Annotated in this window: 418 protein-coding genes, 8 tRNA genes, 8 pseudogenes and 4 riboswitches (2 of these 438 running past the window's edge); of the genes and pseudogenes, 235 read left to right on the top strand and 199 right to left on the bottom strand. The window is 59.8% G+C overall.

Annotated elements, in window-relative coordinates; genetic code table 11:
- Window positions 1–508: the 5' portion of a ferritin-like domain-containing protein gene (locus tag H4V98_RS15625; RefSeq protein WP_196862382.1), read on the bottom strand. The gene continues 314 nt to the left of window position 1, outside the view; 508 of the gene's 822 nt are visible here — the first part of the coding sequence; it begins with the start codon at window positions 506–508; the stop codon falls past the left edge of the window.
- A gap of 121 nt (window positions 509–629) precedes the next feature.
- On the opposite strand from H4V98_RS15625, the gene H4V98_RS15620 reads away from it, so the two are divergent.
- A complete protein-coding gene (locus H4V98_RS15620; RefSeq protein ID WP_196862381.1) occupies window positions 630–1,154 on the top strand; it encodes a gamma carbonic anhydrase family protein in 525 nt (174 codons plus the stop codon).
- A 237-nt stretch (window positions 1,155–1,391) separates the two neighbouring features.
- Window positions 1,392–2,360, top strand: a complete 969-nt coding sequence (locus H4V98_RS15615; protein ID WP_196862380.1) for an Hsp33 family molecular chaperone HslO — start codon at window positions 1,392–1,394, stop codon at window positions 2,358–2,360.
- Here H4V98_RS15615 and H4V98_RS15610 read toward each other — a convergent pair.
- From H4V98_RS15610 to H4V98_RS15595, 4 genes are all read right to left on the bottom strand, one after another.
- On the bottom strand, window positions 2,354–2,866 hold the full coding sequence (locus H4V98_RS15610) for a hypothetical protein (RefSeq protein WP_196862379.1): 513 nt from the start codon (window positions 2,864–2,866) through the stop codon (window positions 2,354–2,356). The two genes, H4V98_RS15615 and H4V98_RS15610, sit on opposite strands and share 7 nt — an antisense overlap.
- 66 nt (window positions 2,867–2,932) lie before the next feature.
- Window positions 2,933–3,211 carry a septum formation initiator family protein gene (locus H4V98_RS15605; protein ID WP_196862378.1) on the bottom strand — a complete coding sequence of 93 codons (279 nt, stop codon included), beginning with the start codon at window positions 3,209–3,211 and terminating at the stop codon, window positions 2,933–2,935.
- Window positions 3,212–3,226: 15 nt separating this feature from the next.
- Window positions 3,227–4,510, bottom strand: a complete 1,284-nt coding sequence (gene eno, locus H4V98_RS15600; protein WP_196862377.1) for a phosphopyruvate hydratase — start codon at window positions 4,508–4,510, stop codon at window positions 3,227–3,229.
- Between the two features lie 127 nt (window positions 4,511–4,637).
- The gene (locus H4V98_RS15595; protein WP_196862376.1) at window positions 4,638–6,338 is read right to left on the bottom strand and encodes a CTP synthase; all 1,701 of its coding nucleotides are present in this window, start codon (window positions 6,336–6,338) and stop codon (window positions 4,638–4,640) included.
- 148 nt (window positions 6,339–6,486) lie between these two features.
- On the opposite strand from H4V98_RS15595, the gene H4V98_RS15590 reads away from it, so the two are divergent.
- Window positions 6,487–7,485, top strand: coding sequence for an XdhC family protein (locus H4V98_RS15590; RefSeq protein ID WP_196862375.1), 999 nt, complete (start codon window positions 6,487–6,489; stop codon window positions 7,483–7,485).
- 4 nt (window positions 7,486–7,489) lie between these two features.
- Complete coding sequence (locus H4V98_RS15585; RefSeq protein ID WP_196862374.1) at window positions 7,490–8,071, top strand: NTP transferase domain-containing protein; 582 nt, start codon at window positions 7,490–7,492, stop codon at window positions 8,069–8,071.
- Between the two features lie 84 nt (window positions 8,072–8,155).
- On the opposite strand, the gene H4V98_RS15580 is transcribed toward H4V98_RS15585, so the two are convergent.
- Genes H4V98_RS15580 through H4V98_RS15570 form a run of 3 tightly spaced genes read right to left on the bottom strand, consistent with a single transcriptional unit; the run spans window position 8,156 to window position 12,077 of the window.
- Window positions 8,156–10,441 (bottom strand): xanthine dehydrogenase family protein molybdopterin-binding subunit, encoded by a 2,286-nt coding sequence (locus H4V98_RS15580; RefSeq protein WP_280757679.1) that lies wholly within the window; start codon window positions 10,439–10,441, stop codon window positions 8,156–8,158.
- On the bottom strand, window positions 10,438–11,508 hold the full coding sequence (locus H4V98_RS15575) for a xanthine dehydrogenase family protein subunit M (protein WP_196862372.1): 1,071 nt from the start codon (window positions 11,506–11,508) through the stop codon (window positions 10,438–10,440). Before H4V98_RS15575 ends, H4V98_RS15580 begins: the two co-directional genes overlap by 4 nt.
- Window positions 11,505–12,077: a (2Fe-2S)-binding protein gene (locus H4V98_RS15570; protein ID WP_196862371.1), complete on the bottom strand. Its 573-nt coding sequence runs from the start codon at window positions 12,075–12,077 to the stop codon at window positions 11,505–11,507. Before H4V98_RS15570 ends, H4V98_RS15575 begins: the two co-directional genes overlap by 4 nt.
- A gap of 166 nt (window positions 12,078–12,243) precedes the next feature.
- Here H4V98_RS15570 and coaBC point away from each other — a divergent pair, with 166 nt between their 5' ends.
- The 4 genes from coaBC to H4V98_RS15550 all read left to right on the top strand — a co-directional run bounded on the left by coaBC (window position 12,244) and on the right by H4V98_RS15550 (window position 15,150).
- The gene (coaBC, locus tag H4V98_RS15565) at window positions 12,244–13,527 is read left to right on the top strand and encodes a bifunctional phosphopantothenoylcysteine decarboxylase/phosphopantothenate--cysteine ligase CoaBC (protein ID WP_196862370.1); all 1,284 of its coding nucleotides are present in this window, start codon (window positions 12,244–12,246) and stop codon (window positions 13,525–13,527) included.
- Complete coding sequence (locus tag H4V98_RS15560; RefSeq protein WP_196862369.1) at window positions 13,527–13,931, top strand: hypothetical protein; 405 nt, start codon at window positions 13,527–13,529, stop codon at window positions 13,929–13,931. The genes coaBC and H4V98_RS15560 overlap by 1 nt, the downstream gene beginning before the upstream one ends.
- Entirely contained in the window at window positions 13,928–14,374 is a 447-nt protein-coding gene (gene dut / locus H4V98_RS15555; RefSeq protein ID WP_196862368.1) for a dUTP diphosphatase, read from the top strand. The genes H4V98_RS15560 and dut overlap by 4 nt, the downstream gene beginning before the upstream one ends.
- A gap of 206 nt (window positions 14,375–14,580) precedes the next feature.
- Complete coding sequence (locus tag H4V98_RS15550) at window positions 14,581–15,150, top strand: glycine zipper 2TM domain-containing protein (RefSeq protein ID WP_196862367.1); 570 nt, start codon at window positions 14,581–14,583, stop codon at window positions 15,148–15,150.
- An 87-nt stretch (window positions 15,151–15,237) separates the two neighbouring features.
- Here the strand turns inward: H4V98_RS15550 and H4V98_RS15545 are convergent, their stop codons facing one another.
- Window positions 15,238–15,762 (bottom strand): FKBP-type peptidyl-prolyl cis-trans isomerase, encoded by a 525-nt coding sequence (locus H4V98_RS15545; protein ID WP_196862366.1) that lies wholly within the window; start codon window positions 15,760–15,762, stop codon window positions 15,238–15,240.
- A 14-nt stretch (window positions 15,763–15,776) separates the two neighbouring features.
- Here H4V98_RS15545 and H4V98_RS15540 point away from each other — a divergent pair, with 14 nt between their 5' ends.
- The 3 genes from H4V98_RS15540 to H4V98_RS15530 all read left to right on the top strand — a co-directional run bounded on the left by H4V98_RS15540 (window position 15,777) and on the right by H4V98_RS15530 (window position 18,048).
- Window positions 15,777–16,982 carry a cupin domain-containing protein gene (locus H4V98_RS15540; RefSeq protein WP_196862365.1) on the top strand — a complete coding sequence of 402 codons (1,206 nt, stop codon included), beginning with the start codon at window positions 15,777–15,779 and terminating at the stop codon, window positions 16,980–16,982.
- Window positions 16,983–17,044: 62 nt separating this feature from the next.
- On the top strand, window positions 17,045–17,557 hold the full coding sequence (locus tag H4V98_RS15535) for a hypothetical protein (protein WP_196862364.1): 513 nt from the start codon (window positions 17,045–17,047) through the stop codon (window positions 17,555–17,557).
- 215 nt (window positions 17,558–17,772) lie between these two features.
- Complete coding sequence (locus tag H4V98_RS15530) at window positions 17,773–18,048, top strand: hypothetical protein (RefSeq protein ID WP_196862363.1); 276 nt, start codon at window positions 17,773–17,775, stop codon at window positions 18,046–18,048.
- A 51-nt stretch (window positions 18,049–18,099) separates the two neighbouring features.
- Here the strand turns inward: H4V98_RS15530 and H4V98_RS15525 are convergent, their stop codons facing one another.
- The 5 genes from H4V98_RS15525 to H4V98_RS15505 form a co-directional block, all read right to left on the bottom strand.
- Window positions 18,100–18,873, bottom strand: coding sequence for an MBL fold metallo-hydrolase (locus H4V98_RS15525; protein WP_196862362.1), 774 nt, complete (start codon window positions 18,871–18,873; stop codon window positions 18,100–18,102).
- Between the two features lie 40 nt (window positions 18,874–18,913).
- On the bottom strand, window positions 18,914–19,954 hold the full coding sequence (bamC, locus tag H4V98_RS15520; RefSeq protein ID WP_196862459.1) for an outer membrane protein assembly factor BamC: 1,041 nt from the start codon (window positions 19,952–19,954) through the stop codon (window positions 18,914–18,916).
- A gap of 137 nt (window positions 19,955–20,091) precedes the next feature.
- The gene (gene dapA / locus H4V98_RS15515) at window positions 20,092–20,976 is read right to left on the bottom strand and encodes a 4-hydroxy-tetrahydrodipicolinate synthase (RefSeq protein ID WP_196862361.1); all 885 of its coding nucleotides are present in this window, start codon (window positions 20,974–20,976) and stop codon (window positions 20,092–20,094) included.
- Window positions 20,977–21,068: 92 nt separating this feature from the next.
- The gene (locus H4V98_RS15510) at window positions 21,069–21,698 is read right to left on the bottom strand and encodes a class I SAM-dependent methyltransferase (RefSeq protein WP_196862360.1); all 630 of its coding nucleotides are present in this window, start codon (window positions 21,696–21,698) and stop codon (window positions 21,069–21,071) included.
- Window positions 21,699–21,887: 189 nt separating this feature from the next.
- Window positions 21,888–23,129, bottom strand: coding sequence for an MFS transporter (locus tag H4V98_RS15505; protein ID WP_196862359.1), 1,242 nt, complete (start codon window positions 23,127–23,129; stop codon window positions 21,888–21,890).
- Between the two features lie 158 nt (window positions 23,130–23,287).
- Between H4V98_RS15505 and H4V98_RS15500 the strand changes: the two genes are divergently transcribed.
- The 3 genes from H4V98_RS15500 to parC all read left to right on the top strand — a co-directional run bounded on the left by H4V98_RS15500 (window position 23,288) and on the right by parC (window position 28,855).
- On the top strand, window positions 23,288–25,267 hold the full coding sequence (locus H4V98_RS15500) for a DNA topoisomerase IV subunit B (RefSeq protein ID WP_196862358.1): 1,980 nt from the start codon (window positions 23,288–23,290) through the stop codon (window positions 25,265–25,267).
- The gene (locus H4V98_RS15495; RefSeq protein WP_196862357.1) at window positions 25,267–26,163 is read left to right on the top strand and encodes a lytic transglycosylase domain-containing protein; all 897 of its coding nucleotides are present in this window, start codon (window positions 25,267–25,269) and stop codon (window positions 26,161–26,163) included. The genes H4V98_RS15500 and H4V98_RS15495 overlap by 1 nt, the downstream gene beginning before the upstream one ends.
- 325 nt (window positions 26,164–26,488) lie before the next feature.
- Window positions 26,489–28,855 (top strand): DNA topoisomerase IV subunit A, encoded by a 2,367-nt coding sequence (gene parC / locus H4V98_RS15490; RefSeq protein ID WP_196862356.1) that lies wholly within the window; start codon window positions 26,489–26,491, stop codon window positions 28,853–28,855.
- Between the two features lie 123 nt (window positions 28,856–28,978).
- Here parC and H4V98_RS15485 read toward each other — a convergent pair whose 3' ends face one another.
- The 3 genes from H4V98_RS15485 to H4V98_RS15475 all read right to left on the bottom strand — a co-directional run bounded on the left by H4V98_RS15485 (window position 28,979) and on the right by H4V98_RS15475 (window position 34,431).
- On the bottom strand, window positions 28,979–30,913 hold the full coding sequence (locus H4V98_RS15485; protein ID WP_196862355.1) for a hypothetical protein: 1,935 nt from the start codon (window positions 30,911–30,913) through the stop codon (window positions 28,979–28,981).
- Window positions 30,913–33,861, bottom strand: a complete 2,949-nt coding sequence (locus H4V98_RS15480; RefSeq protein WP_280757678.1) for a caspase family protein — start codon at window positions 33,859–33,861, stop codon at window positions 30,913–30,915. The genes H4V98_RS15485 and H4V98_RS15480 overlap by 1 nt, the downstream gene beginning before the upstream one ends.
- Window positions 33,862–33,957: 96 nt before the next feature.
- Window positions 33,958–34,431 (bottom strand): RidA family protein, encoded by a 474-nt coding sequence (locus H4V98_RS15475; protein WP_196862353.1) that lies wholly within the window; start codon window positions 34,429–34,431, stop codon window positions 33,958–33,960.
- A 279-nt stretch (window positions 34,432–34,710) separates the two neighbouring features.
- Between H4V98_RS15475 and H4V98_RS15470 the strand changes: the two genes are divergently transcribed.
- The 4 genes from H4V98_RS15470 to H4V98_RS15455 all read left to right on the top strand — a co-directional run bounded on the left by H4V98_RS15470 (window position 34,711) and on the right by H4V98_RS15455 (window position 40,693).
- Window positions 34,711–37,242, top strand: coding sequence for a DNA internalization-related competence protein ComEC/Rec2 (locus H4V98_RS15470; protein ID WP_231374586.1), 2,532 nt, complete (start codon window positions 34,711–34,713; stop codon window positions 37,240–37,242).
- 91 nt (window positions 37,243–37,333) lie between these two features.
- Window positions 37,334–38,860 (top strand): circularly permuted type 2 ATP-grasp protein, encoded by a 1,527-nt coding sequence (locus tag H4V98_RS15465; protein WP_196862352.1) that lies wholly within the window; start codon window positions 37,334–37,336, stop codon window positions 38,858–38,860.
- A gap of 2 nt (window positions 38,861–38,862) precedes the next feature.
- Entirely contained in the window at window positions 38,863–39,825 is a 963-nt protein-coding gene (locus H4V98_RS15460; RefSeq protein WP_196862351.1) for an alpha-E domain-containing protein, read from the top strand.
- 46 nt (window positions 39,826–39,871) lie between these two features.
- The gene (locus tag H4V98_RS15455) at window positions 39,872–40,693 is read left to right on the top strand and encodes a transglutaminase family protein (protein ID WP_196862350.1); all 822 of its coding nucleotides are present in this window, start codon (window positions 39,872–39,874) and stop codon (window positions 40,691–40,693) included.
- A gap of 124 nt (window positions 40,694–40,817) precedes the next feature.
- Here H4V98_RS15455 and H4V98_RS15450 read toward each other — a convergent pair whose 3' ends face one another.
- Complete coding sequence (locus H4V98_RS15450) at window positions 40,818–41,804, bottom strand: MDR family oxidoreductase (RefSeq protein WP_280757677.1); 987 nt, start codon at window positions 41,802–41,804, stop codon at window positions 40,818–40,820.
- A gap of 258 nt (window positions 41,805–42,062) precedes the next feature.
- Window positions 42,063–42,287, bottom strand: a complete 225-nt coding sequence (locus tag H4V98_RS15445) for a hypothetical protein (protein WP_280757676.1) — start codon at window positions 42,285–42,287, stop codon at window positions 42,063–42,065.
- Window positions 42,288–42,446: 159 nt separating this feature from the next.
- Here H4V98_RS15445 and H4V98_RS15440 point away from each other — a divergent pair.
- Together H4V98_RS15440 and H4V98_RS15435 are read left to right on the top strand one after the other, a co-directional pair.
- A pseudogene (locus H4V98_RS15440) lies at window positions 42,447–42,784 on the top strand (transposase); the annotation flags it as partial.
- An 88-nt stretch (window positions 42,785–42,872) separates the two neighbouring features.
- Window positions 42,873–44,264, top strand: coding sequence for a mercuric reductase (locus H4V98_RS15435; RefSeq protein ID WP_196862346.1), 1,392 nt, complete (start codon window positions 42,873–42,875; stop codon window positions 44,262–44,264).
- A 396-nt stretch (window positions 44,265–44,660) separates the two neighbouring features.
- Here the strand turns inward: H4V98_RS15435 and H4V98_RS15430 are convergent, their stop codons facing one another.
- From H4V98_RS15430 to H4V98_RS15410, 5 genes and pseudogenes are all read right to left on the bottom strand, one after another.
- Complete coding sequence (locus tag H4V98_RS15430) at window positions 44,661–45,638, bottom strand: NADPH:quinone reductase (RefSeq protein WP_196862345.1); 978 nt, start codon at window positions 45,636–45,638, stop codon at window positions 44,661–44,663.
- 52 nt (window positions 45,639–45,690) lie between these two features.
- Window positions 45,691–46,056 carry a nitrile hydratase accessory protein gene (locus tag H4V98_RS15425; RefSeq protein WP_196862344.1) on the bottom strand — a complete coding sequence of 122 codons (366 nt, stop codon included), beginning with the start codon at window positions 46,054–46,056 and terminating at the stop codon, window positions 45,691–45,693.
- The gene (nthB, locus tag H4V98_RS15420) at window positions 46,053–46,715 is read right to left on the bottom strand and encodes a nitrile hydratase subunit beta (RefSeq protein ID WP_280757675.1); all 663 of its coding nucleotides are present in this window, start codon (window positions 46,713–46,715) and stop codon (window positions 46,053–46,055) included. The genes H4V98_RS15425 and nthB overlap by 4 nt, the downstream gene beginning before the upstream one ends.
- On the bottom strand, window positions 46,712–47,356 hold the full coding sequence (gene nthA / locus H4V98_RS15415) for a nitrile hydratase subunit alpha (protein ID WP_196862342.1): 645 nt from the start codon (window positions 47,354–47,356) through the stop codon (window positions 46,712–46,714). The genes nthB and nthA overlap by 4 nt, the downstream gene beginning before the upstream one ends.
- A gap of 130 nt (window positions 47,357–47,486) precedes the next feature.
- A pseudogene (locus H4V98_RS15410) lies at window positions 47,487–47,600 on the bottom strand (IS1595 family transposase); the annotation flags it as partial.
- 165 nt (window positions 47,601–47,765) lie between these two features.
- On the opposite strand from H4V98_RS15410, the pseudogene H4V98_RS15405 reads away from it, so the two are divergent.
- Window positions 47,766–48,320 (top strand): annotated as a pseudogene (locus H4V98_RS15405) (IS6 family transposase); the annotation flags it as partial.
- Between the two features lie 198 nt (window positions 48,321–48,518).
- Here the strand turns inward: H4V98_RS15405 and H4V98_RS15400 are convergent.
- From H4V98_RS15400 to H4V98_RS15380, 5 genes are all read right to left on the bottom strand, one after another.
- Window positions 48,519–50,537: an ATP-binding protein gene (locus tag H4V98_RS15400; protein ID WP_196862341.1), complete on the bottom strand. Its 2,019-nt coding sequence runs from the start codon at window positions 50,535–50,537 to the stop codon at window positions 48,519–48,521.
- Between the two features lie 157 nt (window positions 50,538–50,694).
- The gene (mltB, locus tag H4V98_RS15395; protein WP_196862340.1) at window positions 50,695–51,798 is read right to left on the bottom strand and encodes a lytic murein transglycosylase B; all 1,104 of its coding nucleotides are present in this window, start codon (window positions 51,796–51,798) and stop codon (window positions 50,695–50,697) included.
- A 30-nt stretch (window positions 51,799–51,828) separates the two neighbouring features.
- The gene (locus H4V98_RS15390) at window positions 51,829–53,895 is read right to left on the bottom strand and encodes a DUF3488 and transglutaminase-like domain-containing protein (RefSeq protein WP_231374584.1); all 2,067 of its coding nucleotides are present in this window, start codon (window positions 53,893–53,895) and stop codon (window positions 51,829–51,831) included.
- Window positions 53,889–54,917: a DUF58 domain-containing protein gene (locus tag H4V98_RS15385; RefSeq protein ID WP_196862339.1), complete on the bottom strand. Its 1,029-nt coding sequence runs from the start codon at window positions 54,915–54,917 to the stop codon at window positions 53,889–53,891. The genes H4V98_RS15390 and H4V98_RS15385 overlap by 7 nt, the downstream gene beginning before the upstream one ends.
- A gap of 20 nt (window positions 54,918–54,937) precedes the next feature.
- The gene (locus H4V98_RS15380; RefSeq protein ID WP_196862338.1) at window positions 54,938–55,858 is read right to left on the bottom strand and encodes an AAA family ATPase; all 921 of its coding nucleotides are present in this window, start codon (window positions 55,856–55,858) and stop codon (window positions 54,938–54,940) included.
- 41 nt (window positions 55,859–55,899) lie between these two features.
- Between H4V98_RS15380 and H4V98_RS15375 the strand changes: the two genes are divergently transcribed.
- The 13 genes from H4V98_RS15375 (at window position 55,900) to H4V98_RS15315 (ending at window position 73,268) form a co-directional block, all read left to right on the top strand.
- On the top strand, window positions 55,900–56,853 hold the full coding sequence (locus H4V98_RS15375; RefSeq protein ID WP_196862337.1) for a histone deacetylase family protein: 954 nt from the start codon (window positions 55,900–55,902) through the stop codon (window positions 56,851–56,853).
- A gap of 9 nt (window positions 56,854–56,862) precedes the next feature.
- Window positions 56,863–57,678 (top strand): enoyl-CoA hydratase, encoded by an 816-nt coding sequence (locus tag H4V98_RS15370; RefSeq protein WP_196862336.1) that lies wholly within the window; start codon window positions 56,863–56,865, stop codon window positions 57,676–57,678.
- 101 nt (window positions 57,679–57,779) lie between these two features.
- Entirely contained in the window at window positions 57,780–59,066 is a 1,287-nt protein-coding gene (locus tag H4V98_RS15365) for a mechanosensitive ion channel domain-containing protein (RefSeq protein WP_196862456.1), read from the top strand.
- Between the two features lie 196 nt (window positions 59,067–59,262).
- Window positions 59,263–60,012: an electron transfer flavoprotein subunit beta/FixA family protein gene (locus tag H4V98_RS15360; RefSeq protein WP_196862335.1), complete on the top strand. Its 750-nt coding sequence runs from the start codon at window positions 59,263–59,265 to the stop codon at window positions 60,010–60,012.
- Window positions 60,013–60,044: 32 nt separating this feature from the next.
- A complete protein-coding gene (locus tag H4V98_RS15355) occupies window positions 60,045–60,977 on the top strand; it encodes an electron transfer flavoprotein subunit alpha/FixB family protein (RefSeq protein ID WP_196862334.1) in 933 nt (310 codons plus the stop codon).
- Between the two features lie 95 nt (window positions 60,978–61,072).
- The gene (locus H4V98_RS15350; protein WP_196862333.1) at window positions 61,073–62,863 is read left to right on the top strand and encodes an acyl-CoA dehydrogenase; all 1,791 of its coding nucleotides are present in this window, start codon (window positions 61,073–61,075) and stop codon (window positions 62,861–62,863) included.
- A 321-nt stretch (window positions 62,864–63,184) separates the two neighbouring features.
- Window positions 63,185–64,138: a nitronate monooxygenase family protein gene (locus H4V98_RS15345; protein WP_196862332.1), complete on the top strand. Its 954-nt coding sequence runs from the start codon at window positions 63,185–63,187 to the stop codon at window positions 64,136–64,138.
- 128 nt (window positions 64,139–64,266) lie between these two features.
- A complete protein-coding gene (locus tag H4V98_RS15340) occupies window positions 64,267–64,752 on the top strand; it encodes an acyl-CoA thioesterase (RefSeq protein WP_196862331.1) in 486 nt (161 codons plus the stop codon).
- Between the two features lie 64 nt (window positions 64,753–64,816).
- On the top strand, window positions 64,817–65,908 hold the full coding sequence (locus H4V98_RS15335) for an acyltransferase (protein ID WP_196862330.1): 1,092 nt from the start codon (window positions 64,817–64,819) through the stop codon (window positions 65,906–65,908).
- A gap of 543 nt (window positions 65,909–66,451) precedes the next feature.
- On the top strand, window positions 66,452–67,636 hold the full coding sequence (locus H4V98_RS15330; protein ID WP_280757860.1) for an efflux RND transporter periplasmic adaptor subunit: 1,185 nt from the start codon (window positions 66,452–66,454) through the stop codon (window positions 67,634–67,636).
- A gap of 13 nt (window positions 67,637–67,649) precedes the next feature.
- A complete protein-coding gene (locus H4V98_RS15325) occupies window positions 67,650–70,811 on the top strand; it encodes an efflux RND transporter permease subunit (protein ID WP_280757674.1) in 3,162 nt (1,053 codons plus the stop codon).
- The gene (locus H4V98_RS15320) at window positions 70,808–72,325 is read left to right on the top strand and encodes an efflux transporter outer membrane subunit (protein ID WP_280757673.1); all 1,518 of its coding nucleotides are present in this window, start codon (window positions 70,808–70,810) and stop codon (window positions 72,323–72,325) included. Before H4V98_RS15325 ends, H4V98_RS15320 begins: the two co-directional genes overlap by 4 nt.
- Window positions 72,326–72,662: 337 nt before the next feature.
- The gene (locus H4V98_RS15315; RefSeq protein WP_196862328.1) at window positions 72,663–73,268 is read left to right on the top strand and encodes a hypothetical protein; all 606 of its coding nucleotides are present in this window, start codon (window positions 72,663–72,665) and stop codon (window positions 73,266–73,268) included.
- 10 nt (window positions 73,269–73,278) lie between these two features.
- Here H4V98_RS15315 and H4V98_RS15310 read toward each other — a convergent pair whose 3' ends face one another.
- The 6 genes from H4V98_RS15310 to H4V98_RS15285 form a co-directional block, all read right to left on the bottom strand.
- Window positions 73,279–73,947, bottom strand: coding sequence for an amino acid ABC transporter permease (locus tag H4V98_RS15310; protein WP_196862327.1), 669 nt, complete (start codon window positions 73,945–73,947; stop codon window positions 73,279–73,281).
- A gap of 87 nt (window positions 73,948–74,034) precedes the next feature.
- Entirely contained in the window at window positions 74,035–74,817 is a 783-nt protein-coding gene (locus tag H4V98_RS15305; protein WP_196862326.1) for a transporter substrate-binding domain-containing protein, read from the bottom strand.
- Window positions 74,818–74,941: 124 nt separating this feature from the next.
- Window positions 74,942–76,558, bottom strand: coding sequence for a phosphoethanolamine--lipid A transferase (locus H4V98_RS15300; RefSeq protein ID WP_231374583.1), 1,617 nt, complete (start codon window positions 76,556–76,558; stop codon window positions 74,942–74,944).
- Window positions 76,559–76,684: 126 nt separating this feature from the next.
- On the bottom strand, window positions 76,685–77,542 hold the full coding sequence (gene fghA / locus H4V98_RS15295) for an S-formylglutathione hydrolase (RefSeq protein WP_196862324.1): 858 nt from the start codon (window positions 77,540–77,542) through the stop codon (window positions 76,685–76,687).
- Between the two features lie 144 nt (window positions 77,543–77,686).
- Window positions 77,687–78,805, bottom strand: coding sequence for an S-(hydroxymethyl)glutathione dehydrogenase/class III alcohol dehydrogenase (locus tag H4V98_RS15290; protein WP_196862323.1), 1,119 nt, complete (start codon window positions 78,803–78,805; stop codon window positions 77,687–77,689).
- 106 nt (window positions 78,806–78,911) lie between these two features.
- A complete protein-coding gene (locus H4V98_RS15285; protein WP_196862322.1) occupies window positions 78,912–79,847 on the bottom strand; it encodes a beta-1,6-N-acetylglucosaminyltransferase in 936 nt (311 codons plus the stop codon).
- Window positions 79,848–80,333: 486 nt separating this feature from the next.
- On the opposite strand from H4V98_RS15285, the gene H4V98_RS15280 reads away from it, so the two are divergent.
- Window positions 80,334–81,218 carry a transporter substrate-binding domain-containing protein gene (locus H4V98_RS15280; protein ID WP_196862321.1) on the top strand — a complete coding sequence of 295 codons (885 nt, stop codon included), beginning with the start codon at window positions 80,334–80,336 and terminating at the stop codon, window positions 81,216–81,218.
- Window positions 81,219–81,505: 287 nt separating this feature from the next.
- On the opposite strand, the gene H4V98_RS15275 is transcribed toward H4V98_RS15280, so the two are convergent.
- From H4V98_RS15275 to H4V98_RS15265, 3 genes are all read right to left on the bottom strand, one after another.
- Window positions 81,506–81,922, bottom strand: a complete 417-nt coding sequence (locus H4V98_RS15275) for an RNA-binding S4 domain-containing protein (protein WP_196862320.1) — start codon at window positions 81,920–81,922, stop codon at window positions 81,506–81,508.
- On the bottom strand, window positions 81,923–83,332 hold the full coding sequence (locus tag H4V98_RS15270; protein ID WP_196862454.1) for a sensor histidine kinase: 1,410 nt from the start codon (window positions 83,330–83,332) through the stop codon (window positions 81,923–81,925). It lies immediately after the preceding gene.
- A 149-nt stretch (window positions 83,333–83,481) separates the two neighbouring features.
- Complete coding sequence (locus H4V98_RS15265) at window positions 83,482–84,174, bottom strand: response regulator transcription factor (protein ID WP_196862319.1); 693 nt, start codon at window positions 84,172–84,174, stop codon at window positions 83,482–83,484.
- Window positions 84,175–84,272: 98 nt separating this feature from the next.
- On the opposite strand from H4V98_RS15265, the gene H4V98_RS15260 reads away from it, so the two are divergent.
- The 3 genes from H4V98_RS15260 to H4V98_RS15250 all read left to right on the top strand — a co-directional run bounded on the left by H4V98_RS15260 (window position 84,273) and on the right by H4V98_RS15250 (window position 87,448).
- Window positions 84,273–85,232 (top strand): tripartite tricarboxylate transporter substrate-binding protein, encoded by a 960-nt coding sequence (locus H4V98_RS15260; RefSeq protein WP_196862318.1) that lies wholly within the window; start codon window positions 84,273–84,275, stop codon window positions 85,230–85,232.
- A 200-nt stretch (window positions 85,233–85,432) separates the two neighbouring features.
- Window positions 85,433–85,945 carry a tripartite tricarboxylate transporter TctB family protein gene (locus tag H4V98_RS15255; RefSeq protein WP_196862317.1) on the top strand — a complete coding sequence of 171 codons (513 nt, stop codon included), beginning with the start codon at window positions 85,433–85,435 and terminating at the stop codon, window positions 85,943–85,945.
- Entirely contained in the window at window positions 85,946–87,448 is a 1,503-nt protein-coding gene (locus H4V98_RS15250) for a tripartite tricarboxylate transporter permease (RefSeq protein ID WP_196862316.1), read from the top strand.
- A 447-nt stretch (window positions 87,449–87,895) separates the two neighbouring features.
- On the opposite strand, the gene H4V98_RS15245 is transcribed toward H4V98_RS15250, so the two are convergent.
- The 3 genes from H4V98_RS15245 to H4V98_RS15235 all read right to left on the bottom strand — a co-directional run bounded on the left by H4V98_RS15245 (window position 87,896) and on the right by H4V98_RS15235 (window position 90,877).
- The gene (locus tag H4V98_RS15245; RefSeq protein WP_196862315.1) at window positions 87,896–88,531 is read right to left on the bottom strand and encodes a LysE family translocator; all 636 of its coding nucleotides are present in this window, start codon (window positions 88,529–88,531) and stop codon (window positions 87,896–87,898) included.
- A 38-nt stretch (window positions 88,532–88,569) separates the two neighbouring features.
- A complete protein-coding gene (locus H4V98_RS15240) occupies window positions 88,570–90,042 on the bottom strand; it encodes an amidase (protein ID WP_196862314.1) in 1,473 nt (490 codons plus the stop codon).
- An 82-nt stretch (window positions 90,043–90,124) separates the two neighbouring features.
- A complete protein-coding gene (locus tag H4V98_RS15235) occupies window positions 90,125–90,877 on the bottom strand; it encodes a DUF4386 family protein (protein ID WP_196862313.1) in 753 nt (250 codons plus the stop codon).
- A 337-nt stretch (window positions 90,878–91,214) separates the two neighbouring features.
- Between H4V98_RS15235 and H4V98_RS15230 the strand changes: the two genes are divergently transcribed.
- Complete coding sequence (locus H4V98_RS15230) at window positions 91,215–92,024, top strand: AraC family transcriptional regulator (protein ID WP_196862311.1); 810 nt, start codon at window positions 91,215–91,217, stop codon at window positions 92,022–92,024.
- A gap of 519 nt (window positions 92,025–92,543) precedes the next feature.
- Here H4V98_RS15230 and hemH read toward each other — a convergent pair.
- The gene (gene hemH, locus H4V98_RS15225; protein ID WP_196862310.1) at window positions 92,544–93,647 is read right to left on the bottom strand and encodes a ferrochelatase; all 1,104 of its coding nucleotides are present in this window, start codon (window positions 93,645–93,647) and stop codon (window positions 92,544–92,546) included.
- A 20-nt stretch (window positions 93,648–93,667) separates the two neighbouring features.
- Here hemH and H4V98_RS15220 point away from each other — a divergent pair, with 20 nt between their 5' ends.
- Together H4V98_RS15220 and H4V98_RS15215 are read left to right on the top strand one after the other, a co-directional pair.
- Window positions 93,668–94,372 carry an HAD-IA family hydrolase gene (locus H4V98_RS15220; protein WP_280757672.1) on the top strand — a complete coding sequence of 235 codons (705 nt, stop codon included), beginning with the start codon at window positions 93,668–93,670 and terminating at the stop codon, window positions 94,370–94,372.
- Between the two features lie 8 nt (window positions 94,373–94,380).
- Window positions 94,381–95,013 carry a glutathione S-transferase family protein gene (locus H4V98_RS15215; RefSeq protein ID WP_280757671.1) on the top strand — a complete coding sequence of 211 codons (633 nt, stop codon included), beginning with the start codon at window positions 94,381–94,383 and terminating at the stop codon, window positions 95,011–95,013.
- A 64-nt stretch (window positions 95,014–95,077) separates the two neighbouring features.
- Here H4V98_RS15215 and hpnE read toward each other — a convergent pair whose 3' ends face one another.
- The 3 genes from hpnE to hpnC all read right to left on the bottom strand — a co-directional run bounded on the left by hpnE (window position 95,078) and on the right by hpnC (window position 98,260).
- A complete protein-coding gene (hpnE, locus tag H4V98_RS15210; RefSeq protein ID WP_280757670.1) occupies window positions 95,078–96,340 on the bottom strand; it encodes a hydroxysqualene dehydroxylase HpnE in 1,263 nt (420 codons plus the stop codon).
- A gap of 135 nt (window positions 96,341–96,475) precedes the next feature.
- Window positions 96,476–97,318, bottom strand: a complete 843-nt coding sequence (hpnD, locus tag H4V98_RS15205) for a presqualene diphosphate synthase HpnD (RefSeq protein ID WP_196862306.1) — start codon at window positions 97,316–97,318, stop codon at window positions 96,476–96,478.
- A gap of 78 nt (window positions 97,319–97,396) precedes the next feature.
- On the bottom strand, window positions 97,397–98,260 hold the full coding sequence (gene hpnC, locus H4V98_RS15200) for a squalene synthase HpnC (protein ID WP_280757669.1): 864 nt from the start codon (window positions 98,258–98,260) through the stop codon (window positions 97,397–97,399).
- Window positions 98,261–98,392: 132 nt separating this feature from the next.
- Between hpnC and H4V98_RS15195 the strand changes: the two genes are divergently transcribed.
- The 12 genes from H4V98_RS15195 to H4V98_RS15140 all read left to right on the top strand — a co-directional run bounded on the left by H4V98_RS15195 (window position 98,393) and on the right by H4V98_RS15140 (window position 109,860).
- Window positions 98,393–99,556, top strand: coding sequence for an efflux RND transporter periplasmic adaptor subunit (locus tag H4V98_RS15195; RefSeq protein ID WP_280757668.1), 1,164 nt, complete (start codon window positions 98,393–98,395; stop codon window positions 99,554–99,556).
- A 7-nt stretch (window positions 99,557–99,563) separates the two neighbouring features.
- On the top strand, window positions 99,564–102,788 hold the full coding sequence (locus H4V98_RS15190; RefSeq protein ID WP_196862303.1) for an efflux RND transporter permease subunit: 3,225 nt from the start codon (window positions 99,564–99,566) through the stop codon (window positions 102,786–102,788).
- A gap of 122 nt (window positions 102,789–102,910) precedes the next feature.
- Window positions 102,911–102,997 (top strand) — tRNA-Leu (locus tag H4V98_RS15185).
- A gap of 111 nt (window positions 102,998–103,108) precedes the next feature.
- Complete coding sequence (tig, locus tag H4V98_RS15180; RefSeq protein ID WP_196862302.1) at window positions 103,109–104,419, top strand: trigger factor; 1,311 nt, start codon at window positions 103,109–103,111, stop codon at window positions 104,417–104,419.
- A gap of 165 nt (window positions 104,420–104,584) precedes the next feature.
- On the top strand, window positions 104,585–105,163 hold the full coding sequence (gene clpP / locus H4V98_RS15175; RefSeq protein WP_196862453.1) for an ATP-dependent Clp endopeptidase proteolytic subunit ClpP: 579 nt from the start codon (window positions 104,585–104,587) through the stop codon (window positions 105,161–105,163).
- A 129-nt stretch (window positions 105,164–105,292) separates the two neighbouring features.
- Window positions 105,293–106,558: an ATP-dependent Clp protease ATP-binding subunit ClpX gene (gene clpX, locus H4V98_RS15170; RefSeq protein ID WP_196862301.1), complete on the top strand. Its 1,266-nt coding sequence runs from the start codon at window positions 105,293–105,295 to the stop codon at window positions 106,556–106,558.
- Between the two features lie 120 nt (window positions 106,559–106,678).
- Window positions 106,679–109,108 carry an endopeptidase La gene (gene lon, locus H4V98_RS15165; protein ID WP_196862300.1) on the top strand — a complete coding sequence of 810 codons (2,430 nt, stop codon included), beginning with the start codon at window positions 106,679–106,681 and terminating at the stop codon, window positions 109,106–109,108.
- Window positions 109,109–109,170: 62 nt separating this feature from the next.
- Window positions 109,171–109,246, top strand: a tRNA-Gly gene (locus H4V98_RS15160).
- Between the two features lie 70 nt (window positions 109,247–109,316).
- Window positions 109,317–109,390 (top strand) — tRNA-Cys (locus H4V98_RS15155).
- Window positions 109,391–109,468: 78 nt separating this feature from the next.
- A tRNA-Gly gene (locus tag H4V98_RS15150) sits at window positions 109,469–109,544 on the top strand.
- Window positions 109,545–109,614: 70 nt separating this feature from the next.
- Window positions 109,615–109,688: transfer RNA gene (locus H4V98_RS15145), tRNA-Cys, on the top strand.
- 85 nt (window positions 109,689–109,773) lie between these two features.
- Window positions 109,774–109,860, top strand: a tRNA-Leu gene (locus H4V98_RS15140).
- A gap of 38 nt (window positions 109,861–109,898) precedes the next feature.
- Here H4V98_RS15140 and H4V98_RS15135 read toward each other — a convergent pair.
- On the bottom strand, window positions 109,899–110,750 hold the full coding sequence (locus H4V98_RS15135; RefSeq protein WP_196862299.1) for an alpha/beta hydrolase: 852 nt from the start codon (window positions 110,748–110,750) through the stop codon (window positions 109,899–109,901).
- Window positions 110,747–112,330 (bottom strand): benzoate-CoA ligase family protein, encoded by a 1,584-nt coding sequence (locus tag H4V98_RS15130; RefSeq protein ID WP_196862298.1) that lies wholly within the window; start codon window positions 112,328–112,330, stop codon window positions 110,747–110,749. The genes H4V98_RS15135 and H4V98_RS15130 overlap by 4 nt, the downstream gene beginning before the upstream one ends.
- A gap of 329 nt (window positions 112,331–112,659) precedes the next feature.
- Here H4V98_RS15130 and H4V98_RS15125 point away from each other — a divergent pair, with 329 nt between their 5' ends.
- The 6 genes from H4V98_RS15125 (at window position 112,660) to H4V98_RS15100 (ending at window position 120,617) form a co-directional block, all read left to right on the top strand.
- Window positions 112,660–113,634, top strand: coding sequence for a helix-turn-helix transcriptional regulator (locus H4V98_RS15125; protein ID WP_196862297.1), 975 nt, complete (start codon window positions 112,660–112,662; stop codon window positions 113,632–113,634).
- Between the two features lie 105 nt (window positions 113,635–113,739).
- Window positions 113,740–115,395: a 2,3-epoxybenzoyl-CoA dihydrolase gene (gene boxC, locus H4V98_RS15120; protein WP_196862296.1), complete on the top strand. Its 1,656-nt coding sequence runs from the start codon at window positions 113,740–113,742 to the stop codon at window positions 115,393–115,395.
- Window positions 115,396–115,492: 97 nt separating this feature from the next.
- Window positions 115,493–116,920, top strand: coding sequence for a benzoyl-CoA 2,3-epoxidase subunit BoxB (gene boxB, locus H4V98_RS15115; RefSeq protein ID WP_196862295.1), 1,428 nt, complete (start codon window positions 115,493–115,495; stop codon window positions 116,918–116,920).
- A gap of 205 nt (window positions 116,921–117,125) precedes the next feature.
- Complete coding sequence (gene boxA, locus H4V98_RS15110) at window positions 117,126–118,418, top strand: benzoyl-CoA 2,3-epoxidase subunit BoxA (RefSeq protein ID WP_196862294.1); 1,293 nt, start codon at window positions 117,126–117,128, stop codon at window positions 118,416–118,418.
- A gap of 184 nt (window positions 118,419–118,602) precedes the next feature.
- Complete coding sequence (locus H4V98_RS15105) at window positions 118,603–119,139, top strand: TlpA disulfide reductase family protein (protein ID WP_196862293.1); 537 nt, start codon at window positions 118,603–118,605, stop codon at window positions 119,137–119,139.
- Between the two features lie 359 nt (window positions 119,140–119,498).
- Complete coding sequence (locus tag H4V98_RS15100; RefSeq protein WP_196862292.1) at window positions 119,499–120,617, top strand: transglutaminase domain-containing protein; 1,119 nt, start codon at window positions 119,499–119,501, stop codon at window positions 120,615–120,617.
- A 464-nt stretch (window positions 120,618–121,081) separates the two neighbouring features.
- Here H4V98_RS15100 and H4V98_RS15095 read toward each other — a convergent pair whose 3' ends face one another.
- The 5 genes from H4V98_RS15095 to H4V98_RS15075 form a co-directional block, all read right to left on the bottom strand.
- A complete protein-coding gene (locus H4V98_RS15095) occupies window positions 121,082–121,990 on the bottom strand; it encodes an RluA family pseudouridine synthase (RefSeq protein WP_196862291.1) in 909 nt (302 codons plus the stop codon).
- The gene (trmB, locus tag H4V98_RS15090; RefSeq protein ID WP_280757667.1) at window positions 121,987–122,745 is read right to left on the bottom strand and encodes a tRNA (guanosine(46)-N7)-methyltransferase TrmB; all 759 of its coding nucleotides are present in this window, start codon (window positions 122,743–122,745) and stop codon (window positions 121,987–121,989) included. Before trmB ends, H4V98_RS15095 begins: the two co-directional genes overlap by 4 nt.
- A gap of 178 nt (window positions 122,746–122,923) precedes the next feature.
- The gene (locus H4V98_RS15085) at window positions 122,924–123,787 is read right to left on the bottom strand and encodes a DMT family transporter (protein ID WP_280757666.1); all 864 of its coding nucleotides are present in this window, start codon (window positions 123,785–123,787) and stop codon (window positions 122,924–122,926) included.
- Window positions 123,788–123,892: 105 nt separating this feature from the next.
- The gene (gene gluQRS, locus H4V98_RS15080) at window positions 123,893–124,918 is read right to left on the bottom strand and encodes a tRNA glutamyl-Q(34) synthetase GluQRS (RefSeq protein WP_280757859.1); all 1,026 of its coding nucleotides are present in this window, start codon (window positions 124,916–124,918) and stop codon (window positions 123,893–123,895) included.
- A gap of 290 nt (window positions 124,919–125,208) precedes the next feature.
- Entirely contained in the window at window positions 125,209–126,180 is a 972-nt protein-coding gene (locus H4V98_RS15075; RefSeq protein WP_231374598.1) for an FAD-dependent oxidoreductase, read from the bottom strand.
- Between H4V98_RS15075 and H4V98_RS15070 the strand changes: the two genes are divergently transcribed.
- Entirely contained in the window at window positions 126,082–126,420 is a 339-nt protein-coding gene (locus H4V98_RS15070; protein WP_231374608.1) for a hypothetical protein, read from the top strand. The genes H4V98_RS15075 and H4V98_RS15070 overlap by 99 nt on opposite strands.
- On the opposite strand, the gene H4V98_RS15065 is transcribed toward H4V98_RS15070, so the two are convergent.
- The gene (locus tag H4V98_RS15065) at window positions 126,415–127,368 is read right to left on the bottom strand and encodes a LysR family transcriptional regulator (RefSeq protein WP_196862287.1); all 954 of its coding nucleotides are present in this window, start codon (window positions 127,366–127,368) and stop codon (window positions 126,415–126,417) included. The two genes, H4V98_RS15070 and H4V98_RS15065, sit on opposite strands and share 6 nt — an antisense overlap.
- A 108-nt stretch (window positions 127,369–127,476) precedes the next feature.
- On the opposite strand from H4V98_RS15065, the gene H4V98_RS15060 reads away from it, so the two are divergent.
- The 6 genes from H4V98_RS15060 to H4V98_RS15035 all read left to right on the top strand — a co-directional run bounded on the left by H4V98_RS15060 (window position 127,477) and on the right by H4V98_RS15035 (window position 131,014).
- Window positions 127,477–128,178 (top strand): pirin family protein, encoded by a 702-nt coding sequence (locus tag H4V98_RS15060; protein ID WP_196862286.1) that lies wholly within the window; start codon window positions 127,477–127,479, stop codon window positions 128,176–128,178.
- A gap of 236 nt (window positions 128,179–128,414) precedes the next feature.
- A complete protein-coding gene (locus H4V98_RS15055; RefSeq protein WP_196862285.1) occupies window positions 128,415–128,828 on the top strand; it encodes a DoxX family protein in 414 nt (137 codons plus the stop codon).
- The gene (locus H4V98_RS15050; RefSeq protein WP_196862284.1) at window positions 128,828–129,406 is read left to right on the top strand and encodes a flavodoxin family protein; all 579 of its coding nucleotides are present in this window, start codon (window positions 128,828–128,830) and stop codon (window positions 129,404–129,406) included. Before H4V98_RS15055 ends, H4V98_RS15050 begins: the two co-directional genes overlap by 1 nt.
- Window positions 129,407–129,461: 55 nt before the next feature.
- On the top strand, window positions 129,462–129,869 hold the full coding sequence (locus H4V98_RS15045; protein WP_196862283.1) for an OsmC family protein: 408 nt from the start codon (window positions 129,462–129,464) through the stop codon (window positions 129,867–129,869).
- Window positions 129,866–130,741 carry a pirin family protein gene (locus H4V98_RS15040; RefSeq protein ID WP_196862282.1) on the top strand — a complete coding sequence of 292 codons (876 nt, stop codon included), beginning with the start codon at window positions 129,866–129,868 and terminating at the stop codon, window positions 130,739–130,741. Before H4V98_RS15045 ends, H4V98_RS15040 begins: the two co-directional genes overlap by 4 nt.
- Before the next feature lie 39 nt (window positions 130,742–130,780).
- Window positions 130,781–131,014 (top strand): hypothetical protein, encoded by a 234-nt coding sequence (locus tag H4V98_RS15035; protein WP_196862281.1) that lies wholly within the window; start codon window positions 130,781–130,783, stop codon window positions 131,012–131,014.
- On the opposite strand, the gene egtB is transcribed toward H4V98_RS15035, so the two are convergent.
- Both egtB and H4V98_RS15025 read right to left on the bottom strand, forming a co-directional pair.
- A complete protein-coding gene (gene egtB / locus H4V98_RS15030; protein WP_196862280.1) occupies window positions 131,008–132,318 on the bottom strand; it encodes an ergothioneine biosynthesis protein EgtB in 1,311 nt (436 codons plus the stop codon). The two genes, H4V98_RS15035 and egtB, sit on opposite strands and share 7 nt — an antisense overlap.
- A 32-nt stretch (window positions 132,319–132,350) precedes the next feature.
- Window positions 132,351–133,127, bottom strand: coding sequence for a sulfurtransferase (locus H4V98_RS15025; protein WP_196862452.1), 777 nt, complete (start codon window positions 133,125–133,127; stop codon window positions 132,351–132,353).
- Window positions 133,128–133,218: 91 nt separating this feature from the next.
- Here H4V98_RS15025 and dnaE point away from each other — a divergent pair, with 91 nt between their 5' ends.
- Window positions 133,219–136,731, top strand: coding sequence for a DNA polymerase III subunit alpha (gene dnaE / locus H4V98_RS15020; protein WP_196862279.1), 3,513 nt, complete (start codon window positions 133,219–133,221; stop codon window positions 136,729–136,731).
- A gap of 68 nt (window positions 136,732–136,799) precedes the next feature.
- Here dnaE and tolA read toward each other — a convergent pair whose 3' ends face one another.
- From tolA to H4V98_RS14925, 19 genes are all read right to left on the bottom strand, one after another.
- On the bottom strand, window positions 136,800–137,957 hold the full coding sequence (gene tolA / locus H4V98_RS15015) for a cell envelope integrity protein TolA (RefSeq protein ID WP_196862278.1): 1,158 nt from the start codon (window positions 137,955–137,957) through the stop codon (window positions 136,800–136,802).
- A gap of 36 nt (window positions 137,958–137,993) precedes the next feature.
- Window positions 137,994–138,428, bottom strand: a complete 435-nt coding sequence (locus H4V98_RS15010) for a biopolymer transporter ExbD (RefSeq protein WP_196862277.1) — start codon at window positions 138,426–138,428, stop codon at window positions 137,994–137,996.
- A gap of 175 nt (window positions 138,429–138,603) precedes the next feature.
- Window positions 138,604–139,296: a protein TolQ gene (gene tolQ, locus H4V98_RS15005; protein ID WP_196862276.1), complete on the bottom strand. Its 693-nt coding sequence runs from the start codon at window positions 139,294–139,296 to the stop codon at window positions 138,604–138,606.
- Between the two features lie 19 nt (window positions 139,297–139,315).
- Complete coding sequence (ybgC, locus tag H4V98_RS15000; RefSeq protein ID WP_196862451.1) at window positions 139,316–139,732, bottom strand: tol-pal system-associated acyl-CoA thioesterase; 417 nt, start codon at window positions 139,730–139,732, stop codon at window positions 139,316–139,318.
- A 200-nt stretch (window positions 139,733–139,932) separates the two neighbouring features.
- Window positions 139,933–141,129 carry a pyridoxal phosphate-dependent aminotransferase gene (locus H4V98_RS14995; RefSeq protein ID WP_196862275.1) on the bottom strand — a complete coding sequence of 399 codons (1,197 nt, stop codon included), beginning with the start codon at window positions 141,127–141,129 and terminating at the stop codon, window positions 139,933–139,935.
- A 35-nt stretch (window positions 141,130–141,164) separates the two neighbouring features.
- Window positions 141,165–141,686 (bottom strand): transcription antitermination factor NusB, encoded by a 522-nt coding sequence (gene nusB / locus H4V98_RS14990; protein WP_196862274.1) that lies wholly within the window; start codon window positions 141,684–141,686, stop codon window positions 141,165–141,167.
- Between the two features lie 33 nt (window positions 141,687–141,719).
- Complete coding sequence (gene ribH / locus H4V98_RS14985) at window positions 141,720–142,184, bottom strand: 6,7-dimethyl-8-ribityllumazine synthase (protein ID WP_196862273.1); 465 nt, start codon at window positions 142,182–142,184, stop codon at window positions 141,720–141,722.
- 12 nt (window positions 142,185–142,196) lie between these two features.
- Window positions 142,197–143,324, bottom strand: a complete 1,128-nt coding sequence (ribBA, locus tag H4V98_RS14980; protein ID WP_196862272.1) for a bifunctional 3,4-dihydroxy-2-butanone-4-phosphate synthase/GTP cyclohydrolase II — start codon at window positions 143,322–143,324, stop codon at window positions 142,197–142,199.
- Complete coding sequence (locus H4V98_RS14975; RefSeq protein ID WP_196862271.1) at window positions 143,325–143,981, bottom strand: riboflavin synthase; 657 nt, start codon at window positions 143,979–143,981, stop codon at window positions 143,325–143,327.
- A gap of 102 nt (window positions 143,982–144,083) precedes the next feature.
- A complete protein-coding gene (ribD, locus tag H4V98_RS14970) occupies window positions 144,084–145,208 on the bottom strand; it encodes a bifunctional diaminohydroxyphosphoribosylaminopyrimidine deaminase/5-amino-6-(5-phosphoribosylamino)uracil reductase RibD (protein ID WP_280757665.1) in 1,125 nt (374 codons plus the stop codon).
- Between the two features lie 4 nt (window positions 145,209–145,212).
- Window positions 145,213–145,692 carry a type IV pilin protein gene (locus tag H4V98_RS14965; protein WP_280757664.1) on the bottom strand — a complete coding sequence of 160 codons (480 nt, stop codon included), beginning with the start codon at window positions 145,690–145,692 and terminating at the stop codon, window positions 145,213–145,215.
- Window positions 145,689–149,471, bottom strand: a complete 3,783-nt coding sequence (locus H4V98_RS14960; protein WP_196862270.1) for a PilC/PilY family type IV pilus protein — start codon at window positions 149,469–149,471, stop codon at window positions 145,689–145,691. Before H4V98_RS14960 ends, H4V98_RS14965 begins: the two co-directional genes overlap by 4 nt.
- A gap of 21 nt (window positions 149,472–149,492) precedes the next feature.
- The gene (locus H4V98_RS14955) at window positions 149,493–150,269 is read right to left on the bottom strand and encodes a PilX N-terminal domain-containing pilus assembly protein (protein WP_231374579.1); all 777 of its coding nucleotides are present in this window, start codon (window positions 150,267–150,269) and stop codon (window positions 149,493–149,495) included.
- The gene (locus H4V98_RS14950; protein ID WP_196862268.1) at window positions 150,244–151,320 is read right to left on the bottom strand and encodes a PilW family protein; all 1,077 of its coding nucleotides are present in this window, start codon (window positions 151,318–151,320) and stop codon (window positions 150,244–150,246) included. Before H4V98_RS14950 ends, H4V98_RS14955 begins: the two co-directional genes overlap by 26 nt.
- Complete coding sequence (pilV, locus tag H4V98_RS14945) at window positions 151,317–151,907, bottom strand: type IV pilus modification protein PilV (RefSeq protein WP_196862267.1); 591 nt, start codon at window positions 151,905–151,907, stop codon at window positions 151,317–151,319. The genes H4V98_RS14950 and pilV overlap by 4 nt, the downstream gene beginning before the upstream one ends.
- A gap of 19 nt (window positions 151,908–151,926) precedes the next feature.
- Complete coding sequence (locus tag H4V98_RS14940; RefSeq protein WP_196862266.1) at window positions 151,927–152,481, bottom strand: GspH/FimT family pseudopilin; 555 nt, start codon at window positions 152,479–152,481, stop codon at window positions 151,927–151,929.
- An 87-nt stretch (window positions 152,482–152,568) separates the two neighbouring features.
- Window positions 152,569–153,018, bottom strand: coding sequence for a transcriptional regulator NrdR (gene nrdR, locus H4V98_RS14935; protein WP_196862265.1), 450 nt, complete (start codon window positions 153,016–153,018; stop codon window positions 152,569–152,571).
- Between the two features lie 127 nt (window positions 153,019–153,145).
- Window positions 153,146–154,390: a serine hydroxymethyltransferase gene (gene glyA, locus H4V98_RS14930; protein ID WP_196862264.1), complete on the bottom strand. Its 1,245-nt coding sequence runs from the start codon at window positions 154,388–154,390 to the stop codon at window positions 153,146–153,148.
- A 59-nt stretch (window positions 154,391–154,449) separates the two neighbouring features.
- Window positions 154,450–154,581, bottom strand: a riboswitch (ZMP/ZTP riboswitch).
- 38 nt (window positions 154,582–154,619) lie between these two features.
- Complete coding sequence (locus tag H4V98_RS14925) at window positions 154,620–155,504, bottom strand: lytic transglycosylase domain-containing protein (protein WP_196862263.1); 885 nt, start codon at window positions 155,502–155,504, stop codon at window positions 154,620–154,622.
- A gap of 1,084 nt (window positions 155,505–156,588) precedes the next feature.
- Between H4V98_RS14925 and H4V98_RS14920 the strand changes: the two genes are divergently transcribed.
- From H4V98_RS14920 to H4V98_RS14910, 3 genes are all read left to right on the top strand, one after another.
- Window positions 156,589–159,450: a DUF349 domain-containing protein gene (locus H4V98_RS14920; protein ID WP_196862262.1), complete on the top strand. Its 2,862-nt coding sequence runs from the start codon at window positions 156,589–156,591 to the stop codon at window positions 159,448–159,450.
- Between the two features lie 182 nt (window positions 159,451–159,632).
- Window positions 159,633–159,866, top strand: a complete 234-nt coding sequence (locus H4V98_RS14915) for a hypothetical protein (protein WP_196862261.1) — start codon at window positions 159,633–159,635, stop codon at window positions 159,864–159,866.
- A gap of 17 nt (window positions 159,867–159,883) precedes the next feature.
- Window positions 159,884–160,156 carry a hypothetical protein gene (locus tag H4V98_RS14910; RefSeq protein WP_196862260.1) on the top strand — a complete coding sequence of 91 codons (273 nt, stop codon included), beginning with the start codon at window positions 159,884–159,886 and terminating at the stop codon, window positions 160,154–160,156.
- A gap of 306 nt (window positions 160,157–160,462) precedes the next feature.
- Here the strand turns inward: H4V98_RS14910 and kynA are convergent, their stop codons facing one another.
- Genes kynA through kynB form a run of 3 tightly spaced genes read right to left on the bottom strand, consistent with a single transcriptional unit; the run spans window position 160,463 to window position 163,293 of the window.
- Complete coding sequence (kynA, locus tag H4V98_RS14905; protein WP_196862259.1) at window positions 160,463–161,311, bottom strand: tryptophan 2,3-dioxygenase; 849 nt, start codon at window positions 161,309–161,311, stop codon at window positions 160,463–160,465.
- A 1-nt stretch (window position 161,312) separates the two neighbouring features.
- Window positions 161,313–162,590, bottom strand: a complete 1,278-nt coding sequence (gene kynU / locus H4V98_RS14900; RefSeq protein WP_196862258.1) for a kynureninase — start codon at window positions 162,588–162,590, stop codon at window positions 161,313–161,315.
- 19 nt (window positions 162,591–162,609) lie between these two features.
- Entirely contained in the window at window positions 162,610–163,293 is a 684-nt protein-coding gene (gene kynB / locus H4V98_RS14895; RefSeq protein WP_280757663.1) for an arylformamidase, read from the bottom strand.
- Between the two features lie 170 nt (window positions 163,294–163,463).
- On the opposite strand from kynB, the gene H4V98_RS14890 reads away from it, so the two are divergent.
- From H4V98_RS14890 to H4V98_RS14870, 5 genes are all read left to right on the top strand, one after another.
- Entirely contained in the window at window positions 163,464–164,204 is a 741-nt protein-coding gene (locus tag H4V98_RS14890) for a hypothetical protein (protein ID WP_196862448.1), read from the top strand.
- A 151-nt stretch (window positions 164,205–164,355) separates the two neighbouring features.
- Window positions 164,356–165,108: an SDR family oxidoreductase gene (locus H4V98_RS14885; RefSeq protein ID WP_196862256.1), complete on the top strand. Its 753-nt coding sequence runs from the start codon at window positions 164,356–164,358 to the stop codon at window positions 165,106–165,108.
- A gap of 171 nt (window positions 165,109–165,279) precedes the next feature.
- Entirely contained in the window at window positions 165,280–165,582 is a 303-nt protein-coding gene (locus H4V98_RS14880) for a FeoA family protein (protein WP_196862255.1), read from the top strand.
- The gene (locus tag H4V98_RS14875; protein WP_196862254.1) at window positions 165,579–167,468 is read left to right on the top strand and encodes a ferrous iron transporter B; all 1,890 of its coding nucleotides are present in this window, start codon (window positions 165,579–165,581) and stop codon (window positions 167,466–167,468) included. The genes H4V98_RS14880 and H4V98_RS14875 overlap by 4 nt, the downstream gene beginning before the upstream one ends.
- Window position 167,469: 1 nt before the next feature.
- Window positions 167,470–167,706, top strand: coding sequence for a hypothetical protein (locus H4V98_RS14870; protein WP_196862253.1), 237 nt, complete (start codon window positions 167,470–167,472; stop codon window positions 167,704–167,706).
- Window positions 167,707–167,734: 28 nt separating this feature from the next.
- Here H4V98_RS14870 and argF read toward each other — a convergent pair whose 3' ends face one another.
- Together argF and H4V98_RS14860 are read right to left on the bottom strand one after the other, a co-directional pair.
- Complete coding sequence (argF, locus tag H4V98_RS14865) at window positions 167,735–168,664, bottom strand: ornithine carbamoyltransferase (protein WP_196862447.1); 930 nt, start codon at window positions 168,662–168,664, stop codon at window positions 167,735–167,737.
- A gap of 8 nt (window positions 168,665–168,672) precedes the next feature.
- On the bottom strand, window positions 168,673–169,887 hold the full coding sequence (locus tag H4V98_RS14860) for an aspartate aminotransferase family protein (RefSeq protein WP_196862252.1): 1,215 nt from the start codon (window positions 169,885–169,887) through the stop codon (window positions 168,673–168,675).
- A 250-nt stretch (window positions 169,888–170,137) separates the two neighbouring features.
- Here H4V98_RS14860 and H4V98_RS14855 point away from each other — a divergent pair, with 250 nt between their 5' ends.
- Entirely contained in the window at window positions 170,138–170,455 is a 318-nt protein-coding gene (locus H4V98_RS14855) for a DUF3579 domain-containing protein (protein ID WP_196862251.1), read from the top strand.
- Between the two features lie 248 nt (window positions 170,456–170,703).
- On the opposite strand, the gene rpsT is transcribed toward H4V98_RS14855, so the two are convergent.
- A complete protein-coding gene (rpsT, locus tag H4V98_RS14850) occupies window positions 170,704–171,024 on the bottom strand; it encodes a 30S ribosomal protein S20 (RefSeq protein ID WP_029525484.1) in 321 nt (106 codons plus the stop codon).
- A 388-nt stretch (window positions 171,025–171,412) separates the two neighbouring features.
- On the opposite strand from rpsT, the pseudogene H4V98_RS14845 reads away from it, so the two are divergent.
- The 3 genes and pseudogenes from H4V98_RS14845 to H4V98_RS14835 all read left to right on the top strand — a co-directional run.
- Window positions 171,413–171,883: pseudogene (locus tag H4V98_RS14845) on the top strand (IS5/IS1182 family transposase); the annotation flags it as partial.
- Between the two features lie 279 nt (window positions 171,884–172,162).
- Complete coding sequence (locus H4V98_RS14840; protein WP_231374578.1) at window positions 172,163–173,491, top strand: PQQ-dependent sugar dehydrogenase; 1,329 nt, start codon at window positions 172,163–172,165, stop codon at window positions 173,489–173,491.
- Between the two features lie 128 nt (window positions 173,492–173,619).
- Window positions 173,620–173,955 carry a c-type cytochrome gene (locus H4V98_RS14835; RefSeq protein ID WP_231374577.1) on the top strand — a complete coding sequence of 112 codons (336 nt, stop codon included), beginning with the start codon at window positions 173,620–173,622 and terminating at the stop codon, window positions 173,953–173,955.
- A 276-nt stretch (window positions 173,956–174,231) separates the two neighbouring features.
- Here the strand turns inward: H4V98_RS14835 and H4V98_RS14830 are convergent, their stop codons facing one another.
- Window positions 174,232–176,328 carry a TonB-dependent receptor gene (locus H4V98_RS14830; RefSeq protein ID WP_196862250.1) on the bottom strand — a complete coding sequence of 699 codons (2,097 nt, stop codon included), beginning with the start codon at window positions 176,326–176,328 and terminating at the stop codon, window positions 174,232–174,234.
- 239 nt (window positions 176,329–176,567) lie between these two features.
- Here H4V98_RS14830 and murJ point away from each other — a divergent pair, with 239 nt between their 5' ends.
- Entirely contained in the window at window positions 176,568–178,133 is a 1,566-nt protein-coding gene (gene murJ / locus H4V98_RS14825; RefSeq protein WP_196862249.1) for a murein biosynthesis integral membrane protein MurJ, read from the top strand.
- 93 nt (window positions 178,134–178,226) lie between these two features.
- On the top strand, window positions 178,227–179,078 hold the full coding sequence (locus H4V98_RS14820; protein WP_196862248.1) for a tetratricopeptide repeat protein: 852 nt from the start codon (window positions 178,227–178,229) through the stop codon (window positions 179,076–179,078).
- Window positions 179,079–179,146: 68 nt separating this feature from the next.
- Here the strand turns inward: H4V98_RS14820 and H4V98_RS14815 are convergent, their stop codons facing one another.
- From H4V98_RS14815 to purM, 5 genes are all read right to left on the bottom strand, one after another.
- The gene (locus H4V98_RS14815; RefSeq protein WP_196862247.1) at window positions 179,147–180,364 is read right to left on the bottom strand and encodes an MFS transporter; all 1,218 of its coding nucleotides are present in this window, start codon (window positions 180,362–180,364) and stop codon (window positions 179,147–179,149) included.
- A 164-nt stretch (window positions 180,365–180,528) separates the two neighbouring features.
- Window positions 180,529–181,206: a nitroreductase gene (locus H4V98_RS14810; protein WP_196862246.1), complete on the bottom strand. Its 678-nt coding sequence runs from the start codon at window positions 181,204–181,206 to the stop codon at window positions 180,529–180,531.
- Window positions 181,207–181,363: 157 nt separating this feature from the next.
- A complete protein-coding gene (locus tag H4V98_RS14805) occupies window positions 181,364–182,527 on the bottom strand; it encodes an FAD-dependent oxidoreductase (RefSeq protein ID WP_196862245.1) in 1,164 nt (387 codons plus the stop codon).
- Window positions 182,524–183,192, bottom strand: coding sequence for a cupin domain-containing protein (locus H4V98_RS14800; protein WP_196862244.1), 669 nt, complete (start codon window positions 183,190–183,192; stop codon window positions 182,524–182,526). Before H4V98_RS14800 ends, H4V98_RS14805 begins: the two co-directional genes overlap by 4 nt.
- Window positions 183,193–183,460: 268 nt before the next feature.
- Window positions 183,461–184,492: a phosphoribosylformylglycinamidine cyclo-ligase gene (gene purM, locus H4V98_RS14795; protein WP_196862243.1), complete on the bottom strand. Its 1,032-nt coding sequence runs from the start codon at window positions 184,490–184,492 to the stop codon at window positions 183,461–183,463.
- A gap of 276 nt (window positions 184,493–184,768) precedes the next feature.
- On the opposite strand from purM, the gene hda reads away from it, so the two are divergent.
- The 4 genes from hda to folK all read left to right on the top strand — a co-directional run bounded on the left by hda (window position 184,769) and on the right by folK (window position 188,491).
- The gene (hda, locus tag H4V98_RS14790) at window positions 184,769–185,455 is read left to right on the top strand and encodes a DnaA regulatory inactivator Hda (RefSeq protein WP_196862444.1); all 687 of its coding nucleotides are present in this window, start codon (window positions 184,769–184,771) and stop codon (window positions 185,453–185,455) included.
- Window positions 185,452–186,171 (top strand): HAD family hydrolase, encoded by a 720-nt coding sequence (locus H4V98_RS14785; protein WP_196862242.1) that lies wholly within the window; start codon window positions 185,452–185,454, stop codon window positions 186,169–186,171. Before hda ends, H4V98_RS14785 begins: the two co-directional genes overlap by 4 nt.
- 111 nt (window positions 186,172–186,282) lie before the next feature.
- Complete coding sequence (gene pcnB / locus H4V98_RS14780) at window positions 186,283–187,926, top strand: polynucleotide adenylyltransferase PcnB (RefSeq protein WP_196862241.1); 1,644 nt, start codon at window positions 186,283–186,285, stop codon at window positions 187,924–187,926.
- Window positions 187,927–187,942: 16 nt separating this feature from the next.
- Window positions 187,943–188,491, top strand: a complete 549-nt coding sequence (folK, locus tag H4V98_RS14775) for a 2-amino-4-hydroxy-6-hydroxymethyldihydropteridine diphosphokinase (protein ID WP_196862240.1) — start codon at window positions 187,943–187,945, stop codon at window positions 188,489–188,491.
- A gap of 12 nt (window positions 188,492–188,503) precedes the next feature.
- On the opposite strand, the gene pdxH is transcribed toward folK, so the two are convergent.
- The 3 genes from pdxH to H4V98_RS14760 form a co-directional block, all read right to left on the bottom strand.
- The gene (gene pdxH, locus H4V98_RS14770; RefSeq protein ID WP_196862239.1) at window positions 188,504–189,151 is read right to left on the bottom strand and encodes a pyridoxamine 5'-phosphate oxidase; all 648 of its coding nucleotides are present in this window, start codon (window positions 189,149–189,151) and stop codon (window positions 188,504–188,506) included.
- A gap of 45 nt (window positions 189,152–189,196) precedes the next feature.
- Window positions 189,197–189,715, bottom strand: a complete 519-nt coding sequence (locus H4V98_RS14765) for a superoxide dismutase family protein (protein ID WP_196862238.1) — start codon at window positions 189,713–189,715, stop codon at window positions 189,197–189,199.
- An 85-nt stretch (window positions 189,716–189,800) separates the two neighbouring features.
- A complete protein-coding gene (locus H4V98_RS14760) occupies window positions 189,801–190,349 on the bottom strand; it encodes a gamma-glutamylcyclotransferase (RefSeq protein WP_196862443.1) in 549 nt (182 codons plus the stop codon).
- 107 nt (window positions 190,350–190,456) lie between these two features.
- Here H4V98_RS14760 and H4V98_RS14755 point away from each other — a divergent pair, with 107 nt between their 5' ends.
- The 3 genes from H4V98_RS14755 to eda all read left to right on the top strand — a co-directional run bounded on the left by H4V98_RS14755 (window position 190,457) and on the right by eda (window position 193,689).
- Window positions 190,457–190,996 (top strand): OmpA family protein, encoded by a 540-nt coding sequence (locus H4V98_RS14755; protein WP_196862237.1) that lies wholly within the window; start codon window positions 190,457–190,459, stop codon window positions 190,994–190,996.
- A gap of 198 nt (window positions 190,997–191,194) precedes the next feature.
- The gene (edd, locus tag H4V98_RS14750; RefSeq protein ID WP_196862236.1) at window positions 191,195–193,036 is read left to right on the top strand and encodes a phosphogluconate dehydratase; all 1,842 of its coding nucleotides are present in this window, start codon (window positions 191,195–191,197) and stop codon (window positions 193,034–193,036) included.
- Window positions 193,027–193,689, top strand: a complete 663-nt coding sequence (eda, locus tag H4V98_RS14745; protein WP_196862235.1) for a bifunctional 4-hydroxy-2-oxoglutarate aldolase/2-dehydro-3-deoxy-phosphogluconate aldolase — start codon at window positions 193,027–193,029, stop codon at window positions 193,687–193,689. Before edd ends, eda begins: the two co-directional genes overlap by 10 nt.
- A 251-nt stretch (window positions 193,690–193,940) precedes the next feature.
- Here the strand turns inward: eda and H4V98_RS14740 are convergent, their stop codons facing one another.
- The 5 genes from H4V98_RS14740 to H4V98_RS14720 all read right to left on the bottom strand — a co-directional run bounded on the left by H4V98_RS14740 (window position 193,941) and on the right by H4V98_RS14720 (window position 197,850).
- On the bottom strand, window positions 193,941–194,321 hold the full coding sequence (locus tag H4V98_RS14740) for a cytochrome c (RefSeq protein WP_196862234.1): 381 nt from the start codon (window positions 194,319–194,321) through the stop codon (window positions 193,941–193,943).
- A 50-nt stretch (window positions 194,322–194,371) separates the two neighbouring features.
- Complete coding sequence (locus H4V98_RS14735) at window positions 194,372–195,580, bottom strand: sulfite oxidase (protein ID WP_196862233.1); 1,209 nt, start codon at window positions 195,578–195,580, stop codon at window positions 194,372–194,374.
- Window positions 195,581–195,669: 89 nt separating this feature from the next.
- Window positions 195,670–196,269 carry a hypothetical protein gene (locus tag H4V98_RS14730; RefSeq protein ID WP_196862232.1) on the bottom strand — a complete coding sequence of 200 codons (600 nt, stop codon included), beginning with the start codon at window positions 196,267–196,269 and terminating at the stop codon, window positions 195,670–195,672.
- A complete protein-coding gene (locus H4V98_RS14725) occupies window positions 196,270–196,830 on the bottom strand; it encodes an RNA polymerase sigma factor (protein ID WP_196862231.1) in 561 nt (186 codons plus the stop codon). It lies immediately after the preceding gene.
- A gap of 27 nt (window positions 196,831–196,857) precedes the next feature.
- Window positions 196,858–197,850, bottom strand: coding sequence for a LysR family transcriptional regulator (locus tag H4V98_RS14720; RefSeq protein ID WP_196862230.1), 993 nt, complete (start codon window positions 197,848–197,850; stop codon window positions 196,858–196,860).
- A gap of 225 nt (window positions 197,851–198,075) precedes the next feature.
- Here H4V98_RS14720 and H4V98_RS14715 point away from each other — a divergent pair, with 225 nt between their 5' ends.
- The gene (locus tag H4V98_RS14715; RefSeq protein WP_231374592.1) at window positions 198,076–199,140 is read left to right on the top strand and encodes a YeiH family protein; all 1,065 of its coding nucleotides are present in this window, start codon (window positions 198,076–198,078) and stop codon (window positions 199,138–199,140) included.
- 342 nt (window positions 199,141–199,482) lie between these two features.
- Here the strand turns inward: H4V98_RS14715 and gloA are convergent, their stop codons facing one another.
- The 3 genes from gloA to H4V98_RS14700 all read right to left on the bottom strand — a co-directional run bounded on the left by gloA (window position 199,483) and on the right by H4V98_RS14700 (window position 206,030).
- Window positions 199,483–199,893 (bottom strand): lactoylglutathione lyase, encoded by a 411-nt coding sequence (gloA, locus tag H4V98_RS14710; RefSeq protein ID WP_196862228.1) that lies wholly within the window; start codon window positions 199,891–199,893, stop codon window positions 199,483–199,485.
- Window positions 199,894–199,954: 61 nt separating this feature from the next.
- Window positions 199,955–201,175: a 6-phosphofructokinase gene (locus H4V98_RS14705; RefSeq protein WP_196862227.1), complete on the bottom strand. Its 1,221-nt coding sequence runs from the start codon at window positions 201,173–201,175 to the stop codon at window positions 199,955–199,957.
- A 631-nt stretch (window positions 201,176–201,806) separates the two neighbouring features.
- A complete protein-coding gene (locus H4V98_RS14700) occupies window positions 201,807–206,030 on the bottom strand; it encodes an ATP-binding protein (protein ID WP_280757662.1) in 4,224 nt (1,407 codons plus the stop codon).
- 261 nt (window positions 206,031–206,291) lie between these two features.
- Between H4V98_RS14700 and H4V98_RS14695 the strand changes: the two genes are divergently transcribed.
- From H4V98_RS14695 to H4V98_RS14680, 4 genes are all read left to right on the top strand, one after another.
- A complete protein-coding gene (locus H4V98_RS14695) occupies window positions 206,292–206,453 on the top strand; it encodes a hypothetical protein (RefSeq protein WP_196862225.1) in 162 nt (53 codons plus the stop codon).
- A 49-nt stretch (window positions 206,454–206,502) separates the two neighbouring features.
- The gene (locus H4V98_RS14690; protein WP_196862224.1) at window positions 206,503–207,693 is read left to right on the top strand and encodes an AAA family ATPase; all 1,191 of its coding nucleotides are present in this window, start codon (window positions 206,503–206,505) and stop codon (window positions 207,691–207,693) included.
- Between the two features lie 212 nt (window positions 207,694–207,905).
- A complete protein-coding gene (locus H4V98_RS14685) occupies window positions 207,906–209,591 on the top strand; it encodes an ExeA family protein (RefSeq protein ID WP_196862223.1) in 1,686 nt (561 codons plus the stop codon).
- Between the two features lie 4 nt (window positions 209,592–209,595).
- Window positions 209,596–210,399 carry a general secretion pathway protein GspB gene (locus H4V98_RS14680; RefSeq protein ID WP_196862222.1) on the top strand — a complete coding sequence of 268 codons (804 nt, stop codon included), beginning with the start codon at window positions 209,596–209,598 and terminating at the stop codon, window positions 210,397–210,399.
- A 96-nt stretch (window positions 210,400–210,495) separates the two neighbouring features.
- Here H4V98_RS14680 and H4V98_RS14675 read toward each other — a convergent pair whose 3' ends face one another.
- Window positions 210,496–211,047: a PaaI family thioesterase gene (locus tag H4V98_RS14675; RefSeq protein ID WP_196862221.1), complete on the bottom strand. Its 552-nt coding sequence runs from the start codon at window positions 211,045–211,047 to the stop codon at window positions 210,496–210,498.
- A gap of 53 nt (window positions 211,048–211,100) precedes the next feature.
- Between H4V98_RS14675 and H4V98_RS14670 the strand changes: the two genes are divergently transcribed.
- The 3 genes from H4V98_RS14670 to H4V98_RS14660 are packed head-to-tail and all read left to right on the top strand — an operon-like array spanning window position 211,101 to window position 213,585.
- On the top strand, window positions 211,101–211,607 hold the full coding sequence (locus tag H4V98_RS14670; RefSeq protein WP_196862220.1) for a MarR family winged helix-turn-helix transcriptional regulator: 507 nt from the start codon (window positions 211,101–211,103) through the stop codon (window positions 211,605–211,607).
- A gap of 41 nt (window positions 211,608–211,648) precedes the next feature.
- The gene (locus tag H4V98_RS14665) at window positions 211,649–213,061 is read left to right on the top strand and encodes an MATE family efflux transporter (protein ID WP_196862219.1); all 1,413 of its coding nucleotides are present in this window, start codon (window positions 211,649–211,651) and stop codon (window positions 213,059–213,061) included.
- Window positions 213,062–213,099: 38 nt separating this feature from the next.
- Entirely contained in the window at window positions 213,100–213,585 is a 486-nt protein-coding gene (locus H4V98_RS14660; protein ID WP_196862218.1) for a MaoC family dehydratase, read from the top strand.
- A gap of 192 nt (window positions 213,586–213,777) precedes the next feature.
- Here the strand turns inward: H4V98_RS14660 and H4V98_RS14655 are convergent, their stop codons facing one another.
- Entirely contained in the window at window positions 213,778–214,386 is a 609-nt protein-coding gene (locus H4V98_RS14655; protein ID WP_280757661.1) for a hypothetical protein, read from the bottom strand.
- A 108-nt stretch (window positions 214,387–214,494) separates the two neighbouring features.
- Here H4V98_RS14655 and H4V98_RS14650 point away from each other — a divergent pair, with 108 nt between their 5' ends.
- The 6 genes from H4V98_RS14650 (at window position 214,495) to H4V98_RS14625 (ending at window position 220,811) form a co-directional block, all read left to right on the top strand.
- Window positions 214,495–214,890: a hypothetical protein gene (locus H4V98_RS14650; protein WP_280757660.1), complete on the top strand. Its 396-nt coding sequence runs from the start codon at window positions 214,495–214,497 to the stop codon at window positions 214,888–214,890.
- A gap of 131 nt (window positions 214,891–215,021) precedes the next feature.
- Window positions 215,022–216,659 carry a hypothetical protein gene (locus tag H4V98_RS14645; RefSeq protein WP_196863639.1) on the top strand — a complete coding sequence of 546 codons (1,638 nt, stop codon included), beginning with the start codon at window positions 215,022–215,024 and terminating at the stop codon, window positions 216,657–216,659.
- Window positions 216,656–217,663 (top strand): UbiA prenyltransferase family protein, encoded by a 1,008-nt coding sequence (locus tag H4V98_RS14640; RefSeq protein ID WP_196863638.1) that lies wholly within the window; start codon window positions 216,656–216,658, stop codon window positions 217,661–217,663. Before H4V98_RS14645 ends, H4V98_RS14640 begins: the two co-directional genes overlap by 4 nt.
- A gap of 73 nt (window positions 217,664–217,736) precedes the next feature.
- Window positions 217,737–219,539, top strand: coding sequence for a hypothetical protein (locus tag H4V98_RS14635; RefSeq protein WP_196863637.1), 1,803 nt, complete (start codon window positions 217,737–217,739; stop codon window positions 219,537–219,539).
- Between the two features lie 91 nt (window positions 219,540–219,630).
- Window positions 219,631–220,341: an HAD family hydrolase gene (locus H4V98_RS14630; RefSeq protein ID WP_231374742.1), complete on the top strand. Its 711-nt coding sequence runs from the start codon at window positions 219,631–219,633 to the stop codon at window positions 220,339–220,341.
- Window positions 220,338–220,811, top strand: coding sequence for a GtrA family protein (locus H4V98_RS14625; protein ID WP_196863635.1), 474 nt, complete (start codon window positions 220,338–220,340; stop codon window positions 220,809–220,811). The genes H4V98_RS14630 and H4V98_RS14625 overlap by 4 nt, the downstream gene beginning before the upstream one ends.
- 72 nt (window positions 220,812–220,883) lie before the next feature.
- Here the strand turns inward: H4V98_RS14625 and H4V98_RS14620 are convergent, their stop codons facing one another.
- The gene (locus tag H4V98_RS14620) at window positions 220,884–221,666 is read right to left on the bottom strand and encodes an SDR family oxidoreductase (RefSeq protein ID WP_196863634.1); all 783 of its coding nucleotides are present in this window, start codon (window positions 221,664–221,666) and stop codon (window positions 220,884–220,886) included.
- A gap of 561 nt (window positions 221,667–222,227) precedes the next feature.
- Window positions 222,228–223,955 carry a DEAD/DEAH box helicase gene (locus H4V98_RS14615; RefSeq protein WP_196863633.1) on the bottom strand — a complete coding sequence of 576 codons (1,728 nt, stop codon included), beginning with the start codon at window positions 223,953–223,955 and terminating at the stop codon, window positions 222,228–222,230.
- 340 nt (window positions 223,956–224,295) lie between these two features.
- Here H4V98_RS14615 and ettA point away from each other — a divergent pair, with 340 nt between their 5' ends.
- The 3 genes from ettA to H4V98_RS14600 all read left to right on the top strand — a co-directional run bounded on the left by ettA (window position 224,296) and on the right by H4V98_RS14600 (window position 229,047).
- Window positions 224,296–225,957, top strand: coding sequence for an energy-dependent translational throttle protein EttA (gene ettA / locus H4V98_RS14610; RefSeq protein ID WP_196863632.1), 1,662 nt, complete (start codon window positions 224,296–224,298; stop codon window positions 225,955–225,957).
- 126 nt (window positions 225,958–226,083) lie between these two features.
- A complete protein-coding gene (locus tag H4V98_RS14605) occupies window positions 226,084–226,632 on the top strand; it encodes a DUF1415 domain-containing protein (RefSeq protein ID WP_280757659.1) in 549 nt (182 codons plus the stop codon).
- Between the two features lie 81 nt (window positions 226,633–226,713).
- On the top strand, window positions 226,714–229,047 hold the full coding sequence (locus tag H4V98_RS14600; RefSeq protein ID WP_196863630.1) for a DUF1631 family protein: 2,334 nt from the start codon (window positions 226,714–226,716) through the stop codon (window positions 229,045–229,047).
- 99 nt (window positions 229,048–229,146) lie between these two features.
- Here the strand turns inward: H4V98_RS14600 and H4V98_RS14595 are convergent, their stop codons facing one another.
- Window positions 229,147–229,770: a methyltransferase domain-containing protein gene (locus H4V98_RS14595; RefSeq protein ID WP_196863629.1), complete on the bottom strand. Its 624-nt coding sequence runs from the start codon at window positions 229,768–229,770 to the stop codon at window positions 229,147–229,149.
- Between the two features lie 379 nt (window positions 229,771–230,149).
- On the bottom strand, window positions 230,150–231,037 hold the full coding sequence (locus H4V98_RS14590; protein ID WP_280757658.1) for a LysR family transcriptional regulator: 888 nt from the start codon (window positions 231,035–231,037) through the stop codon (window positions 230,150–230,152).
- Window positions 231,038–231,140: 103 nt separating this feature from the next.
- Here H4V98_RS14590 and H4V98_RS14585 point away from each other — a divergent pair, with 103 nt between their 5' ends.
- Together H4V98_RS14585 and H4V98_RS14580 are read left to right on the top strand one after the other, a co-directional pair.
- Window positions 231,141–231,488: an HPF/RaiA family ribosome-associated protein gene (locus H4V98_RS14585; protein ID WP_280757657.1), complete on the top strand. Its 348-nt coding sequence runs from the start codon at window positions 231,141–231,143 to the stop codon at window positions 231,486–231,488.
- Between the two features lie 38 nt (window positions 231,489–231,526).
- On the top strand, window positions 231,527–231,988 hold the full coding sequence (locus H4V98_RS14580) for a TerB family tellurite resistance protein (RefSeq protein WP_196863626.1): 462 nt from the start codon (window positions 231,527–231,529) through the stop codon (window positions 231,986–231,988).
- A gap of 19 nt (window positions 231,989–232,007) precedes the next feature.
- On the opposite strand, the gene H4V98_RS14575 is transcribed toward H4V98_RS14580, so the two are convergent.
- Window positions 232,008–232,472, bottom strand: coding sequence for a TerB family tellurite resistance protein (locus H4V98_RS14575; protein ID WP_196863625.1), 465 nt, complete (start codon window positions 232,470–232,472; stop codon window positions 232,008–232,010).
- Window positions 232,473–232,844: 372 nt separating this feature from the next.
- On the opposite strand from H4V98_RS14575, the gene H4V98_RS14570 reads away from it, so the two are divergent.
- A complete protein-coding gene (locus H4V98_RS14570) occupies window positions 232,845–233,450 on the top strand; it encodes a hypothetical protein (protein ID WP_280757656.1) in 606 nt (201 codons plus the stop codon).
- Between the two features lie 211 nt (window positions 233,451–233,661).
- On the opposite strand, the gene trxC is transcribed toward H4V98_RS14570, so the two are convergent.
- The gene (gene trxC / locus H4V98_RS14565) at window positions 233,662–234,099 is read right to left on the bottom strand and encodes a thioredoxin TrxC (protein WP_280757655.1); all 438 of its coding nucleotides are present in this window, start codon (window positions 234,097–234,099) and stop codon (window positions 233,662–233,664) included.
- Window positions 234,100–234,294: 195 nt separating this feature from the next.
- On the opposite strand from trxC, the gene H4V98_RS14560 reads away from it, so the two are divergent.
- Window positions 234,295–234,816, top strand: coding sequence for a DUF2242 domain-containing protein (locus H4V98_RS14560; protein ID WP_231374753.1), 522 nt, complete (start codon window positions 234,295–234,297; stop codon window positions 234,814–234,816).
- A gap of 3 nt (window positions 234,817–234,819) precedes the next feature.
- Here the strand turns inward: H4V98_RS14560 and H4V98_RS14555 are convergent, their stop codons facing one another.
- The 3 genes from H4V98_RS14555 to H4V98_RS14545 all read right to left on the bottom strand — a co-directional run bounded on the left by H4V98_RS14555 (window position 234,820) and on the right by H4V98_RS14545 (window position 236,633).
- A complete protein-coding gene (locus tag H4V98_RS14555) occupies window positions 234,820–235,386 on the bottom strand; it encodes a pseudouridine synthase (RefSeq protein ID WP_280757654.1) in 567 nt (188 codons plus the stop codon).
- Window positions 235,386–236,096 carry a haloacid dehalogenase type II gene (locus H4V98_RS14550; protein WP_280757653.1) on the bottom strand — a complete coding sequence of 237 codons (711 nt, stop codon included), beginning with the start codon at window positions 236,094–236,096 and terminating at the stop codon, window positions 235,386–235,388. The genes H4V98_RS14555 and H4V98_RS14550 overlap by 1 nt, the downstream gene beginning before the upstream one ends.
- Before the next feature lie 231 nt (window positions 236,097–236,327).
- Window positions 236,328–236,633 carry an SPFH domain-containing protein gene (locus tag H4V98_RS14545; protein WP_280757652.1) on the bottom strand — a complete coding sequence of 102 codons (306 nt, stop codon included), beginning with the start codon at window positions 236,631–236,633 and terminating at the stop codon, window positions 236,328–236,330.
- A 226-nt stretch (window positions 236,634–236,859) separates the two neighbouring features.
- On the opposite strand from H4V98_RS14545, the gene H4V98_RS14540 reads away from it, so the two are divergent.
- Window positions 236,860–237,816 carry a DUF533 domain-containing protein gene (locus H4V98_RS14540; RefSeq protein WP_196863620.1) on the top strand — a complete coding sequence of 319 codons (957 nt, stop codon included), beginning with the start codon at window positions 236,860–236,862 and terminating at the stop codon, window positions 237,814–237,816.
- A gap of 192 nt (window positions 237,817–238,008) precedes the next feature.
- Here the strand turns inward: H4V98_RS14540 and H4V98_RS14535 are convergent, their stop codons facing one another.
- The 4 genes from H4V98_RS14535 to H4V98_RS14520 form a co-directional block, all read right to left on the bottom strand.
- On the bottom strand, window positions 238,009–238,437 hold the full coding sequence (locus H4V98_RS14535) for a hypothetical protein (RefSeq protein WP_196863619.1): 429 nt from the start codon (window positions 238,435–238,437) through the stop codon (window positions 238,009–238,011).
- A 107-nt stretch (window positions 238,438–238,544) separates the two neighbouring features.
- A complete protein-coding gene (locus tag H4V98_RS14530; RefSeq protein ID WP_196863618.1) occupies window positions 238,545–239,147 on the bottom strand; it encodes a DUF938 domain-containing protein in 603 nt (200 codons plus the stop codon).
- A 119-nt stretch (window positions 239,148–239,266) separates the two neighbouring features.
- Entirely contained in the window at window positions 239,267–240,160 is an 894-nt protein-coding gene (locus H4V98_RS14525; protein WP_196863617.1) for a M23 family metallopeptidase, read from the bottom strand.
- Window positions 240,161–240,644: 484 nt separating this feature from the next.
- Complete coding sequence (locus H4V98_RS14520; protein ID WP_196863616.1) at window positions 240,645–240,872, bottom strand: hypothetical protein; 228 nt, start codon at window positions 240,870–240,872, stop codon at window positions 240,645–240,647.
- A 376-nt stretch (window positions 240,873–241,248) separates the two neighbouring features.
- Between H4V98_RS14520 and H4V98_RS14515 the strand changes: the two genes are divergently transcribed.
- The gene (locus H4V98_RS14515) at window positions 241,249–241,992 is read left to right on the top strand and encodes an SOS response-associated peptidase family protein (protein WP_196863615.1); all 744 of its coding nucleotides are present in this window, start codon (window positions 241,249–241,251) and stop codon (window positions 241,990–241,992) included.
- A 78-nt stretch (window positions 241,993–242,070) separates the two neighbouring features.
- Here H4V98_RS14515 and H4V98_RS14510 read toward each other — a convergent pair whose 3' ends face one another.
- The 5 genes from H4V98_RS14510 to H4V98_RS14490 all read right to left on the bottom strand — a co-directional run bounded on the left by H4V98_RS14510 (window position 242,071) and on the right by H4V98_RS14490 (window position 246,446).
- Window positions 242,071–242,298: a hypothetical protein gene (locus H4V98_RS14510; protein ID WP_196863614.1), complete on the bottom strand. Its 228-nt coding sequence runs from the start codon at window positions 242,296–242,298 to the stop codon at window positions 242,071–242,073.
- 275 nt (window positions 242,299–242,573) lie between these two features.
- Window positions 242,574–242,993, bottom strand: coding sequence for a hypothetical protein (locus H4V98_RS14505; RefSeq protein ID WP_196863613.1), 420 nt, complete (start codon window positions 242,991–242,993; stop codon window positions 242,574–242,576).
- The gene (locus H4V98_RS14500) at window positions 242,968–243,603 is read right to left on the bottom strand and encodes a nucleotidyltransferase domain-containing protein (RefSeq protein WP_231374740.1); all 636 of its coding nucleotides are present in this window, start codon (window positions 243,601–243,603) and stop codon (window positions 242,968–242,970) included. The genes H4V98_RS14505 and H4V98_RS14500 overlap by 26 nt, the downstream gene beginning before the upstream one ends.
- A 105-nt stretch (window positions 243,604–243,708) precedes the next feature.
- Window positions 243,709–244,527 (bottom strand): GIY-YIG nuclease family protein, encoded by an 819-nt coding sequence (locus H4V98_RS14495; RefSeq protein WP_231374739.1) that lies wholly within the window; start codon window positions 244,525–244,527, stop codon window positions 243,709–243,711.
- Window positions 244,528–244,580: 53 nt separating this feature from the next.
- Window positions 244,581–246,446, bottom strand: coding sequence for a glutamine--tRNA ligase/YqeY domain fusion protein (locus H4V98_RS14490; RefSeq protein ID WP_196863610.1), 1,866 nt, complete (start codon window positions 246,444–246,446; stop codon window positions 244,581–244,583).
- 134 nt (window positions 246,447–246,580) lie between these two features.
- On the opposite strand from H4V98_RS14490, the gene H4V98_RS14485 reads away from it, so the two are divergent.
- Window positions 246,581–247,072 (top strand): PXPV repeat protein, encoded by a 492-nt coding sequence (locus H4V98_RS14485; protein ID WP_196863609.1) that lies wholly within the window; start codon window positions 246,581–246,583, stop codon window positions 247,070–247,072.
- Between the two features lie 121 nt (window positions 247,073–247,193).
- Here the strand turns inward: H4V98_RS14485 and H4V98_RS14480 are convergent, their stop codons facing one another.
- The 4 genes from H4V98_RS14480 to H4V98_RS14465 all read right to left on the bottom strand — a co-directional run bounded on the left by H4V98_RS14480 (window position 247,194) and on the right by H4V98_RS14465 (window position 251,752).
- Complete coding sequence (locus H4V98_RS14480; protein WP_196863608.1) at window positions 247,194–247,784, bottom strand: DUF3455 domain-containing protein; 591 nt, start codon at window positions 247,782–247,784, stop codon at window positions 247,194–247,196.
- 126 nt (window positions 247,785–247,910) lie between these two features.
- The gene (locus tag H4V98_RS14475) at window positions 247,911–248,558 is read right to left on the bottom strand and encodes a DUF924 family protein (protein ID WP_196863607.1); all 648 of its coding nucleotides are present in this window, start codon (window positions 248,556–248,558) and stop codon (window positions 247,911–247,913) included.
- Between the two features lie 206 nt (window positions 248,559–248,764).
- The gene (locus H4V98_RS14470; RefSeq protein ID WP_196863606.1) at window positions 248,765–250,090 is read right to left on the bottom strand and encodes an MFS transporter; all 1,326 of its coding nucleotides are present in this window, start codon (window positions 250,088–250,090) and stop codon (window positions 248,765–248,767) included.
- A 45-nt stretch (window positions 250,091–250,135) separates the two neighbouring features.
- Window positions 250,136–251,752 carry a choline dehydrogenase gene (locus tag H4V98_RS14465; protein ID WP_196863605.1) on the bottom strand — a complete coding sequence of 539 codons (1,617 nt, stop codon included), beginning with the start codon at window positions 251,750–251,752 and terminating at the stop codon, window positions 250,136–250,138.
- A gap of 162 nt (window positions 251,753–251,914) precedes the next feature.
- Here H4V98_RS14465 and H4V98_RS14460 point away from each other — a divergent pair, with 162 nt between their 5' ends.
- Window positions 251,915–252,691: an IclR family transcriptional regulator gene (locus H4V98_RS14460; protein WP_196863604.1), complete on the top strand. Its 777-nt coding sequence runs from the start codon at window positions 251,915–251,917 to the stop codon at window positions 252,689–252,691.
- An 81-nt stretch (window positions 252,692–252,772) separates the two neighbouring features.
- Window positions 252,773–253,606, top strand: coding sequence for an undecaprenyl-diphosphate phosphatase (locus H4V98_RS14455; protein ID WP_196863603.1), 834 nt, complete (start codon window positions 252,773–252,775; stop codon window positions 253,604–253,606).
- Window positions 253,607–254,564: 958 nt separating this feature from the next.
- Here the strand turns inward: H4V98_RS14455 and H4V98_RS14450 are convergent.
- From H4V98_RS14450 to mutS, 3 genes are all read right to left on the bottom strand, one after another.
- On the bottom strand, window positions 254,565–255,407 hold the full coding sequence (locus tag H4V98_RS14450; RefSeq protein ID WP_196863602.1) for an alpha/beta hydrolase: 843 nt from the start codon (window positions 255,405–255,407) through the stop codon (window positions 254,565–254,567).
- 89 nt (window positions 255,408–255,496) lie between these two features.
- A complete protein-coding gene (locus H4V98_RS14445; RefSeq protein WP_196863601.1) occupies window positions 255,497–256,324 on the bottom strand; it encodes a proteasome-type protease in 828 nt (275 codons plus the stop codon).
- A 50-nt stretch (window positions 256,325–256,374) separates the two neighbouring features.
- The gene (mutS, locus tag H4V98_RS14440; protein ID WP_280757651.1) at window positions 256,375–258,927 is read right to left on the bottom strand and encodes a DNA mismatch repair protein MutS; all 2,553 of its coding nucleotides are present in this window, start codon (window positions 258,925–258,927) and stop codon (window positions 256,375–256,377) included.
- A 237-nt stretch (window positions 258,928–259,164) separates the two neighbouring features.
- Between mutS and H4V98_RS14435 the strand changes: the two genes are divergently transcribed.
- Window positions 259,165–260,436 carry an integrase family protein gene (locus H4V98_RS14435; RefSeq protein ID WP_280757650.1) on the top strand — a complete coding sequence of 424 codons (1,272 nt, stop codon included), beginning with the start codon at window positions 259,165–259,167 and terminating at the stop codon, window positions 260,434–260,436.
- Between the two features lie 218 nt (window positions 260,437–260,654).
- Here the strand turns inward: H4V98_RS14435 and H4V98_RS14430 are convergent, their stop codons facing one another.
- Genes H4V98_RS14430 through H4V98_RS14390 form a run of 9 tightly spaced genes read right to left on the bottom strand, consistent with a single transcriptional unit; the run spans window position 260,655 to window position 265,974 of the window.
- Complete coding sequence (locus tag H4V98_RS14430; protein ID WP_280757649.1) at window positions 260,655–261,296, bottom strand: hypothetical protein; 642 nt, start codon at window positions 261,294–261,296, stop codon at window positions 260,655–260,657.
- A gap of 48 nt (window positions 261,297–261,344) precedes the next feature.
- Window positions 261,345–261,590, bottom strand: coding sequence for an AlpA family phage regulatory protein (locus H4V98_RS14425; RefSeq protein ID WP_280757648.1), 246 nt, complete (start codon window positions 261,588–261,590; stop codon window positions 261,345–261,347).
- Window positions 261,587–262,069 carry a hypothetical protein gene (locus H4V98_RS14420; protein ID WP_280757647.1) on the bottom strand — a complete coding sequence of 161 codons (483 nt, stop codon included), beginning with the start codon at window positions 262,067–262,069 and terminating at the stop codon, window positions 261,587–261,589. The genes H4V98_RS14425 and H4V98_RS14420 overlap by 4 nt, the downstream gene beginning before the upstream one ends.
- The gene (locus H4V98_RS14415) at window positions 262,066–262,536 is read right to left on the bottom strand and encodes a hypothetical protein (RefSeq protein WP_280757646.1); all 471 of its coding nucleotides are present in this window, start codon (window positions 262,534–262,536) and stop codon (window positions 262,066–262,068) included. The genes H4V98_RS14420 and H4V98_RS14415 overlap by 4 nt, the downstream gene beginning before the upstream one ends.
- An 8-nt stretch (window positions 262,537–262,544) precedes the next feature.
- Window positions 262,545–264,797 (bottom strand): ParB/RepB/Spo0J family partition protein, encoded by a 2,253-nt coding sequence (locus H4V98_RS14410; RefSeq protein ID WP_280757645.1) that lies wholly within the window; start codon window positions 264,795–264,797, stop codon window positions 262,545–262,547.
- Window positions 264,794–265,141, bottom strand: a complete 348-nt coding sequence (locus H4V98_RS14405) for a hypothetical protein (protein WP_280757644.1) — start codon at window positions 265,139–265,141, stop codon at window positions 264,794–264,796. Before H4V98_RS14405 ends, H4V98_RS14410 begins: the two co-directional genes overlap by 4 nt.
- Window positions 265,142–265,151: 10 nt before the next feature.
- On the bottom strand, window positions 265,152–265,508 hold the full coding sequence (locus H4V98_RS14400; protein ID WP_280757643.1) for a hypothetical protein: 357 nt from the start codon (window positions 265,506–265,508) through the stop codon (window positions 265,152–265,154).
- Window positions 265,505–265,717: a hypothetical protein gene (locus tag H4V98_RS14395; RefSeq protein ID WP_280757642.1), complete on the bottom strand. Its 213-nt coding sequence runs from the start codon at window positions 265,715–265,717 to the stop codon at window positions 265,505–265,507. The genes H4V98_RS14400 and H4V98_RS14395 overlap by 4 nt, the downstream gene beginning before the upstream one ends.
- The gene (locus tag H4V98_RS14390) at window positions 265,714–265,974 is read right to left on the bottom strand and encodes a hypothetical protein (protein WP_280757641.1); all 261 of its coding nucleotides are present in this window, start codon (window positions 265,972–265,974) and stop codon (window positions 265,714–265,716) included. The genes H4V98_RS14395 and H4V98_RS14390 overlap by 4 nt, the downstream gene beginning before the upstream one ends.
- Window positions 265,975–266,030: 56 nt before the next feature.
- Between H4V98_RS14390 and H4V98_RS14385 the strand changes: the two genes are divergently transcribed.
- Entirely contained in the window at window positions 266,031–266,366 is a 336-nt protein-coding gene (locus tag H4V98_RS14385; RefSeq protein WP_280757640.1) for a hypothetical protein, read from the top strand.
- Here H4V98_RS14385 and H4V98_RS14380 read toward each other — a convergent pair.
- From H4V98_RS14380 to H4V98_RS14355, 6 genes are all read right to left on the bottom strand, one after another.
- Window positions 266,330–266,812 carry a hypothetical protein gene (locus H4V98_RS14380; protein ID WP_280757639.1) on the bottom strand — a complete coding sequence of 161 codons (483 nt, stop codon included), beginning with the start codon at window positions 266,810–266,812 and terminating at the stop codon, window positions 266,330–266,332. The two genes, H4V98_RS14385 and H4V98_RS14380, sit on opposite strands and share 37 nt — an antisense overlap.
- 229 nt (window positions 266,813–267,041) lie before the next feature.
- Window positions 267,042–267,476 (bottom strand): hypothetical protein, encoded by a 435-nt coding sequence (locus H4V98_RS14375; protein ID WP_280757638.1) that lies wholly within the window; start codon window positions 267,474–267,476, stop codon window positions 267,042–267,044.
- Window positions 267,473–267,883: a helix-turn-helix transcriptional regulator gene (locus H4V98_RS14370; protein WP_280757637.1), complete on the bottom strand. Its 411-nt coding sequence runs from the start codon at window positions 267,881–267,883 to the stop codon at window positions 267,473–267,475. Before H4V98_RS14370 ends, H4V98_RS14375 begins: the two co-directional genes overlap by 4 nt.
- Entirely contained in the window at window positions 267,870–268,280 is a 411-nt protein-coding gene (locus H4V98_RS14365) for a hypothetical protein (protein ID WP_280757636.1), read from the bottom strand. Before H4V98_RS14365 ends, H4V98_RS14370 begins: the two co-directional genes overlap by 14 nt.
- 205 nt (window positions 268,281–268,485) lie before the next feature.
- On the bottom strand, window positions 268,486–269,082 hold the full coding sequence (locus H4V98_RS14360; RefSeq protein ID WP_280757635.1) for a hypothetical protein: 597 nt from the start codon (window positions 269,080–269,082) through the stop codon (window positions 268,486–268,488).
- A gap of 14 nt (window positions 269,083–269,096) precedes the next feature.
- A complete protein-coding gene (locus tag H4V98_RS14355) occupies window positions 269,097–269,831 on the bottom strand; it encodes a LexA family transcriptional regulator (protein ID WP_280757634.1) in 735 nt (244 codons plus the stop codon).
- Here H4V98_RS14355 and H4V98_RS14350 point away from each other — a divergent pair.
- The 33 genes and pseudogenes from H4V98_RS14350 to H4V98_RS14190 form a co-directional block, all read left to right on the top strand.
- A pseudogene (locus H4V98_RS14350) lies at window positions 269,815–269,997 on the top strand (Cro/CI family transcriptional regulator); the annotation flags it as partial. The gene H4V98_RS14355 and the pseudogene H4V98_RS14350 sit on opposite strands and share 17 nt — an antisense overlap.
- Before the next feature lie 27 nt (window positions 269,998–270,024).
- Entirely contained in the window at window positions 270,025–270,375 is a 351-nt protein-coding gene (locus H4V98_RS14345) for a hypothetical protein (protein WP_280757873.1), read from the top strand.
- A 202-nt stretch (window positions 270,376–270,577) separates the two neighbouring features.
- The gene (locus tag H4V98_RS14340) at window positions 270,578–271,051 is read left to right on the top strand and encodes a phage regulatory CII family protein (RefSeq protein ID WP_280757633.1); all 474 of its coding nucleotides are present in this window, start codon (window positions 270,578–270,580) and stop codon (window positions 271,049–271,051) included.
- Window positions 271,048–271,347, top strand: a complete 300-nt coding sequence (locus tag H4V98_RS14335; protein WP_280757632.1) for a hypothetical protein — start codon at window positions 271,048–271,050, stop codon at window positions 271,345–271,347. Before H4V98_RS14340 ends, H4V98_RS14335 begins: the two co-directional genes overlap by 4 nt.
- 82 nt (window positions 271,348–271,429) lie before the next feature.
- On the top strand, window positions 271,430–274,054 hold the full coding sequence (locus H4V98_RS14330) for a VapE domain-containing protein (protein WP_280757631.1): 2,625 nt from the start codon (window positions 271,430–271,432) through the stop codon (window positions 274,052–274,054).
- A 22-nt stretch (window positions 274,055–274,076) separates the two neighbouring features.
- Entirely contained in the window at window positions 274,077–274,268 is a 192-nt protein-coding gene (locus tag H4V98_RS14325) for a hypothetical protein (RefSeq protein ID WP_280757630.1), read from the top strand.
- Between the two features lie 223 nt (window positions 274,269–274,491).
- Complete coding sequence (locus tag H4V98_RS14320) at window positions 274,492–274,791, top strand: hypothetical protein (protein ID WP_280757629.1); 300 nt, start codon at window positions 274,492–274,494, stop codon at window positions 274,789–274,791.
- The gene (locus H4V98_RS14315; protein ID WP_280757628.1) at window positions 274,791–275,045 is read left to right on the top strand and encodes a hypothetical protein; all 255 of its coding nucleotides are present in this window, start codon (window positions 274,791–274,793) and stop codon (window positions 275,043–275,045) included. The genes H4V98_RS14320 and H4V98_RS14315 overlap by 1 nt, the downstream gene beginning before the upstream one ends.
- Window positions 275,032–275,415, top strand: coding sequence for a hypothetical protein (locus H4V98_RS14310; protein WP_280757627.1), 384 nt, complete (start codon window positions 275,032–275,034; stop codon window positions 275,413–275,415). The genes H4V98_RS14315 and H4V98_RS14310 overlap by 14 nt, the downstream gene beginning before the upstream one ends.
- 267 nt (window positions 275,416–275,682) lie before the next feature.
- Complete coding sequence (locus H4V98_RS14305; protein ID WP_280757626.1) at window positions 275,683–275,889, top strand: HNH endonuclease signature motif containing protein; 207 nt, start codon at window positions 275,683–275,685, stop codon at window positions 275,887–275,889.
- Between the two features lie 145 nt (window positions 275,890–276,034).
- The gene (locus tag H4V98_RS14300; protein ID WP_280757625.1) at window positions 276,035–276,589 is read left to right on the top strand and encodes a phage terminase small subunit P27 family; all 555 of its coding nucleotides are present in this window, start codon (window positions 276,035–276,037) and stop codon (window positions 276,587–276,589) included.
- Window positions 276,586–278,265 (top strand): terminase TerL endonuclease subunit, encoded by a 1,680-nt coding sequence (locus H4V98_RS14295; RefSeq protein WP_280757624.1) that lies wholly within the window; start codon window positions 276,586–276,588, stop codon window positions 278,263–278,265. Before H4V98_RS14300 ends, H4V98_RS14295 begins: the two co-directional genes overlap by 4 nt.
- Window positions 278,262–279,494, top strand: a complete 1,233-nt coding sequence (locus H4V98_RS14290) for a phage portal protein (protein WP_280757623.1) — start codon at window positions 278,262–278,264, stop codon at window positions 279,492–279,494. Before H4V98_RS14295 ends, H4V98_RS14290 begins: the two co-directional genes overlap by 4 nt.
- Before the next feature lie 12 nt (window positions 279,495–279,506).
- Window positions 279,507–280,199, top strand: coding sequence for an HK97 family phage prohead protease (locus H4V98_RS14285; protein WP_280757622.1), 693 nt, complete (start codon window positions 279,507–279,509; stop codon window positions 280,197–280,199).
- 64 nt (window positions 280,200–280,263) lie between these two features.
- On the top strand, window positions 280,264–281,586 hold the full coding sequence (locus H4V98_RS14280; protein ID WP_280757621.1) for a phage major capsid protein: 1,323 nt from the start codon (window positions 280,264–280,266) through the stop codon (window positions 281,584–281,586).
- A gap of 60 nt (window positions 281,587–281,646) precedes the next feature.
- Complete coding sequence (locus H4V98_RS14275) at window positions 281,647–281,997, top strand: hypothetical protein (RefSeq protein ID WP_280757620.1); 351 nt, start codon at window positions 281,647–281,649, stop codon at window positions 281,995–281,997.
- Between the two features lie 14 nt (window positions 281,998–282,011).
- On the top strand, window positions 282,012–282,485 hold the full coding sequence (locus H4V98_RS14270; RefSeq protein WP_280757619.1) for a head-tail connector protein: 474 nt from the start codon (window positions 282,012–282,014) through the stop codon (window positions 282,483–282,485).
- Complete coding sequence (locus H4V98_RS14265; protein WP_280757618.1) at window positions 282,485–282,808, top strand: phage head closure protein; 324 nt, start codon at window positions 282,485–282,487, stop codon at window positions 282,806–282,808. The genes H4V98_RS14270 and H4V98_RS14265 overlap by 1 nt, the downstream gene beginning before the upstream one ends.
- Window positions 282,801–283,283: an HK97-gp10 family putative phage morphogenesis protein gene (locus tag H4V98_RS14260; RefSeq protein WP_280757617.1), complete on the top strand. Its 483-nt coding sequence runs from the start codon at window positions 282,801–282,803 to the stop codon at window positions 283,281–283,283. Before H4V98_RS14265 ends, H4V98_RS14260 begins: the two co-directional genes overlap by 8 nt.
- 2 nt (window positions 283,284–283,285) lie before the next feature.
- On the top strand, window positions 283,286–283,633 hold the full coding sequence (locus H4V98_RS14255; RefSeq protein ID WP_280757616.1) for a DUF3168 domain-containing protein: 348 nt from the start codon (window positions 283,286–283,288) through the stop codon (window positions 283,631–283,633).
- A gap of 60 nt (window positions 283,634–283,693) precedes the next feature.
- On the top strand, window positions 283,694–284,104 hold the full coding sequence (locus H4V98_RS14250; protein WP_280757615.1) for a phage tail tube protein: 411 nt from the start codon (window positions 283,694–283,696) through the stop codon (window positions 284,102–284,104).
- A 9-nt stretch (window positions 284,105–284,113) separates the two neighbouring features.
- Window positions 284,114–284,464: a hypothetical protein gene (locus H4V98_RS14245; protein ID WP_280757614.1), complete on the top strand. Its 351-nt coding sequence runs from the start codon at window positions 284,114–284,116 to the stop codon at window positions 284,462–284,464.
- A 71-nt stretch (window positions 284,465–284,535) separates the two neighbouring features.
- The gene (locus H4V98_RS14240) at window positions 284,536–284,814 is read left to right on the top strand and encodes a hypothetical protein (RefSeq protein WP_280757613.1); all 279 of its coding nucleotides are present in this window, start codon (window positions 284,536–284,538) and stop codon (window positions 284,812–284,814) included.
- Window positions 284,815–284,845: 31 nt separating this feature from the next.
- Window positions 284,846–285,355 carry a DUF4468 domain-containing protein gene (locus H4V98_RS14235; RefSeq protein WP_280757612.1) on the top strand — a complete coding sequence of 170 codons (510 nt, stop codon included), beginning with the start codon at window positions 284,846–284,848 and terminating at the stop codon, window positions 285,353–285,355.
- An 83-nt stretch (window positions 285,356–285,438) separates the two neighbouring features.
- On the top strand, window positions 285,439–287,694 hold the full coding sequence (locus H4V98_RS14230) for a hypothetical protein (RefSeq protein ID WP_280757611.1): 2,256 nt from the start codon (window positions 285,439–285,441) through the stop codon (window positions 287,692–287,694).
- Window positions 287,695–288,177, top strand: coding sequence for a hypothetical protein (locus H4V98_RS14225; protein WP_280757610.1), 483 nt, complete (start codon window positions 287,695–287,697; stop codon window positions 288,175–288,177). It begins immediately after the preceding gene.
- Window positions 288,174–288,680, top strand: coding sequence for a DUF1833 family protein (locus tag H4V98_RS14220; protein WP_280757609.1), 507 nt, complete (start codon window positions 288,174–288,176; stop codon window positions 288,678–288,680). Before H4V98_RS14225 ends, H4V98_RS14220 begins: the two co-directional genes overlap by 4 nt.
- The gene (locus H4V98_RS14215; RefSeq protein WP_280757608.1) at window positions 288,677–289,048 is read left to right on the top strand and encodes a hypothetical protein; all 372 of its coding nucleotides are present in this window, start codon (window positions 288,677–288,679) and stop codon (window positions 289,046–289,048) included. The genes H4V98_RS14220 and H4V98_RS14215 overlap by 4 nt, the downstream gene beginning before the upstream one ends.
- Window positions 289,045–291,822 carry a host specificity factor TipJ family phage tail protein gene (locus tag H4V98_RS14210; RefSeq protein WP_280757607.1) on the top strand — a complete coding sequence of 926 codons (2,778 nt, stop codon included), beginning with the start codon at window positions 289,045–289,047 and terminating at the stop codon, window positions 291,820–291,822. The genes H4V98_RS14215 and H4V98_RS14210 overlap by 4 nt, the downstream gene beginning before the upstream one ends.
- A gap of 184 nt (window positions 291,823–292,006) precedes the next feature.
- A complete protein-coding gene (locus H4V98_RS14205) occupies window positions 292,007–294,733 on the top strand; it encodes an SGNH/GDSL hydrolase family protein (protein WP_280757606.1) in 2,727 nt (908 codons plus the stop codon).
- A gap of 94 nt (window positions 294,734–294,827) precedes the next feature.
- The gene (locus H4V98_RS14200; protein ID WP_280757605.1) at window positions 294,828–295,235 is read left to right on the top strand and encodes a phage holin family protein; all 408 of its coding nucleotides are present in this window, start codon (window positions 294,828–294,830) and stop codon (window positions 295,233–295,235) included.
- A complete protein-coding gene (locus H4V98_RS14195; protein ID WP_280757604.1) occupies window positions 295,232–295,690 on the top strand; it encodes a D-Ala-D-Ala carboxypeptidase family metallohydrolase in 459 nt (152 codons plus the stop codon). The genes H4V98_RS14200 and H4V98_RS14195 overlap by 4 nt, the downstream gene beginning before the upstream one ends.
- Window positions 295,687–296,229: a hypothetical protein gene (locus tag H4V98_RS14190; protein ID WP_280757602.1), complete on the top strand. Its 543-nt coding sequence runs from the start codon at window positions 295,687–295,689 to the stop codon at window positions 296,227–296,229. The genes H4V98_RS14195 and H4V98_RS14190 overlap by 4 nt, the downstream gene beginning before the upstream one ends.
- Before the next feature lie 74 nt (window positions 296,230–296,303).
- On the opposite strand, the gene H4V98_RS14185 is transcribed toward H4V98_RS14190, so the two are convergent.
- The gene (locus tag H4V98_RS14185; RefSeq protein ID WP_280757601.1) at window positions 296,304–296,720 is read right to left on the bottom strand and encodes a hypothetical protein; all 417 of its coding nucleotides are present in this window, start codon (window positions 296,718–296,720) and stop codon (window positions 296,304–296,306) included.
- A 5-nt stretch (window positions 296,721–296,725) separates the two neighbouring features.
- On the bottom strand, window positions 296,726–297,289 hold the full coding sequence (locus H4V98_RS14180) for a Panacea domain-containing protein (RefSeq protein ID WP_280757600.1): 564 nt from the start codon (window positions 297,287–297,289) through the stop codon (window positions 296,726–296,728).
- A 1,124-nt stretch (window positions 297,290–298,413) separates the two neighbouring features.
- Here H4V98_RS14180 and H4V98_RS14175 point away from each other — a divergent pair.
- The 7 genes and pseudogenes from H4V98_RS14175 to H4V98_RS14145 form a co-directional block, all read left to right on the top strand.
- Window positions 298,414–299,301 carry an NAD(P)-dependent oxidoreductase gene (locus tag H4V98_RS14175; protein WP_231374738.1) on the top strand — a complete coding sequence of 296 codons (888 nt, stop codon included), beginning with the start codon at window positions 298,414–298,416 and terminating at the stop codon, window positions 299,299–299,301.
- Window positions 299,302–299,657: 356 nt separating this feature from the next.
- Window positions 299,658–300,143, top strand: coding sequence for a DUF1499 domain-containing protein (locus H4V98_RS14170; RefSeq protein WP_280757599.1), 486 nt, complete (start codon window positions 299,658–299,660; stop codon window positions 300,141–300,143).
- 419 nt (window positions 300,144–300,562) lie between these two features.
- Entirely contained in the window at window positions 300,563–300,889 is a 327-nt protein-coding gene (locus H4V98_RS14165) for a transposase (protein ID WP_196863598.1), read from the top strand.
- Window positions 300,890–300,928: 39 nt separating this feature from the next.
- Window positions 300,929–301,132, top strand: coding sequence for a transposase (locus tag H4V98_RS14160; protein ID WP_196863597.1), 204 nt, complete (start codon window positions 300,929–300,931; stop codon window positions 301,130–301,132).
- A 408-nt stretch (window positions 301,133–301,540) separates the two neighbouring features.
- A complete protein-coding gene (locus tag H4V98_RS14155) occupies window positions 301,541–302,239 on the top strand; it encodes a glutathione S-transferase N-terminal domain-containing protein (protein ID WP_196863596.1) in 699 nt (232 codons plus the stop codon).
- On the top strand, window positions 302,236–302,937 hold the full coding sequence (locus H4V98_RS14150) for an SDR family NAD(P)-dependent oxidoreductase (RefSeq protein WP_196863595.1): 702 nt from the start codon (window positions 302,236–302,238) through the stop codon (window positions 302,935–302,937). Before H4V98_RS14155 ends, H4V98_RS14150 begins: the two co-directional genes overlap by 4 nt.
- Before the next feature lie 5 nt (window positions 302,938–302,942).
- Window positions 302,943–303,384, top strand: a pseudogene (locus tag H4V98_RS14145) (glutathione S-transferase N-terminal domain-containing protein); the annotation flags it as partial.
- A 219-nt stretch (window positions 303,385–303,603) separates the two neighbouring features.
- On the opposite strand, the gene H4V98_RS14140 reads toward H4V98_RS14145, so the two are convergent.
- Together H4V98_RS14140 and H4V98_RS14135 are read right to left on the bottom strand one after the other, a co-directional pair.
- Window positions 303,604–304,590 carry a tripartite tricarboxylate transporter substrate binding protein gene (locus tag H4V98_RS14140; RefSeq protein WP_196863593.1) on the bottom strand — a complete coding sequence of 329 codons (987 nt, stop codon included), beginning with the start codon at window positions 304,588–304,590 and terminating at the stop codon, window positions 303,604–303,606.
- A 687-nt stretch (window positions 304,591–305,277) separates the two neighbouring features.
- Window positions 305,278–306,771 carry an amidase gene (locus H4V98_RS14135; RefSeq protein ID WP_196863592.1) on the bottom strand — a complete coding sequence of 498 codons (1,494 nt, stop codon included), beginning with the start codon at window positions 306,769–306,771 and terminating at the stop codon, window positions 305,278–305,280.
- A 416-nt stretch (window positions 306,772–307,187) separates the two neighbouring features.
- On the opposite strand from H4V98_RS14135, the gene H4V98_RS14130 reads away from it, so the two are divergent.
- Entirely contained in the window at window positions 307,188–307,406 is a 219-nt protein-coding gene (locus H4V98_RS14130; RefSeq protein WP_196863648.1) for a hypothetical protein, read from the top strand.
- Here H4V98_RS14130 and H4V98_RS14125 read toward each other — a convergent pair.
- The 3 genes and pseudogenes from H4V98_RS14125 to H4V98_RS14115 form a co-directional block, all read right to left on the bottom strand.
- A pseudogene (locus H4V98_RS14125) lies at window positions 307,341–307,867 on the bottom strand (IS630 family transposase); the annotation flags it as partial. The gene H4V98_RS14130 and the pseudogene H4V98_RS14125 overlap by 66 nt on opposite strands.
- 335 nt (window positions 307,868–308,202) lie before the next feature.
- Window positions 308,203–310,437 carry an FUSC family membrane protein gene (locus H4V98_RS14120; protein ID WP_196863591.1) on the bottom strand — a complete coding sequence of 745 codons (2,235 nt, stop codon included), beginning with the start codon at window positions 310,435–310,437 and terminating at the stop codon, window positions 308,203–308,205.
- A gap of 85 nt (window positions 310,438–310,522) precedes the next feature.
- On the bottom strand, window positions 310,523–311,512 hold the full coding sequence (locus H4V98_RS14115; protein WP_196863590.1) for an inositol monophosphatase family protein: 990 nt from the start codon (window positions 311,510–311,512) through the stop codon (window positions 310,523–310,525).
- Window positions 311,513–311,660: 148 nt separating this feature from the next.
- Here H4V98_RS14115 and H4V98_RS14110 point away from each other — a divergent pair, with 148 nt between their 5' ends.
- Both H4V98_RS14110 and cysE read left to right on the top strand, forming a co-directional pair.
- Entirely contained in the window at window positions 311,661–312,488 is an 828-nt protein-coding gene (locus H4V98_RS14110; protein ID WP_196863589.1) for an RNA methyltransferase, read from the top strand.
- 10 nt (window positions 312,489–312,498) lie between these two features.
- Window positions 312,499–313,281 (top strand): serine O-acetyltransferase, encoded by a 783-nt coding sequence (gene cysE, locus H4V98_RS14105; protein ID WP_196863588.1) that lies wholly within the window; start codon window positions 312,499–312,501, stop codon window positions 313,279–313,281.
- Window positions 313,282–313,309: 28 nt separating this feature from the next.
- Here the strand turns inward: cysE and H4V98_RS14100 are convergent, their stop codons facing one another.
- From H4V98_RS14100 to yjgA, 3 genes are all read right to left on the bottom strand, one after another.
- Complete coding sequence (locus H4V98_RS14100; protein WP_196863587.1) at window positions 313,310–313,693, bottom strand: ABC transporter substrate-binding protein; 384 nt, start codon at window positions 313,691–313,693, stop codon at window positions 313,310–313,312.
- Between the two features lie 99 nt (window positions 313,694–313,792).
- Window positions 313,793–314,383, bottom strand: a complete 591-nt coding sequence (gene mog, locus H4V98_RS14095; protein ID WP_196863586.1) for a molybdopterin adenylyltransferase — start codon at window positions 314,381–314,383, stop codon at window positions 313,793–313,795.
- The gene (gene yjgA / locus H4V98_RS14090) at window positions 314,380–314,973 is read right to left on the bottom strand and encodes a ribosome biogenesis factor YjgA (RefSeq protein ID WP_231374737.1); all 594 of its coding nucleotides are present in this window, start codon (window positions 314,971–314,973) and stop codon (window positions 314,380–314,382) included. Before yjgA ends, mog begins: the two co-directional genes overlap by 4 nt.
- A 21-nt stretch (window positions 314,974–314,994) precedes the next feature.
- Between yjgA and pmbA the strand changes: the two genes are divergently transcribed.
- Window positions 314,995–316,404, top strand: a complete 1,410-nt coding sequence (pmbA, locus tag H4V98_RS14085) for a metalloprotease PmbA (RefSeq protein ID WP_196863584.1) — start codon at window positions 314,995–314,997, stop codon at window positions 316,402–316,404.
- 143 nt (window positions 316,405–316,547) lie between these two features.
- Here the strand turns inward: pmbA and H4V98_RS14080 are convergent, their stop codons facing one another.
- The 9 genes from H4V98_RS14080 to nirB form a co-directional block, all read right to left on the bottom strand.
- Window positions 316,548–317,009: a GatB/YqeY domain-containing protein gene (locus H4V98_RS14080; RefSeq protein WP_196863583.1), complete on the bottom strand. Its 462-nt coding sequence runs from the start codon at window positions 317,007–317,009 to the stop codon at window positions 316,548–316,550.
- A 113-nt stretch (window positions 317,010–317,122) separates the two neighbouring features.
- Window positions 317,123–317,335 carry a 30S ribosomal protein S21 gene (rpsU, locus tag H4V98_RS14075; protein ID WP_011484193.1) on the bottom strand — a complete coding sequence of 71 codons (213 nt, stop codon included), beginning with the start codon at window positions 317,333–317,335 and terminating at the stop codon, window positions 317,123–317,125.
- A 116-nt stretch (window positions 317,336–317,451) separates the two neighbouring features.
- The gene (locus H4V98_RS14070; RefSeq protein ID WP_196863582.1) at window positions 317,452–318,702 is read right to left on the bottom strand and encodes an NAD(P)/FAD-dependent oxidoreductase; all 1,251 of its coding nucleotides are present in this window, start codon (window positions 318,700–318,702) and stop codon (window positions 317,452–317,454) included.
- Window positions 318,703–318,834: 132 nt separating this feature from the next.
- Window positions 318,835–319,602 carry a uroporphyrinogen-III C-methyltransferase gene (gene cobA / locus H4V98_RS14065; RefSeq protein ID WP_196863581.1) on the bottom strand — a complete coding sequence of 256 codons (768 nt, stop codon included), beginning with the start codon at window positions 319,600–319,602 and terminating at the stop codon, window positions 318,835–318,837.
- Window positions 319,599–320,504, bottom strand: a complete 906-nt coding sequence (gene ybiB, locus H4V98_RS14060; protein ID WP_196863580.1) for a DNA-binding protein YbiB — start codon at window positions 320,502–320,504, stop codon at window positions 319,599–319,601. Before ybiB ends, cobA begins: the two co-directional genes overlap by 4 nt.
- Before the next feature lie 56 nt (window positions 320,505–320,560).
- Window positions 320,561–321,898, bottom strand: coding sequence for an IS4 family transposase (locus H4V98_RS14055; protein ID WP_280757283.1), 1,338 nt, complete (start codon window positions 321,896–321,898; stop codon window positions 320,561–320,563).
- A 60-nt stretch (window positions 321,899–321,958) separates the two neighbouring features.
- Entirely contained in the window at window positions 321,959–324,829 is a 2,871-nt protein-coding gene (locus tag H4V98_RS14050; protein WP_196863579.1) for a nitrate reductase, read from the bottom strand.
- Between the two features lie 38 nt (window positions 324,830–324,867).
- Window positions 324,868–325,293 carry a nitrite reductase small subunit NirD gene (nirD, locus tag H4V98_RS14045; protein WP_196863578.1) on the bottom strand — a complete coding sequence of 142 codons (426 nt, stop codon included), beginning with the start codon at window positions 325,291–325,293 and terminating at the stop codon, window positions 324,868–324,870.
- A 43-nt stretch (window positions 325,294–325,336) separates the two neighbouring features.
- Window positions 325,337–327,814, bottom strand: a complete 2,478-nt coding sequence (nirB, locus tag H4V98_RS14040) for a nitrite reductase large subunit NirB (protein ID WP_196863577.1) — start codon at window positions 327,812–327,814, stop codon at window positions 325,337–325,339.
- 509 nt (window positions 327,815–328,323) lie between these two features.
- Here nirB and H4V98_RS14035 point away from each other — a divergent pair.
- Complete coding sequence (locus H4V98_RS14035; protein WP_196863576.1) at window positions 328,324–328,764, top strand: CBS domain-containing protein; 441 nt, start codon at window positions 328,324–328,326, stop codon at window positions 328,762–328,764.
- A gap of 74 nt (window positions 328,765–328,838) precedes the next feature.
- Here H4V98_RS14035 and H4V98_RS14030 read toward each other — a convergent pair whose 3' ends face one another.
- Window positions 328,839–329,234, bottom strand: a complete 396-nt coding sequence (locus H4V98_RS14030) for a hypothetical protein (RefSeq protein ID WP_196863575.1) — start codon at window positions 329,232–329,234, stop codon at window positions 328,839–328,841.
- Window positions 329,235–329,481: 247 nt separating this feature from the next.
- On the opposite strand from H4V98_RS14030, the gene H4V98_RS14025 reads away from it, so the two are divergent.
- The 3 genes from H4V98_RS14025 (at window position 329,482) to H4V98_RS14015 (ending at window position 333,901) form a co-directional block, all read left to right on the top strand.
- Entirely contained in the window at window positions 329,482–330,339 is an 858-nt protein-coding gene (locus H4V98_RS14025; protein ID WP_196863574.1) for a DUF6502 family protein, read from the top strand.
- A 20-nt stretch (window positions 330,340–330,359) separates the two neighbouring features.
- Window positions 330,360–331,820: a DUF5666 domain-containing protein gene (locus tag H4V98_RS14020; protein ID WP_280757598.1), complete on the top strand. Its 1,461-nt coding sequence runs from the start codon at window positions 330,360–330,362 to the stop codon at window positions 331,818–331,820.
- A gap of 329 nt (window positions 331,821–332,149) precedes the next feature.
- Complete coding sequence (locus H4V98_RS14015; RefSeq protein ID WP_196863572.1) at window positions 332,150–333,901, top strand: bifunctional protein-serine/threonine kinase/phosphatase; 1,752 nt, start codon at window positions 332,150–332,152, stop codon at window positions 333,899–333,901.
- Between the two features lie 173 nt (window positions 333,902–334,074).
- On the opposite strand, the gene H4V98_RS14010 is transcribed toward H4V98_RS14015, so the two are convergent.
- The 5 genes from H4V98_RS14010 to H4V98_RS13990 form a co-directional block, all read right to left on the bottom strand.
- Window positions 334,075–335,289, bottom strand: coding sequence for an MFS transporter (locus H4V98_RS14010; protein WP_280757597.1), 1,215 nt, complete (start codon window positions 335,287–335,289; stop codon window positions 334,075–334,077).
- Between the two features lie 125 nt (window positions 335,290–335,414).
- Window positions 335,415–336,230 (bottom strand): ABC transporter ATP-binding protein, encoded by an 816-nt coding sequence (locus tag H4V98_RS14005; RefSeq protein WP_196863570.1) that lies wholly within the window; start codon window positions 336,228–336,230, stop codon window positions 335,415–335,417.
- A gap of 29 nt (window positions 336,231–336,259) precedes the next feature.
- Window positions 336,260–337,210: a nitrate ABC transporter permease gene (gene ntrB / locus H4V98_RS14000; RefSeq protein ID WP_196863569.1), complete on the bottom strand. Its 951-nt coding sequence runs from the start codon at window positions 337,208–337,210 to the stop codon at window positions 336,260–336,262.
- A 47-nt stretch (window positions 337,211–337,257) separates the two neighbouring features.
- A complete protein-coding gene (locus H4V98_RS13995; protein WP_196863568.1) occupies window positions 337,258–338,502 on the bottom strand; it encodes a CmpA/NrtA family ABC transporter substrate-binding protein in 1,245 nt (414 codons plus the stop codon).
- Window positions 338,503–338,841: 339 nt separating this feature from the next.
- Complete coding sequence (locus H4V98_RS13990; protein WP_196863567.1) at window positions 338,842–339,474, bottom strand: ANTAR domain-containing protein; 633 nt, start codon at window positions 339,472–339,474, stop codon at window positions 338,842–338,844.
- Window positions 339,475–339,618: 144 nt separating this feature from the next.
- A riboswitch (TPP riboswitch) is annotated at window positions 339,619–339,734 on the top strand.
- Window positions 339,735–339,799: 65 nt separating this feature from the next.
- Here H4V98_RS13990 and H4V98_RS13985 point away from each other — a divergent pair.
- From H4V98_RS13985 to H4V98_RS13830, 32 genes are all read left to right on the top strand, one after another.
- Window positions 339,800–340,918, top strand: a complete 1,119-nt coding sequence (locus tag H4V98_RS13985) for a long-chain fatty acid--CoA ligase (protein WP_196863566.1) — start codon at window positions 339,800–339,802, stop codon at window positions 340,916–340,918.
- Entirely contained in the window at window positions 340,915–342,375 is a 1,461-nt protein-coding gene (locus H4V98_RS13980; RefSeq protein WP_196863565.1) for an acyl-CoA reductase, read from the top strand. Before H4V98_RS13985 ends, H4V98_RS13980 begins: the two co-directional genes overlap by 4 nt.
- A 30-nt stretch (window positions 342,376–342,405) precedes the next feature.
- Window positions 342,406–343,158, top strand: coding sequence for an ABC transporter ATP-binding protein (locus tag H4V98_RS13975; RefSeq protein ID WP_196863564.1), 753 nt, complete (start codon window positions 342,406–342,408; stop codon window positions 343,156–343,158).
- Window positions 343,155–343,934: an ABC transporter permease gene (locus H4V98_RS13970; protein WP_280757596.1), complete on the top strand. Its 780-nt coding sequence runs from the start codon at window positions 343,155–343,157 to the stop codon at window positions 343,932–343,934. Before H4V98_RS13975 ends, H4V98_RS13970 begins: the two co-directional genes overlap by 4 nt.
- A complete protein-coding gene (locus H4V98_RS13965; RefSeq protein WP_196863562.1) occupies window positions 343,931–344,974 on the top strand; it encodes an ABC transporter substrate-binding protein in 1,044 nt (347 codons plus the stop codon). The genes H4V98_RS13970 and H4V98_RS13965 overlap by 4 nt, the downstream gene beginning before the upstream one ends.
- A complete protein-coding gene (locus H4V98_RS13960; RefSeq protein WP_196863561.1) occupies window positions 344,971–345,768 on the top strand; it encodes a 3-oxoacyl-ACP reductase in 798 nt (265 codons plus the stop codon). Before H4V98_RS13965 ends, H4V98_RS13960 begins: the two co-directional genes overlap by 4 nt.
- A gap of 63 nt (window positions 345,769–345,831) precedes the next feature.
- Window positions 345,832–346,893, top strand: a complete 1,062-nt coding sequence (tsaD, locus tag H4V98_RS13955) for a tRNA (adenosine(37)-N6)-threonylcarbamoyltransferase complex transferase subunit TsaD (RefSeq protein WP_196863645.1) — start codon at window positions 345,832–345,834, stop codon at window positions 346,891–346,893.
- 83 nt (window positions 346,894–346,976) lie between these two features.
- Entirely contained in the window at window positions 346,977–348,242 is a 1,266-nt protein-coding gene (locus H4V98_RS13950; RefSeq protein ID WP_196863560.1) for a branched-chain amino acid ABC transporter substrate-binding protein, read from the top strand.
- Window positions 348,243–348,272: 30 nt separating this feature from the next.
- Window positions 348,273–349,478 carry a pyridoxal phosphate-dependent aminotransferase gene (locus H4V98_RS13945; protein WP_280757858.1) on the top strand — a complete coding sequence of 402 codons (1,206 nt, stop codon included), beginning with the start codon at window positions 348,273–348,275 and terminating at the stop codon, window positions 349,476–349,478.
- Window positions 349,479–349,615: 137 nt separating this feature from the next.
- Window positions 349,616–349,882, top strand: a complete 267-nt coding sequence (rpsO, locus tag H4V98_RS13940) for a 30S ribosomal protein S15 (RefSeq protein WP_196863558.1) — start codon at window positions 349,616–349,618, stop codon at window positions 349,880–349,882.
- Window positions 349,883–350,157: 275 nt separating this feature from the next.
- Window positions 350,158–352,266, top strand: coding sequence for a polyribonucleotide nucleotidyltransferase (gene pnp / locus H4V98_RS13935; RefSeq protein ID WP_196863557.1), 2,109 nt, complete (start codon window positions 350,158–350,160; stop codon window positions 352,264–352,266).
- Window positions 352,267–352,344: 78 nt separating this feature from the next.
- On the top strand, window positions 352,345–353,331 hold the full coding sequence (locus tag H4V98_RS13930) for an NAD(P)H-quinone oxidoreductase (protein WP_196863556.1): 987 nt from the start codon (window positions 352,345–352,347) through the stop codon (window positions 353,329–353,331).
- A 26-nt stretch (window positions 353,332–353,357) separates the two neighbouring features.
- Window positions 353,358–354,116 carry a triose-phosphate isomerase gene (tpiA, locus tag H4V98_RS13925; protein ID WP_196863555.1) on the top strand — a complete coding sequence of 253 codons (759 nt, stop codon included), beginning with the start codon at window positions 353,358–353,360 and terminating at the stop codon, window positions 354,114–354,116.
- A 33-nt stretch (window positions 354,117–354,149) separates the two neighbouring features.
- Complete coding sequence (gene secG, locus H4V98_RS13920; protein WP_196863554.1) at window positions 354,150–354,563, top strand: preprotein translocase subunit SecG; 414 nt, start codon at window positions 354,150–354,152, stop codon at window positions 354,561–354,563.
- A 118-nt stretch (window positions 354,564–354,681) separates the two neighbouring features.
- Window positions 354,682–354,766: transfer RNA gene (locus H4V98_RS13915), tRNA-Leu, on the top strand.
- A gap of 125 nt (window positions 354,767–354,891) precedes the next feature.
- Window positions 354,892–355,251 (top strand): NADH-quinone oxidoreductase subunit A, encoded by a 360-nt coding sequence (locus H4V98_RS13910; RefSeq protein ID WP_196863553.1) that lies wholly within the window; start codon window positions 354,892–354,894, stop codon window positions 355,249–355,251.
- A 61-nt stretch (window positions 355,252–355,312) separates the two neighbouring features.
- Window positions 355,313–355,792, top strand: coding sequence for an NADH-quinone oxidoreductase subunit B (locus tag H4V98_RS13905; protein ID WP_011800826.1), 480 nt, complete (start codon window positions 355,313–355,315; stop codon window positions 355,790–355,792).
- Window positions 355,792–356,406: an NADH-quinone oxidoreductase subunit C gene (locus H4V98_RS13900; RefSeq protein WP_196863552.1), complete on the top strand. Its 615-nt coding sequence runs from the start codon at window positions 355,792–355,794 to the stop codon at window positions 356,404–356,406. Before H4V98_RS13905 ends, H4V98_RS13900 begins: the two co-directional genes overlap by 1 nt.
- Before the next feature lie 23 nt (window positions 356,407–356,429).
- Window positions 356,430–357,683, top strand: coding sequence for an NADH-quinone oxidoreductase subunit D (locus tag H4V98_RS13895; protein WP_196863551.1), 1,254 nt, complete (start codon window positions 356,430–356,432; stop codon window positions 357,681–357,683).
- 16 nt (window positions 357,684–357,699) lie between these two features.
- Window positions 357,700–358,185 (top strand): NADH-quinone oxidoreductase subunit NuoE, encoded by a 486-nt coding sequence (gene nuoE, locus H4V98_RS13890; protein ID WP_196863644.1) that lies wholly within the window; start codon window positions 357,700–357,702, stop codon window positions 358,183–358,185.
- Window positions 358,186–358,189: 4 nt separating this feature from the next.
- On the top strand, window positions 358,190–359,611 hold the full coding sequence (gene nuoF / locus H4V98_RS13885; RefSeq protein ID WP_196863550.1) for an NADH-quinone oxidoreductase subunit NuoF: 1,422 nt from the start codon (window positions 358,190–358,192) through the stop codon (window positions 359,609–359,611).
- A gap of 19 nt (window positions 359,612–359,630) precedes the next feature.
- Window positions 359,631–361,775: an NADH-quinone oxidoreductase subunit NuoG gene (nuoG, locus tag H4V98_RS13880; RefSeq protein WP_280757595.1), complete on the top strand. Its 2,145-nt coding sequence runs from the start codon at window positions 359,631–359,633 to the stop codon at window positions 361,773–361,775.
- Window positions 361,772–362,851, top strand: coding sequence for an NADH-quinone oxidoreductase subunit NuoH (gene nuoH / locus H4V98_RS13875; protein WP_196863548.1), 1,080 nt, complete (start codon window positions 361,772–361,774; stop codon window positions 362,849–362,851). The genes nuoG and nuoH overlap by 4 nt, the downstream gene beginning before the upstream one ends.
- 11 nt (window positions 362,852–362,862) lie before the next feature.
- On the top strand, window positions 362,863–363,360 hold the full coding sequence (nuoI, locus tag H4V98_RS13870; protein WP_029524391.1) for an NADH-quinone oxidoreductase subunit NuoI: 498 nt from the start codon (window positions 362,863–362,865) through the stop codon (window positions 363,358–363,360).
- Between the two features lie 50 nt (window positions 363,361–363,410).
- Entirely contained in the window at window positions 363,411–364,064 is a 654-nt protein-coding gene (locus H4V98_RS13865; RefSeq protein WP_196863547.1) for an NADH-quinone oxidoreductase subunit J, read from the top strand.
- The gene (gene nuoK, locus H4V98_RS13860; RefSeq protein ID WP_036810385.1) at window positions 364,064–364,372 is read left to right on the top strand and encodes an NADH-quinone oxidoreductase subunit NuoK; all 309 of its coding nucleotides are present in this window, start codon (window positions 364,064–364,066) and stop codon (window positions 364,370–364,372) included. The genes H4V98_RS13865 and nuoK overlap by 1 nt, the downstream gene beginning before the upstream one ends.
- 7 nt (window positions 364,373–364,379) lie before the next feature.
- The gene (nuoL, locus tag H4V98_RS13855) at window positions 364,380–366,404 is read left to right on the top strand and encodes an NADH-quinone oxidoreductase subunit L (RefSeq protein ID WP_196863546.1); all 2,025 of its coding nucleotides are present in this window, start codon (window positions 364,380–364,382) and stop codon (window positions 366,402–366,404) included.
- Window positions 366,405–366,434: 30 nt separating this feature from the next.
- Window positions 366,435–367,910: an NADH-quinone oxidoreductase subunit M gene (locus H4V98_RS13850; RefSeq protein ID WP_280757594.1), complete on the top strand. Its 1,476-nt coding sequence runs from the start codon at window positions 366,435–366,437 to the stop codon at window positions 367,908–367,910.
- 19 nt (window positions 367,911–367,929) lie between these two features.
- Window positions 367,930–369,432 carry an NADH-quinone oxidoreductase subunit NuoN gene (nuoN, locus tag H4V98_RS13845; RefSeq protein ID WP_196863544.1) on the top strand — a complete coding sequence of 501 codons (1,503 nt, stop codon included), beginning with the start codon at window positions 367,930–367,932 and terminating at the stop codon, window positions 369,430–369,432.
- 2 nt (window positions 369,433–369,434) lie between these two features.
- Window positions 369,435–369,737, top strand: a complete 303-nt coding sequence (locus tag H4V98_RS13840; protein ID WP_196863543.1) for a DUF2818 family protein — start codon at window positions 369,435–369,437, stop codon at window positions 369,735–369,737.
- Entirely contained in the window at window positions 369,734–370,348 is a 615-nt protein-coding gene (locus tag H4V98_RS13835; RefSeq protein ID WP_196863542.1) for an NUDIX hydrolase, read from the top strand. The genes H4V98_RS13840 and H4V98_RS13835 overlap by 4 nt, the downstream gene beginning before the upstream one ends.
- Before the next feature lie 21 nt (window positions 370,349–370,369).
- Entirely contained in the window at window positions 370,370–370,894 is a 525-nt protein-coding gene (locus H4V98_RS13830) for a DUF1178 family protein (RefSeq protein ID WP_196863541.1), read from the top strand.
- 54 nt (window positions 370,895–370,948) lie between these two features.
- On the opposite strand, the gene H4V98_RS13825 is transcribed toward H4V98_RS13830, so the two are convergent.
- Both H4V98_RS13825 and H4V98_RS13820 read right to left on the bottom strand, forming a co-directional pair.
- Window positions 370,949–372,265 (bottom strand): Glu/Leu/Phe/Val dehydrogenase, encoded by a 1,317-nt coding sequence (locus tag H4V98_RS13825; RefSeq protein WP_280757593.1) that lies wholly within the window; start codon window positions 372,263–372,265, stop codon window positions 370,949–370,951.
- Window positions 372,266–372,563: 298 nt separating this feature from the next.
- The gene (locus H4V98_RS13820; protein WP_280757592.1) at window positions 372,564–374,384 is read right to left on the bottom strand and encodes an ABC transporter transmembrane domain-containing protein; all 1,821 of its coding nucleotides are present in this window, start codon (window positions 374,382–374,384) and stop codon (window positions 372,564–372,566) included.
- 79 nt (window positions 374,385–374,463) lie between these two features.
- On the opposite strand from H4V98_RS13820, the gene H4V98_RS13815 reads away from it, so the two are divergent.
- From H4V98_RS13815 to H4V98_RS13800, 4 genes are all read left to right on the top strand, one after another.
- Complete coding sequence (locus H4V98_RS13815) at window positions 374,464–374,994, top strand: MarR family transcriptional regulator (protein ID WP_280757591.1); 531 nt, start codon at window positions 374,464–374,466, stop codon at window positions 374,992–374,994.
- A gap of 100 nt (window positions 374,995–375,094) precedes the next feature.
- Window positions 375,095–376,570: an efflux transporter outer membrane subunit gene (locus tag H4V98_RS13810; protein WP_280757857.1), complete on the top strand. Its 1,476-nt coding sequence runs from the start codon at window positions 375,095–375,097 to the stop codon at window positions 376,568–376,570.
- 101 nt (window positions 376,571–376,671) lie between these two features.
- A complete protein-coding gene (locus H4V98_RS13805; protein WP_280757590.1) occupies window positions 376,672–378,018 on the top strand; it encodes an HlyD family efflux transporter periplasmic adaptor subunit in 1,347 nt (448 codons plus the stop codon).
- 37 nt (window positions 378,019–378,055) lie between these two features.
- A complete protein-coding gene (locus H4V98_RS13800) occupies window positions 378,056–379,630 on the top strand; it encodes a DHA2 family efflux MFS transporter permease subunit (RefSeq protein WP_280757589.1) in 1,575 nt (524 codons plus the stop codon).
- A 118-nt stretch (window positions 379,631–379,748) separates the two neighbouring features.
- On the opposite strand, the gene H4V98_RS13795 is transcribed toward H4V98_RS13800, so the two are convergent.
- The gene (locus tag H4V98_RS13795; RefSeq protein ID WP_280757588.1) at window positions 379,749–380,759 is read right to left on the bottom strand and encodes an LLM class flavin-dependent oxidoreductase; all 1,011 of its coding nucleotides are present in this window, start codon (window positions 380,757–380,759) and stop codon (window positions 379,749–379,751) included.
- A 417-nt stretch (window positions 380,760–381,176) separates the two neighbouring features.
- The gene (locus tag H4V98_RS13790; RefSeq protein WP_280757587.1) at window positions 381,177–382,601 is read right to left on the bottom strand and encodes an FAD-dependent oxidoreductase; all 1,425 of its coding nucleotides are present in this window, start codon (window positions 382,599–382,601) and stop codon (window positions 381,177–381,179) included.
- A 374-nt stretch (window positions 382,602–382,975) separates the two neighbouring features.
- Here H4V98_RS13790 and H4V98_RS13785 point away from each other — a divergent pair, with 374 nt between their 5' ends.
- From H4V98_RS13785 to H4V98_RS13770, 4 genes are all read left to right on the top strand, one after another.
- Entirely contained in the window at window positions 382,976–383,371 is a 396-nt protein-coding gene (locus H4V98_RS13785; protein WP_280757586.1) for a nuclear transport factor 2 family protein, read from the top strand.
- A 142-nt stretch (window positions 383,372–383,513) separates the two neighbouring features.
- The gene (locus tag H4V98_RS13780; RefSeq protein WP_280757585.1) at window positions 383,514–384,509 is read left to right on the top strand and encodes a TRAP transporter substrate-binding protein; all 996 of its coding nucleotides are present in this window, start codon (window positions 383,514–383,516) and stop codon (window positions 384,507–384,509) included.
- Between the two features lie 121 nt (window positions 384,510–384,630).
- Complete coding sequence (locus H4V98_RS13775) at window positions 384,631–385,182, top strand: TRAP transporter small permease (protein WP_196863531.1); 552 nt, start codon at window positions 384,631–384,633, stop codon at window positions 385,180–385,182.
- A 21-nt stretch (window positions 385,183–385,203) separates the two neighbouring features.
- Window positions 385,204–386,544 (top strand): TRAP transporter large permease, encoded by a 1,341-nt coding sequence (locus tag H4V98_RS13770; RefSeq protein WP_196863530.1) that lies wholly within the window; start codon window positions 385,204–385,206, stop codon window positions 386,542–386,544.
- A gap of 15 nt (window positions 386,545–386,559) precedes the next feature.
- On the opposite strand, the gene H4V98_RS13765 is transcribed toward H4V98_RS13770, so the two are convergent.
- Window positions 386,560–388,068, bottom strand: a complete 1,509-nt coding sequence (locus H4V98_RS13765) for a PLP-dependent aminotransferase family protein (RefSeq protein WP_348535234.1) — start codon at window positions 388,066–388,068, stop codon at window positions 386,560–386,562.
- Between the two features lie 167 nt (window positions 388,069–388,235).
- Window positions 388,236–389,732, bottom strand: coding sequence for a PLP-dependent aminotransferase family protein (locus H4V98_RS13760; RefSeq protein WP_196863527.1), 1,497 nt, complete (start codon window positions 389,730–389,732; stop codon window positions 388,236–388,238).
- 131 nt (window positions 389,733–389,863) lie between these two features.
- On the opposite strand from H4V98_RS13760, the gene hisD reads away from it, so the two are divergent.
- Genes hisD through H4V98_RS13745 form a run of 3 tightly spaced genes read left to right on the top strand, consistent with a single transcriptional unit; the run spans window position 389,864 to window position 393,931 of the window.
- Entirely contained in the window at window positions 389,864–391,183 is a 1,320-nt protein-coding gene (gene hisD / locus H4V98_RS13755) for a histidinol dehydrogenase (RefSeq protein WP_280757583.1), read from the top strand.
- Window positions 391,149–392,444 (top strand): aminotransferase class I/II-fold pyridoxal phosphate-dependent enzyme, encoded by a 1,296-nt coding sequence (locus tag H4V98_RS13750; protein WP_280757582.1) that lies wholly within the window; start codon window positions 391,149–391,151, stop codon window positions 392,442–392,444. The genes hisD and H4V98_RS13750 overlap by 35 nt, the downstream gene beginning before the upstream one ends.
- The gene (locus H4V98_RS13745; protein ID WP_231374736.1) at window positions 392,441–393,931 is read left to right on the top strand and encodes a pyridoxal-dependent decarboxylase; all 1,491 of its coding nucleotides are present in this window, start codon (window positions 392,441–392,443) and stop codon (window positions 393,929–393,931) included. The genes H4V98_RS13750 and H4V98_RS13745 overlap by 4 nt, the downstream gene beginning before the upstream one ends.
- 164 nt (window positions 393,932–394,095) lie before the next feature.
- On the opposite strand, the gene H4V98_RS13740 is transcribed toward H4V98_RS13745, so the two are convergent.
- Genes H4V98_RS13740 through H4V98_RS13725 form a run of 4 tightly spaced genes read right to left on the bottom strand, consistent with a single transcriptional unit; the run spans window position 394,096 to window position 398,500 of the window.
- Window positions 394,096–394,887, bottom strand: coding sequence for a sulfite exporter TauE/SafE family protein (locus H4V98_RS13740; RefSeq protein WP_196863524.1), 792 nt, complete (start codon window positions 394,885–394,887; stop codon window positions 394,096–394,098).
- 30 nt (window positions 394,888–394,917) lie between these two features.
- The gene (locus tag H4V98_RS13735; protein ID WP_196863523.1) at window positions 394,918–396,663 is read right to left on the bottom strand and encodes a cobalt chelatase; all 1,746 of its coding nucleotides are present in this window, start codon (window positions 396,661–396,663) and stop codon (window positions 394,918–394,920) included.
- Window positions 396,660–397,652, bottom strand: a complete 993-nt coding sequence (locus H4V98_RS13730; RefSeq protein WP_196863522.1) for an AAA family ATPase — start codon at window positions 397,650–397,652, stop codon at window positions 396,660–396,662. The genes H4V98_RS13735 and H4V98_RS13730 overlap by 4 nt, the downstream gene beginning before the upstream one ends.
- A 23-nt stretch (window positions 397,653–397,675) precedes the next feature.
- Complete coding sequence (locus H4V98_RS13725; protein ID WP_196863521.1) at window positions 397,676–398,500, bottom strand: IclR family transcriptional regulator; 825 nt, start codon at window positions 398,498–398,500, stop codon at window positions 397,676–397,678.
- A gap of 169 nt (window positions 398,501–398,669) precedes the next feature.
- Between H4V98_RS13725 and xsc the strand changes: the two genes are divergently transcribed.
- The 6 genes from xsc (at window position 398,670) to H4V98_RS13695 (ending at window position 405,558) form a co-directional block, all read left to right on the top strand.
- Complete coding sequence (gene xsc / locus H4V98_RS13720; protein ID WP_280757581.1) at window positions 398,670–400,484, top strand: sulfoacetaldehyde acetyltransferase; 1,815 nt, start codon at window positions 398,670–398,672, stop codon at window positions 400,482–400,484.
- A 79-nt stretch (window positions 400,485–400,563) separates the two neighbouring features.
- A complete protein-coding gene (locus H4V98_RS13715) occupies window positions 400,564–401,550 on the top strand; it encodes a bifunctional enoyl-CoA hydratase/phosphate acetyltransferase (protein ID WP_196863519.1) in 987 nt (328 codons plus the stop codon).
- Window positions 401,547–402,587, top strand: a complete 1,041-nt coding sequence (locus H4V98_RS13710; protein WP_196863518.1) for a putative sulfate exporter family transporter — start codon at window positions 401,547–401,549, stop codon at window positions 402,585–402,587. The genes H4V98_RS13715 and H4V98_RS13710 overlap by 4 nt, the downstream gene beginning before the upstream one ends.
- A gap of 357 nt (window positions 402,588–402,944) precedes the next feature.
- Window positions 402,945–403,397: a DUF302 domain-containing protein gene (locus tag H4V98_RS13705; protein WP_196863517.1), complete on the top strand. Its 453-nt coding sequence runs from the start codon at window positions 402,945–402,947 to the stop codon at window positions 403,395–403,397.
- A 361-nt stretch (window positions 403,398–403,758) separates the two neighbouring features.
- Window positions 403,759–404,646, top strand: a complete 888-nt coding sequence (locus H4V98_RS13700) for an NUDIX hydrolase (protein WP_196863516.1) — start codon at window positions 403,759–403,761, stop codon at window positions 404,644–404,646.
- 36 nt (window positions 404,647–404,682) lie between these two features.
- Window positions 404,683–405,558 carry an alpha/beta fold hydrolase gene (locus H4V98_RS13695; RefSeq protein ID WP_196863515.1) on the top strand — a complete coding sequence of 292 codons (876 nt, stop codon included), beginning with the start codon at window positions 404,683–404,685 and terminating at the stop codon, window positions 405,556–405,558.
- Between the two features lie 12 nt (window positions 405,559–405,570).
- On the opposite strand, the gene H4V98_RS13690 is transcribed toward H4V98_RS13695, so the two are convergent.
- The 7 genes from H4V98_RS13690 to H4V98_RS13660 all read right to left on the bottom strand — a co-directional run bounded on the left by H4V98_RS13690 (window position 405,571) and on the right by H4V98_RS13660 (window position 413,794).
- Window positions 405,571–405,972, bottom strand: a complete 402-nt coding sequence (locus H4V98_RS13690) for an FKBP-type peptidyl-prolyl cis-trans isomerase (protein WP_196863514.1) — start codon at window positions 405,970–405,972, stop codon at window positions 405,571–405,573.
- A gap of 143 nt (window positions 405,973–406,115) precedes the next feature.
- Window positions 406,116–409,010 (bottom strand): aminomethyl-transferring glycine dehydrogenase, encoded by a 2,895-nt coding sequence (gene gcvP, locus H4V98_RS13685; RefSeq protein ID WP_196863513.1) that lies wholly within the window; start codon window positions 409,008–409,010, stop codon window positions 406,116–406,118.
- A 32-nt stretch (window positions 409,011–409,042) separates the two neighbouring features.
- Window positions 409,043–409,411 carry a glycine cleavage system protein GcvH gene (gene gcvH / locus H4V98_RS13680; protein WP_196863512.1) on the bottom strand — a complete coding sequence of 123 codons (369 nt, stop codon included), beginning with the start codon at window positions 409,409–409,411 and terminating at the stop codon, window positions 409,043–409,045.
- 56 nt (window positions 409,412–409,467) lie between these two features.
- A complete protein-coding gene (gene gcvT / locus H4V98_RS13675) occupies window positions 409,468–410,622 on the bottom strand; it encodes a glycine cleavage system aminomethyltransferase GcvT (RefSeq protein ID WP_196863511.1) in 1,155 nt (384 codons plus the stop codon).
- Window positions 410,623–410,669: 47 nt separating this feature from the next.
- A riboswitch (glycine riboswitch) is annotated at window positions 410,670–410,771 on the bottom strand.
- A 23-nt stretch (window positions 410,772–410,794) separates the two neighbouring features.
- Window positions 410,795–410,898: riboswitch (glycine riboswitch) on the bottom strand.
- A 64-nt stretch (window positions 410,899–410,962) separates the two neighbouring features.
- Window positions 410,963–412,240, bottom strand: coding sequence for a TRAP transporter large permease (locus tag H4V98_RS13670; RefSeq protein WP_196863510.1), 1,278 nt, complete (start codon window positions 412,238–412,240; stop codon window positions 410,963–410,965).
- Window positions 412,237–412,731, bottom strand: a complete 495-nt coding sequence (locus tag H4V98_RS13665; RefSeq protein ID WP_196863509.1) for a TRAP transporter small permease — start codon at window positions 412,729–412,731, stop codon at window positions 412,237–412,239. The genes H4V98_RS13670 and H4V98_RS13665 overlap by 4 nt, the downstream gene beginning before the upstream one ends.
- Window positions 412,732–412,822: 91 nt before the next feature.
- Window positions 412,823–413,794: a TRAP transporter substrate-binding protein gene (locus tag H4V98_RS13660; RefSeq protein WP_196863508.1), complete on the bottom strand. Its 972-nt coding sequence runs from the start codon at window positions 413,792–413,794 to the stop codon at window positions 412,823–412,825.
- 378 nt (window positions 413,795–414,172) lie between these two features.
- On the opposite strand from H4V98_RS13660, the gene epsA reads away from it, so the two are divergent.
- From epsA to H4V98_RS13620, 8 genes are all read left to right on the top strand, one after another.
- Entirely contained in the window at window positions 414,173–414,961 is a 789-nt protein-coding gene (epsA, locus tag H4V98_RS13655; RefSeq protein ID WP_196863507.1) for an XrtB/PEP-CTERM-associated transcriptional regulator EpsA, read from the top strand.
- Window positions 414,954–416,378, top strand: a complete 1,425-nt coding sequence (locus H4V98_RS13650) for an undecaprenyl-phosphate glucose phosphotransferase (RefSeq protein WP_196863506.1) — start codon at window positions 414,954–414,956, stop codon at window positions 416,376–416,378. The genes epsA and H4V98_RS13650 overlap by 8 nt, the downstream gene beginning before the upstream one ends.
- A 136-nt stretch (window positions 416,379–416,514) precedes the next feature.
- Complete coding sequence (epsL, locus tag H4V98_RS13645; protein WP_196863505.1) at window positions 416,515–417,705, top strand: XrtB/PEP-CTERM-associated polysaccharide biosynthesis outer membrane protein EpsL; 1,191 nt, start codon at window positions 416,515–416,517, stop codon at window positions 417,703–417,705.
- 187 nt (window positions 417,706–417,892) lie between these two features.
- Window positions 417,893–418,705: a glycosyltransferase gene (locus H4V98_RS13640; RefSeq protein WP_196863504.1), complete on the top strand. Its 813-nt coding sequence runs from the start codon at window positions 417,893–417,895 to the stop codon at window positions 418,703–418,705.
- A 258-nt stretch (window positions 418,706–418,963) separates the two neighbouring features.
- Complete coding sequence (gene epsE, locus H4V98_RS13635; protein WP_196863503.1) at window positions 418,964–419,815, top strand: polysaccharide export protein EpsE; 852 nt, start codon at window positions 418,964–418,966, stop codon at window positions 419,813–419,815.
- Between the two features lie 6 nt (window positions 419,816–419,821).
- Window positions 419,822–421,219, top strand: a complete 1,398-nt coding sequence (gene epsF, locus H4V98_RS13630; protein ID WP_196863502.1) for a chain length determinant protein EpsF — start codon at window positions 419,822–419,824, stop codon at window positions 421,217–421,219.
- On the top strand, window positions 421,216–422,124 hold the full coding sequence (gene epsG, locus H4V98_RS13625) for a chain length determinant protein tyrosine kinase EpsG (protein ID WP_196863501.1): 909 nt from the start codon (window positions 421,216–421,218) through the stop codon (window positions 422,122–422,124). The genes epsF and epsG overlap by 4 nt, the downstream gene beginning before the upstream one ends.
- Window positions 422,125–422,147: 23 nt before the next feature.
- Window positions 422,148–422,918 carry a WecB/TagA/CpsF family glycosyltransferase gene (locus H4V98_RS13620; protein ID WP_196863500.1) on the top strand — a complete coding sequence of 257 codons (771 nt, stop codon included), beginning with the start codon at window positions 422,148–422,150 and terminating at the stop codon, window positions 422,916–422,918.
- A 101-nt stretch (window positions 422,919–423,019) separates the two neighbouring features.
- Here H4V98_RS13620 and H4V98_RS13615 read toward each other — a convergent pair whose 3' ends face one another.
- From H4V98_RS13615 to H4V98_RS13565, 11 genes are all read right to left on the bottom strand, one after another.
- Complete coding sequence (locus H4V98_RS13615) at window positions 423,020–423,595, bottom strand: serine acetyltransferase (protein WP_196863499.1); 576 nt, start codon at window positions 423,593–423,595, stop codon at window positions 423,020–423,022.
- On the bottom strand, window positions 423,583–424,599 hold the full coding sequence (locus tag H4V98_RS13610; RefSeq protein ID WP_280757580.1) for an NAD(P)-dependent oxidoreductase: 1,017 nt from the start codon (window positions 424,597–424,599) through the stop codon (window positions 423,583–423,585). The genes H4V98_RS13615 and H4V98_RS13610 overlap by 13 nt, the downstream gene beginning before the upstream one ends.
- Complete coding sequence (locus H4V98_RS13605) at window positions 424,596–426,293, bottom strand: GMC family oxidoreductase (RefSeq protein WP_196863497.1); 1,698 nt, start codon at window positions 426,291–426,293, stop codon at window positions 424,596–424,598. Before H4V98_RS13605 ends, H4V98_RS13610 begins: the two co-directional genes overlap by 4 nt.
- Window positions 426,290–427,420 carry a glycosyltransferase family 4 protein gene (locus H4V98_RS13600; RefSeq protein WP_280757579.1) on the bottom strand — a complete coding sequence of 377 codons (1,131 nt, stop codon included), beginning with the start codon at window positions 427,418–427,420 and terminating at the stop codon, window positions 426,290–426,292. The genes H4V98_RS13605 and H4V98_RS13600 overlap by 4 nt, the downstream gene beginning before the upstream one ends.
- A gap of 57 nt (window positions 427,421–427,477) precedes the next feature.
- Complete coding sequence (locus tag H4V98_RS13595) at window positions 427,478–428,533, bottom strand: acyltransferase (protein ID WP_196863495.1); 1,056 nt, start codon at window positions 428,531–428,533, stop codon at window positions 427,478–427,480.
- A 29-nt stretch (window positions 428,534–428,562) separates the two neighbouring features.
- The gene (locus H4V98_RS13590; protein ID WP_196863494.1) at window positions 428,563–429,639 is read right to left on the bottom strand and encodes a glycosyltransferase; all 1,077 of its coding nucleotides are present in this window, start codon (window positions 429,637–429,639) and stop codon (window positions 428,563–428,565) included.
- A 1-nt stretch (window position 429,640) separates the two neighbouring features.
- On the bottom strand, window positions 429,641–430,615 hold the full coding sequence (locus H4V98_RS13585) for a glycosyltransferase family A protein (protein WP_196863493.1): 975 nt from the start codon (window positions 430,613–430,615) through the stop codon (window positions 429,641–429,643).
- A complete protein-coding gene (locus tag H4V98_RS13580) occupies window positions 430,612–432,099 on the bottom strand; it encodes an O-antigen ligase family protein (RefSeq protein ID WP_196863492.1) in 1,488 nt (495 codons plus the stop codon). Before H4V98_RS13580 ends, H4V98_RS13585 begins: the two co-directional genes overlap by 4 nt.
- An 11-nt stretch (window positions 432,100–432,110) precedes the next feature.
- A complete protein-coding gene (locus tag H4V98_RS13575) occupies window positions 432,111–433,640 on the bottom strand; it encodes a lipopolysaccharide biosynthesis protein (protein ID WP_196863491.1) in 1,530 nt (509 codons plus the stop codon).
- Entirely contained in the window at window positions 433,637–434,029 is a 393-nt protein-coding gene (locus tag H4V98_RS13570) for a hypothetical protein (RefSeq protein WP_196863490.1), read from the bottom strand. The genes H4V98_RS13575 and H4V98_RS13570 overlap by 4 nt, the downstream gene beginning before the upstream one ends.
- 683 nt (window positions 434,030–434,712) lie before the next feature.
- A complete protein-coding gene (locus tag H4V98_RS13565) occupies window positions 434,713–436,398 on the bottom strand; it encodes an electron transfer flavoprotein-ubiquinone oxidoreductase (protein WP_280757578.1) in 1,686 nt (561 codons plus the stop codon).
- Window positions 436,399–436,610: 212 nt separating this feature from the next.
- Here H4V98_RS13565 and H4V98_RS13560 point away from each other — a divergent pair, with 212 nt between their 5' ends.
- Window positions 436,611–436,808, top strand: a complete 198-nt coding sequence (locus H4V98_RS13560; RefSeq protein WP_280757577.1) for a hypothetical protein — start codon at window positions 436,611–436,613, stop codon at window positions 436,806–436,808.
- Window positions 436,809–436,920: 112 nt separating this feature from the next.
- Entirely contained in the window at window positions 436,921–437,343 is a 423-nt protein-coding gene (locus H4V98_RS13555; RefSeq protein WP_196865103.1) for an acyl-CoA thioesterase, read from the top strand.
- Between the two features lie 205 nt (window positions 437,344–437,548).
- Here the strand turns inward: H4V98_RS13555 and H4V98_RS13550 are convergent.
- Together H4V98_RS13550 and H4V98_RS13545 are read right to left on the bottom strand one after the other, a co-directional pair.
- Window positions 437,549–438,128, bottom strand: a pseudogene (locus tag H4V98_RS13550) (transposase); the annotation flags it as partial.
- 749 nt (window positions 438,129–438,877) lie between these two features.
- On the bottom strand, window positions 438,878–439,030 hold the full coding sequence (locus tag H4V98_RS13545; protein WP_196865100.1) for a hypothetical protein: 153 nt from the start codon (window positions 439,028–439,030) through the stop codon (window positions 438,878–438,880).
- Window positions 439,031–439,138: 108 nt separating this feature from the next.
- Here H4V98_RS13545 and H4V98_RS13540 point away from each other — a divergent pair, with 108 nt between their 5' ends.
- From H4V98_RS13540 to H4V98_RS13515, 6 genes are all read left to right on the top strand, one after another.
- A complete protein-coding gene (locus tag H4V98_RS13540) occupies window positions 439,139–440,926 on the top strand; it encodes a hypothetical protein (protein WP_196865099.1) in 1,788 nt (595 codons plus the stop codon).
- A gap of 347 nt (window positions 440,927–441,273) precedes the next feature.
- Window positions 441,274–442,341: a 3-oxoacyl-[acyl-carrier-protein] synthase III C-terminal domain-containing protein gene (locus tag H4V98_RS13535; RefSeq protein ID WP_196865098.1), complete on the top strand. Its 1,068-nt coding sequence runs from the start codon at window positions 441,274–441,276 to the stop codon at window positions 442,339–442,341.
- Complete coding sequence (locus H4V98_RS13530; protein ID WP_280757576.1) at window positions 442,335–443,090, top strand: methyltransferase domain-containing protein; 756 nt, start codon at window positions 442,335–442,337, stop codon at window positions 443,088–443,090. Before H4V98_RS13535 ends, H4V98_RS13530 begins: the two co-directional genes overlap by 7 nt.
- A complete protein-coding gene (locus H4V98_RS13525; RefSeq protein ID WP_280757575.1) occupies window positions 443,087–444,364 on the top strand; it encodes an FAD-dependent monooxygenase in 1,278 nt (425 codons plus the stop codon). The genes H4V98_RS13530 and H4V98_RS13525 overlap by 4 nt, the downstream gene beginning before the upstream one ends.
- A gap of 40 nt (window positions 444,365–444,404) precedes the next feature.
- On the top strand, window positions 444,405–444,719 hold the full coding sequence (locus H4V98_RS13520) for an acyl carrier protein (protein WP_280757574.1): 315 nt from the start codon (window positions 444,405–444,407) through the stop codon (window positions 444,717–444,719).
- On the top strand, window positions 444,716–445,948 hold the full coding sequence (locus H4V98_RS13515) for a beta-ketoacyl-[acyl-carrier-protein] synthase family protein (protein ID WP_280757573.1): 1,233 nt from the start codon (window positions 444,716–444,718) through the stop codon (window positions 445,946–445,948). The genes H4V98_RS13520 and H4V98_RS13515 overlap by 4 nt, the downstream gene beginning before the upstream one ends.
- Before the next feature lie 66 nt (window positions 445,949–446,014).
- Here H4V98_RS13515 and H4V98_RS13510 read toward each other — a convergent pair whose 3' ends face one another.
- Window positions 446,015–446,611 carry a peroxidase-related enzyme gene (locus H4V98_RS13510; RefSeq protein WP_280757572.1) on the bottom strand — a complete coding sequence of 199 codons (597 nt, stop codon included), beginning with the start codon at window positions 446,609–446,611 and terminating at the stop codon, window positions 446,015–446,017.
- A gap of 221 nt (window positions 446,612–446,832) precedes the next feature.
- On the opposite strand from H4V98_RS13510, the gene H4V98_RS13505 reads away from it, so the two are divergent.
- Together H4V98_RS13505 and H4V98_RS13500 are read left to right on the top strand one after the other, a co-directional pair.
- Window positions 446,833–447,222, top strand: coding sequence for a carboxymuconolactone decarboxylase family protein (locus H4V98_RS13505; protein WP_280757571.1), 390 nt, complete (start codon window positions 446,833–446,835; stop codon window positions 447,220–447,222).
- A gap of 292 nt (window positions 447,223–447,514) precedes the next feature.
- A complete protein-coding gene (locus H4V98_RS13500; RefSeq protein WP_196865093.1) occupies window positions 447,515–447,874 on the top strand; it encodes an HPF/RaiA family ribosome-associated protein in 360 nt (119 codons plus the stop codon).
- A gap of 70 nt (window positions 447,875–447,944) precedes the next feature.
- Here the strand turns inward: H4V98_RS13500 and H4V98_RS13495 are convergent, their stop codons facing one another.
- Complete coding sequence (locus H4V98_RS13495) at window positions 447,945–448,502, bottom strand: PAS and helix-turn-helix domain-containing protein (RefSeq protein WP_196865092.1); 558 nt, start codon at window positions 448,500–448,502, stop codon at window positions 447,945–447,947.
- A 109-nt stretch (window positions 448,503–448,611) separates the two neighbouring features.
- On the opposite strand from H4V98_RS13495, the gene H4V98_RS13490 reads away from it, so the two are divergent.
- Window positions 448,612–449,430, top strand: a complete 819-nt coding sequence (locus H4V98_RS13490) for a CoA transferase subunit A (protein ID WP_280757570.1) — start codon at window positions 448,612–448,614, stop codon at window positions 449,428–449,430.
- Window positions 449,431–449,433: 3 nt separating this feature from the next.
- Entirely contained in the window at window positions 449,434–450,072 is a 639-nt protein-coding gene (locus tag H4V98_RS13485; protein ID WP_196865090.1) for a CoA transferase subunit B, read from the top strand.
- Between the two features lie 110 nt (window positions 450,073–450,182).
- On the opposite strand, the gene H4V98_RS13480 is transcribed toward H4V98_RS13485, so the two are convergent.
- Window positions 450,183–450,659, bottom strand: coding sequence for a hypothetical protein (locus H4V98_RS13480; RefSeq protein WP_196865089.1), 477 nt, complete (start codon window positions 450,657–450,659; stop codon window positions 450,183–450,185).
- A gap of 277 nt (window positions 450,660–450,936) precedes the next feature.
- Window positions 450,937–451,010 (bottom strand) — tRNA-Gly (locus H4V98_RS13475).
- 223 nt (window positions 451,011–451,233) lie between these two features.
- Here H4V98_RS13475 and H4V98_RS13470 point away from each other — a divergent pair.
- Together H4V98_RS13470 and H4V98_RS13465 are read left to right on the top strand one after the other, a co-directional pair.
- A complete protein-coding gene (locus H4V98_RS13470; RefSeq protein WP_280757569.1) occupies window positions 451,234–452,514 on the top strand; it encodes an integrase family protein in 1,281 nt (426 codons plus the stop codon).
- Window positions 452,515–452,715: 201 nt separating this feature from the next.
- The gene (locus H4V98_RS13465; RefSeq protein WP_280757568.1) at window positions 452,716–453,918 is read left to right on the top strand and encodes a hypothetical protein; all 1,203 of its coding nucleotides are present in this window, start codon (window positions 452,716–452,718) and stop codon (window positions 453,916–453,918) included.
- A gap of 113 nt (window positions 453,919–454,031) precedes the next feature.
- Here the strand turns inward: H4V98_RS13465 and H4V98_RS13460 are convergent, their stop codons facing one another.
- Window positions 454,032–454,075, bottom strand: the end of a protein-coding gene (locus H4V98_RS13460) for an AlpA family phage regulatory protein (RefSeq protein WP_280757567.1). The gene runs 211 nt beyond the window's last position; 44 of the gene's 255 nt are visible here — the last part of the coding sequence; its start codon lies beyond the right edge, outside the window; its stop codon occupies window positions 454,032–454,034.

Genomic DNA, 454,075 nt, shown 5'->3' with positions numbered 1-454,075 from the left:
GCGGCACCAGCGCCATGCGCGCCAGCACATCGCCTTCGGTTTTCCGGGTCATGTCCCACAAGCCGGTGTGCGCCGCAAAGTCGCCGTAGTCGCAGCCCAGGGTTTGCAGGTGGCCGCGCAGCAGGCTGAAGTGTTCAGCCTCTTCAGCTGCCACCCCGAGCCAGTCGAGGTAATAGGCGCGCGGCATGCCGGCAAAGCGCCAGACCGCATCGAGCGCCAGGTTGATGGCGTTGAATTCGATGTGCGTCACTGCATGCAGCAATGCGGCCAGCCCGTCCGGTGTGAAGGGCGAGCGCCGGGGCATGTTCAGGTGCAAGCGCAATTCGGGCCGCAACGGGCAACCCGGCACACCGGCAGGCGCGCTGAAGGCTTGATCGGTTGCTATTAAAAGTGTAGCTGCTTGCGAATGCAGCGCTTGCGTCAGAAGCACTTTTTGCTGTGGATCAGGCTGCAGGAGCGCTTGCAGGGCAAGCTGGCGCAGTTCGGGCGCAGGTGGCGTGGCGGTCATGCCGGGATTGTCGTTGATACGGGCAGAAGGCCAGAACCCCGGCCTGAACACGCCGCTTGGCGCTTGCCTACAATCAAAAGCCGTTTTCAACCCCGCCAAACCGCTATTGACAAGGAACCCCATGGCCATTTACCAGCTGGACGATCTGCAACCTTCCATCCACGCATCGGCCTGGGTGGCCGACAGCGCGCAGGTCATGGGCCATGTGACGCTGGCCGAGGGCAGCAGCGTCTGGTTTGGCGTGGTGGCCCGGGGCGACACCGCCACCATCACTGTGGGCAAAGGCTCCAATATTCAGGACAACAGTGTGCTGCATGCCGACGAAGGCCTGCCGCTGGTGATCGGCGAGAACGTCACCGTCGGCCACCAGGTCATGCTGCACGGCTGCACGATTGGCGACGGCTCGCTCATCGGCATCCAGGCGGTGGTGCTCAATGGCGCGAAAATCGGCAAGAACTGTTTGGTCGGCGCCGGCTCGCTGGTCACCGAGGGCAAGGAGTTTCCCGATGGCTGCATGATCCTGGGCAGCCCGGCCAAGGCGGTCAGGCAACTCTCGCCCGAACAGATCGAGGGTTTAAAAATGAGCGCCCAGCACTATATGGACAATGCCCGGCGCTACAAAGCCGGACTCAAGAAACTGGCCTGAACGGCCTCCAGAATGACATCGAGAGCGACATCCAGAACATGAATCAATTGAAAACAAGGCTATTTCCGAGCCCTTGCAGATCAGCAGGGGTTGCGAGCAGCTACAGCATATGCAGTGGCAATCAAGAGCGCGGCATCCTCATCAGCAGGGGCCGCGGAACCGGCTTTGCCGGGCCGCAGGCGCAGCGGCCCCCTCGGGGGGCCGCGCAGTACGCGAAGCGACAAGCGTGGGGGCTCCATGTCTGAACTGCATAAATTTATTTTCGACGGCCTGCCAGTTCGCGGCATGATCGTGCGCCTGACCGACTCATGGCAGGAAATCCTCAAGCGCCGCGAGGCAGCGGGTGGCTACCCGGCCGAAGTCATGCAGCTGCTGGGCGAAATGACGGCGGCCGGTGCCCTGATGCAAAGCAGCATCAGCTTCAACGGCGCGCTGATCCTGCAGATTTTTGGTGACGGCCCGGTTAAGCTGGCCGTGGCCGAAGTGCAGCCCGACCTGAGCCTGCGCGCCACCGCCACCGTGACCGGCGACGTGCCCGAGGGCAGTTCACTGAGCCAGCTGGTCAACGTGAAGAACGAAGGGCGTTGCGCCATCACGCTCGATCCGACGACCAAGTTTCCGGGTCAGCAGCCTTACCAGGGTGTGGTGCCGCTGTTTGGCGACCAGCATGAAAAAATCGAAAAACTCAGCGAGGTGCTGGAGCACTACATGCTGCAAAGCGAGCAGCTTGACACGCGTTTGATTCTGGCTGCCGATGGCAATGTGGCCGCTGGCTTGCTGATTCAGCGCCTCCCGGTACAGGGCGAGGGCAACCTCGAAGGCCAGAGGGACCGCCAGGCCAATGAAGACCAGATTGGCGTGAACGAAGACTACCAACGCATCGCGCTGCTGGCAGGAACGCTCAAGCGCGAAGAGTTGTTGACTCTGGATGTCGACACGATCCTGCGCCGGTTGTTCTGGGAAGAACCCGTTACGCGATTTGAACCGCTCAGGCCGAGCTTTGCCTGCAGTTGCTCGCGTGAACGCGTCGGCAACATGCTGCGCGGGCTGGGAACCGGGGAAATTGAAAGCATCATCGCCGAGCGTGGCCAGGTCGATGTGGCCTGCGAGTTCTGCGGCGCGCAATACGAATTCGATCCGGTCGATGCCGCGCAGCTTTTCACCAACCCGCTCCAGCAACCGCCGCCGACGTCAACAGTTCAATAAGGAAGCGCCTGCTCGCCAGACGTATCGCGGCTGGCGAGCAAGGCCGTCAGCAGCCGGTGTTCGCACTGCGGGTCACTGCACTTGTCGCACATCCAGACCCAGGGCTGGTTTTTCAAGCCGACCGGGCGTGTGGCTTGCCTGGATCGACTGGCTGCCGGCAGCAGGCTTTCCACTGCCTGCTGTGCATGGGCATGCCGCTCGTCAGCGGTGCCATACAGCACACGGTAAGAAATGGCAGCCTGTGCCAGCGCGTTGCGAATCGAACGATCGACTGTTTCATGGTTGGCTACAGGGCACGGCCCTGTCGTGCAATTCGCCAAAAAGCGTGCTTCAAGCCCTGACAGCAACACCAGGTCGAAGCCGGACAAACCTGTGGGCAGGGCATCGGCGGTGCCAGCTGTCACCAGCGTGATTTGACCGTCCAGGGCTTTTCCCGCCGGGTTCATGGCGGCGGCGAGTTCGGACAGCTGAGCCGGGCAGGCGCCCAACAGCGCAATTTTCAGCATGGCGAGGAATGTGGACGGCGCCGCCGATGAACGCAGACACCGCCCAACAGGCGTTGGCCGGGCGGCTTACTCGGTGAGCTGGACAAACATTTCATTGGGCTTGACCATGCCGAGTTCGCTGCGGGCTTTTTCCTCGACCATCCCCAAGCCTTCCTGCAGATCCTTGATCTCGGTACCCAGCTGCTCGTTGGCCGCCTGGCGCAGCTTGTTGTTCTCCAACTGATCTTCCAGGCGCTGCTGCATCTCGCGCACGCTGGGAATGCTGCCGCGGCCCATCCACAGCTGGGCCTGGAACAGCCCGAGCAGCAGGACCAGTACGGCAGGAACCAATAAGCGCTTGCCCATGGGCTGACAAATGCCTTAGCGCAGGTTGTAGAAAGCGGCGCGGCCGGGGTACACAGCGACTTCGCCCAGGTCTTCCTCGATGCGCAGCAATTGGTTGTACTTGGCCATGCGGTCCGAGCGCGACAGCGAACCGGTCTTGATCTGGCCGGCATTGGTGCCGACTGCGATGTCGGCAATCGTCGAGTCTTCGGTTTCGCCAGAACGGTGCGAGATCACGGCGGTGTAACCAGCGCGCTTGGCCATTTCGATGGCGGCGAAGGTCTCGGTCAGCGTGCCGATCTGGTTGATCTTGATCAGGATCGAATTGCCAATGCCCTTGTCAATGCCTTCCTTCAAGATCTTGGTGTTGGTGACGAACAGGTCGTCGCCGACAATCTGCACATTCTTGCCGAGGCGGTCGGTCAGGATTTTCCAGCCGTCCCAGTCGCCTTCGGCCATGCCGTCCTCGATGCTGATGATCGGGTACTTGTCAACCCAGGTGGCCAGCATGTCGGTCCATTCCTGTGCGGTGAGGCTCAGGCCTTCGCCGCTCAGTTCGTACTTTCCGTCCTTGTAGAACTCGGAAGCAGCGCAGTCCAGACCCAACGCGATTTGTTCGCCAGCGACAAAACCGGCCTTGTCGATGGCCTCCAGGATCATCTGGATTGCGGCTTCATGGTTGGTCACGTTGGGCGCAAATCCGCCTTCGTCCCCGACGGCGGTGCTGATGCCCTTGTCGTGCAGGATTTTCTTCAGCGCGTGGAACACCTCGGCGCCGTAGCGCAGGGCTTCGCGAAAGCTTGGCGCGCCCAGCGGAATAATCATGAATTCCTGGATGTCCAGGTTGTTGTTGGCATGCTCGCCGCCGTTGATGACGTTCATCATGGGCACAGGCATTTGCACCGCCGCCATGCCGCCAAAGTAGCGGTAGAGCGGCAGGCCGGCTTCCTCGGCGGCGGCACGGGCCACGGCCATGGAAACGGCCAGCATGGCGTTGGCGCCCAGGCGCGACTTGTTGTCGGTGCCGTCGAGTTCGATCAGCGTGTGGTCCAGGAAAGCCTGCTCGCTGGCATCCAGGCCGAGCACGGCCTCAGAGATTTCATTGTTGATATGGCCCACGGCCTTGAGCACGCCCTTGCCAAGGTAGCGCGACTTGTCGCCGTCGCGCAACTCGATGGCTTCACGCGAGCCGGTGGAGGCGCCTGACGGCACGGCTGCCCGGCCCATCACGCCGGACTCCAGCAGCACGTCGCATTCGACGGTGGGGTTGCCACGGCTGTCGAGAATCTCGCGGCCGACGATATCAACAATTGCGCTCATTTTTTTCCTTGGGAAGTAAAAAGAAGAAGTTTTTTCAGACAGGTTTTGGCCTACCTGAACCAAACGGCATTCGGGGCAGCGACCGGTGCTGGCGATTGCGCCCGCGCGGTCCCGCGTCCGCAGGGGTTCATGCCGATGCCACCACTTTGAGGGGTGTGGCCGCGTTTGCCGTTTGCGCCAGGCTGGCCGCATCGCGGTGTGCCAGGGTGGCAGCAATATAGGCATTGAACAGCGGATGGCCGTTCCATGGTGTCGAATTGAATTCGGGATGGAACTGCACGCCGATGAACCAAGGGTGTACCGCCTGCGGCAACTCGACGATTTCGGTCAGGTTCTCGCGCTGCGTCAGCGCTGAAATCACCAGGCCGGATTTGCGCAGCGCCTCCAGGTAGTTGACGTTGGCTTCATAGCGGTGGCGATGCCGCTCGGTCACCACGTTGCCGTAGATCTGGTGCGCCAGGGTGTTCGGCGCCACGTCGGAGCTTTGCGCGCCCAGGCGCATCGTGCCGCCCAGGTCGGACTTGGCATGGCGCGTCTTGATGGTGCCATCGGCGTCCTTCCATTCGGTGATCAGGGCAATCACCGGATGCTTGGTGGCCGGGTCAAACTCGGTGCTGTTGGCGTCCTTCAGTCCGGCGACATGGCGTGCAAACTCGATGGTCGCCACCTGCATGCCCAGGCAGATGCCGAGATAGGGAATCTTGTTTTCGCGGGCAAAGCGCGCCGCGCAGATCTTGCCTTCGACGCCGCGGATGCCAAAGCCGCCGGGCACCAGGATGCCGTCGAACGCGGCGAGGCACGACACGGTGTCGGGGTTCAGGGTTTCAGAATCGAGGTAGGTGATGCGCACCTTGGCATGGTTTTTCATGCCGGCGTGGCGCAGGGCTTCGTTCAGCGACTTGTAGCTGTCGCTCAGTTCGACGTACTTGCCGACCATGGCAATGCTGACCTCGGACTGCGGGTGCTCGGTTTCATACACCAGGTCGTCCCAGCGCTTGAGGTTGGCCGGTGGCGTGTTCAGCCGCAGCTTGTCGCAGATCAGACCGTCCAGGCCCTGCTCGTGCAGCATGCGCGGCACCTTGTAGATGGTGTCCACGTCCCACATCGAGATCACGCCCCACTCGGGCACATTGGAGAACAGCGAGATTTTCTCGCGCTCCTCATTGGGAATGCGGCGGTCGGCGCGGCACAGCAGCACATCGGCTTGGATACCGATCTCGCGCAGCTGCTTGGCGGTGTGCTGCGTCGGCTTGGTCTTGAGTTCGCCGGCAGCGGCAATCCACGGCACGTAGCTGAGGTGCACAAAGGCAGTGTTGTTCGGGCCCATGCGCAGGCTCATCTGGCGAACCGCCTCGAGGAAGGGCAGGGACTCGATGTCGCCCACCGTTCCGCCGATCTCGACAATCGCCACATCCACAGCGTCTGGCTTGTCATAACGCGCGCCGCGCTTGATGAAGTCCTGGATTTCATTGGTGATGTGCGGGATCACCTGGACCGTCTTGCCGAGGTAGTCGCCGCGGCGTTCCTTTTCCAGCACGCTCTGGTAAATCTGGCCGGTGGTGAAGTTGTTGGCCTTGCGCATCCGCGTTTCGACAAAACGCTCGTAATGGCCCAGGTCCAGGTCGGTTTCAGCGCCGTCTTCGGTCACGAACACCTCGCCGTGCTGGAAAGGCGACATGGTTCCCGGGTCCACATTGATGTAGGGGTCGAGCTTGATGAGGGTGACCTTGAGGCCGCGCGATTCAAGGATGGCAGCCAGTGAGGCTGAGGCGATTCCCTTGCCCAGGGAAGACACTACACCGCCGGTAACGAAGACAAATTTGGTCATGCCATGTACGAACCTGCAAGTTCGCTAAGGTGGTAAACGGAGATTATAGGGGTTGGCTGTCCGGCGGAGTCGGCCGCGTCCTTCACACAAAAACATCCCGCTTTGGACACACTGGAGCGCTTGTATTTGCCGAACTTTGGAGCATCAAATGGAAAGTCTGGATTTGCGCGTGCTGGCCGAGGCTCTGGACTGGCACCGCGCCGGCTGGCCGGTCACGCTGGTCACGGTGGTGCAAACCTGGGGCAGCGCGCCCCGTCCGCCCGGTGCGCTGCTGGCCGTACGCGGTGACGGCGCGGTGAGCGGTTCGGTTTCGGGCGGCTGCGTCGAGGACGACCTGATTGCACGCATCCGCTCAGGCGAGGGCGCCCACAGTGACTTCAACCGCAAGCCGTCCATGATGGCGTATGGCGTCAGCCGCGAGGAAGCGGCGCGCTTTGGCCTGCCTTGCGGCGGCACGCTGCGGCTGGTGCAGGAGTCGCTTGAAGTGACCGCCTGGGTCGAAGACGTGCTGCAGCGCACGGCCCGGCATCAACTGGTGGCGCGCACCCTGACGCTGGCCACTGGCGAGGTCACGCTCAGCGATGCCGCACGCGGCGCAGGTTTGCAGTTTGACGGCCTCACCTTGACCACGGTGTTTGGCCCGCGATGGCGCTTGCTCTTGATTGGCGCCGGCCAGCTGAGCCAGGCGGTGGCCAGCATCGCGCTGATGCTCGACTTCGAGGTGCTGGTGTGCGATCCACGCGATGCTTATCTGGTCACGCAAGACCTGCCGGGCGTGACGCGCCTGCCCGGCATGCCCGATGACGTGGTGCGCGAACTTCTGCCCGACGCACACACCGCCATCGTCGCGCTGACGCACGACCCCAAGCTGGACGACATGGCACTGCTGGAGGCGCTGACCTCTGACGCGTTTTATGTGGGCGCACTCGGTTCGGCGCGCAACCAGGCCACGCGCAAGCAGCGCCTGGCCGAGCATTTCGAACTCAGTGCGCTGGAACTGGACCGCTTGCATGGGCCGGTGGGATTGCGCATCGGCGCCCGCACGCCTGCGGAAATTGCCGTGTCGGTCATGGCGCAGATCATCGAGGTCAAGAACGCGCAGCCATTGGTGGCCCGTCCCGTCAGCGCGGCAGCGGTGCAGGGCTGAAGCCATGACCGGGCAACCCATGGTGGTCGTGCTGGCCTCCGGGCGCGGCAAACGTTTCGTGACCAGCGGCGGGAATGGCTCAAAGCTGCAGGCCCGGCTCGGCGACTGCACCGTGCTGGATCACACGCTGAGGGCAGTGCAGGCCTCGGGGCTGCCTTGGCATCTTGAAGCGGCCAGCCACCCCGGCATGGGCGACTCGATTGCCGCCGGTGTTCGCGCCACGGCAGGCAGCCCGGCCTGGCTTATCTTGCCGGGTGACCTGCCACTGGTGCAGCCGCAAACGCTGCGCCAGATCGCGCAGGCCCCGCAGTCGCTGGACGTGGTGGTGCCACTGGTGAGGACGACCCATGGAAATGGTTCGGTCAATGGCCTGCAGCGCGGCCACCCGGTGCGGTTCTCGGCGCGCTGCGGGCCTGAATTAATGCAGCTTGCCGGCCCGCAGGGCGCTGCTGCCCTGGTGCGCGCCTGGGGCGAAACGCTTTGGCCGGTACAGGACACGGGTTGCATTCTGGACATCGACACGCTGGAAGACTTGCGTCGTGCCGAGCAGTTGCTGGGTTTGAGAAAGGGTCCGTTGGCCGTCTGAATGTAATGCGGTATTTATTTTTTTGACTAAATATGCCTTTAGCGCAAGCTGCATATATGCAAGCAGCTATTAAAAAAGAAGCATTTAGTCTGGGGTCATGACCTTGTCGGGCGTCATTGGGGTGCTGCGAACACGCCGGCCGGTGGCGTGATAAATCGCATTGCAAACTGCCGCCGACACGCCAACCAGGCCGATTTCGCCCACACCCTTGGCGCCCAGGCGGCTGACGATGCGGTCGTCTTCGTCGACAAAGATCACATCAATGTCATGGATGTCGGCGTTCACCGGCACATGGTATTCGGCCAGGTTGTGGTTCATGAAGCGGCCCAGCGCGTGATCGCTGTGGGTTTCCTCATGCAGCGCCTGGCTGATGCCCCAGACCACGCCGCCCACGATCTGGCTTCGCGCCGTCTTGGCGCTGATGATCCGGCCCGCCGCGATCGCGCTGACCACCCGCGTCACGCGCACGGTGCCAAAGGCCTCGTCCACCCGCACCTCGCAAAATACCGCTGAATGCGTGGCGCGCACATAGTTTCTTTGTTTCAGGGCATTGGGCAGCATCAGGTATTTTTCATCGATGTGACTGAGCCCGGCGTGCGCCAGGATGGCGGCGAATGGCACGGCCGAGCCTGGCATCTTGATCAGTTGCAGGCACCCGTTGACACATTCGACTTCATGCGAGGCTGTCACTTCAAACGGGGAATCAGGCATGGCCCGGGCCAGTTTCCAGAGCTTTTTCTGCAGTTTCTCGCACACGCCCTCGACCGCAGAGCCAACAGTGGCGACATGCGAAGAGCCGCCTTCGACCGGCGCGAACGGCAGCGTTGAGTCGCCAAGACGAAACGTTACCTGCTCCAGCGGCAGACCCATGGCGGCGGCAGCGATCTGGCTCATCACGGTGTAGGTTCCCGTGCCAATGTCGCTGGCCGCGCTGCTGACCACGAGCCGGCCGTCCGCGTGCAGCACGGCGCCCGCGCGCGCCAGCATCTGCAGCGCATCCCAGGTGCCGGTGGCCATGCCCCAGCCGATCAGTTCATTGCCCGCTTTCATTGAGCGCGGTGCAGCCGGACGGCTGGCCCAGCCAAAGCGCTCAGCGCCCTGGGCGTAGCAGGCGCGCAGTTCCTTGCTGGAGTGGGGCAGGTTCCTTGCCGCGTCGCGCTCGGCGTAGTTTTTAAGCCGCAGCGCCAGCGGGTCCATGCCCAGGGCATACGACAACTCGTCCATCGCCACCTCCAGGGCATGCACACCGTGCGCTGCGCCGGGCGCCCGCATGTCAATTGGGCTGTACTGGTCAAGCGCGACCAGCTTGTAGTCCAGCCGCACGTTGTCGCACTGGTAGAGCTGGCCTGACCAGTTGACGACCACTTCCACGTAGTCTTCAAGCCGTGACGTTTCGGCTACCGCTTCATGCACCACGGCCTTGAGCGTGCCGTCGCGTTCGGCGGCAAGTTTTACCCGCTGCCAGGTTTCGGGCCGGTGGCCAAAGGTGAACATCTGCTGGCGCGTGAGCACCACGCGCACCGAACGCTTGAGTTGCAATGCGCCCATCACCGCCAGAATCAGCTGATACTGCGGCCGCAGGCCCGAGCCGAAAGCGCCGCCGACAAACGGGTTTTTCACTGTCACCTTGTCCTTGGACAGGCCAAACACCTGCGACACCATCCAGCGGCTGTTTTGCGCGCCTTGCGTCTTGTCGTAGATGGTCAGGTGGCCATCGTCCGAACGAATCACGGTGCTGGCGTGCATTTCCATCGGGTTGTGGTGCTCTACGCCACTGTAGAAGTCAGTGTGGATGCGCACCGGCGCGGCTTCATAGGCCGCATCGGCATCGCCCGTGGGCTTGGGCGGCGGCGAAAAGCCCGCCTTCAGCCGGCTCGGCTTGTGGCTGCGGTAGAGGTTGGCCAGCAAATTTGTATCGTGCGGCTCTTCGTCGTAGGTCACTTTCACCAGAGCAGCGGCATAGCGCGCCGCCTCGAAGGTTTCGGCCAGCACCAGCGCCACCGGTTGCCCGCTGTAAAGCACGCCATCGCTGTAAAACGGCTTGAAGGGCGAGCCAGCCGGCGCGGTCATGTCTTTGTAGAACAGGTCCAGCTTGCGCGTCTTGGGCCGGTGCTGGTGCGACAGGATGTCGAGCACGCCGGGTACGGCGCGCGCTTCGTCCAGGTGCAGGGCGGTGATGCGCCCCTTGGCAATGGTGCTGTTCACCACCACGCCATACGCCATGTCGGGAGCGCTGTGTTCGGCGGCATAACGCGCCTGGCCCGTCACCTTGGCCGGGCCATCGATGCGCGAAATCGAATCGCCCTTGGCCACCAGACCTGTGCCGGGTTCGGCCACCGGCTGTACGTCTTCCTGTAGCACTGCGTTCATGGCACATCCTTCGGGTTGTCGTTATGGCCTGTATTTGTCACGGTGCCCGCAAGCGCCGTTTCCAGCGCCCGCACCACGGCACGCTGTGCCATCGGAATCTTGAAGGCATTGCTGCCCGGCCCGACACCCTGCGCCTTGGCGCCGCGCAGCAGATGGTCAGCAGCCTGTGCAAATGCAGCCGGACTGGCGGGCTGGCCCACCAGCAGCGCCTCGGCTTGCGGGTCTCTCCAGGGTTTGTGCGCCACGCCGCCCAAGGCAATGCGTGCCTCTTTTACCAAACCGTCAGCATCAATGTCCAGCGCCGCAGCCACTGACACCAGCGCAAACGCATAGGAGGCCCGGTCGCGCAGCTTGAGGTAGGCTGAATGCGCCACAAAGCCCGGTGAAGGCGCGGGCAGGTCTATCGAGGTGATCAGCTCGTCGTGCGCCAGCGTGGTATCCCTGTCGGGCTGCTCGCCCGGCAGGCGGTGAAATTCGGCCATGGGAATAGCGCGGCCGCCGCGCGGCGACTGCACCTGCACCACGGCATCCAGCGCGCGCAGCGCCACGCACATGTCCGACGGGTGCGTGGCAATGCACTGATCGCTGGCTCCCAAAATTGCATGCAGGCGCGCCAGCCCGCTGATGGCCGGGCAACCGCTGCCGGGCTCGCGCTTGTTGCACGGTACGCCGGTGTCATAAAAATAATAGCAACGCGTGCGCTGCAGCAGGTTGCCGCCGTTGCTGGCCATGTTGCGGATCTGCGCCGAAGCACCGGCCAGAATGGCTGCGCTGAGAAGCGGGTAGCGACTGGCGACCAGCGGGTGGTAGGCGGTGTCGGCATTTCGTGCCAGTGCACCCAGGCGCAGGCCGCCGTCTGGCAGGGCGTCGATGCCGCTTAGCGACAGCGGATTGATGTCCACCAGCCGCGCCGGACGCATCACGTTTTCCTTCATCAGGTCGAGCAGATTGGTGCCGCCGGCAATAAATTTGGCAAAGCCTGCCGCCGTGGTGGAACCGGGGCCAGAGCCAATCTGTTCCAGTGCAGCATCGACGGCATTGGCGGAAGAAAAAGAAAAGTTGTTCATGCTGGCACCGCCCCGACCACGATAGGTGTCTTCGCCGTGGCGGGTGCACTGGCCGGCCGAGCGCCCAGCGCGACGACGCTCACAGCCTGTACGATTTGCGGATACGCGCCGCATCGGCAAATGTTTCCGCTCATCAATTCGCGAACCTGGTCCGGCGTCTTGGCGTGACCTTCGTTGACAAGACCCACAGCCGAGCACAGCTGGCCCGGCGTGCAATAGCCGCACTGAAAGGCATCATGGTCAATGAAAGCCTGCTGCAGCGGATGCAACTCCGGACCGGCCACCAAGCTGGCCAGGCCTTCGACGGTGGTGACCTCGCGGCCGTTTTGCATCACCGCCAGTGTCAGGCAGGCATTGATGCGCCGGCCATCGACCAGCACCGTGCAGGCGCCGCACTGGCCGTGGTCGCAGCCTTTCTTGGTGCCGGTGAGCTGCAGCTTGTCGCGCAACAGGTCCAGCAATGACACCCAGGCCTGCACTTCCAGCTGGTGATCCTGCCCATTGATGCGCAACCCGACGGTGTGCTGGGAAGGTCCGGCCAGCGCGGCCGAAGGGGGGTTGTCAGCCATGGCAGGCTCCTTGTGGTGGGGTTTTAACCGCAATGAAGATCATGAAAATGAATGCTAGAGCGCTGCCATCGGCCCGATTGAAAGCTGTGATACCGCCCGGATGTCAGACAAGGCCGCATGGGACAGGGCGCTTTGGCGCTCTGCGGGAACTGCTACATTGCCTGCCATGACATATCAAGCCAATACGCCGGGCAGCCACGAATCCACTGAGCTGGTCGGCAAACATATCGTGCTCGGGCTGTCGGGCGGCATTGCCTGCTACAAATCGGCCGAATTGTGCCGGCTGCTGGTCAAGGCGGGTGCCACGGTCCAGGTGGTGATGACCGAGGCGGCTGCCCAGTTCATCACGCCGGTCACGATGCAGGCCCTCAGCGGCCGGCCGGTCTATATGAACCAGTGGGACGGTCGCGAGCCGAACAGCATGGCGCACATCAACCTGTCGCGCGAAGCCGATGCGGTCCTGATTGCGCCGTGCAGCGCCGACTTTATCGCCCGGCTGGTCCAGGGCCGGGCCGACGAACTGCTGAGCCTGATGTGCCTGGCACGGCCTATCGGCACCGTGCCATTGCTGGTCGCACCGGCCATGAACCGCGAGATGTACGCGCATCCGGCCACACAGCGCAACCTGGCGCAACTGGTGCAGGACGGCGCCACGGTGCTGGGCGTCGGCACGGGTTTTCAGGCTTGTGGCGAAACCGGCGACGGCCGAATGCTGGAGCCGGGCGAACTGCTTGAAGACCTGATTGCCTTTTTCACACCCAAGGTCTTGTGGGGACAGCGCGTGCTGGTCACGGCCGGACCGACCTACGAAGCGATTGACCCGGTGCGCGGCATCACCAACCTGTCGAGCGGCAAGATGGGTTTTGCCATCGCCCGCGCAGCGCGCGAAGCCGGCGCCGAGGTCACGCTTGTGGCCGGGCCGGTCAGCCTGGCCACGCCGCGCGGTGTCACGCGAATCGATGTGAAATCTGCATCAAATATGCACTCTGCGGTTACTGGGCATTTGCAGTCAGCTAGTATTTTCATAGCAACGGCGGCGGTGGCTGACTGGCGGCCGACCGACCCTTCGTTGCAGAAAATCAAGAAGGACGGCTCCGGCCAGACGCCGCAGCTGGTTTTCATCGAAAACACCGACATCCTGGCCAGCGTGGCCTGCTCGCCAGCAGCGCAAGCGGGCCAGCTGTTTTGCGTCGGCTTTGCGGCCGAAAGCCATGACCTGCTGGAAAACGCGCAGGCCAAGCGCTTGCGCAAGCAGGTGCCGCTGCTGGTAGGCAACATCGGCCCCGACACTTTTGGACAGGACGACAATGCCCTCCTGCTGGTCGACGCGCAGGGCAGCATTGAATTGCCACGGGCGTCCAAGCGCTCGCTGGCGCGGCAGCTGATCATCGAAATAGCCCGACGGATGCAAACCCATGTGTCCGCCGGGCAGCACATCACGGCCCCGTGATGCAGCCCTCGAATACTCCGCCTGACGGAGACTTTGTTCGCTACATCGACCGCCTGACGGCCGCCCAGGCGGTGGCCAGGAGTAGGCCAGTGGCTGGCGCGCCTGTAGCGGTTCCGGGTTTGCCGCCAGTGGTGCAGGGGCTGAAATCCGGTACGCGTATTCCTTTTATGCGGCATGTCAGATGGGCCTTCGTCCTGTGGGTTGCCACACAAATCCTGGGCCGTTTCGTTCCCGGTGCCGGCTTTTTGTTCATTCCGATGCTGGCGGCGTATGCCGCCTGGCTTATCTATCGCTTGCGATCACAGCCGCCGGGCACTTTCGTCAACAAAATGGCTGCGCTGGCCAGGCGCGCTGCCGAAGACGCCCGAAAAGCACCCTCAACCTTTCCCAAAAACAAGCCATGAACATCGACATCAAGATCCTCGACCCGCGCCTGCAAGGCAATTTGCCCGCCTACGCCACCCCCGGCAGCGCCGGCCTGGACCTGCGTGCCTGCCTGGACGCGCCCCTGACTTTGGGCGCCAACCAATGGCAGCTGATTCCAGCCGGAATGGCGATTTACCTGCACAACTCCGGCTATGCCGCAATGATCCTGCCGCGTTCCGGGCTGGGCCACAAGCACGGCATCGTGCTGGGCAACCTGGTCGGGTTGATCGACAGCGACTACCAGGGCCAGCTCATGGTCAGTGCCTGGAACCGCAGCGACGTGCCCTTCACCATCGAGCCCATGGAGCGCATCGCCCAACTGGTGATCGTTCCGGTGGTGCAGGCGCAATTCAGGGTGGTGAGCGAATTCGTCGCCACCGAGCGGGGTGAGGGCGGTTATGGCTCAACAGGTAAAGCTTGATCAGGCGCTGCAACTAATCCAGCGCATGCGGGTCTGTCCTATTCAAGTTGATTGTCTTGCCCGACGCAGGTTAAGGTTTGGACCTGACCTGAAACACAAGCACTTTCATTTCAAATCAATACTGCAGATTCCTTTACGCTTGGCTGAATTCAAAAACAAAAGCCTAGTCAGGAAGAAAAATCAATGACACTTTCCAGGAGAATTTTATGCAACGTACATCCCGCTTTGTTTCAATAACCGCTTCAGTGCTTGTTCTCGCCGGTCTGGCCGCCTGCGGCACCGTACCCATGGACAATCAGGGCCAGGTGTCGTCGTATCCGGCACCAACATACCCCGGACAAACCCAGTACCCCGGACAGAGCCAGTACCCCGCGCAAACCCAGTATCCGGGGCAAACCCAGTACCCAGCTCAAAACCAGCAAGGCAATTACTCGGAATATGGCCGTGTCAACAACATCGAGGTGTTCCAGGGACAAGCGCAAGCGCAAACTCCCGGCCTCGGCGCAGTTCTGGGTGGTGTGGCCGGCGCGGTAGTTGGCAGCCGGTTCGGCGGCGGCAGCGGCCGCGACTTTGCCGCGATCGCTGGCGCTGTCGGCGGTGCGGTGGCCGGCAATGCCATCCAGAACAACAACCGAAGCCCCAACGTCAGCCAGACCTACCGAGTCACTGTCCAGCTGGACAACGGCGGCGCGCGCGCCTATGACGTGCCAGCCACCGGCGAGTTGCGCATTGGCGACCGTGTCAGGATCCAGAACAACCAGCTGTTCCGTTACTGATCCGCAGGCGTCCTGACGCAAAAGCGGCGCTGCAGTCTGATCTGCAGCGCCGCTTTTTTTTAGGCGAGTAGAGCGCTGCGGTGCTTTTCAATGCAGCGTGTCATTGCCGGATGCCGTGGGCTCCAGCTTGAAGAAACCGGTGCCCAGCGAACCCTGGCCGATTTCTGACGCAGTGGCTTCGCGCACCGATTCGACCTTCAGCGCCAGCCGGATGGCAATGCCGCCCAGTGGGTGGTTGCCGTCCAGCACCACATGCTCGGGGTAGATGTCGGTCACGGTATAAATGTGTTCGGCTGGAATCTGCGCGGTGGCGCCTGACGGCATGGCCGCGCCGTCAAACGTCATGCCTTCTTCGAGTTCGACCGGAAAAATGCTGCGCGGCTCAAGAAACACCCGGTTTTCGTCGTAGTCGCCAAAGGCGTTTTCTGGCTCCAGGTGCAGCTCCAGAGTGTCGCCGGTCACATGGCCAAGCAGGGCTTCCTCGATGCTGGCCAGCAGGTCATTGCCGCCGAGCAGGAACTCGACCGGCTCATCGAGTTCGTCCAGCACATCGCCCAAAGTATCTTTCAGCGTCCAGGTCAGGGCAACGACGCATTGCGGGGTGATTTTCATCCGACAATTGTCCCATGGATGTCAATCAGCCCCTCTCCCTTCTCGCCGGCCTTACGCCGGCCCAGTTCATGCGCCGCCACTGGCAGAAAAAGCCCCTGCTGGTGCGTCAGGCCATTGCCGGCTATCAGCCTTTTCTCAGCCGCGCGGCGCTGGCCAAACTCGCTGCCCGGGAAGAGGTCGAGTCGCGCCTGATCGTCCAGAAGGATCAGGGCTGGACATTGAAAAAAGGACCGTTTGCCACCCGGAGTCTGCCTCCGCTTGGCCAGCCAGGCTGGACTTTGCTGGTTCAGGGGGTGGATTTGCATGAGCCTGCCGGACATGCGTTATTGCAGCAGTTTCGTTTCGTTCCCGATGCGCGCATGGATGACCTGATGGTCTCGTTTGCCACCCCGGGCGGCGGTGTGGGGCCGCATTTCGACAGTTACGACGTATTTTTATTTCAGGCCAGCGGCCGCCGGCGCTGGAAAATCGGCAAGCAGAAAGACTTTTCACTGCAGCCGGGCATGCCGCTCAAAGTCCTGCAAAACTTTGAAGCGGACGAGGAATTCGTGCTGGAAGCCGGCGACATGCTCTACCTGCCGCCGCGTTATGCCCATGACGGCATTGCCGAGGCCAGTATCGGGCTGGACGGAAAACCCGATGAGTGCATGACCTATTCAATCGGTTTTCGCTGTCCGGTGCAGGGCGAGCTGACCTCTGACCTGCTGCACCGGCTGGCTGAAATGCGAGAAGACGCCGCCCAATCGGTTGACGAAGAAAACCAGAGCGCGCGCGCTGTACCCCCGCGCATGTACCGCGACCCCGCGCAGCCTGCCACCGAAACGCCAGCTGCCATGCCCGTCGGCTTGGCGGATTTTGCCCGCCAGGCGGTGCTTGAAGCTTTGAAGGACCCGATAGCGCTGGCGTGCGCGCTGGGCGAATCCATGTCCGAGCCGAAACCGGGCATCTGGTTTGACGAGCCCGAACAGGCCTGGGATGGTGAAGCCGCCAAGGCCGGCCAGACTGGCATTGCGCTGGATGCGCGTACCCGCATGATGTACGACATTGATCACATCTTCATCAATGGCGAAAGCTACCGGGCCAAAGGCGCCGATGCTGCCTTGATGCAGCGCTTGGCGAACCAGCGCCAACTGGCGGCAACCGATTTGCGCAAGGCAAGTCGAAGCGCCATTGCCTTGCTGGGCGACTGGCATGACGCAGGCTGGCTTGAGCAGAAATAACAATCGGTTTCAGGCAAGGGTTGAAGACTTGAATTTCTGCTGAACACAAGGAGCCAGTCAGCATGACATCTGCACAAGCAGGCGCAGCACCTTTACTGCTGCACGAAGGCCGCTTCAGTGGCCGCAGCGAATTCGCAGAACTGGTTCGCCAGGCCCTGGCGGCGGCGGCGGCGCATGGCTGGCGTGAAATGATCTGGTGTGATCCGGACTTTGCCGACTGGCCACTGGGCGAGCGGGTGGTGGCGCAGGCGCTGAATGACTGGGCAGGAAGCGGCCGCAAGCTCACCTTGCTGGCTGATCATTACGATGCCATTGTGCGCAAGCATGCGCGCTTCGTCACTTGGCGGCGGACCTGGGCGCATGTGGTCGAGTGCCGCAAGAGTGGTGCGGCTTCGGCAGGCCACCTGCCCAGCGTGTTGTGGAGTCCGGTATGGGTGTTTGAACGGCTGGACAGCCCGCACTGCACAGGCGTTGCCGGGGTGGACCTAACCCGTCGCAGCACTTTGAAAGAGCGCATCAACGAACACCTTTTGGCCAGTTCAGCGGGATTTCCCGCAACTTGTCTGGGTTTGTGAGTGTGGTTTTCCAGTTGCAGGCCGACATCTGTCCGCTTATTTTGAGCGATTAAGGGTTTTCATGCTTGTGCTCTGCAGCATATAATTTGAGGCTGGGTAGAAAGAGCTCGAGTCCTTTCCTCACAGGTCAGGACATTGCTTGAATTTTTTGTTTGAGCCTGAGTTTTGACAATTTCCGGAAATTGTTTTCTTAAATATCATCAAGGATCGTAAAAATGAACAAGTCCCTCGTACTGGCCGCCATCGTTGCAGCTGTCGCACTGGCCGCCTGCGGTAAAAAAGAAGAAGTCGTTGCTCCTGCACCTGCTCCTTCCGTCGTTGTGGTTCCTGCAGAGGCTCCTTCTGCTGCCGCCGCCGCTGCAGCCGCCACCGGCGCCGCTTCCGCCGCTGCTGACTCTGCCAATGCAGCTGTGAGCGCTGCTACCGACGCTGCTTCTGCTGCAGGCAGCGCTGCTATGTCTGCCGATACTGCTGCATCCGCTGCAAAGTAAGACTTCCTGATTTCTAAAAAGCCGCCTCCGGGCGGCTTTTTTCATGGCGCATCAAAACTGCAGCCAAGGTGTGCCACTGGCCGGATCGGCCACCAGAATGTCGCCCGGCAGGCAGCCCAAAGCGCTTGAAAGCACGTCTTGGACCAGGCAAGGATGGTTGTTTTTGGCACTCAGATGCGCCGCTACCAAATGCTTTAAACCGCCATGGGTCACGGCACTGGCAATGGCGGCTGCGGCTGTATTCGACAAATGACCATAGTCGCCGCTCACGCGCCGCTTCAAAAAATGGGGATACGCCGACTGGTCCAGCAGTTCGGTATCGTGGTTTGATTCCAGCAGCAAAGCATGGCAGGTTTGCAGGTGCGCGATCACATGCGGCGTTGCATGGCCCAAGTCGGTCAGGATGCCCAGCTTTGACGAGCCATCGTTACAGCTGAGCTGCAGCGGCTCGCGGGCGTCATGCGGAACAGTGAACGGCATGACTTGCAGGCCGCCCATGTCAATCGCCCTGGCATCCCGCGCAATATGCAGCAAGCCGTCAAAGTCAGGGGAACCGATGGCCGAATACGTGCCCTGACTCATCCATACCGGTATCCTGTAGCGCAGCGCAAGTGCGTGTGCGCAGCCAATGTGATCACCATGCTCATGGGTGATGAACACCGCATTGATGTCTTCGGGCTGCAATCCGGACTGGGCCAGGCGAAAGGTGAGTTGCCGGATCCCCAGGCCGCAGTCCACCAGCAGGCGAAAGGGCAGCAATCCGCCAGACTCCACCACCGTGGCGTTGCCGCCGCTGCCGCTGCCCAGACTCTTGAATCGCAACACTGCCGGTCAGCTGCCTGCGGGTTCGCCGTTTTGACCGTTCTTACTTCAGGTCGTCGGCAATCACGCGGACGATGCGCTGGGCATTGGCGGATGAGTCGGGTGTTCCCTGTTCATTGAGCACAGAAACCGTGGACTTTTCACCTTCGCCCTTGACCGAAATACGGTATTTCAAGGGCATGACGGCTGCAGGCGAGCCGCTGAAGAGCTTGCTGAAAAAGCCAGGTTCGCTCTTGTTGGCGGTCGGCTCGACATAACGCACGAAGTAGGTGCCCTGGCTGCGGTCACGGTCTTCGACGGTAAAGCCGGTGCGGTCCAGCGCCAGACCGACCCGGCGCCAGGCGCGCTCAAAGCCTTCATCGATCTGCACCACGGGCAGGTTGTTGACCATGGCAATACGCGAGGTCTGTCTGGTGGCACCGGCGGCAACCAGTGCCTTGGACTGCTCCTGCGTCACGCCCAGCTTGACCATCAGGCGGCGCAAGAACTCTGCTTCGAGTTCAGGATCGCTCTCGCGCGGCTGCCAGATTGTTCCGTCGCCGCCAGCCGAATTGCCGCCGGCCTTGGCGCCCGTGACAATTTCTTCCATGCCGCGGTGGCTGACATAGATTTCGGTTCCGCCGTCGGGGCGGCGCTCCAGGCGGGTGCGAAATTTGTCGCGCTCGCCGGTCGAGTACAGACTGTCAAAAACTTTTCCCAAGGCATTGCGGATGAAGTCCTGCGGAAGCTTGGCACGGTTTTCCGCATAGTCGGTTTCCATGATGCCGAGGTTTTCCTGGTCTTGTGCCAGCAGGAATCCGTTTTCAAGCCAGAAATCGCGCACCGGCGTCCAGAGCTTGTCTGCCGAGCGGTTGACCACCAGCCAGCGCTGATTGCCGGCTCGCTCAATACGCACATCGCCCACTGCGGCGGCCGCCGTGGTGACGCTCTGCGTCGGCTGGGCGATCTGGTAGCTGCTGGCGCTGACGGCCGTGCCCGGCACCACATAGCGGGTGTCACGGCTGAGTTGCGTCAGGTCGGGCGGTATGTCGAGCGAAGGGCCTTTGGTACCACTGGTCTTGTAATCGATGCGTTCGCCTTCCATGGTGTCGCGGATGGTCGAACAGCCTGCCAGCAGGCTGGCGGCAACCAGCGCGGAAAGAGCAGCTGCGCTGCGGGCTTTGCGCAGGGCTGGGCGCTGGGGGAATCTCGGCAATGTCTTCACGTGGGGTCCCTTAAAAATCAGATCAGGCCGCAAGCGCGCAAGGCGTTCTCGACGGCAGCTTCGTTGCTGGATTCAAGCGGTGTCATGGGCAGGCGCAGCGTGTTGCCACACAGGCCCATGCGGGCCATGGCCCATTTGACCGGGATCGGATTGGCTTCGACGAACAGGTTGCGGTGCATTGGCAAGAGCCTGAACTGCAACTCCATGGCCAGCCTGACGTTGCCAGCGATGGCCGCCATGCACAACTCGTGCATGAGCCGGGGCGCGATGTTGGCGGTCACGCTGATATTGCCCTGGCCACCGCAAAGCATCAGCGCCACGGCTGTCGGGTCGTCGCCAGAGTACACGGAAAAGCCCTTGGGTACTTCCTTGATCAGCCACTGGGCACGCTCGATGTTGCCGGTGGCTTCCTTGATGCCGACAATGCCGGGCACTTCGGCCAGGCGCAGTACGGTGGCATGCGCCATGTCGGCGACGCTGCGGCCGGGCACGTTGTAGAGCACCGTCGGCAGGTCGCCCACGGCCTCGGCAATCGCCTTGAAGTGCAGGTACTGGCCTTGCTGCGTCGGCTTGTTGTAATACGGAACCACCTGCAACTGGCAGTCGGCGCCCACCTGTTTGGCGAACTTTGCCAATTCGATGGCTTCAGCGGTGGAGTTGGCGCCGCAACCCGCCATGATCGGCACCCGCTTGGCGGCCTGCTCGACCGAAACGCGGATGATCTCGCAATGCTCCTGAACGTTCACTGTTGGCGATTCGCCGGTGGTGCCGACCACGCCGATGCAGTCGGTGCCCTCGGCGATGTGCCAGTCAACGAGTTTGCGCAGCGTGGGGTAGTCAACGCTTCCGTCTTCATGCAAGGGGGTTGCCAGAGCAACAATGCTGCCAGTAATGGGGTTCATGTCGTGCTTGTAACGTCGTGGCTGGTGTGATGAAGCGGCTTCAAGGCGCTCAAGGCCGACCCAAAAAGCCAAATATGCATTCTACCCAGAGCTCAGGAAAGTGGGTACCTGGGCGGGCCGGACGCTGTCACCGGCAGCACCCCGCCTGAATACATTGCATCCATCACTTCCCGGACAGCGGCGATGCGCTGAACAAAACGCGGCTTTTCCCCGTTGGGGCCTTCGAGAAAGCCCTCTTCAAAGGCGACGATACGCAGCGTGCGACAGGTCTCCAGCAGTTCGCCAGGACGCAGCAGAAAGTCAGGCCTTGAGGGTTTTCCCACCGTCTCGTTGCCCTGCGTAAAGGTTTCGTAAATCAGCACACCGCCGGGCGCCAGGCTGTCCAGCAGGGTCGGCATCAGCGGACGCCACAGGTAATTGGCCACCACCACCGCATCGAACTGGCGGCCCGCAAAAGGCCAGGGACCATTTTCAATATCGGCCACCATGGCTTCACAGGCATGCGAAGGAATTGCTATGGATTCAATCGCGGCCTGCGACCGGTCCACCAGCACGACCGGGTGATTTTGCTGATGAAACCAGCGCGCATGGCGGCCATGGCCACAGGCCACGTCAAGCACCACACCGCCCGGAGTGACCAGATGCGACCAGCGCTGCACCCAGGAAGACGGCGCTGCTGCGTCTGCATGAAAAGTGTCGGAATCCGGTTTTTTTACTATCATTTATGTAGCTGTAAACGCATGTCCTGCTTTCGCAAAAGGCTTAAAAAGCTTGAAATTTTAAAAAAGCCTTAAAAACACGACCATACCTGGTCGGCCAGTGAGATCAGGAACTCTGGCCGCGTGTAGAGAGAAAACACGCCCAGCGATACCGCGATGGCCAGGCTCCACAGCACGGCTTTGCGCAGCATCTCAAGCGCCCTGCACCAGGCCACCCGGGCTGACCCGGTGAATCGGTGTTTCCCGGACCGGCAGGTTGATGAGCGCGGCGAGCACGCCCAGCACGATGGCGATGTACCAGACAATGTCGTAGCTGCCGGTGCGGTCATACAGAAAGCCGCCCAGCCACACGCCCATGAAGGAGCCAATCTGGTGGCTGAAGAAGATAAAGCCGCTGAGCATTGACATGTGCTGGATGCCGAAAATCTGCGCCACCACCGCGTTGGTCGGCGGAATCGTCGAGAGCCACAGCAAACCCATCAGGCTGGAAAAAATATAGACGCTGGCCGGGCTCAGCGGCGCGGCGATGAACACGCTGATCACGATGGCGCGCGAGAAATAGATCGTCGCCAGGATCTTGCGCTTGGCGATTCGCTGGCCGAGCACGCCCGCCGCGTAGGTGCCAAACACGTTGAACAGGCCGATCAATGCCAGCGCGTAGCCGGCCACCTGCGGCGACAGCCCCTTGTCCTTCAAATAGCTGGGCATGTGGACGCCGATGAAGACCACCTGGAAGCCGCAGACAAAGTAGCCCGCCATCAGCATCTGGAAGCTCGGGTACTTCAGCGCCTCGCGCAGCGCCTGGCCGATGCTCTGGTCACGCCTGGCAGGCACGCCGCCTGAAAAACCGTTTTCGCGCAAGCCCAGCGCCACGGGCACGATCAGCAGCACGGCGCCGCCCAGCACCAGCAGGGCCGTCTGCCAGCCCAGTGTGCTGATCAAAAAACCCTCGGTGGGCACCATCAGGAACTGGCCGAACGAGCCTGCAGCTGCCGCCACGCCCATGGCCCATGAGCGCTTGTCCGCCGAAATATTGCGGCCGATCACGCCGTAGATCACCGCATAGGTGGTGCCCGCCTGGGCCGCGCCAATCAGCACGCCGGCGGTCAGCGTGAACAGCAGGCCGGTTGGCGACAGCGCCATGCCGACCAGGCCCAGGGCGTACAGCACCGCGCCGCCGGCAATCACCCGGAACGCGCCGAAACGGTCGGCCACCATGCCGGCAAAGATACCGAAGATGCCCCAAGACAGGTTCTGCACCGCAATCGCAAAGGCAAAGGTTTCGCGTGTCCAGCCCTGCGCCTGGGTGATGGGCTGCAGCCACAGGCCAAAGCCATGCCGGATGCCCATCGACAGCGTGACGATGGCCGCGCCACACGCCAGAACCTGGAACATCGACAGTTTTTGGGGGGACGAAAGCGCGCTTGAAGTCATGAACAGACTTTAACGACAATGCCTTACAGAGACTGTCGCCTGAGCAAAATTTGACCGGTTCAATCTTTGGGCACGGAAATGGCCGGACTCAAAGGCTGTATGTTCGTACAGCTGATCAAGCCTTCCCCGTCTACAATTCAGACAACACCTGAACACCCATGGCCGACAAAAACATCATTGCTCCTCCCGCTTATTCCGAAAGCTCGATCCGCGTCCTGAAGGGCCTGGAGCCCGTCAAGCAGCGCCCGGGCATGTACACCCGCACCGACAATCCGCTGCACATCATCCAGGAAGTGCTCGACAACTCGGCCGACGAGGCGCTCGCCGGGCACGGCAAGAAAATCAAGGTCACGCTGCACACCGACGGCTCGGTGACCATCGAGGACGACGGGCGCGGCATTCCTTTTGGCTTGCACCCCGAAGAGCAGGCGCCGGTGGTCGAGCTGGTGTTCACCCGACTGCATGCCGGCGGCAAGTTCGACAAGGGCAAGGGCGGCGCCTACAGCTTTTCCGGCGGCCTGCACGGCGTCGGCGTCAGCGTGACGAACGCGCTGTCGACCCGGCTTGAAGTGACGTCCTACCGCGAAGGAAAGGTCGCCAGCCTGGCGTTTTCCGGCGGCGACGTGATCGAGCCGCTGGTGCTGCGCAAAAACGAAGGCGGCGACCGTAAATCCGGCACCACGGTGCGCGCCTGGCCCGACGCCAAATACTTTGAATCGCCGGCGCTGCCAATGGCCGAGCTGACGCACCTGCTGCGCAGCAAGGCGGTGTTGATGCCCGGCGTGACCGTCACGCTGACGAACGAGAAAACCAGGGACGTTCAAACCTGGGTTTTCAAGGGCGGCCTGCGCGACTACCTGATGCAGACCCTCACCGCCGATCCGGTGATCCCGATGTTCGAGAACGAAGGCTTTGCCGACAATGCGCACGAAACCTTTGCCGAAGGCGAGGGCGCCAGCTGGTGCGTCGCTTTCACTGAAGATGGTGCGCCGGTGCGCGAAAGCTATGTCAACCTGATCCCGACCAGCGCCGGCGGCACGCATGAAAGCGGGTTGCGCGACGGCCTGTTCACCGCGGTCAAGAGTTTCATTGAATTCCATTCGCTGCTGCCCAAGGGCGTGAAATTGCTGCCCGAGGACGTGTTTGCCCGCGCCAGTTATGTGTTGAGCGCCAAGGTGCTGGACCCGCAGTTCCAGGGCCAGATCAAGGAACGGCTGAATTCGCGCGATGCGGTGCGGCTGGTCTCCAGCTTCGTGCGCCCGTCGCTCGAACTCTGGCTGAACCAGCATGTCGATTACGGCAAGAAGCTGGCCGAACTTGCCATCAAGGCCGCGCAGACGCGCCAGAAGGCCGGCCAGAAGGTGGAAAAACGCAAGGGCTCCGGCGTGGCCGTGCTGCCTGGCAAACTGACCGATTGCGAAAGCAAGGACCTGGCGAACAACGAAGTCTTTCTGGTCGAGGGAGATTCGGCTGGCGGCAGCGCCAAGATGGGCCGCAACAAGGAAAGCCAGGCGGTGCTGCCACTGCGCGGCAAGGTGCTCAACACCTGGGAAGTGGACCGCGACCGGCTGTTTGCCAACACCGAAATCCACGACATTGCAGTCGCCATCGGCGTCGACCCGCATGGACCGAACGACACGCCGGACCTGAGCGGCCTGCGCTACGGCAAGGTCTGCATCCTGTCAGACGCCGACGTGGACGGCTCGCACATCCAGGTGCTGCTGCTGACGCTGTTTTTCCGGCATTTCCCCAAGCTCATTGAAACCGGCCATGTGTATGTGGCGCGCCCGCCGCTGTACCGCGTCGATGCGCCGGCGCGCGGCAAGAAGCCGGCGTCCAAGGTTTATGCGCTGGACGAAGGCGAGTTGACCGCCATCCTGGACAAGCTGCGCAAGGACGGTGTGCGCGAAAACGCCTGGAGCATCAGCCGCTTCAAGGGCCTGGGCGAAATGAGCGCCGAGCAGCTCTGGGACACCACGCTCAACCCCGACACGCGGCGCCTGCTGCCGGTGCAACTGGGTAACCAGGATTTCTTGCAGACCGAAAGCCTCATCACTAAACTCATGGGCAAGGGAGAAGCCGCAGCGCGTCGCGAGTTGATGGAACTGCATGGAGACGCTGTGGATATTGATATTTAATGACCACTGATCCGTTACCTGACGCATTTCCCGCTGCTACAGCACCACCCCGAAAAACGCTGCGCACGCGTGCGAGTCTCCTGGCAACGCTGGTGCTGCTGGCCTTGTATGCCGCTCCGGCGCAGGCTGACATCTGGGGTTATGTGGACGAGGACCGGATTCCGCATTTCGCCTCCAGCCGCCTGGACGAGCGCTACGAGATTTTCCTGCGCGACAGCATCGAGCCGTACCGCGTGATGGCGGCCCCTCGCAAGGCGCAGGAGAGCGCAGTGGAGCCGATTGCCGCACCTGCGGTGGCCAACGTGGTGGTGCTTTCGCCCAAGATGGAGGCTTTTTTCGAACGGTCGCCCAGCTACAAAGCAGTGAGTCCGCTCTTGCGCGAAGCTTCCAGCAAGCATGGCATCGACTATTCACTGCTCAAGGCGCTGATTGCCACCGAGTCCGGCTTCAACACCTTTGCGGTGTCGCCCAAGGGCGCCGTGGGCCTGATGCAGCTGATACCGCCGACCGCCCAGCGCTATGGCGTCACCGCTGGCAAGGATGGCTCGATTGAGAAAAAGCTGACCGATCCAAAAACCAACATCCGGGCGGGCGCGCGTTACCTGGCCTATCTGATCAACATGTTTCCGGGTCGGCTCGAATTGGCGCTGGCTGCCTACAACGCCGGTGAAGGCGCCGTGCAACGGGCAGGCAACCGGATTCCCAATTACCCCGAAACCCAGAACTATGTGAAGACCGTCATGCAGCTCTACAGCGGCTTGACGCCGCCTGCGTTGAAAGCACCGCTTGGGCGGGTGCATGTGGAGCTGACGGGTACAAATGGCGGACGCGCCAGCCTGCCAACGCTGGGCGAGTCAGCTTACCCGCTGTCGCGCGTTGGGCTTCCCCGCGAGTAGCCGCTGGTGTCAGCGCACGAATCAGGTTTCCTGCCGGAAGATCGCAGGCTTAAAAAAAAGCCGTGCAATTTCACACATCAAGCCTTCACAATTAGCGTCAGGTTACTTTTGTTGCATTAAGTGGCTGGCTGGAAATTCCGGCCTTGCCACCCATCTCTATTCCTGTTTTTCCATTTCCACATCATCTGGCCCGGACGTTCTTTTGCCTGGCTTTTAATGCCTTGTTTGCGGCTTCGCGTCTAATCCCGGATGGATCTGAAAAGGACCATGCTTGCGCCTGGTCCTTTTCCAATGCTTGACCACTCACTGACTGATTACAAAAACCATGGATCTTTTCACGCCTGATGCTGAACTGCCGACGCCTGCCGCGCCTGACGAAGACTCGCTGGCGTCCTATGCCCAGCGCGCCTACCTTGAATATGCCCTGAGCGTCGTCAAGGGCCGGGCGCTGCCCGATGTCTGCGACGGCCAGAAGCCGGTCCAGCGGCGAATTCTCTACAGCATGGCGCGCATGGGCCTGGCCTTTGGCGGTCCGAACGGCGCGACCGGCGCCCGGCCTGTCAAGTGCGCGCGTGTGGTCGGCGACGTGCTGGGCCGCTTTCACCCGCACGGCGACCAGGCCGCGTATGACGCGCTGGTGCGCATGGCGCAGGACTTTTCGCAGCGCTACCCGCTGATCGACGGCCAGGGCAATTTCGGCTCGCGCGATGGCGACGGCGCCGCCGCGATGCGCTACACCGAAGCCCGGCTGGCACGCATCACCACGCTGCTGATGGACGAGATCGACGAAGGCACGGTCGATTTCATCCCCAACTACGACGGCTCGACCGAGGAGCCGCGCCAGTTGCCGGCGCGTCTGCCGTTCACATTGCTCAACGGCGCCAGCGGCATTGCCGTCGGACTGGCGACCGAAATCCCCAGCCACAACCTGCGCGAGGTGGCCGATGCCTGCGTCGCCCTGATCAAAAACCCCAAGCTGACCGAAGAAGAGTTGTATGCCTTGATCGCCGGCCCCGACTACCCCGGCGGAGGCCAGATCATCTCCAGCAGCGCCGAGATTGCGGCGGCCTACCGCACCGGACGCGGCTCGCTAAAAGTGCGCGCGCGCTGGAAGATCGAGGAACTGGCACGCGGCCAGTGGCAGCTCGTCGTGCAGGAACTGCCGCCCGGCGTCAGCACCCAGCGCGTGCTTGAAGAAATCGAGGACATCACCAACCCCAAGATCAAGCTTGGCAAGAAGGCGCTCAGCCTGGACCAGGTTCAGCTCAAGCAGGCCGTGCTGGCGGTGCTTGACGTGGTGCGCGACGAATCGAGCAAGGACGCCGCCGTGCGCCTGGTGTTCGAGCCCAAGACCAGCCGCACGCCCCAGGCCGAACTCATCAACACACTGCTGGCGCACACCAGCCTGGAGAGTTCTTCGCCCATCAACATGACCATGATCGGTCTGGACGGCCGGCCGACGCAAAAGTCGTTGCGCCAGATGCTCAACGAGTGGATCGCCTATCGCCAGACGACGATTGAAAAGCGCTCGCAGCACCGGCTCGACAAGGTGCTGGCGCGCATCCACATTCTTGAGGGACGACAGATCGTCCTGCTGAACATTGACGAGGTCATCGCCATCATCCGCCAGTCGGACGAGCCCAAGTCGGCGCTGATCGAGCGTTTCGCTTTGAGCGACCGGCAGGCCGAGGACATCCTGGAAATCCGTCTGCGCCAGCTGGCGCGGCTCGAAGCCATCAAGATCGAGCAGGAACTGAAAACCTTGCGCGACGAGCAGGGCAAACTCCAAGACATCCTGGGGAATCCGACAGCGCTGCGCCGGCTGATGACCAAGGAAATTGAAGCGGATGCGAAACAGTTCGCCGACCCACGCCGCACGCTGATCCAGGCCGAGAAAAAATCGGTGCTGGAAGTCAAGGTAGTGGACGAGCCGGTCACGGTGGTGGTCAGCAGCAAGGGCTGGGTGCGCGCGCGTGGCGGCCACGGCCATGCGCCCGCCAGCTTTGCCTTCAAGGCCGGCGATGCGCTGTATGGCACGTTTGAATGCCGCACGGTTGACATGCTGCTGGCCTTTGGCAGCAATGGCCGGCTGTATTCGGTGCCGGTGGCGCTGCTGCCCGGTGCGCGCGGCGACGGCCAGCCGGTCACGACGCTGATCGAACTGGAGTCAGGCACGCAGTTGCTGCACTACTTTGCCGGTCCCCTTTCGGCCATGCTGCTGCTGTCGAGTTCGGGCGGCTATGGTTTCCTGGCGACGGTGGAAAACATGGTGTCGCGCAACAAGAGCGGCAAGGCTTTCCTCACGCTGAATGAGCGTGAGGGTGGGAGCGAGACGATCTGCCGTCCGTCGCACGTCAAGGGCACGTCGGGCAGCCAGCCGGTGACGCCCGCCACGCACGTGGCCTGCGCCTCGACGGGCCAGCGCATCCTGACCTTCGACATCGCCGAGATCAAACAGATGGAAAAGGGCGGACGCGGCCTGATGCTGATTGACCTGGAGGGCACGGACGCGCTCGCTGGCGCTGCGGCTTACACCCGCAGTGTGCGCATTGAAGGCATCGGGCGCGGTGCCAAGGCACGCGAGGAAACGCTGGAAATCCGCAGCCTGAACAACGCGCGCAGCGTGCGCGCGCGCAAAGGCAAGTCGGCCGACCTGGGCTTCAAGCCGACGGGAATTGTCCGGGTTGAGTGATGAAATAGCCTGTTTGCGCAATAGGGGCGGGCGCAAGCAGCTATTTATTTAATAGCGAATGTCGCGCTGGGCGTTGCAACGCCGCCAGCGCTTGCCGGAAAACGCGTGTCCGTTGGCGCCAGATCAATGCCCGCCATGCACCAATGCAAAAATCCCCGGAAGCGGCAGCCAGCGGTTGCCTGCCAGTTGCCAGTATTTCTGACCGCAGGTGGTGGCGAAAAACGCCCGCCGCCGTTCCAGCCGGCCGGCGCCGACAACGTTCTTCAGCACCACGTAGCGAATATCGCCGGTCGGCCCGAGGATCACCGTCGAGCCGCCGTAATAAGTAAAGGCCGGCCCTTCTGCCGAGGCGCGCACATGGCGTTCCTGGGTGATTTCGGCGATCAGGTCAAAGACGATCTGCCCGTTCGGCCCGGCGCGCCGTGCCGAACGGATCGATTCGACGCAGGGCAGGCCGACCGTGTCGCCATCCAGGCGCGCATCGTCATTGGCCACCAGTCCGAACTCTTCCAGCCGGCCGGGGCGCGTGACGTAGTGGCCGAGCATGCAGGCCTGGCGGTGCAATTCGTCCAGCCCGGCGGCATTGGCCGGGTCGCCGCTGAAGCGCAGCGCCGCGAAATCGAGCCCGGCTACCGGCGGCAGTTCCATCCGGGGCCGGCGCCAGAGCAGCGCGTCCTGCGACAGGTGGTTCGCCGTGCGCGGGTAGATGTCGCGCCGCCAGAAGGCGTCGATCAGTGCGCCCCGGTAGTCCCACGGGTCGTCGGGCACCAGGTCGTAGTCGGCGGTGATCATGGCGCGCAGGTAGTCGCCGAAGGTCATGCCGACCGGCGGGCAGTAGTCGATGGCGCGGATGCAGATGCCCAGGAACTGGCTGGCGAGCTTGCTGGCGCGCTCGGCCAGGATGGTCTGCAGGTCGTGCGGGAGTTCCCCCGGCGGCAGCACGCCGCTGCCGCCGGTGGCCAGGCGCACGAAGCGCTCGGTGCGGCGCTGGTAGACCTGCACGAACGCGTCGAACACGGCACTGACCAGCACCGTGCCGAGCTGGTGTGCCTCCAGCCCGGGCTGGTAGCGGGTCGGGTTGCCGGTGTCTTTCTCGACCGCGCTGCGCAGCGGGCCGTTCTGTCCGGTGGTGTGGCCGAACTCGCCAGCCAGCTCGGTCAGCAGATCGGCATGCTGCAAAGCGCCCTTGCTGCGCCGGATCGCGGCCAGCACGACTTCGGCATAACTGAAATGCTGGAAGATGGCGACCAGGTCGGCGAAGGCTTCATGGAATGCGACCACGTCGGCGTTGGTCGGCACGATGAAGTGCGCGCGCAGCCCGTCGAGCAGCGCATGCGTCACCTCGTGCACCACGATGTCGTGCGACAGGCAGGTGAAGACATAGCCGCCCGGCATGGTGCGCTTGGTCGGCCTGTCACTGGCCGGGAAATAGCCAAAACGCAGCTCGCCGGTGGTGATGCCGTTTTCATAGTAGGCGTTTTTCGCCTGGCCGTGGTGCGGCCTGAGCACCAGCCGGGCCGGCGTTTTGCCGTCGCCAAAGCCCCAGCCCAGGTTGCGGCCCAGCGCCGTCTTGAAGGTCGAATAGACATTGCTGCAGACGGCATAAACCATCTGGTGGTGAAAGCCCGGGTCCGAGGGCGAGGGGTCGTAGCCGTCGGTCATGAGCACCTTGCGGTCTTCCAAGTCCGCTTCCCGGTAGTGAATGCCCAGCTGTCCGTCGTTGGGATCGACCTCGAACAGCTTGCCCACCGGACCGGGCGCCAGCGGTTCATACGGGACGTTGAGCGTCGCGATCGAGCCTTCAAGCCGCGACACCGACGGATCGACCGTGTAGATGCGCAGCGGACGGTAGAGCGGGTCGCCGTGCTGGCGTTCATAGGGCGTGACCAGCGGCTGGCGCACGCCGGTTCCGATGGCATAGTCCTGGCCTTCGCCGGGATGGCGGCTGGCGGCCTGCGGTACGGCCAGGCCACCGCCTTCGTCGCGGCTGGCGGCATCGGCGGCGACGGCCTCGGTGGTCGTTGCCGTTGCCGCTGCCGCTGCAGGCTCGGACGCCATCAGCGCCGGCCCGGCGGGAGCGCTTTCACGGCCTGGGCCAGCTCGTTCACGGCTTGCAGCAAGGCGCTGCCGCCGAGGGCTGCCGCCATGGACGATGGTCCGCTGGCGGGCGCACGGCTGCCTGCGGCCAGCGGCTGAAGGAAGGCGCCCTGGCGTGCGCCTTCGGCGCAGTCCAGCATCGGTGCCTGGCGCGCCGCGCTGCCAAACTCGGCCAGCACGCGGCGCAGGAATTCCCCGTTGCTCAGGCCCTCGATGCCGGCGGCCAGCACCTTGGTGGCGCGCTGGGTGAAATCGCCGTTGCCGCCGCTTTCCAGCGCGACCTGGTGGTCCAGGCAGGCTGAGAACTTCACGTCGCGCATCGCTTGCGGGCCGCCGCTGCTCAGCGCCCGGGTGGCGCTGCGCGACTGCCGGCGAAAGCGCTGGTGCGCCTCGGCGATGTCGGGCGTCATCCTGACGAAGCGCGCCTTGGTGTCGGGCGGCATGGCGGTTTCGCCGGGCGACAAGCCGACGGCGAAACGGCTGTTGGTGCCGGAATGGCAGCAGTCCATGAAGCAGGTCATGTTCACGCCGTCGGGAATGCGGCCGAACAGCCCGGCAATGTCGTCGTCGATGTACAGCGCCCCGCTGGCAAAGTCCACCGGGCACAGCGCCTCGTCGATGGCGTCGTCCTCGTCGCCGTTCAGGTCGGGCACCTGCGTGCCGTGGCCAGCGTACTGGAAGACGATCACGTCGCCCGGGCGGCATTCGCCGACCAGCCGGTTCAGTTCGCGGTCCAGCGCGGCGCGGCTCGCGTCAAGGTTGACCAGCAGCCGGGTCTCGAAACCGAGACCGGCCAGGGTGCGCGACCAGTTGCGGGCATCGTTGACGCAGCCGGCGAGCCGGTGCTCGGGTGCCGGGTAGTCGTCAATGCCGACGCACAGCGCCACGCGCCGGCTGCCAATACTGGTGCTGGTGCTGCCAGCCGGGGTGGCCGGCACCGGCGTAGCCGTGGGCAGCATGGCGTAGGCAGCGCCGGACGCCCCGGGCAGTGCGCTGAAACCGAACTCGGCCGGCCAATCCACCTCTTCTATCCAGGGCCGCGATGGGCTGCGGGTGACCGGGAACGCGGCGATGTCGGCCGCGTCGGGCTGGTCCAGGATGCGCCGCACGACGCTGTTCATCGTCGGCGCGTCGTCGTCGAAGCCGCCGTGCGACAGCGACTGGCTGGCTGAGAGGCCGGTGTCGCCCGGCGTGGGCGACCAGACCACGGCCGAAGGCGTTGGCGATGCGCCTGCCAGGCCAAACAGGCGTTTCAGGTCGGCATCGCCGCGCAGGCTTTCCTCCAGCCCGAGGATTGGCGTGGCGCGCCGGTCTTCCAGCGCGTTGAAGATCAGGTAGAGCAACGACTTGCGGTAGATCTGCGCGCAGTTGTCCTTGCGCTCGAAGTCCCTCTGCATGGTGTAGAGCGTCAGCGACTCGGCCGCGCGGCCCGGACCGACGTGCTGCAACAGGTGCTGGCGGAAGGTGTCCACGCGCACTGCCGGCGCCAGGAAGTGCGCGGTCTTGAAGCCCGGCACGCCCAGGCCGTGCGCCAACGGCAGGAAGTGGCTGTGAAAGATCGAGCCTGCGCTGTGGCCGACGGCATGCAGTTCGATCCGGTCAGCATGGTCGTCACACAGCGCCTTGAGCTTGGTGGCGACGTAATGCGCGCCGCCGCCGGTGTCATCGCTGGCCACCGGCGCGTCCATCGCATGCTCGGCGCTGGACTTCATGCCGCCCCAGATGCGTGGCCCCTGCAGTGCGCGCGCGCCGATCTCGACCAGCGGGTCGGTGGTGAAGTCGGCCAAGTCCCGCGCAAGGGCGCGGCTGCCCTGCCGCGCGCGGCCGAGCAACTGGCCGATGGTCTCGAAAAAGCCGGTTTCCCAGATGAAGTAGACGGGATAGATGCCGTTGCGCCGCCACCAGTCGATGTGCTTGTGGGCAATCTGCAGGCCGCTGGATTCGGACACCAGCCCGCCATGCGCGTAGAACAGCAGGCGCAGCTTTTGGCCGGCCGGCAGTTCGCTGATCGCCTGCGGCAGGTGCTGCTCGAAGATCGCGTCGATGTCCCCGGGCGTCGAGGCCGCCTCGCCTTCGCCCGACAGGCGGCCGGCGCGCAGGTTCACCAGGTGAGGCCGCATGGCGTTGAGCGCCGCCGTGCCCAGGCCCGCGTCACGGCTTTGCCGGACAGGGCCCGATGCGTCCCCGGCATCGCCACGGGCCCCCGCGCGGCCTGCGGCGGCGGCCTGGCCGGTTTCCTCCTCGTCATGCGACAGCTCGGCATCGCCGGGCTCGCCGGCATTGTCAAGGGTGCGCGACAGCGAGCGGATGGCCTCGGCGACGAAGCGGTCGGTTTCATCGGGGAAGGGCTGGGGCTGGTCGGCGCCGCGCGTGGCACTGGCCTGCATGTCCTGACGGATGGCCTCGACCTCGGCCAGGATGTCGGCAAAGACCAGCGAACCGCCGGGGCATGACTTGGGCGACATCGAGTTGTGAAAGCGCAGCGTGCTGGCCGGCAGGTGAAAGCGCGACTGGACCCCCGCCACGACCCGCAGCGCGGTGTCCTTTTGCGCGCCAGCGAACGGGTCGCGCCCCGGGTCGAAGTCGCCGATCATCTCGAACATGAACGGGCCGAAGGCCTTGTTGCCGTTGTGCCCGGCGGCGCTGGCCGGCGGCAGGTTCCAGTTGCGCCCCAGCCAGACCATGCCGTCGGGGTCGATGGTGATGTGCTGGGCAATGTCGCTCCAGCCGTTGACCTGCGTGTGGTGGCGCCACATCGAGACAATCGTGTCGTGACCGCGAAAGTCGGCATGCCGGGGCCGCCAGGTGTGGTGCATGTGCACCGCGTCGATTTTCCGGGTGAAGGGAAATTTCTGGAGAAGCTGCTCGAACTGGTCCGGCGACAAGCGCTGGAAAGTGGGTGTCGGCATGGCGCGCCCCTTTAACGAGTGGGCAACCACTCTACACCCGCAGGGGTGCGCTTTCAAGCTGGACAGGCGCCGCCGGCGCGGCGAATGGGCGGCGGGTCAGTCCACCTCGGCAATCAGCTCGATCTCGACGCAGGCGCCGAGCGGAATCTGCGCCACGCCAAAGGCGCTGCGCGCATGCTGGCCGGCGTCGCCGAACACCTCGGCCAGCAGTTCGCTGCAGCCGTTGGTGACCAGGTGCTGTTCGGTGAAGTCGCCGGTCGAGTTGACCAGGCTCATGACCTTGACGATGCGCCTGACCTTGCCTAGGTCGCCCCCCACGGCGGCCTGCAGCGTACCCATCAGGTCGATGGCGATCAGGCGGGCGGCCGCCTTGCCTTCGGCGGTCGTCACGTTCTTACCCAATTGGCCGACGATGACCTGGCCGTCCCGCTTGGGCAGATGGCCGCTCAGGAACACCAGGTTGCCGGTGCGCACGAAAGGCACATAGGCGGCGGCCGGCGCGGCGACATCAGGCAGCGTGATGCCCAGGGACTTGAGCTTGGCATAGACGGGATGGGTGCTGTTGGTCATGGTGATGGGTTTGTAGGTGGATGAAGGGGAAAAACAAGGCGGGTGCTTCGCCTGCGCGGAAAATTCGGGGTTCTCAATCCTGCGAATGAAATAACAGGTCAAAAAGGGTGTTTGCGCCCTTTCCATAAGCATATGTTGCTATGAATAGAAAAGCACTGGCGGCCCCGTTGTCTTGGCATGTTAACGCACTGGAGTTGCGCCCTTGAAGCGATGTAAGCTCTGCCATGGGCCGGATTTTTCAAGCTGGCGCTTGCCTGCCGTCCGTCCAGAAAGACACCCTTGCGTTCTTCTATTGCCACCGGCCGTGCAGGCTTCGGGCCTGCGCTGGCGGGTCTGGTTGCGGGCGTGGCCTGGCAGTTGCAGCAATCCGCGCTGTGGCCTGCCGACCGTTATGCCGCATTGGTGGCACTGGCGCTGGTGTTGGCCGCTGGCGGGTACGCCTTCAAGGCAAGACGGCTTGAACGACCAGTTCATCGCATGGCCGGGGTGCTGGTGTTTTGCATGGCTGTTCTATTGGGCTTTGGCCTGACCGGCTGGCGAGCCTGCGCGTTCCAGGCAACGGCGCTGAATCCGTCGCTGGAAGGCCGCGACATTGACGTGACCGGCACCGTGCTGGCCATGCCGCAGATTGGCGAGGATGCGGTTCGGTTTCGTCTGGAGGTTGATGCGGCCCGTCTTGGCGGCCAGACGGTGACGTTGCCGCCGCAGATCATGCTCGGCTGGTATTCGGGTTTTGCCGGACGCGAGACGAAAACATCGTCGGCAGAAATCAGCGATCCTTCAGAACAGATGCTGGAGCTGCAACGCCAGCCGCAGCCCTTGCGCGCCGGCGAGCGCTGGCAGATGACGGTGCGACTCAAGGCGCCCCATGGCAATAGCAACCCGCACGGTTTCGACTACGAACTCTGGCTCTGGGAGCAAGGCATCCAGGCGACCGGCTACGTACGCGCCGGGCCGCACGATGCGCCACCGCTCAGGCTGTCCAGCGACTGGCGCCATCCGGTGGAACGCGCCCGCCAGTCGGTTCGCGAGGCGATTTACCGGCAAGTGGACAACCGGCAACTGGCCGGCGTGCTGGCCGCGCTGGTGGTCGGCGACCAGAACGCCATCGAGCGCGCCGACTGGGACGTGTTTCGCGCCACCGGCGTGGCCCATCTCATGAGTATCTCGGGGCTGCATATCACGATGTTCGCCTGGGTGGCGTCACTCCTGATCGGCAAGCTGTGGCGCAGTTCGGTGCGGCTGACGCCGCGTCTGTGCCTGGGGCTTCCGGCCAGCAGCGCCGGCGCGCTGGGCGGGCTGCTGCTGGCAGCGCTGTATGCCCTGTTTTCGGGGTGGGGCGTGCCGGCACAGCGGACCATCTGGATGCTGGCCACGGTGGTGGTGCTGCTGCGCCAGGGCAGCCGGCAGTGGCCCTGGACGCACACCTGGCTGCTGGCCATGGCGGTGGTCGTCATGCTTGACCCGTGGGCCTTGCTGCAGGCGGGATTCTGGCTGTCGTTTGTGGCTGTTGGGGTTCTGTTTGCTACAGATTCAGGGAGTAAAGGGGCAGGCCATGAAAGCGGAGAACCCGCTTTTCATTCAAGATTCCTGCCCTGGTGGCTGCACCGGACACTCTCAAGCCTGTGGCGCGGCGCGCGTGAACAGTGGGTGGTCACGCTGGCGCTCACGCCCTTGTCGCTGCTGCTGTTCAACCAGGTGTCGCTGGTTGGCCTGCTGGCCAATGCCGTCGCCATTCCATGGGTGACGCTGGTCGTCACACCGCTGGCGTTGGCGGGTGTCATTTATGCACCAATATGGGAGGTGGCTGCCTGGGCGGTCGGGCTGCTGGCCTTGTTTCTTCAGGGACTGGCTGGCTGGCCGATGGCCTCGGTCAGCGTTGCCGCAGCGCCCTTGTGGTGCGCGCTGGCTGGCGTGCTGGGCGGCGCGTTGATCGCCCTGCGCCTGCCCTGGCACTGGCGCCTGCTCGGCGTTCCGCTGCTGCTGCCGGTGCTCCTGTGGCAGCCGGCCCGCGTCGCGCCGGGCCAGTTCGAATTGCTCGGGGCCGACATCGGCCAGGGCAATGCCGTGCTGGTGCGCACCGCCAGCCACAGCCTGCTGTACGACACCGGTCCGCGGTTTTCACGCGAAAGCGATGCCGGCCACCGGGTGCTGGTGCCGCTGCTGCGGGCGCTGGGCGAACGCATCGACATGCTGGTGCTCAGCCACCGTGACAGCGACCACACCGGCGGTGCCCCGGCCGTTCTGGCAATGCAGCCGCAGGCCAGTCTGCTGTCTTCCATCGAGGACGGCCATGAACTGCAGGCCCTGCGCCCGTCAACGCGCTGCATCGCCGGCCAGCGCTGGACGTGGAGCGGCGTCGATTTCGAGGTGCTGGCGCCAGCGGCTGGCGACTACGAGGTGAAAAACAAGTCCAACGCCATGAGCTGCGTGCTGCGCATTTCCAACGGCGTGCAGACGGCCCTGCTGGCCGGCGACATCGAAGCGCCGCAAGAAGCCCGGCTGGTGGCCGGCGATCCGGCGCGGCTGAAGGCCGATTTCCTGCTGGTGCCGCACCATGGCAGCAAGACCTCGTCCAGCCCGGCCTTCCTGGATGCCGTGCAGCCCCGGCTGGCGCTGGCCCAGGCGGGCTACCGCAACCGCTTCGGCCATCCGGTGGCCATGGTGGCGGCGCGCTACGACGAACGCGGCATCCGGCTGGTGCGCTCGGCGGCGTGCGGTGCAGCGACCTGGCAGAGCTGGGAGCCAGCGCTGCTGACCTGCCAGCGGCAGGCGCAAAAACGCTATTGGCAGCCCCAGGAGGGGATTTAAATATCTTCCGGCCTACATTGGCGTGGCGCATTACTTGCTAAGCTATAAAAAAATATTTCATCATTGCAAACCCAGACGGAAATTCAAGTTTATGAGCCCACCGATGTTTGACGAGATGAATGCCAGCCCGACCAGCGTGCGCAAACATTACCAGGGTTACCAGCGCTGGCTGGCGCAGCAACCGGCCGACGTCATGCAGGCACGCCGCGCCGAAGCAGAAATGATTTTTCGCCGGGTCGGCATCACATTTGCCGTGTATGGCGACAAGGACGAGGACGGCTCGGGCACCGAGAGGTTGATCCCCTTCGACCTGATTCCCCGCATCATTCCGGCGCACGAATGGGCGTCGATGGAAAAGGGCCTGGTCCAGCGTGTCACCGCACTCAACCGCTTCATCCACGATGTCTACCATGACCAGGAAATCATCAAGGCCGGTCACATTCCATCCGAGCAGATTTTTCAGAATGCGCAGTTCCGCCCTGAAATGATCGGTGTCAACGTGCCAGGCAATATCTACTCGCACATCAGCGGCGTCGACATCGTCCGCGCCCCCAATGCCCAGGATGAGGGCGAATACTACGTGCTGGAGGACAACCTGCGGGTGCCCAGCGGCGTCAGCTACATGCTCGAAGACCGCAAGATGATGATGCGGCTGTTCCCCGAGTTGTTCAGCAAGAACCGTGTTGCGCCGGTCGAGCATTACCCCGATTTGCTGCTGGAAACCCTGCGCGCCATGGCGCCGCCGGCCACCGCCGAACCGACGGTGGTGGTGCTGACGCCCGGCATGCACAACTCGGCCTATTTCGAGCATGCCTTCCTTGCCCAGCAGATGGGGGTTGAGCTGGTCGAGGGCCTGGACCTGTTCGTCAAGGACAATTTCGTTTACATGCGCACCACGCGCGGTCCGCTCCGTGTCGATGTCATCTACCGCCGCGTGGATGACGACTTCCTCGACCCGCTGGCCTTTCGCCCCAATTCGACGCTCGGCTGCGCCGGCCTGCTCAATGTGTACCGCAGCGGCAACGTCGCCATTTGCAACGCAATCGGCACCGGCGTCGCCGACGACAAGTCGATCTACCCGTACGTGCCCAAGATGATCGAGTTCTACCTGGGCGAAAAGCCCATCCTGAAAAACGTGCCGACCTTCATGTGCCGCAAGCCGGAAGACCTGAAATACACCCTGGCCAACCTAAAAGACCTGGTGGTCAAGGAAGTCCATGGCGCTGGCGGCTACGGCATGCTGGTGGGGCCGGCGGCGACCAAGGCTGAAATCGAGGATTTCCGGCGCGCCATCATCGCCAATCCGTCGGGCTACATTGCCCAGCCGACGCTGAGTCTGTCCACCTGCCCGACTTATGTCGAAAGCGGCGTGGCGCCGCGCCACATCGACCTGCGTCCTTACGTGCTGAGCGGCAAGGACGTGCAGATGGTGCCCGGCGGCCTGACGCGTGTCGCGCTCAAAGACGGCTCGCTGGTGGTCAATTCGTCGCAGGGCGGCGGCACCAAGGACACGTGGATTCTGGAGGCCGAAGCCAGCGCTTTCTTGCCGCCAGAGACGCCCTCCCAATCGCAGTCTCAATCGCAATCCGTCACCGTCACTGTCGCCGAAGGAAGCTGAACATGCTGTCACGAACTGCCGACCACCTGTTCTGGATGTCCCGCTACACCGAACGCGCTGAAAACACCGCCCGTCTGCTCGACGTGAATTACCAGACCTCGCTGCTGCCGCAGTCCACCGCCGATGTGCAGACCGGCTGGCGCGGCCTGCTCAGCATCAGCGAACTCAAGCCCGCCTATGCGGCGCGTTATGGCGAGAGCATCAATGCCCAGGATGTCATGGACTTCATGGTGCGTGACGAAAAAAACCCCTCCAGCATCGTTTCATGCCTGAAGAACACGCGCGAGAACGCCCGTGCCGTGCGTGGCACGCTGACGACCGAAGTCTGGGAAACGCAGAACCAGACCTACCTCGAAGTCATCCGCATGCTGCGCGCCGGCGACTTCGAGCGCGACCCGGGCAAGTTCTTTGAATGGGTGAAGTTTCGCTCGCACCTGTCGCGCGGCGTGACCACCGGCACCATGCTGCAAGACGAGGCATACCATTTCTTGCGCGTCGGTACCTTTTTGGAGCGCGCCGACAACACGGCCCGGCTGATCGATGTGAAATTCCACGCCATCCAGAGCGACTTTCCCACCGTGGCCGGCGAGGAGGAGCAAGAGCATGATTTCTACCACTGGAGCGCCATCCTGCGCAGCGTTTCGGCTTTCGAGGTGTACCGCAAGGTGTACCGCGACGTGATCAAGCCCGAACGGGTGGCGGAACTGCTGATCCTGCGCCCGGACATGCCGCGCTCGCTGCTGGCCTGCCTGAACGAGTTGATCACCAACCTGTCGATGGTCACCAGCGACCCGCTCAGCGAAACCCAGCGCCGCGCCGGCAAGCTGCGCTCGGACCTGCAGTACGCCCGCATCGACGAAATTCTGTCCGCTGGCCTGCATGCCTTTTTGATGCAGTTCCTGGACCGCGTGAACGAACTTGGCGCGCACATCAGCCGCGAATTCCTGGTTCCGGTGACACGTTGAGCACGCTGACCACGGCGCCTGCCGCAACCCCAGAAAAGGCCTTGGCATGAAGCTGCACATCAAGCACACCACCGACTACCGCTACACCGAGCCGCTGCGTTATGCCCTGCAGACGCTGTGGCTCACGCCGCTGACCGGCCCGGCGCAAACCGTTGACTTCTGGAGCCTGGGCGCGCCCGAGGAACTGTTTCCCCAGACCGACGCGTTTGGCAACAGCATCCATTCCTATACGTTTGTCGGCGAGGTGGCGGACAACGTGCGCTGGAGCCTGGTGAACGCCGCCGGCGTGGTCGAGACCCTGGGTGTTGCCGAATTCACCGACGCGCAGACCATGCCGCTGCCACAGCTTTACCTGCGCGAGTCGCCTCTGGCCCGTCCGCATCCCAGCCTGGCCGAGTTCGGCCGCCGCTTCATCACGTCCCCGGCGCCTGAAGGAAAAACCGATTTACAAGCGATTTTGGCCTTGGCCGCAGGCGTGGCGGGCGCTGTCAGCTATCAAAAAAATAGCACCAACGTTAACACCACCGCACTGGAGGCTTTCGAGGCTGGCGCTGGCGTGTGCCAGGACCAGGCGCATGTGATGGTGGCCATCTGTCGCAGCCTGGGCATTCCGGCGCGCTATGTCAGCGGCTATTTCTACGCCGCCAACGAGCCCGATCTGGCCAGCCATGCCTGGGCCGATGTCTGCCTGGACGTGGCGGGGCGGCGCTGGGTCAGCATTGACGTAACCCACAGTTGCGTGATTGACAAGCGCCATGTGCGACTGGCGATGGGCACCGACTACAGCGCCTGCCCGCCGATCAAGGGCGTGCGGCACGGCGGCGGCGAGGAATCCATGACCGTCAGCATCACCATCGAGCCGGCCTGAGCCTGGCCCTTGCACAAACTCCGCTTACACGCATGTTCCTGGGGATGAGAAAAAGATGGTTATGCCAGCGGCTGATGCAGGCCGTCAACAGCTGATAACGCCGCAGGCTGAGCCCGTCAAACGGTCAGGCCGCCAGATCGACCCGCACCCGTCCGCGCACCTGGCCCGCCAGCAGGCGCGGCGCCAGGGCAGCCACCGCCTCCAGGGCAATGGTTTCGGTATTGGCTTCAAGCACATCGGCAGGCAATTCGCGCGCCAGCCGTTCCCAGGCCATCAGGCGCTTAACCATGGGCGCCTGGACGCTGTCAACGCCGGCCAGCGTGATGCTTCGCAAAATGAAGGGCGCCACACTGGCCGGAAAATCCATGCCCTGCGCCAGACCACACGCCGCCACGGTGCCGCCATATTTCAGGCTGGCGCAGACGTTCGCCAGCGTGTGGCTGCCGACGCTGTCCACGGCGGCGGCCCAGCGTTCCTTTTGCAGCGGCTTGCCGGGTGCGCTGAACGTGGCGCGGTCGATTATTTCGCTGGCGCCGAGCTGTTTCAAATGCCCGGCCTCGCCCATCCGGCCGGTCGAAGCATGCACTTCAAAGCCCAGGCCGGCAAGCAGCGCGATGGCAATGCTGCCCACGCCGCCGTTCGCGCCGGTCACCAGCACCGGGCCGGCTGCCGGCGTGACGCCCCGTTCCTGCAAGGCCATGACGCACAGCATGGCCGTGTAGCCGGCCGTACCGATGGCCATGGCCTGGCGCGCCTCCATGCCGGGCGGCATCGGCACCAGCCAGTCGGCCTTGACGCACGCCTTTTGCGCCAGCCCGCCCCAATGGCTTTCGCCGACGCCCCAGCCGTTGAGGATGACCGCGTCACCCGGCTTGAATCGCGCATCCCGGCTTTCGGCCACAGTGCCGGCAAAGTCAATTCCCGGCACCATCGGGAACTTGCGCACCACCGGCGACTGGCCGGTGACGGCCAATGCGTCCTTGTAGTTGACGGTCGAATACGCCACGTTGACCAGCACCTCGCCTTCGGGCAATTGCGCCTCGTCCAGTGAAGTGATGTCGGCGAAGGTGGCGCCTTCAGGGGTTTTGGTCAGCAACAGGGCTTTGAACATGCGATTTCCTTTGTCTGGGTGATTGAATTCTTGGCTTGAACGCACAAACATCGTAGCGCGTCAAATAGAGCGGCTCCGTGCTGACGAGCAAAAGCGCTGAGGGAACCCGTGCGAAAAAGTGTGGTCTAGGCGCGATTTGGAGGCAAGCATCATGTCTTGGCGAAAAGGGCAAGCGTATGGGCAGGATCTGCGGGATCGGGTTCTTGCCGCACCGGGATGGCTTCGGGAGGTTGCTGAACGCTTTGGCGTCAGCGCTTCCTATGTCTCACGAGCGCGTTCGCGCCTGAGCCGGCCAGGCCAGGCCAGGCCAGGCCAGGCCAGGCCAGGCCAGGCCAGGCCAGGCCAGGCCAGGCCAGTGCGGGCGCACAGCGCAATCATGTCCCGCTGCGCTTGGGCGCGCTGAAGGCGTCGCTGCTGGCGCAGGTGGCCTTGGTGCCCGAGCAGACGCTGGTGCAGTTGTGCCAGTGAGTCAAGGCCTAGCACGGCATTGCAGTCGGGCCGACGACCATGGGCAAGACTTTGGTCCGGTCGGGGCTGACGCTAAAAAAAACACGCTGCACGCTAGAAGAGCAAGAACGTGCCGACGCAGCCCAGGCCCGCGCGGACTGGCGCGCACAACAATCTGCGCTGGCGACGGCCGGGCGGCTGGTTTTTCACGATGAGACATGGGCGACAACGAACATGGCCCCGACGCGGGGCCGTTCGCCCCGGGGAGAACGCTGCCTGGGGCATGCGCCATTTGGCCACTGGGACACCACGACGTTTGTCTGCGCGCTGAGCCAGGACGGGCTGCTGGCGCCGCTGGTGCTGGACGGGCCGATCAACGGGGCGGCATTTGTGGCCTGGGTGGAACAGTTTTTGGCACCCGAACTGCGCGCCGGCGACAGCGTGGTGATGGATAACCTGCGCTCGCACAGGTGGCAGGTGTCAAAGCGGCCATTGAGGGCGCGGGCGCTGCGCTGCGTTACCCGCCGCCGTACTGAGGTTGCCCCATCACGCGATAACCTTAACCTGTACTGAGCGAAAGCTGGATTTTTTGTTTTAAAGTCAAGGCTTTGGGAGCATTGCATGAACAAGAACAAGCCCGTCATCGAGTTCGACGTCGTTGTGATCGGCGCCGGCCAAGCAGGTCCTAACCTTGCCATGACGCTGGCTGGACGCGGCGAGAAGGTTGCCTTGATAGAAGGGGGACTGGTCGGTGGTTCTTGCGTCAATCACGGCTGCACGCCGACCAAGACCCTACGCAAAAGCGCCCGGGTCGCGTATCTGGCAGGTCGTGCTGGCGACTTTGGTATCCAGGCCGGAAAAATCGAAATCGGCTTCGCGGCCGCTATGGAGCGGATGCAGCAGCGGGTCGACGAATCGCGAGCCGGGCTGGAAAAATCGATCACCGGGCAAGACGGCCTGACCTTGTTGCGGGGCTGGGGCGCCTTTGTGGGCCAAGCCGGTGACCGGTTCGAGCTGACTGCCGGGGACCAAGCGCTGCGGGCCGCGCGGGTTTTCCTCAACACCGGCACCCGCGCGCTCATTCCGCCGCTTCCGGGCATCGATGACGTGCCGCATCTGGACAACGTCAGCTTGCTCCAGCTTCGCGAGCTTCCGCGCCATCTTGTCATCATCGGCGGCAGTTACATCGGTCTCGAAATGGGGCAAATTTTTCGCCGGCTCGGCAGCGAAGTCACCGTGATTGAGGCCGGTCCGCGCATCACCCGCCATGAAAACGAGGCTGTTTCAAAGGCGATCACCGAAATGCTGCTGGAAGAAGGCATCAATTTTCACACCGGCAACGAGGTTGAGCAGGTGGAAAACACTTCCGATGCCGGAATCGCCGTGACAGTGGGCGGACAGCGGATCGCAGGCTCGCACCTTCTGGTTGCCACCGGGCGCAGCCCGAACACCGAGCGCCTTAACTTGGCGGCGGTCGGGGTCAAGACCGACGAACGCGGCTTTGTACCCACCGATGGCAAGCTTCAAACCAATGTGCCAGGCATCTGGGCGGTGGGGGACATCAACAAGCGCGGTGCTTTCACACACACCAGCTACCAGGATGGACAAATCGTGCTGGCCAATCTTATGGGCGGCGCACGCTCCGTTGACAGCCGGGTATCGACCTACGCGATGTACACCGATCCGCCGCTGGGCCGGGTCGGCCTGTCGGAGGACGAAGCTAGAAAGTCGGGCCGCGCTACGCTGGCAGCGAATTATCAGATGAAGGACGTCAGCCGGGCCAAGGAGGAGGGGGAGACCGCGGGTTTGATGCAGATATTGGTGGACGAGCAAAGCGAAAAGATCGTCGGTGCGTCGCTGCTGGGGTTCGGCTGCGACGAGGTAATTCAGGTGATCAGCAGTTTCATGGCCACCGGCGCCCGTTACCAGCTACTGCGCGATGCCTTGCCAATCCATCCCACGGTCGCCGAATTTCTGCCCTTCCTGCTGGACAAGCTCGAGCCGCTGAAATAGTGTCCCGAGACTGATGCTCTGAACATGAGCAGCACCGCCTGTATGGATTTTGTTGTCATAAATGCCCAAAAGCAGGACTTTCTCTTGCACGGCTGATGCGGTTGGATTGTGGTTTCGCATCAACCCAAAGCAAAGCAGGTAGATGGCGCAGATGCGCTATCTCGAACGCGTTTACCCATCCACGCAGAGCTGAGTCAGGTCTGGGAAACTCTGCTGAGGATGAGCATAAGCCACACTGCGAGCAACAAATTGCGACTGTTCGTTATGTAGTGACCAGCACTGGGAAAAATGGCAAACTGGGCAGCCGTTGTTGGGGCCTTGAGTTGTCGTGGCTGTGAGAAATTCACGTATTTTCCCAAAGGCGATGCTAAATTTGATCAGGCTGCAAGCCCCTCGTCACATCACAATTTGCACGCTTCCAATGGTCGCACCGTTCTCAACTGCTTCGTGCGCCAAAGCGATTTCATCCAGACTGAAGGTGGCCCCGATTTTGTGTGCCAGCGAGTTCGACTCCAACATTGCCATCAATTTTGCTGTGATGATTTCACGGTCTGCGTCCTTCAGGTCGTAGACGAGAAATGCATTGATTTCAAAGGAGCCGAACAGCATGGCGCGAAAGTCGACTGGAATTGCGCCAACGCTATTCGAGCCGTAGGTGACCAGCGTGCCATGAGCCTTCAGTACGCCCTGGCCTAAAAGCCCAGCCGTTGAAGCAAAGTCCATATCAATAATTCCATCAACGCCATAGTCGGCTGTAATTTGCTTGATCCTCTGCGCGATGGCTTCGGTTTTGTAATCCAGAACGTGGGCCGCACCGCCCTCGCTGGCATGCGACTTTCGGTGGGCTGAACCGGCTGTTCCAATCACGGTTGCGCCATGCAATACAGCCAATTGCGTGATGTAGTTCCCGACCACGTTGCCTGCGCCGGTAACCAGCACGGTTTTACCCTTCAGCGAACCCGCCAGATGCACTGCCTGCAAGGCTGTCAATACCGGGATGCCAAGGCATGCTGCCACTTCAAAGTCAACCTCCGGTGGGAGCGCAACAGCCTGTGACTGGGGAAGGGCGATGAATTCAGCCGCAGTACCCATGGGCCGCTGCCATTGACCATTCCATAGCCATACGCGCTGGCCAACCCGTTCCTGGGCAACTCCCTCCCCCACTGAATGGATAACACCCCCGCCGTCGCTGTGCGGGACAATGAGTTCAGCATTCACAGGGCGACCCTGGCGGGACTTCACATCGGACGGATTGATGCCGGATCGGTATATCTTCACCAACACTTCACCGGGACCAGGTTTTGGCGTGGGCAATTCACCTACCACCAGCACGTCGCGTGCCGTCCCATTCTTCGTGTACCAGGCTGCCTTCATTTGATATCCTTTGTCGGTGTGATCAGAGTTCGGTCAAGGGCATGACCCGCATTCAGGACTTGAAGTCCAGTTCCCGTAATTCAATCGGTCGTCCATGCGGTGTCCGGTCTGCCGCATGGTCCCAAGCCTGCTGGTAACGCTTAAGTTCGGCATCAGTGCTGAGTTGCTTCGTCGTCACCAGGCTTTCCAATGCCGCCAGCCAATGGTGGTAATAGGTGTCACCCAGATCTGGATCGCCTTGGGCCTGCGCGAGCGCAATATGCTGCGACAGGGCCTGCGCCCACTCGCTCCAGGTGAATAGACCTCGTTCATGGAGCGAGATCGTCATTGCAAAGGCTTGGGCTTCCCACGGTTCGCGAAACACCGGGCCGTTGACATCCTTGGGCTGCCCGGACAGAAGGTGGGTTGGCGCATTCATTGCGTCCGCTCCAGGTAGGGTTCCCATGCATCGACGTACACCGTCAAGCCAGGATCGGCCTCCTGCCCCCACAAAGTAGTGCCTTCAAAAGCGACGCTGTAGAGCCACTGCGGCTGTTCACCCAAGCCCTGGGCGTTGGTGTCTGGAAAGACATGCACGGCCCGAACGGCCGCGATGCGCCCCGCTTTGCCTCGCGCATAGGCGGGTAGCCGTGTGTGGTGATCTGCCAGACCTTCAGAAGTGCGCACACAGTCACCTACAGAAAAACTGGCAGGACTTGCCGCAGACCGCTCGGTAGGCGCACCTCTGGCCAGCACACCGGCCACCATTGGTGCGACGAGAACCTTTTTTACTGGAAGTGCAGGGGACAGCATGTGGCCTGCCTGGATTTCTTCGGCGGTGACAAGCCCTCGCTCTGTCAAGAGTTTGCACAGGCCATTGAGCCATATCTGGTAGTAGCTCAGCGAAAGGTAGTTTGGCAGTGTTTCCCTTGCGCTACGGCTCATGTTAATGTTCCATGAACCCGTAGAGCCCATGGCCAAGGTCAGGGCAAACGCACTGGCTTCCCAAGTGCCATGAAACATAGGCTCGTTTGATTCCTTCAGAACAGGTCCCATGCCGGTTTGACCACCCAGATCAGCAAAGCTTTGGTAGTTCATGGTTTGACTGCCGGTGCCGCAGGCAATCCAGTGCCGATCATGGCGTCTCGAGTTACCCACGCCGCCAGCTCGTCTTCTTGCAGGTGAACAGTTTCGGCAGGGCGTAGAGGAACGACCAGGTAACGTATTTCCGCCGTGGAATCCCAGACACGGATTTCAGTCGATTCGAGGAGCGTGACGCCAAAGTCTGACAAGACGCCGCGTGGATCTTTGACCGCCCGCGAGCGGTAGGGCGCACTCTTGTACCAAACCGGCGGCAGTCCTAAAACGGTTACTGGATAACAGCTGCAAAGGGTGCAAACCACCATGTTGTGGACACTAGACGTGTTTTCAACCGCAACCATGTGCTCGCCTTGGCGGCCTGTGTATCCAAGTGAGGCGATAGCCGCCGTGGCGTCTTCCAGCAGCCATTCGCGGTAAGCTGGATCCATCCATGCCCTTGCCACCACGCGAGCACCATTGCGCGGACCAATCTTGTTTTGGTAAGTGTCGATCAGGACATCCAGGGCGTCAGGATCTACATACCCCTTTTGGGACAGCACCGTTTTCAATGCAAGCACCCGGGTTTCGGTTTCGCTGAGATCGCTGTGATCATCGGCGTTATGGTCGTGGTCGTGGTCGTGGTCGTGGTCGTGAGTCATCTCGAAATGCTATACGAATTCGCGATGTTCGTCTCAGATTATGCCAAGCCGGCTTTGCCACCGAAGCAACATCAATGATATGGCTTCTAGCCGCCAGCTTGTATAAACGCCAAGCCGTCCACAGCAAAGGCTATGTCACCGTTAAATGTGGAAATTTCTCCAGGGCCATCGCCAGAATGCCTTCCCGTGAGTTGGCATGATGAGTGTCCAAGCAGCGGAACCACCCCGGGTAGTTGTCCGTATGCGGTCAATTAACCGCGTACCTTGCGCCATCGGCGCGGGTGTAATTGGAACGGCGAAAGTGCGTTGGCTGACCGCTGCTCAGCGGCCGGGCAATGCGAGTCGCCAGGGCAGTAGCGCCTCGTAGTCCTCTGCCGTTTGCGCGCCAGGCAAGGCGGTGAGCAATGCAGTATTTGTCGACCATTCTTCGATCAACCGCTGGGGAATCGGATTTCTGCCCTTGCTGGAAAAACTTTTTCGCAAACACAAACGCCCGGTGGACGCCAGTTGGCGCATGGACGAAACTTATAACAAGGTCAAAGGCGCCTGGAAATACCTGTATCGTGCGGTGGACAAGGAGGGGAAAACGGCCGACTTCCTACTGACGGTCCGGCGCGACAATGCCGCAGCCCTGCGGTTTTTTGACAAAGCCATGAAGGCCAGCGGTGTTCCCGAAAAGGTCACGATGGACAAGAGCGGCGCCAACAAGGCGGCCATGGATGAGATCAATGCTGGAAGTGAAACGCCGGTCATCGTGCGGCAAGTCAAATGCCTGAACAACATCGCCGGGCAGGACTGCCAACAGATGCTCAACTTCAAGTCATTTCGGGCTGCCAGAAATGTCCTGGCCGGCATCGAACTCATGCACAAGATCCGCAATGGTCAGCTCTTGCTGGAAGGCTGCAGCGAGCTGTCTTTTGCCGACCAGTTTTATGCATTGGCAGGACAAATCAGTTCCGTTTGAGGAATTGGCATGCGTTCCTGCGCCAAGCTCGTTCATCAGCCGGCAACGCGACAGATGGCCTGGTCGTCCCACCTACACCGCTGGTGTTGACGTGAGGCAACAACCCATCTCAGGGTGGGACCTCGCAGCAACGGCATCAATGTGCCAAAGTGGAGATTGTTCGCAACCACTTCAAACCTGGAGGCCCCGCCATGAAATCTACCGCACAACTGCCTGTACCCTGGGCAGGGAAAAGAAAAAAATCGCCCCCAAATCGGGCGCTGACTCAGCCCAGATGTTTCCTCCGTGGCGCACGATGATGCGGTTCACCGTGGCCAGCCCGATACCTGTTCCGGGAAAGTCCACCACTTCATGCAAACGCTGAAATGGCTGGAAGAGCTTTTCGGCATAGGCCATGTCAAAGCCAGCGCCGTTGTCCTGCACAAAAAAAACCGTGTTTCCTGCGGCATCCAGTTTTTGGCCGATGCTGATCTGGGCTTCGGCTAGTTTCGAGCTGTACTTCCATGCGTTGTTCATCAGGTTTTCCAGCACCAACCGCAGCAATCCAGCATCGCCGTGCGTCTGCAGGCCCGACTCAATGTTGAACGTTGTCTTGCGCTCCGGCTGACGCGCCTGCAAGTCCTTGGTAATGCTGCTGGCCAGCGCCGACAAATTCACCGGCTCATACCGAATTTGCGTATTCGCGACCTGCGCCAGCATCAGCAGGTCGGCAATCAAGCGCTCCATCTGCGCTGCACCATCCTGGATTCGCGACAGGAAATACAGCGCTTTGTCGTTGTCGCTGCCCGTCAGCTCTTTGGCCAGCAACCGGCTGAAGCCGTCAATGGTGTTGAGTGGTGAGCGCAGGTCATGCGACACCGTATAAGAAAACGTTTCGAGTTCCCGGTTTGCCGCGAGCAAAACAGCTTCGTGGTTCTTGATATCGGTGATGTCGGAAATATGGCCGTGCCACAGGGTGCTGCCATCGTCCATTTTTTCGGGCTGCGCGTGACCTGCCAGCCAACGTACGCCTCGGTGTGGGTGGTTGAGCCGGAACTCATGCTGCCAAGGTTGCAGGGTGCGGGCAGATTCAGCGATGGAGGCATCTATCGCCTGTTGATCCTCCGGGTGCAGGTTGACAAGCAATGCTTTTGCATTTTCACGAACCTGCGTCACTGTGACGCCGTAAGTATTCAGAACACCTTGGCTGGCATAAGGCACCGCCGAGTGGCCATCCGCAAACAGGCGGTACTGGTAAATCATGCCCGGTACATGCTGAGAGAGTTTTTCCAGCAGTTCATGGCTGGCGCGCAGGCGCATCTGGTTTTCAAAAAGCGCCTGTAACGCCTCTTCCTTTTTCCTTGTGGTACCCAGCAGGCTCCACCCCATGAGCAGTGTCACCAGTGTCACCGCACTGGCCATGAGCAGTATCTGGCGCTGCTGCTGGTGCACTGATTCCAGCATTTCAGCAACACTGGGGCCAATGACGACGCTCAGCCCGTAGTTTGGTAAACGAACGTAGCTGAGCAAGCGCTCGACACCATCGGCTTGGGAAATGCGACGAAAGTTGCCCTGCAGGGGGGCGCCGGGATCTGCATAGGGTGAAGGATTGATGGTCTTGCCAACGTACTGGTCCTGCTTGCTGGAGCGCAGCATGACCTCGCCCGAGTCACGCACCATGCTCGCCACGCCATAATTTCCCAATCTGGCCTGTTCATAGAAGTTAACGAAATAATCGGGGTTGACCGAAATCACCATCACACCGACAAACCGATCCTTGTCGAATATTGGCCGGCTCAACTGGATGGACCATTTGCCGGACACCCGGCCCTTGACCGGACTGCTGACAAAGAGCTTGTCCTGAAGGCCAGCCAGATGCACCTTGAAATGTTCACGGTCACCCAAAAAAGACGGTGCCTTGGGCATTCCCAGGCTGCTGTAGCTCAACCATCCCTGGGCATCAATAATGGCGATCTGGAGGATCATTTCGCCCAGAAAATCACGGTACGCCTTGACATCTTCTTGCAGTTCAGCGGGATGACCGGTCGAAATTTTGCGCAGTTTAAGCAGGGCGTGGTCTACGCTGCGAAAGGTGGCTGTCGTGTGCTGCGCGAACAGCAAAGCCAGTGTGTCAGTCTGCTGGCGACTGTTTTCGATTTGCCGGTTTTCGGAGCGGGCGTGGTTCCAGGCCACTGCTGACCAGAGCACCGCCAGCAAACACGCTAGCAGTAAGGCCAATTTGGGGCGGAGACTTGATTTTTTCCATGAATTCAATTTTTCACCATATTTGTTACTACGGTGATGATATTTTACAAAATTGAGTGAAATTTTCCTGAAAGCATCACCATGCGCACAATGTGAGCAAAAAGTCGCAATTACCGGCCCGCCTAAAAGCTTAGCGACCGGTGCCCCTGTCCATCGCCTGCGCCACTTCGCGCCCCAGTTCGATCACCGACATCGCGTAATAACTGCTCCAGTTGTAGCGTGTGATGACGTAGAAGTTCTCGGTGCCCGCCACATAGCTCGGGGCGTCGGGGCCGTTGAGCAACTCGACCAGCGCCAGCGGGCCTGGGTGCTGCAGCGCCGGGCCTTCGAGCACCGCGCCCTTGGCCGTGAAGCTGGCCACGCCGAAGGTCGGCAGGATGTCTGGCGCCATCAGCGCGTCCATGTCAAGGCGGGATGCGTCAAAATTCACCGGGTAGTGCGTCGGCATGCCGGGCTGCCAGCCGTAGGCCTTGAAGTAACTGGCGACCGAGCCGATCACGTCGGCCGGGCTGTTCCACAGGTCGATGCTGCCGTCGCCGTCGAAGTCCACGGCGTACTTGGCCTGGCTGGACGGCATGAACTGGGGCATGCCCATGGCGCCGGCATAGCTGCCCAGGGGTTGGAAGGGGTCGGCATCGCGGCGGCTCTCCATGGTCAGGAATTGCTCGATCTCGCCCTTGAAATAGTCGCTGCGCTCCTTCGCGCGCGCATGGCTGGACGGGTAATCGAAGGCCAGCGTGGCCAGCGAATCCATCACCCGGAAGCTGCCGGTGTTGCGGCCGTAAATGGTTTCCACGCCGATGATGCCGACGATGATCTCGGCCGGAACGCCGTACTCGGCTTCGGCGCGCGCCAGGGTGCGGCGGTTGGCCTGCCAGAAATCGACCCCGGCGCGAATCCGGACCGGGTCGATGAAGCGGCTGCGGTAGGCGCGCCAGTTTTTCACGAAGGTTTTCGTCGGCGGCTGCATCAGCCGCGACACGGTCGGGTTGAAGCGCGACTGGCCGATGGCTTGCCGCACCCACGCGGGGTCGAGGTTGCGGCGGCTCGCCAGGTCGTCGGCAAACAGCATCGCGTCCTCGCGGGTGGCGTACAGCGCGCCCTGCGCCTGCGCGGCTCTGGCGGGAGGTTTGTTTTTAGAGGATTTTGCAGCTTCAGCGCTTGTCAGGCATGCGCTTGCAGCTATGAAAAAAATAGCAAGCCTGAATTGGGGAGAACGGGTTTGAATGGACATGCGGGAAAGTGAATAGGCTGAAGGCGGATTTTAGGCAGGCCAGCGCAGACGGCTGTATTGCTGGCGGAGCTGGCCCAGCTGGCGGTGCAGCGTCTGGACCGGGGCTGGCGTTGTTGCAATCGGCTTCGTGGTGGCACCGGGCAAAGGGCTGCTGGCGGCATAGCGCTGCATTTCCAGCTGCATCAGCCAGTCATGCAGCGCTTGCCCCGAGGGGCCGTATTTTTGCAGCACCTGCCGGGCTAACTGGCGCGGCGACGTGGCCGGCGTGCTGTCGATGCCGGCGCGGGCCAGCCGCTTGCGCGCCTGCTCCAGCAGCCGGAGCCACGGGTCGTGCTGGCTGCGTTCCCACCACGTCCAGCCGACGCCGGCCAGGCTGGCCAGCACCACGGCGCCGATCAGCAGCGTGGCCAGGTCTTCCCAGCCGGGGGTTTCAAAGCCGATGTCTTTGAGCAAGTTCAGCTGCCGGCCCTGGGTGTAGTTGAGCACCCACTGGGACCAGCCGTTGTTGACCGCTTCCCAGGTGGCGCGCACGCGGGCCGACAGGTTGGGGCTGAAATTGCCGATTGCCTGCGCAACCGCGCTGCGGGGCGGGGTCAGTCGCTGGAAGGTGCCGGTGCGTCCGGGCGCCACGGCCGAGGTCGGATCGACGCGCGTCCAGCCGCGTCCGGCCTGCCAGACTTCGGCCCAGGCATGGGCGTCGCTTTGCCGCACTACCCAAAAACCGTCCACGGCGTTCATCTCGCCGCCCTGGTAGCCGGTGACGAGGCGCGCCGGTATGTCGAGCGCGCGCATCAAAATCACAAAACTCGACGCAATGTGCTCGCAAAAGCCTTCCTTGCGGTCAAACCAGAACTCGTCGGCGGTGTCCCGGCCATAAATACCAGGGTCCAGCGTGTAGCTGTAGCCGCCCGTGCGCAGCCGGTCCATCGCCACCTGCACCAGTGCAGCGGCGTCGGCCTGGGCATAGCGCGGGTCGCGCCGCAGTTCAGCCGCCAGCGCCAGCGTGCGCGGGTTGAAGCCCGGCGGCAGGTCTAAAAACTCCTGCAGCCCCAGCACCTGCTGCGCCGGCCCATGGCTGAAGTTCGGGTAACTGACGGCCTTGTAACGAACCAGGTCGGTGATGGGCCGGTTTGTCAGCCACTGCAGGTCGTCCTGCATCACCGTGCGGTAGCCGGGCAGCACCGGGCTTTGCGCCGCCGCTTCGAGCAGGAACAGCCAGGGCCGGTTGGTCGGCTGCAGCGTGACTTCATAGGGCACGGGCTGGCCGGACACCGCCAGATCGGCGGGCAGGGCGTAGCGCTCCGGCAGGCTGGCGCGCAAGGGCAGCCACTGCCGGCCGTCAAAGCTGGACAGCACCGGGCCCCGAAGGTACAAATCACGCTGCGGCGGCGTCTCGCCCTCGAACTTGATGCGCATCGCCACGCTGTCGTCCAGCGCCAGCGTGGCGATGCTGCCGACTTCCATGCTGGCGCTCAGGCCGCTGCGCCCGGTCATGGTATCGCTGGGCATGCCCCACAGCGGCGCCATGCGCGGAAACAGCACAAACAACACCACCATGATGGGCGCGCCCAGCAGCGCCATGGTGCCAGCTGTCCTGGCGGCCTGCACCAGCGGCGGCTTGCCGACCGGCATGTGGGCATTCACCAGCGCCGTCAGCAGGCCGAGCAGGCCAATCACCATGCTGACGGCGGTCAGCAGCGACTGCGAATAAAAGAAGTTGCTCAGCATGCAGAAAAAGCCGAGGAAAAAGACCACGAAGGCGTCGCGCCGGGCGCGCAGCTCCAGGGTCTTGAGCGTGATCAGCACCACCAGCAATGTCACGCCGGCGTCGCGGCCCAGCAGCGTGCCATGGCTGACATAAGTCGCGCCCAGCGTCAGCGCCAGCAGCAGCAGCAGCCAGCGCTTGGCGGGCAGGGCGCGGGCATCCAGCGCCAGCCAGCCGCGCCACAGCAGCACCGCGCCACTGCCCAGGCTGCACCACAGCGGCAGGCGGCCGGCCTGCGGCAACAGTACCCAGGCAATCACGGCCAGCAGGAACAGCGTGTCCCGTCCGTCGCGCGGCAGGCTTCGCAGTGTGGCCAGCCCGGGCATCAGCATGTGGCCAGCGCTTCCAGGCAATGCCGCTTGTGCGCTTCGCCGCTGGCTGGCCGGATGTCGCCAGCGGTCAAGCGCAGGCCATACTGCATGCCCAGCCGGTCGGCCTGCAGCACCCAGGCGCAGAGCCGCGACAACTGGCGTTCCAGGTCGGGCGGTCCGGCCTGGCGGATGTCGAGCCACAGTTCATGGCGCTGCGCCTGCTGGGTGTCGCGTACCACCATCCCAACGTTTTCACTGGCCTGGTCGCCGGCCTTGGCGGCTTTTTTCCAGAGCACGTTTTTCAGCGGATCGCCACGCCTGTAACCACGCACGCCGTCGAATTCGCCGCTGCTTTGCGCGCGCGCTGCATCGCCTGCGCCCTGGGCGCGCGGCTCACCGGGCGGCAAGGGCGGCGGGCTGGCCTCGGGCGCGGGGTAGACCATGACCTGCGCGGCGGGTCGCCAGACCGTCCAGACCCGGAAGGTGCCCAGCGGAAAACGCGTTTCGGCCGTCAGCGTCGGCAGGCGGTGCAGGCCGCGCCGCTGTGGCGTGAAGGCCACCTGCACCAGGCTGCTGCCCTGCGCCGGCACGTCGGTCCAGGCCCAGTGCCGCCCGGCGCCTGGCTGGCCGTCAACCGCCTGCGGGTCCAGCAAGCTCAGGCCGATGCCGTGGCGAACGGATCGCCGCGTATTCGTGAGTTTGATGTCAAAAGCGGTGCTGGCGCCCGCGTAGTGTGCGTTAGGCGCTATCAAATTCATGGCAAGGCCACGCAGCGTACCGTGGCACACATGCATGCCGACCAGCGCCGTGCCGGCCAGCAGAAAAGTCAGCAAGTAGCCCAGGTTGAGCTGGTAGTTGATCGAGGCGACCAGCAGCACCGCCAGTGTCAAAAACAGCAGCATGCCGGCGCGCGTCGGCAAAATATAGACGGTTCGCTGCGTCAGCGTCACGCTGTCGGCCAGCGGCAGGCGGGATTCAAACCAATGTCGAAGGCGTGTCCTGACAAACGACAGCGGCTTGGGAAGAGCGGCGAACGCGGCCATGAAAAGATCCAGCCTCCGCGTCAAGGCAGCGGCACGGCGTCGAGCATGGCGCGCACCTGTTCGACCGCGCCCCGCCCGGCACTGCTCACCGGCACCAATCGGTGCGCGGCGGTTTGCGGCAGGATGGCGGCAATGTCGTCCGGCGCGACGTAATCCCGGCCGCTCAAAAAGGCCTGCGCCTTGGCCGCCCGCATGATGGCAATGCCGGCGCGCGGGCTCAGCCCCTGCAAAAACCAGTGGCCCGAACGGGTCGCGGCAATCAGGTCCTGAAGGTAATTGAGCAGCGGCTCGGCGGCATGCACCTGCTGGACCAGTTGCTGCAATTCCAGCAACTCGTGCGGCGCCAGCATGGCCGGCAGGGTATCTAGCATCTCGCGCCGGTCTGCGCCCTTGAGCAGTTCGCGTTCGGCGGCGCGGTCAGGGTAACCCAGAGAAATCCGCATGTGAAAACGGTCAAGCTGCGACTCGGGCAGGGCGTAGGTGCCGAGCTGGTCATGCGGGTTTTGCGTGGCAATGACAAAAAACGGCAATGGCAGCGGGCGCGTCTGGCCTTCGATCGTCACCTGCTTTTCTTCCATGGCCTCCAGCAGGGCGCTCTGCGTCTTGGGGCTGGCGCGGTTGATTTCGTCGGCCAGCAAAACCTGCGCAAACATCGGCCCGGGGTGGAACACGAAGCTTTCCTTTTGCCTCTCGTAGATCGACACGCCTGAAAGATCGCTGGGCATCAGGTCGGCGGTGAACTGCACGCGTGAAAACTGCAGCCCGAATGAGCGCGACAGCGCATGGGCCAGGGTGGTTTTGCCGACGCCCGGAACGTCTTCAATCAGCAGGTGGCCGCCCGCCAGCAAGCAGGCCACGCAGTCGCTGACCTGGGCGGTTTTGCCCACAATCACCGTGTTAAGCTGATTCAGCAACGCCTTGAGTTTTTCTTTCACATGCATGCTTTGAACGATAACGTAATTTTTAACATGATTTACTCGTCATGAACAAAACCGGCTATTTCACCCACCCGGATTTCTTGAAGCATGAAATGGGGCCGGGCCATCCCGAATGCCCCGAACGGCTTGAGGCGATCGAGCGCCAGCTTCAGGCGTCCGGCCTGGCCGATTCGCTGGAACGCCGCGACGTGCCGCTCGCGGCCATCGGCGACATCGAGCTGGCGCATGACCGCATGCTGGTGGCGGCGATTCGCGGCTTGGGTCAGCAGCTGGCCGACGACATCGTGGCTGGCGGCCCGAGCCATGTGCAGATCGACCCCGACACCATGATGAACGTCCACACCTGGACGGCTGCGCTGCGCGCAGCAGGTGCGGCCATTGCAGCCACCGACAGCGTCGTGGCGGGCGAAATAACCAACGCCTTTTGCGCCGTGCGGCCGCCCGGCCACCATGCCGAGCGCAGCAAGGCCATGGGATTCTGCTTTTTCAACAATATCGCCATTGCCGCCAAGTACGCGCTGGAGCGCCACGGCCTCAAGCGCGTGGCGATTGTCGATTTCGACGTGCACCACGGCAACGGCACCGCCGACATCATTCAGGGCGACCCGCGCATCCTGATGGTGAGCTTTTTCCAGCATCCGCTGTTTCCGTTCAGCGGTGCTGACAGCGATGCACCCAACATGCTCAACCTGCCGGTGCCGGCGAATACCCGGGGCATGGACATTCGCGAAATGATCGACATGATGTGGATTCCCCGGCTGGAAGACTTCAAGCCGCAAATGATCTTCATCAGCGCCGGTTTTGATGCCCACCGCGACGACGAACTCGGCCAGATGAACCTGAACGAACAGGATTTCGCCTGGATCACCGCACGTATCAAGCAGGTTGCCGACCGCCATGCCAAAGGCCGCATTGTGTCGTCGCTGGAGGGCGGCTACAGCCAGGGTGCGCTGGGCCGCAGCGTCGAGGCACATCTTCGCGTGCTGGCTGATTTATAGGAGTTTTTCATGCGTGTTATTTCCACGGCCGACGTTTCTTCGCCGCTGCTGCATACCCGCGACGCGCGCGGCGTTCACCACCTGGTCTTGAACCGGCCGGCCGCTTTCAACGTGCTGGGCGAGGACATGCTGGCCGCATTGCAGTCGGCGCTTGACGCCATTGCGCTCGACGAATCGGCCCGCATCGTGGTGCTGTCAGCCCTCGGCAAGGCCTTTTGCGCTGGACACAACCTCAAGGAAATGCGTGCCCAGCCGGAAATGGCCTATTACCAGAAGCTGTTTGCCCAGTGCAGCCGCATGATGCTGTCGATCCAGAAGTTGCCGGTGCCGGTGATTGCCCGGGTGCACGGCCTGGCGACGGCCGCCGGTTGCCAGCTGGTGGCACAAAGCGACCTGGCCGTGGCGGCCAGCGGTGCCAGCTTTGGCGTCAACGGCATTGACGTCGGGCTGTTCTGCGCCACACCCAGCGTGCCGCTGGTGCGAAACATCCCGGCCAAGCAGGCCATGGAAATGCTGCTGACTGGCGGCTTCATCAGCGCCGACGAGGCCTGTGCGCGGGGGCTGGTCAACCGCGTCGTGCCGCTGGAAACACTTGACGACGCGGTGGAAAACATGGTTCAGGCTATTCTTGCCAAACCGCGTGAAGCCGTCGCCATGGGCAAGGCGCTGTTTTACCAGCAGCGTGAAACCGGCATTGAAGCGGCCTACCAACTGGCCGGGCAAAGCATGGCCTGCAACATGATGCACCCCGTTGCGCAAGAGGGCGTGCTGGCCTTTATCGAGAAACGAAAACCGCAGTGGCCAGTGCCGACGCCAGCGCTGTGAGTCTGTCCCAGGTGGCTTCTTCGCTTCCTTCGACTTCATCTCCTGCTTCTTACGTATCTGCGCCTGCGCCGATTGACAGCCTGGACGCCTGGCTGCGCGCCATGACCCAGCCCAACGCATTGATTGAACTGGCATCGCTGGTGGCCTGCGCGCTGCTTGCCTGGCTGGCGGTGCGCTTGCTGAACCGGACGCAGCATGCGCAAAACGACGCGTCCATCCTGTTTGGCCGGCGCATTGTCGATGGCGTGCTGTTTCCGCTGTTGCTCCTGGCCCTGGCGTATGTGGCGCAAACCCTGCTGGCGCAGCTGTTTCCGCTGGCACTGTTCAGACTGGCGATTCCGGTGCTGCTGGCGTTGGCCGCCATACGCCTGAGCGTCAAGGTGCTGCAGGTCGCTTTCAAGAACGCGCCGGTGGTTCGGGCGCTGGAGCGTACCTTTTCCTGGCTGGCCTGGGCGCTGATGGTGCTTTGGGTCAGCGGCCTGCTGCCGATCATTCTGGACGAACTGGACGGCATCAAATGGAAGGTTGGCGGCTCGCTGCTGTCGGTGCGCGCCTTGCTTCAGGGGGCGCTAACGGCCGGCGTCGTGCTGCTGATCACCCTCTGGATCTCGTCGGCGATTGAAAGCCGGCTGCTGCGCTCGGCCACTGGCGGCGAGCTGTCGCTGCGCAAGGCGGTGAGCAATGCCACGCGCGCGACGCTGATGTTCGTCGGCTTGCTGCTGGCGCTGTCGTCCGTCGGCATTGACCTGACGGCGCTGTCGGTGCTGGGCGGCGCCATTGGCGTTGGCGTGGGTTTTGGATTGCAAAAGCTCGCTTCGAACTATGTGAGCGGCTTTGTCATGCTGGCAGAACGCAGCGTGCGCATCGGCGACAACATACGCGTTGACAACTTTGAAGGTCGCATCACCGACATCAATGCTAGGTACACCGTGGTGCGCGCGCCGTCCGGGCGCGAATCCATCGTGCCGAACGAGATGTTCATCATCAACCGCATCGAAAACCTGTCGCTGAGCGATACCCGGGTGCTGCAGTCCACCGTGGTATCGGTCGGCTATGGCAGCGACGAAGAACTGGTGATGCGCCTGCTGACCGAAGCGGCGCTGGGGCAGGAGCGCGTGCTGCCAGAGCCGGCGGCGGGGGTCAACCTGACCAATTTTGGCGCCGACGGCCTCGAATTCACGCTGAACTACTGGATTTGCGATCCTGAAAACGGCATGCAGAACGTGCGCTCTAAGGTCAATCTGGCCATCTTGAAATCCTTGCGCGCCCACCATATCGAGATTCCCTATCCGCAGCGGGTGATTCACACCCCGGCAAACCTGGCCGCCGGCACAGGCCAGGCGACATCGTTACCGGATGCCGGCAAAGCCCTGCCGGTGCCTGAATGACGGCTAACAAAACAAGTGCTTTAATTTGAAGCAGGATGACCCCTATAATTAAATAGAACGGTCGTTCTTTTTTACTTCTGCGGCAAGATATGCATTTATTTCGCAGGATGACCGCATGGCACACTGGATGCCCGGTTATAGAATATATAAGTTACGTTTACGTCAACGTCAATCAACATTTTTTGGAGCCACCGTCATGAAAATTCTGGTCCCCGTCAAACGCGTCGTCGATTACAACGTCAAGGTCCGCGTCAAGAGCGACGGCTCGGGCGTTGACATCGCCAACGTCAAGATGAGCATGAACCCGTTTGACGAAATCGCCATCGAAGAAGCCGTGCGCCTGAAGGAAAAGGGCGTGGCCACCGAGGTCATCGCCGTCTCCTGCGGCGTGCTGCAGTGCCAGGAAACCCTGCGCACCGCCATGGCCATCGGCGCCGACCGCGCCATTCTGGTCGAAACCGCAGAAGAGTTGCAGCCGCTGGCCGTGGCCAAGCTGCTCAAGGCATTGGTAGACAAAGAGCAACCCCAGCTCGTCATCCTCGGCAAGCAGGCCATCGACGACGACTGCAACCAGACCGGCCAGATGCTGGCCGCGCTGCTCGGCTGGGGCCAGGCCACCTTTGCCTCCAAGGTCGAAGTCGCTGACGGCAAAGCCAACGTCACGCGCGAAGTCGATGGCGGCCTGGAAACGCTGTCGCTCACGCTGCCGGCGATTATCACCACCGACCTGCGCCTCAATGAGCCGCGTTACGTCACGCTGCCCAACATCATGAAGGCCAAGAAAAAGACGCTTGAAAACGTCAAGCCCGCAGACCTGGGCGTCGATGTGGCGCCGCGAATCAAGACCCTGAAGGTCAGCGAGCCGCCCAAGCGCAGCGCCGGCATCAAGGTGGCCGACGTGGCCGCCTTGGTGGACAAGCTCAAGAACGAAGCCAAAGTCATTTAACAATTTCACTGACCAAACGGAAGTAAAACCCCATGACCTCTTTAGTCATTGCAGAACACGACAACGCCAGCATCCGGCCTGCCACCCTCAACACCGTGACCGCAGCCAGCCAGTGTGGCGGCGACGTGCATGTGCTGGTAGCCGGTAAAGGCGCTCAGGCCGCCGCCGAGGCTGCCTCCAAAATAGCCGGCGTTTCCAAAGTCATCCATGTCGAAGGCGAACACTTCGCCCACGGCCTGGCTGAAAACATGGCGGCGCAGGTGGTCGGCATGGCCGAAGCCTATTCGCACATCCTGTTTCCGGCGACGGCGTCGGGCAAGAACATTGCCCCGCGCGTGGCGGCGCTGCTCGATGTCGGCCAGATTTCCGACATCACCAAGGTTGATGCTGCTGACACCTTCGAGCGCCCGATCTACGCCGGCAACGCCATTGCCATCGTGCAAAGCCTGGACGCCACCAAAGTCATCACGGTGCGAACCACCGGCTTTGATGCAGCAGCTTCTACCGGCGGCTCGGCCAGTGTCGAAACGCTGGACGGCGTGACCGACAGCGGCAAGTCGAGCTTTTTGGGTGCTGAAATCGCCAAGAGCGACCGCCCCGAACTGACCGCCGCCAAGATCATCGTCTCCGGTGGCCGGGCACTTGGCTCGAACGAGAAATTCCATGAAGTGCTGGAGCCGCTGGCCGACAAGCTTGGCGCTGCACTGGGTGCTTCGCGCGCAGCCGTCGATGCCGGTTACGCACCGAACGACTGGCAGGTCGGCCAGACCGGCAAGATCGTTGCGCCACAGCTGTACGTCGCCATTGGCATTTCAGGCGCCATCCAGCACCTGGCCGGCATGAAGGACTCGAAGGTCATCGTCGCCATCAACAAGGACGCCGAAGCACCGATTTTCGGCGTGGCCGACTACGGCCTGGAAGCCGACCTGTTCAATGCCGTACCGGAACTGACTGCCGCGCTGTAAGCCGGAACCTGTCAAACAGGCGTCTTTGTGGACGCCTTTTTTTTATCTGAACTGCCTGGGTTGCCGGGCAACTGTTGGTTTTTTGGAGAAAAGAAATGAGCTACAAAGCGCCGCTTAAAGACATGCTGTTTGGCATCCAGCATCTGGCCAACATTGAACAAATCGCGCAGATTCCGGGGTTCGAAGACGCCGGGTTCGACACCGCGCAGGCCGTGCTCGAAGAATGCGCCAAATTCAGCGAAGGCGTGCTGTCGCCGCTGAACTGGGAGGGCGATAAAAATCCTTCGAGCTGGAAAGACGGCGTCGTCACCACCACGCCCGGCTTCAAGAACGCCTTCAAGCAATACGCCGAAGGCGGCTGGCAGGGCCTGCAGCACCCGGCCGATTTTGGCGGCCAGGGCCTGCCCAAAACCATCGGCGCGGTGTGCGGCGAAATGGTCAACTCGGCCAACATGAGCTTTGCGCTGTGTCCGATGCTGACCGACGGCGCCATCGAGGCGCTGCTGACGGCCGGATCGAGCGAGCTGAAAGCGGTTTACCTTGAAAAGCTGGTCAGCGGCGAGTGGACCGGCACCATGAACCTGACCGAGCCGCAGGCCGGCTCTGACTTGGCCGCCGTGCGCACCCGCGCCGAGCCGCAGGCTGACGGCAGCTACAAGGTGTTTGGCACCAAGATCTACATCACCTACGGCGAACACGACATGGCCGACAACATCGTCCATCTGGTGCTGGCCCGTGCCAGTGGCGCACCGGAAGGCGTCAAGGGCATCAGTTTATTTGTCGTGCCGAAATTCATGGTCAATGCCGACGGTTCGGTGGGCGCACGCAACGACGTGCATTGCGTCAGCATCGAGCACAAGCTGGGCATCAAGGCGTCGCCCACGGCCGTGCTGCAGTTTGGCGACCACGGCGGCGCGGCCGGCTTCATCGTCGGCGAAGAAAATCGCGGCCTTGAATACATGTTCATCATGATGAACGCCGCGCGTTACGCCGTCGGCGTGCAGGGCATTGCCATTGCGGAACGGGCATATCAAAAAGCCGTGGCCTTCGCCAAGGACCGCGTGCAAAGCCGCCCGGTCGATGGCTCCATCAAGGCCAGCGCCGCCATCATCTACCACCCCGACGTCAAGCGCATGCTGATGACCATGCGCGCCTACACCGAAGGCTGTCGCGCCATGGCCACCGTCGCCGCCGCTGCCTACGACGCCGCGCACCAACACCCGGATGCCGATGTGCGCAAGCAGAACCTGGCCTTCTATGAATTCATGGTGCCGCTGGTCAAGGGCTACAGCACCGAGATGAGCCAGGAAGTCACCTCGCTGGGCATTCAGGTGCATGGCGGCATGGGCTTTATCGAGGAAACCGGTGCTGCGCAGTATTACCGCGACGCCCGGATTTTGACAATCTACGAAGGCACGACCGCCATCCAGGCCAATGACCTGGTGGGCCGTAAAACCGTCCGCGACGGCGGCCAGACCGCCAAAGGCATTGCCGCCCAGATCGAAGCCACTGAAGCCGAATTGCGGGAACAAGGCAGCGACGACGCACTGGCTGTGGCCAAACGCTTGAGCGCCGCGCGCGAAGCCTTTGTCGATGTGGTCGAGTTTGTCGCCGCCAACACCCGGGGCGAGCCCAATGCGGTGTTTGCAGGCAGCGTGCCTTACCTCATGCTGGCGGGCAATGTGGTCGCCGGCTGGCAAATGGCGCGCTCGCTGCTGGTGGCGCAAGCGCAATTGGCTCAAGGCGTCGATGCGTCGTTCATGCAGGCCAAGATCACCACCGCCCGCTTTTACGCCGACCACCTGCTGACCAAAGTGCCCGGCATGCGCGACAGCATCGTCGAAGGCGCCGACAGCGTGAATGCGCTGGCCCTCGACGCGTTTTAAACGCGGGTAGTTTTTGCTACTGAATGCATAGCTGACTGCGTAAGCCAGTCGTGCGCAAAAGCCTTATTTTTCTTAAAAATCGCAACCACTCAAGCCGCTTTTCAGGTTAATGCGCAACAACAGGTTTTGATGTTATCTCTGCCTCTTCTGTCATCCCGGGCTCGACCCGGGATCCATCCCTTCTCTACAGCGGGGGGCATGGATAGCGGATCCCCGGATCGAGGCCGGGGCAGGCTCAGTCCGCAATGACAAAAGTGAATGCGAACAGCTTCGAGCGACCTGAGTGGTTGCAAAAAATAAACAATGACAACGGAGAACACCATGTCCAGACTTCCCGGCGCCCTGAACCATTTGCCACTGCCCATCATCGGCTCGCCCCTGTTCATCATCAGCAACCCCACGCTCGTCATCGAGCAATGCAAGGCGGGCGTCGTCGGCTCTGTACCCGCCCTCAATGCGCGCCCCGCCGCGCAGCTTGAAGACTGGCTGGCCGAGATCACCGAGACGCTGGCCGCCTACAACCTGGCGAACCCGGACCAGCCAGCCGCGCCGTTTGCAATCAACCAGATCGTGCACAAGTCCAACGACCGGCTGGAACATGACCTGGAAATGTGCGCCCGCTTCAAGGTGCCCATCATCATCACCTCGCTGGGCGCGCGCGAAGACCTGAACCAGGCCGTACACGGCTGGGGCGGCGTGGTGCTGCACGACATCATCAACAACAAGCATGCCCACAAGGCGATTGAAAAAGGCGCCGACGGCCTGATTGCCGTGGCCTGCGGCGCAGGCGGCCATGCCGGCGTGAAAAGCCCGTTCGCCCTGATCCAGGAAATCCGCCAGTGGTTCGACGGCCCGGTGGCGCTGTCGGGTTCGATCTCGACCGGCGGCGGCGTGCTGGCCGCGCAAGCCATGGGGGCCGACTTTGCCTACATCGGCTCGGCCTTCATCGCCACCGAAGAAGCCCGGGCGTCAGACGCCTACAAGCAGGCGATTGTCGAAAGCAATTCCGACGACATCGTCTACAGCAACCTGTTTACCGGCGTGCACGGCAACTACCTCGCCCCGTCCATCCGCGCCGCCGGCATGGACCCCGACAACCTGCCCGAAAGCGACCCCAGCAAGATGAACTTCGGCGGCGACAAGAGCAAAGCCTGGAAAGACATCTGGGGCTGCGGCCAGGGTATTGGCGCGGTCAGCAAGGTGCAAAGCACGGCTGATTTTGTGGCGCAGTTGAAGCGGGAGTATGAAGAGGCGCGGGCGCGGTTGTTGGGTTGACTGAGCGCTGATAGGGAAGGGTTTTGTCTTTGGGGGCGGATAAGTCGGTAGTGCTTATTCGCCGGTTTTTCGAATCCAAACACAGTAATCACCTGTAACATCGCGCTTTCCATTTTCCAACGCCCTGCATGTCCCTCCCCAATCACCAACTCAGCATGACCGTGCTGATGACCCCCGACATGGCCAACTTTTCCGGCAATGTCCACGGCGGCACCATTCTCAAATTGCTCGACCAAGTGGCGTATGCCTGCGCCAGCCGCTACGCACGCGAGTACGTTGTCACCCTGTCGGTCGATCAGGTCATGTTCCGCGAGCCGATCCATGTGGGCGAGCTGGTGACATTTTTGGCGTCGGTCAACTACACCGGCAACACGTCGATGGAAGTGGGCGTGAAGGTGATCACTGAAAACATCCGGGGCCAGAGTGTGCGGCATGCCAACAGCTGCTTTTTCACCATGGTCGCCGTGGGCGAATACGGCAAGCCAAAAGCCATTGCGCCGCTCGAACCCGAAACGCCTGACCAGATTCGCCGTTACGCCGACGCCAAAATCCGCCGCGAGCTGCGTCGGGAGTTTGAACTGCGGCGGCAGGTGTTGACCGCCAAGCCCGCGTGAACGCTGTTTTTATTGCCCGGCGCCTGCGCCCATCTGAACCCGCGCGCCAGCGTCTGCTGGCCTGATGGGCCGGCCTGTTCACCTGCGTCAACCCGGCATTGACGCGCTCAAGGGGCTGGCCTGTGTGCTCATCATCTGGCACCACCTGGCTTTTTACGGGCCGATGTCGGATGTGCTGTATCCCCATGCGCCCGCGCTGACCGACTGGCTGTATGACTACGGCCGCATGGCCGTTCAGGTGTTTCTGGTCATAGGCGGCTTTCTGGCGGCCAGGTCGCTGGCGCCGCAAGGGCAGGCGACCTATGCGTCGCCGGGCCGCTTGATGGCGCGCCGCTACCGGCGGCTGGTGCTGCCTTATCTGGTGGCGGTGGCGGCGAGCGTTGCCGTGGCGGCGCTGGTGCGCCCGTGGTTTGACCATGCGTCGCTGCCATCGGCGCCGACGCTGTTCCAGTTGCTGGCGCATGGGCTGCTGCTGCAGGACCTGCTGGCGTTTGAAGGCTTGTCCGCCGGCGTCTGGTATGTGGCGATTGATTTCCAGTTGTTTGCGATGGCGGTGCTGCTGTTCAGCCTGTCGCGACGGCTGGAGCGGCGCTGGCCGGGCTTGCTGGTCTGGCCGGTTGCGCCGGGGCTGATGTTGACGGTGATCGTTTGCGCAGCGTCGTTGTTCCTGTTCAACAACCACAGCCGCTGGGACACGGCCGGGGTGTATTTCTTTGGCGCTTATGGCTTGGGCATGCTGGCTTTCTGGGCCGCAAATTCAGGTCGGCGTCGGGAGTGGCTGCTGGGCATCGGCTTGCTGGCCGGCAGCGCGTTGCTGCTGGATTTCAGGGGACGGCTGCTGGTGGCGCTGGTCGTGGCGTTCGGGCTGGTGTTCTTGCAACGCATGGCTTCAGGGCCAGGCGCGCCACGCTGGCCGCAGCGGCAACTGGCCAGACTGGGGCAAATGTCGTATTCAATTTTCCTGATTCACTTTCCGGTCTGCCTGCTGGTCAATGCGGTGGTCAGCCAGTTTTGGCCTGCGGATTTGCTGGCCAATGGGGCGGGTTTGCTGGCGGCGTTTGCACTGTCGTTGGGCGCGGGCCGTGTGTTGTACCGAAACGTTGAATCCAGGGCTTCGCTGTATTCCTTCCGGTTCAAATTTCGCTTTGCGGCCTGATGCGCCGTGCAATGCAATAAATTCAAGTAAAAAATGCCATTTGCGCATGCTGGACGGGAGCAAGAAGCTATTTAATTGATAGCTTTAAATCGTTGTACATGTCAGCTTTAGCGCTGCCTCCCGCGCCAGACGGTATAAATCGGTCGCCATTGGCAAGCCGCATGGATGCCAGCCGTTCCCGGACAGTTTTGTCGGGCAGCCAACACAATTTGGGCCGCAATGCCGGGTTCGAGCCATGACAATGCGCGCGAAGAGCTGAAGCAAAAGAAATAACCTCAAAAATCAACGGTGAGCCAACACGGGAGATTACATGGGATCATTAAAATAGCCGGCGATAGCACCCGGCGCGATGACCCCCAGGAATCGCAGCATTCAATATTCCTCCAGCCTTGGAGGGCAGGGTGATTCCCGGCAAAACTCATTTCTTTTGTGTGGAACCTTTTCCTTTTCCGCGCTGACTGCCGGACCTCTAACTTGCTTCAATCTTCACGCTTTCCCAAACCCCGCTCGCTCCAGTCCACCACGTGTTGCTGGCGCCCTGTTGTGGCCGTGCTGGCACTGGCCGGCGCACTGACGGCTTGTTCTGACAAGGCGGCAGCTCCCGCACCGTCCGGCCCGGTGGAGGTTGGCGTCGTCACGCTGCAGCCCGAACGCCAGACCATCACCACCGAATTGCCTGGCCGTGCCAGTGCCTTTTTAAGCGCCGAAATCCGCCCGCAGGTGGGCGGCATCGTGCAAAAGCGGCTGTTCACCGAAGGCGCGCTGGTCAAGGCGGGCCAGGTGCTGTACCAGCTCGACGCCGCCAGCTACCAGGCGGCGCAAGCCAGCGCGCAGGCTTCGCTGGCCAAGGTCCAGGCGGCCGTGGGCGCTGCCGAGGCAACGGCCAGGCGCAATGCCGAACTGGTAAAGATCGACGCCATCAGCCGCCAGGTCGACGACGACAGCCAGGCCGCTTTGGTGCTGGCGCGTTCCGACGTGGCCGTGGCCAGGGCGGCGGTGGAAAATGCGCGCATCAGCCTGAGCTACACGCGCATCGTTGCCCCCATTTCAGGGCGCACCACCACGTCCAGTGTCACGCCAGGCGCGCTGGTGACGGCCAACCAGGCGGCGGCGCTGACCACGGTGTCGCAGCTTGACCCGCTGTATGTCGACGTCACGCAGTCCAGCACTGAAGTGCTGCGGCTGAAAAGTGACATGGCCAGCGGACGTTTCCAGCGCAGCGATGCTGCTTCAGCACGCATCACCCTGAAATTCGAGGATGGCAGCGTTTACCAACATCCTGGCAAACTGCAGTTTTCCGGCGTCAACGTGAACCCGGGCACTGGCGCTGTCACCCTGCGCGCCGTGGTGCCCAATCCCCAGGGCTTGCTGATGCCGGGCATGTATGTGCGCGCGGTGCTGGAGGCTGGCGTGAACGAGCAGGCCCTGCTGGTGCCGCAGCAAGGCGTGACCCGCGACGCCACCGGGAATGCCAATGTGCTGCTGGTCGACAAGGACAACAAGATAGAACGCCGACGCATCAAGGTGGATGCGGCCGTGGGCAGCCGTTGGCAGTTGGTCAGCGGACTGGTGGCGGGCGACCGTGTCGTGGTGGATGGCCTGCAACGCATCAAGGCGGGCGACACGGTCAAGGCAATCGAGGTGGTGACGAAAGCTTCCGGCGCCGGTTCTCCAGAAGCAGCGCAAGCGGTCATGCCTGCAGCGTCCGCTGCATCCGGCGCGCGCTGAGGATCTGGTCACCATGGCTCATTTTTTCATCAACCGTCCCATTTTTGCGTGGGTGCTGGCCATCGTCATCATGCTGGCTGGCGCGCTATCGATCAGCACACTGCCGGTCGAGCAATACCCCGACATTGCGCCGCCGCGTGTTTCCATCAACGCAAACTACAACGGCGCTTCGGCCGAAGCGGTTGAAAACTCGGTCACCCAGGTCATCGAGCAGCAACTCACCGGGCTGGACAACCTGCTCTACATGGAGTCGAGCAGCGATGCCTCGGGCCGCTCGCGCACCACGCTGACCTTCAACCCGGACACCAACACCGACGTGGCCCAGGTGCAGGTGCAAAACAAGCTGCAGCAGGCGTTGTCGCGCCTGCCGGAGGCTGTGCAAAACAGCGGCGTGAGCGTGACCAAGGGCGGCAGTGAATACTTCATGGTCATCTCCTTCTCCTCGGCTGACCCCAGCATCACCCAGGTGGACATTGGCGACTACCTGACCAGCAATCTGGTGGATGTTCTTGGCCGCATCGACGGGATCGGCGACGTGCGCATGTTTGGCACCAATTACTCCATGCGCATCTGGCTTGACCCCGCCAGGCTGGAGAAGTTTGCCCTCATGCCCTCGGACGTGCGCGTGGCTATCAATGCCCAGAATGCCCAGGTTTCGGCGGGCCAGCTGGGCACGCTGCCTGCCGTAGGCGATCAGCAGCTCAATGCGGCGGTCACTGCACGCAGCCGGCTAAAAACGGTTGAAGAGTTCAACAACGTATTGCTCAAGTCAAGCCCTGACGGCGCCGTGGTAGTGCTCAAGGACGTGGCCCGCGTCGAACTGGGCGCAGACAACCTGTCAACCACCGCACGCCTGAATGGCCAGCCGGGCGCCGGCATTGGCCTGGTGCTGTCCGATGGCGCCAATGCAATGGCCGTCGGCGATGCGGTGAACGCCAGGATTGCACAATTGCAGCCCTATTTCCCGTATGGGCTGGTGCCCTTCGTCAGCTCGGACTCCACGCCTTTTGTGCGCGCATCGACCAAGGCCGTGCTGGTCACACTGGTGGAAGCGATGATTCTGGTGGTGCTGGTGATGTTCGTTTTCCTGCAGAACTTGCGTGCCACCCTGATTCCGGCCATCACCGTTCCGGTGGTGCTGCTGGGCACCTTTGGCGTGATGGCGACAGCGGGCTATTCGATCAACGCGCTGACCATGTTTGCCATGATTCTTTCCATCGGACTGCTGGTGGACGATGCCATCGTGGTGGTGGAAAACGTAGAGCGCGTGATGAGCCAGGAAGGCCTGTCGCCGAAGGAGGCAACGCGCAAATCGATGAGCGAAATCACCCCGGCGCTGGTGGGTATCGGCCTCACGCTGTCGGCGGTGTTCATTCCCATGGCGTTTTTTGGCGGCTCGACCGGGGTGATCTACCGCCAGTTCTCCATCACCATCGTGTCGGCCATGGCGTTGTCGGTGTTTGTCGCGCTGACGCTGACACCGGCCCTGTGCGCGACCTTTCTCAAGCCGGTTAAAAAGGGCCACCACACCGCGCATGAGGGCACGCAGCGCAAGGGCTTGCTGCGCCTCAGCGACCGTTTCTTTGGCGGATTCAACCACCACTTTGACCGCAGTGCCGACCGCTACCAGGGGCTGGTGGGCAAGCTGATGCGGCGCAGCAAGCGCATGGTCGTGGTGTTTTTGCTGTTGTGCGCCGTTGTGGCCGTGATGTTCGCGCGATTGCCAACGTCATTTCTGCCCAATGAAGACCAGGGTTTTGTCAGGGTGCAGATCAGTTTGCCGTCGGGCGCTTCGGATGCGCGTTTGCAGGTCGTGATGGCCGAGGTGCAGAAATACTTTGGCCAGCAGCCCGATGTCATCAGTTTTTACTCAATCACCGGTCTGGGCGGGGACCAAAGCTCGGCCCGCGGATTTGTTCGGCTGACCGACTGGGGTGAACGCCACCGGCCCGAGCAGTCGGCGGACGCCATCGCGCGCAAGGCGACGCAGGAGCTGAAAGTGATCCGCGATGCGCGCATCTTTGTGAGCCTGCCGCCGGCTGTGCGCGGCTTGGGCTCGGATGCAGGCTTCAACTTCCAGCTCAAGGACTTGAATGGCCTGGGCCATCAAGCCCTGATCGACGCCAAGGACAAGCTGCTTGCGCTGGCGCAAGACCGTCCTGAAATAACCAGTATGCGCAGCAACAACCTGGATGACAGGGCGCAGTTGAGCGTCATCATTGACGACCGCAAGGCCGCCGCGCTGGGCTTGTCCGCAGCCGACGTGAACAACGTGTTGTCCAGCGCCTTGGGCGGTGCTTACATCGACGATTTCCTGAACAATGGCCGCGTCAAGCGCGTTTACATCCAAGGCGATGCGCCTTACCGGATGCTGCCCAAGGACATCGGGCCCTGGACGGTTCGCAACAAGCAGGGCGAAATGGTGCCGTTCTCTGCCTTCAGCCAGACGAAATGGACCTTTGGTTCACCCCAGCTGCAACGCTACAACGGCAGCCCGAGCTACGAGTTCGTGGGCAGCGCCGCGCCTGGCGTGAGCACCGGGGTGGCGATGGATGCGATTGAAGTCATCATGAAGGAAATGCCGACGGGCATTGGCTACGAATGGACAGGCGCGTCTTACCAGGAACGCTTGTCGGGCGCGCAAGCACCGATGCTGTACGCCATTTCCATCCTGTTCGTGTTCCTGTGCCTGGCGGCTTTGTACGAAAGCTGGAGCATCCCGCTGGCGGTGATTCTGGCCGTACCGCTGGGCATTCTGGGTGCCTTGGTGTTCACCGGCACGCGCGGCTTGTCCAACGACGTGTATTTCCAGGTGGGCTTGCTGACCACCGTGGGGCTGGCCTCGAAAAATGCAATCCTGATCGTTGAATTTGCCACCCAGCTGCAAGCGGCCGGACGCAACGTCTTTGACGCCACGCTGGAATCGGTTCGCATGCGTCTGCGGCCGATTTTGATGACTTCGCTGGCCTTTGGCTTCGGTGTGTTGCCGCTGGCCATTGCCTCAGGCGCCGGGGCGGGCGGTCGACAGGCGATTGGTACGGCCGTGCTCGGCGGCATCATTTTCTCTACCGCCCTGGGGATTTTCTTTGTGCCGGTGTTCTTTCTCCTGATTCGCGGTTTCTTTTCAAGGCGTTCGGCTGAAAAGGCCGCCACTCCACCGGAGACTGCCGCATGATGCGCTTTGCTATTCCGGCCCGGCGTGGCGTCGCACTCGCCGCCATCGCCACACTCGCCGGTTGTGCCAGTCTGGCACCCGCCTACGAAAGCCCGGCATTACCCGTTCCGGCCACGCTTGACGACAGCGCGCTGGTCATGCCCGATGGCGAAGCGCTGCCGGGCTTGTCCACGCTCGGCTGGAACGACTTTTTGCAAGCGCCCCGGCTGCGCGAAGTGGTGACGCTGGCCTTGGAGAACAACCGTGACCTGCGGATTGCGGCCTTGACGATAGAAAAAGCGCGTGCCCAATACGGCATTTCGCGCGCCGACCTGTTTCCGTCTGTCGATGCCAGCGGCGTTGGCAGCCGCAGCCGCTCCCGGGGTCAGGACCAGAGCAGCAGTGGCAATGCCTCGTCAATCCGCACCCAGTACAGCGCACAGCTTGGATTCAGCAGCTACGAAATCGATTTTTTTGGCCGGGTTCGCAACCTCAATGACGCTGCCTTGCAGGAATTCTTTCGGACGGCAGAAAACCGCCGCAGCGTGCAATTGAGCCTCGTGGCCGAAGTCGCCAATGCCTGGCTCACATTGGACGCCGATGGCCGGCTTTTGCAACTGGCGCAAGACACCTTGCGCAGCCGCCAGGCTTCGTTTGACCTGACAAAGCGCAGCCACGCGCTGGGTGCCAGTTCGGGCCTGACGCTGGCGCAAGCCCAAACCACAGTGGATTCCGCCCGCGTTGAGGTGGCCGCATACACCCGTCAGGTGGCACGTGACCGCAACGCCCTGGCCTTGCTGGCAGGCGCGCCGGTGCCGCCAGGGATGCTGCCGGACGGGGCAATGCAAGTCGCGCCAGAAACGCAGACCGTTGACCGGCTCAAGGCCACCCCGGCGGCTATGCTGCTGGCGGTGCCTGCCAACCTGCCGTCTTCAGTGCTGCAAAACCGTCCCGATGTGCAAGCGGCCGAATACACGTTGCGCGGCTCCTATGCCAGCATTGGCGCCGCACGCGCGGCGTTTTTCCCCGGTATCAGCTTGACGGCATCGGCCGGCACGGCCAGTTCGGGCCTGGCGGGCCTGTTTGGCAGCGGCAGCGGCATTTGGAGCTTTGTACCGCAGATCCGGCTGCCGATTTTTGATGCCGGCCGCAACCGTGCCAACCTGCAAGTGGCCCAGGTGACGCGTGACACGGCGCTGGCGCAATACGAGAAAACGCTGCAAACCGCATTTCGCGAAGTGGCCGATGCGCTGGCTGACCGCGCCACGCTGGGCGAACGCCTGGCGGCCCAGCAATCGTTACGCGACGCCACTCAGCGCGCCTTCACGCTTTCACAAGCCCGCTACAAGCTCGGTGCCGACAGTTACCTGCCGGTGCTGGACGCCCAGCGCTCGCTTTACAGCGCGCAGCAAACCCTGATCGTCCTGGCGTTGTCCGAGCAGGTCAACCGCATCACGTTATACAAGGTGTTGGGCGGCGGCTGGTACGTGGAGGCCGCGGCGCAGGGCGCGGCTATCGCGTCACCCGCCCCGTGAAGCCGATGGCGTGTTGAAGCACGGCGCGCTTCAGCCGCCATGTGCGTCGAACTTTCAACGACCTGTCGGGTCAAATGGCGGTTTTCAACCACGTTTTTCGCCACGCGGCCGATCACGTTGATGACCTGGGGCAGCTGGGGCGGGGCTGGTGGTTTTTATCCATAAAAAAACCATCTGGATTGGCGCACAAAATATGCGTCAAGTCAGTGCCCTGACGGCAACGCGACAATCCGGGCCAGTTTTGCTGCCCGAAAACACAGGGTGACTACACTTCCGTATTCGCTTTGACGCTTTCCATTCTTCTAATCTTTCCAATTTTTCCGAAAAAACCGTACCCATGGATATTTTTATGCTGACGATGTTTGTCGCCATCGCCGCGCACATGCTCAAGTCGAAATACCAGCGCGGGCGCATTGCCTTGCTGGGCAGCCATCTCGGGAAATACCAGATTGAAAAACAGATGGAAAGCCTGACGGACGGTTACTTGCGCGCATTGGGCGAGACGGACTTGATACGCCGGGAACAGATCTGGCATCTGCAAGACGCCACCGAAGCGTCGCTGTGCGACCAGCTCAAGCGTTTTGTGGCCGATTTTTCCAAACTTGACGAAGAGCAAACACGCGTCAGCAAGCTGCCGATGGCCATTCCGTTTGCCGACAAGCTGTTTCCCGCCATCACGTTTGACCTGCGCAAGGCATTGGCCATTCATGCGCAAGGCATCACACTCGTGGCCACCAATACCGACCAGAGAAGCCCCCGGGACAAGGCCTATACCCTGAGCGCCGAGTTGTTTTTGCTGCAACACACCTGCCACTGGTTCTGCAAATCCAAAATTGTGGCGTCTGCCCGCATGCTGGGCCGGCAAAAAACATCCTATGAACAGGTGCTGGCGGCGGTGGCGCCCGAAACGCGCCGGGCGTACAACAGCCTGGTCGGCGCTTGAGCATGCCAGGTCAGCGCAAGTAGCTCCGGTTCAGGAGGGTTTCAAGCTTTTTCTGCAGGGTTTCAAAAAAGGCGCTCATGGCCCAGTAAATGGCGGCGGCCGCCAGATAGAGTGGAAACGGCTGGAAGGTGGTGGCAATCACTTCCTTGGTCGCCAGCATCAACTCGCCCACGGCAATCACCGACACCAGCGAGGTGTCCTTGATGAGGCTGATAAGGCTGTTCGACAGGCTGGGAACCGCCAGTCGCAGGGCTTGCGGGCCAATCACATAACGCATCGCCTGGGTTTGCGTCAGCCCCAGACTGAGGGCCGCATTGGTCTGGCCATGCGTCACGCCGTTGATGGCGCCGCGAATCGTTTCAGACAGGTAGGCGCCGACATTCAGGCTGAGACTCAAAATGCCCGCGCTGATCGGATCAAACTGGATACCGATGCTGGGCAGGCCAAAATAGATCACAAACAGTTGCACCAGCAGCGGTGTGCCGCGCATGCAACTGACATAAAGCGCGGCGAACTGCGACAGCAGCGGCACCTTGGCCAGTCGCGTGATGGCCACCAGCGTGCCAATGATGGCGCCGAAAAAAACCGATGCCACGGCCAGTAGCAGCGTCCACAGCGCGCCTTTGAGCATCAGCGGCAGGGCGTCCTGAAGCAAGCCGGTCAAACCAGTGATATCCATAAAGCTCTCCACAATTAAAAAACCCGGCGTCGCGCCGGGTGGGGGTCTGGCGCCTGCCGTAAGTGGCGGCGCGTGGCGGGACGGAAGTTACTTGGCGACTGGCGGTTTGCTCACGTCGCGGTCAAACCATTTGTTCGACATTTTGGCGAAACTGCCGTCGGCCTGTAAATCGGCCAGCGCCTTGTCGATGGCGGCCTTGAACTGCGGGTTACCCTTGACGAAAGCAATGCCGGATTTTTCCAGTTCCCCGACGGGTGCGCCGGGTTTGAGCGGCAGTTTGGTTTTCTTGACGATGTAGGGAATCAAGAGGCTGTCGTTCAGCGCGGCATCAATCCTGCCCAACGCCAGATCCTGCAAATACTCGGGCGAACCGGGATAGGTCCTGATGTCAATGCCGCCGACGGCCTTGGCGACTTCTGAAAAATTGGTGCCCTGGCCCAAACCAAGTTTTTTGCCCTTCAGGTCAGCCAGCGTCTTGAATTCGCGCTTTTCGTCCTGGCGAATGATGAGCTGTGGGCTTGAAATGGTGTAAGGCGTGGAGAAGTCGAAGGTTTCCTTGCGCTTGTCGGTGATGCCGACCTGGTTGATGACCACGTCGTATTTTCCCGCCTGCAAGCCGGCCAGAATGGCGCTCCATTCGCTGGTGCTGAAATCAGCCTTGACGCCCATTTTTTGCGCCAGGGCATTTGACAGCTCGACTTCAAAACCCGCCAACTGGCCGTTTTCCTTGTAATTGAACGGCGGATAAGTGCCTTCCAGCGCTACTTTGAGGGTGCCGCGCTGCTTGACGGTGTCAAGCAGATCAGCCGCTGTTGCGCTCAATGCCAGTGACAAAAGAAGTGTGGAAACCAGTGTTCTACGGATATTCATATGCTTATATTGAATAAATAGTTGTTAATTCAGACGTTAATCGAATAATAAACTGACTTTCCCAAATATGATTTTAAATCCCATAAACCCTACAGCCAATCAGGGCAGGCATTGATCGGCGGCGCTACGACTGGCCGCAATGTGCATAGATGTCCAGCGCTGGCGTGTAGACGCGGGTCTGCACATTCATCAGGCCCAGCACCGAATGAAAATAGTTGTCGTGGCTGACCGGTGCGTCAAGCTGCTGTTTGAGGCAGGCAGTGGTGATCTTGCTGCGCTGCTCGAAGCCGGGCGACAGCCAGGTGATCCAGGGCACATGCTTTTGCACGTCGGGCGCGACGCTGTAGGGCATGCCGTGCAGGTAAATGTTGTTTTCGCCCAGTGACTCGCCGTGATCAGCCACATACAGCATTGCAGGCGATGAGAGCGGCTCCTGCGTCTTGAGCCACTGGATGCTGGACGCCAGCAGGTGATCGGTGTACACGATGCTGTTGTCGTAAGCATTGATCAGCCCTTGCTGTGTGCAGCTTTGCAGGGCGTTGTCAGTGCATTCGGGCAGGAATTTTTTGAAGGCGGCTGGCGACCGCTTGAAATAGGCCGGGCCATGGCTGCCCATCTGGTGCATCACGACTACCACGCCCTTGGCCCGGCGCTCGGCGGGCAGCGCGGCAATGCGCGCGTCCAGGTCTTTCAGCATGACCTCGTCGAAGCATTCATCACCGTCGCACAGGCCGGGCACTTTCAGCTGGCTGGTGTTGACATTCGGAACACGGTCGCAAACGCCTTTGCAGCCTGACTGGTTGTCGAGCCAGAGCACGGCCAGCCCCGCATGCTGCAGCACGTCCATCAAGCCCTCGTAATTGGCCGGGCGCGATTCGTAGTTTGCCCGCCCGAAATTGGAAAACATGCACGGTACCGAGGCTGCCGTGCTGGTGCCGCAAGACCAGGCGTTGCGCTGGCTGGCAATGTTTTCTTTGGACAATTCGGACGTGGTGGGGCGGCTGTAGCCGTTGACCGCGAAATTCACGCTGCGCCCGGTTTCGCCCAGCACCAGCAGGAGCAGTGGCGGCTTGGCCTGTGCGGTGTAGGTGGCGCCGAGCGTGGCGTCTTCGCCCAGCGGCAGGATGGCCGATTCGTTGCGCTGAAACGGCTTGGCCGCCACCAGGCCCAATGCGTAAAAAGAATTGAGCGGATTGATCAGGTAGCGCACCTGGGGATAGTTGCGCATCACCGAGGCAATACTTTGAAAGAAAAGCACCAGCACCATGACCAGCAGGGCACAACTCGCCAGCAGTGCGACCAGGTTGGAGACCGCCTGGCGCGTCGGGTTTTGCAGCCGGATGTGCTGGCGCCACAGCAGCACGCAGGGCAGCACTGCCAAGACCAGCACGGTGGCCAGCAGACGCCAGTTCAACAGGTCACGCGTTTCGCGCATATCGGTCTGCAGGGCGTTGACCAGCATCGACTTGTCGATGACAACACCATAGGCCATCATGAAATAGGCGCCGAAAGCCGCCGAGACGCAAAACAGCATGATGACCGGCTTGAGCGTCCAGCGCCAGGCGAGCAGGCTGAGCAATCCAGCCGTCGTCAACCCGATGACCAGCGCAAGTGCGATGCTGACTGTGAACGCCTGACTGTTGCTCAAGTCGGGCAGCCGGGCCAGCGTGCGCCACAGCGCCACGTTACAGACCGTGGCAAGCCAGAAGCTGGCAAGTACAACCACCCAAACCGGCCGCATGCCGGCTGGCAGCGCTTTTTCATTCAGGGCAAGGGAACGAGGTGAGAAAGGAGTAGGTGGTTTGGAAGGATCAGGCAGGTGCAGCGGCATAACGCGGCATTTTACGAGACCAAACTTAGCTTCGCCTTAATGGTTCAACTGGCCGGCGTGATGCCTCAGATGATCGTCCATGAAGGTGGCGACGAAGTAGTAGCCGTGGTCGTAGCCGGCATGACGGCGCAGCGTAAGGGGCTGGCCGACTGCGGCACAGGCCGCTTCAAACAGGTCCGGATGCAACTGGTCCGGCAAAAATTTGTCGCCCAAACCCTGGTCAATCAAGATGCCGCCAGGGCAGGGCGCGCTGGTACTTTTCCGCATCAGCGCGCTGGCATCGTGGGCCTGCCACTGCGATGTGTCGGTGCCCAGATAGCCGGTGAACGCTTTTTCGCCCCACGGGCATTGGCTGGGTGCACAAATCGGCGCAAAGGCCGACACAGACTTGAACAGGCCCGGATGGCGCAGCGCCAGGGTCAAGGCGCCATGTCCGCCCATCGAATGGCCAAAGATGCCGATGCGCTCGGCGTTAATCGGCAACACGGCCGTTAGCAAAGGCAGCAATTCGGCCGTGAGATAACTTTCCATACGGTAATTTTCCGCCCAGGGCGCTTGCGTGGCATCGAGGTAAAACCCGGCGCCCAGGCCGAAATCCCAGCTGTCGGATTCACCCGGCACTTGGGCGCCGCGCGGGCTGGTGTCGGGTGCAATCAGCGCCAAGCCCAGTTCGGCGGCCAGGCGCTGGGCGCCCGACTTGGTCATGAAGGTTTCTTCGTTGCAGGTCAGGCCCGCCAGATACAGCAGCGCGGGAACCGGGCCTGTTGAGGCTTGCGGCGGCAAGAACACCGAGAACTTCATCGGCAGGCCGATTTCGCTGGACACATGCTGGTAAAAGCACTGTTTGCCGCCAAAGCAGGCGTGCTCGTTGATCAATTCGAAGGGTGTTGTCATGGACTTTTCAGTTCAATCAAAGGCTGCCAGCCGGGGCGGCCTTCTTCTTTGCAAGCAGGGGCCGCGGGACTGGCTTTGCCAGACCGCAGGCGCAACGGCCCCCTCCGGGGGGCAGCGAACCACAGGAAGTGGGGAACGTGGGGGCTAGTACAGCACGACGCCGCGAATGGATTCGCCACTTTTCATCAAGTCAAAGCCCTTGTTGATGTCTTCGAGCGGCATGGTGTGGGTGATCAGGTCGTCGATGTTGATCTTGCCTTCCATGTACCAGTCGACAATTTTTGGCACGTCGGTCCGGCCGCGTGCGCCGCCGAAGGCCGAACCTTCCCACTTGCGGCCGGTGACCAGCTGGAAGGGACGGGTTGAAATTTCAGCGCCCGCTTCAGCCACGCCAATGATGATGCTGCGGCCCCAGCCCTTGTGCGTGCATTCAAGCGCCTGGCGCATCACCTTGGTGTTGCCGATGCACTCGAAGCTGTAATCCGCGCCGCCGTCGGTCAGCTGCACGATGGCATCGACGATGTTGCCGCCAGCCGCCTCAATCGCCTTGGGGTTCAAAAAGTGCGTCATGCCGAACTTGCGGGCCATCGCCTCGCGCTCGGGGTTCAGATCGACGCCGATGATCTTGTCAGCGCCGACCATTTTGGCGCCCTGGATCACATTGAGGCCAATGCCGCCCAGGCCAAACACCACGACATTCGCGCCAGCCTCGACCTTGGCGGTAAACAGCACCGCGCCAATGCCGGTGGTGACGCCGCAGCCGATGTAGCAAACCTTGTCGAACGGCGCGTCCTTGCGGATCTTGGCCAGCGAGATTTCGGACGCGACGGTGTAGTTGCTGAAGGTCGAGGTGCCCATATAGTGAAAAATGGGCTTGCCGTCGAGGCTGAAGCGACTGGTGGCGTCGGGCATCAGGCCCTGGCCCTGGGTGCCGCGAATCAGCTGGCATAAATTGGTCTTGCGCGACAGGCAGAACTTGCACTGGCGGCATTCGGGCGTGTAGAGCGGAATGACGTGGTCGCCTTTTTTGAGCGACGTCACGCCGGGGCCGACATCGACCACTATGCCCGCGCCTTCGTGGCCCAGGATGGCCGGAAAGATGCCCTCCGGGTCGGCGCCCGAGAGCGTGTAATAGTCGGTGTGACAAATGCCGGTGGCTTTGATCTCGACCAACACCTCGCCGAACTTCGGACCTTCCAGGTCAACGGTTTCAATGGTCAGGGGCTGGCCTGCTTGCCATGCGACGGCGGCTTTTGTTTTCATGGGGTTTGGGTCTGCTGCACAGAGCGTGTGGGGAAAGACTTGGCACTATAAGCCAGACTGCGCATCCGGGTTGGCGGGTGCCAGGCCCGGCCTTGCGTTCTTGCGCCTATATGCCAACCATCTCGGCAAGCACCCTGGCGCGAACCGGCGCTGCCGGGTCATTGGGGAACTTGCGCCCGAAGAAGGCAGGCGATGCCTTGAGCTGCTCGATGTCTTCTGCCTCGAACAGGCGCGGGTGCGATTGGACATAGTGCTGGAAACAGTGGTTCATCGGCCCTTTGGTCAGTTGCAGATGCATCAGCAAGGTGGGCAGCACGATTTCCTCAGGCAGGCACAGGCGGCTGAAATAGTCTTTTATCTCGGGGCGCCCAAACAGGGCAACCATTTCAGCCACGACATGCCGGCGTGCGCCGAACCAGGTCGTGCCGTAATAGGGGCGAAAATTTTCGTCAAAAATGTGATTGGCGATGGATTTCTGTCCGATTGACTTGGTGCACTGAAGCGCGAGCCATGACAGGGGATTTCTTCGATCGCCACTGCGCAGCCAGATTCCAGCTTCTTCGCGCCTGCCCTGTGAGGCGCCGAAGTACACGTTTGACAGGCGCCTGGCCACCCGAAACCGCAATGACATGTCGGGCAGCAATGCCCTGTAGCCGATCGACATCAGCGCATCCTGGTCGCCCAACACGTCAACACAGTCGAAATGCGCATCGGCAGGGCCCGAAATATGCACTTCAAACTTTTCCATCGGTTTGATCGGCAGGCACGAGGGGCTCAACAACTGAAGGTAGTCAAAATCAAGGTTGTGCAGCGCGAACTGCATTGAATGAAAGATCGCTTCGACAAAGCTGAAGAGACCCCAGCCCGTGCGCTTGGGATCGGGAACAAAGACAACATTCGGAGCGCACAGCGAAAACACGGGTGTCTGGTGAAAATCATGGTGCACCAGAACGGTATGCGGTGCCAGGGCTCTGGCAAGCTGATCGACCGTTTCCGGCTTGCTGACAGCGGACATCACAAGAAAAACAATAGTTGGTTTCATCTTTTCTGCTTGTGGGTGATTCTTGGCCAATGGTGGGTCTGCTGCCGCTTGTGTATTTCAACTTTCAAGGCCGCAGTGCGTTCTTTTCCATCAGACGTTTCACGGGTGGATTTCAATGTTCGCCCGACCTTTGAGGAATTGCCGAACGCCTGAGATGATCGTGATTGCTGTCAATTCAGTCAATCTGGCAAACGGACTAATGAATTGCTGCAGTCATCGTTGACACGTGGCAAGACGCGTGATGGCTGCTGCCGCTCCTCTTGGGGCGTGCGCTGTGCACAGTTGAAAGCCGCAGCTCTGCACGCAGTTGTTGGTTAATGCATTGCGGCGGTTGTGTCAGGCGTCCGGTCAGGTCTGGGCTTGGGTAAACCATAGGCTTGCACGACAGGTTTATGGTCAAAATCAGCGTCACTCATCTGGGTTGCTTGTTGTGGAAAATTTTTTCCTGACACGCAAGCGCCCTTTACTTTCTTGAAAGATAAAAGCATGACACCCTCGATCCTCATGACCGCCGTTTTGCTGACCTTCGGTCTGGCCTCTGGCACCAGCGCGCAGACCCTTCAGAAAATCAATGAAAGCAACAAGATCACCGTGTCTTACCGCGAGGCGTCGGTGCCGTTCAGCTACCTGATCGGCTCGTCCAAGTCGGTCGGATTTTCAGTCGAACTGACCGATGCCATCGTGGACGACGTGCGCAAGAAGCTCAACAAGCCCAATCTTCAAGTTGCCACCATGCCGGTAACTTCGCAAAACCGAATTCCATTGCTGGTCAACGGCACCTATGACATCGAATGCGGATCGACGACCAACAACACCGCCCGGGGCAAGGATGTGACGTTTGCCATCAACCATTTCTACACTGGCACGCGTTTGCTGACCAAGAAAAGCTCGGGCATTAAAAACTATGCCGACTTGGCCAAAAAAACGGTGGCCAGCACCACCGGCACCACCAACGCGCAGGTGATGCGCAAGTACAACGCCGACAACAACCTCGACATGCAACTGATCCTCGGCAAGGACCATGATGATTCGCTGCTTCTGGTGGAAAACGACCGCGCCCTGGCGTTTGCCATGGACGACATCCTGCTGTTCGGCCTGATGGCCAACTCCAAGAATCCTGCGGCGCTGGAAGTGGTGGGTGATTCATTGCAGGTCGAGCCCTACGCCTGCATGCTGCGCAAAGACGACCCGGAATTCAAGAAGCTGGTCGATGGCACCATCACCCGCCTGATGAAGTCGGGCGAATTCGAGAAGCTGTACACCAAGTGGTTCATGTCGCCGATTCCCCCCAAAGGCGTGAACCTGAACCTGCCCATGAGCCAGCAGCTCAAGGCCAACCTGAAGGCCATGAGCGCCGCACCGGCGATGTAGTTTCGAAACTGCCCGGGTCGCAGGAAACTTGCCGTGTTCTATTCTGTCGTTGCGGACCTGATCCGCAATCCATTCACCCGCTGAACACAATGCATGGTTCCCGGGTCAAGCCCGGGATGACAGAAGAGGCGGGATGACAGAAGAGGTGCAATGACAGCAATACCTGATATGCGCGTAAACCTGAAAAGCGAACTGAGTGGTTACATATTTTTGATTAAAAAGCCTTCTTGCGCAATGGGAACGTGCGCAAGCAGCTATTAAAAAAGTAGCAATTAACGGGTGATCGGCTAACGGTCGGCCGAGGCGCTCCAGCGGTTGTCCCAGTCCTTGCCTTGGGCCTTGTCCATGCTGCGGCGGTCGCGCTTGGTGGGACGGCCGTGTTCCAGCGTGCTGGCGGGGTCGCTGGTCAGGTGCCGTTGTTCGGCAGCCTGCGCCTTGAGCGCCAGGCTTTCCGGGGTTTCCTCATAAAGCTGCTGCGCCACCGGCGCCGGACCGCGCTGGCTGCTGATGCCGCGGACCACCAGCGTGCGGACAAGCGTTCCCTGCCGCAGCGCCACGGTGTCTCCCGCCTTGACTTCGCGCGAAGGCTTGGCTTCGAGGTCATTGACGCGGACGCGTCCCTTATCGATTTCCTCCACGGCGAGCGAACGCGTCTTGTAAAAGCGTGCGGCCCAGAGCCATTTGTCGATGCGCAATTTTTCCATTCATCTTTCTCCTGATTTCATATTCTGGACCAGTGGCAGTCGCACCGTGGCATCAAGGCCCATCACCCTGCCATGTGCAAGCCGATTTTCCAGTGCGATGCTGCCGCCCAGCGCCTGTACGATCTCCAGGCAGATGGCCAGTCCCAGGCCGGAGCCGTGGGGAACGTCGCCGGCCGAAAAGGGCTGGTAGAGCCGCGCCGCCAGCTCGTCCGGAATGCCGGGGCCGCTGTCGCTGACGCTCAAGACCACCCGGCCGGCCTCGCAGGCGGTGCGCACCGTCAAGTTTCCGCCCGGCGGCGTGTGCTTGATGGCGTTGTGCAGCAGGTTGCGCGTCAGCTCGCCCAGCATCCATTCATGCGCCTGGACGCGTCCGGGCTGCGTCTCGATGCCGAAGTCGATGTCCTTTTCGGCAATCAGCGGCGACAGGTCCAGCGCCACCTGCCGCGCCACCTGGGCCAGGTCAATGGCCTGCGGGTCGGGCTGCTGGCGCAATTGCTCGACCTTGGCCAGCGCCAGCATCTGGTTGGCCAGCTGCGTGGCGCGGTCCACCGTCTGGCTGATGTCGGCCAGCGCCTCGTTCGCGTCCAGGTCGCCGCGCAGCGCCGACTGCACCTGCACCTTGAGCACCGCCAGCGGCGTGCGCAGCTGATGCGCGGTGTCGCGCACGAAGCGCTTCTGGTTTTCCAGCAGGTGCTGCAGCCGGCCCATCACCTGGTTGGTGGCATCAACCAGCGGCAGCAGTTCGCGCGGCGCATCGCGCGCGTCAATGACGCTCAGGTCGCCTTCGGCCCTGGCCTGAAGTTCGGCGCTGAGCCGGCGTACCGGCCGCGTGGCGCGCTGCACCACGACCACCACCACCAGCGCAATCACGGCCAGCAGCAGCGCCTGTCGCCACAGCGTGTCGAACAAAATCTTGCGCGCCAGAGTGGTGCGCAGTTCCAGCGTTTCCGCCACCTGGATGACGGCCATGCCCCGGCCTTTGGAACTGGCGACCGGCTGCAGCAGCACAGCGACGCGCACCGCGTCATCGCCAAACACATCGTCATAAAAATCCACCAGTGCAGCATACGGCGGCTTGGCCGGAATGCGGCCGCGCCAAAACGGCAGTCCGGCAAAACCCGACACCATTTCGCCGTCCAGGCTGGACACGCGGTAGAACAGGCGGCTCTGGTTGTCGGCCTCGAAGGCTTCCAGCGCGGCATACGGGACGGCAACGCGCAACACGGACAGCTCGTCGTAGCCGGTCACGTCGAGCTGCTCGCCAATTGATTTGGCCGAAGCGAGCAGGGTGCGGTCATAGGCGGTGTTGATGGCGCTGAACGCCTGGTTGTACAGCCCCACGGTGTTGACGATGACCAGCAGGCCGACGGGCAGCAAGATGCCTAAAAGCAGGTATCGCCTGAGCGAGATAGCCCCCACGCTTGTCGCTTCGCGTACTGCGCTGCCCCCCAAGGGGGCCGTTGCGCCTATGGTCCGGCGAAGCCGGTTCCATGGCACTGGCTGGTGTGAAGTAGCCCCTGCGCTGGCCGGTTCGTTTGCTGTGCTGTCTTTATCCTGGCTCACGCATCGACCTTCAGCAGGTAACCCAGGCCGCGCAGCGTGACCAGCGTCACGCCGGTCCCCATCAGTTTCTTGCGCAGCCGGTAGACGACCACTTCGACCGCTTCGTACTGCACTTCGGCTTCGCCCGGAAACACCAGCTCGAACAGCTTTTCCTTGGACACCGCATGGCCGGGCTTGACGATGAGCGCCTGCAGCAGCGCCAGTTCGCGCGGCGTGAGGTCCAGCACCAGGCCATGGTGGTAAATGGCGCCACTCTCTTTTTCATAGCGAAGTGTGCCCGCCAGATAGGCGGTAGAGCCTGATTCGGTATGTGATGCAGGGCGGCGGCGGACCAGCGCACGCAGCCGCGCCTCCAGTTCGTCCAGGTCGAAAGGCTTGGGCAGGTAGTCATCGGCCCCTGTGTTCAGGCCGATGATGCGGTCGCCCACCGTGCCGCGCGCCGTCAGGATCAGCACTGGCGTGGCCAGCCCCTGGCGGCGTGCCTGCGCCAGCACCTGCAGGCCGTCGAGGCCCGGCAGGCTCAGGTCAAGTACCACCACGTCGGGCTGGACGGACGTCCATTGCGCCAGGGCCAGCCGGCCGTCGGTGCAGGCGAACACCTCGATGCCGCGTCGGCCGAGCGTGCGCTGCAAAGCGGTCTGCATCGAGGCGTCGTCTTCAATCAACAGCAATTTCAGAGTCGAAGTCATGGCCCGGACATTAGCACTTTCCCCTAGGTTTCAAGACAGCCGTTTGACAGCCACGGCATGCATCATCAAGGGGTTCATTCCACTACAAGGAGACATTCATGCGTCGCGACACTTTTTTGAAATCCATGGCGGCCCTGGCGGCTGCGGGTGCCTTTCCACTGTCGGCCTTTGCCGCTGCCAATGTCAAGATGATGGTGCCGGCCAACCCCGGCGGCGGCTGGGACACCACCGGTCGGGCGCTGGGCAAGGCACTGGTCGATTCGGGCGCGGCCGCCACCGTGAGCTATGACAACAAGGGCGGCGCCGCCGGCGCGCTCGGCTTGGCGCAGTTTGTCAACGGCAGCAAGGGCGACCCGAACGCCCTCATGGTGATGGGTGCGGTGATGCTGGGTGGACAGATCACGGGCAAGCCGCCCGTCAGCCTGAGCCAGGCGACGCCGATTGCGCGCTTGTCGAGCGAATACAACGTATTCGTGGTGCCGGCCGATTCACCTTTCAAATCGATCAAGGAAGTGGTCGAGCAGCTGAAGAAAGACCCGGGCAGCGTGAAGTGGGGCGGCGGCTCGCGCGGCGCCACCGAGCACATTGCCGCCGCCATGATTGCCCGCGAGGTCGGCGCCGATCCGGCCAAGATCAACTACGTCGCCTTCCGGGGCGGCGGCGAAGCCACGGCGGCCATCCTGGGCGGCAACGTGACCATCGGCGGCAGCGGCTACAGCGAATTTGCCGAGTACATCACCACCGGCAAGATGCGTGCGCTGGCGGTGACGTCCGAAGCGCGCCTGCCGGGCGTGAACATTCCGACGCTCAAGGAACAAGGCATCAACGTGGTGATCGGCAACTGGCGCGGCGTGTATGGCGCGCCCGGCATCACGCCGGCCCAGCGCCAGGAACTCACCGACATGGTCCTGAAGGCCGTCAAGTCCAAGAGTTGGCTCGAAGCTTCCCAGAAAAACAGCTGGACGCCTGCCGTGCTGAGCGGTCCGGCTTTTGATAAGTTTGTCGATGACGACTTTGCCGCCTTGCGCGCCACCATGGTGAAGTCCGGGATGATCTGAGGCCGCAGGCTGCTACCTCCTGTGATTTTTCAAGGAAAAAAGGGAATGCCGCTTTGCTGCGTTGCGCTCCCGTTCTTCCCTTTCGCCGGTGCCTGCTCCATGCAGCGCGGGTGCGACCGCCGCAAACCGGTTGTTTGTGCAATAGCTTCCATTCCGGTCAACTTTTCGTGCGCCGAAGATATCCCAATTGGTAACAAGTGATGACCACTCCCAAAAATACATACCCGCTCCAGACGCTGGTTGGCGTCGGCGTGCTGCTGATCGGCCTCGGTCTGGCCGCAGGCGCACTCACCATCCCGTCGGCGGCCGGTTACGGCGGCGTCGGCCCCAACTTTCTGCCCTGGCTGGTGGCCGTGTCGCTGCTGGTGTGCAGCGGCTTCATCATCTGGGAGTCGCGCTCGGGTGGCTTTCGGGCGATGGACGAATCCGCTGACGGCCCCCGGCCCTACTGGCTGGGCTTTGCCTGGATGTCGGCCGGGCTGCTGGCCAATGCCGCGCTGATCACCACCATCGGCTTTATCTTCAGCTGCACGCTGTGTTTCGTGCTGGCAGTCCAGGGCCTCAAAGGCGCGGAAGGCCGCAACGACCGCGGGGCTGCGGCCATGCTCAAGGACACGCTGATCGGCATGGCCATTGCCGCCCCGGTGTTCTGGATGTTCACCCAATTCCTGGCCATCAACCTGCCAGGCCTGACCTCGACGGGATGGCTCTAAATGGATATCTTCAACCAGCTGCTGCAGGGCTTTGCCACGGCGGCCACGCCCATCAACCTGATCTGGTGCTTTGTCGGCTGCGCGCTGGGCACGGCCATTGGCGTGCTGCCCGGCATCGGGCCGGCCGTGGCCGTGGCCATGCTGCTGCCGATCACGGTCAAGGTCGAGGCCACGGCATCGATGATCTTTTTTGCCGGCATCTACTATGGCGCCATGTACGGCGGCTCGACCACCTCAATTTTGCTGAACACGCCGGGGGAAACCGCCAGCATGGTCACGGCCATGGAAGGCAACAAGATGGCCAAGAGCGGCCGTGCCGGCGCGGCGCTGGCCACCGCCGCCATCGGCTCGTTCGTGGCCGGCACGATTGCCACGGTGCTGGTCACGCTGTTCGCGCCCATCGTCGCCGACCTGGCGGTCAAGCTCGGGCCGCCCGAATACTTCATGCTGATGCTGCTGGCCTTCACCACCGTGAGCGCGGTGCTGGGCAAAAGCACGGTGCGCGGCATGACGGCGCTGTTCATCGGTCTGGCTGCCGGCCTGGTCGGGCTGGACCAGATTTCGGCGCAGGCGCGCTACACCGGCGGCGTTCCCGAACTGCTCGACGGCGTCGAGATCGTGCTGGTCGCCGTCGGCCTGTTTGCCGTTGCCGAGGCCATGTACGCAGTGCTTTATGAAGGCCGCATCATCGATACCCAGAACAAGCTGAGCCGGGTCCACATGACCCGGCGCGACTGGCGCCGTTCCTGGCCAGCCTGGCTGCGCGCCACGGCGATAGGCGCGCCGTTCGGCTGCATTCCGGCCGGTGGAACGGAAATCCCGACCTTTCTGAGCTATGCAGTCGAGAAAAAGCTCGCCAAGGGCGAAGACAAGGCCGAGTTTGGGACGCAAGGCGCCATTGAAGGCGTGGCCGGCCCGGAAGCGGCCAACAATGCCACCGTCACCATGGCCATGATTCCGCTGCTGACCCTGGGAATTCCGACGTCGAACACCACGGCGATTTTGCTGGGCGCATTCCAGAACTATGGCATCCAGCCCGGCCCGCAGCTGTTCACCACCTCGTCGTCGCTGGTCTGGGCCTTGATCGCCTCGCTCTACATCGGCAACGTGATGCTGCTGGTGCTCAACCTGCCGATGGTCGGCCTGTGGGTCAAGCTGCTGAAAATCCCGAAGCCTTACCTCTACGCCGGCATTTTGATTTTTGCCACGGTTGGCGTGTACGGCATGCGCCAGAGCGCGTTTGACTTGTTCCTGCTGTACGGCATCGGCGTCCTGGGCGTGGTCATGCGGCGTTTTGACTTTCCAACCGCGCCGGTGGTCGTCGGCATGATCCTCGGCCCTCTGGCCGAAGCGCAGTTGCGCAACGCGATGTCGATCGGCGAGGGCAGCGCCATGGTGTTTTTGCAGCGCCCGGTGTCACTGATCCTGTTGGTGGTGGTGGTGTCCGTGCTGGTGCTACCGCGCCTGTTCAAACGCTGGGCTGGACGGCGAAAACTAGCTTGAATAGGCTGAAAATCGGCATTAAAAATGGCTTTTTCGCTTGTGGCACGGGCATAAGCAGCTATTGAAAATATAGCGGCTTGCGACGTTGAATACGCTCGATTGCCTTATGGCGCGATGGAGTGTTTTCGGTGCAGCGTTTGCTGACAGTGACATTTGCCGCCTTGGCATTGACAGCCTTTGCTTTTCTTGAAGCGGGTGACTGCTTTGCAGCGGGAGCGGTCAATCATGTTTGACGTTTGAGCGGCATGGATGGGCCAGTTCCTGCCGTTCGCGAATGTCGGCTAGGAGATACCGAGAATGATCCACTTGCTGGGCTAGGTTTTAGCTCTGTGATTTCCGCTGCGGGCTGGAAGCCGACTTTACCGGCGCTCCGAAGCAGTCACTCAAATGGCAGGTTAGCGTTGGAGGCCAGGCGCAGCCGCAGGCTGTCCGCCCTGGGCCGACCCGTCAGGCTCCACTAGTTGACCTCCGTGCGGCAAGCAAACCTATGCCTGCAGTCCCCAGCAGCGATCCGCAAGTACGGTTGAATATCTGCTGTCGACGAGGCTCCGAGAACCATTTTCGCAGATGGCTTCCCATATATGCGTAAGCTGCAATCGCAATCCATTCCAAACCCAGAAAAAGCGCACCAAGCACAGCAAACTGTGGTCCCGCAGGCTTTGAAATATCTACGAACTGAGGAAGAAATGCAGTGAATATGAGGATGGCCTTTGGATTACCCGCCGCAACCAGAAATTCTTGGCGTGCAAGTGAAAAAATGCTTTGCCGTGAGCCAGTATGTTTAGTATTTTCGTCGGCGGGAGCGGCCCTCCATAACTGGAACGCAAGGTAGAAAAGATACGCGGCCCCGACGACCTTGACTGCGTAAAACAAAATCTCCGAGGCCTGAAGGACGGTGGCAAGACCTGCTGCAGCAATGGCGATCATGCCGACGAAGGCGATGAGGCGACCGACTCCAGCGACTGACGCGGACCAAAAACCATAGCGAGTCGCATTTGACACGGAAAGGAGGTTGTTTGGGCCTGGTGCCATGTTCAGAGCGAAGCACGCGGGAACAAAAAGAAGAAGAGCATCAATGGACATGTTGTGCTTTGTGTGTGGTCTAACGTCGAAGGTAACGCTTATTGCAGTGGGTAGTGGAACTTATCCGCGTAGGAGTCCAGCACCTTGGCTACCTGGAGCAAGCGCCGGTCACTGTAGCACTTGCCGGCCACCTGGATGTTGACGGGAAGACCGGATTGGCCCAGGCCGATGGGCATGGAAACCACCGGACTGTTGGTGGTTGAAAAGACAGTCGTGTACGACTGGGTGGCGACGTAGTAATGGATGTCCGCACCATCCACTTGCAACGGCTGGTTGTATATCTTGAAATCGCCAAGCTTCTTGCTGTGCGCATGGTGCCTGAACGCGGTGGTCGCGCTGACGGGGCACAACCAAGCGTCGTATTCCGAGAGAAAGTTGTCCATCTTGGTGATGTACTGGCTTTGCAGCTCAAACGCTTGCATCAGCTTCTTCACAGAAGTTGGACCCACAATTTTTCTTTGCATAGGAATATTTTTCAAAGTGCCTTTCGAGAACAGATGACCGATGGAGCGCTTCAAATTCGACATGTCGTAGTTGCCTTGCGCCCCCACAAAACTACCCCAGGTTTCCCAGATTTCGTTGTAGTCCATTCCTTGCGGTTCAACCTTGTGGACGGTGGCACCCACTTGAACCAATGTCTTCACAAAGGCATGCAGTTTGTCTTTGATCTCTGCACTGACCGGAACCCCACCAAAGTCATCGGTCCATGCAATTTTGAGCTTGGAGATGTCGACACTTCCGCCCATGTCAGCCAGCAGCGGCGCGACATTTCTGTCATGGGATGTCGGTTGCGTCAGCACGTCCAACGCCAGTGCCAGATCATCGATCGAACGCGCCAGCGGCCCAGCAACGGCCAGCGTGCGGTAGCCATTGATCTCGCCGGGGAGCGGGACGATGTGTCCTTCGAACGAGACCACGCCATGCGTCGGTTTCAATCCATAAACGCCGCAAAAGCTCGCAGGCAAACGAATAGAGCCCGCCAGGTCACTGCCCAGCGAAAGAGATGTCATGCCGGTTGCCAGCGCAGTGGCGCACCCACCACTGGAGCCGGCGGGTGTGCGCTCGACATCCCACGGATTGTTGGTCTTGCCGAAGATGGGGTTGTCCGTTTGCATGTCCATGGCCAGCGTGGGCGTATTGGTCCTGCCAATGATGATCGCGCCAGCGTCTTTCAGAAGCTCGACCGCCACCGCATCGGTATCGGGGATGTGGTCCTTGAGCGGGAGGTAACCCGCAGTGGTGCGTGAACCCTTGACGCGATAAGTGTCTTTGATCGTGATCGGAACCCCATGCAGTGGGCCACAAGGTTTACCAGCGCGCTTGGCTTGATCTGCCTGGTCTGCTTGCGCTAGAGCCTGCGCCTCGTGGAGCGTCACTATGGCGTTGAAGGTGGGGTTCTGCTTTTTGGCTTGCGCCAGAAATGCCTCGACAGTTTCCCGAGCAGTGACTTCGCCGGAACGAATCATTGCGGCAAGTTGGCTGGCCGAAAGAAAATTGAGTGATGATTTCATGAATGCTCCATTGATTCTGGATAGGGTGCGGGGTAAATTGAAAGTAGCGTTGCTGGCTGCGGCACGGATCGGAAGGCGATGTTCATGCTCGAGTCTCCAATCGTTGGGGCGGTAAGGCCAGCCCGGGAGGGCTCGGCCGGTGCCGTGCCAGCGCCACCCCAAGTACAAGCATCCAAATCGGCAGCACGACGTTGTTGAGCGCTGCGATAGGCTCGACCCATGTGATGACGTTGCGCAGCATGGCCAGGCCGCCCAGCAGGCTGGCCGACGCGCCGGCCACCATGAGCCAGCGCCGTCCAGAGGACGCCGCGCGGGTGAGCACTATGGCAGCGCACAGGAAAAACGAGTTCAGGAACAGCTCGCCCAGAAACTCGCCGACGAAGTTGCCGAGGTAGCTGTTGGAAGCGGCGAAGACCACAGTGATGGCCTCACGCGCGCCGGGGGACGCATCAGCGTAGGCTAGGGCTAGTTGCCAGTGCAAGCTCGGCCAGCGAAGCAAACCCGCCATCATGGCGGCGGCACTCAGCAAAGCACAGATCAAGGCCACCATGGCGGTCAGCGGCGCTGCATGGCGCCCGGCGGCATAGACCCCCATTGCGGTCGGCAAGAGCAGCAACGGGATCAATCCGTACAGCACCCAGACCGCGCGTCCGCCAGACCCTAGCGCAAGCAGCTGCGGTAACACCTGCGCGGCTGGCAGGTCCAGCACATCGGGGTAGCCGAAGCTGCGCGCCAGCACCATGAAGACGGCGGAGAACAGCAGCGTCGCGGCGATCAGCGAGCCACCGCCAAAGACAGTCGCTGCTCGCAAAAAATCATCTGAATCACGATTCACCATATACTCATTGGACACCTTGAACGGCGTGACGTAAGTGTCCAGTGAGCCGGTCCGATCAGCAATGACGGGACGCGCCACCGACTTGACCCGTTGCGCCAGATTTCTTTCCTGGATGGAGCCCCGATGCGCGAGGCTACGATTGCGACGTCGCTTCTGATCGACTTTCTCGGTTTTCTTGGCCGTCGAGGATTAGCAGCCGAAACGGTCTTTCGGGCAGCGCAGATCGACCCCTCTTGGGTCGACGACCCCAATTCACGTGTCCCCGCTGCGGCAATGGAACGGCTGTGGGCCGCGGCGGAGCAACTCACCGGCGACGCCGACCTAGGCCTGCACAGTGCACAGTGCAGAGGTCTACAACCCTGGCGCGTTAAGCATCGTCGGCTACGTGATCCTCAGCTGTCGGACGGCCGGTGAAGCGCTGGAGCGCCTTGCACGTTATGCGCCGTTGCTGAACGAGGGTCTGCAGGTCAAGGTCGAACACAAACAGGACACGACGATCTGCCGGTTCGGCGCGGCGGACGACCTCGGCAGCTACCTGCGTCGCTCACCCCGCCAAGTCATCGAGACCGTGGCTGCTGGCATCGTGCTCACGCTCGGGCGGGTGGCGACGCGGCCCCCGGTGCCGATCGCCGTGACCTTTCAGCATGCCGCGCCTGCGTCTATTGCCGAGCATGCGCGGCTGCTGGGCCCCGTGGTCCGTTTTGATCAACTCGAGAACGCAGTCGTGTATTCCACTTCGGCGCTGGCGGCAGGTATGCTGTCAGCCGATCCAGCGCTGCTGGAGGTGTTTGAGGGGGACGCCCGGCGTCGCCTCGAACAACTCAAATCACACGGCACAGTGAGTGGCCGGGTGCAAAGCATCGTCGGTGCGCGCCTGAAGGGTGAAGTGCCAAGCCTGGCCGTAATTGCCTCAGAACTGGCGATGAGTGAACGATCGGTTCAGCGCAGCCTCACCGAGGAGTCCACCTCTTACCGTGAAATCGTCGACGAGGTTCGCAAGGACCTGGCGCTGTCTCACCTGTCGAGGCCTGGCGCCACGGCCGCCGACGTGGCATTCCTGCTAGGGTTCTCTGAACCCAGCGCATTCACACGTGCGTTCCGCCGCTGGACCGGGTCGTCGCCCTCCCAATTCAGGTGCGCTTAAGACTACGACTCAGTGCGCATAGCTACTATGGCATTCAGTGCGCGCAGGAGCGGCGGGTTGATTGCACGGCAAGTTGTGAAGCAGGAGGGAGCCTCCTCAGCCACCAAGCTAAAGTGGCCCGTGCACGCATACCGGCTTGACGTAAACCTGACCGCCGTGGCTTACCGCTCCTGGCCCGGTCCTGAAGTTCATCCATGCATCACCAATGACTGGAATCGCGGCAATCCGGACCGCCGTTCCGGTGGCAGCGCAGCTCAATCGGATGACTGCTTTGTGGCGATGAGTCCAAGAGTCTGAAATTCCGCTTTGTCGTCGGAAACTGCCCTTCGATCTGAAACCTTGAATGACTGGAATCAGTCTGAACCAGCCCTTCAGTTGGTGATGCTCAATCAGCCGGCATTGGCTGACCGCAACCACAGCGAATCAGCACATTGCTTCCATAAAAATCAGCACCTGTCCAAGAAAAAAAGTGCAAGTAGCTATTAAAAAAATAGCAATAAAAAATCCGTTCCGGGTTTTTTATTGCCTGGCGCCAAGCGCCAAGGCAGCTGCACGAGACGCCGCGAGTTTGTGTGCATCGCGTGCCTCCCCGGTGTCCCAGCCGCCCATGTGCCGGATGGCAATGTCACTCAAGGCTGCGAGCCACCGGGGGCTGTCGTTCAGGCAGTCGATGTAGCTGAAGGTTTTGCCGCCCGCCTCCAGGAAGGCGTGGCGCGCCTCCATCGAGATTTCTTCCAGCGTTTCCAGGCAGTCGCCGGTGAAGCCGGGGCAGACCAGGTCAACGCTTTTCAAGCCCGACTGCGCCAGCTTGACCAGTGTCGGCTCGGTGTAGGGCTCGAGCCATTTGGCCTTGCCAAAGCGCGACTGGAAAGTCAGCTGCCAGCGGTCCTTGGCCAAGCCAAGGTTTTCGGCCAGCAGACGCGCGGTCTTGTGGCATTCGCAGTGGTAGGGGTCGCCCAGCATCAAGGTGCGCTCGGGCACGCCGTGAAAGCTCATGACCAGCTTGTCGGCCTGGCCGTTGAGTTTCCAATGCTGGCGAATCTTTTCAGCCAGCGCGTCGATGTAGCCCGGGTCGTCATGGTAGTTGTTGATGAATCGGAACTCGGGAATGCGCCGCACCTTCGCCGCCCAGGTGTAGACCGCGTCGAACACGCTGGCCGTGGTGGTGCCGCTGTACTGCGGATAGGCCGGCAGGATCAGGATGCGCGTGACGCCGTCAGCTTTCAGCTGGTCAAGCTGCGAGGCAATCGACGGGTTGCCGTAGCGCATCGCATAACGCACCTCGACCGGGTGGCCGCGCTGGCCCAGGTAACCGCGCAGCATGACCGCCTGTTTTTCAGTCCAGACCTTCAGCGGCGAGCCTTCGGGCAGCCACACGCTGGCGTACTTGGCAGCCGATTTTTTGGGCCGGGTGCGCAGAATGATGCCGTGCAGGATCAGCATCCAGATGGGCTTGGGAATCTCGACCACCCGCGCATCGCTCAGGAATTCGCCCAGATAGCGGCGCAGTGCCGGTGCGGTGGGCGCATCGGGCGTGCCCAGGTTGCACAGCAGGATGGCGGTGGTGGCGAGGGCCTTGGGCGGTGCGCCGTGGGCATACGAAGGCTCGGTTGCAAATGACATGCGGTATTCTCGCCTAAGCCATGCTCGATTTAACCCCCATCAAAGCCATCACCCTAGACCTGGACGACACACTCTGGCCGATTTGGCCGACTATCGAAAAAGCCGATCTTGCGTTGCATGACTGGCTTGTCCAGCATGCCCCGCAGACGGCGGCGCTGCTGGCCCAGCCGGCGGTGCGCCACGAGATTCGCGAGCATGTCAACGGCCTGTATCCCGAACTCCGGCACGACCTGAGCACCTTGCGCACCCGGGCCATCCGGCTGGCGCTTAGCCGCAGCGGCAACGACCCGGGCCTGGCTGAAGCGGCGTTCGAGGTGTTTTTTGCCGCGCGCCACCAGGTCACGCTGTTTGACGATGCGCTGCAGTCGCTGCAGTTTTTGTCGCGCCGGATGCCGCTGGTGGCGTTGTCCAACGGCAACGCCGACGTTCACCGCATCGGCATTGGCTCGTATTTCACGGCCAGCCTGAGCGCCCAGCAGTTCGGCGTCGGCAAGCCCGATCCGCGCATTTTTCATGCGGCGGCCAGCGCGGTCGGTCTGCAGGCGCACGAGGTGCTGCATGTGGGCGACGACGCTGAGCTTGATGTGCTGGCGGCGCTTGACTGCGGCATGCAGACCGTCTGGGTGAACCGCACCGACCATCCCTGGACGCACCCCGCCCAGCCGCACGAAATCGTAACCACGCTGACCGAGTTGTGTGACCTGTTTCCCCTAGAGCCCTACTGAAAGCCGACATGACCTTGAGAATCTATGGCACCGCAGCCTCCCGCGCTGCGCGCCCTTTGTGGGTCGCGCAGGAACTGGGTCTGGCCTATGAGCACATCGCCTTGCCCTATGTGGGCGGCGCCACGCGCACGCCCGAGTTTTTGAAGGTCAACCCGAACGGACGCATCCCGGTAGTGGACGACGACGGCGTGCTGGTCTGGGAGTCGATGGCCTGCACGGTCTACCTGGCCGAGCGTTTCCTGAGCCCCAACGGCCTGTCGCTGGCGGCACGCAGCCATGCCGAGCGCGCCGAGATCCTGCGCTGGACCTTCTGGGTCGTGACCGAATGCGAAAAGGACGCACTGATTTTTTTGATGCATGCCATGCTCATGCCGCCGGAGCGCCGCAAGCCGCAACTGGCCGAGGAATCGCTCAGGCACCTGGCGAGTCCGTTGCGCATCCTGGACCAGCATTTGCAGGGCCGCCCCTGGCTCGCCGGCGACCGCTTCACCGTGGCCGACATCTGCGTGGCGTCGGTGATTGCCTGGGTCGAAGGCGCGAGCGAGCTGATGGCGCAATGCCCGCAGGTGCGCGACTGGCTGCAGGGCTGCCTGGCGCGCCCGGCCTTCCAGCAGGTCCGTTATATGGCGCAAAGTGCCTGAAGCGCTTGTCCAGAAAGCACGCATAGCTATTAATTGATGAGTGTCTGGCCCTGCTGCCAGTGGTTCAGCACACGCTTCGGGCAGCCTCAAGTCCGGAGCGCACGGCGCCTTCCAGCGTGGCCGGATACGGGCCCGCCATGTAGTCGCCGCACGCCAGCAGGCCGTTGGCGATCTGCTGCGCCGGACGTTGCAAGTCTGGCGTGCAGGCGAAGGTGGCGCGTTTTTCGACAATCGTTTGCACCGGCTTCAAATCCTTCAAACCCAGTTGACGCGCGGCCTGCGCCAGAACTTGCCCTGTCAGCGTGGCGCTGTCGCCGGAGCTGGCGCTGATGACAAAGGCCAGCAGACCGGCCGGGCCACCGAACTGCGCCCGGTCAAAGACGAACTGGGCGGGTTCATCCGCGCTGGCATGCAGGGCCAGCATCGGCTGCGCCAGGCTGGCGCTGGCGCCATAGGCATAAACCGTGGTCAGCGCTTCATGCGTCAGGCTGCGTGCCTTCGCCATCCATGCGTCGGCGGCAACCCCGCTGCCTTGTACCAGGCGCGCCGCTTCAGCCAGCGGGCAGGCGAGCAGGACGCTGTCGAAGATTTCGCCGTCCACCGTCCACTGAGGGCCCGCTGGCAACAGCGACTGAACCCGCACCCCCAGCCGCTGTACGCCCCCGCGCACCGCCAGCCAGGCCAGCGCCGCATCGGGCAGCAGGGCGCTCAGGTCTGTGCGCGGCAGCAGCAAATTCGATCCGCCGCTTTGCGCAAACAGCGCATCGCGCATCACCCGCAGGAACACCTGCCCGCAAGCGCGTTCGGGCGGGGTGTTCAGTGCCGAGACACACAGCGGATCGATCAGCCAGGCCATCGGGCCGGGCGCCAGGTTGCGGCACAAGTCGCTGACAGATTGCCCGGGCGGACAGGTGAAGCCGCCCAGCCGCCAGCCCAGCGCCACCTTGAACAACGACAGCTTGTCGGCCCATGACCAGCCGCTGGCGGTCAATATGCCTGCGAAGGCGTCCAGCGGCGCCGGCCAGTCGGGCAGGGCCAGGCCGCTACCGTCCGGAAAGCGCATGGTCAGCGGCAGGCGAAGAAAGGACGCCGCCGCATCGACACCCACATCCTTCATCAGCTGCAGCGTCTCGGCATAGGCGCCGATCAGGATGTGCTGGCCGTTGTCCAGCGTGACAGGCAAACCATTCAGCGTCGCCATGACGCGCCTGGCACGGCCGCCAGCGATGCGCGAAGCCTCAAAAATCGTGACTTGGTGACCGAGCCGCGTGGCCTCGACCGCAGCAGCGCACCCAGCCCAGCCTGCGCCGATGATGGCAATGTTCATTTAACCAAATGCCTGTCAGCAGGCTGCGGCCCATACCAGCAGGGGCCGTGGAACCGGCTTCGCCGGGCCGCAGGCGCAGCAGCCCCCTCGGGGGGCAGCGAACCACACGCAGTGGGGAGCGTGGGGGCCATATAACTAAACTACTTTGCCGAAAGCCTGCGTTTTCCAGGCCAGCCAGAACTTGCGCAGCGGCGTCAGGCTGACGCGCTGGTGCAGCACCTGGAAGTTGTCGGCGGCGATTTCGCGCAGCAGCGTGCGGTAGATGCTGGCCATCATCAGGCCCGGTTTTTGCGCACGGCGGTCGGCATCCGGCAGCAGCGCCAGCGCTTCGTCGTACAGGCGCAGCGCGCGTTCGGTCTGGAACTTCATCAGCGCGCTGAAACGGTCCGAATATTCGCGCTTCAACACTTCGTGCGCCTTCACATCGAACTGCTGCAGTTCATTGACCGGGAGGTAGATGCGACCGCGCATCGCATCTTCGCCGACGTCGCGGATGATGTTGGTGAGCTGGAATGCCAGGCCCAGCTTGTGCGCATACGCCGTGGTGGCGTCGTCGGTCTGGCCAAAGATGCGCGCCGCCACTTCGCCGACGATGCCGGCCACCAAGTGGCAGTAGCGCTGGAGCGCCGGAAAATCCAGGTAGCGGTTTTGCGACAGGTCCATCATGCAGCCGTCGATGACCGCCTGCAGATGCCGCGCCTCGATGCCGTAGGTGGCGGTCATCGGCATCAAGGCTTTCATCACCGGATGTGTCGGGTTGCCGGCAAACGACTTGGCCACCTCGCCCTGCCACCAGCCCAGCTTGGTATGCGCCACGCCGGGGTCGGTGACTTCATCGACCACGTCGTCGATTTCGCGGCAGAACGCGTAAAAAGCGGTGATGGCTGCGCGCTTTTCCGTCGGCAAAAACAAAAAGGCGTAATAAAAACTGCTGCCGGAAGCGGCAGCCTTTTCCTGGACATAGTTCTCTGGCGTCATGCGCGGGATTGTCGCAGGCTGAAACGGCGGATTTGCTGCAGTAGGGGATACAAGGTTAAAAGCATCGGGGCTATATCCTTACATCCATAGAGCGCGCCAGCCCATCACGACCACATCCCATGCGCCAAGCTTGGGCCGCCGCCTCAGCGTGTCAAAGCCCTGTGCCTCAATCTTTTCCAGAATCCTCAGGCCGCCCTGGACCACCAGGCGCAGCTCCCAGCCGCCGCGTCCGGGGACCTTTTTCACCAGTTTTGAACCTTTTCGCATCATGGCGCCCGCCTGGCGTGCGTTGTCAGCTATTAAATTTAAAGTATTTTGGTGGCTTTCCAACCTCAGCAACTGCGCCTCATCGACGCCATGCGCGGCCCAGCTGACGGCGGGCAAATAAATCCGTCCACGCGCAATATCCTCCCCCAGGTCCTGCCAGAAGTTGATCAACTGCAATGCGCTGCAGATGCAGTCGCTTTGCGCCAATGATTTGGCATCGTTCACGCCGTACAAATGCAGCAGCAGCCGGCCGACCGGATTGGCCGAGCGGCGGCAGTAGTCCAGCAGTTCGGCCTGACTCGCATAGCGCTGCTTGACCACGTCCTGCTCGAAAGCACTCAGCAGGTCGGCCAGCAGAGGCACCGGCAAATCGAACTGCCGGATCACCGGGCCGAGCTGCCCGAACACCTCTGCCCAGCGGGGCGAAGGCGGCAAGCCGGCGGCGGTCGCCATCAGGTCGGCGCGGTAGGCGGCCAGGTCGTCCAGCCGGGTTTGCGGCAGCGCGTCGCCTTCGTCGGCGATGTCGTCGGCGGTGCGGGCAAACCAGTAGATGGCGGCGATGGCCGGGCGCAAATGTGGCGGACACAGCACCGTGGCCACCGGAAAATTCTCGTAATGGCTGACGCCTTGCAGGCTGGCGGGGTGCGCAGAAGAAGAAGTGGGGCCTGGATTCATGCGCTGGATTGTCGCTTGACAAGATTTTGCATTTCTCATAGATTACTAACCGATTAGTCAGTAGCACTTGACCGATGCCGCTTTGCACCAGACTGCCCGGACGCGTCCGGACCCTTTTCCCACCAGCCCATCATGAATAAAACCGTTGTTTCCCTGGCAGGCGCCGCCTTGCTGCTGGTCGCCTGCTCACGGCCCGCGCCGCCCGAGGAGCCGGTTCGCGCCGTAAAGGTCATCACCGTCGGCACCAGCGCCTATGCCCCCAGCCGGGAATATGCCGGTGAAGTCCGTGCCCAGGTCGAATCCCGGCTGGGTTTCAGGATTGGCGGCAAGCTCGTCAAGCGGCAGGCTGAACTCGGCCAGCAGGTCAGGGCCGGACAGGTGCTGGCGCAGCTCGACCCACAGGATTACCGCCTGGCCGCCGAGGCAGCTCGCGCGCAGGTAGCCGCTGCCGCCACCAACCGCAACCTGGCCGCCGCCGATTTCAAGCGCTACCAGGCGCTGAAGGATCAAAACTTCATCAGCGGCGCCGAACTGGAGCGCCGTGAGGCGACCCTGAAGGCCGCGCAGGCGCAACTGGAGCAGGCCCAGTCGCAGTCGGCGGTGCAGGGCAACCAGACCGGCTATGCGGTGCTGACGGCCGATGTGTCCGGCGTAGTGACGGCAGTGGAGGCCGAGCCGGGCCAGGTCGTCGCCGCCGGCGCCACCGTGGTGCGCATTGCCGCCGATGGCGTGCGCGACGTGGTGTTTTCTGTGCCGGAGGACAGGGTGGCCGGCATCAAGACGGGCGCGCCGGTGCGCATTCGCGTCTGGGCGCAGGGCACCGAGCTGCTAGGTGCGGTGCGCGAGGTGGCCGCCAGCAGCGACCCGGTGACGCGCACGTACCCGGTCAAGGTGTCGATCGAGGGCAAGGCACCGCCGCTGGGCGCGACGGTCTATGCCATTCTGGACAGCGGCGCTGCCACCGGCACGCCGGTCATCAAGTTGCCCACCAGCGCCTTGCGCCAGGAGGGCAATGCCACCGCTGTGTGGGTGCTGGACAAGTCCAGCATGACGGTCAGGTCTCAGGTCATCCAGGTGGCCACCGCCGATGGCAATGAGATCGTGGTCGGCGCTGGCCTGACGCCGGGCATGCTGGTGGTCAGCGCCGGCGTGCATGTGCTGTCGCCCGGTCAGAAAGTCACTATTTATGAATCAAAACTGCCTTCTGCGCAAGCAGGGCGGGTGCAAGCAGCTCCTGATTCAATAGCAAATCCGGTATTGGCTGCGCCAGCGGCGTCTGCTTCCGGCGCGAAGTGAGGCCGGTATGACGCAACCGATCCAAGACCACGCCAATGACGTGCGCCCCCAGCCTTCGGAGCGCTTCAATCTGTCGCGCTGGGCGCTGGAGCATCCGGCGCTGACGCGCTATTTGCTGCTGGTGCTGATGGTGCTGGGCTTTTCGGCCTACTTTCAGCTCGGGCAGGACGAAGACCCGCCTTTTACCTTCCGCGCCATGGTGGTGCGCTCCTACTGGCCGGGCGCCACCGCGCAGCAGGTGGCCGAACAGGTCACCGACAAGCTCGAACGCACGCTGCAGGAGGTACCTTATGCCGACCGCATCCGCAGCTATTCCAAGCCCGGCGAGTCGCAGATCATCTTCCAGATCAAGGACTCGTCCAAGGCCAGCGAAGTGCCCAATGTCTGGTATTCGGTGCGCAAGAAGATTGGCGACATGCGAGGCACGCTGCCGGCCGGCGTGCAGGGGCCGTTTTTCAACGACGACTTTGGCGATGTCTATGGTGTGATCTACGCGCTGGAGTCCGACGGCTTCAACTACGCCGAACTCAAGACCTTTGCCGACGACGTGCGCCAGCAACTGCTGCGCGTGCCCGATGTCAGCAAGGTCGAGCTGTTTGGCGTGCAAGACGAAAAGGTTTTCATCGAGGTGTCGCAAAAGCGCCTGGCCACGCTGGGGCTGGACCTGAACCAGGTGTTGGCGCAACTCGGCCAGCAAAACGCGGTTGAGTCGGCGGGCAGCCTGCAGACGCCGCTGGATGTGGTGCAGGTGCGCGTCGCCGGCCAGTTCGAGGCGATTGAGCAATTGCGCGCCATGCCGATTCGCGGCAGCTCGGGCCGGCAGTTCCAGCTTGGCGACATTGCCGACGTCCGGCGCGGCTATGTCGATCCGCCAGTGGTCAAGGTGCACCACCAGGGCCGGGAAGTGATTGCGCTGGGCGTGGCCATGACCAAGGGAGGCGACATCATCCGGCTGGGCAAGTCGCTGGAAAAACTCTCGGCCGGTCTGGAGCGCAGCCTGCCGGCGGGCGTCAGGCTGGTCCACATGCAGGACCAGCCCAAGGCCGTGGCCAGTTCCGTGAACGAGTTTGTCGGTGTGCTGATCGAAGCCGTGCTGATCGTGCTGGCGGTGAGTTTCATCAGCCTGGGCCTGCACAAGCGCCCTTTTCAAGGACCGGGCCAGCTGCCGTTGTGGAAGCGCTACTACATCGACATCCGGCCGGGGCTGGTCGTGGGCATCACCATTCCGCTGGTGCTGAGCCTGACATTTCTGGCCATGTGGTACCTGAACATCGGCCTGCACAAGATTTCGCTGGGCTCGCTGATCATCGCGCTCGGGCTGCTGGTCGATGACGCCATCATTGCTGTCGAGATGATGGTGCGCAAGATGGAGGAGGGCTATGACAAGGTGCGCGCTGCCACCTTTGCCTACGAGATCACCGCCATGCCGATGCTGACCGGCACGCTGATCACCGCCGCCGGCTTTTTGCCAATCGGTCTGGCCAAATCCGTGACTGGCGAATACACCTACGCGATTTTTGCCGTCACGGTGATTGCACTGGTGCTGAGCTGGATTGTGTCGGTGTACTTTGTCCCCTACCTGGGCACGCTGCTGCTCAAGCCGCCGCCGCATATACAGGACGTGAACCAAACTCAAGCCGGCCATGACAGCCCGCATGAAATGTTCAACAGCCCGTTCTACAACACCTTTCGCCGCACGGTGAACTGGTGCGTGGAACACCGATGGCTGACGATTGGCGCCACGGTGCTGATTTTTGCGCTGGGCATTGTCGGCATGGGCCGGGTGCAGCAGCAGTTCTTTCCGGATTCGAGCCGGCCCGAGATCATCGTCGACATCTGGTTCCCTGAAGGCACCTCGTTTGCCGCCAACGCAACAATTGCCAAGCGCGTCGAGCAGCGCCTGATGAAGGAAGAGGGCGTCACCACCGTCAGCACCTGGCTGGGCTCGGGCGTGCCGCGGTTTTACCTGCCCATGGACCAGGTGTTTCCGCAGACCAATGTGTCGCAGATGATCGTCCTGTCCAAAGACCTGACGGTGCGCGAATCGCTGCGCATCAAGCTCCCGGCCTTGCTGGCCACCGAATTCCCCGAGGTGCGCGGCCGCGTCAAGCTGCTGCCCAATGGGCCGCCGGTGCCATACCCGGTGCAGTTTCGCGTCGTTGGCAGCGACCCGCTGGTACTGCGCCAGCGCGCCGACGAGGTCAAGGCGCTGATACGGGGCAACGCCAGCATGCGCGGCGTCAATGACAACTGGAACGAGTCGGTCAAGGTGATACGCCTGGAAGTCGACCAGTCGAAAGCGCGCGCGCTGGGCGTGACCAGCCAGTCGATTGCGCAAGGGGCGCGCACGCTGCTCAGTGGCTCGACGGTGGGCCAGTTCCGCGAAGGCGACAAGCTCATTGACATCGTGCTGCGCCAGCCGCTCGACGAACGCAACGCCATTACCGACATCGGCAACGCCTATCTGCCGACCGCCTCTGGCCAGTCGGTTCCGCTGACGCAGATCGCCAAACCTGTGTTTGCCTGGGAGCCGGGCGTGATGTGGCGTGAAAACCGTGACTACGCCATCACTGTTCAGGGGGACATCGCCGAAGGCCTGCAAGGCGCGACCGTCACCGCACAACTGCTGCCCGCGCTCAAGGCGCTGGAAGCCCAATGGCACAGCAATGGCATGGCGGGCTACCGTATTGCCGTGGCCGGTGCGGTCGAGGAAAGCAGCAAGGGTTCGGCGTCGATTGCCGCCGGCATCCCTATCATGCTGTTCCTGACCTTCACGCTCTTGATGCTGCAACTGCACAGTTTCAGCCGGGCCATGCTGGTGTTCCTGACCGGGCCGCTGGGCATCGCGGGCGTTGCCGGGGCCTTGATATTGTTGGGCCGGCCGTTTGGCTTCGTGGCCTTGCTGGGCGTGATTGCGCTCATGGGCATGATCCAGCGCAACTCGGTCATCCTGATTGACCAGATTGAGAAGGACCGGGCCAGTGGCATCCCTGCCTGGGACGCGATTGTCGAGTCTGCCGTGCGTCGTCTGCGGCCCATCGTGCTGACGGCGGCAGCGGCCGTGCTGGCGATGATTCCCCTCTCGCGCAGCGTGTTCTGGGGACCGATGGCCGTTGCCATCATGGGCGGGCTGATCGTGGCCACAGTGCTGACCTTGCTGGCCTTGCCGGCGATGTACGCGGCCTGGTTTCGTGTCAAGCGGGAAGAGGGCGCCACCTCAGCTGTTGCTTGATTCGGCCCTGCGCAATGTATTGTCAAAAAAAGCGGCTCGCGGATACAGGCTAAAATATAAAGTTGACCGATTTCAAGCGGGAATCTGGAGCGTAATCCGGATTCCCGCTGTTTTTTTCAGGAGCGCGGGTGGCGAAATTGGTAGACGCACCAGGTTTAGGTCCTGACGGTAGCAATACTGTGCGGGTTCGAGTCCCGCCCCGCGCACCATCCCTGAGGCTTTGCCATGGCAGTTGTGCCGCTGGCCCTCAGAAGCTGCTTGACAGCAGCCGAACAGGCAAAAGCCCAGTTTTGAATATCTTTGATTTTTAGGAAACCATCATGGCCGTGACTGTTGAAAATCTTGAAAAGCTCGAGCGCAAAATGACGCTCACGCTGCCCCTCAATACCATCCAGTCGGAGGTCAATACCCGTCTGAAGAAGCTGGCCCGTACCGTCAAGATGGATGGTTTTCGTCCCGGCAAGGTGCCGATGAGCGTGGTCAGCCAGCGCTATGCCTATTCGGTGCATTACGAGGTCATGAACGACAAGGTCGGCGAGGCTTTTGCGGTCGCTGCCAACGAAGCAAAACTGCGCGTGGCTGGCCAGCCCCGCATCAGCGAAAAAGAAGATGCGCCTGAAGGCGAACTGGCCTTTGATGCGATTTTCGAGGTCTACCCTGAAGTCAAGATTGCCGACCTGGCCAACGCCGAAGTCGAAAAAGTCAACGCAGAAGTCAGCGACGCCGCCATCGACAAGACGCTCGACATCCTGCGCAAGCAGCGCCGCACCTTCGCCCAGCGCGCAGCCGATGCGCCCGCCCAGGACGGCGACCGCGTGACCATCGACTTTGAAGGCAAGATGGACGGCGAGACTTTCGCTGGCGGCAAAGCGGAAGATTTCCAGTTCATCGTTGGCGACGGCCAGATGCTGAAGGAATTTGAAGATGCAGTGCGCGGCATGAAAAACGGTGACAGCAAGACATTTCCGCTAGATTTTCCAGCCGATTACCACGGCAAGGATGTCGCCGGCAAGCAGGCCGATTTCCTGGTGACGGTCAAGAAGATCGAAGCTGCGAACCTGCCTGAAGTCAACGAGGCGCTGGCCAAGTCGCTCGGCATTGCCGTCGCCACGGTCGAAGGCCTGCGTTCAGACATCCAGAAGAACCTTGAGCGCGAAGTCAAATTTCGCCTTTTGGCCCGTAACAAGAATGCGGTCATGGACGCGCTGGTGGCCAATGCCGAACTCGACCTCCCCAACGCCAGCGTTCAGGCCGAACTTGAACGCCTGGTCGAAGGCGCACGCGCCGACCTGAAAAAGCGCGGCATCAAGGACGCCGACAAAGCGCCCATTCCCGATGACATCTTCCGCCCACAAGCTGAAAAGCGCGTTCGACTGGGTCTGGTGGTGGCGGAATTGGTTCGCGCCAATGAGTTGCAGGCCAAGCCAGAACAACTCAAGGCGCACATCGAAGAACTCGCCGCCAGCTATGAAAAGCCTCAGGAAGTCGTTCGCTGGTACCTGAGCGACAACACCCGCATGGCCGAAGTCGAGGCTGTGGTGATTGAAAACAACGTTACAGACTTTGTCCTCGGCAAAGCCAAGGTCAGCGAGAAGGTAATTTCGTTTGACGAACTGATGGGCCAGAACTGAGGGGCTGACTTCTCCTGACGCTGGGGCTTGTGCTTTGCGGTACAGGCCCCAACTCATTTTCGGTACAGTACACATATCACTGGAGAAAAATCAATGGTCAGAAATATCAATTACGGTGGCTATAGCAGCCCCCAATCCGCCAGCCAGGAAATTCAGGGCCTGGGCATGGTCCCCATGGTCATTGAACAATCCGGCCGTGGCGAGCGTTCTTACGACATTTATTCGCGACTGCTGAAAGAGCGCGTGATTTTTCTGGTTGGCCCGGTCAACGACCAGACGGCCAACCTGGTGGTCGCGCAGTTACTGTTTCTGGAAAGCGAAAATCCTGACAAGGATATTTCCTTTTACATCAACTCGCCTGGCGGTTCGGTCACCGCCGGTATGGCAATTTACGACACGATGCAGTTCATCAAACCCGACGTGTCGACGCTTTGCGTGGGTATGGCGGCCAGCATGGGCGCATTCCTGCTGTCAGCCGGTACCAAAGGCAAGCGCTTTTCGCTGCCCAACTCGCGCGTCATGATTCACCAGCCTTCGGGTGGTGCGCAGGGGCAAGCGTCGGACATCGAAATTCATGCACGAGATATTCTGAAGACACGCGATCAGTTAAACCGCATATTGGCAAAAAATACCGGCCAGACAGTTGAAAAAATCGAGCGCGACACCGAGCGCGACTATTTCATGTTTGCCGACGAAGCCCAAGCTTATGGCGTGGTCGATCAGGTAATTTCCAAACGACCCTGATCGGCCCTGTAGAGCTTCGAACGGCTTTGCAACAACGGCGTTTTTCTGTTACAGAAACGCCGTTTTTTTATTGGTTATTATTGGCGAAGCGCATAGTTTCACCACGTCACGTTAAAGGTGTCCCCCACAATGGCAGAGAAAAAAGGCTCCTCCAGCGAAAAGACTTTGTATTGCTCTTTTTGCGGCAAAAGTCAGCATGAAGTCAAAAAATTGATTGCTGGTCCATCCGTTTTTGTCTGTGACGAATGCATTGATCTGTGTAATGAGATCATTCGTGACGAACTGCCTGCAGGCGGCGAGGTCACCGAGACGCGCAGCGATCTGCCAACACCAGCAGAAATCAAGGCGACACTGGACGGATATGTGATTGGCCAGGAACCTGCCAAGCGTACATTGGCCGTTGCTGTTTACAACCATTACAAGCGTCTACGTCATAAGGAATCAGCCAAAAAGGATGACGTCGAACTAACGAAAAGCAACATCTTGCTGATCGGGCCAACAGGTTCTGGCAAAACGCTGCTGGCACAAACACTGGCCCGGACCCTGAATGTGCCTTTTGTGATGGCCGACGCCACCACCCTGACCGAAGCTGGTTATGTCGGTGAAGACGTGGAAAACATCATCCAGAAACTGCTGCAAAGCTGTAACTACGAGGTTGACCGCGCCCAGCAGGGGATTGTCTATATCGACGAGATTGACAAGATCTCGCGCAAATCGGACAACCCGTCAATCACTCGCGATGTGTCCGGCGAAGGCGTGCAACAGGCGCTGCTCAAACTGATGGAAGGTACGATGGCTTCGGTGCCACCGCAAGGTGGACGCAAGCATCCAAATCAGGATTTTCTGCAGGTTGATACCACAAACATCCTCTTTATATGCGGCGGTGCTTTTTCTGGTCTTGAAAAAGTCATTGAAGGACGCACGGAAGCCTCGGGAATCGGGTTTGGCGCAGCTGTAAAGAGCAAAAAGACCCGCAGTTTGACTGAAGCATTCAAGGATGTCGAACCCGAAGACTTGATCAAGTTTGGCCTGATTCCTGAACTGGTGGGGCGTATGCCAGTCATTGCCACCTTGGCCGAACTCAGCGAAGACGCGCTGGTGCGAATTCTGACGGAGCCAAAAAATGCCGTGGTCAAGCAGTTCAGCAAACTGCTTGCCATGGAAGGTGTTGATCTGGAAATCAGACCGTCGGCCCTCAAGGCCATTGCCCGCAAAGCGCTCGCTCGTAAAACTGGTGCACGCGGCTTGCGTTCGATTCTGGAGCAATCCCTGATTGACACCATGTTTGATTTGCCAACTACCAGCAATGTCGACAAGGTGGTCGTTGATGAAGCGACAATCGAGGAAAACAAGCCGCCTTTGCTGGTCTACCGCGAAGCCGCCAAGAAAGCCTGAGTCCCTACCGTACGAGGCAGGTGCCTGCAATGGCAAGCCGGGCCTCCGGTTACTACAATTTCGCACTGCCCCTAAAGGGAATGTGGCGTTCTGCCTTCTTATGAAGGTTTAAGGTTTTATATGTCTGCACAAACTTTTCTTCCTGCAATTCCTCTCGAACTGCCGCTACTGCCGTTGCGGGACGTTGTTGTCTTTCCGCATATGGTGATCCCGTTGTTTGTGGGCCGTCCCAAGAGCATCAAGGCACTTGAACTGGCCATGGAGTCTGAGCGCCGAATCATGCTGGTGGCCCAGAAAACCGCTGCCAAGGACGAACCTTCGGTCGATGACATGTTCGAGGTGGGCTGTGTGGCCACAATCCTGCAACTCCTGAAATTGCCAGATGGAACGGTCAAGGTTCTAGTCGAAGGGCAGCAGCGCGCGCGGGTTAACAAGATTGAGGAAGGCGAGCAGCACTTCACCGCTAATGTGTCACCGGTCGAGCCACTGGTTGATGTCGCAGGTGACAAGGGCAGCGAGATCGAGGCGCTGCGCCGCGCCGTGACGCAGCAGTTTGACCATTACGTCAAATTGAACAAAAAAATACCACCTGAAATACTGACATCGATCTCTAACATCGACGATGCCGGGCGGCTTGCAGACACGATCGCTGCGCATTTGCCGCTCAAGCTGGATGCCAAGCAGGCCATTCTGGATCTGGACAATGTCAAGGCGCGCCTTGAGAACCTGTACGAGCAGCTCGAGCGCGAAGTTGACATTCTCAATGTAGATAAAAAAATCCGTGGGCGCGTCAAGCGTCAGATGGAAAAGAACCAGCGCGACTTTTATTTGAACGAACAGGTCAAGGCCATCCAGAAAGAATTGGGAGAGGGTGAAGAAGGCGCTGATCTTGACGAAATCGAAAAGAAGATCAAGAGCGCCAAAATGCCGTTGGAAGCCCGTAAAAAGGCAGAAAGCGAACTGAAAAAACTGAAGCTGATGTCACCCATGTCGGCGGAAGCAACGGTTGTTCGCAGCTATATCGATGTGCTGCTGGGCTTGCCTTGGAGCAAGAAAACCAAGATCAAACATGACTTGGTGAATGCTGAAGCAGTGCTTAATGAGGACCACTATGGCCTTGAAAAGGTCAAGGACCGTATTGTCGAGTATCTTGCAGTTCAGCAGCGGGTTGACAAACTGAAGGCTCCTATTCTGTGCCTTGTAGGCCCTCCGGGTGTTGGAAAGACGTCGCTTGGCCAGTCGATTGCAAAAGCCACCGGCCGCAAGTATGTTCGTATGGCCTTGGGGGGTATGCGCGACGAGGCAGAAATCCGTGGACACCGCCGTACTTATATTGGCGCTTTGCCGGGAAAAGTTTTGCAAAACCTGAGCAAGGCAGGTACACGCAATCCGCTGTTCCTGCTTGACGAGATTGACAAGCTTGGCACTGACTTTCGGGGCGATCCTTCAAGTGCGTTGCTCGAAGTGCTGGACCCGGAACAAAACCACACCTTTGGCGACCACTATGTCGAAGTCGATTTCGACTTGAGTGACGTGATGTTTGTTGCAACATCGAATTCGATGAATATTCCACCGGCGCTTTTAGACCGTATGGAAGTCATCCGCTTGTCTGGTTATACCGAGGACGAAAAAACCAGTATTGCCATGCGTTATCTGTTGCCCAAGCAGGTCAAGAACAATGGCGTGAAAGATGAAGAACTGGAAGTGCAGGAGCAAGCGGTTCGTGACATCGTGCGCTACTACACGCGCGAAGCGGGTGTCCGCTCACTGGAGCGGGAGTTGTCCAAAATTTGCCGCAAGGTGGTCAAAGGCATACAGCTGAAGAAAATGACGCCCAAAGTGCTCGTCACGCCTGATAACCTGAATGAATTTCTGGGTGTCCGTAAATACGACTACGGCCGTGCAGAAAAAAATAATCAGGTGGGCCAGGTCGTCGGGCTGGCCTGGACTGAAGTGGGCGGTGACCTGCTTACGATCGAAGCAGCCGTCATGCCGGGCAAAGGCGTCATCACCCGCACCGGGTCATTGGGCGATGTCATGAAAGAGTCAGTCGAGGCCGCACGGACCGTTGTCCGCAGCCGGTCCAGGGGTTTGGGCATAAAGGATGAGATGTTTGAAAAGCGTGACATCCATATCCATGTTCCTGATGGTGCAACGCCCAAGGATGGCCCTAGCGCCGGAGCTGCCATGACTACCGCGTTTGTTTCTGCATTGACAGGCATTCCTGTCCGTGGCGACGTGGCAATGACAGGTGAAATAACCCTGAGGGGAGAAGTCACGGCCATTGGCGGTTTGAAGGAAAAGCTGTTGGCTGCCTTGCGAGGAGGCATCAAGACAGTACTGATTCCGCAAGAAAATGCCAAGGATCTTCAGGAAATTCCGGATAACGTTAAAGCGGGTCTGGAAATCATTCCGGTGAAGTGGATTGACCAGGTGCTGCAGGTGGCCCTTGAACGGCAGCCAGTCCCGTTGACTGATGAAGAAGTTGCGTTGATTGCCGCCGCCAGTGCTGCCCTTCCTTCACCAGCCGTCGGTACGGTCAAGCACTGAGCAAAGTTCTCAAATTTTGATGAGTGGGTTGAAAAACCACGCTATAATATGAGACTAGACTCGCGGGAGTAGCTCAGTTGGTAGAGCGCAACCTTGCCAAGGTTGAGGTCGAGAGTTCGAGCCTCTTTTCCCGCTCCAATTCAAAGGGCAGCACTTCAAAATGCTGCCCTTTTTGGTTGGAGAGTTTGAAAAATAAAGCGAAAAAGAGGGCGCGGTAACAAAGCGGTTATGTACCGGATTGCAAATCCGGCTAGCCCGGTTCGACTCCGGGCCGCGCCTCCAGGAATAAACAGACGTTTAAGTTTTTCATTTGATTAACTTGAACGTCAAAAAACCAAGCTATAATTTGCAGCTAGACTCGCGGGAGTAGCTCAGTTGGTAGAGCGCAACCTTGCCAAGGTTGAGGTCGAGAGTTCGAGCCTCTTTTCCCGCTCCAATTCAAAGGGCAGCACTTCAAAATGCTGCCCTTTTTGGTTGGAGAGTTTGAAAAATAAAACGAAAAAGAGGGCGCGGTAACAAAGCGGTTATGTACCGGATTGCAAATCCGGCTAGCCCGGTTCGACTCCGGGCCGCGCCTCCATCAAGTTATTGCCATCTGCACATCAAAAAGACGTTCTGTTTGACGATAACAAGCAGATGAAGTCGGAAACTCCTGATTGCTAACAGCGAGAGTGGCGTAATCGGTAGCCGCAAGAGACTTAAAATCTCTCGTCCTCACGGGCATACGGGTTCAAGTCCCGTCTCTCGCACCATTTTTTTGCAACAGCGCTTTAGTTTCGGTTTGCGCATTTCACAACCCGGTGTTGTCATGCGCATACCGAACTGCGCGATTTAATTGCTGGTGGTTCTTGTTTACGAAGCCATTAATAGCCGCAATCAGCTTTTCGGGTTGGTCACGCTGGGGTGAATGCCCGCAGCAGGGTAGTTCCAGCAATTCGGTCTGCGCTACCTGCCGGGCAATGCCGCGAATCTGCTCAAGTGTGCCGTATTTGTCGTCCAGTCCCTGAACCGCCAGCAGCTTGCAGCGAATGGCACCTATTTCCTCCTCTATCGTCCAGAGCCTGAACGCCGGCATGAGCCAGATGTCATTCCAGCCCCAGAAGGATGAGTCTGGATCATCATGATGACGCGCCAAGCGTTGACTAAGATCGGTTTGCAAATAAGCGGCACGCACTTTTTCGATGCTGCAAACCGATATATCTTCAACCAGGATATGTGGTGCCAGCACGACGGCGCCTGCAATGCTTGACGAAAAGTGGGCCGCGTAGAGCAGGGCGATAGAACCGCCGTCGCTGTGGCCCAGCAGCCAGGGTTTGTCTGTGGTGGTATCGATGCCCAATGCGTCCAGCAGGGCGGGCAGCACTTCAAGCGCTTGCCGGTGCATGAAGTCTGTCCCCAACGCTTCTTCGCGTGCGCGCGGCGTCGAGCGGCCATAGCCGGGGCGCGAATACACCAATCCCCTGCAAGCTGCTGCTGCGCACAGGCGATGCGGAAAATCTTGCCACATCGAGAGCGATCCCAAGCCTTCGTGTAAAAAAATGATCAGTGGCCCGGCGGACTGGTGGCGGTTAACCCAATGGTGTTCAATGCGTATCTGGCGGCCAGCCCAGTTGATGTCGACGAACTCTACTGCCGGATTCATTGGGTCGGGCTTTGCAGGTCACGCAGCTTGAAGCGCTGGATCTTGCCGGTGGCGGTTTTAGGCAACTCAGACAAAAACTCAATCGAACGTGGGTACTTATAGGGCGCAAGCCGCTCCTTGACGAAGGTTTTGAGTTCGTCTTCGCTGACTTGCCGGCCTGATTTGAGGACGACATAGGCCTTGGTTTTGGTCAGGCCTTCGCCATCGGGTGCACCGATGACGGCAGCTTCCAGAATCGCCGGGTGCTGCGACAGCGTGGCTTCAACCTCGAAAGGCGAGACGTAAATGCCGCTGACCTTCAGCATGTCATCGCTGCGGCCCGAATATGTGTAAGTGCCATCAGGATTGCGCACATACTTGTCGCCGGTTTTGGTCCAGCCTCCCTGAAAAGTATCACGCGACTTGTCGCGGTTGCCCCAGTACATCAAGGCGGCGCTGGGCCCTTTGACATACAGCTCGCCTGTGTCGCCGTCGGGTACGGCGTGGCCGTCATCATCGCGCAGTTGCACCTCGTAGCCGGGAACTGGCCAACCCGTGGTGCCGTAGCGCACCTTTCCCGGAAGGTTGGACAGGTAGATGTGCAGCATCTCGGTCGAACCGACACCGTCGATGATCTCGACACCAAAGTGGGCGGTAAAGCGCTCGCCCAGATTTGCCGGCAATGCCTCTCCCGCCGAAGATGCCAGTCGCAACGACACCTGGCTTTTGGCGGGCAGGTCGGGCGCTGCCAGCATGCCTGCAAAGCCTGTAGGCGCGCCAAAGAAAACCGTAGGCTGGTGCTCCACCCAGCGTTTGAATGTGGCAGCGGGCGTGGGCCGCTCGGCCATCAGCACCACAGTCGCGCCCACGCTGAGTGGAAAACTCAGCGCATTGCCCAGACCATAGGCAAAAAACAGCTTGGCAGCTGAAAAACACACGTCACGTTCAGTCAGCCCCAACACAGGCTTGCCGTAAAGTTCAGCCGTCCAGTACGGATTGGCCTGAGTGTGCAGCGTGCCCTTGGGGCGGCCGGTAGAGCCGGACGAATAAAGCCAGAAGCCCGGGTCGTCGGGACAGGTTGCGGCCGACGGGCGCATTGGCGGATGCTGGCTCAGCAGCGTGTCCATGGCCACGGCGCCAGCAGGCAATTCACCAGGCGGATGTGAAACTATCAGCGTCTTGACCTCATGAGCGGCAATGGCCAGAGCTTCATGCAACAGCGGCAACAGCGCACCTGAAACCATCACCGCCTGAGCACGGCTGTGTTCCAGCATAAAGGCATAGTCTTTGGCAGTCAGAAGGGTGTTGACCGCCACTGGAACGATGCCTGCGTACATTGCCCCCAGAAAACTCACTGGCCAGTCATTGCAGTCGTGCATCAGCAGCAGTACCCGCTCTTCGCGACGCACGCCACAAGCGAGCAAACTGCTCGCAAGACTGCGTATCCGGCGCTCCAGCTCTCCATAAAGCAGACTTCCCGTGTCGTCGATGTAGGCGATGCGATCGGGATGCGCTGCATTGCGCGAAATCAGATGCTGCGCGAAATTAAAGCGATCGCCTGGCGGATTCAACGGGGAAATGATTGGGAATTCTGTAGCCATGCTGTTTCCTGCGGTTTTCTCAAACTGGCGTTGTCTGCAGATGATCCTGCACAGCGGTGTTCACCTGCCAGTGGCAGCACAGGCAATGGGAAAGAAATTCGTTGATGGATTGGTTTTCCTGAAAAATTGCTGACTGACAAATTGGAGGCTGACTTTGGCCAAGAAATTGAGCGTCGATAGTGTTTGCTGGAAACTGTTGACGGCCATTTGGTTCATTTTTTGGCTTGATTGTTCAGAGATGAATGTGTTTTCCGTACAGTGGCTGAACTTGTCAAGTCACATAATATGAATTATTGTGCTTGTATCAACCTTAAATCTTGAAAAACATCATGTCAAGCAATATATTGCATGTATCGGGGTTAACACCTGTTTCTTCTAAAGTACCGTTTTCCACGAACGATGCCCCGCTTTCTGCACTCCACGATGCCGAAGCAGATGAAAAAAACCCCTTCCTTGTTGCCTTGGGCGAGCGTGTCAAGGTCCTGCGCGCACGTCGCGGCATGACCCGCAAGGCCGTGTCGGTTGCGGCCGACGTGTCCGAGCGGCACTTGGCGAATCTTGAATATGGTGAAGGCAATGCGTCCATTCTTGTTTTGCTGCAGGTGGCGAGGGCACTGCACTGCTCGCTGGCCGAACTGATTGGCGATGTGACGACCTCGTCGCCAGAGTGGCTGTTGATTCGCGAATTGCTGGAAACCCGCGATGATGCATCGCTGCGCCGTGTGCGCATAGCCGTCGCCGAATTGCTGGGCAACGGCAGTGGCCACACCACGCTTTGCACCCGCGTGGCGCTGATTGGCTTGCGCGGAGCGGGTAAATCCACGCTGGGGGCTTTGCTGGCCGAAGACCTGGGATTTCCTTTTGTGGAACTGAGCCGTGAAATTGAAAAAATTGCTGGCTGCAGCGTGTCGGAAATCCAGGCGCTTTATGGCATGAATGCCTACAGGCGCTATGAACGTCGCGCGCTGGAAGAGGTGGTGCAGATTTACCCGGAAGCCGTTATCGCCACGCCAGGCGGTCTGGTGTCAGACCCGGCAACCTTCAACCAGTTGCTGTCCCACTGCACCACCGTCTGGCTGCAGGCCGCCCCTGAAGACCACATGAAACGCGTGCTGGCGCAGGGTGACTTGCGCCCCATGGCCGCCAGCAAGCAGGCGATGGAAGACTTGAAGGAAATTCTTTCCGGCCGTGCGGCCTTTTATTCAAAGGCCCAGTACAAGGTGGATACCAGCGCCCAGCCGCAAGAGGAGGCATTCCAGATTTTGCGCCAAACGGTGCGGCAGGCGTTGCACCTGTCAGTCTGAAATTTTGCAAAATAATGCTTGCATGAAAAATATTTTATGCATTATTATGCTTATACAAAATTTTAATGACTGCATTTTTATGCATTGAACCAAGGACGACAGGCCATGACCGTGTCAAGCGTGAATTACCAGACAGACCCATCACAGTACAAACACTGGAAACTCAGTTTCAATGGCCCCGTCGCCACGCTGACGGTCGATATTGATGAAAACGCGGGTCTGCGTCCAGGCTACAAACTCAAGCTCAACAGCTACGACTTGGGCGTTGACATCGAACTGAACGATGCCATCAGCCGCATCCGCTTTGAACACCCAGAAGTCCGTACGGTGGTGTTGACCAGCGCAAAGGAAAAAGTTTTTTGCTCCGGGGCCAACATCTTCATGCTGGGCGTTTCCAGCCATTCCTGGAAAGTGAACTTCTGCAAGTTCACCAACGAAACGCGCAACGGTCTGGAAGATTCCTCACGCTACAGTGGCCTGAAGTTCCTGGCGGCCGTCAACGGCGCTTGTGCCGGTGGCGGGTATGAGCTGGCGCTTGCCTGCGATGAAATCATTTTGATCGATGACCGCTCCAGCGCCGTCAGCCTGCCCGAAGTGCCTTTGCTCGGCGTGCTGCCCGGCACTGGCGGCCTGACCCGCGTCACTGACAAGCGCCATGTGCGCCATGACCTGGCCGACCTGTTTTGCACCAGCGTGGAAGGTGTGCGCGGCCAGAAGGCCAAGGACTGGCGTCTGGTCGATGACATCGCCAAGGCCGTCGATTTTGCCCAGAAGGTACAAACCCGTGCGCTGGCACTGGCCGAGCAGAGCGACCGTCCCGCCGACGGCAAGGGCGTGGTCTTCAAGCCGTTGCATTGCACCGTTGAAGCCGATGCGCTGCGTTATTCCAACGTGACTGTCGAAATCGACCGCGCCAAACGCACCGCCACCTGGACGGTCAAGGCGCCCACGGGCGAGCAGCCCTCAGACATCGCCGGCATTGAAGCGCTGGGTGCCGACTGGTTTGCGCTGGTGTTGGCGCGCGAGCTTGAAGACGCAATTTTGATGATGCGCACCAACGAACTCGACATTGGCGTCTGGCTGATCAAGACCGAAGGCGATGCAGCCGCTGTCTTGGCGATGGACGCCGTGTTGCTGGCAAACCAGCACCACTGGCTGGTGCGCGAAACCATTGGTCTGCTGCGCCGTACGCTGAGCCGCCTTGACTTGTCGTCGCGCAGCCTGTTTGCGCTGATCGAGCCCGGTTCGTGTTTTGTCGGCACGTATCTGGAACTGGCCTTGGCCTGCGACCGCAGCTACCATTTGGCGCTGCCGGATGACGAAGAACGTGCACCCAAAATCACCGTGGCCGACACCAACTTTGGCCTGTACCCGATGGTCACCGGCCAGAGCCGCCTGGGTCGCCGCTTCTACGACGAGCAGCCGGCCCTGGAAGCCGTGCGCGCCAAGGCCGGCCAGCCGCTCGACGCCGACGCCGCGTTCGCGGTTGGCCTGGTGACGGCCAACCCCGACGACATCGACTGGACCGACGAAGTGCGCATTGCCATCGAAGAGCGCGTGTCGATGTCGCCCGATGCACTAACCGGCATGGAAGCCAATCTGCGCTTCAACGGGCCCGAAAACATGTTTACCCGCATTTTCGGCCGCCTGACTGCCTGGCAAAACTGGATTTTCCAGCGGCCCAACGCCGTCGGTGAAAAAGGCGCACTCAAGGTGTATGGCAAGGGCGAAAAATCCCAGTTCGACTGGAACCGCGTTTAAAAACGCCTGTATTTTCTCGTTGTGCGGCGCGGTCCGGGTGGCGCGCCGCAACCGAAATTCAGCCCCCGAATCCGTCAGTTATTTTTGGAGCCCCCTCATGTCCAGCATTAATTACAGCGAAACGATTCCCAACAACGTCAACCTCGGTGAAGACCGCACGCTCAAGCGCGCGCTGGAGCAGTGGCAGCCGAACTTTCTCAACTGGTGGGATGACATTGGCCCGGAAGGCTCGACCAATTCAGATGTCTATCTGCGAACCGCTGTCAGTGTCGATCCACAGGGCTGGGCGCAGTTTGGCCATGTCAAGATGCGCGACTACCGCTGGGGCATTTTCCTGAATCCGGGCAGCGCCGACCGCGACATTCATTTTGGCGACCACAAGGGCGAAAAAGCCTGGACTGAAGTGCCCGGCGAACACCGCGCCAACCTGCGCCGCATCATCGTTACACAGGGCGACACCGAGCCGGCATCGGTCGAGCAGCAGCGCCACCTTGGCCTGACCGCACCCAGCATGTACGACCTGCGCAACCTCTACCAGATCAATGTCGAGGAAGGCCGTCACCTGTGGGCGATGGTGTATCTGCTGCACAAGCATTTCGGCCGCGACGGCCGCGACGAAGCCGAAGGCCTGCTGGAGCGCCGCAGCGGCGACGAGAACAACCCGCGCATTTTGGGCGCTTTCAATGAAAAGACGCCGGACTGGCTGAGCTTTTTCATGTTCACCTATTTCACCGACCGCGACGGCAAGTTCCAGCTGGCCGCACTGGCCGAAAGCGCGTTTGATCCGCTGGCCCGCACAACCAAGTTCATGCTGACCGAGGAAGCGCACCACATGTTTGTCGGCGAAAGCGGCATTTCCCGCGTCATCCAGCGCACCGCGCAAAAGATGAACGAGCTGAAAACCGACGATGTCGGCAAGCTGCGCGCTGCTGGCGTGATCGACTTGCCTACGGTCCAGCGCTATATCAATTTTCATTACAGCGTCACCATCGACCTGTTCGGCGCCGACGAGTCGAGCAACGCCGCCACCTTCTACAGCTCGGGCCTCAAGGGCCGATACGAAGAAGGCAAGCGCGTCGATGACCATGTGCTCAAGGGCCAGACCTACAAGGTCATCGAGGTCAAGGACGGACAGCTGGCCGAAAAAGAAGTGCCGATGCTCAACGCGCTCAATGAAGTGCTGCGCGACGACTACATCCGGGACTCGGTGGCCGGCGTCGAGCGCTGGAACAAGGTGCTGGCCAAGGCCGGCGTTGCGGTCCAGCTCAAGGTGCCGCATAAGGCGTTTCACCGCAACATTGGCGCATTGTCTAAAGTCAAGGTGTCGCCTGATGGCCGCGTGGTGTCGGACACCGAGTGGAACGCCTGCGTCAACCAGTGGCTGCCCAGCAGCGAAGACCGCGCCTACGTGGCCAGCCTGATGGGCCGCTGCATCGAGCCCGGCAAGTTCGCCAACTGGATTGCGCCGCCAGTCATGGGCATCAACCGCCAGCCGGTGGATTACGAGTATGTGCGATTTAACTGACCCCCACGCTCCCCACTGCGTGTGGTTCGCTGCCCCCCGAGGGGGCCGCTGCGCCTGCGGTCCGGCAAAGCCGGTCCCGTGGCCCCTGCTGGTGGGGAGACAAAACGCCCGCGCTTGCTGAGAGTGCGGGCTTTCCCTCTCAGTTACAGGCTTTGTCATTCACCTTTAACGCGTAGTTGCCTTCAAGCCCCTATCGGAAACCGCCATGGACATGACCGAAATTCACGTGATCAAGCAGCATCTGATTGACCCTGAAATCTGCATCCGCTGCAACACCTGCGAAGCGACCTGCCCGGTGCAGGCGATCACGCATGATTCGATGAACTATGTGGTGGATGCCGACAAATGCAATTTCTGCATGGCCTGCATTTCCCCGTGCCCGACGGGCTCGATCGACAACTGGCGCACGCTGCCGCGTGTCATGGCCTACAGCCTGGAAGCTCAACTGGGTTGGGACGAGTTACCGGTTGAACTGACCCCTGAAGAACTGGCTGCCGAAGGCGTTTCTGCCGGTGCCGTTCCCGACATTGAACCGGTGGCGCCTTCGCTGCCGGCTGCGGCCACCGGCGAGGCGGTTTTCAACAGTGCACAGTACGGCGCAATCTTGCCGCCATGGTCGGCCGTGCATGCCTATGTCAACCTCTACGGCCCGAAAGCGGCTGAAAAATCCATCACCGCCACCGTGACCGGCAATGTGCGGGTCACCGAGGTCGGTCTCCAGGCCGGCAGCGACTACGACACGCACCACCTGGTACTTGACTTCGGCCGGATGCCTTTTCCAGTGCGCGAAGGCCAGTCCATCGGTATCCTGGCACCGGGCGTGGATGCACATGGCCGGCCACACCATGCACGTCAGTATTCGATTGCCAGCCCGCGCAACGGCGAGCGGCCCGGCTACAACAACGTGTCGCTGACTGTGAAGCGTGTGCTTGAAGACCACCAGGGCAAGCCGGTGTGCGGCGTGGTGTCCAACCACTTGTGCGACCTCCAGGTCGGTGACAAGGTCGAGGTGATTGGGCCGTTTGGCGCGAGCTTCCTGATGCCGAATCATCCGCGCTCAAACATCGTCATGATCTGCACCGGCACCGGCAGTGCGCCGATGCGGGCCATGACCGAGTGGCGTCGGCGGCTGCGCAAGTCAGGCAAGTTTGAAGGAGGCAAGCTGATGCTGTTTTTCGGAGCCCGCACCCAGCAGGAACTGCCTTATTTTGGCCCGCTGCAAAGCCTGCCCAAGGACTTCATCGACATCAACTTTGCGTTTTCCCGCACGCCGGGGGCGCCCAAGCGCTACGTGCAGGACGTGATGCGCGATCGAGCGGCTGACCTGGCGCTGCTGCTGCAGGACTCTTCCACCTTCTTTTATGTGTGCGGCCTCAAAAGCATGGAAGAGGGTGTGGTGCTGGCGCTGCGCGATGTAGCGCAGCAAGCGGGGCTGGACTGGGAAACCCTCGGCGCGGCGCTCAAGTCCGAAGGGCGGCTGCATTTGGAGACTTATTGACTGCCAGAGCGCATTGGTTTCAATCAATGGGTTGATTTTTAATGAAATAGGCCTCCGGCGCATATCTGGTATGGGTAAGAAGCTATTAATTCAGTAGCGATCGAGTTTTATCCGACTTGTGCGCCATCAGGGTTTTCGCTCCACCATATGGGCGGCTAAAAATTCTTTGTTACGCTTGCCACCCATGTTTGCTTCATTTCCTGTTCCAGGCTCACGCCGTTCCTTTTTGCAGGCCTCGCTTGCCACCCTCGGCGTGGCTGTGTTGCCGCAAGCTGTTGCCACCGAAGCTTACGACGTCAGTCCGTGGGCCGGTCCGGTGGCGGCTTTCCAGTTGGTGGACACCACCGGCAAGGTCTGGCGACCTGCCGATTTCAAGGGGCGGGCAGTGTTGCTCAATTTTTGGGCCAGCTGGTGTGAACCCTGCCGCGCCGAAATGCCTTCGCTCCAGCAGGCAGCCGCCCTGCATGGCGCCGACAAGCTGCTGGTGCTGGCCATCAACTTCAAGGAAAAACCGGCAAGTGCCTTGCAGTTTGCCCAGCAGGCTGGCATCACGCTGCCGGTATTGCTCGATGTCGATGGCCAGTCCGCGCGTCAATGGGATGTCAGGATTTTTCCGACCACGCTGACCCTCGACCGCCGGGGCCAGCCAAAGCACCGGGTGCGAGGCGAGCTGGACTGGGCTGGCCCGGCCGCCAGCAAGCTGATTGCCAGCCTGCTTTAAGCCTGCAATCGACATTGGTTTTTTCAGCGTTCTTCCAAGGCATGGCATGGCATTTTCAGCCTGCGGGGTGCCTCGCGAATGTTGCGTGCGTGCACACGGCCGTGTGCTTGCTACAGGGTTGACGGGAATCACTTTGGCTGGCCAGTCGTGGCAAACGCCGGGCATTGACCAATTCCGCATGAGAAGCCGGCAATCCGCCGTGACCCAATCCGCTCCAGAGCGTCTCCAGCCATAATCCAGTGCTGCCGGTGGCTGGCACATTGCCTTGCAGTGGGCGTGCAGCCCGGCACCACTTCCCGGTGTTTCTTTCCCTGCGCCGGTGCTGTGACCCTTTCACCATCCTTTGCCGGAGTTCATTGATGACCACACTACGCCGCAACTTCCTGAAAAACACGGCTGTCACTGCCTTGGCCGCTTCTCTGCCAGGCCTTGGTTTTGCCCAAGCAACATTCCTTGCCTCGCGCGCCCTGTTTGCACCGCAAAGCGGCGCCTGGCGTACGTTCGAGGTCACGACCCGGGTAGACATTGCCCAGTTGAATGGTGCCACCCGCGCGTGGCTGCCGATTCCCTCGGTGAACAGCGACTACCAGCGCTCGCTGGAAAACAGTTTCTCCAGCAACGGTGCAGCCAAGATCATGGAGGTCGGCCAGGAGGGCGCCATGATGCTGTACGTTGACTTTGCTGCCGGCGAGGCCAAGCCGTTTGTCGAACTGACCAGCCGCGTGCAGACGCAAAACCGGGCAACCGACTGGTCGCAAAAGACGGCATCTACCGAAAATGCCGACACGCTGCATTACTTCACCCGCGCCACTGACCTGATCCCGCTTGACGGCATTGTGCGCACCACCGCGCTGGAAGCGACCAAGGGCGCCGAGACCGACCTGCAAAAAGTCCAGCAAATCTACGACTGGGTGGTCACCAACACCTACCGTGAGCCCAAGGTACGCGGTTGCGGCGAAGGCGACATCCGGACCATGCTGGAAACCGGCAACCTGGGCGGCAAATGCGCCGACCTGAATGCGATCTTTGTCGGCCTGTGCCGCGCCGTCGGCATTCCGGCACGCGACGTGTATGGCATCCGGCTGGTGCCGTCAGCCTTTGGCTACAAGGAACTGTCGGGCAACCCGGCCAGCCTGAAGGCCGCGCAGCACTGCCGCAGCGAAGCCTATCTGAAGGACTACGGCTGGGTGGCGATGGATCCGGCCGATGTCGCCAAGGTGATGCGCATGGAAACCGCCGACTGGATCAAGAACACCACCAGCCCGGTGGTCGCGCCGGTCAACAAGGCGCTGTTCGGCGGCTGGGAAGGCAACTGGATGGCCTACAACACCGCGCATGACGTGTCCTTGCCGAATGCCAAGGGCAGCCCGCTGGGTTTCTTCATGTACCCCGTGGCTGAAAACGCTGCCGGACGCTTCGACTCGTATGCGCCGGATGATTTCAAGTACCAGATCACGGCGCGGGAAATCAAGGCTTGAAGCTGATTTTTGACAACTGCTAACGCTTGCGCATTGATGGCTCTTTTTTTGTACTTCGGCATGGGGCGCTGGGTAATATCTTCTGTGGTTTGAGGGGTGAGCGCCTTCCCGGCGGGGGGTAACTTTCTTTTCTGGCAAAAAAGAAAGTCACCAAAGAAAGTTGCCTTGGGCAGCGGGAGCGGATCAGAGCTGAACGCTCTGACGGGCCATCGCTTCGCTTGGCCTTGGGTTCTCTGATCGGCAGCTAGGGACCCATGCCTTGGCTTGCTGGTTTGACCGCTCGTTCGCCAACAGCTTCACGCTCTGCTTGATCGTTACTTTTGTGCCTCAAGCACTGCTGACGCGACAGATGTCAGGTTGGCGAAGCCTGACCCGACATCTGCGACTTATGCAACTTATGCCAAACAGGCGTTTTGCGCTTTCTGAATAAGCATAGCGTAGCTATCAAAATGAAAGTTTTTTACTCATTCCAGGCTTAAACCGAGCCGGCTTTCAAACCGGCGCGGCTTGCCTGTCAGCGGGTCGGTGAATGCAATCGACCGGGCCAGCAACTGCAGCGGCTGGGTGTAGTCATCATCCGGTGTCACATCGACCGGCGGGTACATCCGGTCGTTGCGGATCGGCAGGCCCAGCGCATTCATGTGCACCCGCAGCTGGTGCTTTTTCCCGGTGACAGGGCTTAGCGCATAAAGCGCCTGCTCGCCACGAATTTGCAGCACATCGATCAGCGTTTCGCTGTTGGCTTCGCCCGGCACTTCGCGCTGCCGGAAAAAGGGCTCGTCTTCCACGATGCGGGTCTTGCGCAGCAGGGGAAACTGCAACTCGGGCCGCCAGGGCGCAACCGCTTCGTAATGCTTGACGATTTCATGCTGCCGGAACAGCGCCTGGTAGGCGTTACGTTCTTCGGGCCGGACAGAAAACAGCACCAGGCCGGCGGTTTCGCGGTCGATGCGGTGGATCGGAATCAAGCTGTCGATGCCCAACTGGTTTTTCAGCCGCACCAGCAATGTTTCCTGCAGGTAGTGGCCCGAAGGCGTGACCGGCAGGAAATGCGGCTTGTCGGCCACCACCAGGTGCTCGTCCTGGAACAACACGGCGGCTTCGAACGGAATGCGCGCCTCGAAGGGCAGGTCGCGGTAGTAGTACAGCCGCATGTGGCCTTGGTACGGGCGCTGGGCTGTCACTTGTGCGCCAAATTCGTCAGCCACCAGGCCGGCGGCCATGCGCTCCAGCCAGGTGGCCCGCATGATGGCCGGAAAGCGTTCCGCCAAAAAATCGGTGAAGGTCGGCCAGCTGCCCGCCGGCAGGCTGACGCAGCTCGGGCCGACGCCGTGGCGCGTGGGCAACCCGCCGTGGGCCAGAGGCGGGTTCACGTGCGCGTGAACACCAGATCCCACACGCCGTGGCCGAGCTTGATGCCCCGGTTTTCAAACTTGGTCAGCGGGCGGTAGCCGGGCTTGGGCGCATAGCCCTCGCCAGCAGGGCCAGCCGTGTTCACCAGCAGGGGCTCGGCTGCCAGCACTTCCAAAATCTGCTCGGCATACGGCTGCCAGTCGGTCGCGCAGTGCAGGTAGCCGCCCGGTTTGAGGCGCGCGGCCAGCTTGGCGATCAGGGGCGCCTGGATCAGCCGTCGCTTGTTGTGCTTGGTCTTGTGCCACGGGTCGGGAAAAAAGATGTGCGCGCCGTCCAGGCTGGCCAGTGGCAGCATGTGGTCGATCACCTCGACCGCGTCGTGCTGCAGGATGCGGATGTTGCCAAGTGCCTGCTCGTCGATGCGCTTGAGCAGCGCGCCGACGCCGGGCGTGTGCACTTCGCAGCACAGAAAATTCTTTTCCGGCATCAAGGCGGCGATGTGCGCGGTGGCTTCGCCCATGCCAAAGCCGATTTCAAGAATCGTCGGGACGTCGCGTTCGTAAACCGCCGTGAAGTCCATGGGCGCGCCGGTGTAGGCCAGCAGGAACTTGGGGCCGACATCGGCAAAAGCCTTGGCCTGGCCAAGCGTGGTGCGGCCGGTGCGGCGCACGAAACTGCGGATGGTGCGGTGATGGCTCACGTCGGCCGGAACGCCTTCGTGAAGGTTCGGCGTGGCGGGGGTGGCGGGCGGGGTGGGGGAGGAAGATTCAATCACCCGGCGATTTTAATGTGCATTCATTTCGGCTAGAAAACCAGGTTTTACGCATTAAAAAGGCATCTTGCGCATGCTGTGTCTGCGCTAACAGCTATTGTTTAAGTAGCAAAAATATTGATTTCCTGCTTGCAGGATTGCTCGCCAAGCAGGTTGACGCCTAGTCGTCGTCTTTTCCCCGTCAGGATGCAGGCACGCGCACAACCCGTTTTTGCAGCACCACCAGCGCGATGCCACCCAGAATGGCGACCGATGTCAGCGTCAGGCGCAGGGTCAGCGGCTCGCCAAGAAAGGCAATGCCGCCGAGCGCGGCCAGTACCGGAACGCTCAGCTGCACGCTGGCTGCGGTGGTGGCTTTCAATGCAGGCACCACGGTGTACCAGACCGCATAGCCGAAGCCCGAGGTCAGTGCGCCCGACGCCACCGCCAGCCACAGACCCGCTGCGTCCAGCGATGCGCCGCGTGACAGCAGCATCACCAGGCCCAGCCCCGCGGCCAGTGGCGCTGCCCGCAAAAAGTTGCCGGCAGTCACCCGCGTCGGGTCGCCCGCGCCCTTGCCGCGCAGCGAATAAATGCCCCATGAAACGCCAGCCAGCAGCATCAGCACCGAGCCGGCCAGCGGCGGCGCCGACACACCGGGCAGCAGCAGGCCGGCCAGCCCGCCAAAGGCCAGCACCAGACCGGCGAGTTGCAGCGGCCGCAGCCGTTCACCCGACCAGACGCCGAAGCCGATCATCAAGGCCTGCACCGCGCCGAACAGCAGCAGCGCACCGGTTCCCGTGGGCAGGCTGACGTAGGCAAATGAAAAGCAGGCGGCATACGAAAACAGCGCCAGGGCCGACCACCAGTTGCCTTGACCCGCTTGCGCGCCGCGCGTGCTGCGCGCCACGGCCCAGAGCACCAGCGCGCCGGAAATCAGGCGGATGGCGGTGAACGACGTGGCATCGATGCCGGTTTCTTTCAGCGCCATGCGGCAGAGCAGTGAATTGCCGGCAAAGGCAGCCATTGCGCCAGCGGTGAGGAAAAGGATGCGTAACGGGGACATGGCATTGCATTTTCAAGTTGATCAGGCCGGCCGTTGCTTCGCCTTGCCGTGTTGCAGCACTGCCTGCGGCTTCGCGGCTGATGCCGAATTGATTGGCAAACGCAATCACTGCACCGGCTGACGCGGATGTTTTGCGAAAAGGTCATCGCCGCAAGCCGGACCCTGCGCAGGAAGAGCCTGCAGGTTCCGCCAGGCGTTCACCCAACTGGCCAGCGCATCGGCCATCGTACCGGTCTGCGCCGGCAGGCCCAGCACGCCAGCCGCCTGGTTCAGCGCTGCGAGCGGGTCATGGGTGTCGAGCGCCTGCGCGCCGTTTTGCTTGGACAATTTTTCGCCATTCGCGCCCCGCACCAAAGGCGTGTGCAGGTAGCGCGGCGTTGGCAGGCCCAACGCGGATTGCAGCAGGATTTGCCGCGCCGTGTTGTCGGCCAGGTCAGCGCCGCGCACCACATCGGTGATGCCTTGCGCAGCGTCATCGACCACCACGGCCAGCTGGTAAGCCCACAGGCCATCGGCGCGCCTGAGCACGAAGTCGCCCACCTCGCGGCTGACATTTTGGCCTTGCGCGCCGAGCCGCCGGTCGCGCCAGCGTACGTTTGCTTCTGCTACCCTGCTGGCAGGGTTAACTATGAAATCAATAGCTGCTTGCGCCCATCCAGCTTGCGCAAGAGCAGGTTTTGGTTCATTTTTATCAGTCCGGAAGCGCCAAGCCCGCGCTGGCCGTCCCTGCAGGCCTTGGCGGCAGGTGCCCGGATAGACCAGTTCGCTGTGCCGCTGCCGTGAATGTCCCGATGCGGCCAGTGCGCGGGCAATGTCCTGGCGCGTGCAGCCGCAGGGATACGCCCTGCCGCCTAGCACCAGCTGGTCAAGTGCCTGCTGGTAAAACGCGTTGCGCTGCGACTGGTAAACCGGCGGTGCGTCGGGCACCAGCCCGCAGGCGGCGAGTTGCTGCAGGATGGTCAGGTCGGCGCCCGGCACGCAGCGCGGCGTGTCGACGTCTTCGATGCGCACCAGCCACTGCCCGCTGTGCGCCCGCGCGTCCAGCCAGCTGGCCAGTGCGGCGACCAGTGAGCCGGCGTGCAGCGGGCCGGTCGGGGAGGGGGCAAACCGACCCTGGTAGATGGCCGCCACGCTACTAGGTATCGCCCCCACGCTCCCCGCTTCGCGTGGTTCGCTGCCCCCCGAGAGGGCCGCTGCGCCTGTGACCCGGCAAAGCCGGTTCCACGGCCCCTGCTGGGTGGGAGGGGGTGCTTCTACGCTCGCTGTGCTGGCTTGCATCGTCGGTTCGCGTAACACTATGTCAAAGGAAGCGGCTGCATTTTGGCCTAGCAAAGCCGGTTCCACGGCGCTTGCTGGGTGGCAAGAAATGCCTCCACGCTGGTCGCTTTGTTCGCAGCTCCGTCCAGCATCGCCTCAACCTGTCAAAGAATCGCCAGCGCCATTTCCAGTCCGGACACGAAGCCGTCTTCGACACGGTGGCCCAGGCACCAGTCGCCGCAGGCGCCGATGTGCGATTCGGCGTCCCACGCATGCGTTTTGCCAAGGGGCTTGGTGGTCTGGGCATAGCGCCAGCGGTGTACCGACGCGTAGGGCGGCTCGGCGCGGATGCCGGTCACTTCGGTGAAGGCCTTCAGCAACTTGGCCTTGACGCGTTCGGCGTCGTCTTCAAGGTGGCGCTGCGACCAGGCGGGGCTGGCCTGCACGGTCCAGCGTTCAATCGGGCCGCGCCCCGGTTTGGACGACTCGCGCGCCAGCCAGGAAATCCGGTGGTGGGTGCTGCGCGCCACGTTCCACTGGGGGCCCAGGCTTTGCAGCGTGGGCTGCTGCGCCTGCGGAAAGGCCACCATCAATGTCCAGCAGGGCGCCACGTTCACGCCTGCCAGGTCGGCCAGCAGCGGCGCGGCCTGCTCTGAATCGCGCAGCAGGGCGTGCGCTTGCGGTGCGGGAATCGCCAGCACCACGGCATCAAAGCCGGAATGCACGCCGGCGCCCGGGCCGTCGGTTTGCAACTGCCAGCGCTTCGGGTCCAGCTTGTCTTCCTCGATATAGACGACGCGTGTGTCCAGCACCAGCTGGCCGGCATCGACCAATGGCTGGGCCCACTGGCGCACCAGCGCATTCATGCCCGGCTTGGCCACCCAGTGCGCTTCCTTGGCGGGCAGCGAGGCCGCCACAACGCGCCCCAGGTCGTCCAGCACCTGCACGCTGCTGGCGCTCCAGGGCCGCACCAGCCCGGAGGCGGTGGCCAGGGCTTTTTCAAAGCGTTCATCGCGCACGGTGAAATACTGCGCGCCATGGTCAAAGCCGCCAAATTCGGTGGTTCGCGTGGACATGCGTCCGCCAGCGCCCTTGCTTTTTTCAAAGACGGTGACACGGTGCCCGGCCTGGACCAGCGTTCGGGCGCAGGTGATGCCGGCAATGCCAGCGCCTACGACGGCGATGTGACGCTGTACGGCAGGTTCAAAGAAAGCAGCGGTGAAGGGTTTGTTTGTCATGACTTTTTTGCTTTTTCTGAGGTGAAGGAAAAGGTCGGGAAGAAATGGCATCGTGACGAAAAGTCAGGCATCAACGAACGCCATGCGCACACTCTACACCGCAGCCGGCGCCTGGCGGCCGCGTGCGCGGATTTATAGCGAGTGGGCGCGCTCCAGCAGCGCCTTGCGGGTGGCCGGTTTGCCGAGTTGCTGCAGCCACCATTGCAGTGCGCGTCCTTCGGCAGCCGGCGCCCGGCAGCGCCAGGCGTAGCGCATCGGAACCATCCGCGTGGCGCGCTGCATCTGCTTTTCGACCAGGCGCCCGGCGTCAATGTGCGGCCGCGCCAGGTATTCCGGCAAGAAGCCGCCGCCCAGCCCGCGCAACTGCGCATCAAGCTTTTCAGGCATGCCGGGAACTGTGAAAACGTCCTGCCCGCCCAGCAGCCCGCTGGTCACGCCGCTGCCCTGCCTGACCGAATCGGCCACCACCACGGCGCGGTGCAGCAGCAACTGCGCGTCAGGCACCGGTTCGGCGGCTTGCGCCAGCGGATGGTGCGGCGCGACGGCATAGATAAAGTGAACGGTGCCCAGCGGTCGGCTTTGCAAAGACAGGTTGGGCGCGGGATCCAGCGCAACGCCGATGGCCAGGTCAGCCTGGCCCGATGTCACCGCTTCCAGCGTTCCGGACAGCGCTTCCTCCCGGATTTTCAGGCGTGTCGGCGGATTCAAGGCAAAAAAGGCTTCGCACAGTTCAAGCACCGTGGTGCGCGAAATCACGCTGTCCACCGCCAGCGTGAGCTGCGGCTCCCAGCCGGTTGCCACGCGCTTGACGCGGTTGGCAATGGCGTCGAGTTCAAGCAGCAGCCGGTTGCCTTCGCGCAGCAGTTCCTGGCCGGCGACGGTCAGCCTGGCCTGGCGCGACGAGCGGTCGAACAGCAACACGTCCAGCGCGTCCTCGACCTGCCGGATGCGGTATGTCAGGGCGCTGGGCACCACGCCCAGTGCGCGCGCGGCGGCTGCCATGCTGCCCGAGCTGTGGATGGTGTCGATCAGCCGGATAACATCTGGCGTCAGCGCGTTGCGCACCGGATTTTTAGGTAGGAGCATGAAAACCCTTCAAAAAATTTGAATGATGCCAGCAAACTGGCGCAACGATGCAAGCGCTGTCGGCACCTAAAGTCAAGGCATTGCAATACACCTTGAAAGGGGCACTTCATGATGACATTACGGCTTTCGGGCGAACGCGGCTATGCCGACCACGGCTGGCTCAAGTCTTTCCATTCTTTTTCTTTCGCCGGTTACCACGACCCGGCGCACATGGGCTTTGGCAACCTGAGGGTCATCAACGAAGACCGCATTGCCGCCGGCCGGGGTTTTGGCACGCACAGCCACCAGAACATGGAAATCATCAGCTACGTGCTGAATGGCGAATTGGCGCACAAGGACAGCATGGGCAATGTCAAGGGCATTCCCCCCGGAGACGTGCAGCGCATGAGCGCGGGCACCGGCGTGCAGCACAGCGAGTTCAACCATGCCGAAGGCCAGACCACGCACTTTCTGCAGATCTGGATTGAGCCGAACGTCACCGGCATTGCGCCTGGCTATGAGCAGAAAACCTTTGCCGAGCTTGACAAGCGCGGCGCGCTGCGGCTGGTGGCCTCGCCCGATGGCGCGCAGGATTCGGTGCTGATCCATGCCGACGCCAGGCTGCATGCCGGCCTGTTCGACGGGGGTGAAGCGGCCGTGCTGGTGCTTGACCCCAAGCGCAAGGCCTATGTGCACCTGGTTCGCGGCCAGCTGGAGGTCAATGGTCAAATGCTTCACACTGGCGACGCCGCGCTGCTCCAGGCAGAAGACCGTCTGAGCCTGGAAAACGGACAGGATGCAGAGGTTCTGGTGTTCGACCTGGCACCCTGAGAGGCCAGGCCGATCACCGCCAGCGGCAAATCGGTTTGACTGGCTATAACGGAATGTGGAAAAACCAACATTTTGCTACTTAATTAATAGCTATAAGTGCATATATAGTAAGCGCTAAAGACCAATTTAGTGGTAAAAATTGGTTTTGGTCAGAACCCGGGGCCTTTGGCCGCGCAGCCGGCTTGCCCGTCGGCTTTTTTTAATTCATCATCGCGTTAATTTTTTAAGGATTTCTCATGTTCGTTGCACTTCAAAATCCCCTGTCGCTCATTGGCCGCGTGCTGCTGGCGTTGTTGTTCATTCCAGCCGGTTTCAGCAAGATTGGCGGCTTTGCCGGCACGGCCAGCTACATCGCCTCCAAGGGCGTGCCGTTTCCAGAACTTGCCGCCGCCGCTGCCGTTGGTGTCGAACTGGGGCTGGGCCTGCTGCTGCTGATCGGCTGGCAGACACGCTGGGCAGCGCTTGGCATTGCCTTTTTTACGGTGGTCATCACGTTTATCTTTCACAATTTCTGGGCGGTGCCGGCCGAGCTGGTCACGTCCCAGCAGCAGTCTTTCTTCAAGAACATCGCGGTGGTGGGCGGCTTGCTGACGGTGGCCGCCTGGGGCGCTGGCGCCTGGAGTGTTGACGGCAACCGGCGGGGTGCTTGATGGCTAGCGCTGTCATTTCCAGCGAGCCCGTCGTGGTCGTCGTCTACCACTCCGGCTATGGCCATACCCAGCGCATGGCGCAAGCCGTTGCGTCAGGCGCCGGCGCCGATTTGATTGCCATTGATGCCGAAGGCAATCTGCCTGCAGGCGGCTGGGAAGCGCTGGCCGCTGCCGACGCCATCATCATGGGCTCGCCGACCTACATGGGCAGCGTCAGCTGGCAGTTCAAGAAGTTTGCCGACGCGTCGTCGAAGCCCTGGTACACCGAATCCTGGAAGGACAAACTGTTTGCCGGTTTCACCAACAGTGCGGCGCTGAACGGCGACAAGTCTTCCACGCTGATCTACCTGTTCACCCTGGCCATGCAGCACGGCGGCATCTGGGTCAGCCAGGGCATGATGCCGAGTAACAGCAAGGCCGCGCAGCGCAACGACCCGAATTTTCTGGGTTCCTACAGCGGCGCGATCGCGCATTCGCCCTCGGATGCTGGCGCCGGTGAAATGGCGCCGGGCGACCTGGAGACGGCGCGCAGTTTCGGCGAGCGCGTGGCGCAGGTGGCGGGCCGTTTCAGCCGCTGAGGTATTGCTGCTCTGCGGCACGGCGGTCCTTTTCCATGTTTCAAAAGGAAAACGCATGACGATTGAACTCCTGCTGGACCGCACCGCCACGCTCGCGCAAACGGTGCATGTCCGTTCTCACGAACTGGTGGCCGACGTCAGCCAGGCCGAAGGCGGCGGCGACACCGGCCCCAGCCCGCATGACCTCTACGATGCCGCGCTCGGCGCCTGCAAGGCCTTGACGGTGATGTGGTACGCCCGCAAGAAAGGCATTCCCGTCGATGACATCCAGACCCGGGTCGAGCGCGACGCTGCCGACGAGCGCAAGGGCATTTACCGCTTGACCACCACCCTGAAAGTGCATGGTGCCCTGAGTGATGCGCAGCTGAAGGAACTCGAAGCCGTGGCTCGGAAATGCCCGGTTCACAAGCTGATGACCACGGTCACCACGGAAATCACCACCCGCATGGAGCGCCTGCCATGAGCATCGACGTCACACTGACCGGACAGGACAAGGACCTGGGCGGCGGCTTCCTGGTCAGCCGCCTGTTGCCGGCGGCCAACCGCCAATCGGTGGGGCCGTTTGTATTTTTCGACCATTTCGGGCCGCTGGAGGTTCAGGCCGGCGACAACCATGACGTGCGGCCGCATCCGCACATCGGCCTGGCGACCGTGACCTATCTGTTTGACGGCGCCATACTGCACCGCGACAGTCTGGGCTCGGTCCAGCGCATCGAGCCCGGCGCCATCAACTGGATGACAGCGGGGCGTGGCATCGTGCATTCCGAAAGGGCGCCCGACGACCTGCGGAACCAAGCCTACCTTCAGCATGGCCTGCAGTTGTGGGCGGCGCTGCCCCAGGCGCATGAAGAGGCAACGCCGGATTTTGTGCACACGCCAGCCGCTGACATTCCTGTCGTGGTTCTGGGCGCAGCCGAGGTGCGCGTGCTGATCGGCGAGGCGTTTGGCCAGACCTCGCCAGTCAAGACCTTTTCGAAAACGGTTTACCTGGATATTCGTCTCGGCGCCGGCGGCCATGTCGATCTGCCGCCGCTGGCCGACGAACTGGCGCTGTACGGTGTGCAGGGCGATCTGGCGTTGGACGGCGAAGCACTGGCGGCACGCACCCTGGCCATTTTGGCGTCAGGTACGGCAACGCGCATCAGCGCCAAGGCGCCCGCCCGCTTCATGGTGGTGGGCGGCGACGCGCTGGACGGGCAGCGCTTCATCTGGTGGAATTTTGTCTCCAGCCGCAAAGAGCGCATCGCGCAAGCCGGTGACGACTGGCTGGCCCAGCGCATGGGCCAGGTCGCCGGCGATGCCGAATTCATTCCCCTGCCCGAGCGCAGGCCATAGGGCAGGACAGCCCCAACCCCAACCTTTTCAACCAACGCCATGTCAACCATTCCTGAAATATCCCCCACGCCGGCGCAGCCCGAAATGCCGCCAGTGACGCCTGCAAGCCCTGAAATCACCCCTTCGCCCACAGAGCCTGAAATGCCGGTCAGGCCCGACAACCCGGAAATGCAGCCAACACCGGACATGCCCGAGATACCGCAAACGCCCGATAACCCCGTCATGCCCGACAGGCCCGGCTCGCCGGGAATACCCGCGCCAGGTCCCTATTGAACGTTGCGCGCCAGCCGCACGCCGCTGAACTGCCATTGCGCGTCCGGCGGAAAAAAATTGCGGTAGCTGGCACGCACGTGGCTTTGCGGCGTGGCGCAGGAACCACCGCGCAGCACGAACTGGTTGCACATGAACTTGCCGTTGTATTCACCTACCAGCCCCTCCCACGGCTGGTAGCCCGGGTAGGGGTTGTAGTTGGACTGCGTCCATTCCCACACATCGCCAAACATCTGCGAAGGTGACGCCAGGCTGGCGTGCTGCTGCGGCAGCGGATGGAAAGCCCCGGTTCCCACAAAATTGCCCGTCTTTGCGCTTGAAGCGGGCAGCCGGCGTGCGGCCAGTTCCCATTCAAACTCGGTCGGCAGCCGCGCCCCGGCCCAGCGCGCCAGCGCATCGGCTTCAAAATAACTGAGGTGGCAGGCGGGCGTGTTGGGGTCAACGTCCTGCAGCCCCTGCAGCGTGAAATGCCGGTAGCGGCCGGCATCGTCTTCCTGCCAGTACAGCGGGCGCTGATGCTGCCCGGCCTGCACCCAGTCCCATCCCATCGACAGCCACAGTTCCGGCCGCCGGTAGCCGCCGTCCGCCATGAATTCGATCAATTCCCCGTTGGTGACCAGCCGGCTGGCCAGCTCGAACGGCGCCACATAGACCGGATGGCGCGGGGTTTCGTTGTCAAATGTAAATTCGCCATCCAGCGCAGCGTCAAATCCATGCTTGACCAGACCGCCTTCATAGCCATGCCAGCGCAGCGCTTGGGGCGCCGTGCTCGTCAGCGGCCAGCGCCTGGCATAGGCCGGACGCAGCGGATTGAATGACAGTGCATGCTGGATGTCGGTCAGCAGCAGTTCCTGGTGCTGCTGCTCGTGCTGCAGGCCCAGGCGGATGAGCTGCGCCAGTTCAGCATGGTCGGCATCAGCGGCAGAAATCACACCTTGCACGCGCGCATCGACCTGCGCCCGGTAGGCCAGCACTTCGTCCAGCGACGGACGGCTGATCAAGCCCCGATGCGGGCGCGGGTATTTGTCGCCCACGCCGTTGTAGTAGCTGTTGAACAGGACGCGAAAGCTGGCGTCGAAGGGCTTGAAATTGGGCTCGAAGCGTTCCAGCACGAAGGTTTCAAAAAACCAGGTCAGGTGGGCCAGATGCCATTTGGCCGGGCTGGCGTCGGGCATGGACTGCAGCTGACAGTCCTCGGCGCTCAACGGCTTGATTAAATTCACAGTCTGGCCGCGAACGTGCTCAAAGCGCAGCGCCATCGCTGAGGTGGCTGCGGCGTTGGGCCGGGCGTTTTGAAAGGAGGGCATGGTGGGTTTCGTCTGGTTCATGCTGCCAAGCTTCACACGGCATGAGCGGCGTCGCTGTCAGACGATGCCCCAATATCGACGCGGGGTTTGAGTGCTGAATCCACCCCCCGCCTGTCGTCGAACACAAAGCATTCGCCGTCGAAATGCGCCGGCCCGCATTCTTCAAAGTATTTAAGGATGCCGCCCTCAAGCTGATAGACCTGTTCAACGCCGGCTTCACGCAGGTAAATCGCCGCCTTCTCGCAGCGAATGCCGCCGGTGCAAAAGCTCACGACGGTCTTGCCGGCCAGCTCGGCGCTGTGGTCCTGCACCGCTTGCGGGAATTCGGTGAACTTGGCCAGGCGCCAGTCAATGGCCTGGCGGAAGGTGCCCGCATCGACTTCATAGGTGTTGCGTGTGTCCAGCATGGCCACTGGCCGTCCGTCATCGTCACTGCCCTGGTCCAGCCATCGCTTGAGCGTGGCCGCGTCCACCGCTGGCGCGCGACCTGACGACGGCTGGATGGCCGGATGGTTCATGCGGATGATTTCCGGCTTGACCTTGACCAGCAGCTTGCCGAAAGGCTGGACCGCCGACCAGCTTTGCTTGATGTCAAGGTCCTCAAAACGCGCATCCTGCTGCAGCCATGCCAAAAAATCATGAATCGCGGCGCTGTCGGCGGCCAGGAAAAGATTGATGCCTTCTTCGGCCAGGAGCACGGTTCCCAGGATGCGGCGGGCTGTCAGCGCCTGCGCGATCGCGTCCTTCAGTTCGGGTAACCGCTCCAGCGCCACAAAACGGTACGCAGCAATATTCAAGATTTTCATGATGCGAATTGTAGGCAGGCGCTCTGGCGCATGACCCGTCGCGCTGGCGGGTTGGCGGCATCCGCGCAGCTTCCAGAGACCTAAAATGAGCCGCATGTTTGTCCATTTAAGAATCCACACCGAATTTTCAGTCGTTGACGGTACCAACCGCATCGATGAAATTGTTGAAGCCGCCGCCGCCGACCAGCAACCCGCGCTGGCTATCACCGACCTGAGCAACCTGTTTGGCACGGTCAAGTTTTACAAGGAAGGCCGCAAGGTCGGGGTCAAGCCCTTGATCGGCGCCGACATCTGGCTCGAATCGCCCGGCAAGGAAGCCAGTGCGCCAGCGTCGCGCTTGCTGCTGCTGGTGCAGGACAACCAGGGTTACCTCAACCTGTGCGAGCTGATCACGCGCGCATGGACCAAAAACGTGGTGCGCGACCAGGCGGTCGTCAAGCTGCAGTGGCTACAGGAACTCAACGAAGGGTTGCTGGCCGTGTCAGGCGCGCAGCGCGGCGCCGTGGGTCAGGCCTTGGTCCAGGGCGACAACGCGCGGGCGGCGGAATGCGCGCAGCACTTCTCCAACATGTTTCCGCAGCGCTTTTACCTGGAGTTGCAGCGCTCCGGACATGTCGATGACGAACGGCATGTCCGGGCTGCCGTGCAGTTGGCGGCACAACTCAAGCTGCCGGTGGTGGCCACGCATCCGGTCCAGTTTTTGACATACGACGACTACGAGGCGCATGAAGCGCGGGTGTGTATTTCGGAAGGCGAAATCCTGGGCAACGCGCGCCGGGTGCGCAAGTTCACCCGCGAGCAGTATTTCAAGTCATCGGCACAAATGCAGGCGCTGTTTGCCGATGTGCCGTCGGCGCTGGCCAACACGGTCGAAATCGCCAAGCGCTGCAACCTGACGCTGGAGCTGGGCAAGCCCATGCTGCCCGAATTCCCGACGCCCGAGGTCAATGGCGTTCGCATGCTGCCTGAAGACTATTTTCGCCACACGTCCTTCGAAGGGCTGGAAGAGCGGCTGCTGCACCTCTACCCGAGCCCGGCCCTGCGCGACGCGAAGCGGCCTGAATACGTCGCCCGGCTGGAGTTCGAGATCAACACCATCCTGAAGATGGGTTTTCCCGGCTACTTCCTGATCGTCGGCGACTTTATCCAGTGGGCCAAGGCCAACGGCTGCCCGGTGGGGCCGGGACGCGGCTCCGGTGCCGGATCTCTGGTGGCCTATGCGTTGAAGATCACCGACCTCGACCCGCTGCGCTACAACCTGCTGTTCGAGCGCTTTTTGAACCCCGAGCGCGTCTCGATGCCCGACTTTGACATCGATTTTTGCCAGAGCAACCGCGACCGCGTCATTGACTACGTGAAGGACAAGTACGGTCATACGGCCGTCAGCCAGATCGTCACCTTTGGCACCATGGCAGCGCGCGCGGCCATTCGCGACGTGGGCCGGGTGCTGGACTTTCCCTACGGCTTTTGCGACGGCATTTCCAAGCTCATTCCGAACAAGCCCGGCCAGGCCGTCACGCTGCAGCTGGTGCCGGCCGACCGCAAGAAAAACGACAAGATGGTCTATGCGCTGGAAGCCGAGCCCATTCTGGCCGAGCGCGAAGCCAAGGAAGAAGACGTCCGCACCCTGCTGGAGCTGGCGCGCAAGCTTGAAGGCCTGACGCGCAACGTCGGCATGCATGCCGGCGGTGTGCTGATTGCGCCGGGCAAGCTGACCGACTTCTGCCCGCTGTATCTGCAGCCCGGCAGCACGTCGGCGGTCAGCCAGTACGACAAGAACGACGTCGAGGCGATTGGCCTGGTGAAGTTCGACTTTTTGGGACTGGCCACGCTGACCATTCTGGAAATTGCGCGCGAGTTCATCATCGCCCGCTACCCGGCGCAAAAGGACTTCAAGTTTGAAGACCTGCCGCTCGACGATGCGCGGGTTTACCGGCTGTTCGCCGATGGCAAGACCGAAGCCGTGTTCCAGTTTGAAAGTATCGGCATGCAGCGCATGCTGAAGGACGCGCGGCCGGACCGGCTCGAAGACCTGATCGCGATGAACGCGCTCTACCGTCCCGGCCCGATGGACCTGATTCCAACCTACATTGCCCGCAAGCAGGGCAAGGAAGTGCCCGAATACCCGGACCCGCGCGTCAAGCCGATGCTGGAGGAAACCTACGGCATCATGGTGTACCAGGAGCAGGTGATGCAGACCGCGCAGATCCTGGGCGGCTATTCGCTGGGCGGCGCCGACATGCTGCGCCGCGCGATGGGCAAGAAGGACGAAAAGGAGATGGCCCAGCACCGGGAAATCTTCCGCAAGGGCGCCGGCATCAATGGCTTGACCGAGGAAAAGGCCGACGAGGTGTTCGACCTGATGGAAAAGTTCGCGGGCTACGGCTTCAACAAGTCGCACTCCGCCGCCTATGCGCTGCTGGCCTACCACACGGCCTGGCTCAAGGTGCATTTCCCGGCCGAATTCTTCGCGGCCAACATGACCGTTGAAATGGACGACACCGACAAGTTGAAAATCCTTTTTGGCGACGCGCACAAGATGGGGCTGACCTTCGAGGTGCCTGACATCAACGAGGGCGACTACCGTTTCGAGCCGATCACCGCCCGGTCGGTGCGCTACGGGCTGGGGGCCATCAAGGGCACCGGCCAGCAGGCCATTGCCGCCATCGTCGCCGCCCGCAAGGAAGGCGGCCCGTTCACCTCGCTGTACGATTTCTGTGTGCGCGTGGACCGCAGCAAGCTGAACAAGCGCACGGTCGAAGCGCTGATCAAGGGGGGCGCTTTCGACAAGCTGCACCTGAACCGCGCCGAGTTGATGGCATCGGTCGAACGCGCCTTTGATTTTTCTGCCGCCACGCAGGCCAATGCCAACCAGAGCGGCCTGTTCGACATGTCCGACTCGCACGCGGCCAGCACGCAGGAGCCGGAGCTGGTCGCGGCGCCCATGTTCGGCGTCAAGGCGCGTTTGGTGCTCGAGAAAACCGCCATCGGCTTTTACCTGTCGGGCCACCTGTTTGACGAGGTGGAGCAGGAAGTGCGGCAGTTCGCCAAGCGAAAGATCGACGACCTGATCGACTCGCGGGACTCGCAATTGCTGGCGGGCATCGTCACCGACATGCGCATCATCAATGGCAACCGTGGCAAGCTGATCATCTTCAAGCTGGATGACAAGACCGACGTGCTGGAAGCCTCGGTGGACGAGGCGACCTACAACGCCAACCGAAATTTGCTGAAAGAGGACGAGCTGGTGGTGGTGCAGGGAACGCTGCAGGGCGCGTCCGAGCGCTTTGGCCGGCGCTTCAAGCTGACGCAGGTCTGGGACCTGGAGTCGGCGCGTTGCCGTTTTGGCAAGTTCCTGCGCGTCGCGGTCAATGGCACGGTGCCGGACATTTCAAGGCTGGTCCGGGACTTTCCGCCGCGCCAGAGCGGCCTGGCCGATGTGTCAGAGCCGGTGCGTGGCCTGGCCGTGCGGCTGAGCCTGCGCCGCCAGGGTGCGACGGCCGAGCTGCAGCTGGGCGACGCTGCCCGGTTTTTCCCGACCGACGCGGCACTGGCCAGCTGGACGGCGCAGGCCGACAACGGCCTCGCACGTATCATTTATGAATGAAATAGTGCTTTTGCGCATACTGTACGGGCGCAAGCAGCTACTTATTTTATAGCAATCACCGGGCCAGCCTAGTTGGGCCGGAATTCGATGATCATGGGGGTCGGCACCCGGCCATCGACATCGCGCGGCAATGAGCCCGTGCGAATGATGGCCTTGAGTACGGCGTCGTCCCAGGCCTTGTTGCCGCTGGATTTCGTCAATCGCTGGCTCATGATGGTGCCGTCTGCGGTCGTGGCGACCGTGACTTCAGCCACGGGGTTGCCCGCGATGTCGTCGTTGAACACCACGTTCGGCAGAACCCGCGCCCTGACCTTGCCGGCATAGCCTGCCGAAGGACCGCTGGATTTAGACGCGCCCGCGCCTGACGGCCCGTCGGAATTTCCCGCACCAGCCATGTCCATGATGCGTTTCTGAATGGCCGCCTGGCGTGCCTTTTCTGCGCCTGCGGCGGCTGCGGCCTTTTGTTTGGCAGCCTCAGCGGCAGCGGCTGCCTCTTTTTGCTTTTCGGCATTGGCTGCGGCTGTGGCGGCAGCAGCAGCTTTTTGTTTTTCAGCGGCGGCCTGCTTTTGTTTCTCAGCGGCGGCATTGGCGGCAGCGGTTCGTTTTTCCTTCTCTTTTTCTTTTTCCTTCTCGATAGCCAGTTGCCGGGCTTCCTGCTTTTTCGCCTCGGCCTTTTCAGCCACTTCCCGGGCCTTGCGCTCCGCCAGTTCTTCCTTGGCTTGTTGTTCTTTTTCCTTCTTTCTCTCAAGCTCTTTCGCTTGCCGGGCCTGCAAATCGGCTTCACGCTTTTCCTCCAGCTTTTGCGCCTTCAGCACTTCAGCCTCTTTTTGTTTCTGCAGCAGCTTGCGTTTCTTTTCTTTTTCCAGCGCAATGTCCACGTCCGGCAGCGGCGGCGTTTCCTTGACTTCGGGCGCCTTGGGGGCTGGGGGAGTCGGTGGCGGGGGCGGGGGAAGCTCAGGTGGCGGTGCCGGCTCGGTTGGCGGTGCTGGCACCGGCTCAGGAGGCGGTGGCGGCGGGGCTTCAACCTGCCGGGGCGCGGCGGGTTGCGGCACGCCAGACCACAGTTCTGCTTCAAACGAGGCCGCGTCGTCGGTGCGTTTCCAGTTCACGCCCCAGGTCAGCGCGGCAATCAGCAGGACATGGACCAGCAGCGCCAGCCCGAATGCGCGCGGCGAAGCCTTCTCGCGCGGCGGGGCAAATTCAAGGCGGTCTGCGTTGCTGGACATGGGTTTGCGGCGTTCTTGGCAGTTGTGCGGGGTGAATTATTTGCTGGTTTGCACGGACAGGCCAACACGGGCCACGCCGGCTTTTTGCAGGGTGTCCATGACCTGCACGACGGTTTCGTACTTGATCGACTTGTCGGCGCTGATCACCACCGGAACGCCTTCGCCGCCTTGTGCTTTCACGCCGGGCTCCCGGCTGACGATATCGGCAGCCACGCCGCGCACCGTGCTCGACACCGTGTCGGTCTTGAAGCGGATCTGCACACTTTCGTCCTTCTGGATGTCAATGCGCACTGGATTTTGCGGCTGCTTGGACGCCTGGCCGACTTTGGGCAGGGCAATCATGCTCGGCGTGATCAGCGGCGCCGTCACCATGAAGATGATCAGCAGCACCAGCATCACATCGATGAAAGGCACCATGTTGATTTCACTGATGGTGCGGCGTCCCCGGCCGCGTGAACTGACTGCTGGCATGGTGATTTCCTTAGACTGACGATGACGGCCGCAGCATGGGCCGCGTTACAACAAGCGTGGAGAAATCTTCTCCCCACCAGCAGGGGCCGTGGAGCCGGCTTTGCCGGGCCGCAGGCGCAGCGGCCCCCTCGGGGGCAGCGCAGTACGCGAAGCGACAAGCGTGGGGGCCATATCTTTAGTGGCCTGAAGGCGATTGCGCGCCCAGGTTGCGCTGCAGAATATTGGAAAACTCTTCAATGAAGGTTTCCAGCCGGTTGGCGATTCGGTCGATGTCGTGCGCGAAGCGGTTGTACGCCACCACGGCAGGAATCGCTGCGAACAGCGCAATGGCCGTGGCCACCAGCGCCTCGGCAATGCCGGGTGCAACGGTGGCCAGCGTCACCGATTCCATCGCCGCCAGTCCGGTGAAGGCATGCATGATGCCCCAGACCGTGCCGAACAGGCCGACATAGGGCGACACCGAGCCGACCGTGGCCAGGAAGGATAAATTCGCCTCGATCGTGTCCATCTCGCGCTGGTAGCTGGCGCGCATGGCGCGGCGTGCGCCGTCGAGCAGCGTGCCCGCGTCGCTGATGTGGCGCTCGCGCAACTTTTGGTATTCGCGCATGCCACTGGCAAAAATGCGTTCCATCGAACCCGAGGTCTTGGCGTTTTGCGCCGCACCGGCAAACAGGTCGTTCAGGCTGGTGCCCGACCAGAAGCCACGGTCAAACTCGTCGTTAAGCTGCTGGGCGAGCTTGAGCGCCACGATTTTGCGAAAAATCGCCGCCCAGCTGGCAATTGAAATGCCAACCAGCAGGACAACGACGGCTTGGACGACCCAGCTGGCATGGAGGAGGAGGCTGACAATGGAGAGGTCTTGGTTCATGTTGAAGCTTTTTGTGTCATCAGTTTTTCAAGCGGTCCAGAATGGAAACAGGGATGCGCCGGGGTTGCAGGCTGGCACCATGCACCCAGGCAATGCGTATCGTGCCTTCACACAGCAAGATGGCGGGCTGGTCGTTTGAATGCTCTGATTTTAGTAGTGCCTGCTGCTTGATCGTCATGGACGCACGGCCCATTTCAATCATTCTGGCTGTCACCACCAACTCATCGTCAAGGCGGGCAGGGCGCTGGTAGCGCAGCGTGGTATCGGTCACCACAAACATGCAGCCGCTGCTGTCCTTCAGATTTTGCTGTTGAATACCGAGTGATCTGAGCCACTCGGTGCGCGAACGTTCAAAGAATTTCAGGTAATTGGCATAAAACACGATACCGCCGGCATCGGTGTCTTCCCAGTACACGCGCACTGGCCACTGGAAAATAGCCCCCACGCTCCCCACTGCGTGTGGTTCGCTGCCCCCCGAGGGGGCCGCTGCGCCTGCAGCCCGGCAAAGCCGGTCCTGCGGCCCCAGCTGGTTTGGAGCGGGGGCATTCACGCGCGCCGCTACGAGCGGCTTACTGTTTGTGGAGGGCGCTATTTGACCTGCGGTCCCGCCGATGCTGGGTTGGGTCATCTGTTGGACTAGCCCAGGACCGACTCTAGCCGTGCCACGGCTTCCTTGAGCTGCGCCATGGAGCTGGCGGTTGAAAACCGCACGAACTGCTCGGGCGCCGCATGGCCGAAATCGCGTCCCGGCGTGACGGCCAGGTGCGCGCGTTTCATCAGTTCAAAGGCAAAGTCCCAGCTGCCGCTGACACCGAGCCGGGCCGCTGCTTCGGTGCAGTCGGCATAGGCGTAGAACGCGCCGTCGGGCATGGCGGGCACGCGCAGGCCCAGGCGATTCAGTTCAGGTATGAAGTAGTCGCGCCGCGCCTTGAATTCAGCCCGGCGGCTTTCGTATTCGGCCAGGCTTTCTGGCTCGAAACAGGCCAGCGCTGCATGCTGGGCCACCGTGCTGGCGCAGATGAACAGGTTTTGCGCCATGCGCTCGATGACGGGCGCCAGCGCTTCGGGTACCACGAGCCAGCCCAGGCGCCAGCCGGTCATGTTGAAGTATTTGCTGAAGCTGTTGATGCTGATCACGCTCTGGCCGAGTTCGCCGGGCAAAGCCAGTGCCGAATGGCCAAAGCGTTCCTCGTAGCTCAGCCCCAGGTAAATCTCGTCGATCAGCGTGATTCCGCCGCGGCTGTGAACGAATTCATGAATACTTTTGAATTCTTCAGGCGCAATCGAGGTGCCCGTCGGATTCGAGGGCGATGCCAGCAGCACGCCGCGCGTTTTGTGGTTCCAGGCGGCTTCGACCTTTTTGCGGGTCAGCTGAAAACGTTCGTCGGCGGTGGTTGCAATCAGCACCGACGTGCCGTCGGCTGCAGTGACGAAATGCCGGTTGCACGGATAGCTCGGGTCAGGCATCAGGATTTCATCGCCTGACTCGATCAAGGCCAGACAGGCAAGCTGCAGCGCGGCCGATGCGCCTGCCGTGATGACGATGCGGCTGGGCGCCACGTCGGCACCAAAGCGCGACAAATACCAGCCGCTGATTCGCTCGCGCAAGGCGGGCAGGCCCATCGCCTGGGTGTATTGGGTGGTGCCCTGTGCAATCGCGCGGCTGGCTGCTTGCTGCACCAGCGGCGGGGCGGTGAAGTCAGGCTCGCCGATATTCAGGAAAATCATCGGCGAGTCGGTATGCGCCACCTGCTGCGCCAGCGCACTGGCGGCCTTGGCCACCTCCATGACGTAGAAGGGCTCGATGCGGGCGGCCCGCTGGGAAATTTTCAAGGCGGGGCTTTCAAAGAGGGGCAAAAGACAAGTTTTCAGGCATGACGCGCTTGGTCGGCCGCGACTTCTGCCGCGCGCAGCGAAGGCGCCATCTTGTGCAGCACGCCATTGACGTACTTGTGGCCGTCAGTGCCGCCAAAAGCCTTGGCCAGCTCAATGCATTCGTTGATCACGACGCGGTAAGGCACGTCCAGGCAATGCGTGAATTCGTAAGCGCCAATCCACAAAATGGCATGCTCCACCGGCGAAATTTCGGCCATTTTCCGGTCCAGCAAGGGAACGATGGCGGCGTTGAGCGTTGGCTCCGATTCAATGCAGCCGTGCAGCAAGGCATCAAAATGCGCCGAATCGGCCTTGTGGAATCCGACCAGGTCGCGGGTGAAAGCGTCAATCGAGTCGGCCGGGTTCTGGCCCACCAGATGCTGGTACAGGCCCTGCAGCGCAAACTCGCGCGCGCGGGTGCGTGCCGATTTGTCGGCGGCTTTTTTCACGCCGGTATCGGTCAGGCCGGTGCGGGTTTGCGGCGGTCGCTTGGTTTTGATAAGAGGTTCAGCCATGAAAGTCCGTTATATTTTTGTAAAGAAGGATGTTCAGGCAAGCGCTTCAAGCAGGTTTGCCATTTCGACCGCGACACGTGCCGCGTCACGGCCTTTTTCTTCCTGGCGCGCCTCGGCTTGTGCCTGGTTTTCGACCGTCAGGATGGCATTGGCAATTGGCAGCTGGTAGTCCAGCGCCAGTCGAGTCACAGCCGCGCCGCTTTCGTTGGCAACCAGTTCGAAATGGTAGGTTTCGCCGCGAATGATGCAGCCCAGGGCAATCAGCGCATCGAAGTTTTCGGTTTCTGCCAGCGCCTGCAGCGCACAAGGCACTTCCAGCGCGCCGGGCACCTTGACATGCGTGATGTTCTTATCTTGCACGCCCAGCGCTTCGAGCTCCTGAAGACAGGCTGCCGCCAGAATGTTGGTGATGCCTTCGTTGAAGCGCGCCTGGACGATACCGATCGAGAGTTTTTTACCGTCGAGCTTTTCGCCCAGACCTTTGTCTGCATTGAGCATGGTGCGCTTTCCTTAAACGGTTTGAGGCTGGGTCTGGTGTTTGCCGATGTAGCCGACGATCTCCAGGCCGTAGCCGGTCATGCTCGGCATGCGGCGCGGATTGCCCATCAGGTGCATTTTCTGTACACCGCATTCCCGCAGGATCTGCGCGCCCACGCCATAGGTACGCAAGTCCATGCGGCCGCGCTCGGGGGCCTGGGCGGCTCTGGCCGTGCCTTCAAATTGGGCCATCAGCTGGTCAGCGCTTTCGCCGCAGTTCAGCAGCACCAACACGCCCCGTCCTTCGGCTTCAATGTGCTTCAAGCTCTGGTCCAGGCTCCATGAATGCATGATTCGGCCGGTCTCTAACAGATCGAGCATCGACAGCGGTTCGTGCACGCGCACCGCCACCGTGTCGTCAGCGGCCCATTGGCCCTTGACCAGCGCCAGGTGCAGGTCGTGGTTGGTCTTGTCCTTGAATGCATGCGCGGTGAACTCGCCAAAGGCAGTTTGCAGCGTGCGGCTGCCGGCCTTTTGCAGCAGCGACTCGGTGCGGCTGCGGTGTTCGATCAGGTCGGCGATCGTGCCAATCTTCAGGCCATGCGTGGCGGCAAACACCTGCAGATCCGGCAGCCGGGCCATGGTGCCGTCGTCGTTCATGATCTCGCAAATCACCGATGCCGGTGAACAGCCGGCCATGGCGGACAGATCGCAACCCGCCTCGGTATGGCCAGCACGCATGAGCACGCCACCATCGACCGCCTGCAGGGGGAAGATATGGCCGGGCTGGACCAGGTCGCTGAACGTCGCGCCAGCGGCCACGGCGGCCTGCACCGTGCGTGAACGGTCGGCGGCCGAAATGCCGGTGGTCACGCCTTCGGCGGCTTCGATCGACACCGTGAACGCCGTTGAATACTGCGCACCGTTGCGCGCTGCCATGGGGGGAAGTTTCAGCAGTTCGCAGCGATCTCGCGTCAGCGTCAGGCAAATCAGGCCACGGCCAAACCGTGCCATGAAGTTGATGGCTTCAGGTGTCACATGGTCGGCGGCGAGCACCAGGTCGCCTTCGTTTTCGCGGTCTTCTTCGTCAACCAGAATGACCATGCGGCCGGCGCGCATCTCGGCAACGATGTCTTCAACAGGGGAGATCAGTGGGGTCATTTAAAGGGTTGCTTGTTTGAGGAGGGAGTCTTGCAGCATGCGCTCGACATAACGCGCGATCAGGTCGATTTCAAGGTTGACCGGCGAACCTTGGGCCAACTGGCCCAGCGCGGTATTTTCGACGGTGTGGGGAATCAGGTTGATGCTGATCTCGCAGCCCGGTGCTTCGTCCACTTGGCCCGCCAAGTCTTGCACGCGGTTCACCGTCAAGCTTACGCCGTTGACGGTGATGGAACCTTTGTAAGCCAGATACTTGCCAAGCGACTGCGGCGCGCGGATGCGAAGCTCCCAGCTTTCGCCCACCTGGGCAAAGTGCGTGACACGGCCAATGCCATCGACATGGCCGGACACGATATGACCGCCAAGCCGGTCATGGGCGCGCAGTGCTTTTTCGAGGTTGATGATGCCGATTTCAGTCAAGCCGCAGGTCTTGTCCAGCGATTCGGCGGAAATGTCGATGGTGAACTGGTTGTGGGTGGGGTCCAGTGTCGTGGCCGTCATGCAGGCGCCGTTGAGCGCAATGCTGTCGCCCAAGCCCACATCATCGAGATAGCCCGGAGGTGTTTCGATGGTGAGACGCAAGCCATGGTCTGAAGAGCTGCCCAGGCGATGGATGGCGACGATGCGCCCCATGCCAGTGATGATTCCGGTAAACATGAGGTTATTTTCGCAGGGAAAAGAGGTGGAACGCCCGGGTCGACTCTAAAGGCGTTGAAAAGTCTTGCACATACCCTTTGAACGCCTCGGCCCAAAAGAGGCTTAAAACTGGTCGCGCCCGGTAACGCGCGCCACGATGCGCAAGTCAGCGCCTATTTGTTCGGTGGAGTGAAACTGCAGCTCAACTGCGTCAGCCAAGGCGTGTAAAGGACCGAATGCTGCCATGCCCTGGCCTGGCCCAAGCAGTTTGGGCGCCAGGTAAAGCAAGAATTCATCGACCAGTCCGGCACGAATCAGTGAGCCATTGAGCTTGCTGCCGGCCTCGACATGCAACTCGTTGATTTCGCGGGTTCCCAAGTCTTTCATCATGGCCGCCAGATCGACTTTCCCGTTGGCGTCGGGCAGCATGACGACCGTGGCACCACGTGCTTCAAGCGCTGCCTTTTTCGCATCATTTGGAACTGCAGCGTAAATAATGCAAGTGCGATCAGCTATGAAAAGATGAGCATCCAGCGGCGTTTGCAGCCGGCTGTCCACCACCACGATATGCGGCTGGCGTGGCGTGGCTACTTCGCGCACATCGAGGCGCGGGTTGTCTTGCAGCACAGTGCCAATACCCGTCATGACAGCGCAAGCGCGCGCGCGCCAGGCGTGGCCGTCTGCCCGCGCTTCGGACGCGGTGATCCACTGGCTTTGCCCGTTGGATAGCGCCGTCGTGCCGTCCAGCGAGGCCGCCATCTTCATTCGTACCCACGGCGTCTTGCGGATCATGCGGCTAAAGAAACCGATGTTGAGTTCGCGAGATTCTGCAGCGCCGGGGCCGACTTCAACTTCAATGCCGGCAGCTCTGAGTCGAGCGAATCCTTGGTCTGATACGAGAGGATTGGGATCGGCAATGGAGGCTACGACTTTTTTAATACCTGCGGCAATCAGTGCATCGCAGCATGGGCCAGTTCGACCGTGGTGGGAGCAGGGTTCAAGGGTGACGTAGGCGGTTGCGCCTTCAACTGAATGGCCTTGGGTGGCTGCGTCGCACAGGGCCATGATTTCGGCATGCGGGCCGCCTGCGGCTTGGGTGTGGCCTTGGCCAAATACGATGCCCTGAGCAGAAACCAGAATGCAGCCGACCCTTGGGTTTGGCTGGCTTAGGGTGATGGCTGATTGAGCCGTGGCCAGTGCCTTCGCTGCAAACGCATCACTTGTCGCTGAAATGGATTGCGGGTTCACAAGTTCAGCGATCCCAGCATTCGCGGGTGATTGCACCGCGGTTGCCTTGACCTGCCGCACCTTTCAGGTTGCGGTTATCAAGCAACATCACACCACAGGTGTCATTGGCCTGGGCATTTGCCGGCGTGGCAAGCAGGGTAAAAGCTGTTGTAGTCGGATTGGCCGAAAAGGTGATGTTGTAGCGTGCAGTTCCGCTCAAGGGTGTCTGATTCAGACCCCAGGACGCAATCAGGGCATCATTGACGACAGCGGCATTTCCTGCAGCGTCTTTGGTGATCGCATAGCTTGACTCCAAGGTATAGATTTGTTCAAGCCGCTGTGCCACAGCCAGTAGCGTGTTTTTGGCTTCTGCCCGATGGCTTCTTAGCACGTAACCGTTGTAGCTAGGAAGCGCTATGGCAGACAGGATCGCGACGACGGCCACCGTGATCATCAATTCGATCAACGTGAAACCGCAATATCTCTTCATTGTCAAAGGGCTCATGGCAAGCTCCGCGTCAAGATTTCACGCCACGAATAACGTCCCTTGGGCGCCACGCCTCGGACAAGGAACGGGCTGTTCTGGCCTTTGCAATCGTCCTGATTGCACAGTATTTTTTCTCCTTTGTCGTTGGAATAAGTACTGCTGACCTTGATCACTCCGGTGGAACTAAGGCCTACGCCTCCAACCAGCATGCTTCCATCAACGACCATCTCACCAATCTTGCCTTTGCAAATATCAACAGCCATCAAAAATCCAGTGTTACCCGGCGTGCACACATCTCCTGTGGGCCGGGTGGAGGCGAAAAGCACCTTGCCGGTGTCAGGCGGCAGGGTGGAGTTGGACAGTATGCGTTCACCTCCTGCGAAAAGCATTTTCCATCCTCGCTTGTTGATCAGGTTGGGCGTTGTCCAATTTCTCACTGCGGTTGTGGAAACGGTTGACGATGTATAGGGAATATTCACAATATCGGCAGCAGCAACCGTCAACGCAGAAGAAGGGCCCTTGTCGATAACGGCATAAAGGCTTCTGGTCGCTGAGTCCGAATAGTCCGTATCTTCATTAAGTTTTCCCGTGCCAAAAAATACATTCCAGCCAATGCCGTCACAAGCCGGAATAACAGATGGTGCAGTGGTAATGGGCTCTCCGGATGCATAGACCTTTCCGAGGTAGCGCCATACACCGCCACCTGCCGGGCCTGATTTTGCAACAACATAGTCTGTACCAGTTGAATTCAGTTTGGAAAACTGGAACTTGTGCATGTTTCCAAGTAAATCACCGGCATAAACTGTGTCTATCAATCCATCGTTGTCAGTATCGACCGGCCTGGGGGTTGAAAGGCCATTGTCGGGACCAGTGTTGTCAGCTACCAGTTTAGACACGCTACTGCCCGTGTTGGCATCCAGTAAAAACAGCGCTGCCCTTCCTGCCGTGGAGCCATAACCGTTGCCAACAATGACGCGCCATACGCCTGTAGATGTTGTCGCATCAGCCACCTTGGCAATTTGCGTACTGGCGTTGTTGATCGGATCTATTGCTGATTCGTTGAACGTATATCCCAAGTCGCCGTCTTGCGCAGAAGTGAATTCCCACAAAGGCAAAGTGGCGCTTAGTGTTAATTCGGTTGAACTGAAAAAACTGCTCTGGGTTGTGATGTCGAGCGCGTAATAACCTTTGCCGCCCGCACCCAGACCGCCTACTAAAACAGTACTCCAGGCACCTGTGCTTTTTTGAATATCTGCCACCATCGGAGTGCTGTCCACGAAAAACCTGTGCTCGAAATTCAAGGCGGTCAGTGCGGGAAGATTGGCAAAGACAGAGCCGGGGACATACCCAAACAATTCCTTACCATCAATTCCTGAAAATGCATGAAGCATACCGTCATTTGCGCCTACGTAAATCACGGGAGGGCGCGTCTTGTTGATGACGCGATAGGCGGTATGGCCCAAAAAATTCGGTCCTGAATAGGCGCTGCCCGCGCCCGACAGGGAAGTGATGCCGGAGTTGACAATGTCACCAAGCAGGGTATTTTCCCTTTTACGGAAAAGACCATTGTTTTCACTGGTCCGGTCTCCACGTAAATAATCCAGACGGGCTTGGCCCTGACTATCGGATGCAGCCAGAATACTTTGCTGAGCATTGTTTAGGCTGGTCCACTGTAGTGGCATCGAAGTAAATGATGCAGTGCGTGATGAAGTAAATATTTTTCTGGTTGAAGGCAGCAAAGGCGTTGTCACATAGGCAGGAAATGGCCCTGTGGTTTTAAACCAGTTGGAGGCTTCCCAAATTGGCGTGCTGGCACACTGGCTTGCACTTTGTGATGGAGAACAGGACATAACGGAACCAGTCCATCCTTTTGGGTTATAACTGGCGTACAGGCTTTGGCTTCCAAGGGTCTGGCGAGTGGAATTGACTGCCGCGCTGGAAGCAGAATTGGCTCCAGAACGGCTGGCAATGTCAGCGAACGCACCACTGAGTCCTGCACGCATTGTAATAGGATCATTTCCAGCAAACCAAGTGTCAGGTATGCCGTCCCTTACGCCATTTTTTAAGGCATTCCATGAATCAGGATTGGTGTTCGGATTATTTCCGGTCACTGCATCAGTTCTGAATCCACCATATTTGGTGGCAAGCCAGTACTGACTTTTTTTTCCTGGTGCAGAAGGTGACTCGAGAACATCAACCCAGTAAGTGCTGATGGTTTGTTTTCCAACCAAATCAGACCGAATATCATTGGTATTGGCCCAGTGCGCCAGTCCTGCTATATACGGCGTGTTGCCGCCGCTTACACCGCTTCCAGAGCCGACGCCAAAAGCCCCATTGTCCGCCATGCCCTCCAGATTGCGTGTGATATCCCAAAGGCTTTGGACATTCAGGTTGTCCGGATCAGTGGGCATGTCTGCACTGCATCGTGTATTGGTCGAGCCAGGGAGATTGCCGTCACAATGGGTATTGATGTCACCAATGCCGAGAATGAAATTCTTCTGGCATGAATTGATGATGGGATCACGCGTCCCCCCTCGTAAAAGGTTACTGCCGGTAATCACGGGGAAATTATCGGTTATGGCTGCGGTCAGGGGACTTGAATAAGAAGGAGGAGGTGCCCTGCCACGAAGATAAAGCTGAGCCGCGTAGAAAAGCTCGCTCACGTTGTCATAAGTTTCATAACTGCCGGAGTATCCAAATTTGTTCAGGTAGTTGATCAAGCCGGATTTTGTGTCGGTTTTGCCAATCAACGCATCCGTAGTTGAGGCGTCTGCTGCATCCGGGTTTTCATAAATGATGCCGGAAGTCGAATCCCATTCAGGAACCGGATTTGCTGCTATGCCACCGCCAGCTATGGCGGCGTTGGGACCGACGCTTTTCATCGCAGAGCGCAACACAGCACCATCACGGTAATCATTCACATTGAGATACCCCAGCGCAGCAAATCGCATATTTCTGCTGTACTCCTGAATCAATCCTTCTGGCTTGGCCACTCCAGAATACTGGCTTTTACAGTTTGCTTCTTTACTCACATCCGGGATGGTTGCCCCAACCGGAACTGCTACGCAAGCTTCGACTCGTATGTTGAAGCAGGTGCTTGTGGCTGGCAGTGATGGCGTAGCCACTGCACAGCTTGCCTGCTGATTTGCCGCTGATAAGTTGATGAAATTGTTGCTGTCCGACACTACAAATTTTGAACCGTAGCCAAAAGAACGAACAATTTTATTTACGCCTGTCAGGGGCATTCCCTGAGTGGTAACAATCAAATTTTTCAATGGGTTGTTGTTGAGGCCGCCCTGCTGGCTGCCGAATGACCGGATCAGTACCGTGCGGCCTGTCGTATCTCCGTTGTCCGGGTTGGGACTGCGTTTGGCCATTGTGGAAAAATTGTCACGGGTGCCTCCCGTCATGACAGACCTGAACTGATCCAGATTGGTCATGGTGAGCCAGTTCAGCAGGTTGCCACTCCACTCGCTGGAGCTTGGGCATGCGCCGGTGTTGATGATTTGCTTACTGACAGGTTTGAAGACTTCGTTGACCGTGTCGTAAACATAGCATTTGCGGTTGTCGAAATAGCCGTAGTAGCGTGTGGCGAATGTATATCCGGTGGAGGTATATGAAACCTGGTTACCTGTTGGAAATTCCACCGACAAGGCCAGCACCACATTGCCAGGAATGGAGATGCCTTCTGGCGGCCTCTGGCTTGGCGTAAAAGCAGATGTCAGGGAAGAAAATGCCAGAGCGGCCATCAGCAAAGCAGTTCTGAAACTATATTTTTTTTGAATAACCGAATTCATTGTGGTTTCCTTGCCCGAGGACTAAAGAGGAGAAAAAACCGATTGAAGCGTGACGGATGTAATGACACTGCCGCTTCCCAAAATTCGACCGAATCCCACTGCCGTTATCCTGAAGAATATTTTGGCGGACGTGTTTCTGATATTCAGATCGACGGGGGTGAACACTTCAATTATGTAGCGCGGGGGCCGCGATCCTTGCGTGTTGGCGGGCGCAAATGACGTCAGCGGCGCATTGGTAAATGTGCCGTACTCGATGGTGGGTACCGCTTGCGTGAGGGTTCCACTGCAAGGATAAGACGCTGTATTGGGACCCCAGTCTGCGCCACTCCAGAGCGGCCTGACTAAGCCACAGGTACTGCCGGTTACGTCTACGGCATAGACGCCCCGGTTTTCGGGGGTAAGGCTCAAGCCTCCGTCCCGAAGCGCTATGGGGGTGACAGGGTCCGTGAGAGCCTCGTTTCGTGCGGACCAGAAGGTGGCTGCTTCTGTCGCATTCAATGGACGGGAGCCGGCCGGCCGCAACAATGTGCACAGGCCGGGTGCGCAGTACTGTCCATCAAAGCGCACGCCCAGTATGTCGCGCTCTGCATCGCGCAAGGCAAGCTCTGCGTTTTCCCGGGCGAGCGAAAGGTCGCGATTATTCGCTGCAGATCGCTCTTCAAAAAGTGATCCGCGAACGGCCATGACGCCTAACAGTGACAGCACCATCAGAAAAATGACGGCCGTCACCAACACAAATCCTTGCTGCTGCACAGGGATGCGGGTGAAACAATCAGTTGGGCGAGGAGTAAATGGCATTTCTGAGCGTGGTTACTGAGGTGAATCGTTTCCAAAGCCGGTTGTCTCCCGCATTTCTGGCCACGTCCGCAAGAAAATTGCCGTTGTTGTCGCGTCGGCAGGTTGGCCGGAAGGGCTGTAGCGCTGCAGTACCTGAAGCCGCCGAACCGCTGGTTGTCGCTGTAGCGGACACCATGCAAACCTCCACCGCCGAGACATTGGCCCAACCCAGCGCGGAGGCTGCTACCGTGGCTGCGTTGACATACTGCGACTGGGCTCCCCCGGCCGCTGGCACTGTATTGCCTAGAGCCGCTGCAACCCCTGGCTGGGCTGTTTGATAGCGCAGTACAAATTCCTCAACACCTCGCGCCAAGGGTTGCGGAATGTTGTTCCCGGAGCCCGCGCAGTACAACTCGTTGATAGTGTCGGTACTGGTCTGTACAAAGTACCTGTTGATGATGATTTTTGCACCTGCAGGCGCGATGCCCTGTTGGTTGCAGTCGCGTCCTTCACCTGTGGCAGCATTAGGTGACAGCAGGCTTTTGATGGGATTAGCGGTTGCACTGGGAGCCGCCTGAAATGCTATCTGCAGGGATTGCTGTGTGGCATTGGCGGCGCCGCATGCCGGCGCTGCTGTTCCTGCAATCATGATGGCATTGGGTGTGCCGGTCATTGCGCCATCGCAGCCAAAGACCGGCAACAGGCCTGGGAAAAACTGTGTCAGCGGCGCTTCGAGGGCTGCGGCTTCTGGTACGCGCTGGTAAAGGTTCGACAACTTGGCATTCCCTGGATTGAACAGGGACGCAGCCTGGGGTTGACCGGAAATATCGAAGTCGAAAATGTCGACATAGCCTGCCAAGGAAAGGTCATGCTGCAGCAGCCGCTGGACGATAGAAGCAGGTTCATTGAGTTCTGACTGATTTTCCCGTTGCCTCGCAAGATTGGTACTGTTGAGATAGGCTGTGCCGATAGCAATCAGAATGACCAGTGCTATCGTGAGTGCAACCAGTACCTCGATTAGCGTCATCCCGTTTTGGCGTTGATCAAGCTTGCGGGTTTTTTCGTTTGTCATGGAGTTACCAGCACGGTAAGGCATCGAACACCTCCTACCCGAGGTGCAGGGCAGCCTTGATCGACCGGTACTGGATCGGGATTGGCCGCCGTGCCGACTTCGTTCTGCTGCTTTTCCTGCCACATGACGATCACCTGCCGCGCGGTTCGATCGGTTTCCCCGCCAGCACCTGTGAGTGGGAAAATAGCACCTCGACCGTCAGGCAACGCTTGAAGTGACAAGCGCCAGTCACGCATGTCCTTGACGGCTGACTGTGCTGATGTGCAAGCTGTCGTCAAACCGCAGACAGGGTCAGCAGGTAAGGCAGCCAGTGTTGCAGCTGCATAAGCCTGGGGGGCAAGATAGGTGCTGGTCGGATTGGGTGGAGTAGCGTCGATGACCGCATTGCTGTTTGCCTTGATTTTTTCGGTGATGAATTGAGCCTGCATCACGGCCTGGTTGCGCATCTGTGCGGTTTGCTGATAGCGGGTGGCAGCCAATTGAAGACCAGCCGCACCAAGCAAGCCTATCGCGACGACGAGCATGGTCACCAAAATTTCGATCAGGGTGGCCCCTTGCTGGTTTTTTATGGATGTATTCAGCGTCATTTTGAATACCGTCGTCCGCTTATGCGCCACAGGTTGTGGTTAAATTTAAAAACTGGTCATTGTTGTAGACCCTGAGCCGGCCCGTCCTAGCAATGCATATATATTTGGATAGCGAACTGTCGACAGCTGGAAAGTCTCTCACCATCAAATGAGCTCCTGCAAAGTTGCCAACAGGCAACCCATTGGGCAAAAAGGTAATGGAGCGGGCTGCGTTGATATTTGGGGTAAGGGTCGCTCGGTTCACAGGCAGCGTGTCTTGCAATATGTTGCCACCAACTGCCGTTACGACGATCCAGCCCATCTCATAACCTGAGGCGGTGCAAATAGCCCCATCGCTGCTCGCACAAATAGTTATAGCTAGATTTTGCCGAACGGCCTCGTTGCGCGCGAAATAAAACGACTGAGTCCAATCGTTTACCGAAACCCGAATTCGGTTGCTCACGACCATTGCGTTCCATGATGGTGTGGCCAATGCAGCAATGATTGCCACCATCGTCATCACCACCATAAGTTCGATCAGGGTAAAACCAGAATGGACAGATTTAGTGTGGTGATTTAGGGGCCAGCATTTCATTCTTTCAATATAAAACAAAATTTACATTGCACTGTCGGCATACCGCTGAAAGGTTATTTTCAATAGCTGAGCGGTAACGGGAAAGGGTTACCGCCCTACCTCATCCACCATCGCTTTGAACTCGTCAATATCCTCAAAACTCCGGTACACGCTGGCAAAGCGGATATAGGCAATCTTGTCGAGTTTCTTGAGTTGCTGCATCACCAGTTCGCCCAAGTGGGCCGACGCCACCTCGCGCAGGCCCAGGTTCAGCAGCTTTTCCTCGATCTGTTCGACGGCTGCATCCACTTGCGCGGTGCCGACCGGACGCTTGCGCAGCGCCAGGGTCATGGAGCCAAGAATCTTGCTGCGCTGGTAATCGGTGCGGCGGCCGTCTTTCTTGACGATGGACGGAAAGCTGACGTCGGCGCGCTCATAGGTGGTGAAACGCTTTTCGCAGGCCGCGCACTGGCGGCGGCGGCGAATAAAGTCGGCGTCTTCTGAAATCCGGGTTTCGACGACCTGGGTTTCAAGGTGGCCGCAGAAAGGGCATTTCATTTGTTTAACCCCGATTTATTTGATTAAACTGCCCTTTGGCCTAATGCCAGCGGAGGGCTATAGCTACTGAAAACGTAGCAGTCGTGGATCCCGGCACAGGGCCGAGATGACAGACTCGATAAATCGATCAGCCGTAAACCGGAAACCGGCTTGTCAATGCATGGACCTTGGCGCGAACCGCTTCAATATTGGCCGCATCGCGCGGATTGTCCAGCACGTCAGCGATCAGATTGGCCGTCATGCGCGCTTCCTCATCCTTGAAGCCGCGTGTGGTCATGGCCGGGGTGCCGATGCGCACTCCGCTGGTGACCATCGGCTTTTCCGGGTCGTTTGGAATGGCGTTCTTGTTGATGGTCATGTGGGCGCTGCCCAGCACGGCTTCGGCTTCCTTGCCGGTGATGCCCTTGGCGCGCAAATCCACCAGCATGACGTGGCTTTCGGTCCGGCCACTAACGATGCGCAGGCCGCGCTCGGTCAACGTTTCGGCAACGATCTGGGCGTTCTTCAGGACTTGCTGCTGGTAGGTCTTGAACTCGGGCGTCAGCGCTTCCTTGAAAGCGATGGCTTTGGCTGCAATCACGTGCATCAGCGGGCCGCCCTGCAGGCCAGGGAAGATGGCGCTGTTAATTGCTTTTTCGTGCTGGGCCTTCATCAGGATGATGCCGCCGCGTGGGCCGCGCAGGCTCTTGTGGGTGGTCGAGGTCACGACGTCTGCATACGGCACGGGGTTCGGATAGATGCCAGCGGCAATCAAGCCGGCGTAATGCGCCATGTCCACCAGGAAAATCGCGCCGACGTCCTTGGCGACTTTGGCGAAGCGCTCGAAGTCAATGCGCAGGCTGTAGGCAGATGCGCCTGCAATGATGAGCTTGGGCTTGCTTTCGTGGGCCTTACGCTCCATCGCGTCATAGTCGATTTCTTCCTTGTCGTTCAGGCCGTAGGACACGACGTTGAACCACTTGCCGCTCATGTTCAATGACATGCCATGCGTCAGGTGACCGCCTTCGGCCAGGCTCATGCCCATGATGGTGTCGCCGGGCTTGAGGAAGGCAAGGAAGACGGCTTCGTTGGCAGAAGCGCCGCAATGCGGTTGCACGTTGGCGGCATCGGCACCAAAAATCTGCTTGACGCGGTCAATGGCGAGTTGCTCGGCCACATCGACGTGTTCGCAGCCGCCGTAGTAGCGGCGGCCGGGGTAGCCTTCGGCGTATTTATTGGTCAGTTGCGAGCCTTGCGCGGCCATGACGGCAGGCGAGGCGTAATTTTCACTGGCGATCAGTTCGATGTGATGCTCTTGGCGGGCGTTTTCAGCCTCGATGGCAGCAAAAATTTCAGGATCGGTCTGTTCGATGAGAATATTGCGGTGGTACATGGCAGTCCTTCAAGACTTTGGTTCCTTGTCCTTTGGCTTTGATGCAAAGCAAAGGAAGCAAGGGCTGCCCAGGCGAACGGCTAAACGCTTTTTGGCCCAATGGCCGCAAACGGTGCGCTTCCCCGTGGTGTCCCACGTCCGCATCAATGGTTGTAAAACCTGGATGCCTATCGCCAGTCGCGCACCGCGCTAGTGTAGCGTAGCGTGTCCGGCCGACACGTTAAGGGCTTTACGATTCGTCCAATTGCACCATGTCCTGTGCGGGTTTGCGCTCAGCAGGAAAGGACACAGACGTGGTTTGCGCAGGGGCTGGTGTTGCCACAAAACGCGGTGCAGTCGTTGGTGGGCGCTGGCCGCCCACCACAGCCAGCAGTCGGGCACGTTCGGCCATGACCTTGTTGGCATAGCCGCCATCGCTTTCAAGGTTGGCAGCGCCAACATAGTATTTCAGTCCTCCTTCGATGGAACCAGCGCGCGTGATGCACTCCTGCAGCACCTTGACACCAACACGCAGGTTGGCCACCGGATCAAAGGCGGCGAGCCGGCCGCCGATCTTGGCATATTTGTCATGGTGAATCTGCGTCATTACCTGCATCAGGCCCTGGGCGCCGACCGGGCTTTGTGCAAATGGGTTAAAGCCCGATTCAATCGCCATGATCGCCAGGATCAAGGTCGGATCAAGCTTGACCTTGTGGCCAATATCGAAAGCTTCAGCCACCAATGTTCCGACGGGTTCCTGCGCCACCGAATACTTCTTGCTGATCCATAAAGCGACTGCCGCCTGTTGGCTGGAAAGAACCTTTGGCTTGTCGGCAGGTGAAGGTTCGGCCGTAGCCTGTTGTGCGGGCACGATGCTTTCGGATTCCACCGCAGTGCCGCGCCGCTCCTGCAGCCAGGCCATCAGCTTGACTTCGCTTGTGTCGCGCAGATCGGGTCGGGCCATCAGCGTGACAACGGCAAAGACAACGGCCAGGCCCAAAAGGGCAAAGCTGCTGTGCGTAATCACAAAAAATCCGCGGGCAATGTCGTCGGCAACTGTTCCAAAGCTGCTTTTCAAATTACTCAGACAAGTCTTGACGTTGAAATCAAAACGGTTATTCGCTAGCGCTGTCATAGCACTCCTTTCTTTGCATGCAAACCTTTTGAGGCGGAGCAGGCTTTGATCGGGTCGCCATCAAACCATGCAGCTGTCTGCAGGTTGTTGACCCTCGAGGATGCTGCCTGGAAAGGCAGCGCGTTCGGGTAAGCCCTTGCTTTGCAGGACTTGGTCGCATTCTAATTACGCGTTAAATAACCTGTCAATCATAAAGATTTACTTCAATATATGAAAAAATGTTTAAAAAAGACCTTTTTTGTCGAAAATCTCGTTATTTTCCGAATTCGAGCGTTTCTTTGCAATGCTTGCTTCATGTAACGTCTTGTGCTGATCGGTTGGAGATTTTTTGAAAAGGACCCAAAATGATCCAAAGAAAATCTCAATCAATTCGGTTTACGTGATTGAAAACTTAGACTTGCCGTTGTAAAGCGATGGTTTTAATCTTCACTTGTCCGGGTTTTCGGACGCCAACCGGGTAACCAATCCCGGTAATGCCTGGAAGCAATCACTTGCTTCCATCGCACTGGGGACGATTCATCTCTCCTTTTGCGTAGCCAGATGGCATGGGTTTTATGCCCGCCATCAACCCCGGTCAGTCATGCTGACCGGGGTTTTTTTATATTGATTTCTTTCGGCATGCAATTCTGCGCGGCCAAACTGTCTGAACATTTTTTGTTCTTGGGCCAGTTCGGTGCTTCATTCACTTCGCTGACATCAACGTGTGACCTGTACTGCGGGAGCTTGTCTGCTTCTTCGCAAAGTGCAAGATGGTCAAGAAACACTTGGTTTTTAGTGATTTGCCGCCTTCCGGCTGTTTTGAGAACTGCCCGGACCAAGCCGCCAGACGCAAAATGGACACCGTACACCGAACTTAATTTGGCAATGCCATAAAAACAGCGAAAATACGTGGATTGCTTTAATGTCTAAAGTTGTAGGTAGCCAGGCCTTGCAAGCCACAAACCAAATTTTTCTTCGCTGACAGAACTTCCTGCTCTTCGCCCCTTGAGTCTTGACGCTGCCGGCAGGCACGCCCGTCGGGGGCTTTGAATGCGTGGCGCAGGTGCTGTTGCTGGCGGCTTTTTTTCCGAAACGATTGTTAACTATGCTGCGCTTTCCCTTGTCCAAATCTTCCAAAGCCGACGCCACGCCGGCCGCCGCCGTGAAAACCGGCACTGCCAAAACCGCCAAAACCGCAGAAGCCCATCCGCTGGATGGCCTGACCGGCGGCGCTTTTTCAGCCTCCACCTCGGGCGAGCGGGCTTCCCGCATCCGTCAGTGGCTGACCACCGATCCCAGCGTCGAGCAGATGGCCGAGGTGTACAAAGACCTGGCCAACCGCGACAAGGGCGCGGCCAAGCCTTTGAAGGAAAAGCTTGACGAAGCCCGGCGCAGCAAAGGCCAGGAAGCTGTCGCCGCCGAATGGGCTGAAAAAGCCCAGGCGCTGCTGGCGTTGCCCAAGCTCAACCTGGCCAATGCCCTGGCCTGGCAGCGCGACGCCGCCAAAGCCGGTGCGCCTCTGTCCAAAGAGCCGCTGGCCGGACTGAAGGTGCAGCTCGCCGAGCGCGTCAAGACGATTGAAGACCTGCAGCACCGCACCCAGGTGCAACGCGAAGCCGCCGTGTTGATCGCCCAGCGCATTGAAGTGCTGTCGATCAAGCCGTGGCGCGACGCCGAGTCCGTGCTTGAAACGCTGCGCACCGACGTGGCGCACTGGCAGGCACAGGCTGACGAAGTGGCGCAGGACGCCAATTGGGCCAGCGTCGATGCCAAGTTCCCGCCGCTGCTCGACGCCTCGCGCGGCCAGTTGCTGGCGGTCTGGGATGCGTTTCAAAGCGCCCTGGCCGTGGCCATGAAGGCTGCTGAAGACAGCGCTGCGCCGCTGCCTACCGTGCCGGTCTGGGCCGACGAGCTGCGCGCCGCGCGCGGCCTGCCAACTTTGAAATCCGAGCAGCAGGGCGCTGCCGACGCCGGCCAGCCTGCCCGCGCGCCCAAGACCCGGATGGACCCGGCCGCGCTGAACGACCTGCGCGCCAAGTCCTCCGCCTTCGTGCAGCAGGCCCTCGCCAGGCTGGAACACGAAGTCACCGAAGGCCACGGCAAGTCCACGCCCAAGGTGGCCGCCGAGCTGCGCCAGGCGCTGAAGGACAACATCCGCAACATCGACAGCAAGCTGGAAGCCGCCGCGCATGCCGCGCTGACCGCTGCTGGCGAACTCGAAGGCTGGCAGCGCTGGCGTGCCGACCAGATCCGCGAGGAACTGGTCGTAAAGGCCGAGGCATTGCTCGTCAAGCCACTCGGCGGTCGCAAGCAACAGGACGCGCTGCGCCACATGCGCGAGCAATGGAAGACCAGCGACCAGGGCGGCACGCCCAACCACGCGCTGTGGAAGCGTTTTGACGATGCCTGCAACGAAGCGCACAAGGTCGTCGAAGCCTGGCTGGAAAAGGTCAAGGAACAGGCCGAAGCCCAGAAGGCTCAGCGTCAGGCGCTGATCGACGAAGTGCTGGCCTGGGCCGAAGCCCACAAGGACAACAGCGACTGGAAGATGCACATTCGCAGCCTGAACGGCTTTGTCGAAAAATGGCGCGAAGCCGGCCACTTGGGCGACAAGGCGTTCGCCGAAATCCAGCCGCTCTGGAAAGCCGCCATGGACCAGGCCGACGCCGGCCTGACCGCCGCCCGAGGCGCGAGCCTGGCGCGCCGCCGCGCGATGATTGAGGAAGCACAAGCATTGGGCGCCGAGCCGCAGCTGCGAATCGACGCCGTGAAGTCGCTGCAGCAGCGCTGGCAGCATGAGGCGCAAAGCGTGCCGATCGAGCGCAAGCAGGAGCAAAAGCTCTGGGACGCTTTCCGCAAGCCGATTGACGACGCCTTCCAGCGCAAGACTGTCGAGCGCGAAAAATCTGCCGCCGCGCTGGGCGAGCACGACCGCTACGTGCTCGAAGCCGCCAAGGCCGTCGAGCAGGCCACCGCCAGCGGCGACGCGCAAAAAATCCATGCCGCCGCCAAGGCACTGGAAGCCGCCGTGCGCGGACAGGTCGCCGCCGCAGCCCAAGCCAAAACCGCCGCCGATGCCGCGCCTGCGGCCCCGGTTTCCGAATCAGATCAGCCTTCCGCGCAGGACGCGCCTATACAGGAAGCTATCGAAAGCGTAGCAACCGAGGCGACTGTCGATGCCGACGGCAACCCGACCGCCGAAGCCATTGAAGAGGGTTTTTCCGAGTCCTCGGAACCCGCCATCGCGCCCGCAGAGCCGGTCGCCCCGCCCAAGCCGGCGCCCAAGAAGATCGTCGCCATGCGCGGCGACGACCGCCCCGGCGCCCGCCGTGCCGAGCCCGCGTCCGCAGGCCGTGGCGGCAAGTTTGGCGACCGCAAAGACGCGCGACCGAGCGGCAAGCCCAGCGGCCCGCGCCAGAGCACCGACAACAAGTTCGAGCCTTACCGTCCCGAGCGCACCGAGCGTTTCAGCGAACGCAGCGAGCGTCCGGCATTTGAAGAGCGCGGCCCGCGCCTGGGCGATGCCGCCTTCCGCGCCCAGCGCGAGGCTTTCGAGGCCGCTAACCATGCGCTGAAAAAGCTCGCCATGCAGGCGCACGGCGAAGTGCTGACCAACCTCTTGACCGCGTGGGAAAAGCGCGACCCCGAGCAACTGCCTGCCGCGCAGGAACTGGGCAAGCAGGTTGCGCCAGCGGTGCGCACCAGCTGGGTGAAGGCGCTGGGCGAGCCAGCCGGAAAAGAGGCCGCTGAATCGCTGCTGCGCCTGGAAATGGCCGCCGAGCTGCCAACACCGGCCGAGCACATCAGCGCGCGCCGCATGTTGCAGCTGCAACTGCTGACCCGCCGCAATGCGCCGGCGCCAACCGAGACCTGGGGCGAGGACACCGCCAAGGTGCTGGCCGCCGAGTTCGACGCCAGCAATGCCCGACGCCTGCAAAACGCGCTGAAGGCCTTGCTCAAGCGCTGAAGCCGCGGGCCAGGTCCACAACGCAGCGTCGATGCCGCGTGACCCGGCCTCGATCAGCGCTGTCATTCCCGCGAAGGCGGGAATGACGAACGGAACCTCTGTCCCCGCCACCTTTTTCTTCCCACGCCATGACGCCCCAGGACTTTATTCAAAAATGAAGTCCCGGCGGCCCGGCGCACGGCATGAATGAAGAGCAGGGCGCGCAAAGCCATTTCCTGGACCTGTGCGAGCTGCTGGCCGTACCCAAGCCCGGCAGCGAAGCGGGCTATCTGTTCGAGGAAAAGAACAGCGTCATCGGCGGGCGCACGGGTTATGCCGACGTGTTCCGGCGCGGCGCCTTCGCCTCGGAAAACAAGGCGCCGGGCAAGAACCTCGACGCGCGCTCAAGCAACAGCTCAGCTACAGCCTCGCCCTAAGCAACCCGCCGATTCTGGTGGTCTGCGACCGCCTGACGATCCGCATTCACACCCAGTTCACCGGCCACCCGAGCGAAATGCACACGGTGCTGCTGGCCGAGCGCACACTGACCAAGCTCTACAACCAGCGCCCGGCGTGGCTGGACGCCGCCCACCAGGCGCTCGACGCCGCCGTGGCCGCCGCCTATGGCTGGCTGGACTACCGCGCCGACTTGCCGGACGAAGACATCCTCAAGCGCCTGCTGGCGCTGAACCTGCAGCGCGCCAAGACGCAGGGCGCTATTAAATAAATAGCTAATTAAGCATACGGGACGTGCGCAAAAGGCCTATTTGGTTAAAATTTTGCAAAGATTCACGGTTGAAACGCCTTTGCCCTCCCTGTCATTGCGGGCCTGACCCGCAATCCATGGCATCCCAGCCAGGCCGCAGCCAGGCAGCGGCTGGAACCCAGCGCACGTTTGACTGCGCAGGCAGGGCTGTCCGTCGGCAAAATTTTTTCGCTTGTCTGTCGTGCCGCATTTCTTTTCGGCCAGCGCCTGCGGTTTAGGGCTGAGACGCTTGATGCATCCAAGGGGTTTCTGGCCGATGCTGGCCGGCTACAAATCGGTGCGCAGCTTCCAGATTTCGGGAAACAGCACCACGTCGAGCATCTTGCGCAGGTAGCTCACGCCGCCGGTCCCGCCGGTGCCGCGCTTGAAGCCGATCACGCGCTCGACGGTGGTGACATGGCGAAAGCGCCAGAGCCGGAAGGCGTCCTCCAGATCGGTCAGTTCTTCGCCCAGCTGGTACAGGTCCCAGTACTTCTCGGGGTTGCGGTAAACCGTCAGCCAGGCGCTTTGCACCGCATCGTTTTCCGGGTAGCCCTGGGTCCAGTCGCGCTCGGTATGGCTGGCGGGCACATCCAGCCCGCGCCGGGCCAAAAGGCGCAATGCTTCGTCGTACAGCGACGGCGCTTCAAAAGCGGCTTGCACCTGTGCCAAAAGGTCGGGCCGGTGGGCGTGGGGTTTGAGCATGGCGGCGTTCTTGTTGCCCAGCGCAAACTCGATGCAGCGGTATTGCGCGCTCTGAAAACCGCTGGAGTTCGCCAGGTAGGGCCGTATGGCGCTGTATTCGGGCGGCGTCATGGTGGCCAGCACGTCCCAGGCGTGGACCAGTTGCTCCATGATCTTGCTGACGCGCGCCAGCTTCTTGAAGGCGCTGCCAAGTTCGTCCTGCGCCACGTTGGCAATCGCCGCATGCAGCTCGTGGAGCATCAGCTTCATCCAGAGTTCGCTGGTCTGGTGCTGGATGATGAACAGCATCTCGTCATGCGACGGCGACAGCGGCTGCTGCGCGCCGAGGAGGGCGTCCAGGTGCAGGTAGTCGCCATAGCTCATGCTCCGGCTGAAGTCGAGCTGCGCTTTTTCTTCGCGAACGATGTCGGCGGGTTGGGCGGTTGGGGTCATGTCAGGTCACCGCCTGCTTCTGGTTGAACCGGGCTTGCTGCCACTCGCCGGATTCCAGCACCTGCCGCAAATGCTCGACCGCCTGCCACACGTCTTCAAAGCCGATGTACAGCGGCGTCAATCCAAAGCGCAGGATGTCCAGGTGCCGGTTGCCGTCGCCCGCGCGGAAGTCGCCAATCACACCCCGGGCAATCAGCGCCTGCACGATGGCATAGGCGCCTTCGGGGCGCGTCAGGCAGACCTGCGAGCCGCGCTGCGCCGGGTCGCGCGGCGTTGCCAGCCCGAGGCCGTGGCCGGCGCAGCGCGCTTCAACCAGCGCGATGAACAGCTCGCTCAGCGCCAGCGACTTGGCGCGCAGCGCCGCCATGCCGCCCAATGGTTCGGCCGCCAGCACGGTGTCCAGCCCGCAATCGAGCGCTGCCAGGCTCAGGATTGGCTGCGTGCCGCACAAAAAGCGCGTGATGCCGGGGGCCGGGCGATAGTCGGGCGTGAACTCAAAGGGCGCGGCATGGCCCCACCAGCCGGCCAGCGGCTGCCAGAAACGGCTGGCGTGCCGTGAATGCGCCCAGACAAAGGCGGGTGCGCCGGGGCCGCCATTCAGGTATTTGTAGCTGCAGCCCACGGCGAAGTCGGCCTGCGCGCCGTTCAGGTCCACCGGCACCGCGCCGGCACTGTGCGCCAAGTCCCAGACCGCCAGGATGCCGGCTCGGTGGGCGGCCTGGGTCACGGCCGCGATGTCGTGCATCGCGCCGGTGCGGTAGTTGACATGCGTCAGCATCAGCACGGCAACTTCGGCGGTCAAGGCGCCGGCCATGTCCTCGGGCTCGACCAGCCGCAGTTGCAAGCCGCGTTCCCGGCACAGCGACTCGGCGATGTAGAGGTCGGTCGGAAAGTTGCTGCGTTCGCTGACCAGCACGGTGCGGACTGGCGCATCCTCGCGGGCGATGTTGAGCGCGGCGCTCAGCACCTTGTAGAGGTTGACCGACGTGCTGTCGGTGGCCACGACCTCGCCGGGCGCGGCGCCCACCAGCCGTGCAATCTTGTCGCCCAGGCGCTGCGGCGCATCGAACCAGCCGGCGCTGTTCCAGGAGCGGATCAGGCCCTGGCCCCATTCCTGCGTCACCGCCTCGGCCACGCGGGAGGCGGTGGCGGTGGGCAGCACGCCGAGCGAATTGCCATCGAGGTAAATCACGCCTTCGGGCAGCGTGAACTGCTGGCGCAGCGCGCGCAGCGGGTCTTGCGCATCCAGGGCGCGGCAGTCTTGCAGGGTGGGCGTCATGTCGGCGGTCTTTCAGGGTTCAGGGCAGTTCGCGCAGGATGGCGCGAACCGGCGAGGCGTCGGCCTGCATCAGCTTGAGGGGCAGGGCGATGAGTTCGTAGTCGCCTTCGGGCACGTCGTCGAGCACCAGGTTTTCCAGCACCCGCAGGCCGTGCGCCAGCAGCAGGTGGTGGCAGGGCAGGTCCTGGCTGGCGGCCGGGTCCACGCTGGGCGTGTCAATACCGATAAGCGCTATGTTTTTACTAGCTAGCAGCGCAAGCGTGGCGGGCGCAATCGCACTAAACGATGCCCAGGACTGGCTGGCGGCGCGGGATGTGCGCAGCAGCACTCGGGCGGGCAGGTTTTCAAGTGCGTGGGCCAGGTGCGCGGGCTCGATCAGCGGTCCGCTGTCCAGGCAATGGATGACGCGGCACGGCCCAAGGTAAGGCTGCAGATCGACCGCGCCAATCGCCGCTTCGCCGCTGGCGTAGTGCAGTGGCGCATCGGCATGTGCGCCGGTGTGCGGCGACAGCGTGATGCGGTTGACGTTGACCGGGCACTCGGGCGCGAGCGAAAAATGCAGTTGCTGCGAATAAGCGGTGTCGCCGGGAAAGACGTCGGAATGCGCGTCCACCGCAGGCGAGATGTCCCAGAGTTTCAGGCGCCTGGCGGGAGCAGCAGCGGCGGAAAAAGGGGAAGCAAGAGGGGAAGCGGGTTGCGTCATGCGGCAAAGGTAGCATTTAAGAAAAAGCCGCGGTGTCGGTTATTTCCAACTTATTTTGTAAATTTACAGTGAAGGCCACAGACCGGGCAGTTGCGCAGCGTCGGGGAAGGGCGGTGCGCGTGCGATGGATTCGAAAAACCTGGCGTGTCGCCGTGACTACACTGGTCCCGATGAGCCACCCTTATGAATCGCCTTTGGTACAGCACCGGCCAGTTTCGTATTACTGGAGCGGCGACGCCCTTCGCAGCCGAAGCGTCAGCAGCGTCGTGCTGTCTGGCACGGTCGATGTGCCTGTGCTGCCTGCCAGGCTGATGGCCGACTGGAACACGGACATCTCGCTGCGCCTGCAATTGGTCCCCGGTGACGTCGAGTCCCTGCCTTTGCCGCGCGCCCGTGCGCGCTGGCCGGACTACCGGCAATGCGTGCAAGCGGTGTCCGGCTGGACGACCTCGATCGGGTTGCCTGGCATGCTTGCCCAATGCGACGTCGCGCTGATGGTCTGCCGCGGCGCACGCTACCACCATGACGGCGCGCAGTACGGCAGCGCTGCGTTTTGCAATCTTTTTCTGAGCGACGACAAGGGCCTGGACCTGCATTTTCCGTCGAGCGGCCATCGAATTCCCCTGACAAAGGGAACGCTGGTGATCTTCGACACCGGCCAGCCGCATGCGGTTGTTCCGCGCGACAGCAGCGACTTTGATATTGGCGATTTCCCGAACGACCTCGACTGCACGCAGGTATTCCTGACCTGGGAGCTTGCCATCGAGCATGCCGACGTGGCGCGCGTGCTCGGGATCAAATTCGACATCGACAAGGCAGCATGTCTGCCATTGGATGAGGAGCAAGTCTGGCTTTACGGCGCACGGGCCGAAGTGTGTCCGGCTTCCGGCCGTTGGCGCCGCGTTGATTAATCCCCCAACCTGAAAAAATAGCCAGCTGGCCGACCACCATGGGCTGATTTTTCGTATTCATCATTTTGACAAGCATGGGCGAGAATCCTTGCTCGTGCGGCCACAGGGCTGCGTTGTTTCACGTTGACTTATAAAAGACAAAGGTTTTTTCATGACTTCAATCGACAAAGTGGCCCTCGTGACTGGCGCGGGAACCGGCATCGGCAAGGCGGTAGCGCTGGCGCTGCTGGCGGCAGGCTATCGCGTGGTGCTGGCCGGGCGCCGCATCGAGCTGCTGCAAGAGGTTGCCAAGGCTGCTGGCCGCGACCGTATCCTGCCCGTCGCCACCGATGTCAGCCAGCCCGAGTCGGTCGATGCGCTGTTTTCCACCATCAAGGAAAAATTTGGCCGCCTGGACGTTTTATTCAACAATGCTGGCGTCAATTCGCCACGCGCCGGCTTTGAAGACCTGACGTACGACCAGTGGCAAAACGTTGTGAACATCAACCTGACCGGTTCCTTCCTGTGCGCGCAGGGCGCTTTCAGGATGATGAAAAATCAATTGCCGCAGGGCGGCCGCATCATCAACAACGGCTCGATTTCGGCGCATGCGCCCCGGCCCAACTCGGCGCCTTACACGTCAACCAAGCATGCCATCACGGGCTTGACCAAGGCAATTTCGCTTGACGGCCGCAAGTACAACATCGCCTGCGGGCAGATCGACATTGGCAATGCGCTGACCGAGTTGTCGGCGCGCATGGCGACCGGCGTGCCGCAGGCGAATGGCGAGATCGCCATCGAAGCGATGATGGACGCGAGCGAAGTGGCCGATGCAGTGGTCCACATGGCAGCGCTGCCGCTGAGCACCAACATCCAGTTCATGACCATCATGGCGACGAAAATGCCATTTGTCGGCCGGGGCTGATGCCGCCAAAGCACTCTCCTGAAGGGCCTTGACGGCTTCAGATCGCCATCAGGCCGGCGCTTCGGCTTGGCAGGATGATCTGCATCAAGGTGATTCAGGCTGACGGGCATCACGATGCCATCTGTTACTTATACAATGAGAATCATTTTCATTTAATAGAGTGCGGCAACCATGACCCTGGCCCATTTATCCTCTGGTACGGCAGACATCGGACTCGATGAATGGCCGCAGCGCTTGCCCGCTCAGGTGCTCAGGCTGATGCCGCCAGGCGATGAGGAGGAGCGTGAAGTCTTGCTGCGCCTGCTGGAAATCGGTTTTCTGCCCGGCGAGCCGGTGCAGGTCATGGCGCGTGGTTTTCCGGGCAACGATCCGCTGGCGGTCAGGGTGGGGCATACGACGTTTGCCCTTCGGAGCCATGAGGCCGCGCTGATTCGTGTGGGCCCGCTGGCCGCTGTTGCGGCCTGCGCCGCGTGACCGCCGCTGTCAATGCGGTGGGTGAGCCACTGCGGGTGGCATTGCTGGGCAATCCCAACTGCGGCAAGACGGCACTGTTCAATTTGCTGACTGGTAGCCGCCAGAAGGTGGCGAACTATGCCGGCGTCACCGTCGAGCGCAAGGAAGGCCAGGTGCTGACGGCGTCGGGCCACCGCGTGATGGTGCTCGACCTGCCCGGTGCCTACAGCCTGAATGCCTTGAGTGCCGACGAAGCAGTGACTCGCGACATCGTCATCGGCCAGCGGCCTGGCGAGCCCTTGCCTGACCGGCTGGTGTGCGTCGCCGATGCAACCAACCTGCAACTCAACCTGCGCCTGGTGCTGGAAGCACGGGTGCTGGGCCTGCCAATGGTGCTGGCGCTGAACATGAGCGACGCCGCCCGCCGCGCCGGCATCGTGATTGACCGCAACGTGCTGTCGCACGAGCTGGGCATGCCGGTGGTTGAAACGGTGGGTGTGCGCCACGATGGCGCGCATGAACTGCTGCACTTTCTGGACGATTGGCCAGCGCCCAACGGAAAAATTGATGGCGTACCCGCCTGGCAGGCCCCGACTTTCGATCAGGTCATGGACACCCAGCTCGAAGTGCGCCGCATCATGCGGCTGGCGGTGCAGTCGCCGCCCGACAGCCTGCACGCCGACGACGCCATTGACCGGCTGGTGCTGCATCCGCTGTGGGGCATGCTGCTGCTGTGCGTGATCCTGTTCCTGATGTTCCAGGCCGTGTTCAGCTGGGCCACGCTGCCGATGGACGCCATCAAGTCGGCGATGGATGGCCTGTCCGGCCTGTTGCGCACGCACATGCCCGAAGGCGTGCTGCAAAGCCTGTTGGCCGATGGCATTCTGGCCGGGGCCGGTGGCGTGCTGGTGTTTTTGCCGCAGATCCTGATCCTGTTCTTTTTTATCCTGGCGCTGGAGGATTCGGGCTATCTGCCGCGCGCGGCTTTTTTGCTGGACCGCGTGATGGGCAGTGTCGGCCTGTCAGGTCGCTCCTTCATTCCGCTACTGTCGAGCTTTGCCTGCGCGATTCCGGGCGTGATGGCAACGCGCACGATTACCCACTGGCGCGACCGGCTGGTGACCATCATGATTGCGCCGCTGATGACCTGCTCGGCGCGCCTGCCGGTGTATGCGCTCTTGATTGGCGCCTTCATTCCTGAACGCACGGTAGCGGGCATCTTCAACCTGCAGGGGCTGGTCATGTTTGCGCTTTATGTCGGCGGCATCGTCAGTGCCATGGCGGTGGCGGCGCTGTTCAATCTCTGGCGCGGCCATGCGCGGCCCACGCCGCTGATCATGGAATTGCCCGCCTACCGGGTACCCAGCCTGCGCCAACTGGCCATGGGTCTGCATGAACGGGCGATGATTTTTTTAAAGCGCGTTGGCGGCATCATCCTGGCACTGACCGTGATCTTGTGGTTTTTGTCCACGTTTCCGGCACCGCCCGAGGGTGCTGTTGGCCCGGCCATCCAATACAGCCTGGCCGGACGCCTGGGCCATGCGCTGCAGGTGATTTTTGCGCCCATCGGTTTCAACTGGCAGATTGCAATTGCGCTGGTGCCGGGTCTGGCTGCACGCGAAGTAGCAGTCGGCGCCTTGGGCACGGTGTATGCGCTGTCGGCCACGGGCAATGACGTGGCGTCGGCGCTGGGTCCAGTGATTGCCCAGACCTGGTCGCTGGCTACCGCCATGTCGCTGCTGGTCTGGTATGTGTTTGCGCCGCAATGCATTTCGACCCTGGTCACAGTGCGGCGCGAGACCAACAGTTGGCGGTACGCCTTTTTCATGGCGGGCTACATGTTCGGGCTGGCCTATGGTGCCAGCTTGATCACTTATCGGCTGACGTTGTTATGGGGAGGTGTTTGAGATGCTGCAGCAATGGATTACCGGAATCATGGTGGCTTTTGCCGCTGCCTATGCGCTGTGGTACTGGATGCCCGCCGGCCTGCGCCGCCGGCTGGGGCGGCTGCAAAAAAAGCTGGGTGAAAAACCCGGTTGCGGTGCTTGCAGCAGTTGCGGCGGCTGCGCAACGGCTGGAAAGCGCCCTGCAGCGGTTAACGTTGAAGGGCAACGCCAGCCGCTGTGGATGAAGCCGGAGCGTTGACGTCGGGATTCTCGACGCTATTGCGTTGCTACAGGCGTCCGAGCAGCAGGAATTCCATCAGGGCTTTCTGCACATGCATGCGGTTCTCCGCCTCGTCCCAGACCACCGATTGCGGGCCGTCGATTACGTCGGCTTCGACCTCCTCGCCCCGGTGCGCCGGCAGGCAGTGCATGAACAGCGCATCGGGCTGTGCGGCGCGCATCATGTCGCTGTCCACGCACCAGTCGGCAAAGGCTGCCTTGCGGGCTTCGTTTTCTGCCTCGTAGCCCATGCTGGTCCAGACGTCGGTGGTCACCAGGTCGGCACAAAGGCAGGCCTGCATCGGGTCCTTGAAGACCTGGTAACTTTCGGTCGAGCGAATGCCGGCAATCGACTGGTCCACTTCATATCCGCCGGGCGTGCTCAGGTGGACCTTGAAGCCAAGGATTTCGCTGGCCTGCAGCCAGGTGTTGGCCATGTTGTTGCCGTCGCCGACCCAGGCCACCGTCTTGCCTTTGATCGAGCCCCGGTGCTCGATGTAGGTGAAGATGTCAGCCAGGATCTGGCAGGGGTGAAATTCGTTGGTCAGGCCGTTGATGACAGGCACCCGCGAATGCTCGGCAAAGCGCTCGATCTTGGTTTGCTCGAAGGTGCGGATCATCACCAGGTCGACCATGCGGCTAATGACCTTGGCGCTGTCCTCGATCGGTTCGGCGCGGCCCAGCTGGCTGCCTTCGGTGGTGAGGTTCACCACCGTGCCGCCCAGCTGGTACATGCCGGCCTCGAAACTCACGCGGGTGCGGGTCGAGGCTTTCTCGAAAATCATCACCAGCGTGCGGTCGATCAGCGGTTGGTGCTTTTCGTAGGCCTTGAATTTTTTCTTGATCAGCGCGGCACGCGCGAACACGTAGGCATAGTCATCAGCGCTCAGGTCGCTGAACTGGAGGTAATGCTTGAGAGGCGTAGGGGGGCTGGACATGCTCATGGTCATGCACCTTCCTGCAGCAGTTGCTTGATCAGCGGACACAAGATCGCCACGACTTCATCGGCCTCGGCCATGGTCATGATGAGCGAAGGCACCATGCGGATCACGGTGTCGGCGGTAACGCTGATCAGCAGGCCGTTTTCGGCAGCACGGCCAACCAGTACGCCGCAAGGCTTTGTCAGTTCGATGCCGAGCATCAGGCCAAGACCACGAATTTCCTTGAAGCCCGGCAGATCGCCGAGTTCGCGGGTGAACGCAGTTCGCAAATGGTCGCCCACCATCACCGCATTGGCCATCAGGCCTTCTTCTTCCATGATGCGAATGGTTTCCACGCCGGCACGCATGGCCAGCGGATTGCCGCCAAAAGTCGTGCCGTGGTTGCCAGGGCCAAAAATATGCGCTGCCTTGGCGCCCGCCACCACCGCGCCAATCGGCACGCCCGAACCCAGCCCCTTGGCCAGTGGCATGACGTCGGGCTTGATGCCGGCCCACTGGTGCGCAAACCATTTGCCGGTGCGGCCCATGCCACATTGCACTTCGTCAATCATCAGCAGCCAGTCGCGTTCGTCGCACAGGGCGCGCACCTGTTGCAAATACTCGTTGTTCATCGGGTGAACGCCGCCTTCGCCCTGAATGGCTTCAAAAAACACCGCCACCACATTCGGATTGCCTTCTGTAGCCGCTTTCAGTTCGTCGATGTTGTTGATCGGCACGCGAATGAATCCTTCGACCAGCGGGCCAAAACCGGCCTGAACCTTCGGGTTGCCGGTGGCGCTCAGCGTGGCGATGCTGCGGCCGTGGAAGGCTTTTTCGTACACCACGATCTCCGGGCGTTCAACGCCCTTGTCGTGACCGAACTTGCGTGCCAGCTTGAGTGCGGCTTCGTTCGCTTCCAGTCCGGTCGAGCAGAAAAACACGTTTTCAAGTCCTGACAGTTCCACCAGCTTGGCCGCCAGCGTTTCCTGCAGCGGCACATGGTAGTAGTTGGAGCTGTGGATGATCTTTCCGACCTGATCGCGCAATGCCGCCACCAGCTTGGGGTGGTTATGGCCCACGGTATTGACGGCAATGCCGCCCAGCGCATCGAGGTATGACTTGCCGTTCACATCCCAGACGCGGCAGCCCTGGCCGTGCGAGAGGGCAATCGGCAAGCGGCCGTAGGTGTTCATCACATGCGGGGAAGCGGCTTCGATGTGATCGGGAAGGGCAGCGGTCATGGGAAAACTCCGGGACAGTGGCAAGCAACAAGGTGGCCGCGATAAATTGAGCGGGTCTGAAGTTTATTTTAGGCGCAGACTTCACACGCTTTCGTGACCATGCCGCATCACTGTCATGCGCTCTGCGAGTGGCCCCAACAGGCGCTGGGGATTGCCGGATAAGGGCTGAGTCTTATATAAGATAGAATTGTTGTGCGGCGCAGCATGGGGTTTATCCTCACCCCTGGCACGTACAAAAACCTTCCATCCGATGGTCTCCAATTCCCCTAAAGAAGTCTTTATTCAGGGCATCACGCTTGATGGCAAAACCTTCCGCCCCAGTGACTGGGCAGACAGGCTGTGCGGCGTGATGAGCCAGTTTCGCCCGGGCGGTCCACGACCTGGCAGCCATCTGACGTATTCACCCTGGTGCGTGCCGACGGTCGTCAACGGCATCAAATGTGTGGTGGTGAATGCCGAACTGCGCGACGCCGAACCCATGGCCTGGGACTTTGCCATCAACTTTGCCAAGGACAACAGTCTGCAACTGGTCGAGGCCTGCCTGATTCCTGATGTGCCCGAACGCTGAGTTTCGATTGCAGCGTCATTTGCCTTAAACCGTCAGTCGTCAGTTGGTTCAACTTGTCTGGTTTGATGTCAAAAAGCCTATTTGCGCAAGCGTTTCTTGGTTAAGCAGCTACTAATTTTATAGCGATCAAAGAAGTTCACCCATAAAAAAACCGCCCGAAGGCGGTTTTTTACTTTTGCTGCAGCGCACCCGACAAAACGGCAGACTGGCTTTTATGAAAAATCAGTCCGGGCGATTTGCCTGAATGATCAGGCGGTTGCGGTTTCCGGGGCGGGCTTCAGGGCCAGGGCTTTCACTTTGGCGGACAGACGGCTCTTGTCGCGCGCGGCCTTGTTCTTGTGGAAGATGCCCTTGTCGGAAATCGTGTCCACAATGCTTTGGGCCTTGGCGAACAAGTCCTTGGCTTTGTCTTTGTCGCCGGCCAGAACAGCTTTTTCGACGTTCTTGACAGCAGTGCGGTATTTCGAGCGCAGCGAGGTGTTCGCGGCATTGAGTTTGACGTCCTGGCGGACGCGCTTGCGGCCGGAGGCGAGACGGGGGTTCTTTTTCTTGGGTTTGGCGGTTGCCATAATAAATTTCCTTTAATCCTGGGAGGAGTCTGTGGATGATGCAGCAAAGCCTCCGATTATACGACGAAGCTTTTCCAGGTCTGTACTAGAGCACCAACAACCACCCAGAGTGTCGGCACCTTCAAAATTCTCTCAGACACCTCTGGCACGCTGCAACGCCGTCACACAGCGCCCGGCGGTATTCATTGAGGGACACACAGCAAAACCCCGTCCTTTGTCGGGTGGCTGTAAGCGCTCAGTAGCATCTTTTCTTGTCATGAGACAAACAAGCCTTGAACTGAAACTGAACGTTAAAAGAACGCGCAAGCTCGAGTTCCTGGAGCAGATGCAGCATGTTCTCCCTGGGACGCGCTGATCGTGCCGTATTTCGCCAGGGGCCGAACCGGGCAAGCGTGGCGCGGAGATGCGTTCGAGCCAGAAGGTCAACCAGTGGCACTTCGGGAGGAAGACGCATATTTGCGTAGATGCCGACTACGGTCTAGGGCCCACCCTGCGCGGCACAGCCGATCATGTGGCCGACGTCACCGATGGCAACGCGCCGGCGCACGGAGAAGAAACTGGTGTTTATTTCGATGGAGGGTGTCAAGGTGCCGACAAGCGGCCCGATGCCACGCCTGATGCGCGCATGAGCATCGCCATGCGTCCAGGCAAGCGTCGAGAGTTTGATAAGGCGGGCAATCCTGTCGATGCGCTCATTGACAAAATCGGGAGGTGCAATGCTGGCATCCGGGCCAAGGTCAAGCCCCAGTTCAGGTTTGTGAAAATGCGCTAATCCGGGATTGAAGAAAAAACGCTGGAACTCAAAACACTCTCCGACCTGTGGATGGCCCGGCACCAGCTGACAGCCGCACAGGCATGAGTTCGTCCCAACACAAGCGAGCCGCAGTGAATAGGGGAAAAATTCTCCATTACCACTTCAAAATGGTCTCCAAAAAGCCTGAATTGAAAGCCAATTGCCTCGAATGAGCAATACCATGCCGCTAAAACGCCTGACTTTGTGTTGTTGGAACCTTACCTAGAGTAAACCCGGGGAGCGAAGGGGCCATGGTTAGGTTAAAACCAATTTTTGGTGACTGCACAAATGTTTTGGAGACTGGGTTCTTGTTCAAGCGGTAATTACTTTTATATTGGAGACAAAATGAATAAGTGGATTCGCAAAAATAAAAACCATACGCCGTCCGGGCGTTTTGGAAGACTTACCAGTTATATGCTCTTGGCAGGTACTGGCATTCTGGCTTCTTGTGCGGCAGGACCCCAACTGGGTCAAGGGCCGGTACAAGCGCCAAATTTATCCTCAACCACCGTGTTGTCGAAGTTGAGCAGTCCGTGGGATATGGCTTTCCTGCCTGACGGGACGATGTTTTTTACCGAGAAATGCAAAGGCTTGTCGGCCCGGATGCCATCGGGCTCCGTCAATCGTCTGCTCGGGATGAAAGATGCGCAGGGCTACGCCACCACGGCCAATGACCTGTTCTGCGAGGGCCAAGCGGGCATGGCCGGTGTCGCTGTCGACCCCGACTTTGCTTCAAATCGTTTCATTTACGTGTATTCCACTTCAAGCATGGCGTCGCCCGCTGACAACCGCGTCATGCGCTTTACGGTCAGTGCCGACGGGAGTCGACTGGCAGACCGCAAGGACATCGTGACCGGAATTCCTTACAAGGTAGCGGCAAGCGATCTTCCTTTCGGTGGGCCAGGTGCCCACAATGGCGGGCGCCTGCGGTTCGGCCCCAGCGACGGGTTTCTTTATGTAACCACGGGTGATACTCACAACGGCGAAGTGCCTCAGAGCCCGACGCGCATCGGTGGCAAGGTCTTGCGCATCGACCGTGAAGGCAAGGCTGCAGCGGGGAACAACCCGCCGCAGGGATTCGATCCGCGCATTTATACCTATGGGCACCGCAATCCCCAAGGCATTACATTCCGTCCGGGAACCAACCAACCCTTCACAGCCGAAAATGGCCCTTGGCATTCGGATGAGGTAACGGCGCTGGTGCCGGGTGGAAACGGCGGATGGGATCCGCGGCCAAACAAAAATGGTCGGGGAGATTGTCCTGCCAATTACTGCGGCTACAGCCCCAACCAGATGGGTGCCATGGACCCCAAAGAACGATCCTCATTCATGTCCATGACCGACCTTCGCGCCTATCCGAGTGCGATGAAACCCGCCTGGAACAACGAGGGCTTGTCCCAGGGCATGTCTTCAGGGACGTTCTTGAGTGGCAAGCAATGGAAGAACTGGGACGGAAAGATGGTTGTGTCCTTTATGGGCATCGGTATTCACGGCACGCCGGTCGGCAACCGCCTTGACATTCTGGACATCAGCACTGACGGCTTGTCGGCCAAAAGAAGTACCGTGTCCCTGCCTATGCCAGCGGGCCGTTTCCGCTCTGTGGTTCAGGGACCGGATGGAAACTTGTACGTCGCCACGGACGAGGGTGAAATTTACCGAATGACGCCCATTTGATGTGTTCCCGGCCGCACGGTTGAATGCCAGTGCGGCCGGGTACCAGGGTGCTTACCCATTAATTTCTGTCCCATGAGAACAGCTGCAGGGCCAGCAGGTCTCTCAGAGCTTTTTTATATGAAGTGAATATGAATATGAATATGAAATTGACAATTCGTAAAGGTGTAACCGTCGGATTGGCCTCTACTGCCCTGTTTTCCGCTGGATTGGCTTTCGCAAACGAAGAATTGTTTAAAAAATCCAACTGCATGGCTTGCCACGCCATTGATCAAAGACGGCTAGGGCCGTCGATGAAGGAAGTGGCTGCCAAATACAAGGGCGATGGCAGTGCCGCTGAGATGTTAGCCAAGAAAATCCGAGCTGGCGGAGGCGGTGTTTGGGGACAGATGGCCATGCCACCGCAGCTTCAAGTCACCGAGGCTGACGCTAAGACGCTGGCTGAGTACATCCTGACAATAAATTAACCCGACGGTCACCCTAGCGGAAGTGAACGTGACCACCTCTTTAGCGTTTTTGTATCCTGAGTTGACGGCGCAACCTGTGTCCCCAAAGCAGGCGCGCGTTATGTATGGACGAACTTGACTGTTGGCATCAAACCAGCATCGACGTTGATCTGGTTTGCTCCCTTTTGCGTCAGTGTTGCTGCGGAGATGTTTTAGACACTCAGCATGGCAGACGAATACTTTAATGTGATCATCGTTCTCACAGAATTCCAGCAACAGTATCAAAAATAAGCGGGTCTAAAACTTGCTGCGAACGCCGACAAACAGACGCCGGCCAGCCGCCGCTTCAAAATAACGCGCGTTGTTGTCATTGACGATCACCGATCCGGCATAGGTCTTGTCAAGCAGGTTATCGATGCGGCCGTACAGCAGCATCTTGGCGCCGTTGAAGCGGAATTCGCGGCTCAGGCTCGCATTGAAGACAGCGTAACCCGGCGCTGCGTCGGTGTTCAGGTCGTTGACATACGTTTTGCTTTCCAGGCGCGTTTCCAGTCCGGCCTTGACCGATTCGGTAATGCTGGCCTGCACATCGGCAAACAGGCTGTGCCGTGGGGCGCCGGGCAGGCGGTTGCCGACAGGCACCGGACCTTGCGCGCCGGTATAGGCCGACTCGAAGCGTGCATCGAGCAACGTGTAGGCCAGGCGCGTATCCAGGCCGCCGGTCCAGTGGGCAGACCACGATGCTTCCAGGCCACGCCGGGTGGTCTTGTCGGCGTTCTGAAAAATCGCCCGGCCGCCGCTCGACAGTGACGACACGATTTCGTCCTTGCTTCTGGCTTCAAACAGCGCCGCGTCAAAACTGTGCGGGCCGCTGCGCAGCTTGACGCCTATTTCGCCCTGCGTGCTTTTAGAGGCTTTCAGCGCAAAGTTCGGTCCGGGTGCGCCGCCCGGACGGTAGGCGCTTTCGGCCAGCGTCGGGGTTTCGAATCCAGTGCCCAGGTTGGCGTACACATTGAGGGTTTCGGCGGCATGCCAGACCAGGCCAATGACCGGGCTCGTGTTGCGGTATTCCACGCTGCCGCTGGTGCTGCTGGCCGCCGGGTTGAAGCGGTCATCGACGCTGAACTTCACCCGGCTGGCGCGCACGCCGGCAATCGCCTGCCAGTCGGGCGAAAAGGTCCAGTCAAGCTGGCCAAACACATCGTTGTTGCGCGCGGTGTCGTCTTCGTTGCGGCGCAGCGCCCCGTTGTTGCCGGCGAGGTTGTCAAAGCCCTTGCGGGTTTCGCGCAACTGGTCGGCTTCGACGCCCACCGTCCAGCGCACCGGCAACTGGTTGACCTGCATGGCATGCGTCCAGCTGGCGCCGACGCCGCCGTAGCTGCGGTCCAGGTTCACTACGCCATTGGTCTGGAAGGCCAGTTTCTGGTCCACCTTGCGCGTGCCGCCGTACAGGCGCGCATTGAGCGTGTCGCTGGCGGTCAGCTTGTGCTCGACCACCAGCCCGGCCTGGTCTTGCTCGATGGTCTTGCGCGTGTTGAAGGTGATGGCGCCCGGCACCACTTGGCGCGGGTTTTGCTGGAACTGCGAACGCGTCAGACCCAGCGGGTCTTCGGCCAGTGGCTGGCGGAACAGATTGACGATGCCGGTAAGGGTGGTGTCCGCCGACGGCTTGGCAACGACCTTGGCATTGAGCTGCTCGCGCCGTGCCGCACTGTGGTCGCGAAAACCGTCGGTGCTGTAGCGCGATGCATCCAGCAGTCCGCCCAGCGTGTCGCTGCCGCCCGCAATGCCGGCGGCGATGCGGCGCTGGCCGTCCGAGCCGGCACCGGCGGACAGGCTGTATTCGGGCTTGTCCGGCGTCACCGGCGGGTCTTTGGTGAACACCTGCAGCACGCCGCCCGCTGCGTTGCCATACAGCTGGGCCAGCGGCCCGCGCAGCAGTTCGATGCGCTTGGCCGAGGTCAGGCTGGCGGTGGCCGCCTGGCCCTGGCCATCGGGCATGGTCGCCGGAATGCCGTCGACCAGGATGCGCACGCCGCGCACGCCAAAGGTCGAGCGCGTGCCAAAACCGCGCACCGACACCTGCAAATCCTGCGCAAAGTTCTGCCGGTCCCGAATCTGCAGGCCGGGCACGCTGCCCATCAGTTCGGACAGGTTGACCAGCGGGGAGGCGGTGCGAAACGGATCGACCTGTACCGCGTCAATGGCGCCCGGCGCATCAAAGCGGCGCTGCTCGGCCCGGCTGGCGCTGACGACCACCTCCTGCAGTGCGGGGTTTGCGCTTTCCTGCGCTTGGCTCTTGACAGGCGCCAGGGCGATGGCAAGAAACGCAGCGCAGGCCAGACTGACGCCATGACGCGCAGGAGTGAAAGGGGCAAAGGCTGCGCGAGGCATGAATCGAGACGTCAATGTGCGCGATGGGCAGGAAAGGATCATGTATGTGGTCGCTGAATGTTGCGTGGTGTATGGGTGCAGGATGCATCGAAACACGAAGTGGACTCCGTTGCGGCATGGTTCGCCACAGGGGAAACACCCATTTGATAATACTTGCGCCGGGCCGGTGCCGGCATGGACTGCGCCCGACAAATTTGTTTTCGGACGTTGCTGGCGCAAGCAGCGCATAAACTCCTGCGGTGTCACTTTTCAAATCCGCCTCCACCGTCTCCCTGTTCACTTTGCTGTCCCGCGTCACCGGCCTGGTGCGTGAACTGCTGATTGCCTCCAGCTTTGGCGCCAGCGCCATGACCGATGCCTTCAATGTGGCCTTTCGCATTCCCAACCTGTTTCGCCGCCTGTTTGCCGAAGGCGCATTCAGCCAGGCTTTCGTGCCAGTGCTGGCGGCGAACAAGGCGCAGCATGGCGAAGCCGCCACCAAGCTGCTGATCGACCGCGTTGCCACGCTGCTGTTCTGGGTGCTGCTGCTGACCTGCGTGCTGGGCGTGGCGGCTGCGCCACTGCTGGTCTGGGCCATGGCCAGCGGCTTGCAGCAGGCGCCGCGCGGCTACGACGCCGCCGTGGTCATGACGCGCTGGATGTTTCCGTACATCGCCTTCATGTCGCTGGTGGCGCTGTCGTCCGGTGTGCTTAACACCTGGCGGCGTTTTGCCGTTCCAGCTGCCACGCCGGTGCTGCTCAACGTGTCCATGATTGGCGCGGCCTGGCTGGGCGCGCCGTGGTTCAAGTCGCTGGGCATCGAGCCGGTGTATGCGCTGGGCGTCGGCGTGATGCTGGGCGGCGTGCTACAGCTTGGCGTGCAGGTGCCGGCGTTGCTCAGGCTGGGGCTGCTGCCGAAAATCGGCTTCAGCCTGTCGGCGCTGCGAACGGCTTGGGCCGAGCCCGGCAGCAAGAACATTGCCAAGCTGATGTTGCCGGCCCTGCTGGGCGTCAGCGTTGCGCAAATCTCGTTGCTGATCAACACCCAGATCGCCTCGCACCTGACGCCCGGCAGTGTCAGCTGGCTGACCTACGCCGACCGGCTGATGGAGTTCCCGACCGCCATGCTGGGCGTGGCCATCGGCGTGGTGCTGACGCCGCAACTGGCGGCGGCCAGGGGTGAGGGTGACGACGTCAAATACTCGGCCATGCTCGACTGGGGGCTGCGCATCGTCGTGCTGCTGGCTGTGCCCTGCGCGGTGGCGCTGCTGACGTTCTCGGAACCGCTGGTGGCAACGCTGTATCACTACGGCGCGTTCACCGACCGTGACGTGCAGCAGACCACCACTGCGCTGATGGGCTACGGCGCCGGCCTGGTCGGGCTGGTGGCCATCAAGGTGCTGGCCCCGGGTTTTTATGCCAGCCAGAACATCAAGACGCCAGTGAAGATTGCCGTGGTCGTGCTGGTCATTACGCAACTGCTGAATTTGGCGCTGGTGCCGTATTTTCAGCATGCCGGGCTGGCGCTGGCCATTGGTATCGGCGCGCTGATCAATGCGCTGAGCCTGCTGGTCGGGCTGATCAAGCGCGGCAGCTTCACGCCGGCGCCGGGCTGGGTGCTGTTTGGCCTGCAGGTTTTTTCAGCCAGCGCACTGCTGGCGGTGTTTTTGCTCTGGGCTGCCGAGGGTGTGAACTGGATCGGCCTGAAGCACCAATACTTTCAGCGAATCGGGCTGCTTGCGCTTGTCCTGACTGCATCAGGCGCTATATATTTCATAGTCCTCCGGGTGTCGGGCCTGAACCTGCGAAAATTGCTTAAACGCTGACGCAGCCTATCGGTTGGTTTGCACTTGAAGCACCGCAAGCAGCGGTATATTTACCAATACACACCGGGGTTCGGTTTGTGAGAAAGTAGTGCCATGCCATTAAATTTCGCCGTTCCGTCGCCGCTTCAATACTTTTCCAGCCTGGTGCAAAGCGATGCGCATTTTCCCTTGCTGGAAACCGCCGTCAGCCTGGCGCAGGATGAATACCCCGACCTGGACGTCGAGCAGGTGCTGGGCGATGTGGACCAGTTGCTGGCCCGCCTCAAGCGCCGGCTGCCCCTTGATGCCCCCGAACTGCAGCGCCTGCGCGCGCTGAACCAGTTCTTTTTCCGCGACCTGGGCTTTGGCGGCAACATCAACGACTACTACGACCCCGACAACAGCTACCTGAACACCGTGCTGCGCACCCGGCGCGGCATCCCGATCACGCTGGCCGTGCTGTGGCTGGAACTGGCCGTTGGCCTAGGGCTGAACGCGCGTGGCGTGGCTTTTCCGGGGCATTTCATGGTCAAGGTCAACCTGCCCAAGGGCCAGGTGGTGATCGACCCGTTCAATGGCCAGTCGCTGAGCCGCGAGGAGCTGGCCGAGCGGCTGGAGCCTTTTCGCCAGCGCAGCCCTGTCAGCGAAGAGTTTGAAGTGCCGATGGGGCTGTACCTGCAGTCAGCGCCGCCGCGCGAGATCATTGCCCGCATGCTGCGCAACCTGCAGGACATCCACAAAACCCAGGAAGACTGGCCCCGCCTGATTGCCGTGCAGGACCGGCTCATCGTGCTGCAGCCCGACGCCTGGACCGAATACCGCGACCGGGGCCTGGCCTGGGCGGCGCAGGGCGACGTGGGTTCAGCGGTGGCCGACCTGGAAACCTACCTGGCGCATGCCGACGATGCGCTGGATACCGACGCGATTGCTGCGCGTGTGAGCCAGTTGCGCCGCGCTGGCAACTGATATTTAGACAAAAAAGGCCATTTCCGCAGGTGGCAAGGGCGCTGGTAGCTATCTTTAAAGGAGCACTGTCATGGCGTCATGCCGCGCCAGTGCCACAACAATCCCAGCGCCGCCAGGCTGAAAAAAGCGCCTGCCGCAAACGTGGCCGGCGCGCCCAGCTGGTCCCACAGCACGCCGGCCACGGTGCTGGCCAGCAGCATCGCCAGCCCGCTCATCAAATTGAAAAAACCAAAGGCCGTGCCGCGCAGGTCGGGTGGCGCCGTATCGGCCACCATGGTGGCGAGCAAGCCCTGGGTCATCGCCATGTGCAGACCCCACAGCAAAATGCCGGCTGCGATCCAGATGAGGCTGCTGCCTGACGCCAGCAGGGCGTCAGCAGCGATCAGCACCACCAGGCCCCATGCCAGCAGCGCGCGGTGGCTGACGGCGTCCGACAGCTTGCCAAAGGGATAGGCACCCAGGGCATAGACGATGTTCATGCCGATCAGCACCAGCGGCGTGTACGCCACCGGCAAGCCGCCCTGCAGCGCACGCAGCAGTAAAAACGCCTCGCTGAAACGCGCCAGCGTGAACACCGCGCCAATGGCGACCACGCGCCAGTACGGCGCGCTCAGCCGGCGCAAGTTGGCCTGGCTGATCGGGTTGACGCGCGCCGCCTCGTTGGGCAGGCGCACACGCTCCGGCTCTTGCACGCCGAACAGCAGCAGCGCCACCGCCATGAAGCCTGGCACCATCGCCACCCAGAAAATCGCCCGGAAGTCATTTGCCCAGAGCAGCATCAGGCCCATGGCGATCAGCGGGCCGACGAAGGCGCCCACGGTGTCGAGCGACTGGCGCAGGCCGAACGCCGCGCCGCGCATGCCGGGCGGTGCCAGGTCGGCCACCAGCGCATCGCGTGGCGCGCCGCGAATGCCCTTGCCGACGCGGTCAATCAAACGCGCAGCCAGCACCAGGCCGGTCGTGGATGCCAGCGCAAACAGCGGTTTGGACGCCGCGCCCAGTCCATAGCCCAGCACCGCCAGCGGCTTTCGCTTGCCCCAGTAGTCGCTGAGAACGCCAGAAAACACCTTGACGATGAGGGCCGTGGCTTCTGCCGCGCCTTCGATCATCCCGACAGCCCACATGCTGGTGCCCAGCACCGTGACCATGAAGACCGGCAGCAGGCTGTGGATCATCTCGGAAGAAATGTCCATCAAGAGGCTGACAAAGCCCAGCGCCCAGATGGCGGCGGGCAGACGCCGCGAACCGGGGGAGGTGGGGACTGGCTGGCGGGGGGAATCAGACATGGGATTTGCTTTGAAGCGCGCGATTCGAAGTATGCGGGTTTTAGGGTTGCAACGTTACGTCAAAAAATATGACTTGTCTGGTTCCAGAGCGATCGCTATTGTTCATCCGTCGGCGTTTTGGCAGGACCCGATAGTCGTGCTGTCGTGCTGCTTTACTCACTGACTCAATCTCCAAACCCCAGAAACGTCGCCGCTTCATCCACCGGCTTGCGCTGCGAGACCACGGCGTTGGCCGGAAAGCTCTCGTCGGGCCAGCCCATGGCGATGCAGGTCTGAATCACCTGGTCGTCGGGAATGCCGGCCTCAGCTCGCACCACGGGCGACTGCATGATGCCCTGGCTGTTGATCACGCAGCCCAGGCCACGCGCCCAGGCGGCATTGACGATGCAGTTGACCACGCCGCCGCAGTCGAAGGGCGCAATGTCGCTGCCCTGAATGGCGCGGTCGTATGTCACCACGATCGAGACAGGTGCGTCGAACTGGCGAAAGCCGCGCAGCACCCAGTCCTGCCGTTTTTCCTTGTTCTCGCGCTCAATGCCCATGGCGGCGAACAGTTGCTTGGCAACGCCAATCTGTCGTTCGCGGTGCGGGCCTGCGTAATTCGGCCCCAGGCGAAACTCGCGTGAATCGGGCACGCCTGCCAGATTGCGCTCCACGTTGCCTGCGCGAATGCGGTCCAGCACCTCGCCGGTGACCACGTAAAAATTCCAGGGCTGGGTGTTGAGCGAGGTGGGGGCGCGCATGGCCAGTTCCAGCACCTCGCGGATGAGCGCCTTGGGCACGGGCTTGTTCAGGTAGCCGCGAATACTGCGGCGCTGCCGGATGACGTCGTCAAATTTCATGGGGGTCTCTTGGCGTTGGGAGTATGCGGCCCGTGCGGCGCCGCTGGTTGGCTGCTGTCACATTCTGCAAGGACTGCACTGTCTCAAGGGTCAACTGCGTGACTCGCCCGGCCCTTGTCGTCTTCGCAAGGGCAGGGGCATCGCCTTCCTCGTTGCATCACGCAGCCAATGGACGCAATCCCTCCACGCCCAAGCCCGCTGCCTCAACGGCCCCAGCCACATACCCCGCAAACTGCGGCGACCATTCGCTGGCGATGCCGGTCAGGCGCCCTGCCCACGGGCCAGACGTGGCAGTAGCGGCGGGCGCTTGGGCGTGTTGGCCCGTGCCTTCCAAATCGGCAGCGGTGGCGGTGAACGGGTCCAGTGCCCAATCCTTGATGAATTCGGCCTTGGGCGTGGCCGCCTGGCTGCCGAACAGGCGTACGAGCTGGTCGCGGCAATGCGCCTTCAGTCCGGCCTCGGGCAAGCTTTGGCGGACGTGCGAAGGGACGCCAAAAAAGCCGAACAGGGCAGCGCTGCCGCCCGGCATGGACGCATCGTGAATCTCACCCAGTGGCCCGCGTGCGCTTCTGGCCTCGCCGGACAAGCCTTGTTCGCGCCAGAACGGGGTGTCATAAGTGGCGATGTACTTGGCATGGGGCGCCATCCAGGTGGCGGTTGCGCGCCATTGCCGGGCCAGCGCTGGCGGCAGGGCAGGCACGAATTCAATACTGCTTTCCAGCAGGCGCGGCGGCAGCGCCAGCAACACGTGTTCTGCACGCCAAGTGGTTGTTTGGCCTTGCGCGTCAGTCACGTCTTGGCTGTCCAGCTCCACATGCTGCGCCGTGCTGCGCAGGCGGCGCACCGCTTGCCCGGTGTGAATTCGCGTGGCGTCCAGGCGGCGGTGCAGCGCGTCGGTCAACGCGCCCATGCCGCCTGTCAGGCGCATCGAGGCAGGCGAATTGGCATAACCGCGCACCCGCGCAGGCGGCTCGTGGGGCGAACGCTCCATCACCGTGTCGCCGACCTCATGTTGCTCAAAGCTCGCCAGGTTCAATTCATCAACCAGGCGCCCCAGCTGGGGCTGGTAGCCGGGCCAAAACCAGGCTGGCCCCAGGTCAATACGGTCAATAAGGTCAATAAGGTCGATTCTGGCTGCACTTGTCGCTGTCCCGGTTGCCAGTGGTCCCGAAGCCGCAACGGACGCAATACGCCCGCCCAGGGTGTCTCGAGCTTCCAGCAGCACATAGTCCTTGATGCCTTGCTGCTCTAGCAAATAGGCGGCATACAGGCCGCTCAAGCCTGCACCGACGATGGCGATGCGCGTTGTCTGCAGGTTCATGCCGTCTCAGTCATGCGGACCAAGTGACCGGTCTTGAGGTAAACGGTAGCGCCCTGTGCGTTGGCCGCGATTTTTGAAGGGTCGCCCTCGGGCAGGCGTATCCAGCTTCTGGGCGCGCAGGTTTGGCCAGCCATTGCCACGCTGCCGTCCAGCACCAGCAGTTCAGCGCTGTTGGCGGATTCGGCGAACACGTTTTGGCCAGGCCCAAGGCGTTGCAGGCAGACCTGTTCGATGTCGCTTGAGAACAGCGGGCAGACCTCTCGCCCTTCCTGGTGCTTCCAAGCCGCGGGGTCGTTCGTGTCGACGCGCACGGTGTGGCTGTCGCTTGGCTGCATCTGCCACAGCTTGACAAAGATGGTGGCGCCGGGGACGCTGAAAGGCTGGTGGGACGATCCGGGTGGATTGCGCAAATACCAGCCTGCCGGATAGTGCCCATGCTCGTCCGAAAAGGTGCCAGACAGCACGAAGATTTCTTCACCGCCGGGATGCAGGTGGCGCGCAAAGTGTGAATCGGGTGCGTAGCGCACGATGCTGGTGGCGCGGGCTTTTTCTTCGCCCACGCGGTCCAGCATCACGCGCTCGACACCGGCCATGGGCGAGGGCACCCATTGGTGCTGATCGGGTGTGACGATGGCGCGGCATGAAAAATCGGCGTGGATGCGCATGGGTGTTCTTTCAACAATGAATGGAAGCGCGTTCGGTTGGGTGTGTGACATGTGGCAGTCAGGTGCTAAAGCGGCTGCAAGCGCCCAAGCCGGGACACACTCAATACCCCATTGGGCGCGAAAAGAGTACTTTGCGCATGCGGTGGGGTTTATCCATGCTGCCTGTCGCAGGGTGACAGCGCGCAGGCGCATCTCCAACTACAGCGGACGCCTGAAAATGAAAAAAGCCGCTCGAAGCGGGTTTTTTGTGCGGGAAATGCGTTTGCGTTCAGACGACGATGACCGCCGCGCCGTCGCCGCGCTCGGCTATCACGCCAATTTCGTAGACCTGCTCGCCAGCCTCACGAAGCATGGCGGCACAAGCGGCGGCACTGGCCGCATCAATCACCACCACCATGCCGATGCCGTTGTTGAAGGTTCGGTTCATCTCGATGTCGTCGATGCCGGCGGTCTTTTGCAGCCAGGCGAACAGCTCGGTCTGCGGCCAGCTGCCTTTGGTCAGGTGCGCCGCCGTGCCTTCGGGCAGCACGCGCGGAATGTTCTCGAGCAAGCCGCCGCCGGTGATGTGCGCCAGCGCCTTGATCGGGTGCGCAGCCAGCGCGGCCAGCACGTTTTTGACGTACAGGCGGGTCGGCTGCATCAGCGCCTCTTTGAACGGCTTGCCGTCCAGCGTGGCGGGCAGGTCGCTGCCAGCGCGCTCGATGCATTTGCGCACCAGGCTGAAACCATTGGAATGCACGCCGCTGCTGGCCAGGCCCAGCACCACGTCGCCGGGCGTCACGTCCTTGCCGGTCAGGATTTTGGATTTTTCGACCGCGCCGACGGCAAAACCAGCCAGGTCGTATTCGCCAGCCGGGTACATGCCGGGCATCTCGGCGGTTTCGCCGCCAATCAGGGCGCAACCCGAGAGTTCGCAGCCTTTGGCAATGCCGCCGATCACGGCTGCAGCGGTGTCGATGTCAAGCTTGCCGCAGGCGAAATAGTCGAGGAAAAAAAGCGGCTCGGCGCCTTGCACCAGCACGTCGTTGACGCTCATGGCGACCAGGTCGATGCCAACGGTGTCGTGCATATTCCATTCAAACGCCAGCTTGAGCTTGGTGCCCACGCCGTCGGTGCCAGACACCAGCACCGGTTCCTTGTAGCGCTTGGGCACTTCAAACAGCGCACCAAAGCCGCCAATGCCGGCCATCACGCCTTCGCGCATGGTCTTTTTGGCCAGTGGCTTGATGCGTTCAACCAGGGCGTCGCCCGCGTCGATGTCAACGCCGGCGTCTTTGTAGGAAAGGGGGGTAGTGGTCATGGTGTCGGGAGGTAATGCGGTGGGAGCCGGGACAGCTCGAAGGGGCAGGGCGGTGGTCAGGAGGCCGCTGGCCAAGCCCGATAGAATCCAGCCTGAGATTCTAAAGGCTATACCTCCTAGCTTCTGCCGGTCCCTTGCGGACCAGCGCATTCCAAGGCTTCATGCAACCTACCCTGACATTCCAACGCGCCGAAACCTGGTGCACAACCTGCGCACCGGCGGCCAGGCGCTGTTCGCATGGCCTTTGAAACCGGGATGCGGCCTGCCAAACCCGCCATGAAACAACTCGCCCTGGACATCGGACTTGCTTCCGACCCCTCGTTTGCCAATTTTTTCATCGGACCGAATGAAGCGGCCGTCAGGCAACTGGCGTCGTGGGCGCAAAGCCTGCCGGATTCGCCGGTGCCGACTTACCTGTGGGGCGGTGAAGCCAGCGGCAAGACGCATCTGCTCAAGGCGGTCAGCGAAGCCTTGCGCGACCAGGGTGCTTCAAGCGGCTGGATGGACGCATCGATGCTGGAGCCCCCCGAGTTCAACGAAGCCTGGTCCGCCGTGATCATGGACGAATGCCATCTCTATAACGCCGCGCAGCAGCGCAGCGCCTTCAACTGGTTCGTCAATGCGCTGAGCACTGACGACGGCCAGCCGCGCTGGGTGGTGGCTGCCGGCAATGTGCCGCCTGCCGACCTGCCGCTGCGCGAAGACCTGCGGACCCGCCTGGGCTGGGGCCACGTGTTTGCGCTGCAGGCGCTGAGCGACGACGAACGGCGCGCCGTGATCAAGCAGGAAGCCGACGCACGCGGCTTTTTGCTCAATGACGAGGTGGTGGATTTCATGCTGACGCGCTTTTCACGTGATTTGGGCAGCCTGATGCAACTGCTCGACAAACTGGACAGCTACGCGCTGCAAACCAAGCGGGCCATCACCATCCCGCTGATCAAAACCATGCTGGAGACGGAATGACGGTTGATGTGAGTGTTGACAGGAAAGAAGCCGTGAACAACGCGCAAACTCTCCGGAAATTGGCATTGTTTGATCTGGACCATACCTTGATCCCGATGGACTCTGACTACGAATGGGGCGAGTTCACGATTGCGCTGGGCTGGTGCGACGCGACCGAATTCAAGCGCCGCAATGCCGAGTTTTTCGAGCAATACCGGGCTGGAACGCTCAATATCCAGGACTATGTGCGTTTTGCCACGCAGGCTATTCGCGAACAGGGTACTATTAATTCAATAGCTGCTCACGCCCGTTTTATGAGCGATATCGTGCATAAAGCTATCAAGCCGCAGGCGCTGGAACTGGTCGAACGGCACCGCGCTGCCGGCGACGAAGTGCTTATCGTGACGGCCACCAACGAGTTCGTGACGCGGCCAATTGCCGATGCTTTTGGCGTGTCCGAACTGATCGCCGTTCAACTGGAACGTGACGCCCAAGGCAACCTGACCGGCGAGATCCAGGGCACGCCATCGGCCCGCGAAGGAAAAGTGACCCGCATGGAACAATGGCTGGCTGCCCGCCAATTGGGCTGGGGCGACGTGCACACGACGTTTTATACCGATTCAATGAATGACCTGGCGCTGCTGGAAAAGGTCAACCATCCGGTCGCCACCAACCCGGATGCTCGCCTGCGGGCGCTGGCCCTTGACCGCGGATGGCGCATACTTGACCTGTTTTAAGCGCCGCGAATGGCGCTTGCCGCCGGGCAGCGGCGGCCGCCTCCGGCCTGAAAAAGGCAGGGACAACGCTTGCTGCCAAGGGGCGGCATCTCCCTCAAAAATTTAAATTTCATGATCAAAAAATTCATCGACAAACTGTTCGGCAAATCCGACAGCGCCGAATCCCTCTCCAAACGGGTTCCAAAGTCCCCCTTCGGCAAGCGCCACGACATCGAGTTCAAGGACCACGGCATCAATGTCAAGCTGGTGGACGAACGCGCCATGGACGTGGTGCATGTGCTCAAGCAAGCCGGTTTCCAGGCCTATATCGTCGGCGGCGCGGTGCGCGACCTGCTGGTGGGCTTGAAGCCGAAAGACTTCGATGTGGCCACCGATGCCACGCCGGAACAGGTCAAGTCGCTGTTTCGCCGCGCCTTCATCATCGGCCGGCGCTTTCGCATCGTCCACGTCATTTATGGCCGGGGTCGCGAGCACGAGGTGATCGAGGTCTCGACCTTTCGTGCCCACATGGACAGTGCCCTGGCCGAGCAGGTCGGCGGCAACGAGCGCACCAGCAAGAGCGAACTCGCCGGCATGAAGCATGCCGTGCATGCGTCGGGCCGCGTGCTGCGCGACAACGTCTGGGGACCGATGGAAGAAGACGCTGCGCGGCGTGACTTCACCATCAACGCCATGTACTACGACCCGGAAACTGAAGTAGTCGTTGATTACCACAACGGCATTGGCGACTCGAAAAAGAGAATTGTCCGCATGATCGGCAACCCGGCGTTGCGCTACCGCGAAGACCCGGTGCGCATCATTCGCGCCGTGCGTTTTGGCGCCAAGCTCAATGCGCTCGGCTTCAGGTACGAGGAAAAAACGGTGGCGCCGCTGAAGGAAATGTGCGGCCTGCTGGCCGACGTTCCGCAGTCACGGTTGTTCGACGAAATGCTCAAACTGCTGCAGACCGGCCATTCGCTGGCCAGCATTGCGCAGCTCAAGGCGCTGGGCATGGGCACCGGCATTTATCCGCTGCTCGACGTGGTGGTTGAAATGTCCGACGATCCGTTCCTGAAACTGGCCTTGCAGGACACCGATCGCCGCGTTGGTGAAGGCAAGCCGGTCGCGCCCAGCTTTTTGCTGTCGTGCGTGCTCTGGAATGATGTGCGCAGCGGCTGGGACCGGCGCCTCAAGCGCAATGAACCCCCGATGCCGGCGCTGCAGGACGCGATTGACGAAGCGTTCAACAGCAAGATCGGCGATGTGTCGGGACGCGGCAAGCTGGGCATCGACATGCGCGAAATCTGGACCATGCAGCCACGTTTTGAAAAACGCGTCGGCAATGCGCCGTATTCGCTGCTGGATCAGCCGCGCTTTCGCGCCGGCTTTGACTTTTTGCGCCTGCGCGGCCAGGTCGGCGAAATCGATCCGGCGTTGGGCGAATGGTGGGAAAAGTTCAGCACCGCCTACGACGACGAGCGCCACGACATGATCGAGGCAATGCGCGAAACGCAGCAGAAAAAACCGCAGGCGCGCACCCGGGTCAAGCGTGCCGATGTCGAGGATGGTCGACCTTCCGACACGGCACCAGCGCTGTCGCCGGCCAGCAATCGGGTTGACGGTGACGGACTGGAGTTGGCCTTGCCAGAAGGCGATGCCGCCCCCGCCAAAAAACGCCGCCGCCGCCGCAAACCCGTCAGCCGTGCCGCCGAGGGCCAGGAGAGCGGCAGCGAGTCGCTACCGCCCGCCGGTGCTTCCCCGCTTGGCGGTGACTGAGCGCCAACGCTGCGACATGGCCACAGCCGCTACGGATGAAAAAAAAGCGGCCAGGGCAGGGCGCGAGCCGGTCACGGCCTTTATCGCGCTGGGTGCCAACCTTGGCGATGCACGTGCTGCACTGCGCCACGCGGTGCAAGCCCTTGACGGGCTGCCCCTGACGCAAGTTCGCCAGCAGTCCGGACTTTATAAAACCGCACCGCTAAACACCGATACCGGCCATGAAGCGCCAGCGCCCGGGGCGGATTACCTGAATGCCGTGGTGGAAATTGAAACCGGCCTGAATGCATGCGCCTTGCTTGACGGGTTGCAGCAGCTGGAACTGCAAGCCGGGCGCGAGAGGCCGTTTCGCAATGCGCCCCGCACCTTGGACCTGGATTTATTGCTGTATGGCAGCGCGCGCATCGACTCGGCCCGGCTGTCGGTGCCGCATCCGCGCATGCACCAGCGCGCTTTTGTACTGGCACCGCTGGCTGAGATTGCGCCTGATCAGGTCAGCGCTGGCGCGCTCGATTCGGTCAAGCACCAGGCCATCGAGCGGCTGGGCGGCTTGATGACGGCTTGACCGCCTGAGCCTTCAGGGCGCTAGACGTTCGCGCAGCCAGCTGGCATCGTCCTGCAGCGTATAGCGCAGGCGGTCATGCAGGCGGCTTTTGCGGCCTTGCCAGAACTGCCAGTTGTCCGGCTTGAGGCGGTAGCCGCCCCAGTGCGGCGGGCGCGGTGGGTTCAGCATGAACTTGGCACCGTACCTGGCGGCGTTGGCCACCAGCACGCCTCGGCCGGAGATCACTTCGCTTTGCGGGCTGGCCCAGGCGCCAATGCGCGAGTCCAGCGGCCGGCTGTTGAAGTAGGCGTCGCTTTCTTCGTCCGCAATTTTTTCCACCACGCCTTCGATGCGCACCACCCGTTCGAGCTCGACCCAGTGGAACTGCAGCGCTGCATACGGGTTGCCGGCCAGTTCCAGCCCCTTGCGGCTGGCGTAGTTGGTGTACCAGACAATGCCTTGCGCATCCAGGCCCTTGATCAGCACCACGCGGGTGGATGGGCGCAGGTTGCTGCCCACGGTGGCCAGGGTCATGGCATTGGGTTCGGGCACCTGGGCTGAAATGGCTTCGCCAAGCCACTGGTCGAACTGCTTGAGCGGATCGGCATGCGAGGCGTCTTCATTGAGTTCGGCGCGCTCATAGCTTTTGCGAAGGTCGGCGATGGAGGTGTGGTCAAGCATGGCCCGGAGTATAAAGTCCGGCGTCCGATTCGCGCCGTTTCAGGCTCAGCTTGGGGTCACCACGGCGCAGGCCAGGCGCGGTCCGGAGTTGCCGGTGGGCTGGGTGGTGTAGTCGTCAGGATCGCGGTGAACGATCAGCCCCCGCCCGATGATGTTGCCGGTGCCGCTACCGACAGAAATGCCTGCGGCTTCGAAACTGAACCGGGCGACGCCGTTGGCATCGGCTGTGAGGCTGCGCAGGTCGCCTGCATGGTGATGCATGGCGGCATGCTGGCCGTGGGGCTGGCCGGTTGGGTTGAAGTGGCCGCCTGCGCTTACGCCGTCGCCGCTGGAGCAGTCGCCTTTTTCATGCAGGTGAAAGCCATGTTCGGCATTCGGCTTGAGGCCGCTGACCATGCCAGAAACCAGAACCTTGTCGCCGCTTTGGGTGAAGGTGACCGAGCCGCTGGCTGTATTGCCAGTGGTGCTTTGCAGCTGGGCCACGGCGCGCGGACCGGTGGTGGCGGTGCTGGCGCAGGCGCCAAGTGCCAGCACGCTGGCCAGCAAGATGAAAGTGCGTGTCATGAAGACTCCCGGAGGGTTGTTGTTCAATATGCAAGGCTGGGGCATCTGACGATTCAAGCCAGCGCCGCCCAATGCGCGAGGCCTGTCAGTGCCTGGCCAGTTGCAGCAGTTTGCCAAGCGCCTGGTCGTCAATGCCCATCATGCGCAGTTTGTCATAAGTCAGCTGCGCATAGTCACGCGTCGTGCCATAACGGCCGCAGGCACTGGAGAATATTTGCCGGTAGTGGTCTTCACTCAACACACCGGTGTGGTTGGGGCTGCGGCGGGACAGCGTGAAGGCCAGTGCCTTGATGTCGCCCTGCGCCGTGCGGCAGCGCAGCCACTTGGGGTCATAGATGCCGTTGGGCATTTCGCGCGCCCACAGGGCGGGCAGGGCAGCGGGCACATGGTCCCTGGGCAGCCGATAGGCCATTCCCCTGCAGCTGCCACCCGACAGCAGGCCAAACACCAGGCCCGGCTGGGCAGGCGTGCCGCGGTTGACGCGGCTCCACATTTTCAGCGCGCGGTGGTAGCCGTGCAACGTGGCAAAGCGCTGCTCGGCTGATTCAAATTCGGGTCGCCAGATCAGCGATGCGTAGCCAAAAACCCACAAGTCGGTCTGGCCGCCCCATTGCCGGATGGTAGCGTCGAGCATTGTGGCGGGGTCACGGGCTTTGTAAGCCAATTCGTCAGGGGCGTTTGCTAGAGTGGTCACAGCCTCACTTTACAATATCGCCACGTTTTTTAAAAAGGAAGTTTTCCATGGTTTCTCAGAGTGACGACAGCCCGCAACGCGTGGCGCTGTTTTTGGTGTTTGGATTGATTGCCATCGTGGTTGCCTCGGTGCTGGTGTTTGCCGTGAAGCATCGCGGCGCTCCGGCCCAGGCAGTCGCCCCGGCTGCCGGGGTGGCTATTGCGCCGGCCATGCCAGCTGATGCCTCCATTGCAATGGCGCAGGCAGCTTCCGACGCAGCCAGCGTCAAGGTCGAGCAGGGCATCGTCAAGTTTTACTTTGCTTCGGGCAAGGCCGACCTGGCCGCTGGCGCCAGCGAAGCATTGACTGATGTGGTCAAGGGCGCGCAGGCTGGCCGCAAGGTCGCTATTTCTGGTTTTCACGACGCAACTGGCGATGCTGACCAAAATGCCGAATTGGCCAAGCAGCGCGCGCTGGCCGTGCGCGATGCGCTGACGACGGCGGGCGTGCCTGAGAGCCAGATCGAACTCAATAAGCCCGAGCCGATCGCCTCCAGCGCCACGGGTAGCGATGCCGAAGCCCGCCGCGTCGAAATCAGCCTGCAGTAACTCGCACGCTTGCGGCCCGCATGGCGGGCGAAATGAATCCGCAGTGCTTTGCGCCCGGCGGATTTTTTTTGCCTGTCCTTCGTTTGGTAACCGCAAAGTAACCATTCGGGGTGAAAACAGCCGCGATATTAGTTACCATGGACGCCGTAATAAAGTTACATCCCCGTGTCCGGGATGGCTAAATTGAAAGGTTTCACCATGGCGCTTCATTCCGCCGTTGCAGACATCACCGCCCGCATTCAGGAGCGCAGCCGGCCAACACGCAATGCCTATCTGGCCCAACTGCAGGCCGACAGCACTCGCCCCCCCAGCATGGACCGCATGGGCTGCGCCAACATCGCGCATGCAGTGGCCGGCATGCCGCTGGATGACCGTTTCAAGATCGTGACCGAGCGCCAGCCCAACATCGGCATCGTCACCGCCTACAACGACATGTTGTCGGCGCACACGCCGCTGCTGGGTTACCCCGCGCTGATCAAGGACGAGGCGCGCAGACACGGCGCCACGGCGCAGGTGGCTGGCGGTGTGCCGGCCATGTGCGATGGCGTCACGCAGGGCACCAGTGGCATGGAGTTGAGCCTGTTCAGCCGCGATGTGATTGCCATGGGCACGGCCGTAGCGCTGTCGCATGACATGTTTGATGCGGCGCTGTTGCTTGGCGTGTGCGACAAGATCGTTCCCGGCCTGCTGATTGGCGCGCTGCAGTTCGGCCATTTGCCGATGGTGTTCGTGCCGGCCGGCCCCATGCCGTCGGGCCTGCCGAACAAAGAAAAAGCCCGCATCCGGGAACAGGCCGCGCAAGGTCTGGTCGGGCGCGATGCGCTGCTGGAAGGCGAACTCAAGTCTTACCACAGCCCCGGCACCTGCACCTTTTATGGCACGGCCAACAGCAACCAGATGCTGATGGAGGCCATGGGACTGCATGTGCCCGGCACGGCGTTTGTCCAGCCCGGCGACGCGCTTCGCGACGAACTCACACGTGAGGCGGCCCGCACTGTGCTCGGCATCACCAAGGCCAAGCGCTTTGCGCCCATCGGCCATGTCGTCGATGAACGCGCCATCGTCAACGCGATGGTGGCGCTGCTGGCCACTGGCGGCTCGACCAACCACCTGATCCACTGGGTGGCGGTGGCGCAGTCGGCCGGCATCATGATCGACTGGAATGACTTTTCGGCGCTGTCCGATGTCGTGCCGCTCCTGACGCATGTCTATCCCAACGGCAGCGCCGATGTGAATGACTTCCAGGCCGCCGGCGGGCCGGGGCTGGTGATTCGGGAACTGCTGGACGCCGGCCTGATGCATGAGGACGTATTGACAGTGCGCGCAGGCGGCATCCGTGAATATGGCCGCATTCCGGTGATGGACGGTGCGTCGCTGGCCTGGCATGAGGTGGGCGACTCAAAGGACGAGTCCATCGTGCGGCCTGCAGACCGGCCCTTCAGCCCCACCGGCGGGCTCAAGCTGCTCACCGGCAACCTCGGGCGCAGCGTGATCAAGGTGTCCGCCGTGCCGGATGACCGGCATGTGATTGAAGCGCCGGCCCGGGTGTTTGATTCGCAGGAAGACTTGCTGGCGGCCTTCAGTGCGGGCGAGCTTGAACGGATGTGCCTGGAAAATCCACAACACGGCGTTGTCTGCGTGGTGCGCTGGCAGGGACCCCAGGCCAACGGCATGCCCGAGCTGCACAAGCTCACGCCGCCGCTGGCGGTGCTGCAGGGCAAGGGTTTCAGGGTGGCGCTGGTGACCGATGGCCGCATGAGCGGCGCATCGGGCAAGGTGCCAGCGGCGATTCATGTGTCGCCGGAAGCAGCCGCCGGCGGGCCACTCGCCAAGGTGATTGATGGCGATGTGATCCGTGTTGATGGACTCACCGGCAAGTTGCTGGTGCTGGTGGATGAGGCCGAATGGGCCGCACGGCCTGTCAGCGTGATGCCGGACGCATTGCGTCAGCGCAACGGCATCGGTATGGGGCGGGGATTGTTTTCGGGCATGCGTGCCCGTGCATTGACAGCAGAAGAAGGAGCCATGTCATGGATGTAACGATGAACATCAGCCAAAAACTCAGTGCCCTGCAGGTGATGCAGGATGCGCCCGTGATTCCGGTCATCGTGCTGAACGATATTGGCCAGGCGGTGCTGCTGGCCCGCGCCCTGGTGGCGGGCGGCATCCGCATGCTTGAAGTCACCCTGCGCACGCCGCAGGCGCTGGCCTGCATCGAGGCGATTGCCCGCGATGTGCCCGAGGCGGTGGTGGGCGCAGGCACAGTGCGCAGCGCCGCCGACGCCCAGGCGTGTGCCATGGCCGGCGCGCGCTTTGTCGTCAGCCCCGGCTACACCCATGCGGTTGGCCAGGCCTGCCGCGATGCCGGACTGGCGCTGCTGCCCGGCGTGGCCACCGGCAGCGAAATCATGATGGCGCAGGAAGACGGATTGACCGAACTGAAGTTTTTTCCGGCGCTGCAGGCTGGCGGCACGGCCATGCTCAAAGCCTGGGGCGGGCCGTTTGGCGATGTGAAGTTTTGCCCCACGGGTGGTGTGTCAATGGCCAATGCCGCCGAGTTTCTGGCGCTGCCCAACGTCGCCTGCGTTGGCGGCTCGTGGCTCACGCCCGCCGATGCACTGGCGTCTGGCGACTGGGACCGCGTGACCGACCTGGCGCGTCAGGCCTGCCTTTTGACACGCCGCGCGGTCTGAAGCAGCGCATGCATGGTGGTGAGCGCAACGCGGAAATCCATCTTTTGGCGCCTCATCGGCCCGGCATCGCCATGACCTGCGGCCTTGCGATGAAGGTGCTGAAGCCAAGTTGCAGAGCATGAGCGTGTGAATCGGTACGATTTTTAATGAAATCATCCATTTGCGCATAAAGGACGGGCGCTTTAAGCTATCAAAAAAGTAGCTGAAAGCGCCCGTTCATGCCGCTTTGGTTCCGGTTGACCGGCGGTGGCTTATTTCTCCGCGCCTGATGCCCTGGACACGTAAAACGACAGCGCGTCGATTTGGGCTTCGGTCAAGGTGGCCTTGTAGGAGGGCATGGCGCCCAGGCCGTCGTACAGCGCTTTTTTTACCCGCGCGGCGTTGGGCTTGAGGTCGTCGAACACGGGCCCGACCGCGCCTTCACTGCCGGCGTCCTTCAGGGTGTGGCACAGCGCGCAGGCCGGAACGGCCCCGGCGGTGAACAGCTGTTTGCCAATCGCCATCTTGTCGGCGTCCTCAGCGGCGCTGGCCGGCAGGCTGATGACGGTTGCAGCCGCCAGCAGCAGGCCTTGCGACAGCAGCAGTCGCAAGGGTTGCGCCGAAAACCTTGAAAGCAAAGGGGATGGGGTCATGGCATCACTGGGCCTGTAAAGTTTTAAAAGTGGGAACAGGTTGAAACGCATCACGCCACGCTGACCTTCACTGCGTGGTCCTGCCAGCTGGCGTTGTTGTAGCCGCTGACGTTCTCGCCGCGTGTTTCGGGTTGCACGTTGCCGGCCCTGTCGGTGGCGCGGCTGGTGACGACGTAGTTGCCGCGCGCAAAGTGCGCGGGCAGCACAAACTGGCGCCAGGCGTATTTGCCGAGGTCGGGGCCGACCAGGCGTGCCTGTTGCCAGGTTTTGCCGCCGTCAATCGACACTTCCACGCCCTTGACGGCATGCATGCCGCCAAAGGCCACGCCGTTGATCTGCATCCAGCCTTCGCGGTGGGCGCCATCGTCGGGGCTGGGTGAGTTGACCCAGGACTTGACCGACATTTCCTGCACCGACGGCTGGCTCGGGTCGGCTTTCTGGCCGGGGGGCGTGAGGCGGTAACCGTGCGCCATGATCCGGGCATCGCTTTCCTTGGCGGTGAAGGCCAGTTGCTTGACGTATTTGATGCTGTTCACGCCGGTAAAACCCGGCACGATCAAGCGCAGCGGGCCGCCGTGGGCCAGCGGGATCGGCGCGCCGTTCATCTCCCAGGCCAGCAGCGCGTCCTGCATGGCGGCAGCGGGCACCGAGCGCTCGACGATGATGCTTTTCGGGTCGAGTCCGGCTGGCAGCTTCTCCCCGCCGGTGCTGGTCATGTAGTTCATGCCGGGGCTGACGCCGCCCAGCGCCTGCACCACTTCGCGCACCGGCACACCGCTCCAGACCACGCAGCCGGCGGCGCCCACCGTCCAGCCGGTGCCGCTGGGCTTGGAGGGGAAAAAGCCCCGGCCGTTGCCCGAACACTGCAGCACCATGGCAACGGTCTCCAGACCCATGGTCTTGAGGTCGCCCACGGTGAGCGAGCGCGGATTTTTCACGCCGTCCAGCGTCAGCACCCAGGCGTCGCGGTCGGCCACGATCGAGGCGTCAGGCGTGGGCAGGTTGTTGCGAATGTAGAGCTGATCGGCCGGCGTGATGACGCTGGTGCCAAAAGCACCGCGCTTGGTCTCGATGGTGTTGCCGCTGTGCACGATGACACTGTTCAGGTCTTTCCAGGCGAGGTCGGTGGGCAATGGCTTGGCGGCTGCCGCTTGCGCCATGGCGCCGTGGCTCCATGTCGCCAGGCCGGCGGCCGCCAGCGCGGTGGCGCTGCGGGTCAGCAGGTGGCGGCGGGGCAATGAGCTGGGGGTGTCGATCATGTGTGTCTCCGTGAGTTGTTGAAAGGGAACGTGAAAAGAAACGTGAGTACGAACGAAAAACGGGCTTGCTGAATAACTCAAGAATCTGCCTAGCCGCCCACGTGGGCAGTTTGGCCGGACGGTTTGCCGAAATGGTGGTTTGCCATGGCCAGCGCCTTCTTTTTCTGCGCCACCAACACCAGTGGCTTGCCCTGGCGCGAATCAATGACCTGCCAGTACATGTCGTTCCACCAGCCGCTGCCGGTCTTGAGTGTCACCGGCTGGTCAAAGGCAAACACCGTGACCATGCCGCCTTTTTCAAGGAAAGTGGTCAGGTGGTAGGCCAGGCGGCCGTCGATGTCGCAGGGCCGCATCAACTGCGGGTAGCCCGGAACCGGCTGCTGCTGGTTTAACCCCAGGTGCGCCAGCAACTGGCTGGTTTGCATGAAGCTGCCGCGCAGCGTGCGTTCGTAATACTCGTGCTCGATGGCGCCGCGAACCAGCGTGGGCGGACGCATTGCAAATACCGCACCGGTGCCAGTGGCCGCCAGCAGCGTCGCGACCAGACCGCGTTGAAAGCTGCGCCGCGACAACAACGGGGTGTGCCTGAAAAGATGCGCCGGGGGCTGGCCAGGGTCAAAGGCCAGCGCCATCTCTGCGCGGGCGCGCAGGTCAAAGGCACTGTCGGGCGGAAGCTCAAAGTCCGTCATTCAAATCTTTCTGAACTGGCGCACGCTGGAAGCCGGAGCGAGGGCAGCGGCCCCGGGCGCATCTGTCCGGGAATGGCCATCAAGCGCCGCCTTCAGGGCCTCGCGGGCGCGCGACAGGCGTGACAACACAGTGCCCGGCGCAATGTCGAGCGCCTCGGCCATTTGCGCCGTCGGCATGTCGTCAAAGTAAAACAGCACCAGCACCTCACGGTGAATCGGCGCGATGCGGCCCAAAGCCTGCACCACGTCGCGCTGGTTGTCCAGGCGCTCCGTGCTGGCCTGCGGTTCGGCGGCATCGAATTCGCCATAGTCCTCATCCAGCCGTTGCGGGCCCGGTACCACATGGCGCAGCACATGCCGGCGCATGATGCGAAACAGCCAGGCGCGCGCCAATTCGGGCTGGCGCAGCTGGCTGCGGTATTGCCAGGCGCTGGTGAAGCAGTCCTGCACCACATCCTCGGCAATGGCGCGCGAACCCGTCAGGCCCCAGGCGCTGCGCAGCAAAAAGCGGTAGTGCTCGCGCACCCATTGGTTGTACCGGGACTCGGCCGTCTGGATCATGTGTACAAGAGCACTGGCAAAGGCGCTTTATTCCCTCGGTTTCAGTTTGTTTGCATGGGGTTTACCCTTCAATGGGCCTAAATGGGCGGACGGAAAAGCCTGGGCTTGCGTCATAAAGGCTTCCAGCGCTGCCGTAGGCTGCTTGTCGCGGTGAACGACCAGGAAGCACTGCCGCAGCATGCGCGGCAGTGTGGTGCGGACGGGGCTCAGCCGCCCGGTGGCCATCAGGTCGCGCACCACCAGCATTGACAGGCAGGCTGCGCCCAGGCCTTCGGCGGCGGCATGCTTGATGGCTTCAGAGCTGCCCAGCTCGATGCTGCGCCGGTAAGTGTGCAGGTGCGGCAGCAGCAGCTGGTCGGTGACCTCGCGTGTGCCCGAGCCGGCCTCTCGCAGCAGCCACAGGGCGCCCCGCAGCGCCTTGAGTGGCACGCGGATATTTTCGTCGGTAGCGCCCTGCGTTGACGCGACGAGTTCGCTGCGCGGGCTGGCCACAATCACCAGTTCGTCCTGCAGCCAGGGCGTGATCGCCAGTGCCGCCTGATTGCTGGGCCCTTCAATCAGGCCAATGTCCAGTTCAAAGGCCGCCACCGCATCGCAGATGGTTTCGGTGTTGCCGATGCTGACGCGCGAGCGCCAGGCGGTAGCGCTGCCGGCTTGGCTGGCCGCCAGGAACTGCCCGAGCAAAGCCGGCAGGACATAGTTGCCAATGGTGGTGCTGGCGCCTATGCGCAGTGACTGCGTCTGCGCGCTTGCGTCGCGCGCCATGTGCTCGATGTCGGCCGCGCCGTCAAGCAGCGCCAGCGCGCGCGGCAGCAGGGCACGGCCGTTGTCATTGAGCAGCAGGCGCTTGCCGGCGCGGTCGAACAGGCGCAACGACAGCAAGCGCTCCAGCTCGTTGACCGCCGAGCTGGTGGCCGACTGCGACAGCGCAATGTCGGCGCTGGCCGCCGTGGTGCTGCCGTTGCGCGCCACAGCGGCAAAAATCTGCAATTGGCGCAGGGTGAGTCGCAAGACATCCATTTAAAACCTCCTGATCGTTCTTGATAGCGATTGAATGGGTAAATCTTACTGAAACTAGCCGTTGGACGGGTTGCGTGAATTTTCCTAAAGTTGCATTGAACATTATTCGACTCCTGCTTTTGAGAGGAAAACGCCATGAGCACCCCCGGCAACCCCCTGTCCAGCCTGGCCAGCCAAGCCCGTCACCATGCGCCATCGCCGCCCGCGCCGTCATGGGCACGGCGCATGCTGCCCGGCCTGGCGCTCAGTGCCGCGCTGGCGGCTGCCGCCGTTTCGCTGGGAAACATCCGTTGGCTGCAGGACCATGGCCTGAGCGCGCTGACGCTCGCCATCGTGCTCGGCATGCTGGTCGGCAACACGGTTTACCCGCGTTTTGCCAGTGTCAGCGGGCCGGGCGTCAACTTTTCCAAGCAAACGCTGCTGCGCCTGGGTGTGGTGCTGTACGGCCTGCGCCTGACGGTGCAGGACGTGGGGCAGGTCGGCATGGCCGGTGTGGCGATCGATGCGCTGGTACTGGGCTCGACCTTTGCGCTGGCCTGCTGGGTCGGCACGCGCTGGCTGGGGATGGACCGCAAGACCGTCATGCTGATAGGCGCGGGCAGCTCGATCTGCGGTGCGGCGGCGGTGATGGCGGCCGAGCCGGTGGTCAAGGGCCGCGCCGAGCAGGTCACGGTGGCCGTGGCCACGGTGGTGATGTTTGGCACGCTGTCGATCTTTTTGTACCCCCTGCTGTTCGAGCTGAACCAGCACTTCCATTTCATTGGCGGCGGCACGCAGGGCTTTGGCATTTACGTCGGTTCGACCATTCACGAGGTGGCGCAGGTGGTGGCTGCCGCGCGCTCGATTGGCACCGAGGCCGCCGACACGGCGGTGATCGCCAAGATGGTGCGCGTGATGATGCTGGCGCCGTTCCTGATCATGCTGTCGGCCTGGCTGGCACGCGACGAGGCGCGTTCGTCCGCTCGGTCTGGCGACGCCAGCGCCGCGTCGAACACGTCAGGCAAGCCGTCAAAGACCAAACTGGCCATTCCCGGCTTTGCCCTTGGTTTTGTCGCCGTCGTGCTGTTCAACTCGCTGAACCTGCTGCCCGCCAAAGTGCTGCCCGTGATGACTGATATCGACACGGCGCTGCTGGCCATGGCCATGGCTGCGCTGGGTTTGTCAACGCATATGTCGGCGATTCGCAAGGCCGGCTTCAAGCCGATGCTGCTGGCGCTGATCCTGTTTGCCTGGCTGGTGGTTGGCGGTGCGCTGATCAACCGCTGGGTGCCGGCGCTGCTGGCCGGTTGACTGGTTGAATTCGCTAAAGGACTGAATCAAGGTAATTACTCAGCTCCCTCGAAGCTCTCCGTAATCTCTTTTGTCATTGCTTACTTGATGAGCCTGCCCCGGACTTGATCCGGGGCAATCCATGACCCCGTTTGGGGAGAAGTCATGGTTCCCGGGTGCTGAAACCCCGGGCTTGATCCGGGGCCGGGATGACAGAGGCTGATTTCATTGCGCTTTAAACTGAAAAGTGACCTGAGTAGTTACGAATCAAGCATGTAAAAGGCGGTTTTCGCACATGGGACGTGCGCTGACAGCTATTTAAACCATAGCAATGGCATTTGCCGTCGCCTCAGCCCCCACAAATCAGCGCAGGCCGCCGCCGCTGGCACCCTCGACGCGCTGGATCAGCTCGATCTTGTAGCCGTCCGGGTCGGTGACAAAGGCAATCACGGTGCTGCCGCCCTTGACCGGACCGGCTTCGCGCGTGACGTTGCCGCCGGCGGCCTTGATCTTTTCGCAGGCGGCATACGCGTCGGGAACGCCCAGGGCAATGTGGCCGTAAGCCGTGCCCATCTCGTAGCTTTCCGTTCCCCAGTTGAAGGTCAACTCGATTTCGGCCTGCGCCGGATTGCCCTCGTAACCGACAAAGGCCAGGCTGTATTTATAGTCCGGATTTTCTGACTGGCGCAGCAGCTGCATGCCCAGAACCTGGGTATAAAAATCAATCGAGCGCTGAAGGTTGCCAACGCGGAGCATGGTATGAAGTAATCGCATCACCGGATTATCACGTCGGCGTGAGAACTGTGCAGGCGGCACTGCCGCATGGAAGGCCGCTTCAAGGGTTGCGGTTCAGCACCCTGGCCACCGGATGGTGGCGCAGCCTGAACGCGTCGGGCATGCCTGAGCCGAGCAGCGGGCGCAGGTACATCCTGAACGCATCGGTCACGTCGGTGCCGCTGGCGCTGATGAATTCATCCTCCATCACCCGCGTCTTGCCGGCCACGGCTTCAAGAGGCAGCAGCTCGTAATCGACCGAATAAAAGCCCGTCCGCTTGATGGCGACCGAGCCGTCCTGCGCGCCCCACATGGCGAACTGCACGGCTTTTTCGCCGACCTCGCGAGCTTCGCGCTGGTCCACGTCGGACACGCAGCCGATGAACGAGCGCTGCAGATAGCCAAAGGTGTCGCCACGCACCCGCTTGATGCCGAGCTTGGCCTTGATTTCCTCGCACAGCAGGTCGGCCAGTGCGCCGTTGCCCGACAACTGCACATTGCCGTGGTCGTCATGTTCCAGGTCTTTCGCCAGCAGGCTGGCAATCGGCGCGCCCGACGCATCGTGGATGCCTTCGGACACGGCGACCACGCAGCGCCCGAAGCGCGCATAAGTCGCCTTCACATCAGCCAGGAAATTCTCCAGCACGAAGGTGCGCTCAGGCAGGTAGATCAGGTGCGGGCCGTCGTCGGGAAACTTCTTGCCCAACGCCGAGGCGGCCGTCAAAAATCCGGCATGCCGGCCCATCACCACGCCCACGTACACGCCGGGCAGGGCGGCGTTGTCCAGGTTTGCGCCGGCAAACGCCTGCGCCACGAAGCGCGCCGCAGACGGGAAGCCCGGCGTGTGGTCGCTCCCCACCAGGTCGTTGTCGATGGTCTTGGGAATGTGGATGGAGCGCAGCGGGTAACCGGCCTTTTGCGCTTCCAGGCTGACGATGCGCACCGTGTCCGACGAGTCGTTGCCGCCGATGTAGAAAAAGTGCTCGATCTGGTGCGCCTGCAGCACCTTGAAAATCTCCTGGCAATAGCGCACGTCGGGCTTGTCACGCGTCGAGCCGAGCGCCGACGACGGCGTGTTGGCGACGAGTTCAAGGTTGTGGCTGGTTTCCTGCGTCAGGTCCACGAAGTCTTCATCGACGATGCCGCGCACACCGTGGCGCGCGCCGTAGATGCGTGTGACCTCGCCAAAGCGCCGCGCCTCCAGCGCCACGCCGACCAGCGACTGGTTGATCACCGCCGTCGGGCCGCCGCCCTGGGCGACAAGAATTTTTCCGGATGCCATGGATTGTTCCCTTTGGTTGCGATGTTGAAGCGCTCGACGTCATCGTACACATCGCAGCGGGCCGGGCAAGATGGGCCGCCGGCTTTTTCGGCAGAGAAGACGTGGGTGGAAATTTTTGCTATTGAAAATATAGCTGTTTGCGAATGCCTGTATTGCGCCAGAGGCCGATTTGATGCCTGATATGGTTAAAACAATTAGTTAATTTCAACCAGTAGCGATCACAGGATGTGGCGCCGTTTTACGGGAAAGTGGCGCAGTTCGATCTTTAGACTATTTGCGGTCAGTTAGCCGCGGAGCGTCCCGGACAGCACACGACGACAAAGCGGCCAGGCCAGCGGCTCTGTTGGCTTCCTCGAAGTTGCCGCTCGCCAGATGGAGCAGGATTGACTGAAGCACCATGTCCGCAGTTCCTGCAAGGATGGGGAAGAAGACGTTCATCGATCAAGCGCATTGCCCGTGCAAGTGCCCAATGAATCGCTTTGTCTATCGAGTTTTGCTCGGCCCTTTCATGCAACTCAAACCTCGCTTTTCATCTGTCATGCGGGAGCAAAACAGTGCGCAGGCGGGTGTGCCCCTCTTGGGCAGTCTTCAACACGTTGAGGTTAGACAAGCGTGCCGTCGGGGTGAACCATCACGCGCGCTGCGGCTGCAAGCCGGCCAACAGCGCCATCAAGGCGTCGACGTCTAGCGGTTTGACAAAGTGATGATCGAAACCCGCGTCCGCGCTCCTTTGCAGGTCGTCCATTTGGCCGTAGCCGGTCAGGGCCACCTGCACGATGTCCTTGCCCCATTCCTCGGCTCGTATGCTGCGGGCTGTGTCGTACCCGTTCATCTTCGGCATCCCGATGTCGCACAACAGTATGTCGGGCCGAAACTCCTTGGCCGCCTTGATGTCCGACTCCCCGTCGTAGAAAGTGATGACCTCGTTCCCCAACATCTCGAGAAGCTGACCGAGCGAGTTCGCCGCGTCCACGTTGTCGTCCACGACCAGAATGCGGTGGCGTGTAGCGGGATAGACGGGGTCAGGCTGATTAGTAGGCTCGTCCCCGGCGGCCGACAAAGCCACCGGCAGGCGCACAACGAACTCGCTGCCCCTGCCTTGACCGTCGCTGTGGGCCTCAACCGACCCGCCGTGCATCTCGACCAGGCGCTTGACGATAGAAAGGCCGATACCCAAACCACCCTTCGAGCGTTCCAGGTTGCCTTCAACCTGGGCGAACATGTCGAAGACGTGCGGGAGCATGTGCGTCGGGATGCCGCTGCCGTTGTCCTGAATCGAGACGACCGCTTCAGCTCCCAGGCGTTGCATGCTCAATCGGATCTGACCTCCACGATCCGTGAACTTGGCGGCGTTGTTCAACAGGTTAGCGAACACCTGTGCCAGCCGTGTCAGGTCAGCGTCCACATGCATTGGGTCGGAGGGAAATTTGATCAGCAACTCGTGATCAGCCTGTGCAATGGACGGTCTGCTGGCCTCGATGGCCTGCTGAATGGCCGTTGCCAAATCAATGCGCTCCTTGCGAAGATCGATCTTGCCGCGGCTGATGCGGCTCAGGTCCAGCAGGTCGTCGATCAGATGCACCATCTGCCCAAGCTGGCGTTCCATCATCGAGCGGATCCGCTCGGTCGCTTCCGCGTCGCCTGGTGCCAGACGCATGATCTGCAGGCCAGTGCGGATCGGAGCCAGAGGATTGCGCAGTTCGTGGGCCAGCGTGGCCAGGAACTCGTCTTTGCGCTGGTCCTCCTCTCGAAGACGGGCGACCAGCCGTTCTCGTTCCTCCTCACCCCGCTTTCGGTCGCTGATGTCGTTGAACAAGAGGGCAACCTTGTAACTTCCGGTGCCGCCGAGGCGAAACGCGTAGACGTCGAACCATCGGCCACCCAGTTCCGCGGCCTGGCCGACGAATCGCGTTACCTCTCCGGTGACGGCCACCCGGCCGTATGTCTCGAACCAGTGGGCTTCGTGATTCGGGGCCAGCTCCCGCATTCGCTTGCCCTGCGCATTGCGCAGGCCGGTGTGCTTCTCGAACGCCGGATTCACTTCCAGAAACAGGTAGTCGACAGACCGCTGGTCGGCGTCGAAGATCATCTCGATCACGCAATAGCCTTCATCCATCGACTCGAACAGCGTGCGGTACTTTTGCTCACTCAGCCTTAGGGCCTCCTGGGCCTGCTTGCGGGCGGTCACGTCGCTGGCCATGCCGAACCACTCGACCACCGTGCCGTCTTTGTCCATCAGCGGGATGGCCCGCGAGAACGTCCAGCCCAGCGTGCCGTCGATCCGCAAGACCCGGTGCTCCAGCTCGAAGGTGCCTTGGGTGCGGACGGCTGCCCCGATGGTCTCCATGACGCGCTGCTGGTCGTCAGGATGAATGTACTTCTCCAACCAGGAGCGGTTCGGCTCGTGGGTGTCGGCAATGAACTCCCGGCCCTGAAGCTGGCGCATCTCGGTCCAGTCCGCGTTCATGCGATACACGACGTCCGAACTGGCACTGACCAGAGCGCGGAACTGATTCTCGCTGGCCCGGATTGCCTCTATGCTCTCACGCCGCATTCGTGCCATTTGAAGTTGAGCCGCCACACAGGCCAACAACTCCCGGGCACTGAAAGGTTTCACCAGATGGTCGTCGGCCCCTTTTTGCAAGCCCTCGATCCGGCTTTCCTCCCCGGCACGGGCAGACAGCATGATGACCGGCACGGCGCTGGTACGGGCGTTGGCGCGCAGCGCCTTCAACAGCCCGAAGCCGTCAAGCCGGGGCATCATCACGTCGGTCAGGATCAGATCCGGCGTCCGCTCGCGCGCCGCCGCCAGCGCCGCCTCTCCGTCCGGCACGGCCTCAGTGCGGTAATGCGCGCCCAGCAGACGGACGACGTACTGCCGCATGTCGGCGTTGTCGTCGGCGACCAGTACCAGGGGACGTTCGTCCTCGGTTCGCTGGGGTGACGGGGCGGGGCCCGTTGGGTCGTCCTGGAATGCCGGCAACTTTGAGCCGGGTGCCGGTTGCTGATCGGCGTCGGGCAGCCAGCGCAGCGCTTCTTCGACGAACAGATTCGCTTCCGTGGTGAGCTGCGCGGCGAGGGGCCGGTTGCGGACCTGGTCACCTGGCAGGTGCTGCGATCCCAGCGGAATCGAGAGGGTGAACATCGTGCCTCTCCCGAGTTCGCTGTCGGCGCGGATCGAGCCGCCGTGCAGCTTGACCAGTTCCTGCACCAGGGCCAGCCCAATGCCGCTGCCCTCGTGTGTCCGTCCCCGTGCGGTTTCGACCCGGTGGAAGCGTTCAAACAGCCGCGGAACTTCCTCTGCGGAGACGCCCGTACCCGTGTCGCTGACGCGCAGTTCGACCGCGCGGTCAACCTGTCGCAGTGAGACGGCGATTGCCCCCTCAAAGGTGAACTTGAATGCGTTTGACAACACGTTGAGAACAATCTTTTCCCACATGTGCCGGTCGACAAACACTGGCTCGCCAAGCGGTGGGCAATCGACGCGGAGTTTCAGCCCGGCCTTCTCGCAAGCCGAGCGAAAGTTGCTCGCGAGCTCGGCGGTGAATTCAGCCAGAGCTGTCGGCTCATAGGCTGCGCGGATCCGACCGGCCTCAATGCGTGAGAAATCCAGCAGGGTATTCACGAGGCGTTGGAGTCGCAGCCCGTTGCGGTGAACGACTTCCAGGCGCTCCCGTTGCAACGGCGGCAAACGCTCGTCCGATGCAGCCAGCGCGTCTTCGACTGGCCCCAGCATCAAGGTCAGTGGCGTGCGGAACTCGTGGCTGACGTTGGAGAAGAAGGTGGTCTTGGCCCGGTCGAGTTCGGCCAGCGCCTTGGCCCGTTGCCGCTCGTCGTCATATGCACGGGCATTCACGACGGCGGTGGTCACGGCAGAAGCGAGCAGGTCGTAGAAGCTCCGGTACGCCTCGTTCATCCTCAAGCGAGCGCTGACCCCCGCAATGAAGATGGCGGCGGGGTCGCTGGCTCCTGGCAGGATGATCGGCAGCGCCAAGGCCTCGGTGGGCGGTTCGGGATAGGGACCGAGGGCCGCCTGGCCGATCCTGTGCCGCACGTCGTGTACCTGCACCTGCACTGCAGACCCCGAGCGAACAACTTCTTCCAAGGGCCATGGGGTTTGCTTTTGAGCGCTCGAACCGACCTTGCCCAGGCTGGCGACGGTCTCCGCCTCGAGGTTGGTCGCAGCAACCAGCCGGGCGTGATCTCCGTCTTTGTCTACTGCGTAGAGTTGGACAAAGGGCAGGTCGAGGGCGTACTCCGCAAGAGCCTGAGCGGACAAGGCGAGCGCTTCGCTGACGGACTTCGCTTTGCTTGTTTGAGCGGTCAGGTCTCGCAGCGTCCGTGTCCGCCGCTCGCTGAGCATCTGGGTCGTCATCTCGATGACGGGGTGAAACAGGCCGCCGACCCGACCGGCCTCGTCCCGAATGGGGCTGAATGAGAACGTGAAGAAGCACTCTTCCACGTAGCCGTGCCGTTCAAGGAAAATTTGCTGGCCTTCGAGGAAGGCCGTGTTGCCAGCCAAGGCCGTGTCGTGCGCCTCGCCAATGACCGGCCATGCCTCCGTCCAGCACTCGGCGAAGTTCTGCCCCATGGAGCGAGGATGCTTGTTGCCGCAAATGACCCGGTAGGCATCGTTGTAGAGCTGGACGAGGCCCGGCCCCCAGATGACGCAGATAGGCAAATCCGAGGCCAGGCAGATGCTGACGGTCGTGCGCAGGCTCTGCGGCCACACCTCAACCGGCCCCAGCGGGGTCGCTGACCAGTCCATCGACCGGATCAAGCCGCCCATTTCGCCGCCCCCCAACAAAAATGCGAGGGGGTTGGGTTCGGCGGCCAGCTTGTCGTTGCGTTTCATACATCCTTGTAGGTACGGGAATTGCGCCACTGCATTGCGGCCTTCAGGTTCAGTCGCACGCCATTCTGCGCTGCGCCATCCAACCGCCACCACTTGAGGAGCGATGGCGGTCGAAATGCCTGGTTTGGCTCTGGCTGGAGCCGAATGAGTGTACGTCTCTGAAGACGGCTCCTGAGTGTCGCTTATTAGCCCTTTGAGGCCCGTCGAATCCGAAATGCGAAGGGCCGCAAACGCTGCAAAGGAGCCACTGGAAAAACCATTTTGACGCTTCTCATCGATACAAAAAAGATAGCTGCTAACGCCCATGCCTATTGCGTAAACGCCCGATTTAATCCAAAAACCTTGTTTGAAAAGCAGCTGTGGAACGCCGATGAGCGCCTAGCGCAAGGCGACTCGAAGGAAAAAACTCCCCACTTTATTTAAAATTATGCAAATGCCATAATTATCAAACTTCTCCAGAAATCCATAAACCATGACCTTTCGCCGCACCGCCCTCGCGCAGGAAATGGCCAAGCAGTTGCTCCGGCCCACTTTTCTTGACACCTCATTGCGCTCCGGGCTTTTTCTTTCCGGGCAGCGGCGGGTCGGCAAAACCACGTTTCTCGCCACCGACCTGATCCCGGCGCTGCAGGACCTGGGGGCCATCGTCATCTATGTGGACCTGTGGAGCCAGCCGCAGGCCAACCCGGCGGACCTGGTGCACGGCGCCATCCGCGCATGCCTGAAAGAGTTACAAACCTCCGGTTCAGCGATGCTCCAGCACCTCAAACGGGTTGCCAGCGTCGAAGCAGGGGCGGCGGGCTTCAAGTTTGGCTTCAAGCTCGCCGATGTGGGCAAGGAAGGCGGCGTCAGCCTGGCGCAGGCGTTCACCGAACTGATCGCCCAGTCCAAAACCGACCTGGTGCTGATTGTTGACGAGGTGCAGCATGCGCTGGGCAGCGCCGAGGGCGACAACATGCTGCACGCGCTGAAAGCCGCGCGCGACGCCATCAACACGCGGCCCGCAACGCCGGGCTACTTTTTGTTTGTCGGGACCGGCTCGCATCGCGCGCGCGTGCAGGAACTCTCGCTGAAGGGCAACCAGGCGTTCAACGGCGCGGTGACGCACGAGTTTCCGGTGCTGGGGCTTGAATTTGTCGAATACGTCCTGGCACAAGTCACGCCGCAACTGGGCGTCATGGCGCCCTCGGCCGGCGTCACTGAAGCGGCGTTCAAAAGAATGGGGAGCCGGCCCGAGGAACTGATGAAAGCCCTCAATGTCTTGCGCGCCCTGCCGCAGGGCGCCAACCCCGACGAGCATTTGCCGACCATCGCCCAGTCGTTTGGTGCTGCGGCGGCGGACATCGAGCTGCAAAAAATTGAAGCCTTCGGCCCGTTGGCGCAAGCCGTCTTTTCGCGCATCTGCGGCATCGGCGGCAACGTCAAGGGCGTGTTCACCGCCGACGCGCTGAAGGAATACTCAGCCCGGATCGGCCGGGAAACCACCACCCAGGAAGTTCAGGGCGTTTTGGGTTTGATGACTTCGGCCAACTTGCTGATGCGCGTCAAGCACGGGCACTATGGTGTCACGGACAGCTTTGTCGAAAAAGCCTGGGGAACACGTTTGCAGGCCGACACGCTGTTGAAGCCCGGAGCGTCCACTGACCCGGCTGCGCCGGATTGAGGGGTTGGATAGCAAGCCAAAAGTGAGGAAACCGCAGACCTCTCATTTTGGAACAGGGAATGCCGAGCTACGAAAGCACAGTCATCAGCCTGCGGGATCACTGCGGACAAGTGCCTGAATCATGGATCAAACGCACATAACGGCAGCCGCCGCACGTTCCTCCTGCCCACGGGGGTTAACGGCCAGTCCCGTGCCGGCTATGCTTGCACCCTATGTACGAGCACCATTTCGGCTTGAGCCAGGACCCGTTTTCCATCGCGCCCGACCCGCGTTACCTGTTCATGAGCGAGCGCCACCGCGAGGCGCTGGCGCATCTGCTGTATGGCGTGGCCGGGCCGCACGGCGCTGGCAGCGGCACGGGCGGCGGTTTTGTGCTGCTCACGGGTGACATCGGCACCGGCAAGACCACGATTTGCCGCTGCTTCATGGAGCAGATTCCCGCCGGCTGCCATGTCGCCTATATCTTCAACCCCAAGCTCACCGTGACCGAGCTGCTGCAGTCGGTTTGCGAGGAATTCCACATCACGGCGGCGGCGGCGACGGCTTCAGGCGCGCCGACGGTGAAGGACTACATCGATGCGCTGAACAGCTTTTTGCTCAAGAGCCATGCCGCCGGGGAAAGCAGCGTGTTGATCATCGACGAGGCGCAGAACCTCAGCGCCGATGTGCTGGAGCAACTGCGCCTGCTGACCAACCTGGAAACCAGCGAGCGCAAGCTGCTGCAGATCGTGTTGATCGGCCAGCCCGAATTGCGCACGCTGCTGGCCCGCCCTGAAATGGAGCAACTGGCGCAGCGCGTGATTGCCCGCTTTCACCTCGACGCGCTGACCGAGGCCGAGAGCGCGCAGTACATCGAGCACCGCCTGTCGGTGGCCGGGTTCACCGGCCCGCTGCCGTTTGACCGTTCCGCGATCCAGCGCATTCACCGCCTCACACGCGGTGTGCCGCGCCGCATCAACCTGCTGTGCGGGCGCGCGCTGCTGGGCGCCTGGGCCAATGGCCTGTTTCGCGTGAACCGGCCCGTGGTCGACAAGGCGGCGGTCGAGGTGTTCGGGCTGGATGCCGGGCAGGCAAGGGGCGTCGGCAAGCGGCCAGTTTCCTACGCACTGGGCGGCCTGGCCTTGCTGGCCGGTGCCGTGGTGGCGGGTTTTTTGCTGGTCAATCCAGCGCAAAAAGAGTTGGCGCCGTCCCTGGCTTCAAGCGCGCCGGCGCCCCAGGCTGGCGCTTCATCACCTGAACCTGAAAAGCCGCCGGCCCTGCGGCCTGCCGAAGAACTCGATACCCTTGTGGCGCAATTCCCGGCCGACATCAACACGGCCTGGCGTGCGCTGGCGCCCGCCTGGAAGCTGCCCGCCTCTGACGGCGACCCGTGCCTGGCCGCCAGCGCGCAGCAGTTGCAGTGCTACCGCACCAGTAACCTGAGCGTGCCGCTGCTGCGCCAGCTTGACCGCCCCGGCATCCTGACGCTGCATACAGGCAACGGTCCGCCGGTGCATGCCATCCTAGTGGGGCTGGACGACCAGACCGCCACGCTGCAGGACGCTGCCGGCCTGCACACCGTCAGATTGGTGTCGCTGGGTCGGCTGTGGCGCGGCGAGTTCGCCACTTACTGGCGCCCGCCTCCGGGTTACACGCCGGGACTGCAGGGCGACAGCGCCGTTCCGGTGATCCGCCAGCTGGCCAGTCAACTGGCCGTGCTGGAAGGCGCGCCCGTGCCGCTCGCTTATGCCTCACCGCCGCTGCTGGATACGTTCCTCAGGGCGCGTGTGCGCGCCTTCCAGCGCGCCCAGGGGTTGGAAGCCGACGGGCAACCCGGCCCGCTGACCTTCATGCAGATCGACAGCGCCACGAATGCGAATGCGCCGCACCTGCAAACCCAACCGCCATCGCTCCGGTAAATCTATGTCCTATATCCTTGATGCCCTCAAACGCGCCGAAGCCGAGCGCGAGCTTGGCGCCGTGCCCGGTGTGCATGCCCGCCAGGCGATCACCCCCGCGCCCCAGACGGCTGGCCGCACACAACGCCGCATCTGGACAGGCGCCGGCATCACCCTGGCACTGGCTGGCATGGCGACGGCCGGCCTGTGGCTCTGGCAAAAGCCCGACGCGGCCGTACGACTGGCAGCGGTAGACCCTGTCGTGGAAATGCCACCGGTACCCGCGCCGATACTCATGCCGACACCGACACCGACACCGACACCGACACCGACACCGACACCGACACCGACACCGACACCGACGCCCAGACCCACGTCCAGACTCCCCCCCCCGGCAGTGACCGCATCGCCATCCGTGCAACAGCCCGCTCCAGCGTCGACGCCACGCGAAGCCGTGTCGCCGCCGCTGCCCGCTGTTGCCCCCGCCGCTTCCAGGCCTGCGTCAAAAGCAGAGCCAGAAGTGCGCGCCATGGCAACGCCGCCTATGTCCAAGCCCAAGCCTGACCCGGTCGCCAAGGCAGCGCCAAGCCAGGCGGCGCCTGCCGTGCGGCTGCTCGGCGAACTGCCCCCGGACCTGCGTGGCCAGATTCCGCCATTGGCCATCACCGGTTCGGTTTATTCGGCCAACCCCGACAAGCGGCTGTTGTTGGTGAACAACCAGGTGCTTGCGCAGGGCAGCCTGGCCGCCCCCGAAGTGACACTGGTGGAAATCCAGGCGAAAAGTTCGGTGTTCAGTTTTCGAGGCACACGTTTTCGCGTGATGCATTAACTTTTTTTCGCAGGTTGGGACACCTTGGTTGCTCAGTGGACTGGCATGCTTTCAACGCCATGCAGCAAGTGCAGGGTGATATAGCGCTCTGGCTTTTTACTGCCGCTTTGGCAACTCAAACACCAGGCAGGTGGTCGTGGCATGGGCGTACAACTTGCCGTCCGGCCCGACGATGCGGCCTTCGGCCGTGGCCAGTTGCTTGCCGCAGTGGATCACCGTGCCGATGGCGCGCAGCGGCCCGGTCTGGTGCGAGGCTGCCCGAACGATGTTGATGCTCAACTCAGCCGTGGTGTAGCCACGGCCCGCCGGCATCATGGTGTGCACCGCGCAGCCGACTGCTGAATCGAGCAGCGTGGCATACCAGCCGCCATGCACCGTGCCCAATGGGTTGTAGTGCTTGAGTTGCGGCGTGCCCTGGAAGGTGGCCTTGCCGGGCTCGACAGCGATCAGCGCGAAGTCCAGCGTTTCGGCGATGTGCGGGTAGGGCAGTTCACCATCCAGCATGGCCTGCATGATTTGCATGCCGGTCTTGCCGGCGACCCCTTCGGTGCTGGCCAGGCCAGGCTTGCCGCCGCCGGCCAGCATCTTGATGCGCACCGCCGCGCTTTCTTCCATCCATTCGGCCAATGTGTCCCGCTTGCCAGTCATGTCATTCCTTTGAATTAATTTGCATATGCAACAGTTGCAGCTACAATTAAATTATGCACGACAAGCCAGAACCTGTTCAAAGCCTGCCTGACGCCGAACTCCTGGCCGCACTAAAAACTCTGGGCTGCACCAACTTCAAGCTGCGCCAGTTGATGCGCCAGGTGGCCCAGCATTACGACGTGGAAATGGTGGGCGCCGGACTCAAGACCACGCAGTATTCGCTGCTCAGTCATGTGCTCAAGCTCGGCCCGCTGCGGCCGGGCGAACTGGCCAGGCGCATGAGGATGAGCGCCTCCACCCTGACACGCAACCTCAAGCCGCTGGTGGACGCCGGCTGGGTCGAACTGGCCACCGGCAGCGATGCGCGCAGCCGGACCGTCAGCATCACGCCGGCCGGCCATGCCAAGCGCAAGGAAGCGCTGGGCCACTGGAAGATTGCCCAGGAAAGCCTGAACCAACGTCTGGGTGCGAGTCGCGTGCTGGCGCTTCACGGCCTGATCAATGAATCCCTTGAGTTGCTGGTGCCTGTCGACAGTGGCACGGGCGCCGATGATGAATAAATTTCCAGTCCCTGGCGCACTGCCTGCCCACGGAGAAATCAATGACCGCCATTGACCCGCGCACCCGCCTGCTGCTGGAAGCGCCGATTGGCCGCACGCTGCTGCGCCTGGCCCTGCCCAATGTGGTGGTGATGGTGGCGCAGGCCTGCGTCGGCCTGATCGAAACCTATTTCGTCGGCAAGCTCGGCCTGGACGCGCTCGCCGGCATGGCGCTGGTGTTTCCGGTCGTGATGCTGATGCAGATGACCTCGGCCGGTGCGATGGGTGGCGGCATTGCCTCGTCGATTGCGCGCGCCCTTGGGGGTGGGCGGCGCGAGGACGCCAACGCGCTGGTCCTGCATGCGCTGGTGATTGCGCTGGGCTTTGGCCTGGCGTTTTCGCTGGCGTTGCTGCTCGGCGGGCGCTGGCTGTTTGCGTTGATGGGCGGCAGTGGCGCCTCGCTGGAGGCGGCGCTGACTTATTCGCACTGGGTGTTCGGCGGTGCGGTACTGGTGTGGCTGTTCAATTCGCTGGCGGCGGTGATACGCGGCACCGGCAACATGACGGTGCCAGCCAATGTGACCGTGGCCGGCGTGGTGGCACTGGTCCCGCTGTCGCCGCTGCTGATTTTTGGCTGGGGCCCGGTGCCGGCGCTGGGCATTGCCGGTGGGGCCATCGCGCTGCTGCTGTACTACGCGCTGGGCACCCTGGCGCTGGCGGCTTACCTGTGCTCCCGCCGCAGCCTGCTCAAGCCGTCGCTGGCATGGTCCGGGCTGCGCTGGCGGTTGTTTCGCGACATTCTGCGCATCGGTCTGATCGGCTCGATCTCCACCGTGGCAACCAACCTGTCGATTGGCGTGGCCACGACGCTTGCGGGTGGTTTCGGTCCGGCCGCGATTGCCGGTTACGGCACGGCATCCAGGCTGGAATACCTTTTGGTGCCGCTGGTGTTCGGCCTGGGTGCGCCGCTGGTGGCCATGGTCGGCACCTGCATGGGGGCCGGCCAGCATGCGCGCGCGCTGCGTGCCACGTGGACAGGCGCGGCCATGGCGTTCACCCTGACCGGAGGGATTGGCCTGGCTGCGGCCCTTTTCCCCCGGGCATGGCTGTCCCTGTTCGGCAGTGACCCGGCGATGCTTGACGCCGGAACGCTTTACTTGCGCACGGTGGCGCCGTTCTATGGTTTTTTCGGTGTCGGACTGGTGCTGTACTTCGCCTCGCAGGGTGCCGGCCGGCTGCTTTGGCCCGTGGCCGGCAATGTCGCGCGGCTGGCTGTGGCCGCCGTCGGTGGCTGGCTGGTGATCCGCTGGGGCGGCGGACTGGTCGGTGTCTTCATGGCGCAGGCTGCGGCCCTGGTGGTGTATGGCGTCGTGATTGCAGCGGCGATTGCCGGGGGGGCCTGGTTTGGCCGTCTGGGCTGGCCTTGCGCACCGGCCACGCTGCTGCGCCGCCTGGAGCAAGTGAAATCACTCTAATTGAGCTAAAAAACTGCATCATCAGAAAGCACATCATCATGAATTCCACGCTGTCCGAACTGTCCCAAACCCCTGCCGCTCCACTTCGCTACCTTGATGATCTGCAGGTTGGGGATCGTTTTTCCAGCGCCGGCTTCTTGCTTGACGAGACACAGATCAAGGCCTTTGCCTTGCAGTTCGACCCCCAGCCTTTCCATCTGGACCACGAGGCGGCCAAAGAAACGCTGTTTGGCGGCCTGGCTGCCAGCGGCTGGCACACAGCGGCCGTCACCATGCGCCTGCTGGTTGGCGGCGGCCTGCCGCTGGCGGGCGGCATCATCGGCGCTGGCGGCGAAATCAGCTGGCCCCAGCCCACACGGCCCGGCGATATCCTGCAGGTCGAGACCGAAGTGGTCAGCGTCACGCCTTCGCGTTCGCGGCCAGAACGCGGCTTGGTGGTGGTGCGCAGCACAACGCAAAACCAGCACGGCCATGTGCTGCAGCTTTCAGTCTACAAGCTGGTGGTGCCGCGCAAGGCGCAATGATGCAAGCGAAATGGCTGTGCAGGGAGTTTGCCGAGCCTGACGGTTTTCCCCTTGTCGGCGGTGCTTGCGCCGCCATGCTGTGAAATACTGAAAAAAATGGAATTTTGCGCTTTAGGGTAAAGAAAAGCTTGCTATTTAAAGAGTAGCAGACGGATTCACGCGCTTGTGCATCAGTTCAGGCCTCGTATGGTGTCAAGGAGATTTGCTCAAAAATCTGCTTGTGTCGTCGTCTTCGACATACCTTGCCCGGCCGGCTCTGACATGCCGAACAATGCGCGGCTCGGGGATTTCAAAAGCTTCAGGATCCTTTGCATCTGGCCGTTCACCGTCCCGGTACTGGCTGCGAAGGGCCAGGGCGCCAGCAGCCAGGCCAATCGCAAGCGCGACATGCACCCCCAGCAGCGCGCCGGTTGACAGGCGATGCTCGTAGCCGGGTGTAAAGCGCTGTGGCGTGAATTTGAAATCTATCAAGGCCGCCGTGGCGCTGGTAGCCACTGCACCCAGGACGATGCCGGGCGTGGTGCGCAAAGCCGGCCGGTTGCTGGCAAGGGCCGCATAGAGCGTGGACCAGAAGGTGGCCGCGACATGGTGCGTCAGGTAGCCCGCCGCTGTGTGCGTAAGGTCGGTTTTGTCGTGGCGCAAGGCTTCGTCACCCCAGTACCAGTGACTGACGGCGTTCAGCGGAGCCGCAGCGCTGCCTGATTCGCGACGGCCGGCAAGTGCCAGCACGGTTGTGGAAATCAGGCTGGCAAGACTGCCCGCCACAACCCCTTGGGTCAGGATTAGTTTCCATTTTTTCACCGTCAGTCTCCTAAAAGAACCCACTGTGCCTCAGACAACGCCAAGTGCTTGTAGGCGCGCGCCGAAGGACGCGATAAGGCGGTGTCTGCCTTTCGTATTAGCAGCAAATTGAACCTTCCTGTGTTGCCTGTGCGCATCAGAGACAGCTCATCGGGATGTAAAAAATTCTTCAAAAAGCTAAGCGATCAGGGTGATTTTGCGGAATTTCCTGCCTTGTTGATCGACGCTGACTCCGGTTTCAAAACAATTCGAGCCGGACCCGATGCGCGTATCACGGTGTGGGCAGGCGGCGGCACAGACTTCAAGTTACTAGCTCACTCATCGATTTCGCATCGATCTCGAATCGATTTTGCATTTTGCCGCAAGGTGGGTAACCCTTTAAATCTTCAAAACAGGTTCTTGGGCCATACGGCCTATTGGGTGAATGAAGCGCCCCAAAGAAACTCTGTCGAATTCCCTTGCGCCCTGAACCTCCATGAATTTCCTGGCATTCGACCTGGTTGAGATGGTGGCCTTCAGGGTGAATTCCTGTTGTCCAGGCAACAGCATTCACACATTCAAGACCGAAGGCATAAATTGAAGCGGTGCATCCAACTTTTTAAATCTGGCAGTTTCCATTGCTTGAAGAGGGCGGCGTGAAGGCTGACAACTTTAGGGAATGGGCACGGCGCCTGGGGCTGTGGGTGTCGATCGCACTCATGCTGTGCCTGATTGCACTGTTCAATGGCCAACCGTTTTTTTACCCGGATACGCCAACCTACCTGCGCGGCGCTGAAATGGGCGCGTCCAGGCTGGCTGGCCCAAACACGCTCAAGCCGTGGCTGCCCGCACCTGATGCATCTGCTGTTGCCTCGGCAGCAGCGTCCTCGTCCGTGGCCGAGCCGGTCATGCCCTCAGAGCCCGTGCAGACGGCCCGAAAGCTCAAACCCCTGACTTCCGTGGCTGACAAGGTGGTACTGGCCGGGCGTTCGGTGTACTACGGCATCTTGCTTTATGCCGGTTACCTGACCGGGGGCATGTGGCTGGCAGTCATGGTTCAGGCCTTGTGCGTGGCCTATGTGCTGCAACTTCTGATGGTGCGACTTTGGGCGCTGAGCACTGGCCAGGTCTTGGGCACAGTGGCGGCGTTGAGCTTGCTCACGCCGCTGGGCATTTACACCGGATTTTTAATGCCTGATGTGTTTGCGCCGCTGGTGATCTTGATTATCGGGACGATGTCGGTCTACTGGCGGCAGCTGACGCGCGGGCAGTGCTGCGCGCTGGCGGCAATTTTGCTGTTCGGTTTGTGCGCGCACAGCAGTCATGTGGCGTTGGCTGTGCTCATGCTGGTGCTGGCCCTGGCAGGGAGGCTGTTCAGCGCCTACTGGCGCAGCCTCTCGGGCGCCGCGCTGCTGGTGCTGGCCATTTGCATTGCCGCCGCCGGGGCTGCAGAGTGGGCTTTCAGCAAGGCGGTGACCGCTGCCGTGGGTGCGCCGCCGCTGCGCCTGCCGCACCCGATGGCGCGCCTCATCGACCTGGGACCGGGCACGGCCTTTCTCAAGCAGCGTTGCCCTGGCGCAGGTTATGCGGCGTGCGACTTTGTGCAGAACTATCCCACAGCGTGGGAAGACTTTTTGTTTTCCAGTGATCCGGCCAAAGGCGCCTTCGCACTGGCAGACGTAGGCATCAAGCGGCGCTTGTCTGACGAACAGTTGCGTTTCGTGCTTGACGTGGTGCGCTTTGACCCGCTGGGCGTGACCCGCGGCGTGGCACTCGATGTGTTGCGCCAGTTGGGCCTGTTCAGGGTCGATATCGGCGTCTACCCCCCGGCTGTCCTGGCCATGTACGAGGGGCGCGTGCCCGACAGTATTTTTTTGGCTATGCAGCGCAGCCGTGCCGGCCAGCTCTGGCCGTTTAACGACGGGTTGTCTGCGGCAACCTACGCCATGGTGCTGGCTTCGCTGGTGCTGGCCGTGTGGCTGCGCGGGCGCGCCCGACTGTATGACCAGTCAGACCCGTTGGACCGACTGCCCACGGCATTTGACCTGACGCAGCGCCGCATGAGGGACTTTGCCGTCGTGGTGATTGCGGGTGTCGTTGCAAATGCCGTCGTCTGCGCCGCACTGGCTTCGTCCCTTGACCGTTTTCAGGCACGGGTGATCTGGCTGCTGCCTTTTCTGGCCCTTTCCATGCTGGCCGTCGCCCGTCAAGCCTGGCTTTCCGATACCGGAATTTCTGCGTTTCGGCATTCGACCTCAACGCCCAATCTGTCAATTCAAGGATCTACGCCATGACCTCCCAAACCCTGCATTCGCAAAATGCACTCAACACCCCGGCCAGCTGGCGCGACTACCTGCAAATGGCGCGACTGGACCATATGACCAAGCATGTCTTCATCCTGCCTGGATTGGTGCTGGCTTATGTGCTGCGCGACCCGCCGCTGCAAAACGTCTGGTGGTCCATCCTCCTGGGGTTTGCCAGCGCCGTACTGATTGCCTCGTCCAACTACATCATCAACGAATGGCTGGACCGCGAATTCGATGCCTTTCACCCTGACAAGTCCAGCCGTCCGGCGGTCAACATGGTGATGACGCCGACCCGGGTGTATGGCATGTATGCCGCGTTCAGTCTGCTGGGCCTGTTGCTGGCGTATCAGGTCGGCACCCTGTTTTTTCTGGTCAGTGTGCTGTTCTGGGTTTCAGGTGTGGTCTATAACGTCCAGCCCGTTCGCTCCAAGGACAAGGCTTATCTGGATGTGCTGTCCGAGTCGCTGAACAACCCCATTCGCATGATGCTGGGCTGGGCCATGATCGACCACTTCACCATTGCGCCGGTCTCGCTGCTGCTGGCTTACTGGATGGGCGGTGCTTTCCTGATGGGCGCCAAGCGCTTGTCAGAATACCGCGAGATCACCGCCGAGCCGGGCGGTGTGGCCCTGCTGCACCGCTACCGCCGTTCGTTCCAGCATTACACCGAAGAGCGCCTGACCATTTCGTGCTTTGTGTATGCCTTGTTTGCAACCTTCCTGATGGGCGTGTTTTTGATCAAGTACCGCATTGAATATGTTCTGGCCTTTCCTTTCATCATTGTCTTGTTCGCGCATTACCTGGGTTTGTCGATGCGCAGCGGCTCGGTGGCGCAAAAGCCTGAAAAACTGTTCCGCGAAAAGCGCCTCATGGTGATCAGCGCGGCGACGGTATTGGCGCTGATCGTGTTGAGCTTTGTTGATCTGTCGGTGTTGCACGGGCTAAGCGAGCCGCATTTCCTGATGCTGGACCAGCTTGCATCGAATCGCTAGGGGCGGCGATTGCGCACTGACATACCGCTTTTGAACATGAGGAAGACCGCTTTTTACTTGCTTGTCACATTGTATGAATTCTGATTTTTCATTGGTTCACGTGTACGACAAGCTGCTTGCGCTCTCCAGTGCCACCCTCGGGGTGTTCACGCTGGCTGAATTCATGCTCGCATTGGCTTTGCTCGCCCTGGCGGCCTTTGCTCCACGCTGGGGAAGCCGCAGGTTCGACACCGTGGAACGCTTGTTTGGTGGACTGGCGCACCGGCCGATCAGGCAGGTACTGGCCGTTGGCTTGCTGGCCATTGCCCTGCGTGCACTCATGCTGCCCTGGATGGGCATTGCCGAGGCATCGGTCGCAGACGAAACAAGCATTTTGCTGCAAGCCCAGACCTTTGCCGCAGGGCGGCTGGCCAATCCGACGCATCCGTTCTGGGAGCATTTCGAAACCTTTTACGTCAACCAGGTGCCCGCTTACGCATCAATGTATTTTCCGGGCAGGGGGGCACCGCTGGCCGCCGGTTTGCTGCTGGCCCAGAATGCGTGGGTTGGCGTGTGGATGAGCATGGTGCTGATGTGCATGGCCGCGACCTGGATGCTGCAGGGTTGGGTTGTGCTGCCCATGGCGCTGCTCGGCGGCATCCTGGTGACCCTTCGCCTGGGAGTTTTCAGCTTTTGGGTAAATTCTTATTACGGCGGCGCTTTCATTGCATTGGGTGCGATGCTGGTGATCGGTGCACTGCCGCGCATCTTGCAGGCACCGCGCTGGCGCCACGGCTTGCTGATGGGGCTGGGCATGGTCATTTTGATGACGTCTCGGCCTTACGAAGGCTTTTTACTGTGCTTTCCCGTGGCGCTGGCCCTGCTGCTTCACTTAATTCGCAGTCGCTGGCAGCATGTACGGCTGGCTCTGGTTAGGGTGGCGCTGCCCGCAGTGCTGATGGTGGGGGCCGGGGGCGGCTTGCTGCTGGCCTACAACCAGGCCACGACCGGCCAGCCGCTCAAGGCGGCCTACCAGCTGAACCGCGAGACGTATGCAAGCGTGCCCGCCTTTCTGATTTCGCCCCCCCTCAAGTCGCTGCATCAGGGTCCGGCTTATTTCCAGGACTATTTTGCAATGGAAGGCGCCAACTACGGGCTGCGCAAGTCGCCCTTGCTGTGGTTGCGCAGCGGAGTGGCCAAGCTTTTCCACACCTGGAATTTCTACATCGGTGCAATTTTCTCGGCTGCGTTTTTTGCCGGGCTCTGGTCGTGCAGGCGTGATCCTTTTCTGTTGGGCACGACGGCGTTCTTCATGGGGGGCTATTTTCTGGAGACCTGGAACTTTCCGCAATACACGGCGCCGCTGTTCCCGCTGCTGCTCATCTTCATGATGCGGGGTTTCGAGTGGCTGCGTGCCCGTGACCCGGTCCGAAATCCCGCCGGCCTGTTTCTGGCGCGCGCGATGCCGGTGGCTGCGCTCTTGATGCTGGCCTTGCCCGCCACGTCGTTTATTTTCGGGTCGCCGTCGATGGGGGTCAACGCGACCCAAACGGTGTGTTGCACCACTTCCGACAAGCTCAGGCCCGCACTGCGCCAAATGCTGCTGGACAGTCCGGGGCGCGACCTGGTGCTGGTGAAAAGCGGTCCGAACAACCCGTTGGGTTATGAAATGGTCAACAACGAACCGGATATTGACAAAGCCGATATTGTCTGGGCGCATCGACTGGGCACTGAAAAAGACAATCGACTCAGGCAATATTTTGACGACCGCCGTGTCTGGGAGTTTGAATGGCTGCCTGCGGATAATAAAGACAAGCCCGGGATTGACGGCCACCAGCCTTATCGGCTGACGCTGCTTGATCCTGAATTCCAAAAAAGCAAACCAGGCCAACCGTGAAACCTGAAAAAAATACACTGGCCTCTGCACGATGCGGTGGTGCGATTCATTCCATCTTGTCTGGACTGCAGTTGCTGCGGAGGGCTGTTCATTGAAGGCCTTGCCCGATTGGCACCATATCGATTTGGTGGTCTTTGATGTGGACGGCACGCTGTACGACCAGCGCCGGTTGCGGTTCGCCATGCTGGGCTTGCTGCTGTCAGACGCTTGGCGCTTGCGCAGCCTGGACACGCTGAAAACCCTGCGCACCTTCAGGCGCGTGCGCGAAGCACTTGGCGACAAGCCCGAAGCTGATTTCATGCGCTTGCAATACGCCAGAACCGCAGCGCAGCATCACAAGACTGAAGACGACGTGCGCCTGCTCACCGCTGACTGGCTGGAGCAGCGCCCGCTGCCTGCGCTGCCCGCCTGCCGCTATGCGCAGGTGGAGGCAGTCTTTGCCGGGCTGCAAGCCGCAGGCAAACGCATTGCTGTTTTTTCTGATTACCCGGCCGTGGACAAACTCAAGGCGCTGGGGCTGCAGGCTGATCTGGTTGTGTGTGCGACGGACCCGTCCATCGCGCGGCTCAAGCCCGACCCGGCCGGGCTGCTGTCCATCCTGCGCCAGACCCATATTGCACCGCAGCGCACGCTGATGATCGGAGACCGCTTTGACCGGGATGGTGCAGTCGCGCAACGGGCCGGCGTTCACGCGCTGATCCGCTCACGCAAGCCGCATCCGGAATTTGCCACCTTCCAGACCTACGCCGACCCGGTGTTTCACCCCTTGTTGAAGGGTGCGCCCGTGCGGGCGGCCGCATGATGCGAAGCCGCACCACGGCGCCCACGAATGCGACTGACGCCACGCCCGTCCCGCCCGTTGCACCAGCCGCCACCACGACAGGTGCTGCACCGCGTCTGGCGAGTCAGGCATTGGGCTACCTGATGGTCGGCGGGCTGGCGGCGGTGGTGGACATCGGCCTTTTCCATTTGTTGTCACAGCGCCTGAATAGCTTGCTGCTACCCGCCATTGCCAGTTTTGTGGTGGCGGCGGTTGTCAATTATTCCCTGTCTTCGCTGTGGGTCTATCGGCGGCAGTGGCGATCGCTGCGCCGTGCCACCTTGTTCTTCATGCTGGCTTGCGTTGGCCTTTGCATCAATGCCGGCGCCACCTGGTGGCTGGGCAGCACACTGCCCATTGCACCGACACTGGCCAAAATCGGCGGCGTCGCCACTGCTTTTGTGGCCAACTTCCTGATGAACACCTTCATTGTCTTTCGCGCTGAGGACTGAGCCGCGAAAAGTGCCGGCGCAACTCTGTGCAGCCCGCCGTACAGATGCCTGGCCGAGTGGCCGGTTTGCGTTTTATGGCGCCATCGTGTAATTCAGCGTCATGCGGCCGCCATCGGCCACGACGATCTCGCCGGTAACGTAGCTGGCGGCGTCGCTGGCCAGGTAAGCCACGGTGTCGGCAATTTCCGACGGCTCGCCCAGGCGCCGCATCGGCGTGCGGCTCATGATGCGGGCTGTGGCCTCTTCGCTGGTCAGCACCGCCTTGGCCGCCAGTTCGGTGGCAATGGTGCCTGGCGCCACGGCGTTCACGCGTATGCCCTTGTCAGCCAGCGACAGCGCCATCACCCGCGTCAATTGGTTGATGCCGCCCTTGCTGACGTTGTAGCCGGCAATCGTCGGGATGGCCAGCACGCCATTGACCGAACTCATGTTGACGATGCTGCCCCGGCCGGCCTTGGCCATCTCGCGCGCCACCGACTGGCCCATCAAAAAAGCGCCCTTGAGGTTGACGCGCAGCACGGCATCGAAATCGTCCTCGGTCATGTCAAGGAAATCGGCAGCCCTGAAAATCCCTGCATTGTTCACCAGCACGTCGATGCGGCCATGCGCTGCAAGCGTTTGCGCCACCACTGCTTCGACCTGCAGTTTGTCGCCCACATCGCAATGCACGAACAGGCCGCCCAGTTCGTCCGCCAGCGCCGCACCGCGCGCATCGTCGATGTCGGCAATGACGACTGCAGCGCCCTCGCGGGCAAATCGCCGGATGCATGCTTCGCCAATGCCTTGCGCGCCTCCGGTGACGATACAGATGCGGCCCGCCAGGCCAAAGTTGATTTTTGATGATTTGGTGTCCATGCGCTTATGTTATATGAGCTTTGCGCTATTTATTTTGTAGCATTCCGCGTATGCGCATAAAGGCTTCGAAGCCTCATCAGTCGTCGTTGCAATTTGTCGGGCACAACCCGGCAGGCTGGGTGAGGGTTTTTCTGATTTTCCAAAGTCCGCCTCTGGGTTGACCGTTTGCGCGACAGGCTTTTGATTGGCGACCGCATTGAGAAGTAAAGGAGGTGGCGCAGTCAAATGCTTGGCATGTTCCGGCGCGGCAGTTCAGCCCGGCGGGACAAGCCGTGAGCAATTGACCATAAGCTGGCGGCGCTAATATGCTATTCGCCTGACCATGGACGGCCGTCAATGCCTGTCGGCAGGGAGTGGTTCAGGTCATGACCTGCATTGGCAGCGTATTCATATTGCTATTTTTTTGATAGCTAAAAGCGCTTTCTGGTATTGCGGGAGAGGTATTTTTATCATAAATATTGCTTCAAAAACGAAAATCGCCCGGCAACCCCAGAGGGTTGTCGGGCGATATGCGCCGGACTGCGACTTGATTTTTTAAATCAGCCTGCCGCCAAAGCCTGCTTAACGGCCGCTGAACGAGCCAGGACCGCCTGAGCGGCGAGGACCGTTGCTGCGGCCGCCTGGGCCACCTGCACCGCCGCCACCGGAGCGCGGACCTCCACGGAAGTTGTTGCGGTTGCCGCTGGGCTGGCCTGACGAGGGGAAGCCCGAAGAGGCATGGCTGGCCGGCTGCTGGTTGTCAAAATCGTTGCGCTGCTCGTGCTCACGCTGGCGCGGAGCCGGGGCATGCGCACTTCTTGGCTGGCTGAAAGACGGCTGGCCGCCTTGTGGGTAGCCGGCATTCTGACGCGGCTGGGCCGGTCCACGGCGGTCGGCATTGCCGCCACCGTTGCCACCAAAGCCGCCGCCATTGCCGCCACGGCCAGCGCCAGCGCTGTTGCCGGCAGGGGCGCGGGGACCGCGTCCGGCGGGACCGGCATTGCCGCCACGCGCAGGCTGAGCGCCCTTGGTGTCGCGGATGCGCGTCATCATTTCGGACCGGGCAGCCTTGGCGGCTGCCTGCATCACGTCGCGGCTTGGGGGCTTGCCGAGGCCACCCCAGATGGTCTGGCGGCCCATGGCCAGCGGCTCGGCGCGTTCACCCGGCTCGGCTTCAAAGCCGGGAACAATGACTTTTTCAATGTTCTGCTTGGTGAAGCGCTCGATGTCCTGCATGAAACCTTCTTCGTCCAGGCAAACCAGGCTGACGGCTTCGCCGCTGTTGCCGGCGCGGCCGGTGCGGCCGATGCGGTGAACATAGTCTTCGCTGACGTTCGGGATTTCGTAGTTCACGACATGCGGCAATTCGTCAATGTCAATGCCGCGAGCGGCAATGTCGGTCGCCACCAGTGCGCGGATGTTGCCATCCTTGAATCCTTGCAACGCCTGCGTACGGGCCGTCTGGCTCTTGTTGCCATGCAGCGCCATGGCGGGAATGCCAGCCTTGGTCAGGTGCTCGGCCACATTGTTGGCGCCGAACTTGGTGCGGGTGAACACCAGCACCTGGCTCCAGTTGTGCTCGTTGATGATGTGCGTCAACAAGGCTTTTTTCTTGCTGCGGCCGACCGGGTGGATGGTCTGCGTGATGCGCTGCACGGTGGTGTTGCGCGGCGTGACCTGGATGGACACGGGGTTTCGCAGCAGGCTGTTGGTCAGTTCGCGGATTTCGTCGCTGAAGGTGGCGCTGAACAGCAGCGTCTGCTTCTGCTTGGGCACCAGCGCCAATACTTTCTTGATGTCGTGGATGAAGCCCATGTCCAGCATGCGGTCGGCTTCATCGAGCACCAAAATTTGCACCTGGCTCAGGTCCAGCGTGCCCTGGCTCGCATGGTCCAGCAGGCGGCCGGGCGTGGCGACCAGAATGTCAACGCCCCGGCGGAGCTTTTCGATCTGCGCGCCCATGCCGACACCGCCGAACATCACCATCGAGGTGAGGTCGAGGTATTTGCCGTAGGTGCGAACGCTTTCCTCGACCTGCGCAGCAAGTTCGCGTGTCGGCGTCATGATGAGGGCGCGAACCGCGTTGACGCCGCGCCGGTTGGTCAGGCGGGGCTCGCTTGACAGGCGCTGCAGCAGCGGCAGGGTGAAGGCTGCGGTCTTGCCGGTGCCGGTCTGGGCGCCACCCAGCAGGTCGCTGCCAGCAAGCACAGCCGGAATGGCCTGTGCCTGGATGGGCGTGGGGGTGTCGTAGCCCTGCTCAAGCACGGCCTTCAAAATGGCCGGGGCCAGGTTCAATTCTTCAAATTTCATGGAATGGTGCACCGCTGGGGCGCTTCTTGATCGGCCTGTTGGGCGCCTTGGTTTGAAGGCAACCCGCCAGTCATAGGCAGATGGGATCATGGAGCCGGGCTGAAAAACATCGCAGTTGGGTTGCTAAACCTGTCCCTGGATGTGCCCGAATGTCGAAGGCAACTGGAGCCCTGCGACTCCGCTATTGTTGCACGGAACGATAATCAGGTGATCAACGCCTGAATTTCGCCTCTAGTAGAGTGTTCAGGCATGTCGCCTGGCCCGCGCATTCCGGCATTCATTTGCCAACTGGCGGGCCTGCAATTTATCCTTCTCCGTTTTTATTTAACAAAGTGATCTGATGGCCCAGTACGTATTCACCATGAACAAGGTCGGCAAAATCGTGCCGCCCAAACGACAGATTCTCAAAGACGTGTCCCTGAGCTTTTTCCCGGGCGCCAAGATCGGCGTGCTAGGCGTCAACGGCTCCGGCAAGTCGACCCTGCTCAAGATCATGGCCGGGCTGGACCGGGAAATCGAAGGCGAAGCCACGCCGATGCCGGGCCTGAACATTGGCTACCTGCCGCAGGAGCCCAAGCTTGACCCGGAGCACACGGTGCGCGAAAGCGTCGAAGCCAGCATGGGTGCGGTGTTTGCCGCCAAGGCGCAGCTGGAGGCGGTGTATGTCGCCTATGGCGAGCCCGATGCCGACTTCGATGCGCTGGCCACCGAACAGGCTCGGCTGGAGGCCATCATTGCCACCGCCGGCACCGATTCCGAGCACCAGCTTGAAATTGCCGCCGACGCGCTGCGCCTGCCGCCCTGGGATGCCAAGATCGGCCTGCTCTCGGGCGGTGAAAAGCGCCGCGTCGCGCTGTGCAGCATGTTGCTGTCCAAGCCCGACATGCTTCTGCTTGACGAACCCACCAACCACCTTGACGCCGAATCGGTGGACTGGCTGGAGCAGTTCTTGCAGCGCTATCCGGGTACCGTGGTGGCCATCACCCATGACCGTTATTTCCTCGACAACGCCGCTGAATGGATTCTGGAACTGGACCGCGGCCACGGCATCCCGTGGAAGGGCAACTACAGCTCCTGGCTGAGCCAGAAGGGTGATCGCCTGGCGCTGGAGCAAAAAGGCGAAGAAGCCCGGGCCAAGGCGCTGAAAAAGGAACTCGAATGGTCGCGCCAGAACCCCAAGGCGCGTCAGGCCAAGAGCAAGTCGCGCCTGGCACGCTTTGAGGAACTGTCCGATTTCGAGTACCAGAAACGCGTCGAGACCAACGAGATTTTCATCCCCGTGGCCGAGCGTCTGGGCAGCCAGGTGATCGAGTTCCACAACGTGACCAAATCGTTTGGCGACCGGGTGCTGATCGACAACCTTAGCTTCACCATTCCTGCTGGTGCCATCGTCGGCATCATCGGCCCGAACGGCGCGGGTAAATCGACGCTGTTCAAGCTGATTGCCGGCAAGGAAAAGCCGGACAGCGGCGAGGTCGTGATCGGCTCGACTGTCCGCATGGCCTTTGTGGACCAGAACCGGGACGACCTGGCGAATGAGAAAACCGTCTGGGAAGACATCTCGGGCGGCCTGGACATCCTGAATGTCGGCAAGTTCCAGATGCCCAGCCGCGCTTACGCCGGTCGCTTCAACTTCAACGGCGGCGACCAGCAAAAGCGTGTCGGCACGCTGTCGGGCGGCGAGCGCGGACGCCTGCACCTGGCCAAGACCTTGATTGCCGGCGGCAACGTGTTGATGCTCGACGAGCCGTCGAACGACCTGGACGTGGAAACCCTGCGTGCGCTGGAAGACGCACTGCTCGAATTTGCCGGCTCGATCATGGTCATCAGCCATGACCGCTGGTTCCTGGACCGCATCGCGACCCACATTCTGGCGGCCGAGGGCGACAGCCAGTGGACCTTCTTTGACGGCAACTACCAGGAATACGAAGCCGACAAGAAAAAACGCCTGGGCGAGGAGGGCGCCAAGCCCAAGCGCATGCGCTTCAAAGATTTGAAGTAATGCGCTTACAGTTGCACACTGCGTGTAGCTCCTGTGCCCCTGAGGGGGCTACGCCGCCTGTGTCCCGGCAAAGCCGGCTCCGCGACCCCCGCCTGGATGAATGCACTATGGTTGGAAATGCTGTCTATGACTGACGAACAAGTTGTCTCTGCGACCCGTCACTGGCTTGAAAAAGCCGTGATTGGCCTGAACCTTTGCCCGTTTGCCAAGGCGGTGTATGTGAAAAACCAGGTTCGCCTGGTCGTCAGCCAGGCGCGCCATGCCGATGACCTGCTGGAAGAACTCGACAGTGAACTGGACCGTCTGGTCAATACACCGGCCGGGGAGCTTGATACGACGTTGCTGATCCATCCGACGCTCTTTGAAGATTTTCTGGATTTCAACGATTTCATGGAAATTGCCGAAGGCGTGCTCGACGAGCATGAACTCGAAGGGGTGGTGCAACTGGCCAGCTTTCATCCAAAGTTCCAGTTTGACGGCACCGAGGCGGACGACATTGGCAATTACACTAACCGCGCGCCGTTTGCGATGATTCATCTGCTGCGCGAGGAAAGCATAGAGCGTGCAGTGGCGTCATTTCCCCGCGCCGAAGCCATTTTTGAAGAAAATATCCGAACGCTTGAAAAGCTCGGGCACAACGGCTGGCAGAGCTTGAGCGCGGGTTCCTGGGTTTGATCCATGCCCAATAAAAAAGGCTGTTGCCTGGATTCACTGTTCTGTTTTGCAAACTTTTGTCTGAATTGAGATAGCCACGTCATGACAAACCCAATACCCGCTCCCAGTGTGGCCTTCACGTCTTGCATTGACGAAGTCTTGAAGCAGAGTCCTTTTTTGATTGACCGGTGGACTGCCAAACTTGCGGATGCAATGCATGAACGTTCCATAAGTGTTGCCGATTCCTGGGAGCGGCATCAGCTTCAGGACGCGATCTCAGTGCTCAGGAAGTACCGGATCAGTATTGAACAAGGTTTTCCAGAGCGACTGGAAAAAGCCATTGCTGCAGATGGCCTCACCAAAAGTTCAGGCAAAAAGGCGGTCTCCTCCGGTCGTCTGCTGTCGTCTGTCAGCTTTGATGATCTCGAATTGATGGGCGAACACCAGGTCCAGCAAGCTGTGGAAAACGCGCGCATGCTCCAACTGGTAAAACTAGGCTGCGAAGCCGGATTGGCCAGTTTTTCCGCTCGGATGAGCACTGCACAGGGGTTGCGGGCAGTCAAGAATGACAGCAATCCCCTGCGCCCGGAAATCATGGCGCTGGTCTTGATTGAATTGCTCCAGTCCCTTCCCATGTCGGCTCAAACACGGGCCTACTGGCTGCTGGATGGCTCCAGGATCATGGGCGAGGAACTTCAGTCGCTGTATGTGTGGCTGAATGATTTCCTCGCCGCTCAGGGCGTTGCTTCTGCGGTTTATGAAGTCATGGGTGCATCCCAGGCCGGGACTTCAGGCGGCTGGCCGCCCAGAAAGCTTGTTGCAGCCGCACCTGACACCTTATTTCCCGAGCAACTCGACATTCCCAAACAGGAATCTGCCGATGAAAATACCGCCGCACCTGTCGCGCGCAAGCCCATGCTCACGCTGGATCACCTGCACCATCTGCTGGTCGGGGACTATGACGTTTCGGACCACGAACCGACTTCTTTTTCCGAGTTTGGCGTTGAAGAACTGACGCAACAGGATTTTGCGCACACGGTGCCTGCCGCGCTTGATGCACTGACCGAACTGGAAGAGATGGGCCTGGTTTCCGCCAAGACGAAATTGACCCGGCCGTTGCCCCCGACGCCGGTGGCAGACCTGCGGGCGCAGTTAAAGACCGATGCCAAGACGCTGGGCCAGTCATTGGCCATTGAAGTGGTTGGACTGATGATCGAGCAGATGGCCAACGACGAGCGGCTGCTGACGCCGGTGCGGCGGATGATTGCAAATGCGGAACCCGCGTTTTTGCGTCTGGCGGTGACCGACCCCCGGTTTTTCAGTGATAAAAGCCATCCCGCAAGAAAGCTGCTGGAAGCCATCACCCGCGCAAGCCTGGGATATGCAAGTGAAAACGCGGCGGGTTTCCCGGAATTTTTGCAACACTTGCGCGAACTCGCTGTCCTGCTTGCAGACGAGCAGGTCTGTGATTCCGAAAATTTCGCCAGATTGCTGAAGGACTTCGAACGCAGGCAGGGACGCAATAACCCTGCAAATCGAAAGGTGCAACGCCTTGCCGTCCAGACTCTTCTTCAGGCCGAACAACGAAACCTGATGGCGGTCAAGATTGCTGCTGAAATCAGGGCGCGCCCTGACTTCATCAACGACAACCGCATCATCACCGCCTTTCTGACCGGTCCCTGGTCGCAGGTCCTGGCCCAGGAGCGGCTGTCCGTGCAGGGCAAAACTCCGGGCAGTGTTCCCCTGACATTCAGCCTGACTTTGGACGATGTTCTCTGGAGCCTGAATGTCGAGCAGGTGACCCGGCACCGCAAACGGCTTCTCACATTGATCCCGAAGTTGCTCGACTCGCTGAAGCAGGGGCTGTTGTCCATCGATTTTCCAGTCGACCAGTCCCAGCCATTTTTTGATGAACTCATCCTAGTCCACCGTGCCGCACTCAAACCGGTGCCTGACATGCCTGCGCAGCAGGAAAAAGCCAGTCAATCGCTGGGCAAGATGTTTGTCGAAAATTCCGGTTTGATGCCGCTGTGGCTGGCACCGTCCGAGGTGCAGGATTCCGGCTTCATGGATGACCAGGACGATCCCATCCCATCGTTGCCCACAGTCAGCCTGCAAGAGTCTGAAGTCAGCGGGTTTGGCTCCCCGATTGATGTGAATGCAAAGATCGCGCTGGAGCTGGGCGACTGGGTTGACCTGCTCGTGGACATGCAGTGGCTGCGCGCAGAACTGACATGGGTCAGCCCGCTGGGCACCTTGTTCATGTTCACCAGCCAGGGCGGGCGCAAGCATTCGATGACCTCCCGCGTGCTGCGCAAACTGCTTTCGCTGAATCTGGTCAAGATTGTCAGTCAGCAAGGCATGGTTGAAGGCGCCTTGGACAGCGTTGCCCGCACAGCCATGCAAAACAGCGTATTGAACAAGGGCAGCGCTTGATTTGACTGAGGTTTGACTTAAAACGCAAACCTCACTGGTGCGGCCTGCGCCTGATCTTCACTGGGTGTCAAAGGCCCACCATGCTTTTGACACCCGAACTCAACCCGATAGCGTTTCACCCCAGTAGTGAAAGGTGAAGGGCCTGGGACCGGGCAGGTAGCGGGTGTGCAAACTCGCTACAGTGAAGCCAGCCTCTTGCAGCAATGCCGGAATGTCGCGCCCCAGGTGGCAGCCGCCCGCCACTTTTCCCCACAGCGGCTGCAGCCGCTCCTGCCAGCGCTGCACCGACGCATCGGGTGCGCGCCCATGCTCGCAAAACAGCAACTGTCCGCCGGGCGCCAGCACGCGGCGCATTTCCCGCAGCGCCGCCAGCGGGTCGGCAATGGTGCACAGCGTGTAGGTGACCAGCACCGTGTCAAAGCTGGCATCAGGTCGTGGAATTTTCTCGGCTGACAGGCCCACCAGTTCCACCTCCAGCCCGGCCTCGGCAATGCGTTCACGCGCCCGTGAATGCAGTTGCAAAGCGGGGTCCAGCCCGGTGATACGGGTGACGCGGGTTTTGTCGTACCACGGCATGTTCAGTCCGGTGCCAATGCCGACTTCCAGCACCCGGCCGCGCGCCAGCGGCACGATCAACTGGCGCTGGCGGCTGACAATCGGCAGGCCGCAGGCAAAGTCCAGCGCCGGGGGGAGGATGTAGCGGTCGTACCAGGAGGGGTTCATGGGTTCAGGTGCGCGTGTTTTGAGACGCTGGGCATTGCAACTTCAGCGAATTCATTATGTCGGACAGGCTCATGGTCATCCTCCACTTGACCCACGAAAATTCTTGAATACTTTTTGTCATGGCGGGGCCTGTGCTCCGCAGGGGTGATGAGCGGACGTGCGCGCCGCGCCGCTGGCGACGCCCTTGTTCCCGGTCTGGCCCGAAGACGCAACTCACGGTAACTGATGCGCAAAAAATTTCCGCAACCGCAGGCCGGGTCAAAAAACGTCAATCTGCGTAGCTTTTTTGTGAAATTCACACAGCGTGTGAGCATTTTTAGCCACTGAAAAAAAGCATCAGTGCGATATCAAGATGCCCTTTTTTAAAGGGTCTGCGCGTTCACACCCCCGGCTTGGCCAGCAGCATCCTGACCAGTGGATGCAGCACTTTCTTGTGCGCGGCAATGGCAAAAAAATGCTCCGCCACGCCATCGCAGGCACCGACGCGCGCCACGCCATAGTGGCTGGTCAATTCCTCATGCACCAGCGCGGCCGCCGGAAAAACGCCCATGCCGCTGGCACCAAAGGTCTTGAGCAGTGCGCTGTCCTCGAACTCGCCAACGATGTGGGGCCGGATGCCCAGGCGTTCAAACCACTGGTCGAGTGCGGTTCGAACATCGGCGTGGCCGCTTGGCAGCAGCACCGGCACTTTGGCCAGCGAACGTGGGAAATCCTGTATTGCCGCCGCTTCCCACGCCGGCGGCGCATACCAGGCCAGCGTGGACGAGCCCAGCGAATGGCTGTACACCTTGAGGTTGGGGTTGGACGGTGCCGGCCGGTCGGCCAGCACCACATCGAGCCGGTGCAGCGCCAGGTCGCCGAGCAGGTCGTCGAACTTGTCTTCATGGCAGATCAGCCGCAGGCCCGGCGCCTGCATGACCGGCTGCATCAACAGCCTGACAGCCAGCTTGGGCAGCGTATCGGACACGCCGAGCGCCAGCCGTACGGACGGCGAACCGGTGGCTTCGCGCAGAGCCGCCGGTAACTGCTCGCCCAGCTGAAAAATCTGTTCGGCCTGGCGCATGGCGGCCAGGCCGGCTTCGGTCAGCGCCAGGCCACGTCCTGCCGGCTTGAGCAGCTCAAAACCCAGCGACCGTTCCAATTCACGCACTTGCGTGCTCACGGTCTGCACCGCCATGCCCAGGCGTTCGGCAGCGCGCACCATGCCGCCTTCCTTGGCCACGACCCAGAAATAATAGAGATGGCGGTAGCTGAAAAGAGTGCTCATGGTCAGGTTTTTCAGAAGTTTTACTCAAGAATTATCTGCTTTTCAAGAACCAAGCCAACCCCTATTCTTGCTTTGATCTTCAACCCATCCCTGGAGTACTGCGATGCAAGTCATTTTTGAATCCCGCGACAACGAAGGCCGTCAGTTTCAAGCCCTGGCCGAGCAGCGCGTGCGTTTTGTGTTGCGCCGCCTGAGCTGGCTGGTGCCGCAGGTGAGCATCCGGATGTCGGATGTAAATGGTCCGCGCGGCGGCATCGACAAGCGCTGCCAGGTCGAGTTAAGCGCGCAAGGCAATGGTCGCATCGTCAGCACCGCGATGGCCGCCGACTGGCGCGCAGCGCTCGAAGGTGCGCTCAGCAGGGCGGCGCGGCGCATCGTTCGCAGCGTGCAGCGCAGTCAGGTGCGCCAGCGCCCACAGCCGCGCCAGCGTCCATTCGCCGCCGACGTTTGAACCTTCAACTTCTTCAACGACCACTCAAGGTACATCTCATGCGCAGCTATCCCCGCAACAGTCCACAAGCGGCCAGCCGGATTCTGGCCTTGGCCATGCTCGCCGATGGTCACCAGTGCCCTTCGGAGCTGGCCCTGCTCGAACGGCTCGAAGTGCATGCGCAACTCGGCCTGAGCCGCACCGAACTGCACGCCGTGGTGCATACATTTTGCGAAGACCTGATGGCGGCTTCAAGCGGCATGTGCTGGGCCGACCTGTCACAGGTCCGGTCCGACCCGCTGCGCCAGGTGCTGGGCGAAGTGGACGATCCCGCGCTTCAGTGCCGAGTAATGGAACTGTGCATTTCCCTGGTCGAGGCCGACCGTTTTCTGGCCGACACCGAGTCGATTGTGCTGGCCGCAGCCATGCTGCAGTGGGGCCTGCCCCGGCAGTCGCCGCCACCTTTCTTTTCCCAATCCCGAGATTTACGCCTGGAGTCTGCAGGGCAAAGCGCTGCCTGAACCCTGTCCCCGGCCGTTTTCAGGCCAGACTGGCGGCTTCCTTGGCCCGCAGCTTGGCGCCGATGTATTCGCCGTGGGTGACATGCAGCAGTCCGGCCATTTTGCTGATCACATGATTTTCGTTCGCATGCAGGTGGTCATCTGCATAGGCGACCTGCCACATGTGCTCAACGATGCGGATTTTTTCCGGATGGCTCAGGTTGTCGTTGATGCGCGTGGTGAACTGGTGGTAATCCGAGGCATTGCGCGAGGCCTGCTCGGCCATCTCGACAAGCGGCGCCAGTTCTTCGCCCTGCAGCGCAAACTTTTCACGCAGACTGGCCAGCACGGCCTGCCGTTCTTCGGCATGGCGGGTCGGGTCGGCGCGCATCACCTCCACCAGCAGCACGGCCGTGGCCAGCTTGAGCGCATGGTCGCGCACTTCGGGGCTTTCCTCGGCCGGTCCGGTGAAAGTGTCAAACAAGTCCTTGAGGGTTCTGAACATAGGGTTTCCAATAAATAAATGGGGCAAGGGCAGCGCCTGTGCGGCAGCCAGCCACGTGCGACTCCTTGAACTTGGGACGAGTTCCCGTGGTTCAATGGCTGCGTGTGACGGCATGGCTACAAGCTGTGGGAACGAATAACGCATCAAGACACGTTTGTAGTGGCGAGGTAAATAGCGGGTAAACAGCTGTTTTCTTTGCAGGATGTTCACAAATGCAAGCCAATAATGCCTTCACTGGATCACACGGAGCCCTGGAAAAGCAGCGATTCAGTGGCAGTCTGGGTGGCGCGGTTGAGGGCAGAGGGGAAAAGTTTTTCCCCTCTGCCACCCGCCCCCTGACTGCCTGAAAAATCATCACTATCGGAGAACCCCATGAAATCGAAATTCCTGATCGTTTCCTTGCTGGCCATTGCCGCGTTGGGCGCACTGGGCATGAGCCCGGCCATGGCCCAGACCAGCACCCCACGCATCGACCAGGCGCAGCAGGCCATCGGCGAGCGCATCCAGCAGGGTCTGGCATCGGGCTACATCACGCCTTCCGAAGCGCAAATTCTGATCCGCCGCGACCGCGACATCCAGTTGCGCGAAGCCCAGTACAAGTCCGACGGAACGGCGACACCGCAGGAACGCCAGCGGTTGCGCAATGACCTGAGCGCGCTGAGTGCCGACGTGGAACGCATGATGGCCAACACCAACATGGTGCGCCCACCCAACAATGCCGCCCAAACCCCCGGCATCGACCATCAGGAATACCAGGCAAGCCGGCGCATTGACGAAGGCGTGCGCTCCGGTCGCATCACCCAGCGTGAAGCCCACAGGCTGCACCGGCGGGAGCGTGAGATTGCGCGCCACGAGTCTTTTTTCAAATCCGATGGCGTGGTGACGCAGCAGGAACGCCGCCAGCTGCGCAACGAACTCGATGCCCTGCGTGACGAGGTGGAACGCATGATGCACAACGACCGCAATGGTCGCGGTTAAGCCAGCCCAATGGGCGGCGACACTGCGCGCCGCCTGAGCGGGTCTGCATCAGACAGAAAGCCTGGAACAAGCGGGTTGGGCTGACTGGTTTTTTATGCTAAAAATGGCTTGGCCGCAGGTTACATATGCATCAATAGCTATATAAAAAATAGCATTCAGGCTGGACCGGCCGGTCTGGATCAACTTTCCGGGAACTTGTAAAGCCATGGAATCAACGCAGGTTGGATTGCACCCAGCGCACGATGTCGGCGGCGCCCATGGCGCCCGGTTGCCGGGCAATCTCCTGGCCGTCCCTGAACAACGCCAGCGTCGGAATACTGCGAATGTTGAAGCGCGTTCCCAAGCCGGGAACGGCTTCGGTGTCGACCTTGACCAGTCGCACCTGCGGCTCGAGTTGCGCTGCCGCCTGTTCATAGGCTGGCGCCATCTGGCGGCAAGGGCCGCACCACGGCGCCCAGAAATCGACCAGCACGGGAATCTGGTTGCGGCTGATGTGCTTGTCAAAAGCCGCTTCGTCCAAAGCAGCCGAATGCGCGGCAAAGAGTGCCTGCTTGCAGCTTCCGCAGGTCGGCGCACTGCCCATCTGGTCGGCGTGAACCCGGTTGGTGGTGTGGCAATGGGGGCAAACAATGTGAAGTGGATCGGTCATTTTTCAAAGCTTGGGGCCGCACACCGGCATTTCAAGCGCCTGGCAAGGCATGGCGTCCTGGTGTGCCAGCGGGGAAATGTGACAGCCTCGCCATATTCCCGAGCGCTGATTAGAGGAAAATGCGTTTTTGACACGCAAGGAGTGACTGGTTTGAGATTCTTCAACATGCGCCGCAGCCCCACCCTCGGGCTGGTGATGGTTGCAGGCTTTCTGGGCATTTCGGGGCTGCTGGGCGGTTGCGCCAGCCCGGTGAAATCATTTGTGTCGCAGGAGGAATTCAGCTCGACCGTGACCTATTCCCGGCTGTTCGATGCCACACCAGCGCAAACTTGCGAGGCAGCCAGGCGGGCCTTGCTCAGCCAGGGTTACGTGATCAGCTTGTCTTCGGAAGACATGGTCGCAGGGCGCAAGAATTTTCAGCCCGAACCCGAATCGCACCTGCAAATGGAAATCCGTGTCGTCTGCGCACCGGATACGCCCGACGGCAAGGTCAGCCTGGGTTTTGTCACCGCGCTGCAGGATGTGTACTCCCTGAAGAAAAGCAACAATTCAGCGAGCCTGGGCGTGGGCGCGCTCGGTTCGGTGTCACTTCCCTTCAGTTCCAGCAACGACGCCATGGTCAAGATCGGCAGCAGGACCATTTCATCCGACGCGTTTTATGACCGCTTTTTTGACCTGGTCAGGCGCTACCTGGTGGTGGACGACGCCAACAACTGATCGTCAAGCCACCATGGCCAGGCTGGCATCGGCTTTTCGCCAGTGGCCTTGCCCCAAGCCGTCGAGCGAATAAGGTCCGACAGCGGCGCGAATCAGGCGCAGTGTCGGGAATCCCACCGCCGCCGTCATGCGCCGCACCTGTCGGTTGCGCCCTTCACGAATCGCCAGTTCAATCCAGCCGGTAGGAATCGACTGCCGGACACGAACCGGCGGATCGCGAGGCCAGAGCCCGGGCGGCTCCGGCATCAGGCTGGCGCGTGCCGGCAGGCTCAAGCCGTCGTTCAGCTGAACGCCCTGGCGCAGGCTTTGCAGCGCGGCTTCGCCGGGCTCGCCTTCCACCTGGACCCAGTAGGTTTTCTCCATCTTGAAGCGCGGGTCGGCAATGCGCGCCTGCAGCTTTCCGTCGCGTGTCAGCAGCAGCAGGCCTTCGCTGTCGGCATCGAGCCGGCCGGCCACATAGACACCCGGCAGGTCGATGAAATCCTTCAGCCCGCGCCAGCGCCCCTCCGGCGTGAACTGGCTGAGCACGCCATACGGCTTGTTGAAGACGATCAGCCCTGGCAAGTCCATCAGCAGCCCAGCTGGTCAGCCAGTGCCAGAAAGTCGCGGGCATGCCGGGTATTGGCCGGGCAAGGCGACACGTCCTTCGGCTGATCCGCGCCAAACTCCGCCGGACGCTCGATGTAGGCGGTCTGCAGGCCACAGGCGCGTGCGGCGGCCAGGTCGTCCTGGTGGGCGGCCACCAGCATCACCTTGGACGGCGCCACGCCGAACACCCGGGCCACGCCCAGATAAGTCGCCGGGTCGGGCTTGTAGGCACGGAACACCTCGGCTGACAAGATGCAGTCCCACGGCAGTCCGCCGTGTTTGGCCATGTCGGCCAGCAGGCCGATGTTGCCGTTGGACAGCGTGCAAATCATGTGCTTTGACTTCAGGCGCGTCAGTCCCTGCACCACGTCGGGCCACGGGTCCAGCCGGTGCCAGGCCTGGTTCAGGTGCTGCAATTCGGCTTCGCTCAAGTCGTCAAGGCCGAACGGCGCCAGCAGCCCGTCAAGAATCAGCCGGTGCAGGTCGTCGATCAGCGTCCAGCCGAGTTCGCCCGACATCACCCGGCGCATGGCCGGCTGGTAGCCGGCGCGCCAGGCGAGGGCGAAGGCGTTGCCGTCCACTGACGGGCGCAGCGCCTGCATCTCGCGGGCAATGCCGCCGTGCCAGTCCACCACGGTGCCGAAAACATCAAAGGCCAAAACCTTGGGCGAGGGGAAGGAGGAGGTGTTCATCAACGCCATTATCAGCAGCTTGTCGGCCGTCGGCAGGTCATGGGTGGCATCACGACTGCCTTTTTTTTAGGCATGCGGCGCCAGGCCACGACTGGCGCCACTTTCGGGACTTGTCCAGTGACTTGTCCACAGGGCCATTCACAGTTGGCAGGCATAACCCCGACGCTCACTGGTTGAGGGACACGAACAGCAAAATCAGCAGCAGCACTGCCAATACGGCAAAGCCGATCTTCACCCAGCTGTAGGGCTGTTCGCCGGCCATGGCGCCGGTGTAGCCGTTGGCCACAAACTGGAAGCGGTGCGCGCCGTAGGTGTAGCTGACCCTAGTCGTTCAGGTTGCCGATCACGCCCAAGCTGGAGCGCTTGTCGATGGCCTGCTCGACCTCGGGCGGCAGCGACACGTTTTCCGTGCTCAGGCTGTGCTTGCTTGCCTGGATTGAACAGGTCGGCGTACTGGCCGGCGGCGACAAACTGCACTTGCTGGGACTCGCGCACGATGAGCTGCGCGCCGTTCTTGATGAGGTGGAGCAAGCTCATGGGACGTTCTTTTCTGTCGGTGGGGGCAAGGCTGCTGGCACGATGAAACCTGTCTGGCTGGCGGCTTAAATCCACACCAGACTGGATGAGAAATTTGCCAGACATGACGAGCCCGGCATGCTCGGTTTTATTATTGCGATATGGCCCGCCGCCCTGTGCGTGCAATGCCCTCAACGGCACGCGGGCCCTGCATTGTTGCCCACCCTAGCTCGAAAGATAACCCCTCATGACCCCTGAACAGCAAGAAGCGCTGCTTTCCATCGCCCTGTTTGCCGCTTTTGCCGATGGCAACAAAGCCGACGCCGAACGCGAGGAAATCCGCCGCATCGCCGAGTCGCTGTCCACCGAAGCCAATGCGCCCAACCTGACGCGGCTGTACCAGGACGTGCTGCTCAAGCGCATCAAGCTTGACGCCGCCGTGCAAAAATTGAGCGACCCCAGCCACCGCCAGCTGGCCTACGAAATGGCGGTCTGCGTGTGCGATGCCGATGGCCAGCAGACCGATGCAGAGCGCAGCTTCCTGACCGACTTGCGCCAGCAGCTGGCACTTGACCCAGCCCAGACCCGGGCTTTTGAGGCGCAGGCAGCGGCATTAGCTGAAGTGGACCTGCCCGACACCGCGCTTCTGGTGCCTTCGCCAGCAATGGCCGCTCTGCCGTCCACCGCCAATGAGGCAGAACTGGACCGCTCCATCCTGAACCATGCGCTGGTCAATGGCGCACTCGAATTGCTGCCGCAGTCGTGGGCGTCAATGGCCATCATTCCGTTGCAGGTCAAGATGGTCTATGGCATCGGCAAGGCCCACGGCGTCACGCTGGACCAGGGGCATGTGAAGGAATTCATCGCCGCCGCCGGCGTGGGGCTGACCTCGCAATACCTGGAGCAGTTCGGCCGCAAGCTGCTGGGCGGCCTGCTCGGCAAGCTGGCCGGTAAAACCATCGGCAAGGTCGGCAGCGCCGGCACCGGCATGGCGTTTTCCTTTGCCACAACCTATGCGCTGGGGCAACTGGCCAAGCGCTACTACGCCGGCGGCCGGGTCATGAACACGGCATTGCTGCGCGAAACCTACCAAGGGCTGCTGGCGCCGGCCAAGCAAATGCAAACCGACTACCTGCCGCAGATCCAGCAGAAGGCCGCCACGCTGGATGCGGGCCAGGTCATGGCCATGGTGCGCGGCCGCTAAGGGAAACAGATATTCCCTATGTACCCATGTCATGCCGGGCTGAGCCTGCCCCGGACCTGATCCGGGGACCCGGCATCCATGAATTTGGGTCCATGGATTGCCCCGGATCAAGCCCGGGGCAGGCTCATCAAGCCCGCAATGACAGCCATTTAAAACCGGCACTTTTGCAATTTCCGTATCCCTGTCGGCCCTCTACCCCTCGGTCAGCACGGCGCTTAGCCGAGAGTGAAACAGGCGGATCTTGTAGGCCAGATGCTGGCTGACCCTTGCGCGGTAGCCGTGAGAAATGGCGCGGACAGCGTTTTTGGACAGCCATTCACGCCAGTTCCGGGTTGCCATGCGGCCAAACCGGTCGCAGTCGGCGCAAAAGGTTTCGAACTGCGCGTATTCGCAGCCCATCGACGCGGCCATGGTCTTGAGCGTGTTGACCTCGTTGAAAAATTCCCTGTCAAACCCGCGTTTGCGGTCAAGTACTTGTTCTGCCTGCCCCAGGTAGCTTTGCGCCATTTGGGCGGACAACAAAAAGCCGTAGTCGTTGAGCGAGATGATGGCAATCCGGTGCGTGCCTTCCACGATGAAAAAGGCGATGTCGTCCGGCGGGTCCAGGGGTGGCAGCGGCATGACAAAAGTCTCCATGCCTTGCAAGGTAGACCCGGGCCAAACGACCGCCATCTGCCGACCTGCTAATTCTTGCGTAGGAAAAACCGCTTTTGACACGGCCGACAGGATTACAGCGCCCGGGACCACACCAGCAGCAGGTTGTTGGACGGCATCGCATGCCGTGCCGCCAACTGCAGGCCGGCCCGCGCCGCTTCGACTTCCACGTCTTCGCGGCGGCGCAATCCCCAGTCGGCATCCTGCGCGCGCAGGCTTTGGTTGAACGTCCGGTTGCCTTCTGAGGTGACAACGCCGTCCTCCAGGTAGGGGCCGTAGGTGATCAGCAAGCCGTTTGTTGCCAGGTGCCGTGCGCTGCCCTGCATCAGGGCGGCGCAGGTGGCCCACGGCGCGATGTGCAGCATGTTGGCGCAGACGATGGAGTCAAACCGCGCATCGTCTGGCAGCCAGCGCGGCGCCGTCACATCCAGCCGCAAGGGCGGCAGGACATTCGCCACGCCGTGCTGCGCCACCCATCCGGCAATGCTGTCCAGCGCGGTGTGCTGCAGATCGGTGGGCTGCCAGGTCCAGCGCGGCAGGCCGGCTGCAAACCATGCGGCATGCTGGCCGGTGCCCGAGGCGATTTCGAGCGCGTTGCCGGCGTCGGGCAATACCTGGCGGAGCATGGTCAGGATGGGTTGCTTGTTGCGGTCGGCGGCGGGGCTGAAGTCGGGCATGGTCAAAAGCGTTGACGCTTGGGTTTAAGTATAAAAAGTGGCTTTAGCGCACGATGGACGTGCTCTGGCAGCTATGAAAAAAAGAGTGTTGACCGTTTTGCAGCGGGCGCAGCGCCGGCTCAGGCCGGCAAAAACAGCGACGGATCGACCATGGTGCGGTTCAGCATCACGCCCCAGTGCAGGTGCGGCCCGGTCACGCGGCCGGTGGCACCCACTTTGCCCAGGGTTTCGCCGGTTTTCAGCACATCGCCTGTCGTGACGCCGATGGCGCTCAGGTGGCAGTACATGCTCAGCAGCCCGCCGCCGTGGTCCAGCCAAACGGTGTTGCCGTTGAAGAAATAGTCGCCCGTGTCAATCACCCGGCCCGGCAGCGGCGCCACGATGGCCGTGCCCGTGCTGGCCGCAATGTCCATGCCGCTGTGCGGATTGCGCGCCTGGCCGTTGAACACGCGCCGCAGGCCGAACGAGCTGGAACGCCGTCCCGGCACCGGCACGCGCATCTGCAATGCGGCGGCTTGCGGAAGGGGTTCGCTGAAGGTCTCCATCACCGTGGCCTGGTGCGCGCGCTCGCGTTCGTACCGGGCCTGGTTCTCGGGCGACAGGTCCACCGTGCCCGGCGCGACCTTCAGGCGCTGCTCGGTGTAGCGCTTGGGCGCCACGGTGTAGCCAACCTGGCGCGGGCTGTTGTCCTCCGCAGTCGTTACCGTGATGCTTGCCCGGCCGGGCGCCGCCGACAAGGGTATGCCGACCAGCGCCGTCCATTCAATGACATCGCCCAGCACCAGCAGCGGCACCTCGCCCGCATGCGCCACCGGACGCACCGCCGCCGGTCCCAGCGACAGCCGCGCCACGCCGCCCGGAACCTGCAACGCGTTCGGCCAGACATCAGGTGCCGGTGGCACGGCAGCGGCCGCCAGTTGCGATGCAGGCAGCGCCAACAGGCCAACGGCCCCCAGCACAGCGGCGCGGCGGTTCAGCAGTGGTGAAGTGAGGTCAATGTGGTCAGTGGGCATGGGTGTAAATGATAAAGATGATGCTCAAGATTGATATGGCTTTGATGATGAGCCCGTTGTGCAGGCTCTGCGTCTGTACAGGCTCGCTGCTGCGCTGCTGCGCTGCTGTCCCGCAACTGCACCGTTACCGGGTGTGTGCTGATTGACCTGATTGCGTGCATCAGCAGCTCTGGCGCAAGGCCGACAACGGACGCGCCCAGTGGGCCGTCTGCGTTGTGTGGCTGACGTCGAGGGTGGGTTTTGAAATGGACTGTGACTGGCTGCTGGCTGCTGCTTCATGGCAGCCATTGGCTGCTGACTGCAACCCTGCGCAAGGCGGGTTGCAGAGGTTGGGAATGCTGTGGCTGATGTGTCCGCCTGGACTCACGGCGCTTGTACGCCGAAAGCAGGCTTCACTCGGATTCATTGAAGCCCTGTGAAGCCAGAAGCAGATCGGGCCAGGCAGTCCGGCGCTGAAGCTTGTTGCCAGCACCACTGGGGCTGTTTAGCTGGCTTGCTCCGGCGTCATGGTGATCTTGCCGTCGCGAATGTAGTCGTCGAACTGCGTGCGTGGAATGGCGGTCAGGCCGGCGATGCCCTCGGCGGCTTCCCAACTCATCGTGGCGCTGTCGGGCGCCAGTTCCACTTCCACGCGGACGCGCGGGATTTCGATGGGCGTACCGTCACCCGGGGTATAGGTGACGTCACCGGTAATCATGGCGAACTGGGACATGGTAATTTCCTTGAGAAGGTGGAGGACAGTCTGAAAAAGTCACTAAGGCCTATTGAGCTTCAGCTTTTGAGCATAACCTGTCGGCAAAACACTTCAACTGCGCGCGGCTTGCTTTGAGCCATGCGCAAGCGTTGCGGCATCGACACGCCCTGTATTTCGAATGAAAAAGTGCTCTGGCGCACAGGGGATGGACGTAAGCAGCTATCAATTGCATAGCAATGAGTGTCACACTGACGGATGCGATTCTTGGCGAGTCACATCAGGCGGACCTGTCAGCACGCCCGCTCCCGAAATTTCCTTGCCCAGCGCATGCCGACCCAGGATTTTCCAGTCACGCCCGCAGCGGCGAAGGGTTGCAGTGCGATAGCATCGCCGCATGAGTACCCATTACCAGAGCGTTCACAGCGCCTTGCTTTACCCCGATGCGTTCCGTGTGGACGCCCCTGTCGTCCCCGTGGGGCGTGAAGTCTGGCCACGCCAACCGGGTGTTTTCATCCGCGTGGCCCAATCCCGGCCAACCGATGAGACTGAAGTGGCCGAAAAGGTTGAAAAGGTTGAAAAGGCCGAAGAGGGCGCAGAAGCCGACATGCCGCCCCGCGAGCCGCTGGCCCGTGCGCTGGTCGCCGGGCAATTTGGCCTGGTGCCGCGTTGGGTCAAGTCGGCTTCTGACGCCAAGCTGCGTTCAACCAAGCTGGTCAACGCCCGCTCGGAAACCGTGACCACGTCCAACAACTTCCGCGACGCCTGGCTGGCCGGGCAGCGCTGTATCGTGCCAATGATGGCGTTCATGGAAGACGACTGGCGCAGCGGCAAGGCCGTGCCCACCCGCATTTCCCGAGTCGATGGCAAGCCCTTGGGCGTGGCGGGCCTGTGGGAAAGCTGGACCGGGGCTGACGGCGAAGTCATCGTCAGCTACACCTTGCTCACGGTGAACGCCAACAGCCACGCGCTGATGAGCCGCTACCAGCAGCCCGGCAATGAAAAACGCATGCTGGCGATACTGAACGAGGGCGCTTTCGACGCCTGGCTGGGCGCCCGCCCGGAGAAGGCCAAAGAGTTCATGCGGGCCTATCCGGCCAACTGGCTGACGGCGAACCCGGTTGAGAAAAGCCGCCAGTAAGCGCTTGGGGTGGCCGCTGCGGAGCATGTGCGCCGCTGCGTCATGGTCAATGCCGCCCGCCCGGGTCCTCGCGTCAGCTCAAAAATCCAGGCGCTTGATCGCGACTTGATTGGAGGCTGACTCCGAATTCTCTGATTTGTTCGCTTTGACGGGGCTTTTGGGCTTGATGCCCGGCACGGTCATGCCAAAAGCGGCGGCCAGCTTGTGCGCTTGCTGTGCTGACTGGGCCAAAGCCTTTTGCAGTTCTTTGGGTGTGAGCATCAGACGGCTTGACTGAGTTTTTGCAGTTTTTGCAGTTTGTGCCATGTGACGGCCTCCGTGATGGTGAGTTGGTTGGCAAATTGCGTGGCGACTGGCAGCGCTTGATGGGCAGATGAATTGTTAAACAAAGCCCATTCATCGGCCGATGGAAGGTAGAGCTGTAAGAAATTTTGCAGACTGCGGCCAAATCGTCGTTTGAGCACATCCGCCGGCACATCATGCCCGCCAAGGGCCACTCGCAGCTTGACGCAGCGAATCAGATATTCGTCAGGTCGCGCTGGTGTTCAGAAACTTTGCCATGTCGCGTGTTGTTTTCAGGTTCAAGTCGGCGCGTTGAGCGCATCAGCCACTTTTTGTGTGGCCTCTATCAGGTCCAGCACCAGGCGCAGATCAATCTCCAGCAAGCCTTCATATTCCCCCAGATTGCGTTTGTTGTGGCACAGGTCCAGCACCCGCCAGACTTCGGGGCCCAGTCCGAGCGTGTGGGGCAGCAGCTGGAACACGATGTAGCGGTTGCTTGCGCGAAAGCCTTTGGCGCGCAGCGCAGCCAGGCACAGCGCATGGGCTGCGTTGTAGGCCAGGTCAAAACGGCTTTCCAATGCCAGCGCAATGTTGCGGGCATCCGTCAGACGGGCCTTTCCGGTGCGAACCAAGCCTGCCAGTTCAGCCGCGTCTGGTGCTTCGGCTTTGAGCGCTTTGCCGGGGCCGCTGAGGTTATGCAGTGGTGTGTTGGTGGCCATGCGGCAAAGTGGTTTCCTGGCCCAAAAGCCAGATCTTGGGTTGTTGCATCACGCGGACTAAAAAGGCATTGTCGTCCTGCAGCCGCGCCGCAAAATCAGCCCGCGTATAAAGGGCCGGGTTGATGGTGCGACCCAGTGTTTGGGTGGCAGCTTCCAATGCCGAGAACACATCGCCATAACCCAGCGAGTCACTGACCACCAGCAAATCGACATCACTGTGCGCGGTATCGGTCTGCTTGGCGATGGAGCCAAACACAAAGGCCTGCTCAATTTGCGCGGCCAGCGGCACCAGTGCAGCGCGCAGCACATCGGCCAAACCGGTTGTCTTGAGCACCAACCCACGCAACTCGGCAAACACAGGCGCCGCTGCATTGGCCTGGTAATGTTTCTGGTTGCCCTGCTTGGTGACCGTCAGCAAGCCCGCCTCGCTCAAACCCGCCAGTTCGCGCTGTACCGCTCCTGTTCCAGATTGCGCCAGTGCAATTACCTCGTTGGCGTAGAAGCTGCGATCCGGTGCGCCAAACAGCACGGCCAGAACCCGCTGGCGCACCTTGGGGAAGAGGGCGTCTGCGATGGATGATGAATCAGGCTGTGTTGTTAAAATACCCATATTGGGGTGCATCGTACCCTGATTGGGATTCTTTTGGTTTATTTAGATGAAATAGGCTTCTGCTGCATGTAAAAAAAGCGTTGGCAGCTATCAAAAACGTAGTGACTATTGGTTTGGAGTGGCTATCGCTTGCCGCTTCACATCATCCAGCGTTCTGCCCTTGGCGTTTTTCCATTCCAGCCAGCCGTTGGCAGAGCGGCCTTGCAAAGCCACCGCGGCCATGCTGGGGCTGGAGAACAAATAATCGCGAGTGAGCACCACGTCGCTGCCGTTGGCGGCAAGGATGCCTTCCGCTAAAAGTTTCTCGCGAAAGCGCTCATTGGCTTTGCCCTGGATGGATGCCACGTTTTCCAGCCGACCGCGTGAGCCTTTGAGTACGACAAAACCCTCGGCGGTGTACTCGCCCATGCCATCAGCTCCCGAGCCTTTGCAATAGAACAGTTCTGCCTCGCCCTTCGGCGTTAGCACATTGATCAGCGGTTCAAAAATGGGCTGTCCCAGCGTGGCGAGCAGGGTGGCGGCAGTCTCGTGAATTTCATGGCAATCGGCTTGCAGCGGCGCGGGGGTGTAGGGTTGCGAGCCGGTGTTGCCGTTCTCCAAGCAGTACCGCCCAGCTTTAGTGGCCTCTGCAATCGCGAACCACTCCAGAAAGAGCGCATGCGTCTGCGTCATGCTGTTGGTCAGCGAGATCACCACCATTGCTCGGTTCCAGAAGTCTTTGCCCTGGTTGTGCTGCACCAGCCGACTACCGACGCTGCCGGACTGGCCTATGTACACGCGCGGCAAGCCCGCCTCAGATAGCTCGCCCATCAAGAAGTACACGCCGACCTGCTGCGCCTCGGGCGTCTTGATGAACTCTGCTAGCTGGCTGCGTGGAACTTCAATCACGCGAATAATGCGGGTCGTGATTTCGGCCACGCGCATGCCACGCGGATCGCCTGCAGGGAGGAATATTTGGATGGTTTGTGGGCGGGGCATTACTTGCCCCATGAGTCCTTCAACCCCACAGCCAAGTTAAATACCGGCTTCCCCGCCACATGGTCCACCCGGTCCGCCACAAAATACCCGTGGCGCTCAAACTGGAACTTGTCATCGGCCTTGGCTTCAATCGAGCCGCCGCTGGCCAGCGAAGGCTCGACGTAGGCGTTCATGACCTTCAGGCTGTCGGCGTTCAGGTTGGTCAAAAAGTCCACGCCGCCGCCTTCAGGCTGCGCTTCCCTGAACAGGCGGTCGTACAGGCGCACTTCGGCCGGCACTGCATCGTTCACGCCAACCCAGGTGATCACGCCTTTGACCTTGACCGAATCCGAGCCCGGCGTGCCGCTCTTGGTGTCGGGCAGCAGCTTGGCGTGGACTTCCGTAATAAGGCCTTCGGCGTCTTTCACCGCGCCGACGCATTCAATGACGTGGCCGTATTTCAGGCGCACCTTGCTGGCGGCAATGGCCTGGCCGCTGGCATTGGTGTGTGCGGGGAACAGGCGGAAAAAGCCCTTGGGCGGGGTTTCTTCGTAGTCGCTGCGCTCGATCCATACTTCATTGCCGATCTTGAATTCGCGCTTGCCCAGTTCCGGGTGGTGCGGGTGAATCGGCGCGCTGCAATCGTCGAGCGCACCTAGGCCCATCACGTCGTCCCAGTTGGTCAGCACGAGTTTCACCGGGTCCAGCACGGCCATGGCGCGCGGGGCGCTGCCGTCGAGCGTTTCGCGCAGGCAGCCCTCTAACGTGCTGTAGTCGATCCAGCTGTCGCTCTTGGTCACGCCGATGCGCTCGGCGAACAGTTGCAGCGCTTCGGGCGTGTAGCCGCGCCGGCGCAGGCCGACGATGGTCGGCATGCGCGGGTCGTCCCAGCCGTTGACGCGCTTTTCATTCACCAGTTGCGCCAGCTTGCGCTTGCTGGTCAGCACATAGGTCAGGTTCAGGCGGGCAAATTCGTACTGGCGCGGGTGCGGCGTGGAAATCAAGCCCCCTTCGGCCAGGCGGTCGAGCAGCCAGTCATAGAACGGGCGCTGGTCTTCGAATTCGAGCGTGCAGATGCTGTGGGTGATCTGCTCCAGCGCGTCTTCAATCGGGTGGGCAAAGGTGTACATCGGGTAGATGCACCATTTGTCGCCGGTGTTGTGGTGGTGGGCGCGGCGAATGCGGTAGATGGCCGGGTCGCGCAGGTTGATGTTGGGGCTGGCCATGTCGATCCTGGCGCGCAGCACGGCGGCGCCGTCGGGCAGATGGCCATCGCGCATTTCGCGAAATCGGGCCAGGTTTTCAGCCGGGGTGCGGCTCCGAAACGGGCTGTCGGTGCCGGGTTTGACGAAGTCGCCACGGCTCAGGCGCATGGCTTCGGCGCTCTGCTCATCGACATAGGCGTGGCCAGCGCCAATCAGGTATTCGGCGGCGCGGTACATGAAGTCGAAGTAGTCGCTGGCCTGGTACAGGTTGGTTTCGCCATGGTTGCACCAGTCAAAGCCCAGCCAGTGCACCGCGTCCTTAATGGAATCTACGTATTCGGTGTCTTCTTTTTCCGGGTTGGTGTCGTCAAAGCGCAGGTGGCACACGCCGCCGTAGTCGCGCGCCAGGCCAAAGTTCAGGCAGATGCTTTTGGCGTGGCCGACATGCAGGTAGCCATTGGGCTCGGGCGGAAATCGCAGGCGCACCTTGGCGGGGTCCAGCGGACCGCTGGCATGGTGCGCGGCATCGCCGGGGCTGCCTCCCCATCGGCGGGTGGCATAGGTGCCTTCGGCCAGGTCTTTTTCAATGATCTGGCGAAGGAAGTTGCTGGGCTTGTTGGCTTCCTTGTCAAGGGCAGCAGGGGCAGGCGCGACGGCTTTGGAGAAGGCGGGTGAAGTCATCTCCTGATTTTAGGGGGTAGAAAGTTGAGCTTACGTTTGGAAACGTTCTTAACTGTGCATGCAGTAGGCGACATTGGATCTGGCGCGTTTAATTAAACATACGGGCATTTAGCGCCCTTCCTTAGGAGTCGTTCATGAACACAAGCATCCGCAGAATCAAGTCTGCCATCCTGGCAGGCGCCACTGCTTCGTTGGCGGTGGTCGCCTTGGGTTTTGCAGGCGCTGCCCAAGCGCGTGACAACATAAGCTGGTCAATTGGCGTAGGCATTCCAGGCTCGGTGGTCAGTTTTGGCAATGTGGGGTCGATCTACCCACAACCCGTCTATGTCCAGCCACAGCCGGTGTACGTTCAGCCTCAGCAGGTTTATGTACAACCTCAGCCGGTATATGTGCAGCCCGCGCCTCGCTATTACGATCCGCGTCCGGTTTTTGTAAGGCCAGCGCCGGTGTACCTGTCGCCTCAGCCTATTTATTACGAGCGCGAACGTCGCCATGGCCACAACTGGCGCCATGACGGCGGAAACTATATTCAGGGCAACGGCTACGGCCCGGGTTATGGCGAGGTGTATTACCAGGGTGGCGACCGCGACAGTTATCGCGGCGACCGGCGCGACGGCCGCCGCTGATCCGCTCACGCAACGTCGGTGAACATAAAAAAGCCCGCAAGGCTGAAGCTTGCGGGCTTTTTACGTTTGTGGTGCCGTTATGAAGGGCGCGTGGTGATCAAACACCGTTCAATTGGTGGTATCAAGCCGCTTTCCAGAAAATATAGTCAGCCTGATAAGGCAGCGTCAACTTGTCGCCGACATCAGTCTGGGTGCAAGCCTTGCTTAAATCCTGCCCGCCCTTGGTCTTGATGCGCTGGATATAGGTGATGTTTTGCATGGCACCTGGCGCCACGCCAGGCGTTCCCTTGGACAACTGGTAGGCGAGGTTGGTGGCGCCCGTGCGCGGTGCAAGGGCGACTTGCGTGCCGACAACGCTGGAACCGTCGGTGTGGATCCAGGTGGCCGGCGGGCCGGTGTATCTGGCGACGGTCTTGCCGGTGCGGTCCATCAGCTCAGCCTGCGGGCTGGCGAGCACCCAGCCGATGGCGCCGCCCATGGCGGGGTTGGCCTTGCATTCATAGTTGAGGATGCCAACCGCTGTAGTTTCAAGCGCCACTACATGGCCTGATGGCACCAGGATCTGGTCGTCCAGCCGGTCCTGGCTGTATTCCTTGGGCGGCGCCTTGACACCGGCGCATCCGGCCAGCAGGGCGACCGAGCCGGTCACGAAAGCCAGCGCCAACAGGGCGTTTTTGCTGCGCATGCCGACGGGAGAATGTGCGTTTTTCATCAGTTTCCTCAGGGGTTGTTGTGCGCTCAAGTACACAGCGGCGCGGCAAGCACGACAGTAGGACGCTGCGCTGACTCACTGAGGGGCATTTCCAGCATGTGAAAAAAGCCAGGCAGCCAGAACCGCTTATTGCCCGAAGCGCGGACCATTGCGCAGGAACTCTTTTTCCTCTGCACTGCTTTTGCGGCCCATGACCGCATTGCGGTACGGAAATCGGCCGAACCGCGCAATGATGCCCTGGTGCTTGATGGCAGAGTCGAGGCTTCCTTGAAGCTTGGGCTTCAGGGGGGTCGGCGCGTCGGCCACCAGTTGCGAAAAGGAGGCCACGCATTTTTCCTGCAGCACTAGGTCTTCGGCGTGCATCAGCGGCATGTACAAAAACACCCGGCCGACCCACGGCAGTTCTTGGTCTTCTTGCTGCGCCAGGGTGTTCAGCGTGAGCTGCCGGGCCTGCACGTCGCCGTCAAAAGCACGGGCCGTGCCGCGAAACAGGTTGCGGGTGAACTGGTCGAGCAGAATCACCAGTGCCAGCCGGCTGTGAAGCGATGACTCCCATGTCGCCAGTCCACCTTGCAGGGCGGATTGCACCGCCTGGCCGAAGCGGACCCGGATTTCATCGTCAAGCGTGGCACCACCCAGGAACCAGCGCCGGTTCATGCCTTTGGACGGCCAGCCCAGCGCCAAGCCATCACCCAGCCAGAAACTCAGGATGTCGGTGGGCGTTAGCAGGTGGACGCCGGGTGGCAAAGTGGCGTGTGGTGTGCTGGTGGTCATGGTGCGGGCCGCTTCATTATTTTCCACTCTGCGAGGCAACCCTTCCTTGTTCGCGCTCGCAACAAGTCGAAATCTGCTTTTGAACAGGATTCTTGACGAATGGCGGTGCTTGGGTTGGTCAATGCAATAAGAAACGACCGGGACAAGCAATGCTTGTCCCGGTCGTTCGGCTTTCATGGACTGCAGGCTTGTTGCCTGCGTCAACCTCAAGCGCGCTGCGGCTGTCTTGCTGGCGTGCCAAGCGCCGCGAGCTTGAGCTTGTCGCGTCCTATGGACCATGCACAGGCCGCCGACACAGCGCCTGCAAACAGCACGTACAGGGCAATGTGCCAGGGTTGTCCGCCACCCGTCTTGAGCAGCGCTGTGGCAATGATGGGCGTGATGCCTGAGGCAAAAATCCCCGAGAACTGGTAAACGAAAGAAATGCCGGTGTAGCGCACCTTGGCATCGAACAGGTCACAAAACAGCGCCGCTTCAGGACCATAAATCGCTGCGTAAAGGATGCCCAGAGGAATGACGATCGAGATCCAGATAAGCGTGACATTGCCGCCTGAATTCGTCATCAACCAAAAAGCAGGAAAGGCCGACAGCGCCGTAATGATGGAGCCCCACATGAAGACCTTGGTCCGGCCCAGGCGGTCGGACATCCTGCCAAAGAAGGGAATGCTGACAATCATGACCAAAGCCGAAATCATTACGCCCAGCAGGGCATCGGTGCGGGTAATCTTGACTGTGTTGGTCAGGTAATTGATCGAAAACACGCCAAAGATGTTGAAGAACACACCGTCGATATAGCGTGCGCCCATACCTTTGAGCACATTGGCCGGATAGCGCCGCATCATGTCGAAAAACGGAATAGCTGCTTCGGCATTGTTTTCTTTTACGGCGGTAAATTCCGGGGTTTCCTGCACCGACAGCCGGATGTACATGCCGACGGCAACCATCACGCCTGACAGCAGAAAGGCAATGCGCCATCCCCAGGCCATGAACTGCGCATCCGTCAGCGCCCAGGACAACAGTCCGACCACGCCAGAGGCCATGCACAGGCCGATAGCCAGGCCGATTTGCGGCAAGGATGCGTAAAAGCCGCGCTTTTCCTTGGGCGCATATTCGTAGGCCATGAGTACAGCGCCGCCCCATTCACCACCCAGCCCGATGCCTTGCATCACGCGCATCAGCAGCAGCAGCAAGGGTGCGGCGATACCGATCTGGTCGTACGTGGGAATCAGGCCGATCAGGAAAGTGGCAATGCCCATGATCATCAAGGTGATGACCAGCATGCTTTTGCGGCCCAGCTTGTCGCCGAAATGTCCAAATATCACACCCCCCAACGGACGGGTGATGAAGCCGACAGCAAACGTGCCATACGCCAGCATGGTGGACACCGTGATGTCGTCCGACGGGAAATACAGCTGGTTGAAGACGATGCCGGCAACGACGCCGTACAAAAAGAAGTCATACCATTCGAGGCTGGCGCCAACCAGCGCCGATATGACGACCTTGCGGATCGCCTTTTCATTGTGCGTGCTCATGTCTTGTCTCCTTTGTATAAATGAAAGCTGTCGGTTGCGCTGCGTCTAGCGTGCATAAGACGCTGTTTTCCTGGCATCCTCCCGAATCATGTCGGCCGCTTTTTCGGCAATCATGATGACGGGGGCATTGGTATTGCCGGAGACGATTTCCGGCATGATGGAACAGTCGACCACGCGCAAACCGGTCAGGCCATGCACCCGCAATCGGGGATCGACCACTGCCATGGCGTCAATTCCCATCTTGCAAGTGCCGCTCGGGTGGTAAATGCTCTGGCTGTAACGGCGGGCAGCGTCAAGCAACTCCGCATCTGTCTGGAACTGCGCCCCCGGCACAAATTCAGAAATGATGTGCGGCGCCATCGAGGAAGACTGCGCAATACGCCGAGCCACCTTGACACCACCAATCACCACCGCATGATCGCGCTCGTCGGACAGATAGTTGGCGTAAATGGCGGGGTAGACCAGCGCATCGGGGGAGGTGATTTCTATGTGGCCACGGCTGTAGGGGCGCAACTGGCAGACCGACGACGTGAAGGCCGAGAACTTGTGCGCCCCTTCGCCCGGCTTGTCGGCACTCAGGGGCTGCATGTGGAACTGGATGTCGGGACGCGTCACGTCCGGGCCCGAACGGGTGAAGATGGTGACCTGACTGGCCGCCAGCGTCAGCGGCCCGGTGCGGCTGAACGCATACTGCATGCCGACCTTCAACTGACCGAGGTAGGTGTTGACCTCATCGTTGAGCGTGCGCTCCCTGGTCTTGAAGACCAGACGCACTTGCAGGTGGTCCTGCAGGTTCTGGCCAACCCCTGGCAAGGCATGCACCACCGGCACGCCTACCCTGGCCAGCAGATCTGCCGGACCGACGCCCGAGCACTGCAGCAACTGCGGTGAACCGATGGCACCAGCGGCCAGGATCACCTCGGCCCCGGCATGGGCTTGGAGGCGTTGCCCGTCCTGGATATATTCCACCCCGACGGCGCGCTTGTCTTCGAACAGCACGCGCGTGGTCTGTGCTTTGGTCTTGACGGTGAGGTTGGCGCGCTTGCGGGCAGGGCGCAAAAAGCCGCGGGCGGTACTCCAGCGAAAGCCCTTGTAAGCGGTCTGCTGGAAGTAGCCCACACCCTCTTGCACTGCGCCGTTGTAGTCTTCATTGAAAGGAATGCCAATGTCCATGGCGCCGGCAATGAAATGGTCTGCAATGGGGCGACGCAGCCTGAGGTCAGAGACTTTCAGCGGACCACCGACGCCGTGGTATTGACTTGCCCCGCGCTCCTGGTCCTCGGATTTCTTGAAGTAGGGCAGCACGTCGGCGTAGCTCCAGCCCGGATTGCCCAGTTCAACCCAGTGGTCGTAATCTTCATGCTGACCGCGCACATAGAGCAAGCCGTTCAGCGAACTTGAACCTCCCAGCACCTTGCCCCTTGGCCATTGCAGTTGGCGATTGGCGGTGCCAGCCTCGGGCTCGGTCTTGTAGCACCAGTCCAGGTTGGGGTCATGCATGGTCTTGAAGTAGCCCACCGGAACGTGGATCCAGGGATTCCAGTCCTTGCCGCCGGCCTCCAGCAACAGCACCCGGGTTGCCGGGTCTTCAGACAGCCGGTTGGCGAGGACGCAACCTGCGGAACCAGCGCCGACAACGATGTAATCAAATTCTTTGGTCATACTTCTTGCTTTGCCTGTTCGGTTTGCCATGGCATTGCTGCTTTGAGATTCATTTCCTGCCCTTCAATAAAGGGTGAAAAATTACCGGACCTTTTCATTCCATTTATTAAACATGAATAATTATTTATTGGAACGTTTAGTTCCGATATTAGAAGTTACCCTATGACCAAAAAAAATACTTCGACTTCAACTTCTTCAACCGGCTCTTCAGCCGAGCGCAGCTTGCGATTGCTGGCGCGCCTGGCCAGGGAAGGCCGAGCGCTTTCACTGGCGGATCTGGCTGCCGACCTGGCCTTGCCTAAAGGCACCGCCCATCGTTTGTGTGCACAGTTGCTGGAGACAGGATTCATTGCGCGTGACATCAACGAGCGCGACTTCGTCGTCGGGCCAGCCCTGCGCAAGCTGTCTTTTGACACGTTGACCCACGGCACAGTCCGGGGCCTGCGGCATCAGGTGTTGACGGAGCTGGTCAAGGAAGTGGGGGAAACCTGTAACTTCACCACCCTGGACGGCGCCTCGGTGCTGTACCTGGACCGTGTCGAAGCGCCTTGGCCGTGGCGACTGACCTTGGAAGTGGGCGAGCATGTGCCCCTGCACTGCACAGCCAGCGGGAAAATGTTCATGGCACTGATGCCCGCCAGGCAGCGAGAGTTACTGATTTCAGAGCTGAGTTTGACGGCCATGACCGACGCCACGATCACGTCCAGAGCGCAGTTGCTTCAGGAGTGCGAAAGTATTGCCCGTGCCGGTTATTCGCTGGACCGCCAGGAGTTCATCGACGGATTGCTCGCGCTGGCCGTGCCGGTGTGGGATGAAAACGGCATCATGCGCGCGGCTTTGGCTGTGCATGCGCCGGTTTCCCGGCTTTCTGCCGAGCAGGCGCTGCAACGGCTGCCGGCGCTGCAGGCGGCAGCCCAGCGCCTGAGCCGGCTTTTGTAAGGCCCCTGACCTGTTGGCGCCGGAATAACCACAGGGCTAAAAACCAGCGACGATAATCGCGCCTTCATTCAAGGAGTAAGCGTGGATACTGTTTTGCTGGTCAAAGCCGCCATCATGGGCATTGTCGAAGGACTGACCGAATTTCTTCCCATTTCATCGACCGGGCACCTGATTTTGGCGGGCGCATTGCTGGGTTTCGACGACTCAAAAGCCAAGGTGTTCGACATTGCCATCCAGACGGGCGCCATTTTTGCCGTGATTTTGGTGTACTGGCAAAAAATCCGCAGTACTGTTATCGCGCTGCCGAATGAAAAGCAGGCGCAGCAGTTTGCGTTGAATGTTCTGGTGGCTTTTATACCGGCTGTGGTGCTGGGGTTGCTTTTTGGTAAGGCCATCAAGGCGCACCTGTTCACGCCAGTGGTGGTGGCCAGCGCGTTTATCGTCGGCGGCTTCATCATTTTGTGGGCCGAGAGGCGGCAAAAGCGCAACCCGGCGGCTGTCCGTATCCACAATGTCGAGTCGATGACGACGATGGACGCGCTCAAGGTCGGTCTGGTGCAATGCCTGGCCATGATCCCGGGCACCAGCCGCAGCGGCTCGACCATCATTGGCGGCATGCTGCTTGGCCTGTCGCGCAAGGCAGCGATTGATTTTTCGTTCTATCTGGCGATTCCGACGCTGATTGGCGCAGGCGTCTACAGCCTGTACAAGGACCGAGCACTGCTGTCAATGGCGGACGTGCCTATGTTCGGCGTCGGCTTGCTGTTTTCTTTTCTAAGCGCCTGGATGTGTATTCGCTGGCTGTTGCGCTACATCGCCAACCACGACTTTGTGTACTTTGCCTGGTATCGCATCGCCTTCGGCATCGTGGTGCTGGCCACAGCCTGGAGCGGCCTGGTGGTCTGGGCGGACTGAGCAAGAAATAGTGATTGCTTACCTGACTGCAGGTCAACTTGCGGTCTCTGTTCTTTAGTTTTGGTTTTTTTGTTTTTTGTTTTTTGGCTTTGGAGGCTTCTTCTGTGGTTTGAGGGGTGAGCGCCTTCCCGGCGGGGGTAACTTTCTTTTCTGGCAAAAAAGAAAGTCACCAAAGAAAGTTGCCTGGAAGCGGGAGCGGGTTAGAGCTGAACGCTCTGACAGGCCATCGCTTCGCTAGGCCCTGGGTTCTTTGATCGGCGGCTGGTGGCTCTGACTTGGGCTGGCTGGTTCTACCGCTCGTTCGCCAACAGCTTCACGCTCTGCTTGATCTGCTTGATCTGCTTGATCTGCTTGGCTTGCGCTTCGCTGTTTGCTGTCGGCAACTCCAGTTTTCTTTCTGGGGGTCAGTGGCTGTGGAACCACCATTGCCCTTTTTTTACTGTCCCTTGTCAGCCCACGCCCCGCCCTAACAAAGAAAAAATTTAGAAAAAGAAACTGCCATAAGTGCTTAAAGCACAAAGAAAAAGATCAAGCAGAGCGTGAAGCTGTTGGCGAACGAGCGGTAGAACCAGCCAGCCGCCGAAATTGCTAACCGCCATCAAATCAAGGTGCCAAGGGCCCAGCGAAGCGATGGCCCGTCAGAGCGTTCAGCTCTAACCCGCTCCCGTTTCCAGGCAACTTTCTTTGGTGACTTTCTTTTTTGCCAGAAAAGAAAGTCACCCCCGCCGGGAAGGCGCTCACCCCTCAAACCACAGAAGAAGCCTGCTAAAGCCAAAGCCCAAAGCCCAAAGCCCAAAACCAAACAATAGAAACAGCGATCAAACGGTAAGCGTTCGCAGCTAAAAAAATAATAAAAAACCGATTTTGCGCAAGCTGCATAAAGCTTTACAGCTATCTATTGCATAGCAGGCCACGAGCGCTTGGCCTGCAGCATACAGAAATGCCTCGAAAGCCGCCTTCACCCCATGAAGTTCAGCAGCGCCGCTTCGATGGCGGCCGCTGTGGCCAGCGGCTTTTCCATCGGAAACAAGTGGCTGCCGTCGAGCATCATGATGCGGCCCTGGGTGACTTTTTGCGTCATCGCCATGCCGACCTGCTTCATCTCGGCCGACTGGCGCCCGCCGATGAAGGTCGATGAGCATTGCAGCGGATGCGATCTCAGCAGCTGCTCCAGGTTGTCGGGAAGGGTGTTGTAAATCGCCGTTTCCACGTCGCGGTCAAAACTCAGCAGGCGCTGGCCTTGCGCAGTGCCACCTTCGTCGTGGGTGCCGTGGTCGATGTAGTCGCGCAGCACCTGCTCGTCCCAGCAGGCAAAGGCTTTCTTGCTGCGAAAGTGCGCCAGCACCTCGTCCCGGCCCAGCCACTGGTGGCGGCGCTTGCGGCTGATGGCGCCCGGCGAGATCGACCCCACCAGCTTCGCGCGCTTGGCCACGCTGAGCGCCTTGGCGCGCCAGCCACCCAGCACCGGCGAGTCGAGCATCAGCACGCCGCCGACCTTCTGGCCGCCCAGCTGGGGGTGGCGGGCAGCGCACATCAGGCTCAAAAAGCCGCCCAGCGAATGGCCGACCAGAAAGGCGGGCTGGCCCGACTTTTCGACTTCCTGGCTGGCAAAGTCGGCCAGTTGCTGCACCAGGTTGGGCCAGTTGCTGGTGACCGGGTAACGCGGGTCATGGCCGAATTTTTCAATTGCCTGGATTTGAAAACCCCGCGCCTTCAAACTCTGGAACAACACGCCGTAGGTGCTGGCCGGAAAGCTGTTGCCATGGGAAAAAATGATGAGGGGTAGGGTACTTTTGGACACGGGGATAAAGGGGAACTGGAGCGCGCAGGCTGCAATTTTGCCCGGAGGTTAATGTCAGTGAAAAAGCAATGCGGGAGCAATAAAAAGGCCTAGATCAGTTTTTCATGCGGCGTGCTGATTTTTTTCAGCACGGCATGGCGGCCAGCCGGCATCTTGATCGGCGTTTCAGTGTGCGCATCGTCCCACACCGGGTCTTCGATGCTGTCGAACACCTCGCGCAGCTTTTGTCCCCAGCTGTTGTGCATCATCTGGTAGTAAGGGTTGTCCTGGTCGATGCAGACGATCTTGTCGCTTTTCAAGCTGTCGACTTCGTACACCACCAGGTCCAGCGGCAGACCGACCGACAGGTTGGACTTCATGGTTGAGTCCATCGACACCAGCGCGCACTTGGCGGCCTCGTCCAGCGGCGTTTCAGGCCGGATGACCCGGTCCAGTACCGGTTTGCCATATTTAGATTCACCGACCTGGAAGTAGGGCGTTTCTTCGGTGGCCTCGATAAAGTTGCCGGGCGAATACACCTGGAACAAGCGCATGCCTTCGCCCTTGATCTGGCCGCCGAAGACCAGCGACACGTTGAAGCCGACAGCGTCGTTGCGCAGCGCCTGGGCGTCGTGCTCGTAGACGCGGCGTATGGCCGACCCCAGCACGCGGGCGGCGTCGAACATGCTCTTGGCGTTCCAGATGGTGATCGGCTCGCCGCCAGCGGGATCGGGTATTTCCTCGGTCTGCAATATCTCGCGCACCGACTGCGAGATCGACAGGTTGCCGGCGGTCAGCAGCACCATGAAGCGGTCGCCTGGCTTTTCATAGACGATCATCTTGCGAAAGGTGCTGATGTGGTCCAGGCCCGCGTTGGTCCGGGAGTCGGACAGGAAAACCAGTCCGGCATTGAGTTTGATGGCGACGCAGTAAGTCATGGCGTGAAGAGGGGTTGAAGAGTACATGGGATGCCTGGAGGGCTGCGGATCTAGGCGGCGTTCGCAAGCTTTTTAAGCCGGTACAGCGCATCAAGCGCTTCCCGGGGGCTCAAGATATCAGGATTTATGGAGGCCAGTGTTGTTTCAATGGCCGAAGGTTCGGTCGCCGGCAGTTCTGGCGGTGCGGCAAACAGGTCAACCTGCGCGCTGGCCTGGCTTTGCTGGGTTTCCAGCGCAGCCAGCGCATGCCGCGCATGGTTAAGGACAGCGGCGGGCACGCCGGCCAGCTTGGCCACGGCAATGCCGTAGCTCTTGCTGGCCGGACCGGGTTCGATATGGTGCAAAAACACGATGTCGCTGCCCGACTCGACCGCGCTGACATGTACATTGACTGCGCCATGGTGCTGAGCCGGAAATCCGGTCAGCTCGAAATAATGCGTGGCAAACAGCGAGAACGCCTGCGACTTGTTGTGCAGGTGCGCGGCAATGCCGCCGGCCAGCGCCAGGCCGTCGAAGGTCGAGGTGCCTCGCCCGATCTCGTCCATCAGCACCAGCGAATGGGGTGTGGCGGCATGCAAAATCTGCGCGGCTTCGAGCATTTCGAGCATGAAGGTCGATTGCGCGTTGGCCACGTCGTCAGCCGCGCCGATGCGTGTGTGAATCGCATCGATCGGCCCGAGCCGGCAGCGGCTGGCAGGTACATAGGAGCCGATGCTGGCCAGCAAGACGATCAGCGCGACCTGGCGCATATAGGTCGATTTGCCGCCCATGTTGGGGCCGGTGATGATCTGCATCCGGCTTTTTCCGGTCAGGCTGCAGTCGTTGGCAATGAAGGCACCGCCGCCCGTCTCAAGCAGCCGGGCTTCCACCACCGGGTGCCGCCCCTGCGCAATGTCGATGCACGGTTCCTTGACGAAATCGGGAGCGCACCAGCCCAGCGTCAGCGAGCGCTCGGCCAGCGCGCACAGCGCATCCAGCGCGGCAATGGCGCGTGCCAGCCGGCTCAGCGCGGGGATGAAGGCCTGCAGCTGGTCGAGCAGTTGCTCGTACAGCCACTTTTCGCGCTCCAGCGCGCGTGTCGAGGCCGACAGCGCCTTGTCCTCGAAGGCCTTGAGTTCGGGCGTGATGTAGCGTTCGGCATTCTTCAGCGTCTGGCGGCGCCGGTAGTCGGCGGGCACCTTGTCCAGCTGGCCCTGCGTGACCTCGATGTAAAAGCCGTGCACCTTGTTGTACTGCACGCGCAGGTTGGCAATGCCGGTGCGGGCTTTTTCGCGGCTTTCCAGTTCCAGCAAAAAGCCGTCGCAGTTGGTCTGGATGGCGCGCAGCTCGTCCAGTTCGGCGTCGCAGCCCCGGTTGATGACGCCGCCGTCGCGGACCAATGCCGCCGGCTCGTCCAGGATGCAATGGCGCAGCAGTTCGGCGCAGCCGGGTGGCGGCTGCAAATCCTCGAAAATAGTGGTTAAAAGTGCCGTTTGCTCAATACCCACGGGCACAAGCAGCTCTGCTTTTTGTAGCGTCAACTGCAGCGCGACGAGTTCGCGCGGGCGCACTTGGCGCAACGCGATGCGCGCCGTGATGCGCTCGACGTCGCTGCTGCCCTTGAGTTGCGCGCGCAAACCTTGCTGGCTGCTGGCGCGCAGCTGCGTGATGGCTTCCAGGCGGCCGGCGGCCTGGGCGCGGTCGCGGCGCGGGCTGAGCAGCCAGCTTTTCAGCGCCCGGCTGCCCATGCCGGTGGCGCAGGTGTCAAGCAGCGAGAACAAGGTCGGCGCACTTTCGCCGCGCAGGGTCTGCGTGAGTTCAAGGTTGCGCCGGGTCGTCAGCGGCAGTTCGATCAACTCGCCCGAACGCACCACCTGGAGGCCCTGCACATGCGACAGCGCGCGCCCCTGGGTGTGTTCGGCATAGCCCAGCAGCGCCGAGGCGGCAGCATGCGCTTCGCCCAGGGCTTCGGCCTGCCACGCCGCCAGCGAAGCCACCTTGAGCTGCTCCAGCAGGCGGCGCGCGCCCAGGGCCGCGTCAAACTGCCAGGCCGGCCGCGCGCTGGCGGCGCAACGCCAGCTTTTCAGGCGCTGCTCGAACGCCGGCGTGATATCGGCGTTGTAGAGCAGTTCACTCGGGGCGATGCGCGCCAGCCAGGTTTCCAGCTCGCCATTGACGCAATGCGCCAGATGGATTTCGCCTTGCGTCACACTGAGCCAGGCCAGCCCGCAGGTGTTGCGCGCGCCTTGGTGCACCGCTAGCAAAATCAATTCGGTCTTGTCGTCGAGCAGTTCCGCGTCCAGCAGCGTGCCCGGCGTGACCACGCGCACCACCTTGCGCTCGACCGGGCCTTTGGCTGTAGCCACGTCACCGGTCTGCTCGCAGATTGCTACCGATTCGCCGAGCTTGATCAGCTTGGCGAGGTAATTCTCCAGCGAATGAAACGGCACGCCGGCCATCATCACCGGCTCACCGGCCGACTGGCCGCGCCGCGTCAGCGTGATGTCGAGCAGGCGCGCGGCCTTTTCGGCGTCGCCATAGAACACCTCGTAGAAGTCGCCCATGCGGTAGAACACCAGCGTGTCGGGGTACTCGGCCTTGATGGCGTGGTACTGCTGCATCATGGGGGTATGCTTCGAAAATCCTTCGCTACTAACCCCTTGTTTTGTAGAGCTTTCAGCCGCTGAGCCCGCATGGTGCTTGGGGTTGGCTGTTTCGTCCTGCTTCATTCAATCCTTTTCTAGCCTTGCCTAAACTTGTCTACACTCGACGGTTTAGCGTAGGAAATGGGGCTCTGATTTTTATTTGCTACGCCGTGTAGCTGCTCAGACTTCCGGGATTTCCTACGCCTGGATTATTCCATGCCGTTTGACCCACGCGCTGCCAAACTGCTGGCCGATGGTGCGCACATTATTCTCGATGAGTATCCGGGCCTGCGCCTGGTGGCGGGCAAGCATACACGCAGCTGGATCTACCGCTACAAGTCGGCCGAAGGCTTGATGCGGCAGACGATGCTGGGCCGTTGGCCAGCGATGTCGCTGATTGCCGCCGCCTCGGAGTGGGAAAAGCTGCGTGGTGCGCGCAGTGCGGGTGCCGACCCGGCTACCCAAAAGCGCGCCCAGCGCACGGCAGCCCGCCCGGCCCGGGTTGACAAAGGCTTCACGGTGCAGGCGCTGTGGGACGACTATATAAAAGGGCACATCCTGCTGCACCGAAAGCCCAAGGGCGCCGCTGAAGTGCAGCGCCTGTTCCTGCGACATGCCGACGCCATTGCTGGCCAGCAGGCTGCCGCCATCAAACGCTCTGAGGCTTTCAGTCTGCTTGAGGCAATGGCTGACAAGCCGGTCGTGGCCAGCCAGTTGCGCCAGGAGCTGGCGGGCGCCTGGGACTATGCGTTGGACGCCGGCCGGCTGCCCGATGAAACCCCGAATTGGTGGCGTCAGATCATGCGGGGGCGTCTGCGCAGCAAAGGCAAGCGCATTGCCGGCGAGCAAATCGGGGCAGTGAAGCGGTCGTTGTCAGATGCCGAGGCGGGGGAGTTGGTGCGCTGGCTACCGAACTTCAGCAAGTCGGTGCACGATGCGCTGACCCTGTACCTGTGGACTGGCACCCGTGGAGCCGAGATCATGGCCATGGAACGCGGGGAGATTTCAGAGGAGGTCGATGGCCTGTGGTGGACGATTCCCAAGGCCAAGACCAAAAATGCACGGCACGCCCTGGCTACGGACCTGCGCGTGCCACTGGTGGGCCGCGCTGAGCTGGTCGTGCGCCGGCGAATGGCCGTGCACGACGGCTATCTTTTCCCGTCCCGGACGCCTGGCCAGCCGATGCCGCAAAAAGCCGTGCAGACGACGGTGTATTACCACCAGCCCTATTCGGCCACGACGCCTGAGTCGATCCGGCCCCGGCTGACGGTGAGCCATTGGGCGCCGCACGATCTGCGCCGCACCGCTCGCACCATGCTGGCCGCGCTGGGTTGTCCGCATGACGTGGGCGAATCGGTGTTGGGCCACATGCAGCCCAACGTGTACAACCGGCACCAGTACGACCGCGAAATGCGGGAGTGGCTTACGCAGCTGTCGGCGCATTTGGAGCGGTGCGCTGCGTTGACGCTGCCCGGCGGCCAAAGCTAATTGCACTTAACTTAGGGCTATGCGTCAGTTGCTGTAGACGGCACCGCAGTTGTTGCAGCCGTAAGCGCTGCAGTCATCCCACAAGTCGTCGGATTCACAACGCTTGCAACGCCCCGTGTACGGCCCTGTTGGCTTGTGGTTCGGGTTTGTCGCGCTAGGCAACAAGTTCGGGTATTTTGTCGAATCTGTCAGCGCGTCAAAGAATGGTAGCGGCTCGCTCACAACTTCACCGCCTGCGCTTGCAGGGCTTCGTCGATGCGGGGAAGAAGATCGTCGGGTAGGTCGTCATCACGGGTGAAGCTGCAGCGCACCTCGTTGAGCAGCGCCTTCAGCGCTGCAATCTCGGTATTTTTGTCGTCCAATTCCCGGCGTAGTTCAAACTCAGCCTGTCGTGACGTAGTGAACTGACGAAGCCAGTAGTCGGCATCTTTGTCCGCTTGTACAGGCTGGGGCGCTGCGTAGAGCGCCGTTTGCTCGTAGCCGTCCTGAGGCCGCTTACACACAATGCCGCGTCCCTTGTCTTGCATTTGCTTCAGATCATTGGTATCTATCCAGCACGCCGCTAGCTGTCCCGCTTGACGCTGCGCCCTGTCAGGCAGCGCCCATAGTCTCCGGCTTATGATCCCAAAGATAGCAGCCTCTCGCTTGTCTGCTGCTGGCTGACTTTGCAGATACGCCTCAACCATGCTTGCTATGTAGAGGCTCCATGTCTCGGCGTCTTGACGCTGCGACTCGTGGGCAGCTATAACGGCACGGGCGAAGTCAAACACATAAAGGTTCAGGGCTTCTGCGCCATCGGGCTGGGTCTTGAGCTTGAAGCCGTTGGCAAGCGCCAGGGCGGTGACTTGTTCATTGTTCACTTGAAATTCCTCGGGTTGGTTGTTAAACATAATGACAATCGCCGAAGATCAGGGCCGGGCAGGCGCGGCCCGGCGGTTAGTGTTGGGTGGTGGCAGCTGGGTGGAAACCGGTCGGGATTCCACCCACGCTTCGAGTTCGCGCACCAGCCAGCCGACGCGCCTGCCTGCCAGTTGGCGCGGCTTCGGGAAGTCGCCTTGTCGGACCAGCGATTCAAGCGTCGAGACCGACAGGCCAAGGAAGTCGGCCACGTCTTCCTGCTTCAGGGCCACGGGACGGATTTTCAAAGCGGTCATGATTTTTTCCGTTTCTTGTTTTGATTTGCCGGCAGCCGGCCGGTCGTGCGCAGTGCGCGCATCTGCTCGACGCTCCAGCGCCCGGCGGCATCAGCAATGCCGTGGCGGTCCAGTTCGATCAAGCTGTCCATCACGCTGGCAGCAGCCCGGGCAATGGCCAGCTCCTGAGCATTGAAGCCGGCGCGGCCGGTAGTCCGCAGGCGGGCAATCACGCCCTCGTAGCACTCGATTTGCTGGTTCATCGCGTGAATGGCGTCGTCAGTGAAATCCAAGCCATCCGCGATCAGCAACCGCATCATTTGCGTGTACGTGAAGCCGGTTTCGATCCAGTCCCAAAGTGTCTCGGCCGTAGCCGTGCCGTTAGTGAATGCAGTGATCAGATCCCAGTGGATGACTTGGCACAGTATCTGGCGCGATGGCGCCAGCTTGGGGCGCCAGAACTTGGGCAGTGCTTGCCATGCCAAGCGTTGGGCGTTCATTGCTCGCACCCCCGGCCGATGGCGCCCTTGTCACCCCGTGCTGTGAATTTCTCCCAGTGAACCCAGCCTTTAGGGCAGTGGAAGCCCCACTCCCGGTAGCGCGGACCAGTGATGAACAGCGTCCAGCAGGTTCCATCGGTCAACTCGACGCGGTGAGGTGCCCCGCCGAAGCGGAACTTCACGGCACCAGCGCGGCAGTCCTTGAAGTGGGTGCAGTTCACACCCGTCATTTCAGTGAAGTGCCTGACGAAAAACCACTCCCGGTAGCCGCCTTGGAGCAGGATGCTGACATTGAACAGCCAGGGATGGTCATGCAACGCCCGGTCATCGTCACTTCGCAGGAACTGGTGGACGTAGACATTGAAAAACCGGTTGCGCGGAATGAGCCACCAGCGCCGCAAGTACGGATCTTGACTGCCACCGATTACGAAATCCGGCGATCGAGCCTGTGCTCTGCGAAGAATCATTTCTTTGATCATGCTGCCACCCACTCCAGTTCACTTGCGTCAAAGCTGGCAATGCCGCCGCTGCGGCCCCGGAACGTCACGTCAAAGGCCGCGCCGACTTTGCCTGTGACCGTGCCCGTCTTGCCGATCCACTTGGTGTAGCGGATCGACACGTTGCCCAGCACCTTGACGCGCGAGCCGATGCCCACCACGCCGACTGGCAGCGTGCCTTGAATTGGCCCGTCCTTTTTGATTTGCAGGCCCTCTTCAGGCACCGGCGCACTTTCAGCCAAGGGCGCGTCCGGGCAGGGCACCTGCCCGGCTTCAATGTCTTGCATCGCCTCGGCGATGCCTGATATTGCCTCCTGAGCTGAAAGCTTTGGCTTGCGCAGCGGGGCCGGTTTCGCCAGGGCCTTGGCTGGGGCCTTCCCCGTACCCGCGCCAGCGACGGGCGCAAGCGCTGGCTGCGCCAGCGGGGCGGTCGTGGGAAGCGGTTTTGGCGGTTTCAGCTGCGCTTTCAGGGCGGCAATTTCACCGGCAATGCGCGCTTTCACGTCCTTTGCCACTTTCGTACGCAGGCCGGGCAGGTCGATGCACAGGCCTGCGGCGGCTACTGCAAACAACGCCGTTGGGTTTTTTTCCTGCAGCTGGTAGGGCAAGTCCCGGTCGTCGCGCAGCATGTACAGCATGGCCGCCTGGAAGATGGCCGCGCTGTCTGACGATTGCAAGCGCAGCCGAACGGATTCTTCGCGCAGGGATTCAGGCTGGTTGGTGTCAAGCGTCAGCTGCAGCGCTTCGGCGATGTGTTCCGCAGGGTGGTCGTCGACTTGGTGACTTAGCCAGGTGCGCAGAAAACTGCATGTGATGAGCTGACGCGCCGATGCGCCCGTGGGCGTGCTGCGAACCTTGCTGGCAATCGTGTCGTAAGCCGCTGCCCGGAATTCCTTTTCCGTTTCGCGCTCGATGCCCTTCTTGAGCAGTTCGATCTCCAGCTCGGCCTTGTCGACCTTTGCCTGGGGTTCGATGACCACCTTGACCAACCCACGCGCCAGCAACACGCCTTCGGCTTCCTGCGTTGGCACGGCTTCGATCAGCTGCAGCGTCCACGGGTTTTCGATCAAGACCGCGCCTTCGAAATCCTTGCCCAGCAGGCTGTCCAGGCGCTGGCCATCGGCGTCGGCGCGCACCTGGCTGAGCGGGCTGTAACCGTTCAGCGTGCTGCTTTTCTCGTAGCAGATGGATTTGGCTTCCGATCCGCTGATCAGGCGCATGCCCTTGGCTTCGGCCCGGGCCAGGTTGCGCAGCTGGTGCGCCTCGGATTTGGCGTTGTAGCAGGGCGGGTCTGTGCAAATATCGGCGCTGGCCACATCGGCAAAGATGTCGGGACTCGCACCCGTGCGCTTGGGGCAGTCCTTGCAGCTGCCGGCCGCTTCCACCAGCCGTGCGTCGGTGATTTGAAACGGCGCGCGCTCCAGCGGCAGCATGACGTTTTGCTGCAGCCACACTTGCAGCGCGCGCGTGCTGGGCCGGTCGTTCTGGCTGGCGCCGGTGCTGGCAAAGTTCAGGGCTTTGAGTTGCAGCTTGCCGTCGGGGACGCGCGCAATCAACAGCCCAGCGCTGGTGTCGATGCGGCCTTCGCGCAGGGCGGTCTGGCATTCAAAGCACAGGTCAAGCAGCTTGAGCCGGGCATAGACGTAGCTGCGGCTCTTGCCGATCTTGGCGCCCACCTGTTCAGCGCTCAAGCTGCTGTGGCGCATCAGCCGGTCATAGCCCTCGGCCTCTTCCAAATCGCTCAGGTCGTCGCGCTGCAGGTTTTCAATGATCTGCACTTCCAGCACATCGCCGTCGGCCATGGCGCGCACCATGGCCGGAATGTTGGTCAGCCCAGCCAGCTGGCAGGCGCGAAAGCGGCGTTCGCCAGCCACGATCTCATATTGAACATGCCGGTCTGTATCAGCCACCCGTGCGCCGGGCAGCGGCCGCACCAGGATGGGCTGGTGCACGCCGCTGGTCCGGATGCTGTCAGCCAGTTCCTGCAGCTTGGCGGGGTTGAACGAGGTGCGCGGGTTGGTCAGGCTGGCCACGAGCTGGCGCAGCGGGATGTGTGCGAAGGCTTCGGCGACCATAGCGAGCGCTTGCTCAGCATGGTCGTCTGCCTCCCTGTCGGGCTGGTCGACGGTGGTGTCGGCCGCACTCCATACCCTTTGGTAGCTGCCATGGACGCCGCTGGCCGGGTCCACCTGGGGTAACTCTGCGCCGCTGTCGCTTGAATACTCTTTCATGTGGTGCTCCTGGATTCGTCAAGAAGGTTGCCCGACAAGTCCGTGATGCGGCCGTCGGGATAGCGCAGGCGGTTGCCGCTGCGGCTGGGCAGCGCGTGCACCTGCTCGGTGCCGGGGCGGCCGGCGTAGGGTTTGAGTTCGGCGCCGTCGTAGCCTTCGGGCGTGTAGTTGCTGAAGGCCATCAGCCGGGGCGTGGCGCGCACATTAGCGGCTCGGGCGATGGCTGATGCGCGGCGATCGGCCTTGAGCGCCGACAGCGCGGACTCGGCCGGCGTTTGCACTTTGAGCCGGGCCGGGCGCAGGATGTGCGCCGGGGCAGTATGGGGTTTGGTGGTGGTTTTCATAGCTATGCTTTCAGTAGCTGCTTGCGCCCGTGGGAACTTCGCAAAGTGCCGTTTTGGTGCTGATTTCACGCGCCAGCAAAAAGAACTCTTTGAACAGCCGTCCGGCGCCGGTGTCAAAGGGGTAGGGGCAGGCGGCATTGATGTCGCTGTACTGCAGCGCCGCGGCGTTGGCTTCGCGCTCGATGCGCGAAATCGGGATGATCGTTTCCATTTTCTTTTCGTAGTAGGTAGCGCACTGGTCGATGATTCGGGCGCGCGTGGGGTGCGCCATGGCCGCTTCAAAGCTCCAGCCCGGCCAGTGCAGCGTTGTGAAAGCCAGGCGCCGGTACACGGTGGGCACGGGCGCGTCATGGGGCCGGGTGGTCACAGGCTGGCGTACAAGATGACCGACACGATGAAAACCAGCAGCGCGATGCCCTGCAGCAGCATCAGGCCGGTGTCATCTAAAAAGTCGTCAATGGCGTCGCTGTTGTCGCTGTTGTCGGTGTTCCGGGGCGTGGCGGTGAGCCCGGCCAGGCGCGCCAGGCGCACGGGGCAGTCGTCGCCCTGGCGGCAGTCGTGGGTGCAGCATTTCATGGCCTGCCTCCTTGCGCCATCACAGTGGGGCGTTGGGGCAGGCGGCACACCAGGTGGCCTTCGCCCGTCCAGACCGGCGTGCGGCCCAGCGCTGCGCACTTGGACGCGCCGCCATCGGCCAGCGCCGCGGCATAGGCCGCGTCGTCGGCCACGTCTTGCGCGGCCTGCAGCTCGCCCGGGCCGTCCATCAGCGCACCGATGATGAGCAGGGCAATGGCAACAAGTGCGACGGCCATGAATTTGGTGACGGGGTTCATGCGGCACCTTTCGACAAGTGAGACAAAATCGGCTCTTTAAACTCAAGGGTGGAACCATGGATTTTTTTGCTGAAAAGGCGCATCAAATCAGCGATGACGGTTTGACGGCCTTTGGCATCGGCCTGCTTACGCGTTATGGCAAGGCAGACGAGATGGCTGAAATGCTGACCTTTGCGCGCTTGGCTGCAGCAAAGGGCCTTCACGAGCTGGTTAAAGAGGTTTTTTACGACAGCCAAGCCAACTTGTGCACCATTGAGTTGTTCGATGACAGCTTGTATCTGTCCGCGCAGGGTCTGGCGTTGCGCGACTGCGCAGCCCAAAGCCTTCGGCAGTTCCAGTGGGATGGCGCGGTGCATCATGGCGCTGGCCTGTTAGGTAGCGCGGATTCCTGAGTCTGCAACTGAGCCCAGGCCAGCTGCACGATTTCTTCCATGTAAGGACCTAGCCGGGTTGCAGTGACTTGGCGCTCAAGGCTCAGGCGCTCCGGGTTTGCGCGAATCGCCGGATCGGCAAGGTCTTGGGCTGCCCATTTCAAATAGGCTTTCCAGGCCTTTGGTTTAGGGTCTAGGGTGGCAGGCCGTACATAACCCCAGACGCGCGCACCGCCGATTGTTTTCTTGACGCGTTGCCAGCCTGCGCGATCCAGCCAGAAGCGGATTCGGGCCTCAAAGGCTGGGGACGATGTGTGGGGGTTGACGCCCAGATCGCCAATGATCTGGCCGATGGTGGCAAATTCGCCGCACTGACGAATGACAGATTCAATCCTTGCGGCCGTGATGGTTGGACAGTTATCAGTACAGACGTGTGCACGGTCAAGCGTTGCTGACGGGGAAGGCATGTTTCACTCCTTTGCCGCCGGGAATTGGCGGGATAGGTGAATTATCACGATAGTGATTTATTTAGTCAACACAAACGTGATATTAATTTCTGTTATTGAAAACTCTTGCCCTAAGCGGTCGCGCGATTTCAGATACCCGACGAAAAAAACCGCCTCATGGGGCGGCTTAAAAAAGGTTGGCGTTAAAAAGCCCGCTAGGGGCGGGCTGGTGCAGAGGCTGTGCAAATCATCAGGGCCCAGGCAGTGGTTCGGCTGGGGGGGTAGGGCGTAACACCGACAGGCCCAATACAAGCGAACCATACGGCTGGCGGCTGGTCAGCCAAGCAACAGACTCTCGGATGGCGCCATAAAGCACACTGTTTGCGGTGATATACACACCGCGCAAAGCCTCATTTTCTTCCAGTGTGTCATCTACTGACAGGACGGCCAGGCATTCCATGTTGATTTGGTAAGGTTGCGAGTTGTCTGCTGCCGCATTCAGCTCTGCCCGCATGAGGGCGCTGTAGCGCCTGTCGGGCCCTTCAAGCTTGGTAACTGTGAGTGAATTGACTGGGCCGGTGGCCACCATGCCTGGTTGCGGAACATGTCCAGGAAGCGAAATTACGATGCAGCGTGTGAAAAGGACCTGTTCCAAAGAGATGGGGTGTGGCGCTTCCTGCGTCATGCCGCGACTTTCCATTTATAGTCATCGTGGTTAGCGGCGGCTGGAAATGTATACACCGTGGCGCTTTGCATCGTCTTGTGGTTTTGTGGGACGGGGGGAATTTTGGAAAGGTCCCAATGCCCGGCCTGGGCTGCACTGTCAACAATTTGGATGTCGAGCTGGCCGCCAGTCGCTCGCGCCAGTTTGACCATGGTTTCGATAGTCATGTTGGTGTCGCCGCGAAATATTTTGGTGATGTAGGCCGCACTGGTGCCAATCTTCTTCGCAATGGCCGCATAGGTGAAACCGCCAGATCGGCGCTGTTTCTCAACAGCCAGAGAAAAATCAAGCTTGGCCTTTTCTACCCAGTAAGAGTCCGTTTTTTTGGCCTCTTCAAGAAAAGCGCGGATGCCTTTACTCATCTTCATCGTGAATTACCTCTATGGTGTTGGCGGCGGCTGCCGCAATGTATGTTTTACGAAATATGGCGGCCTTGGCAACAGCGGCCTTGTCTGCCTTTTGACCTTTTTTGAGTACGCCAGCCGTGCAAACGGCTATCTGATTTCTTTCACCCTTAAAGAAAAAAAGTCTAAGGTCGCCTTTGATGAATTCATAAATCTTTTCATTTTTATTGGCTTCATGAACCCATCCCGATGGAATGTCAGCCAGCCCTCTTTGCGCAACATGGCCCAGCATGTACTGAAGACCGACCCTTGCTTTCAAGTTGTCCTCGCCGTCATTGATGAATGCATCGGCCGGACAATCGTTGCCATCCATCACGGCGACAATCTGGAAAAGGTCTTCAAACAAGAGTTTTACACGCACGAATATTAACCTATGAGTTAACTTTGTCAATGACAAGGGGATTAACAGTGCGCTTTATGTGGCACCCGTTGCCTGCTGCTGTGGCAGGGCAGGGAAGTTGATCCTTGAACAGGACATTGGCCCTCTGGCTGTGCTGGATGCGGGCTTTTGCAGTCATCGGCAGCAGGCCTAGGAAGAACAGCGCGAGGGTCACAAAAGGCCCTGCTCAACGATTTCCATTAAGAGTTTCCGGGACGGCCGGCCACGCATTGACCGGTTCGGACTTAACAACAGCGGCCTTGGGTGGTGCGGTTTTTGCCGCTGCCGGCCTTGCTGGCTTTGGCGCTGCCCAATCAAGCGGGCTGGCGCTATGAAACTCCAGTACTGGGGCCCCTGATTGGTACATCGTCACTTGAACAAGAATAGTTTTGGCTTTTTTGGCCGCTTCGATGAAACGAGATGCCCCTTTCAAAAAGATAACTTTTGGATCGTTGTCTTCTGACCCGTTCGCCTCGAATTTCATTGGAGGCTTGTCGTCGAAGCGGACTGTGACGCTGCATCCAGCGTAGGAGCGACAAAGAATCTGGCCCTTATCGACATAAAAAATGACATTCAGGCCATAAGAGGGATGTTGGCGCACCAAAATATTGCCAAAGTTCTTTCCCTGATAAGGAAAGGCCAGGCTCAGGGAGTTATTGCTTTCGATGCTGGCGGTGCTTGTTTTCTTGCCGGTCATCTTGTCGGTGCTGTCGTCATAAACCCAGCCAGCGCTTGCGCTCGCACAGACCAGCATGGCGACTATGACGGTGGAGATTTTTTTCAAGGGTGATCCTGCTGTCAGTTGGGAACGATGGAAATTACCTTGTCCATGCGCATGATGTTCTCCACCGGCTCAGTGATCTTTTCGTAGCCAGCGCTGATGGATTCCAGGCATACCATGCCATCGCGGCGCCACAGGAGACGCTTCAGCGCCTTGCGTTCGTTGGTGAAATAGATGACACAAAGATCGGGCGGCTCTGCAGGCCGGCAGGGCGATGCCACCACGTCCCACCCCGCCATGATCGTCGGCTCCATGCTGCTGCCGCGCACCTTGACGGCATAAGCCTGCTCGTCATTCAAGGTGGATGCATAGGGAATGGGATCAGGGTCCTGGCCCGTAGGCGCTGATACGTAATCTTCAATGAATCCATTGTCACCACCTTGCACAATGCCTACGCGAAAAGCCAGTTTCAATACAGCTTTTCTTGGCCCATCCGTTAATTCGTTAGATAAGAGATCTCGCGGGCCTTTGCCGCTCTTAAGCCATTCTGCTTGGACATTAGCTGCGCGGGCGATGGCTAAAAGTTCTCGAGGACTTTTACGCAAGCCACTTTCAATGTTGGCAACTGTTCCTTGGGTAACGCCAGCAGCGTTTGCCAATTCACCCTGTGTTAGTCCAGCTTTTTCGCGAGCGGACTTTAAACGTTCTGCAATAGTAATCACTTGTGTGATTGAGCCAGAAAACTTAAACACGTTGGTGGTTGATTGAATATCACGAATGTGATTTAATGTACGGATGGATGCATTAAACAAAGCAATTTCAATCGTTGGCGGTCAGCGAGCCCTTGGCGAAGCCATAGGCCTTGGGCAGACGGCTGTGGCTAACTGGATAAAACGTGGTGGGCTTGTGCCTATCGAGCATTGCATGCCGATCGAGAGAGCCACAAACGGCGAAGTGACTCGTCGCATGCTTAGGCCTGGCGATTGGCAAAAGCACTGGCCGGAATTGGCTCAACCGCAAGCAGGGCATGCGCCAATAGCTATTGAAACCGTAGCAGACGCGCATGCCGCCATCAAACACGTCGAGGCCGTAGCAGTGGCGGCGATTCGGCAGGAAGTGGGTCAGGCCGCAGCTGAAATCAAGCACGTGGCCGAAGAACTGCTCAAGGACGATGAACCCTGGGATGGTGCCACTGATCGCCGTAAGGCCGATGAATTGTGGGACGGCAAGTCCGAGCGCCGCAAGCTCGATGCGCCCATTGACCGGCGCGTGTCGCCCGCATCTGTCGCCCGGGCTGACTGGCTGCGCACACAGACTTCTGTCAAGGGTCACGACATCACAGGTGCAGGTACTTAAACCATGCTTTTCACTTCGCGCCGCCACGGTCTGCCATGCGGCCCGATGGGCCACTCCCCCCAACTTCAAACGGTTGCCGCACACGGGCCGGTGTGCGGTGTTCCGCAGGGCAGGGCGGCGCGGGGTTTTTCTTTTTGTGCTCATGGCTGCAGTGTCAATCGGCGCGTTCAGTTTGTCTTTAACAACAAAACAGGGGTTTGACATGAGCGTCATGGATATGGCACTGAATGTGGCCGAAGACTTTCCAGGCGGCGCTTCAGCGCTGGCCCGTGCGATTGACAAAAACCACTGGACGTTTTTGCATGAGCTGAACGAAACCGGGACTGCCAAGCTGGGCCTGAAGACGGCGCTGAAGATGACGCGCCGCACGGGTGACCTGCGCATCTTGCTGGCCTTTGCGGCCGAATTCGGGCAGATGTGCCTGCCGCTGCCTGAAAGCCTGCAGGAAAGTGGCGACGAATGCATGTCGGCGCTGTCGGCTGTGGTGCGTGAGTCGGGCGATGTGTGCCAGGAGTTGTGCAAGGCGCTGGGCATGGACGGCGACATCAATGACAACGAGTTGGCCAACATTCAGCGTGAAGGCGGCGAGCTGATGGCGGCGCTGCAAAAGTTGCTGGTGACGGCGCAATGCCGCAACTTGGCAGGCAAGCTCAAACGCATTGGCGGTGCAGCATGAGACCGCTCAGTGAAGTTTCACAGGCGTTGCTGAACACGGCCAATCGGCTGTCGACCGCTGGGCGGGCGGTGACGCTGGCCGAACTGGCGGCCGGGGCCTGCGTGGGTCGGCAGGCGGCGACGGTGACGGTGAAGAACCTGCGCCGGTCAGGCCACTTGAAGATCGTGGGCCTGCGCCGGGTCAGCTACCGCAACCGGCCGGTGGCGGAATATGCACCGGCGCTAGTGTGTGCCGCAGACGTGAGCGCATCGCCCGGGGTGGACCTGGGCCTTTGTCTGCAAGCCTGGGCGCGGTAAACCCCATGCCTTTTTCGCAAACCCCGGTGGTGGAGCTGCCGGTTTGGATCACTGCCCCCTGCTGCCTTGAAGGATGCCTGCCATGACCCCCCGTGACCCTTTGCCGCCCATTAACTTTGCCGCCCTGGCCGATGCGCTGCTGGCCAGAGCCGACACGCTGGTGCCGATGTGGCTGCCCGGCGGTGTGCAGCGCGGCCATGAATACGTGTGCGGCTCGGTGCAGGGCGGCGCGGGCACGAGCTGCGCAGTGAACCTGACGTCGGGCAAGTGGGCCGACTTTGCGTCAGGCGAGCAGGGCAAGGACCTGGTGGGCCTGTACGCGGCTTGCCATGACCTGAGTATGGGCAAGGCGGCGCTTCAGGTGGCCCGCGAAGAAGGCCTGGAAGACGTGGCGGGCGTGCAGCCCGTTCGCAGTGGTACAGACGTTCCCAAGCGTGAACCACGGCCTGTACCAGTCGCTGTGCCGCGCCAGGCTGAGCCCGAGGGCTGGCAGACCTTGGTTCCGGTGCCTGGCTACGCACCGGCTGCCACGTTCAAACACCAGTTCCGTTTGCCGGGCGACATTGAGCACACGGCCACTTACCGGATGGATGGCGAACTGCTGGGCTACGTGGTGCGCTTTCGCACCAGTGACGGCGGCAAGGAAACACTGCCGCACACCTTCTGCACCAGTGCCAAGGACGGCGCAAGCCGCTGGAACTGGAAGCAATGGGACGAACCCCGGCCACTGTTTGTGCCAGCGGCCACCATGCCGGAGGGCCGCACGGTGGTGCTGGTCGAGGGCGAGAAGAAAGCCGAGGCGCTGCATGCGCTGCTCGAAGCCAGCGTGCCGGGCGTGTACCTGGTGGTGAGCTGGCCAGGCGGCTGCAAGGCATGGAAGAAGGCGCTGTGGGACTGGCTCAAAGGCTGCACGGTGCTGCTGTGGCCTGACTGCGACGCCAAGCACGAGCCGCTGACCGCTGCCGAACGCAAGGAATTCACTGAAGAGCTGGCGCGCACCATTGCACAAGCGGCCAAGCCGATGCTGCCAGCCTACAAGCAGCCGGGCATGGCGGCGATGCTGGGCATTGGCGCGATGCTGCGCGCCGACCATGCCTGTGCGGTGCAGCTGCTGCCGATTCCTGCGCCTGGCGCGGTAATAGACGGCTGGGACTGCGCCGACGCGATCAACACCGATGGCTGGGACGCCGACAAAGTGCTGGCCTTCTTTGGCAGGGCCCATGCGCTGCCGGGAGATGCCGATGCAGACGTGGGCACGGCGGCGGCTGGTGGCGGTGGAGTAAAAAAAATCGACGCCCCCGTTGGCACGGGTGACAGTGGTATGGACGCGGGTGGCGAAGGCTTCACGATGATCAACGGCAAGCCGATTCCGGGTTGGCTGCTGCCGTACTACGACAAGGTGAACAAGCGCTGGCTGGCCAGCCGCAAGATGGTGATCTTGATCCTGGAACGTGACCCGGCCCTGGAGCCGGTGCTGGCGTACAACGAACTCAGCAACAACGTGCAAAGCCGTGTGCTGTGGCCCTGGCCGCATTCGCAGGTGGGCGACGTGACGGACGCGGTGGACCTGCTGCTGGGCAAGTACCTGACGGACTGCTACGGCCTGCCGAGCGTGTCGCGCGCGGCGCTGATGGAAGCGATTCAGACGGTGGCGCACACGCGCCGGTTCCACCCGATCCGCGAAGAGCTGGCCGCGTTGGAGTGGGATGGCAAGAAGCGCATCGACAAGTGGCTGGTGCATGTACTGGGCGAAGCACCCGACAAGCTGAGCCCGGCCATGCTGGAGTACTTCCAGATCGTGGGCCGCTGCTGGCTGCTGGGCATGGTGAACCGGGTCATGCAGCCGGGCTGCAAGTTTGACTATTGCCCAGTGCTTGAAGGCGTAGGCGGCCTGCGCAAATCGACCATGGTGGAGATTTTGGGCGGCTCGAAGTATTACAGCGACACGCCGTTCGAGGTGGGCCGTGGCAAGGAAGCGCAGGAACAGGTGCAGGGCCTGTGGGTGTATGAGATTGCCGAAATGACGCACTTCAGCAAGTCCGAAGTCGGTGCCATCAAGGCGTTCATCTCGTCGAAGGTGGACCGGTACCGGGTGGCCTACGGCTCGACTGTGGGCAGCTTTGCGCGGCAATGCCTGCTGGTCGGCACTACGAATGAAAACACGTACCTGCGCGACCGAACGGGCAACCGACGCTTCTGGCCGGTACCGGTCAAGCATGTGATCAATACGGAGTGGCTGGTGAAGTACCGGGACCAACTGCTGGCCGAAGCCTATGCGATGTACCTGGAAGGCACGGCTTTTACGCCAACGCCTGACCAGGAGCGCCGGCTGTTCGAGCCCATGCAGGAAAGCCGGCTGGTGGAAACGGCCGTGGTCAGCGAACTGCTGCACCTGCTGACACGAGAAACCCAGGCGTCGGGCATTGGCGCCATCGTCAACAACCTGACCAGCTTTGTCACGATTGCGCAACTCACGCTGGCCTTGGGCATCGATGCGGCCAAGAGCAGCCCGGCGCTGGAAGCGCAGATTCGCGGCTGGCTGGACCATGAAGGCTGGGATCGGGTCAAAAAACAGATCAATGGCGCGCGGGCCTGGGGATACACCCGGCCGTCGAACTGGCCGCCGCAAGACGAAGAGATTGACATGACGGCCATGCCGGTCGTACCGCCATCGGTTGAAGACATTGCCGACGATGAGCCGTTCTAACGCTATTGGATAAATGCAAGCCATGCTGGTTTCAATCACAAGGACGGTGACGATGCGCCATGACCCGAAGACGGTCATAGCGCAGCAAACGCGCCGTGCTGCAAGCACTGGGGGAGGCGTGATTCGCGCCAGTGCGCCCGAAGGGCTGGGAGGTGCGCTGCATCCCCATTGCGGTGCGGTTGCGGGGAAGTCACTGCACGCGCCCATGACCTAGCCAGTGTCCAGGTGTCCAGGCGTCCAGCGGTTTGCATTGATGCCGCCGGCAGCCCTCTCTTCCCAGTTTCTGGGGGTTGAAGCTGCTGCATTGCCACCTGGATTTCCAAGCCTGTGTCCTTTGCCTTGATTTAAGGCGGGCAGGCACAGGCAGGCACCCATCCACGCTCGCGCTCGCGGGCATCGCACTTCACTTATTTACTCTATAGAAAAGGTTGGACAGTATGGACACTAAGACAGCAAAAGTGGATGTGAATGCCAAGATCGAGGAGATCAAGCAGTTCATGCCCGAGACATACAAGGCCATCAGGTCGAAGTCGGTGGAAATCGGCAATGTGGCCTTCGAGCTGGTGCGCAAGGGCCTGCGCGGCGAGCCAAACTGCTTTTATGCTTTTGAAGGTGGCCGGGTTGTGGGCACGCCTTTTGCCGTCGGTCCGCTGCCTGACCACGTAGCCCGGCTGATGGTGGAGTTTGGCTTCGCGTTTGTCTGCATCTTTAATTCGCCTGAACAGGGAGCTGCTTGATGAATAACTCCAGCCTAGAAATGAACGCTGTGGATCTTCCCGACGGCGTCACGCTGGTAGGCGAGCTACAGCGGGTGACGTACCAGCCGGGCGACACGTTTGTTTTCATGAGCCCATTGCGTTTAAGTGGGGATCAGTGTTCATTCATTAAGGCGATGTTTAGTCAGGTGCTGCCGGGTTGCCGCGTCATGGTTTTGGATTCAGGCAGTCGCTTGGGTCTGCTTTCCAAGGATGAGACTCATGGCGCGCATTGAATGGGTCAAGCAGCGGCTGCACAACTGGGCGCTGTACAAGGAACGCGAGAGCGGCGGCGGCCTGGGCTTTGCCACGCAGTCGGTGCTGCTGGCCGAACCCAGCAGCGGCTACCGGGAAAGCATCATCCCGATTGACGATGTGGACGCTGACCTGACCGACCGTGCGGTTCAAGCGCTGCGCCCGGTGCGCGAGCATCTGTACCTGACGCTGTGCTGCATCTACCTGCGAGACATGGGCATCAAGGGTACGGCACGGCATACCTGTAAGGCCGAATCCACCGTGCATGCGCATTTGGATCAGGCAGACATTGCGCTGTCGGCATGGTTTGGCGAGCGGGCAGAGGCGAAGAAAAAGAGTTTTACACCATAGAGCTTTCCTGTACATTTCAGGCAAGCTGGTCGCAAGGTGTCTCCACCCACTTTGCAATCAGATCAAGACCCCGACAGGCTATCCGCTTGCCGGGGTTTTTCTTTGGGCAAATCAATCATGGCAAAAGCAGCACCGAAACCTTGTGGTCATCCCGGGTGCGGTGTGCTGGTGCGTGACGGCACCAGTCGGTGTCCACGCCATCCGTCAGCGGTGTGGGCAAAGAAGCCAACGGCGACCAAGCGCGTCACGGGAAGGCGGTTGCAGGCCATGCGCGCTGATTTGTTTCAGCGCCATCCCTTATGTGTCGAGTGCCAGCGCCTGGGCCGTGTGACTCTGGCCACGCAGCGCGATCACATCAAGCCACTGGCTGAGGGCGGCCTTGACGACAGCGACAACGAGCAGGGCCTGTGTGTGCCCTGCCATGAGGGCAAGAGCCTGGCAGAAGCCCTTCGAGGTCGGCGACTGGCAGGGTAGGGGGCGGGTCAAAAGTCTGAGGTGTCCGCACCGGAAACCGGACGCTTCCCTCTTTTTTTACGCGCGCAGGTTTAGGGGGGAGGGGTACTCCCGATTGTCGAATATGGCTTTTGAGCTATCAATAAAGTAGCAAGGAATTTTCAGTATGACTGGATCACGCGGACCACTGCCGAAGCCAGCCGCACTGAAGTTGCTGGAAGGCAACCCGGGCAAGCGCGCGCTCGATTTATCGGACGGCGTGAACCCGCGTGTTGAAGTGCCGTCGATGCCCAAGCACCTGGGCATCGAGGCGCGCAAGGAATGGAAACGCATCACGCCGCTGCTTGAAGAACTGGGCCTGGTCAGTGGCCTGGACCGCGCCGCGCTCGGGCTGTACTGCCAGGCCGTGGGACGAATGACCGAGCTGGAAATCGCCTTCAATGGCCAGGTCGATCTGCTGGTGTCCGGTGGCATGAAGTATGCAGACGCCGTGTACAACGCCAGCCATGCAGTCACGCCCAGCGGCTACGCCCAGCAAAGCGTCATGGTGCAACTGATCAAGTCTTCACGTGAGCAGGTCAACCGCTACCTCATGCACTTCGGCCTGAGCCCTGCAGCCCGTGCCCGGGTGCAGCCGTCGAACTATCTGCAGCAAGAGCTGCCCGGCGTTGAAGCCAAGCCGACAGCGCAAGGCTTTGCTGCCTTTGCCCTCGTTCGATGACTGACCACATTGCCGCCGCTCGCGGCTACATGCGCGACGTGCTTGAAGGCTTGGTCCCTGCTTGCAAGTGGGTCCGGCTGGCCGTGCAACGCCAGGAAGACGACCTGGCAAAGCCTGTGTCCGACGAATGGCCGTGGGTTTTCAATAAGTCCGCCGCTGCCAGGCCGTGCCGCTTCATAGAGCTGCTGCCGCACATCAAGGGCAAGTGGGCGCGCGACCGCAAGCTGATCGAGCTGGGGCCTTGGCAGTCTTTCATCCTGACAACGATTTTCGGCTGGGTCCACAAGGACACTGGCCTGCGCCGCTTTCGCGATGTGTACCTGGAGATTCCGCGCAAGAACGCCAAGTCCACCCTGTCCAGCGGCGTCGCCCTGTACATGCTGACCGCCGACGGCGAGCAGGGCGCCGAGATCTACAGCGCCGCCACGACTAAAGACCAGGCCCGCATCGTGTTCGACGACGCCAAGGCGATGGCCGAGCGTTCGCCGGGCCTGCGCGAACTGGGACTGGCTATCTTGCAACATGCCCTGACGGTGCGCGAGACCGCCAGCGCATTCAAGCCGCTGGCCGCTGAAGGCAGCACGCTCGACGGGCTGAACGTGCACTTCACCGTGCTCGATGAGCTGCATGCGCACAAGACCCGCGCCGTGTACGACGTGATTGACACCGCCCGGGGTGCCCGGGAGCAGTCGCTGCTGTGGAACATCACCACGTCGGGCACCGATTTGAGCGGCATTTGCTACGAACGGCGCACCTATCTGACCAAGGTGCTTGACGGTGTGATCGATGACCACAGCACTTTCGGCGTAATTTACTCGATTGACGACGGCGACAACCCGTTCATTGAAGCCAGCTGGGCCAAGGCCAACCCAAACTGGCTGGTCAGCGTGCTGCGCGAAGACATGGAAGCCGCCAGCCGCAACGCAGAGAACAGCGAAAGTTCGCGGAACAACTTTTTTACCAAACGCCTGAACGTCTGGGTCAACGGCGAAAGCGCCTGGATGGACATGGTGGCGTGGGCCAAGTGCGCCGAGCCGACCCTGCACTTGCCCGACTTTGCCGGCGAGAAATGCTGGATGGGCCTGGACCTGGCGCAGAAAAAAGACTTTGCCGCGCTGTGCCTGGTGTTCGAACGCGAGGGCATATGGCATGTGTGCACACGTCTGTACTTGAACGAGCTGGCGGTGCAGGAAAGCGGCAATGCGCACCTGAGCGGCTGGGCCCGGGCCGGCCATGTGATCGTGACCGACGGCGACATCACCGACTTTGACGTGCTGGCCGACGACATGCGCAGCTACTGCCGCCAGTTTGACGTGCAGGAAATCGCTTTTGACCCGGCGCTGAGCATGTACTTTGCCAGCAAGCTGATCGAAGAAGGCCTGCCGCTGGTCGAGATTGCGCAGCGCGCCCTGTTTTTCACGCCCCCGTTGATCCAGGTTGAGAACATGGTGCTGGAAAAGAAACTGAAATTCGACGGCAACCCCGTCATGACCTGGATGGTCAGCAACCTGGTGGTCAAGGTCAGCAAGTTCAACGAACTGCGCTCGCCCACCAAGGAGCGCCCGGAAAATAAGATCGACGGTCCCATGGCCATGCTGATGGCGCTGGGCCGGGCGATGGTGAACGAACCCAAGGACAACATTGATGACTTTCTCAACTCCCCGGTTGGCGCATGAGCTTTTTTAGCCGTGTGGGCAGCTGGTTTGGCCGTTCTGGCTCAATTGGCGAAGCGGCGGGCCCGCAAAACCCGGTGCCGGGCACCTCGCTGGTGCCCGATGTCGGCAATGTCGGTGTCGATGGCGCACTACAGATCAGCACCGTGTGGGCCTGCATCGACCGGCGCGCCGGCACCATTGCCAGCCTTCCGTTTTTCGTCTACCAAACGCTCAACGGCCAGCGCAGCCTGGCGCGCAACACGCGCCTGTACGCCATCCTGCACGAGTCGCCCAACAGCCGCATGACTCCGTTCGAGTTCTGGCGCGCCCTGGTCATGAACCACGACCTGCGCGGCAACGGTTACGCCCGCATCGAGCGCGACAACGCCGGCGAAGTGCTGGCCATGTGGCCCATGGCTGCCGACCAGGTCGAAGTGCGGGTGCTCGACGACGGCGCCATGGTCTATCTGTATCGCTACGGCAACGATGTCGCGGTGCTGGCCGCAGAGAACGTGCTGCACATCAAGAACCTGGGCAACGGCACCGTTGGCCTGTCCAAACTCGAATTCATGCGTTCGGCCACTGACGAAGCCACCAAGGCACAGACCGCCGCCAGCAAGCTGTTCGGTGCCGGCGGCAAGCCGACCGGCGTGCTGATGATTGACAAGGTCCTGACCAAGGAACAGCGCGACAAAGTGCAGCAAGCCTTCAAGGGGTTGGCTGAAGGCAGTACCTCCCGGCTCGAAGTGTTAGAGGCGAGCATGAAATACCAGCAGCTGTCCATGACGCCCGAGGACCAGCAGCTGCTGGAAACCCGCAAGTTCAGCGTTGAAGAAATCTGCCGCTGGTTCGACGTCCCGCCGGTGCTGGTGCACCACTCCAACGTAACCGCTTGGGGCACCGGCATCTTCGAGATCAAGGATGGTTTCTACACGTTGGCCCTGGCGCCGCTGTGCAAGAACATCGAGCAGGCCTTTCGCAAGCGCGTCATGACCGCCAAGCAGCGCGCCAGCATGACGGCCGAATTCAGTATGGACGCGATGATGCGCGCCTCGATCAAGGACCGCTTTGAAATCTACGCCAAGGCCACGCAAAACGGCCTGAAGACCCGCAACGAATGCCGCCAGCTCGAAAACGATCCGCCGCTTGACGGCGGCGACATGCTGACCGCGCAAAGCAACCTGCTGCCGCTTCCTCTGCTGGGCACCAAGGTGACCAGCGGCGGCAATGGCAGCAACCTCGCACAGTAAAAAAGGAATTTCATGGCCGCCATCCTCCGCAAAGCCCTCGCAATGCAAGCCGTACAGATCAAGCTGCAGGCCGACACCGCCACGTTCGAAGGCTATGCCTCAACCTTTGGCAACGTCGACTCCTACGGTGACACCATCATCAAGGGCGCCTATGCCGAAACGCTGAAAACCAATGGCTTGCCCAAGATGTTTTTCAACCACGACAGCTACGAAGTGCCGCTGGGCAAGTGGGTCAAGGCCGAAGAAGACGATTACGGCCTGCTGCTGACCGGCGAATTTACGCCAGGCAACGCCAAGGCCGAAGAGGTCCGCGCCGCCTTGAAGCACGGCACGGTGGACTCCATGTCCATCGGCTACAGCCTGAAGTCGGGCGACTTTGACGAAACCACCGCCGGCCGCACCATCCGCAAGGTGCACCGCCTGGTGGAAACGTCGATCGTCACCTTTCCGGCCGACAAGTTTGCCCGGGTGGACCTGGCCAGCGTCAAACACATGGATTTTGAAGCCCTGCTGCCCGAGTGCAAGACAGAGCGAGACATTGAACAGTTGCTGCGGGATGCAGGGCTGGGCAAATGGGAGGCCATGGCGCTGGTCTCCCGCGCGAAAACGATCCTGAGTGGGCGGGATGCTCCTCAAGACGCTGACGTGAAAGCAATGGCCGAGCTGGTCAAGCGCTGCAAGGCGCTGGAAAGCATTGGCGCATAAGCGCGTATTCCCGCAAATCTCGCCACCTCCGGGTGGCTTTTTTACTTTCAGAAGGTCAATCATCATGAAATCAACCCGTTTTTCTTCCCGCTTTCTCTTCGGCCTGGGTATTGCTGCCCTGGCCTTCAGCGCACAGGCTTTCGGCGTCGATGTGCAGGGCTTGGCAGTCCAGCATGCCGACGTGCTGGCCGGCTTGTCCATGCTGTGCGTGGGCGACATCACGCTGGTCATGAAATCGCTCGAAAAGGTCGAGCAGAACCTGGCCACCATGGCGAGCAAGGCCGAAGGCGAAGCGAAAACACTGGGCAAGGTCTCCGAAGACACCAAGACGGCCCTGGACACCATTGGCACCCAGCAGCGCGAGCTGGCCGATCGCCTGCTGCAGATCGAACAGAAGTCTTCCGCTCAGGGCGACGGCGCACCCGCTGATGAATCCTACGGCGCGCAGTTCATCGCGGGCACCAAGTACGCCGCCATCAAGACCAATGCCAGTCAAGAGTTCGGCCGTGTTTCGATGGAAGTGAAAAACACCGTTACCAACACGATCGGCAGCACCTACAGCGAGCGCCGCCCGGGCATTGTCGAAGGCGCCTTCCGCGTCTTCACCATCGAAGACCTGCTGACCAGCATTCCGACGACTTCAAACGCGATTGACTGGGTGCGTGAAAACGTCTTCACCAATGCCGCCGCTGAAACCGCCGAAGGCGTGCAGATGCCGCAGTCGAGCATCACCTTCTCGCCCGGCACCATGCCCGTGCAGAACGTCACGCACTTCATCAAGATCACCCGCCAGCTCGCCATGGACAACGCCGCCCTGGCTGCGTACATCAACCGCCGCATGGTCTACGGCGTGAACCTGCGCGCCGAAAACCAGTTGGTCGCCGGCAATGGCACCGCACCCAACCTGAACGGCCTGACCAACACCGGCAACTTTACCGCGCATGGCTACAGCGCCGCCGCGCTGACCGCCCTGGGCCTGTCGCCGACCAACCGGTTCGACTTAATCGGCAAGATGATGGGCGACTGCGCACTGGCCGACTACCCGGCCGACGTCGTGATTCTCAACACCGGCGACTGGTGGACCATGCGCCTGACCAAGGATGGCCAGGGCCGCTACCTGCTGGGCGATCCGGGCTCTGCCGTGGTGCCGTCCCTGTTTGGCCGCCCTGTGGTTGCCAGCAACGCCATGACGGCCGACAACGTCTGGGTGGGCAGCTTGTCGCAGGCGGCCACGCTGCACAACCGGGAAGGCATCGTGGTCGATCTGTCCGACAGCGATGAAAACAACTTCCAACTCGGCCTGGTCAGCATCCGCGCCATGCGCCGCATGGCCCTGACGGTTGAAAAGCCCGCCGCTGCCCGTTACGGCGACCTGACCCCGGCCTAAACCGGCTTAGCAACCCAAAAGAGCTTGCCTGAACTGCAGGCTCTTTTTTTGGAGCATCCCATGGAACTCGTAGAAGTTGAAATCACCGGCCAGGCCATCACCGCACGCTACGGCACCTTGAACACCGGTGACATCTTGCGCACCGACGCCGAATTTGCCAAGCACCTGGTGGAAGACTGCGCCGCTGCCAAATACACCACGGCCAAGCCCGTCAAGCAGACCAAGGCCATTGCGCCAGCCGCGCCAGTTACCCGCAAGCGCAAGGCGGGCGCTACTGCAGCACCTGCTGAAGGCGCAGCCGAGCCGACAACGGCCTCGCCTCTGCTAGACGACGTGCCAAGCACCGCCAAAGACGATCAAGGCGAAGCCAACCCGGTTGCGCTACTTGCTGCAAACAGTGCTACTGAATAACCCAAAAACCATCCATGTTCATCACTCCCACAATCGCCGCTGCCCACTTGCGCCTGGTGGGCAATGACGTGGGCGCAGACATCACGCTTAAGGCCGAGGCGGCGGAACAGGCGGCCATCAGCTACCTGGACCGCGCCGTGTACGAGGACCAGGCGCAGCTCGATGCGGCGATTGCGCTGGTGCCGGCCGCGTTGGCCGCCGCCAAGGCCGCATACGCCGCCGCCGATGACGCCGCCACCCTGATTGCCGACACTGACCTGTGCCTGATCGAAAAAACCTACGCCTTTGACACGTACCTGAAGGCCAAGTTTGCAGCCGCCCGGATCCGCCGGGGCCTAGTGATCAACTCGGCCATCCAGTCGGCCATGCTCCTGATCCTGGGCGACCTGTGGGAAAACCGTGAAGACACCGCTGTGGGCGTGTCGGTCACGCCGGTGCCCAACGGCGCCCGCTGCCTGCTCGATGCCTACCGGCATTACGGCGCCTGATGCGAGCCGGAACCCTGCGCCACCGCGTCACGATCACGGCGCCCGCCACGGGCAAGGACGCCTACGGCGAGCCGCTGACGGGCTGGACTGATTTCGCCGTCAACGTGCCCGCCAGCATCACCGACCTGAGTGGCCGCGAGTACCTAGCCGCCGCTGCCACGCAAAACGCGGTCCAGTCGAAGATTGCTATTCGCGCGCTGGCCGGTATCAGCGCTTCTATGCGCGTCGTGCATGGCGCGGACCAGTACAACATCGAAACGGTGCTGCGCCAGCGCGACGGCTCGCTGCTGCTGATGTGCACCAGGGGAGTGAACAATGGCTGAATTCATGCAGCTGACCGGCTTCAAGGAACTCGCCGCCGCTCTGCGCGAATTGCCTGAGCGCGTGGCGCGCAACGGTCTGCGCGCGGCGGTCAATGCCGGCGCCGGCGTCATCAAGCAAGAAGCCATCGCCAAGGCGCCCGAGGCCACCGGCGCGCTGAAGGCCAATTTTTACCAGAAGCAGATTCGCGAGCAGTCGGGGCCCATGCAGCAGACGTTTTACGTCGGGGTGCGCAAGGGCGTCGCCAAGTACGCCAGCAACAAGGCCAACAAGCGTTCGGGCAAAGCCGGCAAGGCTTACAAGGACGACGGCACCACGTTTTACTGGCGCTTCATGGAATTCGGCACCAGCAAGATCGCGCCGCGTCCCTTCCTGCGCCCGGCCTTCGAGACAAAAAAGGAAGATGCCGTGAATGCCATAGGCGCCAAGCTCGACGAACGCATCCAAAAATACGCTCGGGAGTTAGCCAAGCTATGAGCATGCAAACCGATTTCGTCACGCAAGTCGGCAGCCTGTTTGCTGGCCACGTCTACCCGCAGACTGTGCGGGCCAAGGTCGCTGCGCCGTATTGCACCTATTCACGCATTACCGCCCTGGAACAGACCACGCTGGACGCCAACGGCGGTACCGGCAACGCCATCAACACCCGTCTGCAGGTCGATGTCTGGGCGCTGAGCTACAGCCAGGCGCAGGCCCTGGCCGTCGCCGTGAAAGCCGCGCTGAAAGGCTGGTCTGTTGAAAACGTGCTGCTGGACGAGCAGGACCTGTATGAAGGCGACACCGGCCTGCACCGCGTGCTGCTGGACCTTTCGATCTGGCATTTTTAGTCTGCCATTTTTTCCCAATCCGCCCGCTTAATGCGGGTTTTTTACCTTTAAAGGACGCTTATGTCTGGAATTTCCGCCCAAGGCAGCACGCTGCAAATCAACACGGGCACGCTGGCCGTGCCCGTGTACACCAAGATCAATGGCCTGCTGTCTTTCAGCGGCATGGACGGTTCGGCGTCTGACATTGACAGCACCGACCTTGACAGCACGGCGATGGAATACATCAGCGGGCTGGTCGATGAAGGCAAGTTCGGTTTCGAGATCAAACGCCTCAAGACCGATGCAGGCCAGATGGCAGTACGCGCCGCCCGCACCAGTGGCGTGCTGACCGGCCTGAAGCTGACACTGCCCGATGCGGCCGTTGCCACCTTCAACGTGCTGGTCAAGTCCGTGCCGACCGCCGGCGGCGTCAACGCGCTGCTCAAGGGCAGTGTCGACACCAAGATCAGCGGTCCGGTCGTCTGGTCTTAAGGAGCCGCCATGACCTTGCTGAGCAAAAGCGCCATCCTGGGCGCACACGACCTGAAGCACGAGGATGTCAACGTGCCCGCCTGGGGCGGCACCGTGCGCGTGCGCGCCATGACCGGTCAGGAGCGCGATGAATTCCGCACCTCCATCAGCACCGAAGAGGGCGGCGTACCGGTGGGTAAGTTTGCTGCCGCTTTGCTGGTGGCCACGCTGACCGATGAAGCCGGCGCGCGGCTTTTCAGTGCTGCAGACATTGACGCGCTGCAAAAGAAAAGCGCTGCCTCGCTCGACGCCCCGGCCGCTGTAGCAATGCGCCTGAACGGCCTGGGCGGCGCGGCGATTGCAGAAGCAAAAAACGCCTGAAGGCGAAGCCGGAACGCCTGTTCTGGTTCCGGCTCGCCCTTCAACTGGGTAAAAGCGTGCGCCAGGCACAGATGGAAATCAGCTCGCTTGAGTTCACCGAATGGCAGGCGTACTACACGCTGGAGCCGTTCGGTGAGGAAATTGCAGACCTTCGGCACGGCGTGGCCACGGCGGTTTTGGCCAATGTGAACCGAAGCGTCAAAGACCGGCCGGAGCCTTACCGGGCCGATGACTTTATCCACTGGCGCAACTCAGGACCGGCAGAAGAAGCCGAACCGGTGCTTCTGGATGACCCTGTGGCGCAGTCGAACCTGATTCGGGCGGTGATGTTTGGAAAGGCGCCAGGGTAGGGCATCATCCACCCTTTGTAACAAAGGGTGGATGATGAAAAGAGTAATTGCTAGTGCTATGGTTTTGGCGCTTATGGGCTGTGTGACCATTCCCCTTGATCAAATGCCCATCACTACTGAAAAGCGCGAATTCACTTATGAATACGCAGCACCTGGAAAATCAAAAAAAGAATTGTTCAAAGATGCTAAAAATTACTTTGCTATGTCATACGGCAATAGCAAGGAAGTAAGCAGGCTAGAGGATCAGGACCAGGGAACAATTATCGGAAAAGCTGTCGCAGAGTGGAATTTGTCAAACAATTCATTGTTGATTCCCCATATTCCTTGTGCTTCAAACTACAACATCATTTTCATCGCTAAGGACGAGCGAGCCAGGCTGCAGTTAACTCTAGTTGAGGGCGCGCCGATGTTGTCTTGTGGCTGGACCTCTCCACCCAAAAGGGACTATCCGCAAATTGTTGAGCAATTTAATCGCATAGCTGACGGTGTTGGAAGCGCAATCAAAAACCAATCGGCAGTAGATCGTCTAAAAAACTTTTAACTGGTAATCAGACCAGCCCGCCAAGTGCGGGCTTTCATTCCAAGGTCCACGCTAATCCGTGGGCCTTTTTTTATGGGTAAAACATGGCCGCTCTAGGTTCTCTGGTTGTCAGCCTTTCCGCCAACACGGCCGAATTCACCGCTGGCATGGACAAGGCCGCGTATCAGACCGAAAAGGCCATGAAGCAGATGAAGAAGGATGCCGAAATGGTCGGCGCCGCCATCGGCGCCATGGCTGTGGCCGGTGTCGGCGCCTTGGTGGTGATGGTTAAGGCATCGCTCGACGCCATGGACACCATGAGCAAGTTGGCGCAGCAGACCGGCACGGCGGTGGAAAGCCTGTCCGCCTTGTCATACACCGCCGGCATGTCGGGTGTCAACCAGGAAAAGCTGGGCGGTGCGCTGGTTAAGCTGACAAAGAACATGAGCGACGCCGCAGACGGAACCGGCGAAGCGAAGAAGGGTTTTGATGCGCTGGGCATATCGGTGGCGAATGCCGATGGCACGCTCAAAAGCAGCGACGCGGTGCTGTCCGAAGTGGCTGGCAAGTTTGCTGGCTTCAAGGACGGCGCTGAAAAAACGGCGCTGGCAGTTAACCTGTTCGGCAAGTCGGGCGCCGAGTTGATTCCCATGCTGAACAGCGGCGCCGACGGCCTGCAGGACATGGCCGACGAAGCCAGGCGAATGGGGTTGGTGCTCGACACCGAAACCTCACGCGCCGCCGAGGTGTTCAACGACACGATGAGCAAATTGTCGTTACAGCAAACTGCGTTTGCCAATGCCGTGACCACCGCCGTCCTTCCCGTGCTGCAGTCAATTGCCGACGAAATGCTGGGCGCCGGCGACAACACCGACAAGTTCAAAGTGGCAGCCGAAGGGATCAAGGTCACGCTGCAGACGCTGGTGGTTCTGGGCTCTGAGGTTGCCTTTACCTTCGGCCGCGTCGGCAATACCCTTGGCGGCATGGCGGCGCAGGTATCAGCCCTGGGGATCTCCTTCAGTGACATCGCGGGCGGCCCTGCGGCCATGGTTGTGGGATTGGGCAAGGCGGCCCTATCCGGCGAGATTTCATTAAGCCGTTTTTCGGCGATCAATGACATGATTATTGCGGACGACGCCAAGGCGCTGGCCGACCACAATGCGTTTATTGCCAAAATAATGAACCCGCAGGCGGCAGCAAGCGGCTTTGTCGGCCCGTTGCAGCCCAAGGGCGCGGCGCCCCGTATTGCGGGCACGCCCACGGCTGGGGCAAAAGGCAAAGACCCGGACGCCGGCTTTGAAGCCTACATGAAGAAGCTCGAAAGCCAGATCAGCAAAGTGCAGGAATTGACCGCCGTTGAAAAGCTGCTGAAAGACATCCGCAGTGGCAGCCTGACGGTGAACGCTGGGCAGGAGGCCACGCTCAAGGGCATTGCCAACGACATTGACGCCACCAAGGAGGCCATCCGCATTTCCAGCGAGCGCGTGGCCCTGCGCCGCAAGGACGAGCAGGACAGCCTCAACGCCATCCGCCAGATCGAGGCCGACACCGCCCGCGCCAACCAGCAGAACGCCGCCAACGTCGAAAACATCCGCATTGGCCTCATGAGCGAGTTGGGGCAGGAAACACTGGCGCATGAATTGCGGCTGGGCGAGCTGCAAAAGTTCCACGACTTGAAGCTGGAAAACGTCACCCAGGCAAATGCTTTGATCGAGGCCGAGAATGCCAGACACGAGCAGACGAAGCTGGACCTTCAAGCCGCCCACGACCTGCAGGCTTTGAGCATGGCCGGCAACAGCGCCGACCAGCTGTACGGCCTGATGCTAAAGGCCGGCATGGACCAGAGTGCGCTGGGCAAGGCCGTGTTTCTGGCCAGCAAGGCCATGGCTATTGCTGAAATCATCATTAACACCGAAGTCGCAGCCGCCAAGGCCACGGCGATGTTTCCGGTGTTTGGTAGCGCACTGGCCATGGGTATCCGTGTGGCGGGTTACGCCAGTGCTGGGTTGGTGGGCGGCCTTGCCATTGCCGAAGCCAGCGCCGAAGGCGGCTACGACATCCCGGCAGGCACCAACCCCATGACACAACTTCATGAGCGCGAAATGGTGCTCCCGAAGGCGCAGGCTGACGTGATACGCGGCCTTGCCAGCAATGGCGGCGCCGGCGGCGAGATGAAGCTGACCATCGTCAACAACACCAGCGCGCCCATAGGGCAGGTGACTGAGCAGCGCATCAGCGCCAACGAGCGTGCATTGATTATCCAGGAGGCCGTAGGCGCCACGGCCGCGCAGTTCGGCGACCCCAACAGCCAGACCAGCCGGGCCATGAGCCGCAACTACGCCACGCAAAGGAGCCGATAAATGCCGACATTGCCCAATGGCTTCAAGCCCACGGTGGCGGCCTATTCGCACGACGGCCCCGGTGGCGTGCTGCGCACTGAAATTGCAGGCGGCGCGGCCCGGTACGCCCTGGACTTTGAACGTGGGATGCAAAAGTTCAATGTCACGCTGATCCTGAACAAGCTGCAGTTTTCGGTCTGGGTGGCTTTCTTCATCCACATCATCAAGAAGGGCGCCTACACCTTTGAAATGCCGCTTGATTCGGGCTTTGGCACGGAACTGCATGCCTGCAACATCATGCCGGGCAGCTACTCTGCCAGCCGCACGGGCGGTATAGCCATGGTGGTGTCGTTCGTCGTCGAGGCTGAAAACAAAGCCTATGACTTCAGCGCCGCCGAGGCGCAGGCCATGGTTGATTTTTACAATGCCACGGGCGGTGAGGGCGACCTGCTGGTGGCACGCATCGCCCAGTTCGCCAATCAAGATACTTTGGTGCTGTCATGAGTTTGGACCTCGAAAGCCGTCTGCGCGCCTTTTTGGCCAGCGCACCGCAGACGGTTCACCCGGTGCAGACGCTGGAAATCAGCCACAGCGCCATGAGCCAGACCTTTCACTTGTGGCGCGAGCCCTACGCCGGCACCACCAGCGTGGCAGGCGTGGCGCGCGCCATGCGCCCGGTCAACTTCGAAATCAAGTTAGCCGGCAGCGAAGGCCACCTGGACCAGAAATTCAGTATTGCCATTGACACCGTTGACCCGGACAACACTCTGCGCAACGAGCTCGACCGCATCCCGGTGGCGACGCTCGAAAAGATCGTCATCGTTTACCGCGAATTCCTGAGCGATGACCTGACGGCGCCCCAGGCCACGGCCCGGCTGCAGGTCGAGGCCATCAGCTACGTCAAGGGCGCGGCGAACCTCACCGCCGTCTCGCCCCGGCTGAACATGCTGCGCACCGGCGAGACCTACACCCCGAAAGATATTCCGATGCTGCGAGGCTTTTTATGATCGATGCGAATGCCTACCTGGCGCGCCAGTACCCGGCGCCTCCGTGCTGGTGCCTGGTGGCCGATGTATACACGACCGAACTCGGCCAGCCGGTCGATGCGTTCCAGACCGTCAACAACTCGATCCGCTCGATTGCCAGCGCCTTTCGCTTGTCGATTTACAAAAATCCGAACGGCTTCAAGCAGATCGCCGCGCCGGTGGAAAACTGCGTGGTGCTGCTGGGCAAGACGGAAAAGCTCGGACTGCACCACTGCGGTGTGCTGATTGATGGCCGGCTGCTGCATGCGCTGGAAAGCGGCGTCTATTTTGAAGAGCTGTCGTCGGTGGCGGACCAGTACGCGCTGATTGAGTACTGGAGCTTGGCGTGATCCGCGTGACGCTGTATGCGCACCCGCTGGCACCCGTCGCGCAGCAAGTGTTCGAGGTGCCCAGCCTGGCTGCATGGCTGCTGGGCCACTATGGCGAAACGCTGACCGTCGGGGTGCAGATCTTTCAGGGCGAACCAAGCCTGGACAGTGACATTTCAAGCGACGTCGCTGCCATCCTGGCCGGCGACTGCCCAGCCTATACCGTGCTGCAAACGCCGGGCGATCCGGCGTCCTGGACGTTGGCCACGTGGCTAATGATTGGCGCGGCAGCAGTCTCCGTGACTGCCATCTTGCTAATTCCCAAGCCCGTCATGCCGGGCAACATCAACCGCACGCAGTCGAGCCCCAACAACGCGCTGAGCTCCAGAGAAAACCAGGTGCGCCTGCTGGAGCGCGTCGAGGATATCTACGGCACGGTCAAAAGCATCCCCAGCCTGATGATGCCGACGTACAACAAGTACATCGGCCACAAAAAGTTCGAGTACGGTTACTACTGCGTTGGGCGCGGCTACTACGCCCTTGCCGAACTGCGCGACGGCGACACCTTGATTGCTGACATTGCCGGCGCCAGCGCGTCGGTGTATGACCCGTTCACCTCCCCCAACAGCGGCCACGCGCCGGTGCTGCAGGTGGGCGACGCCATCATTGACAACGTGCTGACCGTCAAGCGGGCGATTGAGGTCGACGGCATCACGCTCAAGGCGCTGAACCAGGTGCAGCTGCCGGCCAGCGCCAGCTACACCTTCACGCCAGACGCCGGGGGCGACATCCTCACGCAGTCGGCCAAGCAGCCCAACATCAACGCCATTACTTCTGTCGGCGACATTGTGACTATCAGCATGGCGCCCTACGACGCCAGCTGGACGTCGCCGGTCAGCAACGTGCAGGCCGACGCCTCGGGCATTAACTCATTCAATGATTTTGGGACCGACGCCTTTACGGGCATCAATGCGGGCGACACCTTCACTGTGACCGGGTTTTTGTACAACAACGGCACGTATGTCGCCGCAGCCAAGCCAAGCGTGAACAAGATCGAAGTCACCGGCACGCTGGTCAATGAAACCAGCAGCAACGCCGTATTCAGCAAACCGGTGCCGGCCGTGAACTATTCGGGCAGTTACGCGGTGGCGTCCGTCAGCGATGGCAGCATGCGCTTTACGTCGGTGTCATGGACCGAGCCCGTCCCCGAGACGGCGGCGGCGGTCCAGCTTGCCGGCGTGTCGGCGACGACCGATTGGGTCACGCTGCCCGACACCGACCGCGCCGAAGTATGGATCAACATCACCGCACCGAACGGCCTGTTCAAGGACAACGGCGGAAAAAGCGTGGCCAGCGTCAATTTCACCCTGGAGATTGAAAAGCTGGCCGCTGTCAGCCTGGCGCCGACCGGCATTGTCGAGACCGTCACCGGCGCGCTGTCCGGGTCGGTCTCCGACGAGCGCGCCGACACCATCGAGCACGCCACCGCCTGGACCGGCCCGGCGCGCGTGCGAATGACCCGCACCACCGACTACGACTACGGCTGGAGCGGCACGGTGCAGGACGAAATAAAGTGGGCCGACCTGTACAGCGTCAGCCCGGTGACCAAGAACGAGTTCGGCAACAAGACAACCATCCACACCGTCACGCAGGCCACGGCGCGCGCTACGGCGGTCAAGTCGCGCCAGGTCAACTGCATCGCTTCGCGCCGCTTGCCCATCTACAACGGCAGCAGCTACAGCGGCGCGTTTGACGCCAGCGGGCGGCTTGTCAGCGGCACCATTGAAGCGACCAGCCGCATTTGCGACATCATTCCCGCCGTCGCGCAAGATCCCAAGATCGGCGCGCGTGACCTGTACACCGAAGTGGACATGGCGCAGATTTACGGCGTGCAGACCTTGCTCAATGCGTGGAATCCTGTTTGTGGCCAGTTCAACTTCACGTTTGACTCCGACAACATCAGCTTCGAAGAAACGATCATCAGCATTGCCAACGCCGCGTTTTGCATCGCCTACCGGCAAAACGGCAAGATCCGGCTCGCCTTTGACCGCGCGCAGGCCAGCAGCACCGCGCTGTTCACGCACCGCAACAAAAAGCCGAACGCCGAAACCATCACCCGCAAGTTCGCCAGCGATGCCGAATACGACGGCGTCGAGTTCGTCTATGTGGACCCGGACAGCAACCAATCGGAAACGATCACGCTGCCGCTCAGTGGCGCCTACACGAAGCTCAAAAAGTTCGAGATTGCCGGGATACGCTCGTTTTCACAGGCATGGCTCAGGGCCAACCGCGAATACCGCAAGCTGATTGGCCAGCGCATCAGCATCGAGACCACGACGACGCTGGACGCCCGCAGCTTGCTGCCCAACAGCCGCATCGACGTGGTCGACAACACCCGGTTCAAGTCCTTTGATGGCGAAGTCCTCGGGCAGGCGGGTCTGGAACTCACGCTCAGCCAGGGCGTGGCCTTTGCGCCCGGCCTGCCGCACTCCATTGTGCTGATGCGTCGCGATGGCTCGCTGCAGAGCATCCCTGTGACCGCCGGCAGCGCGGCCAATAAAGTGATTTTGCAGAGCTTGCCCACCGAGGCCATCACGACGCAATACGGCGCCGACGGCATCCGCACGATCTATTCGTTTGCGGCTGACTCGGCGCGCGGCGCCATGGCTTGGCTGGTGCAGGAAATCGACATCAGCGACGGGCAGTACTGCACCGTGCGCGCCATCAACTACTCCGCCAGCTACTACGCCGCCGATTACGTGGCGATCCCCGCCAAAGCCTCCGTCATCAACTGACCGCCCGTCAAGACACTTTTTATTGCCCAAGGAAATCATGCCAGCCATCAACCTCAGCGACTTGAACAACGCGAAATCGGACGTCGACCACATTGCGGCCATTGCCACCTCCGCCAGCCCAACGGCCACCGACCGGCTTGGCAATGTCAAAAAGACCATTGCCAGCATTCTTGACGCCGGCCAGATGGCGTTGTCGGTTGAGGTCTTTTCAAGTGCAGCAGCGGGCCTTGCCGGCACGCCTGCAGGCAAGTATTTCAGCGTGCCCTCGGCGGAATCCAACCAGTTCCTGATCCTGTACCTCAACACTGCGGGCGTTGCGGTGGAGAAAGACCGGTATTCGAACGCAGCAGCAGTGCAAAAGCCCGCATGGTCGGGCAAAGTCAATGGCTGGCCTGATCCATTTTTTCGCAAACTTTCCCTGACTTCGCAGAAATTTTTAGGCCGTGACCGCTGGTATCAAAGCAACACCGGTGCAGGCATGGATTTTGCTGGGTGGACTCACGTCAACAACAGCATTTTTGATGGCAAGGCGCTGCGCCGGGTTGACGGCTACAACAACACTTCTTACTCTGGCCCCTACTTGTGGCTAGACGAAATTGGCGCATTGCCGGGCGATACGGTGACAGCCTACGTCCTCATTACCGGCGCGTCAGGCGGCACTACTTATAGCGCTTATCAATTCACAACTGACTCTGAGTCGGTGAATGCAGGCGCAGGCGGCTCTATGCTCAACAGCACTGGCGGGAACAACATCACCCCCGGCGCTACACCGCAATGGCTGCGCATCAGCATCGTGGTGCCAGCGACGGCCACGCGCTTGCGACTTTACCCGTACAACCTCAGCGGCTCCACCGGGTTCGACTTATTGGCTTGTTGGGCGTTCAAGGGCGATTCCAACGCTGGCCCAAGCTGGCCGACGCTCACCGATAACTATTTTGCGCTGCGGGATACTGAGTTTGGTTCGCGCGTTGCTGCGCTGGAGTCAAGCTCGGTAATGGCCGATGCAAGCACAAACGAGATTAGAAGCGCACTGGTGCCCTATGTCGTTTACCAGAACCCGCTTGGGGATTCCGAGCTGGTGGGGGATGGGACCTACACTTCAAAGGTGCCGGGCCTCTACGAGGTCATGACACGCAAAAGCCTGTTCAATGCGATTCAGGCGAGGGTATGGGCAGCGAACAGCGCCACGAATATTGAATGGAAGGTGTGGCTACGCCCCAACCTCACGACCTTTAACACCCTGAGCACTGCACCAAACGCCTCTGGGACGATTTCCGCTGGCAGCTTTCCGGTGACTGACAGCCTCTACACGCTACAACTCCCCGCACCCTTGCTGGCAGAGGCGGGGCAGTATGTGCTGGTGATGTTTCGGGCTGTCGATGACACGTCTGTCAGCCATAAAAAGTGGACCTACAATGCGGCGATTTCTCCTGCGCGGCATGGCTTTACCTTGTCCATAAATGCGGGCTGGAACAACACATTCTCAATCAGCTCTACTGGTGGTGCATATGATGCTGTTTCGATCAAGCTGCTGCTGCAATCTGAAGAATTGAGGAAATTTGTAGCACCAACTTCTGCGGCCTACAACCCGTCAACTTCCTTGCTTGCGGCGATAACGATTCAGGCAGCGATTGACGAGCTGGCAGGCTCGCTTGATCTGATTGTGCCGCCTGTCGTCTATGGCGTCCAAAACCGCGAATGCAATGTCTATTTTGACAACCTGCACACGGCGGCAGACAGCCTTGGTTTTTGGTGGAATGCGGACAGCACGGCAGCCAGCACCGGCACGCAACAGGCCGAGCGTTGGACGTGGACACCTCCCGGCGCTGTTGCATCGGGCAACCTGACCATCGAAGCCCGCGACAAACGCAGCGGGCGGTTGCTGGCGACCAAAACCATGGCGCAACGGGCCGCAGCCGCAAGCGCTGGCACAGGCATGGTAAAAAATGTCATGGTGATTGGTGACAGTCTGGTCAACGCAGGAGTCATCACGCAAACGCTGATGGATATTGCGGCTGCTGATGCGATGGGAGTGACGCTCTTGGGCACGCAAGGCACGGCCCCGAACAAGCACGAAGGGCGCGGTGGCTGGACGGTTGCAAACTACACGGCAGCCGGTCCAACCTACTACGATTTCACGGTGTCGGGCGTCACTACTTCACCATTGCTGAATGCCACGGAGTACACCAACAATGGGTCAACTTATCGCGTGCAGACGGTCAACTTGTCGGGCGGGTCAGGAACGCTGCGATGCAGTGTGGTCAGCGGGGGCGCTCCATTGGCCAGCGGCACCCTGACAAAAAGCAATGCGGTGACGGGCGATGCCACGATTGCTTTTTCTGCTGGCGTAGCAGTTGCAGGCAATCCGTTCTGGATTGGTGGCGCGGTCAACTTCCCGCAGTACCTGACGAACTATGCTGTCGCGGTGCCGGACTGGGTATTCATCGGGCTGGGCATCAATGATGTTTTCGGGCAGACCACTGATGCAGCGGCGGCATCTACTGCAAACGCGGCATTTACCAACCTTGACGTTCTCATCAGCTCCATCAAAGCGGCTGGTGCAGGTGTGAAAGTCGGGCTGATGCTGCCCACGCCGCCATCGTCCAGCCAGGATGCCTTTGGTGCCAACTACGGCACCACGGTCACGACCGCCCGATTCAAGCGCAACATTTTGATCTGGGCGCGCGAACTGGCATCCCGCTACGCCACGCAAGAGGCCGCGCGCATCTACATCGTGCCCAGCAACACGGCGCTCGATACCGTCAACGGTATGCACTTTGGCACGACAAGTCCGGTGAATTCCCGTAGCGCCATCACCGTAGCCCGGCAGTCGAACGGGGTACACCCGGCCGTGTCCGGCTACCAGCAGATCGGGGATGCACTGTGGGCTTTCTTGAAGTTCTACGCGTGAAAAATATGATTTCGTCGATTAAAACCAGCCTGAGCTCAGTCGTCATCACTGCTGCCAGGCCGCTCAGCAGCCTCAACTACGCAAGGCCATAGCCATGCGCTTATTTATTTCCATCTTGCTGTGCGCGCACCTGCTGATCCCGGTCACGGTCTGGGCAGAAGTCATCGTTAAAACGCCGCTCAGCTACAGCCTGCAGGAATACGGCATTGTGCTGGCGACGGCACTACTGGGCGGCCTGGCCAGCTGGTGGATGAAAGTCCGGCGCGGCGAGCTGCTGGCCTGGAACCTGTCGGCGCTGATCGGCGAGCTGTGCGTCAGCGCCTTCGCCGGACTGGTGGCCTTCTGGCTGTGTGAATACAGCAACTTCAACCCGTTGCTGACATCTGCGATTGTCGGCATGAGCGGCCACGCCGGGGTCAAGGCTCTGACTTGGATCGAGACCGTCGGCCAGCGAATCATTGAAAAGCGGCTCGGCATTGAGCAATCCAAGGAAACCCGATGAAACTCACGCAGCATTTTTCCCTGGCCGAACTCACGGCCAGCGCCACCGCGCAGCGCCTGGGCCTGGACAACACGCCCGCGCCCGAGCTGGTACCGCGTCTTGTACTGACGGCAGAGATGCTGGAGCGCATCCGCACCACGCTCGGCGTGCCGGTCACTGTCACCAGTGGCTACCGCGCGCCGCGCGTCAACCACGCGGTGGGCGGCGTCACCAGCTCGGACCATGCGCAGGGCCATGCGGCCGACATCGTCGCGCCAGGCTACGGCTCGCCTTTTGAGGTCGCCCGTCTGCTGGCCCCGCTGGTGTCGACGCTGGGCATCGGGCAATTGATCCTTGAAGGCATCAAGGGCAAGCAGTGGGTGCATGTCTCGACCCGCACGCCGGAAAAGCTGGCGAACCGTGTCATCACGATCACCGATGCTGGGGCGCGTGTGGGCATCCAGGTGCTGGCGTGAGCTGGTTCAGCCCGACGCGCTGGCTTGTGCTGGGCGTGTCAATTGTGGGGTTAGTACTGGCCGCACTGTGGCTCGACACCGCCCGGCAGCAAATTGGCTATGACCGGGCCACGGCCGAGTGGGTGGTAAAAGTCGATCGGCAAAAAGCTGAATCGCAGCGCGTTCTGGACATCGAGACGGCCAAGTCAGACGCCGTCACCCAGGCATTAAACGATTTCAAAATCTCACAGGAGCTGCAAGATGCGAAAAACCAGACAACCGTCGCTGACCTTCAAGGCCGCCTGCGCGCTGCTGCCGGTGCTGCTGGCCGGCTGCGCGACCCCAACGCTGCAGGATGTGGGGGTGGTGGTACTGGCGCCCAAGGTGCAGATCCCACCGGTACCGGCGATCGTGCTGGAGACAATGCCGAAGCAGGTGGGCTTTTATCAAGAGAGCTTACTGAGTTTCTTCTCAGCCAGACAGCCAGTGCAGACAAAATCAACATCGCCTACGCCAGTTGCAGGGCCGACGCCATTCACATCCGGGATGCCCTGAAATGACCCCCATGTCGATCATGATAATGTGGATCAGTCTCTGGCTGCCGAAAAAGCCGCCGGGCGGATGAGCCTGCCACTCAATCGAAGAGCACTTTCTCAAGAAGCAGCTTAAATTCTCTTGGAATTCGCCGAGACTTCAGTGCGCCTCGGATGATCCGCTTGATCAATTCCAACGAGCATGGCTCCTTCGCGATGAAGGTTCCTTCTTGCACCCGGCCTTGTAGATGTTCTACTGGTTCAAGCCGCGTAAATCGGTAATCCACATAGCTGTCATGTTCGATAAATGGATGATCGCCAGGCCCAAGCAAACAAGAGTCATCGCCTGGCATACCATGCTGCACGCTTGTCACGCACGCCAGCAATACACGAGGCTTGGAACCGTAGCCGTCCACCAGCACAGGGTCCAGCATCAGGGCAAACAGGTGTTTCTTGTTCTCCGGGCCGGAGGGAATCAGAAGGCTTGCACCCTTCTGGCAATTCCAGGCCTCGGACATAAACCTTAGGCGAAAGCTGCGTTGATGTAACGCTGCTCGTGCAGTCGCTTGTTCAGAATCTCTACTTGCTCTGGCGGATAGCCGACCGCTTTAAGTAGTCGCGCCGGTGGAATTGGACGGCTGGAGCCTTTAGGGTCTTCCCACTCAGGACAGGCGGAAGAGTGCGTGTAATCCCTGAGCTTGTATTTATCCCAGTGACCAAACTCTGACCAAGTCTCGTTTAAGCACTCCAAGTCAGTGTCGCTCAATGCCAAAAGATCTTCCTCTGGCGTACGGATCATGCTTTCATCCCGAAGAGCAACCGCATTTTCTGCACGGTCTGAAACCCATTTATCCCATCCGTCTTCTCTTGACTGCAAAGCTCCGTTCATATGATCGTAGGTCATTGATAGCACGGGGCCATGGGGCATGGAAACGAAGGAATCGCCAGTGATGGTGTCGCCATAACGCTGCATCGAAAGACGCTCAGCCAAGTACATCAACTTCATCAGCTTAAGCAACGGCAACTTCCCGCCTGCTTTATGCAGCAGGCAGGCGGCAGCTTGGGCTGCTTTGCGCTCGTTGAACATTGAAAAGTCTTGCATTTGGCTTGATTGTGAGCTTGGGTTTGCTGTTGAACATCGCGATAGTACCAATTTTCTATTATTTGAGCCAGAATTGTTACATCTGGTCAAGTCCCTTAAACACCCTGGATCACTCTAAAACCACTCATCCAAAGATGCTGAAAGCGGCTGCTGTGGGCCATGTATTGCCATCGTTTGGCGGCTGTGAAATTGCCGAATTGATCAATCGGTCAATCTGCATCCGGTAATGCCATAGATTGGCGTAGGAATTGGCGTAGTAATTGATTTCCTAGACATTTTTTCAGAGGTAACTGCACCCGTGCATCATCGGCGTGTGCAGCGCGGCCTTGTCCGGGGGTTGGACGGCCGGGGATTTTTCTCTTTGCATTCAGTTCGCTGGCTTTGTCGGTAAGCCGTTAGTTGGGTTCAGGGTTCTGGCGCAAGGGCGGGTTTTCATTGTTCTTCCGGAACAGGCCGGTTGATCGAACAAGGCATATTTTCGGCGGCATAACAAACCCCCGATTGTCGCTGCCGCCGGCAAGCCGCATGAAATCCCTTTCAACCGGTGCGCCTGAAGTCGGCTTTGCAAGCTTTCAGACATGTACCCGTTTGGCCGCCAGGCGCAGTTCACTGGCAATGGCGAAAGCTGAGTTCAAGCTCGTCTGCCTGGCGCTCAATCTGCGCAGCATGGGGCGGTGCGGGCCTGTTGAGTCGCAAAGCGGACCCATATTGCAAAAATCACGCCCCTGAGCCCGATGAGACCGGTCTTCGCAGATAGCGCCGACGGTGGTGACGGACACGTTCTCCATGCGCCAGACCGCATGAGCGGGCTAAGAACCAATTCGCGCCTGTTTGAATCCTTTTGCCGCCCAGTCTCCTTGCGAAAGACCACGGGTAGAGCATATTGACCCGGACCATATTTTGATTTCGTGGACGTTGCGTTCAAACCTGCCGCGATGGATGGTCCGGACGGTATTGTCAAAGCTCATCGCCTCAACTGTATCTTTTACAAACTACCCGTGGCTTTTTCGGATTAATGGTTCATTGGTTGTAAAGACGCAAAATATTGCGGTTAGCAACTCAACTGCGAATGTGCTTCACTCGATAAGATAGCGTGAGCAGTCACCTTTTTGCACCCCAGTACCTATCCAATACGAAAGATAAACTCCATGGCGAACATCACATTTCTTGGCACCGGTTTGTTGGGCAGCGCGTTCGCAGAAGCTGCGGCCAAGCGAGGCGAGACCGTCACTGTCTGGAACCGGTCATCCGAAAAGGCTGAAGCGCTTAAGGCGTTCGGCATAGCGGTCGCGGCAACCCCTGCCGATGCCGTCCGGGGCGCGTCCCGGGTTCATCTGATACTGAAAGACGATGCGGTGGTTGAAGAGGTGCTGGCGGCCGCACGAACTGCCTTGTCACCCAGCGCCTTGGTGCTGGACCACACCACCACGCTGCCCGCCAGTACGGCGACTCGCGCTGCGCGGCTGAATTCAGAGGGCGTGAACTACCTGCATTGTCCGGTATTCATGGGGCCAGCAGCGGCCCTCGCTGCTCAGGGGTCCATGATGGTGGCAGGGCCTCAAGCCCTGTTTGAGCAGGTCAAAGGTGATCTGGCGCGGATGACTGCACGCCTGGAATATCTTGGGGAGCGTCAAGACCTGGCAGCAGTCAACAAGCTGTTTGGCAATGCCATGATCATTGGGATGTCGTCCACCTTGGCTGACATCCTCACCATCGCCAAAGCCAGCGGCGTCAAGGGGGACGATGCGATCGAGTTGCTGGAGCTGCTGGACCTTAACGCCATGGTGGCTGGGCGCGGCAAGAAAATGGCCCAAGGCAACTTTTCGGTGAGCTTTGAATTGGCAATGGCTCGCAAGGATGTGCGGCTGATGTTGGAGACTGCGGGTGATCTCCCTATGTCCGTGCTGCCAGGCATTGCCCAGCGGATGGACCAACTTATTGCTCAAGGGCATGGGGCCGAAGATGCGAGCGTGGTGGGTGTTGATTCGTTGTCGTAATGACCTTGCCCCTTAAACATAGACCACGCCAGTCGGCTTTGCCAGGGCTATTGCTGTCAAACATTGCGCACCCTCGAATTTCGCGTGCCGCAGACGCTGCCGTTGTAATGATGCATTACACGTCAGCTGTGGACCCAATCCAGCTTGCGAAGTCGAAGCCCTGCAAATCTGGACTTTGTCCGTCTCCAGACTGACTGGCAACGAAGCGATCTTGATGCTGCAGTTGCAGCGCAAACTGCCGTTGACCCGTAAGCTCTTATCAGCGCGCCGGCTGTAACGTGGGCGAACTCTTTAGATTCGTTTTAATGCAAGCGCTGATCCCCCATAACGATATTTACTATTGAACGGAGCTATGGATGTATCGGCAACGCGAACCCAAGATTACTTTGAGCATCATTGCGCTGTTGGTCGCAGCTGGCTGTGCCTCAACGCTCCCAGCGCTGACCCAGGAAAATACCGAGATCGATCCGAGGATAAACTGCGTGCTTCCAACGAATTGCGTCAATTCGCGTGCCAGTAATGGTCTGTCGCCACTGCGTTTTACCGGCACCGGGGCGCAGGGACTGGCACTGCTTGAAGCGACACTGGCAAGTTTTCCGGAGGCGACCATCTATCAGAAGGACGAGAGCATGGTCAAGGCAGTCTTTAAGACGCCTGCGGGTTTTCGGGATGACGTGATTTTCCTGCTCGACCCGCAGCAGCAACAAATCGATTTCCAGTCGCACTCCGGGTTTGGCCTTTACGACTTCGGCAAGAATCGTTTGCGAATGCAGGGAGTAACAATGCGCTTCGCGGAAGCGACAGCAGAGGCAAATGCAAAGGCAAGGGCAAGGGCAAAGTAATCGGTCAATCGGTCAATCGGTCAATCGGTCAATCGGTCAATCGGTCAATCGGTCAATCGGTCAATCGGTCAATCGGTCAATCGGTCAATATGTTGTAACGAACTACGTGCTTGCTAGGCCGTGATCGGAAAGTTTGATGCGCTGAAGTTGTGCGACCTGAAGAAAAAGCTTCAGATGACCGCCGCACGCTTTTTGGAGCGCTAGAGCAGTGATGTAATCCCCCGTTTTGGGCAGCCAAATGACTCAAGAACGCCACATCTTCACCGATGCGCAATGGCAGCGTATCGAGCCGTCAATGCCGCCTTGCAAAGGCCGCCCCGGCGGGGCTTAGAGGGCGTTTTTCGATGCCCTGCTGTGGATGGCCCGCACGGGCTCGCCCTGGCGCGACCTGCCCGAGCGGCTGGGCGAATGGAACGCAGTTGTACCAACGCTATGCGTATTGGTGTAAAAAAGGGCACTTCGAGCACCTTTTCCAGGGCGTGCAGCAGCCCGACATGGAGGATATGACGGTGGATTCAACCTGCTGCCGGGCGCACCTATCCTCGGCAGGGGCAAGGAAAACCAACGGCCCACAGTCCATCGGCATCACGCGCGGCGGGCGCAACACCAAAATCCACGCCATATGCAACGCGCTGGGCAACCCGCTGCGCTTTGTGCTGACCGCAGGCCAGCGTCACGACTCCAAACCCGTACCCGAACTGCTGGGTGGGCTGCAGGCCAAGGCGCTTTTGGCAGACAAGGCATAGGACTCAGACAAAATTGTCCAGGCTGCACAAAAGCAGGAAATGGACATCATCATCGCCTGCCGGGTCAACCGCAAAAAGAACCCACGCGTGCTGGACACGCACCGCTATAAGGCGTGCCACCTGGTGGAAAACCTTTTCCAGCGCATGAAGGTTTTTCGCCGTGTGGCTACCCGCTATGACAAGCTCGACGTCACGTTCCTGGGCTTTGTGCATATCGCCGGCACCAGGAAATGGCATCATTGACTTTCTGAACACGGCCTGGATCGATGGATAACGACTACGTTTTTAACAGTCGCATTTATACGAGCGACAGCTTTATCGCGGTAAGCTGGAGCCGATCAGATCTAGAGTCTGGGCTTTTATCGTCGGTCTGTGCTCTCACGATGAGCGGCAGTATTGCTGCGATTTCCGTCCCTCGGCTTGGGCAGATAAATTCACACATTCGCCCAAGAGCCGCCAGTTGCAAACTGTACCGATTCCAGACATTCGCTTACTGATTTCCTCACGGGAATACCCGACGGCAAACGATGCTTTCGATTTGGCCATCAGGGTTTAAGCAGTGTGTCCAAGGTTAAACGTATAACAAACTTACACTGCCAGAGCCTAGCAAAAGCTCCAGCAGTCGATCGCACAACTCTGATAAGGAACCCCATGATCAAGTTTTACTACCACCCGTCCCCCAACCCCGCCAAAGTTGCTTTGTTTCTTGAGGAGGCAGGTCTGCCTTACGAAGTCGTTCCAGTGGATACGCGCAAGGGAGATCAGCACTTGCCTGAGTTCACCGCTATCAACCCGAATGGTAAAACTCCGGCGCTGGTTGACGGAGACGCTGTTGTCTTTGACAGCAATGCTATTTTGATCTACCTCGCTGAGAAAACGGGTGCATTCCTGCCGGAGAACACGCCTGCGCAGCGCGCCCAGATGCTGTCGTGGCTGATGTTGGTTGCCACTGGTGTTGGCCCCTATTCAGGCCAAGCAGTGCACTTCAAACATTTCGCGCCTGAACCTAAGGCTTACGCAGTGAACCGTTACGATTTCGAGGCGCAGCGCCACTGGGCGTTGATTGACGCGCAACTCGAAAAACACCGCTTCATGCTGGGTGATACCTACACCATCGTAGACATGGCCGTGTGGGGCTGGGCGCGCGCCGTGCCCTTCATTCTGGGGGCTGAAGCCTGGGCGACGCTACCGAACGTCAAGCGACTTCTCGACGAGATCAATGCGCGCCCTGCTGCCCAGCGTGCCGAAGCCCTGAAAACCAAGCACGCCTACAAAACCGAGATGGACGAAGACTCCCGCAAGGTGATGTTCCCACAAAACGCTCGACTCGCCACGCCGGCGGCCGCATGAGTGATACACAGTATCGGCGGGCGTTGATTGTTGGTGCCGGCCCCGGGCTTGGCGCGAGTTTGGCGCGCGCCTTTACCGGTAACTGTGGAATGCGTGTGGCGATAGCGGCGCGCAGGCGTGAGCCACTCGAGGCGATTGCGGCCGAAACCGGCGCCGTCCCGCTCGTTGCTGACGCAAGCAATGCAGCCTCAGTTGAAGCTCTGTTTGACGCTGCTGCGCTGGCGTTGGGTGGCTCGCCGGATGTTGTTGTTTACAACGCCAGTCAACGCGTTCGCGGCGCTTTCGTTGAGGTGGATGCCGATGCTGTCGCGCGGGCGGTTGACGTGACCGCGATCGCTGCTTTTCGCGTTGCCCAGCAAGCTGTGCGCCGCATGCTGCCTCACCGAAACGGCGTGGTGCTCTTCACGGGCGCGTCGGCTGGGGTCAAGGGATACGCGCAATCGGCCGCGTTTGCGATGGGCAAGTTTGCGTTACGCGGCTTGGCGCAAAGCATGGCGCGCGAGCTGTCGCCACAAGGCATTCATGTCGCCCATGTGGTCGTTGACGGCTCCATCCGACCTGCCGGCGCGCCCAATGACGGCCAGGACACGCAACTTGACCCTGACGCCATTGCTGCCAGCTATGTGCACCTACTCACGCAACCGCGAAACACCTGGTCCTGGGAGATCGAGGTGCGTCCCTGGGTCGAGCGCTTTTGATATGAATAAGGTCACGTTATAAGTGCACCACCGAATACGTCCCACCCAAAGTCTGGCTTTGGGACAAAGAAAGCGGCGGCAAGTTCGCCAGCATTAACCGGCCTATCGCTGATGCCACGCACTACAAGGACTTGCCAGTCGGGAGTCGCTCCTACAGCGTTACGCACTGGCAACGCCCAGTAGTGTCAAGGTGACGTTCATGCGTGAACTGCTGGCGCTGGGCCACAGCGGCACCGAGCACGACGTTTGGCTGATTTGTATCCATGATGATGATAAGTTCAGCAGTAGCTTTATCGCCTGCGAACCCAAACTCAAAGATTCCTGCATTGATGGGCCATCAATGGTGCAAAGCCGGTGCGGGTATGCGAGTCCGGCGCTTTTTTGCAATACCTGGCCGAGAAGTTTGGCGCTTTTGTGCCTGCCAGTGGCGCCGCGCGCGCTGAATGTTTTGTAGTGATACCTCAGCGCTGGGTGGTGGAACGCTCTTTTGTTTCAAGTCAATCCGGGAAACATGGGGCAGTGACCTTGACATCTTCGGTGAGTACGTTGATTCGATCTCTGGTTTTGCAGCGGGCGAGCAGGTCTGGAAAAGCCGTCGATATGGATCATCAGTAAGACCGGTCAGAAAGCTTTTGAAAAGTCAGAACAGCGCCAAAATCTTGCACGTCAATCCAGTTTAGCGCCTGACTCCTTCACCACTTTGGCCCATTTGATGGTCTCGCTCTGGATGAATGTAGCCAGTGCTTCCGGTGTTCCCGGTGCCGCGTCCAGCCCCAACAGCGCCAGCTTTTCGCGCACATCGGGCAACGCCAGCACCCGGGCAGTTTCAGTGCTGATGCGGGCCTGCACCTCCCGGGACAGTCCGGCGGGGGCCAGCAGGGCAAACCAGGACGTGGCTTCAAAGCCCGGCAGGCCGGACTCGGCAATCGTTGGAATCGTCGGTGCGGCCGCCGAGCGGGTCGCGCTGGTGACGGCAATGGCACGCACTTCGCCCGACTTGATCAACGGCAAAGCCGAAGGCATGTTGTCGAAAATCATGGTGATACGCCCGCCCAGCAGATCAGGTACGGCCTGCGCGCGGCCCTTGTAGGGAATGTGTTGCATCTTCACACCCGCAAGGGTGTTGAACAGCTCTCCAGACAGGTGAATCGATGTGCCGCTGCCAGAAGAGCCGAAGGTCAACGGCGTCTTGCCGGCCAGGGCGATCAGCTCCTGTACGTTTTTGGCCGGCACCGCGTTGTTGACAACCAGCACATTAGGCGTGGACGCCAGAAAGCTGATGGGTGTGAAGTCCTTGATGTTGTTGTACGGCATGTTGGCGTACAGCGCCGGGTTGATGGCGTGGGTGCCTACCGTGCCGACCAGCAGCGTTGTGCCGTCACCGGGGCTTTTGGCCACGAAGTCGGCACCGATGTTGCCCCCAGCACCAGGCTTGTTGTCCACGGTGAATGTCTGGCCCAGCGACTGGCTCCATTTGTCGGCCAGTATGCGGGCCAGGGTGTCAGGGGCGCCCCCTGGCGTAAAGGTCACCACGATCTTCACCGGCTTGGTCGGCCAGGCACCAAGCGCCGGCTGCGCCTGGGCGCCTGGGAGCAGCGGGTTGAGCAACAAACCCAGGACAGCGAACGCGTGCTTGAGCGACTTCAATGACATAAATATCTCCTGTATTTTCAAAGGGTAGGAACTGCGACCGCATAAGTCCAAGCATCTCACCGTATCGTGTCTTGTGAAAACGTGTTTACCCTCAGGCAGAAGTTCTGTTGCCTCAAGCAAATTTCAGAAAATTGATTCAACTACCTCCAAAGGGCAACGCCATTGGTATCGATCACGAAGATGTCCAGACGTGCATACCCACAGGCACAACCCAACCCAACCTAGCCACCAGTGCTGTAACTCACATGTACTTCATCAAGACCCGTGTTGGCGCTGAAATTGATTTGACCCAGGGCTATCGTTTTTGAGCGACCCAACCTTGGGCCTCTGCCACCGCGATTGGCACAGGGTCCAGTAAAATCGTGTCATTTGGCGTGACCTTTAGACGCGAAAGGCGACTTGTTTGTCGATTCAACAGAAAAGTTTTCGCCGCCTTTTAAATCGATTCGACTGACGCCAAGATCGTGAAAATCTTGGTACGAATTGTGCAAAGAAAAAAAATTGGCTTTGCTATTTAACGGTTGCTACTGTTCGCAGATCAATCCAATGCCAGCAAGCGCTCAGCAAAAGTCGTTGTACCACTTTGTGGCGTCTTTCCAGGTCATAAGGCCTTGATCCCGGCTTGAACGGCTACGGCGCGCATGGATTGAACCAAAAAACAAAAAGACGATGAATCATGTACAGGCTTCAACCCAGTAGCGTGCTGCGCGCGTGCGCGTGCCCGCTGGCCTGGTCATAGGCGTGGCCAATTTGCAGTACCGACCAGTCGGCCTGTGTCGGCCCCAGGATTTGCAGGCCTGCGGGAAGGCCATTGACGCTAAAGCCAGCCGGCACGCTTAGAGCGGGCAGGCCTGCCATGGTGGCGGGCACCACTACCTCCATCCAGCGGTGATAAGTGTCCATGTTGCGGCCATTAACCTGGGCGGGCCAGTGCAGCGCGGCGTCGAACGGCAGCACTTGGGTCGCTGGCAGTATCAGGTAGTCGTAGGTCTCGAACAGGACGCGCAGAACCTGGTACCAAGCCGAGCGGTCGCATGCCGCGTTGAACACATCTGGCCCGCTGAGCGCCAGGCCGCGCTCGATCTCCCACACTGCTTCGGGCTTGAGCAGGGCGCGCTGGGCCACGTCGTTGTACAGGGCCGCATTGCTGCCCGCCACATTGAAGCTGCGCAGCGTGAGCCAGGCGCGCCACAGGCGCTCCAGGTCGAAGGCTGGCAGCACCGGCTCGACCTGGCAGCCGATCGTTTCAAAGGTTTTACATGTTTGTTCGCACAGGGCCAACAACTCGGGCTCCATAGCGAGGTGGCCGCCCAGGTCGCCTAGCCAGCCGATACGGCTGCCTTTGAAACTGCGCTGCAACGGCGCGGTGAAGTCGATGGCTTGATCGCGGCGCGTGAGCGGCAAGCGTGCATCGAAGCCAGCCTGCACGGACAGCAACAGCGCCAGATCCGGAATGTTGCGCGCCATCGGTCCAGACACACTGAACTGCTGGAAGAACACCTCATCGGTCGGCCCGTGCGGCACGCAGCCCGGCGTGGTGCGCATACCGTAAACGTTGTTGAACGCGGCCGGCGTACGCAGCGATCCCATCATGTCTGAGCCGTCGGCCACCGGCAGCATGCGCAGCGCCACTGCTACGGCGGCCCCCCCGCTGCTGCCGCCCGCCGTCTTGTCAGGGTTGAAGGCGTTTCCGGTGGTGCCGTAGACGCTGTTGAAGGTATGGCCGCCCAAGCCGAACTCGGGGGAGTTGCTGCGGCCAATGAACACTGCACCGCCCTGGCGCACGCGTTCGAACACTGCCGCGTCGGTGCTGCTCACTTGTCCCTTGAATATGGGTGAACCCTTGGTGGTGACCATGCCTTTTGCCGGCATGATGTCCTTGGGCGCCTGCGGAAAGCCATGCATCGGTCCCCGCCAATTGCCCCGCGCGAGCTCTGCATCGAGTTGCTGTGCCTGCTGGCGCAGTCCTTCTGCCGGCTGCAAAGCAACCAGCGCATTGACCCGCGGATTAAGCCAGGCCACCTGGTCTAAAAACGCATTTAGCGTTTCCACGCACGACAGCTGTCGCGTCTGGATGGCGCGCGAGAGACTGACCGCATCGAGTTCGGTAATGTCGTTGGCGGGGTTGGCGGGGTTGGTGGCAGCACCAGCGGCGGCGGCGGGAGGAGGGGTGGTAATCATCCAACCGAGGATAATTCACACCGCAAAAATGCCTCACGTTTTTCTTAATGAGGGAATCAATGTTTGGCTGCTCCGCGTTCGCGCAGTGTTTGGTGAGCATCAGCGAACGCCGGACCGAGACTCAAATGCTCGGCAGGCCGGATTCGGCAATCGTTGGAATCGTGGGTACTGCGGCCTTGCTTTCCGATTGGCTCAAGTGATTTCGTGTATTTGTCCATCTACATCGGCATGGCAAAATTGAAATCCCAACATTGCGTGTGCGTCTACAACGACGAACTCGCCCCTCGGCGCCGTCATGGTTTTCGCGCGGCGGCTTGAATGGTCTCGATGCCGATTTACCAAGCTGTCAGTGACATGCTCAAAATTTTTGAGTGCAGCTTAAGTCCTGGCGTCGCCACGGCCATGTCTGCAAACGCATGGAAGCCGTCGATGCGGTTGTAGCAAAGCCCAAGAAAAATAACTTCTTCAAAAGCATCCAGGGACTATTTCTGTCCGCGTTGTGCGTTCAGGACTTGTTCCGCAAAAACTCTGAAGTTTTAAGCTGCATAGTGAACCAGACGATCCTAGAATTAGGCCACAACACGTTCAGGGTTTTGCTCCAGCATCGCCATGTGATCGTTGGCAGCTTCGCGTAATTTACGCCTTGGTTCTGACGGGCACACGTTTGCCCATTTCCTGTTTCAAGTCTGCGTTGAGCCGTTCTTCCGGGTTGAGCTGCGGGCTGTAGCGGGCCAGGTAAAACAGTTCAATCTGATCATGCCGCTCAGCTACCCAGGCCTTCACCATGCGGTTGTGATGCACCCGCAGGTTGTCCAGAATCAAAAACACCTTCTTGCCTGCATCCTGGGTCAAGGCCGGCAAAAATTCGATGAGTTTTCCGGCATCAAACGCCTCATCAATGATCATCCATCGCGTTTTCCCCTGACTTGTAACTGTAGTGATCATTGAGAGTTTGTGGCGCGTGCCGCCTACCGCCATGGCCACCGGGGTTTTGCCCGCTGGCGAGAAGCTTCTGCCCCGCACGTCGGTATTGACCAAGGCTGTTTCATCGCCCCAGTGAATCTCACCCCCCCTGGGCCTTGGCGCGTTGCTCAATGGCCGAGCGCACTGTCGGGTAGCTCAGTCCCGTCATTGGCACGACTTGCTTGCGCCGCTCGTGCAGTCGCTCCAGTGTTTGGTTTCTTGCGTCTTGTTTTTCCATGAAAATTTGACCAGAAAAACCTTGCAAAGATCAAACTTTACGGGGCCTTGTCTGTGGGTGGGTTCGGGGTTCTGGCGCAAGGACTGGTTTTCATTGCTCTTCCGGAACAGGCCGGTAGATTGGACAAGGCATATTTTCGGCGGCACAACAAACCACCGACTGTCGCTGCAGCCGTCAAGCCGCATGAAATCCTTTTTAACCGGTGCGCCTGAAGTCGGCTTTACAAGCTTTCAGACGTGTACCCGGTTGGCCGCCAGGCGCAGTTCAATGGCAATGGCGCAGGCCAGCTGCAGGCGGCGCAGCAGCCAGGGCGTCAGGTCGGCCGCCAGCAACACATCCGGCCGCGCTAGGTGGGGCTGGCCCGAAAGGCTGAAACCGGGCGGGTTCATGCTTGAGGTGGCTGGCGCCTGGCCCGACAGTTCGGCTTCGATGCAGCGGGCGGCCTGCTCGAGCGCCGGCGTGGCCTGGGCCAGGTCCAGCTGGCCGCGCCTGAGCAGCAGCAGCGACTTGACCGCCGTCAGCTGCGCCAGCAACTGGTAGCTGCGCGCCTGCAGCACTTCAAGCGGCTCCAGCGGTAAGCGCACCTGGCGCGGTTCGGCCAGGCTGCGCTGGGTGGCCAGTGTCAGCGCCGACAGGCTGTCGTAGGCTTCGCGGCGCGCCAGTCGCCAGTTCACATCCGCTGTCTGGGGGGTGTCCAGCAGCGCCAGCGCCAGCGTGGCATGCTGGCTTTGCGCCTCAATGCTGCGCTTGACCAGGCCGGGAATCTGGCTGCGTTCCCATGACGGCAGCACATAGCTGAACAGCCAGGCCAGCAGTGCACCGAGCAGCGTGTCGGCCAGCCGCTCGCCGATGGCAAAGGTGGGCTGCAGGCCGACCAGCATCAGGTGCGCTTGCAGCAGGCCGGTCACCGTGCCGGCAATCGTCGTGTAGAGGTAGCGCCGCAAGGCAAAGGCATGCGCCAGGCCGGCGCTGAGCGCGACGATCAGGAATAGCACCTTGGCGCCCGAATGGACAGTCAGCAGGCCCATCACCAGCAGACATGCGAGCACAGTGCCGGCGACGCGCGCATTGCGCCGCTGTACCGTTTGCGCCAGGTTGCCGCGCATCACCACGACGATGGTGATCAGGATCCAGTAGTCGTGCGTGGCCCATGGCAGCTGCAACGCCACGACATAGCCTGTCGCCACGGCCAGCGTGGCGCGCAGCGCATAGCGCAAGGTCGGCGCGCGCCAGCCCAATTGCCCCAGCAGCGGCTTGACGCTCCATTTGGTGGTGCTCACGAACAGCTGCCACTGGTTGCGCACCAGGCTCAGCTCGGGCGCCACGTCGCCGCGTGCCAGCGCCGCGATCTTTACCGCCTCGTCATTGATGTGGCCAATGCGGTCGGCCATGTTGCGCAGCAGGGCGGCGGTGTCGGGCGGGTCGGTGCGGACCGGTTCGAGTGCCAGCTTCGGGTTGTCGGTCGGGCGGGGCGGCAATGTGCCGGCCAGCTTTGGCCGCAGGTCGGGAATCGGCCGGATCGACATCTGGCGCCGGCCCAGCAGCAGCGCCATACCCAGCGACTGCAATTCATCGGCCGTGGCGTTCAGCGCCTGCTGCAGTCTGGGCAGGTGGGGTGCGATGGCGCGCCGGTCCAGCAGCACGTCCAGGTCCAGGTCGCAGGCCAACTGGTGGTCGCGCGCTTCGAGCAGGCTTAGCAGCATGGCAGCCACCTGTTGGCGCGGACGGGTGGTGGGCGACTCCAGCACCACGTTGCGCGTGTCCTGCAGCTGGTCGGCAAAATTGGCCTGCTGCGCCAGCATGGCTTCAAGCAGCGCCTGGTGGTTGGGCTCGTCGTCAAAACGCTGCGCCTGGATGCGCAAGATGGCGGCAAAGCTGTGCAGGCATTCGGCCAGCAACTGCAACCGGTAGCGGCGGTTGAGCAGGTGCGTGGTCAGCACCGCCCACAGCAGATAAAGCACCGAGCCGGCGACAAACCAGCCGGTATGCGCCAGCACCTGGTTGAGCGAAGTCATCGGCGGCGCGGCCATGGAAAACAGCATCGAGAACAGCAGCGAAAAGCAGATCGGCCCGCCGCGCTTGCCCCAGGCCATCAGCATCACGGCCAAGAAAGTGCCGCCCACCAGCACACAGCCCAGCAACAAATCGTCCTGGCGCGTCAGTTGCACCAGCATGAACAGCGGCGTGCCGAGCACCGGCGCAGGCAGCACCTGCATGATCTTGCGCCGTCGCGGCGAGGGAACATCCGGCAGGCTGGTGATGAGCACGCCGACGGCGGCGCTGGCGGCGGCCCCGAGTCCGGCTGTTTCGAACAGCGCCAGCATGATCAGCACCAGACCGAAAGAGACGCTCAGGCCGTTGGTAACGTAGTGGCTCAACGACACGCGAAGCAGCTCTTGTGCCCTGCTGCGCAGCCGGCCTGCCAGCACGGTCAAGGGGGATGGGTCACTCGGATGGCGGTTCATGGTGTGGCCACCACTGTACCCAAACCTGCCCGCTCAGTGCGCCGGCCCTGCACGCTGTCGGGGCGTGCAGGGCCGGCGCAGGGACTCAGAAAGGCGCGTCGGGCACTTGGGCTGCGCTGCCAACGGGCGCGGCGGCGCTGTCGGCCTTGACGCGCCTGGACTTGAGCGTCGGCTTGGCGACGGGCGCGGCTTCTTCGTTGCCGCTGGCCGCTGTCTCGTCCTCGGCGCCACTCAGGGCCTGGCGAACGCTTGCCTTGTCGCCCGCACCGGCAAACTTGCTGTACTTGCCCAGCGTGCCGACCAGCTGGCCGTAGATGCGCGGGTTACCGGCGACACATTCGCTGTGGTCCATGAAGTCCGACTCGCCGGTGAAGTTGCCGATCAGTCCTCCCGCTTCGGTGATCAGCAGCGAGCCCGCAGCCACATCCCAGGGCTGCAGGCCGGTCTCGAAAAAGCCGTCGGTGTAGCCGGCCGCGACATGCGCCAGGTCCAGCGCGGCAGCGCCCGGGCGGCGCACACCGGCGCATTGGCTCATGACTTCACCCAGCATGTTCAGGTAAGGCTTGAGCTTGTCGCCGGGGCGGTAGGGAAAGCCGGTCGAGATCAGGCATTCCTGCAGGCGCGTGCGCTTGCCGACACGAATGCGGCGGTCGTTGACGTAAGAGCCGCGGCCCTTGCTGGCGCTGTAAATATCGTTGCGGTTCGGGTCGTACACCACCGCCTGCTCAATCTTTCCGCGTACCGACAGCGCAATGCTGACGCAGTAGAACGGAAAGCCGTGGATGAAATTGGTGGTGCCGTCCAGCGGATCGATGATCCAGACGAATTCGGAGTCTTTCGCCCCATGTTCGCTGCCCGATTCCTCGGCCAGGATGCCGTGGTCGGGGTAGGCGGTCAGCAGGATTTCGATGATCGCGGCCTCGGCGGACTTGTCGACTTCGGTGACGAAATCGTTGGTCTGCTTGAGCGACACACGGACCGCTTCGACGTCAAGGGCGGCGCGGTTGATGAGGGCGCCGGCGGCGCGCGCAGCCTTGACGGCCACGTTGAGCATGGGGTGTAGATTGCTGGACATAAATTGTAAGAAAGAGCGGGCAAGAACTGCAAAACCGGGAACCGGTGGCAGGCGACAATAGCGGATTTTACCGGCTTCGCCCGCCTGGCCCGGAATCACGACGGTCGCCGGGTTTTTTGCAGCGGCCCTCCGGCCACTTTTTATCTCCATGAAAACCCGCTTCATCCTGATCAACACCAGCCACGCCGGCAATGTGGGCGCTACCGCCCGCGCCATGAAAACCATGGGTTTTGACGACCTGGTGCTGGTTGCGCCGCGTTGGGCGAATGTGCTGCGGCGCGAGGAAACCATCCAGCGGGCCAGCGGCGCGCTCGATGTGCTGAACAACGCGCGCATCGTCGAAACGCTCGATGAGGCGCTCGACGGCATGGCGCACCTGTGCGCCACGGCCATGACGCCGCGCGACTTCGGCCCGCCCACCCGGGCGCCGCGCGCGCACTTTGCCGAACTGCTGGGTGCGACAGATGTGCTATCGAAAGATGAGCTGTCTGTTCTCGACCGTATTGCGCAAAAGCCTGATTCGGTTGCTTTTTTGTTTGGCTCCGAGCGTTTCGGCATGCAGAACGACGACGTCTACCGCTGCCATGTGGCGCTGAGCATTCCGACCGATCCAAAATTCGGCTCGCTCAACCTCGGTGCGGCGGTGCAGCTGGTGGCCTACGACTGGCGTGAGGCCCTGGGCGGCTTTGGCATTCAGGCGGCGCCTGAAGAAGTCCGGCTGGCCGATGCCGCTGCCGTGGGCGGCATGCTCAGGCACTGGGAAGAAGCGCTGGTCCACATCGGCTTTCTCGACCCGGCTTCGCCCAAGAAACTGATGCCGCGCCTGAACCAGCTGTTCAACCGCGCCCAGTTGAGTCCTGAGGAAATCCACATCCTGCGCGGCGTGGCCAAAATGATGATGCGGCAGACCGCCATTCAAGCCCGGCCGGCACAGGACAAGGCGCCGGCGTCAGCGGACACGCCCGCCAACCCCTAAACTCCTTGCAATGTTTTCCAGACTCCGCTCCGACATCCAGTGCATCCTTGAACGCGACCCCGCCGCCCGAACCCGCTGGGAGGTGCTGACCTGCTACCCCGGTCTGCACGCGCTGGTGCTGCACCGGCGCGCGCACTGGTGCTGGACGCATGGCTTCAAATGGCTGGGGCGCTTCATTTCGCACCTAGCGCGCTGGTTCACCGGCATCGAGATCCATCCCGGTGCGCAAATTGCCGGCTGCGTGTTCATCGACCACGGCATGGGCGTGGTGATTGGCGAAACCGCTGAAATCGGATCGGGCTGCACGATTTACCACGGTGTCACGCTGGGCGGCACCTCTCTGTACAAGGGCGCCAAGCGCCATCCGACGCTAGGCAAAAACGTGGTCGTTGGCGCTGGCGCGCAGGTGCTCGGCGGCTTCACCGTCGGTGATGGCGCGCGCATCGGCTCGAACGCCGTGGTGGTCAAGCCCGTGCCGGACGGCGCCACAGCCGTGGGCAACCCGGCCCGCATCATTCAGGCGGGTGCTGATGTCAAGCGCGAGGAGGCGGCCAGCCAGATGGGCTTTTCAGCCTACGGCGTGACGCAGAGCGACGACCCGCTCAGCCAAGCCTTGCGAGGGCTGATCGACAATGCCTCGGGCCAGGAGTACCAGATTTCGCTGCTTTGGCAGGCGATTGAAAAGTTGTCGAATTTGCCCGCTGCTGAGCCGCACCGCAATTGCGTTCCCAAGGATGCCGCGCTGGAAGAAAACTTTGAAGCCGACAAGCTGAACCAGCTGATCGGTAAATAGCCGGCGGCGGCGCCGGCCCTGAAAAGATTTATTTGGCGGCGGCAGGGGCCGACGCCGCTGCGGCCGCTTTTTCTGCTGCGGCTTTTTGTTTTTCTTCCGGGTTCATCGTCCCGGCGATGGCGCTGCCGGCCATCGACCCCACCACCGCACCCAAGGCCATGGAGCCCATGGTGCCCATCATGCCGGAGCCTGCTGCTACAGGGGCCGCGGCGGGTGCTGCGGCTGCTGTAGGGGCTGGTGCAGCTGCTGCCGGCGTTGCCGCTGCAGGGGCTCTGGCAGGCGCCGGGGCTGCCGCGCGCGGTGCCGATTTCATGCCGCCGCCCATGCGCTTGGCATGGGCCAGCGAAGGCAGTGTCAGGGAAGCCACAGCCAGGGTCACGATGGAAAGGCTGGTGCGAAAAGTAGCGTTCATGAAGTCACTCGGGTAAAAAAATCAAACAAAAATGCCAAGGCGCTGTGGCCCGGCTTTTTCCGCTGCATGCACGGGTTGCGAATGCAGAGATGTTTGCTTTTATACCGCGCGAATGGCGTTTTTGGGCCTAAAAGCCTTGCAGACTGCCGGGTCGGTTTCCAGGTAAGGCCCGCCGATCAGGTCGATGCAATAAGGAATGGCGGCAAAAATACCCGGCACGACGGATTCGCCCGTTTCGTTCTTCAGGCCTTCGAGCGTTTCGGCAATCGCCTTGGGTTGGCCGGGCAGGTTCAGGATCAGGCTCTGGCCGCGAACCACCGCCACCTGGCGCGACAAAATGGCCGTCGGCACGAATTTCAGGCTGATCTGGCGCATCTGCTCGCCAAAGCCGGGCATGACCCGGTGCGCCACGGCCAGCGTCGCCTCGGGCGTCACGTCGCGCAGTGCCGGGCCGGTGCCGCCGGTGGTCAGCACCAGGCAGCAGCCGGCATCAACCAGGTCGATCAGCGCGCTGCTGATGCCAGCCTGTTCGTCGGGAATCAGGCGCTCTTCAAAGGTGACCGGGTTGCGCAGCGCGCGCGTCAGCCAGTCTTTCAGCGCGGGCAGGCCCTTGTCCACATAGACGCCGCTGGAGGCCCGGTCGCTGACCGACACGATGCCGATCTTGACCGCATCGAAATGCGCACTCATGGCTTGGCTTCCTGCGCCATGGCCAGCTTGACCAGCTGGAAAATCTCGCGGTAGGACTTGGCGTGGCGCGGCGCCTCACCCGGCGTTTCGGGCTTGGCCATGTCTTTTCTGGCCTGGCGGATCAGCGCGCGCAACTGCTGCGAGTCGGTTGACGGGTAGTCGGTCAGCCACTGGCTGAGCGCATCGTCCGATTCCATCAGCTTGTCGCGCCACTGCTCGGCCAGGTGCAGCGCCAGCGTCAGGTCGGCCGAGCCATTGGCCTGCTCGTCAATCGCCGCGCGGATCGGCGTCATGTCGAGCGTGCGCATCAGCTTGCCGATGAACTGCATCTGGCGGCGCCGGCCCTCGAAGTTGGTGATGCGCTTGGCTTCCTTCAACGCGTCGAGCAGCTTGTCGGGCAGGTCCAGCCGCACCATCAGGTCGGTGCGCAGGGTCAGCAATGCCTCACCGAGCGCCTGCTTTTCATCCGCCTCTGCTTTCAGTTGGGTCTTGCTGGGCGGGCCCACTTCTTCGAGTGCAATTTCTTCGGGTTTCACGAATCGGCCGTTGGACCAGTAGCCTTTGATGGCCTTGGGAGTCTTGTTGTTCATAGCGCTTAGTATCATAGATACATGACCCAAAAAACTCCCTCCCGTTCACCTCGCAGCGTTTCCCGCACCAAAACCCGCCAACCCGAGGCAGGTTTCAGCTACCACCGGGACTTTTTTGAAGACCTGGTCGATACCGCGCTGGGCCATGCCAAAAAACTCGGCGCCACCGATGCAGCCGCCGAAGCCTCGGAAGGCTGCGGCCTTTCGGTCAGCGTGCGCAAGGGCGAGCTTGAATCGGTCGAGCGCAACCGTGACAAGTCGCTGGGCATCACCGTGTATGTCGGCAAGAAGCGCGGCAATGCCTCGACCAGCGATTTTTCAAAGGCCGCGATACAGCAAACCGTGAGCGCCGCCTACGACATTGCCCGCTTCACGGCGGAAGACGAGACCTCGGGCCTGCCCGACGAGCAGGACATCGCCCGCGAACATCCGGCGCTCGACCTGTTCCACCCGTGGGTCATCACGTCCGAGGAAGCCGCCCATCTGTCCTTGCAGTGCGAAGCCGCCGCTTTCGCCACTTCGCGCCTGATCACCAACAGCGAAGGCGCGGGCGTGTCCGCGCAGCAAAGCCACTTCTTCAGCGCCCATACCAAGGGCTTTCGCGGCGGCTATGCGAGTTCGCGCCACAGCATTTCCGTGGCGCCGATTGCCGGCAAGGGCAAGCACATGCAGCGCGACGCCTGGTACAGCTCGATGCGCGATGCGGGCCAGCTGGCCAGTCCTGAAGCGGTAGGCCGCTATGCCGCCGAACGCGCGCTGGCACGCCTGAAAGGCCGCAAGATCCCGACCATTGAATGCCCGGTGCTGTTCGAGTCGCCGCTGTCGGCCGGCCTGCTGGGCGGCTTTGTGCAGGCCGTTAGCGGGGGCGCGCTGTACCGCAAGAGCACTTTCCTGGCGAACAGCCTGGGCAAGATGGCTTTTCCCAAGCACATCGACATCCACGAAGACCCGCACCAGCTCAAGGGCAAGGGCAGCGCGCCGTTTGATGACGAAGGCGTCATGACCAGCGCACGGCAGGTGGTGGACGGCGGACGGGTCGAAGGGTATTTCCTCAGTACCTACTCGGCCCGCAAGCTGGGCATGCGCACCACTGGCAACGCCGGCGGCTCGCACAACCTGACGCTGACAAGCCGCAAGACCAAGGCGGGTGACGACCTCGACGCCATGCTGCGCAAGTTAGGCACCGGCCTGTTCGTCACCGAGCTGATGGGGCAGGGCGTCAACTACGTGACCGGCGACTATTCACGTGGCGCTTCGGGATTCTGGGTCGAGAACGGTGAAATCGCCTTCCCGGTGGAAGAAATCACGATTGCCGGCAACCTGAAAGACATGCTGATGGGCATTCAGGCCGTGGGCGCCGACGTCTACAACTACGGTGCCAAGAGCGTTGGCTCGATCCTGGTCAACCGGATGAAGGTGGCGGGGAGCTGATAAGCCCCCACGCTCCCCACTTCGTGTGGTTCGCTGCCCCCCGAGGGGGCGCTGCGCCTGCAGTCCGGCAAAGCCGGTCCTGCGGCCCCTGTTGGTGGAGATGGGTCAGGGGATGTGGCTTTAATGCGGCTGGTCTTGTCTGGTCAGCCGGCCAGCGCGGCTTTCACCGCTGCTGACACTTGGCCCATGTCGGCCTTGCCGGCCAGTTGGGTTTTCACGGCGGCCATCACCTTGCCCATGTCGCCGGGACCTACGGTGCGGCCCAGTTCGCCGGCCAGGGTTGCGACGATGCTCTTGACTTCGGCTGTGACTTCTTCGGCGCTCAGGCGGGCCGGCAGGTAGGCCTGCAGCACCAGCAGCTCGGCCTTTTCCTTGTCGGCCAGATCCTGGCGCTGGGCTTTTTCAAACGCCTCGATCGAGTCCTTGCGCTGCTTGATCAGCTTGTCCACGATGGCGACGGCCATGACGTCATCGACCACCACGCGCTCATCCACTTCCTTTTGCTTGATCGCCGACAGCAGCAGCCGGATTGTGCCCAGGCGTTCGCTGTCCTTGGCGCGCATGGCGGTTTTCATGTCATCGGTGATTTGTTCTTTGAGTGTCATGGCAGGCTCCTGAAGGGTGCGGCTAAAAAGTTAAGAGGGTTTGAAAAACAAAAAAGCCCGCAGAGCGTCCTCTTGCGGGCTTGTGCTGCCGTGAGGCAAGTACCGATGATGGATCAGTACAGCTTCTTGGGCAACTGCATGGCGCGAATGCGCTTGTAGTTGCGCTTGACGGCGGCTGCCTTCTTGCGCTTGCGCTCGGCGGTTGGCTTTTCATAGAACTCGCGTGCGCGCAAGTCGGTCAGCAGGCCGAGTTTTTCGATGGTGCGCTTGAAGCGGCGCAGCGCGACGTCAAAGGGTTCGTTGTCTTTTACGCGGATGGTTGTCATTGATGAATCGATTCAAAAGATGCACTTTACATTGATCTGATCAGGATCAGGCCAGGTGCGGGTTTGCTAGCAAAGCCTGTGATTATAGCAGTCTATAACTCGGCCAGAATCGATGATCATAGCGCCCGCTCGGCCTGCCGCGCCGCCAGCGCCTGCGCGCAGGCAAAGCCGCTGGCCCAGGCCCACTGGAAGTTGTAGCCACCCAGCCAGCCGGTCACGTCCACCACTTCGCCGATGAAGTACAACCCCGGCTGCTTCGACTCCATGGTTTGCGACGACAAATCGCGGGTATCGACGCCGCCGATCGTCACTTCGGCTTTTTTGTAGCCTTCGGAGCCGTTCGGCGTGAGTTGCCAGTCGGCCAGGCGCTGCGCCAGGGTTAGCAGCGCCTTGTCGGAGGCATCGACGATCGGGCGCTGCAAGGCTGCATCTTCGCTGACCCAGGCGTCGGCCAGGCGGCCGGGCACCAGGCTGGAGAGTTCGTTGGCGATCAGCTTTTTCGAGCTGGTCTTGGCGCGCAGCAGCAGCTTGGCCACGTCCACGCTAGGCGCCAGGTTGATGCGCACTGGCTGGCCTTCGCGCCAGAAGCTGGAAATTTGCAGCACCGCCGGCCCGCTCAGGCCCCGGTGGGTGAACAGCAGGTCTTCGGCAAACACGACCGCTTTCTTGCGCTGTTTGGGGCTGGCGTCCGGTGGGCCGGTTTCGATCAGCACTGGCAGCGCCAGGCCGGCCAATTGGGCATAGGGCGCCCAGGCCTCGCCGTCGAAGGTCAGCGGCACCAGCGCGGCCCGGGGTTCAATCAGGCGCAGGCCGAACTGTTGGGCGATGCGGTAACCGAAATCGGTCGCACCGATTTTCGGGATCGACAGGCCGCCGGTGGCAATCACCACCTGATCCGCTTCGATCAGTCCCCGATCGCTCTGGATTTGATAGCTGGTGGTGCCGGCCTGTTCTGCGTAAACCACACTTTTGATGCCGCAAGACTGCCAGTGCGTGACCTGTCCGGCAGCGCATTCGGCCAGCAGCAGGTCAATGATGTCCTCGGCCGAGCGGTCGCAAAACAGCTGGCCCTTGTGCTTTTCGTGAAACGGAACCTGATGCCGCTGCAGCAGTTCAATGAAGTCCTGCGGCGTGTAGCGCGACAGGGCAGAGCGGCAAAAGTGCGGGTTGTCGCTCAGGAACTGGGCAGGCGTGGCGTCTCGGTTGGTGAAGTTGCAGCGGCCGCCGCCCGAAATGCGGATTTTCTCGGCGACCTTGTCGCTGTGGTCAACCAGCAAAACCTTCAGGCCCTGCTGGCCCGCCTGGCCCGCGCAAAACAGGCCGGCCGCACCGGCGCCGATCACGACCACATCGAATTTATAAGTCAAATCAGCCTTTTGCGCAGGCAGGGCGGGCGAAATTAGCTATGAATATCATAGCGGTCTAGCATATCCTGTGGCTGCGTTTCATCAAACACCGGAGTGTAGCCGCGCCAAGGCGGATGAGCTGAGCGTGGTGTTTCAGGCGCTGCGGCGCACTTCCGGATGCTCGGCGGCCTGCGCCAGCGCGCTGACGACGTCGCCAACGACGATGACCGACGGGCTGGCCAGGCCCGACTGCTTGAGGTCGCGGGACAGCCGGGCGAGCGTGGTGGCGATGTGGCGCTGCGTCGGCAGCGACGCGTTCTGGATCACGGCCACCGGCGTGTCGGCGGGCAGGCCGCTGAGCAGTTCGTGCTGGATGTGCTCGGCACCGCTGACGCCCATGTAGATCACCAGCGTCAGCCGGGCACTGTGGGCGGTGGCCGCCAGCGCGCGCCAGTCAGTGCCGCTGTCGCCGGGCTTGGCGTGGCCGGTAACGAACACCACGCCATGCGCATGCTGGCGGTGCGTCAGCGGCACGCCGAGCGATGTGACCGCCGCCAGTCCGGCGGTGATGCCGTTGACCACCTCGACCCGGATGCCGGCGGCCTGCAGATGTTCCAGCTCTTCGCCGCCGCGGCCAAAGATGAAGGGATCGCCGCCCTTGAGGCGGACGACGTTTTCGCCTTCCCGGGCGGCAATGACCATGAGTTTTTCGATGAAGGCTTGCGGCGTCGATTTGCAGCCGCCGCGCTTGCCGACATACACGATGCGGGCACCGGGGGCAGCGAACGCGACGATTTCTTCGCTGACCAGGTCATCGACGAACAGCACGCTGGCCTGCTGGATGGCCTTGACGGCCTTGAGGGTTAGCAGTTCAGGATCGCCTGGACCGGCGCCGACAAGGGTGACTTTGGGGTTGTTCATAGTTGCCTGAGCAGTTGCAAGATATGCGCCACCTGCTGCGCAATCGACGGCGGCAGCGGGCTGTCACCGGCCAGCACCGAGCGGATATAGGCCGCCGTGCTGTCGGCGTCGATGGCTTTGGGCAGGTCGGGCACCGACGGCAGGGTGCCCTTGAGTCCTTCTTCGTTCAGCACGCGCTCGCCCTGGATGAAACCCTGCATCTGCGGCGAGCGGCGCGGGTCGGCCACGCCCTCACCCTCGGTGCCGCGCAGCAGCAGCGCATCGGCCTTGACCAGCGCGAAGGTGGCCGCCATGGACAGCGCGTATTCGGGATGCGTGTAGCTGCTGACCACCAGCGCCTTGCCGGCGACCGGGTTCATCAGCTTGACCAGGCTGTGCGCCGGGTTGCGCAGGCCGACGGCGCGGCGCACGTCAAGCAGGCGCTTGAGCGCCGGGCTGAGCAGTTCGGTGGGGGCAAACGCCACGTCGCCAGGTGCTATGGGTTTGATATCTGTCAGCGCAGGCACACCCAGCGCAGCAAGCACTTCCGATGAAAAAACGCGTTTGGATTCGGTGGGCGTGCCATGCATCAGCACCGCCACGCCTTCGCGCGCCAGCAGCAGCGCCAGCAGCGGCGTGAGCACCGGCAGCTTGCGCGCGCCGTTGTAGCTGGGCAGCACCACGACCGGGCCGTCGCTGGCCGCCAACAAGTTCAGGCGCTGGTGCACGGCGTCGAGAAAGCCGGCCATTTCCTCGGGCGTTTCGCCCTTGATGCGCATGGCCAGGCAAAAGCCGCCGATTTCCAAGTCGGTGACGACGCCGTCGAGCACCTGGCCGAGCAGGTCGGCGGCCTGTTCGCGCGACAGCGGGCGGGCGCCGTCCTTGCCGCGCCCGATTTCCTTGATGTAGTGGCTGATGCTCATGCGGCGATTGTGCGTGAATGCAGATGACTTGCGGTTATGAGCTTAAGCCCATTTCGTTATACACAAGTCCCCTGAGCCTGAAGCTCGCGTGAGAACCTGATGCCGGCGGCAAAGTCCAGGATGCGCTGCATGCCCAGCCAGATGGTTTTCACGCCCGGCTCACCATCACCCGTGCGCGCTAGAAAGCCACCGAGTCTGGCAACCAAGCGCACCACCTCGTTGAGCGTGGGCGGCTTGCTTGGCAGCTTCTGCTTGTTCAGGATGTAGGCGGCTTTCCACTCATCGGGCTCGAACATCAACTGGGCATCCAGGTCCGGGCAACTTCGCCCCAGCCGCATCAGCCGGGCGATACGCCAGGCCACCACCATGTACAGCACCAGCGCGCGCTCAATCTTCTCGATGCTTCCCAGTTGCAGCGCCTCGATGCGGCAGCCGTTCTTCAGGACATGAAAGAACATCTCGATTTCCCAGCGGGCCCGGTACCAGTCAATCATGCGCGCGGCCTGCTCCAGGCTCTGCACCGGTAGATTGGTCAGCAGCCGCCACTCGACAGGCTTGTCGCCTGCGGCAGGCTGCATTTCCTTGGCCACGATGCAACTGGCCTGCACAAAGTGGCCTTTGCCATCGGGCAGTTCGAGCATTTGCGCCCACACCTGCTGGACCACTTCACGGGCGCGCTGGCCCTTGCGCGAGGCCATTACAAAGCGTATTTCGCCCAGAGGCTCGCTTTGCAACACAGAGATCCAGAGTTTGTCGCCGCTGGACAGGGTGCGGTTGTGTTGGGAGCGCAGCAGCCAGTCCACAGGCGTGCCCAGCGCGCGCGCACGCCGCATCAACTCCATGATGTCGGCCTCGCGGTCAGCCAGGTACACCAACCGGGTGCCGGACAACTCGGCGGCCATTTCGGCCAGCCGCTCGTAACCTTCCACCCAGCGCACACTCTCCTTGATGCCGGGGCGGCTGCCGTCCTTGTTTTTGGGTTCGCGTGCCCACATCCACGCGTCGAGCACGCCCAGCGGTTCGCGCGAAGTCGACACGGCGTAGGTCGGATGCGCGTACATGCCGCGCTGCGCTTCGTAGCTCAGCGGCCCCAGGCCGCTGGCCTCCTGCCCGTTGAAGTCCAGCTCGGTCGTGTCCTGAATGCACAGCACCACCTCGTGCCCGGCCATGCGCGTCTTGGCGCAGTCCGTGTGCGCGCCCAAAATCGCACGCCAATCGACTTCCTCGTTGCCGAAGAACCGGTACGCCGCCATGGTGTCGGCCCAGTCCCCGCAGGCTTGCGGCACGCTCGCCATGGGCTGGGCGCTCAAGCGCTCCACCAGCCGGATGGCCCGCTTGTTGCGCCGCTCATCGCCCAAGTCTATCGTCTCAAATTCAGTGCCTGCCCAGCCCATCGTTTTCCTTCAAATCTTTCTTGAGGGGAATTTTGCCGGAGTTGTGTATAACGAAATGGCTTAAGCCACCTGCCGAATCGGAATCACGGCGCGCGTCGGCGCTGCCATGTCGGCTCTGGCCGAGCGCAGTCTGCGCTTGAGCTCGGGAACGCAGGAGCCGCAGCTGGTGCCGCATTTCAGTGCCTGCTGCAGCGAAGCCAGGCGCGCGTCGTCGGTGTCGGCAACGGCCGCATCCTGCGCCAGCAGCGCCAGCTGGTGGTCGATGGCCACGTCGGTGACGTTCAGGCAGCTGCACACGACCTTGCCGCGCGACTGGATGGCCACCGGCGGCTTGGCCCCCGGCAGCAACAGCAGCCGGCCATAGGCCTGCGCCGGCAGCTCGTCCCGCAACAAGGTACTGATCCATGCCTCGGCACTGGTGTCGCCGGCCAGCACGAAGCCAGTCAATTCGGCCGCTTCGTGGGTGCGTGCCAGCCGCACGGTGCGACGTTGGCCTTTCCTGCGGTCGGCATAGCGCAGGATGTAGGAGCCATCAAGTCCAAAGATTCGTTCCAGCAGCGCCAGGGTTTCGTCGTTCGGCGCCTCATGGGCGGCTGCACGGAACATGATGCCGCTGCGTTCAGGCTGGGGTCCGGCCAGTGGCTTGTTGTTGGAAAACGGCACGCAGCTGGCAAAGGCAAAGGCGGCCAGCAGGGGTTTGAGCTGTTCGTGGGCGGCCAGCGCATCGCCTTTGTCGAACCACGCCATCGCCAGCAGCGACCAAGGCAGTTCGGCCTTCAATATCTTGACGGCGGCGTGCTTGAGTTCTGGCTGCTTGGAGCTTGGGCAATAGGCCGAGGTGGTCAGGGCGTTGACGCCTGCCAGCGGCTGGCCAACGCTTGACAGGCCGCTCAGGTATTCGCTGCCCCAGTGCATCGCCATGAAGGCCTGGCTGAGCGCGACTTCCGGTGAAGCCTGCACTGGCACCACGATGGAGCCGCACTTGGAGGTGACATGCACCAGGTCGCCGTCTTTGAGCAAGCGGCGCGCCATGTCCTGCCCGTTCATCTGGATCGACGGCTCGGCCACATGGCCGAACAACCGGCCCAGCGTGCCGGTGCGGCTCATTCCGTGCCACTGGTCGCGCAGGCGGCCGGTGGTCATCGAAAACGGGTAGCGTGATTCGCGCGGCTCGGCCACGGGCCGGTACACGGTGTTGACAAAATTCGCCCGGCCGTCGGGCGTGGGGAAGATGCCGTCTTCATACAGCCGGGTTTTTCCCGCCGTTTCGCCTTCATGCATCGGCCATTGCAGCGGCGCCTGCTCCAGCAGCGCATAGCTCATGCCGGTGATGTCCAGGTCGCGGCCGCGCGTCGATTCGCGGTGCTCGTTCCACAGGGCTTCGGCACCCATCGATGCATCCCCAACTGAATAAGGAAAGAGAGGCGCGGCGCTTCGTCCAGGCAAAAGCTGCTCAAGCCTGTGGGCAAAGGCCACTGCAATCGACCAGTCATGCCGCGTTTCGCCGGGCGCTGCCACGGCGGGCCGGACCCGGCTGATGCGGCGTTCGCTGTTGGTCACGGTGCCGGTCTTTTCGCCCCAGGTGGTGGCCGGCAGCAGCAGGTCGGCGTACGCGCAGGTGGCGGTGGTGGAAAACGCTTCCTGCACGATCACCAGTTCGGCCCGCTCCAGCGCGCGCCTTACAGTGGCTTGGTCGGGCATGGACTGCGCCGGGTTGGTGCAGGCAATCCACAGCGCCTTGATCTCGCCGTCAGCTGCCGCCTGGAACATCTCGACGGCGGTCTTGCCCGGTTTTTCCGGCACGGAATACACACCCCACAGCGCGGCGACTTCAGCGCGGTGTTGGGCATTCGACAGGTCGCGGTGGCCGCTCATCAGGTTGGCCATGCCGCCCACCTCGCGCCCGCCCATGGCATTGGGCTGGCCGGTGAGCGAAAACGGCCCTGCACCGGGCTTGCCGATTTGCGCAGTCGCCAAATGCAAATTGATGAGCGCGGCGTTCTTGGCCGTGCCGCTGCTCGACTGGTTCAGGCCCTGGCAATACAGGCTGAGCGTGGCGCTTGAGGTGGCAAACAGTTTGGCGGCAGCGAACAAGTCTTCTTTTTTAAGGCCGCAAACCTGCGCCACCAGGTCGGGCGTGCAGTCGCGCACCGTGGCTTTCAGTGCCTCGAAGCCGGAGGTATGGGCGGCAATGTAGGCCGGGTCGATCCAGCCTTCCCACAGCATGATGTGCAGCATGCCGTTGAACAGCATCACATCGGTGCCGGGCTGCAGCGGCAGGTAGAGGTCGGCGATCTCGGCGGTGTCGGTGCGGCGCGGGTCGCAATAAATAATTTTTAGCGCCGGATTGGCAGCTTTGGCGTCTTCAATGCGGCGGAACAAAATCGGGTGCGCGAAGGCGGTGTTGCTGCCGGTGATGAACAGGCACTGCGCGTGATTGATGTCCTCATAGCAGGCTGGCGGCGCGTCTGCGCCCAGCGTCTGCTTGTAGCCAGCGACGGCGCTGCTCATGCACAGGCGCGAGTTCGAGTCAATGTTGTTGGTGCCGATCAGGCCCTTGGCCAGCTTGTTGAAGGCGTAATAGTCTTCGGTCAGCAACTGGCCCGAAATGTAGAAGCCCACCGCGTCGGGGCCGTGATCGAGGATGATCTGCGCGAAACTTTTGGCGGTGAAATCGAGCGCGTTGTCCCAGGACGTGCGCCTGGGCGCTTCGCCACGGTGCTCGCGCCGCATGGGATGGAGCAGCCGCGTCTGCAGCGTGACCGCGCTGGATGCGGTCAGGTGCAGCGTCGAGCCCTTGGTGCACAGCCGCCCGAAATTGGCCGGATGGTCCGGGTCGCCGCGCACGCCGGTGATCTCGTTTCCCTGCGATTCGATGATCACGCCGCAGCCAACGCCGCAATAGGGACAGGTTGATCGCGTTTCAGTCATGGCGGCTCCTGCTGGCTTGGGTCAAAAAAAAGGCGTGTTCAGGCGCTGTGCGGAGTCTGCACATCAAAGGTCGCGTCGCCAATCGCGCCGGCGGATGCAGCACCCGGGCCGGCCCTGGGCGGCATTAAATCGAGCGCCAGCGATGCCAGTTCGCCGGCATCGAGGTACACCTCGCCGCCATCGACCCTGCAGGCAAAGCGGGTGGTGCAGCCTTCGTCGGGCAGCGCGGCCTGGCCGTCGCACAGGCCGATGCTCCAGTTGTGCAGCGGGCAGGCCACGCGGGTGCCAAAAACGATGCCCTGGCTCAGCGGGCCGCCCTTGTGCGGGCAGCGGTCGAGCAGGGCGAACACCTGGTCTTCGCTGTTGCGGAAAACGGCCACGTCCATGCCTTGCGGGCGCCTGACCCGGCGCGAGCCGAGCACGGGGATGTCATCGACCAGGCAGATTTTTTTCCATTCACTCATTGCGCTAACTCCTCATTGATTCCCAGGATGCGGGCGTTGTCCATCAGGCTGTGACAGCTGAAATGGCGCTGAACTGGCGCGTGTCCACGGCCGCGTCCTTGTGCTCGAACCACGGGTCGGGCTCGCCGTCGAGGGAGAACTGCAGGCGCTCCCACAGCGCTTTTCTGCGCTCGCTGTCTTCCAGCACCTGCTTCTTGACATGCTCCAGCCCGACCCGGTGGATGTAATGCACCGTGCGCTCCAGGTACCAGCCTTCCTCGCGGTAGAGCTGCAAAAACGCGCCGCTGTACTCCATCACTTGGTCGCTGGTCTTGAGCTTGACCAGGAACTGGGCGACTTCGGTCTTGATGCCGCCGTTGCCGCCCACGTACAGCTCCCAGCCCGAGTCCACGCCGACGATGCCGATGTCCTTGATGCCGGCCTCGGCGCAGTTGCGCGGACAGCCGCTGACCGCCAGCTTGACCTTGTGCGGCGAATACATGGCCCACAGCGCGCGTTCCAGGTCCTTGCCCATCTGGGTCGAGTCCTGCGTGCCGAAGCGGCACCATTCGCTGCCCACGCAGGTCTTCACCGTGCGCAGCGACTTGGCGTAGGCAAAGCCGCTGGGCATGCCGATGTCCTTCCAGACGTTGGCCAGGTCTTCCTTCTTGACGCCCAGCAGGTCGATGCGCTGGCCGCCCGTGACCTTGACGGTGGGAATGCTGTATTTGTCGGCCGCGTCGGCGATGCGCCGCAGCTCGTCGGGCGTGGTGTGGCCGCCCCACATGCGCGGAATCACGCTGTAGGTGCCGTCTTTCTGGATGTTGGCGTGGCTGCGTTCGTTGATGAAGCGGCTTTGCGGGTCGTCCTTGGCTTCCTTGGGCCAGCTGCTGATCAGGTAGTAGTTGATGGCCGGGCGGCAGCTGGCGCAGCCGTTGGGCGTGCGCCATTCCAGGAACTGGTACACGTCGGCAATCGTCAGCAGCTTGCTAGACCGGATGGCGTCGCGCACCGCCTGGTGGCCGTGGTCGGTGCAGCCGCACATGGCTTTCAGCTTGGGCGTGGCCGAGTAGTCGCCGCCGGCGGTGAACATTAGTATCTGCTCGACCAGCCCGGTGCATGAGCCGCAACTGGCGCTGGCCTTGGTGTGCTTGCGTACCTCGTCGAGCGTGAACAGGCCCTTGTCCTTGATCGCCTTGCAGATCGTGCCCTTGTTCACGCCGTTGCAGCCGCAAACCTCGGCGGTATCAAGCATGGAGGCGGCCTTGTTGTGGCCTTCATGGCCCACGTCGCCAATGTTGGACTCGCCAAACATCAGCTTGTCGCGGATTTCGGCCACGCTGCGGCCGTCGCGCAATAGCTTGAAGTAGTAGCTGCCGTCAACCGTGTCGCCGTAGAGGCAGGCGCCAATCAGCTTGTCGTCCTTGATGACCAGCTTTTTGTACACGCCGCCGAACGGGTCGCTCATGATGATTTCCTCGGCGCCGTCGCCGCCCATGAAGTCACCGGCGCTGAACAGGTCGATGCCGGTGACTTTCAGCTTGGTCGAGGTCAGCGAGCCGGTGTAGCGGCCAATGCCGAACATCGCCAGGTGGTTGGCCAGCACTTTGCCCTGCTCGAACAACGGCGCCACCAGGCCGTAGGCGATGCCCCGGTGCGCAGCGCATTCGCCGACGGCGTAGATGCGCGCGTCGGTGGTGGTCTGCATGGTGTCGCTCACGACAATGCCGCGATTGACATGCAGGCGCATTTTTTCAGCCAGCCCGGTGTTGGGGCGGATACCGACAGCCATGCAGACCAGGTCGGCCGGGATCTCGGTGCCGTCTCCCGGGTCGGCGCCCGGGACAGGCTTGAACTTGACAGTCTTGACGCGGCCGTCTTCGCCGCCGACAAGCTCCTGCGTCTGGGCACCGATCAAAAATTTCATGCCGCGTTCAGCCAGCGACTTTTGCAGCAGCTTGCCCGCCACGTCGTCGAGCTGGCGCTCCATCAGCCAGTCGCCCACGTGGACCACGGTGACTTGCATGCCGCGCTTCATCAGGCCGTTGGCCGCTTCCAGGCCCAGCAGGCCGCCGCCGATGACGACTGCATGCTTGTAGAGCACGGCGGCATCGATCATGGCCTGCGTGTCGGCAATATCGCGGTAGGCCAGCACGCCTTTCAGGTCCTTGCCCGGAATCGGCAGAATGAACGGGTTCGAGCCGGTGGCCATGATCAGCCGGTCGTACTCGGCGCTGACGGTTTCGCCTGCTGCATTGCTGGCATGCACCACGCGGCGCACACGGTCCACTTCAGTGACGGTCCAGCCGGCATGCAGCGTGATGTGGTTGTCTGTGTACCAGGACCAGTCGTTCAGCACGATCTCGTCTAACGTCTGTTCGCCGGCCAGCACGGGCGAAAGCAGGATGCGGTTGTAGTTGGGATGCGGCTCGGCACCGAACACGGTGATGTCGTAAAGCTCGGGCGCAATCTTCAGCAGCTCTTCAAGCGCACGCACGCCGGCCATGCCGTTACCAATCATCACCAGTCTGGATTTTTTCATCATGACCCCCGTGGGCAGTTCGCAAAAACAAAAAAGGCGCCCGCACGGGTTGCAGGGCCTGAGCCAGCATATCCGTGGGGACGCCATCGTCCTGAAGACCCAATCCGCCATTGCACCGGGCCTGCATGCAGCCACCATTGACCGCGTCGTTATTCATGCAAGGGTTGTGCCATGCCTTGTCCATGGCACGGTCGAGGAACAAAAAGTCTGTTTACGCATGCTGAATAAGCGCATACAGCTATCAAATAGATAGCCGCTATCGGGCGTGGCCAAGACCTTGGGTGGTGCATGGGTGCCTTGAAATTGTGCGTTGCACCCTGGCGGTGGAGGCCAGCCGGGCGCATGCCGGCGTTTCCCCTGCCGATCTTGTGCGTTCATCGCGCTTGCAAGTGGCTTGCAAGGTTTTAACACCACAATCAGCCCTTGCAGGTGTCAGGCCGCTTGCATTGCCTGCCCGTCTGGCCTGAAACTCGCATGTGCCTGTCCATTGTTTCAAGAGGGAGATCGCCATGACTGCTGTTGCCGACATTCTCAAAGCCAAGGGCGATGCCATCGTCCATTCGATCGGACCGGACGACTCGGTCTTCGATGCCCTGCAGCGCATGGCCGACAAGGGCATTGGCGCTTTGCTTGTGCTGGAAGGCGAGCAGATTGTCGGCATCGTCACCGAGCGCGACTACGCCCGCAAGATTGCCCTGAAGGGCCGCACCTCGGCACTGACGCAGGTGCGCGACGTCATGACCACGTCGGTCATGTTCGTCAAGCCCAGCCAGACCAGCGAGGAATGCATGGCACTGATGACCGACAACCGGCTGCGCCACCTGCCGGTCGTGCAGGACGACAGGCTGATCGGCCTGATTTCCATCGGCGACCTGGTCAAGAACATTATTTCCGAGCAGAAATTCGTCATCGAGCAGCTGGAACACTACATTTCCGGCCAGCGCGGCTGAAGAACCGGATCGTCACGGTTGAGAAGGAGACCGCAGTAGCAAAGCTGCCGCCTCCTGTCGTTCGCAAAGCGCTCTTAGAGACGCTTCCCTGGCGCGTCATCGGCACCACGCATGTGGCCTGGCGCGTCATCGGCACTGCGGGCGCGGCCGCGACTGCCAGTTGCGCCATCATCGGCCCCATTCCGGCCCCGGCTGTCTTCGCCACTGCTGGCTGACTTTCCGCTGCCGGAATTGGAACTGCCCGCTGAGCTGCCGCTGCTCGAACCGCTGCTTGAGCCGCCGCCTGAGTGGCCCCCGCCTGATCCGCCGCCGCCAGAGCCGCTACCGGAGCCGCCACCGGAGCCGCCACCAGAGCCGCCGCCAGAGCCGCCGCCAGAGCCGCCGCCACCGTGCGCCAGGGCGGGCGCTACGGCCAGGCCGAGAGTGACCATGGTTGCGACAGCCACTGTCAATTTCTTGAGGTTGAACATGAAAATTCTCCTGACCAAAAGCTGAAAAAAAACATGGAACCAGACAAATCAGTTATTTTGATTTGAGTAAACGCAGGTCGCAAAACTTGGCTTGAACCGGCTGTCTTTTTCTTGTTCCGCTTTATGTGTGAATATTTCCCACACACGCATTGACTCTAAAGGAAGAAGTGCTCGGGTTAAAATATTTGTGTAACTATTTCCCACGCCACGTGGTAGAGTTGTTTTTAACAAGGGCAACTTCCCCAACATGCTGACCTCGCAAACCCCTGCCACGCCTTCACCAGCACTTGTTCTGGCGCTGCGCCGCGTGCTGCGCCCCATGGTCAAGCTATTGCTCGCGCAGGGCATCACCTATCCTTACCTGGCCGAGCTGCTCAAGGCACTTTTTGTTGACATCGCCGACAAGGATTTCCGCCTTGACGCAAAGCCGCCGACCGACAGCCGCGTCAGCCTGATCTCGGGCGTTCATCGCAAAGAGGTCAATCGGCTGCGTCAGGAAATGGCTTCGGACGCTGAAATTGTTCCGTCTGTGGTCTCGCTCGGCGCACAGCTGGTGGCCGTCTGGCTGGGTTCGGCCCACTACATTGATGAATACAACCGCCCCAAGCCACTGGCGCGGTTTGTCAGCGACGGCGGTGCCCTGTCGTTCGAGGCGCTGGTGGCCGGCGTGAACAGCGACATCCGGCCGCGCGTCGTGCTCGACGAGTGGCTGCGCTTGGGGGTGGTGCGTTTCGACGAGGAGCAGCGGGTTTGCCTGAATGTGGCCGCCTTTGTTCCGGTCGAAGGCTTTGATGAAAAAGCTTTTTACTTTGGCCACAACCTGCACGACCACGTGGCCGCAGCGGCGCATAACCTCATGGGTGTGGGCAAACCGTTTCTTGAGCGCACGGTCCACTGCGACGAACTCAGCGCCAACTCCATCGCAGCACTGGCCGCGCAGTCGGAGCAAGTGGGTATGCAGGCCTTGCTGGCCATCAACAAGAGCGCCATGGCGCTGGAAGCGGCCGACGCCAGCGACACGGCGCCGCGCCAGCGCATGACGTTTGGCATCTACTTTTATGCAGAGCCGGCGATGCCCGGCAAAGAGCCGCCGCCCGACGCTTGACAAACAGAAAGAAGCACGCCGTGAACACCAGCTCAACTTTCATGCCGCGTCGTGTCTTAAGTCCTGCGGTGGCTGCCCTGGCCGCAGGACTTTTGTTGTGCGCGTCCGTGCAGGCGCAAAACATGTGCGAAACCCAGGCCTCTCTGGTCAATCCAGCCGCGCTGACGCCGGGTATTGGCGGCACCGGCGCGCCGCGGGATGAAGTGGTCGCGGGCCGACCGGGCATGGGGGGCACAGGCGTCAGCGGCGGTGGTATCGGTGGCACAGGCATCCTTGAAGGCGCGATGGGCGACACCGGCGCGGCGCGTGATGGCGTGGTTGCAGGTCGCCCCGGCATTGGAGGCACAGGCATCAACAACGGCGGCGTGGGCGGCACCGGCATTGTTGGGGTGATCACCGGTTTTGCCAGCATTTGCGTCAACGGCCTGGAAGTCAACTACGACAGCAGCACGCCGGTCATGGCCGATGGCCGAGGGGCGACGGCACGCGAACTGGCGGTGGGCCAGGTGGTTGCCGTCCGGGCTTCAGGCGCAGGGGCGCAGTTCTCGGCACGCCACATTGCCGTCATCCATGCCGTGGTCGGTCCGGTGAGTCATGTCGATGCCCGCACGGGCCAACTGGAACTGCTGGGCCAGTCGGTGTTCGCCAGCGCTCCGGGCGAGTTGTCGAACTTGCGGCCCGGCGACTGGGTGCAGGTGAGCGGCTATCGCCTGGCGTCGGGCGAGGTGGCGGCTTCACGCATCGAGCCGATTGCCGCGCGGTCGCAGGCGCAAATTACCGGGCAGATCGGGCAGGTCGACACTTTCGGTTTCACGCTCCACGGCAGCCGCGTCCGTCTGGCCAGCCTTAGCCTGCCCCCCGGCGCCGTGACGGGCTCGGAGGTGCTGGTGCGCGGCACCTGGGACGGCAGCAGTTTGCTTGCCCAGGCTATCGAGATGGATCCGACGCGCCAGGGCGTGGGCGGTGTGGAGAGGGTGGTGCTGGAAGGCTACGTGCATGCCTTGAGCGGAACTGAACTCAGCCTTGGCAGCAGCAAGATGACGCTGGCGCCCAACGTGCAGATTTCCGGCAGCAGCGGCACGCCGCTCGCGGTCGATCAACGGATCCAGGTCAGTGGCCGGGTCGGTGCTGACGAGCGCATCACGGTGGACCGGGTTGAAGTCAAAGGCGCAGGAGGGGGCTCGGGCGGTGCACAAAGCGGCAAGGGAGTGAGTTCGGGCAGCCGCAGCAAAGGCAACTCGGACCGTGGCAGCAGCGGCAAAGGCAGCTCCGACGGTTCGTCAGGATCGAGTTCCGGCTCGTCTGGGTCGAATTCTGGCTCCTCTGGCTCATCGGGTTCATCCGGCAGCGGATCCTCAGGAGGCGGCTCGTCTGGCGGTGGCAGTAGCGGAGGTGGCGGTGGCGGTGGCGGTGGCGGAGGAGGAGGAGGAGGAGGAGGAGGAGGAGGAGGAGGAGGAGGTGGCGGTGGCGGCGGCCGGTAAAACGACCTGAAATGCCTTCAGTCCTCGCGCGCAACAGGCCGGCCCCGTTTCCCCCTGCTGGGTCGTTGACGCAGAGGCATCCGTATTAACCGGCAAGCGGTTTTTCAACATAAAATATGCCTTTTCCGGATGGCTGGTGAGCGCGAGTAGCTATAAATTCAGTAGCAAAAATTGTCAGGCACCTTGCTCGCCGCGCGTGCCAGTCAGGGATTGCGCACCAACTCTTTCCTCTACCGCAGCCTGCAGAACCTGGCCCAGCTGCAAAGCTGATTTTGCTGGGCGGATTGCAATGCACCCATGTTGGGCGTAACACTTATCAGGCTTGGTGCATGGCATTCAACATAGACATCGGTTTTGCAACGCAGGCGGGGCGCAAGCCCGGCAACGAAGACTTCTGCGCGGCCATGCTGCCCGATCCGGGGCAGGAAGGCATGGGGTCCATCGTGGCGATTGCCGATGGCGTGAGCGCCGGCGGCATGGGCCGCGAAGCCGCCCAGACCACCGTCACCAGCCTGGTGCGCGACTACTACGCCACGCCCGAAACCTGGGACACCACCGTCGCGCTGGACCGGATCATCGCCGCCCAGAACACCTGGCTGGCTGGCATCAACCGGCGACGCCAGCCTGTCATGGGGCTGACCACGCTGACCGCGCTGGTGCTTTGCGGCCAGTCCTACACCGTGGCGCATGTCGGCGATTCGCGGGCTTATCTGCTGCGCGGCGGCGAGATGCGCCAGCTGACCCATGACCACGTGGTCAATCATCCGGATTTCAGGCACCAGCTGCTGCGCTCGGTCGGCGCTGAAGACCATGTCGTGGTGGACTACCTGCAGGGCGAACTGCTGGTGGGCGACATCTTCGTACTGGTGACCGACGGGGTGTACGGCGTGCTGACCGACCGCCGGTTGCAGGCCTTGGCCGGCCTTCAGGCGACCGACAGCGCGCCGCTGGCCAGCCAGAACCTCGTCAATGCCGCGCTGGCCGCCGGCAGCCAGGACAACGTCACCGCTGTCGTGGTGCGGGTCCTTGGCCTGCTGGACGCCAGTCTGCCCGATGTCAACCGCAGGGTGGAGGGCCTGCCGATTCCACCGCGCCTGATGAAGGTGGGCGAGGTGATTGATGGCTTGTGCGTGACGGCGCTGGTCGCCGACAGCGGCATCAACCTGCTCTACCAGGTGCGCGACAGCGCCAGCCAGTCGCTGTATGCGCTGAAGACGCTGCACCCCGCCCGGGCGCACGACGCGCAGGAGCGCACCATGCTGGCGCATGAAGCCTGGCTGGCCACCCGCATGCAGACCGGCCGCGCGGCGGACCACCTGGTGCATCTGCACGAGCGCCTGCCTAGCGGCCGCGAGCGCAGCGCCTTTTACCTGCTGTACGACTGGCACAGCGGCGACACGTTGCAGCAGCAGCTGGACCGTGGACAGAAGTTCACGGTTCAGCAAGCGCTGGCTGCCGCCACCCAGACTGCTCAGGCGCTGGCCCGGCTGCACCGCCAGTGCGTGATTCACCGCGACATCAAGCCGGCCAACCTGCACCAGGGCAAGGACGGCGTGCTGCGGCTGCTTGATCTGGGCGTGGCGCTGAGCGGGCGCGAACCCGAGGCGATGCGCCAGCTGCATGCCGGTACGCCGAGCTTCATCAACCCGGAGCAATGGGGCTACAGCGCGCTGGCGGCCGTCGGCCCGGAGGAGCTGCCTGACGCGCAAAGCGATTTGTTCGCGCTGGGCGTGACGCTGTACCAGCTGCTGACGGCCCGGCTGCCTTATGGCGAGGTGCTGCCTTACCAGTCGGGCCGCTACTACCGCGACCCGGTGGCGCCCAGCCGCACCAGGCCTGAGGTGCCGATCTGGCTGGACCACATCGTGCTGAAGGCCGTGGCGCGCGACAAGCGCCAGCGCTTTGAAACCGCAGAGGAATTGCTGCTGGCGCTGGAGCGCGGGGCTTCGCGGCCTTTGACGGCGCCGCAGGCGTCTCCTTTGATGCAGCGTGATCCGACGGCCGTCTGGAAATTGGCGCTCGGGGTGTCGCTGCTGTTCAATTTCCTGCTGGTTTATTGGTTGCTGTTTTTGCCGAAGTGACTGGTTTTTTTTGGATGAAATCGGTGTTGGAGCATATCCAGCTTTGGTTGTTTGCTATTAAATTAATAGCTTATCTGGCTCTGCATGGTTGGGCTGGCCGGGGGCTGCCCGGCCCAGCAGAGCCAAATAACCACCAAACAAGCCACAAGCACAGCAGGAAGCCATAGCGCAACTCAAGCCGAACGCGCCCGCCCACCCTTCTCCGCCCAGGTCCGCGTCCAGCGCATCTGCATCACCCGCAGCATCACCAGCATCGCCAGCGCCAGAACCGCGAACAGTAAAAATCCCCAGGCGTAGGTGCCGCCATACTGCTTCGACAAGCCCATCGCGCTCGGCACCAGGCCGCCGCCCAGCGCGCCAATTTCGCCGATCATCGAACCGGCCACGGCCGTGGCCATCGGCCAGCGCAGCGGCACCAGCTGGAACAAAGCGCCATTGCCAGCCCCCAGCGCGGCAAAACAGAGCATCACCAGCAGCGTCGTGAGCACCAGCGAACCACCGGCCAGACCGCACAGCATCAGCGTGACGGCCACTGTGACCAGCACGATGGTCAGGGTGTTGATGCCGCCCCAGCGGTCCGAAATCCAGCCGCCAAACACGCGCAGCGCCGCGCCCATGAAGGCCGCCAGCATCGTCAGCTGGCCAGCCTGCACCTTGCTGACCGAGAGCTGGTCGTAGTAGTAGGTCGGCAAAAATGTCGCCAGGCCGATGAAGCCGCCAAACGTCACGGCGTAGATCAGGCTGAAGGCCCAGCCGTCTTTTTCATACAGGCAGGCGATGTGCTGCTTGAAGCTGGCATGCTTGTCGAGGTCGTCGGGTTCCTTGGCGAACACGATCATCACCACCATGGGAATGCTGATGGCGACAGCGGCAAAGCCGTACACCGTGACCCAGCCAAAGGCCTGCGCCAGCGGCGGCGCGATCAGCACCGAAACGGCGGTGCCGACATTACCCGCACCGACCAGGCCCATCGCCAGCCCCTTGTGCCGCGCCGGAAACGAGCCGGAACCCAGCGACAACGCCACGCCAAAACTGGCGCCGGCAATACCCAGCAGCACGCCCATGGCCAGCAGGTCGTTGAAGCTCTTGACAAAAAAGAAGCCGAAGAGCATGGCCACGGCAATCAGCCCCATCTCGACCAGCGTGGCCTTCTTGCGGCCGATGTACTGCGACAGCAGGCCGAGCGGGAAGCGCATCAAGGCGCCGGCGATGATCGGCACCGACAGCATCAGCCCCTTTTGCGCCGGGCTCAGGTTGAAGGTTTCCGAGATGAAGGGCGCCATGGCGCCGTTGAGCACCCAGATGCAGCACGAGAACGCGAAATACAGGAAGGCAGCGAACAGGGTGGGGGAGTGTCCGGACTTGAGGAATTGCTTGAAGAAGTTCACTGGAGAATGCCCGTGAAAAAGTGCGAATTGCCAAACAGGAAAAAAACCGGTGCCCGCCCGTGGGCTGTTGCATCGAGTTTTCCGGCACCCGCGTTGCGGGTGTTTGACGCGAAACGAGCGGCCACTCAGGCCGTCAGTTTTTCGACATGCGCCTGGCGCGTGTACAAAAAGTCGATCACCGCCTTGCGGTAGTGCAGGTACTGCGTGCTTTCGGCCAGTTCGACGCGGTTGCGTGGGCGCGGCAGGTCAACGCTGAGCACTTCGCCAATCGTCGCCGACGGGCCGTTGGTCATCATCACGATTTTGTCGCTCAGCAGCACCGCCTCATCGACATCGTGCGTCACCATGACGACCGTGCTCTGCGTGTTGGCGACGATCTGCAGCAGCTCGTCCTGCAGCTTGGCGCGGGTCAGCGCATCGAGCGCGCCGAAGGGCTCGTCAAGCAGCAGCACCTTGGGCTCCATCGACAGCGCACGGGCAATGCCGACGCGCTGCTTCATGCCACCCGAGATTTCGCCGGGGCGCTTTTGCGCTGCGGCCGTCAAGCCGACCATCGTCAGCACCGCATCGGTGCGCGCCTTCAGCTGGGCCTTGCTTTGCGTGGCGGAAAACACGCGCTCGACGGCCAGGTAGACGTTCTCGAAGCAGGTCAGCCACGGCAGCAGCGAGTGGTTCTGAAACACCACCGCGCGCTCCGGGCCGGGGCCGGCGATCTCGCGGTTGGCGCACAGCAGCACGCCCTGCGTGGGCATCGTCAGGCCGGCGATCAGGTTGAGCAGCGTCGATTTGCCGCAGCCCGAATGACCGATCAGCGCGACGAATTCGCCCTTGGCGACCTTGAGGTTGACGTTCTGCAGCGCGCAGAACGGGCCTTTCTTGGTCTTGAAAACCTGCTCGACGCCCTGGATGTCGATGTACTGGGGATTGACGGGGGTGTTCATGGTCATGTTCCTTGGGTTGGGTCGGCAGCTCAGTTCTTGACTTCTTCAAACGTGAACGCCGTGGCCAGCTTGATCAGCGCAAACTCCAGCGCCAGCCCGACGATGCCGATGACGAAAATCGCGATGATGATGTTCATGACGTTGAGGTTGTTCCACTCGTCCCAGACCCAGAAGCCGATGCCGACGCCACCAGTCAGCATCTCGGCCGCGACGATCACCAGCCACGCCGTGCCGACAGCCAGCCGCACGCCGGTCAGCATGTAGGGCAGCACCGAGGGGAACAAAATTTTGGTGACGATCTTCCATTCCGACAGGTTCAGCACACGGGCGACATTCATGTAGTCCTGCGGCACGCGCTGCACGCCAACGGCGGTGTTGATGACCATGGGCCAGATCGAGCAGATGAAAATCGTCCAGATGGCGGCCGGGTCGGCGCCCTTGAACACCAGCAGGCCGATCGGCAGCCAGGCCAGCGGCGACACCGGCCGCATCAGGCTGATGAGCGGGTTGAACATGCGGCTCAAAAACGTGAAGCGGCCAATCAGGAAACCGGCCGGAATGCCGACGATGGCGGCCAGGCCAAAGCCGAGCGCCACGCGCTTGAGCGAGGCCAGCACGTTCCAGCCGACGCCCTGGTCGTTCGGGCCGTTGCGGTAGAACGGGTCGCTGAACAGTACGACGGCTTGCAGGAAGGTGTCCTTGGGCGAGGGAATGCTGGCCTTGGTGGCCATGGATACCAATTCCCAGACAAGCGCCAGCAGGCCAAGTCCGAGCAGTGGCGGCAGGACGTGCAACCACAACGCAGAAAAATCCCGCCGGGGTGTCGCGGACAAGGCCGCACCCGTCTTTTTATGGTCTTTTACGGTCTTTGCGCTCGCCTCATCTACATTGGCAGCTATCGAATGCGTAGCGCTTCGCTCCACGCTGGCGGTAGTCGGCGGGGCGCTTTCAAGCGGGCTGTGAAATACGGCACTGACCATGGCGTCACCTCTTCAAAAGTAATTCAACGAAAAATCAAAGGGCGGTTTCAGGCGTGAACCTTGAAGCTGTCGGCGTACTTTTTCGGGTCCTTGCCGTCCCAGACCGTGCCGTCGATCAATTTGCTGGTGCGCATCACGTCCTTCGGAACGCTCACCTTGGCGGCGCTGGCAGCCTGCTTGTAGATGTCGATCCGGTTGATCTGCTTGGCCACGGCCAGGTAGTCCGGGTGCTCTTTCATCAAGCCCCAGCGCTTGTGCTGCGTCAAAAACCACATGCCGTCGGACAGGTAGGGAAAGTTCACCGCGCCGTCGTTGAAGAACTTCATGTGGTTCGGGTCGTCCCACGTTTTGCCCATGCCGTTCTGGTAGCGGCCCAGGATGCGCTGGTTGATGGCGTCGACGCTGGTGTTGACATAGGCCTTGCCGGAGATGGTTTCGGCCATCCTGCTTTTGTTCGCCAGGCTGGCGTCAATCCATTGGCCCGCCTCCAGGATGGCGGCGGTCACGGCGCGGGCGGTGTTCGGGTATTTCTGGGTGAATTCGGCGGTGGTGCCCAACACCTTTTCCGGATGGTCTTTCCAGATGTCCTGCGTCGTCACGGCGGTGACGCCAATGCCGTCCATGATCGCGCGCTGTCCCCAGGGTTCGCCGACGCAAAAACCATCCATGTTGCCGATGCGCATGTTGGCGACCATCTGCGGCGGCGGCACGGTGATCACCTTGGCGTCCGACATCGGGTTGATGCCGTTGGCCGCAAGCCAGTAGTAAAGCCACATGGCGTGGGTGCCGGTCGGGAAGGTCTGGGCGAAGGTGTATTCGCGCTTTTCGCTGGCCATGAGTTTTGCCAGGCCGGGGCCATCGACGGCGCCCTTGTCGGCGAGCTTCTTGCTCAGCGTGATCGCCTGGCCGTTGTTGTTGATCGTCATCAGGACGGCCATGTCCTTTTTGGGCCCGGCGGTGCCTAAATGCACGCCGTAGATCAGGCCATACAGGACATGGGCAAAGTCGAGCTCGCCGTTGACCAGCTTGTCGCGCACGCCGGCCCAGCTGGCTTCCTTGCTCGGGATGATGGTCACGCCGTATTTCTTGTCAATGCCGAGCACCGACGCCATCACCACCGAGGCGCAATCGGTCAGTGGAATGAAGCCGATCCTGACTTCCTTTTTCTCTGGCGCGTCCGAGCCCTGCGCATAGACGGCGGCGCGCAATGCCGGGCTGATGCCCACGGCACCCACGGCGGCGGCCTGCAGCACGCTGCGGCGTGAGAGGGAAGGTTTGAGCAGGTCTGTCATGTCAGCAACTCCTGGAAATGAAAAAATAAAACAAAAAAGGCGTTCGACCGGAGCCGGCACACAAGGGGTGTGAGGGCAGGGGACGAACGCCTTTGTTCTGGGACTTTCTGCTTCGCCATTGAAGCCGAAGGTCCGGTGTCGTAGTTATTGCAAAAGCTGTGCCAACTGAACAGAAGGCTTGATCAACGCTTAAAATTTAAGATAAATAGGGCTGTGGCGCTTGTCCTGCTTGCGCAAGCAGCTATTAAATAAATAGCATTTTGATTTTTTGCGATTCAAGGCCCCGTTTTCCTGGAGACGCACTGCGGTTGTGCACTGCACCATTTCGGCCTGGGCTGACTAGCCCAGCAGGTCAGCCACATCCAGCATGCGCTGCGCCACGTCGCCCAGCCGCAGGCCCTTGTCCATGGCCGCCTTGCGCAGCTTTTCGTACGCGGCCTGTTCAGACAGGCCCTGGCGCTGCATCAGCAGGCCCTTGGCCCGGTCAATGATCTTGCGGTCTTTCAGTTCGGTGCGCACATCGGCCAGTTCGCGGCGCAGCCCTTGTTCGTGCTCAAAGCGCGCCATGGCCACGTCCAGGATCGGGCGGATGCGCGACGTCGCCAGGCCGGCAACAATATAGGCGCAAACCCCAGCGGCTACCGCGTCCTTCACGTGGCGGGTGTCGTCGTCATTGGTGAACAGCACGATGGGCCGGCGCTCGTCGCGCGTGGCCATGACGACGTGTTCGAGCGAGTCGCGGGCATCGCTTTCGGCGTCGACGATGATCATGTCGGGCTGCAACTGCGCCAGCCGTTCGCGCAAAAAGGTGTCGGCTGGCAGCGTGGCAACCAGATTGAATCCGCCTTCGAGCAGGCCGATGCGCAATTGGCGCGAGCGCTCGGCCAGCGCCACGGCAGCCTCGTCACCGGTATCGGCAACCATCAGGTCCGGTGCAATGACCACCAGGCGCAGGGAATGGGGCAATGTCATGGTGTCTACAAGCAAAATTTATGCCGATGGTGGGTTTTGCCGGGAAGGCATCCGGTTTTCGTGCACGGTCGGGGCATTGCGGCACGCTGCCCTGCGCAGGCCACCGCAGGTGCCACCACAGCGCAGGTCCTTGCGCTTAGAATCATTTCCGCTTCGGGGTGCAGTCCGGTCAGTGATGGCAGGGCGGCTGAGATGGTTTCACCAAACCCGCGAACTTGATTTCGGGTCATGCCGACGTAAGAAGAGCTGTCAGGACAGGGTTCACTCCCGCCATCACGACTTTCGGAGCACCCTGCCACCGCAGACTCTTGAAGGAATGACGACCATGGATGCCCTTGACAACGCAACACCCGCCCGCCCGCAAGCGCTTGCCGACCCGATCGTTGACGGCGTGCTGGCTTTCATAGCGCAGGATGGCGTCACTGACGACGCCTTCAACGCCCAGGCTTTGGCGTTGTTTGCCTACCAGTTTGCCCACAACACACCGTTCCAGCGCTTTTGCCGGCAACGCGGCAAGACGCCGCGAACGGTCAAGACCTGGCAAGACATTCCGGCCGTTCCCATCAGTGCCTTCAAGGCCCTGTGCCTGACCTGCCAGCCACCCTCCAGCACTGACCGTGTGTTCATGACCAGCGGCACCACGCAGGGCGACGTCAAGGGCAAGCACCACCATCCGACCCTGGCGGTGTACGACGCCTCAATGCGCGCCAACTTCGCCCGGCGCTTCATGCGCGGCCAGAGCAGCATGGCCATGGGCATCTTATTTCCCACCGAAGAGGTGATGCCGAACTCATCGCTGGCGCACTACCTGGCGCTGGCGCTGCAGACCTTTGGCGCGGACGACAGTCGCTACTTCATCGACGCCGCCGGGCTGGACACGGCGGGCGTGTGCGCGGCGCTGGCGCAGGCCGAGGCCATGGCGCAGCCCTATGCGCTGCTGGGCGCGTCCTACAGCCTGGTGCACCTGATGGATGCACTGGCGCAGCAGGGACGAAAATTTGCCCTGCCGGCAGGCAGCCGGGTGCTGGACACCGGCGGCTTCAAGGGCCAGTCGCGTGAGATTCCCATGGCGCAGTTCTATGCGCAGCTGACGGCGCTGCTGGGCGTGCCGCCCGAGGACTGCATCAACATGTACGGCATGACCGAGCTGAGCACGCAGTTCTACGACAACGGCAGTGCGCAGCTGCCGGCGGTCAAGTCGGGCCCGCACTGGATCCGCTCGCGCCTGGTGAACCCGTTGAGCGGCGCGGAAGTGGCGCATGGCGAGCAGGGCGTGCTGGCGCACTGCGACCTGGCCAATTTCAACTCGGTGACGACCATCCTCACGGAAGACGTCGGCGTGGCGGTCACGGACGGATTTTTGCTAGTTGGCCGCGCCGAAGGCACACAGGCCAAGGGCTGCTCGCTGGCGGTGGAAGAATTTTTGCAGGCCGCCCGCGCATGACGGTGTGGCATGCCGTGGCCGGCTACCTGCCGGGCTTCAAGGCTGATGAACTGGCGTGGCAGACGCTGCATTTCGGCAGCGGCAGCGAACGGCTCGAAGTGGCCGTGCCGGTATTGAGCCAGGTGCAATGGGCGGCCCTGGCCGAGCGCGTCAAGCAGGGCAGCCGGGCCTACCTGAAGACGCGCACGGTGTCGCAAATCATTGCGCTGGTCGACAGCGCCATTGCGCGGCTGCTGGACCGCAGCGACCCGTATCGCCAGCAGGCCGACCGGCTGCTCCCGCTGGTCACCGGCTACGACCCCGAGACGGTGCGGCTGGGGCTGACCAGTTACCTGAAAACTTTTCGCCAGCCGCAACTGCAACGCTTCGTGGCCGAGGATTTTGCCAACCCCAAGCTGCTCGATGAATTCCAGCCGCGCCCCAAGGGCGGCTTTGCCAAGGCCGTGGGGCCGGAACTGCTGGTGCACGTCTGGGCCGGCAATGTACCGGGTTTGCCGCTGTGGAGTCTGATTTCAAGCCTGCTGGTCAAGTCGGGCAGCATTGGCAAATTGCCCAGCGCCGAGCCGCTGTTTGCCGGCTGGTTCGCCCACCTGCTGGTGGAACTGGACCCGGCGCTGGCCGACTGCCTGGCAGTAGGGTGGTGGAAGGGCGGTGACGCGCCGCTGGAGCAGGCGTTGTTTGCGCAGGCCGACGTGGTGCTCGCCTATGGCGGCAATGGCGCGCTGCAGGCATTGCGCGCGCAGGTGCCCGTCACCACGCGCTTTCTGGGGTATGGCCACAAGCTCAGTTTTGGCATGGTGGCCCGTGCTGCGCTGGATGCGCGCAAGGCCCCGGCCACGGCGCAGCAGGCAGCTTGCGACGTGGTGCGCTACGACCAGCAAGGCTGCTATTCACCACAGTTGTTCTACGTCGAGCGCGGCGGCAAGGTGGCGCCGCAGGCCTTCGCGCACTACCTGGCGCAAGCCATTGCCAGCCTGGAGCCGCGGTTTCCGCGACGCACGCTGGCGCTGGACGAGGCCAGCGAGGTGGCGCGCTGGAACCAGGCGCAGGAGCTGCGGCTGATGACGCAGCCCGGTGCCAGCCTGATGGGCGATGCGGACACGCCTTGGCGCGTGGCCTATGCCGATCAATTGCAAGGGTTGGCGCCCAGCGCGCTGAACCGCACCGTGCTGGTGGTGGCGGTGGACGACCTGGCGCAGGTCTTTCCTGAAATTGCCCGAAGCCGCGTTTATTTGCAGACCGTGGGCCTGGCGGCCGCGCCCACGGAGTTGTTTGCGCTGGCCGAGTTACTGGGGCAGGCCGGTGTGACCCGTATCTGCGCGCTGGGCAGCATGACCTCGCCCGAGGCAGGATGGCACCATGACGGACGCTTCAATTTGCTGGACCTGGTCCAGATGGTCGAGATTGAACAATCGGCCGAACTCGCCGCTGAAGGCTTTGCCCCTTATGTCGATTAGCGCCCTGGGCTGTAAAAACGGGCGCCAGCCATGAGTTTCCTGGACATGGCGCAGGTCAGCTACACCTATCCGGGCTGGCCGGCCGTGGTTGACCGGGTGGACTGGCGCATCGCGCAGGGCGAGTTCCATTGCCTGGTGGGCCGCAGCGGCTGCGGCAAGACCACGCTGCTCAAACTGGCTGCCGGCTTGCTGCAGCCCAGCGCCGGGGTGATACGCCTGCAAGGCGTGCCGCACACCCGGCCGGGCCCCGAACTGGGCTTTGTCTTTCAGTCGCCGACATTGCTGGAGTGGCGCACCGTGCTTGACAACGTGCTGCTGCCGCTGTCGCTGCGCCATCCGCCTGCGCTGCAGGAAGTGGCCAAGGCGCGCGAACTGTTGTCGCTGATGGGCCTGTCGGCCCTGGAAAATCACTACCCGCGCCATCTGTCGGGCGGCCAGCAAAGCCGGGTGGCGATTGCCCGTGCGCTGGTCGTCGAGCCCGCCTTGCTGCTGCTGGACGAGCCGTTTGCTTCGCTCGACGCCATCACCCGCGAAGACCTGCAGGACGATCTGCTGGCGCTGTGCCGCCTGCGCCAGACCACGGTGTTTTTCGTCACGCATGACATCAGCGAAGCGGTCTACCTGGCCGACCGGGTGGCCGTGATGGCGGGCGGGCGCATCTGCCAGGACCTGCCGGTGGCGCTGCCCCGGCCGCGCGGACGCGACGTGCGCTACAGCCCGGCCTTCAACGCGCTGTGCGCGCAGCTCAGGGCGGGCATGGATGGCAGTGGAGGCGCGCAATGAGCGCTCGCCGAACCCACTTTTTTGCCTGGCTGCTGTTTGCTGCCGGGCTGCTGGTCTGGGAGATGGCGGCGCGCGAGCTCAAGCTGTCGGCGCTGGTGCTGCCTCCGCCGTCTCTGGTGTTTGACGCGCTGTACAAAGGCTTGCTGTCGGGCTACCTGGGGCCGCACCTCGTGCAGACGGTGCTGGAGCTGGTGCTGGGACTGGTGGCCGGCGGCGTGCTGGGGTTGGTCGGCGGCGTGGCGCTGGGTGAATCGCCCAGCCTGCGGCGCCTGTTGATGCCTTATGTCATCACCAGCCAGGTCGTTCCCAAGCTGGCGCTGGCGCCGCTGTTCATTGTCTGGTTCGGCTTTGGCATGACCTCGACGGTGGTGATCACGGCGCTTGTGTGCTTTTTCCCGCTGATGGAAAACACCATGACCGGATTGGGTCAGGTCGACCGGCAGCGGCTGGAGCTGTTTCGCATGCTGGGCGCCACGCGCTGGCAGACGCTGCTGCGGCTCAAGCTGCCCTCGGCGCTGCCCGGCATCCTGGGCGGCTTTCGCGTGGCCGTGGTGCTGGCGCTGGTCGGCGCTGTCGTCGGCGAGTTCATTGGCGGCAGTTCCGGCCTGGGCGCGCTCATCATTGCCGCGCAGGGCATGATGGACACGCCGCTGATGTTTGCCGTGCTGGTGCTCATCACCTTGCTCGGCCTGCTGCTGTACCAGTTGTCTATCCTGCTTGAAAAACGCCTGCTGGCGTCACGTATCACCCTGCTTCCCAAACAAACTCCATCATGAAAAAAATCTTGCATTCTTCGCTTGCCCGTCGCTCATTTACCCGGCTGGCTGCAGCTGCCACCGCTGTCGCACTGCTTAACCCCAGCCTGGCCGGCACCGCCTTGGCCGCATCAGCTGCGCCGCCCGCCAGCCTGGAGAAATTCGTTGTTGCCGGCTGGAGCAAGCCGATCACCGAAGTGACCAACCTGCTTGTCGATGAAGACAAGGGTTTTTTCAAGGCCAAAGGCATTGAGTTGCGTTACGTACCGGGCGCGGGTGGCGGCGACGCGCTGCGCAACCTGCTGACCGGACAAGCCGATATCGCCTTCACCGACCCGGGTTCCTTTTTCTCGGCGCTGGAAAAAGGGGAAAAGCTGCGTGCCATTTACGACATCTATCCGCAAAACGTCTTCAACGTGGTCTCGCTCAAGGGCAGCAATATCAACAAGCCGGCAGACCTGAAAGGCAAAAAGATTGGCGTGTACAGCCTGTCCAGCGGCACGCGGCAGAACCTTCTGGTGCTGCTGCATCAGGCCGGTCTGAGCGAGTCGGATGTGACTATTGTGGTGACAGGCTTGCTCAATTTCGCGCCACTGATGCAGGGCCAGGTGGATGCCACCGCCGCCACCGACACGGGCTTGCTGGTTGGCCGGCAAAAAGGTCTTGCCGATGTCAATGTCATGGAGGTGAAGGACACCCTGAACGTCTCTAGCGACCTGTTTGTCGTGCGCGAGGATACCTATCAGCAAAAAAAGCCGCTGCTGCGCCAGTTTCTGGCAGCTTACCGCGACAGCGCCGCCTGGATGATCAGGCAACCCGACGAGGCGGCTGCGCTGGCGGTTAAATATGCGATTGACGGCAAGGACGCTGCCATCAATCGCGAAATCATCGGCCTGCGCAACCTGGCCAGTGTGTCGGCCATGACGCGCAAAAACGGGCTGGGTGCTTTTGACCTCGCGGTGCTGCAAAAAGCCGCTGACACCTACCTTGCGCTGGGGCTGGTGCAGCGCCCCATCAAGGTTTCGGAGGTGGTTAGCCAGGACCTGCTGCCCGCGCCATGAGCACCGCAGCCCACGGCGCAAATGCCCTGAAATTCAAGGGTCAGGTGGTGCTGGTCACCGGCGCCAGCCGGGGCATAGGTGCGGCCATTGCGCTGGCCTTCGCCCGCGAAGGCGCGCTGGTGGTCGTCAACTACCTGCGTAACGAAGCGGCCGCCAATGCGGTGGTGGCGCGCTGCCAGGACGTGGGCGGCGATGGCCTGGCGATTCAGGCCGATGTCTGTTCCGAAGCGGCGGTTCAGGCCATGGTGGCGCAGGTACTGGACGAAGTCGGCCGCCTCGACGTGGTGGTCAACAACGCGTTCAGGGCCTTCAGCTTCGACCCCGACCAGCGCAAGATGTTTTGGGAACTGGCCTGGAGCGACTACGAGGCGCAGGTGGACGGCGCGGTTCACGCCGCCTACAACGTTTGCCAGGCCGTGCTGCCGCATTTCAGGCAGCGCGCCCGGGGCAGCATCGTCAACATGGTGAGCGATCTGGTCGAGCGGCCGTCCATTCCTTACCATGACTACACCACGGCCAAGTCCGCGCTGGTGGGCTTCAGCCGCAACCTGGCCGTCGAGCTGGGGCCGCTGGGCATACGCGTCAACTGCGTCGCGCCCGGACTGGTCTATCCCACGTCGGCCAGCCAGGGGACGCCTGAAGAGGTCAAGGCGATGATCGTCGGCCAAACGCCGCTGCGCCGGGTGGCCACGCCCGACGACGTGGCCGGGCCGGTGCTCTTCTTGGCCTCGGACTGGAGCCGCTTCATGACGGGCCAGGTGCTGTTTGTCGATGGCGGGCTGGTGATGAAGTAGGGTGGGCAATGCTGGCCTAGGGGCTTAAGCGCGTCGCCTAAACTAGCCGCCATGTTTGAAAAAATGCTGGTTCTTGGAATTGAGTCGAGTTGTGATGAAACCGGCGTGGCGCTGGTCGATGCCAGCGGCACAGGCGTGCCGCGCCTGCTGTCGCACGCCTTGTTCAGCCAGATTGCCATGCACCAGCCCTTTGGCGGCGTGGTGCCCGAGCTGGCCAGCCGCGACCACATCCGGCGCGTGCTGCCGCTGACGCAGGAAGTCATGCAAAGCGCACAGCGCACGCTGGCCGATGTCGATGTGGTGGCCTACACGCGCGGCCCGGGCCTGGCCGGCGCCCTGTTGGTCGGTGCCGGCGTGGCGTGTTCACTCGCCGCTGCGCTGGGCAAGCCGGCGATGGGCGTGCACCATCTTGAAGGCCATTTGCTGTCGCCTTTTCTGAGTGCCGATCCGCCCGAATTCCCGTTCGTGGCGCTGCTGGTGTCGGGAGGGCATACCCAGTTGATGCGGGTCGATAGCGTCGGCAGCTACGAGCTGCTTGGCGAAACGATTGACGATGCAGCCGGTGAGGCTTTCGACAAGTCGGCCAAGCTGATGGGCATGCCTTATCCGGGCGGGCCGCACCTGGCAAAACTCGCCCTTGAAGGCGACGGTGCGGCCTTCAAGCTGCCCCGGCCCTTGCTGCACAGCGGCAACCTGGATTTTTCATTCGCCGGCCTGAAGACCGCCGTGCTGACGCAGGCCAAAAAGTTGGGCGACGACCTGGAAAGCCGAAAGGCCGACCTGGCCGCGTCCACGCAGGCGGCCATCGTCGACGTGCTGGTCAAAAAAACGTTGGCTGCCCTGTCGCAAACCGCGCTTAAGCGGCTGGTGGTGGCAGGCGGCGTTGGCGCCAACGCCTTGCTGCGCAGCCAGCTCAATGCGGCTTGCCGGCAGCGCGGTATCCGCGTGCATTACCCCGAGCTGGCGTTCTGCACCGACAACGGCGCGATGATCGCCATGGCCGCCGGCATGCGTCTGCAGGCCGGACTGGTCGATTTGCAGGGGCTTCAGGGCAGCTACACCTTTGACGTGAAGCCGCGCTGGAATCTTTCGGAATTCCAGCCCCGACCCGTTCCGATGGGCTGAACGCCTGATCATTCGGCGGGCTCGACCACGTCTGTCTGGCTTGCATTCTGACGCCATCAACACAGGAATTTCTCTCTTCTCTTATGCAAATTATTTTCAAGCGCACCGCCGCCGCCTTGGGTCTTAGCCTTTCATTGCTGGCCCAGGCGCAGCCCGTTTCCCCGCCGCCGGTGCGCATCGCGCTGATCGAAAGCCTGTCTGGTTCCTTTGCCAACACCGGGGAGGCCGTGTTCCGCAACCTGGTCTGGGCCACCGAACGCGTCAATGCGCGCGGTGGCGTCAAACTGGCCGACGGTGCGCACAACCTGGTGGTTGAGCGCTACGACAACAAGGGCCAGAACGAGGAATCGCTGGCTGCCCTGCGTTCGGCGATTGACGACGGCGTGACCGTGATCGCACAGGGCAATTCGTCGGCTGTGGCGGCGGCACTGATCGATGCCATCAACAAACACAACGAACGCGAGCCCGGCAAGCGCGTGCTGTTCCTGAACTATTCGGCGGTTGATCCCATTTTGACAAACGAGAAGTGCAGCTATTGGCATTTCCGCTTCGACGCCCATGCCGACATGCGCATGGCTGCGCTGATGGACGTGTTCAAGGACGATGCGGCGGTCAAAAAGGTCTATCTGATCGGCCAGGACTACAGCTTTGGCCAGGCCGTGCTGCGCGAAGGGCGCAAGCAAATTGAGGCGCAGCGGCCCGATGTACAGATCGTCGGCGACGAGTTGCATCCAATCGGCCGCGTCAAGGATTTCATTCCCTATGCGGCCAAGATCAAGTCCAGCGGCGCGCAGGCGGTGCTGACGGGGAACTGGGGCAATGACCTGACGCTGCTCATCAAGGCTGCCAGGGAAGTCGGCTACGACGGCAAGTTCTACACCTTCTATGGCAATGCGCTGGGCGTGCCCGCTGCGCTCGGCGATGCCGGTGTCGGCAAGGTGATTGCCGTGGCCGACTGGTTCCCCAACACGCCGGGCGCGGCCTCGGAGAATTTCTACCAGTCGTTTCGCCAGCGCTTTCCCCGGCCGCAGGACGACTATGTCCACATGCGCATGCAACTGATGGTGGAAACGCTGGCCCAGAGCCTGGAAAAAGCCGGCAGCAGCGAAGCAGGTGCCGTCGCCGCGCAGATGGAAAATGCCACAGTAAATTTTTCTGGTTTCAAGGGCCGCATGCGTGCCAGCGACCACCAGTTTCAGCAGCCACTGGCGGTGGCCATGATGGGCAAGCAGGGCGCGCCTGGCGTTAAATTCGATGTTGAGGGATCGGGCTACGGTTTTCGCATCATCAAGGCCATTTCAGCCCAGCGCGCCGAGCAGCCGACCACCTGCCAAATGGTCCGCCCCTGAGCTTTTATCCTGCCGATTTCATTTTTTTCAATCTCAAAAAGGGCGTACATGCGACAGACAGTCCTGAATCTCGAGGAATCCATGATCCGTCAGGTGGCCAATGCGGGCATGGGCCGCAGCGACGTGCTGAAGTTCTGGTTTGGCGAAAGCGACGAGGCCACACCTGCGTTTATCCGCGATGCCGCGATTGCTTCGCTTCAGTTGGGCGAAACGTTTTACGCGCACAACCTCGGCTTGCCGGAGTTGCGCGACGCCATTGCCGCGTATTCCACCGGCCTGCGTTGCCCAGGCGCCGCACCGATTCGGGTCGACCGCATTGCCGTGACCTCGGGCGGTGTCAATGCGCTGATGCTCGCCGTGCAGGCGCTGGTCGATGCAGGTGACGAGGTGGTTGCGGTGACGCCGGTCTGGCCCAACCTGACGGCGCAGCCGATGATCATGGGCGCCAAGCTGCGCTGCGTCAGCCTCAAGCCGGTGGCAGGCGAATGGCGGCTTGACATGGCTGAGCTGCTCGCTGCCATCACGCCGGCCACCAAACTGCTGATCGTCAATGCGCCGAACAATCCCACCGGCTGGACGATGAGCCGGGCCGAGCAGGCTTCGATCCTGGCGCATTGCCGATTGACCGGTACCTGGATTCTGGCCGACGAGGTCTATGAGCGGCTGTACTTTGATCACACGCCCAATGGCTGCGCGCCCAGCTTTCTGGACATTGCCGACCCCGAAGACCGGTTGGTTGTGGCGCACAGTTTTTCCAAGAGTTTTTTGATGACCGGCTGGCGCCTGGGCTGGCTGGTGATGCCGGCGTCAATGACACCGCACATGGGCAAGCTGGTGGAGTTCAATACCTCCTGTGCGCCGGTGTTCATCCAGCGTGCCGGGCTGGTCGCGCTGCAGGGGACCAACGACGTCACGCCCCAACTGGTGGCGCACCTGAAAACCTGCCGCGATACGCTGGTGCCGCTGCTGCAGGCACTGCCCGGTGTGGAAGTGGCCACCCCCAAGGGCGGCATGTACGCTTTTTTCAGGCTGTCCGACCAAGACCGATTCGGTGATTCGCTGGAAACCGCCAAGCGCCTGGTGGTCGAGGCCGGGCTCGGCCTGGCGCCAGGCAATGCCTTCATGGTCAACCCGACACCACAAGCGCAGGGTTGGATGCGCTGGTGTTTTGCCAGCCACGATGTGGTCAGGCTGGAGCAGGGCGTGCAGCGGTTGCAGCGATGGCTTGCGCTATAATGTGAGGCTCTGAGATGTATGCGGCGGCTTGAAAAAGCAGCCCGTACCACCAGAAATCACGACGAAAGCGGTCATCTCCCAATTGTGGGAAATCTGCTTCGCTCGCCAGTCGCAACACCGTTGCAAGAGGAAAACCCATGATCGCAAAATCAATCAAGGCCGAGATTGTCAAGGATAATGCCCGTTCCGCCACCGACACCGGCAGTCCTGAAGTCCAGGTCGGCCTGCTGACTGGCCGTATCAACGAATTGATGCCCCACTTCAAGACCCATGCGAAAGATCACCACGGTCGCCGCGGCCTGCTGCGCATGGTGAGCCGCCGCCGCAAGCTGCTGGACTACCTGAAGTCCAGGGATGCAGGCCGCTACATTGCGCTGATTGCCAAGCTTGGCCTGCGTAAATAATCGGTAAACCCATCGAAAAGCGCCTGAGTTAGTTCACTAGCTCAGGCGTTTTGCACTTCAAAACTGCAAAAAAACCTGTTCAAACTTCAGTCGTGCCCATGGTGTGACTGATGACTTCGGAGCAAGGCCCAGTGAGCACGCGCTGTGTCATTCCACAAGACAAGCCCTGCAGAGTTCCACTTGCAGGCGTTTTATGGAATGGCATCGTGTTCAACCAGCCGCCGCTCCGGGCTTTCGGTACAGCCTGACGTGCCCTGAAAAAATGGAGAAAACACATGAGCATTTTCAATAAAGTCACCAAGTCCTTTCAGTGGGGCCAACACAAGGTCACGATGGAGACTGGCGAAATGGCGCGCCAATCCGGCGGCGCCGTGCTGCTGGACATGGACGGCACTGTCGTTCTGGCCACCGTGGTCGCCAAGAAGGATGCCAAGCCCGGCCAGGATTTTTTCCCGCTGACCGTTGACTACCTGGAAAAGACCTATGCCGCAGGCCGTATTCCCGGCAGCTTTTTCAAACGCGAAGGCCGCCCGAGCGAATTCGAAACGCTGACCTCGCGCCTGATCGACCGCCCTATCCGCCCGCTGTTTCCCGAAGGCTTTTTCAACGAAGTGCAGGTCGTGATCCACGTGCTGTCGCTCAACCCTGAAGTCGAAGGCGACATTCCCGCGCTGATCGCTTCGAGTGCCGCGCTGGCGATTTCCGGCATTCCGTTCAACGGCCCGATCGGCGCGGCCCGCGTGGCCTGCATCGGTGGCGAGTTCGTGCTGAACCCCGGCAAGACCCAGCTCAAGGATTCCACCATGGACCTGGTCGTGGCCGGTACCGAAGTCGCCGTGCTGATGGTCGAGTCCGAAGCCAAACAGTTGTCCGAAGAAATCATGCTGGCCGCCATCGTGTTTGGCCACGAGCAGGGCAACATTGCCATCAACGCCATCCATGAACTGGTGCGCGATGCCGGCAAGCCGGTCTGGGACTGGCAGGCGCCCGCCAAGGACGAGGTGCTAATCGCCAAGGTCGGTGCGCTGGCCGAGGAAAAGCTGCGCGCTGCCTACCAGATCCGCAACAAGCAGGCCCGCACACAGGCCACGCGTGAAGTAACCGCTTTGACCAAGACCGGCCTGAAGGCCGAAGGCGTCGAATTTGACGGCGTGACCGTCGAAGGGATGCTGTTCGACATCGAAGCCAAGATCGTCCGTAGCCAGATCCTGGCCGGTGACCCACGCATCGACGGCCGCGACACGCGCACCGTTCGCCCGATTGAAATCCGCAACAGCGTGCTGCCGCGCACCCACGGTTCGGCGCTGTTCACGCGTGGCGAAACCCAGGCGCTGGTCGTCACCACGCTGGGCACCGAGCGCGACGCGCAGCGTATCGACGCCCTGAGCGGCGACTACGAAGACCGTTTCATGCTGCACTACAACATGCCTCCGTTCGCCACTGGCGAAACCGGCCGTGTCGGTAGCCCGAAGCGCCGCGAAATCGGCCACGGACGTCTGGCCAAGCGTGCGCTGATCGCCGTGCTGCCTAGCAAGGAAGAATTCCCGTACACCATGCGCGTGGTCAGCGAGATCACCGAGTCCAATGGCTCGTCGTCGATGGCTTCGGTCTGCGGTGGCTGCCTGTCGCTGATGGACGCCGGTGTGCCGATGAAAGCGCATGTGGCGGGCATCGCCATGGGCCTGATCAAGGAAGACAACCGTTTTGCCGTGCTGACCGACATCCTGGGTGACGAAGATCATCTGGGCGACATGGACTTCAAGGTGGCCGGCACCACGTTCGGTATCACCGCGCTGCAGATGGACATCAAGATCCAGGGCATCACCAAGGAAATCATGCAGGTCGCGCTGGCCCAGGCCAAGGAAGCCCGCATGCACATTCTGGGCAAAATGCAGGAAGCCATGGGCCAGGCGAATGCCGAAGTGTCCGACTTTGCGCCTCGCCTGTACGTCATGAAGATCAACCCCGAGAAAATCCGCGACGTGATCGGCAAGGGCGGTGCTGTCATTCGCGCGCTGACCGAGGAAACCGGCACGCAGATCAACATCGAGGAAGACGGCACCATCACCATCGCCTCGAACGACAGCGCCAAGGCTGATGAAGCCAAGCGCCGCATCGCCGAAATCACCGCTGAAGTCGAAATCGGCAAGGTCTACGAAGGCGCGATCACCAAGATCCTGGACTTCGGTGCGCTGGTCAATTTGATGCCCGGCAAGGACGGTCTGCTGCACATCAGCCAGATCGCCCACGAGCGTGTCGAGAAGGTCACCGACTACCTCCAGGAAGGCCAGATCATCAAAGTCAAGGTCATGGAAACTGATGAAAAAGGCCGCGTCAAGCTTTCCATGAAGGCACTGCTGGACCGTCCTGTTCATCAGGGTTGATTCGTAATTCGCTATAGATTTTGTAGCTGTCAGTGCATGCTTGGTGTGCGCTGGCAGCACAAATGACCGGGAAACATCATGAGAGTCATTGAAATCACTTCTTTTGGCGCGCCTGAAGTGCTTCAGATGGGTACGCGTCCAGACCCTGTGTGGGCTGCAGGCGAAGTGCTAATCCGCGTGCGTGCCAGCGGCATCAACCGTCCTGACGTGCTGCAGCGCACTGGCAATTACCCAGTGCCGCCCGGCGCGTCCGACATCCCCGGGCTGGAAGTGGCCGGCGAGATCGTCAACGGTGATGCTGCTGCGATGTCGGCGGCCGATTTGAAAATCGGCGACCGGGTGTGTGCTTTGGTCGCGGGTGGAGGTTATGCCGAACTGTGCGTAGCGCCTGTCGGGCAATGCCTGCCAGTGCCTGAGGGGCTGAGCGACACCGAGGCAGCCTCGCTGCCTGAGACGTTTTTTACCGTGTGGAGCAATGTCTTTGAACGTGCACGTCTGCAAAAAGGCGAAACCCTGCTTGTGCAGGGCGGCTCCAGCGGCATCGGCGTGACTGCGATCCAGATTGCCAAAGCGATGGGCGCCACAGTGCTGGCGACAGCAGGCACTGACGAAAAGTGCGCGGCCTGCGTGGCACTCGGCGCCGACCATGCGATCAACTACAAAACCAATGATTTCGTCGAGCAGGTCAAGACGCTGACGAAAGGGCAGGGCGTCGATGTCATCCTCGACATGGTCGGCGGCTCTTACGTCGCGCGTGAGGTCGAATGCCTGGCCGAGGATGGCCGGCTCGTCATCATTGCCGTGCAGGGCGGTGTCAAGGCCGAGTTCAACGCCGGCATGGTGTTGCGCAGGCGGCTGACGATCACCGGATCGACCCTGCGGCCACGTTCGCTGGAATTCAAGACGGCCATTGCAGCGGCGCTGAAGGAAAAGGTCTGGCCTTTGATCTCCAGCGAGGCGATCAAGCCCGTTATTCACAGCACCTTTGCTGCAGCCGACGCTTCCCGTGCGCACACCCTGATGGAATCGAACCGGCACATAGGCAAGATCGTCCTGACCTGGTAATCAGCAGGCAACACCCAAAGAACCTTATGAAAAAGCTGATTGCAGGAAACTGGAAAATGAACGGCAGTGTGGCTGCCAATGAAGAACTGCTAGCGGCCCTTGCTGCAGGGCTGGCACAAGGCCAGGTCTGCGAAGTGGCCGTGTGTGTCCCCGGACCTTATTTGATGCAAGTCCAGTCCCTGATGTCGAAATACACGGCGCTGTCGGCTTTGGACCTGGGCGCGCAGGACGTGTCTGCTCAGGGTTCGGGCGCATACACCGGCGAGGTCAGTGCTGACATGCTCAAGGAGTTTGGATGTCGCTACGCCATTGTCGGCCATTCAGAACGACGCCAATACCATGCTGAAACCGATGCGCTGGTGGCTGAAAAAGCCAGGGCCGCGCTCGCAGCAGGCGTCACACCCATCGTTTGTGTAGGTGAAACGTTGGCTGAGCGTGAAGCTGGCCGAACTGAAGAAGTCGTCAAGCGCCAACTGGCGGCCGTGATCCATGCCAACGGGCACTGCATCAGCGAGGTGGTGGTTGCTTATGAGCCGGTCTGGGCCATCGGTACAGGCAAGACCGCCTCACCAGAAGAAGCCCAGGCCGTGCATGCGGTGCTCAGGGCTCAGTTGAAAGCGGCGACCGACCAGTCGGCCCGTATCAAGATACTGTATGGCGGCAGCATGAACGCTGCCAATGCAGCTACTTTGCTGGCCCAGCCGGACATTGACGGAGGGCTGATAGGCGGTGCTTCGCTCAAGGCTCCTGACTTTTTGAAAATTATTGCTTCTGCGTCGGTTTGACGGGCAGAATTCGCTACTAAATTAGGAGTAATCATGAATTTTTTACTGACTGCAGTACTGGCCGTCCAAATGTTGTCCGCGCTGGCGATGGTGGGCCTCATTCTGGTTCAGCATGGCAAGGGCGCCGACATGGGTGCAGCCTTTGGCAGCGGCGGTTCTGGAAGCTTGTTCGGCGCCAGTGGAAGTGCCAATTTTCTGTCACGCACGACCGGGGTACTGGCTGCGTTGTTCTTTGCCTGCACCCTCTTGCTTGCTTATTTTGGAGGGGTGCAACAGCCTCGCAGCGGTTCGAGTGTTCTGGACGGTATGGCTGTCATGGCTCCAGCCCTTCCCGCATCAGGCGCAGCGCAAATTCCTGGCACATCTGCACCCGCATCTGTCAATACGGCAGTTCCTTCAGTACCAGTTGTGCCTGCTTCAGGCGCGGGTCAAATTCCCACGAAATAAGACAACAAAGCCAAGGCTTCAAAGTGAAACCTTGCGATTTCAGGGTAAACTCTAAGACTGTCTGGAAAGCAAAAAAGCTGCAAAGTTTCCTCAAGCCATCCAGGCAAAAGCAAGTATCGCGGACGTGGTGAAATTGGTAGACACGCTATCTTGAGGGGGTAGTGCCGAAAGGTGTGCGAGTTCGAGTCTCGCCGTCCGCACCAAATTGAATAGTATCGGCAGCATGCCCCGGTGGCTGCTTTCGGCTCAAACGGCAAACTCGCACAAGCCGTGCAGGCAATCTGCGCGGCTTTCTTTGCGAGTGGCTTTTCAAAAGTTGAAACCCACGATGAACCTCGACCAATACCTTCCTGTTCTCTTGTTTGTCTTGGTGGGTGTGGGTGTCGGTATCTTGCCGATGGTCTTGGGTCGCTTGCTGGGGCCTGTCCGGCCGGACAGCGAAAAGAACTCTCCTTACGAATGCGGTTTTGAGGCTTTCGAAGACGCCCGCATGAAGTTCGACGTGCGTTACTACCTGGTCGCCATCCTGTTCATCCTTTTTGATCTTGAAATTGCTTTTCTGTTTCCGTGGGCGGTTTCACTCAAGGAAATTGGCCCGCTTGGATTTTGGTCGGTCATGGTTTTTCTTGGCATCTTGGTCGTCGGATTCGTCTACGAGTGGAAAAAAGGTGCGCTGGACTGGGAATAAGAGTGCGCTGTACTGGGGTTTAGGAAAAGCCTTACAAAGGTGTTTTCAAAAGGATACGGGTATGTCACTTGAAGGTGTTTTCAAAGAAGGCTTTGTGACCACGAGCTACGACTCGGTGGTCAACTGGGCCAAGACCGGTTCACTATGGCCCATGACCTTTGGTCTGGCTTGCTGTGCCGTGGAAATGATGCATGCGGGTGCTGCGCGCTATGACATTGACCGTTTTGGTATGTTGTTTCGACCCAGCCCGCGTCAATCCGATCTCATGATCGTTGCCGGAACCTTGTGCAACAAGATGGGCCCGGCGCTACGCAAGGTTTACGATCAAATGGCAGAGCCGCGTTGGGTGATTTCCATGGGGTCGTGTGCCAATGGCGGTGGTTATTACCATTACAGTTATTCCGTCGTTCGTGGCTGTGATCGTATCGTGCCGGTGGATGTGTATGTGCCCGGTTGCCCACCAACCGCAGAGGCATTGCTTTACGGCATTATCCAGTTGCAACAGAAGATTCGCCGGACCAACACGATTGCGAGGGCTTGATGACATTGTCCTCTCCTCCTGTTTCAATTTCACAGTTGGCTGAAACGATTGCATCGGCATTGGCTGGCAAAGCTAAAACAGTCAAGATTGCACTTGGGGAAATCACAGTAACTGTGTCGGCTTCCGATTATCTGGTGGCCGCAACATTGCTTCGTGATACTCCAGCATGCAAATTTGAGCAATTAATGGACCTTTGCGGACTGGACTATTCCGAATACAAAAATGGCCAATATGATGGCCTGCGCTATTGTGTTTCGTTGCATTTGTTATCTGTCAGTCTTAACCAACGGGTCCGGCTAAAAGTATTTTGTCCCGACGACGATTTTCCTGTAATCGATTCGGTCAACGGCATATGGAATTCCGCCAATTGGTTCGAGCGTGAGGCTTTTGACCTTTATGGCATTGTTTTTGAGGGTCACAACGACCTGCGTCGCATTCTGACTGACTATGGTTTTATTGGACATCCGTTTCGCAAAGATTTTCCAACCACCGGTCATGTGGAAATGCGTTACGACGCCGAGCAAAAACGTGTAATTTATCAGCCTGTCACCATCGAGCCGCGCGAGATGATTCCCCGCGTGATTCGCGAGGAAAACTACGGCGGTCTTCAATAGGCGGTTTTCGCAAGAGATTAGACATGGCTGAAATTAAAAACTACACGCTCAATTTTGGACCGCAGCATCCGGCAGCGCATGGCGTTTTGCGCCTTGTGCTCGAACTTGACGGAGAAGTGATCCAGCGCGCCGACCCGCATATCGGACTACTGCACCGAGCAACCGAAAAACTGGCCGAAAGCAAAACTTATATTCAGTCTTTGCCTTATATGGACAGACTTGACTATGTGTCAATGATGTGCAATGAGCATGCGTACTGCCTGGCCATCGAAAAACTGATTGGTGTGGATGTGCCGGTTCGGGCGCAATACATCCGTGTGATGTTTTCCGAAGTCACCCGTTTGCTCAACCACTTGATGTGGCTGGGCGCGCACGGCATCGACTGCGGCGCAATGAATATGTTGATTTATTGCTTTCGCGAGCGCGAAGTGCTGTTCGATATGTACGAGGCGGTGTCTGGCGCCCGCATGCATGCAGCGTATTTCCGTCCGGGTGGGGTGTACCGCGACCTGCCTGAAAGCATGTCGCAGTACAAGGTCAACAAGATTCGCAATGCCAAGGCGATTGATGCTTTGAACGAAAATCGTCAAGGCTCGCTGCTGGACTTCATCGACGACTTTGTGAAAAAGTTTCCAAAGCTGGTTGATGAATATGAAACCCTCTTGACCGATAACCGCATCTGGAAACAGCGCACCGTCGGCGTCGGCGTGGTGTCACCCGAGCGGGCATTGAATCTGGGTTTTACCGGTCCCATGCTCAGAGGTTCGGGCTTCGCCTGGGATCTGCGCAAACAGCAACCCTACGAAGTCTATGAGCATATGGATTTCGATATTCCGGTGGGTAAAACCGGTGACTGCTATGACCGCTATCTGGTGCGTATTGCCGAAATGCGCCAGTCCAATCGAATCATCAAGCAGTGCGTGGACTGGCTGCGTGTCAATCCTGGACCAGTGATCACCAGCAACCACAAGGTGGCACCTCCGAACCGCGAATCCATGAAGTCAAACATGGAAGAGCTGATTCACCATTTCAAGTTGTTCACTGAAGGTTTTCACGTGCCAGAAGGTGAGGCCTATGCCGCCGTCGAGCATCCCAAGGGTGAGTTTGGCATCTATATCGTCAGTGATGGCGCTAACAAACCATACCGGCTGAAGATCCGTCCACCTGGTTTTTCCCATCTTGCGGCCATGGATGAAATGGCCCGCGGTCACATGATTGCCGATGCCGTGGCGGTGATTGGCACGATGGATATCGTGTTTGGTGAAATTGACCGCTAACCGTATGACTTCTTCAATGATTTCTGAAAAAACTCAAGCGCTTTTTGACCGCGAAGTTGCAAAGTATCCATCTGACCAGAAGCAGTCGGCTGTCATGGCCTGCCTGCAGATCGTGCAGCAGGAACAGGGCTTTGTCAGCGCTGAAAGCGAAAAAATAGTGGCTGAATATTTGGGCATGGCACCAATTGCAGTTCATGAAGTCACGACCTTCTACAACATGTACAACCAGCGCCCAGTGGGCAAGTACAAGTTCAATGTCTGCACGAATCTGCCTTGCCAGTTGCGTGACGGTGCCAAGGCGCTGCACCATCTTGAGCAAAAACTCGGTATCGTGATGGGTGAAACAACGGCAGACGGCTTGTTCACGCTTCAGCAGTCTGAATGTCTGGGTGCTTGTGCCGATTCGCCGGTGATGCTGGTGAATGACATCCACATGTGCAGTTTCATGAGCAACGAAAAACTGGACCAGCTGGTTGATGGTCTAAAAATAGCGAAGGCTTAAGTCTATGACGCTTCCATTAAATTCCGGCGAAAACGCAATTGCCGAGTCCTTGCTGTCGCAATTTACAGCCACTGGGGTGCAGTCCTGCTTTCATGGCAGACATATCCACCCGCAAATCCTTGCCGATCTTGATGGTAGTAATTGGCGCCTTGATGACTACGAAGCCCGTGGCGGCTATCAAGCGTTGCGCAAAATTCTTGGCCAGGATGGTGGCGCTGGATTAACGCCCGACCAAGTCATTGCCGAAGTCAAGGCCAGCGGCTTGCGAGGCCGGGGTGGTGCGGGTTTTCCGACCGGTCTCAAGTGGAGCTTCATGCCACGCCAGTTCCCGGGTCAGAAGTATCTGGTCTGCAATTCTGATGAAGGCGAGCCAGGCACCTGCAAAGACCGTGACATCATGCAATACAACCCGCACAGCGTGATCGAAGGAATGGCGATTGCTGCTTATGCCATGGGTATCAGCGTCGGCTACAACTACATCCACGGCGAAATTTTTGCCACTTATCGCCGTTTCGAGGCAGCGCTGGATGAAGCGCGTGTTGCAGGCTTGTTGGGTGACGGTATTCTGGGAAGCGGCTTCAATTTCCAGCTTCATGCGTCGCATGGTTTTGGTGCCTATATTTGCGGTGAAGAAACCGCTCTGCTGGAGTCCCTGGAAGGCAAGAAGGGCCAACCGCGTTTCAAGCCGCCGTTTCCGGCAAGCTTCGGGCTGTATGGCAAGCCCACCACCATCAACAACACCGAAACCTTTGCTGCCGTGCCATGGATCATCCGCAATGGTGGCTCGGCCTACCTTGAGTGCGGCAAGCCAAACAATGGCGGCACCAAGATTTATTCAGTTTCCGGCGATGTTGAATTGCCTGGAAACTACGAAGTCCCGATGGGAACGCCCTTCGCCAAACTGCTGGAGTTGGCTGGCGGTGTTCGCAAGGGTCGCACACTCAAGGCTGTGATTCCAGGTGGGTCATCGTCGCCGGTGTTGCCTGCGACCATCATGATGGAATGCACCATGGACTATGACTCGATTGCCAAAGCTGGATCCATGCTGGGCTCAGGGGCAGTGATCGTTATGGATGATTCCCGCTGCATGGTCGAGTCTTTGAAGCGTCTTTCATACTTTTACATGCATGAATCGTGCGGTCAATGTACACCATGTCGCGAAGGAACGGGCTGGCTGTGGCGTGTGGTGGACCGCATCCACAACGGACTTGGTCGTGCCAGCGATCTGGACCTGCTCAATTCGGTAGCCGACAACATTCAGGGGCGAACGATTTGCGCCTTGGGCGATGCCGCAGCCATGCCGGTGCGCGCCATGATCAAGCACTATCGACATGAATTTGAAGCGATGATTCCAAAAATTGAATCACCTCCTGCCATGAATCCAAGCACCGTTCAGTCGATCAGTCGAACTGCGGCACAAGCCTGAACTGCGGAAAGAAAAAAATATGGTTGAAATAGAACTGGACGGCCAGAAGGTAGAGGTGCTTGAAGGCAGCACGGTGATGCATGCAGCTGAAAAAGCAGGTACCTATATTCCGCATTTCTGTTATCACAAGAAGCTGAGCATTGCCGCCAACTGCCGCATGTGCCTCGTCGACGTGGAAAAGGCGCCTAAACCCATGCCTGCATGCGCTACACCTGTCACGCAAGGCATGGTCGTGCACACCAAGAATGATAAAGCCATCAAAGCCCAGAAGGGCGTGATGGAATTTTTGCTGATAAATCATCCTTTGGACTGCCCGATTTGTGATCAGGGTGGAGAATGCCAACTGCAGGATCTTGCTGTAGGCTACGGCGCTGGTGAATCCCGGTATCAGGAAGAAAAGCGCATAGTTTTCCACAAGGATGTGGGACCCTTGGTTTCTATGCAGGAAATGAGCCGTTGCATACACTGCACCCGTTGCGTTCGTTTTGGACAGGAATTGGCCGGCGTGATGGAGTTGGGCATGTCGCACCGAGGCGAGCATGCTGAAATTGAAACTTTTGTGGGCATGTCGGTGGACTCGGAATTGTCCGGCAACATGATTGATCTTTGCCCGGTGGGCGCACTGACCAGCAAGCCGTTTCGCTACAGCGCCCGTACTTGGGAGTTGTCGCGCCGCAAGTCGGTCAGTCCTCATGACTCGACAGGTGCCAACCTGATCGTCCAGGTCAAGCATGACAAAGTAATGCGCGTGCTGCCGCTTGAAAACGAAGCTGTCAACGAATGCTGGATTGCAGACCGCGACCGTTTTTCCTATGAAGCCCTTAATACCGATGACAGGCTAACTCGCCCCATGCTCAAGCAGGGCGGTGAATGGAAAACGGTTGACTGGCAAACTGCACTTGAATATGTCGCCAATGGACTGAAACAGATCAAAACAGAGTACGGTGCCGACAGCATTGGCACACTTGCAAGCCCTCACAGCACGCTGGAAGAACTCCATTTGGCGTCTTCCCTGATGCGCGGGATTGGCAGCGAAAATATTGACTATCGCTTGCGCAATGCAGATTTCACCTCATCATCTTTGATTCGATGGCTCGGCACTTCCATTGCTTCGCTGTCGCAACTGCAGCGCGTCCTGGTGGTTGGCTCCAACCTGCGCAAGGACCATCCCTTGTTTGCACTGCGTATCAGGCAGTCGATCCGAAATGGCTGTGTGCTCAGTACGGTTAATTCTCTGAAAGAACTGCCCATAACGGATGCATGGGCAATGCCTGTCTCCAACGCGCTGCTGGCATCGTCTGAAAACTGGGCGCAATCGCTGGCCAATGTTGCCGCGGCAATTGCTGTTGAAAAGGGAGTGATCGCTCCCGTTTCCGGCGAAATCACTGAGACGGCAAAAGCAATAGCACTGTCTTTGATGAGTGGTGAGCGCAAAGCGATCCTGCTTGGTAATGCCGCTGCGCATCATGCCAATGCTTCCAGTCTGCTGGCACTGGCCAACTGGATAGGAGAGCAATGCGCCGCCAGCGTGGGTTTCCTGACGGAAGCTGCCAACACCGTTGGCGCACAATTCGTTAATGCACTCCCAGGCAAAGGGGGGTTGAATGCAGGCCAGATGCTCGATGGAAGACTCAAGGCCGTAATTCTGCTGAACAGCGAACCTGAATTCGATTCTGCTCCCGGTGTTCAATCCAAAGCTTCACTTAATTCTTCACAGATGGTTGTCACCTTGAGTCCTTTCAAGGCCAACATGAGTTTCAGCGATGTGATGTTGCCGATTTCTCCTTTTACCGAAACTCCAGGCACTTTTATCAACGCTGAAGGTCGTATCCAGAGTTTTCATGCAGTGGTCAAGCCCAATGGGGAAACGCGTCCTGCATGGAAAGTCCTGCGCGTACTGGCCAATTTGCTGGGTTTGTCAGGCTTTAATTTTGAATCGTCAAGCGATGTGCTAAAGAGCATTGGTGATGCCGGTGCCAGTCACATTGCTTCAGATCGATTGGGCAATTCAATCAAGCACGAGGTGGATGTTTCTGCCGTGAGTGGTCCTGCACCAGTGGTGGCAAGCATTTACCAACTCGATGGGTTGGTCAGACGTGCTACTTCGTTGCAGCTGACAGCCGATGCGCGTAAGGCTGCAAGTTTTGAAGGGTCGGGCGCATGATTGATGGAATATATGCAACGGGGCAAGGCTTGATGGGAGGAATTTGGCCTGCCACTGTCTGGCCTGTTCTCTGGGTGCTTATCAAAATTGTGGCAGTACTGGCACCGCTGATGGGATGCGTGGCTTATCTCACTTTATGGGAAAGAAAAGCCATTGGTTTTACACAGGTTCGCCTTGGTCCAAATCGAATCGGACCATTCGGCCTCCTGCAGCCGATTGCTGATGCACTCAAGCTGCTGACCAAAGAAATCATCATTCCCACAGCAGCCAGCAAGGGCTTGTTCGTGTTGGGTCCGATCATGACCATCATGCCAGCACTTGCAGCCTGGGCGGTGATTCCGTTTGGTCCTGATGTGGCGTTGGCCAATGTGAACGCTGGCTTACTGTTTATCATGGCCATCACTTCTCTGGAAGTTTACGGCGTCATCATTGCTGGCTGGGCTTCAAATTCCAAGTATGCGTTTTTGGGTGCAATGCGCGCATCGGCACAAATGGTGAGCTATGAAATCGCAATGGGCTTTTGCCTTGTGGTGGTGCTGATGGTTTCCGGCAGCTTGAACATGACAGATATTGTCATGAGCCAAGGCTCAGGCATGGCTGCCAGCAGGGGCCTTACCTTCCTGTCATGGAACTGGCTGCCTTTGCTGCCTATCTTCGTCGTATATTTTATTTCCAGTCTGGCAGAAACCAACCGTCACCCGTTCGACGTGGTGGAAGGCGAATCTGAGATCGTGGCTGGTCACATGGTGGAATATTCGGGCATGTCGTTTGCCATGTTCTTTTTGGCTGAATACGCCAACATGATTCTGGTTTCTGTTCTTTGTGTGCTGTTGTTCCTCGGCGGCTGGTTGTCGCCAATTGACCATGCATTGTTCAACTGGATTCCCGGCTGGATCTGGTTGGGTCTGAAGAGTTTCGTGGTCGTCACGATTTTTCTATGGGTTCGTTCAACATTTCCACGCTTTCGCTACGACCAGATCATGCGCTTGGGTTGGAAAATCTTTATACCTGTAACCCTGGTCTGGTTGGTGGTCGTTGGGGCCTGGATGCAGACCTCTTACAACATCTGGAAATAGGCAAAAAAGTCATGTCTGCTGTCGCATCCGTCAAGGATTTTGTCTCAAGTTTCATGTTGACCGAACTGCTCAAGGGCATGGCCCTGACCGGAAAATACATGTTCAGCCGCAAAATCACGATTCAGTTCCCTGAAGAAAAAACCCCATTGAGTCCACGTTTTCGCGGACTGCATGCATTACGCAGATACGAAAATGGAGAAGAGCGCTGCATTGCGTGCAAGCTTTGCGAAGCGGTGTGTCCGGCGCTTGCGATCACTATTGAATCGGATGTTCGCGAAGACGGCAGCCGACGTACATCGCGTTACGACATTGATCTGACCAAATGCATTTTTTGTGGATTTTGCGAAGAAAGCTGTCCGGTCGATTCCATTGTTGAAACACATATTCTGGAATACCACGGTGAAAAGCGGGGGGACTTGTATTTCACCAAAGAAATGCTGCTGGCCGTAGGCGACCGTTATGAGAGCGAAATTGCTGCCAACCGGGCGGCAGATGCCAAATACCGCTGAAAAATCGGCTCCATTGTTCGCTTTTGTAAGTAGAAAGAATCCCATTCAACATGGACGCTAAAACAGGTCTTTTTTACGTGTTTGCCGCAATACTGCTCTTTGCGGCGTTTCGCGTCATCACTGCACGCAATCCGGTGCACGCTGCACTTTTTCTGGTACTGGCATTTTTTCAGGCATCTGCTATCTGGATTTTGCTTGAAGCCGAGTTTTTGGCGATCACTCTGGTGTTGGTTTACGTGGGTGCTGTGATGGTGCTTTTCCTTTTCGTGGTGATGATGCTGGACATCAACCTGGACAGCGCAAGAAAGGGATTTTGGAAGCATTTTCCGCTGGCTGGAACAGTGGGCGCGGTTATTGCACTGGAAATGTCATACGTCTTGATGGGTGGTTTTCGTGAGCCGCCACAAGGTGCATCAGCCGCTGTGCCAGGCGACCTTGCGGCCCAGGTGTCCAACACCAAGGAATTGGGAAAGTTGCTTTATTCGCAATATATCTATCCACTTGAAATCGCAGCCGTGATTTTGCTGGTGGCCATTATTGCGGCTATTGCCTTGACCTTGCGTGAGCGCAAGGATTCTAAGCGAACCAATCCGGCAGAGCAGGTTCGTGTGAAGGCACAAGACCGTGTCAGGCTTGTCAAGATGAAATCAGTTGTTGCCGCACCTGACATTTTGCCTGCCGCATCGCTTGAGGAAAAAAAATAATGATGCTTACTCTTGGACATTTTCTTTCACTTGGCGCCATGCTTTTTGCCCTGTCTGTCATTGGTATTTTTTTGAACCGGAAAAATCTTATCGTGCTGCTCATGGCCATTGAACTAATGTTATTGGCCGTGAATATGAATTTTGTTGCATTTTCTTATTATCTGAATGACATGGCGGGCCAGGTATTTGTATTTTTCATACTGACTGTCGCGGCGGCAGAATCTGCCATTGGTCTCGCGATTCTGGTGCTGCTGTTCCGCAATAAATCCAGTATCAACGTCGACGACCTCAATACGCTTCAGGGTTGACAACAAGATGAGCCAAACCCTTTCTGCATCGACGTTGCTGGCCGTTCCGCTGGCACCTCTAACCGGCGCGCTGCTGGCCGGGATTCTTGGAACCACTTTTGGTGGCAACTGGATAGGACGCCGTCTCGCGCACACCCTGACCATTCTGGGTGTTTTTGTAGCCTTCATCATTTCTGCCATGACACTGCAAAGTGTCGTCGGTGATGGTGCGCGGTTTAACGAAACGCTTTACACATGGATGATGGTGGGCGACCTGAAGATGGAGGTTGGTTTTCTGGTAGATGGTTTGACCGCCATGATGATGTGCGTGGTGACTTTTGTTTCGCTCATGGTGCATATCTACACCATCGGCTATATGGAAGAAGATGCGGGCTACAACCGTTTCTTTGCCTATATTTCTCTGTTTACGTTCTCCATGCTGATGCTGGTGATGAGCAATAACATGCTCCAGCTGTTCTTTGGCTGGGAAGCGGTAGGCTTGGTTTCCTATCTGCTGATCGGTTTTTGGTTCAACAAGCCCAGTGCGATCTTTGCCAATATGAAGGCTTTCCTGGTAAACCGGGTCGGCGACTTTGGCTTTATTCTGGGGATTGCGCTGATTGCTGCTTACGCAGGTACGCTGAACTATGGCGAGGCTTTTGCAAAAGCCGACGAGCTTTCCAGGCTGACATTTCCCGGCACTGGCTGGATGTTGATCACCGTAATCTGTATTTGCCTGTTCATCGGTGCCATGGGCAAGTCGGCCCAGTTCCCCTTGCACGTCTGGCTGCCCGACTCCATGGAAGGTCCAACACCGATCTCGGCGCTGATTCATGCCGCGACCATGGTCACGGCGGGTATTTTCATGGTGGCCCGGATGTCGCCGCTGTTTGAACTTAGCGATACGGCGTTGAGTTTTATCATGGTCATTGGTGCCATCACCGCGTTGTTCATGGGCTTTCTGGGCATCATCCAGAACGACATCAAGCGGGTCATTGCCTATTCCACGTTATCTCAACTGGGCTATATGACCGTGGCGTTGGGCGCATCAGCCTACTCGGTAGCCGTCTTTCACCTGATGACCCATGCGTTTTTCAAGGCCTTGCTCTTTCTGGGAGCTGGCTCTGTGATCATTGGGATGCACCACAATCAGGACATACGTTGGATGGGTGGCGTGCGCAAGTACATGCCCATCACTTGGATCACCTTTTTGTTAGGTTCGCTGGCCCTCATCGGCACACCATTCTTTGCCGGTTTTTACTCTAAGGACAGCATTATTGAGGCTGTGGCCGAAAGCCATCTATGGGGCAGTGGCTTTGCTTATTTCGCTGTCTTGGCAGGTGTTTTTGTAACTGCTTTCTACTCTTTTCGGCTGTATTTCCTTGTCTTTCATGGCAAGGAACGCTACGACCAGAATCCTGATGCGCACCATGATTCACATGACGACCACAGTCATCACGATGCTAACCACGAACCCCATGAATCTCCGTGGGTCGTGACTTTGCCATTGGTTTTGCTGGCCATTCCGTCGGTCATCATCGGTTTTCTAACGATTGAGCCGATGCTGTATGGTGAATTTTTCAAAGATGCGATTTTTGTCAATCTGGAACGGCATCCCGCCATGGAAGAAATGGCTGCGCTGTTTCATGGGCCCCTCCAGATGGCAACGCATGGCTTGACTGCGCCTCCTTTCTGGCTCGCCCTGTGCGGTGTAGTACTGGCCTATTACATGTACATGGTCAATCCTGCCTTGCCTGCAGCCATCAAGCGCAACCTGAGCCCTATCTACACACTGCTCGAAAACAAGTACTACCTCGACTGGTTCAATGAAAACGTCATTGCACGGGGCATGCGTGGACTTGGTACTGTGTTTTGGAAGGTAGGTGACCAGATGGTGATTGATGGCGCGCTGGTCAACGGTTCCTGGAAGCTCGTTGGTTGGGTGTCCAGCATGGTCAGGCGCCTGCAATCGGGTTACATCTATCACTATGCCTTTGGCATGATTCTCGGCATTTTTGTGTTGATGACGTATTTCGTCTGGCTCAACCGATAAATACAATCTAGAAGAAGAAGGAAGAGAAAAATGGGATTGTTGAGCCTCGCCATCTGGGTGCCGATTTTTTTTGGTGTCGGTTTACTGGCCCTGGGTAAGGAAAGTCATGTGCGCACCGTTCGCTGGATCGCACTGATCGGCGCCACCATCAGTTTTCTGGTCACGTTGCCCCTGTATACAGGTTTCGAATTGGGCACGTCGGCCATGCAATTCGTTGAGAAAAGCAGCTGGATTCCACGTTTCAACATGAATTACCACTTGGGAGTGGACGGCATTTCGCTGTGGTTTGTGCTCTTGACGGCATTTATCAATGTGGTGGTCATCATCGCCAGCTGGGAAGCCATCACGACCCGTGTCAACCAGTACATGGCGTCCTTTTTGATCTTGAGCGGCCTGATGATTGGTGTTTTCGCAGCGCTGGACGGTATGCTTTTTTACGTCTTCTTTGAAGCTACATTGATTCCAATGTACCTGATCATTGGAATTTGGGGCGGACCGAACAAGATATACGCAGCCTTCAAGTTTTTCCTTTACACGCTGCTTGGCTCACTGCTGATGCTGGTTGCGCTTATTTTCTTGTACAACAAGTCGGGCGGTAGTTTCGACATTCTGGCGTGGCACCAACTTCCCCTTTCAGCCACAGCGCAGACCCTTCTTTTCTTTTCTTTCTTTGCCGCGTTTGCTGTCAAGGTTCCAATGTTTCCGGTGCATACCTGGCTGCCTGATGTCCACGTTGAAGCGCCAACCGGCGGCTCTGCCGTGCTGGCAGCGATCATGCTCAAGTTAGGCGCTTACGGATTTTTGCGTTTTTCAATGCCAATCGTGCCCGATGCTTCGCGCGAGTGGGCATGGTTGATGATTACCTTTTCCCTGATAGCCGTGATCTATGTGGGCTTGGTGGCGCTGGTCCAGCGTGACATGAAAAAGCTTGTAGCCTATTCATCGGTAGCGCACATGGGTTTTGTGACGCTCGGTTTTTTCCTGTTCAACGACCTGAGTGTTTCGGGCGGCATTGTCCAGATGATTGCACACGGGTTTGTTTCTGCCGCCATGTTCCTGTGTATTGGTGTGCTGTACGACCGTGTGCATTCGCGCGAGATTGCAAGTTATGGTGGCGTCGTCAACACCATGCCCAAGTTCGCAGCCTTTGCACTGTTGTTTGCCATGGCCAATTGTGGATTGCCGGCAACCGCAGGCTTCGTGGGCGAATGGATGGTGATTCTGGGTGCAGTCAAGTCGAATTTCTGGATTGGCATGGCGGCGGCTTCGGCACTGATCTCGGGTGCGGCTTACACGCTGTGGATGTACAAGCGTGTGTACCTCGGCCCTGTGACGAATGAAAAGGTCAAGAACTTGCTTGATATCAATAGTCGAGAGTTTCTGATGCTGGCGATGCTGGCTGTCGCAGTGCTCTACATGGGTCTTTATCCCAAGCCGTTTACCGATGTGATGAACACGTCTGTGGCTGACTTGCTAAGGCATGTCGCGCTTTCGAAACTGAACTAAGAAAACTCAAAGAATTCAGATGATTGACAAACTCAGTTGGATCGCGGTTTATCCGGAACTTGTTTTATTGGTGATGTCCTGCGTTATCGCGCTGGTCGATCTGGGCGTCAAGACGCCACGACGCTCGCTCACCTATGGGTTGACGCTGCTGACCCTTGCAGTAGTAGCCATCATGGAAGCCAATACGGCACTCGGCGGACAGGTTTTTTATGGGTTTGGCAACATGGTGGTGGTGGACCCCATGGGCAGCTGGATGAAATGCTTTGCAAGCATTGCCTTGATGGTCACCATCGTCTATGGCCGGCCTTATGCCGCTGACCGCGACATGCTGCGCGGTGGTGAATTCTTTACGCTGAGCCTGTTTGCCTTGCTGGGCATGTTCGTGATGATTTCAGGCCATAACTTCCTGGTGCTCTACATGGGCCTGGAATTGATGGCGCTGTCCAGCTACGCACTTGTCGCCTTGCGCCGGGACGACGCGCAGGCAACCGAAGCCGCCATGAAATATTTCGTTCTCAGTGCACTGGCTTCCGGTTTCCTGCTTTACGGCCTTTCCATGCTTTATGGCGCTACCGGCTCGCTGAACATCAATGAGGTTTTCAACGCCATTGCCAGTCGGCAGGTCAAGCATCAGGTACTGGTATTCGGTCTGGTTTTCATTGTGTCGGGACTGGCTTTCAAGCTGGGAGCAGTGCCATTTCATATGTGGTTACCCGACGTTTACCATGGCGCACCGACTGCCGTCACGCTGATCATCGGCGGTGCACCGCAGCTGGCTGCATTTGCGATGACGATTCGCCTTCTTGTCGAAGGCCTGCTGCCGCTGGCGATTGACTGGCAGCAGATGCTGGCATTGATGGCGATAGGATCCCTGCTGATTGGCAACCTGGCCGCTGTGGCGCAGACCAACCTCAAGCGCATGCTGGCGTTTTCGACCATTTCCCAGATGGGCTTTTTGCTGCTGGGTCTTTTGGCGGGGGTGGTCAATGGCAATCAACTCAACACTGAATCGGCTTACAGCGCCGCCATGTTCTATGCCTTGACCTACGTACTGACCACACTTGCCGCTTTCGGCATCATTTTGCTGCTGGCCCGTAATGGGCACGAATCCGAAGAAATCACCGATCTTTCCGGGTTAAACCAGCGCAGCCCCTTGTACGCCGGTGTCATGGCAATGAGTATGTTTTCTTTGGCCGGACTGCCCCCGCTGGTAGGCTTCTACGCCAAGTTGGGTGTGCTGCAGGCCTTGATCTCGTCAGGCAAGACAAGTTATCTGGTACTGGCTGTCTTTGCCGTGATGATGTCGTTGATTGGTGCTTTCTACTACCTTCGGGTGATTAAAGTCATGTACTTTGACGCCCCTCACTCCCACAATGCGCAGCCAATCAATGCGCCGGCTGATGCCCGGATTGTGCTGGCCATCAATGGCGCGCTGCTTTTGGTGCTGGGCATTGCCCCAGGCGGTTTGATGGCCCTGTGTGCCCAGTCGATCAACAGCATCGTCAACTCGCTCGGAGTCTGAGGTTGGACCAGACTGTTTCGGTATGGCTGGTAGTAGTGCTTGCCTTGTTAATGGCTAACATGCCTTTTGCCAGCAATAGGCTATTTGCAGTCTACGCACTCAATTCGCCTAAAAATCTAGCCGTCCGGCTGGCAGAATTATTGGTTTGGTATTTGGTGGTGGGTGGCGTGGGCCTGTACCTTGAGCAGCGAAATGGGCAAATTGCACCTCAGGGCTGGGAGTTTTATGCGATCACAGGAACCCTTTTTCTGACGTTTGCCTTTCCCGGTTTTACCTACCGCTATTTGTTTAAGCACCGATCATGACGACTGAACCTAATACGCAGGACAGCGTTGCGGGTGACGTTTCTCAACTGGCTGAAATAAAAATCAGTTCCGACGAGATCCTTGCCGGGAATTTTCTTCAGATCTGCCGCGATACGGTCAGTCTTCCCGATGGACGGCATACCACGCGCGAATATGTGGTCCATCCAGGTGCCGTGATGATCATTGCGTTGCTGGATGACGGACGCGTGGTGCTGGAGCGCCAGTTCCGGTATCCGCTGCATGCCGTGATGGTCGAGTTTCCTGCGGGAAAACTTGATGCCGGCGAATCATCGTTGGCTTGCGCCAAACGCGAACTGCAGGAAGAAACGGGCTATACCGCGCGTGAGTGGGTCAAAGCAGGCGTGCTGCATCCGGCTATTGCTTATTCCACTGAATTCATCGACATCTGGTTTGCACGCGGATTGACACTTGGCGAGCAACAACTCGACAGCGGCGAATTTCTAGAGGTGTTCAGCGCGACACCTGACGAGTTGATGAAATGGTGCGCCAGCGGCAAGGTGACCGATGCCAAGACGCTCACCGGGATGCTGTGGTTGGCGAACATGTTGTCGGGTGCATGGACATTGCAATGGCAGGCAGCACAGCCTTAACGGTCTTGCCATACTGCGACCATGAAAGTCCTGAATCTACGTTGTTCGCGCCTGCATTCGTTTGAAGGCTGGTTCGGTTCGGAATGTGAATTCCAGGACCAGCAACAACGCGGTCTGATGGCCTGTCCCCTGTGTGCCGACACCAGCATTCAAAAAATGCCCAGCGCTCCCCGGCTCAATTTTGGCGGGCATTGCGCCCCTGAAACTGGCCCAAGCCGCACTGACCCTGAGGCGCCTTCCCATTCCAGGGGTAATTCTGTGTCGCAAGACCAAACGGCGCATACTAGTCAAGCAAAAAGCACGCTGTCGGAACCCGACCTTGCCGCACAGGCTGCCTTTTTGAACGCTTTGCGTCAAGTGGTGGCAGGGACCGAAGACATGGGCACGCGCTTTGCCGAGGAAGCTCGCAGAATGCACTATGGGGAAGTCGAAGCGCGCAGTATTCGCGGCCAGGCCAGCGCACGCGAGGCAGTGGAACTTTTGGAGGAAGGGATTGAGGTCCTCCCGCTGCCCATGCTCGCCGCCCTCAAGGAAACCCTGCAGTAGCAGGCCATCACAGGGCAGGCCGTTTACGCCTGCCGTTTGACAACCTGGCAACCATCAGGGGTACAGGCCGCGCAGTTCGCGCGTATGCAGGATTCGCTGGCAGGCCACGATGAAAGTGGCTGTGCGCAGGCTGACCTTTTTTTCCTGTGCGACTTGCCAGACGGCTGCAAAGGCGGTCTTCATGATTTTCACCAGACGTGCGTTGATCTCGTCCTCGTCCCAGAAAAAGCTGGAAAAATCCTGCACCCATTCAAAGTAGCTGACCGTCACGCCCCCGGCATTGGCAATCACGTCGGGAAGCACCAGGACATTGCGTTCCTGCAGGATGTCGTCAGCTGCAGGGGTCGTCGGTCCGTTGGCGCCTTCAATGATCATGCGGGCCTTGATGCGGCCGGCATTGGCGGCGGTAATCTGTTGCTCCAGCGCTGCCGGAATCATGATGTCGCAATCGACGCCCCAGAACTCTTCGTCGGCGATGACGTCGGCATCGGCAAAGCCGGCCACACTACCCGTGTTGGCTACATGCTGCAGCAGTGCGGGAACATCCAGTCCGGCATCACTGAAAATCGTGCCGCCATGGTCCTGCACGGCAACGATGCGTGCGCCCGTTTCGGCAAACAACTTGCCGGCCACGCCGCCTACGTTGCCAAAACCCTGCACTGCAACCCGCGCCGTGGCAATGTCCAGCCCGATGTGCCGTGCTGCTTCCGTGCCTACCGTGAACACGCCGCGCCCGGTGGCTTCACGCCGGCCCAGTGAGCCGCCCAGATCGACCGGCTTGCCCGTGACCACGCCGGTTGCGGTGGAGCCGGTATTCATGGAATAAGTGTCCATCATCCAGGCCATGATCTGCTCGTTGGTGTTGACGTCAGGCGCCGGTATGTCTTTGTTGGGGCCGATGATGATGCCGATTTCGCTGGTGTAGCGGCGCGTCATGCGTTCGAGTTCGCCGAGCGAGAGCTTTTTCGGGTCGACGCGAATGCCGCCCTTTGCGCCGCCGTAGGGCACATTGACGGCCGCATTCTTTACCGACATCCATGCCGACAGCGCCATGACCTCGGACAAGGTGACATCCTGGTGAAAGCGAACGCCGCCCTTGCCGGGCCCGCGCGAAACATTGTGCTGCACGCGGTAGCCTTCAAAATGCGCCACCGTGCCGTTGTCCATGTGAATCGGCACATCGACTATCAAAATGCGCTTGGGTCGCTTGAGGGTTTCGGCCCAACGCGCCAGGCTTCCCAAATGTGGAATGACCCGGTCGACCTGCTGGAGATAATTTCCCCACGGTCCAAGGTTGTCGGCCTGAAGGTAGGACGGAAGGGACGAGCCCGCCACGATCGTACTTTCACCTTCAGCAGCATTTTGTGACATAAGAAATCCTTGTAAAAAAATTAAGGTAGCGCAGCTTAAAGCGCGCAACCTCGACTGTCCAAGGCCTACTTTATGCGTATTTATGCATTAAATGCATAGTTTTTGAAAATTGCCCCGAAATTCGTTCGGATGGCTAATTGGAACATTGCGTAACACTGGGCCGTTCGAAGAAGTTTCAATCAATAGCATGTCAAGTTTGTCAGCAGCCAGCCAGCCAGCCAGCCAGCCAGCCAGCCAGCCAGTCAGTCAGTCAGTCAGCAGTGCGGGGCTTCGTGCGAAACGTTTTCCCTGAGGGGGGTTATGCCACGAACTGAAGCGCAGCCAGACGCGCATACACCTGGTTGGCAGCCATCAGCTGTTCGTGACTTCCCTGTTCCACGATGCGGCCATGGTCAATCACCACGATCCGGTCGGCCTTCTTGACCGTCGCCAGCCGGTGCGCAATGACCAGCGTGGTGCGGTCCTTCATGGCGGATTCGAGCGCCGCCTGCACCATGCGCTCGCTCTCAGCGTCCAGCGCGCTGGTGGCTTCGTCGAGCAGAAGCAGTGGCGAATTCTTCAGCATCGCCCGCGCAATCGCGATTCGCTGGCGCTGGCCGCCCGACAGGCGCACGCCGCGTTCGCCCAGGAAGGTGTCGAAGCCTTCGGGCAGCGCGCTGATGAATTCATGCGCAAACGCAGCCTGGGCTGCGGCCTTGACGTCCTCGTCCGTCGCGTCCGGCTTGCCGTAGCGGATATTTTCCAGTGCAGTGGTCGAGAAAATCACCGCATCCTGGGGCACCAGGCCGATGCGGCCACGCAGATCTTCCAGCGACATGTCGCGGGTAGCCACGCTGTCGAGTTCAATCCGGCCCGAGGCCGGGTCGTAAAAGCGCAGCAGCAGCTGGAACACCGTGCTTTTGCCCGCACCGCTGGGGCCGACGATGGCGATGGTTTCACCCGGCGCCACGCTCAAGTTGAAATCCACCAGCGCCGGCTGCGTGGGCCGGGAGGGGTAGTGAAACGTGATGTTTTCAAATTTAATAGCACTCCCTGCCCGTGTGACATGCGCAGCAAGCGGATTCGAAGGGGAAGTGACAGGGGACTCGCTGTCCAGCAGTTCCATCAGCCGTTCGGTGGCGCCTGCTGCGCGGAGCAGGTCGCCGTAGACCTCGCCGAGCACCGCCGCCGCGCTGGCCAGGATGATCACATAGACCACCGTCTGGCCCAGATGGCCGGCGGATATGTCGCCGCGCATCACTGCCTGTGTGCCCTGGTACAGACCCCAGAGCAATGCTGCCGAGGTGGCGATGATGATGAATGCCACCAGCACCGAGCGCGCTTTTGTGCGGCGAACGGCAATGGCGAAGGCATCGTCCGTGGACCGGTCGAAACGTGCCGCCTCCCGGTCTTCGGCGGTGTAGCTTTGCACCACCGGAATGGCATTGAGCACTTCGGCGGCAATTGCGCTGGAGTCGGCCACGCGGTCCTGACTGGCGCGCGAGAGCTTGCGCACGCGCCGTCCGAACCACATGGAAGGCGCGACGATCAGCAGCAGCGCACCAAGCACCTGCACCATTAAATAGGGGTTGGTGAACACCAGCATGCCCAGCGCGCCCACGCCCATGACGGCGTTGCGCAAACCCATGCTCAGCGACGAGCCCACCACCGTCTGCACCAGCGTGGTGTCGCCCGTCAGGCGCGACAGCACCTCGCCGGTTTGTGTGGTTTCAAAAAACTCCGGGCTTTGCCGGAGCACATGCGAATACACCGCGTTGCGAATGTCAGCCGTGACGCGCTCGCCCAGCCAGCTGACGGTGTAGAAGCGCCCGGCCGAAAAAAGCCCCAACGCAGCCGCCACGCCAAACAGTTCGAAAAAATGGGTTCGGAGCGCCATCAGTTGCTCGCCTTTGTCGGCCGCGCCCATGCCGCCGTCGATCAGTCCGCGCAAGGCCAGCGGAAACACCAGTGTCGCCACGGCGGCCATCACCAGGAAAAGCACTGCCAGTCCGATGCGTCCTGAATACGGCCGCAGAAAAGGAATCAGCCCCGACAGCGACCGGGGCGATCCCTTGGCGGGCGGGGAATTTGGAAGGATTGAAGTGCGGGAGGGAAGGGGCGTCGCGGTGGAAGTAACCATGAGGGTTATTTTATCGTTAAAGCTTGGCATTGCAAACACAGGCTTGACAATAGTTGCCCAAGCAAGTATTATTCAGGTTATGGATTCAACCCACAATTCCGCCCCTCGCCAAGAAGCCTCTGCCAGCCCTCCGGCTGATTTCTACCGTGCAGAAAGCTACACGCCTGACGACAGCATTGGCTACATGATGCGACGCATCATTTCCCTGGTCGCGCAAGGCGTCGAGCGCGAACTCGAACCCTCGGGCCTGACCAATGCGCAATGGGTGCCCATGTTCAAGCTCTACATGGGCTGCGCTTCGACTGCTGCTGAACTGGCGCGCCAGTGCGAGCTAGACGCCGGCTCGATGACGCGACTGCTGGACCGTTTGGAAGCCAAGCAACTGTGTAGCCGCATCCGTTCGTCAGACGACCGGCGGGTGGTCAACCTGGAACTCACCGATGCGGGACGCGCGGCAGCTCAGGAGATTCCTGCGGTTCTCTGCGGCGTACAAAACGCATTGCTGGCCGGCTTTTCGGCCGAAGAATGGGAAATCCTCAAAAGTTACTTGCGCCGCATGCTGGACACAGCGCAAACCCTTCACGCATCGACAGAAAAAAATGATAAATAAATCCCCAACTTTCTGTGACGAAGAACGCGCACAGGCTTGCACCGAACTGGCGTGCACCCCCGGCGGGGCTGCCTTGCCCGTGTGGCGCGCCTCGGTGCGCATGGCGCTGGTTTCTGCGGCCAGCGTGGTGGCGGCCGGCTTGATTGCCACTGGCATGGTGGGATGCGCCGACATGTCGGGCATTGCGCCGCAGGCGAGCCTGCGGGATGCCGCGTCGCTCGGCCTGGGAACGGTCTTTGTCCAAGCCCAGCCGCAGACAACGGTGGCGACCGAATGGTGGCGCGACTTTGGCGATGAAACGTTGAACACCCTGGTTGCCCGATCGCTTGAAGCCAGCCCGAATTTGAAGCTGGCGCAAGCCCGTCTGGCGCGTGCGCAAGCCGTCACGGAAGTGGCTAATGCCGCCATGCTGCCGCAAGTCAATGGCCAGCTCGATCTGACGCGTCAGCGCTACACCGCCAACGGCGCAGTGCCCCCGCCGCTGGCCGGTTCAATCCGTGACAGCGGAACAGCGCAGCTGGCTGCCAGCTGGGAGCTTGACTTTTTCGGCAAGAACCGGGCGGCGCTCGATGCCGCACTGGGCAGCGCCAATGCGGCCGAGGCCGATGCCCAAGCGGCCCGCGTGCTGCTGGCCAGCCAGGTCGCCCGAAGCTACTTTCAGCTGGTGCGGTTGAACGAGCAGGCCGCCGTGGCGCGCCGCACGCTGGCGCAGCGCGAACAAACCCTGGGGCTGGTCACCGACCGCGTCAATGCCGGCCTGGACACCCGGCTGGAGTTGCGCCAGAGCGAAGGCGGCCTGCCCGAAGCGCGCCTGCAACTGGAGGTCATCCAGGAACAGATGGCGCTGACGCGCAACGCGCTCAACGCACTGACGGGTCAATCAAATACTGCTTCTGCGCTTATTCCATCAGCACAATCAGCTATTAAAAATGTAGTTCTTGCAGCGGTAATTCCCGCTGACCTGCTGGGCCGCCGCGCCGACATTGCCGCTGCGCGCTGGCGCGTCGAAGCGTCGTCGAGTGATGTGGCAAATGCCAAAACCCAGTTTTACCCAAACATCAACCTGGTCGCTTTTGCCGGTTTTTCCAGTATTGGCCTGGGCAATCTGCTGAACTCGGGCAGCCAGCAATGGGGCGTCGGTCCGGCCATACGCCTGCCGATTTTCGAGGCGGGCCGGCTGCGCGCCACCCTGCGCGGCAAAACGGCTGATCTGGATGCCGCCGTCGAAAGTTACAACGCCGCCGTGATCGACGCGGTGCGCGATGTCGCCGACCAGGTGGCGTCTTCCCAAGCCATCAGCCGTCAGCAGGCCGAACAGCACGCGGCGCAGGATGCGGCCGAAAGTGCCTACGACATCGCCGTGCAGCGTTACAAGGCCGGGCTCGGTAATTACCTGAATGTGCTGACGGCCGAAACCAGTGTGCTGGCCCAGCGCCGGCTGGGTGTTGACCTGGCGGGCAGGGCGCTCGATACGCAAGTCGCGCTGATTCGCGCGCTGGGTGGCGGTTATGCGTCCAAGTCAGTGCCCGCCGCGCAAGAGAATTCAAAAATCATAGCTGTCAGTGCCCGTCCCTAAAGCGCAAACAGCCTGTCTGACCAATAAAGCAACTTTGGCCAACCGTTTCTGAACAGCGCTGCAGCCGCGCAAGCCATTTCCAACACACATTGAACGACACCATGAACGCACCCCAAGTTCCTGCTTCTTCCGCTAACCCGGCCAACTCCGCTTCCCCCAGCCCGGACGCGCCCGTCCAACGGCCCGGGGGCAATCCCAAGCGCAAGAAGGCGCTGACGGCGCTTGCCAGCATCGTGGTCGTCGCCGGCCTGGGCTGGGCGGCTTATGAATACCTGGTGGCCAGCCATTACGAATCGACCGACAACGCCTATGTCCAGGGCAACATTATCCAGATCACACCGCAAATCGGCGGCACTGTCGTGGGGCTGATGGCCGACGACACCGACTTTGTCAAGGCCGGCCAGCCGCTGGTGCAGCTCGACCCGGCCGATGCCCGCGTGGCACTGGACCAGGCCGAAGCCGCACTGGCCCAGGCGGTGCGCCAGGCGCGCACGGTGTATGCCAACAACGGCCCGCTGAGCGCGCAGATCACGTTGCGCAATGCCGAGGTGAGCAAGGCCAACAGCGACATCGCGCGCGCCGCCGACGACCTGGCGCGCCGCCAGTCGCTCGCTGGCAATGGCGCGGTGTCCAAAGAAGAACTCGGTCATGCGCAAACGCAACTGGCCAATGCCAAAAGCGCGCTGGCGGCTGCGCAGGCCGGCGTCGTGGCCGCACGCGAACAGCTTGCCAGCAACCAGGCGCTGACCGACGGCACGGCCATCGAGCAGCATCCCGCGGTGCTGGTGGCGGCGGCCAAGGTGCGCGAGGCATTTCTGGCTTCCCAGCGCACCGCCCTGAGCGCGCCGGTCGATGGCTATGTCGCCAAGCGCACGGTGCAGTTGGGCCAGCGGGTGGCTGCCGGCATGCCGCTGATGGCGGTGATTCCGCTGAACGAGGTCTGGGTGGATGCCAACTTCAAGGAAGTGCAGTTGCGCGATATCCGCATCGGGCAGCCGGTGACGCTGGTGGCCGACCTGTACGGCAAGAAGGTGGACTACCGCGGCACCGTGGCCGGCCTGGGCGTGGGCACCGGTGCGGCGTTTTCGCTGCTGCCGGCGCAAAACGCCACGGGCAACTGGATCAAGGTGGTCCAGCGCGTGCCGGTGCGCATCGCATTGGAACCAGCCCAACTTGCCCAACATCCCCTGCGGGTGGGCCTGTCGATGGAGGCCGAAGTCGATATCAGCAACAAGGAAGGCAAGGCGCTGGCCGATGCGCCACGCGATGCCGCCCAGTCGCACACGCAGGCGTTTGCCATGCAGGACGATGCCGGCGACGAGGAAGTCAGGCGCGTGATTGCCGCGAATTCCGGACGGTCCGTCAAGACGGGCAAGACTGACAACACCGACGTCAAAGCGTTGGTTTCTTCGTCACTTGCCGGCGGACAGGCTGCGCTGCCACATTGATCAGACCTGTTTTTCATAACGTTCCGTCAAGGCTTTCATGGCGACTGCAACCCCCTCCGCATCCGATTTCCTTCCGCCGCCGCCGCTGAGTGGCTCGGCCCGCATGTGGGGCACGCTGGCGCTGTCGGCCGCCACCTTCATGAATGTGCTCGACACGTCGATTGCCAATGTCTCGCTGCCGGCCATTGCAGGTGACCTGGGCGTCAGCCCGACCCAGGGCACCTGGGTGATCACCAGTTTTGGCGTGGCCAACGCGATTGCCGTGCCGCTGACCGGCTGGTTGTCGCAGCGTTTTGGCCAGGTTCGGCTTTTTACCACCAGCATCATCCTGTTCGTGATCATGTCCTGGCTGTGCGGACTGGCGCCGAACATGACCACGCTGATTTTTTTCCGCGTGTTGCAGGGGCTGGTGGCCGGTCCGATGATTCCGCTGTCGCAGGCGCTGCTCCTGTCCAGTTATCCGAAAGCGCTGGCCGGGACGGCGATGGCGCTGTGGTCCATGACCACGCTGGGCGCGCCGGTCATGGGGCCATTGCTGGGCGGCTGGATCACCGACAACATTTCGTGGCCGTGGATTTTCTACATCAACATTCCCGTGGGTTTTGGCGCGGCCTTCATCACCTGGAGCATTTTCCGAAACCGGGAAAGCCAGACCCGCAAGCTGCCTATCGACTCGATTGGCCTGGCGCTGCTGGTGATCTGGGTCGGCGCACTGCAGATCATGCTCGACAAGGGCAAGGAACTGGACTGGTTTCATTCCGGCCAAGTCATTGCGCTGGGTATTGTGGCGCTGGTCGGGCTGATCGCCTTTGTGATCTGGGAGCTGACTGAAGAGCATCCGATTGTGGACCTCAGCCTGTTCAAAAGGCGCAACTTCTGGGCCGGTGCGCTCGCGCTTTCCGTCGGTTATGGCCTGTTTTTCGGCAATGTGGTGCTGCTGCCGCTGTGGCTGCAGCAATACATGGGCTACACCGCCACGCAGGCCGGCATGGTCTTGGCGCCTGTCGGGGTGTTGGCCTTGCTGCTGTCACCGCTGGTTGGCAAGAACATCGGCAAGACCGACCCACGCCACTTTGCCACCGTGGCGTTCGCCGTGTTTGCGCTGGTGCTGTGGATGCGCTCGAACTTCAACACCCAGGCCGACATGGGCACCATCTTGATTCCGACCGTTATCCAGGGTGTGGCGATGGCCTGCTTTTTCATTCCGCTGGTGACCATCACGCTGTCGGGCCTGCCGTATGACAGGATTCCTGCCGCTTCGGGGCTGTCCAACTTCGTGCGTATCCTGGCCGGCTCGTTCGGCACCTCGATTGCCACCACGGTCTGGCAAAACCGTGCCGCCATGCACCATTCGCAACTCAGCGAGTATGTCAACCCGGGCAGCGTGGCTGCCAACACTGCACTTTCCGGTCTGGCCAGCGCCGGGCTGTCAGCCGAGCAGGCGCTGGGCGCCATCAACCGGCTGGTTGATCAGCAGGCTTACATGCTGGCCGCCAACGACGTGTTTTATGCGTCAGCGCTGATCTTTTTGCTCTTGATTCCGCTGATCTATCTGACGCGGCCGACACACGCAGGCGCGGGCAGTGCCGACGCAGCGGCCGGTGCGCACTGAAGAGAGCTTTTTCAGTCAGTCAAGCATCAAACAGGCCGCTTGCGCACAGTGGGTATGCGCGAGCAGCTATTTATTAAATAGCAACACTGCACGACGCCTTGAAAACCTTGGTTGAAAGTCAGGCCGTTTGGGCCTGCAGCGCGGCAGCGGCAATGTCCAGCGAGCGCAGCCGCAAAGCCGGATCGTAGATGTCGCAAACCAGCATGAACTCGTCGGCGTTCGTGGCCTCGGCCAGTGCGCTCAGGCCTTCATGCACGGTGTCGGGGCCGCCAATCACGGCGGCGGCCAGGAAGTCGCCGATGGCCGCACGCTCCTGCGGATGCCGCTGGGACAGGAAATTGGCCGTCGGCGGCAGCAGGCCGCGCCGCTCGCCCGTCAGGATGCCGAGCACGCGCTGATAGGTGCTGCTGGCCAGGTAATCTGCTTCCTCATCGGTGGGGGCGGCGATCAGCGGCACGCCAATTGCCACGTAAGGCTTGGCCAGCGTGGACGACGGGCGGAAGTGCTGGCGGTACAGGGCAATTGCCTGCAGCAGCATGCGTGGCGCGAAATGCGAGGCAAACGCATAGGGCAGGCCACGCTCGGCAGCCAGTTGCGCTGAAAACAGGCTCGAACCCAGCAGCCAGATCGGCACATTGGTGCCGGCCCCGGGCATGGCGATCAGGCGCTGGCCGGGTTGGACTGGCCCCAGCAGCCGCTGCAGCTCGGCCACGTCCTGCGGAAAATCATCTGCCGTCTCGGTGCGTTCGCGCCGCAGCGCCCGCATGGTGGCCTGGTCCGTGCCCGGCGCACGGCCCAGGCCCAGGTCGATGCGGTCCGGGTACAGCTCGGCCAGCGTGCCAAAAGCCTCCGCCACCACCAGCGGTGCATGGTTGGGCAACATGACGCCGCCCGAGCCAACGCGAATCGTGTGCGTGCCGCCGGCAATGTGGCCTACCAGCACGGCAGTGGCCGAACTGGCAATGCCCGGCATGTTGTGGTGTTCAGCCAGCCAGTAACGGACAAAGCCGAGCTGCTCGGCATGCTGCGCAGTGCGCAGGGCAATCGCCAGTGCATCGGCCACCGAGCCGCCTTCGCGGACCGAGACCAGATCGAGCATGGACAGGGAAATGGTGTGGAGGTCTTTCATAAAATTGATTGTCGTGCGTTGTGCCGGACGGTGCTGGAGTGGGGTTTGTCGCGGTTCAGCCTGCCCCACCACGAGACAGTAAACGTTTGACTCCAGGCGCTTGATGGCCAATGACAGCCCGGCAATCCGCAATGCATTGGTCCATGCTGACCGTTTGATTGACCGCACTACAGCGCATGGGGTATTTTGAGCTTGGCCAAAAAATAGAAAAAGTCACGCGTTTACGGCTACATAACCAGAGCAAAAGGTTTGTTTGCCGCGAACCGAGACAACACTGGAAAAATCCAGAACTCCTCAATAGTCGTCGTCAGACGATGGCGCCTCGTCATGGGGTGTCGTGTTGGCCCTCGTTGCGCTGGAAGCAGATCACCTGAGTGACCTGGACATGCGGGTGTCTCTGCCTTGTGAAATGCACGTTCAGATTTTTTCGTCGCGCAGCCAATACCATTTGTAGAGGAAAAACTGGCCGAAGCGGCGAAAAGGCGCAAAGGCTTCCGAACGCACCATGTTCAAGACATTCGGGTATTCAAGTGGCGAGTTGTAGATCGGCAGGTTGAATACTTCGCGGCCAGCGTCCTTGCCTGCTACGCGCTCGGCAATTCGCTTTCCCGCCCAGGTGGAGGCCGCGACACCGTTGCCGCCATAGCCAAGCGCGTGCCATACGGTCTCTTTCGGGTCCGGGCGGGCAATTCGCGGCATCATGTCGTGGCTCACGTCGACCCAGCCCCACCACGAGTGGTCAATCTGGATGCCGGCCAGTGGGGGGAATTTCCGCGCGATCGCGTCGGTGAGCAACTTCAAATGGACCGGGTCTTCGGCATCGGCGCCTGTGATCGAGCTGCGGCTGCCCAGCTGCAGACGGTTGCCTTCGAGCAGACGGTAATAAAAGCGCAAGGTGCGCGTGTCCGTCATGAAGGTCTTGGAGTGGAACTGGCATGCCGCCATCTCGCCGTCAGTCAAGGGGCGCGTCACCACCGAATTGGAGAGGATGGGCAGGATTTTGTTTTTTAACGTGGGCGTGAGGTTTTGCCCGGTATAGCCGCCGGTACACACCACCACACGCTTGGCACGCACAACACCGCCGGGCGTTTGCAGGTGATGCACGCCGTTGACCGTTTTCCAGCCTTGGACCGGGCTGGCCGGGTGCACTTTCACACCCAGTTCACGCGCTTTGCAGATCAAGCCGAAGGTGAATTTCAAGGGGTGGATTCCCACGCCTTCTTCTTCAAACATGGCGCCAAGGTGCTCGCGCTCGTCGCAGTGTTGTTCGCGCACTTCCTGCGGCGTCAGCATGCGCGTCTTGTAGCCAAACACCTCGTTGCGCACGCGCATCATCTCGCGCAGGTAGTCGAGTTTTTTCGGGCGGTGCGCCATGTAGAGGTGGCCGCCGTCAAAGGCTTCGCACTCGATTTCTTTGGTCAGCACCTTGAAGTTTTCAAAGCCGGTGCGCACTTCGGTGTCGAGGCGCTTGGCCACGTCCAGGCCCCAGCGCTCGATCCACTGCGAGCGACTCAGGCGGCCATTGGCATTCTGCCCCTGGCCGCCGCTGCGGCTGGAGCAGCCCCACGAGGTCTGTGCCGCTTCGAGAACGGTCGCGACAATGCCGTGTTCACGTGCCAGGTAAAGCGCGGTGGACATGCCGGTGGATCCCGAGCCGATCACGACCACGTCAGCATCGACGTCGCTGCGGATCGGACCATCGTCCGGTGGCGGGCGGCCCGCCGAGGCGACCCAGTAGCTGGGCGCATATCCGGTGCCTTGGCCGGGCGTGGCGTTCACCAGCGGATCGTAGGTGGGTTCATAGGGCCGCATCAGGTGGCCGCCATTTGTTGTCGAGTTCATGAATTGTCTCCGGAGTTTGTAGCGAGTGCGCAGGGCTGTCGGCAAGAGTTGGTGGCACGACAGCGTGCAGGTCTTGAAAATCATGTTCTTTTGACCACACCGAAGCGTAGGATAGGCAGGAGAGGAGAACTCTGGTTAGGACCAGTTGCAACCATTCCATGGAACCAGCAATGGCTTCGCGTATAACCCAAAAAAAGACTGTCCAGGGTTAACCCGTGTGCTTGGCTCTAACGATTCTGCGAGGCTGGTTCTACAGCCCGAAGTGGTTTGGATTCAACAATACAGTCCGCTCGCAAACAGGTCGCACTGGCGACAAACGTCGAATCCCAATGTCGCGACATGCGAAGACCTTGACACAAACCGCAGGAGACAAGATGACAGCGCCACAAATGACCATCACACCGCAAACCCTCGCCGCCTTTGCAGACGCCTGGAATCGTCACGACCTTGACGCCCTGATGAGCTTCATGCACGACGACTGCTTGTTTCATGCCGTGGCGGGCCCGGATTTGCTGGGTCGCACATTCAGCGGCCGTGCAGAAGTCAGCGATGGATTCAAGGCTGCCTGGACCAACTTCCCCGACGCCGCCTGGCTTGATGGCGAACACTTCGTGGTGGGCGATCGGGGCGTGTCGGAATGCACCTTCAAGGGTACCAAGGCCGACGGCTCGCGCATTGAGGCCCGCATGGTCGATGTGTTCACTTTCCAGGACGGCAAGATTCTGGTGAAGAACGCCTACCGCAAAGACCGTCCGGCACTGGCTGCTTGAGTAAGTCCGCATTCCTCGGTCAGCACAGTTTTAAGTTGGACTGAAGCGGAGCGCAATCTCCAAAATTTGGTCTGATTCTTGCGTTATCAAGATCGGCATTAAGTCGACGGTTTTTTTGCCTTAATCATTTTTGGAGATTTTCATGAAATTCAAAACCACCACCCTGGTAGCGTTGCTGGCAGCCTCTTTCGTCTTTGTGGGCGGCAGTGCGTTGGCTACCACTTTCAAGGTCGCCGTGGGCGATGCCCAGGGCAGCGCCCAATGGGAAATGGCCAACAAGTTCAAGTCGTCCTTTGAAGCCAAGACCGCTGGCAAGCACAAGATTGACCTGTTCCCCAATGGCCAGCTGGGCAGCGAAGAAACCACCATCAACAGCGCTTCGATGGGCACGCTGGACTTTTCCGTTTTGGCGATCAACAACGTGACGCCGTTTTCTCCTACGGTGGGCGTGCTTACGCTGCCTTATGTGATCCAGAGCGCCGAGGAAGCCAAGAAGCTGGTGACTGGCGATGTCGGCAAGGAACTCACTGCCAACACCGTACGCGACGCGGGTGTGCGTATCGTCGGCTGGACCTTCACTGGTTTTCGTGTGTTGACCAACTCCAAGAAGCCGGTGAAGACGCTGGCTGATCTCAAGGGTCTGAAGATCCGTGTGCCCAAGAATGAAATCATGATCGCCTCCTACCAGGCATGGGGTATCAATCCGACGCCCATGGCATGGTCAGAAACGTTCACTGCTTTGCAGCAAGGCGTGGTCGATGGCCAGGACAACCCGTACATCACGGTGAGTTCGATGAAATTCAACGAAGTGCAGAAGTACATCACCAACATCCGCTATGTGTTCTCGCTCGAACCCATCATTGTTGGCGAGGGCTTGTTCAAGAAGCAGCCGGCCGATGTGCAGAAAGCGATTCTGGATGCCGGTGCCGAAGCCACCGAACACAGCTACAAGTGGCTGGCTGAGACCGAAGACAAAATCAAGAAAGAGCTGACAGCCAAGGGCATGCAGATCACCGACCCGGCCGATGGCGAAAAAGAGTGGATTGCCAAGGCCACGACCACAGTGTGGCCGCAGTTCTATAAAAGCATTGGCGGCAAAGACAAGCTCGACAAAGTTCTGAAAACTTTGGGACGTTGATAGCTTGAGAGCAGCGGCCACCCGGTGTGGCTGCTTTTTTTTTATGAATTTGTGTTGCAGTGCACGTCATGAACGTGCCTGCCCTGGCGCTCTTTGCGCGCTGTTTGTTGAGGAAAATGCCATGACGCTCCTGCGCAACTCGCTGGCCTGGTTAAACGATATCGAGACACTGCTGTGCGAGTGGTTGCTTGCACTGTTTGTGGTCCTGCTGTTCGCGCAAATCGTCTCGCGCCAAGTGTTCAACCACTCGCTCGCCTGGTCGGAGGAGCTGTCCACCTATATGTTCGTCTGGTTTGCCTATCTTGGCGCCGTGGTAGCGGCCAAGATGTCGGCGCACAACCGGGTCACGGTGCATTTTCAGTTCATGCCCAAGTGGCTGGCCACGACACTGCTGACTGTGGGCGATCTTCTCTGGGTCGCCTTCAACATGTATTTCGTCTGGCTCAGCTATGACTTCGTGTTCAACCGCATGAACCTGTTCTGGAAGTCGCAGACGCTGGGTGTGCCGATGAAATACATCTACATGATTTTGCCGATTGCTTTCACCCTCATGTCGATCCGCGTGCTGTGGACTATTTACCTGCGCGTCGTCAAAGGCGAGGAGTTGCTGGATCCGGAAACGGCCGGGATCAAGAAAATGCAGAAGAACAATGACGCGCGGGCCACAAGCTGAACGCGCACCGGAGACAACACCATGGAAATGTACTTACCTGAGATTTTGTTTGGCGGCTTCATGCTGCTCCTGCTTCTGGGCGCACCGATTACGGTGGCGCTGGGTGGTGCCGCCATGGCCGCCTATATGGTGCTCGACAAGGACCCGATTGCATTGGTGCAGATCGCGTTCAATTCGGTTGGCAGCTTTCCGCTAATGGCTTTGCCTGCTTTCGTGCTGGCTGGCGCGTTGATGGAAGCCGCTGGCATTTCACGGCGCCTGGTCGACATCGCTGAAGCAATGGCCGGTCCCATTACCGGTGGCCTGGGTGTTGCCACGGTGCTGGCATGCCTGTTTTTCGGAGCCATTTCCGGCTCGGGCCCGGCGACTACCGCAGCGGTAGGCATGTTGATGATTCCTGCAATGACCAAGCGCAACTATGACCGCGCTTACGCCTCGGCGGTAACTGCCGCGTCGGGAGGGCTGGGCATTATCATTCCGCCCTCAATCCCGATGGTGATTTTTGGCATCGCTGCGCTGGGGATGGCCCCGCCGCCCGAAGCGGTGGAAAAGTTCGGCACGTTCGCTTCTTTGTCCATCCCCAAGCTGTTTGTCGCTGGCGTGATGCCCGGATTCTTGATGGCGGGCAGCCTGCTGCTGATGAACTACTTTATTTCGAAGAAGAGCGGTTATCGCGGCCTGTCGGATAACTGGTCGGGCGGTGAACTCCGCGCTGCGCTCAAACGGGGCGTCTGGTCCATTTTGGCTCCCGTGATTATTCTGGGTGGTATTTACGCAGGCATTTTCACGCCGACCGAGTCCGCCATCGTTGCGATCTTCTACACGCTGTTCGTTGGTTGTTTCGTGCATCGCGAGATGCGCTGGAAGGCGATCAAGACGGCGCTGCGCACCACCACCTGGATCACCGGGCGTGTGTTGTTGATCCTGTTCACTGCCACGGCGTTCGGGCGGCTGTTGGTGGAGCAGCGCATCCCCAGCGATATTGCCGAGGCGATGCTCAACATGACATCCAACCCCTACATCATCTGGGCGCTGGTGATCGTGTTCCTGCTCTTTGTGGGCATGTTCATGGAAACGCTGGCGGCCATCCTGATTCTCGTGCCGGTGCTGCTGCCAGTGATGTACATGACCGGCGCCGACCCGACCCATGTGGGCATCGTCGTGATCTGCACCTTGTCGATCGGCTTCATGACGCCGCCACTGGGGGAGAATTTGTTCGTCGCCTCTGGCATTGGCGGGGAGCCTGTGGAAAAGATCATCGTCAAGGTGTTGCCCTTCGTGCTTGTGACCACCATTGCGACGTTCATCATTGCCTATGTGCCGCAAATTTCGCTCTGGCTGCCCTCGCTGATGGGATATTGATTAAAACCAGTCACTTCAACAGACTTTCAAGCTTGTCAATGTTGGCGGACAGCGTTTTTGAAGGGCGTCGATCACAGCCGCCAGGGTTGCGATGCCTTTATCGATTACGCGTGCATTGATCGACTGAAAACCCAGTCTGACAAAGTTGCCTGCGGGATGTTCGGCCTGAAAAAATATATCGCCCTGTTCGATCAAAACACCGCATTCTGCAGCACGTTCAGCAAGCTCGGTGGCTGACACATTATTGGGAAGTTGCACCCAGCAGGAGCCGCCGCCATTGAACGGCGTCACCGTGCACTGAGGGATATGGCGCGCCAAGGCGTCAAGCATCAGGGCTCCGCGCTCCTTTTGCGCTTGCGCCAGACGTTTGAGGTGTGCATCGTTATAGCCCAGCGAGATGAACAGCGAGAGGCTGCGCTGTATGAACGATGACGGGTGGCGGATCATGAGGCGCCGCAGCGCACGGAGTTCGGTGATCAGTTCGGGCGCTGCCACGATGTAGCCAACGCGCAGGCCCGGTGCCATGCTTTTCGAAAGGCTGCCGATGTAGATCACGCGGTCGTTGCGGTCCAGGCTTTTGAGCGCTGGAATCGGATTGCCTGCGAAATTGTTCTCGCTTTCAAAATCGTCTTCAATAATGACCAGGTCTGATGCATCGGCCAGACGCAGCAGTTCCTCGCGTCGGTGCAGGGGCATGGTCACGCCGGTCGGACACTGGTGGCTGGGTGTGGTGTAAAGGTAGTCGAGATCGCGCAGCCTGTCGTCCACAATCAGGCCATTGTCGTCCACAGGCAAAGGCACAATTTGTTTGGTGCGTCGACTGAAGATATTGCGTGCATCGGGGTAGCAAGGGTCTTCAATGCCGACCTTTGTGCGTTCGCGCATCAACAGGTCAGCCACCATGTAAAGCGCATGCTGCGCACCCACTGTGATCATGAGCTGGTCTGCAGTGGCCCAGACGCCACGTCGGGGCAACACACGGGTGCATATTTGCTCTACCAAAGATTCGTCGTCGCGAGTGATCTGATCGGGTGCCCAATCACGTATGTCAAGCACGCTGAGTGCCTTGAGGCAGCACTCACGCCAGGCAGCGGTGGGAAACAGGGATTCATCAAACTGGCCATAGAGAAACGGGTAGGCGCTTTTCTGCCAGTTCGCAGGTTTGACAATGCTGCGCTGCGCACTGGGTCGCTGGTGCAGGCGTTGCGCCCAGGTGATGGAAGGGGCGCGCTGTTCACTGTCGGCTGGGTTGCGGGCCTGGACACGTTCACCCAGCAAGGCTGAGCACACGAAGTGGCCTTTGCGTTCGCGCGAGACCAGATAGCCGTCGTCCACGAGTTGTTGATAAGCGAGCACGACGGTGATGCGTCCCACGCCCAACTCGATGGCCAGCTCGCGGCTGGAGGGTACTGGCGTGCCTGGTTTGAGCTGTGCGTCCAGAATCGCAGAAACCAGCATTTCCCGGATTTGACCTTGCAAGGTAAGGTTTTCACGCGCACTGTGTTGCAGCAGCTGTTTCCACATTGCGCCTTGGAGCGGTTGGGCCATGTCAGAAAATCCTAAAGCTGTTGTAAGTCGAAAAAATCAAAGAACGAATTGTGCGCCAAGGGTCATCAGGGCCAGTTGATTCTGGTTGCATTCGACGCTCTCAAAAGGCAATGCCAAGGGCGAGATTCTCTGTTGATAAAGGGCTAAACGCCTGCCTGCTTTCGCGCTTCGCACAGTTCACGTACGCCCGCTTCAATAGCAGCACTGCCAATCGCCGAGTAACCCATGCGAAAGAATCGACGGCTTGCAACGTTGGGCTGCGCGAAAAACACCTGCCCTGATTCAATCAGCACACCGCGTGCCTGTGCCTGCCGTGTCACCGCCAGCGAATCAAAACCAGCCGGTCCCTGAACCCATGCGCCTGATCCTCCCTGGGCTTTGCTTATAAAACAGTCCGGCATCCAGCGCTGCATGGCCGTGAGCAACACCAGGCGCCGGTCCCGGTAGGTGACATTCAACTTGCGAATAAATGCATCGTGGTGCCCTTGCGCTATGAACAAGCTGGCAATGTGGGCATTGTTAGAGGGCACATGTCGCATCATCAACCGGCGCACCGCCCGCAGTTCGCGAATCAATTCCGCAGGCGCCACGATGAAGCCCAGTCGCAGGCCATGGGCCAATGTTTTGGACAGGCTGCCCAGGTAGATCACTCGCCCCTCGGTATCCATGCTTTTGAGTGCAGGCAGTGGGCGCCCTGAAAAATTGAGCTCGCTCTCATGGTCGTCTTCAAACAGCACCACATTTTTCTTTCGCGCCAAATCCAGTAGAACCTGGCGGCGCGCCAGCGGCATCGTCACACTGGTGGGACATTGGTGGCTGGGCGTCACATAGACGTAATCGCACTGGCCCAATTTGCGAGACGGCACCAACCCCTGTTCGTCTACGGCCAGCGGCGTTACACGCGAACTGCGTGCTTCAAAATTATTACGCGCATCAGCGTAACCCGGGTCCTCCATGCCCACCACCGTCTTATGCCCGATGAGCACTTGGGCGAGCAAAAAACAAGCCATTTGCGCGCCGGCAGTTACCAGGATCTCGTCACGCTGGGCCACGATACCGCGCGCAGGCAGCAAGCGATGCTGGATCTGGCTCACCAGACCTTCGTGATCTCGGTCCACATGGTCTTGGGACCATGTCCTGACCGCTGGCGTCAGCAAGGACTGTTGAGAGCACGCACGCCAGTCGGCCAAAGGCATGAGGCTGGCATCGAACTGCCCATATACAAAGGGATAAGCAAAGTCCTGCCAGTGGGTCGGCTTGGCAATGTTGCGCTGACTGGCGACATCGCTTTTCAAGCGGCTTGCCCAGGACAGCGGGTCAACAACGCCGCCAGGGACGTGTGCTTGGCGCGCCTGCCCCATGACAATTTCAGGATTGACGAAGAGGCCACTGCGCTCGCGCGCCACCAGAAAGCCTTTGTCTACCAGCATCTGCAAAGCGAGCGTGACCGTGTTGCGCGACACACCCAACGCTACTGCGAGCGAACGGCTGGGAGGAATGGCTGCAGCGGCAGGGATCAGCCCCGTCAGGATACTGTGGACCATCATTTCCTTGATTCGCCCTTGCAGTGTGGCGCTGCTACCTGCGAAGCGGGGCAAGAGGCCGGCCCATATATCCGCAATGTCTTGCGCTGGGCGCATGAATTTTCCTTGTGATCGATTCGATTGAAATTGAATTCTGGCACCAAACAAATGTGATTATGGATCTAACACCAAAGAAGGTGCAGGCCTAGCATCAGCAACATTCCTCAACACCACCACCAAGGCACTCCATGAGCACCGAATACCTGAAGAAAGCCACCCCGCCTGTCGAGACAATTAATACAGCCACCGGCGAGACCGTTCAGCGTATGCTGGCTGAAATCAAGCGCGAAGGGCGAGAAGCCGTGGAGCGCTATGCACGCGATCTGGATGGTTACAACGGCAAGATCGTGCTCGACGAAAGCGACTTCGCCGCGGCAGCCAAAGCCGTTCCACAAGGTGTGCGCGACGACATCACTTTTGCGCACACCCGTGTACGTGATTTCGCCCGGCGCCAACGTGGATCGCTGAGCGAGTTTGAAGTGGAGTTGATGAGTGGCCTGGTGGCCGGACAAAAGCTCATCCCGGCTAACACCGCAGGCTGCTATGTGCCCGGAGGACGGTACGCCCATGCCGCCTCGGCCATCATGAGCGTCTGTACGGCCAAGGTGGCTGGCGTGCCCAATATCATCGCTACGTCCCCGGCTCACAAAGAAGCCGGCATGAACCCCGCCATCCTCTACACCATGCAGCTCTGCGGTGCACACACCGTGCTGGCGCTGGGCGGCGTGCAAGGCATTGCAGCCATGGCCTATGGGCTGTACGCAGCCCAGCCTGCCGACATCATTGTGGGCCCGGGCAACCGCTTTGTGGCCGAAGCCAAGCGCACTCTGTTTGGCAGTATTGGCATTGATGTGGTGGCAGGCCCCACCGAATCGGCCGTGATTGCCGATCACAATGCCGATGCAGAAATCGTGGCTGCCGACCTGGCCGGCCAGGCCGAGCACGGACCGGACTCGCCTGTGTGGCTGTACACCACGTCGCGTGAGCTGGGCCACAAAGTGATCGAGATCATGCCGCGTGTCATTGCCGCCCTGCCAGAGCCGGCTCGTTCGGCAGCCACGGCAGCATGGCGCGATTACGGCGAGGTGGTCTGGGCCTCCAGCCGCGAAGAAATATGCGAGATCAGCGATTGCTATGCGCCCGAACACCTGCAGGTGCTGGCAGACGACCTGGACTGGTGGCTGGACCGCCTGACCAACTACGGCTCGCTGTTCCTTGGCGAAGAAACCACCGTGGCCTATGGCGACAAGTGCGCAGGCCCCAACCACATCCTGCCCACGCGCGGCGCAGCGCGGTATTCCGGCGGTTTGAGCGTAGGCAAGTTCATTAAGACCGTGACTTACCAGCGCCTGAACCGCGCCGCCAGCCGCGATGTGGGCCAAGTGGCCGCCCGCATCTCGCGGCTGGAAGGCATGGAGGGCCACGCGCGCACGGGGGACATTCGACTGAAGAAATATTTTCCCGAAGAACAGTTTGAACTGGGCACGCTGCAAGGCCACCAGCACTGACATGAACAGCACCAACCCCCCCCCCCGCGCCGCAGACGGCCTCTGGTTCGGCAAAGACCTGAGCCAGTCCGAGCCCATCCCTGAGACGGCCATTGAACAGGCTGTGGCACTCATGCGCAGCGGCAGGCTGCACCGTTATGGAGAACAGGGGGCTGGCACGCCCGATCCCTCGTTGCTGGAGCAGGAATATGCGGCCTATGTGGGCAGCAAATACTGCGTGGCCGTGAACTCTTGCGGCGCTGCCATGTTTCTCGCTCTAAAGTCACTTGGCGTCAAACCAGGTGACAAGGTGCTGACCAGCAGCTTCACACTGGCCCCCGTGCCAGGCGCCATCGCCCACGCGGCTGCATTGGCGGTGCTGGTCGAGACGCGTGACGACTACACCACCGACCTGTCGGACCTGGAACGCAAGGCGGCCACCAGTAGTGCCAAGGTTTTTCTGCTCTCGCACATGCGGGGTCATATCACCGATCTGCGCGCGGTGCGCGAGATCTGCGACCGCCATGGCATCGCGCTGGTGGAGGACTGCGCCCACACCATGGGTGCGCGCTGGGACGGTCAGCACACCGGGACTTTTGGCCACATTGGTTGCTTTAGCAGCCAGACCTACAAACACATCAACTCTGGCGAAGGCGGTCTGCTGGTTACCGACGACGACGACATCGCCGCCCAGGCGATCCTGATGTCGGGCTGCTACATGATGTACGACCAGCATATCCTGCGCCCAGAGCTCGAGGTGTTCGAACGCTGGCGCTATGTCACACCCAACTTCAGCATGCGCATGTCCAATCTGGCAGCCGCGTTGCTTCGCCCCCAACTGGCGCTGCTGCCCGAACGCGGTGCGCGCTGGCGTCGCATGTATGGTGACTTGGCCCATGCGTTCGCGAGTGTGCCCCATGTTTCACTGCCGGTGCGCGATGAACGCGAAGACTTTGTGCCCAGTTCCATCCAGTTTTCCCTTGATTTGTCGGCCTCGCAAATTCAGCACTTCTTGCGCGAATGCGAAGCCCGTGGCCTTTACGTCAAGTGGTTCGGCTTGACCGTTCCTACCGCGTTCACCAGCCATTTTGGACACTGGCACTACCTGCCCGAGCAAGCGCCGATGCCGCAGTCCCAAGCGGTGCTCCGCCAATTGCTTGACCTGCGCACGCCGCTGTCGTTGACCCCAGAGGACTGCCAGTTGATCGGTCAGATTGTACAAATCGCCACCACGATCGCAGCTGCCCAACCGGTCGGCGAACAGGCGAAAGACAAGCCATGAATTCTTCGCAATACGCAAGCGTTCCGTTGGAACAAACGCTGGACCCCGCTGACTGGAACGCCTTTCGTGCCCAGGCCCACCGCTTGCTCGACGCCTCTATTGGCCGTATGGAGGGCTACAGCGAAGGCCCGGTCTGGACGCCGCTGCCACCGGATATTCAAGCCGATTACCAAGCACCTTTGCCCAGCAAAGGCATTGGTCCTGAAGCCATCCAGTCCCATTTGACGGCATTGTTGCCCTACGGTGTCGGCAATACCCATCCGCGCTTCTTCGGCTGGGTCCATGGTTCGGGCACGCCGGGAAACCTGCTGGCCGACATCACCGCTGCCGCCATCAATGCCAATCTTGGCGGCCGCGACCATGGCGCGATGTATGTGGAAAAGCAGGTGGTGAACTGGTGCCGAGAGATGTTTCAATTCCCCGAAACATCGAGCGGTTTGATTGTCAGCGGCACATCCATTGCCACCATCGTCGCCTTGAAAGCGGCGCGTGATCGCTGCTTTGACTTCACCAGCCGCAAAACCGGACTGCAAAAAACAGCATTGGGCCAACTGGTGGGCTACACCTCGGCGCAAACCCATTCCTGCGTTGCCCGCGCCTTTGACATTCTGGGACTGGGCTCGGACGCATTGCGCAAAATTGCGGTCAATGAAAACTTCGAAATCGACACTTCTGTGCTGCAAGCGGCGATTTCACAAGATCGCGCTGCAGGCCTTACGCCCTTCGTCATTGTGGGTACTGCGGGGGCCGTGAATGTGGGTGCCATCGATGACCTGGAAACACTGGCTGATATTGCAGAGGACGAAAAGCTGTGGCTGCACATTGACGGTGCGTTTGGTGCCTTGGGCGTGCTGTGCGAACAGTTGCGTCCCAGATTGACGGGCATCAAACGGGCCGATTCTCTGGCCTTTGATTTCCACAAGTGGCTGCATGTCAATTACGACGCGGGCTTTATTTTGATGCGCTCGGAGGAGCTGCATCGCCGTGCATTTTCCGAACGCCCCGAATACCTCAAAGGCGCTGAACGCGGTCTGGCAGCGGGCAACTCCTGGCCTGTCGAATACGGTCCAGAGCTTTCGCGCGGCTTTCGGGCACTCAAAATCTGGACGCAACTGGCTGAACACGGCACTGACAAGCTGGGCTCACTGATCGCACAGAACTGTGCGCAGGCGGCGTACCTGAAGACGCTGGTTGATGCCCATTCCTGCATGACCATGGTGGCGCCCGTGGCCATGAATATTTGTTGCTTTCGCTACCTTGCCTCGGGAAAGGAAGAGCCGGCGGTGGACCGCCTCAATGACGAGATCGTGGTGCAGCTACAAATTCAGGGGCTGGCCGCACCTTCCACGACCATTGTGCACGGCCGCAACGCCATTCGGGTGAATATCACCAACCACCGCACCACCCGGGCCGACCTGGACATGCTTATCCGGGAAATCGACCGCATCGGCCAGGTCCTCCTGAGTGCAACCCACCAGCAGGCCTGAGTGGTAAACGCATGAACGGCAAGTGCAGCGCGCATTTCGCCTGTCGCTCGCGATACAGGAATGGCGATGACCACAAGGCGCCCACCTGCGCCATCATCCAGCACCGTGACAAGGCGTTGCATGTGATTGAAGATCTTTGCCAGTGTATGAATCCACTGACGCGTTCACCCCAGCAGGGCGTAGAGCGAGCGCCCCAAGCTCAACGCGGCCAGCACGATCAGAAGGTTCAGTACATGGCTGCGGAATTTTTTCTGTGACACGCCGCTGAACGAGCGTTGACCGACGGCGATGCCTGCCAGCATGGCAGGCGCCAGCCAAAGTACCCATTTCAGTGTTCCACTGCCAAACAAATGACCCGTCGCCGAGGCGGAGGAGGGGATTAGCGCGGCGCCGGCCAGCGCCACCACGTCGCTGAACAGGATCAGCGCAATCAATGTGGCACGCAGCGCTGCTGGCGCCATGCGAGTGGCACTGAGCAGCACGGCCAGCGCAATGCCCCCTATCGCCGCCACGCCAGTGATGAAGCCCGACGCCAATCCAGCCGCAAATTTCATCGGCGCGGTCGGTGTCAGCGCTGCATGGCGACCGCTGCGCAGCAACAGGGCAGCCATCAACAACAAGAAGCCAATCAGCAGCCGCAATTGGGTTTCCGGCAGCCAGGCAAGCAGCACCAGACCCAGCGGCGTCGCCAGCAAGGTGCCCAGCGCCAGCCACTTGAACCACGGCATGTCGATGTCACGCGCCACGCTGCGCAACTGGCTCAAACTGGCCAAAATTTCAAGCATGAACAGCGCTGGCACCACCATTGCGGGCGAGACCACCAGCGACATGCCCGCCACCGTGACAGCCGAAAATCCGAAGCCGGCAAAGCCGCGCACCATTCCTGCGGCAAACACCACGCACAAGCTGAAGGCCAGCAGCAAGGGTGCCAGCGGGGGTGTCAACAAGTCAGCCATGGCGCGGCGTGGTGGCTTGTTGCATGGTGTTCAGCGCCGGCGCTGGCTGGCGATCAGCGTGAAAATGTCGCGAAAGACTTCGTTGGTGACCGACGCCGATAAATCCAGCGCCTGGCTTTTGCTGTAGTACGGGCTCAAATCCAGCCCCACGCCCACACCAAAAATCTCTGCTTGTCCGCTCTGCTCCAAATGCGCCACCACCTGTCGCAAGTGGTGGTCGAGGTAATGCTGGTCGTTGGCCTGATGGGTCGCGCCGTCCATGGGACAACCGTCGGAGATGACGATCAGCAACCTGCGCCCCTCGCTGCGTCCCTGCATGCGCTGGCAGGCCCAGTTCACGGCTTCGCCGTCGACGCCTTCTCGGAACAGGTCGGCCTTGAGGAGGGCGGCAATGTCGGGCCGGGCGCGGCGCCAGGGCGTGTCGGCGTTCTTGAACACCATGTGGCAGGCTTCGTTCAGCCGCCCTGGGTTGGCTGGCCGGCCGGCGCGCAGCCAGTCACGCCGGGCGCGTCCGCCATTCCACGCACCGGTGGTAAAGCCCAGCACCTCGTTGTCGACGCCGGCCTGCTCCAGCGCGCGCACCAGCACGTCGACAATCATCGCTACCGACTCGATATGCTCGCGCATCGAGCCCGAGCAGTCGATCAAGAAATTCACTTGGCTATTGGACACCGCCTCGTGACGCTCGATGCGAAACAGTCGCCGCTCGGTGGGCGAAGCCACCAGCTGCGCCAGCTGGCGGCCGTCGATATAGCCTTCTTCCTGGCCACCGTCCCAGCCGTCCCGCGTCGGCACGGCCAGCAGGGCCTTGAGTTGCCGCGCTAGGCGCGCCACATGGATGCCCTGGCCGGCAATGCGCTGGTCCAGCCGCTCACGGTATTCGCGCAGCAGCTCCGCGCGCACCAGTTCGCTCGCCCGTACCTCACGGTCATAGGCCATGGTAAACACGCGGTAGCCGTCTTCGGACTCTTCCAGCACACGGCTGTTGCCAGAGGCTGGCGTGGCAATGCCTTCGCCCGCTTCTTCGTTGTCAAAATCCGTCCAGAGTTGAAAGGCGTTGCGCGGCAGTTTGCTGCGGTCTTCTTCCGACGTATCGCGCTGATCGTCGCCGGCTTCCTGCGTGCTGTGCACCATGTCGGAGACAGCGCGGGCAATGGCGAGGGCATGTGGCGCGTAGGCCTCCTGGTCAAAACGCGTGCGCCGCAGCCGCGACAGGTTGTGGCCCAGCTTGGGCGCCAGGCTCATGCGCGTGGCCTCGATGAAGTCCTCGGTGTCGTGCAGCACCGGCTCGGCGGTTACGCGGGCGCGGCAGATTTGCGCCACGGTGTAGAGCAAAACGCCGCTAGTGGATTCGGTCAGGCCGCTGTGGTGAAAGGCCAGCGACCACTGCTCATGGCGATGCCTCAGGTTTCGGACCAGGCCCGGCATGTCCGGTGTCGCCAGCGCTTCACAGCGAAATTGCTCCAGTATCTCGAACAGCATGCGCGCCAATGGCTCCACCGGGCTCAAGTTTTGGTGCAAGTCGGCGTTTGAATGCGCCAGGCGCAGTGCCATGCCATCGGCTGCGCCACGGAACGAGCCAAAGTCATCGGTTTCCAGCGACGGGCTCAGGTGCGGAGCAAACAGCGGCAGCGCCTGCTCGCCCCGGTGCAGGCGGCGCCCGCGAAAGTGCAGGTCAGCTTCACCGCTGATGGCGCGAATGGACGCCGCGCACAACTCCTCGACCCGCTGCTGCTGCCTGGAAGCGGCCTGGACATCGACAGGCGTGGGTGTCACGGTATGGCCGCGCCAGCACCAGCGCCAAGCGCGTAGGATTCTTCCAGTTCCCGGTCAAAGCAGCGCTGGAAGTATTCGGCCACGATGGAGCGTTCGGCCTCGTCGCACTTGTTCAGGAAAGACAGGCGAAACGCCACAGCCGCGTCGCGAAAGATTTCTGCGTTTTCGGCCCAGGTGATGACAGTGCGCGGCGACATCAGCGTGGAAAGGTCGCCGGCCGTGAAACCCTTGCGTGTCAGGTCGGCCACGGTGACCATGGACTCAATCAATTTTTTGCCCCTGTCATCGGCGAAATGCGGCACACGTGCCTGAACGATGGCCACTTCCTCGTCGCGCGGCAGGTAGTTCAGCGAGGCAAAGATGTTCCAGCGGTCAATCTGGGCATGGTTCAGGCGCTGCGCGCCGTGGTACAGCCCGCTCAGGTTGCCCAGGCCCACGGTGTTGGCCGTGGCAAAGAGGCGAAAGAACGGATGCGGTTTGAGCACACGGTTCTGGTCCATCAAGGTGAATTTCCCGTCGCGTTCCAGTAGCCGCTGGATCACGAACATCACGTCGGGGCGCCCTGCGTCGTACTCGTCAAAAATAAGGGCCACCGGCCGCTGCAGTGCCCAAGGCACGATGCCTTCCTGAAACTCGGTCACCTGCTGACCGTCTCGCAGCACCACGGCGTCCTTGCCTACCAAGTCCAGGCGGCTGATGTGGCCGTCGAGGTTGACGCGCACGCAAGGCCAGTTCAGCCGCGCCGCCACCTGCTCGATGTGGGTGGACTTGCCGGTGCCATGCAGGCCCTGAACCATCACGCGGCGGTCGCGGCTGAAGCCGGCGAGCAGCGCAAGTGTCACGTCCTGGTTGAAGCGGTAGGCCGGATCGATGTCCGGCACATGGTCTTCGGTTTCGCTGAAAGCAGGGACCTGCAGGTCGGTGTCGATGCCGAAAACATCGCGCACGGAAACCATGCGGTCGGGACGAATATGGGGCAGTTCAGTCATGGTCATTCTTTTTGAAAACGGGGTCACGCGCTCACGCTGGCGGGCAGGGCTGGCGCGGCGTTGGCTTCAATCCGGCTGAGCGCTTCGGCAGCGCGCTGGAGTGCCGGCAGCAGTTGCAGTGCTTTCTCAAGCGTCAGCCGCATGATGGGCGCCTGCGCCGCCACGCACAGGTTCGAACGGCCGCTGGCGTTGGGCACCAGCACGGCCACGCACAGCAGGCCCGGCAGAAATTCCTCGTTGTCCAGCGCGAAACCCTGGCGCTTGATCTGCTTGAACTCCTGCTCGAGCTGCTCCATGTTCGTCAGCGTTTTGGGGGTGTATGCCTCCAGCGGCGAATGGGCCAGCAGCCGCTGACGCTGCGAAGGCGTCATTTCAGACAAGAACACCTTGCCGCTGGCCGAACAGTGTGCTGGCACGCGCGATCCCGGATGCAGATAAAAGCGCAGCGGCGCTGCTGTCTCGACGCGATCCAGATAAATCACCTCGCTGCCGGTCAGTGCCGTCAGGTTGCAGCTTTCACCGATCTCATCGACCAGGTGACGCAGCACTGCATGGCGCGCGCCATGCAGGATATCGTTCAACAACAGGTTTTCGGCCAGCCGGCGCAGGCGCGTGCCGGTGCCGTAATGGCGTCCGTCGGCGCTGCGTTCCAGCAGTCCTGCAGTTTCCAGTTGCTGGAGCATGCGATGAAGCGTTGGTTTTGGAATTTGCGTTTCATCTGTCAACGTTTGCAGCGAAAACAACTGGTCCTTGGTCGCAATGGCTTCCAGCAACGAAAACAATCGCATCGTTGGCGTGTCGCCGTTGATTTCCACGGGGTCTGGCTTGAGGGTTTTCACGATTTCCATGCATCGATGATAGTGGAATTACAAAAAATGAGATGAAATATTCTATTTTTTGAATTTTGTTGACGTTTATAAAAAAATTTCATACCATTCAGTTCAATTCCGGATAAATGGAATTAAACGTATCGATTTTTTGATTAATCAGATGTAAACCTAACCGTAGGAGACTTTCATGAGCCAGAACAAGCCTGTCAATTCTGCCGTCACCGGCATCCAGAAGATGACCCCGTCGGAAGCCTTTGTCGAAACCCTGGTTGCCAATGGCGTGACCGAGATGTTCGGCATCATGGGCTCGGCCTTCATGGACGCAATGGACATCTTCGCACCTGCCGGCATCCGCCTGATTCCTGTAGTGCATGAGCAGGGCGCTGCCCACATGGCTGACGGCTATGCCCGCGTGTCGGGCCGCCACGGCGTGACCATCGGCCAGAACGGCCCTGGCATCAGCAACTGCGTGACCGCCATTGCCGCCGCCTACTGGGCCCACAGCCCGGTCGTGATCATCACGCCAGAGACCGGCACTACCGGCATCGGCCTGGGCGGCTTTCAGGAAGCCAACCAGTTGCCCATGTTCGAGGAGTTCACCAAGTACCAAGGACATGTCACACACCCCAAGCGCATGGCTGAATACACGGCACGCTGCTTTGACCGCGCCATGTCCGACAACGGCCCGACGCAACTGAACATTCCGCGTGACTACTTTTACGGCGAAATCGAGTGCGAGATCCCAAAGCCCATGCGCGTCGACCGTGGCGCGGGTGGCGAAGCGTCGCTGAGTGCAGCTGCCGAACTGCTGGCCACGGCCAAATTTCCGGTTATCTTGTCCGGCGGCGGCGTGGTGATGGGCAATGCGGTGGAAGAGTGCAAGGCCCTCGCCGAGCGCTTGGGCGCGCCCGTTGTGAACGGTTATCTGCGTAACGACTCATTTCCTTCAAGCCACCCGCTGTGGGCCGGCCCATTGGGCTACCAGGGCTCCAAAGCCGCCATGAAGCTGATCGCCCAGGCTGACGTGGTGATCGCGCTGGGTTCGCGCATGGGCCCGTTCGGCACTTTGCCGCAACACGGCATGGACTACTGGCCAAAGAACGCCAAGATCATCCAGGTCGAAGCCGATCACACCAACCTCGGTCTGGTGAAGAAAATCACCGTCGGTATCTGTGGCGATGCCAAGGCCACTGCCGCCGAGCTGACCAAGCGCCTGACGGGCAAGACCCTGGCCTGCGATTCCAACAAGGCCGAACGTGCCGCCACCATCAAGTCCGAAAAAGACGCCTGGGAAAAGGAACTGGACGAATGGACGCACGAAAAAGATGCTTACAGCCTGGACATGATCGAAGAGAATGCCAAGGAAAAAACCTTTAACGGCGGTGATTACCTGCACCCCCGTCAGGTTCTGCGCGAACTCGAAAAGGCCATGCCACCGCGCGCCATGGTGTCTACCGACATCGGCAACATCAACTCGGTCGCCAACAGCTACCTGCGCTTTGAAGAGCCACGCAGTTTCTTTGCGCCGATGAGCTTTGGCAACTGCGGTTACGCATTGCCCACCATGATTGGTGCCAAGCTGGCCGCGCCTGAACGTCCGGCCATTGCCTACGCTGGCGACGGCGCATGGGCCATGAGCATGGTCGAGATCATGACCGCCGTGCGACATGACATCCCGGTCACTGCCGTGGTCTTCCACAACCGCCAATGGGGCGCCGAGAAGAAGAACCAGGTTGACTTCTACAACCGCCGCTTTGTGGCGGGCGAGCTTGAAAGCGAAAGCTGGGCCGGCATGGCCAAGGCCATGGGCGCCGAAGCCATCATCGTGGACAAGCTGGAAGACGTTGGTCCGGCACTCAAGAAGGCCATCGACATGCAGATGAACGAAGGCAAGACCTGCGTCATCGAGATCATGTGCACCCGTGAACTGGGCGACCCGTTCCGCCGCGACGCCCTGGCCAAGCCAGTGCGCCTGCTTGAGAAATACAAGGACTACGTCTAAGTAAGTCTTCCAGCGCGCCGCATGGTCCATTCAGGCCATGCGGCGCGTTTTTGTTTATCTTGTGTGGAGACTCTGAACCATGACTCTTTCCGAGCTTGCCCCCCGCGCTGACAGCGTGTCGTCATCGGGCGACGCCACCCACCCGCATCTGCACGCATTGGTGCAGATGGCCAAGGCGCGCGGCCCGGTCCGCGTTGCTGTGGCCTACCCGTGCGATGCTTCTTCTCTGAGCGCCGCTGTCCAGGCGTGCCAAGCCGGTCTGATCACCCCCATCCTGGTCGGACCTACCGCCCGCATCCAGGCCTTGGCTGAAGCCGAAGGCCTGGACCTTTCGAATATCGAGTTACACGACACGCCCGACAATCCCCGCATCACCGCCGCCAAGGCTGCCGCATTGTGCGGTGAAAGCCAGGCCGCTGTGTTGATGAAGGGAAGCCTGCACAGCGACGATCTGCTGGCCGCCGCTGTTTCACGTGATGCCGGACTGCGCACCGCGCGCCGCGCCAGCCATGTGTTCGTCATGGACGTTCCCGGCTATGAGCGGCCGCTGCTGATGACCGATTGCGTCGTCAACATTGCGCCCACGCTGGCAGAAAAGCGCGACGTTGCGCAAAACGCGATTGATTTGGCACGCGCCATTGGCATCAAGCTGCCGCATGTGGCCATCCTGTCGGCGGTGGAAACCGTCAACCTCGCCATTCCCGGCACGCTGGATGCTGCCGCACTGTGCAAGATGGCCGAGCGCGGCCAGATCACGGGCGGCGTGCTAGACGGCCCACTGGCGCTTGACAACGCCATCTCGGCTGTTTCGGCGCGTAACAAGGGCATTGTTTCCGCCGTGTCCGGCCGACCCGACGTGCTGCTGATGCCTGGCCTGGAAACCGGTAACGTGGCCTACAAGCTGCTGGTTTACCTGGCGGGCGCCGAATGTGCCGGGCTGGTGCTTGGCATGCGCGTGCCCATCGTGCTGACCAGCCGTTCCGACTCGATCTCCAGCCGCATCGCCTCCTGCGCGCTGGCCGTGTTGATGTGCCCGCCCGCCAACTCCAAAGAGCGTGTGGCATGAGCGCCAGCAACGACCCGCTGGCCGCTGGCCCGCCTTCCGGTTTGCGCAAAGTGCCCTACCTGCTGCCAGGCGTCGGTCTGTCGGCTGTGATTGCCATGGCCGCCACCACAGTGTCAATACTGCACGGCGGCCCGCAATTCCTGTACGCGCTGTTTTTCGGCATTGCGTTTCATTACCTCAGCCAGGAAACCAAGACCCGGCCGGGTATCGAGTTTTGCGCGCGTGGCGTGTTGCGACTCGGCGTGGGCCTGCTGGGGGCGCGCATCACCGCTTCGCAAATCGCCGGATTGGGCTGGGAAACGGCGGCCATCGTGGTAATTGCGGTGGTATCGACGCTGCTGTGCGGTACGTTTCTGGGCAAGCACTTTGGCATGACGCGCGCCCAAGGCGTGCTGTCAGGCGGCGCAGTCGCCATTTGCGGCGCTTCGGCCGCGCTGGCGATTTCGGCGGTGCTGCCGCGTGACAAGGACAGTGACCGTTCCACACTGATGGTGGTGGTCACCGTGACCGTGCTGTCCACGGTGGCCATGGTGGCCTATCCGCTGATCGTCAAGGCACTGGGACTGCCGCCCGAGCTGGCCGGCCTTTTCCTGGGCGGCACGATTCATGATGTGGCGCAGGTGGTGGGCGCAGGCTACATGGTGAATCCGGAAACTGCCGATTACGCCACCATCGTCAAGCTGTTTCGCGTGTCGATGCTGGCCGTCGTGGTGGTTATCGTCTCCAGTGTGTTCAAGAAGCAGCGCGAACTGATGGCCGAAGGCAACGAGGCCAAGAAGCAGCCGCTGGTGCCGTGGTTCCTGTGGGTTTTTGTCGCGCTGGTGGTGCTCAATTCCCTGGGCGGCGTGCCTGCCATCGTGCAGACCGGACTGAACGATGTGTCGCGCGCCTGCCTTGTGGTGGCGATTGCCGCGCTGGGCGTGAAAACATCCTTCATGCAACTGGCGCGTGCCGGCTGGAAGCCGTTTGCGCTGCTGTTGATCGAAACGGTGTGGATGGCTGCGTTTGTGCTGGCCGTCATCCTGCTGCGGCGTTGAGCAGCAAGTATTTTGTTTTGCATCCTTTATTGCCCAACCTGGCCAAGCCGGGTGTGAAAAACTGAAAACCCACCAGCGAAAGCTGCTGGGTTCGGGACTGAGCCGCAAAGACTCGAAATGTGGGGCAACGCAACAGTGACTGCAACGCGTCATCGCTGAAACTTACGGTCGATGAGGTAGCATTTTTTCATCAAGCCAGTTTGAAAAATTCAAAGATTGAAAGCGAACTCTCCGGTTCGGCAGGATATGTTGAGGTGTGGAGTCAAATCACCCGCAGCGAACTTCTCAGTGCGCGGCGGGTCTCATTCTTATCGTGGCAAATAAAGCTGCGCCAACACCACTCAGGAAAACACAGCCATGAATCTCTTGCGAACCTTTGTTGCCCTTGTTTTGTTTGCAACCCTTGGCGCCGCCAATGCTGCCGATGGACTGGTGGCCGTCAAAAGTCCCCATGATGCCAAAGTCACCATGGACAGGCTTGAACAAGTCGTGAAGCAACGCGGCCTGACCGTCTTCGCGCGTATCGATCACGCGGCTGGCGCTAAGAAGGTAGAAAAAACCCTGCGCCCCACCGAAGTGCTCATCTTCGGCAACGCGCAGGGAGGCACCCCGTTTATGGAGTGCGCGCAGACGGTTGGCATTGATCTGCCGCTCAAGGCATTGGTGTGGGAAGATGCCGCCGCTCAGGTCTGGGTCGGGTACAACGATCCCGCATTCATTGCCCAGCGCCATGGCGTGGCGCAGTGCCCTGTGGTCGAGAACCTGAGCAAGGCTCTTGGCGGCTTGGTTGGGGCGGCGGTTGCCAACTGAGGACAGCACTGGCATTCAGGCATTGACACGGCAAACTTGTGCTGTGTGATCAAGGTTTATTCGACCTGATAGAACGCAACCAAAGTTCGCAGACAGGCGCCTGAAATGCATTCTGTATGACTGCCAACTTCTGCTTGTGCATTACCCGTCTTGATCGCTCCTGAATTAATAGCTGCTTATGCATATTCTGATTGCGCCAGAGCAGGATTTGATGATTTTTTATACCTGATTGGAATCCTTGGAATGTGGTTGCCGCGTCGTTCCTGTCACGCTCGAAACGTCTCGAGTGCAGAGACTCTGATAGCCTCTGCTGTCTGGCTGTACGGACTGGTCCGCGCGGCGTTTCCCCTGAAAGCAGACGATGGAATTGAATCTGGAAATTGTCACCACGCCCTTGCGCCCGGCGGCCACGGTGGTCATGCTGCGCGATGCGCCGGCGGGGCTGGAGGTGTTCCTGATGAAACGCCACACCTTGTCCGATGTGCTGGGCGGCGCCTATGTATTTCCGGGCGGCAAGGTGGATGCGCTTGATGCCGAACTGGACATGGATGCGCATCTGGACCAGCCTTTGCAGGTACTGCATGCCGGCCTGAACGAAGCCGACATCAGCGAACGCACGGCGGGTGGGTTGTATGTGGCGGCCCTGCGGGAAGCGTTTGAGGAGTCGGGCATCTTGATGGCGCAAGGCATTGCATGCGAGGGCGTTGACTGCTCCCGGGCAGCGGCACTGCTGCGCGAAGGCCATGGGTTCAACGATGTGCTGGCGCAAATGGCGCTGCGCCTGCAGACCCGAAGCCTGGTGCCCTGGGCGCGCTGGGTCACGCCGACAGCGCCGTCGGTCACGAACAAGCGCTTTGACACCCGGTTTTTTGTGTCTGCCGTGCCCACCGGGCAGGTGGCGATTCACGACAACCATGAAACCACCGACAGCATCTGGCTTGCGCCGCGCACGGCGCTGGAACAGTACTGGGCCGGCCTGATCGCGCTGGCGCCGCCGCAGATCATGAGTCTCGCCCATCTGGCGCGCCACACCAGCGTGGACAGCGTGATGGCGCAAGCCCGCAGCCGCCTGCCCCCATTAATCCAGCCCGAGCCGTTCGATCTGGAGGGGAACCGGGTGATTTGTTATCCCGGCGATGTTCGCCACTCGGTCCGCGATCTGGCCATGCCGGGACCAACGCGGCTGTATTACCAAGCCCTTAACAAGCGTTTTGAGCCTGATGGTGGTTTTGACCGGCTGTTCGATTGACGCCGCCGCGTTGCGGCGCAAGGGTATAAACAGGCGATGACTTTTGAATCTTCCGTTGAATTGCCGCTGCAAGCGCAAGCGCTCCTGAGAACCGCCACCTGTTCCGAAACCCCTTGTGAGACGGGCGCCATGGTCTGGCACCACTGGGGCAAGGCGACGCGCCATCCGGCCCTGGCACCGCTGGTGTTGCTGCACGGCGGCAGTGGCAGCTGGATGCACTGGCTGCGCAATATTGACGCACTCGTCGATTCGGGCCGCTGGGTGCTGGTGCCCGATCTGCCGGGTTTTGGCGATTCGTCTGCGCCCCTGCACGGAACCGACGCCGATGCGCTTCCCGGTCTTGTCGAGCAGGGGCTGCAAAGCCTGTTGGGCGATGCAGCCTGCGACCTGGTCGGATTTTCATTTGGCGGCATGGTCGCCGGTTTTCTGGCGGCGCAGTATTCGGCACGTGTGGCGCGTCTGGTGCTGGTCGGCGCGCCCGGCTTGGGCATTGCGCCCGACACGCCGTTTCATTTGCGGGCCTGGCGCCATTTCAAGGACGCCGGCCAGCGTGACGCCATTCACCGTGGCAACCTGGCTGCGTTGATGCTGCACCACCCGACGTCGATCAGCGATCTGGCGCTGCGCCTGCATGTAGCCAACGTCTTGCGCGACCGCATGCAGGGTCGCAACCTGTCGCGCACCGATGTATTGGCCTGCACGCTGCCGCTGCTAAAGTGCCCGCTGCATGCCATCTACGGCCGTGAAGACGCGTTGTTCAAGGGGCAACTGGCGGCGGTGGAGACGGCTATGCGGCAAGCACCCCGTTTCAAAGCCTTCACCCTCATCGAAGAAGCCGGCCACTGGGTGCAGTTCGAGCGGACAGAAGCATTTGACGCCGCGCTCCTTGCCGCATTGAATGCAGCCTTGTAAGCCAAACGCAGCTTACTTTTCAATCGCCAGTAACTCGACTTCAAACGTCAGTGTGGCGTTGGGTGGCACCGCGCCGCCGGCGCCGCGATCACCATAGGCCGTGGCCGGTGGGCAGGTTAACGTCGCCTTGCCGCCAACCTTGATCTTTTGCATGCCTTCGGTCCAGCATGGCACCACACGGTTCAACGGGAACGAGGCCGGCTGGCCGCGTTTGATGGAGCTGTCAAATTCCTTGCCGTCGGCCAGCGTGCCGCGGTAATGCACCTTGACGGTGTCCGATGCCTTGGGCTGCGCGCCTGTGCCGTCTACCGTGTGGACGATCTTTACACCCGATGGCAGGGTTTCAGGCGGCGCCACGGCGAAGGCGCTGGTCGCAAAAGCGGCGAGGGCGAGCAGGGAGAAGTTTGATTTCATGGTTTTCCTGTGAATGATGGAGGGATTGAAATGGGGTTTAGCGCTGCCGTCACTACAGGTCCTTACCCCAAACTTCTCTCAAAGAGAGAAGGAGGAGTTGAGGCGTTAAGGCGTTAAGGCGTTCAGGCAGTGTGCAGTGCGCGTCAAGCGTAATCTGCAATCGGAATGCAGCTGCAGGACAAATTGCGGTCGCCGTAGACGTTGTCCACACGGCCCACCGGTGGCCAGTATTTCACCGCTTTCAGGCTGGCCAGCGGAAAGGCACCGGTTTCGCGTGAATAGGGCCGGTCCCAGTCCGCGCCCAGCAGGCTGGCGGCGGTGTGCGGTGCATGTTTCAGCGGGTTGTTGTCTTGTGGCCAGTGACCGTTTTCGACTTGGCGGATTTCTTCGCGGATAGCAACCATGGCATTGATGAAGCGGTCCAGTTCGGCCAGGGACTCGCTTTCGGTGGGTTCAACCATCAGCGTGCCGGGCACCGGGAAGCTGAGCGTTGGCGCATGAAAGCCGTAGTCCATCAGCCGCTTGGACACATCTTCGGCGGTCACGCCGCTGGTTTCCTTCAGCGGACGCAGGTCCAGGATGCATTCGTGCGCAACATGTTTGTTCTCGCTGGCATACAGCGTCGGATAATGGTCTTGCAGGCGGGCGCTGATGTAGTTGGCGCTCAAAATTGCCACTTCGGTCGCGCGCTTCAAGCCTTCGGGCCCCATCATGCGGCAGTACATCCAGCTGATTGGCAGCACCGCTGCATTGCCCAGCGGGGCAGCTGAAATCGCACCCACGCCGTTCACGGGCATGCCAGCCGTTGCATGGCCGGGCAGGTAGGGCACCAGGTCCGCCACAACGCAGACCGGGCCGACGCCGGGGCCGCCTCCGCCATGCGGAATGCAGAAGGTCTTGTGCAAATTGAGGTGGCTGACGTCGCCGCCGAACTCACCCGGTGCGGCGGTGCCGACGAGCGCATTCATGTTGGCGCCATCGACATAGACCCGGCCGCCGTGCGAATGCACCAGCTGGCAAAGCTCCTTGACATGCGTCTCGAACACACCGTGGGTGCTGGGGTAGGTGATCATCACGCAAGCCAATTTCTCGCTGTGCTTTTCGCACTTGGCCTTCAGGTCGGCCATGTCGACATTGCCCTGTGCATCACAGGCCGTGACCACCACGGTCATGCCGGCCATCTGGGCGCTGGCCGGGTTGGTGCCGTGGGCTGACGAGGGAATCAGGCAGATATTGCGGTGGCCCTGGCCATTCGCCTCAAGATAAGCCTTGATGACCAGCAGGCCGGCGTATTCACCCTGCGAGCCGGCGTTTGGCTGCAGGCTGATGCCGGCATACCCCGTGGCCTCGCACAGCCAGTCACGCAACTGCTGGTCGAGTTCGGCATAGCCCAGCAACTGGTCATGCGGCGCAAATGGATGGATGTTGGCGAATTCCGGCCAGGTGATGGGAATCATCTCGCTGGTGGCGTTCAGCTTCATGGTGCAGCTGCCCAGCGGGATCATGCTGCGGTCCAGCGCCAGGTCCTTGTCGCTGAGCTTGCGGATGTAGCGCAGCATGCTGGTTTCGCTGTGGTGGGTGTTGAACACCGGATGCGTCAAAAATTCGCTGGTGCGGCGCAGCGCAGCTGGAATCAGGGATTCGATGCCTTGCTCGAAACTGCTCACCACCGGCACAGTCTGGCCGGGCTGGGCGAAGAAAGACCAGAGCAGTTCAATGTCGCTGCGGCTGGTGGTTTCGTCCAGCGACACACCCAAGTGATTTTTCAAGCGAAATCTAAGGTTTGCGCACGACTGGCTTGCACGCTTAGCTATTGAATTAGTAGCATCACCGGTTTTGACGGTGACCGAGTCAAAGGCGCCTTTGTTGGTGATGTCAAAACCCATCTGGCGCAATCCATTCACAAAAATGGCGGTGTAAGTGGCCACACGTTCGGCAATGCGCTTCAAGCCCTGAGGGCCGTGGTAGACGGCGTACATGCTGGCTATGACCGCTGGCAGCACCTGTGCCGTGCAGATATTGGACGTGGCCTTTTCACGGCGGATGTGCTGTTCGCGGGTTTGCAGCGCCAGCCGGTAGGTCGGATGACCATGGGTATCGATGCTGACACCGACCAGGCGGCCCGGCAACGAGCGTTTGAATTCATCCCGACACGCCAGATAAGCAGCATGCGGGCCACCGTTGCCCATTGGCATGCCAAAGCGCTGGGTGCTGCCCAGCACGATGTCTGCATCCCATTCGCCCGGTGGTGTGAGCAGCGTCAGCGCCAGCAAATCGGCTGCGACGCACAAGGCTGCGCCATCGGCATGCGCTTGTCCCGCCAGCGGCCGAAGGTCATGAATGGCGCCGCTGGTGGCCGGGTACTGGGCCAGTACGCCGAAGTAATTGCCCTCTGCCATCAACTGCGGCACAGTGCGTGAAAGGGTGCTGACCTTGACCTCGATGCCCAGCGGTCGGGCGCGTGTCTGGATCACTTCGATGGTTTGCGGATGGCAGTCGCCAGCCACGATGAACACATTGCTTTTGCTCTTCACGCTGCGCTTGGCCAGCGTCATGGCTTCGGCGGCGGCAGTGGCTTCGTCGAGCATCGACGCATTGGCCATCGGCATGCCGGTCAGGTCGCAGACCATGGTCTGGAAGTTGATCAGCGCTTCCATGCGGCCCTGCGAAATCTCGGCCTGGTAGGGCGTGTAGGCGGTGTACCAGGCGGGGTTTTCCAGCACGTTACGCAGGATCACGCCCGGCGTGTAGGTGCCGTAATAACCCTGGCCGATGAAGCTCTTGAATACCTTGTTCTTGGCGGCCATGGCCTTGAGCTGCTTGAGCGCGGCCGCTTCAGACACCGGCGGCGGAATCGCCATGGCGCTGCTTCGGGCAATCGAGCGCGGCACGATGCCGTCAATCAGCGCCCGGAGCGAATCAGAGCCGACAACGCCGAGCATGTGGACTTCATCCGTTTCATCAATGCCGATGTGCCGGGCAATGAATTCGGCAGGGTTTTCAAGCGCGCCCAGCGGCGTGGCGGATGGCATCAGCATGTCAGGATTCCGTATCAGTCTTGATGAAAAATTCAGGCGGCAGAAAAGGCGGTGTAGCTGGTTTCATCCATCAGCGCGTCGAGCTGCGACGGGTCGGAGAGCTTGACCTTGAAGAACCAGCCGGCGCCCAGCGGGTCGGAATTGGCCAGTGACGGGTCATCACGCAGTGCTTCGTTCACTTCAACGACTTCGCCGCTGACCGGCATGTAGACATCCGCTGCCGCCTTGACTGACTCGACCACGCCAGCGGTGTCTTTTTGGGCAAATGTCGTGCCGACTTCCGGCAGCTCGACAAACACCACATCGCCTAGTGCGTCTTGCGCATGCACGGTGATGCCGACAGTGGCCATGTCGTCTTCAATCTTGAGCCATTCGTGGTCTTCGGTGTACTTGACGGTCATGCGGTTTCTCCGGGAGTTTGTATGAAAAAGGGAAGTGAACGAAAGAGATAGATGAATCAGCCACGGTGGTAGCGTGTGGGAACAAAGGGCGTGGTCGACACGTGCATGGGCACGGGTTTGCCGCGCACCATGGCAAACAACTCGGTGCCAACCACCGCATAGTCAGGATGCACATAGGCCAGCGCAATCGGCTGGTTCAGCGTGGGGCTGAGCAGGCCGCTGGTGACTTGGCCGATTGCCTGGCCGTCCATGTTTTCCAGCATGGCGGGTTCGCGGACCGGAACGCGCGTACTGGCCATCAAGGCAACTCGTTTACGGCTCAAACTGGCCGGTTCGGCCAGCTGCGCCAGGATTTTGTCTGCGCCCGGAAAGCCTCCGGCACGAGCGCCGCCGGTACGGCGAACTTTTTGAATCGCCCAGTTCAGGCTGGCTTCGACCGGCGTGGTCGTGGTGTCGATGTCGCTGCCATACAGGCACAGGCCGGCCTCTAAACGAAGTGAATTGCGCGCGCCCAGGCCAACAGGCTTGACTTCTGGCTGGGCCAGCAGGGTTCGAGCCAGGGTGTCGGCCTGCGCGGCGGGCACTGAAATCTCGAAACCGTCTTCCCCGGTGTAGCCGCTGCGGGTGATGAAGCAGTCGCAGCCCGCCACGGTGAACTCACCGCCGGTCATGAACACCAGCTTTTCAACGCCCGGCGACAGGCGTTGCAGAGCGTTCACGGCCAGCGGGCCTTGCAACGCCAGCAAGGCCATCTCGGGCATGGGGATGACTTCGCAGCGGCTGCCAATTTTTTCCTGGATATGGGCGATGTCGCCGGTCTTGCACGCGCCATTGACGATGACGAAGATATCGCCGCCATTCGCGTAGTCGCGGTTGAAGAACATCAGGTCGTCGATGATGCCGCCTTCTTCATTGAGCAGCAGGCCGTAGCGCTGTTTGCCCGCAGGCAGGTCGATCACATCGACCGGCATCAGGCTTTCCAGTGCGGCGGCGGCATCCGGGCCAACGAGCCGCAACTGCCCCATGTGCGACACGTCAAACAGACCGGCGCTGCTGCGGGTTTGCAGGTGTTCGGCCATCAGGCCGGCCGGGTATTGCACCGGCATGGAATAACCGGCAAACGGCACCATGCGGGCGCCAAGTTCCCTATGCAGGTCATGCAGCGGTGTGCTGAGCAAAGGGGCAGGGGCGGCAGACGGGTCGTGGGACATGGCGTTCTCCAAAGGGGCAAACATGATTCCGTGGCCAAACGCCACGGGCTGCCCCTTCTGTCCACTTTACCTGAGAGATTCGCCTGGCGATGCAGGGTTGCTCCTTCGGTGGACCGCCTTCAAAGCGGTCTCTCTCCAGTTGGGAACGCCCCTTGGCAGTTGATGCGCCTAGGGGCGGTTGCCAGTCCTTTTGCCTGAGCGTTCAGTCCACCATTGGGGGTGGCGCATGCGCCTTCGGCGGTTTTCTCTGGGAAAACTCTCTCCTGACGCTGCCAAGTGTAGCCGAGCAAAGCCGCTCTCTTGCGCGCTCCTTCAGGCTTTTCGGGGCTTTCCCAGGCTTCTATTTCGCGTACAACAGGTCACGCAAACCCAGCGACAACTGCGGCACGTAGGTGATCACCAGCAGGCACGCCAGAATCACCAGCACGAAAGGAATCAGGTGACGGATGATGCGGTCCAGGGAGACCTTTGCCACCGTGCAGGCGGCAAACAGGTTCACGCCAAAGGGCGGGGTGATCATGCCCAGCGCCAGATTGACCACCATGACCATGCCGAAATGCACCGGGTCGATGCCGAAGTGCATGGCCACAGGTGCCAAAATCGGCGCCAGCACAATGATTGCGGCGCTGGTTTCAATGAACATGCCAATGAAAAACAGCGCAACATTCACCCCGAGCAGAAACAGCGCGGGTGACTGCAGCACAGCCTCGAGCCAGTGGCCAATCGCGTCAGGCACACCAGCACGTGTGATCAGAAAGGCAAACAGCCCGGCGTTGGCAATGATGAACATGATCACGGCGCTGGACAACACCGACTTGCGCAGCACCACGATCAAACTGGCCAGGCTGATTTCCCGGTAAATCACCACGCCCACCACCAGTGCATAAAACACCGCGACGGCTGCTGCTTCGGTTGGCGTGAAAATGCCACCGTAAATACCGCCCAGGATGATGACCGGCATCAGCAACGCCCAGCCAGCCTGCCAGCTTGCCTTGAAAAAACCGAGTCGCCCGTCGCCGTCGTTCTTGCCCCAGCCTTTGAAGCGGCAATACACGTAGACAAAAATCATCAGCGACAAGCTGATGAAGATGCCCGGCCCTATGCCAGCGACGAAAAGTTCGCCAATCGAGACCTCGGCGCTCACGCCATACAGGATCAGCGGAATCGACGGTGGAATGATGACACCCAACTCGGCACTGGTCGCCTGCAGGGCTGCGGCATAGGTTGTCGGATAGCCATGCTTCACCAGTGCCGGAATCAAAATGGCGCCAACGGCAAAGGTGGTTGCCACCGACGAGCCTGAAACCGCTGCAAAAATCATGCAGGTGAGCACGCAGGTCATCGGCAGGCCGCCCTGTACGCCGCCCACGATGCTTTTTGCAAACTCCACCAGCCGGCGCGAAATGCCGCCGGTTTCCATCAGATTGCCTGCCAGGATGAAGAAGGGAATGGCAGCCAACGGAAATTTGTTGATTGCAGAAAACATTTCCTTGACCGAAATCAGCATGTTGGCATTGGTCGCCTGAATGCCCAGAACCGACGCAAGTCCGATGGAAACGGCAACGGAAATGGTCAATGCAAAGCACAGCACCATGGTCGTCAGCATGACGGCGGTCATTGGGCTGTTTCCAGTTCTTGGCGTTGTGGATCGATCAGGTTGCCAATGATTCCCATCACGCAAAAGAGCCCGCCAACCGGCATGGCCACATATCCCCAGAACATTGAAATGGATTCAAGCCCGGCCATCGACTGAACGCGACCGCGCAGCGAATAGTCCCAGCCCCACCAGATGATGACACCGATCAGGGCCAGCGCCGCAAGGCAGACCGCCCAGTCGAGCACACGCTTGATCCGGGGTGGGCTCCAGCGATAAAGCACATCGACACTGACCATCGCCCCTTGGCGAAAAGCCGCCGGGATACCCATGAAAACCATCCAGATCAGACTCAGCCTGATCAGGATTTCGCTCCATTCTGCGGGTTGCTCCAATACAAAACGGGTCACGATCTGGAACATTCCCAGCGACGAGGCAATGACCAGCATCAGGCATGCCACCAGCATGGAAAATCCGGTCGTCCAGCGTTCGACGGTTAAAAAGGCGTGTTTCATGAAATGACACCGATATTTAAAGAAAACGCCCGTTAGCGCAATAGCTACGGGCATATCAAGCTACCGAAAACGTAGCAAAAAAGATATTGGCTTATTTGTAGTTTCGAATTTTGTCGAGCGCAACCTTGCCGAATTGCTTTTCGAACTCGGCGTTCACCGGTGCCAGTGCGGCCACGAACTTGGCCTTGTCAATCGTGTCAATCACGGTCACTCCCTTGGCGCGCAGGTCGGCTACGCCCTTGGCATCGTCTTCGTCCACCCGGGCGCGATTGGCCTTGGTTCCTTCTTTGGCGGCATCAAGAAAGGCTTGCTTGTCGGCTGCGCTGAGTTCGTCGAACTGCGCCTTGTTCATCACGAAGATGCAAGGCGAATAAACGTGGCCCGTCAAGGTCAAGTGCTTTTGCACCTGATCAAACTTGGCTGAAATGATGACCGACAGAGGATTTTCCTGTCCATCTACGGTGCCCTGCTGAAGTGCAGTGAACACTTCGGGAAAGGCCATAGGTGTGGGAATGATGCCAAAGCCCTTGTAGGCAGCAATATGCACCGGGTTTTCCATGGTGCGCATTTTCAAACCTTTGAGATCTTCAGGTGTCTTGACGTCGCGCTTGCTGTTGGTCATGTGGCGAAAGCCGTTTTCGGCCCAGGCGAGTGCCTTGAAGCCTTTGGCATCGAATTTGGTCAGCAAGTCCTGGCCAATTGGTCCGTCGAGCACGGCACGTGCATGGGCCTTGTCCCGGAAGAGAAACGGTACATCCAGGATTTTGGTTTCAGGAACAAAGTTGGGAATGGGGCCCGACGACGAGAATGCCAATGCCTGCGTCCCCAGCTGTACCGCTTCAATCGACTCCCGCTCGCCGCCCAAAGCACCGTTGTAGAAGGTCTGAACCTTATATCTTCCTGCCGTGCGCTTTTCAACCTCCTTGGCAAAAGTGTCTATCGCCACACCTTGGTGTGAGTTCTGAGCTGTTGAGATGCTGATCCGCATGGTGGTCTGTGCAGTGGCCGAAGCCATGAATCCCAGGCCCAGGCTCAGGCAAATGAGAAGTTTCGAAAGCTTCATGCTGTCTCCGGAAAGTAATTGCGATAAAAATTATGGATTAGGGCAAAGCGCCGTAAACATTTTGATTATTGCTGCTGACAGCGGTCGAACGTGCGCGGGTTTTCGCTTAAAAATCAGATAATTTCAGGGCTTGGCAGGTCGTTCATGCTCTGAATAGGGATGTTTTTACGGGTTGCTTGGATCCATCTGCAGATTTTGGATGACAAGCAACGCGGACAATGACGGAGAAGCTTCCTGAATTTTTCACAGCATGCTTGATGACTTGTAAATTGTTGTATATCCTGCGTGAACGCTTGATATAAAGTAGCTTTAGGCTTCGCATTCCATCGATGCAATCGGTAGCGCAAACGACAAAACGTATTCAGGGAGAATAAAAAAATGCAAAGTCATACGGTGCCCGTGTCTGGTAATTCCAGCCACTATCTCAGGCTGATTGAAAGTGCAACTGCTATCCGGCGTCATATCGACTTGCTTCATTGGTTGCAGGGCGATGTGCAACAGTGCATGCCGCACGAAATCCTGCTGGCAGGATGGGGAAACTTTCAGGAAGGGTCCATCCGACACGACATTGTGTCCAAGTTGCCAGGTGTGCGGTCTTACGCCGTGGGTACGGATGGCCTTCCTTTCCTAATGGGAAAATTTCACGAAAGTTGGGTTTTTGGAGGCCGCCAACCAAGCTCACTTGACTTTCGCAATTTCGAATATCTGTTGGGTAATGCCAGTTTGCCTGGATCTTTCAGCAGTGCGTTACGCAGCATGCGATCAGGAATGATTCACGGTATGCGCGATGAGCGTGGGCAGTGTGAGTGCCTATATGTACTTTTAAGCAGCCAGAAAATTTCACCAGAGCCAACCAGCACCGCCATGAAGGTGCTGATGCCCGTAATTGACAGCGCATTGCGTCAGATCTCTCAACTTCCACAACAGCAAAAACCGTTTTCGAAATCACTACGTGCGGGACAAGACGAAGTCTTTGGTTTGAGTGATCGCGAAATCCAGATCATGGATTGGGTTGCCATGGGAAAAACAAATTCCGAAATAGGTACTATATTGAATATTAGTGGATTTACTGTAAAAAATCATATGCAAAGAATTTTCCAGAAATTGAATGTATTTAACCGTGCGCAAGCTGTTTCAAAAATAAACGGGGTGACATTCAATGGTTGAAATTACCAGGGAAAAGTCGGCAGCTGTATGGAAAAACAATCTGGATTCACGATCAAGTCTGGGGCGAAGCTATTTTTTTAGAATAGTCGAAAGTATTCTTGATCCAATTATTTTAATTTCATCACTCTGGATTTTGGCATTTAATTTCGAAGGTGCAATCAATCCGCCGTATCTAATTCTTTCAGTAGTTGTTTTTTCTCTGACATTCCCAGGCGCTGCACGGTTACGGCTTTCTGTAGAGCGTTTAATTTTTAATATACTACTTAACTGGTTATGGATAGCCGGAATCTTGATTCTCGTCGGATTTGCAACCGATTATATCTATAGATTCCCGACATTTTTAATAATTAATTGGTTGTGGATTGTTCCAATCGCCCAGATTGTTGGAAACCTGACCTTGGGAGCAGCAAGCACAAAATTATTGAAAATGCAAGGACCTGCACAACGGGTCGTTATTGTGGGCATGAATAACCAAGGTGTATCGCTGGCTGAAAACATTGGGGATGCAGCGTATTCAGGAATGGAGCTGCGGGGATTTTTCGATGATCGCAGCGAAGTGCGACGTCACCAACAGGACAAATACAAGCTTTTGGGAAAGATAGATGATCTTGCCGGTTATGTAAAGAAGCACAGAATTCAAAACATATATCTATCCTTGCCAATGATTGCCCGTCCCCGTGTTCTGCAAATCCTTGACGATCTCAAGGACACCACTGCGTCTATCTACTTTGTACCAGACATGTTTATAACTGACTTGATTCAAGGAAGAAGCGGATCTGTCTGTGGTGTGAATGTGATTTCAGTGTGTGACACACCCTTTAGAGGTTTTAATGGGATATTGAAACGTACAAGCGACATTTTGCTTTCTCTGATAATTCTTCTCCTTGTTTCGCCCATCATGGTTTTTATTGCCATCATGGTCAAAATGGGATCGTCAGGACCCGCTATATTCAAGCAGCGTCGCTATGGGCTTGATGGCGAACAGATACTGGTTTACAAATTTCGGTCGATGGCGGTGGTTGAGGATGGTGGAATCATTCAACAAGCGAAAAAAAATGATCAAAGGATTACTAAATTCGGGGCGCTTCTTAGAAAAACGTCGTTGGACGAACTGCCTCAATTTTTTAACGTGTTGCAAGGTCGAATGAGTATTGTGGGTCCGCGACCACACGCAGTAGCACATAACGAAATGTACAGAACTTTGATAAAGGGATATATGGTGCGGCATAAAGTCAAGCCAGGAATCACTGGTTGGGCTCAGGTAAATGGTTACCGTGGAGAAACCGATACATTGGATAAAATGCAGGCACGGATCGATTACGATCTCGATTATTTAAGAAATTGGTCCTTGCTGCTTGACCTGTTCATTGTAGTGAAGACTGTTCGTTTGGTATTTAAAGATAGCGCAGCGTATTAAAATTTATCAATGGGGCAAAAGAACTATTGCAAAACAGCTAAAATATATTATATAATTGAAAATATTACAATAATGTAATATTTAGATCGCATTTGGCTTTTTGAAGTTGCTTAATTTTTGAAAAAGGATTTCCACAATGTTGCTTCGTAAATTGCTAGTGATGAATTTGGCCTTGGCTGGGGTGATTTCTTTAAACGTGCATGCAGATGAACTTGATACGCTTCAGTTCAGAGTGGGTCAAACGTGGCAATATGACAGCAATATATTCCGGTTGTCGGATGCAGTGTCAGGTCCTCGTTCAGACCACTTTGGTGTTACCACCTTAGGTGCGAAGATTGACAAGAGTTACGGACTGCAGCGTTTCGAGTTGGATGTTAATGCGAATCGGTATACATATAAAAATTTTTCGACACTTGACTTCACCGCTGTTAACTACGCGGCAGCATGGCGCTGGAGTCTTACGCCATCGTTCTACGGAAATTTCACAACAGATCGTCAGGAATATACTGATAACACAGCGAATTTCCTAAATCAGAATCAAAATCAAGATCAACTTAACCGACGCACGGATAGATTGACTTTATTGGACGCTGAATATGCTGTAGATGGTCCATGGCGCATTGTCGGGGGTGTATTCGAGAGAAGCAGTTCAAACAGTCAGCCTCTCACATTTGAAGGTGATTCAAAAATACGAGGAGTCGAAGCTGGCGCACGATATGTTTTTGCATCGGATAGCTCATTGGCATACCGGCTCAAGCAAGGAAGCGGTGAATACCCAAATCGGATTCTTTCTTCTGTGTTTGCAAGTGATTTCAAAGATCGCGAGCATGAATTCAAGCTCCTATGGCCTATCACTGGAAAAACTACGATTCAATCACGTCTATCATATTTTGATCGAAAACATGAAGGGCTTGAAGTAAGAGACTTTTCTGGATTTATCGGACAACTTGAGGCCACTTGGAAGCCAACTGGAAAAACCAGTATTAATGGCGGAATTGCAAGAGACTTGGGTGATTATCAAACAAATAACATAAGTTATTATCAGGGCAATCGATTTTTTATAGCACCAACCTGGAAGCCTACAGAAAAAACTTCTCTTAAGTTTCGCTATGACCATGGTGTCAGAAATTATAGAGGTCCGTTAACTGGATTTGTATCAACTGATCGACGCGATACGACTAATCTGAGTGTCTTGGGCTTTGAATGGAATGTAATTCGTTCTTTAAAGTTGACAACATCAGTATTTTCTGATCGACGAAAATCTAACGAATCTGGTGCTGATTATAAAAGCCACGGTATAAACTTTAGTGTTCTCGCCAGTTTTTAAATTGTATTGTGATACGAATATACATTCTCCCATAATAAAATTTTGATAATTCTTGCCTGATCTTATTAGGCAAGAATAAATTTTATGGGAATTTCAACTTTCTTGTGTTGCTTGCTGTTGCATTTTATAACGTTAATTTTTTTAATTAGCGTGCACCATATCGATGATGAAAGCCTATATAACTCTATTGAGTACACCAAGTTATTTACCAGGTGTGATCGTTTTACATGATTCTTTGAGGAAAACCCAAAGTCACTATCCATTTTGGGTTGCTGTTTCATGGAATATTTCTCAAGATATTATTGACAAGTTGGAGGGCAGGGGAATGGATGTTTTGAGACTTCCCATGCCTATTGAAATTCCTGCAACTTTCAAGGAAGAATCGGGTCACTGGGGAAATACATTTGACAAGATTCATCTTTTTGGACTGACAAAATTTTCAAAACTTGTTTATCTTGACAGCGACATGATTGTTCTCAAAAACATAGATGTGTTATTTGAAAAACCCCATCTTTCTGCTGTTGCAGCAGGTCAGTTAGAACACCCCGATTGGACGCGGCTAAATTCGGGATTGATGGTTATAGAGCCTGAAGAAAATCTTGCACAAAAAATTGGCAATTTATCCAGTCGTGCTGTAATAGAAGTTCAAGCGTTGGGTGGTAATAAAATAGGCGACCAAGACGTGATAAATGCTTATTACGCTGATTGGCCTGATCGTAAAGACCTTCATCTTGACGAGGGGTACAATATTTTTTTTACAGACCTTGATGTATATATTGGCCAGCATGGTTATCGTACTTCAGATAATTTTAAAGCTGGCTTGAAAGATATTAATGTTATTCATTTTGTTGGAGCTCAAAAACCTTGGATGAAATGGGCAAACCTCAAACATTTAGTCAAAATTTATAAAAGCAAAAAACCTTATCAATTGGAACGAAAATATTTTTTGATTTATCTTGAAAATTTTAAAAGATTAACTACATTTAAAAATTCAAAGTAATTTTTATACTAATGTAGTATTTAGTTTAATTGGTATAAATCCCGGGTTTAATAATGCAAATATTTGGCTTTTAATAGTAGCGTTAAATAAACTACTATTTAATATATTATTAAGATCAAATTTTTTATAAGTAGTACTAAAAAATTTCTTTTTCGCATCTAAATAGCTAAAGCATTAGGAAGAAAGGGCTATTGCAGATTTTTTATGTGTCGTTTTAAGATGTAACCTTACTTTTATGGTTCATCCAAAGGCGCAACGATGAATATCTTCATTCGCTCTCTTGCTTCGGTTTTTTTCTTACTATTTGCCCTGACTGCATTTTCACAGTCTAGCCAGCCTTCTGTTTCTGGAGGATCCGCGGGAAGCGGAGACCCCCAAACGCAGCAAGATTACAAACTTGGAGCGGGCGATTCGATCGGCGTTCAGGTTTATCAAAGTCCTGATTTGTCAGTGGATGCGCGCGTTTCCGAAACTGGCGTCATTAGTTATCCTTTGGTTGGTACCCTTCAACTTGGCGGGTTAACCATATCCGAAGCAGAGAAAAAAATTGCTGATGCCTTGCGAACTGGCGGTTTTGTTAAAGTTCCTCAGGTAAACATAGTACTTCGCCAGATTCGAGGTAGTCAGGTAGCCGTTTTAGGTCAAGTAAGTAAACCTGGTCGATTTCCTTTGGAAACACTCAATACCCGGGTAAGCGATATGCTTGCAGCGGCGGGGGGTATAACTGTTCTAGGCGATGACGTGTTAATTATTACAGGTCAGCGCAACAACAAGCCTTTTCGTAAAGTTATTGATATACCGGCATTGTTTTTGAACGACAAGTCAGACAATGATGTTGTCTTGTCTGGTGGTGATACCCTATATGTTAATAAAGCACCGGTTTTTTATATCTATGGTGAAGCACAACGTCCTGGTCCATATCGTATTGAGCGTGGCATGACGATGATGCAAGCGCTGGCTTCGGGCGGTGGACCCACAGTGCGTGGTAGCCAAAACCGCTTGCGATTGCATAGACGAGATCTGAATGGCAATGTTGTTGAAACTACGCCAAATTTAACTGATGCAATTCAAGCAGAAGATGTTATTTACGTGCGTGAAAGCCTGTTTTAAGTTGCTATGAATCTATACCAATTTTTTCGGATACTTCGGGCGCGATACAGTGTTGTTCTTTCAATACTGGTCTTGGCATTGGCTTTAGCATTGGCAGTTAGTTTGTTAATTCCTAATAAATACGCTGCCCAGACTTCATTATTGGTTGATGCAAGAACTCCAGATCCAGTTTCTGGCGCAGGAATGTCAGGCGTCACTTCCCCTAATTACATGGCAACTCAGGTTGATATTATCAGTGGCGATATGGTTGCTCAACTAGTGGTAAAGATGCTGAAGCTAAATGAAGACGCTGAAACAAAAGCTGCATGGTTGAAAGCTACAGAAGGTAGAGGCTCACTTGATTCATGGATAGCTAAGGATATTCAAAGTGGCCTTCTGGTTCAACCGGCCAGAGAAAGTAATGTTATCAATATTACATACAAAGGCCGTAATCCAGAAAATGTTGCTAAATTGGCAAACGCTTTTGCACAAGCCTATATGGATATAAATTTATCATTAAAAACAGAGCCTGCTCGTTTGTATGCAACTTGGTTTGACGAGCAGACAAAAGTTTCACGTGCGAAACTTGAAGATGCACAGTCACGATTATCTGATTATCAACAAAAAGCGGGAATAGTTTCATCAGATGAAAGAGTGGACTATGAAACCGCCAAGCTATCGCAAATTTCGACACAACTTACAGCCGTACAAGGTGAAACCACCGATAGCCAGAGCAAGCGAAATGCTCGTGGAGACACAGTTGCAGAAGTCATGCAGAGTTCATTGATAAATGGACTTAAGTCTGATATTGCTCGACTTGAAGCAAAAGTAAATGAAAATAATGTAAATTTAGGCGTAAATCATCCCTTACGCCAGCGTGCTGAAGCTGAACTTGCATCTCTTAGAAACCGACTTTCTACAGAATCTAGTCGAATTTCTGCTTCCATAGAAACAGCTTACCGTGTAGGCAAAGACCGTGAACGCGAACTGCAGTCAGCCGTTAATACACAAAAGACCAAGGTACTCGGATTGAACAAACAGCGTGACGAACTTAATGTTTACCGACGTGACGTAGAGGCTGCACAGCGTGCTTATGAAACAGTCAGTCAAAGTGCATCACAGACTCGTTTGCAAAGTTTGACCAATCAAACAAACACAGTTCGATTGAATACTGCTTTAGTTCCTATTGAGCCATCTGGTCCAAAACTATCGTTGAATTTGCTTATAGCCGCATTTGTTGGAACTCTGCTTGGTGTTGGATTTGCATTACTTTTTGAACTTATGAATCGCCGTATCCGGTCAAGTGAGGATCTTATGCAAATGCTTGACCTTCCAGTTCTTGCAAAAATTTCTTCCACCGGTTCAAAAAGTCGATTGAACGGTAGTTCAGGTCGGCTTGCGTTGTCAAATGGAAGTCCAGCATGAGTTTACAAAATTCACAAATAGTGAGGTCTGTTCCTTTACCTGAAGCTAGCAATAATTTACTTGTAGAAACAGGCCAAGCCAGACCTATTGGTTCAATATTAATTGACTCAGGTAGGCTTTCAATAACAAATGCTGAAAAAATATTGACTTACCAAAGGCAAAACGGAGTTAGGTTCGGTGAGGCGGGAAGAGCGCTCGGATTATTGACTGAAGACGATGTACGTTTTGCTTTGTCAGTTCAGTTCAATTATTCGTACATTCCCACAGGGAGTAGCTTGAGTCATGAACTTATAGCGGCGTACCAGCCTGATAGTTTGCCTGTTGAAGAGCTTCGCATGCTTAGAAGTCAGCTTATGCTGCGCTGGTTCAACAAAAGCTTTGATCAGAGATGTCTTGCTGTTGTTAGTGCCGGTACCGGCGATGGTCGTAGTTATATTGCTGCTAATTTGGCGATCGTTTTCTCACAGCTTGGAGAGAGAACATTACTGATCGATGCTGATATGCGATCACCTCGTCAACACAATCTTTTTAATCTGGGAAAACGGGCTGGGCTTTCCGATATCCTTGTTGGGCGCGCTGGATTAGATGCTATTGTAAGTATCGAGGTATTGCAGAACTTGTCAGTTCTTGCTTCGGGCGCTAATCCGCCTAATCCGCAAGAATTACTTGGACGTCAGAGTTTTTCTAAGTTATTACTTTCATTGGGAGAAAACTTTGACGTGATCATTATTGATACGCCACCAGCTGATGTATGTGCTGACGCTCATACAGTAGCGGTTCGTACAGGTGCTGCTCTTGTTATTGCACGTCAAGATAAAAGTTCAATGGTTCAGCTTGGAAAATTTACAAACAGTTTGCGTGAATTTGGCGTGACATTGGTTGGTTCAGTGCTTAATGATTCTTAAGAATAGTATATTCAGGTTTAATAATGAAGAGTAGTGTAAATTGGAAAATTCGTTGGCGTAAGTTAATTGATAAGACCAATATAATTCATACTCAGGATAGCAAGCAAGAATTATTACAAAAATTATGCAATCCGGAAGAACCTGAGGTTCTTTCGTTTGTAAATGCTCATGCAATGAATCTTATTGCTGAATCAGAATCTTTTTTTGAATCAATTTACACTTCCGATACCATCCTTCGAGATGGCTCTGGTATTGTAATACTTTTAAATCAGCTTAATATTTTACCAGGCTTTAATCTGAACGGAACAGACCTGATTCCAGTCCTAGTTAAAGTGTTCAATGGTCGCCCAATTGCTTTATTTGGTACTCAAACACCCTATTTAGAAGAAGGTGTTAAGTTTGTTAAAGGAGATCTTGCTCCAAAAAGTGATTTTTTTTACGCCAATGGATTTCTGGATAATGATGACTATATGTCGTTATCATACAAATTCCGTCCAGCATTGATTATCTTGGGTATGGGGATGCCACGGCAGGAAGAAGTTGCTATCTACCTGCGATCAAAAATTACACATCCTTGCCTGATAATTTGCGGAGGCGCGATCATTGATTTTTGGGGTGGCAAAACATCGCGAGCTCCCTTGTGGATGCGTGAGAATGGGATTGAATGGCTATATCGTTTGCAAATGGAACCAAGAAGACTTTTTAGGCGTTACGTCATTGGTAATATTATTTTTCTTTTTCGAGTTTTAGTTTTATCCATATCAAAACGTAATTTAGATCGTAACTATTTATAATAGTTGATTATGAAAATTTATAGTTATATATTTTTTTTGTAAAATATGATTTACAAGTAAATTAAAAATTTACTGAACCCAATTTATACAGATTTTCAAGACTAATAAATTATCCATGGGTTTATAACGTCAGCTATACAATTAGTTTTAACAATTTTTCCAGGATTGCCTATTACTATACAGTGTGGCGGCACATCTTCTAAAACGTATGCACCTCCTGCAATACGACTTCCTTCTCCAATCTTTACACCCGCAATAATTGCATAAGGCCCAATCCAAACATTATTTTCAATAACTGGATAGCTTGTTTTTCTAGTTCCATCTTTTGCAATCGAGTCACGTTGCCCTAGTGTGACACCCTGGAATAGGGTTACATTACTTCCTATTGACGAATTGACATTCACGACAATACCTCTGCCATGTGTCAAAGTTAACCCCGGATTTATGGAGGTTTTCCATGGAATTTCTGCCCCCATAATATGTCCTGCTAATAAGTGCAGAAGCCTTGCAGGAAATAATAATGTCTTTCGCAAAATATACGACTGACGTTGTGCTGACTGACAAAAACGTATTGTTGAAATTAAAAAAAATGCTTTATTGGATACTACAGTTTTGGCAATTAGTATCCAGCTAAAACGACCGCATAGTCGAAATATGTCTGCTTTCAATGCATGCATATAGCCCTGTCTTTCAAATTCATGCTGAAAACTGAATTGCTTGCCCAAGCTTGTGAGTTATTCAAACTTGTAATGTAATCAGTCCAAATCATACCAAGCTCCTGACTCGCGTGTATTGAGTCAAGATGAATGTGCTGTGCGAATAAACCCATTAATCCTGGCGGCATGTAATCAGGAAGTATTGCATGATTAGATCTTAAACGCTTGAAAATCATCTGTGCAAGCTTTAATGGTGGTCCAGCAATCAAACAGTCCAGTTGGAGTTGTCGGCGATTGATTCGTTTCACAGGCGTGAACTTCAGCCCAATCGCTAAATCTATAAAATAGGTATTCCAACGTGGACTGTCTGGCGCTGCCAAATTGAAAGTTGGCACATCTTTAGGTTCAATAGGTAACTTTAATGCTGCTATTATTGCTTGGCATACGTCATCTACATATACCAAATTTGACCATCCATCTCCATGCACGCCTAAGTCGCCTAATCTTCCTGACTGTAACCATCGTGCTATGCGGCCAACCCAGAGTTCACTGTTCGGACCAAATACGCAGCCTGGCCGCAATATCACTGCTTCACCACCTTTTAATGCATACTCGCGTATGTGTTGTTCTGCATTAAACTTGGATCGACTATACCAACCAAGATCCGGGTTAAGATGCGCATCCTCCCGAATATTTCCTTCTACAGATCCATAAACTGACATGGTACTCAAATGTACTATGCGCGGGTAACCTGCATGTATTGCAGCTTCTTTAAGAGCATGAGCTCCTTGCGAAATCGATTTGGCATTTCCAGCAACACAATTTACTACTGCATCGAATCCTTTTAAAACACTTGTTAACTCGTAAACGTTGCAAGTGTCAAGCTTTATCCAAGCCACTGTCGAGGAATTAGATAATTCTAGTCCCCTCGAAGCCCCAGTAAGTTTGTCAGGGTAAATTGTAGAAATTATTTCTAGTAAACGCTTTCCAATGTAACCCGAGCCACCTATTACCAGTACTTTCATGCGAACTCCCTGTCGATTACAGACGCTTGTTGAGGTGTCCCAAGTTTCTTTGCAAGTGTATGCCCGAGCCTGAGTGACAACGCGATGATCGTTAGAGTCGGATTAGCTTGGCTTGAAGTAGGAAAAACTGCGCTGCCAGAAATAAATAAATTATTCACTGTATGCACTTGGCACTCAGCATTCACAACGCTGAATCGTTCGTTATTGCCCATTCGCGCAGTACCGATATGGTGGCCTCCGTAAGCGCCAAAGCGTGTGAGGTCTTCTTCCAGATTTTCGTCATCATATTCAAATCGAGCAACGCCACTGGCAGCAAACTCTTGCGACAATACGTTCAGAGTGCCACGTATGGATTCGATATCTGAATTACTATATCGCCAGTCAATATGCAGTTTTGGCATACCAAGCGTATCAATTTTGTCGCTGAGCTTTACCCGACTGTTGCACTGAGGAATTTGCTCACCATGCATTTCGAGACTAAACCTATTCGTTCGATTTCGTAAAATAACTGATGGATATTTCCTGTCAGCCAGCGAACGATGGCTGAGCCAGTGCATCAGGAATGCAGTAGTGTCAACTGGATCAGTAGCTACATTCAATACATGTCTAGCATAGTCTGCTGATGTGGTAGAGCTATTGCCATCATTCAGTCGTTTGCCATACTCATAGCTGATCAGCCTACGCGCAAGAAATAGTCCTGAAAGTACACCGCTACGATGAACAGGATCCGTGATGCGAGGAAAATGAAGTCTAGCTACTGCGTTCGACAGACCTAGACGTTGTTGTTCTGCAGGTGCTACTGCCAATCTCCGACGACAATAAATTCCTTCGGGTGATAGCTCATAACCATGCTTAACATTCTCTGTAGGCCCTTTGATAGTGAGCCTACCAACGTTGCCTGCTATGTGACACATGTAATAACGACCCACTACATCATGAGAATTACCTATACCTTCAGGTGCAACATCATTTGATGCCAGTAGCAGGCGCGCTGTTTCTAGACCCCCCACTGCCAGGACGGTTATACGGCATGTAGCCGAGAAGCGAGTACCGGTGAGCGTTTGCACATCGACAGTACGAACCGCCATTTTATTTGGCTGTAGGCGAATACCCGTGCAATTAGCCCCTAACAAAACATTGACATAAGGTGTTAATTGAAGCTGTCTGGCATAACGATTTCCGAAGTGCGTAGGGCATGAAAAACGCTCTAATCCGTTGGTAAGAACGCGCTCGCTTTCAAAACCGCGGATCAGTGGCAAAGTATCTGCGCCCAGTGCATCTTCCGCACGGTAGCTGAATCGACCCGCTTCTGCTAAATCATTGGCTCGTGGATAGTAAGGAAGTAAATCATCATAAGAAATCGGCCAACCGCTGTGTTGGACATAGCTGCGCGCTTCAAAATCCAAAGGGTCGAAGGGCATACATCGCCCACCCCATATGGCAGTGGAACCACCAAAGCGACGCTGACGGTATTTGTCGGGTGGACTGTGCAGTTTTTTGTCGGCCACATCACCTTCATAGAGCCGCTGTGTTGTTGGGTTTTCTTCCATAAAACCTGATTCCAGCAATAGAACTGAAAATCCACGCTCTGAAAGGTCGAGTGCAAGTGCTATGCCTGCAGGACCAGCTCCAATGATACATACGTCAGCACGAAGGCATGAACCATTAGGAATGCTGTCAGCATTACAGATCACGATACTTCCTTATGATGTGCTGTGTTGTCTAAACGCACTTGACCTGCTATACCAAAGTGGCGTTGATGAACTTTAGCCACACTGTCAAAAAATTGATTCACCGAAAATTTTTCTTCATAAAGCCTACGTCCATTTTTTTCAAGTTCCAGCATAAATTCGTGATTGTTCAGCACACATTGGAGAGCACATGCAATTCCTTGCACATCACCAGGTTGGACAAAGCAGGCATTTAATCCATCGGTCAGCACAGACGGAATTTCACCTACGGGTGTACAAACGACTGCGACGCTATTGGCCAGTGCTTCAAGAATTACAAGAGGCAGCCCTTCGTCATATGAGGGCAACACAAGCAGATCGGCATGTGACATTAACTCAGAAACCTGGTGCTGATTTGACCACCCGGTAAATCGCACGAACCCGTTAATTCCAAGCTTAAGTGCAGTTGCTTCGTAAGCCAATATATTGCCTCCTCCGGCAAGCGTGACTTCAAGGCGGGAAATGTCGAATCCTGGTAAGGCAAGTGCCTTTAAAAGGTCTGAAACACCTTTGCGTTCTGATAAATTCCCTAAAAAAAGCACACGCTTTACCCTTGAATTATCTGGTTTTCGCCTGGTGTTGATAGGTTCGGGAACTCCGTTGATAATGACTTGTACTCGATTTTCAGGAACAAGTAACTCTTCTGTTACGAAGCGATGTGATTCTTCACCAAGTACTAGACAAGTGGCAGGAAGTGAAAACACCCAGCGTGTGAGACTTTTCAATGGTAGTGGCAACTTTCGATAGAAAGCAGGGAGTTGTGCCGCGTGAAGGTGTAGCACTACAGGTATACCCAACATTTTGCAAAAAACCACTACAGCACTTTTTCTAAAAAGGCTAAGACGCTCAGCCATGTTGACATGAACCCCTGCCAACTGTCCGGTATATCGACCTCGTATTAGTTTCGTAAGAGCAGTTATCAAAATAAAGAAAGAATAAAGTGCATTGCTCCCACCACGTGTATCAAGCGGTCGTAATGTAGCCGCATTTATAGCATCTCTGTCTTGTGCTTGAATTAAATAATCTGCAACTTTAAACATGCCTCCACCCTTTGGCGTCCAAGGACAGGCTATATAAATATAGTTTTCCATATGTTCGCGCAAGATTAATCCCGAATTAATTCGTTTTGCATATTTATAAATAAATTTTTATAATGAATATACGGGTCTTTTAAAAAAAGCTTTGTTAAGAATTGTTATCATTGGCAATTCAATAAATTTATAAGACAGAAAGCCTCCTGCAATAACGGCCAGACTGATTAATGGAATAATTATAATGCTCTCCTGGAAGCCCAGGTTTTTAAGTACAAGAACACCAAAAGGAACTATAAAGGTATGCGAAAGATAAATTGAATAAGAACAGTCACCTAAAAACGACATTTTGGACGCGAGCCGAAATCGAACAATCCACGGTTCAATCCAAACTACAACAAGCACTGTAAAACCAGCACCGACTTCCCAGGTTGAAAATCCGTAAAGTAAGTCTTTCCAATTTATTGATAAAATAAGTATAACTCCGATAATTCCCACTATTAAACCTATTTTTGGTGGTGCATATGGATATTTAATATATAAGTGAGCAATGCTCATACCTAGGATAAACTCAAAAAGTAATGACTGACCGTAAAATTTTAAAGCTGCATATTCAGAAAAAACTTGTGCAGCAAAGAAAATTATTAAAAAGAAAATAAAGCAAAACCTAATACGTGCAGTTCCAAAAGCTATTGCAATAGAAAATACTATATAAAAGAGCATTTCAAAATTTAGTGTCCAACCTACAGGTAAAGTTGGTTGAACCATTCCCCATGGACTGATTGCTGGAATAAAAAATAGGGAAGCCAAAAGATGATCAGGATCGATTGAAGTTCTAAGAGCCAGACTTGGCAAAATTAGCACAAGTGCTGTCTTTAAAAACGTGTAGAACCAGTAAAGCGGTACAACTCTGATAAGTCTCCGCTTCATGAATATCCATGCTGAATAAAAATGAATTTTGTAGTCTGTAGGTAATTTTGCTGTAGACATAGCCATAACAAAACCGCTTATGACAAAAAATATATCTACCCCTATTGCTCCGCTACTCCAGTAATGATCTGGTCCTGCACCGGTTATGCGAACCGAGATGGCTTCAGTGGTGTGCATTATCACGACCAACATGGCCGCAATAAATCTTAAAATTTGAATACCTAGTAGTTGCTTTGCAGGCATATATGAACCCAGTGATTATTATTTCTGCTTTATCGCGGTACGCCTGATGTTGAATGTAATGATAAGTCATGGTAATCCCTGATAATCAGACTCGGAATTAATGAGTTTGCAGGTCGTTGCGGTTGCATAATGCCCCGCACCAGTCCTACGGCGTTAAAACACCATGAGACAATACTATAAAGTGCTTTAGTAAAGGAACGTTTGCGCCAACTCATCATGGCAAGTGGCGCTGTAAGTAACATGCCAAACCAAACGAATTTGGCCGATCCAGAAATTGGCCAAACAAGAATACTGAGCAATAATATCCACCAACCTAGAATACTCAAGTAAATCTTAAGTTCGTGAAGACCTTGAAACACCATTTTTAAACGATTGTGACCTGTTGAAGCTCTGACCAGCTCGCCCAAACCCCAAAGATATTTTGTCTCCCAACGTCGCCTAAGCAATTTATAGGGTGGAGCGTCATGTCCCATGTGACGAACAGCATCCAAGGAAAGGCGCCAGAGTTTCCAACCTCTGCTGCGTAGACGAATGGCCAAGTCAAATTCTTCATAACTGTGCAGATTCCGATCGGAAAAATATCCTACTGCTTCGATGGCTTCACGCCTGTATAGTCCGCCACCGTCAAGGCGGTCTACAATTCCTGGATTTACGTGAGCGCGCTTCTGTGCACTTCTGGCTATATATTCAAGGCTTTCGGTATTCAGTTCAACCAATTGGCCGCCTACGCCCGCGGCATCGGGATTCTTCATCATGAAGTCCAGTGCAACTTCCAGAAAACCTTCCAGCATCTCCATATCTCCGTCAAGAAGATAGATGAACTCCCCACGTGAGTGTTGGTAGCCCAGCTGCGGGCCCACTCCACAGCAACGATCTTCAGCGTTGGCAAGTTGCACAATGCGTATCGGATACGCCAAGGCCAACTCAATTGTTCTATCAGTCGAATTTGAGTCAGCCAAGATTACTTCGCCGCCCACCTTTTCAATTGCACGCAGTGCGCTTTCTATGGCAAGTGAAATTCGTTGTTCTTCGTTTAATGACTTGATAATGATGGTTATCCGGCAGTCCATAGCCGAAAAACTATCAGAGAAATTTTCAGGTTTCATATCAGCCTCTGACATCCGTGATGTTGGAGTGACGGTATTTACGATTTGTGCGCCACTGTTCCCAACTTGTTACCAGGGCTTGCGGACAAAATAAAACCATGACCGCTGTCATCCACCAGCGTTTGCTGGTGATGGCATGGCGTCCCTTCATCAGCCATTTAATGCCTTGAATGCGCTCTCCCGATGAAAGTGCACTTCTGGCTAGAGTCAATTTGTGCTGTGCAATGAACCATAAAGCTGATCGACGTTGCGTCGCTGTCATTGAGCCCGATGTAGCGCGAACTTCCATCCGTTCTAGTGAACGGGGTATGGTGACTACTTTATGTCCGGCTGAAAGGCTTCCATCAACATCAATCCGGTACGCAACAAGTGGTGCATGTGCCAAAGCAATCGGAGTCTGCTCTGCCAAGCGAAACCAGAAGTCAAGGTCTTCGGCTTGGGATTCGCCATTTGGAAAGCATGGCTGCATCTGTTGTAATCGCTCTCTTCGTACTGCCACGGAACTGCTACAAAGCGATGGCCCGACCATCCACCGGCGTGGCAAATCTGTGATGAGTTCCACTTCGGGAATCTCTTTGCAGGTTGGCCAAGGCGGTGGCCAAGAACCATCTGAGTCTGAGATCAGAATGAAATCAGTTGCGACTGCATCTGCTACCGGCCAAGCTTTATGAGCATCCAGGAGGCATTGGAGGTGATTAGGATGATGCCAGTCATCGGCATCAAGAAAGGCTACCCATTCCCCTTGCGCCAGTGCAATACCCCGGTTTCGGGCTGCGGACACACCGGCGTTGATTTGATGTACCACGCGAATACGAGGATCAGTCATTACCCTGACTAATTCAGATCCACCATCACTCGAACCATCATCAACGATGATTACTTCAAAATCCGTAAAAGATTGGCTCAGTACTGACTGTACCGAGCAGCAGATGTAAGACGCTTTGTTATAAAGCGGAATAACTACAGAAAACTTCATGCACCTGTCCTTGCAGCATTCAGCGGATTTCTTGCTGGAGGATATTTCGAAAATGTACCTGTATATCTTGGTGTGAAGTTTCTTTGGTGCATGCGGGTACGAACCTCACTTGCACTTGATGCAAGTGCCATTAGTAACAACAGGTGAGCAATAAACTCTGGGCCATATCCAAAAAGAGACAGTGGAACCTCACTAACAGAACGCATCATCAATAAAATAAACAGTGCCAACGTCAGGCCCTTGCTTTCACGTGCATAGCGCACCGACATAGCTGTTAATACCAATATATAAAGTAAAAGCGCCGTTGAACCAACAATGCCGGAACGTGACAATGTATCCATAAATTGGTTGTGGGCATGTGTGGCATTAGGCATACCAATACTGATTCGAAAGTCCGTTTCCCAGATCAATGGGCCATAACCAAATATGGGATTTCGCTGCCATTCATCATAGGCAATGGCCCAAATTTTATCTCTTCCTGTCAATGAAGCAAGTTGGGCGCCTTCTGCACTGTTGAAGAAGATATTGATGCGAGTTCCCAAGTCACCAAACATCAATACCAGCCCCACAGCTAAAACGGATAGCATGAGAATTAAAATTGATGCAATTCCAAATTCTGGACGAGCCGGATCTCCTAAACGGCGCATAAATATAGGACCTTTTTGAATACTTATAAAGCATAGCCAGCAAATAAGAAAGGCTATCCAGGTTGTTTTGGATTGTGCTAGAAAAAGTACAGTTAGTCCTAATACCCAAGCCAAACGATTTAGCCATTTATTTTCATAAGGAAGTGTCAGTAAGCATATTAATCCAAGTTGCGCCAATATTGCCAAAGACACAGCGTGTGCGGCTAGACCAGCCAAACGTGGTACCCCCGGCAGCAAGCCTTGCGAATATGTTGTTTCTAAAACCATTCCAGTCTTAAACGGAATTAACGCCATGCTTGCTGTCATGAATAAAAATAAAATATTACGCGTAGCTTTGAATGCTACGTCGCGTTCAACTCCCGAAACCAGTATTGCTGCGACTCCAATAACCAGCGGATATACGTAATCGTGAGTGATGGTTGGATGTGCCCCCAATAAGGCAGGAGACACTACAGTACCTAACCAGAAAATGATATAGCTGAACAATAATACCAATGGTGCATTTAATGTTTTTTCTTTGTTAAACCAATAGCTGAGAATGCGTTCGCCTGCAACTGTAAGCATTAACAAGGAAAGCATAGGCTGGAGCCATCGCATGATGGGATGACGTAACGTGACAGGTGCTTCTTCAAAATTCAAATTGACAACAGACAGATCTCGTCCTGACAAAATCGTACTGAGCGCCACCATAACTACCATGGCATAAAAAATCAGGTGAAGATAGCCATGCGAACGATGGGATGTCAGATGAACAGTACCAACCATGACCGTGGTGGCCGCTAAGGCTGCCAAAATTGCGCCAGCAACCAGAATAAAAGTGATGAGTGTTTCTTGCATTACAACCGGCCTTAGAAACGCTGTTCGCTCGTTGAGTCAATGATGGGACTACGTTGAATGCCAAGACCATCCTGACTCAAAAACTGAGCCAGACCTGGAAAAAATCTGACTACCATGGACGCGCTTTGAACGCCCAGTAACTGTGGACGAAAAAATAGAAGTAACAACAGAATGGACAATGCGGCAAGTATGCTGGCTGCCAGTGACAGCAGAGGCATCTGATAATTAGATACGGCTGTCTGAGTTACCTTAACGGTTATTGCGCACAAAGAACTAAAAAGTATTCCGCGACCTACATCAGGCAGCAATTCAATCCAGCTTAATTTAAGTGCTCGAAACGCAGTAGTACCCACCACCGCTGAACGCAACACCAGCATCAATGCGGCAACTGACGCTGCAACTTGAATTCCTTGATCCGCAAAAAAGTAAAACCCGAGTGCACCGATTACCAGAATAGGCAACTGGAACAATGATTCGTAATATTTGCGGCCTGTGTTCCAGAGAACTGGCGTTGACAAACCCCAAATTACATAAGCCGGCATGCTCATGAACAGGAGACCTAAGACGGTACCTGCATCGCTCCATTTTGAACCGTACAGAAGCTTTATCAAGTCGTTTGAAACGAGTGCTAGAAAAACGAAAACTGGAAATACCAGTACAAAGATCGTCGCCAGCATTTGGAGGTATGCACGTCCCAACCGCTCACGTTCATCTTGCAAACGTGCACCTGCTGCCAGAAATGCAGGTTGCAATGCACCCAGCAGCAGGTTGTTGGGCATTGCTGCTAGGTTATAGGCTACGTTGTACAGACCCAGTGCTTGCGTATTGAGCAAGCGACCGATCATTACCCGGTCCAAGTTGTTTAACATCCAGTTAACGATATTAGTAAGGAATACTGCCCTTCCTGTACCGACCGCAGAGGCTGCATCCGCGTACCAGAAAAGAGGACGTAGTGGGTGCGGCTTGACTACATAACTTGCTACCAAGACTACTGCTGCCTGAACCAGCCATGCTGCAACCAGCGATGTGGCTCCCCAGCCCAAAATCGCCATGGGCACACCAACGGCGACGTAACCTGCCATGTAGCTACCTACTTGAATCAATCCACCAGCACGAAAGTTAAGATCGCGCTGCAAGAGATAAGTCGCGGGTGCGGAAGCCGCGGAAAGCAAGCAAGCAATTGAAAGCCACTCGATGACCGATTGCGCTCTGGGTTCCCTAAAGTAGTCGGCAAGTGCCGGCGCCAAAAAATAAACGCCAATCATGGTCACCAAACCGACAACAAGCTGCCATGTCCAGGCAAAACGCACATCCTCGTCACACAGCGAGGTGCGCTGAAGAAGGCTCCAACTAAATCCAAATCCTGAGAAGAAATTGGCAAAAGTAAGTACCACCATGCCAATGGCAAAAATTCCAAATATCTCCGGACCCAGAGTTCTAGCCAAAACCACCTGAGCGACTAGTTGCAGTACAAAACGTGCCAGCGTTGATACGGCGCTCCATTTAACCGCTGTAACGCCAGATTGTCCAAGTCCGCTCATGGCCAAGGCTCGCTTGGTTTCCGTCGGCGAACTGCAATTGTGCCGATGATGGCCATAGTGCCCAGCAATGCAGCTATGAAGCGCCACTCAGAGTCAACCTGATATGGCTGGATTGAAGCGGTATTAAATGCAGGTTTGGAAATTAGACGATCAACGTCACCAGAAGTTGAAAGAGCAATCTGACTTTGAATCGGATTTTCTTTGTAAGTCAATACCGCATTGGATTTTCTTACCTTGTCAATATCCAAACGCTCAGAAATGGGCAGACCGTTGTGGCTTCCAACCGTGGACTGTGCCAAGCCGACCGCTGTCGACTCGTGCGCCGACACATGAAATGCCGCGCCCAGCAAGACAGCCGAAAATACAATTGAAAACGGTGCTCTGCACATGAATTTCCCATTACTTGAACAGTCTGAAGTGTGTTTGCCAACCCTTCAATCTGCAATAGTCCGAATGGCCCACGAACTATTTTCAGTAGATGAATCCAAGATTTTTACCAACATAAAGTTGCATTTTTGTTTCTTTATTTTGCATTTTTGCAAATAAAAACTTTAGGAATTTGTGGTTTTTTCGCTAGGTAGTAGCTTTGATTATTGAAAGCGTACAAACGTGCCAAACGTTGTTTTTTTAGAAAGTTCACCAAACCGCGGGCTGGGGTGATGTTAAACACCACTTTCGCAATCGAAATGGCTTTTGCTTTGTACTGCTAGAAAAAGCTGACTTTCTCAGCTACTTACAACAGCCACGCTTTCATCACGACTGATAAACGATGACAGACGCCATCGCACTGATAATCTCGATTTTTTGGATATATCGAAACAAACCAGAAGCCTGTTTTGACGTTGGATCGCATTCAATCTGGCTTAAACAACTGTCTGGAATTCTGAAATAGCGCTCGATTAGGCCGCGCGAGGCGGCCGTGAGAGGGCTTGCGCACGAGGTGATGTTCAATGCATGCAAGCGGCCACGGAAAACGATTTATGGCAAAACCGCAGTAAGTTATTGACTTGTTCCCTGACTTCAAGTTAGGTTGAAGTGCTCTAAATACAAAAATTCAACGGTCAATTCTGAATTACATGCCGCTGTAGTTCGGCCCGCCGCCGCCCTCGGGAGTGACCCAGACGATGTTTTGCGTCGGGTCCTTGATGTCGCATGTCTTGCAGTGCACGCAGTTCTGCGCGTTGATCTGCAGCCGGTCCGTGTTGTCCGGGTTTTTCACATACTCATAGACGCCGGCCGGGCAGTAACGGCTCTCGGGGCCGGCGTAGGTGGCCAGGTTGATGCTGACCGGCACGCTGGCGTCTTTCAACGTCAGGTGCGCCGGCTGGTTTTCCTCGTGGTTGGTGTTGCTGATGAACACCGAGGTCAGGCGGTCAAAGGTCAGCCGGTTGTCCGGCCTGGGGTAGACGATAGGCGGGCACTCGGCGGCCGGCTTGAGCATCGCGTAGTCCGGCTGGGTGCGGTGAATCGTCCACGGCGGGCGCTTCATGCCGATGCGCGGCAGCAGCCAGTGCTCGACGCCCGTCATCAACGCGCCCACGTACAGGCCCTTCTTGAACCACGACTTGAAGTTGCGCGACTGGTCCAGCTCTGCGGCCAGCCAGCTGCTTTCATACGCTGCCGGGTAGCTGGCGAGTTCATCGTGCTGCCGGCCCGCGGTGACGGCTTCGTAGGCCGCTTCAGCGGCCAGCATGCCGGTCTTGATCGCCGCGTGGCTGCCCTTGATGCGCGCGGCGTTCAGGTAGCCCGCCTCGCAGCCAATCAAGGCGCCGCCGGGGAACACCGTCTTGGGCAGGCTGAGTGCGCCGCCGGCGGTCAGCGCCCGCGCGCCGTAGCCGATGCGCTTGCCGCCTTCGAGGTATTTGCGGATCGCCGGGTGTGTCTTCCAGCGCTGCATTTCCTCGAACGGGCTGAGGTAGGGGTTGCTGTAGTCCAGCCCGGTGACAAAGCCCAGCGTGACCTGGTTGCCTTCGAGGTGGTACAAAAAGCCGCCGCCGTAGGTGTCGCTGGTCATCGGCCAGCCGGCGGTGTGGACCACCAGGCCCGCCTGGTGCCTGGCCGGCTCGATCTCCCACAATTCCTTCACGCCCAGCGCGTAGGCCTGCGGGTCACGGCCTTCGTCCAGCTTGAAGCGCTCGATCAGCTGGCGGCCCAGGTGGCCGCGCGCGCCTTCGGCAAACACCGTGTATTTCCCCAGCAGCTCCATGCCGAGCTGAAAGTTGTCCGTGGGCTCGCCGTCCTTGCCCAGCCCCAGGTTGCCCGTGGCCACGCCCCGGACCGAGCCGTCGTCGTTGTACAGCACTTCGCTAGCGGCAAAACCGGGAAAGATCTCCACGCCCAGCGCTTCGGCTTGCGTTGCCAGCCAGCGCGTGACGTTGCCCAGGCTGATGACATAGTTGCCCTCGTTGTGAAAGCAGTCGGGCACGAAGAACGCCGGGGTCTTGGTGGAGCCGGTCTCGCTCAGGAACAGCACCTCGTCGGCGGTGACGCCCTGCGTCAAGGGCGCGCCGAGCGCTTTCCAGTCGGGGATCAGCTCCGTCAAGGCTTTCGGGTCCATGACGGCGCCCGACAGGATGTGCGCGCCGGGCTCGGAGCCTTTTTCGAGCACGACGACCGACAGCTCCGTGCCTTTTTCGGCGGCGAGCTGCTTCAGGCGAATGGCCGCCGACAGCCCGCCCGGGCCGCCGCCGACCACGACCACGTCGTAGTCCATCGATTCTCGGGGTCCGTGCTGGGACAAGATTTCTTGGGTTTGCATCGGTGGCACTCGCTGATTACGGTTGTGTGTGAGATTTTTGGTCGTTAGGTTTTCATCAATTTTATGTCGTGAAATTGGCTGAAAACCGATCATTCATTTTTCAAATTCCCAAATGTTGATATGAGACCGGTGGCTTTTAGTATGGACAAGAATTTAACAGGCTGTGTCGCGTCAGTGACGAGTCTGACATTGTTTCCTGGCAACAAACAGCCATGACTCAGTCGGGCATAAGCGAGTTCAATCCGTTCTCAAATCTGTCGGGCAATCTCGCTTTTGAAACTTGCTCAGTCAAGGTGGGGTTTGCGTCATCGCTGTATCGGGCACTGGTGCTTTCGGCACTGTTCGGCGTGTTGCGCGGTCAATTTACAGAAAATAAAACGCAGTTTGCCTTGTTGTATTCTTTTGTCTGAAATGACTACTGAAATACACCGATACAGATTGATATCTGTGCACGGTTGGATTTCGACATTTTTTGGCATTCTTCCGGGTTCGTCTTTGAGCCCTTTTACAAACTACCGACCCATGAAAATTGAAATACCCGAGAAGAAAAAACTGGTTCATGAAATGCGTATTGCCATTCGCTGGGGCGACATGGATGCCATGGGACACCTGAACAATGGAACCTACTTTCGTTACATGGAAACTATCCGCATTGACTGGATGCATGCCATTGGGTGCAAGCCTGATCCGAAGGGAGAAGGGCCGGTCATCGTCAATGCATTTTGCAATTTCTACAAACAGCTTGAATACCCAGGCGAGGTGCTGATCAGGATGTTTGTCAGCGACCCAGGCCGAACGACTTTTGAAAGCTGGGCGACGATGGAACGTGCTGAACAGCCTGGGGTCATTTGCGCCGCTGGCGGTGCGACCACTATCTGGGTTGATTTTCCCGCGCAAAAAGCAAAAAACCTGCCTGACTGGATACGTCAGCTGATACAAGACTGATTTAGGTATCAAAAAGCCATTATCCGCCTGCTGCACTTGTATGTGTAGCTATCAAAAAAACTGTAAGAGTTTTTAATAGTCTGGATTTTTTCTGTTTTCCTCAGGTTTATGTCGATTTTTTTTGGAGGTTGTTACGGTATCGCTTCACTTGTTGAATGTGTGCTGTTTGACTGAAGAACAGTTGATTCGGACCGTTGTCGCTTCTTGACGAAGTTGTCGGATAAAGGCGTTTGAGTTCGACGCGTGCATCTTTGGTCGTGAATTGCCAGTTGCCTTTGCCCTGAAGGTTGTCGCTGCGAGCGTGCCAGGCAGCGACTTCGCTTCGCACAGTCTCGATGCTGTCGATGCTCCGGTCCATGCACTGGCCCACCATGACGTTTTTCTCGATTTCTGCGATGTTCAGCCAGCTGCCGTGATTGTGGGTGTAGACGAACTCGAAGCGGCCCCACAGCGCCTTGGCCTGGCCGGGGACAAACGCCCCGTACAGCGAGCCCGGGGTGTTCGTGTTGAGGTTATGCATGACCAGCGTGATGCTCTGCGCATCAGGGGAGCTTGCGGCGATGTCCTGCACAAACACCGCCCAGTCGAGTTTGGTCCGGCGCTCGGTGCGCCTTGGTCAGTCGCCTGCCGGCCAGCCACCAGCTGGCCAGAAAGATGTTGCACCGGCCGCAGCGTTTGTATTCGCAGACATGGCGCCCGGACCGCCCAGACGCTGCGGCAATAAATTCGCGGGTTTGACGAATCAACTGCCGGTGCGTCTGGTCCATGCACCCCACGGGATACTTTTCGCTGTTGACCAGTGCGGCTTGGCGAAATCAAAAAAAGCATCAATCATTTGGCCGGACCAGCCCGGTTTTCCCGTGTTCATATTGCGCGGACTGCTCCCGCCATGGCCGTCATTTCCGACACCATAAATCATGTCTCTTCGGCTTTCGTAATGCGCAGCACCTAATTATTGAGGTCTCGCTTGACCAGGACCAACCAGCGGTGCCATCAACACTGTGCTGTGTTGGAGTCAATCAATAAGGCCGCAGGCAACGCTGCCAGCCACCAATAACGTCGCGCCAAACCCAATTGTTCGCCGATCTTGCTTAGTCACCACAGCGCCCCATGAATCAGTTTGTTGACGGTGATCTGACACCTCGTACGCCCTGCGCCAAGCGACTGTTTTCAGGATGAAAAGCTTTGGCTCTTTCTTTCTCATAGCAAAAACCTGTCCTTCCCAATCGGAATTTGCCTACAGGCGAGTAGGAATACGAAACAAATTCTTACATTTATCAGTTTGCTAATTTAAATCTTTGTTTTTTTTGATAAAAGGTGTTAATTTGTTACCTTATGTTTACTTGTAACTAATGGTCTTTTGCATTAAAAAATTATTTTTACTAATTAAAACAAAAAAGTTATTGTTTTTATAAAATTTTTTTATAGATTTCCCATAAAAAAATAAGTTGTAAGTTTTTTACAAAATGATAATTTATAGACTCTTTGTTACTTGTTTTGGTTTTGAGCTTTTTAAGCTTGTTAATTGTTGCTTTCATAGGGGAAAGCCTGATTTTTTTTGCTCTGAAAAAACCAAAGTCTCTGCAAAAAAGCCTTTTTGAGAATTGAAAAAATTTGATGATGGAAAAGTTTTTAATTTTTCGTTTTTTGAAAATTTTTTAAAAATCTTAAATTTTTTGTAAGACAAGGACTACTTTTTGTGTAGGTGAATTCTCCTTGAATCCAAAAATATGTAAATTTAATGGGTTTGGGTACCTATTAAGATTCAGCCAGGTTTTGAACTAAAGCCAGGTTTTTGAAAGAACTGGCAAGGTTGATTGGTGATTTACCAAGCATTAAGACTCTTATCAAGCAGATCGAAATCACTTCAAAAGTGAAAACGACCGCTTCGGTTGATTTTTTGTTCAGCGAAATTTTGGCAACTTTTACATTTGAATGGATTTTTATGCAAAAACGTAACTTCTCAAAAATTGCTGCAGCTGCTACTGCTGCGGTCCTGATTAGCTTGGGTCAATCAGCCAGTGCGGTTGAAATTGCCCCTTACTTTCATGCGTGGGGCGGCGATACCCTCACTGAAGCTAAACGAGTAGCCGGCCTGGACAGTGCGACGCTCGCCTTCGCCATCACAAAGGGAAGTTGCGCGCTGGATCAAGACTTGCTCAACAAACTGCCGGATGCACGCACTTATGTCGGTTCAGGTGGACAACTGATTATTTCTTTCGGTGGGCAAAACGGCGTGTATGCAGAAATTGCGTGCAAGGACGACAACCAGCTTTTCAACATGCTGGAAAAGCTGATGCTTGATTCGGGAACTCGCCGGATTGACTGGGATGTCGAAGGCCATCAGTTGCTTGATGTCGAAGGCACTGCCCGCAGGACGCGTGTACTGGTTCGCCTTCAGGCCAAGTACCCGGATCTCTACACGTCATTCACCTTGCCTGGCTGGCTGCGCGGTGTAGACAACAATTCGATGGATCTGCTGAGGTCGACGATCGCCGCAGGTGTCCGAATCAGCATGGTCAATGTGATGTCCATGAGCTTTGGCCTTGAAAACCTCAGGACCATGGTGGTGCCTTCCACATTAGCTCAGGCGTCCATCATGACCTTCCGTTCTGCGGTCAGCCAGATGGCAACCCTGTATCCAAACAAGACCCAGGCGCAGTTGCATGCCATGATGGGCTTGACGCCAATGATCGGAAAGAACGATGACGGTTCGACTTTCTCGCTGGTTGATGCAAAAACCATTGCCGACTTCGCCAAAGCCAATGGAATTGGCCTGCTTTCCTATTGGTCATTCCAGCGCGATCGGGCGCAAGCCACGAATGCTTCGACCGATCTGAGTTCGTTCAGTGGCGTCGCACAGTCTAACTACCAGTTCTTGAACATCTTCAAGACAGCTGCTGATTCCGTTGCCCCGACACCAACACCAACACCAACACCAACACCGACACCAACACCAACACCAACACCGAAGCCAGTAACGGCTTCGCCAACACCAGCTCCCGCGTGCAGCAGCGCGACCTGGACTCAAGGCAAGCAATATGCTGCCGGCAGTATCGTGACCTATTCCAATGGCAAACAGTACATCGCCAATTCTGCCAATCCAGGGTACGACCCGACCATCAGCACCTATTTCTGGTCGCAATACATGTGTGCAGCGTCATCTGCTCCTGTATTCACCCCTGCTCCGGCACCAACTCCGGCACCCGCCCCAGCATGCAGTAGCTCGACCTGGACTCAAGGCAAGCAATATGCTGCCGGCAGTATCGTGACCTACTCCAATGGCAAACAGTACATCGCCAAGTCTGCCAATCCAGGGTACGACCCGATCATCAGCAGCTATTTCTGGTCGCAATACAGCTGTGCGGTGTCTTCTGCTCCTGCGCCTGCGCCTGCGGTTGCACCAGCACCAGCTCCGGCACCTGCACCGACATGCAACAGCTCGACCTGGACTCAAGGCAAGCAATACCCTGCTGGAAGCGTGGTGACGTATTCAAATGGCTACAAGTACAAAGCCACCTCCGCCAATCCAGGCTATAACCCGACCATCAGTACTTATTTCTGGTCCCGGTTTGCTTGCTAAGACCTGAAACCCTTGCCTCTTTAACTGCATCCGATCCTTAAGACTCCGGGCTTCACGCAGCAATTGCGTGAAGCCCGGAGTCGCGTGCGGAGCCGTCGTATTCAGTCAAAGCAATCGGAGACAGCTTAGATCAGTGACTTCCTGCAGCGCCTGTTGACGCAAGGCGTTGCAGTGCCGAAAGCGACTTGAGTCCCATTCCTGACGGTTTGCCTTAAACCAAGTCGCCAGCGTAACTGCTGATGGGTCTTGCGGCACTGTCCTACGGCCTGAAGCCTCCAAACGGTTGCGCGCAGAATTTTGAAAGGTCGTATCCTGCTGGTCTGTCACGCAAGAAGGCAAGCTGCACCATGTTTTTTCTCGGAATTGGAACGGCCACACCCGCTTCGCGTTATACAAAGAGCGAGTGCCTGGAAGCGTTCCAAAATTCTGACTGGTTTGAACGGCTTGATGCCCGTGCGCATTTTGTGGCGCGAACCGTGCTGCAGCGTGACAACGGCATCGAGGCACGCTGGCTGGCCGTCGATTCGCTGGCCGATGTGTTTTGCATTGACCCCGACACCCTTTACAAACGCTTTTTGGACCATGCGCCAGCGCTGGCTACACAGGCTGCCGTGCGTGCCTTGGAAAACGCCGGTTGCCTGGCTCATGACATCGATGCGGTGGTGGTCAGCACCTGTACAGGCTATGTGTGTCCGGGCCTGACGGGACATGTGGCCGAGCGGCTTGGTCTGAGGCCTGAAATCCAGGCGTTTGATCTGGTCGGCCAAGGCTGCGCTGCAGCCTTGCCCAATTTGCAACTGGGTGCTGCGTTGCTCAAATCGGGTGTCTGCGAACGCGTGCTGTCGGTGTGCGTTGAGGTCAGCAGTGCCGCAATGTACCTGGACAATGACCCCGGTGTGCTGATCAGTGCCTGCCTTTTCGGCGACGGCGCCGGTGCTGCTGTCCTGTCGCGCAATCCGGGCACGACCGGTCGGCAGGTAGAGTGGAAGGACAGCGCGTCGCTGCTGGAGCCATCCCGGCGCGAAGCCCTGAAGTTTGAGCAACGGGCTGGCATGCTGCGCAACATCCTGACGCGGGAGGTTCCGGCGCTGGCGGCCGATTATGCGCAACAGGTGCTGGGCACCGTGATTCATCGGGCCGGCATTGGCCGCCAGGATATCAGCGCCTGGATCATGCATGCCGGCGGCCGCGATGTGCTGCGGGCACTGGAGCGGCGTCTGGAGCTTGCGCCCGCCGATCTGCGCTACAGCGCCGCCATGCTGCGCGAGTACGGCAACCTGTCCAGTGCTTTTGTCTATTTCGTATTGCAAGCTGCGCTGCAAGAGCGTGCACCGGGCGGCTGGTGGTGGCTGTCGTCTTTCGGCGCCGGTTTCAGCTGCCATGGCGCCTTGCTGGAAGTGCAGCCCGCATGCTGAACATGCCGCGCACCGTGACAGCCGAAACACTCGATGGACTGGCTGAGGGCGATCCGTCCGCCATGCGCTCACGCCGGGACCTGCAGCGCATTCACTGGCTCATGGGCACGCGCGGCATCATGGCGCGGGCGCTCCAGCGGCTGCTGGCGTCGCGTCCCCCAACCGCGCCCCTTCGGCTGCTCGAACTTGGCGCGGGCGACGGCAGTTTGATGCTGGGCGTTGCCCGTACCCTGGGCGCGCAATGGCCGGCAGTCGAAATCACATTGCTCGACCGACAGGACCTGGTGACCCGCTCCACCCTCGACAGCTATGCCAGCCTGGGCTGGACCGCCAGCTCCCAGGTGGTTGACGTATTCGACTGGGTTTCGACCCCATTGCCTGGCATGCACGGGCTAAATACGCGCTTCGATGTCATTGTGGCCAATCTGTTTTTGCACCATTTCGAAGAGCCTGAGCTGGTCACATTGCTGGCGGCGATCGAGTCGCGCACCCGGCATTTTCTGGTTTGCGAGCCGCGCCGCGCGGGGCTGGCGCTGGCAGGCAGCCATCTGGTCGGGGCAGTGGGCGCCAATGCGGTCACACGCGAGGACGCGGTGCTGAGTGTTCATGCCGGATTCAGGGGCAAGGAACTCAGCGCGCTGTGGACCGGAGACCCGTCTTTCTGGACCCTCAGTGAATCTTCGGCGGGCCTGTTCAGCCACTGTTTTCTGGCCAAACACAGCGGTCAGGGCAGGGCTGGCTCACCATGATGAACCACCGCTTCGACGCCATCATCATGGGTGCAGGGCCCGCCGGATCGACTGCTGCCGTGCTGCTGGCACGGGCTGGCTGGTCGGTGGCGTTGGTTGAAAAACAGAGTTTTCCGCGTCGCAAGGTCTGCGGTGAATGCCTGGCCGCCAGCAACCTGCCGCTGCTCGATGCGCTGGGCATCGGCGCAGAGTTTGACGCCAGCGCAGGACCTGAACTGCGCCAGGTTGCGCTGATGCAAGGAGCGCGAACCTTCATTGCCGACCTGCCGGCGGCAGACCAGCCGAAGCGTGCCTGGGGCAGGGCGCTGGGCCGCGAAACACTCGACACGCTGCTGCTGGCGCAGGCCCGTGCCAGTGGTGCGGTGGTGCTGCAGCCGTGGGCTGTACAAGCGCTTGGTGGCAGCGTGGGAAACCACTCGTGCGAAATTCGTGCCATCGGTTCTGACCAGCATGAAGAACTGCAGGCGCCGGTGCTGATTGCCGCGCATGGTTCATGGGAGCCCTTGCCGACCGACCGGGCCGAACGACGCCTTGCGCGCCAGCCCGGTGACCTGTTCGCGTTCAAGGCCAATTTTCGCCATGCAAGCCTGGCGCCCGGCTTGCTGCCGGTGCTGTCATTCGACGGTGGCTATGGCGGCATGGTGCTGGCCGATCAGGGCATCACCACGCTGGCCTGCTGCATCCGGCAAGACCGCCTTGAAGCCTGCCGCCGCTTGTATCCGGGTCTGTGTGCAGGCGACGCGGTCGAGGCTTTTTTAAAGGCGTCATGCCACGGCGTGGCGCAGGCATTGGGTCCGGCGCAACGCGAGGGCGCCTGGCTGGCCGCCGGGCCGATTGATCCGGGCATCAGGCTGCGCGCTGACGACATGCTGTTTCGCATTGGCAATGCGGCGGGCGAGGCGCATCCCATCATCGGCGAAGGCATGAGCATGGCGATGCAGTCGGCGTGGCTGCTGTGCGCGCAACTGCTGCGTTCGGCTGCACCACATGACGGCCTGGCCGACACCGTATGGCACTCCAGCGTGCGCCGCCGCTATGCAGCCGAATGGCGTCGTCAGTTCGCGCCGCGCCTTCGACTGGCCGCCACTCTGGCCCACCTGGCCATGCGGCCCGCGCTGACATCGCCATGGCTGGGGCTGCTGGGTCGCTGGCCCGCGCTGATGACGCATGGCGCGCGCCGCGGCGGCAAGGTCAGGTGCGCCATCAGCGTTGACACGGCAAGCTGGCTGGCAGCGGGTGCCAGCACACGATCCACCAGGCCTGATGCGCAGTGAAGCCCATCCATCCCGACCCGGTATAAAACAAAGGAAAGATATGCCCAGCACCACGACCTTCGACCGGCTTTTCGCCATTTTGATGAAGGACTACAAGCTTGACGCCGCGCAACTTACGCCGGACGCACCGCTTGAAGATTTGGGCATTGATTCGCTGGGTGTGGCCGACCTGCTGTTCAATATAGAGGACGAGTTCGGCATCACCCTGCCGCCCGAGCCGGTGCAACTTCTGACCGTTGGCGACGTGGCGCGTTTCATCGACGGACTGTTGGCCAAGCAGCAGAACCAAGCTGGCGCACCAAGCGCCGCGTCGTCTGGCATCTTGCCGGGAGCCATTTCTTCGACTGTGCCGTGAGGCGGGTTGCCGTTACCGGCATGGGGGTGGTGTCGCCTCTGGGTAACAGCGCTGCAGAAGCGTTTGCTGCCGCGCGCGCGGGATGCTCTGCCGTTCACCGGCTCGATGTTCCTTTCGCCCACCGGCTGTCCGCGCCGCTGGGCGCCACGGTCGCCTTCAACTGTGCCGACCATTTCGATCCGCCGCAACTGCGGATGCTGGACCGGATCAGCCAGTTCGCGCTGGTGGCGGCGCGGCAGGCATTGGCTGAGGCACGGCCAATGCTGGCAGATGCAGATCGCCAGCGCGCCGGTGTTTTCGTTGGCACTGGCATGGGCGGTATTGGCAGCATCGACGACGGCTACCAGACACTGTACGGCGAGAAGTCCGACCGCATCAAGCCTTTCACGGTGTTGATGGGCATGCACAATGCGCCGGCCGCCTGGATCGGCATCGAGCAAAACTGGAGCGGGCCGAACCTGAGCTATTCAACCGCGTGCTCATCGTCGGCTGTTGCCATCGGCGAGGCCTGGCTGCGGGTGGCGCGTGGTGACATCGACATCGCGCTGGCCGGCGGTAGCGAAGCGCCGCTTTGCTTCGGTTCGTTGAAAGCCTGGGAAGCGCTGCGCACCGTGGCCAGCATCGATCCGGTCAATCCGTCTGCCTCGTGCAAGCCATTTTCCAAAAACCGAAGCGGCATGGTGCTGGGCGAGGGTGCGGCCCTGCTGGTGCTCGAACCCTGGGACCATGCGCTCGCCCGCGGCGCGACGATTCACGGCGAACTGGCGGGTTATGGGCTGTTCACCGATGCGGGCCACATCACCCGGCCCAGCGTCGCCGGCCAGGCGGCCGCCCTGCGAGCCGCCTTGCAATCCGCCGGCATGTCGGCAGACGAAGTGGATGCAATCAATGCCCACGGCACCGGCACCCCGGCCAATGACGGCGTCGAGACCGCTGCCATCAAGGCGGTGTTCGGCAGCCGTGCGGCCCAAATCCCGATCAGCGCGACCAAGGCGCTGCACGGTCATTTGCTGGGCGCGACGTCGGCGCTGGAATGCGTGCTGTCGTTCATGGCGATGCAGCATTCGGTGGCACTGCCGACCATGCACCTGCAGCACGCTGATCCGGCATGCGACCTGGACTATGTGCCCAACGCTGCCCGCGAGGGCGTGGCGCTGCGAAGCATGCTGTCAAGCTCGTTTGCCTTTGGGGGAACGAATGCGGTGCTGGCTTTGCGGGCTGTGGGTTAAAAAATACAGCGAAAAATGCACTTAGCGCAATACCAGCATATGTTTTTAGCTATTAAATAAATAGCTTTAGGCCAGCTTGGGTGGTTTCGGCAAACGCCCCATCAGATAAAACTCCGGGTTCGGCTGCATGCCGCTGAAGCTCGCCATGCGGTTGGACAGGCCGAAGAATGCAGTGATGGCCGCAATATCCCAGGCGTCTTCGTCGTCAAAGCCGTGGGTCTGCAAGGCCTCGAAGTCGGCATCCTCAATCTGGTCAGAGTGCAGGCAGACCTTCATCGCAAAATCGAGCATGGCGCGCTGACGCGGTGAAATGTCCGCCTTGCGGTAGTTCACTGCCACCTGATCGGCCACCAGCGGTTTCTTTTCATAAATTCGCAAAATCGCGCCGTGCGCCACCACGCAGTACAGGCAGCCGTTGGCCGCGCTCGTTGTGGTGACGATCATTTCGCGCTCGCCCTTTGTCAGCGACCCGTTGGGATTGCCGCTTTCTTCCTTGAGCATGAGCGCATCGTGGTAGGCAAAAAAAGCGCGCCATTCGGCCGGACGGCGGGCCAGCGCCAAAAACACATTGGGAACGAAACCGGCTTTTTCCTGCACTTCCAGAATTTTGGTCCTGATGTCATCGGGAAGGTCATTGAGCATGGGGGCAGGGTAACGTGGCATGTCGGGTCTCCGGTTGGCTGGGTAAGAATTCCACCTCGAAAGCCATCGATTGCAAGGTTTGAATGGCTTGCTTGGTTTGGACTGAAGGCGCTTGCACAGGCCATCCTAGCGCAGCTTGTCTGACGCTTGGCGGCGTTGTGTGATGCGCCACATGCCGCCACAGGCGGGTGAGCAGCCGCAGCCGCTATGCTGAGGGTTTTTCATTGCAAGGAGCCCGCAGCATGAACCCAACATCCGACAACGCCTACGACAAAGGCCTTTCCACCCGCAAGCAAGTCATGGGCGAAGCGTTTGTCGACAACGCTCTGTCTGGCGTGACCGACTTCACCCGGCCAATTCAGGATCACATCACGGCCAAGGCCTGGGGCGACGTCTGGCAGCGCCCCGGCCTTGACCTCAAAACCCGCGGCCTGATCACGGTGGCGATGCTGACGGCGCTCGGCAAGCAGCATGAACTCAAGGGCCATTTGCGCGGCGCGCTGAACAACGGCGCCACGCCGGCCGAGTTGCAGGAAGTGTTGTTGCATGCAGCGGTCTATTGCGGTGTACCCACAGCCGTCGAGGCCTTTCGCACGGCCGCTGAAGTCGTGGATGGAACAAAGAAAAACTGATCTCATATCCAGCTTTGCCATGGTGCCGCAGAGCCGAAATTTCAAGGGCTTTAGTGAATTTGCGCAATAGCCGTCTGCTTTTTACGCTATTGATTAGCTAGCAGTTGCGTTAAAAATCGATTTGCCCCTGTCGTTGTCGAGGCTTAACATCCGGACTGGGCATGGGGACTACAGGCCCTTTCCGCTTGCGGGGCCATAATGGTTTTTAGCTTCCGCCTTTTGGGCGGTGTCACCGTGCCGCACGGCCGCTTGGCCAAGTGCTGCACTTCATCCAGAAAAGGAAATAATCCAGATGCAAATTCAGATCAACTCCAACAACAGTATTGACACGGGCGAATCGTTCGAACGCTGGGCGAACGCCGAATTGACTGGATCTTTCAGCCGCTACAAGGACGACATCACCCGCATCGAAGTGCACATGAGTGACGAAAACGGCGAAAAGGTCAGCCCCGACCACAAGCGCTGCATGCTGGAGGCCCGGCTCGCCAACCGTGAGCCTGTGGCCGTCAACCACCATGGCGCCAACCAGGACGAAGCCTTCCGGGGGGCCAGTGAAAAGCTCAAGCGCGTGCTTGAACACACCCTTGGCAAACTGCGTGACCACCGTGCGCGTGAATCAATCCGCCGCGAGCCAGATCTCGACAACGTCTGAATCCCTGGCGTGAGGGCCTGAACGCTTTGCGGGCTCCCAGCAGACGGAAAACCTCTGCCAGAGCAGGGCATCAATCCCCAGCCATGAGTTTTTGCACCAGATCGGCCGTGGTTGATGCCTTGAATTTTCGCATCAGGCGTGCACGGTAAATCTCCACTGTACGGTGGCTGATGATCAAGGCGCGGCCGATCTCCTTGGAGGTCAGGCCGCGCATCAGGTGGGCTGCCACCTCGCGCTCGCGTGCAGTCAGTTCGGCCGTTACCGGACGGCTGGCGCTCAGGTCTTCAAACGTCCAGATGCCTGATTCATGCGGCACACTTCGGTTCAGTGCCCGGCCTGTGACGTGACACCAGAAGGTTTCGTCTTTGCATCGCCCATCGACCCGCTTCATGATGCGGTTGTCCGAATACATGCCGGTAGCATTCAAAATAGGAAGCATGCGTACGCCGATGCGCTCGAACTCGTCGGCGCTCGGGTAGAGAATGAGGAAAGACTGGCCCACCAGATACTCACGCGTGGTGCCGAACATTTCGCAGACATGCTGGTTGCAATCAAGAATCGAGCGGTTGCGGGACAGCACAAGCCCCACCGGTGCCAAGTCGAAAGCCAGTTGGTAATCCGTTGACATCAGGACAAACCTTTAAGAAAAACTACGTAGCGCAATAGGTAGTATCGTAATGGACCGGACAGGCGCGTGAAAGCGTCCTGAAGGCTGAACCAAACAAGGAGACATTTTTGTGAAGAAACTTTTCCCCTCTGCTGCAGAAGCCCTTCGGGGCATCGTCAAAGATGGACAACTGTTCGCTGTGGGCGGCTTTGGCCTGTGCGGAATTCCCGAAGCGCTGATCGATGCGCTGCGCGATACCGGCGTCAAAAACCTGACCGTGATTTCCAACAATGCCGGAGTAGACGGATTCGGCCTGGGCAAGCTGCTCGAGACGCGGCAAATCAAGAAAATGATTTCGTCCTATGTGGGCGAAAACAAGGAGTTCGAGCGCCAGTACCTGGCCGGCGAACTGGAACTTGAATTTACGCCGCAGGGCACGCTGGCCGAAAAGCTGCGCGCCGGCGGTGCCGGTATTCCTGCTTTTTTCACCAAGACCGGTGTCGGTACGCTGGTGGCTGAAGGCAAGGAACTGCGTGAATTCGACGGCGAAACCTATGTGATGGAACGCGCCCTGGTGCCTGATGTGGCACTGGTCAAGGCGCACCGTGCCGACAAGTCCGGCAACCTGCAGTTTCGCCTGACCGCCCGCAATTTCAACCCCGCTGTGGCCATGGCAGGCAAAATCTGCGTGGTTGAGGTGGAAGAAATCGTGGAAACGGGCGACATAGAGCCTGACCAGGTGCACTTGCCAGGCATTTACGTGCACCGTATCGTGCACAACCCAAGCCCTGAAAAACGCATTGAGAAACGCACCGTCACCCAAGCCCCGGTAGATGCCGCCGCCGCCAAGGTCGAAGCGCAGGCCGCCATTGCCCAGGCAGCAGTTATCACTGCCGACGAACCCGTCCCATCCACCATCAAGGCCGCCAGCGGCCAACAAGGAGCCTGAAGCATGCCGTGGACCCAAGACCAAATGGCGGCCCGCGCTGCCCAGGAACTCGAAGACGGTTTCTATGTCAATCTCGGCATCGGTATTCCGACGCTGGTCGCCAATTTTGTTCCCAGCGACAAGGAGGTCTGGCTGCAGTCAGAAAACGGCATGCTCGGTATCGGCCCGTTCCCGACGGAAGATCAAGTGGATGCCGACCTGATAAATGCCGGCAAACAGACCGTGACCACTTTGCCGGGCTCGTCTATTTTCGGGAGCCACGATAGCTTTGCGATGATTCGCGGCGGCAAGATCAACCTGTCTATCCTGGGCGCGATGCAGGTCAGCGAGCAGGGCGACCTGGCCAACTGGATGATTCCGGGCAAGATGGTCAAGGGCATGGGCGGCGCGATGGATTTGGTCGCTGGCGTCAAGCGCGTGATCGTCCTGATGGAGCATGTTGCGAAGAAAAAGGACGGCACCATCGACCTGAAGATCCTGCCGAAATGCACATTGCCCCTGACTGGCGTCGGTGTAGTTGACCGCATCATCACCGACCTGGCGGTGATGGACGTGACGCCCCTGGGCCTTAAGGTGGTTGAGCTGGCACCGGGTGTTACCCAGGAAGCGTTGCAAGCCAAGACCGGCGTCACGCTGATCTGAAGCGATTTGCCTTGTACAAGAAAAAAGGCCCTGAGGGGCTTTTTTTTTGGGTGCGTTCACCGCCATCGAACAAAACCGGGCCTTTGGTCACTGCGCCCGATTCGATGCGTTCACCAAGCGTTTTTCGGCCTGACCGCCAGCGCCACAATCGTCACACCCAGGGCAACAATCAGCGCGTCCTCGATCAAACCGCTGCGAGTCTGGCCCATGCGCGCCATTGCTCGTTCACGGCCGGCCAGACTCAGGTAGGCCAGAGGTACGGCGGTTGCAATCGCAGTCACAGCGCCGGCCTGTTCGCAACCATGGGGAGCCAACGCAGCGCCTGCTATCCCGGCGCTACTTACCCTGGCCAGCAAGCCCAGAAAAACAGTGCGGTCAGGCGCTGTCTTCATCTTGTCTCCGAACAATTCGCCAACCCCCATGGCCAAGGCGCCATAGGTGAATACAGGACGGTCCAGCAGTACGAGTTTTCCCGGCGTGCGATGGCCAAGAAGCCGTGCAGCCGCAATGCTTGCCATGGGCGTCATGGAGCGTGCACTGGCAACAGCGCCGATCAGAGCGGAGAAAAGCAATCCGCGATATTTCATGGTTTTTCCCCGAGGTAATGCCGACAAGGCCATCGTCCATGGTTCTGCTTCATGCAAACAGGGCAAAACACCCGATCATCTGTAGGAAGCAGTTGGAGGCTGGCTGGTAATGGTACTGATAGCCAAAGCTGACACCCGCTGACCTGCCCACATCTCTACCTGAAAAAGGTTGGTATGGCATGGTTGAGCCTGAAACGACATAAGGCATGAAAAAACCCGCAGTAGCTATGAACTACGCGGGTTTTGAGTGAATGTGAAACGCTGTGATATGACAATTTGGAGCGGGTGAAGGGAATCGAACCCTCGTATGAAGCTTGGGAAGCTGCCGTTCTGCCATTGAACTACACCCGCATTTTGTAACCTGTTGATTTACAACAGATTATTCCCGTAAGTGCTTGAATTCCATGCGCTTTTATTCTTTTTGCCTGAACTGGCTTTCTCAGAATAGACCACACTAGACCTTATACACTTCACATGTCAGCGTAGCTTTCGGCGTAGCTTTTATTTGCTGCTTTGTCGGGCCTGCGCTGCCGTCGCTTTTTCTGCGTCTGGAACATTCGGGAGTATACGGTTTATGTTGTTCGATGCACGCGCTGCCAAGCTGCTCAGGCCTGGCGAGCACATGACGATCGATGGCTGTCCGGGCCTGCGCCTGGTGGTGTCGGCCACTCGAAAAACGTGGATCTACCGGTACAAGTCGCTCGCCGACGGCCGCATGAAACAGGTCGCTTTCGGGCAGTGGCCGGCGGTGTCGGTGCAATCAGCGGCATCGCAGTGGGAGCAGCTGCGGGACCAGCGCGGCGCCGGCACTGACCCGGGCCAGCAGCGCCGCTCTGAGCGCCAGGCCCAGCGGGGCATTGACGACACGCCCAAGGCGTACACCGTGCGCGAGCTGGTGAAGGACTATGTCGAGGGTCACCTGTCGGCATCGCGCAAACCGGCTGGGCTGCTGGCGGCCCGCCGGGCGCTGGACAAGCTGCTTGATGACGACACGGATTTTGCGGGCCGGGCGGCTGAGTCTATCAAGCGGGCGGATGCCTTTAGCATCCTTGATGCCCGAAAAGCTACGCCGACCTCTGCAGCAAAGCTACGCTCGATGCTGGGCGCGGCCTGGGATTACGCGCTTGACGCCGGGCGGCTTGACGGTGACACGCCGAACTGGTGGCGCGCCGTCATGAAGGGGCGGCTCAAGAGCCAGGGGAAGCGAATCGGCGGCGAGCACCAGGGGCAGCAGCGCCGGGTGCTGCGGCCTGTCGAGATTGCCATGTTGCTGGCCTGGCTGCCCAACCTGCACGCCACCGGCCGGGACACATTGCAGCTGTACCTGTGGACTTGCGCCCGGGGCGGCGAGATTTTCGGCATGCGACCAGAACACATTACGCACGAAACTGATGGCTGGTGGTGGACCGTGCCGAAAAATGAAACCAAGAATGCCAAAAGCCTGGAAGCCGAGGATCTGCGGGTGCCCCTGATCGGGCGGGCGCTGGACATTGTGCAGCGCCGGATGGCGGCGGTCGGGCCTTCGGGCTGGCTGTTCGAGCATGGCCAGGGCCAACAGTACACACAGCATTTCTTCTCGACCTATATCTACAACCTGCAGCCGTATTCGCCCAAGGTGGTCAATCGACAGAGTCAAGGGTTGGTGCTGCCGGTGTCGGGCTGGTCACCGCACGATCTGCGGCGCACCGGTCGCACGCTGCTGGCGTCGCTGGGATGCCGGGATGAGATTGCCGAGGCGGTGATTGGGCACCTGCCGAAAGACATTGTGGGCACGTACAACGCCTATTCCTACGATGCCGAGCGTCGCCACTGGCTGGAGTTACTGGCAGCTTATTTAGAGGACTTGGCCGTTTAAACTATTGCAAATTGTTTAAAGGAAGTAAGCCCAAGCAATCATTAAAGCTTGGTATAGATCGCCTTCAGATTAACTTGATCTAGTAATAAGCCTATATTCAAATATTGGCTGTTTATCTTTAGTGGAATAATTTACTATTAATCAATAATTGACATATAAATTTTCTTAATTTTTATTCAAATTACAAATTGGCGAAATTAAATGAACTTAATAATTGAAAATCCTTTGGAAAAACTACCGGAAATATATTCTAAAATTTCTGAAGTTGTTGCATTAGCTAAGATAATGTTTCCAAGCGATCAAAGTATTAATATACCAAGAGTGCTGGCTGAATATGTTTCACAATTAAATAATAATATAGAAATATTTTCTAATTTTGGCATCGTAGATGGGATTGAGGACTTTGAGAAAGCTCTAAAGGTTGCAAATGCAATAGGAATTTACGCGACAGCATTGGGACAGCAAGGTGCGGTATTACTTCCAACTAGTCAACTGAGTACTTCATTCTCAAAGATTTTAGCGGCAGGTCAGGCACTTACAAATTATATAGGTAGTTTGCAGGTTAGTGTGGCTGGCATTATTGATGCTGGAAACGGACCAATGTTGCCTAATATCGCACTTCAAAAAAACTGGAAAATGCTGGAAAGTGATCTTTTGGATCGTAGCAATAATTTTCATTCTAAATTGGATGTGGCTGAGAGTGATTTAGCAAGATATGAATCTAGAGTTGAAGCGTTCAGCGAATCGATCAATACCAATTTGAGAAAATTGGAAGATGAAAAGGCAGAAATATCTCAGCAAATAAACTTTGCTATAAATGCTGCCCAAGAGAGTGTTTTGCAGCAAGGCCTTAATCTTGAAAGCCAATATGAAGAGACTATTGCAAATCTTAAATTAAAAGAATTCGAGGTTGTAAAATTACTTGGAAATCTAGCTGTATCAGTAATTGCTGGTGGTTATGCAAAAAGTGCTACTAATGAGCAAAAAAGTGCTAACTGGTTTAGAATCTTTTCAATAGTATTGATGATGATGGTTGTAGTATTACTCTCAGTAACGCTTTTTGAAAGTAGTAATAATGAGATGAATTGGAAGGAAATTAGCTTACGCCTAATTATTTCTCTATTTTTGTCAGTACCGATTGCGTACTTGGCTCGTGAGTCGTCACGACATCGAAGCCATCATTACAGCCATCTTCAAACCTCTTTGGATATGGCTGCGTTAGGACCGTTCATTGAATCCTTATCTCCTGAACTACGAGAAAAAGTGAAAGCAGCCATGGTTGAAAAGATATTTTTTCAAAATGCAAAAGACGAGAAAATTGAAGATAATTACGGAATTAATATTCAATCTTTATTGATGAAATTTATAGATACTTTTAAAGTGCAAAACTTAAATAATAAATAGATTAGTTTTAGAGAAATTATATCTCTTAGGCTTTTTTGAATAAGAAATAAGCTTTGATAAAGCAGATCTACTAAAATCAATTCTTTCTCTAGATGATCCCGATCTCTAAAAGATCAGGCAGCTTTGCCTGCACGTCCAAAGCCGCAATTCGTCGGTG

Source organism: Polaromonas sp. CG_23.6, assembly GCF_029892315.1.
Taxonomy (GTDB): Bacteria; Pseudomonadota; Gammaproteobacteria; order Burkholderiales; family Burkholderiaceae_C; genus Polaromonas.
This window is presented reverse-complemented; position numbering and strand designations above follow the sequence as displayed.

Excerpts from the sequence above, each read along its gene's own strand:
- H4V98_RS13530 (WP_280757576.1), top strand. The coding sequence starts at position 442,335 with ATGCTGAACATGCCGCGCACCGTGACAGCCGAAACACTCGATGGACTG.
- H4V98_RS14025 (WP_196863574.1), top strand. The coding sequence starts at position 329,482 with ATGCTGACCTCGCAAACCCCTGCCACGCCTTCACCAGCACTTGTTCTG.
- H4V98_RS13465 (WP_280757568.1), top strand. The coding sequence starts at position 452,716 with ATGAACTTAATAATTGAAAATCCTTTGGAAAAACTACCGGAAATATAT.
- H4V98_RS14860 (WP_196862252.1), bottom strand. The coding sequence starts at position 169,887 with ATGACCGCTGCCCTTCCCGATCACATCGAAGCCGCTTCCCCGCATGTG.
- H4V98_RS15320 (WP_280757673.1), top strand. The coding sequence starts at position 70,808 with ATGATGCGCTTTGCTATTCCGGCCCGGCGTGGCGTCGCACTCGCCGCC.
- H4V98_RS14765 (WP_196862238.1), bottom strand. The coding sequence starts at position 189,715 with ATGACACGCACTTTCATCTTGCTGGCCAGCGTGCTGGCACTTGGCGCC.
- H4V98_RS14270 (WP_280757619.1), top strand. The coding sequence starts at position 282,012 with ATGTTCATCACTCCCACAATCGCCGCTGCCCACTTGCGCCTGGTGGGC.
- nthB (WP_280757675.1), bottom strand. The coding sequence starts at position 46,715 with ATGAACTACCAAAGCTTTGCTGATCTGGGTGGTCAAACCGGCATGGGA.
- H4V98_RS14390 (WP_280757641.1), bottom strand. The coding sequence starts at position 265,974 with ATGAACCCCGTCACCAAATTCATGGCCGTCGCACTTGTTGCCATTGCC.
- hisD (WP_280757583.1), top strand. The coding sequence starts at position 389,864 with ATGAGCACCGAATACCTGAAGAAAGCCACCCCGCCTGTCGAGACAATT.
- H4V98_RS13470 (WP_280757569.1), top strand. The coding sequence starts at position 451,234 with ATGTTGTTCGATGCACGCGCTGCCAAGCTGCTCAGGCCTGGCGAGCAC.
- H4V98_RS14185 (WP_280757601.1), bottom strand. The coding sequence starts at position 296,720 with ATGTCCGAGGCCTGGAATTGCCAGAAGGGTGCAAGCCTTCTGATTCCC.
- H4V98_RS15105 (WP_196862293.1), top strand. The coding sequence starts at position 118,603 with ATGTTTGCTTCATTTCCTGTTCCAGGCTCACGCCGTTCCTTTTTGCAG.
- H4V98_RS13830 (WP_196863541.1), top strand. The coding sequence starts at position 370,370 with ATGAAAGTCCTGAATCTACGTTGTTCGCGCCTGCATTCGTTTGAAGGC.
- mltB (WP_196862340.1), bottom strand. The coding sequence starts at position 51,798 with ATGTCCATTCAAACCCGTTCTCCCCAATTCAGGCTTGCTATTTTTTTC.
- H4V98_RS15265 (WP_196862319.1), bottom strand. The coding sequence starts at position 84,174 with ATGACTTCGACTCTGAAATTGCTGTTGATTGAAGACGACGCCTCGATG.
- H4V98_RS13600 (WP_280757579.1), bottom strand. The coding sequence starts at position 427,420 with ATGGAAAACTATATTTATATAGCCTGTCCTTGGACGCCAAAGGGTGGA.
- H4V98_RS13520 (WP_280757574.1), top strand. The coding sequence starts at position 444,405 with ATGCCCAGCACCACGACCTTCGACCGGCTTTTCGCCATTTTGATGAAG.
- egtB (WP_196862280.1), bottom strand. The coding sequence starts at position 132,318 with ATGCCCTCCTTTCAAAACGCCCGGCCCAACGCCGCAGCCACCTCAGCG.
- H4V98_RS14420 (WP_280757647.1), bottom strand. The coding sequence starts at position 262,069 with ATGAACGCCCAACGCTTGGCATGGCAAGCACTGCCCAAGTTCTGGCGC.
- H4V98_RS15315 (WP_196862328.1), top strand. The coding sequence starts at position 72,663 with ATGGATATTTTTATGCTGACGATGTTTGTCGCCATCGCCGCGCACATG.
- H4V98_RS15540 (WP_196862365.1), top strand. The coding sequence starts at position 15,777 with ATGGATGTCAATCAGCCCCTCTCCCTTCTCGCCGGCCTTACGCCGGCC.
- H4V98_RS14670 (WP_196862220.1), top strand. The coding sequence starts at position 211,101 with ATGCACGACAAGCCAGAACCTGTTCAAAGCCTGCCTGACGCCGAACTC.
- H4V98_RS14815 (WP_196862247.1), bottom strand. The coding sequence starts at position 180,364 with ATGTCTGATTCCCCCCGCCAGCCAGTCCCCACCTCCCCCGGTTCGCGG.
- H4V98_RS15010 (WP_196862277.1), bottom strand. The coding sequence starts at position 138,428 with ATGCCAGCAGTCAGTTCACGCGGCCGGGGACGCCGCACCATCAGTGAA.
- boxC (WP_196862296.1), top strand. The coding sequence starts at position 113,740 with ATGACCGTGTCAAGCGTGAATTACCAGACAGACCCATCACAGTACAAA.
- H4V98_RS14785 (WP_196862242.1), top strand. The coding sequence starts at position 185,452 with ATGACGGTTGATGTGAGTGTTGACAGGAAAGAAGCCGTGAACAACGCG.
- H4V98_RS13615 (WP_196863499.1), bottom strand. The coding sequence starts at position 423,595 with ATGCATGCATTGAAAGCAGACATATTTCGACTATGCGGTCGTTTTAGC.
- H4V98_RS15575 (WP_196862372.1), bottom strand. The coding sequence starts at position 11,508 with ATGAACAACTTTTCTTTTTCTTCCGCCAATGCCGTCGATGCTGCACTG.
- H4V98_RS13620 (WP_196863500.1), top strand. The coding sequence starts at position 422,148 with ATGAAGAGTAGTGTAAATTGGAAAATTCGTTGGCGTAAGTTAATTGAT.
- H4V98_RS15605 (WP_196862378.1), bottom strand. The coding sequence starts at position 3,211 with ATGGGCAAGCGCTTATTGGTTCCTGCCGTACTGGTCCTGCTGCTCGGG.
- H4V98_RS14120 (WP_196863591.1), bottom strand. The coding sequence starts at position 310,437 with ATGAACCGCCATCCGAGTGACCCATCCCCCTTGACCGTGCTGGCAGGC.
- dut (WP_196862368.1), top strand. The coding sequence starts at position 13,928 with ATGAACATCGACATCAAGATCCTCGACCCGCGCCTGCAAGGCAATTTG.
- yjgA (WP_231374737.1), bottom strand. The coding sequence starts at position 314,973 with ATGAACAACAAGACTCCCAAGGCCATCAAAGGCTACTGGTCCAACGGC.
- H4V98_RS14435 (WP_280757650.1), top strand. The coding sequence starts at position 259,165 with ATGCCGTTTGACCCACGCGCTGCCAAACTGCTGGCCGATGGTGCGCAC.
- H4V98_RS14740 (WP_196862234.1), bottom strand. The coding sequence starts at position 194,321 with ATGACCCCATCCCCTTTGCTTTCAAGGTTTTCGGCGCAACCCTTGCGA.
- H4V98_RS14515 (WP_196863615.1), top strand. The coding sequence starts at position 241,249 with ATGAGTACCCATTACCAGAGCGTTCACAGCGCCTTGCTTTACCCCGAT.
- H4V98_RS14465 (WP_196863605.1), bottom strand. The coding sequence starts at position 251,752 with ATGACCAAAGAATTTGATTACATCGTTGTCGGCGCTGGTTCCGCAGGT.
- H4V98_RS14115 (WP_196863590.1), bottom strand. The coding sequence starts at position 311,512 with ATGTCCAGCAATCTACACCCCATGCTCAACGTGGCCGTCAAGGCTGCG.
- H4V98_RS14665 (WP_196862219.1), top strand. The coding sequence starts at position 211,649 with ATGACCGCCATTGACCCGCGCACCCGCCTGCTGCTGGAAGCGCCGATT.
- H4V98_RS13525 (WP_280757575.1), top strand. The coding sequence starts at position 443,087 with ATGATGAACCACCGCTTCGACGCCATCATCATGGGTGCAGGGCCCGCC.
- H4V98_RS15430 (WP_196862345.1), bottom strand. The coding sequence starts at position 45,638 with ATGAAGGCAGCCTGGTACACGAAGAATGGGACGGCACGCGACGTGCTG.
- H4V98_RS15040 (WP_196862282.1), top strand. The coding sequence starts at position 129,866 with ATGAGCATCGACGTCACACTGACCGGACAGGACAAGGACCTGGGCGGC.
- H4V98_RS14285 (WP_280757622.1), top strand. The coding sequence starts at position 279,507 with ATGGCCGCCATCCTCCGCAAAGCCCTCGCAATGCAAGCCGTACAGATC.
- H4V98_RS15480 (WP_280757678.1), bottom strand. The coding sequence starts at position 33,861 with ATGCCGACACCCACTTTCCAGCGCTTGTCGCCGGACCAGTTCGAGCAG.
- H4V98_RS14230 (WP_280757611.1), top strand. The coding sequence starts at position 285,439 with ATGGCCGCTCTAGGTTCTCTGGTTGTCAGCCTTTCCGCCAACACGGCC.
- H4V98_RS14335 (WP_280757632.1), top strand. The coding sequence starts at position 271,048 with ATGAGACCGCTCAGTGAAGTTTCACAGGCGTTGCTGAACACGGCCAAT.
- H4V98_RS14195 (WP_280757604.1), top strand. The coding sequence starts at position 295,232 with ATGAAACTCACGCAGCATTTTTCCCTGGCCGAACTCACGGCCAGCGCC.
- H4V98_RS15125 (WP_196862297.1), top strand. The coding sequence starts at position 112,660 with ATGTCAAGCAATATATTGCATGTATCGGGGTTAACACCTGTTTCTTCT.
- H4V98_RS15450 (WP_280757677.1), bottom strand. The coding sequence starts at position 41,804 with ATGTTCAAAGCCCTGTTGCTGACCAAAACCCCTGAAGGCGCCACCTTC.
- dapA (WP_196862361.1), bottom strand. The coding sequence starts at position 20,976 with ATGAACCCCATTACTGGCAGCATTGTTGCTCTGGCAACCCCCTTGCAT.
- H4V98_RS13535 (WP_196865098.1), top strand. The coding sequence starts at position 441,274 with ATGTTTTTTCTCGGAATTGGAACGGCCACACCCGCTTCGCGTTATACA.
- H4V98_RS13760 (WP_196863527.1), bottom strand. The coding sequence starts at position 389,732 with ATGCGCCCAGCGCAAGACATTGCGGATATATGGGCCGGCCTCTTGCCC.
- H4V98_RS14240 (WP_280757613.1), top strand. The coding sequence starts at position 284,536 with ATGGAAATCAGCTCGCTTGAGTTCACCGAATGGCAGGCGTACTACACG.
- H4V98_RS14150 (WP_196863595.1), top strand. The coding sequence starts at position 302,236 with ATGAGTGATACACAGTATCGGCGGGCGTTGATTGTTGGTGCCGGCCCC.
- H4V98_RS14720 (WP_196862230.1), bottom strand. The coding sequence starts at position 197,850 with ATGGATGTCTTGCGACTCACCCTGCGCCAATTGCAGATTTTTGCCGCT.
- H4V98_RS13700 (WP_196863516.1), top strand. The coding sequence starts at position 403,759 with ATGGAATTGAATCTGGAAATTGTCACCACGCCCTTGCGCCCGGCGGCC.
- nthA (WP_196862342.1), bottom strand. The coding sequence starts at position 47,356 with ATGACTCACGACCACGACCACGACCACGACCACGACCATAACGCCGAT.
- H4V98_RS15240 (WP_196862314.1), bottom strand. The coding sequence starts at position 90,042 with ATGAAATCATCACTCAATTTTCTTTCGGCCAGCCAACTTGCCGCAATG.
- H4V98_RS15460 (WP_196862351.1), top strand. The coding sequence starts at position 38,863 with ATGCTGTCACGAACTGCCGACCACCTGTTCTGGATGTCCCGCTACACC.
- epsE (WP_196863503.1), top strand. The coding sequence starts at position 418,964 with ATGAATATCTTCATTCGCTCTCTTGCTTCGGTTTTTTTCTTACTATTT.
- H4V98_RS13705 (WP_196863517.1), top strand. The coding sequence starts at position 402,945 with ATGAATCTCTTGCGAACCTTTGTTGCCCTTGTTTTGTTTGCAACCCTT.
- H4V98_RS14460 (WP_196863604.1), top strand. The coding sequence starts at position 251,915 with ATGACCAAAAAAAATACTTCGACTTCAACTTCTTCAACCGGCTCTTCA.
- kynU (WP_196862258.1), bottom strand. The coding sequence starts at position 162,590 with ATGACGCCCACCCTGCAAGACTGCCGCGCCCTGGATGCGCAAGACCCG.
- H4V98_RS14215 (WP_280757608.1), top strand. The coding sequence starts at position 288,677 with ATGATCGATGCGAATGCCTACCTGGCGCGCCAGTACCCGGCGCCTCCG.
- H4V98_RS14395 (WP_280757642.1), bottom strand. The coding sequence starts at position 265,717 with ATGAAATGCTGCACCCACGACTGCCGCCAGGGCGACGACTGCCCCGTG.
- H4V98_RS14535 (WP_196863619.1), bottom strand. The coding sequence starts at position 238,437 with ATGCCGCTGCCACCCCTGGACCCGCCGGACGACATCGCCTTTTTCATC.
- H4V98_RS14870 (WP_196862253.1), top strand. The coding sequence starts at position 167,470 with ATGCTGCAGCAATGGATTACCGGAATCATGGTGGCTTTTGCCGCTGCC.
- H4V98_RS15045 (WP_196862283.1), top strand. The coding sequence starts at position 129,462 with ATGACGATTGAACTCCTGCTGGACCGCACCGCCACGCTCGCGCAAACG.
- H4V98_RS14640 (WP_196863638.1), top strand. The coding sequence starts at position 216,656 with ATGACCTCCCAAACCCTGCATTCGCAAAATGCACTCAACACCCCGGCC.
- pdxH (WP_196862239.1), bottom strand. The coding sequence starts at position 189,151 with ATGCTTGACCACACCTCCATCGCCGACCTTCGCAAAAGCTATGAGCGC.
- H4V98_RS15385 (WP_196862339.1), bottom strand. The coding sequence starts at position 54,917 with ATGGCCGCGTTCGCCGCTCTTCCCAAGCCGCTGTCGTTTGTCAGGACA.
- lon (WP_196862300.1), top strand. The coding sequence starts at position 106,679 with ATGTCTGCACAAACTTTTCTTCCTGCAATTCCTCTCGAACTGCCGCTA.
- H4V98_RS15465 (WP_196862352.1), top strand. The coding sequence starts at position 37,334 with ATGAGCCCACCGATGTTTGACGAGATGAATGCCAGCCCGACCAGCGTG.
- H4V98_RS13510 (WP_280757572.1), bottom strand. The coding sequence starts at position 446,611 with ATGCCACGTTACCCTGCCCCCATGCTCAATGACCTTCCCGATGACATC.
- nrdR (WP_196862265.1), bottom strand. The coding sequence starts at position 153,018 with ATGAAATGCCCTTTCTGCGGCCACCTTGAAACCCAGGTCGTCGAAACC.
- pnp (WP_196863557.1), top strand. The coding sequence starts at position 350,158 with ATGAGCATTTTCAATAAAGTCACCAAGTCCTTTCAGTGGGGCCAACAC.
- fghA (WP_196862324.1), bottom strand. The coding sequence starts at position 77,542 with ATGACAACACCCTTCGAATTGATCAACGAGCACGCCTGCTTTGGCGGC.
- boxB (WP_196862295.1), top strand. The coding sequence starts at position 115,493 with ATGTCCAGCATTAATTACAGCGAAACGATTCCCAACAACGTCAACCTC.
- H4V98_RS13950 (WP_196863560.1), top strand. The coding sequence starts at position 346,977 with ATGCAAATTATTTTCAAGCGCACCGCCGCCGCCTTGGGTCTTAGCCTT.
- H4V98_RS15055 (WP_196862285.1), top strand. The coding sequence starts at position 128,415 with ATGTTCGTTGCACTTCAAAATCCCCTGTCGCTCATTGGCCGCGTGCTG.
- H4V98_RS15100 (WP_196862292.1), top strand. The coding sequence starts at position 119,499 with ATGACCACACTACGCCGCAACTTCCTGAAAAACACGGCTGTCACTGCC.
- H4V98_RS13930 (WP_196863556.1), top strand. The coding sequence starts at position 352,345 with ATGAGAGTCATTGAAATCACTTCTTTTGGCGCGCCTGAAGTGCTTCAG.
- H4V98_RS15475 (WP_196862353.1), bottom strand. The coding sequence starts at position 34,431 with ATGACCAACAGCACCCATCCCGTCTATGCCAAGCTCAAGTCCCTGGGC.
- H4V98_RS14340 (WP_280757633.1), top strand. The coding sequence starts at position 270,578 with ATGAGCGTCATGGATATGGCACTGAATGTGGCCGAAGACTTTCCAGGC.
- H4V98_RS14600 (WP_196863630.1), top strand. The coding sequence starts at position 226,714 with ATGACAAACCCAATACCCGCTCCCAGTGTGGCCTTCACGTCTTGCATT.
- gcvP (WP_196863513.1), bottom strand. The coding sequence starts at position 409,010 with ATGCTGATGCCATCCGCCACGCCGCTGGGCGCGCTTGAAAACCCTGCC.
- kynB (WP_280757663.1), bottom strand. The coding sequence starts at position 163,293 with ATGACGCAACCCGCTTCCCCTCTTGCTTCCCCTTTTTCCGCCGCTGCT.
- H4V98_RS14855 (WP_196862251.1), top strand. The coding sequence starts at position 170,138 with ATGGTCTCCAATTCCCCTAAAGAAGTCTTTATTCAGGGCATCACGCTT.
- H4V98_RS13910 (WP_196863553.1), top strand. The coding sequence starts at position 354,892 with ATGAACCTCGACCAATACCTTCCTGTTCTCTTGTTTGTCTTGGTGGGT.
- H4V98_RS14550 (WP_280757653.1), bottom strand. The coding sequence starts at position 236,096 with ATGAACACCTCCTCCTTCCCCTCGCCCAAGGTTTTGGCCTTTGATGTT.
- H4V98_RS15595 (WP_196862376.1), bottom strand. The coding sequence starts at position 6,338 with ATGACCAAATTTGTCTTCGTTACCGGCGGTGTAGTGTCTTCCCTGGGC.
- H4V98_RS14415 (WP_280757646.1), bottom strand. The coding sequence starts at position 262,536 with ATGATTCTTCGCAGAGCACAGGCTCGATCGCCGGATTTCGTAATCGGT.
- H4V98_RS14315 (WP_280757628.1), top strand. The coding sequence starts at position 274,791 with ATGAATAACTCCAGCCTAGAAATGAACGCTGTGGATCTTCCCGACGGC.
- H4V98_RS15390 (WP_231374584.1), bottom strand. The coding sequence starts at position 53,895 with ATGCTGATGCCCGGGCTGGCCACACTGCGAAGCCTGCCGCGCGACGGA.
- H4V98_RS14275 (WP_280757620.1), top strand. The coding sequence starts at position 281,647 with ATGGAACTCGTAGAAGTTGAAATCACCGGCCAGGCCATCACCGCACGC.
- H4V98_RS15435 (WP_196862346.1), top strand. The coding sequence starts at position 42,873 with ATGAACAAGAACAAGCCCGTCATCGAGTTCGACGTCGTTGTGATCGGC.
- pilV (WP_196862267.1), bottom strand. The coding sequence starts at position 151,907 with ATGACGCTGAATACATCCATAAAAAACCAGCAAGGGGCCACCCTGATC.
- argF (WP_196862447.1), bottom strand. The coding sequence starts at position 168,664 with ATGTCCAGCCCCCCTACGCCTCTCAAGCATTACCTCCAGTTCAGCGAC.
- H4V98_RS13485 (WP_196865090.1), top strand. The coding sequence starts at position 449,434 with ATGCCGTGGACCCAAGACCAAATGGCGGCCCGCGCTGCCCAGGAACTC.
- H4V98_RS14380 (WP_280757639.1), bottom strand. The coding sequence starts at position 266,812 with ATGCCTTCCCCGTCAGCAACGCTTGACCGTGCACACGTCTGTACTGAT.
- H4V98_RS14620 (WP_196863634.1), bottom strand. The coding sequence starts at position 221,666 with ATGGACACCAAATCATCAAAAATCAACTTTGGCCTGGCGGGCCGCATC.
- clpX (WP_196862301.1), top strand. The coding sequence starts at position 105,293 with ATGGCAGAGAAAAAAGGCTCCTCCAGCGAAAAGACTTTGTATTGCTCT.
- H4V98_RS13975 (WP_196863564.1), top strand. The coding sequence starts at position 342,406 with ATGAGTTTCCTGGACATGGCGCAGGTCAGCTACACCTATCCGGGCTGG.
- H4V98_RS15250 (WP_196862316.1), top strand. The coding sequence starts at position 85,946 with ATGGATATCTTCAACCAGCTGCTGCAGGGCTTTGCCACGGCGGCCACG.
- H4V98_RS13505 (WP_280757571.1), top strand. The coding sequence starts at position 446,833 with ATGAACCCAACATCCGACAACGCCTACGACAAAGGCCTTTCCACCCGC.
- H4V98_RS13865 (WP_196863547.1), top strand. The coding sequence starts at position 363,411 with ATGGACGCTAAAACAGGTCTTTTTTACGTGTTTGCCGCAATACTGCTC.
- H4V98_RS14370 (WP_280757637.1), bottom strand. The coding sequence starts at position 267,883 with ATGAAGATGAGTAAAGGCATCCGCGCTTTTCTTGAAGAGGCCAAAAAA.
- H4V98_RS13555 (WP_196865103.1), top strand. The coding sequence starts at position 436,921 with ATGAAAATTGAAATACCCGAGAAGAAAAAACTGGTTCATGAAATGCGT.
- H4V98_RS15375 (WP_196862337.1), top strand. The coding sequence starts at position 55,900 with ATGAACAAAACCGGCTATTTCACCCACCCGGATTTCTTGAAGCATGAA.
- H4V98_RS13575 (WP_196863491.1), bottom strand. The coding sequence starts at position 433,640 with ATGAGCGGACTTGGACAATCTGGCGTTACAGCGGTTAAATGGAGCGCC.
- H4V98_RS13820 (WP_280757592.1), bottom strand. The coding sequence starts at position 374,384 with ATGGTTACTTCCACCGCGACGCCCCTTCCCTCCCGCACTTCAATCCTT.
- H4V98_RS15340 (WP_196862331.1), top strand. The coding sequence starts at position 64,267 with ATGTCCCTCCCCAATCACCAACTCAGCATGACCGTGCTGATGACCCCC.
- H4V98_RS14255 (WP_280757616.1), top strand. The coding sequence starts at position 283,286 with ATGCAAACCGATTTCGTCACGCAAGTCGGCAGCCTGTTTGCTGGCCAC.
- H4V98_RS14705 (WP_196862227.1), bottom strand. The coding sequence starts at position 201,175 with ATGGCATCCGGAAAAATTCTTGTCGCCCAGGGCGGCGGCCCGACGGCG.
- H4V98_RS15380 (WP_196862338.1), bottom strand. The coding sequence starts at position 55,858 with ATGCATGTGAAAGAAAAACTCAAGGCGTTGCTGAATCAGCTTAACACG.
- H4V98_RS15220 (WP_280757672.1), top strand. The coding sequence starts at position 93,668 with ATGCTCGATTTAACCCCCATCAAAGCCATCACCCTAGACCTGGACGAC.
- H4V98_RS15500 (WP_196862358.1), top strand. The coding sequence starts at position 23,288 with ATGGCCGACAAAAACATCATTGCTCCTCCCGCTTATTCCGAAAGCTCG.
- H4V98_RS14325 (WP_280757630.1), top strand. The coding sequence starts at position 274,077 with ATGCTGGTTTCAATCACAAGGACGGTGACGATGCGCCATGACCCGAAG.
- H4V98_RS15505 (WP_196862359.1), bottom strand. The coding sequence starts at position 23,129 with ATGACTTCAAGCGCGCTTTCGTCCCCCCAAAAACTGTCGATGTTCCAG.
- H4V98_RS14835 (WP_231374577.1), top strand. The coding sequence starts at position 173,620 with ATGAATATGAATATGAAATTGACAATTCGTAAAGGTGTAACCGTCGGA.
- nuoF (WP_196863550.1), top strand. The coding sequence starts at position 358,190 with ATGACGCTTCCATTAAATTCCGGCGAAAACGCAATTGCCGAGTCCTTG.
- H4V98_RS13660 (WP_196863508.1), bottom strand. The coding sequence starts at position 413,794 with ATGAAGCTTTCGAAACTTCTCATTTGCCTGAGCCTGGGCCTGGGATTC.
- H4V98_RS14265 (WP_280757618.1), top strand. The coding sequence starts at position 282,485 with ATGCGAGCCGGAACCCTGCGCCACCGCGTCACGATCACGGCGCCCGCC.
- H4V98_RS13835 (WP_196863542.1), top strand. The coding sequence starts at position 369,734 with ATGACGACTGAACCTAATACGCAGGACAGCGTTGCGGGTGACGTTTCT.
- H4V98_RS14295 (WP_280757624.1), top strand. The coding sequence starts at position 276,586 with ATGACTGACCACATTGCCGCCGCTCGCGGCTACATGCGCGACGTGCTT.
- tolA (WP_196862278.1), bottom strand. The coding sequence starts at position 137,957 with ATGTCCAGCAACGCAGACCGCCTTGAATTTGCCCCGCCGCGCGAGAAG.
- H4V98_RS14735 (WP_196862233.1), bottom strand. The coding sequence starts at position 195,580 with ATGATCGACACCCCCAGCTCATTGCCCCGCCGCCACCTGCTGACCCGC.
- xsc (WP_280757581.1), top strand. The coding sequence starts at position 398,670 with ATGAGCCAGAACAAGCCTGTCAATTCTGCCGTCACCGGCATCCAGAAG.
- H4V98_RS15485 (WP_196862355.1), bottom strand. The coding sequence starts at position 30,913 with ATGGCGTCCGAGCCTGCAGCGGCAGCGGCAACGGCAACGACCACCGAG.
- H4V98_RS14320 (WP_280757629.1), top strand. The coding sequence starts at position 274,492 with ATGGACACTAAGACAGCAAAAGTGGATGTGAATGCCAAGATCGAGGAG.
- H4V98_RS14755 (WP_196862237.1), top strand. The coding sequence starts at position 190,457 with ATGGTTTCTCAGAGTGACGACAGCCCGCAACGCGTGGCGCTGTTTTTG.
- nirB (WP_196863577.1), bottom strand. The coding sequence starts at position 327,814 with ATGAAAAAATCCAGACTGGTGATGATTGGTAACGGCATGGCCGGCGTG.
- folK (WP_196862240.1), top strand. The coding sequence starts at position 187,943 with ATGGCCACAGCCGCTACGGATGAAAAAAAAGCGGCCAGGGCAGGGCGC.
- H4V98_RS14525 (WP_196863617.1), bottom strand. The coding sequence starts at position 240,160 with ATGCCCACTGACCACATTGACCTCACTTCACCACTGCTGAACCGCCGC.
- H4V98_RS15550 (WP_196862367.1), top strand. The coding sequence starts at position 14,581 with ATGCAACGTACATCCCGCTTTGTTTCAATAACCGCTTCAGTGCTTGTT.
- H4V98_RS14615 (WP_196863633.1), bottom strand. The coding sequence starts at position 223,955 with ATGAAATTTGAAGAATTGAACCTGGCCCCGGCCATTTTGAAGGCCGTG.
- H4V98_RS14310 (WP_280757627.1), top strand. The coding sequence starts at position 275,032 with ATGGCGCGCATTGAATGGGTCAAGCAGCGGCTGCACAACTGGGCGCTG.
- gloA (WP_196862228.1), bottom strand. The coding sequence starts at position 199,893 with ATGCGATTACTTCATACCATGCTCCGCGTTGGCAACCTTCAGCGCTCG.
- H4V98_RS15370 (WP_196862336.1), top strand. The coding sequence starts at position 56,863 with ATGCGTGTTATTTCCACGGCCGACGTTTCTTCGCCGCTGCTGCATACC.
- H4V98_RS14595 (WP_196863629.1), bottom strand. The coding sequence starts at position 229,770 with ATGAACCCCTCCTGGTACGACCGCTACATCCTCCCCCCGGCGCTGGAC.
- edd (WP_196862236.1), top strand. The coding sequence starts at position 191,195 with ATGGCGCTTCATTCCGCCGTTGCAGACATCACCGCCCGCATTCAGGAG.
- H4V98_RS15130 (WP_196862298.1), bottom strand. The coding sequence starts at position 112,330 with ATGGCTACAGAATTCCCAATCATTTCCCCGTTGAATCCGCCAGGCGAT.
- H4V98_RS14915 (WP_196862261.1), top strand. The coding sequence starts at position 159,633 with ATGAATGAAGAGCAGGGCGCGCAAAGCCATTTCCTGGACCTGTGCGAG.
- H4V98_RS15560 (WP_196862369.1), top strand. The coding sequence starts at position 13,527 with ATGCAGCCCTCGAATACTCCGCCTGACGGAGACTTTGTTCGCTACATC.
- H4V98_RS13580 (WP_196863492.1), bottom strand. The coding sequence starts at position 432,099 with ATGCAAGAAACACTCATCACTTTTATTCTGGTTGCTGGCGCAATTTTG.
- H4V98_RS14500 (WP_231374740.1), bottom strand. The coding sequence starts at position 243,603 with ATGGGTATTTTAACAACACAGCCTGATTCATCATCCATCGCAGACGCC.
- H4V98_RS15360 (WP_196862335.1), top strand. The coding sequence starts at position 59,263 with ATGAAAATTCTGGTCCCCGTCAAACGCGTCGTCGATTACAACGTCAAG.
- H4V98_RS14480 (WP_196863608.1), bottom strand. The coding sequence starts at position 247,784 with ATGAAAAACGCACATTCTCCCGTCGGCATGCGCAGCAAAAACGCCCTG.
- H4V98_RS14110 (WP_196863589.1), top strand. The coding sequence starts at position 311,661 with ATGAAAACCCGCTTCATCCTGATCAACACCAGCCACGCCGGCAATGTG.
- nuoH (WP_196863548.1), top strand. The coding sequence starts at position 361,772 with ATGATTGATGGAATATATGCAACGGGGCAAGGCTTGATGGGAGGAATT.
- hpnC (WP_280757669.1), bottom strand. The coding sequence starts at position 98,260 with ATGAATCCAGGCCCCACTTCTTCTTCTGCGCACCCCGCCAGCCTGCAA.
- H4V98_RS13500 (WP_196865093.1), top strand. The coding sequence starts at position 447,515 with ATGCAAATTCAGATCAACTCCAACAACAGTATTGACACGGGCGAATCG.
- H4V98_RS15620 (WP_196862381.1), top strand. The coding sequence starts at position 630 with ATGGCCATTTACCAGCTGGACGATCTGCAACCTTCCATCCACGCATCG.
- epsG (WP_196863501.1), top strand. The coding sequence starts at position 421,216 with ATGAGTTTACAAAATTCACAAATAGTGAGGTCTGTTCCTTTACCTGAA.
- H4V98_RS14605 (WP_280757659.1), top strand. The coding sequence starts at position 226,084 with ATGACTGACGAACAAGTTGTCTCTGCGACCCGTCACTGGCTTGAAAAA.
- H4V98_RS14485 (WP_196863609.1), top strand. The coding sequence starts at position 246,581 with ATGAACACAAGCATCCGCAGAATCAAGTCTGCCATCCTGGCAGGCGCC.
- hda (WP_196862444.1), top strand. The coding sequence starts at position 184,769 with ATGAAACAACTCGCCCTGGACATCGGACTTGCTTCCGACCCCTCGTTT.
- H4V98_RS13585 (WP_196863493.1), bottom strand. The coding sequence starts at position 430,615 with ATGAAGTTTTCTGTAGTTATTCCGCTTTATAACAAAGCGTCTTACATC.
- H4V98_RS14330 (WP_280757631.1), top strand. The coding sequence starts at position 271,430 with ATGACCCCCCGTGACCCTTTGCCGCCCATTAACTTTGCCGCCCTGGCC.
- H4V98_RS14495 (WP_231374739.1), bottom strand. The coding sequence starts at position 244,527 with ATGCGCGTGGCCGAAATCACGACCCGCATTATTCGCGTGATTGAAGTT.
- H4V98_RS14505 (WP_196863613.1), bottom strand. The coding sequence starts at position 242,993 with ATGGCCACCAACACACCACTGCATAACCTCAGCGGCCCCGGCAAAGCG.
- H4V98_RS15290 (WP_196862323.1), bottom strand. The coding sequence starts at position 78,805 with ATGAAAACAAAAGCCGCCGTCGCATGGCAAGCAGGCCAGCCCCTGACC.
- rpsO (WP_196863558.1), top strand. The coding sequence starts at position 349,616 with ATGATCGCAAAATCAATCAAGGCCGAGATTGTCAAGGATAATGCCCGT.
- H4V98_RS15280 (WP_196862321.1), top strand. The coding sequence starts at position 80,334 with ATGACACCCTCGATCCTCATGACCGCCGTTTTGCTGACCTTCGGTCTG.
- H4V98_RS14135 (WP_196863592.1), bottom strand. The coding sequence starts at position 306,771 with ATGATTACCACCCCTCCTCCCGCCGCCGCCGCTGGTGCTGCCACCAAC.
- H4V98_RS14545 (WP_280757652.1), bottom strand. The coding sequence starts at position 236,633 with ATGAGCTTGCTCCACCTCATCAAGAACGGCGCGCAGCTCATCGTGCGC.
- H4V98_RS14490 (WP_196863610.1), bottom strand. The coding sequence starts at position 246,446 with ATGACTTCACCCGCCTTCTCCAAAGCCGTCGCGCCTGCCCCTGCTGCC.
- H4V98_RS14560 (WP_231374753.1), top strand. The coding sequence starts at position 234,295 with ATGGTTGCAGGCTTTCTGGGCATTTCGGGGCTGCTGGGCGGTTGCGCC.
- pmbA (WP_196863584.1), top strand. The coding sequence starts at position 314,995 with ATGACCCAAAAAACTCCCTCCCGTTCACCTCGCAGCGTTTCCCGCACC.
- H4V98_RS14820 (WP_196862248.1), top strand. The coding sequence starts at position 178,227 with ATGCCATTAAATTTCGCCGTTCCGTCGCCGCTTCAATACTTTTCCAGC.
- H4V98_RS13990 (WP_196863567.1), bottom strand. The coding sequence starts at position 339,474 with ATGACATTGCCCCATTCCCTGCGCCTGGTGGTCATTGCACCGGACCTG.
- ribH (WP_196862273.1), bottom strand. The coding sequence starts at position 142,184 with ATGCTCAATGCAGACAAAGGTCTGGGCGAAAAGCTCGACGGTAAAAAA.
- cysE (WP_196863588.1), top strand. The coding sequence starts at position 312,499 with ATGTTTTCCAGACTCCGCTCCGACATCCAGTGCATCCTTGAACGCGAC.
- clpP (WP_196862453.1), top strand. The coding sequence starts at position 104,585 with ATGGTCCCCATGGTCATTGAACAATCCGGCCGTGGCGAGCGTTCTTAC.
- H4V98_RS14170 (WP_280757599.1), top strand. The coding sequence starts at position 299,658 with ATGTATCGGCAACGCGAACCCAAGATTACTTTGAGCATCATTGCGCTG.
- H4V98_RS14625 (WP_196863635.1), top strand. The coding sequence starts at position 220,338 with ATGATGCGAAGCCGCACCACGGCGCCCACGAATGCGACTGACGCCACG.
- H4V98_RS14940 (WP_196862266.1), bottom strand. The coding sequence starts at position 152,481 with ATGAAATGCTGGCCCCTAAATCACCACACTAAATCTGTCCATTCTGGT.
- H4V98_RS14050 (WP_196863579.1), bottom strand. The coding sequence starts at position 324,829 with ATGACTGAAACGCGATCAACCTGTCCCTATTGCGGCGTTGGCTGCGGC.
- H4V98_RS13690 (WP_196863514.1), bottom strand. The coding sequence starts at position 405,972 with ATGAAATCAAACTTCTCCCTGCTCGCCCTCGCCGCTTTTGCGACCAGC.
- H4V98_RS14280 (WP_280757621.1), top strand. The coding sequence starts at position 280,264 with ATGAAATCAACCCGTTTTTCTTCCCGCTTTCTCTTCGGCCTGGGTATT.
- H4V98_RS14385 (WP_280757640.1), top strand. The coding sequence starts at position 266,031 with ATGGATTTTTTTGCTGAAAAGGCGCATCAAATCAGCGATGACGGTTTG.
- H4V98_RS13850 (WP_280757594.1), top strand. The coding sequence starts at position 366,435 with ATGGGATTGTTGAGCCTCGCCATCTGGGTGCCGATTTTTTTTGGTGTC.
- H4V98_RS15275 (WP_196862320.1), bottom strand. The coding sequence starts at position 81,922 with ATGGAAAAATTGCGCATCGACAAATGGCTCTGGGCCGCACGCTTTTAC.
- H4V98_RS13570 (WP_196863490.1), bottom strand. The coding sequence starts at position 434,029 with ATGTGCAGAGCACCGTTTTCAATTGTATTTTCGGCTGTCTTGCTGGGC.
- H4V98_RS13985 (WP_196863566.1), top strand. The coding sequence starts at position 339,800 with ATGGATGCCCTTGACAACGCAACACCCGCCCGCCCGCAAGCGCTTGCC.
- H4V98_RS13905 (WP_011800826.1), top strand. The coding sequence starts at position 355,313 with ATGTCACTTGAAGGTGTTTTCAAAGAAGGCTTTGTGACCACGAGCTAC.
- rpsU (WP_011484193.1), bottom strand. The coding sequence starts at position 317,335 with ATGACAACCATCCGCGTAAAAGACAACGAACCCTTTGACGTCGCGCTG.
- rpsT (WP_029525484.1), bottom strand. The coding sequence starts at position 171,024 with ATGGCAACCGCCAAACCCAAGAAAAAGAACCCCCGTCTCGCCTCCGGC.
- glyA (WP_196862264.1), bottom strand. The coding sequence starts at position 154,390 with ATGTACCACCGCAATATTCTCATCGAACAGACCGATCCTGAAATTTTT.
- H4V98_RS14960 (WP_196862270.1), bottom strand. The coding sequence starts at position 149,471 with ATGAATTCGGTTATTCAAAAAAAATATAGTTTCAGAACTGCTTTGCTG.
- H4V98_RS15190 (WP_196862303.1), top strand. The coding sequence starts at position 99,564 with ATGACGCAACCGATCCAAGACCACGCCAATGACGTGCGCCCCCAGCCT.
- H4V98_RS14635 (WP_196863637.1), top strand. The coding sequence starts at position 217,737 with ATGAATTCTGATTTTTCATTGGTTCACGTGTACGACAAGCTGCTTGCG.
- H4V98_RS15050 (WP_196862284.1), top strand. The coding sequence starts at position 128,828 with ATGGCTAGCGCTGTCATTTCCAGCGAGCCCGTCGTGGTCGTCGTCTAC.
- H4V98_RS14205 (WP_280757606.1), top strand. The coding sequence starts at position 292,007 with ATGGCGTTGTCGGTTGAGGTCTTTTCAAGTGCAGCAGCGGGCCTTGCC.
- H4V98_RS14950 (WP_196862268.1), bottom strand. The coding sequence starts at position 151,320 with ATGACAAACGAAAAAACCCGCAAGCTTGATCAACGCCAAAACGGGATG.
- H4V98_RS14955 (WP_231374579.1), bottom strand. The coding sequence starts at position 150,269 with ATGCCATTTACTCCTCGCCCAACTGATTGTTTCACCCGCATCCCTGTG.
- H4V98_RS13715 (WP_196863519.1), top strand. The coding sequence starts at position 400,564 with ATGACTCTTTCCGAGCTTGCCCCCCGCGCTGACAGCGTGTCGTCATCG.
- H4V98_RS15070 (WP_231374608.1), top strand. The coding sequence starts at position 126,082 with ATGGTCAAAGCCGCCAAATTCGGTGGTTCGCGTGGACATGCGTCCGCC.
- H4V98_RS14155 (WP_196863596.1), top strand. The coding sequence starts at position 301,541 with ATGATCAAGTTTTACTACCACCCGTCCCCCAACCCCGCCAAAGTTGCT.
- H4V98_RS15305 (WP_196862326.1), bottom strand. The coding sequence starts at position 74,817 with ATGAATATCCGTAGAACACTGGTTTCCACACTTCTTTTGTCACTGGCA.
- bamC (WP_196862459.1), bottom strand. The coding sequence starts at position 19,954 with ATGGAAGGCGAACGCATCGATTACAAGACCAGTGGTACCAAAGGCCCT.
- H4V98_RS15510 (WP_196862360.1), bottom strand. The coding sequence starts at position 21,698 with ATGATAGTAAAAAAACCGGATTCCGACACTTTTCATGCAGACGCAGCA.
- H4V98_RS15135 (WP_196862299.1), bottom strand. The coding sequence starts at position 110,750 with ATGAATCCGGCAGTAGAGTTCGTCGACATCAACTGGGCTGGCCGCCAG.
- H4V98_RS14925 (WP_196862263.1), bottom strand. The coding sequence starts at position 155,504 with ATGACAGCGCTAGCGAATAACCGTTTTGATTTCAACGTCAAGACTTGT.
- mutS (WP_280757651.1), bottom strand. The coding sequence starts at position 258,927 with ATGATGCAGCAGTACCACGCCATCAAGGCCGAGTACCCCGACACGCTG.
- H4V98_RS14100 (WP_196863587.1), bottom strand. The coding sequence starts at position 313,693 with ATGAACGCTACTTTTCGCACCAGCCTTTCCATCGTGACCCTGGCTGTG.
- H4V98_RS14660 (WP_196862218.1), top strand. The coding sequence starts at position 213,100 with ATGAATTCCACGCTGTCCGAACTGTCCCAAACCCCTGCCGCTCCACTT.
- H4V98_RS14760 (WP_196862443.1), bottom strand. The coding sequence starts at position 190,349 with ATGCTCGACGCTACCATCCGGCAATGGGGCGGCCAGACCGACTTGTGG.
- nuoK (WP_036810385.1), top strand. The coding sequence starts at position 364,064 with ATGATGCTTACTCTTGGACATTTTCTTTCACTTGGCGCCATGCTTTTT.
- H4V98_RS13780 (WP_280757585.1), top strand. The coding sequence starts at position 383,514 with ATGAAATTCAAAACCACCACCCTGGTAGCGTTGCTGGCAGCCTCTTTC.
- H4V98_RS13960 (WP_196863561.1), top strand. The coding sequence starts at position 344,971 with ATGAGCACCGCAGCCCACGGCGCAAATGCCCTGAAATTCAAGGGTCAG.
- H4V98_RS13560 (WP_280757577.1), top strand. The coding sequence starts at position 436,611 with ATGACTCAGTCGGGCATAAGCGAGTTCAATCCGTTCTCAAATCTGTCG.
- nuoI (WP_029524391.1), top strand. The coding sequence starts at position 362,863 with ATGTCTGCTGTCGCATCCGTCAAGGATTTTGTCTCAAGTTTCATGTTG.
- H4V98_RS14200 (WP_280757605.1), top strand. The coding sequence starts at position 294,828 with ATGCGCTTATTTATTTCCATCTTGCTGTGCGCGCACCTGCTGATCCCG.
- H4V98_RS14725 (WP_196862231.1), bottom strand. The coding sequence starts at position 196,830 with ATGATCCAGACGGCCGAGTCCCGGTACAACCAATGGGTGCGCGAGCAC.
- H4V98_RS14405 (WP_280757644.1), bottom strand. The coding sequence starts at position 265,141 with ATGAAAACCACCACCAAACCCCATACTGCCCCGGCGCACATCCTGCGC.
- H4V98_RS13770 (WP_196863530.1), top strand. The coding sequence starts at position 385,204 with ATGGAAATGTACTTACCTGAGATTTTGTTTGGCGGCTTCATGCTGCTC.
- H4V98_RS15355 (WP_196862334.1), top strand. The coding sequence starts at position 60,045 with ATGACCTCTTTAGTCATTGCAGAACACGACAACGCCAGCATCCGGCCT.
- H4V98_RS13795 (WP_280757588.1), bottom strand. The coding sequence starts at position 380,759 with ATGAAAGACCTCCACACCATTTCCCTGTCCATGCTCGATCTGGTCTCG.
- H4V98_RS14975 (WP_196862271.1), bottom strand. The coding sequence starts at position 143,981 with ATGTTTACCGGAATCATCACTGGCATGGGGCGCATCGTCGCCATCCAT.
- H4V98_RS14530 (WP_196863618.1), bottom strand. The coding sequence starts at position 239,147 with ATGCCCGACTTCAGCCCCGCCGCCGACCGCAACAAGCAACCCATCCTG.
- H4V98_RS14920 (WP_196862262.1), top strand. The coding sequence starts at position 156,589 with ATGCTGCGCTTTCCCTTGTCCAAATCTTCCAAAGCCGACGCCACGCCG.
- H4V98_RS14300 (WP_280757625.1), top strand. The coding sequence starts at position 276,035 with ATGACTGGATCACGCGGACCACTGCCGAAGCCAGCCGCACTGAAGTTG.
- nuoN (WP_196863544.1), top strand. The coding sequence starts at position 367,930 with ATGATTGACAAACTCAGTTGGATCGCGGTTTATCCGGAACTTGTTTTA.
- H4V98_RS15570 (WP_196862371.1), bottom strand. The coding sequence starts at position 12,077 with ATGGCTGACAACCCCCCTTCGGCCGCGCTGGCCGGACCTTCCCAGCAC.
- H4V98_RS13825 (WP_280757593.1), bottom strand. The coding sequence starts at position 372,265 with ATGTCACAAAATGCTGCTGAAGGTGAAAGTACGATCGTGGCGGGCTCG.
- H4V98_RS15065 (WP_196862287.1), bottom strand. The coding sequence starts at position 127,368 with ATGCTCCTACCTAAAAATCCGGTGCGCAACGCGCTGACGCCAGATGTT.
- H4V98_RS13495 (WP_196865092.1), bottom strand. The coding sequence starts at position 448,502 with ATGTCAACGGATTACCAACTGGCTTTCGACTTGGCACCGGTGGGGCTT.
- H4V98_RS14880 (WP_196862255.1), top strand. The coding sequence starts at position 165,280 with ATGACCCTGGCCCATTTATCCTCTGGTACGGCAGACATCGGACTCGAT.
- H4V98_RS14160 (WP_196863597.1), top strand. The coding sequence starts at position 300,929 with ATGGACATCATCATCGCCTGCCGGGTCAACCGCAAAAAGAACCCACGC.
- H4V98_RS14245 (WP_280757614.1), top strand. The coding sequence starts at position 284,114 with ATGACCTTGCTGAGCAAAAGCGCCATCCTGGGCGCACACGACCTGAAG.
- H4V98_RS14220 (WP_280757609.1), top strand. The coding sequence starts at position 288,174 with ATGAGTTTGGACCTCGAAAGCCGTCTGCGCGCCTTTTTGGCCAGCGCA.
- H4V98_RS14715 (WP_231374592.1), top strand. The coding sequence starts at position 198,076 with ATGCTGCCCGGCCTGGCGCTCAGTGCCGCGCTGGCGGCTGCCGCCGTT.
- H4V98_RS15590 (WP_196862375.1), top strand. The coding sequence starts at position 6,487 with ATGGAAAGTCTGGATTTGCGCGTGCTGGCCGAGGCTCTGGACTGGCAC.
- H4V98_RS13965 (WP_196863562.1), top strand. The coding sequence starts at position 343,931 with ATGAAAAAAATCTTGCATTCTTCGCTTGCCCGTCGCTCATTTACCCGG.
- H4V98_RS13740 (WP_196863524.1), bottom strand. The coding sequence starts at position 394,887 with ATGGCTGACTTGTTGACACCCCCGCTGGCACCCTTGCTGCTGGCCTTC.
- H4V98_RS15580 (WP_280757679.1), bottom strand. The coding sequence starts at position 10,441 with ATGAACGCAGTGCTACAGGAAGACGTACAGCCGGTGGCCGAACCCGGC.
- H4V98_RS13670 (WP_196863510.1), bottom strand. The coding sequence starts at position 412,240 with ATGACCGCCGTCATGCTGACGACCATGGTGCTGTGCTTTGCATTGACC.
- H4V98_RS14410 (WP_280757645.1), bottom strand. The coding sequence starts at position 264,797 with ATGAAAGAGTATTCAAGCGACAGCGGCGCAGAGTTACCCCAGGTGGAC.
- H4V98_RS13610 (WP_280757580.1), bottom strand. The coding sequence starts at position 424,599 with ATGAAAGTACTGGTAATAGGTGGCTCGGGTTACATTGGAAAGCGTTTA.
- H4V98_RS14700 (WP_280757662.1), bottom strand. The coding sequence starts at position 206,030 with ATGAAACGCAACGACAAGCTGGCCGCCGAACCCAACCCCCTCGCATTT.
- H4V98_RS13595 (WP_196863495.1), bottom strand. The coding sequence starts at position 428,533 with ATGCCTGCAAAGCAACTACTAGGTATTCAAATTTTAAGATTTATTGCG.
- H4V98_RS13800 (WP_280757589.1), top strand. The coding sequence starts at position 378,056 with ATGGCGACTGCAACCCCCTCCGCATCCGATTTCCTTCCGCCGCCGCCG.
- H4V98_RS13970 (WP_280757596.1), top strand. The coding sequence starts at position 343,155 with ATGAGCGCTCGCCGAACCCACTTTTTTGCCTGGCTGCTGTTTGCTGCC.
- H4V98_RS14475 (WP_196863607.1), bottom strand. The coding sequence starts at position 248,558 with ATGACCACCAGCACACCACACGCCACTTTGCCACCCGGCGTCCACCTG.
- secG (WP_196863554.1), top strand. The coding sequence starts at position 354,150 with ATGAATTTTTTACTGACTGCAGTACTGGCCGTCCAAATGTTGTCCGCG.
- pcnB (WP_196862241.1), top strand. The coding sequence starts at position 186,283 with ATGATCAAAAAATTCATCGACAAACTGTTCGGCAAATCCGACAGCGCC.
- H4V98_RS13695 (WP_196863515.1), top strand. The coding sequence starts at position 404,683 with ATGACTTTTGAATCTTCCGTTGAATTGCCGCTGCAAGCGCAAGCGCTC.
- ettA (WP_196863632.1), top strand. The coding sequence starts at position 224,296 with ATGGCCCAGTACGTATTCACCATGAACAAGGTCGGCAAAATCGTGCCG.
- H4V98_RS14510 (WP_196863614.1), bottom strand. The coding sequence starts at position 242,298 with ATGGCACAAACTGCAAAAACTGCAAAAACTCAGTCAAGCCGTCTGATG.
- hpnD (WP_196862306.1), bottom strand. The coding sequence starts at position 97,318 with ATGACGCCAGAGAACTATGTCCAGGAAAAGGCTGCCGCTTCCGGCAGC.
- trxC (WP_280757655.1), bottom strand. The coding sequence starts at position 234,099 with ATGACCGATCCACTTCACATTGTTTGCCCCCATTGCCACACCACCAAC.
- H4V98_RS15085 (WP_280757666.1), bottom strand. The coding sequence starts at position 123,787 with ATGTCCCCGTTACGCATCCTTTTCCTCACCGCTGGCGCAATGGCTGCC.
- ntrB (WP_196863569.1), bottom strand. The coding sequence starts at position 337,210 with ATGGTCAGTGCCGTATTTCACAGCCCGCTTGAAAGCGCCCCGCCGACT.
- H4V98_RS14005 (WP_196863570.1), bottom strand. The coding sequence starts at position 336,230 with ATGAACACCCCCGTCAATCCCCAGTACATCGACATCCAGGGCGTCGAG.
- nuoG (WP_280757595.1), top strand. The coding sequence starts at position 359,631 with ATGGTTGAAATAGAACTGGACGGCCAGAAGGTAGAGGTGCTTGAAGGC.
- H4V98_RS14180 (WP_280757600.1), bottom strand. The coding sequence starts at position 297,289 with ATGTTCAACGAGCGCAAAGCAGCCCAAGCTGCCGCCTGCCTGCTGCAT.
- H4V98_RS15245 (WP_196862315.1), bottom strand. The coding sequence starts at position 88,531 with ATGTCCATTGATGCTCTTCTTCTTTTTGTTCCCGCGTGCTTCGCTCTG.
- H4V98_RS15335 (WP_196862330.1), top strand. The coding sequence starts at position 64,817 with ATGGGCCGGCCTGTTCACCTGCGTCAACCCGGCATTGACGCGCTCAAG.
- H4V98_RS14965 (WP_280757664.1), bottom strand. The coding sequence starts at position 145,692 with ATGAGCCCTTTGACAATGAAGAGATATTGCGGTTTCACGTTGATCGAA.
- H4V98_RS14130 (WP_196863648.1), top strand. The coding sequence starts at position 307,188 with ATGGAAGCCGTCGATGCGGTTGTAGCAAAGCCCAAGAAAAATAACTTC.
- H4V98_RS14375 (WP_280757638.1), bottom strand. The coding sequence starts at position 267,476 with ATGACGCAGGAAGCGCCACACCCCATCTCTTTGGAACAGGTCCTTTTC.
- H4V98_RS14575 (WP_196863625.1), bottom strand. The coding sequence starts at position 232,472 with ATGTTCAGAACCCTCAAGGACTTGTTTGACACTTTCACCGGACCGGCC.
- H4V98_RS14080 (WP_196863583.1), bottom strand. The coding sequence starts at position 317,009 with ATGACACTCAAAGAACAAATCACCGATGACATGAAAACCGCCATGCGC.
- nuoL (WP_196863546.1), top strand. The coding sequence starts at position 364,380 with ATGAGCCAAACCCTTTCTGCATCGACGTTGCTGGCCGTTCCGCTGGCA.
- cobA (WP_196863581.1), bottom strand. The coding sequence starts at position 319,602 with ATGAACAACCCCAAAGTCACCCTTGTCGGCGCCGGTCCAGGCGATCCT.
- epsL (WP_196863505.1), top strand. The coding sequence starts at position 416,515 with ATGTTGCTTCGTAAATTGCTAGTGATGAATTTGGCCTTGGCTGGGGTG.
- H4V98_RS15535 (WP_196862364.1), top strand. The coding sequence starts at position 17,045 with ATGACATCTGCACAAGCAGGCGCAGCACCTTTACTGCTGCACGAAGGC.
- H4V98_RS13665 (WP_196863509.1), bottom strand. The coding sequence starts at position 412,731 with ATGAAACACGCCTTTTTAACCGTCGAACGCTGGACGACCGGATTTTCC.
- H4V98_RS14140 (WP_196863593.1), bottom strand. The coding sequence starts at position 304,590 with ATGTCATTGAAGTCGCTCAAGCACGCGTTCGCTGTCCTGGGTTTGTTG.
- H4V98_RS14590 (WP_280757658.1), bottom strand. The coding sequence starts at position 231,037 with ATGAGCACTCTTTTCAGCTACCGCCATCTCTATTATTTCTGGGTCGTG.
- mog (WP_196863586.1), bottom strand. The coding sequence starts at position 314,383 with ATGAGTGCGCATTTCGATGCGGTCAAGATCGGCATCGTGTCGGTCAGC.
- H4V98_RS15060 (WP_196862286.1), top strand. The coding sequence starts at position 127,477 with ATGATGACATTACGGCTTTCGGGCGAACGCGGCTATGCCGACCACGGC.
- H4V98_RS14580 (WP_196863626.1), top strand. The coding sequence starts at position 231,527 with ATGCGCAGCTATCCCCGCAACAGTCCACAAGCGGCCAGCCGGATTCTG.
- H4V98_RS15215 (WP_280757671.1), top strand. The coding sequence starts at position 94,381 with ATGACCTTGAGAATCTATGGCACCGCAGCCTCCCGCGCTGCGCGCCCT.
- H4V98_RS15300 (WP_231374583.1), bottom strand. The coding sequence starts at position 76,558 with ATGCGGCCGGTTTGGGTGGTTGTACTTGCCAGCTTCTGGCTTGCCACG.
- H4V98_RS15455 (WP_196862350.1), top strand. The coding sequence starts at position 39,872 with ATGAAGCTGCACATCAAGCACACCACCGACTACCGCTACACCGAGCCG.
- H4V98_RS15035 (WP_196862281.1), top strand. The coding sequence starts at position 130,781 with ATGTCAACCATTCCTGAAATATCCCCCACGCCGGCGCAGCCCGAAATG.
- H4V98_RS15345 (WP_196862332.1), top strand. The coding sequence starts at position 63,185 with ATGTCCAGACTTCCCGGCGCCCTGAACCATTTGCCACTGCCCATCATC.
- epsF (WP_196863502.1), top strand. The coding sequence starts at position 419,822 with ATGAATCTATACCAATTTTTTCGGATACTTCGGGCGCGATACAGTGTT.
- H4V98_RS14055 (WP_280757283.1), bottom strand. The coding sequence starts at position 321,898 with ATGGGCTGGGCAGGCACTGAATTTGAGACGATAGACTTGGGCGATGAG.
- H4V98_RS15530 (WP_196862363.1), top strand. The coding sequence starts at position 17,773 with ATGAACAAGTCCCTCGTACTGGCCGCCATCGTTGCAGCTGTCGCACTG.
- H4V98_RS14675 (WP_196862221.1), bottom strand. The coding sequence starts at position 211,047 with ATGACTGGCAAGCGGGACACATTGGCCGAATGGATGGAAGAAAGCGCG.
- H4V98_RS13565 (WP_280757578.1), bottom strand. The coding sequence starts at position 436,398 with ATGCAAACCCAAGAAATCTTGTCCCAGCACGGACCCCGAGAATCGATG.
- H4V98_RS13805 (WP_280757590.1), top strand. The coding sequence starts at position 376,672 with ATGAACGCACCCCAAGTTCCTGCTTCTTCCGCTAACCCGGCCAACTCC.
- eno (WP_196862377.1), bottom strand. The coding sequence starts at position 4,510 with ATGAGCGCAATTGTTGATATCGTCGGCCGCGAGATTCTCGACAGCCGT.
- H4V98_RS15615 (WP_196862380.1), top strand. The coding sequence starts at position 1,392 with ATGTCTGAACTGCATAAATTTATTTTCGACGGCCTGCCAGTTCGCGGC.
- H4V98_RS14470 (WP_196863606.1), bottom strand. The coding sequence starts at position 250,090 with ATGAGCACGCACAATGAAAAGGCGATCCGCAAGGTCGTCATATCGGCG.
- tig (WP_196862302.1), top strand. The coding sequence starts at position 103,109 with ATGGCCGTGACTGTTGAAAATCTTGAAAAGCTCGAGCGCAAAATGACG.
- nirD (WP_196863578.1), bottom strand. The coding sequence starts at position 325,293 with ATGAGTGAATGGAAAAAAATCTGCCTGGTCGATGACATCCCCGTGCTC.
- H4V98_RS15260 (WP_196862318.1), top strand. The coding sequence starts at position 84,273 with ATGCGTCGCGACACTTTTTTGAAATCCATGGCGGCCCTGGCGGCTGCG.
- H4V98_RS14570 (WP_280757656.1), top strand. The coding sequence starts at position 232,845 with ATGAAATCGAAATTCCTGATCGTTTCCTTGCTGGCCATTGCCGCGTTG.
- tolQ (WP_196862276.1), bottom strand. The coding sequence starts at position 139,296 with ATGAACCAAGACCTCTCCATTGTCAGCCTCCTCCTCCATGCCAGCTGG.
- H4V98_RS14885 (WP_196862256.1), top strand. The coding sequence starts at position 164,356 with ATGACTTCAATCGACAAAGTGGCCCTCGTGACTGGCGCGGGAACCGGC.
- H4V98_RS14540 (WP_196863620.1), top strand. The coding sequence starts at position 236,860 with ATGACCCCTGAACAGCAAGAAGCGCTGCTTTCCATCGCCCTGTTTGCC.
- H4V98_RS14015 (WP_196863572.1), top strand. The coding sequence starts at position 332,150 with ATGGCATTCAACATAGACATCGGTTTTGCAACGCAGGCGGGGCGCAAG.
- H4V98_RS13730 (WP_196863522.1), bottom strand. The coding sequence starts at position 397,652 with ATGACTGAACTGCCCCATATTCGTCCCGACCGCATGGTTTCCGTGCGC.
- H4V98_RS15195 (WP_280757668.1), top strand. The coding sequence starts at position 98,393 with ATGAATAAAACCGTTGTTTCCCTGGCAGGCGCCGCCTTGCTGCTGGTC.
- H4V98_RS14800 (WP_196862244.1), bottom strand. The coding sequence starts at position 183,192 with ATGCGCATCCACGCCGATTTTTCATGCCGCGCCATCGTCACACCCGAT.
- epsA (WP_196863507.1), top strand. The coding sequence starts at position 414,173 with ATGCAAAGTCATACGGTGCCCGTGTCTGGTAATTCCAGCCACTATCTC.
- gcvT (WP_196863511.1), bottom strand. The coding sequence starts at position 410,622 with ATGTCCCACGACCCGTCTGCCGCCCCTGCCCCTTTGCTCAGCACACCG.
- H4V98_RS14035 (WP_196863576.1), top strand. The coding sequence starts at position 328,324 with ATGACTGCTGTTGCCGACATTCTCAAAGCCAAGGGCGATGCCATCGTC.
- H4V98_RS14250 (WP_280757615.1), top strand. The coding sequence starts at position 283,694 with ATGTCTGGAATTTCCGCCCAAGGCAGCACGCTGCAAATCAACACGGGC.
- H4V98_RS13815 (WP_280757591.1), top strand. The coding sequence starts at position 374,464 with ATGGATTCAACCCACAATTCCGCCCCTCGCCAAGAAGCCTCTGCCAGC.
- H4V98_RS13590 (WP_196863494.1), bottom strand. The coding sequence starts at position 429,639 with ATGAAACCTGAAAATTTCTCTGATAGTTTTTCGGCTATGGACTGCCGG.
- H4V98_RS14680 (WP_196862222.1), top strand. The coding sequence starts at position 209,596 with ATGTCCTATATCCTTGATGCCCTCAAACGCGCCGAAGCCGAGCGCGAG.
- eda (WP_196862235.1), top strand. The coding sequence starts at position 193,027 with ATGGATGTAACGATGAACATCAGCCAAAAACTCAGTGCCCTGCAGGTG.
- purM (WP_196862243.1), bottom strand. The coding sequence starts at position 184,492 with ATGACCACTACCCCCCTTTCCTACAAAGACGCCGGCGTTGACATCGAC.
- H4V98_RS15310 (WP_196862327.1), bottom strand. The coding sequence starts at position 73,947 with ATGGATATCACTGGTTTGACCGGCTTGCTTCAGGACGCCCTGCCGCTG.
- H4V98_RS15365 (WP_196862456.1), top strand. The coding sequence starts at position 57,780 with ATGACCCAGCCCAACGCATTGATTGAACTGGCATCGCTGGTGGCCTGC.
- H4V98_RS14830 (WP_196862250.1), bottom strand. The coding sequence starts at position 176,328 with ATGCCTCGCGCAGCCTTTGCCCCTTTCACTCCTGCGCGTCATGGCGTC.
- parC (WP_196862356.1), top strand. The coding sequence starts at position 26,489 with ATGGATCTTTTCACGCCTGATGCTGAACTGCCGACGCCTGCCGCGCCT.
- H4V98_RS14840 (WP_231374578.1), top strand. The coding sequence starts at position 172,163 with ATGAATAAGTGGATTCGCAAAAATAAAAACCATACGCCGTCCGGGCGT.
- tsaD (WP_196863645.1), top strand. The coding sequence starts at position 345,832 with ATGCTGGTTCTTGGAATTGAGTCGAGTTGTGATGAAACCGGCGTGGCG.
- H4V98_RS15495 (WP_196862357.1), top strand. The coding sequence starts at position 25,267 with ATGACCACTGATCCGTTACCTGACGCATTTCCCGCTGCTACAGCACCA.
- H4V98_RS13900 (WP_196863552.1), top strand. The coding sequence starts at position 355,792 with ATGACATTGTCCTCTCCTCCTGTTTCAATTTCACAGTTGGCTGAAACG.
- H4V98_RS13810 (WP_280757857.1), top strand. The coding sequence starts at position 375,095 with ATGGCGCTGGTTTCTGCGGCCAGCGTGGTGGCGGCCGGCTTGATTGCC.
- H4V98_RS14730 (WP_196862232.1), bottom strand. The coding sequence starts at position 196,269 with ATGACGGACTTTGAGCTTCCGCCCGACAGTGCCTTTGACCTGCGCGCC.
- H4V98_RS14030 (WP_196863575.1), bottom strand. The coding sequence starts at position 329,234 with ATGTTCAACCTCAAGAAATTGACAGTGGCTGTCGCAACCATGGTCACT.
- H4V98_RS14690 (WP_196862224.1), top strand. The coding sequence starts at position 206,503 with ATGACCTTTCGCCGCACCGCCCTCGCGCAGGAAATGGCCAAGCAGTTG.
- H4V98_RS15545 (WP_196862366.1), bottom strand. The coding sequence starts at position 15,762 with ATGAAAATCACCCCGCAATGCGTCGTTGCCCTGACCTGGACGCTGAAA.
- H4V98_RS15425 (WP_196862344.1), bottom strand. The coding sequence starts at position 46,056 with ATGAATGCGCCAACCCACCTTCTGTCCGGGCAGCCCAAGGATGTCAAC.
- H4V98_RS15350 (WP_196862333.1), top strand. The coding sequence starts at position 61,073 with ATGAGCTACAAAGCGCCGCTTAAAGACATGCTGTTTGGCATCCAGCAT.
- ribBA (WP_196862272.1), bottom strand. The coding sequence starts at position 143,324 with ATGACCCCACTGATCTCCCCTGTTGAAGACATCGTTGCCGAGATGCGC.
- H4V98_RS13980 (WP_196863565.1), top strand. The coding sequence starts at position 340,915 with ATGACGGTGTGGCATGCCGTGGCCGGCTACCTGCCGGGCTTCAAGGCT.
- gcvH (WP_196863512.1), bottom strand. The coding sequence starts at position 409,411 with ATGACCGTCAAGTACACCGAAGACCACGAATGGCTCAAGATTGAAGAC.
- H4V98_RS14805 (WP_196862245.1), bottom strand. The coding sequence starts at position 182,527 with ATGAACCTGCAGACAACGCGCATCGCCATCGTCGGTGCAGGCTTGAGC.
- H4V98_RS14225 (WP_280757610.1), top strand. The coding sequence starts at position 287,695 with ATGCCGACATTGCCCAATGGCTTCAAGCCCACGGTGGCGGCCTATTCG.
- ybiB (WP_196863580.1), bottom strand. The coding sequence starts at position 320,504 with ATGAGCATCAGCCACTACATCAAGGAAATCGGGCGCGGCAAGGACGGC.
- coaBC (WP_196862370.1), top strand. The coding sequence starts at position 12,244 with ATGACATATCAAGCCAATACGCCGGGCAGCCACGAATCCACTGAGCTG.
- tpiA (WP_196863555.1), top strand. The coding sequence starts at position 353,358 with ATGAAAAAGCTGATTGCAGGAAACTGGAAAATGAACGGCAGTGTGGCT.
- nusB (WP_196862274.1), bottom strand. The coding sequence starts at position 141,686 with ATGGCTGAACCTCTTATCAAAACCAAGCGACCGCCGCAAACCCGCACC.
- H4V98_RS14425 (WP_280757648.1), bottom strand. The coding sequence starts at position 261,590 with ATGACCGCTTTGAAAATCCGTCCCGTGGCCCTGAAGCAGGAAGACGTG.
- H4V98_RS14445 (WP_196863601.1), bottom strand. The coding sequence starts at position 256,324 with ATGACTTACTGCGTCGCCATCAAACTCAATGCCGGACTGGTTTTCCTG.
- H4V98_RS14555 (WP_280757654.1), bottom strand. The coding sequence starts at position 235,386 with ATGGACTTGCCAGGGCTGATCGTCTTCAACAAGCCGTATGGCGTGCTC.
- H4V98_RS14890 (WP_196862448.1), top strand. The coding sequence starts at position 163,464 with ATGAGCCACCCTTATGAATCGCCTTTGGTACAGCACCGGCCAGTTTCG.
- H4V98_RS13790 (WP_280757587.1), bottom strand. The coding sequence starts at position 382,601 with ATGAACTCGACAACAAATGGCGGCCACCTGATGCGGCCCTATGAACCC.
- boxA (WP_196862294.1), top strand. The coding sequence starts at position 117,126 with ATGGACATGACCGAAATTCACGTGATCAAGCAGCATCTGATTGACCCT.
- H4V98_RS14585 (WP_280757657.1), top strand. The coding sequence starts at position 231,141 with ATGCAAGTCATTTTTGAATCCCGCGACAACGAAGGCCGTCAGTTTCAA.
- hpnE (WP_280757670.1), bottom strand. The coding sequence starts at position 96,340 with ATGAACATTGCCATCATCGGCGCAGGCTGGGCTGGGTGCGCTGCTGCG.
- H4V98_RS13710 (WP_196863518.1), top strand. The coding sequence starts at position 401,547 with ATGAGCGCCAGCAACGACCCGCTGGCCGCTGGCCCGCCTTCCGGTTTG.
- H4V98_RS15255 (WP_196862317.1), top strand. The coding sequence starts at position 85,433 with ATGACCACTCCCAAAAATACATACCCGCTCCAGACGCTGGTTGGCGTC.
- dnaE (WP_196862279.1), top strand. The coding sequence starts at position 133,219 with ATGTTTGTCCATTTAAGAATCCACACCGAATTTTCAGTCGTTGACGGT.
- H4V98_RS13650 (WP_196863506.1), top strand. The coding sequence starts at position 414,954 with ATGGTTGAAATTACCAGGGAAAAGTCGGCAGCTGTATGGAAAAACAAT.
- hemH (WP_196862310.1), bottom strand. The coding sequence starts at position 93,647 with ATGTCATTTGCAACCGAGCCTTCGTATGCCCACGGCGCACCGCCCAAG.
- H4V98_RS14235 (WP_280757612.1), top strand. The coding sequence starts at position 284,846 with ATGATGAAAAGAGTAATTGCTAGTGCTATGGTTTTGGCGCTTATGGGC.
- H4V98_RS13785 (WP_280757586.1), top strand. The coding sequence starts at position 382,976 with ATGACAGCGCCACAAATGACCATCACACCGCAAACCCTCGCCGCCTTT.
- H4V98_RS14305 (WP_280757626.1), top strand. The coding sequence starts at position 275,683 with ATGCGCGCTGATTTGTTTCAGCGCCATCCCTTATGTGTCGAGTGCCAG.
- H4V98_RS13775 (WP_196863531.1), top strand. The coding sequence starts at position 384,631 with ATGACGCTCCTGCGCAACTCGCTGGCCTGGTTAAACGATATCGAGACA.
- H4V98_RS14685 (WP_196862223.1), top strand. The coding sequence starts at position 207,906 with ATGTACGAGCACCATTTCGGCTTGAGCCAGGACCCGTTTTCCATCGCG.
- H4V98_RS14290 (WP_280757623.1), top strand. The coding sequence starts at position 278,262 with ATGAGCTTTTTTAGCCGTGTGGGCAGCTGGTTTGGCCGTTCTGGCTCA.
- H4V98_RS15585 (WP_196862374.1), top strand. The coding sequence starts at position 7,490 with ATGACCGGGCAACCCATGGTGGTCGTGCTGGCCTCCGGGCGCGGCAAA.
- H4V98_RS13480 (WP_196865089.1), bottom strand. The coding sequence starts at position 450,659 with ATGAAATATCGCGGATTGCTTTTCTCCGCTCTGATCGGCGCTGTTGCC.
- nuoE (WP_196863644.1), top strand. The coding sequence starts at position 357,700 with ATGATTTCTGAAAAAACTCAAGCGCTTTTTGACCGCGAAGTTGCAAAG.
- H4V98_RS14810 (WP_196862246.1), bottom strand. The coding sequence starts at position 181,206 with ATGAAATTTGACGACGTCATCCGGCAGCGCCGCAGTATTCGCGGCTAC.
- H4V98_RS13995 (WP_196863568.1), bottom strand. The coding sequence starts at position 338,502 with ATGACAGACCTGCTCAAACCTTCCCTCTCACGCCGCAGCGTGCTGCAG.
- H4V98_RS14260 (WP_280757617.1), top strand. The coding sequence starts at position 282,801 with ATGGCTGAATTCATGCAGCTGACCGGCTTCAAGGAACTCGCCGCCGCT.
- H4V98_RS13895 (WP_196863551.1), top strand. The coding sequence starts at position 356,430 with ATGGCTGAAATTAAAAACTACACGCTCAATTTTGGACCGCAGCATCCG.
- H4V98_RS13725 (WP_196863521.1), bottom strand. The coding sequence starts at position 398,500 with ATGGAAATCGTGAAAACCCTCAAGCCAGACCCCGTGGAAATCAACGGC.
- H4V98_RS15285 (WP_196862322.1), bottom strand. The coding sequence starts at position 79,847 with ATGAAACCAACTATTGTTTTTCTTGTGATGTCCGCTGTCAGCAAGCCG.
- H4V98_RS15325 (WP_280757674.1), top strand. The coding sequence starts at position 67,650 with ATGGCTCATTTTTTCATCAACCGTCCCATTTTTGCGTGGGTGCTGGCC.
- H4V98_RS13745 (WP_231374736.1), top strand. The coding sequence starts at position 392,441 with ATGAATTCTTCGCAATACGCAAGCGTTCCGTTGGAACAAACGCTGGAC.
- H4V98_RS13765 (WP_348535234.1), bottom strand. The coding sequence starts at position 388,068 with ATGTGGAAACAGCTGCTGCAACACAGTGCGCGTGAAAACCTTACCTTG.
- H4V98_RS14520 (WP_196863616.1), bottom strand. The coding sequence starts at position 240,872 with ATGTCCCAGTTCGCCATGATTACCGGTGACGTCACCTATACCCCGGGT.
- kynA (WP_196862259.1), bottom strand. The coding sequence starts at position 161,311 with ATGACCCCAACCGCCCAACCCGCCGACATCGTTCGCGAAGAAAAAGCG.
- H4V98_RS15610 (WP_196862379.1), bottom strand. The coding sequence starts at position 2,866 with ATGCTGAAAATTGCGCTGTTGGGCGCCTGCCCGGCTCAGCTGTCCGAA.